General features: G+C 30.1%; 453 protein-coding genes, 7 tRNA genes, 3 rRNA genes, 1 other RNA gene and 1 pseudogene (2 of these 465 running past the window's edge). 171 read left to right on the forward strand and 294 right to left on the reverse strand.

The genetic code is table 11. From position 1 onward, the window contains the following. From AANAER_RS10895 to AANAER_RS10955, 13 genes are all read right to left on the reverse strand, one after another. A protein-coding gene (locus AANAER_RS10895; protein ID WP_129082192.1) for a nucleotidyltransferase family protein crosses the window boundary here: on the reverse strand, nucleotides 1-415 show its 5' portion. It extends 158 nt beyond the left edge of the window; 415 of the gene's 573 nt are visible here — the first part of the coding sequence; its start codon is at nucleotides 413-415; its stop codon lies beyond the left edge, outside the window. A gap of 1 nt (nucleotide 416) precedes the next feature. After that, nucleotides 417-1199 (reverse strand): XdhC family protein, encoded by a 783-nt coding sequence (locus AANAER_RS10900; RefSeq protein WP_129082193.1) that lies wholly within the window; start codon nucleotides 1197-1199, stop codon nucleotides 417-419. Nucleotides 1200-1205: 6 nt separating this feature from the next. Next, entirely contained in the window at nucleotides 1206-3341 is a 2136-nt protein-coding gene (locus AANAER_RS10905) for a xanthine dehydrogenase family protein molybdopterin-binding subunit (RefSeq protein WP_129082194.1), read from the reverse strand. Nucleotide 3342: 1 nt separating this feature from the next. After that, nucleotides 3343-3798, reverse strand: coding sequence for a (2Fe-2S)-binding protein (locus AANAER_RS10910; RefSeq protein WP_129082195.1), 456 nt, complete (start codon nucleotides 3796-3798; stop codon nucleotides 3343-3345). A 506-nt stretch (nucleotides 3799-4304) separates the two neighbouring features. Then, on the reverse strand, nucleotides 4305-5333 hold the full coding sequence (locus AANAER_RS10915) for an NADH:flavin oxidoreductase/NADH oxidase (protein ID WP_129082197.1): 1029 nt from the start codon (nucleotides 5331-5333) through the stop codon (nucleotides 4305-4307). Between the two features lie 12 nt (nucleotides 5334-5345). Then, entirely contained in the window at nucleotides 5346-6095 is a 750-nt protein-coding gene (locus tag AANAER_RS10920; RefSeq protein ID WP_129082198.1) for a nitroreductase family protein, read from the reverse strand. Nucleotides 6096-6139: 44 nt separating this feature from the next. Continuing rightward, nucleotides 6140-7495, reverse strand: coding sequence for an NAD-dependent succinate-semialdehyde dehydrogenase (locus AANAER_RS10925; protein ID WP_129082199.1), 1356 nt, complete (start codon nucleotides 7493-7495; stop codon nucleotides 6140-6142). A 46-nt stretch (nucleotides 7496-7541) separates the two neighbouring features. Next, nucleotides 7542-8018, reverse strand: a complete 477-nt coding sequence (locus tag AANAER_RS10930) for a glutathione peroxidase (RefSeq protein WP_129082200.1) — start codon at nucleotides 8016-8018, stop codon at nucleotides 7542-7544. Between the two features lie 2 nt (nucleotides 8019-8020). Then, complete coding sequence (locus tag AANAER_RS10935; protein ID WP_129082201.1) at nucleotides 8021-8401, reverse strand: DoxX family protein; 381 nt, start codon at nucleotides 8399-8401, stop codon at nucleotides 8021-8023. Between the two features lie 14 nt (nucleotides 8402-8415). Continuing rightward, nucleotides 8416-9051 (reverse strand): NAD(P)H-dependent oxidoreductase, encoded by a 636-nt coding sequence (locus AANAER_RS10940; RefSeq protein ID WP_129082202.1) that lies wholly within the window; start codon nucleotides 9049-9051, stop codon nucleotides 8416-8418. Between the two features lie 9 nt (nucleotides 9052-9060). Continuing rightward, complete coding sequence (locus AANAER_RS10945) at nucleotides 9061-9351, reverse strand: putative quinol monooxygenase (protein ID WP_129082203.1); 291 nt, start codon at nucleotides 9349-9351, stop codon at nucleotides 9061-9063. Nucleotides 9352-9379: 28 nt separating this feature from the next. Continuing rightward, nucleotides 9380-9967 carry an NAD(P)H-dependent oxidoreductase gene (locus tag AANAER_RS10950; protein WP_129082204.1) on the reverse strand — a complete coding sequence of 196 codons (588 nt, stop codon included), beginning with the start codon at nucleotides 9965-9967 and terminating at the stop codon, nucleotides 9380-9382. Nucleotides 9968-9980: 13 nt separating this feature from the next. After that, on the reverse strand, nucleotides 9981-11126 hold the full coding sequence (locus AANAER_RS10955) for an iron-containing alcohol dehydrogenase (protein WP_129082205.1): 1146 nt from the start codon (nucleotides 11124-11126) through the stop codon (nucleotides 9981-9983). A gap of 127 nt (nucleotides 11127-11253) precedes the next feature. Between AANAER_RS10955 and AANAER_RS10960 the strand changes: the two genes are divergently transcribed. Beyond that, nucleotides 11254-11592, forward strand: a complete 339-nt coding sequence (locus tag AANAER_RS10960; RefSeq protein WP_129082206.1) for a winged helix-turn-helix transcriptional regulator — start codon at nucleotides 11254-11256, stop codon at nucleotides 11590-11592. 110 nt (nucleotides 11593-11702) lie between these two features. After that, nucleotides 11703-12848 (forward strand): MFS transporter, encoded by a 1146-nt coding sequence (locus tag AANAER_RS10965; protein WP_129082207.1) that lies wholly within the window; start codon nucleotides 11703-11705, stop codon nucleotides 12846-12848. A gap of 87 nt (nucleotides 12849-12935) precedes the next feature. Here the strand turns inward: AANAER_RS10965 and AANAER_RS10970 are convergent, their stop codons facing one another. The 25 genes from AANAER_RS10970 to AANAER_RS11090 all read right to left on the reverse strand — a co-directional run bounded on the left by AANAER_RS10970 (nucleotide 12936) and on the right by AANAER_RS11090 (nucleotide 34508). Beyond that, nucleotides 12936-13631, reverse strand: a complete 696-nt coding sequence (locus tag AANAER_RS10970; protein WP_129082208.1) for a 5'-methylthioadenosine/adenosylhomocysteine nucleosidase — start codon at nucleotides 13629-13631, stop codon at nucleotides 12936-12938. Nucleotides 13632-13633: 2 nt separating this feature from the next. After that, the gene (gene fabD, locus AANAER_RS10975) at nucleotides 13634-14566 is read right to left on the reverse strand and encodes an ACP S-malonyltransferase (protein ID WP_044417841.1); all 933 of its coding nucleotides are present in this window, start codon (nucleotides 14564-14566) and stop codon (nucleotides 13634-13636) included. A gap of 127 nt (nucleotides 14567-14693) precedes the next feature. Next, nucleotides 14694-15269: an FKBP-type peptidyl-prolyl cis-trans isomerase gene (locus AANAER_RS10980; RefSeq protein WP_129082209.1), complete on the reverse strand. Its 576-nt coding sequence runs from the start codon at nucleotides 15267-15269 to the stop codon at nucleotides 14694-14696. A 17-nt stretch (nucleotides 15270-15286) separates the two neighbouring features. Next, entirely contained in the window at nucleotides 15287-16258 is a 972-nt protein-coding gene (locus AANAER_RS10985; protein ID WP_129082210.1) for a tetratricopeptide repeat protein, read from the reverse strand. Between the two features lie 6 nt (nucleotides 16259-16264). Next, a complete protein-coding gene (locus tag AANAER_RS10990; protein WP_044417835.1) occupies nucleotides 16265-16822 on the reverse strand; it encodes an OmpA family protein in 558 nt (185 codons plus the stop codon). 207 nt (nucleotides 16823-17029) lie between these two features. Beyond that, nucleotides 17030-17884, reverse strand: a complete 855-nt coding sequence (locus tag AANAER_RS10995; protein ID WP_129082211.1) for a TIGR01777 family oxidoreductase — start codon at nucleotides 17882-17884, stop codon at nucleotides 17030-17032. An 82-nt stretch (nucleotides 17885-17966) separates the two neighbouring features. After that, a complete protein-coding gene (locus tag AANAER_RS11000) occupies nucleotides 17967-18671 on the reverse strand; it encodes a LytR/AlgR family response regulator transcription factor (protein ID WP_129082212.1) in 705 nt (234 codons plus the stop codon). After that, nucleotides 18671-19663, reverse strand: coding sequence for a sensor histidine kinase (locus tag AANAER_RS11005; protein WP_129082213.1), 993 nt, complete (start codon nucleotides 19661-19663; stop codon nucleotides 18671-18673). Before AANAER_RS11005 ends, AANAER_RS11000 begins: the two co-directional genes overlap by 1 nt. Next, nucleotides 19656-21071, reverse strand: coding sequence for a phytoene desaturase family protein (locus tag AANAER_RS11010; protein WP_129082214.1), 1416 nt, complete (start codon nucleotides 21069-21071; stop codon nucleotides 19656-19658). Before AANAER_RS11010 ends, AANAER_RS11005 begins: the two co-directional genes overlap by 8 nt. After that, on the reverse strand, nucleotides 21058-22398 hold the full coding sequence (locus AANAER_RS11015) for a cryptochrome/photolyase family protein (RefSeq protein WP_129082215.1): 1341 nt from the start codon (nucleotides 22396-22398) through the stop codon (nucleotides 21058-21060). Before AANAER_RS11015 ends, AANAER_RS11010 begins: the two co-directional genes overlap by 14 nt. After that, on the reverse strand, nucleotides 22395-23348 hold the full coding sequence (locus AANAER_RS11020; RefSeq protein ID WP_129082216.1) for a YbgA family protein: 954 nt from the start codon (nucleotides 23346-23348) through the stop codon (nucleotides 22395-22397). The genes AANAER_RS11015 and AANAER_RS11020 overlap by 4 nt, the downstream gene beginning before the upstream one ends. Nucleotides 23349-23418: 70 nt before the next feature. After that, a complete protein-coding gene (gene tolB / locus AANAER_RS11025; RefSeq protein ID WP_129082217.1) occupies nucleotides 23419-24690 on the reverse strand; it encodes a Tol-Pal system protein TolB in 1272 nt (423 codons plus the stop codon). A 2-nt stretch (nucleotides 24691-24692) separates the two neighbouring features. Further along, entirely contained in the window at nucleotides 24693-25418 is a 726-nt protein-coding gene (locus AANAER_RS11030; protein ID WP_164969348.1) for a TonB C-terminal domain-containing protein, read from the reverse strand. Nucleotides 25419-25420: 2 nt separating this feature from the next. Further along, on the reverse strand, nucleotides 25421-25810 hold the full coding sequence (locus tag AANAER_RS11035) for an ExbD/TolR family protein (protein ID WP_129082219.1): 390 nt from the start codon (nucleotides 25808-25810) through the stop codon (nucleotides 25421-25423). A 2-nt stretch (nucleotides 25811-25812) separates the two neighbouring features. Beyond that, nucleotides 25813-26373, reverse strand: coding sequence for a MotA/TolQ/ExbB proton channel family protein (locus tag AANAER_RS11040; RefSeq protein WP_129082220.1), 561 nt, complete (start codon nucleotides 26371-26373; stop codon nucleotides 25813-25815). 8 nt (nucleotides 26374-26381) lie between these two features. Then, a complete protein-coding gene (atpC, locus tag AANAER_RS11045) occupies nucleotides 26382-26759 on the reverse strand; it encodes an ATP synthase F1 subunit epsilon (RefSeq protein ID WP_044417820.1) in 378 nt (125 codons plus the stop codon). 14 nt (nucleotides 26760-26773) lie between these two features. Beyond that, the gene (gene atpD / locus AANAER_RS11050; protein ID WP_129082221.1) at nucleotides 26774-28168 is read right to left on the reverse strand and encodes a F0F1 ATP synthase subunit beta; all 1395 of its coding nucleotides are present in this window, start codon (nucleotides 28166-28168) and stop codon (nucleotides 26774-26776) included. Between the two features lie 18 nt (nucleotides 28169-28186). Then, the gene (gene atpG, locus AANAER_RS11055) at nucleotides 28187-29074 is read right to left on the reverse strand and encodes an ATP synthase F1 subunit gamma (protein ID WP_129082222.1); all 888 of its coding nucleotides are present in this window, start codon (nucleotides 29072-29074) and stop codon (nucleotides 28187-28189) included. Between the two features lie 10 nt (nucleotides 29075-29084). Beyond that, nucleotides 29085-30602 (reverse strand): F0F1 ATP synthase subunit alpha, encoded by a 1518-nt coding sequence (gene atpA / locus AANAER_RS11060; protein WP_129082223.1) that lies wholly within the window; start codon nucleotides 30600-30602, stop codon nucleotides 29085-29087. A gap of 21 nt (nucleotides 30603-30623) precedes the next feature. Next, entirely contained in the window at nucleotides 30624-31154 is a 531-nt protein-coding gene (locus AANAER_RS11065; protein WP_129082224.1) for a F0F1 ATP synthase subunit delta, read from the reverse strand. Further along, the gene (locus tag AANAER_RS11070) at nucleotides 31154-31669 is read right to left on the reverse strand and encodes a F0F1 ATP synthase subunit B (RefSeq protein WP_129082225.1); all 516 of its coding nucleotides are present in this window, start codon (nucleotides 31667-31669) and stop codon (nucleotides 31154-31156) included. Before AANAER_RS11070 ends, AANAER_RS11065 begins: the two co-directional genes overlap by 1 nt. Before the next feature lie 10 nt (nucleotides 31670-31679). Further along, nucleotides 31680-32102, reverse strand: coding sequence for a F0F1 ATP synthase subunit B family protein (locus AANAER_RS11075; protein ID WP_129082226.1), 423 nt, complete (start codon nucleotides 32100-32102; stop codon nucleotides 31680-31682). Between the two features lie 104 nt (nucleotides 32103-32206). Next, nucleotides 32207-33079 (reverse strand): ParB/RepB/Spo0J family partition protein, encoded by an 873-nt coding sequence (locus AANAER_RS11080; RefSeq protein WP_129082227.1) that lies wholly within the window; start codon nucleotides 33077-33079, stop codon nucleotides 32207-32209. 20 nt (nucleotides 33080-33099) lie between these two features. After that, nucleotides 33100-33876: a ParA family protein gene (locus AANAER_RS11085; protein ID WP_044417809.1), complete on the reverse strand. Its 777-nt coding sequence runs from the start codon at nucleotides 33874-33876 to the stop codon at nucleotides 33100-33102. After that, complete coding sequence (locus AANAER_RS11090) at nucleotides 33873-34508, reverse strand: biotin--[acetyl-CoA-carboxylase] ligase (protein WP_129082228.1); 636 nt, start codon at nucleotides 34506-34508, stop codon at nucleotides 33873-33875. The genes AANAER_RS11085 and AANAER_RS11090 overlap by 4 nt, the downstream gene beginning before the upstream one ends. A 64-nt stretch (nucleotides 34509-34572) precedes the next feature. Between AANAER_RS11090 and AANAER_RS11095 the strand changes: the two genes are divergently transcribed. Next, nucleotides 34573-35466 carry an AEC family transporter gene (locus tag AANAER_RS11095; RefSeq protein WP_129082229.1) on the forward strand — a complete coding sequence of 298 codons (894 nt, stop codon included), beginning with the start codon at nucleotides 34573-34575 and terminating at the stop codon, nucleotides 35464-35466. Nucleotides 35467-35468: 2 nt separating this feature from the next. On the opposite strand, the gene fmt is transcribed toward AANAER_RS11095, so the two are convergent. The 7 genes from fmt to dnaG all read right to left on the reverse strand — a co-directional run bounded on the left by fmt (nucleotide 35469) and on the right by dnaG (nucleotide 41091). Continuing rightward, entirely contained in the window at nucleotides 35469-36389 is a 921-nt protein-coding gene (gene fmt / locus AANAER_RS11100; protein ID WP_129082230.1) for a methionyl-tRNA formyltransferase, read from the reverse strand. A 2-nt stretch (nucleotides 36390-36391) separates the two neighbouring features. Further along, complete coding sequence (gene proB, locus AANAER_RS11105) at nucleotides 36392-37165, reverse strand: glutamate 5-kinase (RefSeq protein ID WP_129082231.1); 774 nt, start codon at nucleotides 37163-37165, stop codon at nucleotides 36392-36394. Then, nucleotides 37165-38256 carry a GTPase ObgE gene (gene obgE, locus AANAER_RS11110; RefSeq protein WP_129082232.1) on the reverse strand — a complete coding sequence of 364 codons (1092 nt, stop codon included), beginning with the start codon at nucleotides 38254-38256 and terminating at the stop codon, nucleotides 37165-37167. The genes proB and obgE overlap by 1 nt, the downstream gene beginning before the upstream one ends. A gap of 75 nt (nucleotides 38257-38331) precedes the next feature. Continuing rightward, nucleotides 38332-38586 carry a 50S ribosomal protein L27 gene (gene rpmA, locus AANAER_RS11115; RefSeq protein ID WP_129082233.1) on the reverse strand — a complete coding sequence of 85 codons (255 nt, stop codon included), beginning with the start codon at nucleotides 38584-38586 and terminating at the stop codon, nucleotides 38332-38334. A gap of 9 nt (nucleotides 38587-38595) precedes the next feature. Further along, nucleotides 38596-38913, reverse strand: coding sequence for a 50S ribosomal protein L21 (gene rplU / locus AANAER_RS11120; protein WP_044417798.1), 318 nt, complete (start codon nucleotides 38911-38913; stop codon nucleotides 38596-38598). A gap of 120 nt (nucleotides 38914-39033) precedes the next feature. After that, nucleotides 39034-39417: a Rid family detoxifying hydrolase gene (locus AANAER_RS11125; protein ID WP_129082234.1), complete on the reverse strand. Its 384-nt coding sequence runs from the start codon at nucleotides 39415-39417 to the stop codon at nucleotides 39034-39036. Nucleotides 39418-39456: 39 nt separating this feature from the next. Then, nucleotides 39457-41091, reverse strand: a complete 1635-nt coding sequence (gene dnaG / locus AANAER_RS11130; RefSeq protein ID WP_129082235.1) for a DNA primase — start codon at nucleotides 41089-41091, stop codon at nucleotides 39457-39459. Between the two features lie 204 nt (nucleotides 41092-41295). Between dnaG and AANAER_RS11135 the strand changes: the two genes are divergently transcribed. The 5 genes from AANAER_RS11135 (at nucleotide 41296) to AANAER_RS11155 (ending at nucleotide 44877) form a co-directional block, all read left to right on the forward strand. Then, nucleotides 41296-42246, forward strand: a complete 951-nt coding sequence (locus tag AANAER_RS11135) for a tetratricopeptide repeat protein (protein ID WP_228711159.1) — start codon at nucleotides 41296-41298, stop codon at nucleotides 42244-42246. Continuing rightward, nucleotides 42221-42661: a ribonuclease HI gene (gene rnhA, locus AANAER_RS11140; protein WP_044417792.1), complete on the forward strand. Its 441-nt coding sequence runs from the start codon at nucleotides 42221-42223 to the stop codon at nucleotides 42659-42661. The genes AANAER_RS11135 and rnhA overlap by 26 nt, the downstream gene beginning before the upstream one ends. Nucleotides 42662-42663: 2 nt before the next feature. Beyond that, nucleotides 42664-43344, forward strand: coding sequence for a ribonuclease III (rnc, locus tag AANAER_RS11145; RefSeq protein WP_044417790.1), 681 nt, complete (start codon nucleotides 42664-42666; stop codon nucleotides 43342-43344). Next, entirely contained in the window at nucleotides 43341-44414 is a 1074-nt protein-coding gene (gene aroC, locus AANAER_RS11150; RefSeq protein ID WP_129082237.1) for a chorismate synthase, read from the forward strand. The genes rnc and aroC overlap by 4 nt, the downstream gene beginning before the upstream one ends. A gap of 127 nt (nucleotides 44415-44541) precedes the next feature. Beyond that, the gene (locus AANAER_RS11155; protein ID WP_206732545.1) at nucleotides 44542-44877 is read left to right on the forward strand and encodes a YnfA family protein; all 336 of its coding nucleotides are present in this window, start codon (nucleotides 44542-44544) and stop codon (nucleotides 44875-44877) included. A gap of 14 nt (nucleotides 44878-44891) precedes the next feature. On the opposite strand, the gene AANAER_RS11160 is transcribed toward AANAER_RS11155, so the two are convergent. After that, complete coding sequence (locus AANAER_RS11160; RefSeq protein WP_129082238.1) at nucleotides 44892-45854, reverse strand: helix-turn-helix domain-containing protein; 963 nt, start codon at nucleotides 45852-45854, stop codon at nucleotides 44892-44894. A 106-nt stretch (nucleotides 45855-45960) separates the two neighbouring features. On the opposite strand from AANAER_RS11160, the gene AANAER_RS11165 reads away from it, so the two are divergent. From AANAER_RS11165 to AANAER_RS11225, 13 genes are all read left to right on the forward strand, one after another. Then, complete coding sequence (locus tag AANAER_RS11165) at nucleotides 45961-48069, forward strand: TonB-dependent receptor (protein ID WP_170218439.1); 2109 nt, start codon at nucleotides 45961-45963, stop codon at nucleotides 48067-48069. An 11-nt stretch (nucleotides 48070-48080) separates the two neighbouring features. Then, nucleotides 48081-48689: a hypothetical protein gene (locus AANAER_RS11170; RefSeq protein ID WP_129082239.1), complete on the forward strand. Its 609-nt coding sequence runs from the start codon at nucleotides 48081-48083 to the stop codon at nucleotides 48687-48689. Then, nucleotides 48682-49296 (forward strand): hypothetical protein, encoded by a 615-nt coding sequence (locus tag AANAER_RS11175; RefSeq protein WP_129082240.1) that lies wholly within the window; start codon nucleotides 48682-48684, stop codon nucleotides 49294-49296. The genes AANAER_RS11170 and AANAER_RS11175 overlap by 8 nt, the downstream gene beginning before the upstream one ends. Beyond that, complete coding sequence (locus tag AANAER_RS11180) at nucleotides 49293-50342, forward strand: ABC transporter substrate-binding protein (RefSeq protein WP_129082241.1); 1050 nt, start codon at nucleotides 49293-49295, stop codon at nucleotides 50340-50342. Before AANAER_RS11175 ends, AANAER_RS11180 begins: the two co-directional genes overlap by 4 nt. Beyond that, a complete protein-coding gene (locus tag AANAER_RS11185) occupies nucleotides 50339-51358 on the forward strand; it encodes a FecCD family ABC transporter permease (RefSeq protein ID WP_179951802.1) in 1020 nt (339 codons plus the stop codon). Before AANAER_RS11180 ends, AANAER_RS11185 begins: the two co-directional genes overlap by 4 nt. After that, on the forward strand, nucleotides 51351-52085 hold the full coding sequence (locus tag AANAER_RS11190; protein ID WP_129082242.1) for an ABC transporter ATP-binding protein: 735 nt from the start codon (nucleotides 51351-51353) through the stop codon (nucleotides 52083-52085). Before AANAER_RS11185 ends, AANAER_RS11190 begins: the two co-directional genes overlap by 8 nt. 102 nt (nucleotides 52086-52187) lie before the next feature. Then, nucleotides 52188-52940 carry an SAM-dependent methyltransferase gene (locus AANAER_RS11195; RefSeq protein WP_129082243.1) on the forward strand — a complete coding sequence of 251 codons (753 nt, stop codon included), beginning with the start codon at nucleotides 52188-52190 and terminating at the stop codon, nucleotides 52938-52940. A 152-nt stretch (nucleotides 52941-53092) separates the two neighbouring features. After that, entirely contained in the window at nucleotides 53093-55060 is a 1968-nt protein-coding gene (locus AANAER_RS11200; protein ID WP_129082244.1) for a TonB-dependent receptor domain-containing protein, read from the forward strand. 37 nt (nucleotides 55061-55097) lie between these two features. Continuing rightward, nucleotides 55098-56168 carry an ABC transporter substrate-binding protein gene (locus AANAER_RS11205; RefSeq protein ID WP_129082245.1) on the forward strand — a complete coding sequence of 357 codons (1071 nt, stop codon included), beginning with the start codon at nucleotides 55098-55100 and terminating at the stop codon, nucleotides 56166-56168. Continuing rightward, nucleotides 56165-57178 (forward strand): FecCD family ABC transporter permease, encoded by a 1014-nt coding sequence (locus tag AANAER_RS11210; protein WP_129082246.1) that lies wholly within the window; start codon nucleotides 56165-56167, stop codon nucleotides 57176-57178. The genes AANAER_RS11205 and AANAER_RS11210 overlap by 4 nt, the downstream gene beginning before the upstream one ends. Beyond that, a complete protein-coding gene (locus AANAER_RS11215; protein ID WP_164969349.1) occupies nucleotides 57171-57917 on the forward strand; it encodes an ABC transporter ATP-binding protein in 747 nt (248 codons plus the stop codon). The genes AANAER_RS11210 and AANAER_RS11215 overlap by 8 nt, the downstream gene beginning before the upstream one ends. A 24-nt stretch (nucleotides 57918-57941) precedes the next feature. Then, nucleotides 57942-58418 (forward strand): MarR family winged helix-turn-helix transcriptional regulator, encoded by a 477-nt coding sequence (locus AANAER_RS11220; protein ID WP_129082248.1) that lies wholly within the window; start codon nucleotides 57942-57944, stop codon nucleotides 58416-58418. Between the two features lie 155 nt (nucleotides 58419-58573). Then, nucleotides 58574-60562, forward strand: a complete 1989-nt coding sequence (locus AANAER_RS11225) for a TonB-dependent receptor domain-containing protein (protein ID WP_044417769.1) — start codon at nucleotides 58574-58576, stop codon at nucleotides 60560-60562. Between the two features lie 25 nt (nucleotides 60563-60587). On the opposite strand, the gene AANAER_RS11230 is transcribed toward AANAER_RS11225, so the two are convergent. Then, entirely contained in the window at nucleotides 60588-60929 is a 342-nt protein-coding gene (locus AANAER_RS11230; RefSeq protein ID WP_044417767.1) for a NifB/NifX family molybdenum-iron cluster-binding protein, read from the reverse strand. Between the two features lie 341 nt (nucleotides 60930-61270). Here AANAER_RS11230 and AANAER_RS11235 point away from each other — a divergent pair, with 341 nt between their 5' ends. Next, nucleotides 61271-61861 carry a DUF134 domain-containing protein gene (locus tag AANAER_RS11235; protein WP_129082249.1) on the forward strand — a complete coding sequence of 197 codons (591 nt, stop codon included), beginning with the start codon at nucleotides 61271-61273 and terminating at the stop codon, nucleotides 61859-61861. Nucleotides 61862-61883: 22 nt separating this feature from the next. On the opposite strand, the gene htpX is transcribed toward AANAER_RS11235, so the two are convergent. Continuing rightward, on the reverse strand, nucleotides 61884-62735 hold the full coding sequence (gene htpX, locus AANAER_RS11240) for a zinc metalloprotease HtpX (RefSeq protein ID WP_044417764.1): 852 nt from the start codon (nucleotides 62733-62735) through the stop codon (nucleotides 61884-61886). 127 nt (nucleotides 62736-62862) lie between these two features. Between htpX and AANAER_RS11245 the strand changes: the two genes are divergently transcribed. After that, nucleotides 62863-63165: a hypothetical protein gene (locus AANAER_RS11245; RefSeq protein WP_044417762.1), complete on the forward strand. Its 303-nt coding sequence runs from the start codon at nucleotides 62863-62865 to the stop codon at nucleotides 63163-63165. A 1-nt stretch (nucleotide 63166) separates the two neighbouring features. Here the strand turns inward: AANAER_RS11245 and AANAER_RS11250 are convergent, their stop codons facing one another. Continuing rightward, the gene (locus tag AANAER_RS11250; protein ID WP_129082250.1) at nucleotides 63167-63856 is read right to left on the reverse strand and encodes a response regulator; all 690 of its coding nucleotides are present in this window, start codon (nucleotides 63854-63856) and stop codon (nucleotides 63167-63169) included. A gap of 130 nt (nucleotides 63857-63986) precedes the next feature. Here AANAER_RS11250 and AANAER_RS11255 point away from each other — a divergent pair, with 130 nt between their 5' ends. Further along, nucleotides 63987-64508: a SixA phosphatase family protein gene (locus tag AANAER_RS11255; RefSeq protein WP_228711160.1), complete on the forward strand. Its 522-nt coding sequence runs from the start codon at nucleotides 63987-63989 to the stop codon at nucleotides 64506-64508. An 81-nt stretch (nucleotides 64509-64589) separates the two neighbouring features. Next, nucleotides 64590-65066: a SixA phosphatase family protein gene (locus AANAER_RS11260; protein WP_129082252.1), complete on the forward strand. Its 477-nt coding sequence runs from the start codon at nucleotides 64590-64592 to the stop codon at nucleotides 65064-65066. Here the strand turns inward: AANAER_RS11260 and AANAER_RS11265 are convergent, their stop codons facing one another. Continuing rightward, nucleotides 65067-66296, reverse strand: coding sequence for a BaiN/RdsA family NAD(P)/FAD-dependent oxidoreductase (locus AANAER_RS11265; protein ID WP_129082253.1), 1230 nt, complete (start codon nucleotides 66294-66296; stop codon nucleotides 65067-65069). It abuts the gene before it with no gap. A 104-nt stretch (nucleotides 66297-66400) separates the two neighbouring features. Here AANAER_RS11265 and AANAER_RS11270 point away from each other — a divergent pair, with 104 nt between their 5' ends. Then, complete coding sequence (locus AANAER_RS11270; RefSeq protein ID WP_129082254.1) at nucleotides 66401-67429, forward strand: hypothetical protein; 1029 nt, start codon at nucleotides 66401-66403, stop codon at nucleotides 67427-67429. A 16-nt stretch (nucleotides 67430-67445) separates the two neighbouring features. On the opposite strand, the gene mnmE is transcribed toward AANAER_RS11270, so the two are convergent. The 9 genes from mnmE to AANAER_RS11315 all read right to left on the reverse strand — a co-directional run bounded on the left by mnmE (nucleotide 67446) and on the right by AANAER_RS11315 (nucleotide 78104). Beyond that, nucleotides 67446-68786, reverse strand: coding sequence for a tRNA uridine-5-carboxymethylaminomethyl(34) synthesis GTPase MnmE (gene mnmE / locus AANAER_RS11275; protein WP_129082255.1), 1341 nt, complete (start codon nucleotides 68784-68786; stop codon nucleotides 67446-67448). 3 nt (nucleotides 68787-68789) lie between these two features. Beyond that, nucleotides 68790-69683 carry a Jag N-terminal domain-containing protein gene (locus AANAER_RS11280; RefSeq protein ID WP_044417751.1) on the reverse strand — a complete coding sequence of 298 codons (894 nt, stop codon included), beginning with the start codon at nucleotides 69681-69683 and terminating at the stop codon, nucleotides 68790-68792. Nucleotides 69684-69695: 12 nt separating this feature from the next. After that, a complete protein-coding gene (gene yidC, locus AANAER_RS11285; RefSeq protein ID WP_129082256.1) occupies nucleotides 69696-71309 on the reverse strand; it encodes a membrane protein insertase YidC in 1614 nt (537 codons plus the stop codon). After that, nucleotides 71302-71634 (reverse strand): membrane protein insertion efficiency factor YidD, encoded by a 333-nt coding sequence (gene yidD, locus AANAER_RS11290; protein WP_129082257.1) that lies wholly within the window; start codon nucleotides 71632-71634, stop codon nucleotides 71302-71304. The genes yidC and yidD overlap by 8 nt, the downstream gene beginning before the upstream one ends. Next, nucleotides 71618-71968 (reverse strand): ribonuclease P protein component, encoded by a 351-nt coding sequence (gene rnpA / locus AANAER_RS11295; protein WP_129082258.1) that lies wholly within the window; start codon nucleotides 71966-71968, stop codon nucleotides 71618-71620. The genes yidD and rnpA overlap by 17 nt, the downstream gene beginning before the upstream one ends. Next, nucleotides 71956-72090, reverse strand: coding sequence for a 50S ribosomal protein L34 (rpmH, locus tag AANAER_RS11300; RefSeq protein WP_044417745.1), 135 nt, complete (start codon nucleotides 72088-72090; stop codon nucleotides 71956-71958). The genes rnpA and rpmH overlap by 13 nt, the downstream gene beginning before the upstream one ends. 87 nt (nucleotides 72091-72177) lie before the next feature. Continuing rightward, nucleotides 72178-74754: an ATP-dependent Clp protease ATP-binding subunit gene (locus AANAER_RS11305; RefSeq protein WP_129082259.1), complete on the reverse strand. Its 2577-nt coding sequence runs from the start codon at nucleotides 74752-74754 to the stop codon at nucleotides 72178-72180. 62 nt (nucleotides 74755-74816) lie between these two features. Further along, nucleotides 74817-76982 carry an ATP-binding protein gene (locus AANAER_RS11310; RefSeq protein WP_129082260.1) on the reverse strand — a complete coding sequence of 722 codons (2166 nt, stop codon included), beginning with the start codon at nucleotides 76980-76982 and terminating at the stop codon, nucleotides 74817-74819. Between the two features lie 6 nt (nucleotides 76983-76988). Continuing rightward, on the reverse strand, nucleotides 76989-78104 hold the full coding sequence (locus AANAER_RS11315; RefSeq protein WP_044417739.1) for an ABC transporter substrate-binding protein: 1116 nt from the start codon (nucleotides 78102-78104) through the stop codon (nucleotides 76989-76991). A gap of 93 nt (nucleotides 78105-78197) precedes the next feature. Here AANAER_RS11315 and AANAER_RS11320 point away from each other — a divergent pair, with 93 nt between their 5' ends. Then, nucleotides 78198-78764: a ribonuclease HII gene (locus AANAER_RS11320; protein WP_129082261.1), complete on the forward strand. Its 567-nt coding sequence runs from the start codon at nucleotides 78198-78200 to the stop codon at nucleotides 78762-78764. A 1-nt stretch (nucleotide 78765) separates the two neighbouring features. Here AANAER_RS11320 and AANAER_RS11325 read toward each other — a convergent pair whose 3' ends face one another. Further along, entirely contained in the window at nucleotides 78766-79080 is a 315-nt protein-coding gene (locus tag AANAER_RS11325; RefSeq protein WP_044417737.1) for an MTH1187 family thiamine-binding protein, read from the reverse strand. A gap of 188 nt (nucleotides 79081-79268) precedes the next feature. Between AANAER_RS11325 and AANAER_RS11330 the strand changes: the two genes are divergently transcribed. The 3 genes from AANAER_RS11330 (at nucleotide 79269) to AANAER_RS11340 (ending at nucleotide 81413) form a co-directional block, all read left to right on the forward strand. After that, nucleotides 79269-79610 (forward strand): hypothetical protein, encoded by a 342-nt coding sequence (locus AANAER_RS11330; RefSeq protein ID WP_044417736.1) that lies wholly within the window; start codon nucleotides 79269-79271, stop codon nucleotides 79608-79610. A gap of 176 nt (nucleotides 79611-79786) precedes the next feature. Further along, nucleotides 79787-80386 (forward strand): globin domain-containing protein, encoded by a 600-nt coding sequence (locus AANAER_RS11335; RefSeq protein WP_044417734.1) that lies wholly within the window; start codon nucleotides 79787-79789, stop codon nucleotides 80384-80386. After that, complete coding sequence (locus AANAER_RS11340; protein WP_044417733.1) at nucleotides 80376-81413, forward strand: ABC transporter substrate-binding protein; 1038 nt, start codon at nucleotides 80376-80378, stop codon at nucleotides 81411-81413. The genes AANAER_RS11335 and AANAER_RS11340 overlap by 11 nt, the downstream gene beginning before the upstream one ends. An 18-nt stretch (nucleotides 81414-81431) precedes the next feature. On the opposite strand, the gene AANAER_RS11345 is transcribed toward AANAER_RS11340, so the two are convergent. Both AANAER_RS11345 and AANAER_RS11350 read right to left on the reverse strand, forming a co-directional pair. Further along, entirely contained in the window at nucleotides 81432-82169 is a 738-nt protein-coding gene (locus AANAER_RS11345) for a methyltransferase domain-containing protein (protein ID WP_044417731.1), read from the reverse strand. A gap of 1 nt (nucleotide 82170) precedes the next feature. Then, nucleotides 82171-83130 carry an ABC transporter substrate-binding protein gene (locus AANAER_RS11350; protein ID WP_052502667.1) on the reverse strand — a complete coding sequence of 320 codons (960 nt, stop codon included), beginning with the start codon at nucleotides 83128-83130 and terminating at the stop codon, nucleotides 82171-82173. A 119-nt stretch (nucleotides 83131-83249) separates the two neighbouring features. Here AANAER_RS11350 and AANAER_RS11355 point away from each other — a divergent pair, with 119 nt between their 5' ends. The 13 genes from AANAER_RS11355 to AANAER_RS11415 are packed head-to-tail and all read left to right on the forward strand — an operon-like array spanning nucleotide 83250 to nucleotide 97901. Then, a complete protein-coding gene (locus tag AANAER_RS11355) occupies nucleotides 83250-84161 on the forward strand; it encodes an LLM class flavin-dependent oxidoreductase (protein WP_044417729.1) in 912 nt (303 codons plus the stop codon). A 3-nt stretch (nucleotides 84162-84164) separates the two neighbouring features. Next, nucleotides 84165-85160: a FecCD family ABC transporter permease gene (locus tag AANAER_RS11360; RefSeq protein WP_129082262.1), complete on the forward strand. Its 996-nt coding sequence runs from the start codon at nucleotides 84165-84167 to the stop codon at nucleotides 85158-85160. Continuing rightward, nucleotides 85160-85918, forward strand: coding sequence for an ABC transporter ATP-binding protein (locus AANAER_RS11365; protein WP_044417727.1), 759 nt, complete (start codon nucleotides 85160-85162; stop codon nucleotides 85916-85918). Before AANAER_RS11360 ends, AANAER_RS11365 begins: the two co-directional genes overlap by 1 nt. Before the next feature lie 53 nt (nucleotides 85919-85971). After that, nucleotides 85972-88182, forward strand: a complete 2211-nt coding sequence (locus AANAER_RS11370; RefSeq protein ID WP_129082263.1) for a TonB-dependent receptor — start codon at nucleotides 85972-85974, stop codon at nucleotides 88180-88182. Nucleotide 88183: 1 nt separating this feature from the next. After that, complete coding sequence (locus AANAER_RS11375) at nucleotides 88184-89203, forward strand: ABC transporter substrate-binding protein (protein WP_129082264.1); 1020 nt, start codon at nucleotides 88184-88186, stop codon at nucleotides 89201-89203. Next, on the forward strand, nucleotides 89200-91269 hold the full coding sequence (locus AANAER_RS11380; RefSeq protein ID WP_129082265.1) for a TonB-dependent receptor: 2070 nt from the start codon (nucleotides 89200-89202) through the stop codon (nucleotides 91267-91269). The genes AANAER_RS11375 and AANAER_RS11380 overlap by 4 nt, the downstream gene beginning before the upstream one ends. A 12-nt stretch (nucleotides 91270-91281) precedes the next feature. Further along, a complete protein-coding gene (locus AANAER_RS11385; protein ID WP_129082266.1) occupies nucleotides 91282-93207 on the forward strand; it encodes a TonB-dependent receptor plug domain-containing protein in 1926 nt (641 codons plus the stop codon). A gap of 10 nt (nucleotides 93208-93217) precedes the next feature. Continuing rightward, nucleotides 93218-93676, forward strand: a complete 459-nt coding sequence (locus tag AANAER_RS11390) for a type 1 periplasmic-binding domain-containing protein (RefSeq protein ID WP_129082267.1) — start codon at nucleotides 93218-93220, stop codon at nucleotides 93674-93676. Nucleotides 93677-93685: 9 nt separating this feature from the next. After that, complete coding sequence (locus tag AANAER_RS11395; RefSeq protein WP_129082268.1) at nucleotides 93686-95674, forward strand: TonB-dependent receptor; 1989 nt, start codon at nucleotides 93686-93688, stop codon at nucleotides 95672-95674. Between the two features lie 45 nt (nucleotides 95675-95719). Continuing rightward, nucleotides 95720-96352 carry a class I SAM-dependent methyltransferase gene (locus AANAER_RS11400; RefSeq protein WP_228711161.1) on the forward strand — a complete coding sequence of 211 codons (633 nt, stop codon included), beginning with the start codon at nucleotides 95720-95722 and terminating at the stop codon, nucleotides 96350-96352. A gap of 10 nt (nucleotides 96353-96362) precedes the next feature. Beyond that, on the forward strand, nucleotides 96363-96791 hold the full coding sequence (gene exbB, locus AANAER_RS11405) for a TonB-system energizer ExbB (protein WP_325050997.1): 429 nt from the start codon (nucleotides 96363-96365) through the stop codon (nucleotides 96789-96791). Next, nucleotides 96781-97161, forward strand: coding sequence for an ExbD/TolR family protein (locus tag AANAER_RS11410; protein WP_044417717.1), 381 nt, complete (start codon nucleotides 96781-96783; stop codon nucleotides 97159-97161). The genes exbB and AANAER_RS11410 overlap by 11 nt, the downstream gene beginning before the upstream one ends. Further along, nucleotides 97158-97901, forward strand: a complete 744-nt coding sequence (locus AANAER_RS11415) for an energy transducer TonB (RefSeq protein ID WP_129082270.1) — start codon at nucleotides 97158-97160, stop codon at nucleotides 97899-97901. The genes AANAER_RS11410 and AANAER_RS11415 overlap by 4 nt, the downstream gene beginning before the upstream one ends. Nucleotides 97902-97919: 18 nt before the next feature. Here the strand turns inward: AANAER_RS11415 and AANAER_RS11420 are convergent, their stop codons facing one another. Together AANAER_RS11420 and AANAER_RS11425 are read right to left on the reverse strand one after the other, a co-directional pair. Next, a complete protein-coding gene (locus tag AANAER_RS11420; RefSeq protein ID WP_129082271.1) occupies nucleotides 97920-98774 on the reverse strand; it encodes a bifunctional methionine sulfoxide reductase B/A protein in 855 nt (284 codons plus the stop codon). A 142-nt stretch (nucleotides 98775-98916) separates the two neighbouring features. After that, the gene (locus tag AANAER_RS11425) at nucleotides 98917-99531 is read right to left on the reverse strand and encodes a fumarylacetoacetate hydrolase family protein (protein ID WP_129082272.1); all 615 of its coding nucleotides are present in this window, start codon (nucleotides 99529-99531) and stop codon (nucleotides 98917-98919) included. Between the two features lie 62 nt (nucleotides 99532-99593). Here AANAER_RS11425 and AANAER_RS11430 point away from each other — a divergent pair, with 62 nt between their 5' ends. Next, a complete protein-coding gene (locus AANAER_RS11430) occupies nucleotides 99594-99935 on the forward strand; it encodes a DsrE family protein (RefSeq protein WP_129082273.1) in 342 nt (113 codons plus the stop codon). Here AANAER_RS11430 and AANAER_RS11435 read toward each other — a convergent pair. The 6 genes from AANAER_RS11435 to AANAER_RS11460 all read right to left on the reverse strand — a co-directional run bounded on the left by AANAER_RS11435 (nucleotide 99932) and on the right by AANAER_RS11460 (nucleotide 108083). Beyond that, nucleotides 99932-100585 carry an NUDIX hydrolase gene (locus tag AANAER_RS11435; RefSeq protein ID WP_129082274.1) on the reverse strand — a complete coding sequence of 218 codons (654 nt, stop codon included), beginning with the start codon at nucleotides 100583-100585 and terminating at the stop codon, nucleotides 99932-99934. The genes AANAER_RS11430 and AANAER_RS11435 overlap by 4 nt on opposite strands. 104 nt (nucleotides 100586-100689) lie before the next feature. Then, nucleotides 100690-103284 carry an ABC transporter substrate-binding protein gene (locus AANAER_RS11440; protein WP_129082275.1) on the reverse strand — a complete coding sequence of 865 codons (2595 nt, stop codon included), beginning with the start codon at nucleotides 103282-103284 and terminating at the stop codon, nucleotides 100690-100692. A gap of 61 nt (nucleotides 103285-103345) precedes the next feature. Next, entirely contained in the window at nucleotides 103346-104611 is a 1266-nt protein-coding gene (gene bioA / locus AANAER_RS11445) for an adenosylmethionine--8-amino-7-oxononanoate transaminase (protein WP_129082276.1), read from the reverse strand. Between the two features lie 65 nt (nucleotides 104612-104676). Beyond that, nucleotides 104677-105342 (reverse strand): hypothetical protein, encoded by a 666-nt coding sequence (locus AANAER_RS11450; protein WP_044417700.1) that lies wholly within the window; start codon nucleotides 105340-105342, stop codon nucleotides 104677-104679. A 203-nt stretch (nucleotides 105343-105545) separates the two neighbouring features. After that, nucleotides 105546-106853 carry a cytidylate kinase family protein gene (locus AANAER_RS11455; RefSeq protein WP_206732546.1) on the reverse strand — a complete coding sequence of 436 codons (1308 nt, stop codon included), beginning with the start codon at nucleotides 106851-106853 and terminating at the stop codon, nucleotides 105546-105548. Nucleotides 106854-106997: 144 nt separating this feature from the next. Then, nucleotides 106998-108083 carry an AAA family ATPase gene (locus AANAER_RS11460; protein ID WP_044417677.1) on the reverse strand — a complete coding sequence of 362 codons (1086 nt, stop codon included), beginning with the start codon at nucleotides 108081-108083 and terminating at the stop codon, nucleotides 106998-107000. Between the two features lie 193 nt (nucleotides 108084-108276). Between AANAER_RS11460 and AANAER_RS11465 the strand changes: the two genes are divergently transcribed. Beyond that, nucleotides 108277-108495 (forward strand): hypothetical protein, encoded by a 219-nt coding sequence (locus AANAER_RS11465; protein WP_044417676.1) that lies wholly within the window; start codon nucleotides 108277-108279, stop codon nucleotides 108493-108495. Nucleotide 108496: 1 nt separating this feature from the next. On the opposite strand, the gene AANAER_RS11470 is transcribed toward AANAER_RS11465, so the two are convergent. From AANAER_RS11470 to purH, 5 genes are all read right to left on the reverse strand, one after another. Next, on the reverse strand, nucleotides 108497-108913 hold the full coding sequence (locus AANAER_RS11470; protein ID WP_044417674.1) for a methylglyoxal synthase: 417 nt from the start codon (nucleotides 108911-108913) through the stop codon (nucleotides 108497-108499). A gap of 53 nt (nucleotides 108914-108966) precedes the next feature. Continuing rightward, entirely contained in the window at nucleotides 108967-109488 is a 522-nt protein-coding gene (locus tag AANAER_RS11475; protein WP_044417672.1) for a J domain-containing protein, read from the reverse strand. 135 nt (nucleotides 109489-109623) lie between these two features. Then, nucleotides 109624-109797: a hypothetical protein gene (locus tag AANAER_RS15015; RefSeq protein WP_164969350.1), complete on the reverse strand. Its 174-nt coding sequence runs from the start codon at nucleotides 109795-109797 to the stop codon at nucleotides 109624-109626. Further along, complete coding sequence (locus tag AANAER_RS11480; RefSeq protein ID WP_044417670.1) at nucleotides 109798-110031, reverse strand: addiction module protein; 234 nt, start codon at nucleotides 110029-110031, stop codon at nucleotides 109798-109800. A 136-nt stretch (nucleotides 110032-110167) separates the two neighbouring features. Continuing rightward, entirely contained in the window at nucleotides 110168-111700 is a 1533-nt protein-coding gene (purH, locus tag AANAER_RS11485; RefSeq protein WP_044417668.1) for a bifunctional phosphoribosylaminoimidazolecarboxamide formyltransferase/IMP cyclohydrolase, read from the reverse strand. A gap of 155 nt (nucleotides 111701-111855) precedes the next feature. Between purH and amt the strand changes: the two genes are divergently transcribed. Continuing rightward, complete coding sequence (gene amt / locus AANAER_RS11490) at nucleotides 111856-113670, forward strand: ammonium transporter (RefSeq protein ID WP_129082277.1); 1815 nt, start codon at nucleotides 111856-111858, stop codon at nucleotides 113668-113670. Nucleotides 113671-113689: 19 nt separating this feature from the next. Here amt and AANAER_RS11495 read toward each other — a convergent pair whose 3' ends face one another. Beyond that, nucleotides 113690-114388 carry a nitrous oxide reductase accessory protein NosL gene (locus AANAER_RS11495; protein WP_129082278.1) on the reverse strand — a complete coding sequence of 233 codons (699 nt, stop codon included), beginning with the start codon at nucleotides 114386-114388 and terminating at the stop codon, nucleotides 113690-113692. A 133-nt stretch (nucleotides 114389-114521) separates the two neighbouring features. Between AANAER_RS11495 and AANAER_RS11500 the strand changes: the two genes are divergently transcribed. The 12 genes from AANAER_RS11500 to AANAER_RS11555 all read left to right on the forward strand — a co-directional run bounded on the left by AANAER_RS11500 (nucleotide 114522) and on the right by AANAER_RS11555 (nucleotide 122839). Continuing rightward, nucleotides 114522-115652 carry a nitrous oxide reductase accessory protein NosL gene (locus AANAER_RS11500; RefSeq protein WP_129082279.1) on the forward strand — a complete coding sequence of 377 codons (1131 nt, stop codon included), beginning with the start codon at nucleotides 114522-114524 and terminating at the stop codon, nucleotides 115650-115652. Beyond that, on the forward strand, nucleotides 115645-115965 hold the full coding sequence (locus AANAER_RS11505) for a hypothetical protein (protein ID WP_129082280.1): 321 nt from the start codon (nucleotides 115645-115647) through the stop codon (nucleotides 115963-115965). Before AANAER_RS11500 ends, AANAER_RS11505 begins: the two co-directional genes overlap by 8 nt. Then, entirely contained in the window at nucleotides 115955-117142 is a 1188-nt protein-coding gene (locus AANAER_RS11510) for an ABC transporter permease (protein WP_129082281.1), read from the forward strand. The genes AANAER_RS11505 and AANAER_RS11510 overlap by 11 nt, the downstream gene beginning before the upstream one ends. Next, nucleotides 117142-117813 (forward strand): ABC transporter ATP-binding protein, encoded by a 672-nt coding sequence (locus AANAER_RS11515; protein WP_129082282.1) that lies wholly within the window; start codon nucleotides 117142-117144, stop codon nucleotides 117811-117813. The genes AANAER_RS11510 and AANAER_RS11515 overlap by 1 nt, the downstream gene beginning before the upstream one ends. Further along, a complete protein-coding gene (locus AANAER_RS11520; RefSeq protein ID WP_129082283.1) occupies nucleotides 117810-118778 on the forward strand; it encodes a hypothetical protein in 969 nt (322 codons plus the stop codon). Before AANAER_RS11515 ends, AANAER_RS11520 begins: the two co-directional genes overlap by 4 nt. A 289-nt stretch (nucleotides 118779-119067) precedes the next feature. Then, nucleotides 119068-119301 (forward strand): hypothetical protein, encoded by a 234-nt coding sequence (locus AANAER_RS11525; protein WP_129082284.1) that lies wholly within the window; start codon nucleotides 119068-119070, stop codon nucleotides 119299-119301. A gap of 41 nt (nucleotides 119302-119342) precedes the next feature. Next, complete coding sequence (locus tag AANAER_RS11530; protein WP_129082285.1) at nucleotides 119343-120443, forward strand: peptidase M42; 1101 nt, start codon at nucleotides 119343-119345, stop codon at nucleotides 120441-120443. Nucleotides 120444-120457: 14 nt separating this feature from the next. Then, the gene (gene rimK / locus AANAER_RS11535) at nucleotides 120458-121363 is read left to right on the forward strand and encodes a 30S ribosomal protein S6--L-glutamate ligase (RefSeq protein ID WP_129082286.1); all 906 of its coding nucleotides are present in this window, start codon (nucleotides 120458-120460) and stop codon (nucleotides 121361-121363) included. Nucleotides 121364-121378: 15 nt separating this feature from the next. Further along, nucleotides 121379-121789, forward strand: a complete 411-nt coding sequence (locus AANAER_RS11540; protein ID WP_044417656.1) for an ester cyclase — start codon at nucleotides 121379-121381, stop codon at nucleotides 121787-121789. 390 nt (nucleotides 121790-122179) lie between these two features. Beyond that, nucleotides 122180-122407 (forward strand): hypothetical protein, encoded by a 228-nt coding sequence (locus AANAER_RS11545; protein ID WP_129082287.1) that lies wholly within the window; start codon nucleotides 122180-122182, stop codon nucleotides 122405-122407. Nucleotides 122408-122430: 23 nt separating this feature from the next. Beyond that, complete coding sequence (locus tag AANAER_RS11550) at nucleotides 122431-122637, forward strand: hypothetical protein (protein WP_044417652.1); 207 nt, start codon at nucleotides 122431-122433, stop codon at nucleotides 122635-122637. After that, nucleotides 122582-122839 (forward strand): hypothetical protein, encoded by a 258-nt coding sequence (locus AANAER_RS11555; RefSeq protein ID WP_164969351.1) that lies wholly within the window; start codon nucleotides 122582-122584, stop codon nucleotides 122837-122839. The genes AANAER_RS11550 and AANAER_RS11555 overlap by 56 nt, the downstream gene beginning before the upstream one ends. Before the next feature lie 4 nt (nucleotides 122840-122843). On the opposite strand, the gene gshB is transcribed toward AANAER_RS11555, so the two are convergent. From gshB to AANAER_RS11570, 3 genes are all read right to left on the reverse strand, one after another. Continuing rightward, the gene (gene gshB / locus AANAER_RS11560; RefSeq protein WP_129082289.1) at nucleotides 122844-123875 is read right to left on the reverse strand and encodes a glutathione synthase; all 1032 of its coding nucleotides are present in this window, start codon (nucleotides 123873-123875) and stop codon (nucleotides 122844-122846) included. A gap of 125 nt (nucleotides 123876-124000) precedes the next feature. Beyond that, nucleotides 124001-126214, reverse strand: coding sequence for a phosphoribosylformylglycinamidine synthase subunit PurL (gene purL, locus AANAER_RS11565; protein WP_129082290.1), 2214 nt, complete (start codon nucleotides 126212-126214; stop codon nucleotides 124001-124003). Between the two features lie 66 nt (nucleotides 126215-126280). Further along, nucleotides 126281-127240 carry a L,D-transpeptidase family protein gene (locus tag AANAER_RS11570; RefSeq protein WP_129082291.1) on the reverse strand — a complete coding sequence of 320 codons (960 nt, stop codon included), beginning with the start codon at nucleotides 127238-127240 and terminating at the stop codon, nucleotides 126281-126283. A gap of 80 nt (nucleotides 127241-127320) precedes the next feature. Between AANAER_RS11570 and AANAER_RS11575 the strand changes: the two genes are divergently transcribed. Together AANAER_RS11575 and mgtE are read left to right on the forward strand one after the other, a co-directional pair. Next, on the forward strand, nucleotides 127321-128511 hold the full coding sequence (locus AANAER_RS11575; protein ID WP_129082292.1) for a peptidoglycan DD-metalloendopeptidase family protein: 1191 nt from the start codon (nucleotides 127321-127323) through the stop codon (nucleotides 128509-128511). Next, entirely contained in the window at nucleotides 128511-129863 is a 1353-nt protein-coding gene (gene mgtE / locus AANAER_RS11580) for a magnesium transporter (protein WP_129082293.1), read from the forward strand. Before AANAER_RS11575 ends, mgtE begins: the two co-directional genes overlap by 1 nt. A 17-nt stretch (nucleotides 129864-129880) precedes the next feature. Here the strand turns inward: mgtE and AANAER_RS11585 are convergent, their stop codons facing one another. The 12 genes from AANAER_RS11585 to tig form a co-directional block, all read right to left on the reverse strand. Further along, the gene (locus tag AANAER_RS11585) at nucleotides 129881-130504 is read right to left on the reverse strand and encodes a LysE family translocator (protein ID WP_129082294.1); all 624 of its coding nucleotides are present in this window, start codon (nucleotides 130502-130504) and stop codon (nucleotides 129881-129883) included. Nucleotides 130505-130670: 166 nt separating this feature from the next. Next, complete coding sequence (locus tag AANAER_RS11590) at nucleotides 130671-132542, reverse strand: methyl-accepting chemotaxis protein (protein WP_129082295.1); 1872 nt, start codon at nucleotides 132540-132542, stop codon at nucleotides 130671-130673. Nucleotides 132543-132656: 114 nt separating this feature from the next. Further along, complete coding sequence (gene folE / locus AANAER_RS11595) at nucleotides 132657-133229, reverse strand: GTP cyclohydrolase I FolE (protein ID WP_044417636.1); 573 nt, start codon at nucleotides 133227-133229, stop codon at nucleotides 132657-132659. Nucleotides 133230-133241: 12 nt separating this feature from the next. Beyond that, nucleotides 133242-134423: a type II secretion system F family protein gene (locus tag AANAER_RS11600; RefSeq protein WP_129082296.1), complete on the reverse strand. Its 1182-nt coding sequence runs from the start codon at nucleotides 134421-134423 to the stop codon at nucleotides 133242-133244. Next, entirely contained in the window at nucleotides 134416-135762 is a 1347-nt protein-coding gene (locus AANAER_RS11605) for a GspE/PulE family protein (protein ID WP_129082297.1), read from the reverse strand. The genes AANAER_RS11600 and AANAER_RS11605 overlap by 8 nt, the downstream gene beginning before the upstream one ends. Continuing rightward, nucleotides 135755-136381, reverse strand: a complete 627-nt coding sequence (locus AANAER_RS11610; RefSeq protein ID WP_140544107.1) for a hypothetical protein — start codon at nucleotides 136379-136381, stop codon at nucleotides 135755-135757. The genes AANAER_RS11605 and AANAER_RS11610 overlap by 8 nt, the downstream gene beginning before the upstream one ends. After that, nucleotides 136362-137165: a hypothetical protein gene (locus AANAER_RS11615; protein ID WP_129082299.1), complete on the reverse strand. Its 804-nt coding sequence runs from the start codon at nucleotides 137163-137165 to the stop codon at nucleotides 136362-136364. The genes AANAER_RS11610 and AANAER_RS11615 overlap by 20 nt, the downstream gene beginning before the upstream one ends. A gap of 76 nt (nucleotides 137166-137241) precedes the next feature. Next, entirely contained in the window at nucleotides 137242-138126 is an 885-nt protein-coding gene (gene era / locus AANAER_RS11620) for a GTPase Era (RefSeq protein WP_129082300.1), read from the reverse strand. Nucleotides 138127-138194: 68 nt separating this feature from the next. Next, complete coding sequence (locus tag AANAER_RS11625; RefSeq protein ID WP_129082301.1) at nucleotides 138195-139691, reverse strand: YifB family Mg chelatase-like AAA ATPase; 1497 nt, start codon at nucleotides 139689-139691, stop codon at nucleotides 138195-138197. Between the two features lie 91 nt (nucleotides 139692-139782). Continuing rightward, the gene (def, locus tag AANAER_RS11630; protein WP_129082302.1) at nucleotides 139783-140298 is read right to left on the reverse strand and encodes a peptide deformylase; all 516 of its coding nucleotides are present in this window, start codon (nucleotides 140296-140298) and stop codon (nucleotides 139783-139785) included. Between the two features lie 5 nt (nucleotides 140299-140303). Then, nucleotides 140304-140888, reverse strand: a complete 585-nt coding sequence (gene clpP / locus AANAER_RS11635) for an ATP-dependent Clp endopeptidase proteolytic subunit ClpP (RefSeq protein ID WP_044417624.1) — start codon at nucleotides 140886-140888, stop codon at nucleotides 140304-140306. 15 nt (nucleotides 140889-140903) lie between these two features. Beyond that, nucleotides 140904-142205, reverse strand: coding sequence for a trigger factor (tig, locus tag AANAER_RS11640; protein ID WP_044417621.1), 1302 nt, complete (start codon nucleotides 142203-142205; stop codon nucleotides 140904-140906). A 91-nt stretch (nucleotides 142206-142296) separates the two neighbouring features. Here tig and AANAER_RS11645 point away from each other — a divergent pair, with 91 nt between their 5' ends. After that, nucleotides 142297-144051 (forward strand): tetratricopeptide repeat protein, encoded by a 1755-nt coding sequence (locus tag AANAER_RS11645; RefSeq protein WP_129082303.1) that lies wholly within the window; start codon nucleotides 142297-142299, stop codon nucleotides 144049-144051. Nucleotides 144052-144055: 4 nt separating this feature from the next. On the opposite strand, the gene ppk2 (AANAER_RS11650) is transcribed toward AANAER_RS11645, so the two are convergent. Genes ppk2 (AANAER_RS11650) through AANAER_RS11670 form a run of 5 tightly spaced genes read right to left on the reverse strand, consistent with a single transcriptional unit; the run spans nucleotide 144056 to nucleotide 148668 of the window. Continuing rightward, nucleotides 144056-145174, reverse strand: a complete 1119-nt coding sequence (gene ppk2, locus AANAER_RS11650) for a polyphosphate kinase 2 (protein WP_129082304.1) — start codon at nucleotides 145172-145174, stop codon at nucleotides 144056-144058. A 6-nt stretch (nucleotides 145175-145180) separates the two neighbouring features. Then, entirely contained in the window at nucleotides 145181-146104 is a 924-nt protein-coding gene (gene ppk2 / locus AANAER_RS11655; RefSeq protein ID WP_044417615.1) for a polyphosphate kinase 2, read from the reverse strand. Between the two features lie 12 nt (nucleotides 146105-146116). Continuing rightward, nucleotides 146117-147259, reverse strand: coding sequence for a carboxynorspermidine decarboxylase (gene nspC / locus AANAER_RS11660; RefSeq protein ID WP_129082305.1), 1143 nt, complete (start codon nucleotides 147257-147259; stop codon nucleotides 146117-146119). Next, the gene (gene rd / locus AANAER_RS11665; protein ID WP_129082306.1) at nucleotides 147249-147416 is read right to left on the reverse strand and encodes a rubredoxin; all 168 of its coding nucleotides are present in this window, start codon (nucleotides 147414-147416) and stop codon (nucleotides 147249-147251) included. The genes nspC and rd overlap by 11 nt, the downstream gene beginning before the upstream one ends. A gap of 55 nt (nucleotides 147417-147471) precedes the next feature. Next, nucleotides 147472-148668, reverse strand: a complete 1197-nt coding sequence (locus AANAER_RS11670) for a saccharopine dehydrogenase family protein (RefSeq protein ID WP_129082307.1) — start codon at nucleotides 148666-148668, stop codon at nucleotides 147472-147474. A gap of 168 nt (nucleotides 148669-148836) precedes the next feature. Here AANAER_RS11670 and ssrA point away from each other — a divergent pair. The 3 genes and pseudogenes from ssrA (at nucleotide 148837) to AANAER_RS11685 (ending at nucleotide 151937) form a co-directional block, all read left to right on the forward strand. After that, nucleotides 148837-149235, forward strand: a transfer-messenger RNA (tmRNA) gene (gene ssrA / locus AANAER_RS11675). Between the two features lie 177 nt (nucleotides 149236-149412). Continuing rightward, nucleotides 149413-150663, forward strand: a pseudogene (locus tag AANAER_RS11680) (tyrosine-type recombinase/integrase). A gap of 56 nt (nucleotides 150664-150719) precedes the next feature. Beyond that, a complete protein-coding gene (locus AANAER_RS11685; protein ID WP_129083082.1) occupies nucleotides 150720-151937 on the forward strand; it encodes an IS256 family transposase in 1218 nt (405 codons plus the stop codon). 72 nt (nucleotides 151938-152009) lie between these two features. On the opposite strand, the gene AANAER_RS11690 is transcribed toward AANAER_RS11685, so the two are convergent. The 12 genes from AANAER_RS11690 to AANAER_RS11745 form a co-directional block, all read right to left on the reverse strand. Continuing rightward, nucleotides 152010-152999 (reverse strand): hypothetical protein, encoded by a 990-nt coding sequence (locus AANAER_RS11690; RefSeq protein WP_129082058.1) that lies wholly within the window; start codon nucleotides 152997-152999, stop codon nucleotides 152010-152012. Nucleotides 153000-153205: 206 nt separating this feature from the next. Beyond that, nucleotides 153206-153706, reverse strand: a complete 501-nt coding sequence (locus AANAER_RS11695; protein WP_129082059.1) for a restriction endonuclease — start codon at nucleotides 153704-153706, stop codon at nucleotides 153206-153208. Between the two features lie 76 nt (nucleotides 153707-153782). Beyond that, nucleotides 153783-155048 (reverse strand): glucose-6-phosphate isomerase, encoded by a 1266-nt coding sequence (locus tag AANAER_RS11700; RefSeq protein WP_129082060.1) that lies wholly within the window; start codon nucleotides 155046-155048, stop codon nucleotides 153783-153785. A 15-nt stretch (nucleotides 155049-155063) separates the two neighbouring features. Continuing rightward, the gene (gene eda, locus AANAER_RS11705; RefSeq protein WP_129082061.1) at nucleotides 155064-155687 is read right to left on the reverse strand and encodes a bifunctional 4-hydroxy-2-oxoglutarate aldolase/2-dehydro-3-deoxy-phosphogluconate aldolase; all 624 of its coding nucleotides are present in this window, start codon (nucleotides 155685-155687) and stop codon (nucleotides 155064-155066) included. Further along, nucleotides 155684-157504: a phosphogluconate dehydratase gene (edd, locus tag AANAER_RS11710; RefSeq protein ID WP_129082062.1), complete on the reverse strand. Its 1821-nt coding sequence runs from the start codon at nucleotides 157502-157504 to the stop codon at nucleotides 155684-155686. The genes eda and edd overlap by 4 nt, the downstream gene beginning before the upstream one ends. Then, nucleotides 157501-158190, reverse strand: a complete 690-nt coding sequence (gene pgl / locus AANAER_RS11715; RefSeq protein WP_170218442.1) for a 6-phosphogluconolactonase — start codon at nucleotides 158188-158190, stop codon at nucleotides 157501-157503. The genes edd and pgl overlap by 4 nt, the downstream gene beginning before the upstream one ends. Beyond that, on the reverse strand, nucleotides 158183-159646 hold the full coding sequence (zwf, locus tag AANAER_RS11720) for a glucose-6-phosphate dehydrogenase (RefSeq protein ID WP_044417579.1): 1464 nt from the start codon (nucleotides 159644-159646) through the stop codon (nucleotides 158183-158185). Before zwf ends, pgl begins: the two co-directional genes overlap by 8 nt. Nucleotides 159647-159701: 55 nt before the next feature. Next, nucleotides 159702-160538 (reverse strand): UTP--glucose-1-phosphate uridylyltransferase GalU, encoded by an 837-nt coding sequence (galU, locus tag AANAER_RS11725; protein ID WP_044417577.1) that lies wholly within the window; start codon nucleotides 160536-160538, stop codon nucleotides 159702-159704. A gap of 19 nt (nucleotides 160539-160557) precedes the next feature. Next, entirely contained in the window at nucleotides 160558-162309 is a 1752-nt protein-coding gene (locus AANAER_RS11730; protein WP_044417575.1) for an alpha-amylase family glycosyl hydrolase, read from the reverse strand. A 1-nt stretch (nucleotide 162310) separates the two neighbouring features. Further along, a complete protein-coding gene (locus AANAER_RS11735; RefSeq protein ID WP_044417573.1) occupies nucleotides 162311-163522 on the reverse strand; it encodes a glycosyltransferase family protein in 1212 nt (403 codons plus the stop codon). A 1-nt stretch (nucleotide 163523) separates the two neighbouring features. Then, nucleotides 163524-164687, reverse strand: a complete 1164-nt coding sequence (locus AANAER_RS11740; protein ID WP_129082064.1) for a glycerate kinase type-2 family protein — start codon at nucleotides 164685-164687, stop codon at nucleotides 163524-163526. Further along, nucleotides 164680-165474 carry an HAD-IIB family hydrolase gene (locus AANAER_RS11745; RefSeq protein WP_044417569.1) on the reverse strand — a complete coding sequence of 265 codons (795 nt, stop codon included), beginning with the start codon at nucleotides 165472-165474 and terminating at the stop codon, nucleotides 164680-164682. The genes AANAER_RS11740 and AANAER_RS11745 overlap by 8 nt, the downstream gene beginning before the upstream one ends. Before the next feature lie 140 nt (nucleotides 165475-165614). On the opposite strand from AANAER_RS11745, the gene AANAER_RS11750 reads away from it, so the two are divergent. Further along, nucleotides 165615-165914, forward strand: coding sequence for a hypothetical protein (locus AANAER_RS11750; protein ID WP_044417567.1), 300 nt, complete (start codon nucleotides 165615-165617; stop codon nucleotides 165912-165914). 4 nt (nucleotides 165915-165918) lie between these two features. Here AANAER_RS11750 and AANAER_RS11755 read toward each other — a convergent pair whose 3' ends face one another. Genes AANAER_RS11755 through AANAER_RS11765 form a run of 3 tightly spaced genes read right to left on the reverse strand, consistent with a single transcriptional unit; the run spans nucleotide 165919 to nucleotide 170168 of the window. After that, the gene (locus AANAER_RS11755; protein WP_129082065.1) at nucleotides 165919-168753 is read right to left on the reverse strand and encodes an EAL domain-containing protein; all 2835 of its coding nucleotides are present in this window, start codon (nucleotides 168751-168753) and stop codon (nucleotides 165919-165921) included. Nucleotides 168754-168756: 3 nt separating this feature from the next. Continuing rightward, nucleotides 168757-169659 (reverse strand): cytochrome-c peroxidase, encoded by a 903-nt coding sequence (locus AANAER_RS11760; RefSeq protein WP_129082066.1) that lies wholly within the window; start codon nucleotides 169657-169659, stop codon nucleotides 168757-168759. Between the two features lie 59 nt (nucleotides 169660-169718). Next, nucleotides 169719-170168 (reverse strand): Fur family transcriptional regulator, encoded by a 450-nt coding sequence (locus AANAER_RS11765; protein WP_129082067.1) that lies wholly within the window; start codon nucleotides 170166-170168, stop codon nucleotides 169719-169721. A gap of 199 nt (nucleotides 170169-170367) precedes the next feature. Between AANAER_RS11765 and AANAER_RS11770 the strand changes: the two genes are divergently transcribed. After that, nucleotides 170368-170592: a FeoA family protein gene (locus AANAER_RS11770; RefSeq protein WP_044417561.1), complete on the forward strand. Its 225-nt coding sequence runs from the start codon at nucleotides 170368-170370 to the stop codon at nucleotides 170590-170592. Continuing rightward, entirely contained in the window at nucleotides 170592-172712 is a 2121-nt protein-coding gene (gene feoB / locus AANAER_RS11775) for a ferrous iron transport protein B (RefSeq protein ID WP_129082068.1), read from the forward strand. The genes AANAER_RS11770 and feoB overlap by 1 nt, the downstream gene beginning before the upstream one ends. A gap of 4 nt (nucleotides 172713-172716) precedes the next feature. Here feoB and AANAER_RS11780 read toward each other — a convergent pair whose 3' ends face one another. Genes AANAER_RS11780 through trpA form a run of 3 tightly spaced genes read right to left on the reverse strand, consistent with a single transcriptional unit; the run spans nucleotide 172717 to nucleotide 174560 of the window. Next, the gene (locus tag AANAER_RS11780) at nucleotides 172717-173055 is read right to left on the reverse strand and encodes a hypothetical protein (RefSeq protein WP_129082069.1); all 339 of its coding nucleotides are present in this window, start codon (nucleotides 173053-173055) and stop codon (nucleotides 172717-172719) included. A gap of 15 nt (nucleotides 173056-173070) precedes the next feature. Further along, nucleotides 173071-173817, reverse strand: coding sequence for an arginyltransferase (locus tag AANAER_RS11785; RefSeq protein WP_044417558.1), 747 nt, complete (start codon nucleotides 173815-173817; stop codon nucleotides 173071-173073). A 2-nt stretch (nucleotides 173818-173819) separates the two neighbouring features. Further along, entirely contained in the window at nucleotides 173820-174560 is a 741-nt protein-coding gene (gene trpA, locus AANAER_RS11790; RefSeq protein ID WP_129082070.1) for a tryptophan synthase subunit alpha, read from the reverse strand. Nucleotides 174561-174717: 157 nt separating this feature from the next. Between trpA and panB the strand changes: the two genes are divergently transcribed. From panB to AANAER_RS11805, 3 genes are read left to right on the forward strand one after another with little or no spacing between them, the layout of a single operon-like run. Next, nucleotides 174718-175527, forward strand: a complete 810-nt coding sequence (gene panB, locus AANAER_RS11795; protein ID WP_129082071.1) for a 3-methyl-2-oxobutanoate hydroxymethyltransferase — start codon at nucleotides 174718-174720, stop codon at nucleotides 175525-175527. Between the two features lie 2 nt (nucleotides 175528-175529). Continuing rightward, nucleotides 175530-176558, forward strand: coding sequence for a Holliday junction branch migration DNA helicase RuvB (gene ruvB, locus AANAER_RS11800; protein WP_129082072.1), 1029 nt, complete (start codon nucleotides 175530-175532; stop codon nucleotides 176556-176558). Next, the gene (locus tag AANAER_RS11805; RefSeq protein WP_129082073.1) at nucleotides 176555-177619 is read left to right on the forward strand and encodes an AI-2E family transporter; all 1065 of its coding nucleotides are present in this window, start codon (nucleotides 176555-176557) and stop codon (nucleotides 177617-177619) included. The genes ruvB and AANAER_RS11805 overlap by 4 nt, the downstream gene beginning before the upstream one ends. 2 nt (nucleotides 177620-177621) lie before the next feature. Here the strand turns inward: AANAER_RS11805 and AANAER_RS11810 are convergent, their stop codons facing one another. Continuing rightward, complete coding sequence (locus tag AANAER_RS11810) at nucleotides 177622-178368, reverse strand: ferredoxin-thioredoxin reductase catalytic domain-containing protein (RefSeq protein ID WP_129082074.1); 747 nt, start codon at nucleotides 178366-178368, stop codon at nucleotides 177622-177624. A 206-nt stretch (nucleotides 178369-178574) separates the two neighbouring features. Here AANAER_RS11810 and AANAER_RS11815 point away from each other — a divergent pair, with 206 nt between their 5' ends. Genes AANAER_RS11815 through AANAER_RS11825 form a run of 3 tightly spaced genes read left to right on the forward strand, consistent with a single transcriptional unit; the run spans nucleotide 178575 to nucleotide 182396 of the window. Continuing rightward, nucleotides 178575-179180 (forward strand): paraquat-inducible protein A, encoded by a 606-nt coding sequence (locus AANAER_RS11815; RefSeq protein WP_129082075.1) that lies wholly within the window; start codon nucleotides 178575-178577, stop codon nucleotides 179178-179180. Beyond that, complete coding sequence (locus AANAER_RS11820) at nucleotides 179180-179779, forward strand: paraquat-inducible protein A (RefSeq protein WP_129082076.1); 600 nt, start codon at nucleotides 179180-179182, stop codon at nucleotides 179777-179779. The genes AANAER_RS11815 and AANAER_RS11820 overlap by 1 nt, the downstream gene beginning before the upstream one ends. Next, nucleotides 179769-182396, forward strand: a complete 2628-nt coding sequence (locus tag AANAER_RS11825) for an MlaD family protein (RefSeq protein WP_129082077.1) — start codon at nucleotides 179769-179771, stop codon at nucleotides 182394-182396. Before AANAER_RS11820 ends, AANAER_RS11825 begins: the two co-directional genes overlap by 11 nt. A 9-nt stretch (nucleotides 182397-182405) precedes the next feature. Here AANAER_RS11825 and AANAER_RS11830 read toward each other — a convergent pair whose 3' ends face one another. The 3 genes from AANAER_RS11830 to clpS all read right to left on the reverse strand — a co-directional run bounded on the left by AANAER_RS11830 (nucleotide 182406) and on the right by clpS (nucleotide 185676). Then, a complete protein-coding gene (locus AANAER_RS11830) occupies nucleotides 182406-183059 on the reverse strand; it encodes a c-type cytochrome (protein WP_129082078.1) in 654 nt (217 codons plus the stop codon). A gap of 89 nt (nucleotides 183060-183148) precedes the next feature. Further along, nucleotides 183149-185377, reverse strand: coding sequence for an ATP-dependent Clp protease ATP-binding subunit ClpA (gene clpA / locus AANAER_RS11835; protein WP_129082079.1), 2229 nt, complete (start codon nucleotides 185375-185377; stop codon nucleotides 183149-183151). Next, nucleotides 185377-185676: an ATP-dependent Clp protease adapter ClpS gene (gene clpS / locus AANAER_RS11840; protein ID WP_044417543.1), complete on the reverse strand. Its 300-nt coding sequence runs from the start codon at nucleotides 185674-185676 to the stop codon at nucleotides 185377-185379. The genes clpA and clpS overlap by 1 nt, the downstream gene beginning before the upstream one ends. Before the next feature lie 136 nt (nucleotides 185677-185812). Here clpS and bioD point away from each other — a divergent pair, with 136 nt between their 5' ends. Next, nucleotides 185813-186421, forward strand: coding sequence for a dethiobiotin synthase (gene bioD, locus AANAER_RS11845; RefSeq protein ID WP_129082080.1), 609 nt, complete (start codon nucleotides 185813-185815; stop codon nucleotides 186419-186421). 12 nt (nucleotides 186422-186433) lie between these two features. Here the strand turns inward: bioD and AANAER_RS11850 are convergent, their stop codons facing one another. The 32 genes from AANAER_RS11850 to AANAER_RS12005 form a co-directional block, all read right to left on the reverse strand. After that, a complete protein-coding gene (locus tag AANAER_RS11850) occupies nucleotides 186434-187615 on the reverse strand; it encodes an MFS transporter (protein WP_129082081.1) in 1182 nt (393 codons plus the stop codon). Beyond that, nucleotides 187602-189302: a molybdopterin-dependent oxidoreductase gene (locus AANAER_RS11855; protein WP_129082082.1), complete on the reverse strand. Its 1701-nt coding sequence runs from the start codon at nucleotides 189300-189302 to the stop codon at nucleotides 187602-187604. Before AANAER_RS11855 ends, AANAER_RS11850 begins: the two co-directional genes overlap by 14 nt. Beyond that, on the reverse strand, nucleotides 189289-189996 hold the full coding sequence (locus tag AANAER_RS11860; protein WP_129082083.1) for an efflux RND transporter periplasmic adaptor subunit: 708 nt from the start codon (nucleotides 189994-189996) through the stop codon (nucleotides 189289-189291). The genes AANAER_RS11855 and AANAER_RS11860 overlap by 14 nt, the downstream gene beginning before the upstream one ends. A 9-nt stretch (nucleotides 189997-190005) precedes the next feature. Then, nucleotides 190006-191475 (reverse strand): BatD family protein, encoded by a 1470-nt coding sequence (locus tag AANAER_RS11865; RefSeq protein ID WP_129082084.1) that lies wholly within the window; start codon nucleotides 191473-191475, stop codon nucleotides 190006-190008. Beyond that, nucleotides 191475-193595 (reverse strand): flagellar biosynthesis protein FlhA, encoded by a 2121-nt coding sequence (gene flhA / locus AANAER_RS11870; protein WP_129082085.1) that lies wholly within the window; start codon nucleotides 193593-193595, stop codon nucleotides 191475-191477. The genes AANAER_RS11865 and flhA overlap by 1 nt, the downstream gene beginning before the upstream one ends. Nucleotides 193596-193704: 109 nt before the next feature. Further along, entirely contained in the window at nucleotides 193705-195009 is a 1305-nt protein-coding gene (gene fliI, locus AANAER_RS11875) for a flagellar protein export ATPase FliI (protein ID WP_129082086.1), read from the reverse strand. Beyond that, nucleotides 195010-197004 carry a tetratricopeptide repeat protein gene (locus tag AANAER_RS11880; RefSeq protein ID WP_129082087.1) on the reverse strand — a complete coding sequence of 665 codons (1995 nt, stop codon included), beginning with the start codon at nucleotides 197002-197004 and terminating at the stop codon, nucleotides 195010-195012. 3 nt (nucleotides 197005-197007) lie between these two features. After that, the gene (flhB, locus tag AANAER_RS11885) at nucleotides 197008-198060 is read right to left on the reverse strand and encodes a flagellar biosynthesis protein FlhB (protein ID WP_129082088.1); all 1053 of its coding nucleotides are present in this window, start codon (nucleotides 198058-198060) and stop codon (nucleotides 197008-197010) included. 11 nt (nucleotides 198061-198071) lie between these two features. After that, nucleotides 198072-198821 carry a flagellar biosynthetic protein FliR gene (locus AANAER_RS11890; protein WP_129082089.1) on the reverse strand — a complete coding sequence of 250 codons (750 nt, stop codon included), beginning with the start codon at nucleotides 198819-198821 and terminating at the stop codon, nucleotides 198072-198074. Further along, nucleotides 198822-201017 carry a flagellar hook-length control protein FliK gene (locus AANAER_RS11895; protein ID WP_129082090.1) on the reverse strand — a complete coding sequence of 732 codons (2196 nt, stop codon included), beginning with the start codon at nucleotides 201015-201017 and terminating at the stop codon, nucleotides 198822-198824. It lies immediately after the preceding gene. A 3-nt stretch (nucleotides 201018-201020) separates the two neighbouring features. Further along, entirely contained in the window at nucleotides 201021-201479 is a 459-nt protein-coding gene (flgC, locus tag AANAER_RS11900) for a flagellar basal body rod protein FlgC (protein ID WP_044417520.1), read from the reverse strand. Between the two features lie 14 nt (nucleotides 201480-201493). Continuing rightward, complete coding sequence (gene fliE / locus AANAER_RS11905) at nucleotides 201494-201793, reverse strand: flagellar hook-basal body complex protein FliE (RefSeq protein WP_044417519.1); 300 nt, start codon at nucleotides 201791-201793, stop codon at nucleotides 201494-201496. 11 nt (nucleotides 201794-201804) lie between these two features. After that, complete coding sequence (locus AANAER_RS11910) at nucleotides 201805-202128, reverse strand: hypothetical protein (RefSeq protein WP_044417517.1); 324 nt, start codon at nucleotides 202126-202128, stop codon at nucleotides 201805-201807. 56 nt (nucleotides 202129-202184) lie between these two features. Next, on the reverse strand, nucleotides 202185-203000 hold the full coding sequence (locus AANAER_RS11915) for an AAA family ATPase (protein ID WP_044417516.1): 816 nt from the start codon (nucleotides 202998-203000) through the stop codon (nucleotides 202185-202187). Nucleotides 203001-203003: 3 nt separating this feature from the next. After that, entirely contained in the window at nucleotides 203004-204161 is a 1158-nt protein-coding gene (gene flhF / locus AANAER_RS11920; protein WP_129082091.1) for a flagellar biosynthesis protein FlhF, read from the reverse strand. Continuing rightward, nucleotides 204158-204556, reverse strand: coding sequence for a hypothetical protein (locus AANAER_RS11925; protein ID WP_129082092.1), 399 nt, complete (start codon nucleotides 204554-204556; stop codon nucleotides 204158-204160). Before AANAER_RS11925 ends, flhF begins: the two co-directional genes overlap by 4 nt. Further along, nucleotides 204543-204920, reverse strand: coding sequence for a hypothetical protein (locus tag AANAER_RS11930; RefSeq protein ID WP_044417513.1), 378 nt, complete (start codon nucleotides 204918-204920; stop codon nucleotides 204543-204545). Before AANAER_RS11930 ends, AANAER_RS11925 begins: the two co-directional genes overlap by 14 nt. An 11-nt stretch (nucleotides 204921-204931) precedes the next feature. Beyond that, nucleotides 204932-205237, reverse strand: a complete 306-nt coding sequence (locus AANAER_RS11935; RefSeq protein ID WP_129082093.1) for a hypothetical protein — start codon at nucleotides 205235-205237, stop codon at nucleotides 204932-204934. A gap of 2 nt (nucleotides 205238-205239) precedes the next feature. Then, nucleotides 205240-206013, reverse strand: a complete 774-nt coding sequence (locus tag AANAER_RS11940; protein ID WP_044417509.1) for an OmpA/MotB family protein — start codon at nucleotides 206011-206013, stop codon at nucleotides 205240-205242. 12 nt (nucleotides 206014-206025) lie between these two features. Beyond that, the gene (locus tag AANAER_RS11945) at nucleotides 206026-206781 is read right to left on the reverse strand and encodes a motility protein A (RefSeq protein ID WP_129082094.1); all 756 of its coding nucleotides are present in this window, start codon (nucleotides 206779-206781) and stop codon (nucleotides 206026-206028) included. After that, on the reverse strand, nucleotides 206782-207699 hold the full coding sequence (locus AANAER_RS11950; RefSeq protein WP_129082095.1) for a FliM/FliN family flagellar motor switch protein: 918 nt from the start codon (nucleotides 207697-207699) through the stop codon (nucleotides 206782-206784). Nucleotides 207700-207725: 26 nt separating this feature from the next. After that, entirely contained in the window at nucleotides 207726-208040 is a 315-nt protein-coding gene (locus tag AANAER_RS11955) for a hypothetical protein (protein ID WP_044417505.1), read from the reverse strand. A 99-nt stretch (nucleotides 208041-208139) separates the two neighbouring features. Further along, the gene (locus AANAER_RS11960; protein ID WP_129082096.1) at nucleotides 208140-210170 is read right to left on the reverse strand and encodes a tetratricopeptide repeat protein; all 2031 of its coding nucleotides are present in this window, start codon (nucleotides 210168-210170) and stop codon (nucleotides 208140-208142) included. After that, nucleotides 210145-210474 carry a hypothetical protein gene (locus tag AANAER_RS11965; RefSeq protein ID WP_044417503.1) on the reverse strand — a complete coding sequence of 110 codons (330 nt, stop codon included), beginning with the start codon at nucleotides 210472-210474 and terminating at the stop codon, nucleotides 210145-210147. The genes AANAER_RS11960 and AANAER_RS11965 overlap by 26 nt, the downstream gene beginning before the upstream one ends. A gap of 52 nt (nucleotides 210475-210526) precedes the next feature. Continuing rightward, the gene (locus AANAER_RS11970) at nucleotides 210527-210814 is read right to left on the reverse strand and encodes a FliM/FliN family flagellar motor switch protein (protein WP_044418750.1); all 288 of its coding nucleotides are present in this window, start codon (nucleotides 210812-210814) and stop codon (nucleotides 210527-210529) included. 88 nt (nucleotides 210815-210902) lie between these two features. Further along, nucleotides 210903-211562, reverse strand: coding sequence for a FliH/SctL family protein (locus AANAER_RS11975; RefSeq protein ID WP_129082097.1), 660 nt, complete (start codon nucleotides 211560-211562; stop codon nucleotides 210903-210905). Further along, nucleotides 211562-212566, reverse strand: coding sequence for a flagellar motor switch protein FliG (gene fliG, locus AANAER_RS11980; protein WP_044417500.1), 1005 nt, complete (start codon nucleotides 212564-212566; stop codon nucleotides 211562-211564). Before fliG ends, AANAER_RS11975 begins: the two co-directional genes overlap by 1 nt. 9 nt (nucleotides 212567-212575) lie before the next feature. Continuing rightward, the gene (gene fliF, locus AANAER_RS11985) at nucleotides 212576-214306 is read right to left on the reverse strand and encodes a flagellar basal-body MS-ring/collar protein FliF (RefSeq protein ID WP_129082098.1); all 1731 of its coding nucleotides are present in this window, start codon (nucleotides 214304-214306) and stop codon (nucleotides 212576-212578) included. Nucleotides 214307-214322: 16 nt separating this feature from the next. Next, complete coding sequence (flgB, locus tag AANAER_RS11990) at nucleotides 214323-214733, reverse strand: flagellar basal body rod protein FlgB (protein ID WP_129082099.1); 411 nt, start codon at nucleotides 214731-214733, stop codon at nucleotides 214323-214325. Further along, the gene (locus tag AANAER_RS11995) at nucleotides 214733-215458 is read right to left on the reverse strand and encodes a flagellar hook-basal body protein (protein ID WP_129082100.1); all 726 of its coding nucleotides are present in this window, start codon (nucleotides 215456-215458) and stop codon (nucleotides 214733-214735) included. The genes flgB and AANAER_RS11995 overlap by 1 nt, the downstream gene beginning before the upstream one ends. Nucleotides 215459-215478: 20 nt before the next feature. Continuing rightward, the gene (locus tag AANAER_RS12000) at nucleotides 215479-216585 is read right to left on the reverse strand and encodes a hypothetical protein (RefSeq protein ID WP_129082101.1); all 1107 of its coding nucleotides are present in this window, start codon (nucleotides 216583-216585) and stop codon (nucleotides 215479-215481) included. Nucleotides 216586-216616: 31 nt separating this feature from the next. Then, nucleotides 216617-216985, reverse strand: coding sequence for a response regulator (locus tag AANAER_RS12005; protein ID WP_044417492.1), 369 nt, complete (start codon nucleotides 216983-216985; stop codon nucleotides 216617-216619). Between the two features lie 159 nt (nucleotides 216986-217144). Between AANAER_RS12005 and flgG the strand changes: the two genes are divergently transcribed. Genes flgG through AANAER_RS12020 form a run of 3 tightly spaced genes read left to right on the forward strand, consistent with a single transcriptional unit; the run spans nucleotide 217145 to nucleotide 219558 of the window. After that, the gene (gene flgG / locus AANAER_RS12010) at nucleotides 217145-217933 is read left to right on the forward strand and encodes a flagellar basal-body rod protein FlgG (RefSeq protein ID WP_129082102.1); all 789 of its coding nucleotides are present in this window, start codon (nucleotides 217145-217147) and stop codon (nucleotides 217931-217933) included. 20 nt (nucleotides 217934-217953) lie between these two features. After that, nucleotides 217954-218388, forward strand: a complete 435-nt coding sequence (locus AANAER_RS12015) for a hypothetical protein (protein ID WP_129082103.1) — start codon at nucleotides 217954-217956, stop codon at nucleotides 218386-218388. Between the two features lie 3 nt (nucleotides 218389-218391). After that, nucleotides 218392-219558, forward strand: a complete 1167-nt coding sequence (locus tag AANAER_RS12020) for a hypothetical protein (RefSeq protein ID WP_129082104.1) — start codon at nucleotides 218392-218394, stop codon at nucleotides 219556-219558. A 4-nt stretch (nucleotides 219559-219562) separates the two neighbouring features. Here the strand turns inward: AANAER_RS12020 and rimM are convergent, their stop codons facing one another. The 27 genes from rimM to AANAER_RS12155 form a co-directional block, all read right to left on the reverse strand. Beyond that, a complete protein-coding gene (rimM, locus tag AANAER_RS12025) occupies nucleotides 219563-220096 on the reverse strand; it encodes a ribosome maturation factor RimM (RefSeq protein WP_129082105.1) in 534 nt (177 codons plus the stop codon). Nucleotides 220097-220105: 9 nt separating this feature from the next. After that, on the reverse strand, nucleotides 220106-220345 hold the full coding sequence (locus AANAER_RS12030) for a KH domain-containing protein (RefSeq protein WP_129082106.1): 240 nt from the start codon (nucleotides 220343-220345) through the stop codon (nucleotides 220106-220108). A 20-nt stretch (nucleotides 220346-220365) separates the two neighbouring features. Further along, the gene (gene rpsP, locus AANAER_RS12035) at nucleotides 220366-220596 is read right to left on the reverse strand and encodes a 30S ribosomal protein S16 (protein WP_044417482.1); all 231 of its coding nucleotides are present in this window, start codon (nucleotides 220594-220596) and stop codon (nucleotides 220366-220368) included. A gap of 86 nt (nucleotides 220597-220682) precedes the next feature. Continuing rightward, nucleotides 220683-222044: a signal recognition particle protein gene (gene ffh / locus AANAER_RS12040; RefSeq protein WP_129082107.1), complete on the reverse strand. Its 1362-nt coding sequence runs from the start codon at nucleotides 222042-222044 to the stop codon at nucleotides 220683-220685. Nucleotides 222045-222194: 150 nt separating this feature from the next. Further along, nucleotides 222195-222944: an RluA family pseudouridine synthase gene (locus tag AANAER_RS12045; protein WP_044417479.1), complete on the reverse strand. Its 750-nt coding sequence runs from the start codon at nucleotides 222942-222944 to the stop codon at nucleotides 222195-222197. Beyond that, entirely contained in the window at nucleotides 222945-224096 is a 1152-nt protein-coding gene (gene waaA, locus AANAER_RS12050; RefSeq protein WP_129082108.1) for a lipid IV(A) 3-deoxy-D-manno-octulosonic acid transferase, read from the reverse strand. Continuing rightward, nucleotides 224096-224818 carry a zinc ribbon domain-containing protein gene (locus AANAER_RS12055; protein WP_044417477.1) on the reverse strand — a complete coding sequence of 241 codons (723 nt, stop codon included), beginning with the start codon at nucleotides 224816-224818 and terminating at the stop codon, nucleotides 224096-224098. Before AANAER_RS12055 ends, waaA begins: the two co-directional genes overlap by 1 nt. Further along, entirely contained in the window at nucleotides 224811-225566 is a 756-nt protein-coding gene (locus AANAER_RS12060) for a Nif3-like dinuclear metal center hexameric protein (RefSeq protein ID WP_129082109.1), read from the reverse strand. The genes AANAER_RS12055 and AANAER_RS12060 overlap by 8 nt, the downstream gene beginning before the upstream one ends. A gap of 3 nt (nucleotides 225567-225569) precedes the next feature. Next, nucleotides 225570-226454 (reverse strand): glycine--tRNA ligase subunit alpha, encoded by an 885-nt coding sequence (gene glyQ / locus AANAER_RS12065; RefSeq protein ID WP_129082110.1) that lies wholly within the window; start codon nucleotides 226452-226454, stop codon nucleotides 225570-225572. Nucleotide 226455: 1 nt separating this feature from the next. Beyond that, a complete protein-coding gene (locus AANAER_RS12070) occupies nucleotides 226456-226689 on the reverse strand; it encodes a glutaredoxin family protein (RefSeq protein ID WP_044417474.1) in 234 nt (77 codons plus the stop codon). Next, entirely contained in the window at nucleotides 226689-227183 is a 495-nt protein-coding gene (purE, locus tag AANAER_RS12075; RefSeq protein WP_129082111.1) for a 5-(carboxyamino)imidazole ribonucleotide mutase, read from the reverse strand. Before purE ends, AANAER_RS12070 begins: the two co-directional genes overlap by 1 nt. 40 nt (nucleotides 227184-227223) lie before the next feature. Then, nucleotides 227224-228528, reverse strand: coding sequence for a glycosyltransferase family 9 protein (locus tag AANAER_RS12080; RefSeq protein WP_129082112.1), 1305 nt, complete (start codon nucleotides 228526-228528; stop codon nucleotides 227224-227226). Further along, nucleotides 228529-229848, reverse strand: a complete 1320-nt coding sequence (locus tag AANAER_RS12085) for a peptidase U32 family protein (protein WP_129082113.1) — start codon at nucleotides 229846-229848, stop codon at nucleotides 228529-228531. Nucleotides 229849-229954: 106 nt separating this feature from the next. Further along, nucleotides 229955-232843 carry a cache domain-containing protein gene (locus tag AANAER_RS12090; protein WP_129082114.1) on the reverse strand — a complete coding sequence of 963 codons (2889 nt, stop codon included), beginning with the start codon at nucleotides 232841-232843 and terminating at the stop codon, nucleotides 229955-229957. Nucleotides 232844-232980: 137 nt separating this feature from the next. Next, nucleotides 232981-234522, reverse strand: a complete 1542-nt coding sequence (locus AANAER_RS12095; RefSeq protein WP_129082115.1) for an AAA family ATPase — start codon at nucleotides 234520-234522, stop codon at nucleotides 232981-232983. Beyond that, nucleotides 234523-235392 (reverse strand): NAD(+)/NADH kinase, encoded by an 870-nt coding sequence (locus AANAER_RS12100; RefSeq protein ID WP_129082116.1) that lies wholly within the window; start codon nucleotides 235390-235392, stop codon nucleotides 234523-234525. Between the two features lie 8 nt (nucleotides 235393-235400). Beyond that, nucleotides 235401-237116 (reverse strand): hypothetical protein, encoded by a 1716-nt coding sequence (locus AANAER_RS12105; RefSeq protein WP_129082117.1) that lies wholly within the window; start codon nucleotides 237114-237116, stop codon nucleotides 235401-235403. Between the two features lie 135 nt (nucleotides 237117-237251). Then, complete coding sequence (fusA, locus tag AANAER_RS12110; protein ID WP_129082118.1) at nucleotides 237252-239360, reverse strand: elongation factor G; 2109 nt, start codon at nucleotides 239358-239360, stop codon at nucleotides 237252-237254. 15 nt (nucleotides 239361-239375) lie between these two features. Next, nucleotides 239376-239843 carry a 30S ribosomal protein S7 gene (gene rpsG, locus AANAER_RS12115; protein ID WP_129082119.1) on the reverse strand — a complete coding sequence of 156 codons (468 nt, stop codon included), beginning with the start codon at nucleotides 239841-239843 and terminating at the stop codon, nucleotides 239376-239378. A gap of 16 nt (nucleotides 239844-239859) precedes the next feature. Then, nucleotides 239860-240234: a 30S ribosomal protein S12 gene (gene rpsL / locus AANAER_RS12120; RefSeq protein WP_044417465.1), complete on the reverse strand. Its 375-nt coding sequence runs from the start codon at nucleotides 240232-240234 to the stop codon at nucleotides 239860-239862. Nucleotides 240235-240516: 282 nt separating this feature from the next. Continuing rightward, entirely contained in the window at nucleotides 240517-242331 is a 1815-nt protein-coding gene (locus tag AANAER_RS12125) for a hypothetical protein (RefSeq protein ID WP_129082120.1), read from the reverse strand. A gap of 179 nt (nucleotides 242332-242510) precedes the next feature. Next, a complete protein-coding gene (locus AANAER_RS12130) occupies nucleotides 242511-243026 on the reverse strand; it encodes an ORF6N domain-containing protein (protein ID WP_129082121.1) in 516 nt (171 codons plus the stop codon). Between the two features lie 121 nt (nucleotides 243027-243147). Then, nucleotides 243148-243864, reverse strand: a complete 717-nt coding sequence (locus AANAER_RS12135) for a DUF234 domain-containing protein (protein ID WP_228711155.1) — start codon at nucleotides 243862-243864, stop codon at nucleotides 243148-243150. A gap of 214 nt (nucleotides 243865-244078) precedes the next feature. Beyond that, nucleotides 244079-244534 carry a YaiI/YqxD family protein gene (locus AANAER_RS12140; RefSeq protein WP_179951803.1) on the reverse strand — a complete coding sequence of 152 codons (456 nt, stop codon included), beginning with the start codon at nucleotides 244532-244534 and terminating at the stop codon, nucleotides 244079-244081. After that, entirely contained in the window at nucleotides 244534-244728 is a 195-nt protein-coding gene (locus AANAER_RS12145) for a YwbE family protein (RefSeq protein ID WP_325050996.1), read from the reverse strand. The genes AANAER_RS12140 and AANAER_RS12145 overlap by 1 nt, the downstream gene beginning before the upstream one ends. Nucleotides 244729-244730: 2 nt before the next feature. After that, entirely contained in the window at nucleotides 244731-245219 is a 489-nt protein-coding gene (locus AANAER_RS12150; RefSeq protein WP_129082125.1) for a hypothetical protein, read from the reverse strand. 11 nt (nucleotides 245220-245230) lie between these two features. Next, a complete protein-coding gene (locus AANAER_RS12155; RefSeq protein ID WP_129082126.1) occupies nucleotides 245231-245890 on the reverse strand; it encodes a class I SAM-dependent methyltransferase in 660 nt (219 codons plus the stop codon). A gap of 270 nt (nucleotides 245891-246160) precedes the next feature. Between AANAER_RS12155 and AANAER_RS12160 the strand changes: the two genes are divergently transcribed. The 4 genes from AANAER_RS12160 to AANAER_RS12175 are packed head-to-tail and all read left to right on the forward strand — an operon-like array spanning nucleotide 246161 to nucleotide 249716. Further along, nucleotides 246161-247162 carry an ABC transporter substrate-binding protein gene (locus AANAER_RS12160; RefSeq protein WP_129082127.1) on the forward strand — a complete coding sequence of 334 codons (1002 nt, stop codon included), beginning with the start codon at nucleotides 246161-246163 and terminating at the stop codon, nucleotides 247160-247162. Then, nucleotides 247152-248174: a FecCD family ABC transporter permease gene (locus AANAER_RS12165; protein ID WP_129082128.1), complete on the forward strand. Its 1023-nt coding sequence runs from the start codon at nucleotides 247152-247154 to the stop codon at nucleotides 248172-248174. The genes AANAER_RS12160 and AANAER_RS12165 overlap by 11 nt, the downstream gene beginning before the upstream one ends. Next, a complete protein-coding gene (locus tag AANAER_RS12170; protein ID WP_129082129.1) occupies nucleotides 248168-248977 on the forward strand; it encodes an ABC transporter ATP-binding protein in 810 nt (269 codons plus the stop codon). Before AANAER_RS12165 ends, AANAER_RS12170 begins: the two co-directional genes overlap by 7 nt. Continuing rightward, a complete protein-coding gene (locus AANAER_RS12175; RefSeq protein WP_164969347.1) occupies nucleotides 248967-249716 on the forward strand; it encodes a Rossmann-like domain-containing protein in 750 nt (249 codons plus the stop codon). The genes AANAER_RS12170 and AANAER_RS12175 overlap by 11 nt, the downstream gene beginning before the upstream one ends. A gap of 22 nt (nucleotides 249717-249738) precedes the next feature. Here AANAER_RS12175 and AANAER_RS12180 read toward each other — a convergent pair whose 3' ends face one another. After that, nucleotides 249739-251862: a methyl-accepting chemotaxis protein gene (locus AANAER_RS12180; protein ID WP_129082131.1), complete on the reverse strand. Its 2124-nt coding sequence runs from the start codon at nucleotides 251860-251862 to the stop codon at nucleotides 249739-249741. An 82-nt stretch (nucleotides 251863-251944) separates the two neighbouring features. Further along, complete coding sequence (locus AANAER_RS12185) at nucleotides 251945-254698, reverse strand: transporter substrate-binding domain-containing protein (RefSeq protein ID WP_129082132.1); 2754 nt, start codon at nucleotides 254696-254698, stop codon at nucleotides 251945-251947. Between the two features lie 195 nt (nucleotides 254699-254893). Between AANAER_RS12185 and AANAER_RS12190 the strand changes: the two genes are divergently transcribed. From AANAER_RS12190 to AANAER_RS12200, 3 genes are all read left to right on the forward strand, one after another. Continuing rightward, entirely contained in the window at nucleotides 254894-255652 is a 759-nt protein-coding gene (locus AANAER_RS12190) for an alpha/beta fold hydrolase (RefSeq protein ID WP_129082133.1), read from the forward strand. 69 nt (nucleotides 255653-255721) lie between these two features. After that, the gene (locus AANAER_RS12195) at nucleotides 255722-256867 is read left to right on the forward strand and encodes an MFS transporter (protein ID WP_044417419.1); all 1146 of its coding nucleotides are present in this window, start codon (nucleotides 255722-255724) and stop codon (nucleotides 256865-256867) included. Continuing rightward, the gene (locus AANAER_RS12200; protein ID WP_129082134.1) at nucleotides 256868-257860 is read left to right on the forward strand and encodes an endonuclease/exonuclease/phosphatase family protein; all 993 of its coding nucleotides are present in this window, start codon (nucleotides 256868-256870) and stop codon (nucleotides 257858-257860) included. Here the strand turns inward: AANAER_RS12200 and AANAER_RS12205 are convergent. The 8 genes from AANAER_RS12205 to AANAER_RS12240 form a co-directional block, all read right to left on the reverse strand. Continuing rightward, nucleotides 257853-258374, reverse strand: a complete 522-nt coding sequence (locus AANAER_RS12205) for a GDSL-type esterase/lipase family protein (protein WP_129082135.1) — start codon at nucleotides 258372-258374, stop codon at nucleotides 257853-257855. The genes AANAER_RS12200 and AANAER_RS12205 overlap by 8 nt on opposite strands. Further along, nucleotides 258371-259066 (reverse strand): aspartate/glutamate racemase family protein, encoded by a 696-nt coding sequence (locus AANAER_RS12210; protein WP_044417416.1) that lies wholly within the window; start codon nucleotides 259064-259066, stop codon nucleotides 258371-258373. Before AANAER_RS12210 ends, AANAER_RS12205 begins: the two co-directional genes overlap by 4 nt. Before the next feature lie 155 nt (nucleotides 259067-259221). Next, nucleotides 259222-259785, reverse strand: coding sequence for a GNAT family acetyltransferase (locus AANAER_RS12215; RefSeq protein WP_228711156.1), 564 nt, complete (start codon nucleotides 259783-259785; stop codon nucleotides 259222-259224). Nucleotides 259786-259857: 72 nt separating this feature from the next. Then, nucleotides 259858-260508: an energy-coupling factor ABC transporter ATP-binding protein gene (locus tag AANAER_RS12220; RefSeq protein WP_129082136.1), complete on the reverse strand. Its 651-nt coding sequence runs from the start codon at nucleotides 260506-260508 to the stop codon at nucleotides 259858-259860. Then, nucleotides 260505-261152, reverse strand: a complete 648-nt coding sequence (locus AANAER_RS12225; protein WP_129082137.1) for an energy-coupling factor transporter transmembrane component T family protein — start codon at nucleotides 261150-261152, stop codon at nucleotides 260505-260507. The genes AANAER_RS12220 and AANAER_RS12225 overlap by 4 nt, the downstream gene beginning before the upstream one ends. After that, complete coding sequence (locus AANAER_RS12230; protein ID WP_129082138.1) at nucleotides 261149-261547, reverse strand: hypothetical protein; 399 nt, start codon at nucleotides 261545-261547, stop codon at nucleotides 261149-261151. The genes AANAER_RS12225 and AANAER_RS12230 overlap by 4 nt, the downstream gene beginning before the upstream one ends. After that, the gene (cbiM, locus tag AANAER_RS12235) at nucleotides 261544-262146 is read right to left on the reverse strand and encodes a cobalt transporter CbiM (RefSeq protein ID WP_129082139.1); all 603 of its coding nucleotides are present in this window, start codon (nucleotides 262144-262146) and stop codon (nucleotides 261544-261546) included. Before cbiM ends, AANAER_RS12230 begins: the two co-directional genes overlap by 4 nt. Nucleotides 262147-262149: 3 nt before the next feature. Then, nucleotides 262150-262872, reverse strand: a complete 723-nt coding sequence (locus tag AANAER_RS12240) for a DUF4198 domain-containing protein (RefSeq protein ID WP_129082140.1) — start codon at nucleotides 262870-262872, stop codon at nucleotides 262150-262152. A gap of 182 nt (nucleotides 262873-263054) precedes the next feature. Here AANAER_RS12240 and AANAER_RS12245 point away from each other — a divergent pair, with 182 nt between their 5' ends. The 3 genes from AANAER_RS12245 to AANAER_RS12255 all read left to right on the forward strand — a co-directional run bounded on the left by AANAER_RS12245 (nucleotide 263055) and on the right by AANAER_RS12255 (nucleotide 265062). Continuing rightward, complete coding sequence (locus AANAER_RS12245; protein WP_129082141.1) at nucleotides 263055-264002, forward strand: L-lactate dehydrogenase; 948 nt, start codon at nucleotides 263055-263057, stop codon at nucleotides 264000-264002. Between the two features lie 192 nt (nucleotides 264003-264194). Beyond that, nucleotides 264195-264791 carry a nucleotide-binding protein gene (locus tag AANAER_RS12250; RefSeq protein WP_129082142.1) on the forward strand — a complete coding sequence of 199 codons (597 nt, stop codon included), beginning with the start codon at nucleotides 264195-264197 and terminating at the stop codon, nucleotides 264789-264791. A 1-nt stretch (nucleotide 264792) separates the two neighbouring features. Further along, nucleotides 264793-265062 (forward strand): hypothetical protein, encoded by a 270-nt coding sequence (locus AANAER_RS12255; protein WP_129082143.1) that lies wholly within the window; start codon nucleotides 264793-264795, stop codon nucleotides 265060-265062. Nucleotides 265063-265230: 168 nt separating this feature from the next. Here AANAER_RS12255 and AANAER_RS12260 read toward each other — a convergent pair whose 3' ends face one another. Then, nucleotides 265231-265701, reverse strand: coding sequence for a hypothetical protein (locus AANAER_RS12260; RefSeq protein WP_129082144.1), 471 nt, complete (start codon nucleotides 265699-265701; stop codon nucleotides 265231-265233). Between the two features lie 210 nt (nucleotides 265702-265911). Here AANAER_RS12260 and AANAER_RS12265 point away from each other — a divergent pair, with 210 nt between their 5' ends. The 9 genes from AANAER_RS12265 (at nucleotide 265912) to AANAER_RS12305 (ending at nucleotide 272189) form a co-directional block, all read left to right on the forward strand. Continuing rightward, the gene (locus tag AANAER_RS12265) at nucleotides 265912-266115 is read left to right on the forward strand and encodes a hypothetical protein (protein WP_129082145.1); all 204 of its coding nucleotides are present in this window, start codon (nucleotides 265912-265914) and stop codon (nucleotides 266113-266115) included. After that, nucleotides 266102-266317 carry a helix-turn-helix transcriptional regulator gene (locus AANAER_RS12270; RefSeq protein ID WP_129082146.1) on the forward strand — a complete coding sequence of 72 codons (216 nt, stop codon included), beginning with the start codon at nucleotides 266102-266104 and terminating at the stop codon, nucleotides 266315-266317. The genes AANAER_RS12265 and AANAER_RS12270 overlap by 14 nt, the downstream gene beginning before the upstream one ends. Then, nucleotides 266314-266655 carry a hypothetical protein gene (locus AANAER_RS12275; RefSeq protein ID WP_129082147.1) on the forward strand — a complete coding sequence of 114 codons (342 nt, stop codon included), beginning with the start codon at nucleotides 266314-266316 and terminating at the stop codon, nucleotides 266653-266655. Before AANAER_RS12270 ends, AANAER_RS12275 begins: the two co-directional genes overlap by 4 nt. A gap of 117 nt (nucleotides 266656-266772) precedes the next feature. Further along, nucleotides 266773-267159: a hypothetical protein gene (locus tag AANAER_RS12280; RefSeq protein WP_129082148.1), complete on the forward strand. Its 387-nt coding sequence runs from the start codon at nucleotides 266773-266775 to the stop codon at nucleotides 267157-267159. Nucleotides 267160-267174: 15 nt separating this feature from the next. Continuing rightward, nucleotides 267175-267630, forward strand: a complete 456-nt coding sequence (locus AANAER_RS12285; protein ID WP_129082149.1) for a hypothetical protein — start codon at nucleotides 267175-267177, stop codon at nucleotides 267628-267630. A gap of 121 nt (nucleotides 267631-267751) precedes the next feature. Then, a complete protein-coding gene (locus tag AANAER_RS12290) occupies nucleotides 267752-268273 on the forward strand; it encodes a hypothetical protein (protein WP_129082150.1) in 522 nt (173 codons plus the stop codon). Between the two features lie 47 nt (nucleotides 268274-268320). Beyond that, the gene (locus AANAER_RS12295; protein WP_129082151.1) at nucleotides 268321-268629 is read left to right on the forward strand and encodes a hypothetical protein; all 309 of its coding nucleotides are present in this window, start codon (nucleotides 268321-268323) and stop codon (nucleotides 268627-268629) included. Nucleotides 268630-268639: 10 nt separating this feature from the next. Continuing rightward, entirely contained in the window at nucleotides 268640-269359 is a 720-nt protein-coding gene (locus tag AANAER_RS12300) for a hypothetical protein (protein ID WP_129082152.1), read from the forward strand. Beyond that, nucleotides 269346-272189 carry a hypothetical protein gene (locus tag AANAER_RS12305; RefSeq protein ID WP_129082153.1) on the forward strand — a complete coding sequence of 948 codons (2844 nt, stop codon included), beginning with the start codon at nucleotides 269346-269348 and terminating at the stop codon, nucleotides 272187-272189. The genes AANAER_RS12300 and AANAER_RS12305 overlap by 14 nt, the downstream gene beginning before the upstream one ends. Before the next feature lie 26 nt (nucleotides 272190-272215). On the opposite strand, the gene AANAER_RS12310 is transcribed toward AANAER_RS12305, so the two are convergent. From AANAER_RS12310 to AANAER_RS12355, 10 genes are all read right to left on the reverse strand, one after another. Further along, the gene (locus tag AANAER_RS12310; protein WP_129082154.1) at nucleotides 272216-272476 is read right to left on the reverse strand and encodes a hypothetical protein; all 261 of its coding nucleotides are present in this window, start codon (nucleotides 272474-272476) and stop codon (nucleotides 272216-272218) included. Further along, nucleotides 272469-272774, reverse strand: coding sequence for a hypothetical protein (locus AANAER_RS12315; RefSeq protein ID WP_140544112.1), 306 nt, complete (start codon nucleotides 272772-272774; stop codon nucleotides 272469-272471). Before AANAER_RS12315 ends, AANAER_RS12310 begins: the two co-directional genes overlap by 8 nt. Before the next feature lie 41 nt (nucleotides 272775-272815). Next, nucleotides 272816-273640, reverse strand: a complete 825-nt coding sequence (locus AANAER_RS12320; protein WP_129082156.1) for a metallophosphoesterase family protein — start codon at nucleotides 273638-273640, stop codon at nucleotides 272816-272818. Next, nucleotides 273641-273871, reverse strand: coding sequence for a hypothetical protein (locus AANAER_RS12325; protein ID WP_129082157.1), 231 nt, complete (start codon nucleotides 273869-273871; stop codon nucleotides 273641-273643). Further along, nucleotides 273871-274620, reverse strand: coding sequence for a hypothetical protein (locus tag AANAER_RS12330; RefSeq protein WP_129082158.1), 750 nt, complete (start codon nucleotides 274618-274620; stop codon nucleotides 273871-273873). The genes AANAER_RS12325 and AANAER_RS12330 overlap by 1 nt, the downstream gene beginning before the upstream one ends. A gap of 830 nt (nucleotides 274621-275450) precedes the next feature. Next, nucleotides 275451-277229 (reverse strand): hypothetical protein, encoded by a 1779-nt coding sequence (locus AANAER_RS12335; protein ID WP_129082159.1) that lies wholly within the window; start codon nucleotides 277227-277229, stop codon nucleotides 275451-275453. A gap of 58 nt (nucleotides 277230-277287) precedes the next feature. After that, nucleotides 277288-277578: a hypothetical protein gene (locus AANAER_RS12340; protein ID WP_129082160.1), complete on the reverse strand. Its 291-nt coding sequence runs from the start codon at nucleotides 277576-277578 to the stop codon at nucleotides 277288-277290. 4 nt (nucleotides 277579-277582) lie between these two features. After that, nucleotides 277583-277795, reverse strand: coding sequence for a hypothetical protein (locus AANAER_RS12345; RefSeq protein WP_129082161.1), 213 nt, complete (start codon nucleotides 277793-277795; stop codon nucleotides 277583-277585). A 269-nt stretch (nucleotides 277796-278064) separates the two neighbouring features. After that, nucleotides 278065-280281, reverse strand: coding sequence for a S8 family peptidase (locus AANAER_RS12350; protein ID WP_129082162.1), 2217 nt, complete (start codon nucleotides 280279-280281; stop codon nucleotides 278065-278067). 5 nt (nucleotides 280282-280286) lie between these two features. Further along, the gene (locus AANAER_RS12355) at nucleotides 280287-281324 is read right to left on the reverse strand and encodes an ATP-binding protein (RefSeq protein ID WP_129082163.1); all 1038 of its coding nucleotides are present in this window, start codon (nucleotides 281322-281324) and stop codon (nucleotides 280287-280289) included. A 396-nt stretch (nucleotides 281325-281720) separates the two neighbouring features. Between AANAER_RS12355 and AANAER_RS12360 the strand changes: the two genes are divergently transcribed. Both AANAER_RS12360 and AANAER_RS12365 read left to right on the forward strand, forming a co-directional pair. Further along, on the forward strand, nucleotides 281721-282383 hold the full coding sequence (locus tag AANAER_RS12360) for a glyoxalase superfamily protein (protein ID WP_129082164.1): 663 nt from the start codon (nucleotides 281721-281723) through the stop codon (nucleotides 282381-282383). Nucleotides 282384-282969: 586 nt separating this feature from the next. After that, nucleotides 282970-283491 carry a hypothetical protein gene (locus tag AANAER_RS12365; RefSeq protein WP_129082165.1) on the forward strand — a complete coding sequence of 174 codons (522 nt, stop codon included), beginning with the start codon at nucleotides 282970-282972 and terminating at the stop codon, nucleotides 283489-283491. Nucleotides 283492-283712: 221 nt separating this feature from the next. Here the strand turns inward: AANAER_RS12365 and AANAER_RS12370 are convergent, their stop codons facing one another. From AANAER_RS12370 to mraY, 21 genes are all read right to left on the reverse strand, one after another. Next, nucleotides 283713-284336, reverse strand: coding sequence for a hypothetical protein (locus AANAER_RS12370; protein WP_129082166.1), 624 nt, complete (start codon nucleotides 284334-284336; stop codon nucleotides 283713-283715). Between the two features lies 1 nt (nucleotide 284337). Next, nucleotides 284338-285597, reverse strand: a complete 1260-nt coding sequence (locus tag AANAER_RS12375; RefSeq protein ID WP_129082167.1) for a tyrosine-type recombinase/integrase — start codon at nucleotides 285595-285597, stop codon at nucleotides 284338-284340. A gap of 154 nt (nucleotides 285598-285751) precedes the next feature. Beyond that, nucleotides 285752-286039, reverse strand: a complete 288-nt coding sequence (locus AANAER_RS12380; protein WP_129082168.1) for a YciI family protein — start codon at nucleotides 286037-286039, stop codon at nucleotides 285752-285754. A gap of 90 nt (nucleotides 286040-286129) precedes the next feature. Next, nucleotides 286130-286318 carry a hypothetical protein gene (locus tag AANAER_RS15105; RefSeq protein WP_228711157.1) on the reverse strand — a complete coding sequence of 63 codons (189 nt, stop codon included), beginning with the start codon at nucleotides 286316-286318 and terminating at the stop codon, nucleotides 286130-286132. A gap of 230 nt (nucleotides 286319-286548) precedes the next feature. Next, the gene (gene rpoC / locus AANAER_RS12390; RefSeq protein WP_129082170.1) at nucleotides 286549-291081 is read right to left on the reverse strand and encodes a DNA-directed RNA polymerase subunit beta'; all 4533 of its coding nucleotides are present in this window, start codon (nucleotides 291079-291081) and stop codon (nucleotides 286549-286551) included. Then, nucleotides 291074-295219, reverse strand: a complete 4146-nt coding sequence (gene rpoB, locus AANAER_RS12395; protein WP_129082171.1) for a DNA-directed RNA polymerase subunit beta — start codon at nucleotides 295217-295219, stop codon at nucleotides 291074-291076. Before rpoB ends, rpoC begins: the two co-directional genes overlap by 8 nt. A 169-nt stretch (nucleotides 295220-295388) precedes the next feature. Further along, the gene (gene rplL, locus AANAER_RS12400; RefSeq protein ID WP_044417377.1) at nucleotides 295389-295766 is read right to left on the reverse strand and encodes a 50S ribosomal protein L7/L12; all 378 of its coding nucleotides are present in this window, start codon (nucleotides 295764-295766) and stop codon (nucleotides 295389-295391) included. 78 nt (nucleotides 295767-295844) lie between these two features. Then, a complete protein-coding gene (rplJ, locus tag AANAER_RS12405; protein ID WP_044417375.1) occupies nucleotides 295845-296333 on the reverse strand; it encodes a 50S ribosomal protein L10 in 489 nt (162 codons plus the stop codon). A gap of 159 nt (nucleotides 296334-296492) precedes the next feature. Continuing rightward, complete coding sequence (gene rplA, locus AANAER_RS12410; protein ID WP_129082172.1) at nucleotides 296493-297191, reverse strand: 50S ribosomal protein L1; 699 nt, start codon at nucleotides 297189-297191, stop codon at nucleotides 296493-296495. A 71-nt stretch (nucleotides 297192-297262) separates the two neighbouring features. Then, entirely contained in the window at nucleotides 297263-297688 is a 426-nt protein-coding gene (rplK, locus tag AANAER_RS12415) for a 50S ribosomal protein L11 (RefSeq protein ID WP_044417371.1), read from the reverse strand. A 103-nt stretch (nucleotides 297689-297791) separates the two neighbouring features. Next, nucleotides 297792-298319 (reverse strand): transcription termination/antitermination protein NusG, encoded by a 528-nt coding sequence (gene nusG, locus AANAER_RS12420; RefSeq protein ID WP_129082173.1) that lies wholly within the window; start codon nucleotides 298317-298319, stop codon nucleotides 297792-297794. A gap of 10 nt (nucleotides 298320-298329) precedes the next feature. Further along, entirely contained in the window at nucleotides 298330-298512 is a 183-nt protein-coding gene (gene secE / locus AANAER_RS12425; RefSeq protein ID WP_129082189.1) for a preprotein translocase subunit SecE, read from the reverse strand. Between the two features lie 70 nt (nucleotides 298513-298582). Beyond that, nucleotides 298583-298658: transfer RNA gene (locus AANAER_RS12430), tRNA-Trp, on the reverse strand. A 27-nt stretch (nucleotides 298659-298685) separates the two neighbouring features. Then, nucleotides 298686-298856: a 50S ribosomal protein L33 gene (rpmG, locus tag AANAER_RS12435; protein WP_044417367.1), complete on the reverse strand. Its 171-nt coding sequence runs from the start codon at nucleotides 298854-298856 to the stop codon at nucleotides 298686-298688. A gap of 9 nt (nucleotides 298857-298865) precedes the next feature. Next, nucleotides 298866-300074, reverse strand: a complete 1209-nt coding sequence (tuf, locus tag AANAER_RS12440; protein ID WP_129082174.1) for an elongation factor Tu — start codon at nucleotides 300072-300074, stop codon at nucleotides 298866-298868. Between the two features lie 236 nt (nucleotides 300075-300310). Then, a tRNA-Gly gene (locus tag AANAER_RS12445) sits at nucleotides 300311-300387 on the reverse strand. A 10-nt stretch (nucleotides 300388-300397) separates the two neighbouring features. Beyond that, nucleotides 300398-300482 (reverse strand) — tRNA-Tyr (locus AANAER_RS12450). A gap of 64 nt (nucleotides 300483-300546) precedes the next feature. Continuing rightward, nucleotides 300547-300623 (reverse strand) — tRNA-Thr (locus AANAER_RS12455). A gap of 43 nt (nucleotides 300624-300666) precedes the next feature. After that, nucleotides 300667-300742, reverse strand: a tRNA-Phe gene (locus AANAER_RS12460). Nucleotides 300743-300778: 36 nt separating this feature from the next. Continuing rightward, nucleotides 300779-301939 carry a UDP-N-acetylmuramoyl-L-alanine--D-glutamate ligase gene (gene murD / locus AANAER_RS12465; protein ID WP_129082175.1) on the reverse strand — a complete coding sequence of 387 codons (1161 nt, stop codon included), beginning with the start codon at nucleotides 301937-301939 and terminating at the stop codon, nucleotides 300779-300781. Nucleotides 301940-301952: 13 nt separating this feature from the next. Further along, nucleotides 301953-303014 carry a phospho-N-acetylmuramoyl-pentapeptide-transferase gene (gene mraY, locus AANAER_RS12470; RefSeq protein ID WP_129082176.1) on the reverse strand — a complete coding sequence of 354 codons (1062 nt, stop codon included), beginning with the start codon at nucleotides 303012-303014 and terminating at the stop codon, nucleotides 301953-301955. A gap of 158 nt (nucleotides 303015-303172) precedes the next feature. Between mraY and gpmI the strand changes: the two genes are divergently transcribed. From gpmI to AANAER_RS12485, 3 genes are read left to right on the forward strand one after another with little or no spacing between them, the layout of a single operon-like run. Next, nucleotides 303173-304648: a 2,3-bisphosphoglycerate-independent phosphoglycerate mutase gene (gene gpmI / locus AANAER_RS12475; protein WP_129082177.1), complete on the forward strand. Its 1476-nt coding sequence runs from the start codon at nucleotides 303173-303175 to the stop codon at nucleotides 304646-304648. Next, nucleotides 304648-305346, forward strand: coding sequence for an ATP-binding cassette domain-containing protein (locus AANAER_RS12480; RefSeq protein WP_129082178.1), 699 nt, complete (start codon nucleotides 304648-304650; stop codon nucleotides 305344-305346). The genes gpmI and AANAER_RS12480 overlap by 1 nt, the downstream gene beginning before the upstream one ends. Nucleotides 305347-305351: 5 nt before the next feature. Beyond that, entirely contained in the window at nucleotides 305352-307346 is a 1995-nt protein-coding gene (locus tag AANAER_RS12485; protein ID WP_179951820.1) for a penicillin-binding protein 1A, read from the forward strand. Nucleotides 307347-307447: 101 nt separating this feature from the next. Here AANAER_RS12485 and glnA read toward each other — a convergent pair whose 3' ends face one another. From glnA to AANAER_RS12510, 5 genes are all read right to left on the reverse strand, one after another. Continuing rightward, nucleotides 307448-308875: a type I glutamate--ammonia ligase gene (glnA, locus tag AANAER_RS12490; RefSeq protein ID WP_044417359.1), complete on the reverse strand. Its 1428-nt coding sequence runs from the start codon at nucleotides 308873-308875 to the stop codon at nucleotides 307448-307450. Between the two features lie 135 nt (nucleotides 308876-309010). Next, a complete protein-coding gene (gene hisJ, locus AANAER_RS12495) occupies nucleotides 309011-309811 on the reverse strand; it encodes a histidinol-phosphatase HisJ (RefSeq protein WP_129082180.1) in 801 nt (266 codons plus the stop codon). Then, nucleotides 309808-311058, reverse strand: coding sequence for a diguanylate cyclase (locus tag AANAER_RS12500; RefSeq protein ID WP_129082181.1), 1251 nt, complete (start codon nucleotides 311056-311058; stop codon nucleotides 309808-309810). Before AANAER_RS12500 ends, hisJ begins: the two co-directional genes overlap by 4 nt. Beyond that, complete coding sequence (locus AANAER_RS12505; RefSeq protein WP_129082182.1) at nucleotides 311058-311510, reverse strand: molybdopterin synthase catalytic subunit; 453 nt, start codon at nucleotides 311508-311510, stop codon at nucleotides 311058-311060. The genes AANAER_RS12500 and AANAER_RS12505 overlap by 1 nt, the downstream gene beginning before the upstream one ends. Before the next feature lie 25 nt (nucleotides 311511-311535). Beyond that, nucleotides 311536-311757 carry a MoaD/ThiS family protein gene (locus tag AANAER_RS12510; RefSeq protein WP_044417353.1) on the reverse strand — a complete coding sequence of 74 codons (222 nt, stop codon included), beginning with the start codon at nucleotides 311755-311757 and terminating at the stop codon, nucleotides 311536-311538. Nucleotides 311758-311828: 71 nt separating this feature from the next. Between AANAER_RS12510 and AANAER_RS12515 the strand changes: the two genes are divergently transcribed. Beyond that, nucleotides 311829-312488, forward strand: coding sequence for an MqnA/MqnD/SBP family protein (locus AANAER_RS12515; protein ID WP_129082183.1), 660 nt, complete (start codon nucleotides 311829-311831; stop codon nucleotides 312486-312488). Continuing rightward, on the forward strand, nucleotides 312488-313258 hold the full coding sequence (locus tag AANAER_RS12520; RefSeq protein WP_129082184.1) for an undecaprenyl-diphosphate phosphatase: 771 nt from the start codon (nucleotides 312488-312490) through the stop codon (nucleotides 313256-313258). The genes AANAER_RS12515 and AANAER_RS12520 overlap by 1 nt, the downstream gene beginning before the upstream one ends. On the opposite strand, the gene murG is transcribed toward AANAER_RS12520, so the two are convergent. Both murG and AANAER_RS12530 read right to left on the reverse strand, forming a co-directional pair. Further along, nucleotides 313238-314257: an undecaprenyldiphospho-muramoylpentapeptide beta-N-acetylglucosaminyltransferase gene (gene murG, locus AANAER_RS12525; RefSeq protein WP_129082185.1), complete on the reverse strand. Its 1020-nt coding sequence runs from the start codon at nucleotides 314255-314257 to the stop codon at nucleotides 313238-313240. The genes AANAER_RS12520 and murG overlap by 21 nt on opposite strands. Next, nucleotides 314257-315492: an FtsW/RodA/SpoVE family cell cycle protein gene (locus tag AANAER_RS12530; RefSeq protein WP_044417346.1), complete on the reverse strand. Its 1236-nt coding sequence runs from the start codon at nucleotides 315490-315492 to the stop codon at nucleotides 314257-314259. Before AANAER_RS12530 ends, murG begins: the two co-directional genes overlap by 1 nt. Before the next feature lie 28 nt (nucleotides 315493-315520). On the opposite strand from AANAER_RS12530, the gene AANAER_RS12535 reads away from it, so the two are divergent. Further along, complete coding sequence (locus AANAER_RS12535; protein WP_129082186.1) at nucleotides 315521-317401, forward strand: peptidoglycan D,D-transpeptidase FtsI family protein; 1881 nt, start codon at nucleotides 315521-315523, stop codon at nucleotides 317399-317401. 10 nt (nucleotides 317402-317411) lie between these two features. Further along, nucleotides 317412-317924, forward strand: coding sequence for a peptidylprolyl isomerase (locus AANAER_RS12540; protein ID WP_044417342.1), 513 nt, complete (start codon nucleotides 317412-317414; stop codon nucleotides 317922-317924). Between the two features lie 13 nt (nucleotides 317925-317937). Here AANAER_RS12540 and AANAER_RS12545 read toward each other — a convergent pair whose 3' ends face one another. The 10 genes from AANAER_RS12545 to AANAER_RS12590 all read right to left on the reverse strand — a co-directional run bounded on the left by AANAER_RS12545 (nucleotide 317938) and on the right by AANAER_RS12590 (nucleotide 332496). Next, nucleotides 317938-319338, reverse strand: a complete 1401-nt coding sequence (locus tag AANAER_RS12545; protein ID WP_228711158.1) for a hypothetical protein — start codon at nucleotides 319336-319338, stop codon at nucleotides 317938-317940. A 10-nt stretch (nucleotides 319339-319348) separates the two neighbouring features. Beyond that, the gene (locus tag AANAER_RS12550; RefSeq protein ID WP_129082187.1) at nucleotides 319349-324337 is read right to left on the reverse strand and encodes a diguanylate cyclase domain-containing protein; all 4989 of its coding nucleotides are present in this window, start codon (nucleotides 324335-324337) and stop codon (nucleotides 319349-319351) included. Between the two features lie 183 nt (nucleotides 324338-324520). Further along, nucleotides 324521-324636: ribosomal RNA gene (gene rrf / locus AANAER_RS12555) — 5S ribosomal RNA — on the reverse strand. A 130-nt stretch (nucleotides 324637-324766) separates the two neighbouring features. After that, nucleotides 324767-327651 (reverse strand): 23S ribosomal RNA (locus tag AANAER_RS12560). Between the two features lie 354 nt (nucleotides 327652-328005). Then, nucleotides 328006-328081 (reverse strand) — tRNA-Ala (locus AANAER_RS12565). 37 nt (nucleotides 328082-328118) lie between these two features. After that, nucleotides 328119-328195: transfer RNA gene (locus tag AANAER_RS12570), tRNA-Ile, on the reverse strand. 105 nt (nucleotides 328196-328300) lie between these two features. Further along, nucleotides 328301-329817: ribosomal RNA gene (locus tag AANAER_RS12575) — 16S ribosomal RNA — on the reverse strand. The 16S, 23S and 5S rRNA genes sit together here with 2 tRNA genes alongside, the layout of an rRNA operon. Before the next feature lie 296 nt (nucleotides 329818-330113). Then, nucleotides 330114-330734, reverse strand: a complete 621-nt coding sequence (locus AANAER_RS12580) for a type II secretion system protein (protein WP_129081936.1) — start codon at nucleotides 330732-330734, stop codon at nucleotides 330114-330116. Further along, the gene (locus AANAER_RS12585) at nucleotides 330734-331930 is read right to left on the reverse strand and encodes a hypothetical protein (RefSeq protein WP_129081937.1); all 1197 of its coding nucleotides are present in this window, start codon (nucleotides 331928-331930) and stop codon (nucleotides 330734-330736) included. Before AANAER_RS12585 ends, AANAER_RS12580 begins: the two co-directional genes overlap by 1 nt. Further along, on the reverse strand, nucleotides 331927-332496 hold the full coding sequence (locus tag AANAER_RS12590; RefSeq protein WP_129081938.1) for an aminodeoxychorismate/anthranilate synthase component II: 570 nt from the start codon (nucleotides 332494-332496) through the stop codon (nucleotides 331927-331929). Before AANAER_RS12590 ends, AANAER_RS12585 begins: the two co-directional genes overlap by 4 nt. 138 nt (nucleotides 332497-332634) lie before the next feature. Between AANAER_RS12590 and AANAER_RS12595 the strand changes: the two genes are divergently transcribed. Beyond that, the gene (locus AANAER_RS12595) at nucleotides 332635-334917 is read left to right on the forward strand and encodes a transporter substrate-binding domain-containing diguanylate cyclase (RefSeq protein ID WP_129081939.1); all 2283 of its coding nucleotides are present in this window, start codon (nucleotides 332635-332637) and stop codon (nucleotides 334915-334917) included. Nucleotides 334918-334929: 12 nt separating this feature from the next. Here AANAER_RS12595 and AANAER_RS12600 read toward each other — a convergent pair whose 3' ends face one another. Then, the gene (locus AANAER_RS12600) at nucleotides 334930-336744 is read right to left on the reverse strand and encodes a menaquinone biosynthesis decarboxylase (RefSeq protein ID WP_044417328.1); all 1815 of its coding nucleotides are present in this window, start codon (nucleotides 336742-336744) and stop codon (nucleotides 334930-334932) included. Between the two features lie 80 nt (nucleotides 336745-336824). Between AANAER_RS12600 and AANAER_RS12605 the strand changes: the two genes are divergently transcribed. The 25 genes from AANAER_RS12605 (at nucleotide 336825) to ald (ending at nucleotide 367743) form a co-directional block, all read left to right on the forward strand. Continuing rightward, a complete protein-coding gene (locus AANAER_RS12605; protein WP_129081940.1) occupies nucleotides 336825-337982 on the forward strand; it encodes a MalY/PatB family protein in 1158 nt (385 codons plus the stop codon). A 130-nt stretch (nucleotides 337983-338112) separates the two neighbouring features. Further along, nucleotides 338113-338475, forward strand: coding sequence for an NADH-quinone oxidoreductase subunit A (locus tag AANAER_RS12610; protein ID WP_129081941.1), 363 nt, complete (start codon nucleotides 338113-338115; stop codon nucleotides 338473-338475). After that, complete coding sequence (locus AANAER_RS12615; protein WP_129081942.1) at nucleotides 338466-338981, forward strand: NADH-quinone oxidoreductase subunit B; 516 nt, start codon at nucleotides 338466-338468, stop codon at nucleotides 338979-338981. The genes AANAER_RS12610 and AANAER_RS12615 overlap by 10 nt, the downstream gene beginning before the upstream one ends. Continuing rightward, nucleotides 338974-340608, forward strand: a complete 1635-nt coding sequence (gene nuoD / locus AANAER_RS12620; protein ID WP_129081943.1) for an NADH dehydrogenase (quinone) subunit D — start codon at nucleotides 338974-338976, stop codon at nucleotides 340606-340608. The genes AANAER_RS12615 and nuoD overlap by 8 nt, the downstream gene beginning before the upstream one ends. Beyond that, nucleotides 340608-341084: an NADH-quinone oxidoreductase subunit NuoE family protein gene (locus AANAER_RS12625; RefSeq protein ID WP_044417318.1), complete on the forward strand. Its 477-nt coding sequence runs from the start codon at nucleotides 340608-340610 to the stop codon at nucleotides 341082-341084. Before nuoD ends, AANAER_RS12625 begins: the two co-directional genes overlap by 1 nt. Then, nucleotides 341084-342343 carry an NADH-quinone oxidoreductase subunit NuoF gene (gene nuoF, locus AANAER_RS12630; RefSeq protein ID WP_044417316.1) on the forward strand — a complete coding sequence of 420 codons (1260 nt, stop codon included), beginning with the start codon at nucleotides 341084-341086 and terminating at the stop codon, nucleotides 342341-342343. The genes AANAER_RS12625 and nuoF overlap by 1 nt, the downstream gene beginning before the upstream one ends. 14 nt (nucleotides 342344-342357) lie before the next feature. Beyond that, nucleotides 342358-343644: a citrate synthase gene (locus AANAER_RS12635; RefSeq protein ID WP_044417315.1), complete on the forward strand. Its 1287-nt coding sequence runs from the start codon at nucleotides 342358-342360 to the stop codon at nucleotides 343642-343644. A gap of 33 nt (nucleotides 343645-343677) precedes the next feature. After that, nucleotides 343678-345114, forward strand: a complete 1437-nt coding sequence (locus AANAER_RS12640) for a 2Fe-2S iron-sulfur cluster-binding protein (protein WP_129081944.1) — start codon at nucleotides 343678-343680, stop codon at nucleotides 345112-345114. Beyond that, nucleotides 345111-346394, forward strand: coding sequence for a complex I subunit 1/NuoH family protein (locus tag AANAER_RS12645; RefSeq protein ID WP_044417312.1), 1284 nt, complete (start codon nucleotides 345111-345113; stop codon nucleotides 346392-346394). Before AANAER_RS12640 ends, AANAER_RS12645 begins: the two co-directional genes overlap by 4 nt. Before the next feature lies 1 nt (nucleotide 346395). Further along, nucleotides 346396-346902 carry a NuoI/complex I 23 kDa subunit family protein gene (locus tag AANAER_RS12650; protein WP_044417310.1) on the forward strand — a complete coding sequence of 169 codons (507 nt, stop codon included), beginning with the start codon at nucleotides 346396-346398 and terminating at the stop codon, nucleotides 346900-346902. Continuing rightward, the gene (locus AANAER_RS12655) at nucleotides 346895-347410 is read left to right on the forward strand and encodes an NADH-quinone oxidoreductase subunit J family protein (protein ID WP_044418741.1); all 516 of its coding nucleotides are present in this window, start codon (nucleotides 346895-346897) and stop codon (nucleotides 347408-347410) included. Before AANAER_RS12650 ends, AANAER_RS12655 begins: the two co-directional genes overlap by 8 nt. Then, a complete protein-coding gene (gene nuoK, locus AANAER_RS12660) occupies nucleotides 347407-347718 on the forward strand; it encodes an NADH-quinone oxidoreductase subunit NuoK (RefSeq protein WP_044417308.1) in 312 nt (103 codons plus the stop codon). Before AANAER_RS12655 ends, nuoK begins: the two co-directional genes overlap by 4 nt. Further along, nucleotides 347718-349607 (forward strand): NADH-quinone oxidoreductase subunit L, encoded by a 1890-nt coding sequence (gene nuoL / locus AANAER_RS12665; RefSeq protein ID WP_129081945.1) that lies wholly within the window; start codon nucleotides 347718-347720, stop codon nucleotides 349605-349607. Before nuoK ends, nuoL begins: the two co-directional genes overlap by 1 nt. Before the next feature lies 1 nt (nucleotide 349608). Continuing rightward, on the forward strand, nucleotides 349609-351093 hold the full coding sequence (locus tag AANAER_RS12670; protein WP_129081946.1) for a complex I subunit 4 family protein: 1485 nt from the start codon (nucleotides 349609-349611) through the stop codon (nucleotides 351091-351093). Beyond that, nucleotides 351090-352595, forward strand: a complete 1506-nt coding sequence (locus AANAER_RS12675) for an NADH-quinone oxidoreductase subunit N (RefSeq protein ID WP_129081947.1) — start codon at nucleotides 351090-351092, stop codon at nucleotides 352593-352595. Before AANAER_RS12670 ends, AANAER_RS12675 begins: the two co-directional genes overlap by 4 nt. A 221-nt stretch (nucleotides 352596-352816) precedes the next feature. Next, entirely contained in the window at nucleotides 352817-353608 is a 792-nt protein-coding gene (locus AANAER_RS12680) for a fumarate reductase cytochrome b subunit (RefSeq protein WP_129081948.1), read from the forward strand. Further along, nucleotides 353608-355593: a fumarate reductase flavoprotein subunit gene (locus AANAER_RS12685; RefSeq protein ID WP_129081949.1), complete on the forward strand. Its 1986-nt coding sequence runs from the start codon at nucleotides 353608-353610 to the stop codon at nucleotides 355591-355593. The genes AANAER_RS12680 and AANAER_RS12685 overlap by 1 nt, the downstream gene beginning before the upstream one ends. Further along, nucleotides 355593-356324 carry a fumarate reductase iron-sulfur subunit gene (locus AANAER_RS12690; RefSeq protein ID WP_129081950.1) on the forward strand — a complete coding sequence of 244 codons (732 nt, stop codon included), beginning with the start codon at nucleotides 355593-355595 and terminating at the stop codon, nucleotides 356322-356324. Before AANAER_RS12685 ends, AANAER_RS12690 begins: the two co-directional genes overlap by 1 nt. Before the next feature lie 199 nt (nucleotides 356325-356523). Continuing rightward, nucleotides 356524-358866, forward strand: a complete 2343-nt coding sequence (locus AANAER_RS12695; protein ID WP_129081951.1) for a dynamin family protein — start codon at nucleotides 356524-356526, stop codon at nucleotides 358864-358866. Next, the gene (locus AANAER_RS12700; RefSeq protein WP_129081952.1) at nucleotides 358863-360878 is read left to right on the forward strand and encodes a dynamin family protein; all 2016 of its coding nucleotides are present in this window, start codon (nucleotides 358863-358865) and stop codon (nucleotides 360876-360878) included. The genes AANAER_RS12695 and AANAER_RS12700 overlap by 4 nt, the downstream gene beginning before the upstream one ends. Before the next feature lie 247 nt (nucleotides 360879-361125). Next, complete coding sequence (locus AANAER_RS12705) at nucleotides 361126-362775, forward strand: acetolactate synthase large subunit (RefSeq protein WP_129081953.1); 1650 nt, start codon at nucleotides 361126-361128, stop codon at nucleotides 362773-362775. A 30-nt stretch (nucleotides 362776-362805) separates the two neighbouring features. Then, on the forward strand, nucleotides 362806-364200 hold the full coding sequence (locus AANAER_RS12710; protein WP_129081954.1) for an aldehyde dehydrogenase family protein: 1395 nt from the start codon (nucleotides 362806-362808) through the stop codon (nucleotides 364198-364200). 146 nt (nucleotides 364201-364346) lie between these two features. Continuing rightward, nucleotides 364347-365516 carry an ADP-forming succinate--CoA ligase subunit beta gene (gene sucC, locus AANAER_RS12715; RefSeq protein ID WP_129081955.1) on the forward strand — a complete coding sequence of 390 codons (1170 nt, stop codon included), beginning with the start codon at nucleotides 364347-364349 and terminating at the stop codon, nucleotides 365514-365516. Beyond that, nucleotides 365516-366385: a succinate--CoA ligase subunit alpha gene (gene sucD, locus AANAER_RS12720; protein ID WP_044417279.1), complete on the forward strand. Its 870-nt coding sequence runs from the start codon at nucleotides 365516-365518 to the stop codon at nucleotides 366383-366385. Before sucC ends, sucD begins: the two co-directional genes overlap by 1 nt. 251 nt (nucleotides 366386-366636) lie before the next feature. Next, nucleotides 366637-367743: an alanine dehydrogenase gene (ald, locus tag AANAER_RS12725; protein ID WP_129081956.1), complete on the forward strand. Its 1107-nt coding sequence runs from the start codon at nucleotides 366637-366639 to the stop codon at nucleotides 367741-367743. 29 nt (nucleotides 367744-367772) lie between these two features. Here the strand turns inward: ald and AANAER_RS12730 are convergent, their stop codons facing one another. Both AANAER_RS12730 and AANAER_RS12735 read right to left on the reverse strand, forming a co-directional pair. Further along, the gene (locus AANAER_RS12730; protein ID WP_129081957.1) at nucleotides 367773-368369 is read right to left on the reverse strand and encodes a helix-turn-helix domain-containing protein; all 597 of its coding nucleotides are present in this window, start codon (nucleotides 368367-368369) and stop codon (nucleotides 367773-367775) included. 99 nt (nucleotides 368370-368468) lie between these two features. Beyond that, on the reverse strand, nucleotides 368469-368894 hold the full coding sequence (locus AANAER_RS12735) for a hypothetical protein (RefSeq protein ID WP_044417278.1): 426 nt from the start codon (nucleotides 368892-368894) through the stop codon (nucleotides 368469-368471). 215 nt (nucleotides 368895-369109) lie between these two features. Here AANAER_RS12735 and AANAER_RS12740 point away from each other — a divergent pair, with 215 nt between their 5' ends. Continuing rightward, nucleotides 369110-369844 carry a phytanoyl-CoA dioxygenase family protein gene (locus tag AANAER_RS12740; protein ID WP_129081958.1) on the forward strand — a complete coding sequence of 245 codons (735 nt, stop codon included), beginning with the start codon at nucleotides 369110-369112 and terminating at the stop codon, nucleotides 369842-369844. Further along, nucleotides 369837-371951: a helix-hairpin-helix domain-containing protein gene (locus tag AANAER_RS12745; RefSeq protein WP_129081959.1), complete on the forward strand. Its 2115-nt coding sequence runs from the start codon at nucleotides 369837-369839 to the stop codon at nucleotides 371949-371951. The genes AANAER_RS12740 and AANAER_RS12745 overlap by 8 nt, the downstream gene beginning before the upstream one ends. A gap of 10 nt (nucleotides 371952-371961) precedes the next feature. On the opposite strand, the gene AANAER_RS12750 is transcribed toward AANAER_RS12745, so the two are convergent. Genes AANAER_RS12750 through AANAER_RS12785 form a run of 8 tightly spaced genes read right to left on the reverse strand, consistent with a single transcriptional unit; the run spans nucleotide 371962 to nucleotide 377794 of the window. Then, the gene (locus AANAER_RS12750; RefSeq protein WP_044417256.1) at nucleotides 371962-372345 is read right to left on the reverse strand and encodes a RidA family protein; all 384 of its coding nucleotides are present in this window, start codon (nucleotides 372343-372345) and stop codon (nucleotides 371962-371964) included. A 41-nt stretch (nucleotides 372346-372386) separates the two neighbouring features. Continuing rightward, entirely contained in the window at nucleotides 372387-373166 is a 780-nt protein-coding gene (locus AANAER_RS12755) for an NUDIX hydrolase (RefSeq protein WP_129081960.1), read from the reverse strand. Between the two features lie 9 nt (nucleotides 373167-373175). Beyond that, complete coding sequence (locus AANAER_RS12760) at nucleotides 373176-373793, reverse strand: LysE/ArgO family amino acid transporter (RefSeq protein WP_206732542.1); 618 nt, start codon at nucleotides 373791-373793, stop codon at nucleotides 373176-373178. Next, the gene (locus AANAER_RS12765; protein ID WP_129081962.1) at nucleotides 373793-374416 is read right to left on the reverse strand and encodes a MarC family protein; all 624 of its coding nucleotides are present in this window, start codon (nucleotides 374414-374416) and stop codon (nucleotides 373793-373795) included. Before AANAER_RS12765 ends, AANAER_RS12760 begins: the two co-directional genes overlap by 1 nt. Continuing rightward, a complete protein-coding gene (locus AANAER_RS12770; RefSeq protein ID WP_129081963.1) occupies nucleotides 374417-375382 on the reverse strand; it encodes an amino acid ABC transporter permease in 966 nt (321 codons plus the stop codon). A 3-nt stretch (nucleotides 375383-375385) separates the two neighbouring features. Next, nucleotides 375386-376201 carry a transporter substrate-binding domain-containing protein gene (locus AANAER_RS12775; RefSeq protein ID WP_044417251.1) on the reverse strand — a complete coding sequence of 272 codons (816 nt, stop codon included), beginning with the start codon at nucleotides 376199-376201 and terminating at the stop codon, nucleotides 375386-375388. Between the two features lie 19 nt (nucleotides 376202-376220). Next, nucleotides 376221-377042, reverse strand: a complete 822-nt coding sequence (locus AANAER_RS12780) for a transporter substrate-binding domain-containing protein (RefSeq protein ID WP_129081964.1) — start codon at nucleotides 377040-377042, stop codon at nucleotides 376221-376223. Nucleotides 377043-377056: 14 nt separating this feature from the next. Then, complete coding sequence (locus AANAER_RS12785) at nucleotides 377057-377794, reverse strand: amino acid ABC transporter ATP-binding protein (RefSeq protein ID WP_129081965.1); 738 nt, start codon at nucleotides 377792-377794, stop codon at nucleotides 377057-377059. Nucleotides 377795-377943: 149 nt separating this feature from the next. Here AANAER_RS12785 and AANAER_RS12790 point away from each other — a divergent pair, with 149 nt between their 5' ends. After that, nucleotides 377944-378819 carry a DMT family transporter gene (locus AANAER_RS12790; protein ID WP_228711151.1) on the forward strand — a complete coding sequence of 292 codons (876 nt, stop codon included), beginning with the start codon at nucleotides 377944-377946 and terminating at the stop codon, nucleotides 378817-378819. Between the two features lie 29 nt (nucleotides 378820-378848). Here the strand turns inward: AANAER_RS12790 and AANAER_RS12795 are convergent, their stop codons facing one another. Beyond that, nucleotides 378849-380015 carry an iron-containing alcohol dehydrogenase gene (locus AANAER_RS12795; protein ID WP_044417245.1) on the reverse strand — a complete coding sequence of 389 codons (1167 nt, stop codon included), beginning with the start codon at nucleotides 380013-380015 and terminating at the stop codon, nucleotides 378849-378851. Nucleotides 380016-380188: 173 nt separating this feature from the next. On the opposite strand from AANAER_RS12795, the gene AANAER_RS12800 reads away from it, so the two are divergent. Further along, a complete protein-coding gene (locus AANAER_RS12800; RefSeq protein ID WP_129081966.1) occupies nucleotides 380189-381301 on the forward strand; it encodes a glycosyltransferase in 1113 nt (370 codons plus the stop codon). 21 nt (nucleotides 381302-381322) lie between these two features. Here the strand turns inward: AANAER_RS12800 and AANAER_RS12805 are convergent, their stop codons facing one another. The 4 genes from AANAER_RS12805 to AANAER_RS12820 all read right to left on the reverse strand — a co-directional run bounded on the left by AANAER_RS12805 (nucleotide 381323) and on the right by AANAER_RS12820 (nucleotide 384373). Then, a complete protein-coding gene (locus AANAER_RS12805; protein ID WP_129081967.1) occupies nucleotides 381323-382234 on the reverse strand; it encodes a bile acid:sodium symporter family protein in 912 nt (303 codons plus the stop codon). A 21-nt stretch (nucleotides 382235-382255) separates the two neighbouring features. Beyond that, complete coding sequence (locus AANAER_RS12810) at nucleotides 382256-382654, reverse strand: EF-hand domain-containing protein (RefSeq protein WP_129081968.1); 399 nt, start codon at nucleotides 382652-382654, stop codon at nucleotides 382256-382258. Between the two features lie 107 nt (nucleotides 382655-382761). After that, nucleotides 382762-383394 (reverse strand): LysE family translocator, encoded by a 633-nt coding sequence (locus AANAER_RS12815; protein WP_129081969.1) that lies wholly within the window; start codon nucleotides 383392-383394, stop codon nucleotides 382762-382764. Between the two features lies 1 nt (nucleotide 383395). Then, nucleotides 383396-384373, reverse strand: coding sequence for a hypothetical protein (locus AANAER_RS12820; RefSeq protein WP_044417239.1), 978 nt, complete (start codon nucleotides 384371-384373; stop codon nucleotides 383396-383398). Between the two features lie 172 nt (nucleotides 384374-384545). Between AANAER_RS12820 and prpB the strand changes: the two genes are divergently transcribed. The 5 genes from prpB (at nucleotide 384546) to AANAER_RS12845 (ending at nucleotide 391830) form a co-directional block, all read left to right on the forward strand. Further along, complete coding sequence (prpB, locus tag AANAER_RS12825; protein ID WP_044417237.1) at nucleotides 384546-385433, forward strand: methylisocitrate lyase; 888 nt, start codon at nucleotides 384546-384548, stop codon at nucleotides 385431-385433. Between the two features lie 67 nt (nucleotides 385434-385500). Further along, nucleotides 385501-386607, forward strand: a complete 1107-nt coding sequence (locus tag AANAER_RS12830) for a citrate/2-methylcitrate synthase (RefSeq protein WP_044417236.1) — start codon at nucleotides 385501-385503, stop codon at nucleotides 386605-386607. A 147-nt stretch (nucleotides 386608-386754) separates the two neighbouring features. Continuing rightward, on the forward strand, nucleotides 386755-389346 hold the full coding sequence (gene acnD, locus AANAER_RS12835) for a Fe/S-dependent 2-methylisocitrate dehydratase AcnD (RefSeq protein WP_044417234.1): 2592 nt from the start codon (nucleotides 386755-386757) through the stop codon (nucleotides 389344-389346). A gap of 9 nt (nucleotides 389347-389355) precedes the next feature. Continuing rightward, on the forward strand, nucleotides 389356-390531 hold the full coding sequence (gene prpF, locus AANAER_RS12840; RefSeq protein WP_129081971.1) for a 2-methylaconitate cis-trans isomerase PrpF: 1176 nt from the start codon (nucleotides 389356-389358) through the stop codon (nucleotides 390529-390531). 135 nt (nucleotides 390532-390666) lie between these two features. After that, nucleotides 390667-391830, forward strand: coding sequence for an NnrS family protein (locus AANAER_RS12845; protein WP_129081972.1), 1164 nt, complete (start codon nucleotides 390667-390669; stop codon nucleotides 391828-391830). 18 nt (nucleotides 391831-391848) lie between these two features. Here AANAER_RS12845 and AANAER_RS12850 read toward each other — a convergent pair whose 3' ends face one another. The 6 genes from AANAER_RS12850 to murI form a co-directional block, all read right to left on the reverse strand. Beyond that, a complete protein-coding gene (locus AANAER_RS12850) occupies nucleotides 391849-393264 on the reverse strand; it encodes a GGDEF domain-containing protein (protein ID WP_129081973.1) in 1416 nt (471 codons plus the stop codon). A 96-nt stretch (nucleotides 393265-393360) separates the two neighbouring features. Further along, on the reverse strand, nucleotides 393361-393903 hold the full coding sequence (locus tag AANAER_RS12855; protein ID WP_129081974.1) for a hydrolase: 543 nt from the start codon (nucleotides 393901-393903) through the stop codon (nucleotides 393361-393363). A gap of 143 nt (nucleotides 393904-394046) precedes the next feature. Continuing rightward, nucleotides 394047-394985 carry a hydroxymethylbilane synthase gene (gene hemC, locus AANAER_RS12860; protein WP_044417228.1) on the reverse strand — a complete coding sequence of 313 codons (939 nt, stop codon included), beginning with the start codon at nucleotides 394983-394985 and terminating at the stop codon, nucleotides 394047-394049. A 4-nt stretch (nucleotides 394986-394989) separates the two neighbouring features. Then, complete coding sequence (locus tag AANAER_RS12865) at nucleotides 394990-395826, reverse strand: DsbA family protein (RefSeq protein WP_129081975.1); 837 nt, start codon at nucleotides 395824-395826, stop codon at nucleotides 394990-394992. Nucleotides 395827-395890: 64 nt separating this feature from the next. Then, a complete protein-coding gene (locus AANAER_RS12870) occupies nucleotides 395891-398035 on the reverse strand; it encodes a DNA polymerase III subunit gamma/tau (RefSeq protein WP_129081976.1) in 2145 nt (714 codons plus the stop codon). Beyond that, entirely contained in the window at nucleotides 398028-398825 is a 798-nt protein-coding gene (murI, locus tag AANAER_RS12875) for a glutamate racemase (protein WP_129081977.1), read from the reverse strand. Before murI ends, AANAER_RS12870 begins: the two co-directional genes overlap by 8 nt. Before the next feature lie 139 nt (nucleotides 398826-398964). On the opposite strand from murI, the gene AANAER_RS12880 reads away from it, so the two are divergent. Next, nucleotides 398965-399627 carry a uracil-DNA glycosylase family protein gene (locus AANAER_RS12880; protein ID WP_129081978.1) on the forward strand — a complete coding sequence of 221 codons (663 nt, stop codon included), beginning with the start codon at nucleotides 398965-398967 and terminating at the stop codon, nucleotides 399625-399627. Nucleotides 399628-399842: 215 nt separating this feature from the next. Here AANAER_RS12880 and AANAER_RS12885 read toward each other — a convergent pair whose 3' ends face one another. The 4 genes from AANAER_RS12885 to AANAER_RS12900 all read right to left on the reverse strand — a co-directional run bounded on the left by AANAER_RS12885 (nucleotide 399843) and on the right by AANAER_RS12900 (nucleotide 402838). Continuing rightward, nucleotides 399843-400667: a MetQ/NlpA family ABC transporter substrate-binding protein gene (locus tag AANAER_RS12885; protein ID WP_129081979.1), complete on the reverse strand. Its 825-nt coding sequence runs from the start codon at nucleotides 400665-400667 to the stop codon at nucleotides 399843-399845. 9 nt (nucleotides 400668-400676) lie between these two features. Next, complete coding sequence (locus AANAER_RS12890; protein ID WP_044418728.1) at nucleotides 400677-401315, reverse strand: methionine ABC transporter permease; 639 nt, start codon at nucleotides 401313-401315, stop codon at nucleotides 400677-400679. Then, the gene (locus AANAER_RS12895; protein WP_129081980.1) at nucleotides 401315-402271 is read right to left on the reverse strand and encodes a methionine ABC transporter ATP-binding protein; all 957 of its coding nucleotides are present in this window, start codon (nucleotides 402269-402271) and stop codon (nucleotides 401315-401317) included. The genes AANAER_RS12890 and AANAER_RS12895 overlap by 1 nt, the downstream gene beginning before the upstream one ends. A gap of 261 nt (nucleotides 402272-402532) precedes the next feature. Continuing rightward, nucleotides 402533-402838 (reverse strand): hypothetical protein, encoded by a 306-nt coding sequence (locus tag AANAER_RS12900; protein WP_044417216.1) that lies wholly within the window; start codon nucleotides 402836-402838, stop codon nucleotides 402533-402535. A 230-nt stretch (nucleotides 402839-403068) separates the two neighbouring features. On the opposite strand from AANAER_RS12900, the gene AANAER_RS12905 reads away from it, so the two are divergent. After that, nucleotides 403069-403245, forward strand: a complete 177-nt coding sequence (locus AANAER_RS12905; RefSeq protein ID WP_119173288.1) for a helix-turn-helix domain-containing protein — start codon at nucleotides 403069-403071, stop codon at nucleotides 403243-403245. Between the two features lie 78 nt (nucleotides 403246-403323). Here the strand turns inward: AANAER_RS12905 and rho are convergent, their stop codons facing one another. Both rho and AANAER_RS12915 read right to left on the reverse strand, forming a co-directional pair. After that, the gene (gene rho / locus AANAER_RS12910; protein ID WP_044417211.1) at nucleotides 403324-404667 is read right to left on the reverse strand and encodes a transcription termination factor Rho; all 1344 of its coding nucleotides are present in this window, start codon (nucleotides 404665-404667) and stop codon (nucleotides 403324-403326) included. Between the two features lie 173 nt (nucleotides 404668-404840). Next, nucleotides 404841-405437 (reverse strand): peroxiredoxin, encoded by a 597-nt coding sequence (locus AANAER_RS12915; protein ID WP_044417209.1) that lies wholly within the window; start codon nucleotides 405435-405437, stop codon nucleotides 404841-404843. Nucleotides 405438-405692: 255 nt separating this feature from the next. On the opposite strand from AANAER_RS12915, the gene AANAER_RS12920 reads away from it, so the two are divergent. From AANAER_RS12920 to AANAER_RS12945, 6 genes are all read left to right on the forward strand, one after another. Beyond that, nucleotides 405693-405962, forward strand: coding sequence for a 4Fe-4S dicluster domain-containing protein (locus AANAER_RS12920; protein WP_044417207.1), 270 nt, complete (start codon nucleotides 405693-405695; stop codon nucleotides 405960-405962). A 123-nt stretch (nucleotides 405963-406085) separates the two neighbouring features. Further along, on the forward strand, nucleotides 406086-406499 hold the full coding sequence (gene ndk / locus AANAER_RS12925; protein ID WP_044417206.1) for a nucleoside-diphosphate kinase: 414 nt from the start codon (nucleotides 406086-406088) through the stop codon (nucleotides 406497-406499). A gap of 18 nt (nucleotides 406500-406517) precedes the next feature. After that, nucleotides 406518-406895: a DUF177 domain-containing protein gene (locus tag AANAER_RS12930; RefSeq protein WP_129081982.1), complete on the forward strand. Its 378-nt coding sequence runs from the start codon at nucleotides 406518-406520 to the stop codon at nucleotides 406893-406895. A 15-nt stretch (nucleotides 406896-406910) separates the two neighbouring features. Further along, a complete protein-coding gene (gene rpmF, locus AANAER_RS12935) occupies nucleotides 406911-407063 on the forward strand; it encodes a 50S ribosomal protein L32 (protein WP_044417204.1) in 153 nt (50 codons plus the stop codon). After that, nucleotides 407063-408055, forward strand: coding sequence for a phosphate acyltransferase PlsX (plsX, locus tag AANAER_RS12940; RefSeq protein ID WP_044417202.1), 993 nt, complete (start codon nucleotides 407063-407065; stop codon nucleotides 408053-408055). The genes rpmF and plsX overlap by 1 nt, the downstream gene beginning before the upstream one ends. A 26-nt stretch (nucleotides 408056-408081) precedes the next feature. Next, on the forward strand, nucleotides 408082-409080 hold the full coding sequence (locus AANAER_RS12945; RefSeq protein ID WP_044417200.1) for a beta-ketoacyl-ACP synthase III: 999 nt from the start codon (nucleotides 408082-408084) through the stop codon (nucleotides 409078-409080). A 23-nt stretch (nucleotides 409081-409103) separates the two neighbouring features. On the opposite strand, the gene AANAER_RS12950 is transcribed toward AANAER_RS12945, so the two are convergent. Genes AANAER_RS12950 through AANAER_RS12960 form a run of 3 tightly spaced genes read right to left on the reverse strand, consistent with a single transcriptional unit; the run spans nucleotide 409104 to nucleotide 410553 of the window. Next, entirely contained in the window at nucleotides 409104-409424 is a 321-nt protein-coding gene (locus AANAER_RS12950) for a branched-chain amino acid transporter permease (RefSeq protein WP_129081983.1), read from the reverse strand. Then, nucleotides 409417-410106, reverse strand: coding sequence for an AzlC family ABC transporter permease (locus tag AANAER_RS12955; RefSeq protein WP_206732543.1), 690 nt, complete (start codon nucleotides 410104-410106; stop codon nucleotides 409417-409419). Before AANAER_RS12955 ends, AANAER_RS12950 begins: the two co-directional genes overlap by 8 nt. A gap of 9 nt (nucleotides 410107-410115) precedes the next feature. Next, entirely contained in the window at nucleotides 410116-410553 is a 438-nt protein-coding gene (locus AANAER_RS12960) for a hypothetical protein (RefSeq protein WP_044417197.1), read from the reverse strand. Nucleotides 410554-410594: 41 nt separating this feature from the next. Here AANAER_RS12960 and AANAER_RS12965 point away from each other — a divergent pair, with 41 nt between their 5' ends. Further along, on the forward strand, nucleotides 410595-411236 hold the full coding sequence (locus tag AANAER_RS12965; RefSeq protein WP_044417196.1) for a transglutaminase-like cysteine peptidase: 642 nt from the start codon (nucleotides 410595-410597) through the stop codon (nucleotides 411234-411236). On the opposite strand, the gene AANAER_RS12970 is transcribed toward AANAER_RS12965, so the two are convergent. Further along, entirely contained in the window at nucleotides 411218-411781 is a 564-nt protein-coding gene (locus tag AANAER_RS12970; protein ID WP_129081984.1) for an aminotransferase class IV family protein, read from the reverse strand. The genes AANAER_RS12965 and AANAER_RS12970 overlap by 19 nt on opposite strands. A 62-nt stretch (nucleotides 411782-411843) precedes the next feature. Here AANAER_RS12970 and AANAER_RS12975 point away from each other — a divergent pair, with 62 nt between their 5' ends. Continuing rightward, nucleotides 411844-412611 (forward strand): alpha/beta hydrolase family protein, encoded by a 768-nt coding sequence (locus AANAER_RS12975; protein ID WP_129081985.1) that lies wholly within the window; start codon nucleotides 411844-411846, stop codon nucleotides 412609-412611. On the opposite strand, the gene AANAER_RS12980 is transcribed toward AANAER_RS12975, so the two are convergent. The 5 genes from AANAER_RS12980 to AANAER_RS13000 form a co-directional block, all read right to left on the reverse strand. After that, the gene (locus AANAER_RS12980) at nucleotides 412608-413282 is read right to left on the reverse strand and encodes a response regulator transcription factor (RefSeq protein ID WP_129081986.1); all 675 of its coding nucleotides are present in this window, start codon (nucleotides 413280-413282) and stop codon (nucleotides 412608-412610) included. The genes AANAER_RS12975 and AANAER_RS12980 overlap by 4 nt on opposite strands. Beyond that, nucleotides 413279-413845: a cysteine hydrolase family protein gene (locus tag AANAER_RS12985; RefSeq protein ID WP_129081988.1), complete on the reverse strand. Its 567-nt coding sequence runs from the start codon at nucleotides 413843-413845 to the stop codon at nucleotides 413279-413281. Before AANAER_RS12985 ends, AANAER_RS12980 begins: the two co-directional genes overlap by 4 nt. Nucleotides 413846-413911: 66 nt before the next feature. After that, complete coding sequence (locus AANAER_RS12990; RefSeq protein WP_129081989.1) at nucleotides 413912-414955, reverse strand: Cj0069 family protein; 1044 nt, start codon at nucleotides 414953-414955, stop codon at nucleotides 413912-413914. Between the two features lie 84 nt (nucleotides 414956-415039). Beyond that, the gene (locus AANAER_RS12995) at nucleotides 415040-415987 is read right to left on the reverse strand and encodes an aminodeoxychorismate synthase component I (protein WP_129081990.1); all 948 of its coding nucleotides are present in this window, start codon (nucleotides 415985-415987) and stop codon (nucleotides 415040-415042) included. A 3-nt stretch (nucleotides 415988-415990) separates the two neighbouring features. Beyond that, nucleotides 415991-416869, reverse strand: coding sequence for an aspartate carbamoyltransferase catalytic subunit (locus AANAER_RS13000; protein ID WP_129081991.1), 879 nt, complete (start codon nucleotides 416867-416869; stop codon nucleotides 415991-415993). Between the two features lie 109 nt (nucleotides 416870-416978). Here AANAER_RS13000 and AANAER_RS13005 point away from each other — a divergent pair, with 109 nt between their 5' ends. Beyond that, nucleotides 416979-418163 carry an aspartate aminotransferase family protein gene (locus tag AANAER_RS13005; protein ID WP_044417179.1) on the forward strand — a complete coding sequence of 395 codons (1185 nt, stop codon included), beginning with the start codon at nucleotides 416979-416981 and terminating at the stop codon, nucleotides 418161-418163. Further along, nucleotides 418141-419331, forward strand: a complete 1191-nt coding sequence (locus AANAER_RS13010; RefSeq protein WP_129081992.1) for a TolC family protein — start codon at nucleotides 418141-418143, stop codon at nucleotides 419329-419331. Before AANAER_RS13005 ends, AANAER_RS13010 begins: the two co-directional genes overlap by 23 nt. A 10-nt stretch (nucleotides 419332-419341) precedes the next feature. Here the strand turns inward: AANAER_RS13010 and pyk are convergent, their stop codons facing one another. Then, nucleotides 419342-420793 (reverse strand): pyruvate kinase, encoded by a 1452-nt coding sequence (gene pyk, locus AANAER_RS13015; RefSeq protein WP_129081993.1) that lies wholly within the window; start codon nucleotides 420791-420793, stop codon nucleotides 419342-419344. A gap of 123 nt (nucleotides 420794-420916) precedes the next feature. Here pyk and AANAER_RS13020 point away from each other — a divergent pair, with 123 nt between their 5' ends. Next, nucleotides 420917-421654 (forward strand): OmpA family protein, encoded by a 738-nt coding sequence (locus AANAER_RS13020; RefSeq protein ID WP_044417174.1) that lies wholly within the window; start codon nucleotides 420917-420919, stop codon nucleotides 421652-421654. Nucleotides 421655-421756: 102 nt separating this feature from the next. Beyond that, a complete protein-coding gene (locus tag AANAER_RS13025) occupies nucleotides 421757-422767 on the forward strand; it encodes an SAM-dependent methyltransferase (RefSeq protein ID WP_129081995.1) in 1011 nt (336 codons plus the stop codon). A 4-nt stretch (nucleotides 422768-422771) separates the two neighbouring features. Here AANAER_RS13025 and AANAER_RS13030 read toward each other — a convergent pair whose 3' ends face one another. Together AANAER_RS13030 and AANAER_RS13035 are read right to left on the reverse strand one after the other, a co-directional pair. Beyond that, nucleotides 422772-423149 carry a DUF779 domain-containing protein gene (locus tag AANAER_RS13030; RefSeq protein WP_044417169.1) on the reverse strand — a complete coding sequence of 126 codons (378 nt, stop codon included), beginning with the start codon at nucleotides 423147-423149 and terminating at the stop codon, nucleotides 422772-422774. A 40-nt stretch (nucleotides 423150-423189) separates the two neighbouring features. Then, on the reverse strand, nucleotides 423190-424695 hold the full coding sequence (locus tag AANAER_RS13035; protein WP_044417167.1) for an aldehyde dehydrogenase family protein: 1506 nt from the start codon (nucleotides 424693-424695) through the stop codon (nucleotides 423190-423192). A gap of 212 nt (nucleotides 424696-424907) precedes the next feature. Here AANAER_RS13035 and AANAER_RS13040 point away from each other — a divergent pair, with 212 nt between their 5' ends. The 5 genes from AANAER_RS13040 (at nucleotide 424908) to AANAER_RS13060 (ending at nucleotide 430155) form a co-directional block, all read left to right on the forward strand. Beyond that, on the forward strand, nucleotides 424908-426839 hold the full coding sequence (locus AANAER_RS13040; protein WP_228711152.1) for an FIST N-terminal domain-containing protein: 1932 nt from the start codon (nucleotides 424908-424910) through the stop codon (nucleotides 426837-426839). Next, nucleotides 426820-427479, forward strand: a complete 660-nt coding sequence (locus tag AANAER_RS13045) for a response regulator transcription factor (protein ID WP_129081996.1) — start codon at nucleotides 426820-426822, stop codon at nucleotides 427477-427479. Before AANAER_RS13040 ends, AANAER_RS13045 begins: the two co-directional genes overlap by 20 nt. 74 nt (nucleotides 427480-427553) lie before the next feature. Then, complete coding sequence (gene thiS, locus AANAER_RS13050) at nucleotides 427554-427754, forward strand: sulfur carrier protein ThiS (RefSeq protein WP_129081997.1); 201 nt, start codon at nucleotides 427554-427556, stop codon at nucleotides 427752-427754. Nucleotides 427755-427757: 3 nt separating this feature from the next. Beyond that, nucleotides 427758-429836: a molybdopterin oxidoreductase family protein gene (locus AANAER_RS13055; protein ID WP_129081999.1), complete on the forward strand. Its 2079-nt coding sequence runs from the start codon at nucleotides 427758-427760 to the stop codon at nucleotides 429834-429836. Continuing rightward, nucleotides 429823-430155 carry a YraN family protein gene (locus AANAER_RS13060; protein WP_044417161.1) on the forward strand — a complete coding sequence of 111 codons (333 nt, stop codon included), beginning with the start codon at nucleotides 429823-429825 and terminating at the stop codon, nucleotides 430153-430155. The genes AANAER_RS13055 and AANAER_RS13060 overlap by 14 nt, the downstream gene beginning before the upstream one ends. On the opposite strand, the gene AANAER_RS13065 is transcribed toward AANAER_RS13060, so the two are convergent. Together AANAER_RS13065 and AANAER_RS13070 are read right to left on the reverse strand one after the other, a co-directional pair. Further along, nucleotides 430145-431557, reverse strand: coding sequence for a chloride channel protein (locus AANAER_RS13065; RefSeq protein ID WP_129082001.1), 1413 nt, complete (start codon nucleotides 431555-431557; stop codon nucleotides 430145-430147). The genes AANAER_RS13060 and AANAER_RS13065 overlap by 11 nt on opposite strands. A 115-nt stretch (nucleotides 431558-431672) precedes the next feature. After that, nucleotides 431673-432362 carry a DUF502 domain-containing protein gene (locus AANAER_RS13070; RefSeq protein ID WP_044417153.1) on the reverse strand — a complete coding sequence of 230 codons (690 nt, stop codon included), beginning with the start codon at nucleotides 432360-432362 and terminating at the stop codon, nucleotides 431673-431675. A 130-nt stretch (nucleotides 432363-432492) separates the two neighbouring features. Here AANAER_RS13070 and AANAER_RS13075 point away from each other — a divergent pair, with 130 nt between their 5' ends. From AANAER_RS13075 to mqnE, 6 genes are all read left to right on the forward strand, one after another. Next, nucleotides 432493-434100, forward strand: a complete 1608-nt coding sequence (locus AANAER_RS13075) for a cation:proton antiporter domain-containing protein (RefSeq protein WP_129082003.1) — start codon at nucleotides 432493-432495, stop codon at nucleotides 434098-434100. 176 nt (nucleotides 434101-434276) lie between these two features. After that, nucleotides 434277-435371 (forward strand): aminotransferase class I/II-fold pyridoxal phosphate-dependent enzyme, encoded by a 1095-nt coding sequence (locus AANAER_RS13080; RefSeq protein ID WP_129082005.1) that lies wholly within the window; start codon nucleotides 434277-434279, stop codon nucleotides 435369-435371. Beyond that, a complete protein-coding gene (locus tag AANAER_RS13085) occupies nucleotides 435368-435613 on the forward strand; it encodes a hypothetical protein (protein ID WP_044417151.1) in 246 nt (81 codons plus the stop codon). Before AANAER_RS13080 ends, AANAER_RS13085 begins: the two co-directional genes overlap by 4 nt. Further along, complete coding sequence (locus AANAER_RS13090) at nucleotides 435610-436269, forward strand: carbonic anhydrase (RefSeq protein WP_129082006.1); 660 nt, start codon at nucleotides 435610-435612, stop codon at nucleotides 436267-436269. The genes AANAER_RS13085 and AANAER_RS13090 overlap by 4 nt, the downstream gene beginning before the upstream one ends. Continuing rightward, a complete protein-coding gene (locus tag AANAER_RS13095) occupies nucleotides 436250-436576 on the forward strand; it encodes a hypothetical protein (protein ID WP_044417147.1) in 327 nt (108 codons plus the stop codon). The genes AANAER_RS13090 and AANAER_RS13095 overlap by 20 nt, the downstream gene beginning before the upstream one ends. A 9-nt stretch (nucleotides 436577-436585) precedes the next feature. Beyond that, the gene (mqnE, locus tag AANAER_RS13100; protein WP_129082007.1) at nucleotides 436586-437647 is read left to right on the forward strand and encodes an aminofutalosine synthase MqnE; all 1062 of its coding nucleotides are present in this window, start codon (nucleotides 436586-436588) and stop codon (nucleotides 437645-437647) included. Nucleotides 437648-437667: 20 nt separating this feature from the next. Here mqnE and AANAER_RS13105 read toward each other — a convergent pair whose 3' ends face one another. The 7 genes from AANAER_RS13105 to AANAER_RS13135 all read right to left on the reverse strand — a co-directional run bounded on the left by AANAER_RS13105 (nucleotide 437668) and on the right by AANAER_RS13135 (nucleotide 446469). Then, nucleotides 437668-440274 carry a T6SS phospholipase effector Tle1-like catalytic domain-containing protein gene (locus tag AANAER_RS13105; RefSeq protein WP_129082008.1) on the reverse strand — a complete coding sequence of 869 codons (2607 nt, stop codon included), beginning with the start codon at nucleotides 440272-440274 and terminating at the stop codon, nucleotides 437668-437670. Beyond that, nucleotides 440267-441493, reverse strand: a complete 1227-nt coding sequence (locus AANAER_RS13110) for a tetratricopeptide repeat protein (RefSeq protein WP_129082009.1) — start codon at nucleotides 441491-441493, stop codon at nucleotides 440267-440269. The genes AANAER_RS13105 and AANAER_RS13110 overlap by 8 nt, the downstream gene beginning before the upstream one ends. Then, complete coding sequence (locus tag AANAER_RS13115) at nucleotides 441486-442598, reverse strand: tetratricopeptide repeat protein (RefSeq protein WP_129082010.1); 1113 nt, start codon at nucleotides 442596-442598, stop codon at nucleotides 441486-441488. Before AANAER_RS13115 ends, AANAER_RS13110 begins: the two co-directional genes overlap by 8 nt. A 94-nt stretch (nucleotides 442599-442692) precedes the next feature. Next, nucleotides 442693-444261: a hypothetical protein gene (locus tag AANAER_RS13120; RefSeq protein ID WP_129082011.1), complete on the reverse strand. Its 1569-nt coding sequence runs from the start codon at nucleotides 444259-444261 to the stop codon at nucleotides 442693-442695. Nucleotides 444262-444275: 14 nt separating this feature from the next. Then, nucleotides 444276-444890: a lysophospholipid acyltransferase family protein gene (locus tag AANAER_RS13125; RefSeq protein WP_044417126.1), complete on the reverse strand. Its 615-nt coding sequence runs from the start codon at nucleotides 444888-444890 to the stop codon at nucleotides 444276-444278. After that, nucleotides 444887-446203 carry a tRNA (N6-isopentenyl adenosine(37)-C2)-methylthiotransferase MiaB gene (miaB, locus tag AANAER_RS13130; protein ID WP_129082012.1) on the reverse strand — a complete coding sequence of 439 codons (1317 nt, stop codon included), beginning with the start codon at nucleotides 446201-446203 and terminating at the stop codon, nucleotides 444887-444889. Before miaB ends, AANAER_RS13125 begins: the two co-directional genes overlap by 4 nt. 23 nt (nucleotides 446204-446226) lie before the next feature. Further along, nucleotides 446227-446469: an HP0268 family nuclease gene (locus AANAER_RS13135; RefSeq protein ID WP_044417120.1), complete on the reverse strand. Its 243-nt coding sequence runs from the start codon at nucleotides 446467-446469 to the stop codon at nucleotides 446227-446229. A gap of 148 nt (nucleotides 446470-446617) precedes the next feature. On the opposite strand from AANAER_RS13135, the gene nusA reads away from it, so the two are divergent. The 3 genes from nusA (at nucleotide 446618) to AANAER_RS13150 (ending at nucleotide 450547) form a co-directional block, all read left to right on the forward strand. Beyond that, entirely contained in the window at nucleotides 446618-447784 is a 1167-nt protein-coding gene (gene nusA, locus AANAER_RS13140; protein WP_044417119.1) for a transcription termination factor NusA, read from the forward strand. Next, nucleotides 447784-449187 carry a cysteine--tRNA ligase gene (gene cysS / locus AANAER_RS13145; RefSeq protein WP_129082013.1) on the forward strand — a complete coding sequence of 468 codons (1404 nt, stop codon included), beginning with the start codon at nucleotides 447784-447786 and terminating at the stop codon, nucleotides 449185-449187. Before nusA ends, cysS begins: the two co-directional genes overlap by 1 nt. Before the next feature lie 112 nt (nucleotides 449188-449299). After that, complete coding sequence (locus AANAER_RS13150; protein ID WP_044417117.1) at nucleotides 449300-450547, forward strand: MFS transporter; 1248 nt, start codon at nucleotides 449300-449302, stop codon at nucleotides 450545-450547. Between the two features lie 6 nt (nucleotides 450548-450553). Here the strand turns inward: AANAER_RS13150 and AANAER_RS13155 are convergent, their stop codons facing one another. From AANAER_RS13155 to holA, 7 genes are all read right to left on the reverse strand, one after another. Further along, nucleotides 450554-451558: an ABC transporter ATP-binding protein gene (locus AANAER_RS13155; protein WP_052502636.1), complete on the reverse strand. Its 1005-nt coding sequence runs from the start codon at nucleotides 451556-451558 to the stop codon at nucleotides 450554-450556. A 1-nt stretch (nucleotide 451559) separates the two neighbouring features. After that, a complete protein-coding gene (locus tag AANAER_RS13160) occupies nucleotides 451560-453140 on the reverse strand; it encodes an ABC transporter permease (RefSeq protein ID WP_129082015.1) in 1581 nt (526 codons plus the stop codon). Between the two features lie 9 nt (nucleotides 453141-453149). Beyond that, the gene (locus AANAER_RS13165; RefSeq protein WP_129082016.1) at nucleotides 453150-454157 is read right to left on the reverse strand and encodes a Fe(3+) ABC transporter substrate-binding protein; all 1008 of its coding nucleotides are present in this window, start codon (nucleotides 454155-454157) and stop codon (nucleotides 453150-453152) included. A gap of 150 nt (nucleotides 454158-454307) precedes the next feature. Next, the gene (gene rpsR / locus AANAER_RS13170; RefSeq protein WP_044417111.1) at nucleotides 454308-454565 is read right to left on the reverse strand and encodes a 30S ribosomal protein S18; all 258 of its coding nucleotides are present in this window, start codon (nucleotides 454563-454565) and stop codon (nucleotides 454308-454310) included. Nucleotides 454566-454581: 16 nt separating this feature from the next. Next, nucleotides 454582-455124, reverse strand: coding sequence for a single-stranded DNA-binding protein (locus tag AANAER_RS13175; RefSeq protein ID WP_044417110.1), 543 nt, complete (start codon nucleotides 455122-455124; stop codon nucleotides 454582-454584). A 21-nt stretch (nucleotides 455125-455145) separates the two neighbouring features. Then, nucleotides 455146-455499: a 30S ribosomal protein S6 gene (gene rpsF, locus AANAER_RS13180; RefSeq protein WP_044417108.1), complete on the reverse strand. Its 354-nt coding sequence runs from the start codon at nucleotides 455497-455499 to the stop codon at nucleotides 455146-455148. A gap of 70 nt (nucleotides 455500-455569) precedes the next feature. Then, entirely contained in the window at nucleotides 455570-456550 is a 981-nt protein-coding gene (gene holA, locus AANAER_RS13185; RefSeq protein ID WP_129082017.1) for a DNA polymerase III subunit delta, read from the reverse strand. Between the two features lie 122 nt (nucleotides 456551-456672). Between holA and AANAER_RS13190 the strand changes: the two genes are divergently transcribed. Then, on the forward strand, nucleotides 456673-457011 hold the full coding sequence (locus AANAER_RS13190) for a DsrE family protein (protein WP_129082018.1): 339 nt from the start codon (nucleotides 456673-456675) through the stop codon (nucleotides 457009-457011). A 4-nt stretch (nucleotides 457012-457015) separates the two neighbouring features. Here the strand turns inward: AANAER_RS13190 and AANAER_RS13195 are convergent, their stop codons facing one another. Next, nucleotides 457016-458866, reverse strand: a complete 1851-nt coding sequence (locus AANAER_RS13195; protein ID WP_129082019.1) for an RNB domain-containing ribonuclease — start codon at nucleotides 458864-458866, stop codon at nucleotides 457016-457018. A 90-nt stretch (nucleotides 458867-458956) separates the two neighbouring features. On the opposite strand from AANAER_RS13195, the gene ilvC reads away from it, so the two are divergent. Then, nucleotides 458957-459979: a ketol-acid reductoisomerase gene (ilvC, locus tag AANAER_RS13200; RefSeq protein WP_129082020.1), complete on the forward strand. Its 1023-nt coding sequence runs from the start codon at nucleotides 458957-458959 to the stop codon at nucleotides 459977-459979. 191 nt (nucleotides 459980-460170) lie between these two features. Beyond that, complete coding sequence (locus AANAER_RS13205; RefSeq protein ID WP_129082021.1) at nucleotides 460171-461094, forward strand: divergent polysaccharide deacetylase family protein; 924 nt, start codon at nucleotides 460171-460173, stop codon at nucleotides 461092-461094. 8 nt (nucleotides 461095-461102) lie between these two features. Here AANAER_RS13205 and cfa read toward each other — a convergent pair whose 3' ends face one another. After that, nucleotides 461103-461373: the end of a cyclopropane fatty acyl phospholipid synthase gene (cfa, locus tag AANAER_RS13210; RefSeq protein ID WP_206732544.1), read on the reverse strand. The gene runs 863 nt beyond the window's last position; only the last 271 of its 1134 coding nucleotides appear in the window; its start codon lies beyond the right edge, outside the window — the gene reads right to left on this strand; the stop codon is at nucleotides 461103-461105.

A 461373-nucleotide genomic window follows, 5' to 3' on the forward strand; every position in this document is an offset into this window, starting at 1 on the left:
TTACAGGAACACTAAGAGAATCATTATAAAAAGATGCACAAATTTTTTCATATTTTATATATGTAGTTAAAGTTTTATAATGAGAAATTGGAATTAACGGTTGATCACATAACATTACCATTGTATTTTCATATACTATTGTATGGCTTATTCCAAATGACAAAGAACTCCCCATACCTTTTTTATATTCTTTATTATAAAGAATATTAATATTAAAATTTTTTATCTCATTTTCACAAATTTCTTTTTCGTGTCCTAACACGACAAAAACATCTGTTGAAATTTTTAAAGCTTTTTTAATAGCAATTTTTAATAAACTTTCATTTTTATATGTAACCAATTGTTTTGGATATCCAAGTCTGCTAGATGTTCCAGCAGCCAAAATTAAAATAGCGAGATGGTTTGTTTTTTTCATTTTATATTTTCTTATTTTTATTTTTTTCAATTTCTGCACAAATTGAAAGAGCAATTGAGTGATCAGTATAACTTCCAAGATCTAATCCAATCGGAGCAAAAAACCTTTCATCATTTTCTAAATTAAACTGTTTTTTTTTACGTTGAACACTTTTTTTATTTCCCATCAATCCTATATATTTCATATTTGTTTTAAGTAAAGCTTCCAAGTAAACATCATCAGTTTTAGGATCATGACTTAAAATGACAGAGGCATCATAAAAACTTAAATCCAAAATTAATATATCTTCTAAATTTGAAAGTTCGATTAATTCATCAGCTTGACTAACATACTCTTTTTTAATTTCCATATCAATAACTGTTGTTTTCCAAGTCATTAAATTTGCCATGGTAACCAATGAACTAACATGTGCTCCACTTCCAAAAATCAAAAGGGAATAAGGGGTTTTTATATATTTTTCAATCCCAAGATAATTATTTTTATAATAAAAAGGAATACTTAAATACTTACTCGTTCCATGTCCAGAAGATTCATTTTTAGGAAAAGATTCAAAAGTTTGACTTTCTCTTTTTTTTAAAGCCTTCATTGAAGTAAGTAATACTTGTTTTTGTAAAAAAGCACTTCCTAAAACACCTATAAACTCTTGTTTTGCGTTAACAAGCATTAAATTGCCTTTTTTTGTAAAGGTAGAACCTTCAGTATTTGTAACTATTGTCAAGGCAATATCAATTTTTTTGTTTTTACAATTTTCAATAAATTTCAAATATTGTTTATTTTCAAACATAATCTGCTAACCTATTTTAATGGGCATAGAGTGGTATCTTTTTCCAGTAGCATCAAATAGTGCATTTGGTACTGCTGCTAAGATTGGAGGAACACCTGGTTCTCCTATACCACCTATTTTTTCTCCTGAATTTATAATATTTACTTCTATTTCTGGAGCATCTGAAATTCTACTTACTTTATAATCATAAAAATTATTTTGTGTAGCTTCACCATTATTTATTGTTATTTCACTATATTTAAGTGCGGCAATACCAAAGTTAATAGAACCCGCTATTTGGTTTTTCACATTTTGTGGATTGAAAGCAAATCCACAATCAACACTTGCCCATACTTTTTCTACTTTGAAATCATCTTTTGTAACTCTTACCTTTGCAATTTGAGCACTGATTGTTCCAAAAGATTCGTGAATAGCAACCCCATAACCAACATTTTTCTCTTTTTTTCTTTTTTCCCAATTTGCTTTTTTAGCTACATCTTTTAATATATTTATAAATCTGTGATCTTTTAACATATTTATTCTATATTCAATAGGGTCAACACCAGCTGCAAATGCTGCTTCATCAACTATACCTTCAACTGTTGGTGAACTTTGTGTATGACCAACTGATCTCCACCATAATACTGGTATTGGAGAGTCCATTGTAAATGCTTGCATATCATGATTATCTATATCATAAGGATGATCTATCAATCCCTCTTTTTGAGCTCCATCTACACCATTTTTAAATCCAAAGGCTGCAAAAGGAGAACCTTTAAAAATAGATTGTGAAGCTACTTTTGCATCAAAAGCAGTTATATCTCCATGTTTATCTAAAGCAACTTTTACTTTATTTTTATATTTTGGTCTATAGTTACCCATTTTAATATCATCTTCTCTTGTCCATAAAGTCATAATTGGAAAATCTTCATCTTTTGAAACATAAGCTCCATCTAAAATAAAATCAAGGTTAATTGTCCCTCTTCTTCCAAACGCACCACCTAAATAAGGAGTATTATATGTAATATTTTCACCTTTAACACTTAACACTTTTGATATAGCTTTTAAAGCCATAGTTTGTGATTGAGATGATGACCAAACTGTTGCTTTATTTTTTTCATGGTGAACTACTACTCCTAATGGTTCCATTGGAGCATGTGCTAAAAATGGAAAATCATACTCTGCTTCAATTGTTTTTTCTGCAGTTTCAAAAGCTTTTTTTGAATCTCCATTTTTTCTCATTAAAGCACCATTTTTTTGCATTGCTTTTGAGTATTGTTCATTTAGTTCTTTATCACTTGTATTTTTAAACTCATCTTTATCCCAAACAACATCGATATCAAATAGAGCTTGTTTTGCTATCCACCAATGCTCAGCAATAACAGCAATTCCTGAAGGGATTTGTTTTACTTTTATAACACCATCTTTTTTTAAAGCTTTACTTGCATCATAACTTTTAACTTTTGCTCCAAAAATAGTTGGATGGTAAACTGCTGCATATTTCATATTTGGAACTCTTACATCTATACCAAATTCTGCTTTTCCTGTAACTTTTTCCCACATTTCTTTTGGATGTCTAGAGTGTGGTTTCCCTACAAATTTACAATCTTTTAGTTCTTTTATTTTAGGATTAGTAGGAACTTTCATCGATGATAAATCATTTACTAAATCACCAAATTTAAAACTCTCTTTTGTCTTTTTGTTAAATACTTTTGAGTCTTTTGTATAAACATCATAAGCTCTTACTTTCCATTTTTTAGTAGCTGCTTTGATTAACATTTCATTAACTGCTGCTCCTATTTTTCTCATTTCTAATTGTTTACTAAATACAGAAGAAGAACCACCTGTTATCATCAATGGACCAAAAACACTATAATATACTGGTGCTATTTTTGCAGGTACAATATTGATATTTTTCCAATCAACATTTAACTCTTCTGCTATACACATAGCTAATGTTGTATATGTACCTTGTCCCATCTCGACTTGCCCAACAATAAAGTTGATATTATTATCTGGTGTTATTTCAACAAAAGCATTTGGTTGTAATGCTTTTTCATCTTTTTTAGTTTCGCTAGCTCTTGATTTAATTGGAATATAAAATCCAATAACATATGCTGCACTTACAGCTGAAGTTATTTTTAAAAAATCTCTTCTTTTCATCTTAAACCTCCGCTGTTGCAGCTTTTATAGCTGTTTTTATTTTATTATATGTTCCACATCTACAGATATTGCCATCCATAGCTTTTATTATCTCTTCATCATTTGGTTTTGAATTTGTTTTTACTAAACTTGCTGCATTCATGATTTGTCCTGATTGACAATATCCGCATTGTACAACATCTTCTTGTACCCAGAATTTTTGTAATTTTTGTACAGTTTTATCTGTTTTTGTTTCTATTGTTGTTATTTTTTTATCACCTACCATACTAATAGGAGTTTGACAGGCACGTACGGCTTCATCTTCTAAAAGCACAGTACAGGCTCCACATTGTCCCACTCCGCATCCAAATTTTGTACCTGTAAGATTTAAGTGATCTCTTAAAACCCAAAGTAATGGTGTATCTGGATTAATATCTAAATTATAATTTTTGTCATTTATTTTTATTTTAAAAGACATTTTATTCCTTTTTATATTATATATTTTAATTCTCAATTCAAATTATGATTGTTACAAACTACCTATAATTTATTTTCTACTAATTTTTTCAACTTACTTTTTTTATTGAATAAAATAATAACCCAAATGTACCCATACTTAAGGCTACCACTTGTTTCATTGTTGCTTTCGTTCTAAAGATTATCATAAATAAAAAATATGTAAGCAAAGGGACTAAAGAGGTAACCAGAGTTTCTTTATATCTAGCTTTCCCATCTGCAAGTCCTGCAAAAAAACATATAACTATATACTGCACTTAACAATCCAACTAAATTAGTTTTTAAAGATCTTTTATATAAAAAATTACTGCTATCATCTCGATAAAAGATATAAAATATCTCCAAAAGGATAATACTTGAATGTTTTAGTGTTCAACTGCAACTTTCTCTGAGGTCAAAGAAATTCCCTGAAGTAACATGCCCTAACCATTCCAATGAAGTATATACTTTTATTCTCTTTTTTATACATTAAAATGCTCTAATGTAAGAAGAATCTATAAGCTCTTTTTCTTTTAATTCATTCGCTGCTATAAATGTAAAATTAGGTGAACGTAATAATTCTCTTCCATACGCCACAAAGTCACAATATTTTTCTTCTAAAAGTTTTTCCCCTTGTTTTGCCGTTGTGATTAATCCAACAGCAATTACAGGAATATTTACCTCTTTTTTTATATCTTTTGCAAAATCAGCTTGATAGAGAGGTTTGATCTTTAATGGTTTATTTGTGTTTTCTTGATTTCCACCTGATGAAACATGAATAGAATCAACTCCTACTTTTTCAAGTTCTTTTGATAGGTAAATCGAATCATTAATATTCCAACCCTCTTGCATCCATTCATCAGCACTTATTCTAACAATTATAGGTAAATCTACTTTTTGCTTAAGCTCTTTTGCTATTTCTAAAGTTAGTCTACACCTATTTTCTAAACTTCCACCATAAATATCATTTCTGAAATTACTTAGAGGTGATAAAAATTCACATAAAAAATATCCATGTGCAGCGTGAAGTTCAATTGCATTATAATTAGCAAGTTTAGCTCTAAGTGCTGCTTTGATAAATAATTCTTTTATTCTTTTTATCTCTTCTATTGTTGCCTCTTTAGGCATTTTAAAAGGTTTATCTTCACTAAAAGCAATGGCACTTGGTGCAATTGGAGTTTCGTTTTCAACATTACATTTTCTACCAGCATGTGCTAGTTGTATTGCTGTTTTTGCTCCAAAAGAATGCATTTGTTCATTTAATTTTTTGTGTGAATCTATGAAAGAATCATCCCAAAGGCCTAAGTCATTTGCTGATATTCTTCCTCTTGGTTCAACGGCAGTTGCTTCAAGAATAATAAATCCAACTCCGCCAATAGCTCTTGCTAAATAATGACCCTTATGAAAAGTTTTTAATTCACCACTATTATCACTTTTATACATACACATAGGTGGCATAACAATTCTATTTTTCAATTTCAAATTTTCTATTTGACCTTCTTCTAATAACAAACTCATGTAAACTCCTTTTTAATCTTTAAACTCAAAACCTTGGCTTTTATAATTTTTAGCAATTTTTCTAGAATATATATTTTTATAATAGTTTGCTGTTTGTTCACAATACGATTGTAAATAATCCATATTATGATCCTCTCTAAACTGTTTCATCTGTTTTTCATAAGCAATCACACCATCTTTTACTTTTATATCACTATATGTATCTTCAAAAGAAAAACTATTTATAGGAACTCTTGGTTTTAATGGAGCTTCAAGTGCTTCTTTTGTGGGGACACCAATTGTTGTAGCAACTATTGGAAATGTTTGAGGAGGTAGCCCTAATAATTTTATCATTGATTCAGGTGCACTTCTAATTGCTCCAATAGCTGTTGTTCCATAACCCAAAGATTCAGCAGCAACTTGAATAGCATTTAGCATAATTCCCGCATCAACTGCACCGACTAGTACACCTTCTGCTGATTTTTCTATAAGCTGTGTTTCTCCAGCTTGTTCAACTGCAAAAGCTGTTCTGTTAAAATCAACAACAATTGTGATAAATACATCAGAAGTAGCGATTTGTGGTTGACCTCCACAAAGTTCAGCAATTTTTTTAATTGTTGCTTTATCTTTTGTATATACTAAAGATATTTGTTGTCCATTTATTGATGTTGGACATCTTTGTGCGGTTCTAATAATAAGTTCTAAATCTTCAGATTTTACATTTTCACCTGTAAATTGTCTAATAGATTTTCTAGAACTTAATTGTTTAATAATGTGATTCATGACTACTCCTTTTTTTATGTTTTTATTATAGTGTTATTGTACATTTAAAATGTACGAATAAGTTTTTCATTTACAAATTCTTTAATACCTAGATGACCTAATTCACGACCATATCCAGATTTTTTAACACCTCCCATAGGCATACTTGAATATGTCCATGACATTTGATTTATAAAAGCAGTTCCAGATTCAAGTTTTTGAGCAACTCGTAAACCTCTTTTTTCATCACTAGTATAAACTGAACTTCCAAGACCGAATAAACTATTATTAGCTACTTCTATAGCTTCATCTTCATCTTTTACAATAAATATATTAGCAACAGGACCAAAAATCTCTTCTTCAAAAGCAGGAACACCTTTTGGTATATTTGTTAAAATAGTAGGAGATATAAATGCATTATTCCTTTCTCCACCAAGTAGTAATATAGCACCACCTTCAACAGATTTTTTAATTTGATTTTCTACATCAATTGCTGCTTTTTCATTACATAAAGGACCATAGTGTTCACCTTCTACACTTGGATCTCCTGCTTCAAGATTACCTAGTTTTTCTTTAAGTCTACTCAAAAAATTTTCTGCAATTGATTCGATTAAAATAATACGCTTAGGAGAAATACAAATTTGTCCACTACCTAACATTTTAGTTTCTGCTAAATAATCAGCAGTTTTTTCTATATTAGCATCTTCAAGTACGATAAAAGGATCAGTTCCACCAAGTTCAAGAACAGTTTTCTTAACATTTTTACCTGCTTGTTCTGCAACTTTAGAACCAGCTATATTACTACCGGTAAAGGAAACACCTTGCACTCTATCATCAGCAATTACTATTCCTGCATTTTTTCCAGAAACTACAACATTGGTATAAACACCTTTGGGTGCTCCTGCATCAAGCATAATTTGTTCAAATGCAGCAGAACACTGTTGTACATTTGAAGCATGCTTAGTAACAATTACATTTCCTGCCATTAAATTTGGCGCGGTACCTCTAGCTGGTTGATAAAATGGAAAATTCCAAGGTTGAATACCAAATATAATACCAACTGGTTGATTAAATATTGTTCCTTCTCCATCTTTTGTTATTAATTTTGTAGGTGATAATAATTTTTCACCTTCATCTGCATAATAATCAAAAATATCAGAAACTAAATCAATTTCTGCACGCCCATGCTCAAGTTTTTTACCCATTTCTTTAGCCATTAATATTGACAACTCTTCTTTTTTATCTCTAAACAATTCAGCAGCTCTTTTAAGAACTTTTGCTCTTTGTTCAAAAGATGTATCCTTCCATGATTTATAAGCTTTATTAGCTTTAGTAATTATTTTATTAATTTCTTCTTCTGTCATTTCTTCAAAAGTTGCTAATACTTCATTGTTATATGGATTAATTGATTTTATAGACATTTTTTCTCCTAATTTTTATTATAAATAATTTAGCATCACCATTTATCTATAATATATTCTCAATATCTTTTTTTAAAGAAAGTGGTTTTGTAATAGGTGCATATCTATTTATTACTTTACCTTTTTTATTAATTAAGAACTTTGTAAAGTTCCATTTAATTCTTTTACTTTCTAATATTCCTGTTTTTTCTTCTTTTAGATACTTATACAATGGTGCTTCATTTTTTCCATTAACTTCAACTTTTGCAAACATATCAAATTGTACATTATATGTTAAAGAACAAAAGTTTTTAATCTCTTCTTCATTTCCTGGTTCTTGATTTGAGAACTCATTTGAAGGAAAACCTAAAACCATAAAGTTTTTATTTTTATAAGTTTCGTATAATTCTTCTAATTCTTCGTATTGAGAAGTAAAACCACACTTACTAGCTACATTCACAATAAGTAAAGTTTTATCTTTATATTTTGACATTGATACATCATTCCCATCAATATCTTTAACATTAAAATCATAAATATTCATAACTAATCCTTAATAGTTTTTCTTGTATAAATATAAGCCCAAGCTATAAGTATTAGCTGAATTGGTAATCTTACTAAAAGTGCTGTTTCACTCATATCAGGAAAATCCGTATGATTTAAATACATATTAATATTTGCAGGAAAAATTGCTATAAAAAGTAGTATTATTCCTATTGCAGCTTTTCTTGTTGTTTTGTAGATTACTAACAACACACCTAAAACTATTTCTAATACTCCACTTGCATAAACAATAAATTCATGAAAAGGTAAATATGAAGGCATTGCTTTCAAATAAAATTCTGTTTTTGTAAAATGAGCAATACCACCAAATACTAATAATATTCCTAATAAATACTTAAATACAATATATAATAATTTTTTCATTGTAGTAACAACTTTTATTTTATAAACTCAACTACATTTTTAAAAGGTAGTCTAAAGTGTTCTGATTGAGGATTTAACCTATATCCAAAAGGAAGGATTAATGACAATTGAAATTTTGATGTATCTAATCCAAGTAATTTTTCAATATTTTCTTTTTCAAATCCTTCAATAGGACAAGAATCTATACCTTTTATAGCTGCAGCTGTCATCATATTTGCTGCGGCTATATAAGTTTGTTTCGAACTCCATGCGTAAATATTCTCATCACTTTCAAGTACTTTTGTAACTATTAAATGATTTTTATAGAGATTGTCGTAAAATTCTCTTTTATCTTGGGGCATTTCACGTCTTCTAAATCTTTTAGCAGGAATTCCACTTTCAGGCTTTAAATTTTCTATAGCTGCTAAAATAATAATTAAATGTGAAGAAGTTGTAATTTGTTGCTGATTCCAACAATATGGTTTAATTTTTGCTTTTAAATCCTCATTTGTTATTACTAAAAATTTCCATCCCTCCTGACCAAAGGAACTTGGACTTTTTCTTCCTGCTTCTAAAATATAATTTATATCTTCATCTAATATCTTTTTCGTGTCATCAAAAACTTTACACGCATGTCGAAAATCCATTGCTTCCATAAAATCTTTTTTCATATCTATCCTTTATATTTTCTCTAATTTAGTAATTTCTAAGTTTTCCAATTTGTTTTTTGTATTTTTTATAAATACTTGAAAATGTTCTTTTTTCATATGTATATCTAAAAATTGACTATTCTCCCATGTTTCAATAAAAGTAAAACAATTTTCATCATTTAAATCTTTGTGAAGATCATATTGAATACAACCAAAATCATTATTATGGGTAGTTTTATGTAAATTTACTAATAAAGGATATACATCTTGTGTAAACTCTTTTTTAATTTTAATTTTTGCTACGATTGTTATTTTTGACATTATTGATTCCTTTTATCACCATTATATTTTAAAATATATTTTCAATATGCTCTTCAAACTGCTTCACATCATTTTCAATAGTATTATCTTTAAATATATTATAAATACTAAAGGAAGGAAGTGCTTGCATTCCAAAAAATTGATAAGTTTTATGTATTGATATTAATACTTCATCAACACTTTTGTCATCAAAAAATTGATTTTTATTGTTAAATGCTTCTTTTGGAGCATTCCATGTTGAAGAAAGCATATATTTAGCACCATTTTTCAATCCACCTGAACCATATTTTTTATTTAAGTCTCTTCGTGTTCTACCATCACCTTGACAAAGAAAACCATTAGCATATCCAAACCCATATACTTCATCAATATATTTTTTATATAATGCAGGTGCACTAAACCAATAAACTGGGAATTGAACAAAAATAATATCTGCTTCAATATTCTTTTTTAATTCATCCTCTAAAACATACTCATCTTCAAGTATTGTAGTTTTAACTTGATATCCTTTTTTAATTAAAGTTTTTTCAGCTATTTGACAAAGATTTTTATTTAGTTTACCTTCTCCTATCCCTTTGTAAGTTTCATATGCATTTATTATTAACGCTTTTTTCATTTATTATTCCTTTTTATGCTTTTTCTAGTATTTTCAAAATAATTTCTTTTGAATATATAGTATCCATGCCCCAAACTTTTGCTGTTTCATATGCATTATCTGCCAACGCTTCAATTTCTTTTCTTGAAATATTTATATCATTAAGTGTTATAGGTGCACCAATTTTGTTAAACCAGTTTTCTAATTTTTCTATTCCTACATTTTCATCATTATTATTAAATATTTCTTTGGCAAATCTTTTAAATTGAGATATATTTTTTTCTTTATACCACTTCATCCATGCTGGAATTACAACTGCTAAACCTGCTCCATGTGCTACATTAAATAAAGCTGAAAGTGAATGTTCAATCATATGATTTGGAAAATTACCATCTTTTGTTCCTGTAGGAGTTAATCCATTTAATCCTTGTGTCGCTGCCCACGCGAATTCAGCTCTTGCATCATAATCATTTGGATTTTTTAATAGTATTTCTGTTGTTTCAATAACAGTCTTAATTATAGATTCAACTAATCTTGAATTAAAATGAGGATGAATAGTTGCAGTAAAATATACTTCAATACAATGAGCAATAACATCAACAGCAGAATATGCTAAATACTCTTTACTTACTGTAGCCATAAGTTCTGGATTTATAATTGAAATTGTTGGATTGATAAGAACTGAAGAAATAGAATACTTCTGTTTTGTATCATCATTTATAATTACCGCATTCCCATTCATTTCACTAGCAGTTGCGGAAAGCGTCATAACTGTAAATATTGGTAGGGCTTTTAAAATTTGTGCCTTATTTATAAAAAAATCCCAAACATCTCCATCGTATTTAACTCCTGCTGCAATTGTTTTTGCACTATCTACAACAGAACCACCACCAACAGCTAGAATTGCTTTTATCTCATTATTTTTAGCCAGTTCTATGCCTTCATAAACTTTACTAAGTACTGGATTGCTTACAACTCCTGAAAGTTCTTCAAACTTTATATTATTTCTATTAAGTGAAGTTATTATTTTTTCGTAAAGGCCATTTTTCTTAATACTTCCTCCACCATAAACTAATAATACTTTTTTAATATTAGATTGTTTTAAATATTCACCTATGTTGTTTTCTTTCTCTTTTCCAAACTCTATTTTTGTTGGATTATAATATGTAAATTTATTCATTTAACATCCTTTATGTTTATAAGTGAAAATAATAAACTAAATACACTTAAATATTCCTTACAATACTTTAGGTAAGTAATGATAATTTAAGTATTTTTAGTTACAATTATGATTATAAAGGATTTTAATGTATTATTTAAATGGTAAAAAATATAAATGTTCAGTTTCAATAACTATGGATATATTTAATGACAGATGGAAATTAGCTGTTATTTGGTATCTATTAGAAAAAGATAAAAGATTTAAAGAGTTAAGTGAAGATATAAATGAGATAAGTCAAAAGACACTCACCTTAAAATTAAAAGAATTAGAAGAAAAAAACATTATAAAAAGAGAAGTGTTTGCAGAAGTACCGCCAAAAGTTGTTTATTCTTTAACCCCCATTGGATTAAAATTGAAATTTGTTCTTAAAGAAATGTTTAATTGGGGAATTGAATATGCAAAAGAAAATGGCAAAATTTTTTAAGGATTATATTTTTAAATCAACCGTAGATAAATTAAAAACATGGAACAGCATTGATGATAAAAAGAATATTCCAGATTTTAATTACTTCGAAAGAACTCTAAAGGATTAAAATGAACAATACTAGACGAAGTCAAAAAATTACTATATTTGCAACATTTTTAGCTTTTATGGGTATGGGAGTAGTTGATCCTATTTTACCTGATATTGCTAAAAATTTAGGTGCTAACAATTGGGAAGTTGAACTATTATTTTCTACCTATATTTTTATGATGGCACTTATAATGATACCAGCTGGCATATTAGCAACAAGAATAGGAGATAAAAATGTAATGACTATTGGACTTCTTATAGTTTCTTTTTTTGCAATAGCTTGTTCTTTTTCTGAAAATATTACAATTTTGGCCTTTTTTAGAGCAGGATGGGGATTTGGAAATGCATATTTTTTTGCAACTGCTTTAATTTTGTTAATTCTACTTTCAAAAAATCATTATAAAGCAATTAGTCTTTTTGAAGGTGCGATAGGTTTTGGGATGGCATCTGGCCCTCTTCTTGGCGGTTTTATTGGGCAATATTCTTGGAGATATCCATTTCTTGTTACTGGTATTTTAACGGGTATTGCTTTTATATTAGTAGTAGCATTTGTAAAAATACCTCCTGAAAAAAATAAAAAAAAATCAGGTGGATTTAAAGAACTAAAAGATTTATTTAAAAATAAAAAATTTTTAAAAATTTCATTTGCAGCAATGTTTTACTACTATGGTTTTTTTGTAATTTTAGCTTATTCTCCTCTTATTCTACATTTTACACCCATTCAAATTGGTTTAGTTTTTTTTGCTTGGGGTCTTGCATTAGCTATTGGTTCTATAATTATTTCTACATATTTAGAAGTGCATTTTTCTATAAAAAAGGTCATCCCCATTACCCTTATATTTTTCATTATATTACTGTTATTCTTTTATGAAATAACTTCTCAATTTTTACTTTCAATTTTAATAATTTGTTCTGGCTTTCTTTCGGGAATAAATAATTCATTATTTACAAGTTATGTTATGGATATAAAGTTTGAACGAAATATTATCTCAGGAGGTTATAACCTTTTAAGATGGAGTGGTGCTGCAATAGCACCAATAACTTCTGGTTTTATAAGTGAATATTTTACATTAAAAACACCATTTGTTATAGCTGTGATACTCTCTTTATTATCCCTAACAATTATTTTATTACTCTCTAAAAAGACAATTTACACTCACAATTAAACTGGAGATGTAACTGAAATAAAAACACATATTTATTAGAAACATACTTCCTCTCATCTTTGATTTGATGATATTGCGGGAAAAAGTTTATTTATTTAAATTATCAACTATTTTGATTAAATAGTCAGCTGAAGTTTCTGCACTTGATTTTAAAAATTCATCAAAATCAAATCCTGCATCCATATCTGCACTGTCCGATATAGCTCTTAATATAAAAAAAGGTACTTTTAAAGCATTGCAAATCACTGCTACACTTCCACCTTCCATTTCGAGTGCATCTGCATGAAAAGTTTTTTCAATAAACTCTTTTCTTTTGTTTGAGTGAACAAATTGATCGCCTGTGGCAATAGTTCCTTCTAAAACATTTAAAGAGTTTTGTTTTGCAACTTCTTTGGCAACTTCTCTTAGTTTTTTTGATGTTTCTATAAAAACAGAACCGCCCGGTACAAAACCGCTTGGATGTCCAAATGCCGTAATATCCAAATCATGTTGGCATAATTTATCGGCTATAATTAAATCACCTATTTTTAGTTTTGGATTAATTGCCCCTGCAACTCCTGAAAAAAGTAAGGTATCACAAGTGAATTTTTCTATCATTGTAGCAGCAGTTAAGCTTGCAAATACTTTTCCTATTTTTGAATATGCAACTACAATATCAAGTCCGTTGTAAACAACTTCATAATATTTATTATCTGCATACTCGGTAACTTTTACATTTTCAAAATAAGCTAATAGAGGTTCAATCTCCTCCTCCATAGCTCCCATTATTGCTAGTTTTTTCATAATTATGAGTTCAACTCTTCAATTACTTTTTCTAAAGAGGTCATATCTGAAATATTTAAAGTAGGAGTTCCTTTACATATTTTTCTATTTAAACCTTTTAAAACAACCCCGTTTCCAAACTCTATAAAAGCATCAATTTTTGAAGCGTTAGCTGCTATTGATTGTTTATATTTCACAGGACTTGTTAATTGTGACGATAGAAGTTCTATTGCCTCGTCTTTTGTAGTATACTCTTTTGCCGTTACATTTGAAATCACCGGTAAAAATTCATCTTTTAAGTACTCTTCCAAATAAGGTTTTAAATTTTCAACGGCTGAAGTTAACAATTCACAATGACTTGCTACTGACATATCTAAAACTATAGCTCTTTTTGCTCCGGCTTCTTTAAAAGTATCAACCAAACTCTCTAAGTCTGCTTTAATTCCGGCTAATACTAATTGACCGTCTTGGTTATAGTTTGCAGGCCAAACTTGTTTTCCTTCTTCTCTTTTAGCTTCACAAATATCTTCAACTGTTTTATCATCAATTCCGACTAAAGCCATCATTCCAGCTCCACCGTTTGAGCAAGCTTCTGTCATAAATTGACCTCTTTTATATACTAATTCAACAGCATCTAAATAATCTAATGCCCCTGCACTAACCAAAGCAGAAAATTCACCCAAAGAGTGCCCTAAAAGAAATTCCGGTTTAATATCACATCTATCTTTGAATATTGCATTTGCAATTGAACTAACTAAAAGTATAGCCGGTTGAGTGTATTGTGTTTGTCCTAATTTATCATTCTCTTCAAAAAGCAGTTTTTCAAAATCTATATTTAATCTCTCACTTGCTTTATTAATCATCTCTTTTGCAATTTCACTATTTTCAAAAAAGTCTTTTCCCATTCCAACAGACTGACTTCCTTGACCTGGAAAAATAAATGCTACTTTTTTCATATTTTTCACCTTTTGTAATTTTGTATTATTTAAAATTGAGCAATATTATACTATCTTTTTATACTCTATAAAATAAAAAAGCCCAAAAGCAAAAACTTTTGGGCTTTTCATAAAATATAAGTTGCAATTAGTGACTACAACCACATCCTCCACCGTGAGAATGACCATGGTCATGACCACCTTCACTTGAACAACAACTACCTTCTCCTTGTTCGTGTGAACCGCATCCACAACCACCCATAGCTGCCATTCCACCTACTACACCTGTTTGAATCTCTTCTTCAGTTGCATCTCTTAATGAAAGAACAGTTACAGAAAACATTAAAGTTTTTCCAGCCATAGGATGATTATAATCAATTGTTACATCAGAATCAGAAAAAGATTTAACTGTAACTTGTACAGTTTCACCTTGTTGACCTTGACCGTAAAGAGTCATTCCCTCAGATAATTCGATTCCTGCAAATTGTTCTTTTGGAAGAGTTTGCATTGCTTCTTCACTATACTCACCGTAAGCTTCTTCGGGTTTAACCATTACGTCTGCAGACTCATTTTCCATCATTTCTAATAATTTAGACTCTAATCCAGAAATGATTTGACCTTTTCCTGTTACAAACTCTAATGGAGCTGCACCAACATTTGAATCTAATTGTTCACCTGTATTTGCGTCTTTTAAGCTATATTCAAAACCGATTACTTTTGACATATTATTCCTTTATTAATTTATTTTATATTTGACAAATTTTTAACAGCTATTTTAGCCTCTTTTGAATTCGGATAAATATCAATTAAAGAGTTATAAAAAGTAGCTGCATTGTTAAAATCTTTTATTTTTTCAAAAGATATTGCACTGTGAAGAAGAAGTTTCGGCATATATGAAGCTTTATCATATAACATAGCAGAAGTTTTAAAATGACTTATTGCGTCATCATATTTTTTTCTGTAATACCAAATCTCTCCTAGATAAAAATTGCTGGTTGCAGGCTTATAATTCGAAGCAATCAACTGTTCAAACATTGGTATTGCTTTCGTAAAATAATCCTTTTTAAACAAAGCAATAGCTTCATCTAAAATAGTTGCATTATCTTTGCTTGATGATATCTTTTTACTATTACTCTTTGCTGTTATTTTGTTACTAGTTTGCTTTCCTAAAGATTTTTTTAAGGCTTCAAACTCAGCACGAGTTATAAATTGATTCATATTTGATTTAAACTCTTTTTCCGAAATATATGTTTTATTTATAGAGTTAAGAGTTTTAGAGATTTTTGAAACTGCATTTTTAAGTTTTTTCAAACTTTTAGAATACTCTTCTTGCATTGTTAGCATTTGAGAAGATACAGTTTTTAAACTTTCTATATCTTTACCGTTCTTTTCTGTAAGAGTTGAATTTTCTTCAACATTTTTGATAATTTCATTAATCTTTAATACAGAATCGTTAAGTTTTTGTGAGTCACCTTCATAAATTGACTCTAATCCATCTATTCTTTCACTTATTGATCCAAGAGAAAGTTTTACATCTTTTACTTTAGAATCAATATTTCCTAAAGTTTTTTTATTTTTTAAAATATTTTTTTCTGCCGAACTTAGACCGTAAGGATTCTTAGAGTCTAAATCACCGGCACCGAAAGCTGAAATTTCTTCAGCTTTTACTATAGTGCTGGTGATTATTAAAGTTACAAGTAAAATTTTTTTCATTAAGTACTATTTTACTAATTTATGTTCAGATCTTCTGTTTTTTTGCCAGCACTCTCTATTTTTATCAGTACATACAGGATTTGATTCACCAAAACTTACAACTGAAACAGCAGATTCTGAAATTCCGTCCATTACTAAAAAGTCTTTAACTGCTTTTGCTCTTTTTAATCCTAAAGCATAGTTATATTCATCTGTACCCCATTCATCACAGTTACCTTCAACTTTGATTGTAGTACCTGCTTGAACAGCTGATAATTTTTCTGCATTTGATTTAGCAACAGATTTCATTTTATCTGATAAATTGTATTTATCAAAAGCAAAATAGATATTTTCAATGAAAACTTTTTCTCCATTGATTGTATAATAATAACCATTTTCCGCTTTTTCTAACAATTCGTCATTTACTACTTCATCTTGAACATTTGAGTTATCAACATTGTCTAATGCTGACTCTGATGTTTGCTCAACAGGTGCGGGTTCATTAGTAACTTCAACTTCTTTTTGGCTACAACCACTAAAAAGTACTGCTGCAACTAAAAAAGTGTAAATACTTAACTTTTTCATAATTTACTTTCCTTTAATAAAATTTGCTTTGATTTTACAAAACTTAAACTTAATCGACAATTACTTAAAATCAAGATAGCTTATAATTTTCTTTAATATTTCTAAAAAGTAATTATTATATTGAAGCTTTTCTATTTTTAAAAATAATTTTTACATAATTTGAAATAAAAGAATTATGAAGAAAAAATAGAGAGTTAGATTAACTCTCTATTTCAAACTCTTTTCAATAGCCTCTTTTATTGAAGAATTTTCAAATATAAAACCGCTATCAAGAAGTCTTTTAGGAATAACACATTTTCCGTCCGTTAATACTTTTGCTCCTTCACTGAAAACAAGATTCAAAACAAACTGCGGTACGGGGAATATAGTAGGTCGGTGTAAAGCTTTACCCAATGCTTTTGTCAATCCTTTATTTGTAGTCGATATTGGAGCCGTTAAATTAAAAATTCCTTCTAAACTGCTATTTTCATATATAAATTTATATGCGTTTAATAAATCATCTATATGAATAAAAGAGAAATATTGATTTCCGTCTCCTATTGTTCCGCCTACTCCTAATTTAAAAGGTGTTAACATTTTAGTTAAGGCCCCGCCGTTTCCTAATACTATACCGAACCTAAAAATAGCTGTTCTAATGCCTAACTCTTTTGCTTTTAAAGCCTCTTTTTCCCAATCTTTACAAAGATTTGCCAAAAAATCATCGGAATATTCAAAATTTTCTTCATCATAGCAACTTCTGTTTTTATATATTCCAACTGCTGATGTTGAGATAAATAGTTTGGGTTTTTTGTCCGCTTTTTTCATAGCTTCAATTAGTGCTTTAGTCGTATCAATTCTACTTGAATAAAGCAGTTTTTTATAACTATGTGTCCATCTATTTATAATATTAGCACCTGCAAGGTTTATTATAAGTTCTGATTCTTCAACTATTTTTGTTAATTTTTTTGAATCTTTTAATTCTTCTCTTTTTATACCTACAACTTTAAAACCTAAATTTGAAAAATAATTTTTTAGGTTTGAGCCTACAAATCCACTTGCCCCTGTAATTGCTACTGTTTTCATAATAGACTCCTTTTATATTTTTATTTCATTATATATTAATTTTTGTAATTTAATATATTTTTTTTGTAAGTTAAAATAATTTTTATAAACTTCTTTTTTCTAAACTCTGTCTAAACTCTTTTGCTCCGTCTTTTGAACTTGTAACGACATCATCAATTCCTTCAAACGATATTTCAAGTTTTGATTGTTCTACGCTTTGCATAGATTTTATTTTATCTATGTTTATAATATAAGATCTATGGATTCTAAAAAAGTTTTTATCTTTTAATAACTCTTCCATATCCCCTATTTTCTTTCTTAGATAAGCATCTGCCTCTTTTATTCTGATTATAACTTCATCCAAATCTGCTTTAATATAATAGATATCTTCAATATTTATAAGATATATTTTATTTCCTCTTTTGGCAATTATTTTTTTATTATTTTCCATTTTTGCATATTTAAAAACTTTCTGCAAACTTTTTTTTACGGTCTCTTTTGATATCGGTTTTAATAAATAATCAATTCCTCCTGAAGAAAAGGCTTTTAAAGCATGCTCTTCATAAGCTGTTTGAAATATTATAAAAATATTCGGATTTATCTGCAAAAGTGTATTTGCAAGCTCTAGTCCGTCCATTTGCGGCATTGAAATGTCTAAAAATGCAATATCAAACCTGTTTTTTGCTGCTTCTTTAATTGCTTCAATAGGATTGTTACACTCTACGATATCAGTTATTTTTTCATCATTTAAAAGTCTTTTTAATCTGCTTAAAGCAAGTTTTTCATCATCTACAATCAGAGTTTTCATTATTTACCTTTTAAATATATTATAAAGCTCATCTTATCTTTATAAGTTTTATAATCTAATTTTCCCACATTTAATAAAATAAGCCTTTCTTGAAGATTTGTAAGTCCCGTACCGAAAACTATTTTTTCAATTGTTTTACCGTTGTTTGTTACCTCGATTTTCTCTTTTTCTATCTTAATATCTATTTGTAATCTATTTCCCTTATATCCGTGTTTAATCGCATTTTCCACTAAAAGCTGAATCGAAAATTTCGGAATTTTTATATTATCTTCTTTTACTAAAGAGTAAATATTTAAAACAATATTGTTATCAAATCTGATATTTTCTATTTCTAAATAGGTTTTAACCATCTTGATTTCCGTATTTATTGAAACAAGACTCTCTTTGTTTATTGCATTTCTTAAAAATTTTGATAAATCCAGTGTTACTTTTTCCGCTTTTTCTTGATTAAGGTATATTAACTCGGAGATTGAATTTAAAGCATTAAATAAAAAATGAGGATTTAACTCATTTTCTAAAACTTTTATTTTACTTTGAAGTATTTGATTGTTTATTAACTCGTTTTTATATTTCATAGAGATAAATTGATGAAGAATAAGACCTATTAAAAAGGTTAAAAAGCCTGTTATAATGCTGATATAAATCCAAAAATCATAGATATACTCAATAATTTTAAATCCACTTTTTGAAAAAAGAAAAAAGGATAAAGAAAAACCTAAAAAGCCTGAAGAAAAAGAGAAACAAAAACTAATTAAATACCAAAATTTTTCATTTATTTTTGGAAGTATAATTTCATTTGAAAGAGTAATTAAAATAAAAGCAAAAAAAGAGATAAGAATTGAAGTTAAAACACTAAAAAAAATTGTAGATAAACTTTTTAAAGAGTTATCTATAAAAATAAAAAAAAGTGAAAACAAAAATCCAAACAGTGCTGAAATTATAGTTATATAAAGCCAATCTTTAAAAGAAATTTTAAGTTTTACGCTATTCATTTATTTCCTCGTTTAAAACTTTTACTCCAAGGGCAACTCCAGGCCAGCCTTGACCTGCAAAAACCGTATCACCTATATTATATAATCCTTTAAAAGGCGTTCTACAACTTGGTATTTGAAAAATATTTTTTAAAGTTACAGGTGAACCGCCGCAATTATTTCTATTTATATATCTTTTAAAAGTTTTAGATGTGGCACTTGACAAATTTATTATATCCTCTTTTTTTACAGATTTAAAATGCTTTAAAAAAGAGTCTATTATAAAATTTTGGGTCTCTTCTTTTTTTGTTTTATACTCATCAAAAGATAAATCTTCCCAAAAAAGTGCTTTTGTATGGGTGGAGATTGTTACGCTTAAAGCTTTTTTTGACATCTTTTTATCCTCTTTATCGCTAAGAGAAATAAAAAATGAGTTTGAGACTGTATTTGGTATATTTTTTTCTAAAATTATTTGATAATGGTGTAAAAATTCCTCTTTTGAATTTAGATTAAAATTAAGTACGAAAGCACTTTGATCGCTAAAAGTAAACTTTTTATAATACTCTTTTATCTTTTTATCTTCAAAAAATCTTGCACAATCATAAATAGTTGAGTTTAAAACTACATTTAAACTTTTATACTCACTCTTTGAAGTAATAACTCTAAAATAGTTTTTCTCTTTTAATATTTTTAAAACTTCCTCTTTTTTTCTAACTTCAACATCTTTTAAAAGTTCTTTAAAAAGTTCTCCCATGCCTTCATTTACGTAAAATACTTTATGAAAAGGGTAAGAAAGACCTATTGCCATAGATAAAATCGATAGATCTTTTGAAGTTGTCTGTAAAGTTATTAAAAGTTGCGAATCTATAAAGTTTTGATACTCTTTAGAAATCTCTCCTAAAACCTCTTTTATAAAACTTTTTGCACTTTTAAAACTATAAGTTCTAAATTTTATAAAAAGCTCTAAAAAGGAATTTAACGTTTTTAAATATGAATAAAAACTATATTTTGCATAATATAGTTTTTGAAGCTGCCAGAATTTTTCATCAAGTTCTTTTATCTTTTCCCAAAATATTCTATTGTTTTTATTTGGATAAGCTTTATCAATCTTTTCTAAAAATTGTTCAAAATCTTTTACTCTGTCTATGGTTTTTCCGTTTTGCAAAACTCTTATTGCTATTTTACTTTCACGTAAATCCAAAGCTGCTTCTGCTTTATCAAATATATCTTTTACGATATGATTTTTTTCATAACCGACAAAAGTTGTTGCTCCGGCATTAAAATAGGAACCGTATCTTTTAAAAGTACTTGCACAACCTCCTAAGTTTTGTTCTTTTTCTAAAACTAAGAGATCTCTGTTTTTATTTAAAGAGGCTATCATACTTCCGCCCATGCCTGAACCTATAACCAAAATATCATAAAGTTTCATTTTTTGCCTCTTTATATTTTTCAATTGACCTTTTTCTTGAAAGAGAGATATCAACCATCGCTTTTGGATAGTCTACAAAAAGGTTTCGCTGAACTGCATTTTCTATATGAAAAAGTTTAGAATCAACCTCTTTTAACTCTTTAATTACCGATTTTATAAAAATTCCATCTTTGTCGAATTTTTTTGATTGAGTATATGGATTAAAAACTCTAAAATACGGTACCGCATCAGCTCCCGTACTTGCACTCCACTGCCAGGAACCGATATTTGAACTAGCTTCAAAATCCAATAGTTTCAAAGCAAAATACTCTTCACCTTTTTTCCAGTCTATAAATAAATTTTTGGTTAAAAACGAAGCAACAACCATTCTTAGTCTGTTATGCATAACTCCCGTTTTATTTAGATGTCTCATGGCTGCATCAATTATGGGAATTCCTGTTTCTCCTTTACACCACCTTTCAAAATCCTCTTTATCTTCATTCCATTTTATATTTATCCCGTTGAAATTTTCAAACTGCGAGTTTGGAAAATGAAAAAGAATATAGTTGTAAAATTCTCTCCAAAACAGTTCTCTTATAAAAAAATCACTATTAGGAAATCTTTTTATATAATTAAAAATCATTAAAGGAGAGATAAGACCGAATCTTAAGTGAACAGATATTTTTGAAGATGCTTCTTTATAAAAATAATCCCTTTGAACTTCATAAGTTTCTACTTTTTTAGAAAATTCTTCTAATAAACAAAAGGCATCTTTTTCTAAAAAATCAGGAAGAGTTGTCTTTTTAAAACCCAAACTTTCTAAAGTTGGAGTATTTGAATAATCAAAATCAATAAGTTTTAGATTGTAATTTCTTTTCTTTAGTTCTATATTAGCAGCTTGAGTAATGGCATCTAAAGAGTTGAAAAAAGGAGTAAATACTTTATAAGGGGTTTTGTCTTTTTTTAAATGATCTTTGGGATCTAAAATAAAAGAGTCCAAATACCTTTTTATGGGTATAATTTTTTCAATCTCTTTATCTCTTTTTTTTGCATAAGAGTCAAAATCAACAGAACACAAAACTTCATCTATATTTAATTTTTGTAAAGTTGTAAAAACCTCTTTTGGTTCTGCATAGAAAACTGCTAAATCTAAACCTATTTTTTGTAATTCTTTTTTTAGTTTTATTACGCTTTTATAGATAAAATTTACTCTTTTATCCTCTTTTGGCAAACTATTTAAAATATTTTTATCGAAGATAAAAATGGGCAATACTTTATCTTTTGCATTTTGCAAAAGTGCTGAATCTTCTACTCTTAGATCTCTTCGAAACCACAATATTTGTCTCATTTGAAAGCCTCTATTTTTGAACGTAGTGCAAACTCTTTTGGATATGGAGTCAAAAAAACTTGTGTTTGTAAATACTCTATATTAAACTTTTTAATATATATTTTAATAATTTTAATTGCTGCAATCAAAGGAATTATTCCTTTTTTAAACTCCTCTATAGTAGCTAAAATCTCATCTTTTTCATCTTTTGAAATAACTTTTTTAAAATATCCGTATATATGCAATAACACATTATATGTATTTTTAATAGTCCCTTTTTGAGAAATTGCTTCCATAAAGATTTTTTTATACTCCTCTAAAACTGCAAAAAAAGTTTTATTATCATGATTTGCTACAACATTTCCTAATTTTTTATAAAAATGATGAGATTTTGAATATATTAGATATTTATATGAAGTATGAAATTCTATTAAGTCATTATATGTTGGCTTTGCATTTAAAAATTCAAAAATTGCTTTATATGCAAAAACCTGCATTAAAAAATTTTCTCTAAGCCAAGGATCTGTTAATCTCCCCTCTTCTTCCATAGGCAGATAAGGAAATCTTTTTTTCAACTCATTAGCAAATACTCCCATACCTGTATTTTCACTTTGGGCATTTTTTTTATCCGAATATATTTTTACTCTTTGCATACCGCAAGTAGGAGATTTTGATTTAAAAACAAAACCGCATAATGAGTTTTCGTCTATTTTAGATACTAAAAGTTTAGAAATCTCTGAAAGTAATATAGTCACATCTTGATTTGAATTTGTTGTTTTTATAAAAATTTCATCATTGATTTTAACTTGTCTGATTGCTTCTCTTGGAGTAGGAAAAACTAATTTTTCAGGACAAAAAGATTCAAAATCAAAATATTTGCCAAGTTCATTTAAAACAAATCTATCTTTAGAATGACCACCGTCATAACGACACATAGTTCCAAGTAAACATGAAGATACACCTAGTTTCATTTTTCACTCCTTTGTGAAATTGTAATAAAACTAGGGTTTTTTTATAGGGTTTTTTTGTTAGTTTATAAGATTACCAGTCAATTGATTGGATTTTTCCGTTTCTTAATGGAAATAGGAAAGATTTATCATGATTTAATCTAATAATACCGATAGAACTTCTATTATCTACTGTTTTAAGGAAAATAATAGATTCACCGTCTTGAGAAAATTTTGGAAACTGATTACTTCCGTTTGCCGTTAATCTTTTTAGATAATCGCTTTTAGTAGACATTAGATAAAGGTTAAAGGTGTATCTGCCGAATTCATTGCCTTTTTCTCTACTCGTATATACTACATAATCTTTATATGTAGTTGCCGAAGAGTTGTTTCTTCCGTGATAAACTAATCTTTCAACTCCTCTTGAGTTTATTCTTTTTGCGAATATATTAGGATAATTTAATCTATCTGATACAAACACGATTCTTGAATCATTTTCGACAAAATGAGCTCCAACATCGATTCCTTTATATGTCGTAAGTCTTACTTTTGTTTTTTTTCTAAGATTATAAAGATATATATCAGGTTGATTATTAGGTGCTGCAGTAACTAAAAGTTTATTTCCGTCTTTACTTACATCCGAAGCTACAATCATACCTTCACTTTTCATAATAACTTCTCGTTTTCTTGTATAGAGGTTTGTTTTAACTAAAGTAGGAACGCCCCTGTCATATGTAGTATAAAAAAAACTATCCTGTTTTTCATCTGCCCATTTAGGGAAAATATTTAATCCCCCTCTTATAACGGGTTTTTGAAAAGTCAAAGTATAATCGGCAATTATAATATCTGCTTTTTTTGCCTCTTTATACAAAGAAAAAATTACAAACTTATCCATCCAGTCTATTGAAGGTGCATTTAACTGTTTATTAACCGAAATTGCAACTCTGTGAGCTAAGAAAGGATATCTTTGATCTTTTGACGTACTAAAACTTTTATTTAAAATAAGCTGTTTTGAGTTTATATCATAAAGTTTGATATTTAAAGTAACTCCTTCAAAACTGCTAAGATTTGAATCAATATTTAAAAAAAGATCCGTTCCTCTATTTGACAATGCCAGCATATTTGGAAATTTATTAAATTCGGCATGCTCTCTTTGATCTTCTATTACGTCAAAATGTCCGCTTACTTTTAAGTCTTTTACAATTACTTCTTTAATCTTTTTAGTTAAAAGATTATTCATTGCCTTAGGAGCAATAGAAACCTCAATTTTAGGTAAATTTGTACTTTTTTTAATAATATCAAGTTCAGCATCCGCTGCAAATAAAATTGTAGTAAAAGTTATGATTAAAAATAAAATTTTATTCATAGTTATCCTTCTGATTTAAAGTTCACAATAATATCAACTTTTGAATTAATTTTTGGTCTAGGAAACTCTTCATTTAATTGAGAATCTAAAAACTCTTTTAAAGACTCGTCAAATCTTTGATTATTTGAATATTTCATAATTCTGTAATCAAAACTTCCGTCTGAAGATATCTTTACAAGAACCTTTACGATTAAGCCCTCTTCAAGGAGCATCGGATTCCAACGTTTCCATAAAAGCTCTTTTATTTTTGAAAAATATTCATCATGTTCACCATTTGAAGTTGAACTTGTTGTTGGCATATTTGTAGTAGTTTTTACGTCATTTAAAAGTTTTGAAACGGAAACATTATCTGTTTTTTTCTGTTTTTGAAACTTTGATTTGAATCTACTTGGATCTAAAGACTCTTTAACCGTATTAACATCTTTTTGGGCAATCTCTTTTGCTTTTGTTTCTACATTTGCAAAAAGTGATTTAAAATCTGCCGTTTTTTTTATTGAAGCCGACGTTGATTTTTTTACTACGCTTTGAACTTTTTCGGGAGATTTTTTTGCAACTTTTTTTTCATTTGATTTTGTTGAAATTAAATCAAGTTCCAATACCGTAGTTTTGTTTGAATCATATTTCTTAGCTTTGGGAGCATTAACATAAACAAGAAAAGATAAACATATAAGCAGATATATACCTATAGATAAAAAACCGCCTAGGTAAAAATAACCTTTTTGCTCCATAATCATCCATCAGTAATTAATGCAACTTTATAAAAACCAGCCTCTTTAACTGATTTTAAAACGTGCATTATATCATCATATATTAAACTCTTTTCCGCTCTTATATGTATAGGAGTCTTTCTATCTCTGTTTTTTGCATAAAGGATAAAGTTATCGGCAAAGTTTTCTAAATCGTATCTTTTTTTATTAATTAAAACTTGTCTGTTTTTAGTGATTACTATATCGATTTTTTTTACTGCTTGAATCTGTTTTGAAGCACTTCCTTTTGGAAGATTAATAGGCTCTTCAAATTCAATTACAGGTGCTGTTACCATAAGTATAGCAAGTAGTACCAACATAATATCTACTAAAGGAGTAATGTTTAAATCAGGTTTTTGATTGTAATCGTACATCTTTACCCTTTAGCGATTAAAATTTCAGATTGTGCCTTTAAATAAGTATTTAACTCATAAACTTTTCTAACTAAAATTTGATGAAAAGTATAAGCAAATATAGCTACAAAAATACCTGCTGCTGTTGCAACTAAGGCTTCAGATATTGCAGGTGCAATAATAGAAAAGCCGACTTTTGTTTGATCAGAAAATTTTGCAAATGACTCTAATATCCCTACAACCGTACCAAATAGTCCGACAAAAGGAGAAGTTGAAGCAATTATTGAAAGCCAAGTAATTCCAGAACTTGCATCTTTTATAATATTAATTTCACATGCATGCAAAATCTCTTTTGTATGAACTGAACTTGAACATTTGTTTAAAGATGATAAAGGACTAATTGAAGCATTTCTAGAAGTAAGTGCTTCTAAAGATTTTTTTTCATTAAAGATTAATGAATTTAAACTCATAAATCTGTAAATAAAAAGCCAGAAACATAATATAAAATAACCTGAGAGTGTCAATAACACTAAAAGTGTTATTGCACTACCATTGTTTAAGTAATTTAATACTGTATCAATCATCTACTGTCTTATGCAAATGAGTTGATTTTAGCTTCAACTGCTGCTAATGATACACTTGCATCTTTAACAGAATTAACTAAATCTTTTGCAGCTTCAATATTTTTAGCTATTTCAGAATCTTCTCCTGAAGTTAGAGCAACAGCTCCGTCAACTAAAACATCTACAGAACTTTCAGAAACATTTACATGTCCCCAGTTTATAGCCACTGCATCTGTTGAATCTGCTTTTTCTATAATAATTACGCCAACTGTTAATGATGAAACTAAAGAAGCGTGTCCAGGAAGAACACCGAACTCTCCCTCTTTTCCAGGAAGAGTTACACTCTTTACATCATCACTAAAAATCAGACCATTTGGTGCAACTATCGATAATTTTAATGTATCCATAAAGCCGCCTTTAATTATTTCATTCCTTCAGCTTTTGCTAAAACCTCGTCGATTCCACCAACCATATAGAATGCCATTTCTGGAATATCATCGTATTTTCCGTCTAAGATACCTTTGAATCCTTCAATTGTATCTTTTAACTCAACATATTTACCAGGAGCACCTGTAAATACTTCAGCAACGAAGAATGGTTGAGATAAGAATCTCTCTATTTTTCTAGCTCTAGCAACAACTAGTTTATCCTCTTCAGATAATTCATCCATACCAAGAATTGCAATAATATCTTGTAAATCTTTATATTTTTGAAGTACTGATTGAACACCTCTAGCTACAGAATAGTGTTCAAGACCGATTATATCTGCATTTAAAATTCTTGAAGATGAATCAAGTGGATCAACCGCAGGATAAATACCTTTTTCAGCAATTTTTCTGTTAAGTACTGTTGTAGCATCTAAGTGTGCGAAAACTGATGCAGGAGCCGGGTCAGTTAAGTCATCCGCTGGTACATAAACAGCTTGTACAGAAGTAATTGAACCTTTGTTTGTAGATGTAATTCTTTCTTGTAATTTACCCATTTCAGAAGCAAGTGTAGGTTGGTAACCAACTGCTGAAGGAATTCTTCCAAGAAGTGCAGACATTTCTGAACCTGATTGTGCAAATCTAAAGATGTTATCAATAAACATAAGTACGTCAAGACCTTTTTCATCTCTAAAGTACTCAGCCATTGTAAGACCTGTTAATGCAATTCTGTTTCTTGCACCTGGAGGCTCACTCATTTGACCATAACATAATGCAACTTTGTCAAGTACGTTAGAATCTTTCATTTCGTGATAAAGGTCATTCCCTTCTCTTGTTCTTTCACCAACACCGGCAAATACTGAGTAACCTGAGTGTTTAAATGCAACGTTATGGATAAGTTCCATAATAATAACTGTTTTACCAACACCGGCACCACCGAATAGTCCAACTTTACCACCTTTTGAATAAGGAGCAAGTAAGTCAACTACTTTAATACCTGTTTCAAACATCTCTGTTTTAGTAGATTGTTCTTCAAAACTTGGTGCAGCTCTGTGAATCGACCATTTTGTTGTATCTTCAGCAATTGCTTCACCTTCATCAACAGGATCACCGATTACGTTAAAGATTCTTCCAAGTACAGCTTCTCCAACAGGAACTTTAATAGGTCCGCCTGTAGCAGTACACTCTTGACCTCTTTGTAAACCTTCTGTCATATCCATAGCAATAGTTCTAACTCTGCTATCTCCAATGTGCGCAGCAACTTCAAGTACTAATCTGTCCTTTTTAGTATCTGTCAAAGTAACTTCAATTGCTTCATTTATTTCTGGTAAGTATCCGTCAAACTCAACGTCAACTACAGGACCCATTACCTGAATAATATTACCTTTCATACGGGCAGCTCCTTTGTATTATTTTAATGATTCAACACCACTGATAATCTCTATCAGTTCTGTTGTAATTGCAGCTTGTCTAGCTTTATTGTATTCAATAGTTAAAGAATTAACTCTATCTTTAGCGTTATTTGTTGCAGCTTCCATAGCTTGCATTCTAGCAGAGTGTTCTGCTGCTAAAGAATCAATTAAAGAGTAATACATATTAAAATCAATATATTTACCTGTTAACTCTTCTAACACTTCTTCATCATCATCGGGTTCAATTTCTAGCATAGATGTTTCATTTTTATCTGATTCAACATTTTCTAAGCTAATTGGCAATAACTCTGTTACTCTAATTTCTTGAGTAAGCATATTTAAAAATCCGTTGTAAATTAAAATAACTTTATCAGTCTCTCCGTTTTGGAAATCCTTTACAACATCAGCAATAAACTCTGAAGCTCTGTCATAATCAGGAGCTGAAGATAAATCACTAACAGCTTGGCTTAACTCTTTCCCTTGAAAAGAGAAATAGTCTACACCTTTTCTTCCTGCTACTCTATATCTTACTTTTGCACCTTTGCTTTCATACTCTTCTGCAAGTTTACTAACTGTTTTAATTGTTGCCATATTAAAACCACCACAAAGTCCTTTGTCAGCAGTTACAAAAACTAAATCAACAGTTTTTGGATTTTCAACTGGGATAAACGCTTTATTATGATTACCACCGCCTTGAACTTTGCTAACTCTGTTTGCGATCTCAGAAAGAACTTCATTTATCTTTCTTGCATAACTTCTAGATTGCTCAGACAATTGTCTTGTTCTAGTAAGTTTTGCAGAAGATACAAGCTTCATTGCTTTTGTAGTCTTCTGAGTGTTTTTAACACTTCCTATTTTTAATTTAATCTCTTTTAAGTTAGCCATTTGCTAATCCTTATTTAGCATTAAAAACAGTTTTAAACTCTTCTAATGCAGCTTTTAATGCTGTTTCAGTTTCGTCATCTAATTTTTTCTTAGCTTTAATATCATCTAAGATATTAGAGTATTTTTGTCCAATGAATGCGTGTAATTCTTCTTCATATTTTACAACATCACCGACAGCTATATCATTTAAATAACCTTTTGTACCTGCATAGATAATTACGATTTGTTTTTCAATCACTAATGGTTTGTTAACACCTTGTTTAAGTACTTCAACCATTCTTTGACCAAGTTCCAACTCTTTTCTAGTTGATTCATCAAGATCTGATGCAAATTGAGCAAACGCTTCAAGTTCTCTAAATTGTGCAAGAGACAGTTTTAACGTACCTGCAACTTGTTTAGTAGCTTTGATTTGTGCAGCACCACCAACCCTAGATACAGATAAACCAACATTAATTGCAGGTCTAATCCCTGAGTTAAAAAGGTTAGTTTCAAGGAAAATTTGTCCATCTGTAATAGAAATTACGTTTGTTGGAATATATGCAGCAACATCACCTGCTTGAGTTTCAATAATTGGTAATGCAGTCATAGACCCTGCACCTAACTCATCAGACATTTTTGCAGCTCTTTCAAGTAATCTTGAGTGTAGATAGAATACATCCCCAGGGAACGCTTCTCTACCCGGTGGTCTTCTTAATAATAAAGACATTTCTCTATATGCAACCGCATGTTTTGATAAATCATCATAAACGATTAATGCATGTTTTCCGTTGTCTCTAAAATATTCACCGATAGTAACACCTGTATATGGAGCTAAGAATTGTAATGCTGAAGATTCTGAAGCACCTGCATTTACAACAATTGTATAATCCATTGCACCTGATTCTTCTAAAGTTCTAACAACTGAAGCAACTGAAGAAGCTTTTTGACCGATTGCAACATAGATACAAACAACATCTTCACCTTTTTGGTTAAGAATTGTATCAATAGCAACTGTTGTTTTACCTGTTTGTCTATCTCCAATGATAAGCTCTCTTTGCCCACGTCCTATTGGAACAAGTGCATCAATTGCTTTTATACCTGTTTGTAAAGGTTCATGTACAGATTTTCTTGCCATGATTCCAGGAGCTTTTTCTTCAACAAATCTTGATTCAGAAGACTCGATAGCACCTTTACCGTCAATTGGATCACCAAGAGCATTTACAACTCTTCCTACCATTGCATCACCAACAGGTGTTTCTAAAAGTCTTCCTAATCTTTTACAAGAAGAACCTTCTCTAAGACCGTTTCCAGATCCTAATACAACTACACCTACTGAAGACTCTTCCAAGTTTGAAGCAAGACCTCTCTCACCATTTTCAAACTCTACAATTTCTCCGGCCATAACGTTTTTAAGACCGTAAACTTGCGCAATACCATCTGCAAAAGAGATGATCTTACCTGTTTCATTAACATCTACATTTAATTCAAAGTTTTCAATTCTCTCTTTGATGATAGAACTGATTTCATCTGCTTGAATTTTTGCACCCATTCAATTTCTCCTTTATAAGTTCTAAACTGCTTTTAAAATATGATCAATCATTTGTGATTTAAGTCTCTCTTTAGAGAATGCAATCTCAACCCCAAGACTGTCAATATCAACTTTGATACCATCATAATCACAAACATTTTGTGATAGTGTTAATTTAACATTGAATTTTTTGCTGAATTGTTTCTCTATAGAAGAGACATAATCAGAAGCCAACTCTTTGTTAGTATAAACTACACCTGTATATGTGTTATTCATTTCCGCGATTTTTGATTCTAATTCGGCAACAATATCCGGAATTAATTCTAATCTTTTATTAGACCCTAATAATTTAATAAGATTTTTAATTTCTTCATTGTCATTTTCCAAAAATGAAATAACTAAATTTACTTTATCTCCACTTTTAACTTCAGATGAAGCAAGTATTGAAGTAAATTTCTCATCACTAAATGCTGATGAGATAGTTTTTAAATCATTACAAATAGCAGTTGCAGACTCTACATCTCTACCATCTAATAATGCTTTTACGTATCTTTTTGCTATTAAATCATTCATTATGCTACCTTCTTAAGTACAATATTTGCCAACTCGTCTTGAGTTAAAGAAACATTGTCTGAACTTAATAGCTCATCAAGCACTTCTGAAACAATTTGTCTCTTAGTTTTTGATGTTTCAACTTTTATTCTTTCATCAAAAGTTTTTTCTAAATTTGCGATTTCAACATCAACTGCATCTGAAACTCTTTTTTTAACAGAGTCTACATCTGCTTTAGCATTATCAACAATCTCTGTTGCAAGTGCTTTTGCTTCTTCAAGTCTTTTCCCGGCTTCTTCGACTTTGTCTTGTGAAGCTTTCAGCGTATCTTGAACTTTATCAAGTTCTGCTTGAATTGAAGCAGTTCTGTTAGCAAAAAATGCTCTAACTTTATCAGCAAGTAAATACCATAAAATTCCAGCAAAAATTATAAAGTTAACGGTTCTTTGAACAATATCAGTTTCCGCACCTTCGCTATTGGCAAATAATGCCACTGGAGCTAATAAAGCTAATCCAATTAATAATAATTTTTTCACCTTATCCCCTTTAAATTGAGCTAATCTTAGCTTTTAGGCTCTCATTAAATTGAGGCATTGCAGCTACTAACGACTCTTTTAAAGCTTTTGCTTCTTTTTCTAATTCAGCAGAAAAATTAACTGTTTTTGCTTCAATCTCTTCTTTAGCACTTGCAAGTTTAGCGTCAGCTACTTCTTTTGCTTCAGTATATGCTTGTTCTCTAATAGCCGCTGCTTCTTTTTTAGCTTCTGCAAGTACATGATTTGCTTCTTCTAAAATACCGTCAACATTTGCAGAGTTAGATTGTGCATCTTTTAAATCTTTTTTAATCGATGCGTCTCTATCATCCATATGTTTCAATAACGGTTTGAATAAACAGCTGTTCAATCTAGCAACAACTAGAAGAAAGATGATTGCTGAACTAAGCAACAATACAGGACTTATGTCTAACATTCATTCCTCCATATTTTTTACAGTTTAGTTTGACTAAAACTGACTTTATATTATCTAAAAGAATTATAAATATTTATTAAAATGGGAGTTTTGGTAAAAGAATTTTAAAAAGTGTTACCAAAGTAGTTAGAAATCTTCTCAATATCCTCTTGAGACCTAATTTCTATCTTAAAATAGTTTTTCTCGGCTTTTACTTTTAAGTTTGATTTTTTTAAGTTTTCAATAGCCGTTTGAAGAGGTTTAAAATCATAAGATTTTTTTTCTTTTTTAGAGATTTTTTCTTCAGGTTTATTTTTGCTGTTTTTAAGTTCTCTTACAAGTGTTTCAGCCTCTCTTACAGAGAGTTTTTGACCGTAAATAGAGTCCGCAACTTTTTTTTGTAATTCATCCTCTAATCCAAGCATGATTTTTCCATGACCTGCCGAAATTTTATTATTTGCAAGCATTTGTTGAACATAAGAAGAGAGTTGTAAAAGTCTTAAAGTATTCGTAATTGAAGTTCTGCTTTTAAAGACTCTTTTTGCCAATTCATCATGAGTAATAGAGTGTTCATTTATAAGTTGGGCGTATGAGTAAGCTAGTTCTATAATATTTAAATCATCTCTTTGAATATTTTCAATTAAAGCCAATTCTCTTAATTTGAACTCTTCAATATCTATAATTGCTGCTTTTATCGTATCAAGATTTGCTAGTTTGTGAGCTCTTAATCTTCTTTCTCCCGCAACTAAAATATATCCGCCTTTATTATCTTCTCGTACGGTAACAGGTTGTAATAATCCATGTTCGACTATTGAATCACTTAGCTCTTTTAATTTATCTTCATCAAATATTTTACGCGGTTGGTTTGGATTTGGTTTTATTAAGTTAACATCAAGTTCAATAATAGAGTTATTGCTCTTTGAGTCATTACTATTTGAGTTGCTGTATGCAGTCTCAACTTCACCTAAAAGTTCACCAAGTCCTCTTCCTAACGCCATTGTAAATCCTAAATTTAAATTTAACCTGCAATCGCACGTGCAAGATTTGTATAAGCTTTTGTTCCTACCGCTGCTGCGTCGTAAAGCATAATAGGTTTACCAAAACTCGGAGATTCAGCAAGTTTTATATTTCTGGGAATCACTACATATGATGATTGATCTATTTTGAAAAGTTTGTTTTCAAAATGTTGTGCCAAGTCAGCAAAAACCTGTTTTGATAAATTGTTTTGAGAGCTATACATTGTAGGTAAAAACCCTCTTATTTGTAATTGTCTATTTATAGTCTGCTTTACTAGTTTGATTGTATTTAACAACTGAGCCAAACCTTCTAATGCAAAAAATTCACACTGAATAGGTATAAGTACCGAATTTGATGCACTAAGAGTATTTATAGTAATCGGTCCAAGTGCGGGAGGTGAATCGATTATAACATAATCATAATCTTTTTTTACAGGATCAATTTTTCTTTTTAGAACGAGTTCTCTATCTTTTATATTTTTATAGAACTCCTTTTCTATACCGACTAATCCGATATTTGAAGGTGCTACTTTTAAATTTTCAATTTCAGAGTCTAAAATGATTTCATTTAACTCTTTTGTACCTAACATAACATGATAAATGTTATATTCGTAAGTATCTCTATGAAAACCTAAAGAAGTAGTTGCATTAGCTTGTGGATCTGCATCAATGAGTAGAACTCTTTTACCTTCTAAAGCTAAGGCTGCACTCAAATTAACCGCAGTCGTAGTCTTTCCTACACCGCCTTTTTGATTTGCAATTGCAATTATCTCTGTCATCTTAAACTAAATACCTTTGTGTTATTTATTTCGATAGAACCGTCGCTAAACAAAACGGCATTTTCCAAAGAAATTTTTTTATTATTTATTGTAGCTTTGAATTTTCTGCTTTTTTGAAATTCTACCTTAAATTGACTAAAAACTTCCTTCCAAGAGTTTTGTTTTTGCAAAGAATCAAAATAAATTTTTAAACACTCATTTTTATCTATTTGTATATCAAGTTTCCCGTACTCTTTTGAAACTTCAATAAGATTCAGACCAATACCGCAAAATATCAAATCTTTTGTAGCAGTTGTAATTGTGCCTCCAATTTTTTTATTTTCTATATAAAAATCATTGGGCCATTTTAACCATAAAAGGGAACCTTTTTGGGCTAAAACTTTTTTTAAAATATATGAAAAATAGATTGAAGCACTTTGAAGTTGTAAATCTTCGGGTAAAGCATCTTTTTTTATTACAAAAGAGAAAAAAAGGTTTCCCTCTTTTCCAATCCAACTGTTTCCTCTACTTCCCACTCCGTCTGTCTGAACTTTTGATGTTATACAAACTGGATAAGAATAACCCTCGTTTTTGATTAAGTCTCTTAAATATGTGTGAGTCGAATTGACTTTTTCTAAAAAAATAATTTTCATGTAATATTATATCTTATATTTTTTCAAGAAAGAATTAATTATAATAATTCTAAAAAGAGAGTTTATGTTAGATCCTGTTTTACCCATAGCAATGTATTTGTTCATCGGGTATTTTTTTAAGTTGTTTGTAAAAGACCATTCTCACGCTTTAGTTGATTTTGTAATCTATTTTTCACTTCCTGCCATGGTTTTTATAAAAATCTATCCGCTAAAACTTGATTTAGAAATTTTAAATTTGATTTTAATGTTTAACACAATAATTATTGTAAATTTGTTTTTATGCTATTTTATAGGAAAATTTTTCAAATTTGACAAAAAAACCTTAGCTACTTTTATAGTCGTGGGAGCTTTTGGAAATACCTCTTTTATAGGATTTTCATATATTGATGCGTTTTACGGCTCAGATTATGTTGTTTATGCTCTTATTTATGATCTTTTCGGTTCTTTTTTGCTTGTTGTTTCAATAGGAACTATTATTATAAACTGGGGAAGCGGTCAACATGTAAACTTTAAAGCAATGATAAGAAAAGTGATTTTTTTCCCTCCTATTATTATGTTTTTTATAACTGTCTTTTTAAAACTTTTTTCTATTCCCAATTTTATTATGAACACGGCAGAAGTAATTGGAACAACTTTGGTTCCTCTTGCAATGATTGCAATCGGTATGAAACTTGAATTAAAAAACATCTTTTATAAATTTAAAGAGACAACACTTCTTTTAAGTATTAAGATGTTTCTTGTTCCTCTTATTGTTATGCTGCTTTTTTATGCATTTTATAATTTAGATGATACTTGGAGTAAAACAACTATATTAGAAGTTGCAATGCCACCTATGACAACTGCCGTAATACTTGCAATTCAAGGTGGATTGGATGAAAGACTTGCGGTAAACTCTTTAGTTCTTGGAGTATTAATATCTTTATTAAGCGTTACAGGTTTTTACTTTTTCCTAGCCTGAATTCAGGCTAGAATATCATTAATACTTAATCTTTTTCCTCTTATATAATCTACTGCATTTAAAGCTTTTTTTGATGGAGATTGAATTGTCGAAACTGATATTTTACCTTTTTTACATGCAACTGTTATTGAATCCTTTTCAATAGATAAAATTTCACCTTCTTTATTTAAAGAATCTTCATCAAGTAGTTTTATACCTTTTAGTTTTAAACCTGAACTTAAAAAGATTCCTGGCCAGTAAGAGTAAGCTTTATATTTTAAGAAGAGTTTTTTTGCACTGGAAAAATCTACTAAGCCAAACTCTTTTTTTATCTTTTTACAAAAACTGACTTCTCTCTCATCTTGTTTTTTAGGAGCAATTTTTTCAAAATTATCTAATGTAGTAATCGTAAGTTTTGCTGCTATTAAAGATAATTTATCAAATGCCTCTTTTACTTCCATAGAAGGAGTTATTTTCAAATATTCCAAACCTAAAATATCTCCGCTGTCTAAGCCCTCTTCCATAAGCATTGAGGTAACTCCCGTATATTCATCATCATTTAAAAGTGACTCTTGAATAGGACTTGCACCTCTGTATTTTGGGAGTAATGAGGCATGAAGATTTATGCAAGGAGCAATACCTAAAATCTCTTTAGGTAAAATTTGACCGTAAGCAGCGACTACTATAAAATCAGGATTTAACTCTTTTATTTGAGTTTGGGCTTCAATATTTCCCCTTAGTTTTTCAGGTTGAAAAATCGGAAGTTCAATATTATTGTCAATACAAAACTGTTTTATATGAGGAGGTGTTATAATCTGTTTTCTTCCGACAGGTTTGTCAGGCTGAGTAAAAAGTCCTACTACTTCGTATTGACTTTTTTGTAACTCTTTGAAAATTTCCGTTGCATAGTCAGGGGTTCCCATAAATAGAACTTTTTTACTCATATTTATCCTTTTTCGGGTATAAAAAGCGTGCCGCTTTTATGCTCTTCATTAATTAAAAAATCATAAGCATTTGTCAAATCAAATCCCGAACTCAAATACATAGGAATTCCTCTTTTCATCACATAATTTGCAGCTTTCAGTTTGGTAACAATACCTCCTGTAGCAAATTCTGAATTAGGAGTATGTTTCATTTCCAAATCTTCTTGTTCGATTGTTTCAACGAATTTTCTCATTTTTGCATTTGGATTTTCATGAGGATTTGAATCATATAAACCGTCAATATCCGATAATATTACCAATAAATCTGCACCGAAAAAATATGCGGCACGCGCAGATAATTGATCATTATCTCCTATTAAAAGCTCTTTATTTGCTATTACGTCATTTTCGTTTAATATAGGAACAACATTATTTTCAAGAAGAATTTCCATAACTCCTCTTGCATTTTTTGATCTTTTTCTTGAATCAAAATCTTCTTCGACTAAAAGCATTTGTGCGCATTTAAAACCGTGTTCTCTAAGTCTTTTTTTATAATATTTCATTAAAAGAGGTTGCCCTATTGCAGCTAAAGCTTGTCTGTTCAGAATCTCTTTTCTATCCAAATCAAGTTTAATATTACCTGCTGCAACGGCACCTGAACTAACTAAAATTACTTCATATTTTTTCTCTTTTTTTAATTTGGCAATTAAATCAACCAAATTATTAAGTCTGGTAACGGCTAAGAGATCATCTTCTCTTAATACGGCGCTACCGACTTTTATTACCACTCGTTTCATTATCTATTTTGTCCTATCAAGTCATATAGTGCAAATTTTATCGAATTTGTATTTAGATGAGTAACAGAAGATATAGGAAGAATAAAAAAAGGTTTATTTTCATCAAATTTATTAAATGTTAAATCTTGTACATAATATGGAAGAGATTTATCAAATCCATACTCATTTGAAGAACTTACCTCTAAATCCAATTCTTTTATAAAGGATTTTATATCAGCTTCTAAATCTTCACCGTAATAGGCGTCAACTTTGGTTAATGCAATTGCAAAGTTTCTGCCGCTAAGCTCTTCTGAGAATTTTTTAACTTCCTCTTTTAAAACTCTGTATTGATCAATTGTTGTTCTGTAATTTGCAATATCAATCATAAAAAGAAGGGTTTTTGTTCTTTCGATATGTCTTAAAAACTCTAAGCCTAAACCTTTCCCTATACTTGCACCGTCAATAATTCCGGGAATATCCGCCATTACAAAAGAGTTATATTCTCCAACTTCAACAACTCCTAATTTTGGAGTAATTGTCGTAAACTCATAATTTGCAATTTCGGGACTTGCATTTGATGTAGTCGAAATAAGCGTTGATTTTCCCACATTTGGATATCCGACTAAACCCACATCTGCAATAAGTTTCAACTCTAGTTTAATCTCTTGCGTTTGTCCGGGTAATCCAGGTTGAAAATAAGTAGGTCTTTGATTTCTTGAATTCTTAAAGTGAGTATTCCCTAAACCGCCTTTTCCACCTTCTAAAAAAAGCTCTTTTTGTCCCTCTTCTATCATATCAAGAAGAACTTCACCGCTATTGCTGTCAATGACTTGAGTTCCCGGAGGTACAGTTAAAACCATTGGTTCTGCTGATTTACCTGTTCTATTTCTTCCTTCTCCGGGTCTTCCGTTGTCAGCTTTTAATATTGACTTACCTTTAAACCAAGATAGTGTATCAGTATTATTGTCTACTTGAAAATATACATCTCCACCTTTTCCACCATCTCCACCGTCAGGTCCACCTTTTACAACAAACTTCTCTCTTCTAAAAGAGGCGCAACCTTGTCCGCCTTTTCCTGATGATACAGTAAACTTAACACTATCTACAAACACAATAATCTCCTAAACTAAAAAAGGGTGTAGGCAAAAAAGCGCTACACCCTTTTAAAAAATTAATAACCTTGATATTTACGAAGCGTAAACAGATACTTTTTTTCTATTTTTATCTTTTACTTCGAACTTAACTACACCATCAATTAATGCATAAATAGTGTGGTCTTTACCAATTCCTACATTTTCACCGCAGTGTACTTTTGTACCTCTTTGTCTAAGAATGATGTTACCAGCTCTAACTGCTTCACCACCAAATTTTTTAACTCCAAGTCTTTTACCAGCTGAGTCTCTATTATTCTGTGTACTTCCTTGACCTTTCTTATGAGCCATAGTATCTCCTTATGCCGCTATTTTTGTGATTCTAACTTTAGTAAAGCTTCTTCTGAAACCTCTTTTTAGTTTTGAATCTTTTCTTCTTCTTTTTTTGTAAATAATAACTTTTTTATCTCTATTTACACCTGTTCCATCTAATACTACTTCAGCCTCAACTTTTGCAGAAGAAACAGCTTCACCAGTTTTTAATTCACCATCGTTTATAGCTAAAACGTCAGTTATTTCTAATGTCTCTTTTGCAGCTTTTCCAGTATAATCAATATCAAGAATATCACCCTCTTGAACTTTATACTGTTTACCACCACACTTAATAATTGCGTACATATTCCAATCCTCTAATTTATCAATCTTTTAGTAACTATTACATTTAACGGGACGGAATGTTATCTAACCTTAGTTTAAACTTTGTTTAAGCGAATATACTTAAACAAAATAAAACTACTATTAACAGTAATCCTCAGGAAGAGCAATTGCATCCATTACAATCATTGAACCCATTGGAAGTTCTTTTGAAGCAATTGTTGTTCTTGCCGGTTTATGATCACCGAAAGCTTCCGAGAAAAGTACATTTACGATTCCGAAATCATCCATATTTTCTAAATAAATATTAACTTTTACAACTCTTCTAAAAGAACTTTTTGAATCTTCTAATAAAACTTTAAGATTTTCCAAAACTTGTCTTGTCTGTACTTTTATATCTTTTTCAACTAATTTACCCTCTTTTGACAAAGGTACTTGAGCAGATGTATAAATAAATCCGTTTGCTCTAATAGCTTGTGAATAAGGTCCTATTGCTTCAGGTAAATTTTTACTCTCTATTGTTTCCATTTTCCCTCTTTTAACTTTTAAAAAATTTTACAAAAAAAATTATAAATTATAACTTACTAATTTACCCTGCTTTAACTGATAAATATTATCTTTAATTTTTCTAAGAAGATTTGCTTTTTCTCTAAATTCATAACTTTTATTATATTGAATCTCTCTTAATCTGTTTGAGTAAAATTTAATCAAAAATCTAAATAGCTGTCTATGTAACTCTTCATAATTATAATCTAAAATATTTTCATTTAATAAAATACCGTTTAAAAGAGTGTTATCAGGCTCTTTTACAGCCATAATAAACTCATTTTTATGAAATTCAAACATAGTTTCATCAACAATATCCAAAATATTGTCCAAAGATTTTTTATCCTCTAAAATATATTTTATTACCGATAATTCGGCAATATCGATTTTTGTAAGATTTAACTCTTTTTTTCTATTTACATCTGTGGATACTTTTACCAAACTCTCTCTTATATTTAATTTTTGAGCTATATATCTTTTATACTCATCTTGGTAAATAAGCCCCAAAGATTTTAGATAATCGTTGGTTTCCAAAAGAGCTTTTTGTTTTTCGCTTGGATTGTTAATATTATATTTGGAAATAATATAATCTATAGCAAAAGGTATAAAAGGCATTGGATTTGCAAATATTTTATTCAGCTCTTCAACTTTGCCTTCATTTACCATATCAGCAGGATCTTTTCCTCCGCCAAAAATCACGACTCCACCTTCAAACTCACTTTGAGAAAGCATTACAGAAGCTTTGAAAGCAGCATTTAATCCGGCTTTATCTCCGTCATAAGCTACTATTACTTTTGGCTCTCCTCGTCTAAGAAGAGGTAAATGTTCTTTGGTTAAAGCTGTTCCTAGTGTGGCAACAGCTGTATTAAATCCTGCTTGATGAAGCATAATAACATCCAAATAACCTTCAGTAACGATTATTCTGTTTCTTTTATAGATATTCTCTTTTGCAATATTATATCCGTAAAGAAGTCTTGATTTATTAAAAACTTTTGTTTGAGGAGAATTTATATATTTGGCATTGTGCCCTGTTATCGTTCTTCCTCCAAAACCCACTATTTTTCCGTTAATAGAATAAATAGGGAAAGTGATTCTTTCAATAAATCTTGAATAAAGTCCGTTTTGACCCGTATCTATTACCCCTAATTCTTTTGCCTCTGCTAGATTAAAATAGTTGTTTTTTAAAAAATTAATCGTATCTTTTGAACTTGGAGCATACCCTATTTCAAATTTTTCTACGGAGAACTCGGAAATTCCCCTTGAATAGATATACTCTTTTGCAGTTTTATTGGAAACAAAAAGTTTTTGATAAAATTTATTAACCTCTTCAAGAACTCTAAAATCTTGTTTTTTTTGATTTGTATTATCGTAATTAAGCGTTACATTATACATTGAAGCCAATTTTTCAATAGTCTCAGGGTAAGAGAGTTTTTCATGCTCCATTACAAAACTTATAGCATCACCCCCTGCTCCGCATCCAAAACAGTGGTAAATCTGCTTTTGGGGACTTACTACAAAAGAGGGAGTCTCTTCACCGTGAAAAGGACAGCAGGCTTTAAAGTTTGCACCGCTTTTTTTAAGCTCGATAAATTGGGAAATTACATCAACAACATCAAGGTGATTTTTAAGGTTTTCAATAGAATCTTTTGTTATCATTTTGGGATTATACCAAATAAATGTAGATAAGTAGTTTAGATTTTTATTTGCTATGTATTTAAATTATGTTATATTATTTTTTCAAATTAAAAAATAAGGTTTTAATTGGACAGTTTAGTCTTAGAGTATAGAGATCCCCTATTTGGAGTTATTGTTTTTTTTGGTCTCATTTTTATAATTTCCTTTCTTACCTACTCTTTTTCTTTGTATAAAGAGAAAAGAGCCAGAAAAGATTATAGAAGACTTTTAAGAAGATTTGAGATCGGTAAATTAAAAGAAGAGGATTACGTACATCTTTATAAAACCTATAATCTGCCCTTTGATTCTATTATTCTTTTGGCTTCTACTTTTGTTCATAAAGGAAATTATACCAAAGCAATTTCAGTCTATCTGACTTTATTGGAACATGTAACAGACAGAGTAAAAAAAGAAGAATTACTTGAGCTTTTAGGAAGTACTTATTTTAAAAGCGGTTTTATGCAAAGAGCAAAAGAGATATTTTTAAGAATATTGAAATTCTCACCAAGAAATGAAAAGGCTTTAGACTATCTTCTAATAATAAATGAAAAACTAAAAGATTATCAAAGTGCAAAAGATAATATTGAGTGTTTAGAAGAGATCGGTGCAGATATTGAGAAAGAAAAAGTTTATATAGAAACTCTTTCTATAATAAACGATCCTCTTGAATCTTTTGAAAAAAAGAGTGAAAAGCTTTATAAAATATTTCAAACAAATCCGGAAGTTCAAAGATTAGTAGCACAATTTTATCTGCAATTCAACAAAAAATTTTTTTGGGAACACCTAAATGAATTTGATTTTAAAAAAATGGTTGATTTAATGTGGTACTTAAATTTTGATGATATAGATTTTGATGAAGTAGCAAAAAACGATTTTCTAAACGAACTTTATAATGCAAAAGGGTATTTAGACACTTTAAATCACAGTAAAGATTTTGTTTTTGATATTTTAATTGCATTAAATAATCATGACCATAAAATTCCTGCAACAATAGACTTTGAATTTATGTGTAATTCATGTAAACAGATTCACCCCATTTATGATTCAAGATGTCCGCACTGTCATGGAATATTGACCTTAGAAGTAAAATATAATTTAGTAAAGAGTTTAAATGAAACAAATCAATCTCTACAGTGACGGTTCTTCTTTGGGAAATCCGGGTCCAGGAGGCTGGGGAACAATTTTAGAGTATAAAGGCAAAGAGAGAGAACTTTGCGGCGGCAGGGAAGATACAACCAACAATCAAATGGAGCTTTTGGGCGTTATTGAAGGATTAAAAGCTTTAAAAGAGCCTTGTGACGTGACGATTATTTCGGATTCTAGTTATGTTGTAAAAGGGATAAACGAGTGGCTTAAAAGCTGGATAAAAAACAACTGGAAAACGGCTGCAAAGAAACCTGTGAAAAATGTAGATTTATGGCAAGAGTATGTAAAAGTTTCAAAATCACACAAAATTAATGCATTATGGGTAAAAGGGCACGACGGACATGAATATAATGAAAGATGTGATATACTAGCCCGGTCATATGCAGAAAAATTAAAAGGAGAATAAAAATGACAGATTACGCAAAATTAGAAAAGTGTTTGGATTATCAGTTTAAAAATAAAGATCTGATAATCGAAGCACTTACACATAAAAGTTATAAGAAACCTTATAACAATGAAAGATTGGAATTCTTAGGAGATGCCGTATTAAATCTGATTGTAGGGGAGTATTTATTTAAAAAATTTCCTAATTCAAATGAAGGAGATCTTTCAAAAATAAGAGCTAGTTTGGTAAATGAAACAGGTTTTACAAAATTGGCAAACAAAATAAAACTAGGAGAGTATATCTTTATTTCAAATGCAGAAGAGAGAAATAAAGGAAGAACAAAAGCTTCAATCCTTTCAGATGCTTTTGAAGCAATTATGGGAGCTGTCTATTTAGAATCAGGACTAGACACACTTAAACCTATAATTTTGAAACTGCTTGAAAGTTCATACGACAAAATTAATTTGGATGTTCTGTTCAGCGATTATAAAACAGCTTTACAAGAAGTTACCCAGGCTGAATTCGGGACAATACCTGAATATAAAATTGAGGGTTCGTACGGTCCTGATCATAAAAAAGAGTTTGAAGTTTCAATCTGGATTGACGGAAAAACTTACGGAAAAGCAATAGGAAAAAGCAAAAAACTGGCTCAACAAGCAGTTGCCAAGATTGCAATTGATAAATTAAAAGGGAAAAAGGGATGAATAGCTTCGGTCAAAAATTTAGATTTACAACTTTTGGAGAAAGCCACGGAAAAGCTTTAGGCTGTATAGTTGACGGTATTCCGGCAGGACTTAAAATAGATGAAACTTTTATTCAAGAAGAGATGGATAGAAGAAAACCCGGGAAAAATGCTTTTGCTACAGCAAGAAGCGAAGGTGACAAAGTTGAAATTCTAAGCGGAGTTTTTGAAGGATTAAGTACGGGAACTCCTATTGCCATGGTTATTTTTAATGAAAATCAAAAAAGTAAAGATTATACAAATATAAAAGATCTGTTTAGACCCGGACATGCAGACTTTACCTACTTTCATAAATATGGAATAAGAGACTACAGAGGCGGAGGAAGAAGCAGTGCTAGAGAGACTGCCGCAAGAGTTGCAGCAGGAGCAATTGCAAAACTTATGTTAAACGAACTTAATATAAAAGTTCAGAGCGGGATTTGTGAAATTGACGGAATAAAAGCTAGCAAAGCAGATTTTGAATTTGCAAAAAAATCGGAAATTTTTTCATTAGATAAAGATAAAGAGGATTTTCAAAAAGAAGCAGTTTTAAATGCTAAAAAAGAGCACAACTCGGTTGGAGGAGTTGCCCTTGTAAATGTAAAAAACTGCCCTATAGGACTTGGTGAACCGATGTATTTTAAACTTGATTCCCAAATTGCAAATGCAATGATGAGTATAAATGCCGTAAAAGGTGTTGAAATCGGAGACGGTTTTGAAAGTGCAAGTAAAAAAGGTCTTGAAAATAATGATGAAATAAGAAGTACAGGCTTTAAAACAAATCACAGCGGAGGGATTTTAGGAGGAATTAGTAACGGTGAAGATATAAACGTAAAAATATATTTCAAACCGACTCCTTCAATTTTCTTAAAACAAGAAACGATAGATATAAACAACAATGAAGTCGATTGTGAACTAAAAGGAAGACACGATCCTTGCGTAGCAATCAGAGGAAGCGTAGTAGCTGAATCAATGATGGCTTTGGTTCTTGCGGATATGCTTTTACTTAATATGAGTAGTAAAATTGAAAATATTAAAAAAGTTTACAACTAAAAATATTTTTTACTACTTTTAAAGATTTTTTTCGGGATAATAAAACTTCCTTTACTTTGGTTAAGTTGAAAGGAATCAAGCGAAGCTTTTGCTTCGCTTTTTTTTTAGCTTATTTTAGGAGAGCTGTTTGATTTTTGAACTTATAATATACTTTTTGGCTGCCCTTTTTGAAATATTCGGATGTTATAGCTTTTGGATGGTATTTAAACTTCAAAAATCATATATTTGGCTTATACCAGGTTTTATTTCACTAATACTCTTTGCTTTTTTACTAACAAAAATAAATCTGGAATTTGCAGGCAGAGCTTACGCCGTATATGGAGGAATTTATATAGTTTCATCTTTAATTTGGCTTTTTATAATAGAAAAACAAAATTTCAATAAATGGGATATTTTAGGCTCTATTATAGTTTTTATAGGCATTACAATAATTTTATTAGGAAATAAAGGTTTTAGGTTTTAAAACTTTAAAAAAATCTAATAATAAAACTTTCTGTTTTTAATAATATCTTTAGGTTTTACTCCATAATATTTAACAAAAGCCGTACTTAAATTGTGAGCTTGTTTATACCCTACTTCGTAAGCTATTTCACTGATATTTAATTCACTGTTTTCTAAAAGTTTTTTTGCTTTTATCATTCTGTTTTCGATTAAAAAATTTCTAGGAGTAGTATCAAAAAAATTTTTAAACCCGTATTTTAGTTTAAATTCATTTAATTTTATCATTTTGGAAAGTTCCGAGATAGAAGGAGACTCTTTTAAGTTTGAGCTTAATATCTCTTTTGCTTTATATAAAGCTTTTATATCATAAGAACTAAACTTTACATTTTGCTCTTTTTTATCCTTATTATTCTCAAATAAATCAATTAACTCATAAGATAATATCTCTAAAACTTTGCCTTGAACAAATAAAACATCATAAGCGCTGCTACATAAACAATTATAGATTTCAAGGGCACAAACTTTTGTTTTAAGATCGGTTTTTTTTACCTTTATTGATTGACAAAATTCCTGAGTTTCAATACTTTTGATACTTCGTTTTGCTTTTTCGTTATTTCTAAAAAACTCTTTTAAAAACTTCGGTTCAAGATATATCATAATATTTTTTATCTCAGAATCTTTTTTATAAAAAATTTGTCCTTTGTCTTTTGTAATATAATTTACAATAGTATGATTTGCAAGAGGGTTTATCCTAAAATCCGATAACTCGCTTATATAAAAGTGGTTTGCGTTAAAACATATATTAATAGTAATTCCACTAAAATCCGATTCATAGTTTGCCACACTATCTTTATAGATTTTAAAATCATTTTTATATATTTTAATTCCACTGTTTACATTTATCGCTTCACTTTTTATAAAAGCACTCTCTTTGGGAAGTTTAATTCTGCTATTAGATTTTACGGTATTAAAAATACTCTCTTTTATACCTGTTGACAAAAATACTCCTAAGGTAATTTTTAATTCTTTTTTAGTAATTTCAATATTGATTTTGATTATTGAAATTTGTATTATACACAAAAAACTTAAATAGGAGTTAAATGGTATGAATAAGACAAAACGATTAATGTTCTCTTTTATAGCTAGTTCTTTATTAGTTAGTTGTGTAAATGCAGAGAAAATAAGTAACACTAAAAAAATAGAGGAAGTTACCGTTACGGCACAAAGAACGGAACAATCTTTAAGTACAGTAAGCAAAAGTGTTTCAGTAATTGAAAATGAAACAATACAAAGAAGACAAAGTGTAAATCTACCTCAACTTATGAATGAAGAAGTAGGAGTCTCTTTTGCTCCTGACGGTATGCAATCAGGACAAGTAGTAATAAGAGGATTTAGTACTCAAAACTTTAGGGCTCCATTATTTGTAAACGGAGATAGATTTAGAGGAAGAAATACTTTAGAATATATGCTTTTAGATCCAAATCAAGTAGAAAGAGTAGAGATAATAAGAGGTCCGGCTTCTTCTTTATATGGAACCGACTCATTTGGCGGGGTTATAAACGTAATAACAAAAAGAGCAACAGGGGACGTAACTGCACCTTTTCATATGACAGACTCATATTATAATGTAGAGTATCAAAGTGTAAATGACGGCTTGGCACATAGATTACAATTAGGAGGAATAGGTAACGGTTTTGATGTTCTTTTAGGCTTAAATTACAGGGATGCAAATAATTATGAATCAGGTGACGGAATAATCCCCAACTCTGATTATAGATCAAAAGGATATGATGCAAGAATCGGTTATACGATTGCTCCTAATCACAGAGTTGAATTTATAAGCAAATATACAACAGTTACAAGAGGAAGAGCAGGAGGTCAATTTGCAGCACCTGGAGCCGGTAATGCAAAAGGAGAATTGCAAAGAGTACAAAGAGAAGAGCCTATGAAAGAGCAGTATAACTCTTTTAGGTATGAAGGTGAGATTCCCTCTTTAGGTTTAGACTCTTTTGAAGCTTCTCTTTACAGAAGAGAGTTAAATACTCATGTAAGTGTTATTCCAAATCTAAATAATCCTTCCGTTTATGTTGATTCATACGTAAACGGACCTACAGTTTACGGAGGTAAATTCATAGGTGTTCACGGAAAACATAAAAAAGCTCTAACCTCAACTTATGGAATGGATTGGTACTTTGAAGACAGAGACAGTAGCGAACAAAGTACAAAAGGAGCACCTAGAGTTAAATCTTCTCCTCAGTCAGAACAGTTAAACATAGGTGCTTTTATGTTGCATGAATATACTTTTGATAATGATGCAATTTTAAGCGGAAGTTTAAGATACGACTATGTAAAAACAAGTCTGGATACAGGTTATATAACCGACTCTACTACAAAAGAACTTTTTAATAAAGCAGGAGATACCACAAACTATAAAGCAACCGGAGGTTTGGGATTGATTTATCCTCTTTGGGACAATATAGATTTAAAAGCAAATGTAAATACTTCTTTTAGGGCTCCTTCCACGGCAGAAGTCTCAGCAGTAGGAACAGGTGTTTACAGTGACTTTAGAGTTCCAAATCCCGATATTAAACCTGAAGAAGGTATTACTTATGAAGTAGGAGCCAGATATACAAATGATAATCTAATATCAAATTTAACCTTTTTTACAAGTGATTATGACAATTTAATTACTACAGAAAATATTACGTACAAAGGATTAGCCGCAAAACAGATTCAAAATATTGGAGAAGCAAGAATCTGGGGGATTGAGTTTGATTTGGATTATGACTTGCCTTATGACTTAAGTTTTAAAACAAACGTAAGTTATTTAAAAGGGAAAGATAAAACTACAGATGAACCTCTTGAACAAATTATGCCTTTAAACGGATTTTTAAGTCTGAAATATGAACCTGAATCTTTACGCAACTACTATATTGAATTAACTGCACAATGGGCTAAAAAAAGAACAAAAGTAGACAAAACAAGTGAAAGAGAGAGAAGCGGTTATTTTGTTCCCAATATATATGCAGGTTTTGATATGGGAAAAGTTAATGCTTTTGATAATGTAAGTTTTAATTTCGGTATTGAAAATATTTTCGACAAAGCTTACTCAATGCCTACGGTTCCAGAAAATATCGCTTATGATACAAGTAAAACAAACCCTTTGCTGCAACCTGGAAGAAATTTCAAAATTGCCATGAAAATTGATTTTTAGGAGATTAAAATATGAAAGAAAAAATTTTATTTGTAACTTCTATTCCAAATCAAGCCAAAAGATTTTGGGATAGAAAAGAGTATGAAAATATAGTTGAAGCTATTAGTCAGTATGAACTTGAAAATATAGATTTAAAAGAGTACAAAGCAATAATTTTCAGTATGTATATCGATCAATATATTCTTTGCAATATAGGAAATAAATTAAAAGAATTTTTAGAAAACGGAAAAAAGATTTTTCTAAACGGACATATAATAAAACCTTTTTTTAAGGAACTTAAGACTTTTATTCCTATGAAAAGACCTACATTAGAAGAGTTTAAAATAATTAAATTACAAGAACATTTAGTTTATAAAAACATAGATATAGAGAAATTAAATAAAAGAAAAGGTGTAGCAGGATTTTTCTCAAGAGGAGGAAATCCTGCTCCAAAAGGAGCAGAACATATTATTGCAGTAAAACAAAAAGAAGTAATTGTTGATTGGGAATATAGAATCAATAACGGAAGTTTATATGTACATTCAGGAAATGATTTATGGACTTGCATGGAAAAAGAGGAAGATAATTATGCTCTTTTTAACAATATTATAAACTGGATTCAAGGAGACAAAGATGAATAATATTGCAGCTTTAAACAGCGGTACGGCTTTTCATATAGTATCTTTAACAAAAGAGCCTTTTAATAAATATTTCAAAAAAGTTTTATATCTGCCTACTTTAAGTTTTGAAGAGCTTAAAGATATCGATATTTTACTTATTACCTGTTCAAGTATGTATGATCAACTACAAAAGAAAAAAGATATTTTTTACAAGTTTTTACAAGAAGGAAAAACGTTGGTTGTAATGGGAAGAAATGAGACAAAATATTGGTTAAAAGATATAAAAGAGGTGGAACTTCCTTTTAACTTTTGGTGGTGGTTAGATGAAAAAAACAGTATAGATTTAGAAGTCGTAAAACCTGAGTATCCTCTATTTAAACATATAAAACTAAAAGATATGTCTTGGCACTACCATGGAGGCTTTGAAATTCCTAAAAATGCCTTAAACGTAATAGAGCAGAAGGATAGTAAAAAGAGTGTTTTTTTTGAGTTAGATAATTATTACGGAGGAAAGCTAATCGTAACTTCCCTTGATCCTTTTTATCATCACGGAAGTTTTTTTATGCCAAATGCCACAAAATTCGGTTTTGGTTTATTAAATTATTTAAAGGATTTAAAAATCAAATGAGACTTATAAAACTACTGTTTTTTTTAACTCTTTCAAGCTCTTTGTTATTTGCAAAAATCGAATTTTACGACCAGACAAATACTAAAATTATTTTAAAAAATGAAGCTAAAAAGGTAGTAAGTATTCCTATTCCTTTGGCTTCACTTAGTATTAGCATTGATAAAGATATTTCAAGACTAAGTTCAATTAACCCAGTAGCAAAAGAGGCAATAAAAAACGGAATTTTAGGAAAAATTTTTCCAAAGAGTTTAAATCTTTCTACAAAAGGAGTAGGAGAAAACTTTATCCCAAATATTGAAGAACTTTTAAAATTAGATCCCGATTTGATTTTCCAATGGGCACACTTCGGTCAAAACTCAATAGAACCACTAAAAAATGCAGGTTTAAATGTTGCTCTTTTAAAATACGGCAAAGAGGAGTCAATTGAAGAATGGTTTAAAATATTAGGAAAAGCTTACGGCAAAGAAAAAAGAGTTAAAGAGATTTTAAACTATAGACAAAGCGTAAAAAACAGATTAAAAAAGCTAACAAAAAATTTAAAAAACAGACCCAGAATTTTATACTTTTTAAGAGTAAATCAAAGCTTAAGAGTAGCAGGAGAAGACTCTTTTAACGATTACAGTATAAACTTAAGCGGAGGAGAAAATATAAAAAACTTTAAAAGCTTTAAAGAGGTGGGTATAGAAGAGATTTTAAAATATAATCCCGAAATAATACTTCTAAATAATTTTGAATCAAACTTAAGTTTAAATAAGATCTACGACAATCCTCTTCTTAGTCTTACAAATGCCGCAAAAAACAAAAGAGTCTATAAAGTTCCTCTTGGAGGTGCAAGATGGGATCCACCGGGGCAAGAATCTCCTTTGATGTGGCTTTGGCTTTTTAAACTTTTACATCCTAAAACAGCAGATTTTGATTTTAAGCAAGAGATGAAAAAAGCCTACAGACTGCTTTATAATTATGATTTAAAAGAAGAGGAGATAAAAACTATTTTGCACTTTAATATAAATAAAAACAGTAAATATTATAAGGATTTAATTCAATGAAAATTATACAAAAATATCAAAATATTATTCTAATATTTTTTCTTTTATTCCTTTTTTTCTACTCCTTGAAAGTAGGAAGAATACAAATAGATATAAAAACTATTTTTTCTATACTTCTAAATAACTTTACAGATTTTAAATCAAACTATCAAGAGTTGGAAGAAAAAATAGTAGAACTCGTAAGACTTCCAAGAGTCTTAATGGCACTTGTTATAGGAGCAGGTTTAGCTGTAGCAGGAGCCTCTTTACAAAGTATATTTAGAAATCCTTTGGCAGGTCCCGAAATCTTAGGAGTATCTTCAGGGGCAGCTTTTGGAGGTTCTTTGGCTATTTTACTCTTTGACAAAGCCATTATGATAATTTCTCTTGCTTTTATTTTTGGCTTTTTATCTATTTTATTAATCTCTTTTTTAAGTAGGATAAACGGACAAAATCCTGTTTTAATGGTTGTATTATCAGGAGTCGTTATTGGCGCTTTATTTTCGGCTTTAACTTCGCTTCTAACTTTTATTGCAGATCCTGAGGATAAACTTCCTGCTATAGTTTATTGGCTTTTAGGAAGTTTAGCAGGAGCCGATTTTAATAAACTTTTAATAGTTTCAATTCCGACTATCTTTGGAATAATATTAATCTATCTTTTAAGATATAGGTTAAATCTTCTATCTTTGGGAGAAGAGGAAGCGAAATCTTTGGGAATAGATATAGAAAAAACCAAATGGCTGATTTTGGCTACTATTACTCTAATAATCTCTTCTTGTGTGGCTATTTGCGGAATAATCGGCTGGGTCGGACTTATAATTCCTCATTTTGCAAGAATGTTAGTAGGAGCAAATCATAAAAGATTAATTCCCGTATCTATTTTTATAGGTTCTTCGTATTTACTTATTATTGACAATTTTGCAAGAACATTAGGACAAAGCGAAATTCCTTTAAGTATTTTAACGGCAATAATAGGAGCCCCTATATTTATCTACCTTTTAAGAAAAATGCAAAACAAAGGATGGAACAATGCTTAAAATAGAAAATGCAACACTAAAAAGAGCTAAAAAAACAATCTTTGAAAACTACTCCTTTGAAATACATAAAGGTGATATAGTAGCAATTTTAGGTCCCAACGGAAGAGGTAAAACCACACTTTTAAAAGCTATTTTAAATCTTTTGCCTTTAGATAAAGGAGAGATTAAAAATAATGCACAAATTGCTTATGTACCCCAAAGTTCCCAATTAATATTTGATTTTACGGTTTTAGACGTAATCTTAATGGGAAGAGCCAAACATCTAAAACTTTTTTCAAACCCTTCAAAAAAAGATTATAATTTAGCCTATGAAGTTTTGGAGTTATTGGAGATCAAAGAGTTTGCCAATAGAAACTTCAGTGAACTTTCAGGCGGGGAGAAGCAACTTGTTTTAATTGCAAGAGCAATAGCTTCCCAGTGTGATTTTTTGATACTTGATGAACCGGCTTCCGCTTTAGATTTTTCAAATCAAAAAAAAGTTTTAAATCAACTGAAACTTTTAAATTCTGAGAAGAAAATTACAATACTTTACACCACCCACTATCCTCAACACGCTTTTTATCTTTCAAATAAAGTCTTACTAATGTTTAAAGATAATTATCTTTTTGATACAACGGAAAAACTTATGACAAATGAGACTTTATCGCAACTTTATGGTATTGATATAAAAAAAGTCTGTTTTGAAGAAAAAGGAGAAAATATTCAAAGCGTAATTCCTATTTTTTGATAAAAAGCAGTAATTTTAATAATAGTTATTTAAATAACTATTTAAGCTACTGTTTATTGATTTTCATATACCATTTTAATAATTACTATCAAAAGGATAAATATGGAAAAAAATAGTACAAAAGATACATCTTCAAAAAAAGGTGAACTGCTTATCGTAAGCACGGGAGCCGGCGATTTGGATAATATGACCCTTAAAGCATATAAAGCTATAAAAAACGCTGATATTGTTTTCACAATGAAAGGAGAAGCGGGTAAATATAAAGAACTTATCGGCGAAAAACCTGTATATACAGCAGGGCATACCCTTTTTATGGAAGAAGGTGACACCAAAATGAGTGAAGATGAAACAAAAAAATTAGAAAATGAAGTAAGAAAGACTATAAGAGAAGCCTACGATGAGGGAAAAAAAATTGTTATATTAGAAAACGGTGATACAACGGTTTACGGTCCTCAAATGGGGTATATGAAAGAGTTTAAAGATTTAAATCCGAAAATAATTCCGGGAATTTCAAGTTTTAACGCAGCAAATGCAGCTTTACAAAATTCAATTATAGGCGGAACAAAAGATGAAAGCGGCGTTACCTTAACAGTTGGAAGAGCAGAAAATAAATTAATAGATAAACTATCACAAGCAGGGTCAACAATGGTATTTTTTATGAATAGAGAGTTTGACGGTTTTATAGAACATTTACTCACCCTTTATCCAAAAGATATGCCAATCGCCGTTGTAAGTGATGCCGGTTTTAAAGAAGAAGAAAAAGTTGTTATAGCAACACTAGAAACAATCAAAGATAAAATCGGCGATAATCTACCTTTTTACAAACTTATTTATGTGGGTAATTTCCTTAAATAAAAAATAAAACTTCTTAGAAAACAGATACTAAAAATCCTAAAAACAAATCAGCTTAAATAGTTATTCAAATAACTATTTAAGCTATAATTTATCTAAACTGCTGTACATTTTCATATCAATTTTAATAATTACTATCATAAAAGGATTAAGAAATGAATCTTAAAAAGCGAAGTCTATTTTTACTTACTGTTGCTTCAAGTACAATGTATGCACAAAACGATGCAGATAAAAATGTTCAAAAATTGGTTCCTCTAACCGTAGTGGAACAACAAGAAAAATCTTTAGATTTAATAGATGCTAAAAGATCAAATCCAAGAAACTTAAGTGAACTATTACGGCATGACACTTCTTTAGATATTGCAGGAGGAAGTCCAAATGCAAAAAGATTTTACCTAAGAGGAATAAGTGAAGCTTTAACAAATATCACTATTGACGGAGCAAAACTTAGCAAAGATTTACATCAGCACAGAGGTGGATTAAGTAATATTGATACGGATTTGCTTAAATCAGTAAGTGTAAATCCAGGCGTAGCAACAGCAGATTCTGGTCCAGGAAACCTTGGAGGTAGCGTAAAATTAGAGACTGTCGATGCACAAGACCTCTTAGAAGACGGGAAAAATATAGGCGCTTTTATAAAAAGCGGTTTTAGCAGTATTGACGACTCTTATAAAAACAGTTTGGCACTTTACGGGAAATATCAACATTTAGGAATTTTGTTTTACGGAAGTAAAGGTGACGGAGATGATTATAAAACAGGAAACGGAAGAACAGTTGAAGGCTCATCCGAAGAAGTTGACAACTATTTGGCAAAAATTTCTCTACTTAATTTAAAAAATCATGATTTGAGAATAAGTACGGAAAAAAATACTCAGGAAGGATTATATCAAGCAGGCGGTCCGGGAAGTGATATGGGATATTTTGATCCAAATGGAACAAATGAATTAGAGAGACAAAGAATTGAAAGAAAAACTACTATTTTAAACCATAAATACAATCCTCTAAATCCCTATATAAATACAAATTTTAAACTTTATAAAAACGATACAACTCTTAGTTATTTAGAAAGGGATAGTTCAGCAGATATAGAAACCGAAGGTAAAGGTGGAGATATTAGAAATAGTTTTGAACTTGATAATAATCTTTTTTTAAACAAATTAACTCTTGGTGCAGATTATGAAGAAGAGGAAGGGATAAGCGATACTGGAAGAATTAAATATAAAAACAAAGGTTTATTTGTACAAAATAGAATGGCTTTTGAAAAAATCAACCTATCTTTTGGGGCAAGATACGATGATTTTGAAAATGATTTAATCTATAAAAAAGCAAGTGATGAAAACAGTTCTTTTAATATCAATGCCGATTACTCTTTAACCGATAACTTAGTACTTTTTGCAGGATATGGAGAGAGTGTAAGCGGAGCAAATACTATTCCTGTAGGCTGGCTTAGCAATTTATCTCCTAATCTTACTTTTAACGGTTCTTCTACAAAAGATTTAGATCCTCAAAAAGCTAAAAAAATTGAACTAGGTGCTACTTGGCAAAGCTTTAATGTTTTTTCAAATAATGATAATTTAGGTCTAAAACTTACACTCTTTAAAACAGATATTATGGATCCGATAATAGTTGGAACAGGAGGTCAAATGGGAGCACCCATCAGTGATATTATAAATGACGATGATATCCAATCAAAAGGTTTTGAAATAAGCGGTGACTATAAAATTGAAAATTTCAAATTATCTCTTAGATATTCTCATGTTGATGTAGAACAAGACGGCAAAACTTTTATAGGAACAACAAAAAGATTAGCAGGGAGTTACGGGGATAAATTAATTACGGACTTTAGATACTTTCCAAGTGATAATTTAATGCTTGGTTACACAATTACGGGAGTTTTTGAAAATGATGATGCACCGGATAACGTAAATAATAAAGCAGGATATGCAGTACATGATATTTCAGCCTCTTTTACTCCAAGGGAGTATAAAAATCTTACTTTTTCTCTAGCTGTTAACAATTTGTTCGATAAAGAGTATGTTGCACAAACCTCACTTACAAGCGGCGGCATAGCTGTAGCAGAACCCGGAAGAGACGTAAGAGTAAGCTTAAAATATAGTTTTTAAACTTAAATAAAAAAATATAAAACAAGGAGTTGAAAATATGAAAAATATAAAATTACTAATACTATTTTTTATATTAAATAGTTTTGCTTTTTCAAATGAGATAAAAATAAAAGATGTTCTAAACAGAGAAATTACGATAAATAAACCCGTAAAAAAGATAATTGCTTTAGGTACAAGTTTAAGTTATGTAACATATCTAAATGCAAAAGATACTGTTTTAGGTATAGAATCTATTGAATTAAAAGATATAAAAAAAAGAACTTATACTTATGTAAATAGAAATTGGGCAAAAAATATACCTATAGTAGGTCAAGGAGGAAGAGCAAAACGCCCTAACCTTGAAGCTATAAAAGTCTTAAATCCTGATGTTATTTTTACAATAACTCAAGATAAAAAAGAGGCAGATTTGCTCTCTTCCCAACTAAATATTCCGGTAATTGTTGTAGGATACGGCTTAAACCAAATTGATTTTGAGCATATTTATAAATCTTTTGAAATCATGGGAAAAGTTTTAAACAAAGAAACAAGAGCACAAGAGTTAGTTAGTTATATAAAAGATCTGCAAAAACAGTTTAAAAAAATAGAAAATCCTAAAAATGCCTATATTGGAGCAGTTGCATATAAAGGTTTACAAGGAATTACAAGCACCCAAGCTGATTTTATGCCTTTTAAACTGGCAAATATTTCAAATATTGCCAAAGATATTCAAAAAACAGGTCATCTTTTTGTAAATAAAGAGTATCTTCTTTTAAAAAATCCTCCTATTATATTTTTAGATTATGCAGGCTGGCAGTTAGTCAAAACAGAGTTTGACAAAGACAAAGAGTATTTTAAAAAACTTAAAGCTTTAAAAAATCAAACATATATTACTCTTCCCAATACTTTTTATTATGTAAACCTAGATCAAATGCTGGCAAACAGTTTTTTTATAGCTAAACAGATTTATCCTGAAATATATAAAGATTTGGATCCTGTAAAAAAAGCAGATGAAATTTTTACTCATTTTGTAGGAGAACCTTTATATAAAATGATAAAAGAGGACACAGGAGGTTTCCAAAAAGTAAAACTTGAAAATAACCAACTTCAAACAGAGAGTATAAAGCTATGATATCACAAAAGAGTTTTTGGTTTTTTCTTTCTATTTTTGCCTTTTTAATTTTTGCTTTAACTCTAAAATTGGGCTATGTGGAGATGAGTTTTAAACAGAGTTTCAATGCACTATTTTTTAATTCCCAAAACAGTAATCTAACATATTTAATCTGGGAACTTAGAATTCCAAGAATGTTATCGGCTTTTTGCGTAGGTGCAGTTTTAGCCCTCTCAGGGGCAATCTTACAAAGTGTTCTAAAAAATCCCCTAGCCTCGCCTTTTACCTTAGGACTTTCTCAAGGTGCGGCTTTTGGAGCCTCTTTTAGTATTATTATTTTAGGCTCTGCAACTTTTAGTATAGCAGGTGAAAATATCAGCTTTATTGTTATTGGAGCCTTTGTAGGAGCATTAATCTCTTCTTTGTTTGTTTTAATCTTTTCTACAATTAAAAAGATAAATTCCCAAGGTCTTATTTTAGCAGGAGTTGCTATTGCCGCATTTTTTAATGCGGCAACAATGTTGCTTCAATATTTTTCAAACGATGATCAATTAGCAGCAGCAATTTTTTGGACTTTTGGAGATTTAAGCAAAGGGAAATGGACAGAAATTATTTTCGTATCTTCTTTCTGGCTTATTGGGATGTTTTTTGTTATCTTAAGAGGCTGGGATTTTAACACTATTGTTTGGGGGGATAATCATGCAAAAAGTCTGGGAGTAAAAGTTTTTACCCTTAGAATTTATGCTCTTTTGTTTTCCTCTTTACTTGCGGCAATTGCAACTGCATTTTACGGAATCATAGGTTTTGTAGGTTTAATTGCTCCTCATATTATAAAACTTCTTTTTGAAAATCCCAAACATCATTTTTTGTTTTTTTCATCATCAATCTTAGGAGGAGTTTTTCTTATGGGAGCGGATTTACTTGCAAAATTAGTTTTATCTCCAATTACTATACCTGTAGGAATTTTAACCGCTTTTGCAGGAGTTCCCCTATTTTTATTTATTCTTATTAAAAGGTCGTTACGTGATTAAAACAGAAAATTTAAACTATTTTTTAAAAAACAGACAAATCTTAAAAGATATAAGTCTAAACTCTGTAAACGGTGATATTACTGCAATAATTGGACCAAACGGAGCGGGGAAAAGTACTTTTTTAAAACTTCTTAGAAAATTCATAACCCAAACTTCAGGAGAGATTCTAATAGCTAAAAAAAGAGTAGAACAATATAACAATAAAGAGTTGGCAAAACTCATTTCATATCTTCCACAAACAACAAAAGCCGTTCCATGCAGTGTTGAAGATTGCATCTTATTAGGAAGAAAACCTCATATGAGATTTTTCCCGAAAAAAGAGGATTATATAAAATGTGAAGATATAATAAAAGAGCTTCATTTAAACGATTTTAAAAAGAAAAACGTCCTAAATTTAAGTGGAGGAGAATTCCAAAAAGTATTAATTGCAAGATCTTTAGTACAAGAAGGAGATATCCTTTTTTTGGATGAACCCATAAACCACTTAGATATAAAAAATCAGCTTGAAATTATGGATATAACAAAAAAAATGACCAAACAAAGAGTTCTTACGACTTTTGTAGTTTTACATGATTTAAATCTTGCTTTTAAATATGCAAATAAAATCTTGCTTCTAAAAAACGGCGAAAAGGTTTTTTACGGAGAAAAAGAGCAATTAAAAGAAGATACACTTTCAACTGCCTATGAAGTAGAGCTTAACTTAATAGATTTTAAAGGAGAAAAAAAAGTAATTTATTAGATATTTTATTGTATTATATTTTTTATGGATAAAAAAAGAGATGACGACAAAGCATGTTTAGGTTTTTTAATTGCCAGAGTTCATTCGAAGCTGCGACAAAGATTAAATCAAAAGCTTCGTAAATATGAAATTACTATTGAGCAAAGACAAATAATCTTAAAACTATTTACTTACGGGGCTATGTCTCAAAGAGAATTATGCGAAAAAACGCTTACTGAACCCTCAAACCTTACCATGACTTTAAAAAGAATGGAACAAAAAGGTTATATCCGTAAAATCAAACATCCAAAAGATAAAAGAGCCCTGCTTATTGAAGCTACGCCTAAAGCTTTTAAACTAAAAGAAGAACTTGCACAAGTGGGTCAAAACAATATAGAACAACTCTTAGAGGGTGTAGAACAAGAAAAAATAGATACTACTTTTGAAGTACTTCAAGAAATATATAAAAAAGCTTTGGAAGAAGATATTAATAACTCACTAAAGATTGAAGCGCTAATATAATTACTTAAATACTTTTGTTTTAGAAAGACTTTTTCCACACTATAAATTGATAAAGATTATTATAATAAATACCTATTTTAATTTACAACTAAGTTGCATTTTGTATAATTCCGAAATTTAATGCAACTAAGTTGCAAATATACAAAGAGGTAAAAATGAAAAAATATATAAGTCTATCAATTCTTCTTTCTAGTTCGCTATTTGCGCAATCACAGACTTTAAATGATGTTGATGTAATTGCCCAATCATCAGAGGCAGGAAATATCCAAATAGATTTGCAAAGAGCTCAAAATACTCAGGTAAATTCCCTTTTTGATTTGTTTAAAAACAATTCTTCAATTGATGTAGGAGGAGGAGCAATAAATGTTCAAAGAATTTATATAAGAGGTATTGAAAGCAGTAACTTGGATATCAGTCTAGACGGTGCTAGACAAGGTAAGAATATGTTTCAACACAGAGGAAATGAACTTGGTATAAATCCCGATATTTTAAAACAAGTAGAGGTAAAAACATATACTGATGCTTCCGATAACTCGGGAGCTTTAGGCGGTTCTATTATAATGACCACAAAAGATGCCCAAGATTTTGTTAGCCACGGGAAAAATTACGGTGGAATTATAAAAACAGGTTATGGAACAAATGCTAATACAAAACATGGAAGTTTAATAGCCTATGATGTAGTAAACTCTTATTTTGGAGTATATGCAAATGTATCTGCCGTAAATAATGACAACTACGAAGATGGAACAGGTAAAGATCAAATAGCAACGGCATATAAAGATAGAGATTATTTGGTTAAATTTAGTTTGCTTGATGTAAAAGACAATGATCTAAGAGTAACAATAAGTCAAAATGAAAACAGTGGTGACTCACAATGGAGAGGAACCGATGCCATTCCTAATCCTACTGATTTAGAAAAAATCACTTCAACAACCACAAACTATGCACTACAACATAACTATAATCCAACTAATTTAATAAACTTAGATACAAATTTAAACTTAAGTCAAATCGTATTAGAAAGAGAAGAGATAAATACGGAATACAAAAATAAGACCTTTGGTTTTAAAATTCAAAACCACTTTAACTTTGATTTTTTAAATACAAAAAATAAACTTTCCTTAGGTGCTCAATATGAGAAGCAGCACGGTATTTCAGATTATTTCTACTCTGTTCATGATAAAACATATACGGATTTTGTATCAGATACATATTCAAAAAATAGAGCCCTTTTTCTTCAAAACAGAATGAATATTGAGAATTTAAACATCTATTACGGTTTGAGATTTGATGATTATGAATTTGAGACGGGCTTTGGGAAAGCAACGGATAATACAATCTCTCCTAATATAGGATTTGATTATGAACTAAATGAAAATTCAAAAATCTATGCCAATTATAGTCAAAGCAGCAGAATGACAGGAATTATTCCTTTCACTTGGCTGACAAAAGTTAAAGAAAATACCTCTTATTCGGATAATCTAGAAGCAGAAACTGCAAAAAAATACGAAATCGGATATAAATATAATACAAATAATCTTCTTACGCAAAACGATTATTTCACTTTTGATGTAAGTCTTTTTAAAACTACTATTGAAAATCTAATTTTAGCTAGAGATATTGACGGAGGAAGCGGAGAAGGTGGAAGAACCTTAGCAGATATTTATAATAACTCAGATGATTTTAAAACAAAAGGTTTTGAGATTAAACTATTATGGAATTATGAAAACTATACAACAAATCTTTCATACTCATATATTGATGCTCAAGAGATAAATGATAACTCTACAAGTACAACAGGAGTTGATGAAGCAATAGCAATTAGAAGAATAGGAGCATACGACAGCAAAAGACTTGTTTGGAATAATTATTATGATATAAATGAGACTCTAAATTTAGGATATACCTTAAATGCCATAAAAGGAATTGATAATCAAATAGATAGACCCGGATACGTTACCCATGATATCAGTTTAAAATATACTCCAAAAGAGTACAATTCTTGGACATTTTACGCAGGAGTTGATAATATTACCGATAAAACTTACGGAAAACACTCTACTATTGCATCTAAAAGCGATGAAGATTACTATAGATATGAACCTGGAAGAAACTTTAAATTCAGTTTGAAATATACTTTTTAAAAAAGAAAAAGCTTAGCTCCTAAAATTAAGAGTTAAGCCTTTCTAATTTATCTTGAACAAAATCACTAAAAATATTTAATACTTTTTTATTTGTATCAACTTTATAAACAGATATACCGTTTTCTTGTAACTCTTTTATAGGTAAATGATTCTTTTTGGGTGACATTACGACATTTATATGTTCGTCTTTACACATTTCCATAAATTTATTTTCATTGTCCAAATAAGGATTTTGAATAATATCCACAGAATCAATCTCTTGTCCAATGCACGATAATATCGTTAAATATTCAGAATCTTCAAATCCAGATTCAACAGGAGATATATAACTTAACTGCTCTTTTGTAGGGAATACAAACTTAGTCATCTTTCATTTCCTAAAAGTTTAAAACATCAGCTTGGTGTCAGGATGAGTGAAAAAAAGTAATGACTAGGGAAAAGACAATTATGTGTTATCCTAACAAAACTGATGCTTAAAAATATATTCTGTTAAAGCTAATATTTATATACAATTTGTACAATAACGGAAACCAAAAAGGTTACCACTGAGAGAAGATCACTATTTTTTATTGTACAAGTGCACTAAAAAGTCAAACTAAATACTACTTAATGAACATATGACAGAATTGTATCAGTTTTTTGAACATATGTCAAGTATTATTTAATTAATATATGATATTATTAAAATTATTGAAATAAGGTATAAAAATGGCAAGAGAGAAACTGCAAAGAAAGTTAGAGTTAAAACCCGTTTCAAAATATTTTGGACCTAAAGATATAAAAGCGAAACAAGATGTAATACTACTGCATGAAGAGCTTGAAGCAATCCATTTAATGGACTCTTTTTGTATGTATCAAGAAGATGCGGCAAAAAAAATGAATGTCTCAAGAGCAACATTTGCAAGGATTATTAAAAGTGCAAGGAAAAAGATATCTTTAGCTTTGATTACAGGAAGTAATATAAAAGTTCATGAGATTAAAAACGAGTTTCATGTTGCAGCCTGTTCAAACAGTAATACGGAACTTGATTATGCAGGACCTGAAGCTAAATATATTTGGATATTTTTTATTAAGGATTATAGATTAAAATCGTCTAACTGTATTCAAAACCCGGCATACAACAATGAAAATGATGCTGCATGTAATGTCTTACCCGATGTGTTATACGATTATACGGTCAACTATTTTTTAATAGAAGATATTGATTATGATTTAAAGATTTCTTTGATTGCAAAGGGAATTTATCCTATTTTGCAAGAAGAGGTTACAGAAGACAAACTTGTAAGTATTTTTCAATAGAAGCTAAAAAAAGCTTCTATTTTTATAATTCATGTTTTAACTCTTCTAACCTTGCAATTCTATCTTCTGTCGAAGGGTGAGTTCTAAATAAAGATCCAAAAGCATCTTTCATCCCTGAAAAAGGATTTATAATAAACATATGTGCTGTTTCTTCCGTTGCATTATGAATTGGATGTCCGCCTTTTGCGTAATTATCCAATTTTGCCAATGCACTTTGCAGCCCTTCAACATTTCCCGTTAATCTTGCAGCGCCTTCGTCTGCCATAAACTCTCTGCTTCTGCTTACCGTCATTTGTATAATTGAAGCTGCCAAAGGAAGCAAAATTGCCATTAAAATCATAATAATCGGATTTCCGCCTTGTCTGTTGTTATTTCCTCCAAACATTGCAGAAAACTGCATCATATTTGCAATCATTGCAATAGCTCCCGCAAAAACTGCCGCAATCGTTCCTATTAACATATCATAATGTTTTATATGAGAAAGTTCATGGGCAATTACGCCTTCTAACTCTTTTTCATTTAACATCTCATATAATCCCATTGTAACGGCAACTGCCGCATTTTCATAGTTTCTCCCCGTTGCAAAAGCATTTGGAGTATGATCGGGAATCAAATAAACCTTCGGCATAGGAAGATTTGCTTTTTGCACCAATTTTTGAGTTATTCTGTAAACAGGATGTCTTACATCTTCTATAGGTGTTGCATTGTAGTGTCTTAGAACCTGTTTATCAGAATAGTAGTAAGCATAAAAATTCATTCCTCCTGCTAATAAAAAGGCTATAAGCATTCCATTTGTTCCACCGAAATAAAATCCAATTGATACGAATAATACTGTCAAAAGAGTCAATAAAAATATTGTTTTAGCTTGTTCCATAAATCTCCTTTCAACATTTTTTTAATATTCTATCATTTTATGGTTAATAAAAATTTAATATTTTTTTCATTTTTGCAACGCAAACTGTAACGCAAAAGTTGTAGAATATATCTATAGGAGAAATAAGATGAAAAAAATTACGCACAAAGAAGACTCTTTTAAATTTTATGAGCATAGTAAAGATTTTGATTTTGAAAAAAGTATAGTCACAAATTTTATTGAAAAATTTTTACCGATAATTTTTTGGCTGGGATTTTCTATTATTATATTTAATGCTCTTAATGAGAGTATAGGCTTATTCAAATGGAATTTTCTAGAAGGAGTATTTACTTTTTGTAAAATTTTTGTGCCTTATACCATTGCATATTTAATTGTTTTTTATATTCTTTTTTTATTAAAAGGGATAAGAGACTCTCTTGATAAAAAATAGATTATTTTAATTTACAACCAAACCCCGGAATAGTTTCGATTAAATTAGGATCGGTTTTACAACGCAATCTGTGAATCAGACTTCTTGTTGTACTATCACAAACAACTCTTTCGGGCCAAATATAGTTTTCAATCTCTTCAAAGGTTAGGATTTTTCCTTTTGTATTTACTAAAAGGGTTAATAAAATTTTTTCGTTTTTACTTAATTTTATAGGAATATCATCATAATATAAAGACTGGGATTCTTTATCATAGTAAAATTTGTCGTAAAGAAGTTCATATCCGTTTTCTTTAAGTTTTTCTTCTCTTTTTTGTAGTCTGTTAATTGCAATTTTTATCGTAGAATTAAGTTCATTTTTATTAAAAGGTTTTGTCAAATAACCTACGGGATCACAAGAGACGGCTCTGTCTATAGTCTCTTCATCTGAAAATGCCGTTAGAAAAATAATAGGTAAATTTTTAATCTTTTTTACCTGTGCTGCGGTAAAAATTCCGTCTTTTTCACTTCCTAAATTTATATCCATTAAAACAATATCTATAACTTTAGTTCTTACGCAAGCAAGGGCATCTTCACAATTTCTTACGCAAGCTACAATTTCAAAACCCATTAGTTTTAATGCTCTGCTTATATCCAATGCCACGATACTTTCATCTTCTACTATTAAAACTTTTACTTTGTTCTCTTTTTTCAATAACTACCTTAAATAAGTTTTACACAATTATTATATCAAAACTATCTATAATTTATTTTTTAAAGTTTTTTTTAAAAATAAAATAAAATGTTTATTTTTTTATAAAATTTTTATAATAAAAACAGATATAATGGAAAAACTTTTAAAAAGGGATAATATGAAAAGACTCTATTTAATAAGACATGCAAAATCTGATTGGTCCAATAAAGAACTTGAAGACTTTGATAGACCTTTAAATAATAGAGGCAAAAAAAATGCACCTTTCATGGGTGATCTTTTATACAAAAAAAATGTTTTCCCTGATGTAATTATCTCTTCACCTGCTTATAGAGCAAGAGAAACAGCAAAAAAAATTGCAAAAAAAGTCGGATATCATGAAGATATTTTATATAACGAGTATCTATATGAAGCTTCATTAAAAACTCTTTTAGAAGTTTTAAACTTTATTGCGGACGAGTATGATGATGTTTTTTTAGTAGGACATAATCCCGGATTAAACCTTTTGGCTTTTTATTTAGTTGATTTTAATGAAAGACTGCCTACTTGCGGAATTGTTGAGATTGAGTTTGATTGCGACAGTTGGAGAGAAGCTACCAAAAAAAATGCAAAACTTATCTCTTTTGAGTATCCTAAGAAGTTTTTAAAAAAATAATTTTAAAAATCGGTTTTTTCAATTTTTTTTTATCATAAATGTTTTAGAATCTGCTTATAGTTTTATATACAAAGAGGTTTTATGAAAGAGTTATATATTTTAAGACATGCACAAAAAGAGATTCAAAACGACTATGAATATGATTATGATATCTCTCTTAGTAAAAAAGGTTTTGAAGATGCCAAAAAAATAGGAAAACTTTTAAAACAAAAAGAAGTTCTTCCTGATTTAATAGTTTCAAGCCCTGCAATAAGAGCAAGACAAACAGCTCAAATAGTAGCTCAAGAGATTGGCTATGATAAGAATATCATGTTTAACGAAGTAATTTACCAAGCTTTTTTAAATGAATTAATTGAATCAATAACTTATACATATGATAGTGTAAACTCACTTTTAATTGTAGGGCATAATCCTGCTCTTACAGCACTTGCCCTTACCTTCGGTAATCTTAAAGAAGAACTTCAAATGGGAAATGCCGTAAAAATAGAGTTTAACTGTAATTCATGGATAGATATAGATAAAAGTAATTCAAACTTTGTAGAACTTATTAAAATTTAATTATTTTAAAAGTTTTCCTGCCAAGTTTCCGCTTGCAAAAGACCATTGCAAATTGTAACCGCCGCAAGGACCGTCCAAATCCATTACTTCACCGCAAAAATACAGACCTTCAATTATTTTACTCTGCATAGTTTTTGGATTAATCTCTTTTAAACTAACCCCTCCTCTTGTAATCATCGCTTTTTCAAAGCCTACGTGATCAATCACCGTAAGAGGTGTCCAAACTATAGTTTTAACAAGTTTTTCTCTTGTAGAACCTTCTAAATCTTTAAACTTTTTCTTAAAATCTGCACCAACTAAAGTACAAATCTCTTTTATAACAGAAACCGGCAGCAATTTAGACAGAGTCTCTTCTATATTTAGTGTAGAAAACTTTTTAAAGTGTTGAAAAAGTTCTTCTTCATTTTTCCCTTTTATCATATTGACAAAAAGAGGAACCTCTTCATACTTTTCTAACAAAGGTGTTATCTCTCTTGAAAAATCCAATACAACAGGACCTCTGATTCCTTTTGGAGTAAAAATCAAATCCCCGCAGGCTTTAAGTTTTTTTGCTTTTTTTAAATTTATTCTAATTTCCGCTTTTGCTATAGTATCGGCTTTACAATTTGCAACCCATTTCTCTTTTGTAATTAAAGGCAACATAGCAGGATATAACTCAGTTATTTTATGCCCCAAAGATTTAGCAAATTCAAAACCGTCTCCGTTTGCTCCAAGAGATGAAAAACCTAAACCTCCCGTAGCTACGATTATATTTGGAGCATAAAAATTTTTATCTTTTGCTATTACACCTTTTATAGTCTCATTTTCACATATCAGATCATTTACTTTTGTAGCTTTTTTTATCTCCACATTTACTCTTTGCAACTCTTTTTGCAAAGCTTCTATTATAGTTAAAGAGTTGTGGGTTACCGGAAAAACGCGAAAACCGTCTGGAATATGAGTATCAACTCTTATCTCTTTTAAAAAACTTATTAAATCATTATGATTGAAAGCTAAAATTGCTTCACTCATAAATTTTCCGTTTTTACCGAAAGAGTTCATAAAATCTTCATTTGAAAGGGTATTTGTAAGATTACACTTACCTCCGCCTGTTGCTTTAAGTTTAGGTCCTAATTTATCTTTTTGCTCACACAATAATACTTTTTTGCCCTCTCTTGCAGCGATAATCGCAGATATCATCCCTGCTGCACCTGAACCGATAACTATTAAATCATACTCACTATTTTTCATGGCGATATATTATCCAAAATCTTTTAACAAGTAGTTTTATTGCTTAAATTATATTTTAGATTATTTACTATACAATTCTTAAATATAGTTTAAAAGGATACCTTATGCTAATTGAATCATATAATGTGAATATGGAGTCGGCAAGTAGTTTTGTTCAACAACATGAGTCATCAGTAAGCCAAACTTTGGTAAGCCAAAGACTCAATGATACTCAAAACCAAGAAATTGAAAAAAATATGAGTATATCTACAGAGTATTATTACTCCAAAACTTTGGTTTATAATTCCGAAGATTTAATGTCAGCAGAAGATAGAATTAAAAAACTTATTATTGAGATACTGCTAGGCAAATTTCAAGGTAAAAAAGAGAAATTTGAACTTTTCCCTTTTGCAAATGTTGAGAAAAACAAAAATTATGATTTTAATCCCGGTTTTACAAGGGATATGAATATTAATACTTTTGCCGCAAGTTATGAAAGTACGGAAATATACTATCAGAAAAGTAGTATTGATTTTTCTTCTTCTGCACAAATAAATACAAATAACGGCTCTTTTAATATAGACCTTAATTTATCTTTTTCCCAAGAGTTTTATGAACAGCATAAAACAAAAATAGATATTGCAGGTATTAATTTACAAGATCCTCTTATTATAAATTATGAGGGAGAAACAAACCAATTTGATAATATCAGCCGGAATTTAACATTTGAGTTTGATTTAAACAGTGACGGAATAGAAGAAGAGATTCCTTTATTAAAAAAAGGAAGCGGTTTTTTAGTATTGGATAAAAACAATAACAATAAAATAGACAATGGAAAAGAACTCTTCGGTCCAAACAGCGGTGACGGTTTTGAAGAGTTAAGAGCTTATGATGAAGACGGAAATAATTGGATAGATGAGGCAGATTCAATCTTTAATAATCTAAAAATCTGGCAAATAGACGAAAAAGGAGAAAATAAATTAATCACAATGTCCCAAAGCGGAATAGGAGCAATATATTTATCATCTATTGCAACGGGATTTAATTATTCAGACGGTTATGCAGACCAAACTGCAAGTTTAAAAGAGTCTAGTATTTTTTTAAAAGAAAACGGGGAAGCAGGAGTTGTTACAAGCGTGGATTTAGTAGTGTGAAATAGTTTAATTTAAACTATTTCCCTAAACAAAAAGCACCAAACATTACATCTAACATCTCATCGTTTTCATAAGGTCTTGTAATATTTGAGATATTTAATAAAGCTTCATTTATATGATAAGCGAAGAACTCTAATTCACCGCTTTGTAGGGGCTCTGCAGCTTTGTTTATATGATGAAGCGTTTGTTCAACCGCTTCTATTTGTCTTGTAGAAACTAAAGTCATATCATCGCTATGAGTATTTGAATCCAAAATTATTTCAAGCTTTTTAATTAAAGGATTAATTGTCTCTTTTGTACTTAGTTCTATAAAATTATCAAGTTTTGTTTTATCAAAACAGTTTTCTAAATCTGCTTTGTTTAATACCTTTATTATCTCTTTATTACCGCTGTTTTCCAAAAGTGTAAGAATTTTTTCATCTTCATTGTCACACTCTTTGTTATTATCAAACAATGAAATAATAATATCAGCCTCTTCAACAGCTTTAATAGATTTTTCAATACCTATTTTTTCGATTATATCGTCAGCTTCTCTTATTCCTGCCGTATCTACTATTTTGATAATATGAGTTCCGATTCTTACACTCTCTTCAATCGTATCTCTGGTAGTTCCCGCAATATCTGAAATAATTGCCCTGTCAAAGTTTAGAAGTTTATTTAATAAAGAGGATTTCCCTACATTGGGTTTTCCGATAATTGCTACTTTAAAACCTTCGATAAGACCTTCTCTTCTCTTACTAGCTTCCAAAGTATCTTGTAGTTTAATTGTGATTTTATTAAGTTTATTTTCGATTTGTTGAAAAATGTCTTCGGGTAAATCCTCTTCGGCATAATCGATATTAACTTCCGTATAAGCCAACATAAAAAGTAAATCTTCTCTAATATCATTTACAAAATTCGTTAATTCGCCTTTTAACTGTTTTGCCAGCAGTTTTACTGCATCTTCACTTCGTGCTTCTATTATATTGGCAATCGCTTCTGCTTTTGTAAGATCTATTTTTCCGTTTAAAAAAGCTCTTTTTGAAAACTCTCCCGGTTGGGCTAATCGTGCACCGCATTTTAAAATTTCATTCATAATTATATTTGAAATAGCAATACCGCCGTGACATTGAAACTCAAGAACATCTTCACCCGTAAAAGAAAAAGGATTTTTAAAGTATATAAGAAGTGCTTCATCTATAATTTCACCGCTTAGATTATAAACTGAACACAAAGTTGCAAGTCTGTTTTTTAACTCTTTTTTCTTGGTAAGTTTTAAAGCTATATTTAATGCTTCGTTTCCGCTTACTCTGATTATCGATATAGAACCTATACCGTTTGCCGTAGCTATTGCTACAATTGTATCATCTTCTAACAATTTTTATTGCTCTTTACTTCTGTACTCATTTACAAGTACGTATTTATCTCCCCTAATATTTGTTTTTACTGCAACATATTTTTCAGGGAACTCTTCTCTTAGTTTTTTCAGCGCTATATGAACCAATATTCCGTCAAGAGGTTTTGTCTTGAAACTCCCTTTTTCTTTTATTATTTCAATAATAGGTTCTAAATAGTTATGAATTGCAGATTCTTGATTTTTCAAAAATTCTGCTACTTCAAGTCTTAACATAAGCCCATATTTTTCATTTATCCAATTAAATAAAATATATGAAAGGGCTTTATATCTATAACCCTCTTTTCCTATTAAAAGTGCCGAGTCTTCACCTGTAAATTCAATATACAAAGTATTATCGTCGTAGAACTCTACTTTTATATTATCAATTCCGTAACAAGTATCTTTAAATAAAGAGATTAAACCTTCATTAACCTCTTCTAAGATTTCATCTTTATCTTTTTTTACAATGATTTTCGAAACTTCTCTTCTTCCGTTATCTTCATTATAGAAGTTATCAAAAATTTTTTCTTTTGTTTCTACTTTTGGAACAGAGTGTAATTTCTGCTCCTTTTTTCTCTCTTCACTTCTTTTTCTTTGTTGAGCTTTTTCATCTTTTTTATGAGACTCCTCAACTCTTTTTGAAAACTCTTCGATTTTTATATCTTTTTTTCTAAATTTATGTTCTTTGTGTTTTCTAAGATCTTTTCTTCGGCTCTTTTTAGGAATTGCCTCAATAACGGCACTCTTTTTCCCTATTCCTAAAAAGCCTTTTGCCGGTTGCTGAATTATATCTATGTCCAATTCCGTTATAGAACAACCAAACTCATTTGATGCTAACTCATAAACCTCTTCTAAACTTTTACCTTCGAATTGTTTCATAATAGTCTCCTACTACTTTTTAGCAGCTCTTTGTCTCTCAAATATTTTATTTATAGAATATTGTTGAGCAATAGTAAATACGTTATTTACAAACCAATAAAGAGTCAAACCTGCAGGGAACCATAAGAAGAAGAATGTAAATATTACAGGCAACATTTGGAAAATCTTCTTTTGCATCTCATCTTGCATAGTATTAGGTGTAATTTTTTGTTGAATAAACATAGATGCACCCATCAATATCGGTAAAATAAAATATGGATCCATCTCAGCTAAATCGTGTATCCATAAAATCCATTCGGCACCTTTTAGTTCAATAGAGTTCAATAAAACTCTATAAATTGCGAAGAATACCGGAATTTGAAGAAGTAAAGGCAGACAACCACCCATCGGATTTGCTCCGTGCTTCTTGTAAAGCTCCATCATATGCATAGATTGTTTTTGTTTATCATCTTTGTATTTAACCTGGATCTCTTTCATTTTAGGAGCAAGATCTTTTAGTTTTTGCATAGATACCATACCTTTGTATGATAACGGATATAAAATAAGTTTAATAATAATAGTCAAAACGACAATGGTCCATCCCCAGTTTCCTACATATGAGTGAACAAACTGTAAGAAAGTAAACATAGGTTTGGCAATAAAAGTAAACCATCCATATTCAATTACGTCTGTTAACTCTGGATTTAAAGCTTTTAAATCATTGAAGTTTTTAGGTCCCATATATCCTGAAAAATCTATTTCTCCCAAAGCATGTACAAAAGATTGTGGATTGTCGTTATTATCAGGCATTAATGATATTTGCATTGAATTTTTAAAATTATAAATCACGGTTGCATAATATCTGTCAAAATTTGATACGAATTTAATTCCTGTATATGATTTAACTTTTTCTAATTTTTCATCAGAAGTTAATTCCATTGTTCCGTCGTTTAATTTTACGTAAGCTCCGTGGTCTGCATACATATCTGCTAAAACATTGGGTCTAAATCCGTTTGTAATAAAAAACTGCTCTTTTTGAGAAGTTTTAACTTTTAGGTCATAATGTCCGTCAGGATAAACCGTAAAATCTTTTGTTAAGATAAGTCCATCTATATTTTGAGTTAAAGTGAAAGTTTGAGGCTGTTTTGTAGCATCAACAGAAGATGAAGTTGTAGTATATGCAACTTCAAAAGCTTTGTTATTTATATCGGTGTTTGCAAATCTAACTTCCAAAGGTCTTAACTGATCAGCTTCGAAAAGTTTTATTTGATTTCCCTCTTCATCTTTATATTTAGGTTCTAAAAGGGTAACTTGTGCCACTCTACCTAATTTGTCTATTTCAATACTATTTTTTGCCGTTGTTATTGTTGTTATAATATCCGCTTTACCGATTGATTTGCTAGATAAAGCATTTATCGATTTTGACATACTATCTTTTGTCGGTGCATTTTGAACCATTGAATCACCGGTTGCAACATCAGGAGCCGCATTCTGTTTTTGCTGTTTAGCTATTTCTTGTTGTTTCAGTTTTTCCTCTTGTTGAGGCTTTAATACTAAAAATTCATAAGCTATAAAAAAGATAAACACGACTAGCGTCATGATTAACATTCTTTTTTGCATACCGTTATCTTGATTAAAATTATTCATTACTACTCTTCCACTCCCGATTTTTTACTATGAGGTATCTATCGTTAGATATCGGAACAAACCAATATTTAACTTTTATTTTTTTAAAATTTATATTATTATGTTTTGCAACTTTTACTATGGGATAGTCAAATCCACCTTCAAAAAATTGATTACATTTTAATATGCGCAATATTGTAAAATAAATTGCCTTAAAGAAAGTATTGTTCTCAAACTGCCAAAGAGCATAATTTGAACATGTTGGATAATATCTGCAGCTGCCGTGTGAAATAACCGACAGATATTTTTGATAAAATCTTATTAGATATTTAAAAAGTCTTTTCATTTTTAAATAATTGCAGCTTTTTTATTGCAAACAAAAAATCTTTTTGAAGTTCTTTGGAACCCCTATTAATTGCACTGTTTTTTGCGACAATAATATATTTCCCCGTTTGTACTTTGTTTTCATAATTTAGATACAAAGCTCTTAATCTTCTTTTTGCCCTAGCTCTTTGTACTGCATTGCCCACTTTTTTTGAAGCGACAAAGGCTATTTGCAACTTTTCACCAGGCGTAAAAAAAGCGACAAAAGAAGCTGTGTGCCACTTTTTGCCGCTTTTATATATCTGATTGAAATCTTTAGAATTGTTAAGACGGTGTTTTTTGCTTAAACAGCTAATCTTTTTCTACCTTTAGCTCTTCTTGCTTTGATAACTTTTCTTCCGTTCTTAGTTTTCATTCTAATTCTAAACCCGTGTGTTCTTTTTCTTGGCGTGTTATGTGGTTGATATGTTCTTTTCATAATCTAAGTTCCTCTATTCACAAATTAAGTCGCGTATTATATTTAAACAATACTTAAACTTTCTTTAGTTTAAGTATTTTATAATAATTAACTTATATTTGTTATTACTTGATCGTTTTGAATATCAAACTCTACTTTAGACCCTTCAGAGACTTTATCTTCTAAAATAAGATCTGCCAATCTATCCTCAACTACTTCATAAATGGCTCTTTTAAGAGGTCTTGCTCCATATACAGGATCAAATCCTACTTTTGCTATATACTCTTTTGCTTTGTCGGTTAAAGAGATCTCAATATCTTTTTGTTCAACTCTTTTTTTAATATTAGCAAATAAAATATCTACTATATTGGTAATAGCTTCTAATCCTAATTGTTCAAAAATTATAATATCATCAAGTCTATTTAGAAATTCAGGTCTGAAATAGGCTTTTAACTCATTTAATACCTCTTTTCTTCTCTCCTCTTTATCACTTATTTCAATGATTTTTGCACTTCCTATATTTGAAGTTAAGATTATAATCGTATTTTTAAAGTCTACTGTAACACCTTTGTTATCGGTTAACCTACCGTCATCTAAAACTTGTAAAAGTATATTAAAGACATCTGGATGTGCTTTTTCAATTTCATCAAACAAAATTACGCTATATGGTTTTCTTCTTACAGCTTCGGTTAATTGTCCGCCCTCTTCATATCCTATATATCCGGGAGCTGCACCTATAAGTCTACTTACGGTGTGTTTTTCCATATATTCACTCATATCAAATCTAATAAGTGCTTTTTCATCATCAAATAAAAATCTTGCCAAAGTTTTTGCACTTTCGGTTTTACCCACACCTGTAGGTCCTAAAAACATAAAAGAACCGATTGGTCGACTCTCTTCAGAAAGTCCCGCTTTATTTCTTTTAATGGCTCTGCTTATAGCTTTTAAGGCTTCATCTTGTCCTACAACATCTTTTTTAAGTTCATCTTCTACTCTTAAAACTTTTTGTTTTTCAGAATCCATCATTTTATTTACGGGAATTCCCGTCCATCTGCTCACAATACCTGCAATTGCTTCTTCATCTACGGAATTTCTAAGTAGAGTCCCCTCTTCTTGCATTCTTTGCCATTTTTCTTCATTCTCTTTAATTTTTTTCTCTAAAGCTGGGATTTCACCGTATTCGATTGATGCAGCCTCTTCGAAATTCGACTCTCTTTTTGCTCTTGCAGCTTTTACTCTAAGCTCTTCAATTTTTGATTTTAATTCACTTGCGGCATTAAAAGTCTGTTTTTCATTCTCAAATCTTGCTTCAAGATTTTGTTTTTCTTCATTTAAATTTGCAAGTTCTTTTTCAATTTCGGTTAATCTTTCATCATTTTTTTTAGATTTTTCCATTTTAAGAGCCTCTTTTTCCACATTAATAGTTTGTATTTCCCTTTTAATGTGTGATAAAGGTGTCGGCTCACTCTCTATTTGCATTTTAAGCTCTGCTGCTGCTTCATCAATTAAGTCAATAGCTTTATCAGGTAAAAATCTGTCCGTAATGTATCTGTCACTTAGTTTTGCAGCTGCTACAAGAGCAGAATCGTTGATTGTCACGTTATGGTGTGTTTCAAGTCTCTCTTTTATACCTCTTAAAATTTGTAAAGCTTCATTTACGCTTGGTTCGTCAACATTTACAGGCTGGAACCGTCTTTGCATTGCTGCATCTTTTTCAAAATATTTTCTATACTCTTTTAAGGTAGTTGCACCTATTGTATGAAGTTCACCTCTAGCCAAACTTGGTTTTAAAATATTTGCCGCATCCATTGAACCTTCGCTGGCACCGGCTCCTATTATTGTGTGAATCTCATCAATAAACAGAATAATATTTCCTGCTTTTTTTACCTCATCAATAACTTTTTTTAATCTATCTTCAAATTCACCTCTATATTTTGCACCTGCAATCAAAGAACTCATATCAAGTGTTACGACTCTTTTATTTAGTAAAGAAGTTGGAACGTCTTTATTTACTATTCTTTGAGCAAGTCCTTCTGCAATGGCAGTTTTACCTGTACCCGGTTCTCCCAATAAAATCGGATTGTTTTTTGTTTTTCTTATAAGAATTTGCATCATTCTCGTAATTTGTTCATCTCTACCGATTACGGGATCAAGTTCACCGTCTATTGCTTTTTTGTTTAAGTCAATTCCGTATTTTTCCAAAGCTTCAAGGTTTTCATCGGCACTTGCACTGTCAATGGTAGTTCCCGCTCTCATTGCTTCAAGCTCTTTTTTTGCATCAAGTAAATTTACATATTTACCTAAAACCTCTTTCATAACTTTTGAATCAAAATTTGCCACAAGCCAAGTATCTACGGCAATAAATTTATCTCCGTTTTTTGCCATTTCTCCTTCTGCTTTTTGTAAACTCTCTACAAAAGCCCTTGATAGTTTAATATTCTCTTTCGTTAGGTTTGAAACTGACGGCAGTTTACTTGCATAAGATTTTGCTTCAAGCTCAATCGCAGCTTTGTCAATATTCATTTTATTTAAAAGTTGGTTTAAAACAGAATTTGTATTTGTTAATAATGCCCACAATAAGTGTATTACTTCAAGTTCTTGATTTTTATTATGTAATGCCAAAGCTAAAGAAGAATCTATAGTTTCAGCCAGTTGGTTAGTTAATTTCTCGAATAATTTGTTCATTTAGCACTCCTAATCTTTAATTGCTAATTAGATTATAGCAAGTTGAGTGTTATTTTGTCAAGTTAAATTTCATAAATATAATCATTTAGTGAATTTTTAGGAAGTTTAATTGTAAAACAGCACCCCTTAAAATTTTGATTTTTATCTCTGTAATTAATATTTCTTACATAAAAATCACCTTTCATATGATCTACTATAATTTGGTGTGACATATAAAGTCCTATTCCTGTACCTTGAGACTTATGTTTTGTAGTAAAATAGGGATCAAAAACTTTATAAATAATACTATCGGGAATTCCTCCCGCATTGTCAAGTATTCTAAGTTTATAACATTTTTCATGTATCTCTTCTCTTATTTCGATTATTCTATTTTCTATTTGATTAGACAAAAAAGCGTCTTTTGCATTGTTTATTATATTAATCAAAACCTGAATAAACTCATTTGGATAACCTTCGACTATTATTTTTCTATTAGAAAATTTTGTTATAACTTTTATATTATGATTATATATACTTGAATGAAGAAGTTTTAAAGCCTTTTGAACAACTTCTTTTAACTCAAAAGATTCCAAACTCTTATCTGTTTTAAAGAAGTTTCTAAAATCATCTATTGTTTTTGACAAATATAAAGCATTTTGCACAATTGTATCCATAGAATTGTTTAATTGTTTATCATCTAATACTCCAAACTCTTTTTCAAGTTTTACGCTGCTTGCACTTGTACTTATTACATTTAAAGGTTGTCGCCATTGATGAGCAATATTTCCTATCATTTCACCCATAGATGCCATTTTTGTCTGTTGAAAAAGAAGTTTATCTTTATTTTTTACTTCAGTAATATCAATTAAAGCCGATACTCTTACTATTTTTGAATTTAATTCTAAAAATTTTCCTTGCACTAATGCATGAATAATAGTACCGTCATCTTTTATGCACTCTATTTCATAAGGCTCTTTTACATCTTTTTTAAGATTCTCTTTTATCACATCTTTGTAATCATCAACAATATAATCAAACATATTTTTACCGATTACATCACTTTTTGATTTAAATCCAAAAAGTTTTACAGTAACATCATTTACATCTATTATTTCATCACAGTTTGACAATACGACAGATTCCATTGTTGAATTAAAAAGAGATTTAAAACTCTCAAGTGATTTTTCTAAACTATCCTCTCTTTTATCTATTTCTTTCTGCATTTTGTAAAAACTCTTTAAAAGTTTATTAAATTCATCAAAAGAGGATTCTTCTACTTTTTCATCATAATTGCCGTTTGCAATATGCGAAGTAACAGCTTGAATTTTATCAAAATTAAGAAATATTCTTTTGGAAATTAAAAAAGACAAATACACTGCAATAATTATAAAAAAGATAATAAGAATAACATACGTTAAAATAACACTTTTTAGAGATTTTAATATCTCGCTAAAGCTCTCTCTTACAATAATATACCAGCCTGTTTTACTGTTTTTCAGATATGAACCGAATTGTTCTTCCTCGTCTAAAGCGGAGAAAAATATATCTTGTTTTAAAGGGCTGTTTTCTTTTACCAATTTAGTGAAAGTCTCTGTTGAACTGGCATTATATCTTTGCAATACGTATTTTATATCAACCGGGTTTATAACCAAAACAGAATTTCTGTCAAAAACCCTGATCATATAACTCTCGTCTTGATTTCTAAATTTACCGATAAAATTTGAGATTTGGGTTATATCAATTAAAATAACACCTATTTTATTTCTCATCTTAAAACTATAAGAAAGTGTGGGAGTTTCATCAATAGAAGATAAAAACAGATTTGACCAATAACTGTTTTTATCTCTTAACTTTTTATAATAGACTTTATTTGAGTAATCAAAACCTTTATATATATGATGTTCTCTCGTCTTTGCTTTTATATAAAAATTTTCTAAGATTCCATCTTTATTTAGTATAAAAATTGAAGAGATATCTCTATTTGTCTCCAATAGATTTTGTAAAGCTTGATTTGAACTATTTGTAGAATATTTTTTTGAGATATACTCTGAAATATATTCAATATTGTGTACCATAGAATAAATTTTATTATTTACTTGGTTTAACACTAAGTTTTGATTAAATTTTATTAAATCAACTTTTGAATTATATATATTGATAATTGATAAAATTCCGATTATTACAATTACGGACATGGTAAAAAAGATTAAAACTTGTAAAATCACTCTTTTCAAACTTCTATTTTTCATATTCACCTAATAATTATATATTTTTTTAAATTCATTATCTTTAACAACGGTTAAATATTGTTCTCTTTGGATATCACCGTATTTGTCAAAAAGAAGAAATCCTTGCAAACCTTCAAATTTTTTAATTGACAAAAGATTTGTTTTGAAATTTTTCAAATCTGAATCTTTTTCTAAAATTTTTAAAATTACTTTTCCTGTTTCATATGCCTGTGCAGAAAAAATAGTAGGTTCTATTTTAAATTTTTCTTTATATCTTTTTATAAAATCAAGATATTTTTTATTTACTGAATTTTCATTATATGAACTTAAAAAAAGAGTTCCGTTGACTGCCTTTCCTCCGTCTTCAAGAAATTCATGGTTTTTAGCCCATCCCGAAGCACAAAACTTTTTATTTATATTGTTTAACTTTAGAAATTGTATTAATCTTGAACTATCTACGGAATTTGCAACAATAAACACTCCGTCCAAATCTTTTTTCTCTTTAATCTTTTTTAGAATTGTTTCAAAACTCTCTTTCATAGAGATCGTTTCTATAAAACTTTTTCCGCCTGAAGATATGAAAGATTCTTGAAAACTTGATAAATAATTTTTTGAATAAGAGCTGTTTTTATAATCATATACAGCCAACAAGCTTTTTATATTGTGTTTTATAAGATATCTGGAGAGAATATCAAATCTCTCTTTGGAAAGTGCTACTTGCGTTCTAAAAAAGTTATCATCTTTACCGGAAAATTCACCGCTGCTTGAAGTAACTGAAAAAAGAAAAGTTTTACTGTTTTTTAGAATTTGAGAAAGGGAAATTTTAGTCATTGCGCTTGTTGTATTTCCCACAATCAAGTCTATATTTTCTTTTATAAAAAAGTTAATAATACTTTTTGCAGACTCCTCGTTTTGTTTGTCATCTTTTACTATTATTTTAATTTTTTTATCATTTACTTCATAATCTACATCATCAAATGCCAATAAAAAGCCATTTAAAACAGAATGACCAAGGGTCGAATATTTGCCGCTTAAAGTACCTGAAAATCCTATTTTTATAGTTTCATCTTTTTTCAAAAAATATGTAAGGAATAACAGAATTACAACAATTATCACAAGTATTAAGAAAACATATTTTTTCATTTCTTCTCCGATTCTGTTTTGATATTATACAATTAATAAGCTATAATTTGGCTACATATAATAATTTTTTTATTATTTATTTTAGGAGAGTTTATGTTTTGCGGTATTGATGAAGCAGGTCGTGGTCCTATTGCAGGTCCCCTTGTTGTTGCAGGTGTTATTATTTTAGAAGAGATTGAAGGATTAGATGATTCAAAGAAATTAACTGAAAAAAAAAGAGAAAAGTTGTATGAAGAGATAATAAAAAAATCTAAGTACCATATAGTTTTTAAAGATAATCAAACAATAGATGAAAGAGGTATTAGTTATTGTCTTAAATCTTCTATTGAAGAGATAATAAAAGAGTTAGGTGAAAATAGTTACTTAATGGACGGAAATACCTCCTTTGGAATAAAAGATTTGGAGCATAAAATAAAAGCAGATGCAACAATAAAAGAGGTAAGTGCAGCCTCAATTTTGGCAAAAGTAAGCCGTGACAGATATATGTGTGAGGTTTCTTCAAAATTTCCAAATTATGATTTTGAAAAACATAAAGGGTATGGAACAAAAGCCCATGTTGAAAAAATCAAGAAATTTGGAAGATGCAGCCAGCATAGATACAGTTTTAAATTAAAAGCTTTAGGAGAAGAGAATATAGGATTTCAAAAGAGTCTGTTTTAGACTATTTTGAAACTTCACCTATTTTATTTTCAACAGATTTTATTTTCCCCGTTAATCTGTTTTCATGACCTTTTCTAATATCAAAAGTTATAGGAGAATAAACTCTATTGCAACCCAAACTTTCAAGTTTGTCATAAGATTTTTGAATTATTTCCAAAGCATCACAAAGATTAGGAGTCTCTACAATTGTAGCCATTGAAGTTAATTGATAAGGGAAACCCGATTCTCTTATTACTTTTATAACTTGGGCAACATATTCACTTTTGCTCTCACTTTTATCAGTAGGGAACATTGCCATTTGTAATAAAACGCTCATTTCTTCCTCTTTTGTAATTTTCAAATATGAAAGAATAATACACAAAGTGTAATTATAGTTTATTAAAAAATTTTAATTTAATTCTTAATTTATTTTTTAGAGCATAAAAAATATACTTTATAAATATTTCAAGACAGATTCATAAAGTTTACGTTAATATTTAAAAATAAAAATACAAAAGGAGCATTATGCAAATAGAAGTTTCACCTGAAGTTTTACTTTCACAATTAGGTTATACAAAAAGTGAATCATCTTTAAAACAAGCAGAAAATATAATGGAGCAAACAAAAGATTTTAATAAGTTTTCAAAACATGTTATCAGTTTAAACGATAACTTGAAAAAAATGAATGCTTATGTTGCACTATCAAATTCATCAGAACATTTGAAAATCAAATGCGATGAAAATGATGCAAACGAGATTTTAGAAGAGTTTCATAATGAAGTAAATAATTGGGCGGACAAATATAATGTGAGCTTACAAAAACTTGACAATAAACCTGTTTATTATATTCTAGGAATAAAACAATAATCAAATTTTTATAAAAGAGCGCCCCAAAAAAAGGCGTTCTTATACTACTGTTTTAAGTTTTCACTTTTAAATTTTTACTTTTTCTTGACAAACGTTATGTATTATAATATACTACGTTGTTCATTTACTTAACCTACTTGCTTTTTTTCTACAAAGTTAAGTAAAGGAACACTTTCATGAATACTAAAAATTCATACATCAATTTAAAAAACGAACCCCTCCCGGATATAAAACAATTTAGCCAATGTGACATATCTCAAAAATTTAATCCAAACGGAATTAGAGAATTAATGGTTGACTTTGTTTTCCCGCCTGTTGCTTTTCCGCCTGATGAAATATATGAAAAATTTGGAGAAGAAAATATTATAAAGATGGTTTTTCACCACCATGGTTTATTAAAGAAAAGTTCCATTAAAAATCTCTTTACGCAAGATGAAGAGGAGTTTAAAACAATGACTTACAGAACTGCAGAGTTTTTTATTGAAGCTTTGGGTGGCGGTTCCAGATACTCTTCAAAACACGGGCATCCCCATTTACGTTCAAGACATTTCCCTTTTACAATAGATGAACATGCAAGAGAAGTCTGGCTTATGTTTTATAAAAAAACATTAAAAGAGATAAACTTTCCAAAAGAGTATTTAAAAGCTTTTTGGGAATGGATAGAGTCTTTGTCTATTAGAATGATAAATAGAAGAAGTTCTATGGAACCTCCCAAAAGATTCCCTTTTGAAGAGATAAAACATGAATTTTTTAAAGGAGGAGAAAATGAAAAATAAATTCCTTTTCTTTATTCTGTTTTCATTTATATGCCTTACTCAACTCTCATCAAAAACAATAACAGATATGAGTAATAACAAAATTGTAGTTCCGGACAAAATTGAAAGAGTTTTCGGTTCTGCTCCTCCTACTACGTTTTTAATCTCGTTATACAAACCTGACCTTCTTGTGGGTCTTAACTTTCCCTCTTTTAATATGAATAATTTTGGAGATTCATACTATTTAGGTGAAAAATTTATGAACCTTAAATCATTGGGAGGTTGGCAAGGAAGTCAAAAAGGTGCAAGCGTAGAGATGCTTTTAAAGCTAAAAACTCAAATTATTTTAGGCTGGAACAATGACTTTTTACTAAAAAAAATGAACAAAAGTCTAAATAACATAAATATTCCCACTGTAATGGTAAACGGTGATGATTTAGAAAAAATGCCTGAAACTTTTGAATTTTTAGGAAATCTTTTTGATATGCCAAAAAGAGGTGAAGAGTTGGCAACTTATGCACAAAATTCTTTAGAATATATCTCTAATATGACAAAAAATATTGAGAAAGGCAAAGAAGTTACTTTTTATTATGCAGAGGGACAAAACGGATTAACAAGCGATTGTACTTACTCTTTTCACACAACGCAGTTTAGATATATTCATGCAAAAAATATTTACGAGTGTCAGCAAAAAGATATTATGGGAATGGAAAGCATAAATTTCGAATCTATTCTAAAAGCAGATCCTGATGTAATAATCGTACAGTCACCGAAATTTTATACAAATATTTTTAAAAATCCGAAATGGAAGATGCTAAAAGCAGTAAAAGCAAAAAAAGTGTATCTAGTTCCTAGAATACCTTTTAATTGGATAGACAGACCGCCTTCATTTATGAGACTTCTTGGAATACATTGGTTAAGTTCTGTTATGTATCCCCAATATTACAAAAAAGATATAAATGAAGAGATAAAAACTTTTTATAAAATATTTTTTAAAGTTGATCTTGATGAAGAAAAATTAAAAGAGATTAAAAAAAGAGCCTTTTAAAAGAGGATTTTTCCTCTTTTAAACTCTCCAAACTAAAACACCGATATTTGAAAAAGTCTCCCTTAGAATTTTCCCGTCCTCTTTTATATGAGGCTTTAAAAGCTCCTGAATTTTTTCTTTATCTTCGCTAATTTCTCTTAACTTTAAATGCTGCAGCACATCATTAGTCATTTCATCCAACGTTCCTTCATTTGACCAATTATGTTCAAAATATTCATCTTTTATTTCATACCCTAAAGAGTTAATATACTCTTTTGTATCAAAAAATTTATTTGACATTTTACTTGCATATCCAAGTGTTTCAAGAATATTATCCATTAAAGGGCTGTGTCTTTGTTTTGAAAAAGAAATATAAATACAGATATCTTTTGATAAATTAATCATGCTGTCAATATCTGCAAAAGAGCTTATTGCAGGTGTCATTGCACTTAAAACAATATCATACTGATTTTGTTCGTTAAACTCTTTAAAATCCATTTTTTTCAACTCTATATTTTTTATGTCATTCATTTCTATAAAATTTTTAAAATGATTTAACATCCCGTTTGAAAGGTCGACTCCTAAAATCGAATTTGCCTCTTTGCACATCAAAGAACTATAAAGCCCTGTTCCACAGCCGATATCTAAAATATTCTTTGATCTAAAATCAATACCGAACTCTTTTACTTTCGATAAAACTCTATTTGGGGTAACAAGACCGTACTCATCCATAGGCGTAGGATAATTTTTTGATTTAAAATCCCAAAACTTTTCCATTTTATTCTCCTTCTAATAAATTTTTTACTTGATTATCACTTAAAGAAACATTTAAAAAAAGTTTGTAAAACTCTTTTACTCTCTTTTCTATATCTATATTATAAATATCTTTATAAACAATATTTCCCAACCATTGCGCACCTAAAATCTTCATAAATGACGGAGGTCTGTCAAACCAGCTAAAAGGTGATTTCGGAATAAAGTATATATTTCTGTTTTTTACGGCTTTAAGCTGTAACATTTTTTCATCTTTATAAACATTTTTATAAAAATTCTCTTCTTGAGTAATAATAATATCAGGGTCATAGAGTATTAACTGTTCCAGTGAAATTCTTTCTCTTCCAAAACCGGCTTTATTAGGACATTTATGGGGATTTATTGCACCTACATACTCTATTAAATCAGCATGAACGGAACTATCACATTCTGTTTGTAGACCATCAGCTCCTTCTGCATAATATACTGATTTTTTCTCTTTAACTCTTTTTTTCAAACTCTTTAACTCATCCAAACTCTTTTTTGTATATAAAGATAATTGCTCTGCCCTACTTTTTAAGCCTAAAGTCAAACCTAAATCTTTATATGCTTTGCTATAATCTTCCAAAGAGTTTATATTTATACTAAAAGTTTTAAAACCCAAACTATGCAGTTTATCATCTACTTTTTTAAAACTGTTATTAAAATTCCAAGTTACTACCAAATCAGGATTTACCTTTATAAGTGTTTCAAAATTCGGTGTATTTCCCTGCCCAAACCAACCGCCTATAAGAGGCAACTTATTCATATCTTTTCTTAAATATTCTAATTCTCTATTTACAAAAGTATAATTTATACCTGCTATTAAATCGGGATTTAAAGAATATAAAAAGTAAGTTGCAGGAGGAGAAGCACCGAAAACAGTTACACTCTGCTTAGCAAACATTACACCTACAATAAAAAAAATAGACAGTATTTTTTTCACAAAAACTCCTTCTTTTTAATTTTTGTATAAAAATTATACAATTTAACAAGTCTTATTTGTTGACTTTTTCCTCGTTATATAATACAATACATAACGAAAAATTGCAAGTAGGTTGGAAAATGAATATAGGTTTAATGCTTTTATATGAAAATTGGAACGAAGACTTTTCAAAAGCTTTTCAAAATCAACATGAAATAATTATGCTAAGCGAACAACTTGGATTTAATGAAGTTTGGATAACAGAACATCACTTCAATAAATTTAGTCTAAGTTCTTCAATTATGACTCTCATGGCATATATTATTGCAACAACAAAAAAAATAAGAGTAGGCACCGCTTCAATACTTACTCCTATTTATAATCCCATCATTGTAGCTGAGGCTATAGCCACATTAAATATCCTCAGTAATAATAGATTTAATTTTGGCGTTGCAAAAGGTGGTCCCTTCAAAAAACAAAATCGAATGTTTGACTTTGAAAACTCGAGAGAGACTATGCTTGAGAATCTTGATCAAATATTTTCATATTTAAAGGATGAAAGCAGTGTTTATCCAAAACCTATTGGTAATATTCCCACGTTTATAGCTTCAAAAAATGAGCAGTCCATAAAGTTTGCAGCCCAAAGAGATATTGGGTTAATGGCTGCCCATCTTTGGTCTACTGAAATTATAAAAGACATTATTGAGCAATATAAGAAAGCCAATTATCTTAACCTTCCTCCCCAAATTATGTGTTCAAGAGGCTTTTATATGGCAAGTAGCAATGATGAAGCTATAAATGAGGCACTTCCTGCTCTAACACGATTTAGAGAACAAATGGAAAAACAAGGAATCAGCAGTCCTATTTTTTATGATGAAGATTATTGGATTGAAAATGGAATAATAGGAGATAAAGAGACCTGTTTAAAAAAAGTAAAAGAGTTAAAAGACTTAGGTATTACAAACTTAGCATTAAAACCGATTTCAAATGAGGTTGAAAAAAATAAAAATTCTTTAGAACTGTTCGCTAAAGAAATTTTGGTTAATTTATAGAATATGAAACCGATTTTAGTGCTTTTTATACTGCTTGTTATTATTGCTGTTTTTTCTTTGTCTTTAGGACAATATGAACTTTCAGTTTCAGAAATAATAAATTTTTTTTTATACAAAATTGGTATAGGAACTATTGATAATGTGCAGCTTATGCAAAATATAATTATTGAGATAAGGTTTCCACGAATCGTATCTTCAATATTAATAGGTGCATCTTTGGCAATTTCAGGAGTTGCTTTTCAATCAATGTTTAAAAATCCTTTAGTCTCTCCCGGGATATTGGGCGTTTTATCAGGTGCCTCTTTCGGCGCCGCACTTGGAATGATATTTTTCAAAGAGTTTTTACTTATACAAGCTTCATCGTTTGTATTTGGTATTGCAGCAGTTTTTATTGCTCTTTTTATATCAATGTTTAATAAACAAAATCAATTAATACTTCTTATTTTAGGCGGTGTCGTAAGTTCTGCATTTTTCAGTTCTATGTTATCTATTACAAAATATATGGCAGATCCATATGATGAACTTCCTGCAATCGTTTATTGGATGATGGGAAGTTTGGCACTTATTGACAAACAGACTATTTATGTAGTCTCTATACCTATTTTATTAGGAATATTTTTAATGATTTTTCTTTCAAAATATTTGAATATTTTAAGCTTAGGAGATGAAGAGGCAAAAAGTTTGGGAATAAATGTAAAACTTATGAGATTTGTAATTATTCTTATTGCAACTTTTATCAGTGCTTTTACCGTTGTACTTGCGGGAATGATAGGTTGGGTAGGTTTAGTAATTCCTCATATCGCAAGATTATTATTTGGCTCAAACAATATTATAATTGTTCCTATATCAGCCCTGCTTGGAGGAATATATCTCTTAATAATAGACAATGTTTCAAGAACAATGTTTAGTGTTGAGATTCCTATAGGTATTTTAACCTCTTTAATAGGAATCCCGTTTTTTGCTTATGCTTTAAAAAACGTCAAAAAAGGATGGGGATAATGTTTAAAGTAGAAGATTTAAAATTCTCATATGGGAAAAAAGAGATTTTAAAAGGAATCAGTTTTGAAATAAATTCATCTGATATAGTCTCAATTTTAGGTCCAAACGGTTGTGGAAAAACGACTTTGCTAAAAATTATGTTAGGTTTTTTAAAACCAAGCCAGGGAAAAGTATATTTCGGCGGAAAAGATATAAGCAAAATAAAACCCAAACATTTTTTTCAAAGAGTTGCATATATACCCCAAATTCATGACGGAGCTTTTGGCTATTTGGTAAAAGATGTCGTCTTGATGGGAAGAATGCCATATAAGTCAATTTTTTCAAATTTTAATAAAGAGGATAAAAAAATAACTCTCAATGCTTTAGAAGTAATGGGAATAGAACATTTAAAAGACGAAATTTATACTACATTAAGCGGTGGACAAAGACAATTAGTTTTAATAGCAAGGGCAATTGCCCAACAAGCCGACATTTTTATAATGGATGAGCCTGTCAACGGATTAGACTTTGGAAACCAATACAAACTTCTTAATAAAATCAAAGAACTATCAAAAAAAGATTTAACTTTTATAAAAACAAGCCATTATCCGGATCATGTCTTTTTTGTATCAAATGAAGCTATTTTTTTAGACAAAGGCAAAATTCTGGAAAAAGGCAATCCCGAAACAATCATAAGAGAAGAAAATATAAAAAAAGTTTATAAAATAGAATCAAAAATTATCAATATTAATAATAGAAATATCTGTTTAGCTGTGTAAATATTTTTTTAATTATCGTTATATACTTATTTATATAAAGAGAAGGAGAATAAATGCAACATAAATCACAAATTTTATTTTTAAGTCTTTGTAGTTTGGCAATTGCTCAAGAAGATATAAAAATAAAACCTATTGATATTAATGAGAATAAAATCAGTCAATTTTATGATTTTACTGAATCTTCACAAAAAAGAGTCATAAATAAAGATTTACTTGAAGTTTTGCAAGGAACTAGTTCAACAAACTATTTTAAAAGTTTGGAATTAATACCTTCTATAAATTTGGAAACTCATGATCCTTATTCTTTAACTGTTGATCAAAATATGTTCAGAGTCAGGGGACAAGTTGCAGATACTTTTAGTAAATTGAGTGCAACTATTGAAGATATACCTTTTGGTGTTAATGTTGGGAATGGGGCAACAGGATATTTAATAGATAAAGAAAATCTTTCACAAGCAGAGTTTATTACAGGGATAACCCCAGCAAACAAGGGACTTGGTTTAGGAGATACAGCTGGTTCTTTAAATTTAAAACTTCTAAAGCCTAAAGATAAAATGGGTGCAACTTTATCTTTGGGAGCTGGAACTGATGCTTTCAAAAAAGCTCATTTTCGTTTTGACAGTGGAAAAATTAAAGACAAAGCTAAATTTTTTATTTCAACTTCAGCTATGGAAAATGATAAATACAAAGGTGAAGGTGATATAAAAAGAAAAAACGTTGAAGCTATGACAACAGTAGATTTAACAGATAATGTTCAATGGGAACTTTTTGGAACTTATAATACCTTTGACAGGTATGAATATAGACCTTTAACATATGAAGAAACAAAATCTTTAAGTTCAAATTATAATCTTGATTATAATACTTCAATAACAGGAAATAGTAAAGAAGATGCTAATTACTATGATTTTTATAAACAAGATTTTCACGAGTATTTTATTTATACAGCTTTAAATTCAAAAATTGGTGAGACTGCTATAAAAATAAAACCTTATACTTTTGGCAGTGCAGGTACAAGATATCAAGGAGATACGTCAAAAGGTACTGTCAAAAAAATGAGTATCGAACAAGAAGCATATGGAATCAATCTTGAATTAAATCACCCTCTTGCTGGTGGTGATTTATATGGTGGTTGGTGGTATCAGAGAATGGAATCAACCCCTCCTCCTAAAATGATGAAAGTTTATAAAATTCAACCTGATGGTAGTTTAAAATATGCTTCAACAGGTATGTTAACTAATGTTGAAGATAGAGTTTCAAATTCTCCTTTTATTGGTTATGAAAAAAGATTTAACAATACTTATATAAATGCAGGATTAAGATATATAATGTTTGATTTTCCTGCCGTTACAGGATATGACACTTCAGGACTTCCAAATCTTTCTTATGATGATGCAAAATCTGCTTCAAGTGGAGTGAAAGATGGAATGAAAGTAGATGCGAGTAGTTATGACAAACTCCTTCCAAGTATAGCAATAGAACAAATTTTAAATGATAATTGGAAAATTGGTGGAGGTTATGCAAAAAATTATGCAAATCCATGGCAAGGTCCCTTGTGGTCAGTTTATAATTCAAATACTGCAAAATTTCAAGCAGCAGGTATTAGTTTACAGGATTTATGGGATGAACTAAAACTTGAAACTTCAGACAATTTTGAAATTTTTGCCCAATACTCTAATGATAAATTTTCTATAAAAAATACATTTTTCTACGGTAAATACAAAAATAAACAAGTTACTGTATATGATTCAAATCTTGATTTAAGTTATTATAAAAGTGACGCAGAAGCTACTTCAATGGGTGCAGAACTTGAAGCAAATTATCAATTAAGTACAAATTCTACAATATTTGCTTCTGTATATTACAACAAATTTGAATTTGAAGATGATATCTTATTAACAACAAATAGCTACTTAAAAACCCAAGGAAATCAAATTCCTGATGTAGCTAAAATAGGTGCAAAAGTAGGAGTTAATTTTAGATATAACAACTTTACAATAACTCCAATCGCAAGATATGTAGGGAAAAGATATGGTGATGCTGAAAATAATGAAGAGGTTGACCCTTATACTGTTTTTGATTTAAATGCAAAATATGTTTTGAAAAAAGATCAAATAGAGCTTTCACTGGCACTTCAAAATATTTTTGACAAGGAATACGTAGGAGTAGTTAAAAACAGTCTTGATGATACAAGAACAGGTTCAACTTCATATTATCAAGGTGCTCCATTCTCAGCAGTTCTAAGTATGGTATTTAGGTTCTAAGATGAAAAAATTTACTCTATTTTTTATTGGAATTCTTTTTTCTTTTAATTTATTTGCCACTTCTATTAAAGATATGGCAAATAGAGACATTGAAGTACCTGAAAAAATTGAAGGTATTGTAAGTGTAGGTGGGACTCCTGCAATAAATGCTTTTTTATTTGCCTTTAAAAAAGCCGACCTAATAAAAAATGGTGTCGAAAATGAAAATTTAAAAAAAATGCCATTTTGGAGACACCAACAATGGTTTATGCCAAATATTTTTGATTTGCCGCAAGTTTCATCAAATCCACCTTCATGGACACCAAATTTTGAAAAGCTTGCCCTTACAAAATTTGATATTGCTTTTGTAAATAATTCATTAGCTGCAAATATGCTTGAAAAAAGAGCTTATAAAACAGCAGTAATAAACTGGCAAGGTGAAAATAATATTCAAAAAAGTATGAATTTTTTAGGTGAATTTTTCAATATGCAAAACCATGCAAAAGAGTATGAAAATTATTATACAAAGATTATAAAGCTGATTGAAGAAAGAACAAAAAAGATAAAAACAAAAAAAACAGCTTTATATATAAGACTTGATAATTTAATGATGCCAATGGTAACAACAGCAAATACAATCTTTAAAAAAGCAGCTGTTATCTCTTCTTCCGAACATATAAATAAAGAACATGTTTCAATAGATATGGAAAAATTATATCTTATGAATCCAGATTTTCTTTTTGTTTGGGGAGAAAAAAATGTAAAACTTGCATTAACTAATCCAAAATTCAAAAATCTAAAAGCTGTAAAAAACAAAAATGTATTCTCTGTACCAATGGGAATACATTTTTGGACACATTATACTCCAGAACAAATTTTATGTATTTTGTGGGTGGCAAAACATGCTTATCCAGAAAATTTCAAAGATATAAATATATTTGAAGAAACAAAATCATTTTATAAACAATTTATGGGAAAAGAACTCTCAAAAAATCAAATAAATGAAATTTTAAATTTAAACACACACAAGGAAACAAAATGAAAACAAAATTATCTTTAATTGCAGCAACACTTTGCTCATTAACTTACGCACAAGAGGTGAAACTATCCGATATAGATATCAATGACAAATTAATTTCCGAACAAACACCCTTAAGTAGTTCAAAAAAAACAATTAATGTAAAAGATGATGTTCAGTCAACTTCAATAAATGATTCTTTAAAAAAAGCATTTTTTGTTGATTTTAAAAAATCAAGTGAATATGAATCCGAACCATATATAAGAGGTAGAGGGAATAAAGGTGTTCCCGTATTTTTAGAAGGAATGAGGGTAAATGAAGGGCATAGTGATTCAACTAATATTTTCGGTTTAAGCGATATTGCCCAAATTGATGTTTATAGAGGAGCTTCAGGAGCAAAGCTTGGAATGGGAGCAATGAGTGGAGCTGTCGTCGTTAAATTTAAAGAACCCATCTTCAGTGATAAAGAAGAGCTTAGTCTATCGGGATTTGCAAATGCAAAAAGTTCATTTTTATCAAAAGAAGGTTCTTCAAATTCAATGGGAGTAAATCTTTATAATAATAAGGTAAATATCTCTTTGAGTGGAGGAATCAGCGATTATGATAATTATGAAGATGGAGATTCCAACGAAGTTTTACATTCAAAATATGAAACAAAAAGCTTAAATGGAAGCGTTTCAATTAAAACAGGAGAGGACAGCTACATTTATGCAAGATATATGAGAGATAGAGCAGATTCAGAAGATCCTTATACAAGGTTTTTAAATGCAGCAAATAATCTTTGGACCTATTACGACAGACCAAATGATGATTCAAAAACTTATTTTGTAGGATTTAGAAAAAAAAGAGTTGCAGGATTTGATAACTTTGATATTCAATACTTCAAAAATGAATCTCACTATGACTACAATGTAAAAAGAGAAGCAACAGTCTCAGAACAACAAGAACTTTTTAGAGAGAGTGATACTAAAGGTTTAAAAATCTCTGCAAATAAAAATTTAGGAAAACATAATCTTGAACTATCTACAAAATATCAAAAGATGGAAGTAGTAAACGGTTTAAGAAGATATGATTACGGTACATCTACTTGGGGAGACTGGACGGCTGCTCCCGGAATTACAGGAGGTGAAATTAAAACATTTATGTTAAATGCCTCTGACGATATTTTTATTGACAAAGCATTTTTCAATCTTGCAGCAGGATATGAACATATAAAAAGAGAAGTTACCTCAAATGTAAAAACAGGAGCTTACTCTTCACTTCTTCCTTCTGAATTATTATCTCAAGTAGTACAAGATGATACTGATGAAAAAGATAATGTTTTATCTCTAAGTGCAACAGCAGGGTATGAAATTTCTCCTGCATTTATTCCTTATATCAAAGTCTCAAGCGCAGCTAGAACACCATATTTTAACGAACAATACGGGAACAATCCAAATAACGGTTCTTTGATACCAAACCAAGATTTAGACAACGAAAAAGTATACGGTATTGATTTAGGAGCGGACGGACAACTCGGAAAGTTTTACTATTCAAGTGCTTTTTATTATCAAAAATATAAAGATTATATCGAGCTTGTAAATACAGGATATAAAACAACAGGAAATCTTCCTATAAAACAGTATGTAAACTTGGACGATGCAGAAGTTTACGGGGTAGAAGCAATGATAGGATATAACATCACAAATGACATTTTTGCACAAGCTACATATACATACACTAGAGGAAAAAATAAAGATGATAATACCTCATTGGCTTACATAGCACCGCAAAAGCTTATCTTGTCTATTGCGCAAGTAAAACCAAAAGGCTTAAACTGGAGATTAGAACAAGAACTTGTTGACAATCAAGACAAAATCTCTGAAGTTAACGGAGAAAAAGAGACAGCAGGATATGGAGTTACGAATGCTTCAATAGCATATAACTTTGATAAATTTTCAATGTTTAAAAGTGCAACACTATCTTTTGAACTAAATAATATCTTTGATAAAACTTATAAAGAACACCTAAGTAAAGTTTCCAGCACTTCTTACTATATACCTTATGAATCGGGTATCAACGGTGCGATTGCTTTAAATCTAAAATTTTAAGAGGAGATTAAAATGAAGAAGAAAATTTTATGTTCAGTTTGTATGGCAACACTTTTATATGCAAATGAAAGTGAACAGTTTAATCTAGGGGAAATAGATATCAGTGAAACAAAAAATGTAAGTAACAAAGAAGAGATTCTAAGTGAAGATATGCAGCTGCATAACTCAACCGATATATCTGAAGCTTTAAGCAATACAGCGGGAGTTTTCTTATCAAACAGCGGTGCAAGAGCTGAAAAAACTATTTCAATAAGAGGGTTTAATTCTACAAGAGTAGCTGTGTTTATGGATGGTATCCCGATTTATGTTCCTTATGACGGAAATTTTGATTATGGAAGATTTACAACGGCTGATTTATCAAAAATTGATATTTCAAAAGGGTTTTCATCTGTTAGATACGGAGCAAATACTATGGCGGGAGTTGTAAATTTGATTTCAAAAAAACCGACAAAAGAGTTTGAAGGGAATATCTCTCTTGGTTCAAACTTTGATGACGATTTTGGAGTAAGTCAATATACAACATCCGTAAATTTGGGAACAAAACAAGAAAAATATTATCTGCAATTTGCAGGAAGCATTAGAGACAGAGACCATTTTGATATCTCAAGTGATTTTAATAAAACTGAAAACCAACCAAAAGATGAGAGAATTCATTCCTCTTCAAACGATAAAAAATTTAGTATAAAAGCGGGTTGGACTCCCGATGATAACAGCGAATATGCAATTATGTATTCAAAAATAGATGCAGAAAAAGAGCAGCCTAAGATTACCGACGGCTCTTTAGGAAGAGAAAGAGAATGGGATTGGCCACAATGGGACAAAGAAGGAGTTTACCTTTTTACGGATAATAACTTTGGACAAAACTATTTAAAAACAAGATGGTTTTACGATAAATTTGAAAACTACTTAATTCAATATAGAAGAGATTCCGACTGGGATACTTTTCAATGGGGAAGCAGATATGATGATTATAGTTACGGAGGTTCGGTAGAGTTTGGAATGCCTTTGAAAAATCATGAAATAGTATCCTCAGTTAGTTATAAATATGATTCCCATAAAGGTTATGATGAGGATGATGTAAAAAATGAAGATTATGCAGATGAAACGATTTCAATTGCTTTGGAAGATACTTATTCTATAACAGATTCTTTGGCTCTTGTTGCAGGTATTAGTTACGACCGATTAGAAGATGATAAAATCTGGGATGAAGACGGGAAATACTCTATTAAAAGTATAGATAGTTTTAATCCGCAAATCGGTCTGTTTTATGATATAGATACCAAACAAAAAATAAGTTTCACGATAGCTAGAAAAACCCACCTTCCTACCATGAAAGAGAGGTATTCGGAAAAAATGGGAGACGGTCTTGCAAATCCAGATTTAAAAGAGGAAAAAGCTACTCATTATGAACTTTCATATACAAACTTTTTAACAGATAATTTTAATTTCAAAACAAATCTTTTTTTAATAGATTATAAAGATGCTATCCAAAGTGTTAGTGTAGGAAGTTTAGATCAAAATCAAAATATAGGTGATTTTAGACATGAAGGAATTGAATTAGAGTTAAACGCTTACTTTGATAGATTTAGCTCGGGACTAAATTATACCTATATTGATATTGAAGATAGAGACGATAGTGACTATGAAAGAACAGGCATCCCTGAACATGCGATATTTGGTTTTGCAAAATATAATTTTACAAAAGATTTTTCTTTTTACGGAAACGTTAAACATGAAAGAGGAACCAAATTAGAGTATGACGATAACAAATATAAAAAGAATAATTACACAACTGTAGACACAAAGCTGATCTACACCTACAATGATTTGACTTTTGAAGCAGGAGTTAAAAATTTACTTGATGAAGATTACTACTATGATTTAGGTTATCCAGAAGCAGGAAGAGAATATTTCGTAAATATGAGATATACCTTTTAGGAGTTAAGATATGAAGCTTTTATTTGCACTCTTAATTACTTGTATACAAATCTTTGCTCTTAATTTAACAGTTCAAGGGGACGTTAAGAACCCCCTTAATCTGTCAGAAAAAGAGTTTAAAAACTTACCTCAGACTACCCTTGAAAACGTAAATGTAGTCTGTGCTTCGGGAGAAGAGAAACAAAAGCCTAAAAATTTAAAAGGTGTTTTACTTATGCAGCTTGTTCAAAACGCAAAAATTGATATAAAAAGTAAAAAAAAGCTTAATCAAATAGTAATTTTGGCAACGGCAACCGATAACTATGCCGTTGCTTTTAGCTATAACGAACTATTTAACACGGATATCGGAAATTATGTTTTAGTAGTTTATGAAAATAACAGCTTCTCTTTATATTCAAAAAAAGACTTTTTAACAGGACCTAGACATGTTTATGATCTTAATAATATAAAAATCAAACTAATCAAATAAGGAGAAGAGATGAAAATCACACACACAAGTTTAATCGCATCATTGTTGTTTTCATCGGCACTTTTTGCTGATGAAAACTATAAATTAAAAGAGATAAGTATAGTAGATAAAACAAATAAAACTATGCAGGATATAGCTTATGAACAGATGAATGAACCTACAGTTCCTACAGCCAGTTCGACATTATCTACAGAAACTTTTACCCAAAAAGATATTGAAGAGATAAAACCTAAAAACGTATATGAGATTTTAAATAATGCTCAAAGTGTAAATATCTCTCAAATGGGAAGAAAACACCCTTATACAATCTCTTTTAGAGGAAGTTCAAGCGGTGTAGGAAGTAGTGCTTTTGGAATTATTTTAGACGGAGCGCTTCTTAGCGATAATAGTGCAATGAGAATATTAGAAGTTTTACCGCCTGAAACAATACAATCTTTGCAAATAGTAAGAGACTCTACAGCATTAAGTTTAGCTCCTATTCAATCATTTGCAAATCCAAACGGTTCTACTCTGCAAGGTTTTATTGTAATAAAAACAAAACAACCTACACAAAACGGAGGAGGAATGAAATTATCATATGAAACCTTCAACACAAAAAAAGGAAATGCTTATTACGGAGGAAAAAGCGGAGATCTCTACTATATGGCAGCCGTAAACGGTATTGATACGGAAGGGAAAGACGGTTTTAATATGGCAAATGAAGGAGGAAGTGCTTTTTTAAAAACAGGTTTGGCAAAAGATGATTTTAATATTGAATTAAATGTTTTTTACTCAAGATATTTTCAAGAGATTCAAACAAACAACTCACCTCTTAGCGGAGCCTATGATGTTTATTGGAAATATGAACCTTTTGAAAATAGATTAGTAAGTTTATCTATGGCTAAAAACTGGTCTCAAAACCAAATAACAAATATAACTCTTTCACATGCAAAAGCCAGTTGGGATCATGACCAAGATACCACAGGAGATACGGACAGTTATTTTGTCGGTACCCAAAAAAATGATTCTATAGATATAAAACATACAATGAAACTATCAGATACAATCTTAAAAGTCGGTGGTCAGGCAATCTGGTATGATGCTCCAAACGGAGAATTATTTTATGAAGGAAGAGAGAGAAAAGAGCAAATTTACGGAGCATTTGTTCAAGCTGAGCATTTTATAAGTGATAAATTAGTTATTGATGAAGCCATTAGAATAGATAAAAAACATACCGATAAATTATATGAAATTTATGCTCCAAGTATGGAAGTAAATAAAAAAATAAAAATGGGTCTTTTACAACTAACTACCATTGACGATCAATGGTCAAAAGCCGCTGTTAATATGGCTTTGGGAGCTTTATATAAATTAGATGACAATAATTCATTGAGTGCAAAATTCGCATACTCTACATATTCACCTGTAGACGGATCTACAAATAGTGAAGGAGGCTCTTTAGAAGATGAAGAGCAATTTAAGTATGAAATAGGTTTTGAAAATGTATTAGGAAATCTTACTTCAAAAATGAATATCTTCTATTATGATATAAGAAATCTAAAATTTGCAGAATACGGTGTTTCTTTAGATAATCCCGTAACTTTTTATCAAGAAGATCAAAAAAGATGGGGAACAGAGATATCGTTTGACGGAAGAATTGATAATTTTAGCTATCTTTTAAATTATGCTTTTGTAAAAACTAATTATAAAGATGAAGAGATACCAAACCATTTAGTCTCTGCAAAATTGGGATATACTTATGAAAATATCACTTCAAATGTTTTAGTAAAATACGTAAGTAATTATGAATCTAATTTCTTGGTAAAAGACGGTTCATACCATGAAGTAGGAGATTTTACTACTTTAGATGCTTCTATTGATTATCATCATAAACTCTACAGTCATGATGCAACAGTTTCTGTATACGGAAAAAATATTACAGATCAAGAGTATTCTACAAAAGTCGGTTGGGAAAATGTAGGTTCAATTTTCGGCGTTAGTTATGCAATAAATTTTTAGAAAGCATAAAAGTGATACTCTTTTAATCAAAAAAGGTACTTTAAAATGAATATGAAAAAAGAAAAAAGAAAAACAAGTCCAAATGGATTTGACAAAATAGTCAGGGAAATTTTTGCACCTATTTATCCGGCAATTGCTAAACAAATTCTTGAAAAAACAAATTTAGTAGAAGGAAAATGTCTTGATGCAGGATGCGGAACAGGGGCTTTGGGACGAGCTTTGGCAAAATATAGTAAAATGGAACTTATCTTTTTCGATAAGTCCCAAGATATGTTGGAATTAACAAAAAAATACGTAAAAGAAGAAAAGTTAGAGAAAAGAAGCTCTTTTCTTCTTGGTGATATTCATAAAATCCCTTATGAAGACGAAAGCCTGGATTTGATAATAAGCCGTGGTTCAAATCCTTTTTGGGAGGATTGGGAACAAGCTTATAAAGAGATATACAGAGTTTTAAAAAAAGGCGGAAAAACTTATATAGGCTGCGGATTCGGCAGTAAAAAACTTTATGATGAAGTAATGGGAAAAATGAAAGAAGAAAATCCAAATTGGAAGCATCCTGAATTTGAAGATTTGCAAACAAAAAAAGAGAGCCTGCCTAAAATAATGCAGCAATTAAAACCTAGCAAATTTGAAATAATCGACAATGAAAGCGGCTTTTGGCTTTTTATGGAAAAATAAAGGAAAAGATGTGATTGATACAATTAAACTCTATATGGAGTACAGTATAATGGGAGTTTTAGCCTTTATGAGCTTTTTAACTCTTTGGTTTACTTTAGAAAGATATTTTTTTCTTTCTAAAGTAAAAATAGAGGAGTTTAAAAAAAAGGGAGAGTTAGAAAATACCCTGACGAATAATCTTACAACCATATCTACTATAGCTTCAAATGCTCCATATATAGGTTTATTCGGTACTGTATGCGGTATTATGATTACCTTTTACAAGATTTCCGAAAGTTCAAACTTTGATACAAGCAGCGTAATGTTAGGTCTTGCTTTGGCGTTAAAAGCGACTGCTTTTGGTATTTTAGTAGCTATTTTTGCAACTATCGTTTATAACGGTCTTGCTAGAAAAGTTGAAGTTTTAATGACTAAATGGGAAGATTTAAATGAGAATTAAAAAATTTGACTCAATGAATGTTATCCCATTTATTGATATTATGCTTGTATTGCTAGCTATTGTGTTAACTTTTTCAACCTTTATAGCACAAGGCAGAATTGAGCTTACCCTGCCAAAATCAAATACTACCGAGCAAGTAGATATAAAATTAAAAGAGATAGCAATAGATGCAAAAGGACAAATTCTTTATGAAGATGAGGTTATTGAACTAGATAAACTAAAAGAGGTTTTGGAACAATTGCCTAAAAATACGAATATCTCTTTAAGAGCTGATGAGAATACTCCTTTTAAACTCTTTGTTCAAGTAATTGATATATTCAAAGAATTAAAGCTAGATAAAATCTCAATAATTACAGAGTTAAATCGATGAAAAATTCTTTGACAGCTTTTATAATCTCTTTATTGGTACATATTTCAGTTTTTGCAGCAATTTTATATACTCCAATACAAATAAAAGAGAAAGAGACCGTTATTTTGAGTATGAATATGATAAGTGAAATTGTTCAGACGAAAAAACAGGTTGAACAAAAACAAGAAGTAACGACAAAAAAGCAAAAGAAGCAAGTAGAAGAGAAAAAAATTGAAAAAATTCAAAAAAAAGTTGAGCCCGTAAAAAAAGAGCCTAAGCCTGTAAAAAAAATAAAAAAGCCTAAACTAAAGAAAAAAATAGTAAAAAAAGAACCAAAAAAAGAGATAAAAAAACCTGTACAAAAAGTAAGAAAAGAGAAACCTGTAGAAGAGGTGAAAAAAGAACCTGTTGAAAAAATCACCTCACAAAAAAAACAAGAAGAGAGTATAAAAAGAGTTAAAAGCGGAGAGAACTATCAAGAAAAATATATTAAAACAAATCTTGAAAGTATAATTGCAGCAATTAAAAAACACAAAAATTACCCTTATTTGGCAAAAAAACGCGGATTTGAAGGGAAAGTAGTAATTCAGTGTACGATTATGGCAAACGGTAAGATAAAAGATATAAAAATTATAGATGAATGTAAATATGATATCTTAAATAAAAACAGTATAAAAATTTTAAAACTTGCATCAAAAGAGTTTGAAGCGCCTAAAAAAGATGTCCAACTAACAATCCCTTTTAATTATTACCTCAACTAACTCTTCTGCTTCTCAAGATTAAAAAATCTTTTTATATGTATGACAATAGGGAGTTTTCCCTGTCTTTGCATAATAATCTTGATGATACTCCTCTGCTTCATAAAATTTTGAAGCTTCATATAAAGAGGTAGCAACTTTATACCCTTTATCCTCTAATTGGTCTATTAACTCCAAAGCTGCTTGTTTTTGTTTTTCATCTACATAAAATATGGCAGAGAGATATTGATTTCCTATATCCGGCCCTTGACCGTCTGTTTGAGTAAAATTATGAATCTCAAAAAAATGTTTTGCCAACTCTTTAAAAGAGACAACGCATTCATCATACTCTACCCTGACTGTCTCCAAATGCCCCGTCATCCCCGTACAAACTGCCTGATAAGTCGGATTTTCAAAATGTCCGCCCATATAACCTGAAACAGCAGAATGAACGCCTCTGAATTTTTCAAATTGATGTTCAACACCCCAAAAACATCCGGCTGCAAAATATGCAAAAGCATGCTCTTCACAACACTTTTCTTTATCTTCAAATTTTAAGGAAATAGAATTAACACAGTGTCTTGTATCTTTAGAAGTGAAACCTTCTCCTTCAAATACATGTCCAAGATGAGCACCGCAAGAAGCGCAGACAATTTCAGTTCTTCTTCCGTCTTTATCGGGAACTCTTTTTACGGCTCCTTTGATTTCATCATCGAAACTAGGCCAACCGCAACCTGAAGTAAATTTACTTTCAGATTTATACAAAGGTGCATTACACTTTTTACAAAGATACGTCCCTTCTTTATAAAAATCATTGTATTTACCTGAAAAAGGTCTTTCTGTTCCTTTATGTTCTATTACGTATGACTCTTCGGGGCTTAATTCATTATATTTCATTTTTTCCTCAAAATTGTAAAATTTAAGGAATTCTAGCCAAAGAAAAACAAAGGCAGGATTAATTTAATATATAGTTTTTTGTTTTAATTGATTTTAAATATTTCTACTTTTTTTATAAAAAATATTTCATAGAAGCAGAATTTTACAAAACTTTAAAACTCTCTTCTACAAGCACTTTTTCGTCAAATAAAATTTTTCCTAAAAAAGTATCTCCTACTTTAAACTCTCCCACACCTTTTGGCGTTCCGCTCATCAAAATATCTCCGTCTTCAAAAGATAAAAAAGTATTTGCCTCTTTTATAATTTGTTCTGGTTTATTTATCATTAAAGAGTAACCGCCTTTTTGTTTTAATTCACCGTTTATATAAAGTTCGATTGAAAGTTTTGTAATATCGTCGTCAAAAGGAACAAACTTTGAAAAAACAGCTGAATTGTCAAAAGCTTTTGCCCTTTCCCAAGGAAGACCTTTTTTCTTTAATTTACTTTGTACTTCTCTTAACGTAAGGTCTAAACCAAAAGCTACGGCACTTATTTTATTCTCTTCAAGTAAAAAAGATATTTCAGCTTCATAATGACAGGTTTTATGCCCTTTAGGAAAAACCAATTTATCACTGACTGCTGAATTTGGTTTTATAAAAAACACCATTTCATCGGGAGTTTCATTATTAAGCTCTTTTATATGTTCAGTATAGTTTCTTCCTATACATACTACTTTTGAAGGATATATTGACTGATTATCCAAAATTATATGATTCATATTTTACCTTTTGCAATATTGTAATATAATAGTTTTCAATATTATATCTAAAGGTTTTATAAATGAAAGAGAATTTATTAATAGTTTGGTCAAGTGGTGATAAAGAGGTTGCAAACAAATTTCCTCTGCTTTACTCATCTGTTGTTTTGCAAAGAGAGTATTGGAAAAAATGCCATCTTATGTTATGGGGTCCTTCAATTCTTTTAGCAAAAAAAAATAAAAAAATTCAAAAACAGTTAAAAAAAATACTAGAAACAGGGGTATCAATGAGTGCTTGTACCGTATGTGTGGATGATTATAAAGCAAATAAAAAATTGGAAAAATTAAATATCCAAATCAATCATACGGGAGAACTTTTAACAGAAGCATTAAAAGATGAAGCTTGGGCTGTAATGACTATTTAAAACTTTTTTAATAAGTCATTTATTATAACAGCTGTCAAGCCCCAGATTATTTCACCTTTGTAATTATATACCCAAACTTTATGACGTCTGTGTCCCCAGGGTTTATGATAAGTTTTGGGTAAGCCCAACTCTTCTACGGGGAAGAGGACAACTTTTTCTCCGTTTTCATCTATTGTATAAGGATGAACTTCATATTTTAAAGTATATTCAACGGGAGGATTTTTTTTAAAAAAATCTATTGGTATCAAAAAAGTTTTTTCAACCTCATTTTTATCAACTTTCATCTTCTTTAAAGCCCTTTTTTTTACTCTTGCGACAAAAGGTTCTACAAGTGCACCGATCGGTGCTACGTAACTGTCAAGCTGACCGAATATTTTTATATCTTTTTTCTTGATTCCAAGCTCTTCATCAATCTCTCTTAAAGCTGTGTGTTTAAAAGATTTATCTTCTTTTTCATAACCTCCGCCGGGAAAACATATATCTCCGCCTTGCCTTATATTTTTTGCTCTTTTTTGAAAAAGAAGATAATACTTTTTATCAATTTTTATAATAGGAATAAGAACAGCCGAATTAAAATATCTCTCTCTTGCCATTACACTTGGATTTTCAGGCAAATTTTTTATTAACTTTTTAAAATCTTTTTTATTCATTTTTACTCTCAAACTAAAATATATAATATATTAAAGCTTTTATTATAGCCTATTTTAGGCTCAACTTCTTTTTTGGATGTTTATATTTTATGGATTGTTTATTATTATGCTTTTAATTTTATTATAAAAGATGCCCCTTTATAAGCTCTATTTTCAAAAGTATATTTTACGTTTTTTGCCTCTAAGGTACCTTTTATATGTTTATCAATAATCTCTTTGCACATATACAACCCTATTCCAGTACCGTGATATTGATGTTTTGTCGTAAAATAAGGATCAAAAATTTTATCCATTATTTCTTTTTTGATTCCTCCTGCATTATCTTTTATCTCAATAGTTACTTCATCGTTGTTTACTTTTGCTTCTATAAAAATATACATTTTATCTAAGCTTGCTTCTTTAAAAGCATCTCTTGAATTATTTATTATATTTATTAAAATTTGAATAAACTCATTTTGAAAACTATTTATAGAAATATCATCGACATTTTTAATAACTTCTATCTCTTTATCATCAACATTACAATTAAAAATACCCAAAGTTTTTTCTATAACATCATCTAATTTAAAGACTTCTTTGTTTTTATTGGGTTTAAAATAGTGCATAAAATCATCAATAGTATTCGATAAATGTGCAGTAGTCGTAATTATTTTGTCCAAAGTTTCATCTAACATTTTATCATCAAGTTTTCCGTCTATCTCTTTTTTTACTTTTAGTCCGCTTGCCCCTGTTGAGATTATAGATAAAGGCTGTCTCCACTGATGGGCAATATTTTGAATCATCTCTCCCATTGCTGCAAATTTTGACTGTTTTGATAAAACTGCATCTTTTTTTAAGTTCTCTTCAACCTCTTTTTTTACCCTTTTTTCAAGGTCTGCATTTATTTTTTGTAACTCTTTTGTTTTCTCTTTTACCATTAATTGTAAAGTATCATTCATCTTTCTAAGAAGTCTCTGTTTATAAATGATAAAAGAGATAATCACCAAAAAGATAATAAGTATTTTCCAGATTAAATCATTATCAAACTCTTTTTTATACTCAATAGTAAGCCACTTTTGAAGAATTTCATCTTTTTTCTCTTTTGAAATAGAATCTACTGCTTTTTCTAAAATTTTATACAAAATAAAATCATCTTTTTTTATAGCTATAGAAAGAGGAACAGAGAGATTCAGTTTTGCGGATATTTTTAACTTTTCAAACTCATTTTCCTGAATTTTATCCCAAGAAGTTAAGAGTAAATCTATATGACCGAAGAGTTCTCCTTTTTTGATTTTTTCAATACTCTCTTCTATACTGTTTACATCTACAAAGTTATGGTTGGGATATTTGTTTTTCAAAGTTTTATTAAAAGAGTAGTACTTATATATTCCTATTTTTTGATCTTTTAAAACAGTAATATCATCAACAAAACCCCTATTATCTTTTGTAATAAGAACCAAAGAGATATCAATAAACGGTTTAGTAAAATTTGCAAAATCCCTTCTCGTTTTTATATCTTCTGCCGAAGAGAGAATATCGCATTTCCCGCTTTTTAGATACTCTAAGCTCTCTTTAAAAGAAGATGTTCTTACAAGATTAAATTTAAAAGAAGTTCTTTTTTCGATAAGTTTTATATAATCTGCGACAAAACCTTTAAATTCGCCTGTTTTTCCAATAAAACTATAAGGTTTGATATTAGGGATTACGCACATATTGATTTTTTTATTGTTATTTAAATATGTATACTCTTCTTTATTTAAAAAAATTTCAGAACTGTTTTTTAATAAAAGTTTTTTTACATCTATTTGTTTGTCAATTAAACCTAATACATTATATAAATCATATATTCTTTGTATTTTCTCAAGTTTTATCTCTCCTAATTTTTCTTTTGCAGGATATGCCAAATCCCTTAAAACTTTTCCCTCATATTTAATAGCATCCAAACTTAGATTTTGTTCATTATATTTATCAAAAATCAACCGGGAAGTTTCATCAATATTTGAAAAAGCATATTTCCAGCCTTTTAATGCCGCCTCTTTAAAAGCCAATACTGTTTGCAGATTATTTTTTACTAAATCTTCATTTGTGATTAAGAAGTCGCTATACATATCAAAACCGTAATCTTTTGGAGAAAAAATATTATATTTGATATTCATTTTCTTTAGATTATAAGGGGACTTTGAAACATATGCCGACATAATATCGACTTTACCGTTGATTAGATCATTTATATTATGAGTATGTTTTATAAAGTTCAAAGTTTTAAAATCAAGATTTTTTGATTGAAGCATAGCTTTTATCGAGATTTCACTTGCATCATCAACTGTTGTCATTATTTTTTTGTTTTTAAATTTTTCAATAGAGTCTATACCCGATTTTTTTAAAGATAGAAGAGCTAAAGGAGAATCTTGGAAAAGAGCATATAAAGCAACAACTTTTTTGCCTGCAACCCTGTCAAGAATCAAAGTTTCCCTGGCTATAGAAAAATCTGCTTTTTTTGAGTCTACATCTAAAACGGCATTTATGCCGAAATGAAAAGGTTTAATAGTAACATCTAAACCGTAATCTTTGAAATAACCTTTCTGTTTTGCTACATAATAACCGGCAAATTGAAATTGATTGAACCATGAGAGTTGAAGAGTTACTTTCTTTAACTCTTCAGCATTTAAGAAGCTAATTAAAAATAAAAAAATAGTTAAAATATACTTGATTTTATACATATTAAAAACCTAAAAATAATATTTCCCAATATTATCCAAAGATTCATAAAAGCTGTATTTATCAGTATTTAATACTTTTTATGGCTTCAATCATTGTTCTAACAACTTTTCTAAGCTCTTCTTCACTTATGATATAAGATACAATAGAGTATATAAGTTTTCCAAAAGGTCTTATCCAGACACCGTGATTAACACAATAGTTCTGAATCTCTTCTGCATAAAAGCTCTCTTTTAACTCAATTACGCCTATTACTCCTATATTTCTAATATCTTCTACAAGTTCCAAATCTTTTGCTTTTTCAAGTTCTTGAGAAAATATTTTTTCAATATTTTGAACTCTTTGCTGCCAAGGTGATTCAAGTAATAAATCTATACTCTCAATAGCAACACTGCATGCAAGTGGATTTCCCATAAAAGTAGGTCCATGCATTAAAGCGCCTAAAGAAGAATTAGAAATTGTATCACTTATTTTTTTGGTAGTAATCATTGCAGCCATCGTCATATAACCGCCTGTCAAACCTTTTCCTACAGTCATAATATCAGGTTTAACCCCTGCCCACTCGCAAGCAAACATCTTACCTGTATGACCAAATCCCGTTGCTATTTCATCTGCTATCATAATTAAATCGTATTCATCGCAAAGTTCTCTAACTCTTTTTACATATAAAGGATTATAGATTCTCATTCCTCCTGCACCTTGAACCACAGGTTCGATAATAATCCCAGCACACTTGGAATGATGAAGTTTTACTTTTTCTTCCAAATCTTTTATCGATTCACTGCAATCTGCATCAAATCCCATTTTTGGTGCTTTTGTAAAAATATGTTTAGGTAAATAAGAGCCATAGATAGAGTGCATTGAGTTTTGAGGATCACATACACTCATTGCTGCTAGTGTATCTCCGTGATAGGCGTGTTCTAAAGCTATAAACTTATATCTTTTTTTTCCTAATGCTTCTTGATACTGTATAGCAGTTTTTAATGCAACTTCAACGGAAACAGAACCTGAATCACATAAAAATACGCTGTGAAGTCCTGTTAAGTCAACCAATTTTTTAGATAGTATTGCTGCTTTTTCATGGGTTAATCCACCAAACATAATATGAGGCATAATCTCAATTTGTTTTTTTAAAGCATTATTTAATTTTTCATTATTATATCCATGAATAGCACTCCACCAAGAACTCATTCCGTCAACAAGTTCGAATCCATCTTCTAATATAATTTTTGTTTTATCTGTTTTTTTTACCGCTAAGATAGATGTTTTTGAAGGAAGTGAATTATATGGATGCCAGACATACTCTTTGTCTATATCTTGCCAATTCATATAAATCCTTATATTAATAAATCATAAAAGTATAACTAAAAAGCGGTATTTAACCGCTTATAGTATTATTTTTGTTTTTTTAACTCTTTTCTAACTAAAATTGCTCCAAAAGTAATTAGAAAATAGCATAAAAGCTCTGTTCCTTCTTCTATTATAATTTTAACTCTGTAGACATAATTTACTGCCATAATATCTTTCCATAATGAACCCATTCCTATCAAACGAGAGTAAAAAAGAAGTAATATTGTTCCTATGATTACAACTTTCATAGCTCTTATTTCAAGAATGTCAGCCATCTGATTTAAACCTTTTCTCCAATCTTTAAAAGCATAATATAAAGCAGAAAAAGTGACCAACAAAGCAGGAACAACCCAAAACCCGTGGTAAACCAAATCAAAAAGAAAATCCAACTCTCTTATAAAAACTACTACAAAAAAGCATCCGATTAAAACGCTTGCTTGTTTTAACTCTTTTTTTTCAAAAGAGAGTTTAATAAATGAATATATAGTTATTAAAACTAAAAAAAGTTGAGTTATCTCAGTTAGAGTTTGCTCTCCGCTTACTATGCTAAAGTTAGTTATATAGTGCGCATCTATACGAATAATTCCGTTTACTAAAAGAATTATAAAAATAAGTCCAAGTATAAATTTTAGATTATCTAAAATTATTGTTTTTGTATTTCTGTTAATTTTTGATGTTATTTCATCATTATTTGAAATGTTTTTCTTCATTCTGTTTCCCCTTAAAAAATTTTGTGTGTGTGATGTGTGTGTAAGTTTTAATAAGAGTAGATAAATAATAAATTTATTATTCTACAAAGAAGTCTTATTCTTCATAATATAATCTTTATACTCTTATAGAAATATAAAAATTATTCTATTTATGGATAATTTTTATAAATAGTTACTAATCTTCATCTATAAAGGTAAAAGTTTTATTGAATGTTCTCTCTTATAAGCTCTATGATTTTTTTGGCACTTTGTTTTGAACCGTATAGTGAACTGTCAAGTGTAAGATGATAATTTGAAGCATCTCTCCACTCTTTATTAGTAAAATGTATACAATAGTTTGCACGCTCTTTATCTGATTCTTCTAACTCTTTGTTCCCTACAGCAGGAGTTACATGATATTCATTATTTATTTTATTTTTTCTATATTCATCATTGGCATGAACAAATATATTTATACAATTTGGGTGATCTTTTAATATAAAGTTTGCACAACGTCCGACTATAACACAAGACTCTTTCATACAGATATCTCTTATAATTTTACTTTGTACTAAAAATAAAACATCTTTAGGCGGCAATTCATCATTTACATAAGCGTAGTTTTGTTCATATAAATCATATAATAAAGAGTTTGTAAGTTTTTGTTCATTTTCCTGAATATAGTCTAAAGTATAACCCGTGTTTTGTGCTGTAAGTTTAATAAGGTCTTTATCATAAAATCCTATATTTAACTCTTTTGCTATAAGTTTTCCGATTTCATGCCCTCCACTTCCGTACTCTCTTGAAATAGTTATTACAAATTTATTTGTACTTTGCATTTGCACTTTTTCTTCAATAGTTTCAACTATTGAAGGAGCGAGCCATTTATCTAAAACAGGTAAAGTATTACTAAAAAATCTTATAATTGCACCCACACTCAAAGCAGCTATTATACTACCTTCTCTAACTCCTTCTAAAGTACCCAATAAAATAAAAGAGCTTGCAGTTCCTATTAGTACCATTGAAGTATCTAATGTTATTTTTACTTTTCCAAACTCTTTTTTGAATCTATGAATAATGGCTATAACTAAACCGTCAAGAGGCAAATAAGTAAGCCTTGTCTTTATAAGTACAAATATCCCAAATGCCAGAACGACACAACCGACTAAACATAAAATAAGCTTTTGAAGATAATTTGCGGGATTTAGATCTGCAAGTAAATACATCGTAATATCAATACAATAACCAAAGACTATAACAACGGGAAGTTGTATAAGTTGTGAAAATTTATACTCTTTCCCCAAAACTATCATCTGAAAAAGAATAAATAAAAAGTTAAAAATAATTGTAATTTCACCTAAAGTAAAAGGTAATTTTAGACTATATACATAAGGTATACATGAAATAGGAGAAACACCCAATTGCGCTCTAACAGACAAAGATACACCTAAAGCCATAATAAATAAACCTATAACAAAAACCGACACTCGTTTTACAATATTCGTATTTAATATCTTCTCTTTTTGTAACATCAAACTATCTTCTTTCTTCTAATTAAACTGTATGGGTATATATCTATTGAAAGTTTTTAATAAATTTCTAATTTCAACACTACACTTTTCGTTAGATTATAATATTAAGTCTTATTACAAACTATTAGGAAGAAATTTATCTTTTTATAATCTCTCTACCCAAAGTTCCAAAGTTCTATCAGGAATAAAATATTTATCTTCGTTTTTGTCTATTAATTCTTTATTAAAAAGTGTATTAATAGAAGATTGCAAAGTCTGTTTTTTGATATTATACTGCTTTAATATTTCAGTATTAAAAAAACCACTTTTATAGTGTCCCACGATTTTCAGTGCTGTTTTTTGATTATTGTTTAATGTATCGTAAAGCAACCTAAAACTGCCATCTTTTGAGTTTATAATCTCATCAATAACTTCATCTGTTTTCTCTTCTGAAATTTTTTCTATCTTATATACATAAAGAAGATGCAAAATATTTTGAATAAGTTTTGTTTCACCTTTTGCTTTTTCATAGATATATTCAATATTTTTTTTAGAAATTTGCAAATATTTTTTTGCATAAACATATATATCTTCAATCTTTAAAGCTTTTAGTTCAAAATGGTTTGCAAGCTCATAAAGAGGAGCCTTATATTCAAAAAAAGAGTTTAGAAGATGCCTTTTTGAGCCTAAAAATATATATGAGATATTTTTTCTGTTTTGAATATAAGTTCTTAAATATGCATCTAATTTTATGTCTTTTATAGTAGCTACCTGCTGAAACTCGTCTATTGCCAAAATGATTTGATTTTTCTTTGACAATTCATTAAGAGAGTTAAAAAAATCTTCCATCATCTGCTCAAAAGTAAGAGTTACAACAACCGGTTTTAAAGAGTATTTTAAAGTTACAGGATCAATAGTAGGCTCTACTCTAACTCTTTTAAATAAAGAAGCAAACATTTTTAGGGCACTTTTTAAATCACTCTTTTGTGAATTTGATAAAGCTTTCAATAAAGAATAAGCAAAATCCTCTTTTGATGTAATATCGAAAATATCTACATAAATACAAAGATAATCTTTCTTATGAATTTCAAGAAAATAGTTTATAAGAGAACTTTTTCCCATTCTTCTTTTTGAATGTATAAGCATATTATTTGAAAAACCTACAAGTTTTTCAATCTCTTTTATCTCTTTATCTCTTCCGTAAAAATGTTCTGTATCACTTATCTTGTCATAAGGAAAAGGTGAAATCATAATATTACCTTTAGTATTTAGTTTTAAGTACTTATAGTATAGTTAAAATATTTTATAAAGTCAATACTAATAGTATTTAATTTAAAATACTAATTAAATATATTTTTTGATTACAAAAAGGTAACAATAAAGTTTATATAATTTAAGCAAAAACTTGCCATTATTTCATCAAAATTTATTTTGGAGAGCAATAATGTCTTTTATACCTGTATCTACACAACTTTTAAATGCTATAAAATCAAACAATGTAAATGAAGTAGAAGAGCTGATTTTAAACTCTGATTCAAGAAAAGAGTTAATAATCGAACATATCTCATATCATGGAAAAGATTTTTTAGTAAATCTTTTACCACAATTTAAAAGTAAAGGTTTAGTTACAAATATCAAAACATTGTTAAATATCGAAGAGTAATTTACAATTTTCTATTTTGGTATTTTGACCAATCAGGCAATTCATGAATATACCCCTCAAAAAGAGGAGAAGAGATTATAAAATCTGCCGTTTGTCGATTTGTAGCTATTGGTATTCTATAAGTATCACATATTCGTCTTAAAGCGGTAATATCAGGTTCATGAGGCTGTTGAGCCATAGGATCTACAAAGAAAAACAAAATATCAAGTTTTCCTTCTGCTATCATAGCTCCGATTTGTTGATCACCGCCTAAAGGACCTGATTTCAGACAATGAACTCCAAAACCTTTTTCCTGTAATAATCTTCCCGTTGTACCTGTAGCATATATCACATGTTTTTGCAGAGTTCCTTTGTTAAACAAAGCCCACTCAATAATATCATGTTTTAAATTGTCATGAGCCACTAATGCAATATTCATTCTTAACCTTTTGTTTCTTTTATTTTAACATAATTAATTCTAAAAAAGAGCTGCTATTTCTTAAGCAAAATATCTCTGGCTTCAGTAATTTTTATAAACATTTCATGACTTCCTCCAACATCAGGATGTGTTGTTTTTACAACCTTTCTAAAAGCCGCTTTTATTTGAGATACGTTAAGAGTTCCTTCTATTGGCAAAGACAATAATTTTCGATATTCTCTTTGACTTTGCTCATTTAAATTTATTTGATTTTCTCTTTTTCTTTTATTGTGATTATGGATATCTTCATAAAATTGTTTTTGTGATTTTCGCTGTTTTTCAAAAGAGTTTCTAAGTAAAAAAGCTTGTTTTTCTTCCCATATTTGCTCACTCATAACAATACAAGCAGCAAAACTAATCTCTCCTTTAGTACAAAGTTCATCTAAACAAAAAGGACCAACCATCTCATAAGGTTCATCTAAATATGCAGTATTAGTTTCAAAATTGATTTCACCGATTGTAACAAAATCTCGAACACAAAGGTCACTATTGAAAATAATAAAATCTTCTTCTAGATACTGCTTATACTTCTGCATGGTAAGCCCTTTTTATAGTATTGATTTTAACTATGCAAGAAGTGTGCGATTGATATATTATTTTTGTTTTTTTGAAAGTTATTTTTCCTAATAAGTCTACATTATTAAAACTCTTATTAGCTTATCTTTTTTATATTATATTCTACTTGTCCAATAATCTGGTTTTCTATTTAATTGCATCACAGCTAAGATTATTATTTGATTTTCTTTTTTGTAATATATGATTCCAAAAGGAAATCTATTTATCAAACATCTTCTTATATCTCCCTCTAATATTTGCCAAGCCTTAGGATGAAATAAATAAGTCATTTAAAATTTTAATCTTTGAGATATTTTTTTAAATACTTCATCCCCTGCTACCAAAGTAACATTTCCAGAGTCAATCTCTTCTTTCCTTTTTCGAACCTCTTTTATCCACAAATCATCTATTGATTTATCTGTTGGAGATATACTTTTTAGTATCTTATCTACTATCTGAGTTTTAATATCAATAGGGAGGGTATCTATTTCATCAAAAAGCTCTTTTTGTGATAATGCTGTCATATAAACTCCTGTATTTTATGTATTTAATGATTATATCATATTTTAAAGAAACAATTAAATCCTAAAAAAAATCAAAATAGAAAAAAGTTTATAAAGAAAGATTGTGTAGAAAATCAATCTCCCTTTAATTTATTTTTTAGTGTAAAAAGTGTCTAATTCCTGTAAAGTATAAAGCCATTCCAAATTCATCGGCTGCTGCGATTACTTCATCATCTCTGATACTTCCGCCTGGCTCGATCACGCATTTTACTCCTGCTTTATTTGCTTCATCAATAGAGTCTCTAAATGGGAAAAAAGCTTCTGATGCAAGTACTGAACCTGTTACGTCTAGTCCTAAATCTTCTGCTTTTCTAAGTGCTGCTTTTGCTGCATCAACTCTTGAAGTCATACCCATTCCAACTGCTACCATTGCAGAGTTTTTAATATATACTACACAGTTTGATTTTGTTCCTGCTGCTACTTTTACAGCTATTTCCATATCTTTTATCTCTTGTGCAGTTGCTACTCTTTTTGTTTTAAGTTCAGCATTTTTAACCTCATCATCTCCAACTCTATCACTGTCTTGATAAACAAATCCACCGTCAATCATTTTAAAGTTGTATGGATCTTTTGATAGTTCAAGTTTTTTTGTACCTTGTTTAAATAGTTTGATTCTTTTTTTTCTGCTTAACTCTTCTACTGCTTCTTCTGTAAAGTCTGCTGCAAATACTACTTCTAAAAAGATTTCATTCATTTTTACTGCTAAATCTTTTTCAACTATACCGTTTACTGCAACAACTCCACCAAAAGCAGAGATTGGGTCACATTTTAAAGCTTCTGTGTAAGATTCTAAGAGTGTATCTTTTATGGCAAAGCCACATGGATTTCCGTGTTTTACAATACAAACTGCATTATCCTCACCGAAACTTGCGGCAATTTTAGCAGCTCCGCTGATATCACCCATATTATTAAATGACGGCTCACCTTTTACTACAATAAATTTATCGCTGAATTGGTTTTCAAATTCGTATAAAGCACCTTTTTGGTGTGGGTTTTCTCCGTATCTTGTATCGAATACTTTAGTTCCTACTATAAACTGTTTTGCACCCATTGAATTGTTGAATCTTTTGTTCATATAGTTTGCAATCATTGAATCATAAGCTGCTGTATGCTCATAAGCTTTTATCATCAAATCTCTTCTAAACTCTTCTGTATTTGTATTGTTTTTAAGATTATTTATAACTAAATCATAATCTGCCGTATCAGTTACTATAATTACAGATGCGAAGTTTTTAGCAGCACTTCTAACCATAGCAGGACCGCCTATATCAATATTTTCGATAATCTCTTCAAAATCATCTGTTTTTTCAATAGTTGCTTTAAAAGGATATAGATTTACACATACTAAATCGATCCCTTCAACTCCTAACTCTTTTGCTTGGTCAAGATGAGATTGTTTGTCTCGTCTGTGTAAAATACCACCGTGAATATATGGATTTAATGTTTTTACTCTTCCTTCAAAACATTCCGGAAATTTAGTAACTTCATTTGCCTCAATTACTGCAATTCCTGCTTCTTGAAGTTTTTTATAAGTACCGCCTGTTGAGATAATCTCATACCCAAGTGCAACCAACTCTTTTGCAAAGTTTTCTACACCACTTTTGTCACTAACACTGATTAAAGCTCTCAAAACTATTCCTCTAATTTCTTTAAATTTTTTGGGATTATACTAAAAAGTTGATTAGTATTCTCTTGCTTCAAAAATTGTCTATTTTATATATAAAAATTTATAATTGCAAACTTTATTACTATGCTATTATATACAAACTACTTTTGGAACTAAATATGAGTGACATAAATCTTCTTTGGATATTAATAAGTTCTTTTTTGGTATTTCTTATGCAGTTTGGCTTTTCTTTAATTGAAACAGGCACTGTAAGAACTAAAAATACAATCAATGTAGCTATGAAAAATCTTATAGATACTGTTTTTTGTATTCTGTTTTTCTGGTTAATCGGTTTTGGATTAATGTTTGGAAGTGACAAATTCGGTCTTTTCGGCGTAGACAGTTTTTTAATTGACGGTTCAGATTTAGAAGAAAATGCTATTTTTCTTTTTCAGTCTATGTTTGCTGCAACTTCTATTACTATTATTTCAGGAGCCGTTGCAGAAAGAATAAAATTTAACGGTTATGTCGTAGTAGCAATAATAGTAACAGCTCTGATCTACCCTATTTTCGGTCACTGGGCATGGAATGAAAACGGTTGGTTAAATCAACTGGGATTTGTGGATTTTGCAGGTTCGACTGTTGTTCACTCAATAGGAGCCTGGATTGGATTAGCAGGGACGATTATTTTAGGACCAAGACTGGGAAAATTTAAAAACGGTGAAGTAAAATATTTTGCACCAAGCAATCACAACTTTATAGTTTTTGGAGTATTTATGCTCTTTTTTGCTTGGTTCGGATTTAATGCAGGAAGTCTTTTACGCTTTGATATTCAAGTAACTTCAATACTGATGAATACTTTAATTGCCGCTGTTATGGGAGGAGCCAGTGCTTGGTTTATCTCTTTGTTATTTAAAAGACGTTTAGAAGTTGAACTTCTAAGCTTCGGAATAATAGCAGGACTTGTGGGAATAACGGCAGGCTGCAACTCTTTGACCCTGTATCAATCGGCTTTTGTAGGTTTTGTTTCAACTATAGTTATGTTTTTATCTGACCAGTTTTTAGCAAAAAAGATGAAAATAGATGACCCCTTAAGCGCAATAAGCGTTCACGGCTTTGCAGGAACCTGGGGAACTATAGCAGTTGGGATTTTCGCCAAACCTCTTGAAGGAATGACAAGAATGGATTTTTTATCTATTCAAATACTTGGGACACTTTGTGCCTTCGGTTTTGCCTTTTTATCCGGACTTATTCTTTTTTTGATTCTTTATAAATTAAATCTTTTAAGGGTTAAAAAAAGATATGAAGTTTTAGGACTTAACAGAAGCGAACACAATGCAAGATTACCTTGGGTTGAAACTATTGAGAGTATTATAGGTATTATGAAAACAGGAAATGTGCAAAAAAAAGTTTATGAAGAAAGAGATACCGAAGTGGGTGTTGTCGCAAGATTTTTCAATATACTTTTAGATAATTTGCGTGCTCAAAATACAAAATTGAGTAAAAGCAATAAAACTCTTCATCAAAAAGCCTATTTTGATACTTTAACAAAAGCTTTAAACAGAGGAGGTCTTTTTGAAGAATTAAATAAAAAATTCTCAAATAAAAGATACTCTCTTGCTATTATTGATATTGATAAATTTAAAACTATAAATGATACTTACGGACACGATATAGGAGATATAGTTTTAAAAGAACTTTCAAACTTGATTTCTGGCAAAATCCGTTCAGATGATCTTTTTGCAAGATGGGGAGGAGAAGAGTTCGTTTTAATTCTTAAAACCCGTGATTTAACAATTGCTCAATCTATTTGTGAAAAATTAAGAATAGAAGTTGAAAATTACGGTTTTTCAAAAGTAAAAAGAGTAACCGTATCAATAGGAGTCAGTAATTTTAAATTACAAAAACAATCTTTTAACGATATTTTTAAAAATGCGGATAAAGCCCTTTATGATGCAAAGAACTCAGGAAGAAACAGAGTGCATGTCTTTTAAAAGAGGTTTTAAACCTCTTTTATCTTCTTGATAGGTAGATTCCTACGGCTTGAAGTTTTTTACCTTTCATATTACCACAAAGTTTATTTTTAGTAATATATGCTTTTGCCTGTGCTGTTGAAGTAAACTTCATATCAGTTTTTTTGCACATTTTTTCATAGATTTTTTCACCCATTTTTTGCATTTTAGCTTGTTTTTGAGCTACCATTTTTTTCTCTTTTTCTAAACCTTTTGCAACTTGGGCATAAACTTCATCAAAGTTTTTAATCTCTCCGCCGTTTTCTTTTTGAAAAGCTTTAGCATCATCAAGATTTTTAAAAGCATATTTACTTGTCATTGTCATAGTTCCGGGTTTAGAACTTCCAACTACGTAAAAAGCCTCTTTTACAGAAATTAGTTTTAATGATTTGTTATCTACAACTCTCATATCTGTTAGTTTTGTACCGTTTAGTTCTTTGTCTTCAACCATACAGTGAATAGAGCAATACTGTTTTTCTTCTCCTTGGGCTTTTGCAGCATGATTTGTTTTATAAAACATCGGCAGAGTCATTCCGCAAATAGGACAGTAATTTTTTTCATCACCTTTTTGAACTATTGTTGCTTTTTGAGCAGGCACTGCTTGATATGCCATTTTTGGTTTATTTTGTTGTGTATTCTCAGCATTTAACATTGTAATTAATGCAAATAAACTAAATAACATAACTAAAATTTTTTTCATTCTTCTTCCCTTATATTAATTTCTAATATAATATAACCAAATAGTTAAATTAATGTTAATTTGCTAACTTATGATTAACTAAAACTTAACAAAAATTGGATACCATATTTTCTTATTTAAACAAAGGAATTTAATGAAAAAAACATTTTTTACTCTACTATTTTTTACTTCATTTATCTTTTCAACAACTCTTTTAGGAAGTAGTTTAAATAAGATAGAGTATCTTCAAAAAGGTGATGAAAAATATTGGTGTCCAATATCAGGACTTAGTTTAAAAGAAAACTATAAAACTTCTCTTAGTTCAACCCTTAACAATGGAAGAAAAAGACAATATGCCTCATTGACTTGTCTTGCAAAGGATAATGAAGAGTACGGTATTGATTTAGATAATATAGAAGCAGTAGATTATAACTCTTTAAAAAGAGTTAATGCAAAAAAAGCTTTTTTTGTAGTAGGAAGTAAAATAAAAGCAAAAATTTCAAAAACTAGTAAACTAGCCTTTGAAAAAGAAGAAGATGCGAAAAAATTCATTAAACAAAACGGTGGAAAACTAATGAGTTTTGATGAAGCCTTTGATCTTGCAAAAAAGAGTCTAAAAGATGATTTCAAAAAATTAAAAACAGTAAATAAAAAGAAAATATATCCTAAAGGGAAAAAAATCTTTGAGAAAAGATGCAGTAAAGATATAGACCCTACAGATTATCTTGAGATAAATGAATTAAAAGCAGATATACAAAAAAACAATTTATGTAAAAAATTAAAAGAGTCCCAACTTCAAACAGTTGCTTTATATCTTTGGGATGTAAAAAGATTCGGTGATTTAGGAGAAGTTAAAAACAGAGTTGTTGTTGAAGAGCATGAAAAATGTCCCGTTTGCGGAATGTTTGTGGCAAAATATCCAAGATGGGCAGCACAGATTATCTACTCTCACGGCAATCACGAACATAAATTCTCTTTTGACGGAGTAAAAGATTTGATGAAATTCTATTTTGATCCAAAAAGATGGATAAATGCGGACTCTCATCTAATAAATAAATCAAATATCAAAGAGGTTAAAGTTACCGATTACTACTCACAAGAAGCAATAGACGGAAAAAAAGCATATTATGTAATAGGTTCGGATGTTTACGGACCAATGGGACACGAACTGATTCCTTTTAAAAATTTAAGTGATGCAAAAACGTTCAAAGCCGACCACAGCGGTAAAGTAATTATTGAATTTAGTAAGTTAAAAGAAGAGGATATATATAAACTTGATGAATAAAAAAAGCAGATATATGTTTTTTGCACTCTTTTTTATGATAGCAATAACAGTAATTGAAGTTTTATATTTATACAAAAGTAAAAGCTTAAGTTTAAAAGATATAGAAGATAAGAATATACTTGTCAGTGCTTTAGAGCTTCCCGATTTGGCAATATCAACGGAAGCCATGTTTATAAGACATAGAAGTTTAAGCGATACCTTTGCAATATTCAAAGAAGATCCACAGTTAAAGGAGTATTTCCCTACAACTTTTGTATACTCCCATTCACATATTTTAAATAATACACCTTCAAAGATTCTAAATGAGAAATAAAATAAATATATACCTAATTGAGTACGCCATAAACTCCCTCTTAAGACAAAAGTTTAAAAATATCTTTATACTTATTGTTTTTACTTTTCTAACCGCACTTCTTTGTTCTATATTTTTTATATCAAACTCTATAAAATATGAACTAAACAGCACCCTTAAATCTCTTCCCCAAATTACCGTTCAAAAACTAAAAGCCGGAAGACATTATGATATTGATACAAGTGCTGTTGATGAGATTTTAAATATTGCAGGTGTTCAAGATGCTGTTGCAAGAGTTTGGGGATACTACTATTTTGAAAATGCAGGAGTAAATTTCTCGGTTATTGGTATTGATGAGTTTGAAAATCAGTATAAAGAGTCTTTAAACAAAGTAGTTAAAGAGTTTGATTTTTCAAAAGCCCAAGAGAGTAGTTCGATGATAATAGGAACCGGGGTTAAAAAAGTGCTTGACGAGAACTACTACAAAGAGTATTTTAACTTTATAAAACCTGACGGAACATTCAAAAAAGTAAATATTGCAGGTGTTTTTCAAGATAATTTGGAACTTGAATCAAATGATACTATTCTTCTTCCAAAAGAGCTTGCAATGGAAATTTTCGGTATGGAAGAGAATAAAGCAACAGATATCGTAGTAAAAGTTGCAAATCCAGAAGAGATATTCACTGTAGCTTCTAAAATAAAACTTCTATATCCTGATACAAGAGTTATTACAAATAAAGAGTTGGAGATTAGTTATCAAAATATTTTTGACTATAAAGGGGGAGTGTTTTTAGCACTTTTTATTGTCTCTATTTTTACTTTTTTTATAATAATTTACGACAAAGCAAGCGGACTTAGCTCAGAAGAGAAAAAAGAGATAGGTATTTTAAAAGCTATTGGATGGAAAGTTGAAGATGTGTTAAAAGAGAAGTTTTATGAAAGTTTTATTATCTCTTTTATCTCTTATATTTTGGGAATACTTATAGCCTTTACTTTTGTATATATTTTCAATGCACCTTTATTAAGAGAGATTTTTACAGGTTATTCTCAACTTAAGACCTCATTTGAACTGCCTTTTGTTTTGGATTTTAATACACTGTTTTTAGTCTTTTTCCTAAGTGTTCCAATCTATATAGCTGCAACTATAGTTCCATCTTGGAGAAGTGCAACAATTGAAACCGATAAGGTGATAAGATAATGATAGAGTTAAAAAATATTACAAAAGATTTTGAAGTAAATAAAAACAACACTGTAAGAGCAGTCAATAATATAAACCTAAGTATAAAAGAGGGAGAACTTATTGTACTAAAAGGAGCAAGCGGAAGCGGTAAAAGTACTATTCTCTCTTTAATCGCATCTTTGAGTAAACCTACAAAAGGAGAAGTAATAGTAAATAACAAAAGAGTATCAAAACTTCCCGATAATTTTGCCTCTATGTATAGAAGAGAGGAGATAGGTTTTATTTTTCAAAAATATAATTTAATCCCTACTTTAAGTGTAAAAGAGAATATTTTACTTCCTTTAATTCCTAAAAATCTTTGTGAAGAAGAGGCTTCAAAACTATTGCACAGTGTTATGAAAAAATTTAAAATCGAACATAAAAGCGATGCAATGGTAAAAAACCTTTCAGGTGGAGAGCAGCAAAGAGTTGCAATAGCAAGAAGCCAAATTAACAACCCTAAAATCATAATAGCAGATGAACCTACGGCAAACCTGGATAAAGAGCTGTCTGAACATTTTATAACTATTTTAAAAGAGCTTAAAAGCAGTGATAAAACAATAATCGTGGCAACCCATGATCCACTCTTTTTTGAACTTGATTTTGTTGATAGAATAATTGAATTAGCAAACGGAGAGATTATAAAATGATTTTATCTCCTGAGGTTTTAACTATAATCATCTTAAACTCTATATTTTTGCTTTTTGGAACGGTAAGTTTTCTTTTAAGTCTTAAAATATTTTTTAACTGGGATATAAACTCTACAAACAAAAAACAGTACACTTTGGAAAGCCAAAGTTTTTTAACGGCAACTATTATAAAATATATACTTTTTGTAAAAATTCTTCTTTTTATATTTTTTATTTTTACTTTAGATAAAATTTCAAATGTACTTACAGGAGCCATGTGTGCAGCAGGAGTTGTAGATGCCACTAGTTACGGTATATATCTTCTTTTATTTAAACTTATAAATATCTACTTTTTTGGTTTTTGGCTTGTAATTCATAACTTTGATATGAAAACCGTAAATCTAAAATATACAAAACTAAAATTCGGCTTTTATCTTTTTATATATTTTTTACTTCTATTTGAAATTATTTTAGAAATAACTATGTTCGCCTCAATAAATGTAGATAAACTTGTGAGCTGTTGCGGAACTTTATACTCTAATAGTGAAGGTTCATATCTATCTTCAATCTTTTTTGATAACAGTAATTATATACTTGCAGGTTTTTATATTAGTTATCTTTTTTTAGTTCTTTTCTATTTTTTAAAAAACGATTATCTATATATAATTTTTAATCTTCTTTTTCTAGTTCTAGCAATAATCAGTCTGATTCTCTTTTTTGGAACATATATTTATGAACTTCCTACCCATCACTGTCCTTTCTGTATGCTTCAAAAAGAGTATCACTATATTGGATATGCCCTTTATATTTTTCTTTTTTTAGGTACTTTTTTTGGATTTATTATAGGAATAAAAGATCTTATTTTAAAAATTGAAAGTGAAACAAAAAAATATTATAAATACTCAATTATCTCTCTTACTATCTATTTAATAATTGTTAGTGCATATCCGATAGTTTACTACTTCAAAAACGGTGTTTTTTTATAAAAATTAAAAAAATTTATAAAAAAATGCCCCTTTTGGAAAACTAAAGATACAAAAAATTAATTTTTTTTCTTAATTTTATATCCTAAAATCGGCACTTTTTTTAATAACTAAAAGCACTTAAGTTTTATTTTAGATTTTTTCTTTTTTTTTGATTTATAATTCCGAAGTAGAATAAGGAATAGTTCAAAGTATTTGGAAGAAAACCAAAATAAGCATTTGGCCGTGCATTAAAATGTTTTCTATAATGTTGTACAACAGTACTTTTAAACATACTTTTTTAGGAGTATATATGTTAAAAAAAATAATCTTTTCTCTATTTATTCTCTCTTCTTTAATACAAGCAGAGGATTTTGAACAAACTATAGAGGATAAATATGCAGCTTGTGAAAAAGCATATGATGAATGTATAACACTTTGTGAAGAGAGTAACTCAAATATTGATGAATGTACAGCAGCTTGTGATGAAAAACTCTATAACTGCAATTCAAAAGTTGAAGAAGAGGCTCAAACACCTGTAGAATAAAACTAAACCTTATTCTACATTTTAATTTATTAGGGCAAAAAATGAAATTTAAGAAACTCTCTGTAAAAAAATCAAGCGAACTTATTGATAATGTTGAAAATTTTACGGATTTTTTGGATACCTTAAAACAACTTATCAGAGTACCTTCTGTTATCGGGTACGAGCACTCTTTTTTCTTATATTTAAAAAGAGAACTTGATGAGTTAGGAATAGATACCTGCTATTATGACGGATTATTAGTTGCAAAAGGCAAAGAGCCCAATAAAGGATTGCTAAGTGCCCATATAGACAGACACGGTTTAGTTTGCACAGGACCAAACGAATTTCAATTTGCAGCTTTCCAGACTAAAAACAGAATCGATTTAAAAGGAAATTCAGTATCAGAACAGACTTATAATCTTATCTCTTCAAGATTTTTAAATCAATATGTGCAAGCCTATGAGCCTTGGTCGGGAAGTTATCTTGGAATCGGTAAAATTGATGATGTTTATATGTGCAAAGAGATAAATAACTTAATGTTTAAAATTGACGGTTTAGAGCATCTTCTACCGGGTACTCCTATTGCTTTTGTGGATAAATTAAAAATCAGCGAAGATCTGATTTCGGCACAATTAGATAATGTCTTATCTACTGCAATAATTATTTACCTTTATCAGCACGGCTTTAAAGGAACTGCTTTTTTTACTGCTCAAGAAGAAGCAGGAAGAAGCTGGAGATTTATTCTTGACTGGTTTAAGAAAAACAGTATTACTACTTCTGAACTTTTGGTTTTGGATACAAGTCCGTATAACTCAAGAGATGAAGCTCAACTACAAGATATTGTTTTAAGAAACAGAGATGCAAATGCAAGATTTAAATCTCCTTTGTTAAAAACGCTTAAAAACTTTTGTCATAAAAACAATATAAATTTTTCTTGTAAGGATGCTTATATCCAAGAGAAAAACAGAATATTAAATGAAAACAACAAACCTCTTTTATCTCTTGGCAGCACGGAACTTGGAAGAATAATAAAAGAGTCAAAAAACAGTGTTCAAGGTACGACTCTTCAAATACCTACGACAGGTTATCACACGGTGGAAGAGACCACATCGATAAAAGCAGTTAAATCTATACTGTATATATTAAAAACTCTATATACATAAAAATTGAGGAAGAAATGAAAATAGGAATTTTATCAAGAAATGCAAATCTTTATTCTACTAAAAGATTAGTAGAAGCTTGCATTCAAAGAGGACATGAAGTGGAAGTTATAGATACGCTTTCATGTTATATGAATATAACGGCAAATAAACCCAAAATACACTATAAAGGGCGAATATTAAATGAATTTGATGCTATAATACCAAGAATTGGTTCTGATATTACATTCTACGGCACAAGTGTAGTTAGACAATTTGAGATGATGAATGTTTATACTCTAAACAAATCAATTGCAATTACAAGATCAAGAGATAAATTAAGATCAATGCAAATACTTGCAGGACATAATGTAAACTTACCGATAACCGGTTTTGCAAGCTCACCCGATGATATCGAAGATTTGATAAAAATGGTAGGCGGAGCACCTTTAGTAATTAAACTTTTAGAAGGAACTCAAGGTTTAGGAGTAGTTCTAGCTGAGACAAGTAAAGCAGCACAAAGTGTTCTTCATGCCTTTATGGAATTAAAAGCCAATATCCTGGTTCAAGAGTATGTAAAAGAGTCAAACGGTGCAGATATCCGATGCTTTGTAATAGATAATAAAGTCGTAGCCTCTATAAAAAGACAAGCAAAAGAGGGAGAGTTTAGATCCAATTTACATAGAGGGGGAACTGCTTCTTTCATAAAAATTACTCCTGAAGAGGAGAAAATTGCGATTGCTTCAGCTAAAGTACTAGGGTTAAATGTAGCGGGAGTAGATATTTTACGTTCAAATAAGGGTCCGGCTGTTTTGGAAGTTAATTCCTCACCGGGACTTGAAGGAATAGAAACAATATCAAAAAAAGATATTGCAACGTTAATAGTAAAATATATAGAAAAAGAAGCAAGTAAACAAAATAAAAAGAGTAAAAACAACTTATAGGAAGAAGAAGAGAAGATGAAAAAAATCAACTATAAAGATTTGGTAAAAAGATATTATGAAGAGCTGTGGAATAAACAAAACAGAGATATGATTGATGTGGTTTTTGACGATGAAATTACTTTTAGAGGTTCTTTGAATATTGAAGCTAAAGGTAAAAAAGAGGTAAGAGATTATATGGATAATATCTTAAACGGTATCCCTAATCTTTATCACGGAATTGAAACTATTATTGAAGAAAATGGAGTAGTTGCCGTAAGAGCCGTATACAACGGTACACACAGAGGAAAACTATTTGATATTGAACCAACAAACAGAAGAATAAAATATAACGGTGCATCTTTTTTTAAATTTAAAGATGACAAAATTTGTGATGTATGGGTATTAGGTGATTTAGTAACTTTAAAAGATCAAATCACTCAAAAATAGGGAAAATCAATAAAAATCTAATCAAAAAAAGCAGATTAATGAAAAAGAGCATCTAAATATAATCTATTTTTTCATTTGAAGTAGCCCCGTAAAATAGGCTTTTTGTAGCTTCGAATAAATTTTAAGTTTTATTTTAGGTTAATTTTTTTCATTTTGTTTTATAATTTTATTACAAATAAGAAGAGAGTTCCTGAAAACAGATAAAGCATTTGGCCGTGCATTGTTATAAGTTTTCAGGAGTATGTTGTACTCTTTTTTAAAGAGTAGGTTTATACTAACAAATTAATCTTAGTGTTTAGTTAAAGAGAAAATAAATGTTAAAATTTTTTGGCACTTGTCTATCTTTTTAATAAACATAAATACATTTTCTTATTTTTTTAGGCAGTAAGTATGGTTTCACGTTATTACAATGGTTTTTCTCACCATAAAATAGAAGAACCTGTAAATAAACTTGTATATGAGATTACAAGTCTTATAAAATTTAAGCAAGACTACAATAGTGCAGTAGATATGATTTTAAAAAACAATTTAAAATTAGAAGATGTTGTATCAAGAACAGCCAGGCTTACATTCGACGAAGTTGTTAAATTGGCAGATTTGCTAATTTCAAGAAAATAGATTTTATAAATTAGGAAAGGGTAATGGAATCTATTATTTATGAATTAAGAGCTAATAATATAAAAGAAGAAGATATTCAATCTATTATGGAAAAGGTAAAAAACAGAATTTCTGAAGAAAATATTGATATAGAACTTCAAAAATTGGGTTATCCTAAACTTTTCACAGTCGATTATGATGATTACGATTTATACGACTATGATGATGGATATGATGATGAACAGTATTAGTAACGGTGCAAAAGAGTTAAATCTAAAAGAGCAAATACATCAAATCATTTATCTAATAAAACATAGAAATGATTATAGTAATGCAGCAAAACTAATGCTTGAAAATGATTTATCTATTGAAGCTTTAAGAAAAAGAACTCTTAAACTTTCTCAATTAGAAATTGCAAAACTTGCTGATTCAATTTATGAGAGTAAAGGATAACTCCTTACTCTCTTAACTCACTTAATCTTTTAAGCAGATATTCCAATTCTGCTCGTTTTTCAACTTTTTCATGTACTTTTTCTTCAAGAAAATCAACAACATTTTGATGAAGTTTCAGTTTAGAAAGTCTGTTTATGTTTGTAATTCCACCGGGATTTAATACATTTACTTCAAGAATTTTATCCCCTATCATATCTAATCCTGCAAAATAAATACCGTCAGAGATAAGTTTTTTACCTATCTTAGAACATATCTTTTTTTGAGAATCAGTAAGAGTATATTTATGGGCGCTTCCGCCTGTTTGTATATTTGCCCTATGGTCACCTTCGGCAGGCTTTCTATGATAAGCCCCTATTGCTTTACCGTTTAGCATTATAACTCTTACGTCACCGTTTTCGGCACCTTCTATGTACTCTTGCAAAATTACGTAATTTTCTCCTGATTCATCAATATAGAAATCCAGTAAAGAGTTAATATTCGACATTGCATTTTTTTCTAAAACAATAACCCCTCTTCCTCCTGAACCGTCAAGAGGTTTTAAAATCAGTTTCTCTTCTTCTGACTCTTCTATTATTTTTTTGATATATTTTTTACTCCCCGATACATGAGTTCTAGGAAGAAAAGTATTGCTAGGATCATGAAAAGTGGTTGTATAGAGTTTATTATTTGCTTTTCTAATACCGTCAACATCGTTTATGATTATTGTTTCATTTTTAACAGAATCCAAGAAGTTAAAAACAAGTGGTGAAATAGGAGGATCTTTTCGTATCATAATACAATCAAAAGCATGCAAAGCAGTAAGTTTTATATCATAAGTGATTTTTTTATAAAAACTATTTACCGAATCGGGTATTTTACCTTCATACTTTAACAATTTGGCAAAGCCGTGAACTATATTGTTTCTTACGGTTAAATCGTGAGTATATAAAATATAAACTTTATGCCCTCTTGTCATGCACTCTTTGATAATTGCAAGAGTCGTACTTTTCAAAGGCTCTATATTTGCCCAATCTTCAATAATAAATGCAACACGCACTTTATAATCCTTTTAATATTAAATTGATATTTAAAGAATTATACAATAATTTAATTGCAAAAAAGTAGTGATTTTTAATATTTTAAAAAAAGAATGAGATACAAAATTTTGTACCTCATTTTATCTTATAAGTCTTGTTCGATTACTCTTTTAAATTTGTTAAAGTAGATATCTTTTGCTTTTTCTAAATCCATAGAAACTTCATTGATAGAGATTTTATCTCCACCTATTGAACCTAATTTCGTATATGGAATTCTTCTGCTTTCACAAAGTTTTTCAAAATTTGAAAGTTCATTAGAAGGAACTTCTACTAAAGCCCTGCTTAACGATTCAGAGAAAAGTTCTTTGCTATCTTCCAAAGAGATATTAGCTTCGATTCCTTTATCTCCAAGCACTGCCATTTTAGCTATTGCAATTGCAAGTCCACCGACATTCACATCTTTTGCAGATTTTAACAGATCTTGTTTATTTGCTTCGATTACAGTATTCCAAAGGTTTAACTCTTTTGCAAAGTTCACATCAGGATGCACTCCCGCAACTTTACCGTATAATTTTTTAAGATATAAAGATGCCCCGTATTCAGGTTTTGTTTCTCCTAAAAGATAGATATAGTTTCCTTCTTCTTTAAAACAAGAAGGTAAAACTTTATTTGCATTATCATTTACACCTACCATTGCAATAGCAGGAGTAGGGAAAACACCCACGCCGTTTGTTTCATTATATAAAGATACGTTTCCGCCTACGACAGGAGTATTTAACTCTTTACAAGCTGTTTTTATTCCTTCACAAGCTTCTGCAAACTGCCACATAACTTCAGGATTTTGAGGATTACCGAAGTTTAAACAATCCGTTATTGCTTTTGGAACAGCTCCCGTCATGGCAACATTTCTTCCTGCCTCCATAACAGCTGCCGCTGCTCCTAACTGTGGATTAATATAACACTGTCTTGTATTACAATCCGCACTCATAGCAAGTGCTTTTCCTGTTTCTTTGATTCTAATTACGGAACCGTCAAGTTTTCCCGGACCTTTTATAGTATTTGTTTGTACCATTGAATCATATTGATTATAAACCCATGATTTATCTACAACCTCCATATCTGAAAAAAGTTGCTCAAAGGCTTCTTGATTTGGAATATCTTGATTCATATCAACAGTTTCAATTCCATCTAAATAAGCAGGTTTTGCAATAGGTCTGTCTAAAATAGGAGCCTCTTCAGAAACAGGTTGAACCGGAATATCAGCAACTTTTTCACCTTCCCAGTATAGTTCCATATTCCCGGTATTTGTAACCTCACCTATTACGGCAACATCAAGTTCCCATTTTTTGAAAATATCAATAATTTTTTGTTCGCAACCTTTTTTTGCACAAATAAGCATTCTCTCTTGAGATTCTGATAGCATAAAATCATATGCAGTCATTCCCTCTTCTCTTGAAGGAACTTTGTCCAAATGCATAATCATTCCAGAACCTGAACGTCCTGCCATTTCAAAAGATGAAGAAGTAAGTCCTGCTGCTCCCATATCTTGAATACCGATAATCAAATCCTCTTTAAAAAGCTCTAAACAAGCCTCTAATAGAAGTTTTTCGGTAAAAGGATCTCCAACTTGCACAGTAGGTCTTTTTGATTCAGAATCTTCATCAAATGCAGCAGAACTCATAACCGCTCCGCCAAGACCGTCACGTCCAGTTTTAGAACCTACATACATTACAGGATTTCCTGCTCCTTCTGCAATTCCTAAAAAGATTTCATCAGCTTTTGCAATTCCTAGGTTAAAAGCGTTTACAAGGTTATTTCCTGCATAACACTCTTCAAAGTTTGTTTGTCCGCCTATTGTAGGAACTCCCATACAGTTACCGTACCCACCTATTCCGGCAACAACACCTCTTAAAAGGTATCTGTGTTTTTGAGCAGTTTGGCTATCTCCTTCAATTCCCGCAAATTGAATTAAATTCATAGAGGCAACAGGTCTTGCACCCATTGTAAATACGTCTCTCATGATTCCACCCACACCTGTTGCCGCTCCTTGATACGGTTCTATAAAAGAGGGGTGATTATGTGATTCCATTTTAAATACAGCGGCATAACCGTCTCCGATATCAATAACTCCCGCATTTTCTCCGGGACCTTGGATTACCCAAGGTGCTTTTGTAGGGAATCCGTTTAAATATTTTTTGCTTGATTTGTATGAACAGTGTTCTGACCACATTGCAGAAAAGATACCAATTTCAACATAATTTGGATCTCTTCCTAAAATTTCTTTGATGTTTTCTAATTCTTCAAGTGTCAAAGAGTGAGCAAGTGCTATCTCTTCAAGATTCATCTCTTTTTTTTGCATTTTACGCCTTAAATATGGTTGTTAAAAGTAAGGCGATTATATCCAAAAAGCTCTTAAGCTTTAGTTTTACCCCTCCGCTAAGATTTCTATTTTGTTATCTTTTAATTCAATGTATAACTCTTTTTTTCCCACAAAAGTATAATATTTTGTTTTATAATCTTCATCCATTACTACTTTAAACATATTTTTATTTAAAGAGTTTGGATAAGGTACGATATTTATATTTGAAAATTTTATTATTTTTTTCTCTTTTTTAGAAAAAATTCTCTCTTTATACTTTTTGAATTTTTCTATATCCATCCCGTCATGTCTTTTAAAAGAGTTTGAATAAAATTTCATATATTCATCTATATCAGATTTTTTCCAAGCATTTTTCCATTTGTAAATTGATGATAAAATAACACTTATATCGTTTCTAGAGACTTTTCTTATATCTTCTTCACTTATAAGCAGAATTGATTTATCATAATCAATACTCTCATCCAACATTTCAAGCTTTGGATTATCTAAAGCTATACAACCTTTTGTAAAGTTTTCTCTATCTTCATTTAAGGGCATTCCGTGTATCCAAATTCCCGAACCGTTTTTATTTCTCACTTTATCAAAAGTATTCGGATATGAAGTAACTAATGCCAAAGGACCGTAAAAGGCATCAAGTTTTGTTAATTTTTTTGTTAAATCATAAACGCCTATAGGGGTTTTAAGATCTCCCTCTTTTTGTTTATCTCCGTCATTTTGTCCGACAATAACATTATCTTCTAAAAGTAAGTTATAGTTATTTTTATCAATTTCAAAAAGTTTTAGCTCTCTTCTTTTCTTTTCTGCTAAAATAAGAAACTTTCTTGACTCATAATAACCGTAATCAACTCTTTTATCAGCTAGATATTTCTGCCAATACTCTTTTTTCATAAGTTCATTCTCAAGCTGCTGCTGAACCGCCTCTAAACCTTTAAGCCTATACACATCGACTAAGTCAGCCACCGCCACATTTACAATTAATATTAAAAACAATAATGTTTTTTTCACAAAAAACCCCTAAAATTTTATATTTCCTTTAGTTGCGCAATTGTATAATATTGCTTCTAATTTTTTAATAAAGAAGGGCAATGCATAGAGTAATACTGATACTTTTTTTGATAATTTCATCACTTTTTTCCATAGAAGTAAAAGAGACTAAGTGGCCGGCAGGCGAATCATTTTTAACTTTTTTAAACAAATATTCCATCCCGCAAAAATTATATTTCGATTTAGAAAAAGAAGATAGAGAACTTTGTTCCGAAATAACGGCAGGAAATTACTTTTATTTAATGGAAAACGAAGACGGAACTCTAAATCAGGTTCTTATACCGGTTTCAGAAGAGATTCAACTTCATGTTTATAAAGATAAAGATAGTTACAAATTTGAGACTCTTCCTATTAGTTACAGAGAATATAATGAAACAATTGCCATACCTATTAACACTTCAGTATCAAATGAATTGCAAGAAGCAACAGGAAATGCAGCCTTAGCAGCAAATTTAAAATCAATCTTTTCAACTTCGGTTAATTTTAGAAGAATGCAAAAAGGTGATTTTATTGCAATAGAATATACCCAAAAAGAGCTATTAGGCAGACCTTTCGGGCAACCTGATATAAAAGCCGCAATGGTTGAGATTTCAGGAAGAAAATATTATAGATTTAAAAATGAAAAAGATGATAAATATTATGACCAGACAGGAAAAGCTTTTACGAAATATTACTTTTTTAGAATCCCTTTAAGATATAAAAGAATATCAAGTAGATTTACAAAAAAAAGATGGCACCCTGTTTTAAAAAGATATAGAGCCCATTTAGGAACAGACTTTGCTGCTCCACGAGGAAGAAAAATCTATGCAGCAGGAGACGGTAGAGTAATATTTGTAGGAAGAAGAGGCGGTTACGGTAATTGTACTATTATACAACATCCAAACGGTTATAGAACCTTATATGGTCACCAAAGCAGATTTAAAGCAGGTCTAAGAAGAGGTCAAAGAGTTAAAAAAGGTGACCTAATAGGATATGTGGGAAGTACAGGGCTTAGTTCCGGTCCTCACTTACATTTAGGTGTATATAAAAATGGAAGAGCAATTAACCCTCTAAAAGTTATTAGAAAACCTGAACATATAGGCTTAAAAGGAAAAGAGAAAAAAACCTTTATTGCCAATGCTAAAAAAACAATACAAGAACTTGACAGCGTTGTAAAGGATGAGAATAGAAGCAAAGCAACAAAACTTGACAGAATAGTCTCGACAAGCGAACTTCTTCCAAGGAAAATTTAATGCCTTTAGAAAATGCTATAAAAAATCCTCATGAGCTTTTATCAAACTTAAATGAGCTTCATCCAAGTGATATAGCATTTTCTTTAAAAAAAATCGAACAAGAATCAACTGATGATTTTTATTATGTTTTAAAAGAAATCCCCGACGAAATTTTGGGGCAAGTAATACTTGAACTTCCCGATAATTTAAGAGAAGATGTTTATGAATTTTTATCTTCACAGAGACTTTGTGATGTTGTAGATGAACTTGATTCGGATGATGCAACGGATATTATTCAAGAAATTGAAGAGATAGATAATCAAAAAGCAAAAGAGATTTTTGACGGTCTTGAAGAAGATGATAAACATGAAATTAACTGGCTTAAGAGATACCATGAAGATGAAGCCGGTTCTTATATGCAAACAGAGCTTTTTTCTGCAAATATTCAGGAAAAAATTCAAGATTCGATTACAAGATTAAAAAAAGCAAAAGAGTCTCATGAACTGGAGAATATTCATCAAGTCTATATTGTAAATGATGATAAAAAATTGATTGCTTCTATACTTTTGGAAGATCTTATTCTTTTTGATTTTGAAAAAACATATGAAGAGATTATAGATTTACATGATGAAAATAGATTTAAACCTTTTATTGTCCATGATAAAGATCATATAGATGAAGTTGCCAAGCAAGTTGAAAAGTACGATTTAAACGTTATCCCCGTTGTAGGATACAATGAAATATTAGTAGGTAGAATTACAAATGACGATATTCTTGATGTAATTGAAGAAAATGCAACAGAACAGATGTATCAATTAGCCGGGGTTAATGATGATTTTGAGCATGAAGATAATCTTTTAAATACCGCAAAAAAGAGAGCTTTTTGGCTTTTTTTAAATTTAGGAACGGCAATTTTAGCCTCTCTTGTAATAGGATTATTTGACGAAACCATTGAATCTTATGTTGCGTTAGCTATTTTAATGCCTATAGTTGCCTCAATGGGAGGAAATGCAGGGACACAGACCTTAGCCGTTATGGTAAGACAATTAGCCTTGGGAGATATTGATTTTGACAACAGCAAAGATGCCATAAAAAAAGAGATTTTCATATCCTTGGCAAACGGTTTTATTTTTGCTTTGATTGTAGGTTTTGTTGCTTATATTTGGTTTAATACGGCACTTCTTGGTATTGTAATAGCCATGTCAATGGTAATAAATCTTTTCAGTGCAGGTTTTTTCGGAGCCTCTATACCTCTTTTTTTAAAAAAAATGGATATAGATCCTGCTATCGGAAGTACCGTTTTATTAACAACAGTAACTGATATTGTAGGTTTTTTCAGCTTTTTAATGTTAGCAAAAATGATTTTACTTTAATTAGTTAGACACTTTTCTTAACTATTTTTTGAACTCAATGCTAAAAAACCTGATGCTCCGATAAGTGCCCCGCCGCCCATCTTATTTATATTCGCAATATTTTTCTCAAATTTATTTAAAAACTTATTTGCACTAAAAGCATAAAACATCACAAAAAAGAAATCCATTAGTGCCATAGTAGGACACATAATTGACATTTGCAAAAACAAAGATTGGTTAAGATCAATAAACTGCGGAAAAAAAGCTGTAAAAAATACAATAGCTTTAGGATTTCCTGCTGCTACTAAAAAACCTTTTATATAGAGTTTTTTTCTAGACACATTTACAATAATTCTGCCGTCATTCTCTATTTTTTTAGGTTTAGATTTAATCATTTTTATTCCCATATATAAAAGGGTTATAACACCAAACCATTTAATAACTTGAAAAGCTAATTCGGAAGTTGAAATAATAGCTCCTAAACCAATAGCAACTAAAAGCATTTGAATAAAGTTTGCACTAATATCACCTAGTGCCGTAAATATCGTATTTTTGGTACCGTAATTTAAAGAATGAACAACTCCAAGTAAAATGCTAGGTCCCGGAGTCATAGTAAGTATTGCACAAGCTAAAACATAAGTTAACCAGATATGTAAATCCATAAATATCCTTTGATTTTAAAGGTACATTATACTACCAAAATCAAGAACGATATATCTTTTTTATGAATAGTTACTATACATATAAATTTTAATTTCAACAATTTTTGCAGATATACCAAAGAGTGTAAGCAAAACTTATATTACGTTTAGTTTTGCTTAACTTATTTTAAATAAATTTTTTATCACTTAAATTATCAACAATCTCTTTTGACAATTTATCGGTTTGAAATGCAATTTCTTTTGTTTGTCCTGCAATAGAAGCATTTTTTTGTGTTTGTTTATCTAATAAGGAAACTGCATCATTAATTTGAGAAATTCCTTGTTCTTGCTCTTTTGAAGCATTAGCTATATTTTTAATTGTTTCATTAGATTTCTCAATTCCATCTAATAGCTTATCGTATCCTTCAATCATTTTATCACTTGTCTCTTTCCCGTAACTTGCTTTTAAATTTGCTTTTTCAACAATATTTTTAATCTCTTTTGCTGCTTGGGCACTTCTATTGGCAAGATTTCTTACTTCTTGGGCTACTACTGCAAAACCTTTTCCTGCTTCACCTGCTGTTGCCGCTTCGACTGCCGCATTTAAAGATAATATATTTGTTTGAAAAGCTATTTGATCAATCACACTGATTGCTTCATTTATAGTATTTACTTGCACTTCTATTTCTGTCATTGCTTCACTTGTATTTCTTGCTAACTTTTGTCCTTCTTTTGCTGATATGTTCACTTGATTCGAATATTCCGACATAGAAATAACATTATTAGAATTTGCTGTAACGGTTGCGGTAATCTCTTCTAAAGCTGCTGCTGTTTGCTCTAAAGAAGCTGCTGCTTCGTTTGAACTTAAGTTTAATTCATCTACATTTTCAATCAAAGTATTTGAAGACTTTCTTAACGTTTCTCCAACTTTTAAAGATTGACTTAAGAGATTAGAAATAACATCACCTAACTCATTTATTGCATTTGCAACATTTGAATAGGTATCAGGGAATCTTGCGGTAAAATCGTGGTTTTTAAACTTTTCTAAAACAGATAATAAAGCAGGAATACTTTTTGCTACGGAGTGCTCCAACGCATATTGCATTTTTGTTAAAATTTCTTTTAATTTAATTAAAGATTCTGTTTGTGTATCTTCTTCAATCTTAGCAAGCAAATTTCCTTTGCCTATCTCATCGGCAAATCTTGCAATATCTTTTACAAACTTTTCATCTTGTAATATTACTTTTTGCGTATTTTGTATATTTACATTAATCATTTGAGCGATATGTCCAAGTTCATCTTTTGTATCTAGATTAATCATTGATGTTTCCGATGTTTTTTTATTTAAAAAATCAAAAAAGGCTTGTAAACCGTTTTGTACTGCCCATAAAGATTTAATTATTTGATTTGAAATTAAAAAAGCAACCAATATACCGATAATTAGAGAAATAATTAAAATTACAACCATAGTATATGAAAAGCTACTTGCAGCTTCACTTGCTTTGGGAGTTGCAATTTGATTTTTATTTTCCTGATAATCAATAAATTCATTTATAACTTGCAACCAAGTTTTAAAGTTTTTACTTACTTGTTGTAATAATAAATTTTTTGCTTCAAGATTATTGTCACTTTTTATTAAGAAAATAATTCTTTCCACTAAAGGTAGTGTTTTCTTCTCAATATCTTTAATTTTGGCTAAGATAACTCTCTCTTTTTCATCTATATTCTCTCCTTTTTTGAATATCTCATCTAAAGGTTTGGCTGACTTAATATAATATGATTCAAGTCTCTTAATATCTTCAACAGTAGTTTTAAATAGTTTGCTCTCTTTATCTGATGATAGAACTAAATCTCTAATAGCAATTGCTCTATCATGAACGCTGCCTCTAAAATTAATTGCATATCTTTGTTTTATTGAATTAACTTCTACAACTTCTTTTAATGTATTATCTATAAAATTCACTTTCAAAATACCTATTACAGTAATTAAAATGATGATTAAAAGCATTAAGATAAAACTAAAATATAATTTTTTTGATATAGTTAGATTATTTAACATTTATTCTCCTTAAATATTTTATATTATAGGAGAATAATTATTATATTATAATAAGTAGTTCTTTTTTTTGACTAAAAAAAACTTGTTGGGTAGAATTTTTACTTTTATGATTAATTATTTATGTAAAGATTGAGCAATTATAGATAAAAACTCATCTTTTGTTTTTTTCTCTTTTTTAAATAAACCTCTAAGTGCTGAAGTAACTGTTGTAGAACATATTTTTTCTACACCTCTCATCTCCATACACATATGTCTTGCATCTATCATTACTGCAACACCTTTAGGATTTAATGCTTCATGAAGTGCATCGCAAATTTGTTCAGTCATCTGCTCTTGTATTTGCAATCTTCTTGCAAATACGTCTACAACTCTTGGAATTTTTGATAAACCTACAACTTTCCCGTCAGGAATATATGCTACGTGAGCTTTTCCTATAATAGGCAACATATGATGCTCACACATAGAGTAGAACTCAATATCTTTTATTACGACCATTTCATCATTTGAGCTTGTAAAAAGTGCTGAATTTATAATCTCTTTTGGATCTTGTTTATATCCGCTGCACATAAACTCAAAAGCTTTCCTAACTCTACTTGGAGTTTTAATTAATCCCTCTCTATTCGCATCTTCACCAATATATTCTAAAATATTTTTTACTGAATCTTCGAACTGTGTCTCTTTGTTCATTTACAATCCTCATTAAACTTTTAACATATCATTTAAACCCCATAACGGAACAAATATGGCAAAAACGATCCATAAAACAAGCGCCATTATGATTATGAAAAATAGAGGTTCTATTAAAGTAGAAAAAATCTTCAAAGAATCATCAAATCTTTTTTTATAAATATTCTTTATTTCATATACCACTTTTGGTAATGAATTGGTAACCTCTCCCGTATTAATCAAGCTTAAGGTTACATCATCAAAGAGATTAGAAGATTCAAAAGCAAATTTTACGCTTTTCCCATTTTTCAACAGATATTCTATTTGCGTAATTCTATCTAAAAGATATTGATTTTTCAGTAAAATTTTTGCCTGTTTCAAAGAATCTAGAAACTCAAACCTGTTTTTAAGTAAAATCTCAAAAACTACAAAAAAAATATATAAAGATTTTAATCTATAAAGATGACTTAGCAAAAACAGATGTCTAACCAGAAGTTTGTCTATTTTTATTTTAAATCTAAGCTCTTTTTTATAAAGAGTTAAAAAAAAAGTATAAAGAAGTATAAGAGAAATTAAAAAAAGAAGAGTATAGTTTTCAAAAAAATCTTTGCATAAAAATAAAACTTTTGTTGCAATAGATAGTTCGGCATTAGAGTTTTTTAAAATAGATTCAAAACTTGGAACTACGAATTTAAAAATAGCAAACAAAGATAGAAAAAAAGTTATTGTTAGAATTATCGGATAAAGCATAGTTTTTAAAAACTCTTTTTTAATCTCATAATTTTCACTGATAATATTACTTAAAAACTCTATATTCGAGCTGCTGTTACCGCTTTTTTGCGTGATTTCAAATAATGATTTTATTAAAGGATTGATTTTATATTTTTTTAGACTTTTTGATAAATTAGAAGAACTCGAAAAAGATTTTTTCAGATCTATTAAAAAACTTTTCAACTCTTGTTTTTTCTCTTTTTTTATTAAAATATCCAAAGCCTCGTTTATAAGAATATCGGAGTTTAACATTAAACTTAATTCATATAAACAATTTTTTATATCTTTATCTTTTATTTTTGAGCGTTTTTGTAAAAAACTTTTTCCGCTTTTTTTTATACTAATAATATTTTTAGGAAGTTCATTTTTTTCAAACTCCTCTTTACTTAATTCTACTGATTTTATTTTATTGTTTTCTTGATAACTTATTTTAAATCTATTCATTTATAACCTTATAAACCTCTTGCATAGTCGTAATACCTTTTTCAACACTTTCTTTCCCGTCATCTAATATGGTTTTAAAAGAGATACTGTTTAAATAAGTTTTAATATCCTTATTTTGCATAATTATTGAAGAGATCTCTTCATCTATTTTTAATATTTCCGAAATACAACTTCTACCGTAAAAACCTGTAAAACTGCATAATTCACACCCTTTTGCTTTACACTTTTTACATATGTTTAAAACTAATCTTTGAGAAAGTATATATCTTAAAGAGGCTGATAGCAAAAATTTATCGGCTTTTAAATCTTTTAATCTTGAAAAAGTTTCAACGGTATTGTTTGCATGAATTGAAGCAAAAACCAAGTGTCCGGTGAGAGAAGCTTGCAGTGCTATTGCTAATGAATTTTCATCTCTTATTTCTCCGATTAAAATTATGTCGGGATCTTGCCTTAAAACATTTTTCAATACTTTTTGAAAAGAGACTCCTAACTTTTCATTTACCTCGATTTGTTGAATTCCTTCCATTTTATACTCAACTGGATCTTCAATTGTAATAATCTTTTTATTCTCTTTATTAAGCTCTTTTAAAATTGAGTATAAAGTGGTACTTTTACCGCTTCCTGTAGGACCTGCAATCAAAACAAGCCCGCTTGAAAGTTTTTCAATCTCTTTTATTGAGTTATAAACTCTTTTTGAAAAACCTAAATCCTGCAATTTTTTTGTAATATTTTTATTATCTAAAACTCTTATAACTATCGATTCACCGTATATTGTGGGCATTGTAGAGACTCTAAAATCAAACTTTTTCTCTTCTAAATACAAAGAGAATCTTCCATCCATAGGAGTTCGGCTCTGTGTTATATCAAGTTTTGAAAGCATCTTGATATACGAACTTAAAACTTTTAAGAACTCTTTTTGAAAAGTATAAAAAATTTTTAAATTTCCATCTATTCTAAACCTTATAATCAGAGCTTTTTCTATACTTTCTATATGAATATCACTGCTTCTTACTTCAACTGCTTTTTTTATTAAAATTTTAAAAAAATCTTCAATATAATTTATATTGTTTTCTTCATTTAAAACTGCATTTTTTGATAATAAAAAGAGAGTTTTCCTTCTTTTTATATCATCTAAAAAGAAAAGTATCTCTTCTTTGTTCAGCTCTTTTTCTCTTATAATATTTCCATCTTCTAAAACTTTTATATTTGAATTAGTGCAAGAAAAAATATCAAAAAAGATTCCATCTTTTTTAATAGGTAAAATAAGATTATTTTTTAAAAATTCTATATCAAGACTATCTATCAATTCATAATCTATTATTGTATTTAAACTATTCATCTTTATGTAACTTTAGTTTGATTTTCTCTTTTTCTTTTTGCAAAATAACCTCTTTTCTTTTTATATCTACGATTTTATAAGAATCTACCGTTTCACCTTTTTTAAACCAGCCGCTATTTATAAATACGTTCTCTCCTACTATTGCATAGAGTTTAAATAAAACTTTTTTCTTCTTCTTTTCAACAAAGTTTCTTAGATCATTTAAACTCTTTTTATAAAATCTATTAAAACTGACTTGCACTGTTAATCCCTCATTTAAAAATTCCAAAGATTCAATTTTGGAAAAGGCATTAAAAGTTTCAAGAAACACTAAAAACTTTAATCTCTTTTCAATATCAGAAAAAAGAGTTATTTTTATATTTTTATCTTCTTTTTTAATTGACTGCAACTTAATATGATTTTTATTTGAAAAACTTTCAATCTCTTTTAATATCTTTACAAAATCATCTTTCATCTTTAAAGAGTTTAAATCAACTTTCTTTACTCTTTTTTCTTCTTTTACTACTTCTTTGTCATAAAGAGAATAACTTATTAAAAAAAGTACAATAAGAGGGAAAAGGAAAAATTCAATTTTCAGCCTTAAAGAGAGTAATTCAAACTTATCTTCTATTGATTTCATAAATTGCATCACCTATAAATCTCTCCTTTTCTTTGTCATATACGATATTTTCAATACTGTTTTTATCCAACTTTTTAAAAAAAGCATAAATATTTTTCTTATTTTTAGATTCAATTTGTACTTTTATTTTTGAATTATTTAGAATAATCGAAGCTATCTTGCTATTATTAGTTTGTGCAAAACTAAAAATCTCTTTGAGCTCTTTACTTACGCTGTAAAACTCTAACTGCTTTTTTAAATCTTTATTTGACCTTTTTATCTCCTCAAAGTTTGTTCTATTTTTTTTGTTATTAAATTCAAAAGAGGAGAAGAGTATAAGCAATATAAAAAAATAGATAATAAAGTATCTGAAACTATAAGATTTGACGGGTTTTATAAAATTGTACTTTTTATTTTTATCAATTTTTGTTTTTGAGATATCTGATGTATGAATATTTTCTAATCCTAATCTTTGCTTTAAAAAAGCACTTATATCGGATATTGAAAACTCATTTTCTAATTTTTGATAATAAAAAAGATTTTTGTTTTTATATACGACCACATAATCTTTGTCAAAAAATATTTCATTTTCATATAAACTTTTAAAAAATAAAAAAGGGGGAATACTTTTTTTAAAAACTATTACCTGATATAAAGAGAGTCTTTTTATATATGAATAAAAAATCCTATTGTTTTTTTCAAAACTAAGCCCTTTTATTCGTAGATTTGTTAGAATAAAAGTATCTATATTTTTAGAACTGATTTCTTCCGTTGAGTTAATTTCATAAAGTAAAATAATAAACACCTTAATTATATAAATAAGGTATTTTATTATTAAAATGTTTTAAGAGAGTTTAAATAAATATATATTTTAATTATTTTTAGAAGGTTACATCGTACCCAAGGTCTTTGAGTCCTTGTTTGTTTTTAGTCCACCCTTTTTTTACAGAAACAAAAAGTTCCAAAAAGCATTTTCTTCCCGTTAGTTTTTCGATTTTGATTCTTGCATCTTTTCCTATTCTTTTTATTGCAGTTGCACCTTTACCTATTATCATCCCTTTTTGACTGCCTTTTTGTACTATAATTGTAGCTTTAACTACATCTATATCTTTTTTCTCTTCTACTTTATTTATTAGAACATCAGTTTCGTAAGGAATTTCATCACTGATGTTTTCAAAAATCGATTCTCTAATAAACTCTTTGAAAATATCTCTTAAGTGCTCTGTTGTCAAAATTTCAGGATCAAAAAGATAGGGATGTTCAGGAAGATATTTTACAACTTCTTTTAAAATATCTGAAGGAGTTGTCTGTTTTTTTATAGATACAGGAATTATCTCTTCAAATTTATCGGAATATTTTCTGTATTCTCTCATCTTTTCTAATACTTCACTGTTTGTTACATTATCAATTTTCGTTAAAAGTAAAATATGTTTTGTATTTTTTTTGTTTTTTTCCAAAAAATTTTCATAATGGGTCAATTTGTCCGTTACAGGAGCTAAAAAAAGAATCAGATCACAATCTCCTATAGCTTTTAAGGCCTCGTCTAACATAAACTGATTTAAAAGCTTTTCTGTTTCATGAAGTCCAGGAGTATCCACAAATACAATTTGGTCATCATTGTGCATTACAATAATATTTGCTCTTTTTCTTGTTGCATTTGCTTTATGGGAAACCATTGCAATTTTTTCCCCTACAAGCCAATTTAGCAGTGAACTTTTACCTGCATTAGGTCTTCCGACTACTGAAACATAACCGCATTTAGTCATTTTTATCCTTACTAGGTCCCTTTTAAGGACTTTAATTTTATAAAGATATTATAACAAAATGTTTCTACTTATCTTCTTCTATAACTTAAGGCTTCTAGTAAATGCTCTTTTGATATTGTTTCCGAGCTTTGTAAGTCGGCAATTGTTCTGGAAACTTTTAAAACTTTGTTTACGCTTCTAAAAGATAAATTAAAATTCTGTGCGGCTTTTTGCAAAATCTCATTTGACTGCTCATCCAAAGTACAATATTTTCTAATATCTTCATCAAAAAGTTTTCCGTTCAAATTTTTTTGCCCTCTTGAAATCTGCATTTTAAAAGCTTCTAAAACTTTTTTATGCATTTGCTCAGAATTTATTGTCGCTTTATCTTTTATATTACTCTCATTCATAACGATATATAAATCAATTCTGTCAAGAAAAGGTTCGGAAAGTCTTGCTTTATATCTTTTTATCTCCAGCTCGTTACATCTGCATGAATTATCGTTTTTTAGAAGATTTCCGCAAGGACACGGGTTCATAGCTGCTACAAATAAAAATTTTGTTTTATAAATGATTTTAGAGTTTGCTCTGCTTACTAATAATCTATAATCCTGTAAAGGCTCTCGTAATGCCTCTAAAATAGAAGAACTAAAATGCGGTAACTCGTCAAAGAACAAAGAACCGTTATTTGCCAAAGCAACTTCTCCTATATTGTTACCTCCTAAAATTGAAGCCTTTGAACTTGTACAGTGAGGTGACCTTTGTTCTCTTAGAGGTTTAAAAGAAGGCTCTTTTAAGTTTAATGCCTGCATCTTAGCTATTTCCAAGATTTCATCCAAACTCATAGGTGCCATAATATAAGGTAACCTTCTTGCTATCATAGTTTTTCCACAGCCCGGACTTCCTTCTAAAATAATATTATGATTTCCTGCTGCCGCTATTAATGCAGCTCTTTTTGCATTTTCCTGTCCTTTTATATCTATAAAATCTTCTTTATACTCTTTTGTATAATAAAATTTATCACTATTTATATTCAGACTATTATAGGCTAAAACCTCTTTTTGATATAAAAATCTATCTTTGTTTTCACTTTTGAAAAACTCTATTGCTTCCAAAAGATTTTTAACACAATAGATTTTTATATTTGGAATTTTTGAAATTTTAAGGGCACTGTTTTCACACACCAATACGTTTTTAACCAATTTCTTTTTGACTAAAGATAGAATTATAGGAAAAATTGAATTACTATCTTTTATCTCTCCGTTTAAAGAGAGTTCGCCGAAAATATGAAATTCTTTAAAATTTATTTTTTGTTCATATAAAGAGATTAAAAGAGCAATAGGCAGATCAAAATGCGTACCGCTCTTTTTTATTTCACTAGGAGCTAAATTAATTGTAATTTTTTTAGGAGGGAATTTAAACTCATTTGTAAGTAAAGCAGACTTCGTTCTGTCTTTTGACTCGTTTATTGCGGCTGAAACCATGCCTACAATTGTAAAGCTAGGAAGACCTTTTGTAAAGGTTGCTTCAACATTTACCTCTTTTGCTTCAATATTATCAATAGTTGCAGATTTTATTATTTTCATTAAGTTAACTTTTTAAATAATTTAATTGATTATATAAAAAGTTTATTTATAAAGTAATTATTTGTATTATTTTAGAAGAAAAGAGGAGAAGTTATTTATTATGTTTTAACTTCTTTTTCCACTCTTTTTCAAATTTTTTTCTTTTTACGATAGATAAGTTTTCAATAAACAAGTGACCTGATAAATGTTCCATTTCATGCTGCCAGGCAACAGCTAAGAAATCTTCACTCTCCATCGTCTGTTTTTGCCCGTATCTATCATAATACTCAACAATAATATGCTGTGCTCTTTTTACCTCTTCATTAAAGCCAGGAACACTAAGACAACCCTCAACAAAGACTTGAACCCCGTCTTTATGCGTAAGAACAGGATTTATAGCCTCTATTAAATCTTCTTTATCTTGAACATCTTCCTCATTTGGAAGATTTATTATCAGAACATTAAGAGGAACGGCGACTTGAATTGCAGCAAGTCCCACTCCGTTGTCGGCTATCATTGTTTCGTACATATCATCTAAAAGAGTATGAAGTTCTTCATCAAACTTCACTACATCTTTAGATTTTGTTCTAAGTAGTTTATTTGGATATGTTATTACTTCTCTAATCATTTTCTTTATTTATGGCTTGTTATTACTTCGTCGATTAATCCATATTCGCAAGCTTGTTCAGCACTCATAAAATTATCTCTATCTGTATCTTTTTCAATAACTTCTAAAGGCTGACCTGTTTGCTTAGCTAATATATCGTTTAAAGTATCTTTGATTCTTTGAATCTCTTTTGCTTGAATCTGAATATCTGTTGCCTGACCTTGCGCTCCACCTAAAGGTTGGTGAATCATTATTCTAGAGTTTGGTAAAGAGTATCTTTTCCCTTTTACTCCACAAGATAATAAAAAAGCACCCATTGAAGCGGCTTGTCCGATACAAATCGTACAAACATCAGGTTTGATATAATTCATTGTATCATAAATTGACATACCACTTGTAATTACTCCACCTGGAGAGTTGATATATAAATAGATGTCTTTATCAGGATCTTCTGCTTCAAGAAAAAGTAATTGAGCAACTATAGATGATGCAACGGCATCATTTACCTCTCCGCTTAACATAATAATTCTATCTTTAAGAAGTCTAGAATAAATATCGTAACTTCTTTCCCCTCTTCCGCTTTTTTCAACTACATATGGTATATAACTCATTTTTTATCCTAAGATTTATTTTCCTAATTTTTCGTCTAATAATTTTGTGATAACTTTATCTTCAATCATTGACATTTTAATAGCAGGTAAATATCCGGCATCTTGATATCTTTTTAATACATCTTGCGGATTTTGACCAGTTTGTAATGCTTCATAATAGATTACTTGAGTAACTTCTTGGTCATTTACCTCTACACCTTCAGCTTTTGCTAATGCATCTACGATAAAAGTAGCTTTTACAGATTTTTCTGCATCTTCTCTTAATTCGTCTCTCATAGATTCAACTTTAGAAGCATCTTCTTGTAAACCTTTAATCTCTTCTTCCGTCATTGTTCTTACTTTGTTGTTTAAAGCAAAGTTAATCTCTTGATCAACTACAGATGAAGGTAATGCAAAGTTTAATTCAGTTACTAGTTTATCTAAAAAGGCAGGTTTTAACTCTTCTCTATAATAACTACCTTTTGCTTCTGCTTTCATTTGTTCTTCAATTTTAGATTTTAATGTTTCAAGTGTAGCATCTTCTTCACCCGGAAGCATTTTTTTAGCTAAATCATCATTAAGTTCTGCAGGAACTTTTTCTTGAATTTCATGAAGTTTTACTTTAAATACTGCTTCTTTTCCCGCTAATTCTTTTGATTGATAATTTTCAGGGAAAGTTACAACTACATCTTTCTCTTCTTCATATTTCATACCGATAATTTGATCTTCAAATCCGGGGATAAATGATCCTGAACCAATTTCAAGAACGTATTTTTCAGCTTTTCCACCGTCGAAAGCTTTGTCATCTACAAAACCTTCGAAATCTATTTGTGCAAAATCTCCCTCTCTAACCATTCTTTTTCTTTTTATTTTTTCTAATGGTGCAGATTGTTTTGCCATATCTTCAAGTCTTGAATCGATCTCTTTTTCGTCAACTTTTTTATCTTCAACTTCAGGAACCAATGATTTATAATCTCCTAAATCAATATTCGGTTTGCAAGCAACTTTGATTTCAACATCAATTGAACCGTCATCTTTTTTATCAAATTTTGAAATTGCAGGTTCACCTACTAAATCTTCATTTTTGATATCAAGTTCTTTTAAACCTTGAGTTAATAGATCTCTTAGTGCATCACTTTGAGCATCTTCTCTTAACTTGCTTCCATATCTTTGTTTAACAACAGCAACAGGAACTTTACCTTTTCTAAATCCTTGAACATCCATTGTTTTTGCAGCTTGTTTAGCTATTTTGTCTATACTTTTTTCTACTGTATCCGCAGAAATTGTTGAAGTAATAACGGCATTTGCCTCATCTACTCTTTTTGCGTTAAATTCCATTAACTCTACTCCGATTTTTTTAATTTTAGTGGTGATTTTATCTAATTTTTTATAAAATACCCATTATATATAAAGAAGAGAGTAAATCACATTGCAATTTCTATACCCTAATGTACTATTTTTAATGCTTGTTCCCGTTTTGTTATTGATGTTTTTAATTATCACAAATAAAGATAGTTTTCAGAAATATTTTTCCAAAGAGATCTTAAGCAGGCTCTCTATATCAAATAAATATATGGGAAAAACCACAAGAAATATTATTCTTTTTTTAAGTTTGATTCTTCTGGTAATTGCTCTTGCAAGACCCGTTACAAATGAAAAAGAGCAGAGTTTTAAACAAGAAGTAGCAAGTATTGTAGTAGCTATTGACGTTTCAAAATCTATGTTAGCAACAGATCTTTACCCTAACAGATTAAGTTTTGCAAAACAAAAACTTCTAAATTTAATTGAGTTATCAAAGAAAAATGCAATAGCCGTTATACTTTTTGCAAAATCCTCTTTTATCCTTTCTCCTGTTACGCAGGATTTTAACTCTTTGAAAATCTTAGTTGAAAATCTAAATCCCGGGATAAATTTTGACAACGGCTCAAATATCTTTTCAACCTTAGAGACTACAAATAAACTTTTAAAAGATTATAAAAGTAAAAATCTTATTTTATTAACCGACGGAGGCAATAAAGATACGTATAAAGATGAAATCGAATATGCAAAAAACAATAAAATCAATGTTTATACAATAGCAATCGGTACTAAAAAACCGGCACCTATAAAACTATCAGACGGTAATTTCTTAACAAAAAAAGACGGAAGTATAGTAACTGTTAAAGTAAATGAGAATATCAAGAAATTAAGTCTAAATACGCAAGGTGGATTTATAAACTATTCTAACTCTAATGATGATATTAAACAAATCCTTAATAATATTGATATAAAATCCTCAAAAAAAGAGATGGAATCTAAAAAATTCAAAACCTATACGGAACTTTTTTATTATCCTTTAGCAGCAGGAATTTTTCTTCTTTTAATAGCTTTTTCCTCTCTTCCAAACTTAAAAAGAGGTGCAAATATTGCCGTATTGTTTACTCTTTTACTTTTAAATTCAGATTTAAAAGCCTTTGAATTTGATTTTAAAAATATCGATAAAGCCAATGATTATTATGAAAAAGGTGAATATAAAGAAGCCATAAAAGAGTACGAAAAAGTAGCAAAAACTCCTGAAGCAAAATATAATCTAGCTAATTCATATTATAAAAACGGTGAGTATAAAAAAGCTTTAAAAAGTTATAAACAAGTGGTATCTTCAAATAAAGATTTGGAGCATAAAAAACTTCATAATCTAGGCAATACTTATGTAAAATTAAATGATTTGGAAAATGCTAAAAAAATGTACGAAAATGCTTTAAAAATTGAAGCAGACAAAGAGACAAGAGAAAATCTTGAAATGATTGAAAAATTACTGAAAAAACGAAAAAATAAAGAGAATAAAAAGAAACAAAATCAAAACAATCAAAATAATAATCAGCAAAAAAACAGTAAACAAAAAGAGAATCAACAAAATCAACATAATCAAGAAGACAAACAAAATAAGGAAAACAGATCCCAAGAGAATAAAAAAAATCAAAATTCAAAACAAAAAGAAGAAAACAAAAAGAATCAAGATTTAAAAAATTCTAATTCCAATAAAAAAGAGAAGATAAAACAGCAATCCGAAAAGAAAGTAAAACAAAATCAAATTTCAGATTTAGAAGAGAAAAAATGGTTGGAAGAGTTGGAAAAAGATAAAACGCCTGTTTTATTAAAAAAAGTCGAGAGTCAAAAAGAGGATGACTCTTCCACTCCTTGGTAAAAAATTAATAATTTGCAGATTTTCTCATCTGCATTAACTCTTTTTGAACAGAAATATTAACTTTTTCATCATGTTCAAAATCCAAAGTATAATTTCTACCGTCATAATCTACGGAATTTAATATAATTTTCATAGCTTCCAGTCTTGCAAGATGTTTGTTATCACTTCTAATAACATGCCAAGGTGCAGCTCTTGAAGATGTTCTTCTTAACATTTCATATTTTTTTTCAGAAAATTCTACCCATAAATCTTGTGCTTGCATATCAACTTCCGAAAATTTCCATTGTCTTAACGGATCGTTAATTCTTCTATCAAATCTTCTTTTTTGTTCTGCTTTAGATACGGAAAAATATAGTTTAATCAAAATCATTCCCTGTCTTACTAAATCTTGTTCAAAATTTACGACATCTTCCATAAAAATTTCATACTCTTCTTTTGTACAAAATCCGAAAATAGGTTCAACCATGGCTCTGTTGTACCAAGAACGATCAAAAAGAACCATTTCTCCGCCTGTCGGAAAGTGTTGAATATATCTTTGGAAAAACCATTGGTTTTTTTGACTATCCGTAGGTTTTCCTAAAGCAACAACTCTATAGTGTTTGTTGTTCATATATCTTGTTATTCGTCTAATAGCTCCACCTTTACCCGAAGCGTCTCGTCCTTCAAAAATAATTATCATTCTTTTGTTTTCTGCTTCTAAATAATTTTGAAGTTTTATTAATTCGATTTGGTACTGTTTAAGCTCTTCCAAATCATAAATTTTTTGAATCCCGTCTCCTAAAATTTGGGGATCAATATCTTTAAAATTTCCCAATATCGCTTTTAAAGCTTTATTCTCCTCTAAAAGTTCTTGATACTTGTCAGGGTCAATCTTTTGTATAACTTTTGCCTTTGCAATTTGTTTTTCTTCTTTTTGATTGATTATGGAATCTTTAAATTTTTGCATTAGATTAAGTGCAGCTTTTTTTGTAAGATTATCTTTTTTCGTATATCCTAAGACTTTTACATATCTTTTTTTATCATATTGAAATCTTGCAATATATTTTTTACCAAAAGCAGGATGAGCAGCTTTTGAGATATACAATCCGCTATAGTTTGTTTTTTCAAAATCACTTAAATTCATTTTTTATCAAGCCTTTGCAAATTTATTTTCTTGTTCCATTATTTCTAATTCTTCACTTCCGCTAATTAAAATATCAGAGTCTATTTCAACATCTTTTTTATCTACTTTGCTTGGATACTCAACTTGAGACAAAATATGTTTTATACAGTTTATTCTAGCTTTTTTCTTATCATCGCTTCTAATAACCGTCCAAGGTGCAACATCCGTATTTGATGCCATCAACATCGAAAATTTTGTAATTGTATATTTATCCCAAAGTTTTTGAGACTCTTTATCTACAGGAGATAATTTATACTGTTTTAAAGGATCAACTTCTCTTTTTTTAAATCTTCTTGCCTGCTCTTTTTTAGAAACCGAAAAGTAATATTTTAAAAGAATAATTCCCGATTTTACAAGCATATTTTCAAATTCAGGTACCTCTTTTAAAAATTCATGATGCTCTTCTGTGGTACAAAATCCCATTACAGGCTCAACTCCAGCTCTGTTATACCAAGATCTGTCAAATAAAACTATTTCTCCAGCACTTGGCAAATGATTTGTATATCGTTGAAAATACCATTGAGTTTTTTCAACATCACTTGGTTTTCCCAAAGCTACTACTCTAGCACCCCTTGGATTTAAATGTTCTGTTATTCTTTTTATTGTACCACCTTTTCCTGCGGCATCTCTTCCTTCAAAAAGCATAAGAACTTTAAGCCCTTCTTCTTTTACGTAGTTTTGGAATTTAAGTAGCTCAATTTGAAGTTTTGTTAACTCTTTTTCATACTCTAAAGTCTCTTTTTTTACCCAAATTTGAACTTTATTTCCCTTCTCTTGAAGGATTTTTCTCTCTCTTTGATAATTTTTTGGTTTATGTTTTAACTCTTCTTCCGTGTCAATCTCTTCTTCATCTTTAAATTCACTGTTTATTATATTTCTATCTTCACCCATTATTATTTACCTTTAAGAAAGTCTAGACTTGTACTCATTATACCCAAAATTATTTACAATTCGGTAACATTCTTCGTTCTTTTTTAATACAATTGATGGTAACTTTATCCCGTTAAAAGTAGTAGTTTTAACCATTGTATAGTGAATCATATCCTCTAAAATGATTTTATCCCCTACTTTTAGAGGTTGGTCAAAAGAGTAATCTCCTATAATATCTCCTGCCAAACAAGTATTTCCACCAAGTCTATATGTGTATTTTTTTTCATCGGGTAAAGCGCTGTTTCTTACATCGGGTCTATAAGGCATTGCCAAAGTATCGGGCATATGTGCCTCGGCAGAGGTATCTAAAATAGCAATATTCATTCCGTTTTCTACTATATCAAGTACAGTTGCCACAAGGTACCCTGTTTTCCATCCTACAGCCTCTCCAGGCTCTAAATATAGTTCCAAATGAGGATACTTTTTTTTAAAATCTTTAAGTAATTTTATCAGACCTTCTACATCATAATCAGCTCTTGTAATATGATGCCCTCCGCCAAAATTGACCCATTTCATTTTAGGTAAAAACTCTGCAAATTTTTCTTCAAAATTTTTTAAAGCACCTTTCAAGGCATCAACATTTTGTTCACATAAAGCGTGAAAATGAAGACCTTCTACATCTTCTAAATTATCTTCTTGAAAGTTTGCTTTTGTAATTCCAAGTCTTGAAAAAGCTGCACAAGGATTATATAAATCCACTTCAACAGAAGAGTATTCGGGATTTACTCTAAGACCTATTGAAGTTTTACCCTTTGCTTTTTGTCTAAACTGATTTAACTGGTTAAAAGAGTTAAAAACAAGATGATTTGAAATATCTATTATCTCATCTATCTCTTCATCTTTAAAAGAGGGAGAATAAGTATGAACTTCCTTTTTAAACTCCTCTTTTGCCAACAAAGCCTCATGCAAACCACTTGCACAACAACCTTTTAGATACTCTCGGCAAAGATCAAAAGTTGACCAAAGAGCAAAGCCTTTTAATGCTAAAAGAATATTTACATCTGCCTCATCTTGAACTCTTTTTAGAAGTTCAAGATTCTTTTTTAAAAGCTCTTCTTCACAGACAAAAGCCGGACTTGGAAGTTCATTTATACTTTTTACTATATTACTCTTCATTATATGGTTCAAAATCCTCTTTTCCTACGCCGCAATCAGGACATGCCCAATCCTCAGGTAGATCTTCAAATGCAGTTCCAGGCTCAATGCCGCTATCTTCATCACCAACTTCGGGATCATAAATATAATCACATACGGTACAAATATATTTTTGCATGACAAACTCCTAAATAAATAGTTCTTGTCTCTTAAAATTAATCAAATTAATTTTTTTATTCAAGTTCCAAAATTTTCCAAGGTAAACCTTGCGTCATCAATTCATCCATAAAAGGTTTTGCTTCAAACTCTTCAATATTGAACACGCCTTTGCCTTTCCAAATACCTTTATAAAGCATTTTAGAACCAATCATTGCAGGAACTCCCGTTGTATAACTTACAGCTTGTGCACCTGTCTCTTTAAAGCACTCTTGATGATCGCAAACATTATAGATATAGACTTTTTTCTTTTTCCCGTCTTTGATTCCTTCTATAATACAACCGATATTTGTTTTTCCGACTGTTCTTTGTCCTAAACTTGCTGGATCCGGTAAAAGTGTAGTTAAAAATTCAATAGGAATAATCTCTACACCTTTATGCATAACAGGTTCAATTCCCAACATTCCGACATTTTGTAAACAATTCATATGTTGGATATAAGAATCACCGAAAGTCATAAAGAATCTAATTCTTTTTAAACCTTTAATGTTTTTAGACAAAGACTCTAACTCTTCATGGTATAAAAGATATGAAGGTTTAACTCCAACTTCGGGATAATCGTGTTCTACTTTTATCTCTAAAGGTTTTGTCTCTATCCATTGACCATTTTCCCAATATCTACCGTTTGCAGATACTTCTCTTAAGTTTATTTCAGGATTGAAGTTTGTTGCAAAAGCATATCCATGATCTCCTGCATTACAATCCATGATATCTATATAATGGATTTCATCAAAAAGATTTTGTTGGGCATACGCGCAAAATACCCCTGTAACACCTGGATCAAATCCTGAACCTAGAAGCCCCATAATTCCTGCTTCTTTAAATTGATTATCTCTAGCCCATTGTTCTTTGTACTCAAATTTGGCAACATCGGGATGTTCATAATTTGCAGTATCCACATAATCAACTTTGCATTTTGAACAAGCATCCATAATAGTAAGATCCTGATAAGGTAAAGCAACATTTAAAACCACTTTAGGATTGACTTTTTTAATTAAACTTACCAATTCTTCCACACTGTCAGCATCAACTTGAGCAACATCAATATCAACTTTTTGATTCTTTTTTATATCTTCCGCTATTGCTTCACATTTTGACAATGTTCTTGAAGCCAAAGTTATTTTTTCAAACGTATCAATATTCATAGCACATTTGACAGTCGCAACTCTACTTACACCACCTGCACCAATGATTAAAATACCTTTTTTATCCATGAAAATCTCCATTAAAAATATATTATATTATAAGATTTGTTTTTTGAAAAAGTGGTAAATTTATCGGCAAATAGTTGTATATTGCTTCTTTATTACAAATAAACAAAAGTATAAAGAGGACTTGAAAAAGAACTTTAGTTTTGATATAATTCCAAACTCATTTCATATGGGGGTGACATGGTATCGATTAGAGCCTTGAGGATCAGTTGCATGTCGGCCTGAGCATGCCGTTAAGCGGCTCATTTTTTTTAGACGCAAATAATACAAATTACGCTCCAGCTTACGCTAAAGCTGCGTAAGTTTAACAACTTATAAAGGACTCCCCTAACGGGTTGAGACCTTGGAGGTTCACTCTGTAGATTCTATCTATGCAGGTTATAGTGGATTCACCCAGATAGATTATCTTAAAAGGATTGATTGCCCTTTTTTGAGAAATCTTAAATCTTAGCTTTAAAATTGCCTTGCGGGCTGAGCTGTTTTAAAGTGAAATTTTTCAACCCTTCTAAGCATGTAGACGCTGGTAGTAGAGGTTTTAAGACTCCGGTTCAATCCCGGACACCTCCACCATATAACAATCTAACAAAATCTTATTAAATACCATATAATAATACTTCTATAACTATATTTGTCTATCATAATCCAATCTATATTTATCAAATCCAAAAGTTATAGGAATATATTTAAGGGGGTATTTTGTAAAAATTTAAAATATAGTTTTTTAATATATCCCTTAAAGGATTGACAATGGATAGAATAACTGTTCCTCTAACAAATACTGAAATAAAATCTGCAAAACCTAAAGAAAAAGATTACAAACTTTTTGATGGTGGAGGTCTTTTTTTATTAGTTGCTTCAACTGGTGGAAAAAGATGGAGACTAAAATATAGATTTAATGATAAAGAAAAAACAGTAGCTTTAGGTATCTATCCTACTATATCTTTAAAAGATGCAAGAAATTTAAGAGAAGAATACAAATCATTAATAGCTAAAGGTATTGACCCAAATGAAAAAAAGAGACAAAAAAAAGAAGAAATTAAAATAGAAGAAGAGAAAAAGACAAATACATTTTATAAAGTCTCTCAGGAATGGTTAGATAATTATGAGTCAGAAGTTTCAGAAAACTATCATACCAAATTAGGAAAAGCACTAGAAAACTATGTTTATCCTTTTATAAAAAATCAATCAATAGAAGATATTACAAGACTAGATATTATAGAGATATTGCAAGATTTAAAAAATAAAGGTATTAATGAAACTGCGAATAGAGTATATATGTTACTAAATAAAATATATAAATATGCAGTTACTTTAGAGTATGTTCCACACAATATAATTATTGATATTGAACAAAAAAATATTATAGGAAAAACTGAAAAAAAACACTACCCTACTTTTACAAAAGAAGAAGATATAAAAGGATTACTTCTTGCTATTGATGAGTATTCAGGGGATTATACAACTAAAATGGCTCTTAAAATTCTTCCTTATGTATTTGTTCGAAGTTATAATATAAGACATATGGAATGGACTGAAATAAATTTTGATAAAAAAGAGTGGACAATTCCTGCAAATAAAATGAAAACAAAAACAGAATTTATATTGCCATTACCAAAACAAGTTATATAAATGTTAGAAGAAGTACAACAATTTTCAGGTGATGGCAAATATGTGTTTCCAAATTTAAGAGATAAAAATAGACCTATGAGTGACAATACTTTAATATCAGCTATTAGAAGAATGGGTTATTCAAAAGAAGAGTTTGTACCTCATAGTTTTAGAAGTATATTTTCAACAATAGCTTATGAAAATGCAAATCATGAAGCCGGTCACAAATTTACAGGAGAAGTTATTGAAGCCCTACTTGCACACAAAGAAAGAAATAAAATCAAAGATGCCTATAATAGGGCTTCTTATAAAGAGAGTATGAGAATTTTAATTGAATGGTATGCAAACTATTTAGATATAATCAGAACTAGAAATCATATTTTAATATAAGTCGGGAGTGTTAAAAATTCTGTGTCAATCTGATAAAATAATATCAAGGATTGACAATGAAAAAAGAAACAGAGTTTGATTTTAATGAAGCAGTTCAACAACTTTTAGCTGGTAAAAAAATAAGTGGGAAAGATGGTGTACTTGCTCCCTTAGTAAAACAATTAGTGGAAGCTGCATTAGAAGCAGAAGTAGAATCTCATATAAAAGATGATGTATTATCAGGAAATAAGAATAGGAAAAATGGTAAAACATCTAAAACAATAAAATCAACAGATGGAACATTTGAACTAAATACACCAAGAGATAGAGCAGGATCTTTTGAACCACAACTAGTAAAGAAAAATCAAACAACAATTTCAAATGAAATAGAAGAAAGAATAATTTCAATGTATGGCTTAGGATTAAGCTATAGAGATATAATTAAACATATTGAAGAGATATATAGAGTAGAATTATCAACTGCAACAATAAGTGCAATTACGGATAAGATTATTGATAAAGTAAAAGCATGGCAAAGTAGACCATTAGAAACAATTTATCCTTTTGTATGGTTAGATGCAATCCATTATAAAATCAAGGATGGTGGTAAATATGTGTCAAAAGCAGTTTATACTGTTTTAGGACTTCGTTTAGATGGTAAAAAAGAGATACTTGGACTTTATCTAAGTGAGAGTGAAGGTGCAAACTTCTGGCTTAGTGTTTTAAGTGATTTAAACAACAGAGGATTGCAAGATATACTTATTGCAAGTGTAGATGGTTTAAAAGGCTTCCCTGAAGCAATAAAAACAATATTTCCAAAAACAGAAGTACAACTATGTATTATTCATCAAATTAGAAATTCAATGAAATATGTTGCTTCTAAAAACCATAAAGAATTTATGAAAGATTTAAAACCTGTTTATCAAGCAGTATCAAAAGAGATAGCAGAAGACGAACTTCTAAAACTTGATGAGAAATGGGGTAAAAAATATCCTATTGTACTTCAATCTTGGCATAATAAATGGGAAAATCTATCTGTTTATTTTAAGTATCCACCTGAAATTAGAAAAGTGATTTATACGACCAATATTATTGAGTCTGTTCATAGACAATTTAGGAAACTAACAAAAACAAAAGGAGCATTTCCAAATGAAAATTCTTTATTAAAATTATTATATATGGGGATACAAAATGCAAGTGAAAAATGGACAATGCCAGTTAGAAACTGGAATCTAACTCTCTCTCAGTTAGCAATATTTTTCGAGGGAAGGTTAGATGATTTTTTAGAGGTGTAACTTTAGTTACAATTAGTTACTTGACACAGATTTTTAAACAGTCTCGATTAATATTAATTAATCATCCATTAACTATAAATCATTCTGAGTTATTCCACCATCATTATGTTCAATATAACCATTATAATTTGTTTCCCTAATCTCATCTATAAAATTCTCTTGATCTACAGGAAAACCTTCATTTAAATTTGTATCTACATTATATTCATCTACAAAAATAAAAGGATTAATTATATATTTTTCTTTTCTTTTCTCTTTAAGTTTAACATATAAAATATAATGAGGTAAAAATCCTCCTCTTATACTGAATTCTTCTTCCTTTTTATGTAAAGCAGAATAAGAAACTAAATTACACTTTTTAATTAGTTTTGTTAGATAGCCTTTGTTTTTATGAAAAATTCCATAAAGTAAAAAAGGCTTACTTATAAAATATCCAAAAACTATCTGATTATCAGGATTACTATTTAAACTAAATTTTTTTGCTATATCAAATTTTTCCGAAGTAGATAAAAAATATGATTTATCATGGATAATATTACCCTCAGTGTGTAAAAAAGCCATATAATAATCTTTTAACAATAGCTTAGCATTTGATAAATTAATTTTTTCAATAAAATCTTCAATATTGTCTAAATCTTTAAAATATTCATCAAACTCTTTATTATTCTCAATAAATTTTTTTAATTTAGGAGTAGATTCATTTATCAAAATTTTATTAATTTTATTAAAAATATCTCTGAACATATCATCATTAACACAATCAACTCTATATAATTCATTTGAATTATTTTTATTAGAAGATATAAATAAACTATTAGGTTTTTCTCCTAATTTAAAAACCTTGTAAAAAGTTTCATCTAAACCTGAAGAATTAAGTTTAGATTTTATTTTTTCTAAATTCTCTCCTCTATATAAAAACTTCAAAGCTGGATTTTCTTGAGACAATTCAATTTCAAATTTTTTTAAAATTTCTTTAATTTTGTCTAAATCATTTTCATCAAGCTTAATAATTTTTTCATTTTTAATTGTATAAAGTTGTTTATCCTTACCAATTTCTAACATATTTATCCTTTTTCAATAATAGATGATATTATCATTTAACTGAATAATTTATATAATAATTCAAGGATAGATATAATTTGTTATTTAATTTAAAAAGTTTAGGGGGTACTTTTAGGGGTATTTATGATATATTCATATTAAAAGTCCTTAAATATGATATCTTCAATCCCGGACACCTCCACCATATACCAATTCTAGTCAAATACTTAAATTATTTCATATCTACAGTTATAATATCTATCTTGAAATACTTTTATTGCTGAATTATCTAAAATATTTTGATTTGGAACGGCATATTTTAACTTGACAAGCTGTTTTTCTATATTATTCAAATCAATAAATTTTATTGCGTTACTATGAAATACTTTTACATTCTCGTGATTTATACTTTTTATTCCTTTATGGTTTTTGCATTGCACTAATAATTTTATTTGATTTTCTTTTCTGCATATAAGATCTATTCCTGCATCTTTTTTGCCTTTATTAATTCCATAATATTCTACGTCATAGCCTTGTTCTTCATAATATTTTCCACACTTTATCTCATATGCAAGACCTTTTAATCTGTTTTTTTCCATAAGATTTGTATATCTTCTTTTTTTTACTTGAGCTGATAACTTTTTAAAAAATATTTCTATTACTAAGATTAAGAGTAAAAGAGGGAAAAGAGTAGAAAGTTGGGATAAGATTTGTGAAGTGCTAATCATATTTATACCTTTAAATAATAAATATAATTATATTAAACTAAGGATTAATTTTCAAAAATACAAAATAGAAAATATTCTATTTCGTAAATTTTTTAACCAATTTTATTTTTCCAAACTCAACGCCCGGTTGGTCATAAGTGTTTATTTCTAAAAATTGTCCTACAGCAGAAGTCAACAGTTCATAATATAAAATAAGACTTCCTATATTTTCAGCCGTGATTTTATCCAAACTTATACAATCTGCGGGTATATTTTCATCAACTATTGTTTCATATGTGGCTTCACACTCTGCATTGATTAGTTTGTTAAACTTATGTCCGTTTATATAATCAACTTTTTCAAGAAAATCTAAACTTAGTTTCGGAACTTTTACAGGTTTTTTAAAATCTTCTATTTTTATTATTGTTACTGTTTTGTTTTTAGGCCCTTGAATTATTAACTGCAAAAATGAATGTTGGTCAACTGAACCTATTAGATGAATCGGCGTTAATCCTACGTTTTCTCCAAATTTATTTATTTTTCCTAATGATTCTGCCCAGAGTTGTACATACCACTGGTTAAAATAGTTAAATAAAGAAGAGTATGTAAACATTACGTTTATAGGGAAGTTTTTTGCCGATTTTGAATAAAAGTATGCTTTGTCTAAAAGATTATTCTCTTTTTCTTCAAAAAAAGAGTCTACAAACTCTTTAGCTCCTTTTAGAACTCCTTTAATATCTATATCAACCAAAGACAAAGGAACTATTCCAACTGCTGATAAAACAGAAAATCTTCCGCCTACATTTAGAGGGATATTAAACTGTTTTATTCCGTTTTTATCGGCTAACATTGATAAAGCTGAACCTTTATCCGTTATTGCTATAAACTTTTTCATATCCTCTTTGTTTTTAAAAGAGAATTTATATTTTTCCATTATATATTTAAAAATAGAGGTTGTCTCAATTGTAGAACCCGATTTTGAAATCACGATAAAAAGTGCTTTGTTTTTATTTATTTTTTTTAATGTTCTTGTGATATCAAGCGGATCAACATTTTCTAAAAAATATAATCTTTTTTTTGTTTTTACTTGGTCTTTTAAGAGTTCATAAACTGCTTTTGTTCCAAGTGAAGAACCTCCTATTCCTATTACCACTACATCTCTGATTGAATTCTCTTTTAAAAGTGAATTTTTCTTTTTATAATCTTCTACCTCTTTTAATAAATCAAAGCCGTTTTGAGGTAAATCATAATAACCGATTTTCCCAGAGTCCCTCTCTTTTTGCATTGCTTTGAATACTTCTTCAATCTTCTCTTCTGCTCTTTTTCCGATTTTTGCGTCAAACTTATGTTCAAAATGTAGCATATATTTCCCCTTCTTTTATACTAAACTATCTAAAGCCTCTTTACAAAGTAGTGTTATTTTTTCAAATTCATTGTTTAAAATTGCATCTTTAGGAACAAACCAAGTTCCACCAACACATAGTACATTTTTTAAGATTAAAAAATCATTTAAATTATTTAAATTTACTCCTCCTGTAGGACAAAAATTCATTTTAGAAAAGGGTCCTTGAAAAGCTTTTAAAATATCAACTCCTCCGCTGATTTTTGCAGGGAAAAGTTTACAATAAAAGATTTCATTATTTTGGGCAAGCATTACTTCACTTGCAGTTGCAACACCTGGGATTAAAGTTATATCATGTTTTTTTGAAGCATCTATTAACTCTTTTGAGATTCCCGGAGAAAAAACAAATTTTGCACCTGCGTTTTTTGACTGAATTAGTTCTTCTTCATTGCAAACCGTCCCTGCTCCAACATTCATAGAGGGTAGCTCTTTCGAGATTAATTCTATTGCTTTTAATCCGGCTTTTGTTCTTAAAGTTACCTCCATAATATTTACTCCGCCTTTTTGTAAAGCTTTTGCCAAAGGCAGAGCATCTTTTTCATCATCTATTGCAATCACCGGAACTATGGGAGATATTTCCATTACTTCTTTTGCCGTCATCCTCTCTCCTTTCCTACTAAATCAAAAATTGACGCACCCTCTTCTGCACTGCTTATATTATCTCTTATGGTAGAAAAAAGTTCTCTTCCTACTGCAAAATGATTTTTTGATAAATCTATTTTTTCTATTTTTCGTTTATTTAACTCTTCAATATCTATTAAAACATCTATTTGACCCTTTTGAATATCAAATCTTATTTTATCTCCTGTTTTTATTTTTGCTATGATTCCATTTTTGGAAGCTTCAGGGCTTAAATGAATTGCAGAAGGAACTTTTCCCGAAGCTCCCGACATTCTTCCGTCGGTTAAAATAGCAACTTTAAAACCTTTATCCTGTAAAGCCCCAAGAGGAGGCATAAGTCCGTGAAGTTCAGGCATACCGTTTGCTTTTGGTCCTTGATATCGTACAACTGCTATAAAATCTTTTTCAAGATTTCCTTTTTTAAACTCTTCTTGCAACTCTTCTTGAGATTCAAAAACAATAGCAGGAGCTTCTATAAACATTTGAGTCTCTTTTAAAGCAGAAGTTTTTATAACGCTTCTTCCGATGTTTCCTTTTAGAAGTTTTAATCCACCCTCTTTTGAAAAAGGCTCTTTAATACTTGAAATAACCTCTTTGTCTTTTGAGATTGCTTCTGTTTTTTCAAAGATTACTTTTTTATCTTGAAGTTTAGGTTCAACAATAAAATTTTCAAGCCCTTTTCCTACAATCGTTTCTACATCATTATGTACTAAACCCTCATTTAAAAGCTCTGATATTACTACACTCATTCCTCCTGCTTGTCTAAATGAGTTTACATCTGCACTTCCGTTTGGATACATCTTACATAAAAGAGGAATAACTTTGGAAATAGCATCAAAATCATCCCAAGTTAAAACTATCCCCGCGGCTTTTGCCATTGCTATTAAATGAATAGTATGATTACTTGAACCACCTGTTGCCATTAGTCCGATTATTGCATTTACAAAACTTTTTTCAGTAATAAGATCTGCAAGTGAGACTTTTTTTTCAACTAAAGTAAAAAGTGTTTTTGCAGCTTCTTGAGTTAGAGCATCTCTTAAAGGAGTATTCGTATTTACAAAAGAGGAGTTAGGAAGTTGTAATCCCATCATCTCTAAAAGCATTTGATTGGAGTTTGCAGTTCCGTAAAAAGTACAGGTTCCGCTGCTGTGATAAGAAGAGGTTTCTGCTTCAAGAAGTTTATCTTTTCCCACTTTTCCCAAAGCATACTCTTGTCTTATTTTTGCTTTTTGGGCATTTGATATACCTGAAGGCATAGGACCTGCTGGAACGAAAACAGCAGGCAGGTGTCCAAAAGTCAAGGCTCCTATTAAAAGTCCGGGAACGATTTTATCACAAACCCCAAGATAAAAGGCACCGTCATAAACATTGTGAGAAAGTCCTATTGCCGTCCCCATTGCGATATTATCACGACTAAAAAGTGAGAGTTCCATTCCTGGTTGAGATTGAGTTACTCCGTCACACATTGCAGGAACTCCTCCCGCAACTTGTGCCGTTGCACCTAAAGAGAAAAGAGTTCTTTTTAAAAGCGAAGGATAAACACTATAAGGCTCATGAGCTGACAACATATCGTTATAGGCTGTGATTATTGCCATATTAGGACTTTTCATAGAGATCATAGAGTCTTTTTCATTTTTATTTAAAGGGGCAACCGCATGGGCTAAATTGCTACAGCTTACATTTCTTCTGCTGCTTCCTTTCTCTTTTGCTTTTTTAACTCTGTACAAGTAGATTTCTCTACTTTTTTGTGAACGCTGTGTTATATTGTTTGTTACTTCTTCTATAATTTTATTCATGAGTGGTAAACCTCCACATCTGTTTTTTTATTGTTTAAAACTGCACTTATAGGAGTTTTATAAATATCTGTTGAGACTAAAGCTTTTTCATAAACTTTTAGTTTTTCTTCTCCTTGAATATGAAGAATAATATTTTTTGCACTTAAAATTGCACCTAAAGTAAGACTCATCCTCTCATAAGGAGCTGTTGCAGGAGTAATTGAAATACACAAATTTTTATTTTCCAAATCAAAGGCTTCTTTTAGTTTTTCATTATTTGGGAAAAGTGAAGCCGTATGAGAATCATTTCCCATTCCTAAAACAACTATATCAAAAGGAGTCAATTTTTCATAAGTTTTAGAGCACTCTTCTTGGGCTTCATCTGCACTTTTATTCTCTTTATACATACCTATAAAATTTGCTTTTGAGGCAAAATTTTGAAGTAGATTTTGCTTTACTAGAAACTCATTGCTATCTTTATTTGTATTAGGAAGCCATCTCTCATCAACTAAAGCAACAGTTACTTTTTCCCAAGATATATCAGCAGTTGAAAGTTTTTGAAAAAGAGGTTTTGGAGTATTTCCACCTGATACAAGAAGCGTTGCTTTTTCGTTTTGTTCAATGCTTTCTTGTAAAATTGAAACAATATGTGAACATAACTCTTCAAGGAGTTGTTCATTTGAGCTAAAGGATTTAAAATTATTCATCGTTCCAACTTCTTCCATCTTGTGCAATCAGCTGTATAGAAGCAGTCGGTCCGTCTGTTCCTGCTGTATATTTTTTCATTGGAACTAAATTGTTTTCCCAAGCTTCAATAATAGGATCAGCCCATCTCCAAGCAGCTTCAACCTCATCTAATCTCATAAAAAGTGTCGGATTTGCTCTTATTACGTCTAAAATCAATCTCTCATAAGCATCTGATTTTCTTTTGTGAGTGTCAGGAGCATTAAGTTCCAAGTTTACCTCTTGAAGCTGCATTGTTTCACTAAGTCCGGGAATTTTATTCATAAGTCTTAATTCAATACTCTCCTGAGGCTGCAATCTTATAACTAATTTGTTATCTAAAAGAGTACAACAATTATTTTCGGCAAAAATCGAGTGAGGCATGGTTTTAAACTGAATAACAACTTCCGAGTTTCTTTTTTGCATACGTTTTCCGCTTCTTATATAAAAAGGAACTCCGTTCCATCTCCAGTTATCAATATCAACTCTTATAGCGGCAAAAGTTTCCGTATTGCTTTGTTTTATCTCTCCGTCTAAATACCCAAGAACCGATTCTCCCATAGAAGAGCCTGCTGTATATTGGGCTCTAACCGTACTTGAAGCTATTTCAGAACGGCTAATAGGTCTCAAACTTTTTAGAACTTTTAGTTTTTCATCTCTCATATCGTTTGCATCAAGAGAACAAGGAGGTTCCATAGCAATTAAACAAAGAAGCTGTAAAAGATGGTTTTGGATCATATCCCTCATAGCACCGTATTCGTTATAATACTCCCATCTACCCTCGGCTCCTACGCTTTCTGCAACCGTTATTTGAATATGATCAATATGATTTGAACTCCAAAGAGGAACAAAAAGTCTATTTGAAAATCTTAACGCCATAATATTTTGAACGGTATCTTTTCCCAAATAGTGATCTATTCTATATATTTGATCTTCTTTAAAAAATTCTAAGACTTTTTTATTTATCTCTTGGGAAGAGCTTAAATCTTTTCCTAAAGGTTTTTCTAAAACAACTCTGGAATTTGAAGTTATAAGTTTGTACTCTTTTAAAGCTTGGCAAATTCCTGCAAAAAATTTGGGTGAAGTTGAGAGATAATTTATTCTATCTCTTTTTTCATATTCATTTAAAAGTTTTTCTAAAGTTTCATAACCTTTACTGTTTAGAAAGTCTACTTGAACATAATATAACTTTTTTTCAAATCTTTGAAAATCTTCTTGGGTATAACTCTCTTTGGGTAAAAACTCTATTAACTTGTTTTTTACCAGCTCTTTGTGTTTTTGGGCTGAAAATTTAGCTCTGGAGACTGTTATTATTCTGCTATCCTCAGCTAAATATCCATCTTTGCAAAGATGGTAAAGAGCAGGCATTAGTTTCCTAAATGCCAAATCTCCATGCCCGCCAAATAGAATGAAGTCACATAGATTGTTTGTCTTACTCATTTTTTACTCTTTTTTCTTTAACTGATTATAGAGAATAAAAGTTACAGTTTGATTATTATTCTGCTTTTTTCTTCTCTAAATCATAAAAATAGTTTGTAGCTTCTACAAAGCCGTCAACCGAACCGCAGTCAAATCTTCTTCCCTTGAATTTATATGCTATTACCATCCCTTTTTTTGCTTGAGAGCATAAAGAATCTGTAATTTGTAATTCACCGTTTTTACCAGGTTTTGTATTTTGAATAACATCAAAAATATCAGGAGTTAAAACATATCTTCCTATTACTGCCAAATTTGACGGAGCTTTATCGTTATCAGGTTTTTCAACCATATTTGATACCATATAAACACCCTCTTCAATTCTATTTCCCTCTATTACTCCGTATTTATGAACTTCCTCTTTTGGAACTTCCATACAAGCTACAATACAACATTTATATTTTTCATAAAGTTTTACCATTTGCGTTAAGATTCCGTCACCGTCCGGATTTACGCAAAGATCATCTGCCAAAATAACGGCAAAAGGGTTTTCTTCCCCTACTAATACTTTACCTTTGAAAATTGCATCGCCTAAACCTTTCATCTCATTTTGTCTTGTATAAGTAAAAGTGCATTGGTCAATTATATGTCTGATATCAGCCAACATTTTTTCTTTTGAAGAACCTTGAATTTGATGTTCTAATTCATAAGAGATATCAAAATGATCCGTAATTGCTCTTTTACCACGTCCTGTTATAATTGACATTACATCGCATCCTGCATCCATAGCTTCTTCAACACCGTATTGAATTAAAGGTTTGGTTAAAATAGGTAACATCTCTTTTGGCATTGCCTTAGTTGCAGGAAGGAATCTTGTTCCGTAACCTGCTGCCGGGAATAAACACTTTTTTATCATTATTTTTCTCTCCTTAAAATTAAACTCTACCTTTAAGCCACATCATCTGATAAGGCTCTAAAGTAATTTCATTATTATTTTTTTGTGTTTCAGAATCTGATTCCGATATTATACAATTTGAAGTTAAGATATCACACAGTGTTCCACCTATATTTTCAGGTATTTTACATTTTACCTCTTCATCTGAAAAATTATGAATTGCTAAAACTCTTTCTATATTATCTTTACATCTTTGATCTATAGCAAAAAGTTTCTCATCCAAATCCAAAAATTCGAATTTACCGAAAGGATCAAAGGCTTTTTCATTTATTCTAATAGATATTAATCTTTTATAAGAATCCAACATTCTTTTTGGAAGGGCTCCTTGTTTTGCCAACTCCTCTTCTAACCAATCCATATTATATTTTTCTCTGTTTATAGCTCTGTTCACACCTGAATGTTTTACACCTTCATGATAATTTCTCGAACCTACAAGAGAGTGGAAATATATTCCGGGGACACCTGGCATAACCAATACTGTTGCTTGTGCTAAAAGCATTCTTTTAAATCTTAGTTGATCCTCTTCCTCAGGATGGGTTAAAGCATCAATATAACTGCAATTTAGTTCATAAGGAGATTGCGTTCCGTCAGGTTCTGCTCTATAAGAGACTAAACCTCCGTGGCTTTGTACTTTTTCAACTAAAAAATCAATCTCTTCTTTGCTTAGAATATCATTTACGGGTCTTAAACCTATTCCGTCGTGGCTTGCCGTAAAGTTAAAGAAACATACCTTGTCACTTGGAAGAGTTAAGGTTTTAGCCCAAGAAGTAAGTGTTTTTGTATTTTGGTGTAAGATTGAGTGTACCAATAAAGGAGGCAGAGCAAAATTATATACCATTTGTGCTTCATCGTCACCGCTTCCGAAATATGAAACATTTTCATGATGGGGAACATTTGTCTCCGTAATAATTATAACCTCAGGTGCAACTTCGTGAAGAACTTCCCTCATTAGTTGAATAAGCTCATGGGTTTGGGGAAGATGCACGCATCTTGTTCCTATCTCTTTCCAAATAAAAGCTATAGCATCAAGTCTGATTAGAGTTGCACCCTTTTCTATATAATAAAAAAGACAATCCAAAACATTTCTTAAAACTCTATGACTTTTATAATTCAAATCTACCTGGTCTTTACTGAATGTTGTCCAAATATGTCTTATTTTTCCTTCATCATCAGTAAACTCACTTAATAAAGGCGTAGCTCTAGGTCTTGCAACCATACTTAAATCAAGAGAGGGATCTACTTCTATAAAATAGTCTTGAAAATATTTATCTCCTGCAAGATAAGCTTTAAACCAATCAGAGAATTGAGATACGTGGTTAATTACGCCGTCAACCATTAATCTATAATCTCCTGAAATACTCTCAATCTGTCGCCAAGAACCCATTTTAGGATCAACAGCATTATAACTTACGACAGAAAATCCGTCATCGGAAGAGGATGGATAAAAAGGCAGAATATGTACAGAATTTATAACTCCTTTTAAGTGATGGTCTATAAACTCTTTTAATGTTTGTAAGGTTGCTTCATGATCTCTGTTTACCTGATCTCCATAGGTAATAAGAATAATATCTTTTTGACTTAAATGGTACTCTTTTGAAATAATTCTCTGTTTATATTTAAAAATTAAATCAATTATACTATTTACTGCTTTTTCGGCAACTTCGGGGGGATATATTCTATTAATCCTTTTATTTATCGTATGTTCCGGATCTGATATATGTTTATGTTTCATTCTAATCATTATCCTTTCTTACATATTCAGCAAATTTATAAGAGAAATTAGACATAACAGATCTAACCGTAGTCCAAGATGATAAAGAAGGAATTCCCATAGGGTCTTCATAAAACTCTTCTGCTGCTTCTTTTATCGCAACTTGAAATGCTTCAACGGCTTTTATCTCTTTTTCCCTGTTATATTTAAGTCCGTTTAATTTACTAAGAGCGTTATATTTTGAAATTTCAAATCTTGATTCTTGAAAATATGTTGCAAGCAGAGTTTTAAAAGAGCTTTGAGAAAAGACCACTCCTTCTTGTGCCAATACTCTAAAAAGAGTTTTTGCTATATCATTTGCCATTTTATAAATACCGCTGCAACTCTCTTGACTTCCCAGTTCTTGATGTTTGTGTTCATAAGAGTCTAAAATTTGTGTTTGACAGATTCTTCTGTTTGAAGTATTTTTATAAATTTCGCTTAATGTCGAAATTTCCAATCCCCATGTAGGAGAAATAGCTATACCTCTTCCAAGAGATCTTATAAAAGAGAATTCTCCGGATAAGGCATATCTAAAACTCTCCATATAATCCAAATATCTATTTGAGCCGTAAACTTTTATAAGAGAGTTTATTAAAGGAGTATAAAGCAGTCTTGTTGCTCTTCCGTGAAGTTTATCCGTAACTCTTGAATAATAACCTTTGTTAAATTCAAAATCCAAAGCGGGGTGGATTATAGGATAAAAAAGTCTTGCAGGAATTTCTCTGCTGTAATTTACAATATCACAGTCATGCAAAGCAAAAGCATAAGCATCTTTATCCGCAAGACCGTATCCCATCATTGTCCATACGTTTCTTCCTTTTCCCGGAGTATCTAAACCCGGGAAGCCCTCTTTTGTCATATCAGAATAAAGCTCTTTTATTCTCGGTCCGTCATTCCATAAAACATCAACTTTGCAAGGAAGAACCGACATTAGTTTTTTTACCTCTTCAAACTGCTCTTTTGTAGCCTTATCTAAACCCAATATTATTTTATAAAGATATTTGACTTTTTTTAATTCTTCGATAATTTTATGCATAGCAGGGGTTTCAAATTCAGAATATAAAGCAGGTAAAAGAAGTACCATTTTTCTTCTTTCACTAAAGGTTTCTAACTCCTTTTCCATATCTTCCAAACTTCTGTTTCCTAGATTTTGTAATGTTGTTATTACTCCATTTTGAAAAAAATCTGACATTCTACTCTTCTCCTTTTTTTAATACTATAATAAAATCCATTACGTTTGTACCTGTTATTCCCGTTACAAAATCATATCCAACTTTTTTGAAAAACGTATTACTGTCGCTATCAAGCAGAAATTTCTTTGCATCTATTTTTTCTTCTTTTATTTTTGAATAAAGATTAAAATCAATAAAAGCTCCCGCTGCATCTGATTTCCCGTCTATTCCATCACTTCCCGCACATAAAATTGAGATTTTTTTATTTATGCTTTTATTTAAAAGAAGTCTTAATGCAAGTTCTTGATTTCTTCCTCCAAAACCGTTTTTAGCTTTGACTACGGTTGTTGTTTCTCCTCCAAAAAGAAGAACAAAACTTTTATATTTTTTATCATAAAAAGAGATTTTTTCTTTTATATATTTTGCCGCTTCTTCCGAGCTTTTATCTAAAGTTGTTGTAATAATTTCTACTTTTTCGACAAAAGGTTTTGAGTATTTTTTAGCCTCTTTTAGGGCAATTTTATTATTTCCTATAAGTGAGTGGGAAAATTTGCCGTTATTCATCGGCGCAGAGCCTATTATATTTAAATCATCTCCTATAACATCACTTAAAACCAAAACTTTACCTTTGGCTTTTATTTGATCGGCTAACTTCCCGCCTTTTATTTGAGAAATTGATTTTCTTATGGTATTTAATGCTTTTATATCTATTCCCGAAGTTAAAAGTGCATTGGAGGCTTTTATAAAATCTTTTAAGCTTAATCCTTTAATGGGTTTTTCAATCAAAGCGGAAGCTCCTCCTGAAAGTAAAAAGATAAAATAATCGTTTTTCTTCATATCAGAAGAGATTTTTAGAAGTTTTGTTGCAGCTTTCAGACTCTTATTTGTAACTTCGGGGTGCGTTGAAGTAAAATGCTGCAGATATTTTAGTTTGCCTTTTGAAGTTGAGATTACAAGTCCGCCGTTAATCCTCTGTTTTAGAATATTTTCACACGCTTTAGCCATTGCAAAAGCAGCTTTACCTACACCTAAAATATAAAGATTTTCTATTTTTTTTAAATCTACTATTTCATCTACAATTTTTAAAGAGTTATCTTTTAAAACTAGATTATCTTTTATTATCGAATCGGCTTGAACTTTTTTCAAAGCTTTGAAATATATATTTTCTAACTCTTTTTTAGACATTTTTCAACACCATCTCATTCCAACCTTTAGAACCTTTAAAAGTTGATTTTTGAACATTTTTTGAAAAAAACTGCACATACTCTCCTTTATGATTTTTAATAATTATTGCTCTGTTTACATTTTCAAACATTGCAATATCATTCTCGCCATCACCTAAGCCGATTGCATCTATTTTTTCTTTATAGAGTTTTGTTAATATCTCTTTTGCTTTTTTTACAGCTAAACCTTTATCCTGAAATTCACCTATTAGATGATAAAACCGTCCGCCTTTTGTTACTTTTATATTTTGGGTTGATGCCAAATTTTTTAAGTTTTCCAAAACACTTTCATCTTTTAATATAAAAGGTTCGGTAAAATCTCTTTTTTTTGAGATTAGTGCGCTTTGTTTATCTAAACTTGTATGCTCCATAATCTCTTCAACACTCATATCGCTAAAACCATGCATTCCAAACTCCTCTTTATATTTGTTGTAAAAGTTTAGAATCTGTTCGTAGCTCAAACCTAATTGAAATATATTATAATCATTAAAGTTATCCAAAAAGCTTAAATCAAAATTTTGATAATTTTTCGGGAAAAATACTGCTGCACCGTTTTCTATTATAAAAGGCTCTTTTATACCGACTTTTTTTTGCAGGACTTCAACTTCTACTCTCGTTTTACTTGTAGTAAAGATCAAAGGAATATGATTCTCTTTAATCTTCTTTAATGCACTTTTTGCATTATCAAAAGAGTAGTTGTCATGATTTAAAAAAGTTCCATCCAAATCTGTGAATATTACTGTTTTCATATTTTATTATATCATTTTATAAACAATAGTATAAATTTTGTATGTATACTGAGTATACAGTAACAAATTTTATATTAAATAGAGATTTTTTGCCTAGCTTTAAGATATTTTTATTAAAATATTAAATAAAAAGGAGAGTTATGCAACCTGAATATGAAAAGATTATTGTCTTGATAATTGTTTTAACGGCCTCATTTCTAACATGGAAAATGGTAAAAGATTTTTATATAACAAAATTTCATATGGTTTTTGCCCATCTAATAGCAGTAATAACTGCTTCATTTATGTTACTTTCGAGTATGTTTTTATTTATGCCTAAAAATTATCAAAGAGGTGTGACCCCCGAAGTTGAATTAAGTATCAGTTCTATAGCGACTGTTATTGTTATGTTAGGGGTGCTTTATCTGTTTTTTAAATATATTCCTGGCAATAAAAAATAGTATATCAAATTTTCAAAATCTTTTTAGCAGCTTCAAGATTTAAAGGTTTTGAAAAGAAGTATCCCTGCCCTATATCACAACTAATTGATTTAAGAAAATCTTCTTGCACTTTCTCTTCTATTCCTTCTGCAACTACTTTATAGTTTAAACTTTTAGACAAGGCTACTATCGCTTTTGAGATAAGAACATTATTATTATCTTTTGGAATACCGTCAATAAAAGCTTTATCTACTTTTATTACATCAATAGGAAATTTTGTAAGATAACTCATAGAAGAGTACCCCGTACCAAAATCATCAATTGAGAATCTAAAGCCTAAATCTCTAAATTGCTGCATTGAATTTAAATTGCTTTCAGAGTATTCCATAACATATCTTTCCGTAACTTCAAGTTCTATCTCCGAAGGTTTAATTTTATATGTGCTGACTATTTCTAAAATATCATCTACAAAATTTTTGTCTTTGAACTGTACACTTGAAATATTTATTGCTATATATTTTAACGAAGGATTCAAACTTTTAAACTCTACATAGGCTTTACAGGCTGTTTCAAAGATATGTTTTCCTATATCAATAATCAATCCCGTATCTTCCGCAATAGGGATAAACTTATCAGGAGGAATAAATCCTAATTCATCACTCTCCCATCTGGCAAGAGCTTCAAAAGCGGTAATCTTCCTTGAAACCAAATCATATTGCGGCTGATAATTAAGATAAATCTCATTATTGCTTATAGCTTTTTTTAAAGCCTGCTCTATTTGCAACTGTTCATTTACGTTTAAAGAAAGCTGTTTATTGTAGTATTGATAATTGTTTTTTCCCAAATTTTTTGCATGATACATTGCCGTATCGGCATTTTTTATAAGAGTTGTTATATCTCTTCCGTCATCAGGATAAACGGCAATTCCTATACTTGCGCTTGTATTTAAAACATTATCTTCTACTTCTATAGGTTTTTTTATAATATTTAATATTTTTTGACAAACATAACTTGCGGCATTTTTATCTCTTGTAGAATCTAATACGACTATAAATTCATCTCCACCCATTCTTGCGATAATATCAGAATCCCTTAAAACCTCTTTGATTCTTGATGAAATTATTTTAAGCAGTTCATCTCCTACTACATGACCTAAAGAGTCGTTAATCATTTTGAATCTGTCTAAATCTATAAAAAGAACAAATAGATTATGATTTCTTCTTTTTGCTATATTTATTGAAAATTCCAAATCATTTTCAAATTTTACTCTATTTGGAAGTTTTGTCAAACTATCATGATAAGCTAAAAAATCGGCTTTTTTCTGAGTTTCGATAATCTCTTCTAAACTTGTACATACTACTATATATCTGGATACTTGATCTTTTTTATCTTTTATTGTTGAAATATTTACCCAAAAAGGTATTACTCCACCGTTACTTTTTTTACCGAAGATTTTCCCTTTGAATCTGCCTTTTTGAGCTAACTCTTCTTCTACTTTTTTATAAAAAATCATATCATGATATTCTGATTTTAAGAACATAGGAGTTTTTCCTAAAATATTCTCTTTTGAGTATCCCGTCATTGTTTCAAAAGCTTTATTAACGGTTAAGATTTTTTTGCTTGAATCTAAAACCAAAATACCTTCTTGGATATTTTCAAAAACTGTTGCTGAAAGTTTTAAACTCTCATTTTGCAGAATATACTCCGTAATATCAAGTTTTATAGCCAAATAATTTGAAATTTCATCATCTAAAACAACAGGAACAATAGAGGCTTTTTCATAGAAGATAGAACCGTCTTTTTTCTTATTTATAAATTCACCTTCCCACTTTTTACCCGATTCCAAACTCTTGTTTAAATCTGAATATGTTTGTAAAGGAGTCTCTCCTGATTGGAGGATCTTCGGTTTGTTTCCAAAAACTTCTTCTTTATTAAAACCTGTAGTTTTTTCAAAAATATCATTTACGTAAAGAATATTTTTCTTTGTATCCGTTAAAATAATTGAGTTATCACTGTTTTCAACGGCATATTTGAAGGCTGCTAACTCTTTTTTGACTTTTTGAGATTTTCTATGTTCTAAATAGATAATTATAAAAGAAAGAATAATTATTAAAAATGAGAAAATCGATATCATCCACTGATAAAAAAGTTTTTCATTATATCTTTTAATCAAATCTAACTTTAACTCTCTTAGTTTTTTGCCTATTTCTAAATTGTTTGCTTCTAGTTTTATCTCTAAAATAGTTCTAACGTTAGCTTGAATATTTTTTACATGTTTTATCATCAAATCTAATCTGTTGTTATTAAAATTAAATTTTTCTATCTCTTTTAAATTTTGGGAAATTGCTTTTTCATTTAAATTTATATTTATAAACTCTTGCATTATCATAAAAAGCGTACTGTTTATCAAAAGTTTTAACTCTTCATTTAAAGAGACATCATTTAGAAGGTATTGATTTAAATCATATATAAAGTGTGCGGAGTTTAGACTAGATGCCTGCTTTGATTTGAATTTTTCTACCAAATAATCTTTTTTTTTGAAAGATTCATTGATATAAACTATTTTTTTATAAATATCTTTTCCAAACTCTGTTTTAATATTACTTTCAAGCAGTGCGGTTAATGAACTTTCAAAAAGATTTGTCTGGGCTACTATATTATCAAAATTGAAAAACTTCTCTTTTTGACTTAAAAAGTTATCCAATTTCAAATTTGAAATTATCAAATCATCAAGACTGTTTTTATAGTTGTTATAAAGTTCTTTACTCTTCTCTATTCTAAAAAAATATAAAAATATTACGGCTAATATAAAAGCAAAAAAAGTAAGTTTAAAAGTGAAAGTATCTTTGATTCTATTCATTTTTTACTCTATAACTTTCAATTGTCCCGTTAGGGTTTTTAAAAAAGCTACTATTTTATCAATCTCTTCTTTTGTAATAGGTCTTCCTAATTGAACCGAAGCCATAATTTCAACGGCTTTTTTTAGACTCTCTTCTCTTCCGTCATGAAAATAAGGTGAAGTCAAAGCAACGTTTCTTAAACTAGGTACTTTAAAATAGTATTTATCTTCTTCTTTTTTAGTAATATCGTATCTGCCTAAATTATCACTGGTAATCTCTTTGAAAGCTCCAAATTTATTATAATGATTACCTCCTATATTTACTCCGTGATGACAGGCAATACAACCTTTGTTTTTGAAAATTTCATATCCTTCTTTTTCATACTTCGTAATGGCTTTTTCATCTCCTAAAAGATATTTGTCAAATCTTGAATTAGGAGTAATTAAGGTTTTTTCAAATTCACTAATTGCATCGACTAAATTATCTTTTGTTATTAAACTGCCGTAAATTGCTTCAAACATCTCTTTATATTCGGTATTTTGCAGATTTCTAACTAAAATATCCAGCTTATTACCCATTTCAACAGGATTTTCAATGGGTCCTAAAGCTTGTTCTTCTAAACTTTTAGCTCTTCCGTTCCAAAATTGTCTAAAATTAAAAACCGAATTTAAAACAGTAGGAGCATTAACTGTTCCTTTCAATCCTTCTACTCCGAAAGATACGCTTAAGCCGTCATCGCCGCCGTTAGACAAATCATGACAAGTGGCACAAGAAATAGTATTGTCTTTAGAGAGTCTTGTATCAAAAAAAAGTTTTTTACCCAGAATTGCTTTTTGATAATCATATTTAAGCTTTTGAGGTATTGGTGTAATATCTGTTGCATTTAGAATAAAAAATGAGAAACAAAGTAAAAATACTTTTAGCATTTTGGAAGACCTTAAATTAATAAAAAGTTTTTAAATTTTAAATAAGTAAAACAGAGTTTTTAACTCTGTTTTTTTTGACATTCTGAACAAATCCCATAAAGTTGCATAGAGTGGCTAGTGACTCTAAATTTATTTTTTTTAGCTATTTTATCCTGTCTTTTTTCAATTTCATCATCCATAAATTCAACTATTTTTCCGCAATTAGTGCAAATTAGATGATCATGGTGATCTTTGAAATTACTTTCATATTTTTTACCGTCAGTTCCGAAAGTTATCGAGGTTATTAGATTTACGTCTTCTAAAAAGCCCAATGCTCTGTAAACTGTAGCAATACCTATATTTGATTCCGGATTTTTTTCTTTGATTAAATTGTATACTTCTTCAGCAGTTAAGTGTTCGTTTGCATTTAATAATATATTTAAAACTATCTCTCTTTGTTCTGTATACTTTAAACCTTTTTGTTTAACAATTCTTTTGAGTTCGTCAATTACTTCTTCGCTTCTTACCATATATATACCTTACAAAAAACTATTATATTATTATTGCGAAATTATCATCAAAAATACTTAAAAATAGACTCAAACTTATCATTTTTTCTAATCTTTCGTAGGATTTAATAATCTCTACTTATCTTAATTCTTTACTTTAAGTTAAGTTCTTATAGAATTTCAAACGATAATTATTATCACTATGATAAGAAGGTAAGGTATGCGATTAAGTGAATTAAGGAAGGGAGAATGCGGGAAAATAGTCTCAATAAAATCCGATCCTCTATTAAAATCTAGATTTAACTCTTTTGGAGTTATAAAAGGTTCAATCGTAACCGTGATTGAACAAACACTATCAAAAAACACTATTGAAATAAAGATTCAAAACAGTAAAATAGCTATTAGAATATCTGAAGCAGAAACTATAGAAGTAGAAAGAGTTTGATGTCAAAAAACAATACTAAAAAAATTAAAATTGCGTTAGTAGGACAACCTAATGTCGGTAAATCTATGCTTATTAACTCAATTTCAAATTCAAGATTAAAAGTTGGAAACTTTTCAGGAGTTACCGTTGAAAAAACACAAATAGAGTTTGAATATAAAGATTACCTTTTTGAAATAACCGATTTACCTGGTTCTTACTCTTTAAGTGATTATACAATAGAAGAAAAAGTTACAAAAAACTATCTTGAAAAAGATGAATACGATATTATTTTAAACGTGCTTGATTCTACAAATCTTGAAAGAAATCTATATCTTACAAGTGAACTTTTAGTTCTTGATAAAAAGATGGTTCTTGCTTTAAATATGTCCGATGAAGCCAAAAATGAAGGGATTCTAATAAATGAAGTTCAATTAAGCAAGATTATCGGAAAACCTTGTATAAAAACTTCCGCAAAAACAAAGTTAGGACTTGATAAATTATTAAAAAGTATTGTAGATAAATATGAATCTTCAAAAGTTGAATCAAAATTGATTTTTTCAGATGTAATTGAAGAAGAAATTTCAAATATCAAAGCTCTTTTATCTGAAAAAAGATATAGAAGCAATACCCATTATAGAGAGATTGCAATTAAACTTTTAAAAGAAGATAAAGAGACTTTTTTAAAGTTTCACGATGAACCTATCTGGATAGAGTTACAACCTCTTTTAAGCGAAGCTTTTGAACATATATATTTGCATTACGGAACAAAAGATATTAATGAAATATTCGAAGATGAAAGATTTGCTTTTGCAAAAGGTGCAGTAAGAGAAACCGTTAAAATAGAAAATGAAGAGAAACAAAATCATACAATAACGGATAAAATAGACTCTATACTTATACATAAATTTTTCGGTCTTCCTATTTTTCTTTTTTTAATGTGGGGATTATTCCAATTAACCTTTGAACTTGGAAGTATTCCAATGGATTTAATAGACGCATTTTTTGCCTCATTGATTGATGAAACAAAAAATATTTTAGGAGATACGCAACTAGCTTCAGTAATAGGTGACGGAGCTATTGCAGGTGTTGGAGCCGTCGTCCTTTTTTTACCCAATATTGTTATTTTGTTTTTAGGTATTGCCTTGCTTGAAACAACGGGATATATGAGCAGAGTAGCATTTTTGCTTGACGGTTTTTTTCATAAATTCGGCTTGCACGGTAAATCTTTTATTCCTTTGGTTACAGGTTTTGGATGTTCAGTTCCCGCTTATATGGCAGCTAGAACCCTTAAAAATCCAAGAGACAGACTTTTAACTCTTTTTATAATAGGTTTTATGTCTTGCGGAGCAAGATTACCTATTTATGTTCTTTTCACGGGAGCTTTTTTTTCAGAAAAAAATGCAGGAAATGTACTGTTTTTAATCTATATATCAGGAGCATTATTGGGTCTTGTTGCAGCAAAAGTTTTAAAAATGCTTGTTTTTAAAAGTGAAGATGAACCTTTCGTAATGGAGATGCCAAAATATAGAATGCCTTCATTTAAACTTATCTGGCATACTGTTTCAAATCAGGCTTTAATGTATTTAAAAAAAGCCGGTACATATATCCTAGCAGCATCAATTTTAATCTGGTTTGCTTCAAATTATCCTAAATACCCTGAATATGAAGAGATGATGAACCAAAAAATTGAACTAGCCGCTTCCCAAGAAGAAGTTTACCAATTACAAAATTTAATGACTCAATATAATCTTGAAAACTCTTATTTAGGAAAAGTCGGTAAATTTTCAGAACCACTTTTTTCTCCTTTAGGCTTTGATTGGAAAATGACCGTAGCTTTGGAAACAGGACTTGCAGCAAAAGAGATTGTAGTATCAACACTTGGTATTTTATACGGTTTAGGTGAAGATTTGGATGAAAACAATCAAGGTTTGATTGAAAAAATTAAATCAAATATACCTTTTGCTTCTGCTTTGGCATTTATAGTTTTTGTTATGATTTATCTTCCGTGTTTGGCTGCATCAATGGTATTTACAAAAGAAGCGGGAGGATGGAAGTATTTAGTTTATCTGTTTATTTTTACAACAGCAACAGCTTGGGTATTCTCTTTTTTCACCTATACCGTAACAAAACTTTTAGTATAGATTTTTACTCTATACTAAATGAGGTTTCAGTTTCAATATCGCCTTCTGTAACTTTAAATTTCCAAATGCCTTTTTCTCTTCCCTCAATATATCTAAAATCATAAACAGAACCGTGTCCTGCAGGAATTACGATATCTCTTTGTCTTGAAATTTCTCCGTTTGGATCTATCCATTTAACAGTAATTTTAATATCTTCTTCCAAACGTTCATGTTCATATTTACAAATAATCGAGTTTTCATCTTGAAGGATTAAGCAATCCGCACTGTAAAGAGGAGCTTCATCAAAAGTCTCACAAAAACTCATTGTTGAAACCAATAACAAAGAACTTAACAATTTTTTCATATTAACTCACTTTAGTCAAGATTTATTTTTATCATACTTTTCCCAAATCGCTTCTTCTTGTAAACTTGCTCTATTTTTCAAAACTTCAAAAGGTGTATATCCCTCTTTATATCCCATTGAAAAATGGTTTTTAATCCAGTATCCAAGATAGATATAAGGAATATTTAACTCTTTTGCTATTTTTATCTGAGCCAATATTGAAAACTTTCCTATTGATAATTTTTCATAATCGTGATCATAATAACAGTAAATAGATGATATAGATTTGGGCAAAATATCAACTAAAGCCACTCCTATTAGTTTTCCGTCTTTGACATATAAAAACTCTTTTGTATAGTCCTCTTTTCCTTGTACATAAGATCTGTCATATTCAGAAGGTTCAATTGGATGATAAACCCAGTTTTTCTTCTCATTCATATGATTATGGTACTTATCATAAAGTCTTAAATGATCCAAAGTCAAAGATGGAGGCTGAATATAGAGTTTCGTATCTAAATTTTTTTTGAAAACTCTCTTCTCCGATTTTGAAAATTTATAATTTGCAACGTCTATTCGCATAGAGACACATTTTGTACAATTTTTACATTCAGGAACAAAGTGCATTTTACCGAAACGTCTCCACCCATGTTCTAACATGTTTTGATAATCGGTTTTAGTACATTTATGGATATATCTATATCTTATATCTGATACTTCATTATCAAAATAAGAGCACTCTCTGTTCTCTTCAACAAATTCTACATCATGTTCTAAAATATGCATAATTATTCGTTTATTTTTTCTTTAATCTCTTTTGCCGCAAAACATATTTTGGCAATTTTTTCATTGTTTGATAAAGAGTCGTCTATCAAGTGTTTTACAAAAGCACTACCTACGATAACGCCGTCTACACCTTTTGCTTTCTCTTTGCAACTTTTTTCATCAACACCAAAGCCTATATACAAAGGGGTGTCCGAATATTTTTTAACTTTGTTTATTATACCACTTAAATCTTCAGATTTTCCACTTCCCGTAATTCCGGCATATGCAACCATATAAATAAATTTTTGAGAATTTTGCACTACTTTTTTTATTCTATCTTCACTGTGAGTCGGAGCTACAAATGAGACATTGGCTTTTTCATATTTCTCAAAAGAACTTTTCAAAAGTTTTGCCTCTTCATACGGTAAATCAGGAATAATTGTCCCTGCAATACCGTACTCTTTTGCTTTTTGTAAAAAATTTTCCAAACCGTAATGATAAAACGGGTTCATATATCCCATCCATAAAGTATCCATTTGCGGTCCGATTTTTGAACTCACTTCAAACAAATCTTTTAATTTAAAACCACCCTTAAGAGCTATTTGGTTTGCTTTTTCTATAACAGGACCGTCTGCTACAGGATCCGAAAAAGGAATCCCAAGTTCTAAAATATCAACTCCTGCTTCTTTCATATTAAGTGCTAAATCTACTGTAAAACTATTATTCGGAATTGAAGAAGTTATATAACCTACTAATTTTTTCAAAATAAAATCCTAATATTTTTAATGCTATTTTATTTTATCTAATTTTATCTTGAATAGATATGAGTATATTAAACTTAATTAATTTATTTAAAACTCAGACACCAATAAAAAGCATAATTTTGATACAATACCAAAGAGATTATAAAAGGATATTTTAATGAGTATTATAAAAAATGATTTCGAAAAAATGAATATAACAAAAATAAAAAAATCTAAAAACAATAAAAAACTGACTGTAATCACTGCATATGATGCACTTTTCGCCAAACTTTTTAAAAATATTGCAGATATGATTTTAGTAGGGGACAGTTTAAATATGAGTTTTGCAGGAAAGCCCGACACTCTTTCTGCAACGCTAGATCAAATGATTTATCATACAAACGCCGTTTGTAACGGAGCTTCGGATGCTTTTGTCATAATGGATATGCCTTTTGGAACATATAACAATAAAAAAGAGGCTTTGGAAAATGCAGTAAAAGTTTATGCACAAACAAAAGCTGCGGCAATTAAAGTAGAAGGCGGTAAAGATAGAGCAGAGATAATAGAACATCTAACTAAAAACTCTATTGCCGTAATGGGTCATATAGGATTAATGCCCCAATACGTAAGAAGTGAAGGCGGATATAAAGTAAGAGGAAAAACAAAAGAGGATAAAGAAAAACTAATAAAAGATGCCTTAGCAGTAGAAAAAGCGGGAGCCTTTGCAATAGTTATTGAAGGAACAATGTCTGATGTGGCAAAAGAGATTTCACAAGCAGTAAAAATACCTACAATAGGAATTGGAGCGGGGAAAGATACCGATGGTCAGGTTTTAGTCTGGTCAGATATGTTAGGGTTTTTTGAAGAGTTTAAACCTAAATTCGTAAGACACTATCTAAACGGAGCTGCATTAGTAAAAGAGGCTGTAGGAAAATACAGAAATGATGTGCAAGATTCTACTTTCCCTGCAAAAGAAGAAGAGTATTAAAAATGGAAAGAGTTGTAGAAGTAGAACAGATATCTTTTGAAGATGAAAGTGCGGAAGTAAATTTAAGACCTTCATCGTGGGATGATTATATAGGTCAAGAAAAGATCAAAAAAAATTTAAAAGTATTTATAGAAGCTTCAAAAAAAAGAGGTGAAGCTTTGGATCATATTCTGTTTTACGGACCTCCGGGTCTTGGAAAAACAACTCTGTCTTATCTAATTTCAAGTGAAATGAACTCAAATATAAAAGTTACTGCAGGACCGATGATTGAAAAAAGCGGTGATTTAGCTGCAATATTAACGAACCTTGAAGAGGGAGATATTTTATTTATCGATGAAATTCATAGATTAAGTCCCGCCGTAGAAGAGATCCTTTATCCTGCTATGGAAGATTACAGGCTTGATATTATTATAGGTTCGGGACCTGCGGCACAAACCGTAAAAATTGATTTACCGAGATTTACACTAATTGGGGCAACTACTAGAGCAGGAATGTTAAGCAATCCTTTAAGAGAGAGATTCGGTATGCATTTTAGGATGCAGTTTTATGACCACGAAGAGTTGGCAAAAATCATCCAAAAAGCATCAGTAAAACTTAATAAAAACTGTGAAGATGATGCGGCATTGGAAATTTCAAAAAGAAGCAGAGGAACACCAAGGGTTGCATTAAGACTTCTAAGACGGGTAAGGGATTTTTCCGAGGTTGAAAATGAAAATATGATTCATCTTAAAAGATGTAAATATGCTTTGGATGAATTGGGAGTAAACGAATCAGGTTTTGATGAAATGGATATAAATCTATTAGAACTATTAGTTTCAAATAGAGGTAAACCTATGGGATTGTCTACTATTGCAGCAGCTTTAAGTGAAGATGAAGGAACTATAGAAGATGCCATAGAACCTTATTTGCTTGCGAACGGGTTTATTGAAAGAACGGCAAGAGGAAGAGTTGCCTCAGTAAAAACCTATGAACTTTTCAGACTCTCTTATCCAAATAGTGAAAAACTAGATGACGAAGGAAGGCTTTTTTGAGACCGCAGTATTTCTTAATAGCTTTAACGATTGTAACAATATTTTTTATGTTGCAACTTTTCGATCCTTTTTTAAAGCCGCTTTTTGTTGCCCTGCTTCTTGCTGTTGCGACGAACTCTTTAAATATATATTTTAAACACCATATTTCAAACAACTTTTTATCGACAAGTTTAATTACGATACTTCTTACAACAATATTTTTTGTTCCTGTTTTGTATTGTATCTTTTCTTTTGCTACGTTAATTAATAAAATTGATCAAAAAGCTTTGGTCGAGATATTTAATGTTACAAAAAACTGGGTAGAAAATATACCTGATGATTTTATCTTTTTTAAAGATCAATTAACCAATATGCTTGAAAAAATCGATATTCCTTCACTTATTCAAAACCTCTTCTCTTTCGGGGCTTTTTTGGGAAAAAATTCTGCTAAGTTTATAATTGATATGGTAATGATTTTGATATTTTTCTTCTTTTTTACTTTTTACAGTACAGGATTAGCCCACTACTTTAAAGAGGCTCTGCCTTTAAAAATGGAAGATTCAAATGCACTGTTTTACGAATCTTCAAATGTTATGAGCGTAGTTTTGTACTCAATTTTGGCAACTGCCGTGTTAGAAGGTTTTTTATTTGGAATTTTTGTCTCATTTTTTGATTATGACGGTATTTTACTTGGAGTTTTATACGGCTTTGCCTCTTTAGTTCCCGTTGTAGGAGGAATGATTATGTGGCTTCCTGTTGCGATATATGAAATTTTTGCGGGAAGTAGTGCAAATGCTATTGCTATAGCTCTTTACTCAATTATCGTAATCTCGGTTATTGCAGATACTTTCATAAAACCGATTATAATAAAATATATAAATAAAAGAATAGTTAGAACACCTACAAAAGTAAATGAACTTTTAATCTTCTTTGCAATTGTTGCAGGACTTTCAACTTTTGGATTTTGGGGAATGATTATAGGACCTGCAATGGTAACTTTTTTTATCTCTCTTATGCAGCTTCTTAAAAAATTCAGCGATGATTTTTATAGTTTTGAGCAGACAGTTGAGAATAGGAAATAATCCTATTCTTCTCCTGAAATAATATCACCTTGATAAGTCATAATTCCGTAATCAAAGTTTATAACATTTTTGTAGCCTGAATTTAACATAATTTTTTGACAATATGCACTTCTGCTTCCGCTGTGACAGTATAAAATAATAGGTATCTCTTTTTTATCTTCAATTTGTTCTAAAGATTGATAAAAAGATGTTGTAGGAACTAAATAATCGGTTCCTTTGATTCTTCCTCCTACCCATTCCATCCACTCTCTTGTGTCAACTAAAAGAAAATCCACATAGCCTAAACTTCTAGCTTCAAGTAAGGCTTCAATTTCATTTGCATTTAATTGTGATTTTTTTAACAACTCTTGGCACTGCTCTTTTGAAAGTCCCATTGAGTGTTTTTGCTCATCTATTGAAGGAATCTCTTCTTTTGTAACCTCATCTACATATTCAGGTGTACAAAAAATCGCACAGTGACAATGTCCTTGAGCAGGAATCTCTTTTGTTAAAGCAGGAGTACAGGGACAAAGTCTGTTCTCTTCTTTGTCTCTCTCTTCTTGAGTATTTCCTATTACCATAAAACAGGGACAGTATCTTTTACCGTAAATCATTTTATTTCTTGTAAGTCCCATTTGAATTGATTCATTTACATCATCTTCCGGATTATAAACAAAATTATATTTTTCGCAAACATTATCGGTAAATTGTTTTGTCAGTTCTAGTTCAGTCTGAAATTCTTCACTCTCTATATCAATTTTTTTTATCATACCATTTCCTATTTTTTGGGAAATTTTACAACTATTTACTTTATAATTTCTTATAATAAAGCTCTATTTTATAACTTTTATATAAAAAGTTATAAATTATAAGAATAATTTATATTTATAACTTCTAAGATAATCCATTAATCAATTATTCTAATAAAATATAATATACTCTTTTATTAACTATTTAAATTTTTATTGGTAAGTAAATGAAAGAAAAAGAGCTTAAAAATATTGTAGAGTGCGAACATTGCGGACTTTTTGTAGATATTTCCGAAAAAAAAGAGGATAATTTATTAAAATGCCCCAGATGCAATACAAAACTTCCTTTGACTAATAGCTACAGTTTTGATGCTTTATATTATTGTATTTCCGCTTTTTTTGTTTTTATTTTATTAAATATTTATCCTTTGGTCTCTATTTCAATAGTAGGCAAGGATCTTAAAACTACTTTGATTGATACGGTTTTAATTCTTTATAAAGAGGGCTTCTTTTTTGTATCTTTCGTAATTTTATTTACTATTATTCTCTCCCCTCTTTGCAGTATGTTTATCATCATCTACTCTTTTATTCACAACCATACGAGATTTGAACTTTTTCCCAACTATTATATTTACAATTTGTTTCACTTTTTTAAAAACTGGAGTTTTATTGATGTTTTTATCGTAAGTATTATAGTAACATATATAAAACTAATAGGAATGGTTTCAACTACAAAGTTTGATATCGGGTTTTATCTAATCCTTTTTTATCTGTTTTTATTTTATATGGCAAATAGAAAATTTAATATAAAAAAAGTTTTTGAAGAGAAATAATGGTTTTAATATCGTGTAAAAACTGCCATAAAGTGTATGAAAAAGAGGATTACACTCCTTTTGTTTGTGATAGATGTAAATATAAAGTAAGAAAAAGAAAAAAGAACTCACTTCAAATTTCATTTGCTTTGGTTATTTCTGCAATGTTTCTTTATATACCTGCTATGGTTTATCCTATAATGGATATTACTCAATTAGGGGTTGATAATGAAAGCACTATTATAGAAGGGATTATCAGCTTCTTAGATTATAAAGACTATTTTATTGCTTTAGTTATTTTAGTAGCTAGTGTGTTGATTCCTCTTATAAAACTTGTGGGTTTATTTGTGATTTTTTTATCCTTGATAATCTCAAACAAGATGGAAAACAGAACAAAATTGATGATATACAAAACAATCGAATTAATAGGAAAATGGTCTATGATTGATATTTATGTAGTTGCTCTGCTTGCATCAATCGTTCAATTAGGAGAACTATTTAGTATAAAAGGCGGGCTTGCTGCAACTTCTTTTACTCTGGTTGTAGTTTTAACAATGATTGCCGCAAATAGTTTTGATACTAGAATTATTTGGGACAAAAAGGAAAATGATGGAAAATGAAATAAATGAACCCATAATAGAAAAGAAAAGTTCAATCTCTTTTGTTTGGCTTTTACCGATTATAATCCTTGCAGTTTTAGGCTGGACGGTTTACGAAAGTTATAATAAAAAAGGAACAAATATAACCGTAACATTCAATAGTGCAGAAGGTTTAAAAGAGGGCATCACTCCCTTAAAATACAGAGGTTTGGAATTAGGAAAAGTAACTAAGATTGATATAAAAGATTTAGATAAAGTAGAAGTGAATATCTTAGTTAAAAAAGAGGCTGCTAAGTATGTAGCTAAAAAAGGTTCAAATTTCTGGATAAAAAAACCTACCATTACCCTTACTAAAATTACAGGACTTAATACTTTAATATCAGGTTATGAAATAGAGTTTATGCCCGATAAAGATATTGAAAAAAATCTTAATGCAAACGATGGGAAAACAGATTTTAAAGGTTTAAACTCTCAACCTGAATATCAATATGTAAAAGGAGGTTATTATATTACTTTATTGGCTAAAAACGGAGATAAAGTAAATAATGAAATGCCTCTTTTTTATAACAGTTTTCAAATAGGAGAAATAGTATCAAAAGAGTTAAAAAACAGTAATGTTTATCTAAAAGCCTATATTTATAAAAAGTATGAAAACTTAGTAAACGAAAGTTCAAATTTCGTATTAAACGATGCTTTGCATGTTACTTTCGGAGCAGGAGGTTTTTCTCTTAAAGTAAGCTCTTTATACTCCGCTTTAATAGGAGGAATAACAATCTCAACACCTCTTTTAGATGCAAAAAAGATTACGGAAGAGAAGCATTATCATCTTTATACTACAAGTGATAATTTAGAAGAGAAGATAGCTATTGATATAAGTTTTTTAAATGCCGAAGGTATAGGAGTTGATACACCCATTTTATACAAAGGGATAAATATAGGTAAAATTACAAATATAAGTTTGAAGAAAAACAGCGTAAAAGCAGATGCCTATGTATTTAAAAAGTACAAATATTTATTAACAAATAACAGTGATTTTTTTATAAACGAACCTGAAATTTCCCTTGACGGTATTAAAAATATCGGTACGGTTTTTACAGGTAAGTATGTAACTTTAAATTATAAAAAAGGAGATTTTCAAACAAGTTTTAAAGATAAGAATTTATCTCAAAAAAATAATGTAAATGATTTGGAAATCACCTTAAAAGCAAATAGTCTGGGTTCTGTTACAAAAAAATCAAAAATTTACTTCAAAAATATTGAGATAGGAAAAATAACGGAGATTTCGTTGGCAAAAGATTTTAAAAGCGTTATTATCAAAACTTTAATTTACGACAGATACAAAAAACTTATAAATAAAAATTCGATTTTCTATGATATGAGTTCAAAATTAATTGATATAAAAAATCTAAATATGAGTATTAACTATTCTGGAATAGACTCTTTGCTTAAAGGTTCTATTGCTTTAATTGCCGATAAAAGCTCTAAAAAGAGTAAAAAAAGTTTTAAATTATATAAAAGTTATCAAGAGGCTTATAAAATAAAAAAATTGAGAAATGAAGGTTTTCTTTTAAATGCCGCATTTGAAAACAGTTTTACTTTGAAAAAAGATATGCCCGTATTTTATGAAAATCAGGAAATTGGTTTTGTAAATGATATAAAATTTGAAGAGTACTACTCAAAAGCAAATCTTTTTATTTATAATAAATTTAAAAAATATATAGATAAAAAATCAAGATTTTATAAAAAGAGTCCTCTAAAAATTGATGCCTCTTTAAACGGTATTTTATTTGAAATAGGAGATATTTCATCTTTATTAAACGGTTCTATTTATCTTGACAAAACATCAATTAAAAAGTTGCAAGGGTATCAGATATATGAATCATATGACAAAATGAAAAGTAACTCGGATGTTATTTCCATAGTTTTTGACAATGATGTAGAAGGTCTTATTGAACAATCTTCAAAACTGATTTACAAAGGTATTGATGTAGGAAAAGTAATAGATATTTCATTAAGTAAAAATCAAAAAATAGTAGTAAAGGTACAGATATATAAAGATTTCAAATCTTTTGCAAAACAAGGAAATCAATACTACTTAAAAAAATCAAAAATTTCTTTACAAGAGGTTAAAAACCTTTCATCAGCCATTTTTGCGGTAAACTTAGGCGTTGTAAAAAACAGCAGCAAAAAGATGCAAAGATCATTTAAAGGGTATGATTCCATATCAAAAGTAAGAGATTCAAGTATAGGCAAAATATATAAAGTCGTCTCTTCACATGCTACAAGTGCAGGAGTCGATTCGCCTATATATTATAAAAATGTTCAAATAGGGAAAATCAATAGTGTTGACCTAAGCAGCGATGCTTCCAAAGTGGTTCTTGATTGTTTGATATACGATAAATATACTCACATCATCAGAAAAAATTCAAACTTTTATGATATCAGCGGTTTTAAACTGAAATTCTCACTCTTTTCTGGAACAGAAGTTAAAACAAACACTATCACAAGTATATTAAAAGGAGGACTTATGGTTATAACTCCAAAAAAATATGAAGAAAAAGCGGATAGCAAAAAAGAGTTTATTTTGAAAAAAGAGTTAATGGATGATTGGGAAAAGATAAGCCCAATCATCAAATAAAAGGATTAATTAAAAAGTAGCGATATACTCTGCTACTGCTTGAATATCTTCTTGGGTCATTGTAGAGACTTGGCTTTTCATTACGCCTTTCATAACTCCACCGTAAGTTCCCTCTTTATAACCGTTTAAAGAAGAGATAATCTCTTCTTTGCTCCACCCTTTTATAACTTTAGATTTTCCTAATGCAGGTTTTTCTGCACTTGCCCCGTGACAGCCGGCACATTTAAGATATATAGCTTTACCTTTTTCCAATAAATTGGCAGACTCGTCATTTGCATTTGTTTTTGTCGCAACTATATTGTTGATACTCTCTTCTATTTTATCTTTCGTATCACTTGCAGAGTTAACTACATCTTGAGTAACTTCTTTAGTTTTATCAACTACTTCAGCTGTTTTTGAAGCAACTTTTTGACTTACGCTTTTAACTGCATCACCGCTCACATCAGCAATTTTTTTTGATTCTTCAGCTATTTTTGAAGCAACTTCCGAAGTTGATTGTTTTACTTGGTCTACAAATTTCTCTTCAGGAGTTTTATTTTCGACAACAGATGTTTCAACCTCGGTTTTTGGTTCAGAAGCTTGTTCTTCTTGAACCTTTTTATCCTCACCGCACCCTGAAAAAAGTGCTACAGCAACAATAGAACTTAAAAAAATTTTTCTCATACTCATCCCTTAAATATAATAAGTTAAAATTTTACTTCCTTTTTATTAAAAATAGTTTATAAATTATTTTAATATAAAAAAGTAAAATACTATTTCTTGCTTTCCAATGGTTTGTAAGTAAAATTAAAGTTATCTTTTATAAAATCAATTTTTACGTTTCCGCCTTTTTTAAGTCTTCCGAATAAAATCTCCTCAGTTAGTACATTTTTGATTTTATCTGAAATAACTCTTGCAAGAGGTCTTGCTCCCATCGCTTTATCATATCCCAAAATTGCAAGCTCTTTTTTAGCTTTTGCACTAATTGAAATTTTGATTTTTTTATTTTCAAGTTGTTTTTCCAAGTCTTCTATAAATTTACCTGCTACTTTAGCAACTATATCCATATTAAGAGAACTGAAAGGAACTATTGCATCTAATCTGTTTCTAAACTCTGGAGCAAAGAATTTGTTTATTGCTTTATTTTCATTTAGACTCTCATCTTTTGCAAATCCCATTACGTTTGCTTCTGTTGCACCTAAGTTTGAAGTCATAATCAATATTACGTTTTGAAAATCTGCTTTATTTCCGTTATTATCCGTAAGTTCAGCGTTATCCATTACTTGAAGAAGTACAGACATCAAATCAGGATGAGCTTTTTCGATTTCATCAAGTAAAAGTACACAGTGAGGATGTTTTCTAATTGATTCGGTTAATAATCCGCCGTTTTCAAAACCTACATATCCAGCAGGTGCTCCTATAAGTCTTGATATTGTATGAGGTTCCATATATTCACTCATATCAAATCTTTCAAAATGAATACCAAGCTGAGTCGATAACTCTTTTGCAACTTCTGTTTTCCCAACTCCCGTAGGTCCCGTAAACAAGAAACTTCCTATAGGTTTTTTATCAATATTAAGACCTGCTTTGTTTCTTTTTATCGATTGAACAATAGTTGAGATGGCACTATCTTGTCCAAATACTCTTTTTTGCATATTTTTTTCAAGATTTCTAAGTAAAGTTATATCTGATTTTGTTGTAGATTTAGACGGAATATGAGCCATTCTTGCAACCGTATTTTCTACATCTTTTTGTGTAATTATTATATTCTTCTTATTTACCGTAGAATACTCGATTTTTTTACTAGCCCCAACTTCATCAATAACATCAATTGCACTATCAGGAAGAAATCTGTCGTTTATATATTTTTTACTAAGTTCAACTGCCGTTTCAATAGCACTTTTATTGTATTTAACTCCATGAAAATCTTCATATTTAGATTTTAAACCTTCTAAAATAGTAACCGTATCTTCAAGAGAAGGTTCATTTATATCTACTTTTGCAAATCTTCTGCTTAAGGCTTTATCTTTTGAAAAATCATTTCTATATTCGCTAAAAGTAGTTGCCCCTATACATCTTAATTTTCCGTTTGCCAACATCGGTTTTAAGATATTTGAAGCATCCATCGAACTTCCGCTTACGCTCCCTGCTCCTACTATAGTATGAATTTCATCTATAAATAAGATTGCATTTGGAATTTTCGTAACCTCTTTTAAAAGTCCTTTTAATTTTTTTTCAAAATCTCCTCTGTATTTGGTTCCTGCAACCATTGAACCCATATCAAGAGAAAAAACTTTTGCATCTTCTAAAAACTCGGGAACTCTTTTATTTGCAATTTCCAAAGCCAGACCTTCTGCTATTGCAGTTTTCCCTACTCCTGGTTCTCCTACTAAAATAGGATTGTTTTTCTTTCTTCTGCTTAAAATTTCAATAACTCTGTTAATTTCGCTGACTCTTCCTATTACAGGATCAATTTCGCCTTTTTTTGCCAAAGCGACAAGCTCTGTCGAGTTTTTATCTAAAACTTTATTCTCTTTTGAATCATCTTTGTCTTGCAATTCGTCAAAATCATCGGAATCCTCTTTGTGAGATATCTCTTCTAAGATATCCACTCTTTCTACACCTGCTGATTTTAACACATAAGTTGCATATGATTTTTCATCTTTTAAAATCGCTACAAACATATCTTCAACTCCGGCATTTCTTCTGCCGCTGCTTTGAGTATGAGCAACCATATTTTCAATAGTAGAAGTTAACGTAATTGTTTCAATAGGTTCATCTTCTATATTTTCAGGGAATACAGGAGTATTCTCTTCTATATGTTTTTTTATCTGATTAAAAATTTTATTTTTATCAAGTCCTAAATCTAACAAAAGATTTTCTATAACTTCATCATGGATAAGCATTAAAAAAATATGTTCAATTGTTAAATATTCGTGTCTACTCTTTTTTGCATAACTTACCGCTTGTGCAAATATATTTCTTAACTCTTTACTAATCATTATTCTTCTTCCATTATTGCTTTTAAAGGGAAGCCCTTCTCTCTTGCCAAAGTTTTTACTTGAGCGACTTTTGTAGCTGCTATTTCATGAGTATATATTCCACAAACTTCTTTTCCTTTGTTATGAATATTTAACATGATTTTTGTAGCTTGATCGACATTCTTTCTAAATACCTTGGTTAAAACATCAATTACAAAATCCATTGTCGAATAGTCATCGTTTAGTAAAAACACTTTATACTTCTTTGGTTCTTCAACTTCCAAATCATTATCAAGTTCAATTTCTAGTTCGTTTGCCACAATATACCTTTTTTACTTTTTATTGTATATATTATAACAAAAAAGAACTAAGCTTAGTAAAAGATATTGTTTATAAAATATTTTAAAGTTTATTTTATATTTGGATACAATTACAAATTTATGAAAGGATAACAATATGAATAGAATATTTATAAGTGGTACTAACACCGATGTTGGTAAAACTTATGCCAGCGAACAAATTTTAAAACATTATGCAAAAAAAGGTTTAAAAGTAGGATATTTTAAACCTTGTGAAACAGGAGTAATAGATAAACCTTTAGACGGTTCAAAAATGTTTGAACTTGTAAAAAAGTTAAATCCTGAGTTTAAAGTAACGATAAATGATGTGGTTCCATATCAGTTTAAACTTCCCGCAGCACCATATGTTGCAAAAAAAGAGCAAAATATAGATTTTGAATTTTTAAAAGATAAAATAAAATATTTGGAAACTATGTGTGACCTTCTTGTTATTGAAGGTGCCGGAGGATTAATGGTTCCTGTGTTAGAAGATCTGTTTATGATTGATTTAATTAAAATATTTGAAGCAAAAGCAGTTTTAATAGCGCCTTCTAAACTTGGATGCATAAATGATATTTTATTATCCATTGAAGCTTTAAAAAACAGAAAAATAGATTTTGAATGGTATATAAATCTTTATCAAGATAAAGATAGTTTTGACGAAGTTTCAAAACCCTTTTTAGAAAAACATTTTAAAACCTTGAAATATCTTCATGAGCTGGATTAATCCGGCTCACACCTATAAAAATTTTTTTAACCATTTATAATAAATTGCCACAAGAAAAAATCCTATCCCTAAAAATGCCGTTACAAACTCTAAAGAGATAAAACCTGCCATTATTCCTATAAAAAAAGTTGTAATAACATTTGAAAGCATAAATATCATATCATTGTATGAAATTACTCTGCCTAAATATTTATCTTCTACTTTTTCTTGAATTAAAGCATAAGTATAAGACCAAATAGTAGTAGTCAAAAATCCCGTTAAAAATACCGCAAACAAAGCAAAATAGAAATTAAACTGCAAAAATCCCCAAAAAATAATTGCAATACCTTGGAAAATAAAGATATAAAAAAGATTATCTTTATTTACTCTGTTTGTAATAAAAAGAGGTCCTATCATTAAAGCAAAAGCCCTGACCGCATTTGTAATTCCGATTGACAAAGGAACGGCAATAACATATTTGTACTCATTTTTTGCCAAAAGAGTAACTAAAGTATCAAAAGAGGTTAAACCTACACTTGCATGTAAAAAAAGAAGATGCAGCACAAGTTTATTGTTTTTTATATACAAAAAACCGTCTTTTATCATAGAGCTTATTTTCTCTTTTGTATGAATTATGTCAACTTTAAACTCAATATTCAAAAACAGAACTATTGCTACAACAAAAAACATAACATCTATTAAAATCGAAGTTTTTATTCCATAGGAATTTACTACTATTCCGCTTACTGCCATACCTGCTGCATAGGTAAAAGACCAGATTATCGAATGTATTTCATTAGCTTTTTGTAAAGCTTTTCCTCTGACTAATTTTGGAAGTAAAGACATCTCCGTAGAAAAAAACATTGAAGAACTGCCCATTCTAATAAAAATCAAAATCAGAAGTATCCACAACTCATCTTTACTGTCAATCGTCAAAAAAAGCAGAGTCATACAAAGTTCACTTAAAAGCAAAACCATCATCAAAGATTTAACTCTAAATCTATCAATAATTGCTCCTGAAAGAGGAGCAATAACAACAGCGGGTAAAAGGTGCATTGCAGTTACGATGGAAATTGCAAGAGCAGAAGAGCCGAAGTTTACAAGCATTGTATAAATTGCAACATTTGAAAACCAAGCTCCGAAATAAGCTATAAACTGCAAAAGTGAGAGTTTAGCTATTAAAGGATTGTTTTTTAAAAGTTCACTGTAAGTCAAGTTTTATTAATACCTCTTGAAACATTGCAGAAAAAGCTTGCTCGTCACTTTGATGGTTTGTCAAATAATTTGCTTTTTTATTCCCTGCAAAAAGTACGATGCACTCTTTTTTTATATCTTCATCGAATTTTAAAATAAAAGAGGCTTCACCAAATGAAGATTTTGCAATAACACTATCACCTTCATTAAAGTTGCAATCGGGGTTGATATATAAATAATTATCCTCTTTAAATTGTGAATTTAAGTTGTTCTTTCTTTTTCTAAAAAGAAGATAATATTCGTTTTTCTCTTTTTTTGTATAAAAATTTTCAACTTCAAGCTCTTCTAAGAAGTTGAATTTTTCTACTTTTGATTCATCTACAAACTCTTTTTTTGCATAATAATCAAAAGTCTCTTCAAACTTCGGTAAGGCTTTAAAACCGAATTTTTTACTCATATATAAAGAAAATTCATATTCACTTAAACTATTTTTCTGCTTTTTTTCAACGGCATAAGAGATTGCTTTATATTGATGCCCGTAAGATAATCTTACATCCTTTTTACTTTTAAAATTTGATGCAGGAATTATAATATCGGCATAAGAGCAGGTTTCATTATAAGTTGTTCCGAAAAACACGACAAAACTCTTTTTTAAACCTTCAATTACTCTTTTTGTATTTGGAGCGCTTACGACAGGATTTGCTCCTTGAATAAAGACTAAATCATATTTGGAAAAATCAACTTCGGGTAAAGAGACTTTTTTTTCTACATCTACTTTAAATTTTGCCTCATATGAATAAGCAGAATCTCCTAAATACCAAAGTCCGCCTTTTTGCTTATTATGAAGTCCTATAAAAGCTGCAAAAGAGTCTATTGCCCTTGTTATATTAACGCCTTCAAAATATTTTTGAACTCCTATTCCAAGAAGTATTGAAACTGATTTTCCTTTTATTATTTCAAAAAACTTTGTAATATCTTGCAAAGCTACGCCTGTTGTCTCTTCATAAGAGATAAGCGTTCTACTCTTTGCCAATTCTAGGAACTCTTTTGCATTTGATGTTTTAAAAAGCTCTTCATCTTCCATATGTTCCATATATGCAAATCTTGTTAAAAGTAATGCCAATTCATAATCCGTTTTAGGATTTATTTGCAGATGAAGTTCTGATTTTTTTGCAATAGGTGTTGAGACAGGATCCACAGTAATAAAGATTTTATCTTTTGTTAAGGAATACATATGCGGACTTGTAAGAGTATAATTTCTTCCCCAGACAATAATTACATCGGAAGCTAAAAGTCTCTCAAGAGGAGGATTTACACACTTTCCTCTTCCTTGTACGATTCCTTCATCCCCTGCTCCTTCGCAAAGACTCCCTTTGGTAAAAACTGAACCGTATTGCGCAAAAAAAAGTTTTGGATAAGCTTGCATAACTCCAAGATTTCCCGAACCTTTGTAATAAAGCGTATTTAAAGGATTCAACTCTTTTAATTTTTTACTAAACTCTTCTAAGGCTTCATTTAAACCAACTTTTTGTTCGTTTATATAAGCATCTTCTAAAAAATCTTCTTTTAGTAAATTTGCAAAATTTACGCAAAGTTTTGATTTTGTAGTAGGATGGTTTTTATTACCTTTGATTTTACCTTCAGCTAAAACTGCTTCACAAGCATCAAAGCAGTCAAGAGGACAAGCAATAGTATTATTTGAATTCAATTTTAATCAGCCTTGAAAAAGTTTTTGGCTTATTTATTATGATTTTTACTTTATATGATGAAATATGTTTTGAATCTGCTACATCGTATATTTTATCTATTTTTAAATCTGTTTTTTTACCGTTTAGAAAGATAGCTTTGTTTTTAACTTTTTCTATTTCTAAAATAGGAACATAAATTTCAAGCTTTCCTTGGCTTAAATCTTTTGCTTCATATAACAAAGTACCCGGGGTAACGTAATCCCCCTCTTTTACTTCAATATTATAAATATAAAAATTTTTTTCAATAAGTTTTTTGTTTTTTATACTATCTCTTAAATTTGCAATATTTATCAGAGTATCTGCTTTATTTACCTCTAAATTTACTACGTTTATTTTTTGGCTATCTTTTTCATATCCCGATTTAGATTTGATTTTAAGTAATCTTTGATAATTTTTATTTTGAAGTTTTATCATCTCATTTATTGCATCAAGTTTTTTTAAAGATTGTTCCAAATCTATTCTATCCACATAAGAATCAATTTCGATAATTTTGGTATTTTTTGCTCTTTTACCCTCAATATTTTTATTTGAAAAAATTACTTTTCCACTAACTGATGCTTTTATCGAATAACTCTCAATAGGCTCTAATTTTGCATAATACTCTTCGGCTAAAGAGAACGAAAACAGAAATAAAACAACTAATAAATATCTCATATAAACCTCTTAAATTTTAATCTCTTTTAATCTTTTTAAAATCTCTTTTTTCAAAATTTTAAAATCTTTGTCTGACTCACACTCAAATATAAGTTCATCTAAAACAGAATCTTTTTTCAAATAAGGAACCAAAACTTTCATTAATTCAGTTCTGTTTTCTGTTTTTTTCACCAATTTACCCAATGGAGTATCTTGTGAAACTTTTTTTGAATTTTGAACTCTAACAAATTTATATAAACCCAAAATTAATAGAGTCGTAATTATACCAAACAAAAAGTATTTAAGCTTATTTTCATATGATATTTCCTCTTTTTGCCCTTCATTTTTTTCTACTTTTACAATCGCTTTTTCTGCTTTTTGAAGTATTACTTTCTGCTCTTTTTTACTTTTTTCTACCTCTATTGTAAAACTTTGAGTTCTTTTTTCAACTACTTTTTGCTCTTTTTTACTAAAATATTTTAAAGTAATCCTAGGTATTTCAATAGAATTTTCAGGAACAATAGAAAAAACTTTTGAATATACTCCTTCATAACCTTTGTTTGTATATTTAGTCTTTATATCAGGTTTGTTATCATAAATCGTTGCATTTGGAATATTGAGTTTAAAATCCTCTATATCATCAAAATTACCCGTTCCCGTAATATTTAATTTTAATGAAATTGATTGGGATTGTTTGATTTTTGTTTTATCAACACTTGCTTTTATATCAAAATCACCTATTAGATTCACCCCTTTAGGAAGAGGTTTTACATTGAATTTCAGTTCATTTGAGTATATTTTTTCAACTTTTGGAACTGTTGAGAAGAAGCTAAAAGGATTTGAAGCGTCACTTTGCATCAACTGTGCATCGACTCTTAAAGGATTTATATTAAGCTCTCCGCTTTTTTGTGCAAAAAGAAGAAAATCCAGCTCTTGAACTATATAACCGTTTTGCTCATATCTTTGATTATTGCTGTTTATTTGTTTATACCAAAAATTTTCAAAATGAGGTTTTTCAAAACCAAGATTTGTAATTTGCAAATCTTTTTTATATTTAAATACAAGTTTCAGTAGCAGATCTTCACCTACATAAAGATCTGTTTTTGAAGGAATTAAAGTCAAATCAAAATTTGAAGAATCAGTTTTTGTAACTTTTTTTAAAACAACTTTTTTCGCTTGTGAAAAAAACTCTTTTCCGTCAATTTCAAATTTAAAACTAGGGATCGTAAAAGCAGTTGTAGGAACTATCTTATATCTTTTTTTCAGCTTCTGGCTATAATCTCCGTTTATTATTTGTACAGATTTTGAGGTACCTTGGTTTTCAACAACAAAACCGTCAATATCTTTTATCTTTGGAAAAGTTATTGAACTGCCTTCTACTTCAAACTCAAAAAAGTAAGGTTCACCTTTTACAAAACTTTGAGGTGCATTTAAAACAACTTCTGCATACAAACATATTTGAAAAAGAAAAAAAAGAAAAATAGACTTAAATAATTTCATTAAAATGCCAATGTCCCTTCAATTGAAAAGTTTGCTTTTGAATCAAGTTCTGCATGAGATAAAACGGCAATTTGCAGACCGAATTTTTCATAAATTTCAGAAACTCTTTTTCTTAAAAGAGGGTCAACAACCATTGCAACTTTTGTAAATCCTTTTGCTTCTATTTGCTCCAAAAGCTCTCTTGTTTTTGTAACTAGATTATTAATTTCGGCAATTGAAAGCATAAGCTGAGATACTCCGTGCTGTTCTTGAAGTTTTCCTATAAACTGCTGTTCTATATCCGGTTTTATCGTAATAATATGTAAAATATTATCATTATCTTTAAATCTTTCCGTAATAAGTCTGTACAGTTTGCTTCTTACATGTTCCAATAAAACATCGGGAGCTTTTGTAAATTCAGCTATATCCGCAATTGCTTCTACAATTGTCAACATATCGATAATCGGTATTTTTTCATGAAGAAGATCTTTGCAAACTTTAAGTAAAGAGCCGTAAGAAGTAACTTTCATAGCCTCTTCAACAACAATAGGAAAATCTTTTTTAAGCCCTTCTATAATATCTACGATATCTTGTCTTGTAATAATATCTTCTGCATGTTTTTTTATTAATTCAGATAAATGAGTCGAAATAATAGTAGGAGCATCAACAACGGTAAAACCTTTCATCAAAGCATCTTCTTTTTGTTTTGGATCAATCCAGGTTGCATCAAGATTAAAAACAGGTTCTTTAACTCTTATACCCTTTAATTTTTCATTTGGAACTCCACCCATAGCAAGAAGTTTATTAGTTTCTACTCTTCCTTTTGCAAGGGGAATTCTTTTTAAATATAGTTGATATTCATTCGGAGATAAATTTGAATCATCGGAAATTCTAATCTGAGGTATGATAAAGCCCAATTCAGCTGCTATTGATTTTCTAATACCTCTTATTTTATCCAATAATTCCGAATCTCCTTGTACAAGCTGCAGAAGTCTGATTCCTAGTTTAAGTTCAAGAACTTCAAGCTTCATAAGATTTTCTATAGTTTTTTTATCATCTGTTGAGGCAGCTTTTCTTTTTTTATCTTTTATATCTTTTACATCACCGGAAGGTTCAATTTTTCCTTTTTTCTCTTTTCCTGCAGAAAATAGTCTGGTAAGAGCATTATCCCTGCCCTCTTCTATCATATAGATTGTATAACCTATCAATACCATCAAAAGTCCCATAAGAATCAATATTCCAGTAGGAAATCCCGGTACAAAAGCAAAAAGAATCATACCTATACCTACAAGAATCAAGGATTTTGAATCTTTTACTAATTGGGCAACCGATTGATTTGCAAATTTATCTTCATCCATATTTGAACGAGTAATAATAATTGCCGTTGCAGTAGATAAAATAAGTGCAGGAAGTTGGGCAACGAGTCCATCTCCGATTGTTAAAATCGTGTATATCTGACCGCTTTGAGCAACTGTCATATCATGTTGAAAAAGTCCAATCAACAATCCACCGATTAGATTAACCAAAGTAATAATAATACCCGCAACGGCATCACCTTTTACAAACTTGGAAGACCCGTCCATTGCACCGTAAAAATTTGCTTCTGTTATAAGCTCTTTTCTTCTTTTTTGTGCCTGTTTATCATCTATAAATCCTGCATTTAAATCCGCATCAATAGCCATTTGTTTACCGGGCATTGAATCAAGAGTAAATCTTGCAGTTACTTCCGCAACTCTGGTTGCCCCTTTTGTTACAACCATAAAGTTGATTAAAACCAAAATGATAAATACGATAATACCGATTACCATATTACCGCCCACAACAAATTCACCGAAAGCTGAGATAATAGAACTTACGGCTTCGGGACCGTTATGTCCTTCACTTAAAATTGATCTTGTAGTAGCAATATTTAAAGATAATCTAAACAGAGCCAAAATCAGTATTATTGTAGGAAAAGTAGTTAAATCCGAGGGTCTTTGAATATATAAAGAGATAAGTAAAATCAAAAGAGACAAAGATAAAGAGATAACTAAAAAAAAGTCTAAAGCTCCTTTTGGTAAAGGAATAATAATAATCATTAAAATTGCAACAAAAAGTGCAACTACAAAGAGGTCTTTTGATAAAAATCTTTTTAAGTTCATCTACTATTTTATACTTATTTAATAAATTTTTTTAAAGATGATTTATCTGTTTTTTTAAGAGGCAATCTCTTTTTTATATATGAAAAAGAAGTATTTACAGTTGTTTGTATCATTTAAATACCTCCTTGAATTTTGCAACAATTTCATTGAAATTATATTGCTCTTTCATACTTTGAGTTAAGAAATTTCTTATTTTATCTTTTTTTGCAAGGGCATCATCTAATTCAGCATCCATTCCGGGTTTGTATGCACCAACTCTTACTAAAACTTCATTCTCTTTAATTAGAGATAATATCCTTTTTAGCTTTAAAAAATCATTATAATGATCTTCCGAAACGACTTTGTCCATTACCCTTGAAGCTGATTTTAAGATATTAATAGGAGGATAAAATCCTTGTTCGGTTAAATCTCTTGTTAAGACAATATGTCCATCCAAAATAGACCTGCTTTGATCTGCAATTGGATCATTCATATCATCTCCGTCAACCAATACCGTAAAAAAAGCAGTAATTGAACCTTTTGCATTATTTCCCGCTCTCTCCATAAGTTGCGGTAAAAGAGCAAAAACAGAAGGTGGATATCCACGGCTAACAGGCGGTTCTCCCGTACTAAGTCCTATCTCCCTTTGTGCCATTGCAAATCTTGTAACGGAATCCATCATTAAAAGTACATCATGCCCTTTGTCTCTGAAAAACTCGGCTATTGCCATTGCAGTAAAAGCTCCGTATTTTCTCATTAGAGCAGATTCGTCGGAGGTAGCCGCAACAATAATCGTATTTTCCAAATCATCATTTAAATTATAATGAATAAATTCAGGAATTTCTCTTCCTCTTTCCCCTATTAGAGCAACGACTTTTATCTGGGCTTCACAACCTTTTACTATCATTCCCATTAATGTCGATTTTCCGACACCGGAACCGGCAAAAATACCCATTTTCTGCCCTTTTCCTGCCGTTAGCATTGAATCAATGGCTTTTACTCCAGTAGAAAATCTTTCATCTATTATTCCTCTTTCTAATGCGGGCATTGAAAGTTTGTTTATAGCAGAACTCTCTTCTAAATCTCTTATTTTCCCTTTTTCATCTATTGGTTCACCCAAAGCATTGATAACTCTTCCTAAAAGTCCGTAACCCGCTTTTACGGATAAACCCTCTTTTTGTAAATATACTTTATCTTGAATTCTAAATCCGTCAATAAAAGAGAAAGGAACAATCGTAAAAGATCCCGATTCTATTGAAGCTACCATTCCTAATACTGTATAAAGGTGAGATTGAGACTCTATTTTTACGATGTCTCCTACTGCTACTTCGATACCTTTTGCTTTTATCGTGGTTGAAGAGATATGAATAATTCTTCCAAAAGGGACAAATAAGTTTGTTGAATCTATGCTGTTTAAAATTGAATCTATATCCATCTACATCTCATCACACATTTTTTTATAAAGGCTATCTTTAGTACCTTCTATCTCTTTACATTTATTAATAAATTCATCTCTTTTAATAGAGTTGTCAAAAGATTCGTAAAGTTTGATAATTTCATAATAAGTTTGAGCCAAATCATTGGGTTTTATTCTTCTTGAATAATCTAAAGCATCTAAAAGAAGTTCTAAAGCTCTTTGATTATTATTATTTGTCTGCTCAACTTTTGCAAGTTCAAGCTCGACAAAAGGTGAATAAACATAAGCATTTAACTCTTTTTGTTTTGTATATAGTTTTTTTAAAATATCTTCTGCTTGGGTTTTTAAATCTTTTTTTACCAAATAGAGATAATAGTTATAATAAAAATCTATTATAACAGGATTAGTTAGATTATCTTCAATATATTTAGGATTTTTATTTGCATAATCAAAATATCTATCAAGAGCCGCAGCATCATTTTTTTCATGTAAAATTAAGAATCTATATAAAAACTCTTTACTTAAAACTTTTTTATCATCGACCATATCAACTTTTGAAGAGAAATTCTGTGCATCATCATATCTTTTTAGAGCTAAAGCCATTCTCTCTAAGTAGAGATAAATATTCGGATCTCTGTCATTGTTAAAAGTATTTACAACTTGGGAATAAGATTTTTGGCTTGGAACTTCAATCAAACACTCAAAAAAGTCATCTTTTGTTTTTGGGTCTTTGATTAATAGTTCAAAGGTCTCTTCTCTTGCGGTTTTCAAAGCATCATCAAGAAGAAAACATTTACCTGTTTTAAGGTAACTCTTAATTAAATCTATATTTACCTCATCAAAAATTGCTTCAATAGATTCATAACCGAATCTTTGAGCTATACTATTTGATATCTTTCTATAGATTCTTTTTGATTTTAGTATTAACTCATACTTTTTTTTAATTTTATTATTTAAAAGCTCTTGAAGCAAAACTTTTTGCTGCATTGATTCCGAGGATTGATATTTTGTTGCTAAAACAGCAGGTTCAACCAGACCTTGTCTCATTATTATTTCATCTAAATACATTTTTGATTTTTCAAAATATATTCCTCTTGGATAATCATTTATAATATCTTTATACAACTCTTTTGCTTTTAAAAGATATTTATCTGTACCGTCATACATATCCATATAAGTATTTGCCAATTTATATTTAAAATCTTCAATAGCACTTGGTTTATCAGTTATTTTCAGTAATTCCTGTAATATTTCGACAGCAAACTCCGGCATTCCAACCTTTGTCAGTTTATCAACTTTTTCTAATGCCAAAAAAGAGTCTTGTGAATAATAATCTATATTCTTCTTCAAAACTTTTGAAATAAGATCATAAGCTTTTTCTCTTTGTCCGTCTAAAATATATACATCAAAAAGTTCATCTGCTACAAGAGTTGCAACCAACATATCCGTTGTTTCCGTTAAAATTTTGTATAAAACGTTAATTGCTTTTGTATAATCTCTTTGATATTTATAAATTTTTGCTAAATATATTTTCCCGTAGGCTTTTATTACCGGATTATCGAAATTGTTGATAATGATATTAGCAAAATATATGGCATCATCTGCTTTGTTTATATTCAATTTCAATTCTATTAGAACCATATAAGCTCTTGCTAAATCTTCTTCATGAATTTTAGAATCATTTATAGCATTTTCCAGCTCTTTTGCTGATTGCAAAATAAGTCTTTTTGATTTTTTCTTTAAAGATAGTTCTGCATACAAAATTATTAAATCAGATTCCAAAAGATTTATTTTATTTACTCTTTTAAAAGCCTCTATTTGAGAAAAAGCTTCATCTACTTTTCCCTCTTTTGAAATTTTTCTTGCGTGATTTATTATCTCAAAGCCATCGGCTATCTCTTGTTTTTTCTCTTCTGATATTTGATTTCCCGAAGAGTTTATAAAGCTAAAATAGAAATCTTTTTTTGCTTCTAAAAAGGAGATTAGTAAAAACAATGATATTAAAAATTTCAAAACTTACCTTTTTTTGTTTTTTAGCTCATATACATAAGAGAATATTTCAGCCATTGCTTTATAAAATTCACCGGGTATCTCTTGATCCACTTCGATCTGGGCATATATTGACCTTGCAAGTGATGGATTTTCTATAATAGGAATACTGTTATCTCTTGCAATATCTTTTATTTTTAAAGCGATAAAATCAATCCCTTTAGCTACTACTTTCGGTGCATTATCAACTTGATTGTCATACTTTAATGCAACTGCATAATGTGTAGGATTGGTAATAACTACATCTGCTTCAGGTACATCCGACATCATTCTTTTCATTGCCATTTGCATCTGAATTCTACGGATTCGACCCTTTACTTGAGGATCCCCTTCCATATTTTTAAATTCATCTTTTATTTCTTGTTTACTCATTCTAAGTGATTTGAAGAAATAATACCTCGTAAAATAAAAATCAATTATAGCAAAAATTATTATAATAAGAAGTATAGCTGCCAAAAAGTACCCTGTTAATGTTATTATTGTATATATCGTAGCATGCAACTCTTTATCCATCATCGCCAAAAATGCTTTATACGTAAGCATAAAAACAACACACATAACCGCAAAAATAATAATTAATTTAAGTGTTAATTTTAAAGCTTCTAAAGCTTTTTTAAGTCCAAAAACTCCTTTTAAACCCTTTATAGGATCTAATTTTTGCAAATCAAGTTTCAAAGGAGTTGCTAAAAATCCAAATTGACTCCAGTTTGTCACAAGGGCTAAAATGATAACCAAAGAAAAAAGAGGAAGCAAAGCAATTATCAAAGTTATAACTGTAGTATACCCCAAAGAGTAAAAAGTGTTTCCACTCATATCTTGACCGATAAAACCGTATGTAAAAAGCATCAGTTTTCTTATTCCATCAACTGCTGAGCCTGAAAAAAAAAGAAGATAAATTGAGCCGAAAAGTAAAATTGCGGCTCCTGTCACTTCCATTGATTTTGGAACATTACCCTCTTTTTTTGCATCTTCAATTTTTTTGGATGTGGGTTCTTCTGTTTTTTCTTCTTCGTCTGCCATTAAATTCTACTTTACTGAAATTTCGTTATTAAATAATTAGTAAAACTATCTACAAAGATATCCATACCTAATATTAAAAATATAAATATTAAAGCAAATTTTAGCTGAAAAGTAATAACAAAAGGTGAAAAAGCAGGCATAGATTTAGTTCCGTAACCATAATATAAATCCATAATAAAACCTATAAAAAACAGAGGAAGAGCAAAAGCAAAAGCAAAAGCGAACATTCTGTTTATTTCATCTATAGCAATTTGTATCCCGTCATAAGAAAAAATATCAAAAGTTCCTAAATGTATTATAGAGAAACTTTTTGACAAAATAACTATGGTCATTTCATACATTCCGGTTTCGAAAAATATCATAAGTGCAATCCAATAAAGTAATCTGCTCACTAATCCTTCATTTGAACCTGTTGAAGGGTCAAACATACTTGCCATAGATAAAGCTGTTGCATATCCTACAAAATCCCCGATAATTCTAACCGCACTAAAAACTACATTTAAAAACATTGCGGCAATAAAACCAAGAGTTATTTCACTGATTAAAGAAAGAAGAAATCCTTCTTGGGTAAAATCCCCTTTTAACTCAACAATGGGATATAAAAATATTGTTATAAAAAAAGCAAAAGCAACTCTGATTGAAGAACTTATTGAAGTATGATTGAAAATCGGCAAAAAAACTACAAAAGCTAAAATTCTTGCAAGAAGAAGTAAAAAAGAGTATAAGGTCTGTTCGTTAAGAAGAGATATAAGTTCTTGCATCTACATATAGTTTAAATCTTCAGCTACATCCTGATTTTGAATTATTGATTCCATAATCTCATCTGAAGAGTGTTGTTTTGAATTATTTTGAGTATTTGGATTGTTATCTTCTTGAGAATAAGTCTGACTAGAGTTCCCGCCTTCCATACTAAAATCTAAATTAAAAGAGGTCTGATTTTGACCTGAATTAAAAGTTTTATGAAGAGCATCTCTTAAAGAACTTTGATTCTCAACCATAGTATCGTGAGTAGAAGATTGAGATAGAGTTAAATTAATAGAAAGAGAATTTTCTTTATCATTTTTCATTAAAATTGCGATATGACCTAACTGAGCAGGAATAAGATTTATTCTAAAAGCTGTCACAGGAGGCTTATAATTTTCATACATACTTCTTGCAATATCCGACATCATCGATGATAACTGCTGTTTTGCACCTATAATTCTGTTTTGAATCGATAAAGCAAGATTTGAATTAACATTTATATCCACACTCTCGTCTTTTGAATCTGTTGTATTATTTGCCGTATTTGAAGATGAAACTTGTTTTGTTGTTTGAAGAGCTTCATCTATAACTTTCTCTGTTTTAGTCGTATTCAGTGCTAATTTATTCAAAATAGAACTATTACTCTCTACTCTTTGTTTTATCTCTTTTATTGAACTCTCTTCATCAATTTGAATATCAAAATCTTTTAATCCCAAATCAAGAATTTCCGCACCCTCTTTTACATCTTTTAAAGATTCTGCCTCTTTTAGAGTCTTAACCCCTTCACTTTTATTCATAATCATTTGGGATAAAACAGAACTTTTTTGTGTACTTAAAAAGATATTTGTCATAAAATCATTTGATTTTTGAGAAGAATTTTGTTTTTCACTCTTTTCTATATCGTTTGGATTTTTATTTAGAAGAACACTCTCTTTTTTTTCTTGAACTAAAGGAGTTATGAAATCTTTTTTTTCACTTTTTTCAGCTCTGTTCTCATCTTTTGTTTCATCTAAACTATTTTTGTCTAAATTAACTCTTTGTTCTGTTTTGGAAAGTGCTTCCTCATCTAAAGAGTCTAAAGTTTTGTCACTTTTAATCTCTTTTATCTGTTCTTCACTCTCCTTAATATTCTTATTATTATCACTATTTAAAGTTTCAGAGAGATTTTGTTCTTTTGTAGTTTTTATTTCAGCAGTCTGTCCGGAAGGTTTTTGAAGTTCATTTTGATTTAAAATTTTTTCATCTGCTTTTTTATTCTCTTTAGGGCTGTTTTCATTTTTTTCTAAGTTAAGATCTGGCTTTGCGTTTTTTACTTTTAGATCTTTTTCTTGCTCTTGCTGTAGATTTTCATCTTTTGATGATACTTTATCTTCCGTAACTTTTTTTTCAATATTATTCTTTTCTAAATTTTCTTGAACTTTTAAATCATCATTTTTGATATTTTTGTTTTCTATATTGCTATTTAGATTTTGAGTATTTTCTATATTTTTTTTAGAAAGGCTTTCTTTTTTTATTTCAAAATTATTATCTGTTTTTTCGTTTTTACTATTTTTATCTTTATTTAAAGTGGATTCTATGTTTTTTAAACTTTCTAAAGAAGTTTCATCTTTTAGATCATTTTTATTGTTTATAATATTTTTGTTTTCATTTTGTTCTTTTTTTAAATCATCTTTTTTGGGCACTTCTTCTGTATTTAAATCTTCATCATCTTGGACTTTTTCATCATCACTTTTTAAAAGTTTTTGTTCATCCGTCTCTTTTTTTTCTGTTTCAACTTTTTTTAAATCATTTTTGGAAACTTTTTTATTAGCTTCTAATATCATTCTATCCAACAAAGAACTAGTAGTGTTATCTTTTTTTATTTCACTTGTTTTTGAACTATCTTTTTCTTGTTCGTTTATTATCTCTTTTTTAACCGTAGAATCTTTTTTTGTTTTTAAAGTATCATCTAAATCTTTATTATCTAAATTCTTAGTATCTTCTTTTAGATTATTTTTAGCTTGAGAAGAGATATCTTTTTGTGTTTGAGTTTTTGTAGTATCTTTATTTAAACTTTTTTGTGTAGAACTTTCTTCAAGATCACTTTTACTTTTTATTAACAAAGAATCAAAAAGGGAAATACCTTCTTTTTTAGATGAACTACTTGAAGGAGCATCTTTTTTATTACTAATTTGATCTTTAGCAAGAGGTAAAAGTTCTACTTGTTCACTCATTTTCTACACTTTTATAATATCTAATGTTTTTGTATCAATACCTTTGTGGGTATTAAAAGTTGCAACATTAGCTTCATATGAACGCATAGCTTCGATTAAATCTACCATTTCAACAACAGGATTTATATCAGGATATGCTACATAACCTTCTTCATTTGCATCGGGATGAGAGGGTTCATATCTCATAACAGGACTTGCATCGTCCTCAACAATAGATTTTACCCCCACTCCCCTTAAAGCTAAATCAGAATTTTCATTTAATTTTTTATCTACTTGGCTTGCATGTTTTTGTTTCTCGTTTAAAAGAACCTCTTCAAAAACTACATTTTGTTTTTTATATGGTCCACCCTCTGCCGTATGAGTAGTTTTCGCATTTGCAATATTTGCACTTACGACATTTATACGAGTTCGTTGTGCAGACATTCCTGAAACTGATACGTTATATCCATCAAAAAAACCCATACTAATCTCCTATATTAAACTTGCATACTGTTGATTTCTTTATATGCCGCTATTGCTTTGTTTTTTACTTCTAATGCTAATTTCAAAGAGAGATCTGCTTCTTCTATTTTTTGAACTGCTTCTTGAAGATTTTTAACTTTTCCCGTTGCAATACCTTCCATGGCATCATAACCTTGAATTTGTGAATCATTTACTTCATTTACTGCATCTTTAAGCATATCAGCAAAACTTTTATCCCCTGTGTTCTTAACTAGATTTGATTCTTGTTTAGTCTGTAAGGGACCTATTGAACTAGAAATTGATGATATATCCATTTTATTCTTCCTTAAGTAGTTTTATTACCGACATTTTGTGCCTCTTGCACACCTAACTCTGCCATCATTTCATTGATTTTTTCTTCATTATATTTAAAATCAAGCTCTTTACGCTTGCTATCTAAATCAAAAAGTAAAATTATAAGGGAGAGCATCATATTGGAAACTCCTTTTAGAACTATTGTTACTCCAATAATCCCAAACATCATCTCTAAAGGAGTGTAAAGGTCTGCATTTAGTACAAAGAAAATAAGCGTAGCAAAAAAGCCTGTTGCTATATATAGTCTGAAGATACCGCTATTTATAACATTTTGAGAGAATTTTTCTACTACCATAATATCCCTATGTTAGATAAAAAAGTATTAAATGCCGATGCAAACACCAATAAACCTTACTTAATATTATTTAGTAATGAATCAATCACTTTATGAAATTGTTTTGTTATTTCATCGTTAATAAACTCATGAACAAATAGCTTTCTTAATCTTGACGTCGTGGAAATATTTGATGATGTTGAAACATTACCTATATATTCTACCATAAAATTTTGATTTAACCTATTTTTTTTTGCCAAATTTACCAAAGAATTGGCAATAGTCTCTCCGATTTTATAGTTTTTTGTATGATTAAAACAGATAAAAAGTCTCTCTTTATGTACAGAAAGCATTTTCATTAAAGCATAAACATCCGTAAGTGCTGAAGGATCAGTAGTCGTTAAAGCCAGAACATTATCGGATATTAATAAAAATTCTTGAACATATTCATTTAATCCCGCACCCGTATCAATTAGTATTAAATCATATTTATTTAAACTTTTTAGATCATTAACGACTCTTGTTAAAACTAAAGAATTTTTTAAATTTGCATACTGATAGCCGCTTTTACCTGCAATAAGAGTAATGTTTTCATAAGAAGTTTGCGTTAAGATCTCAGTTATAGTGTTTCTGCCTTCAATATAATCAAAAAAAGTATAACGAGGTTTTAAATCAAATAAAACTTGCATATTTGCAAGTCCTATATCTGCATCTATAACGGCAACTTTAAAGCCTCTTTTTGATAACAAATAAGCGATATTTGCAGTAAAAGTTGATTTTCCTACTCCACCTTTTCCGGAAGTTATAGTTATGATTTTTGTTTTTGAATTAACTTCTTTATTTCTAGTTAGATTTAATAGTTTACTGGCCTGATTAGAGATTGAATTAAACAATAACTATCTCCCTATACAAGAGTTATTCATAAAACAGTTTATTAAAAAAGTAGAATCTGATACAATTAAATCATCGGGCACATTTTGTCCTATTGAAAAATATATAATTGATTTTTTTGTTTTATGGGCAAAAGAGATTAAGTTTCCGAAACTTTTTGTTTCATCAAGTTTTGTAAAAGTTAAGTAGTTAATATTCAGTCTGGAGTAGTTTGTATAAATATCTATTAAATCACTATGTTTCACATTTGCAGGAAGAACAAGAACTTTTTCAATAGGCAGTTCATGCACTTTTTCTTGATATTCGTTAATCATCTCAATTTTATCAACATCATATTGGGAAGAACCTGCTGTATCTATAAATATATAATTACAATCTTTTAATCTAAGTAAAGCCTCTACCAATTCTTCGGGTTTTTTTACAACTTCCAAAGGAAGTCTCATTATATTTGTATAAGCTTGAAGTTGTTCTATTGCACCTACTCTAAATGAGTCTAAAGTTACAATTCCTACTTTATAATTTTGTCCTAATTTATACGCATATCTTGCTGCAAGTTTTGCTATTGTCGTTGTTTTCCCGACTCCTGTGGGACCTACCATCATAATAATTTTTCTTTGATGTTTTCTTAAAGGAACTTCTTGCTTAATAGGGATAATTCTTCTAAGCACTAATTTAAAAAAATCATTCACCTTTTTAGGGTTTGTTTTTAAAGCTATAGGTAATTGTTTAATCGTTTTCTTCATAATAGTATAGGTCATCTCTTGATCAAACTCATTTTGTTCAAAAAGATTATACATATCAACAAATTCGGGAGGTATTGTTAAATCATAAAGTTGACTTTTTGGATCCCATAAAGATTTTTGAACCTGCATTATTGCATCTTGCATTTTCAAGATTTCTTCTTTAAAGTCATAAAACTTTACATCCATTTTTTGATTCGATTTTGAACCGCTCTTTGAAGCCGAAGTTGAAAGTTTTTTTGTATGTTTCAAAGGTTGTTGCTCATCTTCTAAGGCAACTACAACTTCATACATATCTTTGTTGCCGTCAACTGCACTTGATATTTTTTTTGTTGAGACTACAATAGCATCTTCTCCGCACTCTTCTTGTGCATTTCTTAAAGCTATTGTCGGAGTTTCTCCTAAAAAAGAGAGCATATTCATTCTATTCTTCCATCTTTGTAAATTTTCTCCACTTTGCCGTCGCTTCTCTTTATTTTTATATATTCATCATTTTCAAAAATTATTTTCCCCGGTTTTTCTATTTGGATAGCTCCAAAATTAAATAATACTTTATTATTTTTATCTTCATAAATATCTTTTGTACAAATAACCGTACCTTTTTTCAAATATCTTGAAGCTCTATATTTTTTCTCTTGAAAATCTTTAATACTAAGCGGTGTACAATATTTTCTAACATTGTTCACACTTGTTTTATAGAGTTTAGAAGCGCTTAATTCTTCTTTAAAATTAATATCTTTTTTATTAACTAACACATCTATCGCAAAAAGTTTAAAAGATAAAAAAAATAGAAGAATAAAAACTTTAAGCTGTGACATTAAATACTGTTCCCCCGTTATTATCACTAATATCTTCGACAATATCTTTATACATTTTTTGTATAGGTTCCACAATTTGAGCAAGCTTTCTATTTAACTTATAAAGATTTTTCAACTCATTTTCCAAGTTGTCAACATAATCTCTATAAATATTTACATCAACTCCTCTTTGCATCTCTTTTACGATTTCTTGGTTAAGTTCCTGTTTATATTGTGCAATTTGCTCAATCATTATCTGTTTTTCATCATTTCTATCTAAAAGAGCTTCATGTCTGGCTTTTTTAATATCTTCAATATCCAGATTAATGTAATTTTGCATTTTAACCACTAACTCAATCATGTCATTTACAATTTTTTCAACCATTTTAGACTCTTTTATTTATTTCTTTCTGTAAGAAAATTATATAATAAATCACTAATTCCCACTGTTCCGCTGCTTTGTTTTGAGATAGCTTCCGTATACATCCCTTTTATAATATCAGAACCGCTTCCTTCTCCGGCAAAATTCGTATCTTTTAAGGAGATATCCATTAATTGTTGTAAAAAGAAAGCTTCAAAATCATCAGTAACTTTTCTTAATGCATCATCTTCTAAATTAGAAGTATTTATATTTTCATAAGACTTTGCCGGATTTGACTTAATACTACTCATATTTATTAGATTATTACTATTTATTTCCATTTTTACTCCAATCTATCGAAGAAACTCTCTTCGTCTAAAATGTCACTTTGCTCATTTTCAGTGAAGAACCTCATTTCAACTCTTCTGTTATCTGCTGCCAACTCACTTTTGGGATGATAAGAAGCATATGCAGATACTTTTAAAACAGAAGGATCAATCTTGTTTTTTATCAACTCCTTAACAACCTCAATCGAACGTAAAGCAGATAAATCCCAGTTATCTCTTGGTATTGTATCACTTTTATACATACTAGATGAAGTATGTCCTATAATCTCAATATCATAAGTTTGAGGCAGAGTTCTAATAACTCTGGCAACTTTTGCAATAAATCTTTTTGCATTTGGGTTTACTAATTGATATTTTCCTTCTTCAAACATTATTGTTGAAGGGATATCAAGAGTAAATTCATTTTTCCCTTTTTCTATTTGAATCTGTTCTTCTTGTTCATCGTTATTGTCATTCATCTGTTTTATAACTTCATTGACCTCTTGAATAGCTTCATCCATTACTTCATCAGTTGAATCAACAGAATCATCTTTTGAAACACTTGTCATAGTCGAATATTTTTCAGATTGTGTTTGAACATCCGTCGATGCGTCAATAAATCCCATTGCTTTTTTCATAATATCAAAATACTCTTCAACTTTTTTCTTATCCATTACCGCCATAGATAAAAGAAGAATAAAAAAAGTAAGAAGAAGAGACATTAAATCACCAAATTGAACTAACCATCCAGGTAAGCATTTTGGGCATTCAGGACATTTATCTTTTGCCATAGAAATCCTATGCTACTCTTCAATATCAACTAAAATAGAATTTAATTGCATTTTTATATTTCCTATAGATTCCTCTTCAGCAATCATCATAGTACCTTTAATGATAATTTCGTAAGCATCAACTTCTTTTTTATGTTTTTGCGATAATTTACTCTCAACCAACCCGGCAAAAAGAGTACCGATTAAAGCTCCGTATAAAGTCGTAATTAAGGCAACCGCCATTGCAGGACCTACTGATGCAGGATCAGATAAATTTGCAAGCATGGCAACAAGACCTATAAGCGTACCTATCATACCCATAGAACCTGCTGTTCCACCCATATTACCGAAAACACCTATCATTGTGTTATGACGTTTTTCAATATATTCTAATTTCGTTTCTAACAAAGGTCCTAAGGTTTCGGATCTTGTACCGTCAACCAAGAGTTGAAAAGCCTCTTTAAAAAAATCATTTTTTTCTTCAAGAACTTTTTGTTCAATATGCATTACACCGTGTTTTTTTACTTCTGTTGCATAAAATATCATTTTTTCAACAAGTTCGGGAAGAGTTTCCACGGCAACTTCATTAAAAGCAATCTTCATCGAAGGAATAATTCTTTTTAAATCATCTGCTTCAAATTGCCCTGCCGTAACCGAGATTGTTCCACCCAATACAATAATAAGAGAAGGAATATCGATATAAGGTCCGAATCCTACACCGCCTAATAAAATGGCAAGGGCAATTAATCCCCAACCTCCGGCTAAACCGCCTACTGTACTTTTATCCATCTATTTTAATCCTATGTGACTAAGTTTTGCAGACTCATCGCCTATGCTCTTAATTTTAAGACCGAATCTTCCTTCCACGATAACAGCCTCTCCTTCTCCTATTTTTACTCCGTTTACTAGAATATCCAATGGCTCATTTACCATCTGTTCTAATTCAATTATTTCTCCGATGTCCCATCTTAAAATATCTTTTAAAAGGAAGTTTTTTGTACCTAATCTAACACTTAATTTTAATTTTATATCAAATAAAAGTTGTAAGTTTTTAGAAGATTCTTCTGATAATAAAGAGTTTATTCCCATTTGCGGTATGGAAGAAGAGCTACTATTTGAAGAGCTTGCCGTCGGCGTGTTAACACTTGCCGGTTGAGCACTTGCACTTTGTAAAACTTCTCCTTCATCTCCTCCTGTAATTTCATTAAGGTAAGGTAATGCTAAATCATCAAAAGATATATAAACAGGAAGTTTTTCGCTATCTAAACTTAAATCGAAAAAGTATTTATGTGGATGTGATTTTATATCTTTGCAATCTTTTATTGCAGAAGCAACCACTTCAAATTTTATTGAAGATATATCTGAAAAACCTTGTGCATTTACAGTAGTACATAAACTACCGCATACGTTTGAGATTATTTCATTTACTGCATCTATAATTTCATCATCTATATGCTCTTTTAAATCTCCCATACCGCCTAACATAAAAAACTCGAACTTTGTCGCAGTTAAGGTAGGTATAAAAAAATTCCAACTTGATGAAATATCCGCAAATTCAAATTTTACAGATATATCTATACATTGTGAATCATCTAAACTATCAACATCCAGCTTACTTACAGAGTCTATTGAGACGCTTTTTGAGAGTAACTGTTCTAATGTATTAGCTAATTCACCTTTTAGAAAACTTGATAAATCAGATGCCAAAGACTAACCTTTTTTTCAAATATTTATTAACTTATTTGCTCTTTTTCAATATCTTTTAAAAGCTGAGCTTTAATTCTCATCATATCCTCAGTAGGATATTTATACTCAACATCACCTCTTATAACTTTTACAAAAAGATCCTTAGATTCCTTGTTGTAGCCAAATTTTACATTATCTAAAATAACTTCATTGATTTCATTGTCTTGTGAAGAACCTAAAGTTTTTTTGTATTGTTCTTGATCAATAACTTTTTGATTCTCGTCCACTTCTTGTACAGATTTAACTTTTTCCAAATGATTAGTTTTTGCATTATCTATTTCTGCAATTTTTCCTAATTCCATAAGAGCCTCCTTAAGAAAGTATAGAGTTCATATATTATAGCAAAAAAAAATTAAATAAGAATAGAAATATAAAAAAATAAGAAAAGTACTGATTATTTATTATAAAGATTCTAAAAGTTCATCGAAGTTTTTTAATCTAAAGTCTATTAAATCATCAGTATACGGTTCTCTCATATATTGGCTTATACTAGACAGTTTTAACTCTTGTATTAATTGAACTCCGGTTAAGAAATCCGCACTGTTATCATTTAAAATTGCTTTTATCAATGAAATTTGTAAAGAAGCGTCATTATATCTTTTTTCTTCAAGTAAAGCTGCAACAATTAAATACATTGTATATTTATCTTCTAATTTATATTTTTGTTGTAACTGATTTAAAATTTTAAGTGTCTCTTTGGGATTTGAATTGTGTAACTCTCTTAAAGCTTTTATTCTTAAATACGAAGGTGTTTTTTCTCCTTCTAAATTTAAATCCGCTTTATAAAAAAGTCCTATTGCTTTTAATAAATCAATATAATATTTTGTTATAACCAAAGGTCCTTCCAAAAAATTATTATTTATTTTTAAAGGAGTATTATCTTGTAATCTTGCAAAATATGTATAATCGTTTTCTCCTTCTCTTCTAAAAGCCAATTTCATTAGGTAAACTAAAGGATCTTTGTAATGTTCGACAAAAAGCGGATTATTTATAGTTACTTTATTATTTTCCATATCCACTAAATAATTTATTGCTCTGTAAAATATTGTTTTATTATAATTTAAAGGATCAAACTCAACTTTAAACTTATCATTTATAAAAACTTTATATACGATTTGACCGAAATATTTATACATTCCGTCTTTTGATTTTATGTTTTGTTCAATATATTCTAAATCTTTGATTTTTATATTTACTCTATTTGCTGCAATAATCGTCATAACAGCGTAAAGTTTATTACCCGGATTTAATTTATAAGCTTTAGTAAAATTTTTATAAGCATTATGAAAATCATTTATTTGGGCATAACAAAGCCCCAAATTATAATATACGTACGAATTAGAATCCTCTTTTATATAAGATTTTAATTTATTTACTCTGATTATAGGATCATCTTTTATAATATCAATAAATTTGGCATTGTATTTTACCATTTGTTCAAGGCTTTGCACATTTTGCTTATCTTTAAAGATAAACCCTTTTGATATATCATACATTACTTCATTGTAATCTGAAAAAATAAAAGGAGCAAAGTAGAAGATAAAATCAATTTTTCTCTCTTTGTTAAATTTTGTTATAGAAGCTAAATACTCTTTTGTCGTATATTTATGTTTATTAAAAAAGATTTCCAAAGGATAATCTAAATTACTTTTAAAATACTCTTTTACTTCTCTTATTTCATCAATATGCTCTTTTAATTTTGCCAGCTCATTTGATTTTAGATCTCTGAAAACCATTAACCAAAGTACTAAATTCTTCTTTTCTTGGTTTAATGTGGTATTTTTTACTTTTATCAAATGTTGTTCCGCATTTTTATAATCTTTTAGTTTAAGATATAACATCGCTTTTTTTAATTCCATAGGAAACTGCATTGAATTTAATATTTTTAATGCTCTTTCATAATCTTTTAAAATTACAAAAGTATCAGCTAAAAGTCTTTTTGAATGTTCTGTCAAATCTTTATATTTTTTTGTAACATCAATAATTGTTTCTAAATATTTTCTATCTTTTTTTATTTGATAGAGATAAAAACATGCAGAAATATATGAGTATGTATCACTAAAAGCAGCCTCTTTATATTCATAAATATTGTTTAGATATAAAATTGCATTTTCTATTTGATTCTCTTTATAATAAGCAATTCCTATATTTAAAAAAGAGGGAATTTTTAAAATCTCAGAAGTTTTTTTAAATAGTTTTATTGCTTTTTTATACTCTTCTTTTTCTAAAAGAAGAATTGCTTTATTAAAATCTACTTGTAGTTTGAATTTTTCCTGAGACTCTTTTAGTTTGTCATATTTAAAAAGAATTTCCGGTTGAGAATCAATAACATCATCTTTTGAAAAAGAGAATGATAAAGAAGAAGATATAAGGATTAAAGATAAAAAAGCCTTTTTATAATCTACATTAAACCATTGTATTAACTTGTGCATAAAGTTCTTCTGCTCTTTTTTCTAAACTCTCTAATTCATGTTTCAATTCTGTATTTTCGAGTCGTAGTTTTTGTAAGTCATCTCTTGCTACATGAAGATTATCTTGATTACTCTTTAATGTATTTGCACTGACTTGTACCTGTTTTTCATACCGTTCAATAATAGATTGCAGCCGTTTGTTTTCGTCTTCTACAATTGCTTTTTCTTCATTTACTTTTTTATACAAAGATTTGTATACATTTGAACTAGAGAAAAAATATAAAAGTAAAACACCAATAATAACTATTAATAAAAAATTATCCAATTTTTCCCTCAAGATAAATTTATTTACATTATACTAAGTATAAAGTTTGATTTTAAAGCATACTCTCTTCAAAAAAGTATCTAACTACATTATCAGAATCCATTGCTTCTTGGACTCTTACAGCCAATTTTTCGTCCATTACGATTATATCACCTGTTCCTATTATTCTTTTATTTACGTAAATATCTCCACCTGTACCGGCAGCTTTATTCAAAGAGATAATATCTCCTTGCGTTAAGTCTAAAAACTCTTTAACCGTGATATCTGCACTTCCTAACATAACATCAACAACTATCTGAGTATCTACTAATAAATCATAATCTCTTTCTGTTATTTCCATTCCCATTTTAAGTACTTTTTACCTATTTAATTTCATTATAACATAAAAAAACGTTATTTAAAATAATTTATTATGCTAATAAATAATTCTATAAAACTAAATCCAAAGATTCTAACATTGAATTTACTTTTGCCTCAATATTACCGTCAAAATTTCCTAAATCACTTGCTATTACAACTCCGCCTGCGGTTACATTTATATCTTCCACAAGTTCGATATGATTTTCCAAATTCAACTCATTTTTTAATAATTCATAATCTTTCGGATTTAAATGTATTTGAATTTTAGATGCATTTTTTATCTTATCAAGAAGATGAGAAATTGTCTCTTTTGCAATTTTTGAAGAGTTCTCTCCGATTTCAATTGCAATAATTTTTTGAGCAATAGCAATTGAAGTTTTCAAAAGCTTTGATTCCATTTGAAAGGTTGCTTGTTCAAAAAAGTTTGCATAATGTTTTAAATCTTTTATTGCTTGAACAACTTGTGCATCTATCTCTTTTGCAGTAAGCCCGCCGTTTTCTATATTTACGATTTTTTGACTCATCTGACTTACTTGAGAAGATAATGCTCTTATTTCATTTAACAAAGGATCACTGTTTCCGTTTATTTCTCTATCGTTTAATACAGCCTGTCCTTGAGAAACAGGAGTATCCGAAGTATTTTGAATAAAAGTACCTAACTGATAGTTTTGTACAGTATCAGAACTATTAACAATCTTAGCAGTTGAATATACGTTGTTTTTTTCCATTACTGTTCATCCATATCTCTGTCAATTACACCCTCTTCTATCATTTTTTGGGCAACATCCAGCATTTTTCTTTGAGCAGTTTCAATATCTTTGATTTTAACTTTTGTAAGCATTTCAAACTCTTCTTTAAATCTGTCACTTGCTCTTTGCGACATAGCACTTGTAACTTTTAACATATCCTCTTCCGTTGCATTTTTCATTGCAACCGCAACATCTGCAGTATCAACATTTTGTAAAATTTTCATAATATATTCCGGATCTAAGTTTAACAAATCCTCAAATACAAACATATTCTCTTTTATTTTTGTTGCCAAAGCAGTATCTACCCCGTTTATATTTTTTAATATATCTTGCGATCTAGGTCCGAGTCTATTTAACATATCCGCAACAACTTTAACCCCACCTACATCAACAATAGATGATAATAAAGATTCAAGTTTTTTCTCTAATACCACGGAAATTGTTCTTACTACATCAGGAGAAACATCTTTAATAGTTGCCATTTGCATAGTAACTTTTACTTTTACGTCTTCATCTAACTGAACTAAAACGTCTGCTGCTTTATGTGCTTCCATATGTGATAAAATTACGGCTATAGTTTGGGGAGATTCATCTTTAATAAAGTCTGATAATTGTTTTGGATTTATTGCATCTAAGTAAGAGAAAGACTGTGATGCAAGTTTCATTCGCGAAAGTTTGGCTAAAACTTCATCTGCTTCCGCTTTTCCCAAAGATTTATACAAAATATCTTTTGCATAGTCATAACCGCCCGAACTTATAAAAGATTTTGATTTTGTAAATAGATGAAACTCTTCTAATATTGCTAAAGAAGTCTCTTTATCTATAGAAGTAATCATTGTAATTGCAGTCGAAATCTCTTCAACTAAATGTTTTGGCAGATGTTGGAAAATTTTTACAGTAGCCTCTTCTCCTATTAGAACACAGAAATTGGCAACTTTTTCAAGCATTCCCATGCCTTTTAAAATATCTTTAACTTCAGCCATCTGTCATCCTTACTTTTTAAATTTACCACTACCCTCTGTTAATAACAATTCTATCATTTTTGCTATCTCTTCGGGGTTTTCATTAATCTCTTTATCCAAAGTTTCTATTAAAACTTCATATTTTGCAGCACTCTCTTCATCTAATCCTTCAATATTATTTAAAATTTGACTTTTTACTTTTGCTTTTAATCTGCCTTGTGCAGTTTTGGAATCAAATTCATCTTCAAAATTGGTCATAAAATCATCTATTAATTCCGTATCAACAGGTTTCCCATTTTTATCAAGTTTTCTATCTTCTTTATCTCCTAAAATAACAACTTCATGATTAACTATAAATTTTTTATAAAAAACATACAATAAGATTGCCGCAATAAAATATTGAATATATTCAGAAAAATCTTTTAATATTGTTCTTACCATAGTAAAAGTATCAACTTGTTCATCCGAAGCTATAGGGTTTCCGTTTTCATCAAGTTGAACCCCACTTGTACTAACCGGTTTTAAACCTATAAATTTAAAATCCCTAACAGTTATCTTGTCACCTCTTTTTTGGTCATAACCTATCGTATCTTGGACAACAGATTCGATTGAAGCTAAAAATTCATCTCTATTTTGAATATTTTCCAAAACAGTAGAATCAAAAGTAACCGCTGCTGTTACTCTTTTTATTGAAGAGTAATTATTATTTTTTTCATCAATTACTTTTTTTGATATTTCATAATTTGTAATATTTTTTGTTGAGACCGTATTTGACTGTGTTTTGCCATTTCCTTGACCATCGTCAGGTTCTTGAATATTATTATCGACTCCTGCCGTTCCGCCTGTAGAATCGGGATTGCCTACTGAATTGCTCTCTAATTCATCTGTTTGCTGACTTCTTATTGTTCCTTCAGGGTCATAAATCTCTTGTTGTATATGTCTTTTTTTAAAATCCAAATCCAACGTAACTCTGGCAACAACTCTGCCTACTCCGACAAAAGGTTCTAAAAGTGCTACAACTTTTCTTTCATAATCCTCTTCAAGCTTTTTTTTGTATTTGTTTTGAGCTAAAGACTTTTGATTATCTAGATCATCTGATGACATTTGCAGTAAAGCCCCGTCTTGGTCGATTAGTTGAATATTCTCTACTTTTAGATTTGAGACGGCTGAGGCAATAAAATTTTTAATCCCGTCAATCTGTTTTTGAGTTAAAAATACTCCTGGTTTAAGAGAAATTACCGCTGAAGCAGTAGGTTCTGTTTTTCTTTCCGTAAAGATTGTCTCTTTTGGAATTGCAATTTTTACACTTGCTCTTAAAACTCCCGAAAGTGATTCTAAAGATCTAGAAAGTTCCCCTTCCAATGCCCTTAAATATTTAACTTTATTCTCAAAATTTGTCGTACCTAAAGATGATTTTTCAAAAATTTCCCATCCTACATGATTACTTGTCGAAGCTTCACTTGTAACCAGTTTTATTTTTGCAATATTAATAAAATCTTTTGAAGTTTTTAACGTCAGATTGTCTCCACTTCCTACTACTGAAAACTCAATACCCGAAGATTCAAGTTCATTTGAAGCTAACATAACCTGATTTTTAGTCAAATTTGAAGCAATTGTATAATTTAATTTTTTATCCTGCGCTTTTATATTCGAATATACCAACAAAGCAATCAATAAAATAAAAAGGATAGAGAAACCACCTATAATCACGGCTCTCTGTGCAGAATTCAAATTGTTTATAAACTTTAAAAGTTGATCCATATATTAAATATCCTAATTAATTTTTTTGAGACGCTTCGATTACAGATCTAAAAAGTGCTGAATCTTTTTTTATAGATGATTGTAATGCATCAAAAATAACTTTATTTTTTGACATTTCACTCATTTCTCTATCTATATTTACATTATTACCATCATTTTGTTCTTCTAAGCCTTTAAGTTTTACAACTCTTGCATTATCCATATTTTCGCTGTTAATAGGAGCTGTTTTTATATGCATAGGATTAGTCGTTTTTAAAGCCAGATTTTTACTTTCATCCACTTTTTTAAGTTCTTCATCGAATACTAAATCTTTTGTTTTATAATTAGGCGTATTTATATTTGCTATATTACTAGAGATAACTTTTTGTCTCTCACCTCTAAAACTTAACTGTTCAAATAATACATCTGTAACACTACTTGCTTTCATTAGTTGTTATTATTCCCGATTTTTTCTATTAAATTTCCATTCATTTCATCTATTGTCGTCACAGCTTTTTGTGCTTGTTCAAAACGTCTGTGTGCGTCAATCAATGCAACCATACTTGAAACGGAATTTACATTAGACTTTTCTATTGCACCTTGGATTAATTGTCTGTCATTATTCTCTAATTGTTCAGTAATTTCTCCATCATCTTTCAATTTAAAATTATTGTTTTTATATTTTTCTAATTGGTCATAAGCAATTTTTGTAACAGATATTTGGTTTTCAAATCCCTCTTCTTCTACTTCAATAGGTTCATTGTCATTTGTTAAAACAAACTGACCGTTTGAATCAACTAAAAACCCGTTTAGATTCTTAAAGGCTCCGTCTCTTGTATAAACAATGTCTCCGTTATTATCTTGAATCTTAAAAAAAGTATCAGGTTCGCTTAATGCAAAATCCAAACCGTTACCAGTAGGCATAATCACACCTTGTTCTGCATTAATAAATTTTGAATCCATTTTAGGAATAGTGTTTGTAACTTCATTTATTTTAGAAGGAGTAAATCCCTCTTTTTGGGCTCTTTGCAAATAGTAGTTAAATGAACCTTCAGTACTATCTTCTTGTTTAAAACCGTGAGTATTAACATTAGCTAAGTTATTAGAAACCATATCAATTCTATTGATTTGATTTATCATAGAAGCTGCTAAAGGGTAAGTACCTTGATTCATTCTCTTCTCCTTTTATTCTCTTATTTGTTAAACTCTGCTATAAGAGCTTCCAAATCGTCATTTGCCATTAAGTCATCCGTATTCGTATCCCCTGCAATATGTTTGGCAACGGCTATTTCTTTGTGATCTCCTTGATCTTCAAATAGATTATTTAAATATATAGTAAGTTTTCTAATTACAGCCATTACCCTCTCTATTTTTTGTCTATTTATATCATGAAACTGCATCAATTCCATTGCTTGAAAGATTTCGGCATTTCCGTCGTTGATTTTTTCATTTACATCGGAAATATGTGTAGACATCTCTTTTGCAGCCTCTAAGTTTTTCTTAAAAACTTCAATATTAGGAAATTTTTGACTTAAAGAAGATAACATTGCAACTTGTTTTTCACTGAAATCATTTAAAATTTTAACATCGTTTTGTATTGCATTGTTATAGTCTAAAATATTACTTAAAACATCAAATATTTTAGTAGCTTTTTCTTCTGAATCATTTGCTACGGCACTTAATTGATTTACAACTTTAGTATCTTCTTCTACAGGTAAAGGGAAAACTCCTGAATCTATTTTTGAATCCAAATCGTCACCCCTTTTTTCTTCATAATCGATTGAAGGTTCAGGAACTTTTTCTTCCTCTATTCCTTCAATTGAAGATAATATTTCATCTATATTGTCAGAAGATAGTTTTTCGTTTGATTGAGCAATCGTCTCTTCAATTGTAGGCTCCTCTTTTGCCTCTTCTAAAGATTCATTTTGCTCTTCTGTATTTTCAGAAGGTTTTTCTTCTTTAGGTTCTTCTTTCTCTTGGTTTTCAGAAGATTTTTCCTCATTTTGACTATTTTCCAACTCTTTTATAATATCATCTATATTTGTCTCTTCTGAAGGTTTATCTTCTTCTTTTTCTATATTTTCAAGATTATTTAATATATCTTCAACAGATTCGTCTTCTACTTTTTTATCTTCGTTTTTTACAATATCTTCAGTTTGTGCTATTAATTCATTAATATCATCTTCTGACATATTGCCTTGAGGTTCTGCCTTCTTTTCATCAGATTCAGAAGATGAATCATCATCCTTAAAATCTAATCCATTCATCAAAGACTCAATCTCTTCTTGACTCATACTCATAATCTACACCTTGCCTTTAAGATATTTCAACTTATTTCAGAACCCCATCTAACTTCTCTTTTAAAACTTCTGCATTAAAAGGTTTTACAATATAGTTGTTTACCCCTGCTTTTAATGCCGTAATAACTTCGTTTTTCCCACCTTCTGTTGTAATCATAATAATTGGCGTTTTTTGATGGTTACCTTCAGATCTAACTTTTTTAACTAATTCCAGTCCGTTCATATTCGGCATATTCCAGTCAGTTAAAATAATATCATAATTAGACTCTTCCAATAATTTCCATGCTTTAACCCCATCTTCAGCTTCGTTAAAATCCTCTTTTGTATATCCAAGTTGCATGACAACATTGCCTATAATTCTTCTCATAGTGGAGCTATCGTCAACTATTAAAATCTTCATATTATTACCTTTTTTAAAACTATATTCAAAATCTTTTAATTATATAAGATTTGTTTTAAATTTATACTTAATAAATAATAATTTAAAGTAACCGATTTATCTAACTTTAAAAAATCTTTAAATATAATTATTTAACTACACAAAAAATTAAGGATTACCATGATAAGAGGTCTATATACAGCAGCAACCGGTATGAATGCAATGCAAAGTCAAATCGATGTTACTTCAAACAATATTGCCAATGTAAATACTATTGGATTTAAGCAAGATAGAGCCGAATTTCAAGACTTGATGTATGAAAGCCTCAATTATACCGCAGGTCAGACTTCTGAAATCACAACCAATCCGACAGGGATTGATGTAGGACTTGGTGTAAGAGTATCTGGTATCCAAAAAAACTTCCTAGAAGGTGATCTTAAAACTACTTCAAATACCCTTGATATTGCAATTGAAGGAAAAGGTTTTTTCCAAATTACAATGCCTGACGGAGAGATTGCTTACAGCAGAGGTGGTGCCTTTAAACTTGATGATGAAGGTAATATCGTAAACGGAAACGGATATATGCTTGAACCTCAAATTACAGTACCTGAAGATTTGATTAATTTAACTGTTGCAGTTGACGGAACAGTAACGGCAGAAGATCCTAATACAGGAGACGTAACGGAACTTGGACAAATTACAACCGTAGATTTCATAAACCCGGCAGGACTTACACCTCTTGGTGATTCTCTTTATTTGGCAAGTGATGCTTCGGGTGACCCAATAGAAGGAACTCCTTCGGAAGATCAATTTGGTTCTTTAAAACAAGGAATGGTTGAGCTGTCAAATGTTAAGTTGGTAAATGAAATGGTTGATTTAATTACTGCTCAAAGAGCATATGAAGCTAATTCAAAAGCAATAACTACTTCTGACGATATGTTAAGTATTGTTAACCAATTAAAAAGATAATTAGATTAAATTGATAGTTTATGTCTGTTAATTTAGAAGAGTTAAAAAGACTCAGAGAAGAGAACTTTGCAAAACATAAAAAGAAGAAAAAAGAGTATTACCTAAAAAGCAAAAAAAAGAATTTAAAATCTAAATATGCAAGTTACAAAGAGATTGATTACTCAAAAGAACTAAATAGTGATAATTTTGCCGAAAACATAAAAATAATTGCAAAAAAGCAAAAAAAACATATTGATGACAGAAAAGAACAAATACTTTTAAAAATCGAAGAGTATAAAGAGAAAAAGCAGAATTATTATCAAGAAAACAGAGAAAAAAGATTAGAATACGACAAAGTATATAGAGAGAAAAAGAAAGAAAAATTAAAAGAGTATAGAAAAGAGTATTATAAAAAGAATAGAGAAAAAATTCTACAAAAGCAAAAAGAGAGAAGAAACAAAACTAATAAAGAGTAGCAAATGGCAGATAAAAGTGATGAAGAAATTGTAAAAGAAGAAGCTGGTTTAGAATCAAAAATCAGTGATGAAGAGGTATTAGCCCACCTTTCACTAGGTAAAGAAGATGAGAATAAGGAAGAAAATTCAGAATCTTCAGAGCAAAACAACTCGGAAACAAATGATGAGAATTCAAAACAGACAAATGATGAAGAAGTTATTGCAAATGAAGATAAAGACGATGAAAAAGATCCAAACAGCCTTAATCCTAATAAAGCAGAAGAGTTTGAAGAGTTTGAAGTACAGAAAAAGCAACCTAAAATTTTCAGACTTTTGATTGCTATTGCATCTACTCTGTTTTTAGTTCTGATTATCGGTCTAATTCTTTATTTTATAGGTTTTTTTGATTCTGAAGCTCCCAAAAAAGAAGAAATTGCAAAGATAAAAGAGAACAAACCTGTTCCTGAAATTGTTTTTAATGAAAAAGAGATAGATAAAAAAGAGTTAAATAAAAAACTTACTATGCTTACTAAAAAAGAGATAATGAATAAAGAGGAATTAGAAGCTGAAGAGAAGAAAATAGAAGCAGAAAGAAAAAGAAAAGAAGAAGAACAAAAAAAAGCTCTTGAAGCAAAGAAAAAAGAGGAAGAACAAAAACTAGCAAATCAATTAGCAAAAATTGAAAAAGAGAAAAAAGAGTTACAAGAGCAACAAAAACTTATAAAACAACAACAAGAAGAATTTTTGCAACTTCAAGAAAAAGCAAAAAAAGAGATTGAAAATAAAATAAACAATATAAATAATAATGAAGTTCAAGCAAATAATATGAAAAATGAAGAATCGAATCTTCCTTTAGAAAAACAGGAAACAAACGTAAGCCCTGAAGAGATCAATAAAATGATACAAGAAGTTGATACTAAACAAATGGCAAATAACTCTTTTCTTTCATTTATTAATGTTGCAACAATAAAAGGTGTTCTTTATAAATCTTTTTTGGATGATGTACAAAAATATGATAAAAATATCTCTTTATGCAGAGATTTAAAAAATAGAATAGAGATATATGTAGGACCGTATGATTCTACAAAAGAGAGACAAAAGGTTTATAATCTACTTCTTGAAAATGGATTTAAAGAGGCTTATTTAGTTGATTTAACAAAAGAAGAGTATGAAAAAAGATGTAAATATTAGGAAATCACGAGTTTTCTAATATTTCAAAACACTTTTGAGTTTTGATAACTTTGTTATCTATATCAACTTCTAATATAAATTCTTCACGAATGTAAGGTATTAGAAATGATTTCGGCAGGTTTAAACTTTTTATTAAATCACTATTTGTAGAGACTTCTAAATAATCATCAAGAGGATATCTATGTATATCTTTAACTACTCCCAAACATTTTTCATCTTCAAAAATTTCGCAGCCTATGATATCAAACCAGAAGTACTCTTTATCTTCTAATTTACAGTTCTCTTTTGTTTGATCTTCCGAGACGTAAAGTTCTTGATTTGTAAGTTTTTTTGCTATATCAATATCATCATAGTTTTCAAATTTAATTAATTCTTTTGAGAAGTTGTACTCTTGTACAATAAGCGTTTCATCTCTGTTTGTAGTAAAGGTTGCACCTTTTTTAAACTGCTCGGGAAAATCTGAGTCAATAAAAAGTCTTAAATGACCTTTTAATCCCACTGCCTTCCCTAGCTTGGCAACATAAATTTTTTTATTCATTGTTGAAAATTAATTTGCAAGAACTTGTATTTTATAAGACACACCATCTTTTGCTTTACAACCATTAGCCATAGTTTTTAAAGCATTAATCATGTTTCCGTTTTTGCCTATTAGTTTACCTATATCCGCACTATTTGCTTTTATTGTAATTTCAGTAAATGTTTCATCTACTTTATGCGTTGATATTGATACTTCTTCAGGCTTACTAACAATTAGTTTTGCATAACTTTCTATAAAATTTGTAATCATGTTGTTATTTTATAATATAATTACTTTTGTGCCGCTAATTTTTTAACTTTTTCTGAAGGTTTTGCACCAACACTTACCCAATAGTTATATCTTTCTTCATCAAGTTTTAATACTTTTGGTTCAGATACAGGGTTAAAGTAACCAATTGATTCAATCCAACCTGAATCTCTTCTTTTTCTTGAATCTGTTACAACAATTCTGTAAAATGGTTTTTTGTTTCTTCCCATTCTTGTCAATCTAATTACTGTCATTTTTTTTCCTTTTTATTATCTTATTAGTATTGAATTCTAAACTCTTAAAATCCAAGTTTACAACTCAATACTAATTTAGTTTTGCTCTATCTAGGTAAGTTAAGTCCTCCCAGACCACCTGCACCTTGCATTTGCTTCATCATATTTTGAAGCCCTTTCATTCCACCTTTTGATGAAAGTTTTTTTGCCATTTTAGAAGCATTTTTAAACTGTTTTAATATTTTGTTTACTTGTGCTTCTGACAAACCCGATCCTTTTGCGATTCTTCTTTTTCTTGACGGATTCATCAGACTTGGAGTTTCTCTCTCTTTTAAAGTCATTGAACCTATTAATGCTTTAATTCTTTTTATCTCATCAGAGTTTTCAAAATCCATATCTTTTATAGGTCCTGCCATTTGAGAAAGCCCGGGGATCATACCTATAATAGATTTCATAGAACCTAATTTACTCATCATTGCTAATTGCTCTAAAAAGTCATTAAAGTTAAATTCACCTTTTTTGATTTTTTTAGTTACTTCTTTAGCTTTTTTCTCATCAATTACCGCAGCGGTTTTTTCTGCAAGCCCTTCAATATCACCTGCACCCATAAGTCTTGAAACAATCCTATCGGGAATAAAAACTTCAAGGTCAGGCATTTTTTCACCCGTACCGATAAATCTTAAAGGTACTCCAACTTGATTTGCAATTGAAATTGCAACACCGCCTTTAGTATCCCCGTCATATTTAGATAAAATAACACCGTCAATACCTATTTGTTCTTTAAATGAAGTTGCAGTTTTAGTTGCATCATGACCGGTCAAAGAATCTGCAACATAAAAAATCTCGTTTGGATTTACTGAATCTTTTACCTTTTTTAACTGCTTCATAAGCTCTTCATCAATTGCTAACCGACCTGCCGTATCTATTAGAAGAACGTCATAAAACTCTTTTTTTGCTTTTTCTTTTGCTGCAAGAGCGATTTTAACAGGATCTTTTTCATTATCGTCAAAATATATATCTACTTCAATTTGAGCAGCAATTTGTTTTAATTGTTCAACCGCAGCCAATCTTTGTAAATCTGCTGCTGCAACTAAAACTTTTTTCTTTCTAAGCTTTAAATAATTTGCCAATTTACCTGTTGTAGTTGTTTTACCCGAACCTTGAAGTCCCGTCATTAACACTACTGTCGGAGGAGTGTTTGAGAATACAAAACCTTGATTCCCTGTTGTTGTTAATATTTTCGTTAATTCATCTTTAAGAGCTTTTAAAAATGAATCATGACCAATACCCAATCTTTTTGTTTCTAATTCAATTGCAGTAACAAGATCTTTTGTTGTTTTATGATGAACATCAGCTTTAAGAAGTGATTTTTTCAGTTCTGTTATTGCTTTTTTTAAAGAAGCAACATCATCTTTATGTCTAATTTTATTTACTGCATTGGTAATTGAACCGGTTATTGAATCAAACAAAATAAACTCCACTTTTATTAAATTTTGTGGATTCTATCTACTATAACCTTTAAGTAAGTTTAAATATAGTGTATTTTAAGTTTTATTTAATATTCAAGTTTTACTAAAATCCCAAATATTGGGATTTATAATCTTTTTTAAACTTAATTTTTAATTAAAGTCAAACACTCTAAACTCTTTTGGTTCAGGTGCTTCAAAAGTATAATCAAAGATTTTAGTTTTTTTTGAATGAAGAAGAACTCTATTTATATTTGATACAGGTTTGCCGTATATTGCATCTCCTATAATAGGAAATCCCGCATAATTTAAATGAACTCTTATCTGATGAGTTCTTCCCGTATCAATAATAACTTTTACTTTTGATTTTTTCCCTTCTACAAACATAGGGTAGATTGTCGATTTAGCAGCTTTACCTTTTTTATCGACTTTTGATTTTGCCATTCCTCTATCTTTTGTTGTCAAGATTGGTTTGTCAATTTCTATTGTTTCAATCACTTTACCGTCAACAATTGCAACATACTCTTTATATACCCTATTCTCTTTAAACTCTTTTATGGCTTTTTTTTGAAACTCTTCATTTTTTGCAAAAAGCATAACTCCGCTTGTCTCTTTGTCAAGTCTGTTTAACATTATACATTTTGGATATTTACGTGCAACTTCATCGCTTGTCATAAAACATGGTTTATCTAAAGCCAAGATATCATCATCTTCAAAAATTACTTTTACATTTGCCATTTGTTTTACGGTAAATTTCGTATCTTCGGGGATTTCTCCTCTGGCAATTACGACTTTTTTCCCTTGAGCTCTTACTAGACCTTTATCTATTAACTCTTTTGCTTTTGAATTTGAGATTCCCTCTTGTTTTGCTAAAACTTTATAAGCTTTTTCATATGCTGCCATTTATATACCTTTTAATTCATCTATTATAGGCTTTACATCGCCTTTTTGAACTAAAGATGATTTTTTAATTTTATTAATATTATTTAATGTACTCTTTAATTCGTCATTTTTTATTATTACATAATCATTTACACACTCAAAAAGTGATTTTTGATTGAAGATATGTTCCCCGCTTATTAGTTTACAACCGAAATATGCAGGTTCTACAGGATTATGTCCACCTATTTTTTCAAAAGCTCCGCCTAATATCACCACATCAGAAACTGCATATATATTATTTAGTTCGCCTAATTTATCAACTAATATTATATCAGAATCAAAATCCTCTTTTTGAGAAAATCTATGATATGTTAAATTCATTTTTTTTGCATACTCTTTTATCAGTTTATCAACTTTTTCAAATCTTTCGGGATGTCTTGGCACAATTACAAGTTTTCCAAATTTTCTTGAATAGGCATCTAAAATCAGTTTTTCCTCATTTTCATGAGTGCTTCCTGCCGTTATTAAAATATCATCGGCTTTTTTTAACTCTTTTGTAACTTGCGGAAGCTGAGCTAATTTAATATTTCCGATTACTTCTACCTCTTTTGCTCCAAGCTCTTGCAATCTTTGTTTATCAATTTGTGTTTGTGCAAAAACTTTATCTATATTTTTAAATACTCTTTTATAAAAAAAAGCGAATTTCTTATATGATTTATAAGATTTATCAGATATTCTTGCATTTATTAATATAGTTTTTGCTCCTCTTTTTTTTGCAAATAAAAAGAGCATATACCAAAGTTCAGCTTCCATCACGACTAAAGCTTTTTGTCTGTTTATCCAAAAAGGCAGAAATATTTCATAAGGCAGATATCTTCTGTTTTTTGTAAGATTTTTTGCTTCATCAAAACCTGTATTTGTAATTACTGAAATATTAATCTGTTCATTTTTAAAACTATCTACAATAGGTTTTATAGCTTTTGTTTCACCCATAGAGCAAGTATGAAACCACAACCCTGAATTTTCAAAAGGGGGGTTATCTTTAAAAAAGAATTTAGATGGGATTGCTACTTTGTATTTTGGATTTCTTAACTTTAAAAATAAAAAAGGGAGAGCCAAAATATATACTATTAAGGCTAATAAATAGTAAACTATACTAAAAAGGCTCAATATTAAGCCTCTTCAGCAGTTTCTTCTTCTTTATATAAAATTCTTCCACAATGAGGACAATTAATAATTTCCTCAGATTTTATAACTTCCGAATAAGTTTTGTCGTTAATTTTCATATAGCATCCATAACATGCTTGGTCTCTTACAGGAACAACAGCTGTGTCTTTTGCCCATCTTCTGATTTTTTGATAGAAAGTTAAGATTTTTTTATCAAAAGTCTCTAACAGTTCAGCTCTTTCTTGAGATACTTTATTTCTCTCTTCATTGATTTTTTCTATTGCTTCATCAACTGATACTTTAATTTCTTTAATAGAGTCCTCTTCTTCTGCAAGTTTTGCTTGTAGTTCTTTTAACTCTTCTTCTTTTGCTGCAGCTATTTCATCAAGTCTGATAATCTCTTCATTGGCAAAAGAGATTTGTTCTTTTGCAATTTCTTCTTCTAATTGTAGAGCTTTTAACTCTTTTTCATTTGTTATTTCACTGTTTTTTCTAGCAATATCTTCTAACTTTGTTTTTAATTCAGCTAGATGAATATTGTTTTTTGTTCTTTTAGATTTAACATCATCAATTTGTGCATAAGTATCATTAATTTGTGACTTGATTGACTCCGCAACTTCAACAAAAGTTGACAATTTTGATTTTTCATTCTCAATTTTTGGTTCAAACATACTAATAATACTATCGTACTTAGATAGCTTTATTAAATCTTGTAAATATTTATTCAACCGTTTCTCCTTGTATACAAAACTTAAATGGATTTTTTGAAGCTGTTATTATAGCTTTTAATTCATTTTTTTTCAAATATTCTTCTATAAGTGCCGATAATAGGACACTAAAGTGTTTTTCACTTTCATAGTGTCTTATATCTATTAAAGATATACCTCTAGCTTTTGCTTCCATTGCATCATGATATTTTATATCTCCTGTTATAAAGCAGTCGGCTTTAACTTCATCTATTAAAGACATTCCTGCTCCTGTTACTAATGCAACTTTTTTTACCTTTTCACTGCATTTTACATATTTTAGATATTTTAATCCTAGTTTCTCGGCTATATTATTTGCAAAGTTTGAAAAACTATCGTTTACCTCGGCATAACATATAAACTCTTCACTATGTATTACATCCAAACCTAAAATATCTTTAGCCACATAACTGTTTAAATGTGTTTTATCTATATTTGTGTGCATAGAAATCAATGCAATATTTTTTTGAATTAAAATTTTCAGTAATTTTGTACTGTAGGTATCAAAATTAACTCTTTTTAAAGCAGAAAAAATAAGAGGATGATGAGTTATAATTAAAGAGTTTTCTTCAATATCTTTTAAAATCTCTTCATCTAAATCAATAGAGATATATACTTTTTTGATTTGATCTTCCAAATTACCTACAAGAAGTCCCGAGTTATCCCATTTTTCTTGCAGTTCAAAAGGTGAAAGCTTATCTAAGTATTGATAAATCTCTTTTAATTTCATAAATTATACTCTCCCAACTCTTTTTAATCTTTGTTCTTCTTGCTCTTTATACAGTACTGCGCACCCTTGAGCTAATTCTCGCACCTTTAAAATATAATTCTGTCTTTCCGTAACAGAGATTGCTTTTCTTGCATCAAGTGTATTAAAAGCATGTGAAGCTAACATACATTGATCATAAGCAGGAAGAGGCAAAGCTTTTTCAAGACAAACTTTACACTCGTTAAAAGCATCATCAAAATGTCTAAAAAGCATATCTGTATTTGCTACTTCAAAGTTATAAGTAGAGAACTCAAATTCCCCCTCTTTGTGAACATCTGCATATGTTGTTTTTCCTAATTTATTTTCATTCCAAACAATATCATAAACAGAATCTACTCCTTGAAGATACATAGCAAGTCTTTCTGTTCCGTAAGTTATTTCAACTGCAACAGGATCACAAGCAATACCGCCTACTTGTTGAAAATAAGTAAACTGGGTAACTTCCATACCATCAAGCCAAACTTCCCAACCAAGACCCCAAGCACCCAAGGTTGGAGATTCCCAGTTATCTTCTACGAATCTAACATCGTGTTTGCTTAAATCAAGACCTAAAAATTCCAAAGATTTCAAATATAAATCTTGAATATTATCAGGACTTGGTTTGATTAAAACTTGAAACTGATAATATGCCCCTAGTCTATTTGGGTTCTCTCCGTATCGTCCGTCTGTAGGTCTTCTACTCGGTGCTACATAAGCCGTTGACCAAGGAGTCGAATCCAAACTTCTTAAAAGCGTAGCCGGATGAAAAGTTCCCGCACCTGCCGGCATATCGTAAGGTTGAACAATATTACACCCTTGTTCAGCCCAAAATTGTTGTAATTTTAATAGAATTTCCGAAAATGTTACCATCTTATTTTATTCCTAATGCTTTATTTATTTTATTTTTGTCAAAACCACAAATCCACTGATTCTCTATTAAAACTACAGGCGCACCGCTGCAGCCATGCTTTTTACAATCATTTAAAGCTTTTTTGTTTGTGGAAAGATCAATTAAATTGAATTTAATCTTTTTTGCTTTTAAATAAGCTTTTGCTTCATTGCACCACTTACATTTTGGTAGTGTAAATAGTGCAACTTGTTTCATTATAGTCTTACTTCTATACTAGCTGAATCAGACTCTACAGCTTTAGCTTTAACTAATCTGTCTTCTCTTAATTTTACAGCCAACTCTTTATCTGTGATTGCCAAAATTTGCATTGCTAAATAAGCTGAGTTAACTGCCCCTGCTTTACCTAATGCAACTGTTGCAACAGGCATACCTGAAGGCATTTGAACAGTTGAAAGCATAGCATCCATACCATCCATTGCTCCACCTTTCATAGGAACTCCTATTACGGGTTTAGTTGTTGTCGCAGCCAAGGCACCTGCCAAGTGTGCAGCCATACCTGCAGCTGCAATAAATGCAACAGCACCTCTCTCTTCAGCGTCTTTTACATAGTTTTTTGTTCTTTCAGGACTTCTATGAGCAGAAGAGACAATCATTTCATATTTTACATCAAATTTTTCAAAAGTATTTGCACAATTTTTCATAACTTCATAGTCAGATTTACTTCCCATGATAATAGATACAAAATTCATTTTTATCCCTTATTCTATTTTTTTAAAATGGGTGATTATATCAAAAAGTTTCTAACAGTTTTATAATCTTTGAAGCTTTAAGATTATTCCAGCCGTCAAATTTATGGAAAATCAAAGCATCATTTTCAAATATAAACTGGCTGTAATTTTTTGATTTATCTTCTACATATATTGCTTTTGAAGTTTCATAGTTATGAGGAGACTCTTTTTTATTGCTGTTTGTAAAAATAACAACTGTGGGTATAAAAAAAGCTTCGGCAATATGGTATGTAGCAGTATTTACCGTAATAATTTTCGTCATATTTGAAACAATATACGCAAAATCTAAAAATGATTTTGAAAAGTTTGATAAATCGATATATCGGTCTTCATCAATTTTTGAATCAATTTTTAATGTTGAGACGATTGTATAATCAGGAAGTTTTAAAATTAACTCTTTTAATAGTGAAATTGCAATCTCTTTTGGAATAGATTTTGTTATATTTGCCGAAAAAGGATGAAAAAGAATTGTTTTCCCTTTTGTTTTTAAAGAGTCCAGTCTCTTTTTTAATTCATCTTTTGGTCTATACATTTGAAGATTGATAATATTATATTTTTCTGTTTTAGGAATACTTTTATAATCAATTCCAAATTTATATAGCCAGGCATCTATATGAGGGAGCTGTTCATAATAACTTCTTTTTGTAACAGAACTAGCATCAATAAAAAAATCATATTCACAAATTTTTTTTACGTCAATACTTAAAGCCCCTACTTTGTTTATAAAAGTTTGATTTGCAAAAATTAATTTATCTCTTGAAAAATATTTGTTTTCAGAGGCATTTAAGTAGATATCAATTTTTACATTTTTAAATTTTGCTTTCAATTTTTTATGTAAAATTCTTAAAGCCGTACAAGCACAAATCATTTCAGATATCGTAAGTCCTAAATTACCTAAGATTGCAAGAGTGATGTCTTGTTTAAAGAAACCTTCTAACTGTTTATTTATATCTGTTTTTTTCTCATTTAGATACAAAGATTTAATCTCTTCTTTAATACCTGCAAAAGAGAATTGTTTATATTTAAAATCTAAATTATGAGTTATGGAATACTCATTTAAGTTTGATATTCCTAACTCTTTGGGAAATTGACTTAAGTATCTAACTCTTGCTTCGTCAATAACTTTTGCTTTGTATTTTTTACCGACGCTAGAAAATACATTTTTTAAGTCCTGAAAATCTTCAAGAGTAGTTATATAAATATTTTCATTAAACAGGTTTGATGGATTTTTTAATTTGCTATATTTTATTAAAGTTCCGTCAGTTGTTTTAATATTTATATTTTCTGCTGCTCTAAAAATAACCATTTAATCGCTACAACCGCCTGACATACAGCTTTCTTTTTGCTCAAATTCCATATTTTCCACTCTTAACATAGTTAAATAAGGTAATTTTCCCGGAAGTTTTATTTTATTTGTATTTCCGCTGTGAACAGACTCTAACTCTTTGTTTGTTTCAGTTAGAATCTTTTTAAAACTTACATAATATTTTCCATCATCTTTTTTGTAAATTTTTCCTATTTCATTGTCTACTTCTTTTATTTCAGAGTTTAAAGGAGCAAAAATTTCTATCTCATCATTTGGATAGGTTTTGTATTTACAATAAAAATGTTCTTCATCTTCGGTTACTAAACCGCTTACTTCAAAACTTCCTTTACTTAAAGCATATTCATGGTTTTGAGTATCATTTTTTTCAAAAGGTCTGTGAATTAAATAAGCATCGGTAAAACCTCTGTTTTTGGTAGTTGCAAGTTCTTCTTGATATTTTTCTGCATCAAATTTGCCTGCATAAAAATCATCAATCGCTTCTCTGTAAGCATAAGCCGTGACAGCTGCATAATATGGAGATTTTGTTCTTCCTTCAATTTTTATAGAATCAACTGCACCTGAACTTAAAATTTCATCCACATGAGAGGCTAAATTCATATCTTTTGCATTAAAAATATATGTTCCGACTCCAGGCTCTTCTTCAAGTCTAAACAGTGTACTGTGATCTTCGTTTGCCGCATATAAAGTGTATTGGAATCGGCAATCGTTTGCACAACTTCCTCTGTTTGGAACTCTTCCCATTTGAACTGCACTGACCAAACATCTTCCCGAATATGCAAAACACATTGAACCGTGTACAAATATCTCTATTTCCATATCAGGCAAATGTTTTTTTATCTCTTTTACATCTTTTAAACTGATTTCTCTTGCTGCAATTATTCTTCTAACACCCATATCATAATATACTTGTGCATCTAAATAGTTCATTACGTTTGCTTGTGTTGATAGATGAATCGGAATATTAGGAGCCAATTCTCTACAAAGTCTTACAACACCGGGGGCTGCTACAATTAAAGCATCAGGTTTTAATTCAGCCATTTTGATAATATGTTTTTTTAATAATTCTATTTGCGAGTTAAAAGGGAAACCGTTTATTGTTGCATAAACTTTTTTACCCAAAGAGTGCGCATAGTCTATTCCCTCTTTAAAAGATTCATAGCTAAACTCTTTACCGCTTCTAATTCTAAGGCTAAAGTGACTGACTCCGCCGTAGACTGCATCTGCACCATACTTAAAAGCAATTTTTAATTTTTCTAAATTTCCGGCAGGTGACAGTAATTCGATTTTTTTATTACCCATTATTTTCCTTTAAAATCGCAATTATATCAAATTTTTTTATAAAAGAGTTTTTCATAAAAGTTAGTTAATTTTTATTAAGAAAAGTTTAGCTTAAAAAGAAGAGCTTTTAAAAGCTCTCCCATTCATCATCTCCCTCTTGATTTGAAGATATCTCTTCTTTATTTTTTATCTCCTGTTTTGAGGTATTATCTTTTTTTACTTTAACAACGTTTTGTTTTTCTTTATTTGAGCTGCTTTTTTTATTCTCTTCTTGTTCTTGTTTTAAATTTTTGCATCTTTCTACTTTTACTTTATCCATTACTTCAAAAAGTTTTTTCGTTGAATCTTCTATCTCTCTTGATACTCTTTCAAGTTCGCTATTTGATGCTTTTTGTGCATTTAAGTTAACATAAACTCCAACTGTATTATGAACTTTTGCATGTAACTCTTTCATATTTTGCCAAATTGAAGCTTTAGTAAAATCTTTTTCTTCTCTCTCTTGTGCAGCAATCCATTTTCCGAAATTACAATCTTTTGAACTAGATATTTCCCATTTCTCAAAAGTTCCTACTTTTGCAAAGTTCTCATTTTTAAATCTTATATGATCATTTTTTAGCTCTGTTATTTTAAAAACCAAATCAATATCGCAAATCTCTTTTCTTTTATCCAAATTAAATTTTGCTCTGTCTGCAATATTTAAAAGATTTGTTGAAAGACTAGAAACCTCATTTGCCAAAGTACTTATTTGTGTTGAAGATGACGCATTTACTTGAGTTGCCTGATCTAAAGAGTTCACCGCATCGTTAATTTGCACGATTCCTGTTTCTTGCTCTTTACTTGCACTTGTTACATCTGATATAAGCCCTATTGTTTCATTTACTTTACTGTTTAAGTCTGAATAACCGCTAATCATATTATCGGCAATTGCTTTACCTTCATTTGCCTTACTTGTTGCATTTTCAACTAAATCTTTAATCTCTTTTGCAGCTTCAGCACTTCTGCTTGCAAGATTTCTTACTTCTTGTGCAACTACAGCGAAGCCTTTTCCTGCTTCACCCGCCGTTGCCGCTTCCACTGCTGCATTTAGTGAAAGAATATTTGTTTGGAAGGCTATTTGGTCAATTACCGTTATTGCTTCATTGATTGAGTTTACCTGCTCATCAATATCTTCCATAGCTTTTGTAGTTTTAGAAGCTAAGTTCTCACCCTCTTTTGCAGAATTACTTAAATCATTTGCCAAAATTGACATTCTATTTACTTTTTCATTACTTGATTTGATAATAGAAGTAATCTCTTCAACAGCGGCTGCCGTCTCTTCTAATGAAGCTGCCTGTTCATTTGCCGAAGTTGATAATTTAGATGAAGAAGAAGATAATACTCCCGTATCGCTATCTAATTTTTCTCCCGTATTAGTAATCATTGCCAAGAATTCAGATACAGTACCTCCTAAAAGTCTGCTGCTTGTATAAATTGATCCTATTATTCCGTTTGAATTTGAGTGATCCACATTTGCAGGTTTATAGTCAAAATTGCTGTTTCCGTACTCGATTAATATTTTGTTTATCTCTTCTAGTTTTTGGTTTGTTCCTTCAATCATTGTATTTATTGAAGTTTTTAACTGTTGAACTAAAGGATTAGAAGAGTTTTTTTGTACTTTATATACATAGAATCCATTATTTACTTTTTGAATAACATCTTCAACCTCTTCTATAACTTTGGCATCCTCTTCAAAGCCGTCTTGAAGTTTTTTAATATATCCGTTGAAGCTGTCAACTACTTTACCTATCTCATCATCAGATTTTTTCTCTATTTGTTTATTGCTTGAAGAATCCGAAGATACCGCTTTAATAGCACTGTTTAGGTCATCTAAAGGAGCAATAATAGCTCTTTTTACTAAGAATGAATAAATCAAATATATGATTAAAATCGAAATAAGTGTATAAACAGAAATAAAAACTATAATATCGTTTATCTCTTCATTTGTTTGTTCTTGCATTTTTAAAATATTATCTTCAATATCATCTACGTATGCACCTGTTCCTATAATCCAATCCCACGGAGCGAATCTATGTACATATGAAAACTTTTTTTGAGGTTTATCTTTGCCCGGTTTTTCCCACATATATTCTACTAATCCGCCTTTTTTGTCGGTGTTGCTAATTTTTGCCATCTCTACGAAAAGATGTTTGCCTTCAGGGTCTGCTACACCTGAGATATCTTTTCCGTCAAGTTGCGGTTTAAAAGGATGCATAATCATATTCGGATGAGAATCATTTATCCAGAAATATCCGTTTTTCCCGTATCTCATATTTGAAATTGATCTTAATGCCTCTTTTTTCAAACTTGCCGAAACATCAGATACATATTCTCCTGTTCCGATTACCCAGCCAAAAGGTTCAAACAATTTTACGAAAGAGACTTTAGGCTGCGGTTTTTCAAAACCGGGTTTAGGCCAAACATAATCAACAAAACCTTCACCGCTGCTTTTTGCTACATTTGCAAATTCCGTAAATATTTTTTTGCCGCCTTTATCTTTATATTCAGATAAATCTTTCCCGTTTAATTGGGGTTTTATAGGATGAATAACAATAACCGCATTTATATCATTAACCCAAAAATAACCGTGGTTACCGTATCTTGTACCGTTAATAATATCAATAAGTTTTGCTTTTAATTCATTTGTACTCAAAATATCTTTATTTTTATTATATTCATAAGTTAAAATAGAAAATAAAAATTTTGACTGAGATTTTAAATCTTCTTGAACTTCAAGCTTTATTTTATCAATAGCAGTTCTTGCATAATATGATTCAACAGTTTTTAGAGCTAAAGAGACGTAATTTTGTAACTCTTTTTCTTTATTAGCATATGCTTCTTCTTTAAAGTTCTCTATTTTCTCTTTTGATAGTTTCTTAATAGAGTAAATTGATTCCACTGAAATCAAAATTGAGACTACTAAAATTGCCATAAGAGAAATTAGCAGTATCTTAGCTTTTATAGACATATTCTTAAACATAAACCAACCCCGCTTTATTATTTTGTATATATTATATACTGTATATATGCCAAAGTCAAGATTCTTTAAAGAAATGCAACTATTATTTTTTCTTTCTTAATTTTGTGTAAAAAGGGAAATTAAATGAAAAAAAAGAGTTAAACCTTTTTTTCATTTAGAAGATTTTTTGCAAAAGTGTAAGCATCCTCCGTAATATTTTCACCGCTTATCATTCTTGCTATTTCATCTACTCTTGATTTTTCATCAAGTTTTTTTACTGTTGATAAACCGTTCTTTTTATCAACTAAAAAGTGTAAATCTGCCGTAGAAGTTAATTGGGGTTGGTGAGAGATTGCAAAAATCTGATAATTTTCAGAGAGTTTGCTTAATACTTTTGCAATAGCCGAACTCTCTTTACCGCTTAGGTTTGCATCAATCTCATCTAAAAACAAAATACCGTTTCCTATAATATCAAATTCGCTAATTGAAGTTAAAAGAGCAAGTCTTAATCTGTTGAACTCTCCTGAACTTATAGTTTCCAGATTTACGCCGTTTAATTCAAATACCACTTCATCTATTCCTGATTTATCAAGTTTTTTCTCTTTTAATTTGATTTTTGCATTTGATAAATAAAGATATGTTAGATAGTGGTTGATTCTTCCTTCTAAAATTTGACTGTACTCTTTTCTATAAGAGCTTATTTTTAAAGCTTCTTCTTTTACGCTTTGTGAAAGTTTTTCTATATTTTTTTCCAATGCAGCTTTTTCAAAAGAGATATTTTCATAAGAGTCCAGTTCTTTTTGTTTCTCTTCCTTATAGTCCAAAGCTTCTTGTATAGAGCCGAATCTTTTTTGTAAAGAGGAAAGTTTTTCTATTCTGTCAAGTACATTTTCTATATCTAACTCTTCAAGTTCTAATAAAGAGTCGTTAAACTTTTCAAAGATATTATTTAGTTCATTTACCGTTTCATCAAAAAAGGTACTTTCTTCATTTAAAAGTTCTAAAGCTGTGTTTACAGAAGAGGTGTAATTGAAGATTTCACTTGCATTTTCTATTACTTCTTGGATTTTCTCTTTTTTCGACAATCTTTTTTTTATCTCGCTTAGCTCTTCATATTCACCTACTTGAGGATTCACAGAAGCAATCTTTTCAATCTCAAATTTGGCAAACTCTTTTAAATCTTCTAATTTTGTTTCATCCTCTTTTATTTTTTGTAGCTCTTTTTCCATATTAAAAAGTTTTTGGATATTTTCATCAAATGAAGTTTTAATTTCATTAAACTCTTTTTTCTCTTTAGAGCAAAGAGAATCTAAAAAGCCTATTAGTTTTGAAGATTCAAAATCACTTGTATCTTTTAGATGCAGATGTTTTATCAAGCTTTTTGAAAAAGCATTTAAATTCTTTTTAGAAATAGTTTGAGAGTTCAAAAAATATCTTACTTTATCTTTTTTTATCTCTTTTATGGTTATTTCATCACCTTTATCAATTCCGTAACTATCTTCTTGAATATCTAGATTGCTAAGCGTTACTTCACCTAAACTTGCTTTACATTCGGTAATTGCAAAAAGAGATAAAATCGATTGCATCAAAACTGATTTACCGGCACCAGAAGGTCCTGTAAAAACGATTAGACCTTTATCTAACTCTAAATCTACCTCTTTAAAGGATAAGAACTCTTTTAAATATATTCTGTTTATCAACTAATTTCCCCAACCTAATTTATCGTTTAATACTCTAAAAAAATCTCTTTTTGTTTGATGTATTAATTTAGCTTTTTTATTTGCTATTTTAAATTTTACTATAGTTTCATTGTCAACTTCATAAGTATCTTGTCCGTCTATTAATAAAACTGCTCCTTGAGAATCTTTTATCTTAAACTCTATTTCTATATCAGCAGGCATAACAAGAGGTCTTTGAGTCAAAGAGTGAGAAGCTACGGGAGTTATAATAAAAGCTTCGGTTAGAGGATAAACAATAGGTCCTCCAACTGAAAGATTATAAGCCGTTGAACCTGTAGGAGTTGAAATAATAACTCCGTCTCCGTAATAGGTATTAAAAGAGATATCATCAATTTTGGCTCTGATTTTTATCATTGAAGAGACGGTTTTTCTTGATATTACTATATCATTGAAAGCTACAAAACATTTGTCGTTTACATGGCATTCAACCAGCATTCTGCTGTCCATTTTATAATTGCCTTTTATAAAATCGTTTAGAAAATTATCCACTTCTTCGACTAAAACATCAGTCAGGAATCCCAAAGTTCCCATATGAATACCAAGAATAGGCAATGAAAATTCAAAAGAGTTTCTTACAACGGAGAGTAAAGTTCCATCTCCTCCTATAGATACTAAAAAATCTACTTTTTTGCACAACTCTTTTAGTTCTACTCCTTTTTTTGAACCAATCATTAAAGCACTGTTTTTTTCTAAAATAAAATCGATTTTGTGAGAAGAAAAAGAGTCTCTTATTTTTAGAAACTCCTCTTTTAGTTCAGGAGAATCAGGTTTTAATATTATTCCGGCTTTTTTTATTGTTTTTAGTTTTTCAGCACTTTTTGTAAGCTTCAATTCTTCTCCTACTTAAACTTTATTTCAGAAGCATTGTTAATATAATCTTCTATTTTTCTATCATTATAACTTTCAAACTTCTCTTGATTTGTCTTGATTTTTGAGACATAAGGTCTATTCTTTTTTAAGTTTGTATTTAATGTTTTTAAATTATCTTTTGCTTTTGTAAAATTATCATAAACTCCGTAAAGAAATCTATAAAATCCGTTATCGCTTCCTATTGCATAAACAAGTGTATTATTATCTAAACCGTTAGTTGCAAGAAATTGATCTAATTCAATATCTTTTTTAGGCAGTGTTACTAAAGTAATCGTATATTTATCGGTTTTTTTATCAAAAAACTCTTTTTTCAGTATATTCTTTTTTCCGTTTTGAGTATAAAAAATTTGTTCTTCTAAATCTTTAGCACTCTTTTTCATCTCAACTTTATCTCCTATTGGCTGATTATGTTGTATTTTATAAAGAATCTGATGATTTTTTATGCTAATTACTCTTAAACCTCTATCGGGAAAATTTAATTTTTCTATTGCATCATTTGAAGCTTCTCTTGTTTCGTAAGCTCCGTAGAGTACTCTGGCATACTCATTTTTGTTTCCGTATTTATAGGCTAAAACATTGTTTTTCAAACCGTTTTTATTTAAAAAATCTTTTATTGAGACTTCTGATAAATCCAATTCTCCGAAATCTATCGTATAAAAAGTTGTTTTATCGTTTAAAAACTCTTTTTTAATGCTGTGTTTGTTTTTTTTAGTTTCAAAAAAATACAAGTCTTTGTATATAGAAGATTTTGCTTGAAGATTTTTATCTTCTTTTTCCGGTTGTTCTTCTTCGTTTTTATCTTCTATAAGCATTTGCATACCTATTTGATGTTTAATCTCTATAGGCTTCTTAGACTCTTTTTTTTGTATAACTTTTTTTTCTTTCTCTTTCTCTAAATCTTTAGGAAGACTCTTTTTATAAAAGCTTTGGAATTTTGCCATTTTCATAGCAAAAGGTTTATTTGCCCTTAATGCTTTGTTTAAACTTTTTATTGCTTCCGTTGCCTCTTTTCTTGTTTTGTAAAGACCGTAAATAATTCTTGCTTTGTCTCTGTTCTTCCCATAAATATGTGCAAGACCTTTATCTTCTATTCCATTTTTTTTAAAAAAGTTTTTTATGGTGTTGCTTTTTAAATTTACTGTTGCGATTGATAAAGAGAAATATTTTGAATTTTCATTAAAAAACTCGGATTTTAAATCTTTGGCATCTTTTGTGTTTGAGATATAAATTAACTCGTCAAGCTTTTTTAAATTACTATTTTCACTCTTTGTTTGGGCATCTTTCAAACTTTTATTAAAAAAATTCTGCTGTCTTGATATTTTTGAAACATAAGGGGAATTCCTCTTTATATTTGAAGGCAATTTGTTGATTGAAGCTTTTGCCTCTTCTTGACTTTTAAATACTCCAAAAAGAACTTTTGCATATTTTCTGTTTTTCCCGTATTTATATGCCAATACGTTTTTAAGATTATTTTTTTTGAAATATTCATATGGATTTGTAGAATCAAGATTTAAAGTAGCAATTGAAAGAGTATATGCTTTGCTCTTTGGATTCAAAAATTCATCTTCCAAGGTCTGCTTTTGAATATTATTTGCACCCTCTACAAAAAATATATCATCTTTTGCAGATGCCAATAGTACAGTTGCAGTAAGAATTAAAATAGATAGAGTTTTAATTATTTGCATTAATTTCTCTTAAATTGATATAAGCAAGATTTTATCAAATAGTAATTTAAAAAAGGATTTAAAAATTTATCTAAATATAATAAAAAGAGATATACTTCAAAGTATATCTCTTTTGAGTTAGTTAATTTTATTTAATTAACCGTTTCTTTTTTTGATAATTTCATCAGAAACATTTTTTGGTACTTCTTGATATGAATCAAAAAGCATAGAATAAGTTGCTCTACCTTGAGACATAGATCTTAAGTCTGTAGAGTATCCGAACATTTCAGATAATGGAATCATTGCAGTAACTAGTTTAACACCTGCTCTGTCATCCATAGATTGAACTTGTCCTCTTCTTTTGTTAACGTCACCGATAACATCTCCCATATATTCTTCAGGAGTTTCAATTTCAACTTTCATAATAGGTTCTAAGATAACTGCTTGTGCTTCAGCTTTTCTACAAGCCTCTTTGAAACCCATTGAAGCTGCAAGTTTAAACGCCATTTCAGATGAGTCAACGTCGTGGTAAGAACCATCAAAAAGCGTAACTTCAATATCAACCATTGGATATCCGGCTAAGATACCTCCAGCCATTGCTTCTTCACAACCTTTTTGAACAGCAGGAATATACTCTTTTGGTACAACCCCACCTTTAATTTCGTTGTTGAATTTAAAGTTATCTTCAGATCCTGCAGGTAATGGTTTAATATCTAAGAATACGTGACCGTATTGACCTTTACCACCTGATTGTTTAGCATATTTGTACTCGTTTTTAATCTCGTTTTTAATAGTTTCTCTATATGCAACTTGAGGAGCACCAACTTCTGCTTCAACTTTAAATTCTCTTTTCATTCTATCAACAAGAATTTCAAGGTGTAACTCACCCATTCCTGAAATAATAGTTTGTCCAGACTCTTCATCAGTTGCAACTCTAAATGATGGATCTTCTTCTGCTAGTTTTCCTAAAGCAATACCCATTTTTTCTTGGTCAGCTTTAGTTTTTGGTTCAACTGCAACAGAGATAACAGGATCCGGGAAGTCCATTCTTTCTAGAATTACAGGATCTTTTTCAGATGCTAATGTATCCCCTGTGATTGTTGATTTAAGACCAACAACTGCACCGATTTCACCAGCATAAAGTGCTTTTACTTCTTCTCTGTTATTTGAGTGCATTCTAAGAAGTCTACCGATTCTCTCTTTTTTCATTTTTGTAGAGTTCATCACGTAAGTTCCAGACTCTAATTGTCCTCTATATACTCTTACGAATGTTAACTGTCCAACAAAAGGGTCAGTCATAATTTTAAACGCTAGTGCAGCAACTTCACCCTCATCACTTGAAGGAACAATTACAGCTTCACCGTCTTGAGTTTCACCTTTAATATCAGCAACTTCTGTTGGAGCAGGTAAATACATAGCAACAGCGTCAAGTAATGTTTGAACACCTTTGTTTTTAAATGCAGTACCGCAAGTCATAGGAGTGATTGTCATAGATAAACATCCTGCTTTTAATCCAGCAACGATTTCATCTTCACTTAAGTCACCCTCTTCAAAGTATTTTTCCATTAACTCTTCAGAAGATTCAGCAGCAGCTTCAATCATTTTTTCTCTATACTCTTCAGCTTTTTCCAACATATCAGCAGGAATCTCTTCTACGTGATAGTGAGAACCCATTGCAGCATCTTCATCCCAAACGATAGCTTTCATTTTTACTAAATCAACTACACCTTGGAAATCTTCTTCTGCACCGATTGGTAATTGAATTGGAACAGGATTAGCTTTTAATCTTTCAGTAACTTGTTTTTCAACCATATAAAAATCTGCACCTGTTCTATCCATTTTATTAACGAATATCATTCTTGGTACTCTATATTTATTTGCTTGTCTCCAAACAGTTTCAGATTGAGGTTGAACTCCACCTACTGAACAAAATACAGCTACTGCACCGTCAAGAACTCTCATTGATCTTTCAACTTCAATAGTGAAGTCAACGTGTCCCGGAGTGTCAATTATATTTATTTGTAGATCTTCATTTGTTTTTGGGTGAGGCCAGTGGCAAGTTGTAGCAGCAGAAGTAATTGTAATACCTCTTTCTTGCTCTTGCTCCATCCAGTCCATTGTTGCAGCACCGTCATGAACCTCACCGATTTTGTGAGATACACCTGTATAAAACAAAATTCTTTCTGTAGTTGTTGTTTTACCGGCGTCAATGTGTGCAGCAATACCAATGTTTCTAACTCTGTTAAGTGGTGTTTTTCTTGCCATATTATTAGTTTCCTATTACCATCTGTAGTGAGCAAATGCTTTATTTGCTTCAGCCATTCTGTGCATGTCTTCTTTTTTCTTGAATGCAGCACCTCTGTCATTAGCAGCTTCGAATAATTCGTTAGCTAATCTCTCTACCATAGTTCTTTCGTTTCTTTTTCTAGCAGCATCTACAATCCATCTTAAAGCCAAAGTTTGTCTTCTAACAGCTCTTACTTCAACAGGAACTTGGTAAGTTGCCCCTCCAACTCTTCTAGATTTTACTTCTAAAAGCGGTTTTACATTTTCAATTGCTTTTTCAAAAAGATCAATTCCTTTATCTTCACCTCTTGAATCAAGGTTAGCAATTGCACCGTACATAATTTTTTGTGCTGTAGATTTTTTACCATCTAACATAACAGTATTAATAAATTTTGTGATCACTTTACTATTGTAGATAGGATCAGCCATAATCTCTCTAACAGGAGCTTTTCTTCTTCTCATTGTCTTATCCTTCTACTTATTTCTTAGGTCTTTTAGTACCATATTTAGATCTTGCAACAGTTCTGTTTGCAACACCAGCAGTATCTAAAGCACCTCTAACGATGTGATACTTAACCCCAGGTAAATCCTTAACTCTTCCCCCTCTAACTAATACAATAGAGTGTTCTTGTAAGTTGTGACCCTCACCACCGATATATGAGATAACCTCAAATCCTGTAGTTAATCTAACTTTAGCAACTTTTCTTAAAGCCGAGTTAGGTTTTTTTGGAGTTGTTGTATATACTCTTGTACATACACCTCTTCTTTGTGGACATTCTTTTAATGCTGGTGATTTAGATTTTTTAATCACCTTTTTTCGCTCTTTTCTAACAAGCTGATTGATTGTAGGCATTCTTTCCCTTTATTTTTTTTATAGAGAGTCTATTTGTTATAATAAATGAATCATATAGATTCTCTAATACGTGGTTTGAGCTTTAAAGCGGCTCAGGCTTCTCGTTACGTCCCAATGACGCCATGACATATGCAAAGTTGCATAATCAAAACGATACTACCATTCTAGAGAAACGTTGAGTGTTTTCTAAAAAAGTTCGTGATTATACTTAGTTTAAACTTAAATACAACTTATTATTATACATACCTTTTTATATAATTATAAATCTTTATTATCATAAAATCATGGTTTACACAATATTCTAGGCTTTATTTCATTAATCTTACAAGCATTCACATAAGATGCGAGGAACCATATCAACTGCGATAAATGTTTCTGTTTATTTTTTCCATCTCTAAAATCAATTAATTCTTGTTTCAATTGTTTATATGACAATAATGTAGTCACAACACATAGTGTTCTAACAGTTTTAGGATTAACTATTAATTTTTCTACATCATCTAGCACTTTATTCCAATCTTTTTCATCCGAACGTAATCTATTTATCTTAGTTCCAGACCAATTATTATTCCAAGTTTTAATTTTATCTTCAAATTTTTCTTTATCAAATTTTATATTACCTATATTCTTACTAACCTGACCTAATACATCATGTAAACTTGATGCCTTAGTAGATGTTTCACCATGTTTTGAAATATAAAATAAAATTTCTGGTGATGTATCATGTATTTTACAGTGTATATGGTCAGCCCATTCATCTCCCAAATCATCACAGATAAGATGTCCTTCATCATAGACTTTTTTCTCTACCATATTAAACAATGTTTTTTCATCAAAACACGTTATTGTTTTATCAATTTTCTTCTTTTCATTATCTGAGTATAACTTTTCGTTAATAACATCCTCAAGGTAATCTTTTGGTTCAACTATTTGTAATAAAGATTCAATATTATTTAATATTCCCTTATCAAAATATAGTTGATGTTTATTATAAATATATTTAGGGTCTTGAAAGATTATTGAAAAATCTCCTTTTGAATTGAAATAACTTTCAATATTTTGAGGTCTTTTAGAATTTACATTAAAAAGATAAATTTTTCTAAAATCATCAGACTTTAATTTCAGTTTATTATCCAGTGCTTTTATTTCAATGGTTGATTTATTTAATTCAAATTGATTATTACTAATTGTAAAAGAATATTTTGCTTCATTTATAACTTTTCTAAATCTACTGTGTTTAATAGTAAGATATTTTTTATCAGATTTTTTATATTTTAATTCATAATTTCCATCTCCATTATAAATTTTATCTTCCAATGATTCAGTTCTTAATAAAACTCCAACTGGTGATAGTTTATTTTTTTTAATTTGTTCATAATCAATTGGTGCAGCAAATGAATCTAAAAATGTACTTTTCTTAGTTTGGTTCATTTTAACAATAATTTTTTCTGCCCATTCAATAAAACTTCTTATATCAGTTCTTTTTCCTTTTGTTTTAATTCTTCTAGTGTTAGGATTAACTGAATTATCATCAAATTCAGAGCTTTTCGTTTTAACATTATATGAATTTGCAATTGATTGTTGAACTCCATAAGAATTTAAAGCACTTTTTAAATCATTACCTTCATAATTAGCAGTTCTAACACCTATATCAACTAATGATGTTGATGATGTATTAAGTTTATTAAAAACTGGTTCATCATTAGAAAATACTGTATTTATTTCCTCATGAGCTAAATATTTTATATGTTTAGGAAAATACTTTCCCATATCAGGTGCATTTAATTTAGAGACAACAAGCATATTATTCATTTCTACTAAAACTATATACGAATACTTCTTTTCTCTATAACCAGAAACATTTTTAATAAAGGAAGGGCTTTTTTCAGTTGAATATACTAATGCAGAAACATATACATCTTTTCTTCTAATATTATTTCTAATATTTTTATTGATTGGAACATTAGTAAGTGATGTTTTTTTTTCATTTTTAATTTGTTTAAAAACCTTACTAACTAAATTATTTGATAGACTTTTATTTAATGCATAAAATTGTGCATTATACGTTAATTCTATATTATCAAGTTCAATAGCCATTTACATTTTCCTTTATTAACTCAATTATAATATCAAACTATTAGTATTTTATAATTATATTTCTTACTAAAATATTAAGATAAAAACTAGCTTTTAGGTATCTCGAGTGATGGGTGATTTCTTAAAGAGAGTGTACTCATGTAATAAGAAGAAAAGTAAGTTTAAATTAACACAAACAATTAAACAAATCCTATCTTTTTAGTATCCTCTTTAGCCTCATCTTGTATTTCTTGCATATTATTAATAACTTGTACAATTTTACTTAATAACTCTTTAGTTTGATTATCACTTATCTCTAGTTTTTCAATTCTTTTTACAATATCAAAATATGGCACTGATTGATTTTTTAATTTAGTAAAAGTTCTCATTATAGATATATTTACTTCCCTTGCAATTTTACTTTTTAATACTGTTGCCAACATGTAAACACCTTGCTCTGTAAAAACTTTGATTTTAGAAGGATTAAATTTTAATGATTTAAGGTTATCACATTTTGTGATAAGCTCATTTTTCTCATCATTGTTTAATTCAAACATAAAATCATTTGGAAAACTTTCACTATTTCTTTTAACAGCTTGGTTTAATGCCCTTGTCTCAACCTCATAAAGCTCTGCCAAGTCTCTATCAATCATCACTTGAATACCTCTTATTATAAAAATCTTATCGTCTACTATTATATTTTTAAGCTGTTTCATACTCTTCTCTTAAATAAATTTTCCATATTATAATCAGAAAAAATATTTTTATTCGAAAAGATTGCATAATGTAATATTTATTAAGTTACCATAATAAGTGTACTAATATTCAACAAGATATTTATAAAACAAGCCCCTTTAAACTTTTTACAGTAAAGAGTCTAAGTCCTTGACCTTTTTGCCCTTTTAATTCATTTGTAAAACCGTTTTTTGAAAATAATACTACCTCATCAGGTACTATTTCGAGTTTCTTACAAAGCTCTTGTAGTCTGTGAAGTTCTGTTTTTTTCATTTTTGAGTTTGTATATTTACAAGAGCCTACTATGATTTTTCCGTTTTTAGCTTGAGCTAGGAGATTTATCTCGTTTTTATCTTCATCCCAATATCTTCCGATTTCTTCAATTTCATCATCTTTGAATACTATTTTTACATATTCATGGCAAAGTTGTTCAAAGATTAAATCCATAAACTCATTTTGGTAGTTATTAAACTTTTTAAAACACTCATCATACTCTTGTCTTGCTATTCCTCTGTACAAGGGTGAAACAAAAGCAAACCAAAATCTTAAAAAAGCAGCGGTAAAAAGTAGTTTGTCTGCGACTTCATTTTCTTCAAATCTATTTGTCAAAAAATCCATCGAAGTTTCAGTTTGAATTATATTTAACTCTTCAAGTTCATAAATACTTTTGATTCCCTCATCATACTCAATATCCGCTCTTTTAAATGCAGAGTTTACTCTTCTGTCTCCTAACGCTATTCCTGTTAAGATTTTATGATAGGGTGCAGAATTTTTTGTAAGTTTTGATATATAATCTTGTATTTCATAATATTCATCCAAGATATGTCTTATTATCAAAGTTCTTAAGGGTTTGTTTATATCAATTTTAACATCAAGCCCGCCAAATACGGCAAAATAATTTAATGCTGTTTGAATATCTTTAGGATTATTTGTTTCACAAAATATTTGAAACTGTTCTATTAGGGATTTATCGTTTAGTATTATAGTAAAGCCTTTTTATCTGTTTTCGGAAGTATATCATAAATGCAGTATATTATTGAACCTTACAATATTTTTGCAAAAACATATTTAATTGATTTGCAAACTTTTGGACATCGTTTTTTGAAAAAGGTTTCGGTCCTTTTGTTATTTCTCCGCTGTCTCTTAACTCCTGCATTAAATTTCTCATTGCTAAATACTCTTTGATATTATCTTCGGTAAAAAGTTCACCTCGGTGATCTATTGCATGAGCCTTTTTTTCAATTATTCTATTTGCCAAAGGTATATCGGCTGTTATTGCCAAATCATTTTCTTTGATTAACTCAACTATTTTATTATCTGCCTCATCGGCACCTAATTCAACAATTATATAATTTATCAAAGAAGAGTTGCCGATAGTTACTTTTTTATTTGAGATTACTACTGTTTTTAAATTTAATCTTTTTATAGCTTTAAAAAGTATAGGTTTTAAAAGGTTAGGAAAAGCATCTGCATCAACATATAAAGTCATTATAAAATCTCTTGTACCCGCCCTACTTGACCGTCTTGAAGTCTTACTTTTATTCCTCTTGGATGCATTGAAGAGTTTGTTAAAATATCTTTAACAACTCCTAAAGTCAGTTTTCCTGTTTTTTGATCTTTTTTAAGAACAATCTTTACTTTAAGTCCCGGTTTTATATCAGCTCTATCTTTAGGATCTCTTATCATCAGGTTCCTTTATAAAACAAAACTTTTTTAAGTTCATCTAAATGATAAAAGAAGATAGTTTTAAAGGCAAAAGTTACTCTTGTCTTTTTCTCTACACTTGTATCCAATATGTTAAAAGTGAAGGTTTTTCCTTCTTCACTTTTAGTTTCAAAAGTTATTTGAACGGGTTTTAACGTTCTTATCATATTCATTGCTGCTTTATACTCTTTTGGAGTAACTCCGTCAAGCATATCACCGTTTTTTTCTTCTCTTCTAATAGCTTCAAAAAGTGCCGTCAAAGTATCTTTGTATATTGACTTGCTTAAAACAACTCTTGCTTTTGAAGTATGAAATGCTCCACTTTGATTAAGCAGTGGATTTGGTTTTTGTTCTCTTATCTCTTCAACCATAGTCAAAAAAAAGTTGCTGCCTCCCAAAATTTCAGAATATTGGATAAACTGCTCATGTAAATCTTTTTTTGACTCTTTATCTAATTTATTAAAATCCATAAAACTCCGTTCTATTTTCTTGTATATTTTATCAATTGACCTTTGAAAACTTTAGATAAATACTCTTCGGTTTTTTTAGGTTTAAACTGCATAAATGAAAAACCTAAAGATACCATTGTTTTGCTAAACTTTGCATGATTTCCTCTTCCTGGATCCGAAATTATAATTTCACATTTGTCTTTTGCATGTTTGTTAATAAAATTTGACAACTCTTTTATATGCCATCTCTCATATAAAATATCACTTCCCACTATCAAATCAAACTTTCCTAAATGGTCAGTGTTGTCAGTCCAGCTTGTTCGTTCAAAAGGAATTTTTTTTAAATGGTTTAATTTGGTGTTTTCATTTAAAAAACTCTCCACATCAGGGTTATAATCAGTTGCTGTGATATCCGCTTTTTTACTGTTTAAAAGATGGCTTGTTAAAGCAATCCCACATCCTATTTCTAGTATTCTTTTACTCTCCACATCATAATTTTCCATATAATGAGCTAAAACTTTTGAAGCAGGCCAAACTACACCAAATAAAGACCAAGTTGCCGATGATATTCCATACTCATTTAACTCCTGCTCTTTTTCACTATCATATTGTTGTCTATCACGAAGGGTTTTTAAGTGAATATCAATATTATTAAATTCATACGTATTGTATTTTACACGAATTGTGCTCATTTTTAAATCCTTTATTTAATCAATAAATAAAGTTAAATTGTTCTATTAAGAAGAATAAAAAATCAAAAGATATTAATTAAAGTTTTACCCATTATATATTTAATAACTTAATTTAACTTGACTTAAGTAAAAGATATAGATTTAAAGAGATTAAAAAGCAGAAAAACTCTCAATTAAACTATTTAGTGCAAAAAATACATAAGTAATAGAAAGTTTTATCTACTATTTATCAAAGAAGAAATAGACTTTTATAAAACTTTGGAGTAATTTATGAGATTAGTTTTACTTATAATACTTTTTACATTTAGTCTAAATGCAACTACATTTACCGATATGTATAAAAGAGATATTCAGATTAAAGATAATAAAAAAATCGTATGTTTAGGTCCCGGTACTTTAAGACTTGTAACTTATATGCAACTACAAAACAGACTTTTAGGCATTGAAAAAAGTGAATTTAGATTTAGTGTTAATTCTCCTTATAGTTTAGCTTTAGATAAAGATTTTATAAAAACTCTTCCCGTAATAGGTCAAGGAGGTCCCGGAAAAATGCCCAACCTTGAAACACTTATTACTTTAAAACCTGATATTATTTTCAGTTCTTTATTATCAAAAGAGCAAATTCAGCTAATCCAAGAGAAAACAAAAGTTCCCGTCGTGGCACTAAGTTACGGTTCAACTTACGGAGGGAATAATAAAAACCAAAGTAAACTTGAAGCAGTAAAAGACTCTTTGAAACTTATCGGGAAAATCATGAATAAAGAAAAAAGAGCCAAAGAGTTAATCTCTTTTATGAAGGAAGAGGAGAATAAACTAGCAAAAATTTCGATTGACGATAAAGCAATTTATGTAGGCGGTGTAGCATACAAAGGACTTCACGGCATTACAAGTACAGAGAGTGATTATCCCGCTTTTTTGCTTTTAAATATTAAAAACAGAGTATTAAAAGATCATATCGGACACGCTTTTATAAATAAAGAGACTCTTCTTGAATTTAATCCCGAAGTTGTTTTTTTAGACTCTATTAGTAAAAAAATCGTTTTAGAAGAGATAAAAAAGGATAGTGTAATTTTTAATCATATAAAAGCTTTTAAAAAGAAAAATATTTATTGGTTATATCCAAGCAATTTTTATAATACTAATATTGAAAATATCTATATAAACAGTTGGCTAATTGCCTCATATTTTGGAAATAACATAAATATGGATTTGGTTAAAAAAAGAGTTTACAAAGCATTTTTAGGAAAAGATATAGATTCACATGTACAGTAAAAAGTTATATTCAAAAGAGAAATTATCGGCAATATTTTTTTTATTTTTATTTTCACTTCTTTTAATCTGGGTTTCACTTATAAGTGGGAATGACGGTGTTGTTTTTAGCGATACCCTTAAACTTTTTGAAGCAAAAGGAAGTTTTTCAATAATAGTTTTTGAGATAAGAGTTCCAAGAACTTTGGCAGCTTTTTTTGTGGGTGCGGCACTTGGCCTTTCAGGAGCTATGATGCAAGCTGTTTTAAAAAATCCTTTGGCTTCTCCTTTTACTTTGGGTATTTCTCAAGCTAGTGCTTTCGGAGCTAGTTTTGCAATAATTGTTTTACAGTCTTATTCCGTATCATCTTCATACGGTGCCGGTTTTTTAACTGCCATTTTCGCTTTTGCTTCAAGTATGATAAGTACTTTATTAATAGTCTCTTTGGGTAAAAGAGCTAATATGAGTGCCGAATCTTTGATTTTATTCGGTGTTGCTTTAGGGGCTTTTTTCTCTGCTTTTACTATGTTATTACAATATTTTGCAGATGATACGGATGCGGCTGCTACACTTTTTTGGACTTTTGGAGATTTATCAAAAGCCGATGCAAATTCTATTTTACTTATCTCTTCTGTTTTACTTATTGCTTTGCTTTTATATTTTAAAATATTTTGGAAATTTGATGCTTTGATGTTAGGTGAAGAGAGCGCAAAATCTCTTGGAATAAATACCCAGAATTTACGTTTAAGCTCTATGATTATAGCTTCTCTTTTAAGTGCTATTAGCGTATGTTTCTTTGGTATAATCGGTTTTGTAGGACTTATTGCTCCGCATATTATAAGACTTTTGATAGGAAATTCCCATAAATATATTCTTCCTTTTTCTGCTTTAAGCGGTGGAGCCTTACTTCTTTTAGCCGATATTGTCTCAAGAACTATTATGCTTCCCGTAACTATTCCTGTGGGAATTATTACTTCTATGCTAGGAGCTCCTCTATTTTTGTACTTCTTATATAAAAGGAGTTCTAAATGTTAGAGATAAAAGATTTAAACGTAAAACTAAAAAAAGAGACTCTTTTAGAAGATATAAATTTAAAACTTCTTTCAGGTGAATTAAATATTATAATAGGACCAAACGGTGCCGGGAAAAGTACTTTTTTAAAATCTCTTATAAAGATAGTCGATATTTATAAAGGAGAGATTTTTTTAGATAATAGAAACCTAACAAAAAGTTCTATAAATGAACTTTCCAAAGATATAGCTTATATGGCTCAGTTTAATCAAAACTCAAATTTAAATACTATAGATGTTTTGGAAATTTCAAGAAGAAAACACAGTGGATTTACGCTAAAAAACAAAGACCATGATTTAATAGAAGAGATTATAAAAGAGTTTGAACTTCAAAAGTTTTTACATAGAAATATTGATACTTTAAGCGGTGGAGAAAGACAAAAAATTTTTTTGGCAGCTGCTATTATACAAGAACCCAAAGTTCTCCTTTTGGACGAACCCATTTCACATCTTGATCCTAAAAATCAAATTGAGATGTTGGAAATTATAAAAAGAAAAACAAAAGAGAACAACTTTATTACTATTACTGTTTTACATGATTTACAAAATGCTTTGCACTATGCAAATAAAATTATAATGCTGAAAAACAAAAGAATTATAGATTTTCAAGACTCTTTAAATGTAGATGAGAAGATGGTCTCCAAACTTTTTGAGATACCTTGCAAACTTTTTTGGCAAGAAGGGCATCCTTTTTCATTTTTCGGTCACAGCCATGATGAACTTCATAAAAACAGACATTCACATAAAAAGGAAAATAATGATACTTGATGAATTAAAAGAAAAAGCACTTAAAAGTATAGAAAAAAACAAATTGACTTTAGAGAGTTTTCATTTAGGAGAACTGTTTACTTATGTTTTGGTAAAAAATCAAAACAGAAGCGCAAAAGGAGTCGCTCTTACTCCACTTAACGAAGGAGAACTTTTAGAAAAAGATTTTAACTCTTTAGAAGAGATATTAGAAGAGAAAAGTTTCAATCCTGCTTCAAGGGCAATTGCCTTAGCAGCTATAAATGCCGTGGGACAATATGAGTTACAAGAACAAAATCTAGATTTAAAGAAAGATCTAAGAGAAGAAGGATTTAAACTTATTTTAAAGAACAGCCAAGAAAAAGATAAAATAGTTTTTATCGGAAATTTAAGACCTTTGGTTAAAAAATTAAGAGAAAATTCAAGAGATGTAACTGTATTTTGTAGAATGAAAGTTGAACCTCAAAACGGTGTTTACAATGATATTTTTGAATATGAAGCCGTAAACAACGCCGATATAGTGATTATAACCGGAGCAGCCTTGATAGGTTCAACTATTGATGCTTTGCTAAAATTTACTTCAAAAGCAAAAATGGTGATGATTTCAGGATTCTCCGTAGGTCTAAATCCTGTTTGGCTAAAAGGTACGGGAATAACCCATGTGGCAAGTCTATATCTGGATGATTCTTCAAAAGAAGAGATTGAGAAAGATGAATTAGAAAATATTTTTGAAAACAGATGTTATATTCAAAAAATATAGAGAGTAAAAAGGGAAAACCTTTCTACTCTTTTCTAAATTTTTTCTGATTTACATTATCTATAATATTTTTTGCAATATTAGAAGTATCAATCGAAACTTGGTGCGTATGAGTTGCTACACTAGCATTTTCCTGTGTTCTTCTATCTAGATTTGCAACTGCGTCATTTATCTGTTCTATTCCTTGTTGTTGCTCTTTTGAAGCACTTTCAACATGAGAGATAAGCTCTGTTGTTTTATTTATATTTTCATTTAATTTTGTATAACCTTCAATCATTTCATCGGCATTCTTTTTACCTGTATCGGCTTTAAGCGTAGCATTTTCAACTAAAGCTTTAATCTCTTTTGCAGCTTCCGCACTTCTTGCTGCTAGGTTTCTTACTTCTTGGGCTACTACTGCAAAACCTTTTCCTGCTTCTCCTGCCGTTGCCGCTTCTACTGCCGCATTTAAAGATAATATATTTGTTTGAAAAGCTATTTGGTCGATTACCGTTATTGCTTCTGCAATAGCTGTTGTTTGTTCATTTATCTCATTCATTGATTCTACTGTTAGTTTCGCAAGATTTTGTCCTTGGTTAATTGATTGAAGAAGAGTATTTGAATATCCCGCCATTTTTGAAATATTTTCTGTAGTTTCGGCTATTGTTGACGTAATCTCTTCAATTGAAGCAGAGGTCTCTTCCAAAGAAGCAGCTGTTTCATTAGATGATTTATTAAGTATATCTACATTTTCCAAAAGCTGTTTTGCATTGTTTTCCAAGGTAGTTCCCAATTTATAGTTTTCCCTTAACATTTCATTGATTATATCGCATAAACCGTTTAATCCTTTTGAAATTTTACCTTTTGGATTTTCTATATCATTTACAAAGTCAAATTTTGAGTAGTTGTCAAGTGCTAGAAGAATAGTATTTATATTGTTATGAACATTTCCTCTTATTACTGTAATCATCTCATTTAATATATTTCTTAACTCATTAAGAGAAGCGTTTGAGGATTCTTTTACCACTTGTACATCAAGATTCCCCTCTTTTATCTCATTTACTACTTTTTTTACATCTTCAATTAGTATTCTATCTTGGTCAATTCCTTTTTCAACACTTTGAATCTCCGTATTAATTTTTGAAGCCATATTTCCAAATTCATCGTTTGTTTTTATACTCAATAGTTGAACACTCTTTTTCTCACCTTTTAAGTATTCAAAAAATGCAAAAAGCCCTCTTTCAAGTTCACTTAAAGGAGTCAATAATTTTCTTAATACAAAATATATAAAACCTAATATGGCTGCAAGAAGAACAATATAAAGAAAAATATCAAAAATAATACTTTTTTTAATATTTGCAAAAATAGTATCTTTTTCTATTTCAACAATCAAATACCATGAAGACAGAGGAATTTTACTGTATGAAATAAGTTTAACCACTCCGTTATCTTTTGCTTCTGAAAATTTTGTATTCTCTTTTGTTTTGATTGCTTTAAAAATTTCACTATCTTTATTTATAAGTTTTTTGTTTTTATGTATTAAAATTTTTCCTTCATTTGATAGAAGGTAAGCAAAACCTCCTTCTCCTAATTTTAGGTTTAATACCTCGTTTACTACCGTATCCAAAAAGATATTTGCTCCCACAACTCCTATTAATTTTCCTTCTTTTTCAACAGGAGCAAAAAGAGTTATTACTAATCTTTTCGTATTACTATCGGCAAAAGGTTCGGTAACGCCTTTTTCTTTAATTTTTAAAGCTTTTTTATACCAAGGTCTGAGTCTTGCATCATAATTCATTGTTGCAACACTTTTAAAAGTACCGTCAAATCTTATTAAATCTCCGCTGTCTTGTAAACCGAAATACATACTTGCAAAATTACCCGATTGTTTTCCTGCCATTAATTTATCGACTAAAACCTTATTTTCTATGGTTAGATTGTTATTTTCAATCATATTTGCAACAGAAGATACTACTTGCATTTTAGATGTTAAATATTCATTGATAAACTTTGACGTTTGTTGAGATATTTGTAACTGGTCGTGTTTGACCAAATCATACTGTGCTTCGAACTCATTTGTTGCATTATAAAAACCCAAAATAAAAAATGAGCAAGAGATACCAATAAGCAAAGGTATTAAAAGTTTTGATTTTAAACTTACTACTTTCATAACAATCCTTTAAATTTTTTTTGTTATTTTAGTATTATAAAATGTCATTAAGATGTTAAAATTAAAAAATTTAATTATTTTTTTAACTTTCAAACAATTTTATAGAAAAACAGGCTCCTTTATATTTCTCTTTTTCATATTCAAACTCTTCATTATAAGCTTGAATAGAACCTTGATGTCTTTCTCTGATAATCTTATCACTCATTGAAAGTCCCAACCCTGTACCTACGGATTGATGTTTCGTAGTAAAATAAGGTTCAAAAATTCTATTTATTACCGCTTCTTCTATTCCTCCTCCGTTATCAAAAATTTTTATCTCAATAGCTTTATTCTCTATTTTCTTTGTAGAGATAAAAATAAGACGTCGCTGTTTTGCCTCTTCTATCTCTTTTAATTTATCTTTTGCATTATTTATTATATTTATAAAAGCTTGACTTAATTCATTTTTATTTCCCTTAATTGTAAGATCCTCATCAAGCTGTTCAATAATTTCAATATAATTACTTTTTATAGCGGCTTTTGTCAAAGTTATTGCACTTAAAATAGAGTCTTTAATACTCATCGGCAGATAATGTATATCGACTTTTATAAAATTTCTAAAATCATCAATTGTTTTTGAAAGATAATCTGCTTGTTGAACTACTTGATTTGAGAACTCTTTTATTTCACTTTCAGTGATTTCCATTTTCATATCGGCTTTTAAAGATAATCCCGTAGCACTTGTCGTAATTATACTTAAAGGTTGTCTCCATTGATGGGCAATATTTCCAAGCATCTCTCCCATTGCCGCAAGTTTAGATTGAGACTCCAAAAGTTTAATAGATGTTATATCTTTGGAAGTTAAAAGAAGCTGTGTTTTATCGGGCATTAACGTTACAGTCATTTTTGTTGAAAGTTTTTTATCGTCTTTTCCTATACACAGTTTTTCAAAATGGTCGATAAAACCTTTTTTAAATATTTTTTTAAAAAGTTTCTGCATCTCTTCTTGATTCTCTTTAGGAATAAGTATTAAAAAAGATTTAGCTAAGAGCTCTTTTTTTTCATATCCCAGCATATTAAGATATGCACTGTTTATATCTATAAAATTTAAATCCTTATCTAAAATTGCAATTCCGTCTTTACTGTACATAAAAACTGCTTCAAACTCTTCCTTTTTTTTCAATATCTCTTTTTTTGAAGCATATAACTCTTTATTTATTCGATTTATCTCTCTGTTTTTATTTTTTAGTACGCTATATCTCCATACTCCTAAAAAAATTATAGCCGCTATTGCTATTAAGACTTTATAAACAAAATCATAATTTATAACTTTTTTTATTTTTACTTCTGTCCAGTTATTCAAAATCGAGTCTATTTTAACTTGTGAAAGGGTATTTATTGATTTTTGTAAAACAGAAAAGAGTAAGAAGTCCTCTTTTACTGAAGCAACGCTAAGCTGTAAAGGTTTTAACAATCTTCCGATTATTTTCAAATCACTATTTGAAGCTTTGGCAATATAAAATTTTGCAATAGGATATAAAGTCAAGTGTACGTAAACTTTGTTTTGTTTTACTAATTCAAGCCCTTCGTCTATACTATTTACGCTTATTATTTGTATTGAAGGATATTTCTTTTTAAGCTGCTTTACTAAAGAAGTGTATGAAACTATTGATACTTTTTTCCCTTTCAGTTCGGAAATATCAGAAAAAAACTCTTTATCTTTTTTACCTATTGCCACGTAAGGAATACTTAAATAGGGTTTTGTAAGATTATAAATTTTTTTATTTTTTTCAGAATATTCAACTGTAGGAATAAACTCGCAGTGTTTGGTCTGTAAAGCTTCAAAAGTCTCTTTTAAATTTTTTGTTTTTACTAATTGAAAATCTAAATTCGTCTTATATTTTAATTCATTGATAATATCAGAGACTATTCCTTGGGGTTGATTATTTTCAATTCCGCTTAGAGGAATAAAATTAGGAAATAGACACATTTTTATTATCTCTTTTTGATCTAAATATTTTTGTTCTTGAAAATTAAATATTGATTTGCCTATTATCCCGCTTCCAAACCATTTTTTCTGTAAATTTTCAATATCTTCAATATTTGTATTAAGATAGGCTTTGTTTAAAATAGAAATTAGTATTGAGTTTTTTTTCAAAGTCGCAAAATAGTATTTATCTAAATGTTCGTCATTCTCTTCAATTATGTCGTTAGCAACTTTTATATTTCTAAAGCCATACTTTTTTATATAATACCTTGCTATATTTTTATCACTAATAATTGCATCTATTTTACCTAAAGACAGAGCATTTAATTTCTCTTCCAAGTTTTTAAAATAGAGCTTCTTTATATCCTTATATTTATTTGCTAAATTCTCTTCCAGCCACCCTTTTGATACACCTATTTTTTTGTTTTTCAAATCACTAAAAGTTATTGTATCTTTATTTGTTTTTCTTACAACAAAAGCATTTTCACCTACTAAATAAGGAAAAGAGAATTTAAAAACCTCTTCTCTTTTTGAGTTTTTATAGATTGTATGCATCAAATCTAACTTGCCGTTTTTAAAATCTTTTAATAACTGCGTCCAAGGTCTTGTTACATACTCAACTTGCAAATCTAAACTTTTTGCCAAGATATTTAACAAATCTATAGAGTATCCAATAGCAATTCCTTCAACATTAAAATCCATAGGTTCATAATCAAATTCATTTGAAGCAGTAATTATTTTTTTATTTTTTATATATGAAATTTCTTCTTTAGTTAAATATTTTTTTATATTTGGATTTATTTTCAAATCAACTTGATTTGATGCAAAAGAGAAAGATAAGAGCAGACTCAAAAGTAAAAATTTAGCCATCTTAAATCCATTTTAATATAAAGATATATGCTTCTCTTGGTATTACACCGTTAATTATTATACTACAGAAACATACTTAATTTACAAATTAAGTGAAAAAACTAATTTGTTGAAAAACTCCTTTTATTTTTATAATCAAAATAGAAATAAAAGGATTCTTCCAATAAAATTATTAAAAACTAAAGAGGTTTTAATATGACAATGTTAGGATATAAAATTATAGGAGAAGGAGAAAAAAAAGTAATAATTCTTCATGAGTTAATGGGAGACCACAGAAATTATGATTCTTCTGTCTTTTATTTTGATAAAAAAAACTTTAGTTATATCTTTATTGATTTAAGAGGTTACGGATTGTCAAAGAATATAAAAGGAGAGTATAGCTGCGATGAAGCTTCAAATGATGTTAAAAATCTTCTTTTAAAACTAGATATTAAAGAGTATTTTCTAGTAGCCCACTCTATGTCGACAATGATTGCCCAGAAAATTGCTTTAATTGATAAAAGAGTAAAGAAACTGCTTCTTATCACTCCTATTTCAGCTGCGGGAATAAAAATGAAAGAGAGTGCAAAAAACAAACTTTTGGAAGAGATGCAAGAGAATAGAGGGAAAATAGAAGAGATTGTAAACAGTTCAAGTAAAAGATATAATCAAACATGGAGAGATTACAGAATCAAGCTGGCTTACGAATCCTCAACGTTAGAAGCAAGGGTAGGATATATGAAAATGTATTTAAATACCGACTTTTTAGAAGAAGCTTATGAAAATATTGATATTCCTATAAAAATTATTATAGGAGATTACGACTTCCCCGTATTTTCTATGAATCAAGTAAAAAAAAGTTTTTCAAAATATAAAGATGTACAAATAGAAGAGTGTAAAGAATCGGGACACTATGCAATGCTTGAAACGCCTGTACTTTTTGCTTCAAAACTTGAAACTCTTTTAAAAAGCTGATATTGCTTATTATAAGTGCCAAAAGAATATAATTCTGCAAAAAATTTAATTTTTAGGATTTAATACAATATGACAAAACAACTTTTCCCTTTAGCCTTGGGAGGCTTAGGAATAGGTACGACAGAGTTTGTTGTTATGGGACTTTTACCTGATATAGCAAATAATATTGACGTTACTATCCCTGTAGCAGGTCACCTAATTTCATCTTATGCTCTAGGAGTAGTAATAGGAGCGCCTGTTTTAGTAGCTCTTAGTGCAAAGTTTGCACCCAAACATATTTTAATAGCTTTAATGATTTTATTTACAGTTTTTAATTTTCTCTCTACTATTGCACCTGATTATTATACTCTTATACTTTCAAGATTTTTAAGCGGTCTTCCTCACGGTGCCTTTTTCGGAGTAGGAACCGTAGTTGCCGCAAAACTTGCAAAAGAGGGAAAATCCGCCCAGGCAATAGCCTCAATGTTCACGGGGCTTACTTTGGCAAACCTGGCAATGGTTCCCGTAGTTACTTTTGTAGGTCATCATCTTCACTGGAGATACGCCTTTGCTATAGTCTCTCTTATAGGAATATTCACTATTTTCTTTTTATATAAATGGCTGCCCGAACAAAAACCTCTTAGAACAATAACCTTTAAAGAGGAGTTGGAATTTTTTAAAACCATCAAAGCTTGGCATATTTTAACTATCGTTGCAATAGGTTTTGCAGGACTTTTTTCCTGGTTTAGTTATATTGCTCCTCTTTTAATTCATGTAACGAATTTTGAAGCAGGTAGTGTCTCTTATTTGATGGTTGTTGCAGGAGCTGGAATGGTTGTAGGAAATGTTATAGGAGGATATTTAGCCGATAGAAAAAGTCCCGTTAAAACCTTGATTTTTCTTTTATCTATGATGACAATATCTTTATTGTTAATATTTTTTCTATCACAGAGTAAAAGTATTTCCGTATTTCTTACTTTTATTTGCGGAACTTTAGCTATGGCTTTAAGTTCTCCTATAAATATGGTTATGTTAAAAAGTGCAAAACACTCTGCAATGCTTGCAGCTGCTTTTTTACAAGCGGCATTTAATGTATCAAATACTTTAGGAGCATTTTTCGGAGGTTTGCCTTTGGTTTTCGGATTAAATTACAATTATCCGGCACTTGTAGGAGCTTCTATGGCTATGATCGGTGTAGTTTTATGTGTTTTATTTTTAAAAAGATATAATGAATAGATGATTTTAAGAGTAGGAACCTTTAACCTTTTTCAGTTTTGTGCCCCTCCTTATGCTTGGTATATAAAAAAAGATAAATTTGACAAGCAGCAGTGGGAAGAGAAAAAAGAATGGATAAAAAATAAAATCCAAAAAATGAATTGTGAAATAATCGGTTTTCAAGAGATTTTTTCCCAAGATGAATTAGAAAAATTGGTAAAAGAGTTAGGCTTTGAATATTTTGCAACAGTTGACAAACCTAAAGTTGACGAAAAAAGAAAAGTTTTTACCTCAACAACGCTAGCTTTAGCTTCAAAATATCCTATAAAAGAGATTCAAAAAGTAAAACCTCACGGACAAAGTATTATCAAACACAGATTTGAAGGTCATTTTAGATTTTCAAGATTTCCTATAAAAGCTTTGATTACTCTGCCGAATAACTTAAATATAACCGTTTACGTAAACCATTTTAAATCAAACAGGTTAAATGAGTTTGAATATATATTTAATAAAAAAAGCACTTTAAAGCAGAAAAAACTAAAAGTAAAAGAGGCTTTGGAAAAGAATTACTCGCCCTCTCTTAAACAAAGACTTTGTGAGACTTCATCTTTATATTATGATTTTAAAAAAACTAAAAGTGCAATAATCTGTTTATGTGATTTAAACGATAAAGAATACTCTTTGTCAATTGAGGCTTTAACAAACAGTGCTTATCATCAAAATTTGGATAAAAACTTCTATTTGCTCTATGACAGTTACTATTTATGGGATAAAAAAGTTTATAATCCTCATCCCGAAAAAAAGCAGCAAAGAGTTCCAACAAGTTATTACCAAGGTTTTGGAAATGTAATTGATTATATTTTTGTTTCAAAACATTTTAATAAAAAAAGCAAAAGTTCTATCGGTGAAATTGAGTCTTATGAGGTATTTGATGAACACTTAAGAAATACTCCCGACGGAAGTTTACTTCAAAGCGATCACGCAGCCGTTGTTTGCCAGATTGCGTTTAAATAATCTCTTTTAAAGATTTATTCAATTTATACGCCCAGACTTTATAGGCTTTTTGCCCTAAATGAAGTCCGTCTGTAGTAAGTTCCTCTTTTAAAAGCTTTTTTTCATTTTCAAAAGCTTCATTTATATCAAGGAAAAGAATATTTTGTTTTTTACAATACTCTTTCAAAAGTTTATTAAAAGTAAGAACTTTTTTATTTACTGAAGGCATTTGCGTTATGAAAATTGCATTTACGACTATTTTTATATGGGAAGTTTCCAGTTTTTTTAATATCTTTTTATAATTTTCATAAACATCTTCCATAGGAGTTGAAATACATAAATCATTTACACCTATCATCAAAACTACGACTTTGGGTTCTATTTCCAAAACAGCATCTACTCTTTTTAAAACACTGCTTGTTAAGTCTGCTTCTACGCCTAAATTTACTATATGTTCTTCTTTTAAAAGAGTTTTCCAGTCTCCTCTGTTTATTAAAGAGTCTCCAAGGAAAACAATATCTATATTTTTTTTCATGAAAGTGCTTTTAAAACTGCTGCATTGGCATGAATTTCTGTTGTATCAAAAATAGGGATATCCACATAACCTTGTTTTATAAGCATTGATATTTCCGTACAACCTAAAATTACACCTTCACACTCTTCCTCTTCTTCTAATCTTTTTATTATCTTTATGTACTCATCTCTTGAATCTTTGTTACAAATTCCCAAACAAAGCTCTTTATATATTACTTTATGAATAATATCTTGCTCTTTTTCATTTGGAATTACGACTTCTATATCAAATTTTTCTTCAATTCTATTTTTGTAAAAATCTTCCGTCATCGTAAATTTAGTTCCTAAAAGAGCAACTTTTTTTATCTCTTTTTCAACTAAAACTTCACCTGTAGCATCTGCAATATGAAGAATCGGTATATCAATATTTTTTTCTATTTGGGGAACGACTTTGTGCATTGTATTTGTACAAATAATCAAAAAATCCGCTTTTGCATCTTGAATTGCTTTTGCTTCATTTGATAAGATAACAGCAGTTTCATCCCACAAAGAGCTATGCTGAAACTTCTCAATCTCTTCAAAATCTACACTTGAAAGAATAATTTTAGCACTATGCAGACCGCCAAGTTTCTCTTTTATTCCTTCATTTAACAGTTTATAATATGTAGCAGTACTCTCCCAACTCATACCGCCTAACATTCCAATTTTTTTCATAATCTCTCCAATATATAGTTTAATCCTAGATTCTAGAATTATTATATCTTCTTAATAAATCTTGCGGAAAATTGGCTTAATTGCAGGTTTAGAGCAGGAGATAAAATAACAAAAAAGATTAAGATGTTAATTATCGTCCCAAAAAATAAATAAATTTATTGTGCTACAGCTTTTGAAGTATCATAAACTAACTCGTAAAAATTGTTATTATTGAATTCAAACTCGGTAATAACTTCAAGTCCTAGTTTTCTTACATGTGCTTCATATGATCTTTTATTTATTTTATTGATAAAAGTTACAAGTATAGGATATCTTTTGTTCATCTCTTTTCTTGCGAATTCAAAAATATCTTTAAAAAGTCCTGTTCCTCTGTACTCTTTATCTATACATATGGGTCCGTATTGATATGAATTTTCAAAAGTTAATTTTTTGCCTTTGTACTCTAAAGTATCTAAAAAACTTGCCATATATTCAAACATAGGCCACTGAATCCAATATTGCCATGAAGCACACATTACGTAAGAGACGACTTTTTTATCATCAAGAGCTATAAATACACCTTGCAATTCAATCAAATCTCTTATTTGATCAATTGAAAAAGGAGTAGTCACAAAACCGTCTTCTTTTTCATCATCATTTAAATTTGTCACTAGATTTTTTGCTTGTAATTCTAAAATTCCGTCTATATTTTCTTCTGTTGCTAAAGTATACTCTATCACTATATAATCCTTAAAAAATAATATAATAATAGCTAAAAAGAGCCTAAAAAGATAAAACTTTTTGTTTAGTTTTTATATTCTGTTTAAGCCCTCTTTTGTCAACTTATAGACTGTAGGAGCTAGTTTTTCTATAAAAGTTTTATGGTGAGAAACTATAATCATAGATTTTTTTATTGAGTTTAAAATATCTATAATTCTTTTTTCTGCATCTTCATCCAAAGCATTTGTAGGTTCATCTAAAAGTAAAATTCTGGGTTTTGTAATCAAAATTCCCGCAAGAGCAACTATTTTTTGTTCTCCTCCGCTTAGATCATAAATATTTCTGTTTTCCAAATGGGAAATTCCAAGCTCTTCTAGCATAGAACAGGCTTTTAAATAAGCTTCATCTTTTTTTTCACCCTTTGCCCTAAGAGCAAACATCACATCTTCAATTACCGTAGGACATAAAAAATGATCATTTACGTCTTGGGGCAAATATCCTATATCACTTCTATAAATTTTAAAATCTTTTAAAGAGTTCATTTTTTCATGGAAAAGAGAAATCTCTCCCGAACTTTGTTTCATAAGTCCTACTATAATTTTAAGCAGTGAACTTTTTCCGCTTCCGTTTGCACCTATTATTGCGACTTTTTCTTCATGGGAAACATCCAAAGTTACATTTTTAAAAACCTCTTTTGAAGAATTACTGTAAGTAAGCTCTTTTAGATTTATTGAACAACTCAAACTACTACCTCTTTTACATATAAAACACATACCAAAAATATCAAACCCACATCATGCAGACTTAAACTTGAGCTGCTGATTAAATAGATTTTTCCGTTAAATCCTCTGAGTTTAAAAGAGTCTTGCAAGGCTTGCGCTTTTTTTATTGATTTTACAAAAATATGCCCAAACAGATTTCCATAAGTTTCATAAGCAAAAAGAGAAGAGTTTGCTCTAAAACCTCTGGCTCTTAAAGTCTGTTTTATTTTTTTAAACTCGTCAGTTAAAGTCTGTATCATTTTTAAAGAAAAATAGACAGAACTTACAAACTCTTTTGGAAATTTTAATTCATTTAATGCTCTTACTATATCATAACCACTTGATTTTGAAAAGAGTAAAAGATTAAAAAGAATAATCATATTCGTACGAATATAGATATTTATACCGTTTTGAACATCGCCTTGCAGTATCAAAAAAACAAACAACATTCCTATAAAAAAGTTTAGGAAAAAAAGTTTTTTTAGAATAGTTAAAATATTTTTATATTCATAAAAAGCGGCAAAAATAATCGGAAGCAAAAAAAGCAGTTCTGCTTTATTGAAACTTACGATTATAGAGTATAAAAGCGCTGATATTAGAATAATTGAAGAGTTAAATCTGCTCACTTTTTAATTCTCTTTAATCCTAAAAATATAAGTGCCAGAAGAAAAGCTGCAAACAAGCCTTCCAAAAGATTATGTGACTGGATTTTCTCTTTTTCATGTTTTAGATTTTTTACTTCAAACTCACTTTGTGCAGCATGACCTCCCAAAGCTTCAACTTTTATAAGAAGTTTAGCTTTAGGATTTTTTACTATATATTCACCCTCTTTGTTTGTAAGTCCCTCTTCAATTAGATTATTTTTATCATCAAAAACGGTAACTTTACACTCATTACAATAACTTCCCGAAGCAAAATAAGCCGAAGCTATAACTTTTGAATCTTCATCATAAACAAAAAGATTTAGTTTATGGGCAAAAAGCGAACTAAAAAGAAAAAAACTTAGAATAAATATTCTCATAAATTAACCTCTTTTAACAATTCAGGGCTGGATTTTTTTAAATAATTTATTAAAAACAGTGTAATAACACCCTCTATAAACATAGCAGGTACATTTGCCAAAAATATCGTAACAGAAGCATATAAATACTCTTTTTTCGACAAACTTAAAATCAATGCCAAAAGAAAAGTCGATAATAAAACAGGAAAAAATCCAATAGCAAAATATTTTATTTTTTCACTCAATCTATCAAACCAACCTTTTTTTACGACTAAATACGTAATATATGCAGGCAAAGACATTATTATAACATTTGCACCAAGAGAGGTTATCCCTCCGTATCCAAGAAGTACAGCTTGAAATAAAAGTGCTATTAAAATACTTAAAAAAACACAAGGTCCTATTAATATTCCTATTATTCCTATTAAAATAAGATGAATCTGGGTGGGTCCTAAAGGAATATGAATAAAGGAAGCTATAAAAAATACCGCACTCATAGCAGATACAAGCGCAATATTTTTACTCTTTAAATTTTTAAGTGAGTATATTACCAAACCTGCTGTTATAACAGCAGTGGTAATAGCTACTTCACTTGATAAAATTCCATCAGAAATATGCATTTTTTAATAAGCCTTTACCCAAATCAACGCACCGTTTTCAATCGGGTATTTTTTACCTTTATACTCTTTTTCACCGTTTTCAATAAGTGCTGCAAATCCCCACCAACCTTTGTGATTCATTACAAAAGAGAAAACACCGTTGTCATCTGTTTTTACAACTTGTGTTATATGAGCATCCGTCGGTGCTTTTAATCCAAAATCATTGTAAAGTTCAACTTCAACTTCAGTATTTGGAACCGGTTTACCATTATATACAACTTTTCCTTGAAAAAGATTTCCTGCATACAAACCAAAAGGTTTTGTCAAAGGAATTATTTCATAAGTTAAACCTATTGGCTCATCCCAACCGTCTTCTAAACCGTATGCTGAAACAATAACTTTAGGAACATGAGAGATATATTTGCTCTCTGCGGGTTCAAAATACGGTTGCGGTTGAACATAAAATTTATATACACCCGGTTTTTTTATTTGATAACTGCTTTTCCAAGCTTTATGATCAAATTTTTTTGTCTCTTCAAGGGGAAGAACAGCTTTTTTGTTCTCATAATAGATCCCTTCAGGTTTTTCCATTGTCATACCGTTTTGTTCAAAAGGGTGAATAAACATCGCATTTAAGGTGATTTTTGAGTTTTCCTTTGATGTTACATTGTCTGTTGACGGTAAAAACGTCAAAAAGTGTGCATTTGCAAGTACTGCAAAAATTGCTACAAAGATTAATTTTTTCATGATATCCTCCATTAAAATTGCATTGATTATAAAGGCTTACTTTTTAATATGAAATAAATTATTTTTCTACTTATGCAGTTTTTGCACAAAATAGTAAAGTTTTTTTTACAAAAAATAAAAATAATAATTTTTATTTAATTTTCAAACAGCTAAAATCAACAAACTAAACTTAAAGGTTTTATATGTCTGATTTAACAAAAATAGGTGTAATCGGTGCAGGAAATGTTGGAGCTGCTATTGTAAATGCCCTTGTTTTAAGAAATATAGGAAAAGAGATTATATTTTTTAACAGAGATTTAAATAAAGCAATAGGTGAAGCTATGGATATCGATGATACTATCCCTTTAGTTTCAGAGATGCAAATCAAAGCAACAAATACTTATAAAGACTTAAGTTCTTGCAAAATTATAGCTATAACAGTCGGTGCCAGACAAAAAGAAAACGAAACTAGATTAGAACTTTTAGGAAGAAATGCAAAAATAATAGAAGATGTCGTAAAAAATCTTGATATTTACGCTCCAAAAGCTATTTTGCTTATGGTTTCAAATCCTGTTGATATTTTAACAAGAGTAGCTCAAGAAATAAGTACAAGAGAAAATAATAAAATTTTTGCTTCCGGAACTGTTTTAGATACTTCAAGATTAAAATTTCAATTAGGAAAAGAGTTAAATGTAAATAGAAAGAATGTTCATGTTCATGTTGTAGGAGAACATGGAGACAGCGAATTTGCCGTTTGGTCAAATGCAATTATAGGTTCAATAAAACTTGAAAAATTTCCTTTAAACAAAAATACGAATTTGGAAAAATTAAAAACCAAAATTATGGATATCGTAAAAAAAAGAGCTTATGAAATAATCCAAAGAAAAGGTTATACAAATTTTGGAGTTGCAATGGCAGTTGCAAAACTAATTCAATGTGTAATAAGAGACGAGAAAAAAATATTTTCAGTTTCAGTTGAAGCAAATAAAGAATACAACTTAATAAAAGATACCGTTTTAAGTCTTCCTTGCGTAATAGGGAATGAAGGAATAGAACTTAAACTAAGTTTATCTTTTGACAAACAAGAAGAAGAAAAACTAAAAGCCGCCGCAAAAAATCTTGATTTTGCTTATTCTCAAATAAAAAATTAGAGAAAGCAGTAATTAAACTGCTTTCTCTCTTTGTAAAAATTTTTCAATTTTTTATATATCTTTATATTTTAATATATAGTTTTATATAACTCTATATATTTATATAAAAAAAGTTTAATATAGTTTTGATATAATAATCATCTATAAAATATAATATTATATAAAAATATATAGAAAAAAGTAGGTAAAGCCATGTCATACGTAGTTTATAGTATCAAAGGAGGTGTTGGCAAAACAACACTATCTGTACAAATATCACAGATGTTGGATTTCACATATGTAACAAACGATTCTCACTCCTCTGCACACAATCTAATGCCCGAAGAGAAAGGATTTTTAGTTTCTAAAGAAGAGTATAATGAAATACCGTATGATGAAAATGTAGTTTATGATTTCGGTGGATTTAAAGATACAAGAATAAATGATATCGTAAAACAAGCACAAAAAATAATCATCCCAACTCTTACTTCAATAGTCGATTTACAAGCTACCCTTGCAACATTAAAAGATGTTATTGAGATAAACAAAAATATTCTGATTGTAGTAAACAGAGCAAAAAACAACAATAAAGCAAATGAATTAAAAGAGTACCTCAAAGAAGAGATAAGTAAAGAGTATAAAGATATAAATATTCCTATAATATTTGTAAGAGAATCTTCTGTTTTGGAAGACTCTTTGTTTGATTGTGAATATATAGAAACAAAAGCGGGAAATAACAGATTTAAAAGGCATATATATAGAAATGCCATTGAAGATATGCAAAACTTAAAAAAAGAGCTGGAACTTTAAAATGAGTTATGCAGACAAACTAAAGAAAAACTCTTCAAAAATAAAAACCCATGAAAAAGTCTTAGATGAAAAAGCCATACCTAAAAAAAGAATGGGAAGACCAAAAAAAGCAAAAGAAGAAGTAAGAAATACGGCAATACCCGTAGCACTTAGTCAAAATGAAAAAGAGTGGATTGAAAAACAAGCTAAAAATATGTCAAAAGAGATAGGAGTAAAAATCACAACATCAGCATGGATGAGAATGACACTTTTAAAAAATATGCCAAACTAATAAAATATGATAATCTATCAGTCCTCTTGGACCGGTAGATTAATTAGTTTTTTGGAAGTAGTTTTACTGGAACGATTTGGAACTAAAAGTATTAATTTTATCCCCATTAAATAGATACTTTAAAAGAATTATTAATATATTTACCTGAAAAATTACCTGAAAAGAAATTTATAAAATGCAATATAATTCTCTTTTTAAAATTTTAAATTCTAATTCACTTAAAATACTTAAAGATGAAATATATGCACATCTAATTATTTCGTCTTTGATATTTAAAAAATTATCGTCATTTTTATCAACTAAAAGTTTAATCATTTCCAACTGTGTAACTTCTTTACCTCTTTTGGTGAGTAATGCATCAATTGAATTAAAGCACATATCTACATCAGTTGAAGAAAAGTTTTTGACATACTTTCCTATCTGTTTTCTAATTTTTTTACAAATTTCAGCATGCATCATATCAAGATCATACAGTAACTCAAATTTTAATATTTCACCAGTTTCAAAAAATTCTTCTAGATCTTCTTTTGCCAAATATTTATCCAAAAGTTTAATAATAGGTCTATCTTCTTTTTTCCATTTATAATATGTCCCTTCAGAAGTAGAAAATAGTTTTGCCATTGTTTCTTTAAATGTCACTTCAAACCCTTTAGTTCATAATGTATACTTTATTGATAACTGATTATAACTGAGTATATATAAAAGACTTATTAAGTTTTTGTTAAGTATTATATAGATACTATTTTGCTGATAAAGTATCAAAAAGTATATAATAAATACTTTTTGATACTTTAAATTGATTCTAATTATTTTCAACCATTAGAATTAATGAAAAATAAAAGGATTAAGATGAAAGAAAAATATTACACAAAATCAGACCTTACTAGAGGAATTGACGGATTACCAGTTTTTTCTAAAATAACTTTGAAAAATGCAAGACAACAAAAAAAAATTAAATACACAAAAGTAGGTAGAGACTGCGTGTATAGAAGAGACTGGGTTTTAGAATATTTAAAAAATAATGAACAAGGGATAGAAAATGAGTGCAAATGACAGATTTTTACAAATTGAAGAAGTAGCAAAAATTATGGGTATAGGAAAGACAAAAGCAAATGAATTAGTAGATGATACTGATTTTATAAAACCAATTATAATTGATGGTTTTGCACGTAGGTTATTTTCTCACCTTGAACTACAAGAATGGATGAAAGCCCGAAGAGAGGATAGAAATAAAAATAAGGATACTTTGAAATGAACAAAAAAAATAAAAAAATTGAATTAGCAGATTTTACAACAATTAAACATCACCCACGTGTAAAATATAATTTGTCTAACAACGATTACTGTATTGCAAATGCAATATACCACTTATCAAATAATCCTGAAAGCAAATTTAAGGGTTGGTATTATGGAAAAGTTGAAACACTTGGACAAATGTTTAATTTTGGGAGAAGTGCCACTTATGAATCAATTAAAAAGCTTATAGAAAAAAATCTAGTTGAGAAAGATCCTGAAAGTAATTTTTTAAAAACTACTAATATCTGGTGGGATGAATTTGTTAATTTTGAAATTGGACAGCTGTCCGGAAAGTGAACTGTAATCCAGAAAGCAAATTGTAATAATCCGGAAAGCGTATTATAGTCATCCGGAATCCGGACACATATAAATATATTATATAACAATATCCATATAGAAGAAGAGGAAGAAGAAATGAGTACTAATGAAAATCAAAAGATTGAATTATTTGAAGAATTTTATGAATGGCTAAAAACTGATGGATTAAAACCTAAAAAAAGTGAAAGACTTCATAAAAGAAAAATCTTTGCATCACTTCTAGCAAGTGATAAAATGACAATTGACAATTTTAATGACTTCTTAAAAGATAGGAATAGCACAGCATACATAAAACAAGTAAAAGAAGATGAGATTACTTTAATTGGCGAATTAATTGGAAAAAAAATCAAATATAAATCAGCTGAATATGAAATTAAAAATATGGAATTCTTAGAGAACGAATTTTTAATAATTACAGAAAAAATTAAAATGAAAATTCCATATGAGAAGTTTGAAGAAATTAAAAAAGAAATAATTATATGAACATGGAGAATAATTATGAATAACTTAGCAGATTTTCTTTTTCTAAGACAAAATGAATTAGAAAAGATAAAAACAAAAAGCCAAAAAGCATATCTTATGATTGAAAATAAAAGTTTTGTTTTAAAATTATTGGAAGATGAGACATCTATTAAAAACCAGGTTCAAAAATTTAATGACAAAGTAAAAAAAGAAAAATTATCAAGCGTAACTTATATTAAATATTTAAATTTGTATTTCAATGATGCATATTTAGAATATCAGAACAAAAATTCTTTTATGAAATACCAATTTCATGCTATTGCAATGATTGTAAATGAGGATAAAAATATAAAAGAAGTTTATGAATACATGATAAAAAAAGGAAAGCTTCGACACTCTCCAAATAGCAATATTTATTGTAATTTTGAATATTTTAATAAAAATATGAAAAAGTTAATTAGTGAATTAAAAGTAACTAAAAAAGGTGCATAAAATAGAACTTGGTTGCAGCCAAGTTCTATAAAAAGCAAACGATTAAAATAGAGTATATAACCGCATAACAACAAATTATACTCTATTTTTCTTAAATTAGAAATATGAAAGGAAAATAGAAATGAAACCTATACTAAAAAAGATAATGCATGATGATTTTTATGTAAAAATCATTGAATTAACTGCATTTTCTCAAGAAATAAAAGTGCCACTCAACAGAGCAGATATTTACCATATGCGTGATTATGGGCTTGTTACTAAAAAAATTAATAACTACCAGACTATTAACTATGAGAATTTATGCCAATCAATGGAAATAGCACAAAATGCACATGAATATAAACCCACAAAATGGACGAAAACTGCTTTAAAAAGATTTAGAAGATGGGTGAAAGTATTCAGATTACAAAGAGAACTTTCAGATTTTGAAACTGATGAAAAAGTTGAGAAGATTCTAAATATAAAAAAGAAAACAGTTAAAAGAAGAATAACTTTTCAAGTTGCTTTAGAAAAATTTAGGAAAGCCAATAAAATAGGCGATTTGGAGCAATTAAATTTTGATGATTTTATGTTTTTTTTAGAAGACAATCATTTTATTTTAGATGAGTACACATTCCTTAAAACATTAAATAATGATGATTAAACTCCTTTTAATATTTAATTCATAGCATAAAAACAAAAGGCAAAAAAATGAAAACAAAAATTTTAATATCACTACTTACTGCATATACTTTTACAAGTACAGCAACAGCAAATGGATGGCCAAGATTGGCTAAATCTGACTTTCCGATTAGTTGTAAAACAAAAACAATTTCTCTCAATTTTGAAGATGTCGAAAATCTAAAAAAGGTTAATAGTCAAATAGTGTATCTATCAGAAATATACTATTCAAAGAAATCAAATGAAGAAACTAAAAAAAGAGTCCTTGAACGTTTAAAGTTTTTTACTTTTTTAACATCTGATAAACATGGTGAATATTTCCAAGTTTGCGTCAAATAAAGGAATTAATATGTATAAAAATAGAATACAATTTTTACCGTTTTTTTTAAAGAAAAACGAAGAGTTTAAGGAAAAAGATTTATCGAAGATTACATTTTTTAATTTCGATAAAATTTTTCAAAAAGACAAGAAGAAAAAAAGTATGTTTCACCTACTAAGCTCTTCTTTTTGGCTAAGTTATATTTTTATAATGAGATATCTTCCAGCTATTTTCTTGTTATTGTTTACAAGTTATTTACAATTGTTTTGGAAGTTCACTGATGTTGATTATTTTGCAGGAGCAATAGCAATTATATTAGCTTTTTTATTTCTGCTTTTTTTCTCTAAATTGAATAAATCAAAACAAAATCTTGTTTTATTGATTGCTTTACTCTTATCAGTACCGGCATATCAACTTGATATTAGATATCATATTTTTGATATTTCAAGATTTTTTTCATCCCTTTTTATAAATTTTAGTTTTTTCTATTTATTATTTTGGTTAATTAAAGACATGATGATTGATACTAATTTTATGAGATACTATCGAATAATTGGCAATAAGAGTGGTTTTTTTATATTTAAACCTAGAACAATACCACTTAAGCCAGTGAAAAAGCTTTTTGTTCTGATTATATTTTTATTTTTTACAATACTTTCATATCAATATCTCATGATAGGCATTAAAGTTGTAGAAAATAAAAATCAAGCATTAATTATTCTAAAAGGCCTTAGTGATGGGGAAAAGTAACATTATTTTAAGGTTTTTCATTTTCTTTATAATGTTGTTCGCAAGTGCGAACGCTTATAATCCAGCAGAAAATGTAGAGGATAATTGGGAAAGTACTTATTCCACTGCATTGGTAGATCAGCGTGTAAATAACCCAAAAATTGATACTGAAGTTGAGGAATATGGTGCAAATGATGATAGTTATAGAAAAAGATGGGAAGATAATCGTGCTGGAAAGGTTAGGGAAAAAGAAACTTGGTTCGTAGATGTTGAGTTTTTAGGTTGTAGCGAACCCCGTGACTATGTATGTCCACCCCTAAAAGATATGTTTTTAAATCAAGGGTATAGAAGTAGAATAAATTATATTGATTTAAAAAATGGAAAGATTTCTTGTTCAGTTTTACCTCCTTTAGATGAGAATCAGTTTCTAACAACAAGAAGTGAAACATCTTTATATACAAATGTTTATGAAAATAAAGGTTGTATTGAGAAATATTCAACTTCATCAAATGTTGATACTAGTGAGGAAGTAGAAAATTTAAAAAAAGAGAATGAAGATTTTATAGAAAGTTTAAATCAGCAAGAATATAAATACACAGTTGATTATAAAAAAAGTGGAGATGAAGAATTTTTAGATTTTGCGGATATACTTGACAATTTAGTAACCTTTAATCCAAATATTTTTGATTTAGAAAGCACTTTATTAACTAGAGATTTAAAAACTATGCCAGGTTATACCACTTTGCCTAATGAAACTATAATCACAAAACTTGAGCAGCAATTGAAAAGTTTTACTGATATTATAAGTGGTAATGGTTTTAGCTCTGATAGATTTTTTGAAGAAGCTGATAAACAAGCTAAGATTAGAGACTTATCTAATGTTGCTGCAAATTCATCTTTTTTGATGTTACTTGATTATTATATTAAAGCAAATGATGCAATGGTTTTATTAGCACAAAGTCTAGCATTTATATTTATTGTTTATAATGGTATTTTCACATGGATAATACCTACACTTACAAATAAAATGCAAAAAAAAGATAGTGGAGAAAATTCACCACAAAGGGGCTTATTTGGTATTATTGCACTTATAATGCTTTTTGCAGGTGACATTGAAAGATTTGATATTCAGTATGAGAGTAAAACAGATGGAACAATAAAATCTGAGTTAGTATTACAACAAACAAATATTCAAGCAGCTATACAGTTTTTAGCAAGTGAGACTAATTACTGGGCTGATTATTTTGCAGAAATAGGAATTAGATCTGCATTATCAGGACTAAGTGAGTCTACAGGCTTTTTAACTGGAAATCAAGTACAAGCTTTAGCTACAGAGAGAATGATCTTAAAAAAAGAGAAAGAAGCTTTATCTAGAATTGAAACAGATATGTGCTATGCAAATTATGATGTTAAACTTATTAAAGATAAGTTAGCTGAGTATAGAACAAAAACATTAAATGAAAACACTGATACAGAAACTTCTATAAATGTTGCTGGATTTATTTCAGTTCCATTTTTTTCTACGTCTGTTTCTGAATTAAAACAAAATCCATTTCCAAAAACAGAGCGTGAAGCTAATGCAATGCTATTTTATTCTAAGGATAAAAAAAAGCTAAATACAAGTCCATATAATCCTAATTATGGAAGTATCGATAGTGGTGTGGTAAAATTCAATGAAAAAGATAAATTTAGGACGGGATATTATAGTCCTTTAAGTTTAAGTGGTTGTTATAATAACAATAAAAAAATGACTGCAAATGATCAAAGACTCAGAGAAATTGAAACTCAATTTGAACAATTCAGTAGTATTTCTCAAAAAAATGCAAAAGCAGAATATCTAAGAGTAATTAGTGAGATTCAATGGGGTTTATTTGCAAAGCAAGGATATATGGCAATGGCATATGTTCCAGTTACACAGATGCTAGTTGAAAATTTGGGTATTGTAGGAGATTTAAAATCTCAACAAGATGCTTTAGAAGAAGCAACAGGCTCGAGTGAGGGAGTTGCAAATGATATAATGGTTGGTACTATACAAGGGATTGCTGAAGATATTCCATTTCTTGCAATTATGGGTGGATATAATATCGCAAGGGTTATTCATCCAATAAAAGAGTTTTTAATTGATGGTTTCGTAAATGGAATTGATACATTAGGGAATTTTTTAGGACCAATTGGAAAAGGCATGACTTTTGCTTTAACAAGCTTCCTTGATATAAAAAACGCTATTCCTTTTGGTGAAGATGAAAACCAAATTGATATTTTTGATTTAAAAATAGCTGCATTTTTAATTAAAAATCTATTTACAACTTTAATTACTGTTACGCTAGTAACTGGCTCAGTGTTATTGTTTACATTACTTGTTATAGAAAAACTATTTGCTTTTATTTCAAGTATGTTCTTGCTTATTTATGCTTTTGCTAAAAATCAAGAAGAGAGAATGAGTACTGCATTTGCTAAAATTATTGCAGTTTATGCAAAGACTATTTTAATTGTCGTGTGTATCTTTTTAAGTATGTATAGTTTAAATCTAGTTAATACTTTGGAAATGTTGTTTATTGAGTCGTTTTTTAAATCTATGGATATGATTGAAAATGCTAGTTGGGATTATGCTTACAAAGAGTTAAATTTAAAATTAGCTTTTAATCTGATAATATTATTTTTTAAGAAATATATCTTTTTTGGTGTTTCAAAATTTGCGTTTATGGTTTTAAAGCTTGTTTTAGTTGTACAAATGATTTGGAAAATGCCAGGATATATGTATGAATTAATTTATGAAAAGGTTCATAGTGTAAGTGATAGTGTAAGTGAAACACTACAAAATGCTAATGAAGCACAAACAATGAGAGTTTAAAACTCTTATTGTTTTTTTGTGTAAAACTAAATGTAATATGTAATAATTGGGGAAATAGTTAAAATTCCAAATAAAAACAAAAAAACTCTTGTTTTTCTTGGTAGTTTTTTATTAAAACTTGTAAGAAAAACTAGACACATTGGAATAGCAACAATAAAATATGCATACTCTAGATCACTAAAAAATACTATAGTTACACCTAAAAGTATTACAAAAACCCAAATTGCACTTGATATTAGATTTTTTGCAGATTCTTTTTCAACCATTGTCATTTCATTTTTATTCATAGTTTTCCTTTTTTATATATTTCTCATACCAATCATATGAGTAAAAAATTTCTAAATTTTCTTCCTTATCTAAAGATTTTAAAAATTCATCATTAGGATATTTTTCAATCAGTTCATCATGTATCTTCTGCACGAAATTATTGTGTTTTTCAATTTCACTAGGAAGTGGAATATAAGGCTCAAAATTGGTAATACCTTTAGTTCTTAACTCTTTAAGATTATCATCACTTATATAATCAATAGGTGTAAATGTCTCTTCACTACCAGTTCTTACTTTTTTTGAATGTAGCTCATTCATTACTTTTTTATAATTATAAATTTGTCTCACTTCTATACTTTCTAAACTAAAATTTGTTTTATTTTTACCCAAGAGCCATTACCACTTTCATTAAAGTAGCCCAGTGGATTGCAAATACATTTAACATGATGTTCTATATATTCAAGTTCTTCATGAGTATGACCAAATATCCAATATTTCATATTCCCATTTTTTAAATATTTCTCTCCATCAAAACAAAAAAAGGAGCTTGAAGGATTGTTTTGAAATTTTATACTTATATTATCTTTTTTTGCAGATGGATTTACATGAGTAATCATGACATCACAATCTTTATAAACTGCTTCTATCTTAGGCTTTTCAATTTCAAATATATCATCAAAATTTTCAATTTCAAATATAAATTTTGCATCTGGAGTACAGTTAGACCACATAGCATTTGTAGATTTTTTAGTAAAATCTCCATTAGAGTAGTTTACTCTTAAAAAGCCATCATTATACCAACTATCACATCCACCAAATCTAACCCCATCTATTTCAATAACATTTCCATTTAAACAATACATACCCTCTTTTGAGTTAATTAATTCTCTCATATTGTCAACTCTTTCAAAAGAGTCTTTGAATAGTTTTTTGTTTGTTTTGCCCATTAAGTAATAATCATGGTTGCCAAGAACACAAATTATATTTTTATAATGCTCTTTTAAAATCTTTAATATTTTTATATTTTGTTCATTATCATGACCTAAATCACCTGCAATAATTAATACATCACCAAGATTTTTAAAATCAATAATTTGGCTATAAAATTTGATTACATCATCTTTTTTATATTTATTAAAAAAATAATTGTCAAAATGAACATCACTTAAAATATCAATTTTCATCTATAAAAGAATCCCTTCATTTCCACTTAGCTCATTTGTGTAAACTTGTCTTAAATCATCTTCAGTAACTTCTAATATTTCTCCTGTAGCAGGGTCAATTTTTTCTAGTTTAAAACCTTGTACATATAAAGATTCATACCCCTCAACATTTATTATCGAACTGCATTCTTTAGGTTGATTATAAAATTTTTTGTATTTGATAAAGCCCTCTTCAAAACTATCTTTACTCATTAATTATATCCCATTTCATTATATTTATTGTAAAACCTTTCTCTTGATCTTAACCTTAAATCTTTTAGACTTATAATAAGATAACTAGCACTCTTTTCACATATTTTAAATAATTCACCATCTATTAATCTATAAATATGAGCTTTATTATCTATATCTGAATTATTATGGATAATAAGTGAATAATTTTTGATAAATGCCTTTTCTTTAACTAATAAGCTTAATTTTTCAATATTCATTTCAATATCTTTATAATTATTATCAAAAGAATATATATTTTTTTCAAGTATTTTTTGTGAATCACCAATTCCTCTATCTTTAATATATGCACATTTTAAATATTTGGGTTTATATCTTTCAATTGTACCATCGATAAGTTCAATTGTTATTGGCTCTTCTTTTTTATTGTCCTTTTTAACATCAATCTTTTCTTTACGTACAACTACTTCATTTGAAGAAATTTCATTTGGCATTTCTATATTTTTATCACTATAATTTTTCTTTGCTAATACATAATCACTTTCTACTTGATTTAGTCTTTTTTCATTTCTTTGAATCCAGTTGTAAAGATTTGAATATGAAGTTTCATATTGATATTCTTCCTTTAAAAATTCCAATATTTTTAAGATTGGTATTTTTTCTAATCGCAGATAAAAAATATCATCTTTATATTTCTCTAAATTTGATACTCTTTTTTTTTGATTTTTATATTTTAAGCTAAACTCTTCTGCTTTTTTTGAAAATTTCATATTATAGCCTCTATATCATACAAATTATATTTAATTATATTATTAAATATCTTATAATTATCTTATTGGTTTATGTAATTATCTCATTTATTTTTATATTTATCTATATTTATCTTATAATTATCTTATGATTAAGTATTTGATATTAATAATATTTAAAAAAATCTATTATAATTTTTTCATCTAAAAGCCTATAGTTTTAAATCAACATTTTGAAAGCGAGTCAGCCATTTGTAATACAATTTATGCCGAAGGCAAAATATGTTTACAAACCGAATTAAAAAATATTCATTTCATTCAATTTTATTAATATCTTGGCAGACTCGCCTCATTTCACGCACTTCATTTGTTCCATATCGGATGACATTCCAATCATTCACATTCGTTCATATCTTTTCATTATTATGTGATATAATTTTAGTAACAATAAGTTAAAGTAATTGTTTCCGATATGTGAACACCCTCTTTTTTTGTTCTGAATTTATATTCCTCTATTACTTTTTAAATGATTACATTTTTTATCAAACTTAATAAATATATTAAAAAAATAATACATTAAAAACTTATATATGTTAAATCTTATTCAAATTGATTTAGAACTGAACCACTTCAAAGAAATCTAAATATGTTGCTGATGAAGCAAGTATTCCTGCCGTAGAGTTTGATTAATTAATACTATGTTCACAATAGTGAACATAACTAAGCTCTTTTATTTTTAATACTAAGACCAAAATGTATAAAAGGTAGAATTTAAATGAAGCGTTCGCATCTGCGAACACTCCTTTTATAATTTAATTGAATAATCAATATAGTTGCCATAAAAATTATCTTTATAAAAAACTTGAATCTACTATTTCATTATTCACTATTAGTACATTTGTTTTAGTACTATTAATCTTTTGTAATAATATATTTGACTTATCTAACTCTTCTTTATTTCTAAAGCTAAATAAACAATTTTCAAATTTTGTATTCTTAAAAGTTACATTAATAAAAATCACATCTTCAATTTTACAATTTTTAAAGGTACTATCTGCAAAGGTACTATCTACGAAAGTAACCCTATCAAAAATTTCTTCTTTTAAATTCAACTTTAACCTATTAATTCTTTCATATCTCTCTTTATCAGAAAAATCTTTATTTTTTAGAAATTTCTTATAAAATTCTTGATTTTCTAATTCTTTAATTTTTTCGAAATACTTCTTATCATCTAATCCAAATGTATTTGAATTAAATCTTGTAGAGACAACAGTTCCTCCAAAAATAAAAAAATTTTCATATTCATTATTATTAAACTCACTATAAATTATATTTGTTGAATAAAAATTCACTAATCCAAAATTGATGTATTGGAATTTGCTATTAATTATATTAGTTTTATTGAAATTACTATTCAGAACTTTAGAATCATCTCTTCTTTTTCCTAACATATAATAGTCAGAATATTCACCAATTATATTTATTTGATCTAAAAAAGAATCATTGAAATTTACAAAATTAAAATAGGTATTATAAAACCTATTATTAATTAAAATAGCTTTATTAAATTCCACGCTATTGAAGTCTGTATTGGAAAATACTGAATTTCCCAATTTAATTCGACTTAATACTATTCTTCTTATGTCTCTATTATTTACATATAATCCTTTTGCATCTTTTGCATAATCTCCATCATGAATAAGAGGATTCATCGGTGTTAAATCAATATCATTAATATATTTAAGAGGAAATAGTTTTTGAGAATATGTATATTTTGAATCTTTTCCACTAGTTCCTTTCAAGTTCTGTATTTCTATAGGGCTAAGAATCTCAAAAGCTGCATAAATTACAAAGAAAACCATCAAAAAGTATTGAGGAATAAAAGTTAATGCATTTGAATAAATACGAAAAGATAAAATAATATTAACTATTCCGATAATAAGTATAAAAAACAATGGTACTATTGGATATGAAGAAATAAAACATACTTGAATTAATAAAATAATTGGTAAAAACATAAGAATTTGAAAAAAAGTAAGAAGTCTGAAACTTAAATTATTTGAATTACGTTTACTATATAAAGAAATATGATTAAAACTGAATGGATTCAGATATAGTAATTTTTCCTGAATTTTTTTAGACTTAAAAGAATATTTAGTGAATGAATATACCTTTATATAATGTCCCAATAAACTTTCAACAACAAAAATATGTGCAAACACAACCAATATTGAAGTATATAAAGTGAATTCATATGTAGTTAATGAAATATCAAAAGTAAAAAATTTAAACCCTGTATTAACAAAAATATCTTTTGCAGAAATACTTGCAATAGTTACTATACAGAACAATAAAAAAGTTATATAAGTATTTAACAAAATCTGACTTTTATTAGATGAATTGTTTAGAGAGTTTAAAAGAAGCTCATGTTCTATATCAGAGAGGGAAGTAATTTTTATATATTTACGTCTAAAAAACCGGAGTATTTTCCGTGAATACTTCAATGGCAATAATTTTATAATACCTCTAACATATCCCTTATTAGTAAGAAAATAATTTCGCCAAAACTTATTAAGAATACCTATAAAAAAGAGAATCAAGGACCATAATTTTTTTAATTTATTTATCATAATGTTTTATTAATCAAGGAGAGGATGTGATAACTATTTAGTTACCACATATCCTTAATTATGCCCTCCCCAATTTTATTTCAAGAAGAGATATTAGTTCATCTCTCATTACAATCTTAGAGAAACTAGGTAAATGTAATGCATCCTCTATACTATGAACATCAGATATATATTTCATACCATGTTTGTTCATGAAAACTTCTATAAAGTAAAGCACTTCATACCCTTCATCTTTATCAATTCTAATTTTATCTTGTATACCAGTATACTCACCATCTCCCTTGTCTCGATTCCATATATACTTATATTTGTCTTTTTGTAAGTTTGATCTTTTAACTACTACGGCCATAACATCATCCTAAATTATTATCTCTATGAGGATCAGGGTTACTAACAGGTGTCTTAATATCATTAATTACACGAATATGATAATTACTATAATTGCCTTTTTCTATTTGATTAACAAATTGACTTCTTGTCATATTTGCACCTGAATAATTGTCATGAAACATTGTATTTCTTCCAGTACTACTTTCACTAATTGTACTTACTTTTTTTCTTGCCATTTTATTTCCTTAAAAATGTTACAAAATGGATAAAAAAATATGGTTAATACCTATAAAATTAAATTTTATTGATATTTAATATACAAAAAACTATAATCACTTTGAAACCTTATAGAGAATTGTATTATCTTATTTTAATACCATTTATTTATATTTTGAATAACAAATAACCTGATTGCCGTCAGGTTATACATAAAGCCCGTTATATAATCAAAAAATATTTATTTCCATCGCACTCCTTATAATTAATTTATTATTACTTTAAACACTTATTCAAATTCAATTTCTTCTTCCGCAATATTATAAATATCAACTCTTGTATCAACATCAATTCTATTAACTAGCCATCCCCTAAGCATGGCATTCCTAATAAATTCTTCTATTCTATTAATTCCATTAATTTCTTTAAGAGTTATTACAATACCAAACTTTAGCCCCTCTCCAAATTTTTCTTCAAGTCTTTCTTTTGTTTTAAGACTTATTCCCCATAAAGCATTTTCATATGCTTTCTTATCACGATTTCTTCCAGTTGAAACTTCTCTTAGATGTTTTACATTATCCCATTTTCTAAAAAATTTACGTGCATCCTCTTCCCATGTATAATGATCATAAGCATGGGTTTGATAATTATTATCTATTGTTTTAATAGTTCTACCATTTAATCTCCCAAAAGAAATATCTAATTCTGTATTAGTATAGTCAACACCTTGATTTCTTGAGCATGCAGGGAAATAACATAATGTAGCTTTTGCAATAAAAGGGTGTTTCTCATTGGATACAGGAATAGGAATATTGTAATTATAAGTATTATATAGTTCTGATGTTCCTTGAATTATAAATTGTATTTCATCATTTGCACAATATACAATATCTTCTATTCTTTTCGGAACAATACCATGACCAACTAACGCTGGATCATTTTGTTCCACACTCCATCCTGTTGCAGAATTTATAAGTAATGCTTTTGCAATATTTCTATTTAAACCTAAAACATTTACTAAATAAGCTAACTTTCTTGAAATCCAAGGTGCTGCAAAGGAAGTTCCTTTAACAAGTGCTTCTCCTGTTGGAGTACAAACCTTCATAGGATTTCTAGAATCACCTCCATAATAACTAATATCAGGTTTTATAAAAAAAGATAATACAGGACCCTTTCGACTATAAGAAGATGGGTTTCCATTAGAATCTACTGAATTAACGACAATTGAGTTAATTGAATCAGCAGGAGCACCTATTGGCCTAGTTTCAATTTCTCCTGAAGATAGGTTTGTTCCTGCGATTACAAATATAACATCATTTTCGTATTGAATTTTGTCTAAAATTGCAGCTTCAGGAGAGATAAAATTAGAGTGTACACTAAGTTTTGATCCTAAAGATAAATTCCAAACTTTTATATCTCTATTTTGAGCTACTATTTCACTAATATTTCGTAATATTGTAAATGAATTAAAACTATTACCACTAGCTACAGCAAAGTGTTTTACTTTAAAATTACCACAACCATCATCTAAATGAGGATTAAAAGTTGGACCATCTACAATTATAGAAGAAACTGCCGTACCATGTTCGAAATCTCTTCCTGTTGTAGGAATATCAGTATGTAACATATTTGTATATTCTACCCATTCTGAAAAATATACACTATCATCAAATAAGGTATCAATTACGCCTATAGTAGGTTCATTTTCCGGTGGTCTTATAGTTAATACTTCATCATCAAAAAACTCAAAATCATCTCTTGTTATTTCAGATAGATTAGTTACAGCCATTGAAATTAAAAATGGAGCTCTTGTTTTTAAAATTTCTAATTCATCAGGTTGTAATAATATAGTTGTTTCATCCATTATACGATTAGATAAAATATTAATACCTAACCTATTTAATAGTTCTGTAGTATTTACATTAGTTTTATATATAGTAATAATGGCATCATTAATAGTTTCATCTATCGAATCTAGTACATCAAATCTATCAACAAAGTAAGCATCTATAATTACTAAAAGAAAATTAGTTTTAGCAATTGTAGAATGAGAATATGAAATTACACCACTATTTATCTGTTTAATAGTTTCATGATCTATTTCACCATTAAACTGTGAGTTTAATATATTTATACAGTTTTTCAAACGCGAAATAGATTCATTTAAAATTCCAAGTGACACATAATGTGTTATTATGTGCTTTGGAGAAGTATCAGGTGAAAACTTTGCACCTACTATTGTACTATTAGGACTGATTGAACTATTTCCTAAAAGTGCTCGAAGTCTATTACTCTTAGCAGCAATTTTATTATAATGCGCAGTAATTAAAGCTCCTGGTAATAAATCTTGATTTCGCCAATAGCTTTGCAATTCATTTAAATTCACTAATAAATTTTCTAGTCTTGATACTTCTACAGATTTACCTGCAGGTAAATTTGGTGCTCCTGGTCTATTTGGACTTGTAGCTTGTTCAAATCTTCCTTTTAATTGTAATAAATTATTCAATAGACTTACTCCCTTAATTCTCTAGATACTTGACTTTTTGAGATACCTGTTAAAATTTCTATTTCTCTAACTGTAAATCCTTTAGCATTCAAATATTTTGGATTCATATTTTCTTCATTCTTATGTATACTTATATACAATTTTTTTAAATAATCATACTCATTACTTGAGTCACTAAAAGCTATAGAAGTCTTAATAAAATTTTTTAACTCACCAGGATATGGAATCACATCCAAAGAATTAAGTATCTTTTTAAATAACCTGACATTTTTTCCAGCAAATTTAAATTTTAATAGCAATTCATTTAAAATAGATTCTCCTACTTCAATTAAATCTTCTTTTGTATAATTACTAAAGTCGATTATTGCATCAAATCTTCTGAGTAATGCTTTATCAAATGATTTATATAAATTTGTAGTTGCAATTAAAATAATATTATCATCTAGCGTATCTAATCCTTTTAGAACTGAAGATGTTGCTCTTCCCATTTCTCTCAAATCATTAGAATTAATTCTATCAATTGCAATAGCATCTATTTCATCAAATAATACAATCACTTTATTGGGATTAGATACAGAACAAATTTCATTAAAAAGAGATGCTATATTTTTAGAAGTTTGACCTAACTTACTGTCAATTACAGAATCGAAATCTACTATAAATAATTCCCTTTCAAGTATTCTTGCAATTTGTTTTGCTGACTCAGTTTTTCCAGTGCCAGGAGGTCCTTCAAATAGAAATTTATTTACACCCGCATTATGACCTATTGCATTTATAATGCCAACTATGTTATCTTTAATTGAATTTGGCAATGGCAATGGATTACTTGATGTTTCAACTCGTTTAACAAATTTTTTTTCATTTGAATCAATTTGAGGAGAAAATGTATTTGCATCTGATAATAAAGCCATAATATATTCTGAAAGTTGATAATCATCATTTTTATCAAAATATTTTGCAATTTCATATGCTTCATTTCTAAATGCTGAATCATTCTTTTCAGCATAATATTTTATTAAGTTTAATATATTCTTTTTTTTCATTTTATCCTCTTTTCGTATTATAACCAACTTGGGACATAAAGTCAATAGTTGGGACAATATTTTTAAAACTTTCTTTAAAAGTTAATTCTTTTTGTTTTCTAACAAGTATTAACTGAAACTTTTATTATTTATAAATTTTACCTTGATTTATTGCTCCTTATTTCATATAAAATTTTAAAAATAAACTTCATTAACTTCATCAATTACATTTTAATTAAAAATTTGCTAAAATTTTTTTGGTTATTTAGATTTCCAGACCGCTCTAAACATAATGTATGGCTAAAATCTATTTTTAAAACCTAAGCCCTTGTTATTAATATAGTAATTCGGAGCAAAACTAGAGCATTGTAACTTTTATTATTAAAGATGAATTACTTATATAATAAGGAAATACTTATGCCTACTACATTACATACAAACGTGTCAAATATCAAATCAGTTGCTAAAAATTTAGCTAAAAATCTAGAAAAAATGGATTTTAAACTTTCTCATTCTGCTTCATTAAATTTAGCTGCTAAATCTTTAGGTTATGAGAATTATAATACATATAAAGCTTTAGAAAATTCAAAATCATCAACATTTGGTTTTCTTAACAGTATGAGTCTTGAAGATTTAGATAAAGAACATGAAGAGAAATACCCATCTATTGATTATAATTTCGTCTACGTAGAATCAATTAAAAATTTTGATATTTTAATTCATATGGAATTAGCTGCGGGAGAAGAAAATTATTATATTCTTGTCAGAATGAAAAAAAACTTAACTAAAAGAGTCCTTTTCTCTCCAACTTATAATACTTGTTCTTTTTTTGTTTATCCTGATGTAAAAAAAGCTACAAGTGATTATCATATTGAGTTTAATATTAACTCTATGACTGATTTTTTAGATACATTATCTCACATTAGTTGGAAAGGTTGGTATAATACAGATATACATATAGATTTTGTTCAACTAATGCATAGTGTTATAATTAACAAAACTTTTCTAAGAAATTATTCAAATAAATATACACAAGAAGATTTAGAAAAAATTTATAAGAAAAATAAAGAAGAAAATTAATATTAAAGAATAAAGATAGATTATTATTTTTTATCTTGATTGGAAGTGTTAGAAATTTTGTATCAGTCTGATAGAATTTATTCTAAAGGATTGAACAATGAATCAAACACTTGATTTAACAGATACCCTTGAACAAATTAAGTTGGTGAAATAGATGGTAAGGATGGAGTTTTAACTCCCCTTATCAAACAACTTACTGAAGCTACATTACAATCAGAACTTGAATCTCATCTAACTTCTTAGATAAATTAAAACAGCAAGAATGGGCAATCGAAAAGTAGTATTGAAGAATTTGAACTTATGACTTAAAAAGTGATTTTTATTGTTCAAATATTCCTAAGGGTTTGAGAGAATCTATTAATCCAACTTCTTGAATACTTTGGGGAACACGAAAAACTCATTTTAATATTTTGTGTTCCCAAAATAAGAGGGTGAGGAATAGCCTGTCAAAAATTTTTGTTCTATTTTCTGTTGTCAGATAAAGTTAACTTTGAATAAATATATTTTAACTTAGTCTTATTAAAATTGTTAGTTAATGTAATGTTTTAAATTTATTATAGTATTATTATATTTTATAAGGGTATTAATGATTAAAAAAATTGTTTATTTCTTTTTAATTTATGCATTTTTTGGGTTTATAATATTTGTATTTACTAATTTTCTTATGGACAAAGAATTAGGAAACTTAATTTTTATTTTTGAATTTGCTTTAGCAATTTATTTTTCTATATGGCTATTTAAAAATATTAAGAATAAAAAAATCAAGTTTTCTCTTTGTGGAGTGAAATCTTATATAGCTTTTTTAACTATATCTGGCATTTTTATTGTTTTGTTGCATGGAGTAATAGTTTATCCTACATCATTTTATATTCATAAGATAATTTCAAAAGATGATGTTAAAGAATTTATAGTTATTAGGAAAAATGTTATTCGTAATCAAGGTAGCTTTTTATGTCCTGTACAATTGGAGTTAGAGAATAATAACTTAAGTTTTTTATATTGTTCTACAATAGATTTCTATAATAATGTTAAAACTGGAGAAAAAGTATCTTTAAATATTGAAGAATCTTTTTTAGGAATCAGTATTAAAGATAAGTTTTTTGATTGATAAGTAATATAATATGTAGATTAAACTTATAATAGTGTTCTATAAACACTAACTAATACATAAAAGTAAGTCATAAAAACAAGTTCCAAAATCTGTAATATTTGGCACAAATTAGGTTAAGTTTACCTATGCCAAAATTTTAGGAACTATCTGTTGCTGACACAAAACTCTGAGCAGTCTCTCTTGATTCATTTTTGGCAAGAATTTTAGTTATAATTATTTTAATTAAAAATAAAAGTGCAATTATTAAAATTAATACTTGTATTGTTTTCTCTTTCTTTAATTGAGTCTGGTTTTCTAATTTTTTTATAACCTCTGTTCTTTTTCTTATAGTTACTCTTTTTAGTTAACCATTTTTCAAATTCTTTTATTTTTGGTCTCCTTTTAGTAATTTTTTCATTATTTTCTAACCATTCAATAGCTTCATCAATAAGTTTTTCATTGTCATTTGCCATTCTATCTAAAAGGATAATCTCACTTAAACTAATTGCTCTCACTCTTTCATAATCATTTTTAATATACTTTTTAATTTTTTCAGATACATCAAGAATTTTAAGTTTATCTGCAAATGTAGAAATTTTATTGTTTGTAACTTTCAAAATTAGTTCTGCAAATTGTTTTGACGCATAATGCTCTTTTATGTCAAAAGATGATTTACTTTTAATAATTTCTTCATACTCTTCTTTTGATGGATTATTGATATTCCTCAAAATTGAGTTTTCTCTCTTAATAACATTTGTTGCTCTGTGAATTTTTCTTTTAGTAAATTCTATAGATTCATGTTCTAAAGTATTCATTAAATAAATTGTATATTCTAATATTTCATCATATATATTTTTTTTCATACTAAAGCCTATCCAACCAATCCGCATACCATTGGATTAATTCTTTTTTTTCTTCAAAATATTTATATTTTGATTCTCTGTTATAAGCTGCTTTTACTTTATTCTTTTCTTTATGAGCTAAACATGATTCAATAATATCTGAATGAAAGGCATGCTCTTTATATAATTCATGTGCAATAGTAGAAAACATACTTCTAAAACCATGGAAAGTGTGTTTATTTTGATAACCTAACTTATTTAATGTATCAGACAGGGTAGCACCTGAAACTCCTCTATCGTTCTTATATGGAGAAGGAAATACAAATCTACTTCTATGTCTTGAGAAAGGTTCTATTTGTTTTAAAATAGCAATTGCCTGTTTTGGTAGAGGACAAACAAAGTCTACTTTCATTTTCATTTTTTCTTTTGGTATTTCCCAAACACCTTTTTCCAGATTGATATCATCCCAACACATAAGCCTTATATTTTCACTTCTTACAAACACATAAGGTATAAGTTTAAATATAAATATAGTACTTATATCACTCTTTAACTTCTCACCAATTGAGTTAATATCTAGTAAAAGTTGTTTTATATCTTTAGGTTCTGTAATTGCTGCTAAATGAGTATCTTTTTGATTAGGAATTAAAACTGATTTTTTATCAATATTTGCAACTATATTATGCTCAACATATTCTTTTGTAACAGCGAACATGTATATTTTATTAATTAAGGATAATAATCTATGAGCAGTTTCTATAACTCCTCTACTTTGTAGTTTTTCCAATGCACTAATTATATCAACTCTTTTTATATCTTTAATTGCAATATTGCCTAACCAATCAGTTATATTTTTTAATATTCTTTTGTTTTGTGTTATAGTCGCAGTACTTGAGCTTTTTTTTCTAAGGTCAATCCATTCATCAATTACATTTTGTAAAGTTAGTGATTCTGAAGCTTTTTTAATTCTTTTTTCTGATATTGGATTTATATTTTTTGATAATAGTTCTCTTGCTGCTTCTCTTTTTTCTCTAGCTTCTTTTAATCCTATTTCAGGATAAATACCAAAAGACATACTAAGATTTTTTCCACCATACCTAAAATCAAAACGCCACATTTTAGAATTAGGTTTTAATAGTAGATATAATCCTTTTCCATCGGCAAGCTTATTATTTAGTTTTGCATTAGGGTCTTTTAATTTTAATTCTTTGTATTCATCTTTTGATGTGTATTTTGCATTTTTAATTTCTGTAGTTGTAAGAGGCTTTGATATTTTTGGCATTTTTCAGGTACTCACTTTTTTAAAATGTATCATTACCTTAAATAATACCTAAAAAAAACTTGATTTGTTCTGATTTAATATGATACGATATGATGAGTTATGAAAGAGTCTAGTTGTCAAAAGCCCTATAGAAAGGGCTTATTTGAGTAGATAATTAATTTTTTGGCAATAATTTAACAGGAACGATTTGGAACTCGTCCATATTCCAAACACCGTTTACCACATAGGGTTCATTTTCAAGCCAATTGTTTATTTCATCATCATTTTCAAAATCTACAAAAAGTGTTGAACCTACCATTTGATCTTCTTCCGTAAGAGCACCTGCATCAATTATTTTGCCTTCTGCCATTAATTTTCTAGTACCTTCAACATGGGCATCTCTTACTTCAATTCTTTTTTCTAAAGCACCTTCATTGTCATAAGCTATAACAAGATATTGCATGGTAACTCTCCTCTAATTTAAAATATAGTATTTTAGCATTTAATAATTACAGTTTAATTAATAATTGCTTTTATCAAAAACAAAATAAGATTAAAAATTAAAATAATTTTCTGAAAGAACAAAACTGAGTGGATAGATAAGGACATTTATATATCTAAAAACAAATCCCATTTTTATATTTGGCATAACCTCTTCAAGAGCAATCTCTTCATCAATTTTTTTCATTATATTTAACTTTAAAGAGATATCCAAAAATTTTATACCTACTATGCTAAGCATCAAAAAACTGTTATTGTGAAGATAGATAATCAAAAAAATTGCGTAAATAAACCCGGGATTTAAAAGGAAGAAAAAAATTATATTTTTTTTATATACTGCGTAGTTATTATAAATTAACCCATATAATGAGTCAGATTTCTGCCAATTCGATTCAAAAATCTCTATGGCTACAAAGATGAAGAAAAGAGTTAATATATCCATCTTATCAAATTAGGGACCAAGCCCTAATTTTAATTCTCTTCGTAATCTTCAAATTTAACTTTTTTGTCTTTGTATAGACCAGTTCCTACAGGAATTGTTCTACCAATAACAACATTCTCTTTTAAGTCTTCTAACATATCCATTTTTGCACTAATTGCAGCTTCAGTTAGAACTTTTGTCGTTTCTTGGAAAGATGCAGCAGAGATAATAGAATCTGATGTAACAGCAGCTCTTGTAATACCAAGTAATAAAGGCTCTGCAATAGCAGGTTTACCGCCAAGTTTAACGATTTTTTCATTCTCTTGCATAAATCTTTTTTTAGATACCATATCACCTATAATAAACTTAGTATCTCCACCATCTACGATAGATACCTGTCTTAACATTTGAGATGTAATAACCTCAATATGTTTATCGGCGATATTAACCCCTTGAGATCTATATACTTGTTGTACTTCTGATACAATAAAGTAATGCAACGCTTTTTCACCTAAAATTCTAAGAATATCATGAGGAGAAACTTGACCGTCTGTTAAAGCCTCACCTGCATGTACAAACTCCCCTTCTCTTACAAGGATTTGTTTAGATTTTTCAACCAAGAATTCACCTTTATTACCGTTTTCATCAGTAATAATAATTCTTTGTTTGTTTCTTAAAGGTTTACCAAATGTTACCATTCCGTCAAATGATGCAAGAACTGCAATATTTTTAGGTCTTCTTGCTTCAAATAACTCAGATACTCTTGGAAGACCCCCTGTAATGTCTTTTGATTTTTGAGTAGCTTTTGGTGTTTTACCTAAAATATCCGCAACTTGAACCTCTTGTCCTTCATTTACAAAAAGCGATGTTTTAGGCTCTAAAGCATATTTTATCAACTCTTTTTTATCTGTAGCAACTACAATAGAAGGTTTATATCCAGCAGGAATATACTCGTTTACAACAAGTTTTGACGTACCTGTTAATTCATCAAATTGTTCTGCAACAGTAACACCTGGAATAATATCTTCAAATGCAATTTTACCGGCTTTTTCGGCAATTGTTGGATTTGAGTATGGATCCCATTCAGCGATTACTACTTGTTCGTCACTTGCAGGTAATGCAATTACGCTATCTTTTTCAACAGGAGTGTTATCATCTAAGTTAACTACCGAACCTCTTGAAATATAGTGTCTTAACGCTTCTCTGCCGTCACCGTCTACAATTACAGAGAAAAGACCTTTTTCTTCTACTCTTTCACCTTTTTTGATATCATCTTTTCTTTCCAGATAATCACCGTGAAGTTTGTAGTATTTAACCGTACCGATTGCTCCTGAAACTATAGTTGTTGTAATAGGTGCCCCGTCTTGAACTCTTAATAAAGATGCATAAGGGATTCTGTTTGGAACATTCCATCCATCTCTAATCATTTCAACGATTGAATCATTTTCATCAACTTCTATACCGTCTTTGTGAGGTAAATAAAGTTTACCTTCAACTTTTCCTGAAACACCCGCAAGTTCATTTGCTTTTGCAACATCATTTTTTCTAAGGTAATATTTTTTCTCTTCTTTACCGTTTGTAATAGTTAAAATTACTTCTTCGTGAACAGTTTCAACAGTTACATTACCTTTAAAAGGTGCATTGATTTTAGGCTCAACCAATAAAATACCTGCATTTCTTCTGTTTGCTACTACTTTTCTATCCTCAACATCTGTATGAGTTTTGATATTGTAGTATCTGATAAAACCTTCTTTATCTGCTCTTAACTCTCTTTCTGTTTGAGTAGCACTTGCAGTACCCCCAACGTGGAAAGTTCTAAGTGTAAGCTGTGTTCCTGGTTCCCCGATTGATTGTGCTGCTACAACCCCGACTGCTTCACCAGGTTTTGCTTTTCTTTGCTCTCCAAGGTTTAACCCGTAACATTTAGAGCAAAGACCGTTTTTAGCTTTACAAGTAAGTGGAGTTCTAATAACTACCGATTTTACTTCAGCTTCTGCAACAACTTTTGCATCTTCTTCTGTTATTAAAGTTCCTTCTGTAAATAAAATCTCATTTGAAATTGGATCAATAATATCTTCAGCGATTACTCTACCTGTGATTCTTTCTTCTAAAGACTCAATTAATTCATTACCTGAACTAATATCCGTAATTTGGATACCTTCGTGAGTACCGCAATCTTCCATTGTGATTCTAACATTTTGTGAAACATCAATAAGTTTTCTTGTCAAATACCCTGCATTTGCTGTTTTAAGTGCAGTATCGGCAAGACCTTTTCTAGCACCGTGAGTAGAAATAAAGTACTCAAGTACGTTTAGACCTTCCCTAAAGTTAGAAATAATAGGTGTTTCAATAATTGAACCGTCAGGTTTAGCCATAAGTCCCCTCATACCAGACAATTGTCTAATTTGAGCAGCAGAACCCCTAGCTCCCGAGTCAGCCATCATATAAATTGAGTTAAATCCGTCTTTATCTGATTTTACAAGATCCATCATCTCAGTACCCAAAGTATTATTAACCTCAGTCCAGATATCAATGATTTTATTATATCTTTCTTGCTCAGTTAACAACCCTTGAGAGAACTGTCTTTGAACTTCAATAACCTCTTTTTTAGATTTAGCAATATGTTCAACTTTTGAAGGCGGAACTCTAATATCATCGATAGATACCGATACCCCTGCATCTGTTGCATATCTAAAACCTAAGTTTTTAAGATTGTCTAAGAATTTTGGAGTTACTTCATATCCACCGTGTTTATAGATATAATCAACTAAGGCACCGATATCTTTTTTCTTTAAGATTTTATTCCATAATTCAACAGGAACGAAATCAGGTAAGATTTCATGAACAATCAATCTACCTATAGTTGTATGAATAACTTTATCATCTATTTTTGTTCTGATTTTTGCATGAAGATCAACTTTTCCCATTTCAAGTGCAATTTTTGCTTCATTTACATCTGCAAATAGTTTATGTTGACCTTTTACACCCTCTTTTTCCAATGATAGATAATAAATACCCAAAATCATATCTTGAGATGGAACTGCAATAGCACGTCCTGAAGCCGGTAAAAGAATATTCATAGAACTCATCATAAGAATTTTTGCTTCAGCAATAGCTTCTTGCGATAAAGGAACGTGAACAGCCATTTGGTCACCGTCAAAGTCGGCATTAAATGCAGCACAAACTAATGGGTGAAGCTGAATAGCTTTACCGTCAATAAGTGTCGGGTGAAACGCTTGAATTGAAAGTTTATGAAGTGTCGGAGCCCTGTTAAGTAAAATTGGGTACTCATCAACAATTTCAGATAAACATTCCCAAACTTCATTTGTTTGAGATTCAATCAATCTTTTAGCCGATTTAAGTGTAGTTGCATAACCTTTTTCTTCTAATTTTGCCATTAAATGCGGTTTAAACAACTCTAGAGCCATTTTTTTAGGAATACCGCATTGATCCATATTTAAACTAGGACCAACAACGATTACAGATCTTCCTGAGAAGTCAACCCTTTTTCCTAATAGGTTTTGTCTAAATCGTCCTTGTTTACCTTTAATAATTTCAGATAATGATTTAAGAGGTCTTTTGTTTGCACCTTTTACCGCATTTGCTGTTTTACCGTTGTCAAACAACGCATCAACAGCTTCTTGAAGCATTCTTTTTTCATTTCTGATAATAATCTCAGGTGCATCAAGTTCTGTTAATCTTTTAAGTCTGTTATTTCTGTTTATAACTCTTCTATAAAGGTCATTTACGTCAGAAACGGCAAATTTACCACCGTCAAGAGCAACAAGAGGTCTTAAATCAGGTGGAAGAACAGGAAGTTTTGTAAGCATCATCCATTCTGGTCTGTTTCCAGAATTGATAAAGTTTTCAACAACTTTTAGTCTTTTTACGATTGTTTTTCTTTTTGCTTCAGATTTAGTCCCTGCCATATCCTCTTTTAGAGTATTAAGAAGTTCAATTAAATCTAGAGTCTCAAGTAAATCTCTAATTACTTGTCCACCCATATTTGCTTCAAATCCTGTATGGTCAAACAAATCAGAAATTGTTCTAAATTGTTCTTCATTTAAAATATCGTATTTATTAACTTTTTTTGTTTTTTCATTATCATAATAAGCTTCACCTGGTTCTGCAACAATGTATGCTTCATAATATAAAACTCTTTCCAAATCTTTTAGTTTAACTCCAAGTAGAGTTCCTATTCTAGTAGGAAGTGAGCTTACCATCCAAATATGAGCAACAGGAGAAACTAAATCAATGTGTCCCATTCTGTGTCGTCTTACTTTACTTGATGTTACTTCAACACCACATTTTTCACATACAACACCTTTGTATCTCATTTTTTTATATTTACCGCAAAGACACTCATAATCTTTTACAGGTCCAAAAATTTTGGCACAAAAAAGACCGTCTCTTTCAGGTTTTAATGTTCTATAATTAATTGTTTCAGGTTTCTTTACCTCTCCTGAAGACCAAGAAAGGATCTTTTCAGGACTTGCTAATCTTAATTGAAAAGCTGAAAAGTCTTTTGGTCTTTCTAGTTCTTTTACTTCAATTGGCTCTAAAATTTTTTCGTTATTACTCATCGTCTTCTACCTCTTCGAAAATCTCTACATCTAACCCTAAAGCTTTTAACTCTTTAGTTAATACGAAGAATGTTTCTGGAACACCAGAACTTGGAACATTTTCACCGTTTGCGATAGCTCTATAAGCTTTTGTTCTACCTTCAACATCATCTGATTTTGTTGTAAGCATCTCTTTTAATACATTTGTAGCACCATATGCTTCAAGTGCCCAAACTTCCATTTCCCCGAATCTTTGTCCACCAAATAGTGCTTTACCACCAACTGGTTGTTGTGTTACAAGTGAGTAAGGTCCTGTAGATCTTGCGTGAACTTTTTCATCAACTAAGTGGTGAAGTTTCAACATATACATATAACCTACGTTTACTCTCTCTTTCATTTTTTCACCAGTTTTACCGTCATAAAGTGTTGATTTACCGTCAGAATCGATTTTTGCTAATTCAAACAATTTTTTAAACTCTGCTTCTTTTGCTCCATCAAATACTTGAGTAGCAAATCTAACACCTTTTGACCAATCTCTTGCATAATTTATTAGCTCATCATCAGATAAATTTTCCATAAATTTTTTACCGTTCATTAATTTAGCAACATCGGCAATCTCTGCCATTTTTGTTCTAAGTTCAGTAATAAAATCTGCTTTTTTAGCATCAAAAATCTCTTGAATTTGATATCCCAGTTTTCTACCTGCAAGTCCTAAGTGTACTTCTAAGATTTGCCCGATATTCATCCTTGAAGGAACCCCTAGCGGGTTAAGAATAACGTCAACTGTAGTTCCGTTTTCTAAATACGGCATATCAACTTGAGGAACAATGTTTGAAACGATACCTTTATTACCGTGTCGTCCTGCCATTTTATCCCCGACTTTGATTTTTCTTTTTGTTGCTACATAAACTTTAACTTGTTTAATTACACCGCTTGGTAAAATATCATCATGCTCTAGAACTTGAATTTTTTCTTCATGTTCTTCTCTTAAAGTTGCTTTTTGTTTTATAAAATACTCTTTAATATCATTATATTTTTTCTCAACATCACCTGAATATGATGATACAACTTTTTTCATAGCAAATCTGTTTACACCGGCTAAAATATCAACAGGAATACTGTCACCTTTTTTATAAACAGTTCCTTCTACTTCTACATCTTTTGATAAAGGAGATTTAGATAATAAATCATTGATTTTTAGAATCTCTTCTCTATCAAGCATTAAAAGTTTATCATGATGTTTTAAATCAAGTTCTGCTTTTTCTGCTTCTATTTCGGTAATAGCTCTTTCGTCTTTTTCATAACCTTTTTTAGTGAATACTTTTACATCAACAACTACACCTTCCATTGATGTCGGACAGTATAAAGATTTATTTATAACATGTCCTGCTTTTTCACCGAAAATTGCTCTTAACAATCTCTCTTCAGGAGTTGGTTTGATTTCACCTTTAGGAGTTACTTTACCTACAAGTATCATTCCTGGTTTAACATATGTTCCTACTTTAATAATACCTGAATTATCTAGATGAGTAATAGACTCTTCTTTTACACCCGGAAGATCTCTTGTTATCTCTTCATTACCGTGTTTTAACTCTCTACACTCAACTTCTTTTTCATAAATATGAACAGAGGTGAAAGCATCTTCTTTAATCAATCTTCTAGAAAGGATAATCGCATCCTCGTAGTTATAACCGTTCCAAGGCATAAAGGCAACCATTGCATTAACACCTACTGCTAATTCTCCGTTATCCATAGACGGTCCGTCAGCAATAACTTGACCTTTTTCTACAACATCACCCTCTTTTACAGCTGTTCTTTGTCCAAAAGATGTGTTATTATTTGTTCTAACGTTTTTATTTACTTCATAGTGATCGATGAAAGCTCCTGTTTCATCTTCACCTCTGATATAAATATTTTTTGCATCGGCTTTTTCAATAATACCGCCTCTTTTGGCTTTAATTGCTTCCCAAGCATCTCTTGCTACGATTTTTTCTAACCCTGTTCCTACAATAGGTGCATTTGGTCTAAGTAAAGGAACGGCTTGTCTCATCATATTTGATCCCATCAAGGCTCTGTTGGCATCATCGTGTTCCAAGAAAGGAATAAGTGAAGCTGCAACCCCCATTACCATTTGAGAAGAGATATCAATCAAATTAACTTTACTTCTCTCAACTAACAAGATTTCACCGTCTTGTCTAGCTTCAATTAGAGGTTCGATAATTTTCCCGTTGTCATCAACTTTTGTTGAACCAGGAGCAATAGTTTTCCCCTCTTCTTGAGTCGCAGTATAGTATTCAATTTCATCAGTAACTACACCATCAATAACTTTTTTATAAGGAGCTTCGATAAATCCTAAATCATTAACTTTTGAAAAAGTCGACAAAGTATTTATAAGTCCAATATTTTGTCCCTCTGGAGTTTCAACTGGACAGATTCTTCCGTAGTGAGTCGGGTGAACGTCCCTTACTTCAAATCCAGCTCTCTCTTTTACTAAACCACCTTCACCAAGTGCAGAAAGTCTTCTTTTATGAGTAACCTCAGATAATGGGTTTGTTTGATCCATAAATTGAGATAATTGCCCAGATGTAAAGAACTCGGTAATTGTCGAAGTAATCATTTTAGAGTTAACTAAATCGTGTGGCATAATATCTTCTAATGTTCCACTTAATGTAGTCATTTTATCTCTAATTGCTTTTTGCATTTTAATAAGTCCAGAGTGCAACTCATTTGCAAGAAGTTCCCCGATTGCTCTAATTCTTCTGTTTCCTAAGTGGTCTCTATCATCAATATGACCGTGCCCAGATTTAACTTTAACTAAATATTGAACTGTTTTTATAATATCTTCATAAGTTAATACAGTAACATATTCAGGAACACTTACACCTAACTTATGATTCATTTTCATTCTACCGACTTTTGTTAAGTCATATCTTTCAGGATCAAAAAATAGTTTTCTAACAAACTCTTTAGCTGCTTCTTTTGTTACAGGTTCACCCGGTCTCATAACTTTATAAATTCTAATAGCTGATAAATCATTCTCATCATCAATTTGTTCTGTTTGTTTTAATAATTTTAAAGATTCAGCATCTGCTTTAAAAGCATTAATAATAGAATCATCAACGCTAGGAGCTAAATCATTTGCTATATCAAAATTATCAAATCCTAAATCAAGAAGTTTTTTAAGTTTTAATTCATCAAGCGGTGTTAAAGCATCAAATAAAACTTCACCTGATTCAGGATCATAAATAGTATTTGCTGTACTTCTATCCATTAATAAATCAACTGGATATTCAACAAGTTTTAATCCGCCGTCTACTAAAGCTTTTGCTTTTCTAGCAGTTAATCTTTTTCCTGCCGCAATTACTAAATTACCTTTATCATCTTTAATATCAAATTCAACTCTTCCCGTAAAATCATCAGGATTGAATTCAGTTAAAAATTTATTGTTTTTAATTTTTACATTTAATATAGGATAAAAAAGTTTGATAATATCTTCTTTTGAGTAACCTAAAGCTCTAAAAAGAATTGTAACAGGAACTTTTCTTCTTTTGTTGATTCTTACATATAATACATCTTTTGCATCATATTCAAAATATAACCAAGAACCTCTATCAGGAATAATTTGCCCTGTATAAATTAATTTGTTACCTGCTGTATTTGATTCTTCTTCTTTAAAAATTACACCCGGAGATCTGTGTAACTGATTAACAACAACTCTTTCAACACCATTTACAATAAATGAAGTTCTGTCTGTCATTAGAGGAATTTCTCGGATGAATAAAGATTGCTCTTTCATATCTTTTACACCGATTTTTTCACCGGTTTTTTCATCTAAATCCCATAATGTAAGTCTAATATTAATTTTTAACGGAATAGAGTAAGTAAGTCCTCTTACCATTGATTCTCTTACATCATATTTAGGTTTCCCCACTTCGCTGCCTATATACTCTAATGTTATTCTATTTTGAGCATCATGAATTGGGAACACTGATTTGAATACTTTTTCAATACCCGCTTCAGTTCTATCATCTTTTCCTATCATTAGAAAATTTTCATATGAACTTTGTTGTAATTGTAATAAATTTGGAATTTCGATTTGTTGAGGATTTTTTGCAAAATCAACTCTAAGTCTATTACCAGATTTTAAAGAGTTTAACATTGTCGACCTTATAAAAAATGTGGTTTAATTTTAGCTTTGTATATAAAGCGCAAAAGCATCCTTAAAGGATAGGGTTAGAATTTCTATTAAAATTCTAACCTTAGCCCTCAAAGATGCTAATCTTTATACAAGGCATTTGCCTTGTATAACAGGATAATTACAAAAGTAATTATGCTAATTCTACAGTAGCTCCTGCCCCTTCTAATTCAGCTTTAGCAGCTTCAGCGTCTTCTTTAGAAACACCTTCTTTAACTACTGCACCAGCTTCTTCAGCCATAGCTTTTGCTTCTTTTAATCCAAGACCTGTAAGAGCTCTGATTACTTTAATAACGTTGATTTTTTTAGCACCTGCATCTTTAATCACAACGTTAAATTCAGTTTTTTCTTCTGCTGCAGCAGCTTCACCACCAGCAACTGCTCCACCTGCAACTGCAACCGGTTGTGCAGATACACCGAATTTTTCTTCAAATTCTTTTACTAATTCAGATAACTCTAATACAGATAAACCTGAGATGTATTCTAATACGTCTTCTTTAGAAATTGCCATATCAATTTTCCTTATAATTTTTATTTTTTTAATTTTATAAAATTAGTCTGTTCTACAAACTAAACCATTATTAACTGCTTATGCAGCTTCTTCTTCTTTTTTTCTTCTAAGAGCATCAAGCCCGATTGTAAAGTTAGTAACTGGAGCCATCCATGTAGCAGCAAGCATACCAAGAAGCTCTTCTCTAGATGGTAATTTAGCAAATGCATTAACAGTAGCAAGATCAGCAATTTGACCTTCAATGATACCAGATTTAATTGCAAATTTATCTTTATTTGCAGTTGCAAATTTATCGGCAACTTTACAAGCAGAAATTTGATCTTCAGACCATAAGAAAATGTTAGTTCCAGATAATTCAATATCCCCTAACTCAGCATTTTTAACTGCAACAGTTACTAATGTATTTTTAGCAACTTGAACTTTTGCCCCTACAGCTTTTGCTTCTTTTCTTAATGCTTCTAATTCTTTATGAGTTAAACCTTTATAATCACATACTACGATAGCTTGTGATTCTTTAAACTCAGAAGTTAAGAAGTCAATTACTTCAGCTTTTTGTTGTTTATTCATCGATTCTCCTTTCAAAACATCCAACTTAAGCAGGTTTTACAAAATACAGGAGGAGTATTTTACCGGCTATCTTCAGTTTTTAATGTAGTGCTTTGATTAACACTCAATCATAAGGATTATATCCTCACTGTTGAATGTTAATTAAATAAGGGGAATCCCTTATTTAATCTCCATTAATTCCAATACATCCATACTAACTGATGGAGACATAGTTAAAGATACTGCTGCATTTTTAATATATCTACCTTTTGATGATGCAGGTTTAGCTTTATTAATAGCAGTAATAAAAGAAAGAACATTCTCTTTTATAGCTTCTTCAGAAAAAGAAACTTTTCCTACTGCTGCATGAATATTACCTTTTTTATCAACTCTATATGCTACTTGACCACCTTTAGCATCGTTTACTGCTTTAGTAACATCCATAGTAACTGTACCTGTTTTAGGATTCGGCATTAAACCTTTTGGTCCTAAAATTCTACCTAGTTTACCAACTAATCCCATACAATCAGGTGTTGCAATTAAAACATCAAAATCAATGTTCCCAGCTTGTACACTCTCTACTAAATCATCATTTCCAACGATATCAGCACCTGCTGCTTTAGCTTCATCTACTTTAGCACCTTTAGCAAAAACTGCAACTCTAACAGTTTTTCCTGTACCGTTTGGAAGTACAACAGCACCTCTAATCATTTGATCTGCATGTCTTGGATCAACGTTTAAGTTTAATGCAACTTCTACTGATTCATCAAATTTAGCAGATTTTAAATCTTTTAACTTAGCGCATGCCTCAGCTAATGAATAATCTCTCTCTTCAATTTTTTCTGATAATGTCTTATATCTTTTTGAAACTTTTGCCATTTTATTCTCCGCAATATTTATTTTTTTTGCTACCGCTGTTTATAGTCCAGTGGTTAGACTAGTTTTGAATCTTATAATTCAACATCAATTCCCATTGATCTAGCTGAACCTGCAACAATTTTTGCAGCTTGTTCTTTGTCATCAGTATTTAAATCGGCAATTTTCATACCAACGATTTCCATAACTTGATCTTTAGTTAATTTTCCAACTTTATTTTTTAGTGGATTATCACTACCTTTTTTTACACCAGAAACTTTTTTAATTAAATCAGTCATTGGTGGTTCTTTTAATGTAAAAGTAAAGCTTTTATCGTTATAAACAGTGATTTCTACAGGAATCGTAAAACCACCTTTATCTTTTGTTTTTTCATTAAATGCTTTACAAAATTCCATGATGTTAATCCCTCTTTGACCAAGAGCCGGACCAACTGGTGGTGATGGATTTGCAGCACCCGCAGGAATTTGAAGTTTTAAGATACCTTCTACTTTTTTAGCCATCGTATTTCCTTTTTAAAATTTATTATATTTAATGATTTAGGCATTAGGCAAGAAAACTCAAAGGAAGCTGAAGTTTTATTGCCTAATGCCTAAAATTGTTTTATTAAACTACTCTTTCTACTTGAGTGTAGTTAATTTCAACGGGAGTGTTTCTTCCGAAAATTGAAACGTTTAATTTCAATAAACCTGAAGCCATATCAAAATCTTCAACTACTCCATTAAAGTTTGCAAACGGTCCTTCATTAATTCTAACCATTTCACCTTCATCAAAAGAGATTTTAGGTTTAGCAGCAGCTCTATTTTGAACTTTGTCTAAAATTGAATCGATATCTTTTTTTGTTAAAGGAGTCGGTTTTTTAGATTCACCGATAAATCTTCCGACTTTAGGCATTGATTGAATTCTATGCCATAAAGCTGTATCCAAATCAATTTTAGCAAATGCATAAGCCGGATATAAAGGTCTTTCAACTATTGTTTTATTCCCTTTTTTTACTTCTATTAAATCTTCTGTCGGAACTAGAACTTCAGAGATTTTTTCATCTCCCATCTCTTCTGCTAATTTTTCAAGAGCTCTTTTTACAGTTAATTCGCTACCTGAGTGAGTTTGTATTGCGTACCATTGATGTGCCATTAGATATTCCTTAGTTCATTACAGCAGATAAGCTTAGAGACATGATTGCATCAATTAGTGCTAGGAAAAGTGATATTACGGTTACAACAACAAAAACAGAAAGATAAGCAGATCTGATTTGTTCTTTAATTGGGAAAATTACTTTAAGTAGTTCTTCTTTTGCACTTTTATAATAGGTTTTTAATTTATTCACAATCGACTCCAAATTCTAAGCTTTATAAATTCTTTTAAAAGAAGTCAAAACTGCTTTTAAAAAAATTTAGTGGCAGGCCAGACAGGACTCGAACCCGTAACCATCGGATTTGGAATCCGGCGCTCTACCATTGGAGCTACTGACCTAGGTTTTCAAAAGGTTAAGAAAAAGTCTTACGACTTTAACTTAACTTCTTTATGAATAGTGTGTTTTTTTAATCTTGGACTATATTTTTTAATCGCCATCTTTTCTGTAAAAGTTTTTGGATTTTTATAAGTAGTGTAGTTAATATCACCACACTCTTCACACTTTAGTCCAATTTTGATGCTTACTCCGTTTGCCATAAGTTATCCTTACTCAATAATTTCAGCAACAACTCCAGCACCAACAGTTCTACCACCTTCTCTAATAGCAAATTTAGTACCTTTTTCTAGAGCAATTGGAGCAACTAATTCAACTGTCATCTCAACGTTATCACCTGGCATAACCATTTCAGTACCTTCTGGTAAAGTAACAGAACCTGTAACGTCAGTTGTTCTTACATAAAATTGTGGTCTATATCCTGAGAAGAATGGAGTGTGTCTACCACCTTCCTCTTTAGAAAGGATATATACTTCACCTTTGAATTTAGTATGTGGAGTAATTGAACCTGGTTTAACAAGAACTTGTCCTCTTTGAACATCTTCTTTTTTAACACCTCTTAGAAGAACACCGGCATTATCACCAGCAACACCTTCGTCCATCTCTTTTCTAAACATTTCAATACCAGTAACAGTAGTTTTCATAGTATCTCTCATACCAACGATTTCAATCTCTTCGTTTAGTTTGATTGTACCTTTTTCAATTCTACCAGTTACAACAGTACCTCTACCTTGAATTGTAAATACATCTTCAACAGGCATTAAGAAATCTTGGTCTGCATCTCTTTCTGGAGTTGGGATATAGTTATCAACTTCATCCATTAATTTATAGATTTTTTCTGACCATTCACCAGCTGTACCACCTTTAGCTTCTTCTAAAGCTTGGAAAGCAGAACCAGCAACGATAGGAGTATCATCACCTGGGAAATCATATTCTGATAATAATTCTCTTACTTCCATCTCAACTAATTCTAACATCTCTTCTTTATCTTCTTCGTCAAGTTGATCTTCTTTGTTTAAGAATACAACGATGTATGGTACACCAACTTGTTTAGATAATAGAATGTGTTCTCTAGTTTGAGCCATTGGTCCATCTGTAGCAGCAATAACTAAGATAGCACCATCCATTTGTGCAGCACCAGTAATCATGTTTTTAACATAATCGGCGTGACCTGGACAATCCACGTGAGCGTAGTGTCTAGTTTCAGTTTCATACTCTACGTGAGAAGTAGCAATTGTAATTCCTCTTTCTCTCTCTTCTGGAGCATTATCAATTTGATCATAATCCATCGCAGCTTGACCATTTTTAAGCGCTAAACACATAGTAATAGCAGCTGTTAATGTAGTTTTACCGTGGTCAACGTGACCAATAGTACCAATATTTACGTGCGGTTTAGTTCGCTCGAATTTTTCTTTTGCCATAAAATTCCCCTTAAAAAATTTTGGTTATTGCCCTCTGAGTAGATAAGCCCACTGGCTTCTCTATTCAGAGGGGATGATTTATATATTTATGTTCACTAAAAAATAGATACTATTTTTTTCGTGGATTGGTATTTTAATTAAAAAATACTAAAAAAAACTTTAATGGGAGATTTTTTGTATAAAAAAGGAGTTATAAAAATGCGTTATAACTCAGCTCCCAGTAATCAATAAATTAATGGAGCGGGAAACGAGACTCGAACTCGCGACAATCTGCTTGGAAGGCAGAGGCTCTAGCCAACTGAGCTATTCCCGCAACATTTTAGTGGTGGTGAGAGAAGGATTTGAACCTTCGAAGCCATAGGCGGGAGATTTACAGTCTCCTGGATTTGACCACTCTCCAACCTCACCGTTGAAAAATTATTGTTCTGGTCAAGCGCTGATCTTTTTAAGATTACGCACGACATTAATAAAATGGAGCTGGTGAAGGGAGTTGAACCCCCGACCTGCTGATTACAAATCAGCTGCTCTAGCCAACTGAGCTACACCAGCATCCGTCAATTTAAATCTTTTTAAAAAACTAGTCTTTAAAAAGTGGTGGCGCGGGGCAGAATCGAACTGCCGACACAAGGATTTTCAGTCCTTTGCTCTACCGACTGAGCTACCGAGCCGTCTTAAATTGGAGTGAAATTATACACATACAATAATTAATTTAAGCTTAAACTAGATACGAACTTTTTAAATTCTTCTCCTCTTTGCTTATATGAGCTATATTGATCAAGTGATGCAGCAGCTGGAGAAAGTACTGCAAGGCTGTTTTTATCGTGCTTTTGAGCTATTCTTTTAACTGCTTTTTCCAAGATAGAACATTTTGAAATTTTTATATTATACTCTTTGCAAAATTGATAAATTCTATCTTCATTACTTCCAATTGCAAATATTTCAATATCAAAAGCTTTTATATAATCAAAAAGAGGCTTTAAATCTGCTCCTTTATCATCTCCTCCTAATATTAGAAATATTTTTTTATCTTTATATGATTCTAAAGCTTTTATTGTTGCATCTACATTTGTAGCTTTACTATCATCTATCCATAATCTATTATCTATATCTTTAAACTCTTCTACTTTATGTTTATCTACTTTAAAACTGTTAATATTTTCATAATCAATTTCATCAAAAAGAATCTTTTTTGCGGCAAGAGATAGAATTGCATCTATTAAAAAAGGTTCTTTAAATTTTATGCTGCTTTTTTCAATATTAAAAAACTCGCATAAATCATCACTGTTTTTATATGTGATTTTCATAGCTGAAGTGGGATAATCTTTAAACTCTTCGGGAATTATTGCAATTTCACCCTCACCCATCATATCAAGCGGTTTTAATTTTGCTCTTTTATACTCTTCAAAACTTCCGTGCCAAGATATATGATCTTCACTTATAGGAAGAAGTATATATAAATTGGGTTTTGCTCTTTTTATATAATGAAAAGTAAAAGAAGAGGTCTCTAATATCCATATCGGTGCTTTTTTATCTAAGAGAGTAACAGGCGTACCGATATTTCCTCCGCATACACTTCCTTTATCTTTTAAAAGGTGCTGAATCATTTGCGTAGTAGTTGTTTTTCCGTTTGTTCCGCTTATCCAAATAGAAAAAGGCATATTCTCATATATTAAGTCATAATCACTTTGTATATTGTTTGCATTTTTTACCATATTATTATAAGGAGGTATTCCCGGACTTACAATTGTAATATCTTTAGAATCTAAATCATAACTGTTAAAATCCGAATCATCATACAAAGTTACGTTTTCAAAACTTTTTTTTATTGCTTGTGCAGTGAGACCTTTTCCAAGTACTCTAATCATTTTATTATATACCTTATCTTATTTTTAGTGTTAAAAGGGCAACTAAATTTGCCATAAAAGAGACAATCCAGAATCTTACTATTATTTTATTCTCTTTCCAACCTTTTTTTTCAAAATGGTGGTGAATAGGAGCCATTAAAAATATTCTTTTTTGTCTTAATTTATAAGAACCCACTTGTAAAATAACTGATACCGTCTCAACTACAAAAATGAGTCCTATAAATATAAGTAAAATTTCAGATTTTGCGACAATTGCCATATATCCCATAAAAGCGCCTAAAGGCAAAGAACCGCTGTCTCCCATAAATACTTGTGCAGGATGGCAGTTAAACCAAAGAAAGGCTATTAAAGAACCTACTAAGGCTGTTCCTATTATCGCCAATTCTCCCGAAGTTTGAATACTAGGTAAAAATAGATAAGAAGAGAATACTGCATGACCTGTTATATACACAATTCCGGAAAGTGTCACAAATGCCATAATAGAAGGTACTGTTGCCAAACCGTCTAATCCGTCTGTTAAATTAACAGCATTTGAAGCAGATACTATTACTAATACCCAAAAAGCAATTGCAAAATAACTCATATCAAAAAGCGGATATTTGTAAAAAGGAGTATAAAGAGTCGTAGTATGCCCGTAAACTATTAAAACAACGGATACTACAATAGCAGCTAAAAGCTGTAAAAAAAGTTTTCCTCTGGGCGTTAATCCGGCAGAATTACTGTTTTTTAAAATCTTCGAGATATCATCTTTAAAGCCAATTAAAGAGAAACTAGCAAGAATCAATAATGCACCTACAACATAAAAATTATTTAACTTAACTGTAAAGAGTGTAGCTATTAAAGTTGAAAATATAAAAATCACTCCTCCCATAGTAGGTGTTCCAGCCTTCTCCTGATGTGAATCGGGAGCATACTCGTAAATAGGCTGAGAAGCTTTTTTTGATTTTGCCCACTTTACAAATTTTGGAAGAAGATACATAGTAAGAAAAAATGAGATAAAAAACGCAATCCCTGCACGAACCGAAATATATTGAAATATATTTATATCTAAATGTCTGTAGAACCAATAAAACAAATTTAAACCTTCAATTTCAGGAAATTTGACTCCTGTGTTTTAACAAACCCCAATCTTTAGTATAAAACAAAGAGATATATTTTCAGCAAATATAGGAGTTAGTTTTGGTATAATCCGCGAAGATTATAATATAATATAGTTTTTAAAAGGTTTAAATAATGAGTAAAAAAGCAATCTTGATAATTACAGACGGAATTGGATTTAATGAGTCGGAAAAGTATAATGCATTTACCAATGCTAAGACTCCGACATACGATTATCTATTCAAAAACGTACCCTACTCGTTAATTCACACTTACGGAAAATATGTAGGACTTCCCGACGGACAAATGGGAAACAGTGAAGTAGGACATATGACAATAGGTAGCGGTAGAGTTTTATACCAAGATTTAGTAAAAATAAATATCTCTATTGAAAATGACACTTTAAAAGATAATAATGTTATAAAAGAGACTATCTCTTCATCAAATAATATTCATCTAATAGGATTATTGAGTGACGGTGGAGTACACTCTCATATCAATCATATAATGAGTTTAGCAAAAATTGCAAAAAACAGCGGCAAAAAAGTCTTTATTCATGCAATAACAGACGGAAGAGATGTCGCACCTAATTGTGCAAAAAAATATCTTCAACAAATTATCGATATTTGTGATGATGATATAAAATTGGCAACAATTGCCGGAAGATATTACTCTATGGATAGAGATAATAGATGGGAAAGAGTTCAAAAAGCTTATGATGCAATAGCATTTGCAACTCCAAAAACTTCAAAAGAGGTATTTGATTTAATAGATGAGTCTTATAAAAACGAAATCTTTGATGAATTTTTAGTTCCTACAGCCTTTGAAGATTATAAAGGATTAGAAGAGAATGACGGAGTAATTTTCTGCAATTTCAGAAGCGATAGAATGAGAGAAATCTCAACGGCAATCGCAAGCAGTCAATTTAATGAATTTAAAAGATTCGATAAAAAACTAAATATAGCTACAATGACGCAATATGATAAAAATCTTCCTCTTCCCGTAATTTTTCCAAAAGAGACTCCTAAAAACACCCTTGCAGAAGTAATTTCAAATGCAGGATTAAGCCAACTTCATACGGCAGAAACAGAGAAATATGCCCATGTAACATTTTTCTTTAACGGCGGTGTTGAAGAACCTGTTTTAAATGAGAGCAGAGTTTTAATACCTTCTCCTAAAGTAGCTACTTATGATCTTCAACCTGAAATGAGTGCACCAAAAGTATCAGAAGCCGTTTTAAAAGCAATGGAAGAGAGTTACGATTTTATTGTCGTAAATTTTGCAAACGGAGACATGGTCGGACATACAGGTGTTTATGAAGCCGGTATAAAAGCCGTTGAAGCTGTAGATAAAGAGTTAGGACAAATTATTAAAAAAGCAAAAGAGAAAGATTATAATCTTATTTTAACAAGCGACCACGGAAATTGTGAAATGATGAAAGATGAAAAAGGAAAAACCTTAACTAATCACACAGTAGGAGATGTATTCTGCTTCGTTATGGCACAAGGTGTAGATAGAGTAAAAACAGGAAGCTTAAACAATATTGCTCCTACTGTTTTAAAACTTATGGAGATAGAAAAGCCAAAAGAGATGGATGAGGCTTTGGTTTAATGACGCAAAAAGTAGATATAAAAAGACTACAAATATCAACCGATAAAAAAAATTTAGTCGATCTTTGCTTTGATATAGATGAGGCTACTGCTTTAATCGGTCAAAGCGGAAGCGGCAAATCACTGACGTTGAAGTCTATTTTAAATCTGCTTCCTTCAAATTTAAAATTAGATTTTGAGGTTGATTCACCTTTTGAATTAAACAGTAATACTATAGGATTTATTCCTCAAAATCCGTTTACTTCACTCTCTCCTATGACAAAAATAAAAAATCAATTTTTCTGTTCAGATGAAAAAAAAGAACATTTAATGCAATTTGTCGGTTTAGATAAAAAACTTTTAGAAAGATTTCCCAATCAATTAAGCGGAGGACAACTTCAAAGAGCGGTTATTGCAATTGCATTTAGCAATGATATAAAACTTCTGCTTTTGGATGAACCTACGACAGCACTTGATGAAAAATCAAAACAGACAATTTTAAATCTGCTTCATGACTTACAAAAGAAGTTAAATTTTTTGACTCTTTTTGTGACTCATGATATAAACTCTATAAAAAACATTTGTAAAAATATTGTTATTATAAAAGATGGTAAAGTTATTGAGAAAGGAGATACGAAAAGTATCCTTTCAAATCCAAAAACTTCTTACACCAAAGAGCTTATAAATTCAACTTTTGAAAATAAGGAATTCAGGAAATAGATATGATGAAATACATTTTTACATTCTTGCTTATAATCGGTATAGGTATTGCAGGATGGTTATTAAATCTTTATAATGAAATTAGAGGGGATTTGGATAAAGTAGTAAACTACAATCCACCCAAAACAACTCAGTTTTTTGATAGAGACGGAAAACTTATTGCAAATATATTTAAAAAAGAGCATAGATTATATGTAAAATATGAAGATATCCCGGCAAGAGTTGTCGAAGCTTTAGTTGCTATAGAAGATACTCACTTTTTTGAACATCATGGTATTAACCCCGATGCAATCAGCAGAGCAATGATAAAAAATATTAAAGCAATGAAATATGTAGAAGGAGCAAGCACCCTAACCCAGCAACTTATAAAAAGTATTGTATTAACAAGAGAAAAAAAACTAATAAGAAAAATAAAAGAGGCACTTTTAGCTGTAAGATTAGAAACAATTTTGACAAAAGAGCAAATTCTTGAAAGATATTTAAATCAAGTCTATTTTGGGCACAGCTATTATGGGATTAGAACCGCTGCACAAGGATATTTTAGAAAAGATTTGTTTGAATTAAATCTAAAAGAGATTGCAATTTTAGTAGGTCTTCCAAAAGCTCCAAGTTTTTACGACCCTACACGAAATCTAAAATTTACCCTAACAAGAGCAAATCAAGTAATAAGCAGAATGCATACATTAGGCTGGATAAATGATGAAGAGTATAAAGACTCAATAAACTATATTCCTAAAGTTTATAATGATACTTTAACAAAAAACAAAGCCCCTTATATTGTAGATTATGCAATAAAAATTTTACATAAAGATATCAAAGATATTAGATCAGGCGGATATAAAATAAACTTGACAATTGATTTGGATGCACAAAAAATTGCAAGAGAAGCCTTAAAATACGGATATGATAGAATTATACAAAGAGATGAAAAGCTGCAAAAGAATCCAAAAAACAATGTTGACCATGACGGAAACGAAGTTGAAGAAGGATATTTTGTAAATTCATTAAACGGAGCTTTAATCTCAATTGAAAACAACACAGGAAAAATATTGGCTATGGTTGGAGGAGTAGATTATAAAGAGTCCTCTTTTAACAGAGTTGTTCAAAGTAGAAGACAACCGGGTTCTTCGGCCAAACCTTTTTTCTATCAAACAGCACTTGATTTAGGATATTCTCCGGCTTCTCAACTTATAGATATAGGAAGAACCTATAATTATGAAATTGACGGTGAAGAGAAAAAATGGCAACCTAAAAACTATGGTGGCAAATTCAAAGGTATAATTACCCTAAGAGAATCTCTGGTAAAATCAAGAAACCTTGCAACAATTAATTTAGTAACAGATGTAGGAATAGATGAAATGTATAAAGGTTTAGAAAACTTTGGAATAACAGGAATGCCAAAAGATCTCTCTATAACCTTGGGTTCTTTTTCAATCTCACCTTTTGATTTTAGTAAAGCCTACAGCTCTTTTTCAAATGATGGTATACAAGTAACTCCATATATGATAAATTCAATTACAAATAGCAAAGGTGAAACTATAAATTTTGAACCGGAAGTAAAATATGTAGACTCTCCTGAACAAATCTATTTAATGAAATCAATTTTAGAAGATGTTGTTTTAAAAGGTACGGGAAGAAGAGCAAAAGTAAAAGGAATTGAATTAGCAGGTAAAACAGGAACAACCAACAACAATACAGATGCATGGTTTTGTGGATTTTCTCCTACAATTCAAACCATTGTATGGTTTGGTAAAGATGATAATACTGCAATGAGAAGAAGTGAAGGTGGAGGAACTACAGCAGCTCCGTCATTCTCTTATTTTTATAAAAAATATTTAGAAATTCATCCCGAAATTCAAAGAGAGTTTCAAATGCCTGATAATGTAAAAAGTTCTTATGTGAATGGACATAAAGAGTATTATACACAAACTTCGCCTCTTCCAAAAACTCAAATGCCTGTTACTAATGAAGCTCCAAACGGAGAAATAATAGAGTTCTAAAAAAGGAACTCTTATATAATTTTTTATTAAATTAAAATCTTGAATATAAAAAAAGGCTAGTCTTTAAAAGACTAGCCTTTTTTATTTTAAAGGAGACTTGACTAACAAGAGAAAGTTGATTTAAATTCAAATGCAGTTGGTCTTGCTTCATCAGGCCAAACTTGTGTTTCGAATTTATAGTGTTGATATGTATCAATCATATCTTTACTAAATACAGGTTGTAAGAAATCGTTATCTCTAATTAAAGCTTCTAAAGAACCTCTTAATGTATGAGGCATTTGAGGGATTTTTCTCTCTCTAATTTCATCTAAAGGTAATTCAAATAAATCATCATCCATTGGACCGATAGGTTCATATTTATTTTTAATACCGTCTAATCCTGCCATCATCATTGCAGCAAATGCTAAATATGGGCAAGCTGTTGAGTCAGGGAATCTCATTTCGATTCTTGTTGCTTTTTCACCTGCTCCGTAAGGAATTCTACAAGATGCAGATCTGTTTTGAGAAGAGTAAGTTAAAATTGAAGGAGCCTCAAAACCAGGGATTAATCTTTTGTAAGAGTTTGTTGATGCGTTTGTAAATGCCGCAACTGCTCTTGCATGTTTAAAAATACCACCGATATAGTGTCTTGCCATTTCACTTAAATTTGCATATTCACCCTCTTTGTAAAATAAGTTTCTTCCGTCTTTCCAAATTGATTGATGTACGTGCATACCGTTACCGTTATCACCGTATAAAGGTTTAGGCATAAAAGTACAAGTTTTACCGTTTAAGTGAGCAACCATTTTACAAACATATTTGTATTTTTGAACATTGTCAGCAGCTTCAATTAGGTCACCGAATACAATTCCGATTTCACCTTGAGCTTGAGCAACTTCGTGGTGTCCTAGAACAACTGTTAATCCAACTTGTTCTAATATTTGCATCATTTCAGCTCTTAAATCTACCATTGAATCTGTAGGTTGAACAGGGAAATATCCACCTTTTGTTCTTGGTCTATGAGCCATGTTTCCAGTTTCATACTCTTCATCGTCTGACCAGCAACCTTCGTCAGAATCAACTCTATAGTGAGATTCATTGATTTCATCTTTGATTTTTACATCATCAAATACAAAAAATTCATTTTCAGGTCCAAAGTAAGCTGCATCTCCAAGTCCTGAATCACTTAAGTGTTTAAGAGCTTTTTTAGCAATAGATCTTGGACATTTTTCATATAATTCACCTTTGTAAATGTCATAAACATCACAAAATAGTATAATTGTAGAATCAGCAGTAAAAGGGTCCAAAAATGCAGTTTCAACATCAGGTTTTAATAACATATCTGATTTATTAATTGGTTGCCACGCATCTACAGATGAACCGTCAAATGGCATACCATTTGTTAAATTATCTTCATTTACAGCACTTAACATATAAGTCAAATGGTGCCACATACCTTTCATATCCGTAAATCTAAGATCTACAAATTTAACCTCATTTTCTTCACAATATTTGAAAAATTCTTCAGTATTGTTAACAAATTTTCCCATGTTTTTAACTCCTTGAAATAATTATGCGTTATTTTATCCAAATAAAGAAAATTTTAGGTAAAACGCCTGTATAAAAAATACACAACAAAATATATTTTATTATCGATTTATCAAAAATAAGCTCTATTTAGCTGTTTAAAAATTAACTAGTTTTTTATCCCTATTTCTAAAGATAACGCAATTATTATATCCAATTTCTCTTGCAATTGCAGTTACACTTTCATACATAAATCCAATTTGTTCAATTTTGTGTGCATCTGAAGAGAATGTGATAGGAATATCTAATTCAAAAGCAAGCTCAAGCAACTCTTTTGAAGGGTAAGGTTCATTTATAGGTTTTCTAAATCCGGCACTGTTAATTTCTATAACCATATTAGCTTTTTTTATCTCTTTTAGGGCGTCTAAAGCTATTGATTTAATATCTTTATCAGGCAAATATTTAAATACTTTAATCAAATCCAAATGTCCGACAATATCAAAAAGTTTACTTTTTGCCATCTCTTTAATTGCTGCAAAATATTCACTCCAAATATAATCTATGTTTTTCTCTTTGTATTTACCTATAAATTCAGGATTATCAAAACCCCAAAGTCCGGAACCGTTCTCTTGTAAAAAATGAACTGAACCTATTAAATAATCAACATTTGATTTTAAAACCTCATCTAACATCAAAGAGTTGTTTTGCATAAAATCTACTTCATATGCTTTTAAAATTTCTATTTTATCTTTATACTTCTGCTTCAATATTTCAATGTTTTGTTCATACGCATTTTTTTGTGAAATATCCATTCTGTATTTTGGATCATAAGGCATCGGTGCATGGTCGGAAAAACCAAAAACATCTATATTTAACTCTATTGCTCTTTGTATATACTCTTGCATTGTTCCTGTTGCATGATTACATAAAGTTGTATGGTTGTGTAAATCTACTCTCATCTATATCTTATCCTATTTCTTCCTGTCTCTTTTGCTTCATATAGCCCTTTGTCTGCCTCTTGTAGCATTATATCCAATGCATCTGCTTTTTTAAAACTACAACCGATTGAAATAGTAAATTTCAATTTTAAGTCTCCTAGTTCAATCACATTTTCGGCAAACTCTTTTCTTAGAAGTTCTAATCTCTGTTTTACTAAATCTTCATCTTTATTTTTAAACAAAATACAAAACTCTTCACCGCCTAGTCTTGCTATTAATTCATCTTTTTTAAAATATTTTCTCAATATTTTTGAAACCTCTTTTAAAGTCAAGTCCCCTATATCATGACCGTAAGTATCATTTATGTTTTTAAATTTATCAATATCAATTAAAGCTGCAAATAATCTATTTTTCTTTTCATTTGCCTCTTTTAAAATTTTATTTCCCTCTTCAAAGAGATATCTTCTATTATAAAGTTTTGTAAGAAAATCTTTATTTGCCCTGTTTTTTAACTCTTCAAAAAGCTCTAAAAGTTCTATATTGGCATTTATTCTTACAAACAGCTCTTCTTGGGTAAACCCTTTATAAAGAAAATCATTTGCACCGTATTTTAAAAACTTTGAAGCTGTTTGCCTCTCTTTTGTTACTGAAGTTACGATTATAGATAACTCATCTTTAGCATATTTTTTTCTTACGGTTCTTACTAATTCAAGTCCGTTCATAAAAGGCATATAATAATCCGTTAATATTATCTTGATATCTTTATTCTTCTCTAAAATCTCTAAAGCTTCTAAACCGTTTGTTGCAGTAAAAACTTCTATTTTGTATCTTTCTATAAGATCTTTTGTATTATCCAAAAAACTTTTTGAGTCATCAACAATAAGCAGTTTTATTCCATCATTATTTACTATTCTTCTTATAACCGAAATTGCATATTTAAATGAATATAAACCATCTTTTATAACATAATCTACAATATTCTTATTTCTATATTTTATCTCATTTTCTACCAATGAAGTGGCAGTTAAAATAACTATAGGAATATTAAACTTCGTAACAAAATCTACAATCTCACCGTTATAAGAATCGGGCAAACCCAAATCTAAAAGAGCAATATCGAATTTTCCTTTATATTCAAGTAATAGTTTCGCACACTGCTTTACTGAAGAACCTATAACTGTTTTAAAACCCAATTCATCTTTTATCATTGCCTCAAGTGTACTTGAAACGGATTTACTGTCTTCAATAATTAAAACTCTTTTTGACATTAGCTTAAAATCCCTGCTCCTTTTATGGGAGTACTTCTATCTTCGGCATAAACTCGTTTGCCTTTTAGAATATCATATTTCCATATTGGAGCCGATGCTTTAAAATCTTCAACAAACTCATCGATTAATTCTAAGGCCACTCTTCTTTTAGGGGAGCATACGGCTGCTATATATGAACTTTCATGATTAAGAACATCTCCTTTGCTGTGAGCCATTAAAACTATAGCACCTTTGCTTTTTGCTTTTTCTTGCCAGGAATCAAACCAAGAGTTTAATATCGGTTCATAAATATCAAAACTTAAACCCTCAATTTTATTCTCGTCTCTAACAACTCCTACAAAGGTAATTATCGCACCGTAATTAGAGTTTTTATACTCTTTATACCAGCTGTTAGTTATCTTTTCAACCGGTAAACTTCCCTCAAAAAGTTGCAATTTTCTATCAATTTCCATTATTCACTCTTTATTTACTATTTTATCATCCCCCGCAAACAGGAGGAAGTAAAGAGACTCTATCTCCGTCTTTTAAGGCAACATCTTTAGAACAGATTATAGTATCATTTACTGCAACTGCACAATTTTCAAGCCAAGAAGATATTTGGGCATCTTTTTTTAATATTTGGCTTAACTGTTCTAAACTATTTGCTTCTATTTTTACAGAGTCTTTATTAATTGGTCCTAAAAATTCTACTTTTACCATATTAACCCCTTATTTACTTCAATTTAGATATTATATCCAATTAATTTTAATAAAAAGAAGGAGCAAATAAAATGATATTTGCAAAAATAGATTTTATAAATTTACTACCCGTTCATGTCTTTTTAAAAAAAAGAATTCAATCGTCTCAAATTAAGTCAATTATTAACTATAAGAAATCTTATCCGTCTAAAATAAACAAGAAACTAAAAAAGAGTAAAGTTGATTCTGCTTTTGTATCTTCTATTGCATCAAGAGGAGAGAAAAGATTAGATTATGGGATTATCGCAAGAAAAAACGTAAGGTCGGTTTTTTTAATTCCGGGAAAAGATAAAGAAGATTATCAAAGTCAAACCTCAAATGCCTTGGCAAAAATATTAAATTTGCACGGAGAGGTTTTAATAGGAGATAAGGCTTTAAAATTTTTCCATGAAAACCCTGATGTTGAAACTATTGATTTAGCCGTAGAATGGGAGAAAAAATTTAATCTTCCTTTTGTTTTTGCAACATTATGTTATAGAAAAAACGGTAAAATGTTAAAAAATATAATGAAAGATTTTAAAAAAAGGCAAATAAAAATTCCTCAATATATTTTAAATGAGTATTCAAAAAGATCAAATATTTCAAATAAAAATATTTTAGAGTATTTAAAACTAATCGATTATGATATAAGAACTAAAGAGAAAAGAGCTATAAAAAAATTTCTTTCACTTACAAAACAAAAAGGATTTTAATGACAGGATTCGACTCTGTTATTTTAGGTATTATTGAAGGGATAACCGAGTTTTTACCTATCTCTTCAACGGGACATTTAATTGTTGCAAGTAATTTTTTAGGCATTGACCAATCACAAGTTAATAAAGCCTATGAGGTCATAATTCAATTTGCGGCAATTTTAGCTGTAGTTTTAAATTATCCATCTAAATTCACCTTTAAACATATAAATTTATGGATTAAAATATTTATTGCTTTTTTACCCATTGCAGCAGTCGGATTTCTTTTTTCAGATCAAATAAAAGCACTCTTCTCTTTACATATAGTTGCTACTATGTTTATAGTAGGAGGAGTTGTCTTTTTAATTGTTGAAAAATTTTATGATGAATCAAAACACATAACAGCCGATGTAGAAAAAGTTACATATAAACAATCTTTGTATATAGGGCTTGCACAAATTTTTGCACTAATTCCGGGAACTTCAAGAGCAGGTTCCTCCATAATAGGAGCTATGCTTGTAGGTTTAAATAGAAAAGCCAGTGCAGAATTTAGTTTTTTGCTGGCTTTTCCCGTAATGTGTGCAACAACAGGTTATGATCTATTAAAACATCATAACGATCTTTTAGTAGGAGCAAATTTTAGCAATCTTATAATCGGTTTTATAACCTCTTTTATTGTTGCTTATATTGCAATAAAACTGTTTTTAAAGTTTTTAGAAAACTTTACTTTTGTAAGTTTCGGTATATATAGAATCGTTTTCGGTATTCTTTTACTTACCTTGACTAATTAAGTTTACAATAGATTCAACTGCATTATATTTAATTGAATCTACCAACTTTTTACTAATTGAGAAGTTATCTTTTTTTAGACTCTCAATTAGTATCTCTTCATTTAATTTCTCTTCTCTACAAAGATAACACAACCCTTTATCTTCCAAAAACTTTGCATTTGTGTATTGATGATCTTTTGCAGCATACGGAAAAGGGACAAATAAAGTAGGTAAAGAATTTGCACAAAGTTCCCATAAAGTAGATGCACCTGCACGGCTAACGGCAAAATCAGCTTCACTCATCTTTTTTGCAATCTCTTTTGAAAAAGGGAACAAATCAACTTCTATTCCCATTTTTTCATACTCTTCTTTTACTCTTTCATAATCGTTTTTACCCGTTTGATGAATAATATTTAGTCCTAGTTTTTTAAGTGTAGGTGCAACTTTCAAGGCAAAATTGTTTATTGCCGATGCCCCTTGAGAACCGCCTAGAAATATAATTGTTTTCAACTCGTCTCTTATTCTTGCATTATCAAAAAACTCTTCTGAAACAGGATAATCTCTTATAAGTGATTTATTGTCAAAAGAACAAAAAACTTGTGTCGCAAATTTTGAAGTTATTTCATTTAATCTACCCATCACGGAGTTTTGTTCATGAATATATAATTTACAACCCCAAGAGAGTATAGCTGCAAAAGTAGCAGGTGCGGCAGAAAATCCTCCCACTGAAATTACTGTTTTGACATCATACTTATCAAAAATATCAAAACATTGATTCATAGCTTTAAATATTTGAAACAAAGAACTTATTTTTCCTAAGCCTTTTTTATTTACAACCCCTCTGGTTTCTAAAAAATAGGCTTTTTTTAATCTTTTATCATTTTCAAACCAATCTTTGTCCTGCCCGTTTACGGAACCTATAAAAATAGGTTTTATTCCTCTTTTTGAATACTCTTCAATAAATGCATCGGCAACTTTCAAATGTCCGCCTGTTCCACCGCCTGTTATAACTACTCTCATTATTGATTAACCTTTTTATTTAAATCTACAGATTTGCTGATTGATAAAACCATTCCTATAGCTATAGAAATTGCCAGCATTGAAGACCCCCCGTAACTTAAAAGAGGAACGGCAATACCTTTTATAGGAATCATTCCTGAAATTCCGTAAGAGTTTATCAAAAAAGCAATTATTATCATTAAAGCAACCCCTATAGTAAAGAGATGGTATATTTTATTTTCCACCCTTCCGCTTATTCTAAAAATTCTAAATATTATTAAAAATATAATAAAAGTTATAAATATAAGTCCTACTAAACCTAACTCTTCTGTTATCCCTGCTAAAACAAAGTCTGTGTGTACTTCACTTAAAAAACCTAGTTTTATATCTCCTAATCCTACTCCTTCTCCGAAGATTCCCCCGTTATGCATAGCATTTAAAGAGTGAGATACCTGGTAGGGTTCGGGAAGTTCGTCTATTCTTAAATATTTATCTGCCCAAGAAGGTAGTATTGATAAAATTTTATCTTGAACCATAGCCCACCAAGAAAATATTCTCTGTATTCTATGGGGAGCTGCTATAATAAGTCCTATAAAAGCCAATATTCCCACAACGCCTAAAGAGACAAAAACTTTATAACTCCTATTTGCAAAAATAAGAAGAGTAAAAAGAATTGCACCTAACAATACAACTTGACCCAAATCTTTTTGTAGAAATGCAATTATAAAAACAACCACTAAAAAAGCTACAAAATAAGGAGTTAAAAGCAGAAGCTCTTGTTTAAGCCCTATTTTTCTTGGAACTTCAATTAATCTTCTATGAAAAGACCAAGAAAGAAAATATATAAATCCGATTTTAAAAAACTCGACAGGAGAGAGAGAAAACCCCGGAAGCCTTATCCATCTATTCGCTCCACCTGAAGCTGTTACCATTGAAGAGGGTAAAAAAGGCATTAAAATCATTAAAATAAAGAAAAATATAAAAAATCCCATTCCCACTCTATTTACTATTTTATCAGGTTCAATTAAAGAAAAACCCCACATTATAAAAATAGATAAAACTCCTACTAAAAACTGTCTGACAAAAAAATGGAATTGGTTGTAATCATAATATTCAACAGTATAAATAGCAAGAGAATATGAAAATATAATACTTATAATAATTAGTAAAGAGACCAATAAAAACAGTAGATAATCAGCTTCATAAATTCTTTTATCGGTATTGTTTCTTTTAATTTTATTTTTGTTAGAATTCATTTTTTATTATATTATATTATGGATAAATATGTCTTCAAATTTTAAAGAAAAAGATAACAAAATCAAGAAAATAATGTTTTTGTTTTTCTTCATACTTTTCTTACTAATTATTTTAATAATCTCAATATTTGATACAATAGAAGATTACAGAAGACTGCCCTCTTTGGAGACTTCTAAAAAAGAACTTGCCGTACGTGGAGATATAATTAGTTCCGATAATTTTAAGATTACGACTTCAAAGAAAATATATAAAGCTTCAATAGATACAAGACATTTAGATGAAAACAAAAAAGAACTTTTTATAAAACTTTTTTCCATTTACAGCGATATCCCTTATAAAAAAATCGAAAATAAAATTGATGAATCCTTGAAAAATGCTCCGGGGAATCTTGTTCTATCATATAATATTGATTCAAAAACCGCTAAAAACTTAAAAGAGTTGGGTTTTAAATTAAGAAGGTTAAAAGTATTTAAAGCAAGACAAGTACCCGGAGGAAAAATATTAAGAGGACTTAGCATAACTGAAAGCGGTGAAAAAAGAGTCTACTCTTATGAGAATACTTTAACTCCCGTAGTTGGGTATATAACCAAATTTGAAACAAAAAACGACAAAACAAGAGTAAAAGGAATAAAAGGATTGGAAAAAGAGTATAACACTCTTTTAAATAATAGCAAAGACGGGATTCTAAGCGGAAACAGAGATGTTTTATCTTATATCTCTTTTAATAGAAATTCAACAATAAAACAGAGAGTCGACGGAGCAAGTTTAGTTTTAAATATTCCTCTTAAACTTCAAAAAAACAATGAAATGGTTCTTGATATTTATAAGAAAAAATTAGAAGCGCAAGAAATTATAGTTTCAATCATGGACAGTAAAACGGGAAAAGTTCTCTCTTTAGCCTCATCAAACAGATTTAATCCCGAAAGAATATATCAAAAAGATATTCCCTCTTTAAACGTTAATGCCGTGGAGTATCAATATGAACCAGGATCAGTTATAAAACCTATTGCTATTTCATTGGTTTTAGATAAAAATAGAATCAAAAAAAACGAACTTCTTTTTGCTTACAATACAAAAGACAGAGCAAATAAAGAAGGAGAGTTTCCAAGAGGACAGTTTAAACTAGGAAGATTTATAATAAAAGATGATCACCGATTTAAAAAACACTATCTAACTTTGGATGATATTGTAATTTTTTCTTCAAATATAGGTACTTTGCAATTTGCACAAAGATTAAGTGGTCCGGAATTTTTTGAAGGAATGAAAAGATTTGGATTTACTAGAAAAACGGGAATTGATTTACCTTATGAAAAAAAAGGTTCAATGCCTAAAGTCTGGCAATTTTCCGCAAATGATAAAAAAGAGGAAGACAATGTTTATAAAGCCACTGTATCTTACGGACAGGGAATGACCGCAACATTTATGCAGATTTTAAAAGCTTATTCGGCATTTAATAATGATGGTGTAGTAGTAACTCCCAAAATCGTCTCTTATATTGAAATGAACGGAAGCAAATATAAAGAAGACAAAATAAAAGATGAAAGAATTATTACTAAAAGAACAGCAGATGAGATAAAAAGACTGCTTATAAAAACCGTTGATAAAGGTACGGGAAAAGCCGCAAAAATTCCCGGTTTAGAAATAGGAGGAAAAACAGGAACCGCACAAATAGCAAGAGGTGGAAAATATCTTAAAAAATATATTTCATCTTTTTTTGGTTTTGTTAATGACGGAGAACACTCTTATACAATAGGTGTTACGGTTATGGATCCTGTTTCAAAAGGTAAATATTGGTATTATCATTATGCTTCATGGTCAGCAGTTCCCGTTTTTAAAGAGATAGTAAATAATCTTATTAGATTAAACTATCTATCACCAAAAAAAGATATAATTTCTACAAAAGATTAAAAGGAGCAATATGTTTGGATTTGGAAAAAAAGAGTTAAAACAGTATACCTATACAGAAAAAGAACTAGCAAAATTTAAATATGCAAAAATAGAGATGGAGAAAGGAGATATTTGGTTAAAACTTTTTTATAAAGAGACTCCAAATACCGTTTCAAATTTCGTAACATTATCAAAAGAAGGTTTTTATGACGGACTAAACTTTCATAGAGTAATTCCGGGATTTATGGCTCAAGGAGGATGTCCTGAAGGAACAGGTGCAGGTGGTCCCGATTGGGCAATTGCTTGTGAAACTCATGCGGATAAACAAGTTCACAACAGAGGTAGTTTATCTATGGCTCATGCTGGTCCTGATACAGGTGGCAGTCAATTTTTTATCTGTTTTGTTGCTTGTCCTCATTTAGACGGGCATCATACAGTTTTCGGTGAAATAGAAGAAGGAGACAGTACAAGTTTTGAAACCTTGGATAATATCAGACAAGGTGATATAATAAAAACCATAGAAATCAAAGAAAAGAGAGATTAAATCTCTCTTCTTTTTAGTGACTTCTTGATTCTCTTTTAAATTTTCTCCATTTTTCAAAAATACTATAATTTTTAAGATTGTTATCATGACTGTAATCAGCTGCATAGTTCATCAAAACTTGTTCTAAAAAAGTACTGTAATCAAGTGCAATTACATCTTTTTCTTCACTTTGAGGAATATTTCCCCATCTATTTTGAAACCATTGATTCCATATCTTAGAACCTGGTTCATACATTGTCCAAATTCCGTTTTTTATACTTTCTACAGGATAAAAAGGTGTTACCATATTATAACTTTTAGGTAAAAAACTTGCTGTTCCATGACAGCTCATACAAGAAGAACTTCTAAGTTTTTTAACCGTTTTTCCATTAACTTTTACATCATACTTCACAGCAATATCAAAAGGTCCGGATAATCTTAAACCATACCCCAAAGTCACTTTTGCATAAGCAGGTGCTTTAGGGTTTATATAAGTTTCCAAAAGCTCTTCTTTAGGATTTTGTGCAGAATTTACAGCCGGATCGTTTCCCCACATTGCCCCTAGAGGAACCATTTTATCCCAAGCATTATCTCCTTTTGCATTTTTATCATAAACCAAGGTTGTAAATACCCAGCCTGTTTCAGGTGCCGCAACAGAATCTTTAATAATAATATCAAAGATTGTAACACGAGTATCAGTTACTACAGGCGGTTTATCTTTTATCGTACCGTTCATATCAAAAGGTTTTCTATATATTTTCCACTTTGCCGCACCTTCTAAAACAGGCCACTGTTCAGGTGTTGCAGAAGCAGAAGCTGCTTTAATTATTATAGCACCCTCTTTAAATTGAGCTTCATCGTTATTTACACTAGGAATACAGCTATCTTCACTTTCATCACACTTTTTAAAGACTTCATGCAGAGTATATGCTGCTACTTTATCATAATAAATTGCAGCATAATTTCTAACAGGAACAGTAAGTCCAAAATCCTTATATACTGAAGCTGGTTGAATTTGACCGGTATACGTTCCGTAAATAGCCTCTCTTCCTTCCCAGCCTGTCAAGTCTACATTTTCTCCTGCCCATAACATACTATACCAATCTTTTTGTAAACTTTTATTCCACTTTTCTTGATCTAAAACAAAAGTCTTCACAGACGGTTCAATATACTTTTTTAAAGCCATAATATAATCATAAGCTTTTTCTTTTGTTAATTTTTTACCGTTGGTTACTTTACTCCAGGGGGTGTTAATAGGCTCTTCATAACTTACAGGATAATTGAAGTTAAATTTAAAAAGAGCTCCGGAATACTCTTTTTTAGAAGGAATCTCACCATTATTTACGGCAAAAGGATCAATATTTTGACTTTCTAAAGCCAAAAGATTTGAAACAGAAAAAATTAAAAAACAACCTACTATACTTTTAAAAAACATCATTTACTCCTTATTTTATTTGGTCTCGTCCATTTTGTTTTGCTCTATAAAGTGCATCATCGGCAAATTTTATAAGAGTATTAGGAGAGATTATTTTTATATCATCTGTAGTTGCTATTCCCATGCTAAGAGTTACAAAATCAGAGATATTTGATTTTATATGAGGGATTTTTAATTTTCTTACATCTTTAGATATCTCTTGAGCTATTACCAAAGCTTTTTTTCTAGTTGTGTTTGGCAAAATTATGGCAAACTCTTCTCCTCCATACCTTGCAACTAAATCATTTTTTCTTTTTATATTGGATATAAAAACTTTTGATATCTCTTTTAAACACTCATCTCCTTGTAAATGTCCGTAAAAATCATTATATTGTTTAAAAAAGTCAATATCACACATAATCAATGATAACACTTCATTATTTCTCGTTATTCTAGAACACTCTTTTTTTAATACTTCATCAAATATTCTTCTATTTTTTAACTGAGTTAAGGCATCTATAGTAGCTAACTGATCTAATTTTTTAATAGCCTCTTGTAATTTTTGTTCAACGACTTTTCTTTTCTCATTCTCTTCTACTATACTTGAATTTAGTTCTAAAATTTTGTTATTTTGCTCTTGTAAAATTAAGTTTTGATCTTTTAATTTTTCGTTTTTTATATCTAAATCTTTTGTTCTTTCTTGAACTTTTTGTTCCAGATTTTTGTACATTTTGGCATTTTCAATTGAGATTGCGATTTGGGTACTTAAATGTTTCAATAAATCAATTTTCTCTTTTGTAAAAACACCTGTTAAAAGATTATTCTCTAAATAAATAATACCTTTTAGACTATTTCTTAAAATTAAAGGAAAAGATAATACCGATTTTACTTCCCTTTGAATAATATTTATCTCTTTTGAAAAAATAGGATCATCTTCTAAATCATTTATAATAACAGACTCTTTTGTTCTAATTACATATTTCACTATATTTTGAATTATATTTTTACACTCTTGATATCTTTTATCGATTAAAACATCAAAACTGTTTTCATCATCGTTTAAATAAATTGCTTCAACTTTATATTCAAAATCCTCTTCTAATATAATTACGATATTTTGTGCCCCCGAATTTTCTAAAAGTATTCTAATCAGACTTTTTAAAAGATTTGAGAGTTTTTGTTCTCTAAAAATAGCTTCTGAGGATCTAATCAAAGTATTAATATTTAAGGATTTTTCTACTGAAGTTTTTTCATTTTCTTCAGAATCTAAATATTTGCCCGCTCCCCAACTTATAAAGCTATTTTGAAACTCCTCTTTATATAATTTTGCAAAGCTCTCTTGTTTTAACGAATCATAAATTTTATATAAAAGTCTGCAAGCTATAATTTTTAAATTATATTGAGAGTATATTTGAGAGATTTCGATAGCTTTTAAAAATTGATTTTGTGCTTTAATATAATCCTTATTTAATCTGTTTAATTCCCCGTTTAATATATATTTTCTTACTATGAAATTTTCTGCACAATCTTTTGAATATTTTTCAAATTTTTCAATTGTAGTTTTTACTCTTTTTAAATATATAATTTTATCTTTAACATTAAAAGAGTTAAAACATTGCAGATATATTAAAGCTTCATAAAAAAAATGTTCGCAACTATGAAACATACCTTTTGAAGCATTTAAAAATTTTCTACTCTTTTTTGAAACTTCAAAAGCCAACTCATAACTTTCATGAATATACAAAGAGATCATTTTATTAATATAATAAAAATGTGCAAAATGCAAAGAACTGAAATTATCAAGATTTTTTATATACTCATCTTCATTAAAAGATTCATCACTAAAAGAGACAGTATTATTAGTCTTTCCTTGAATATTTTTTATAGCTTGTTTAACGCTCTTTATTGCTTCAAGTTGTTCTTTTGCTCCTATTTTACTTAATCCTTTTTCAAACTCTAAGATCTGCTCTTGAATTAACTGAAAATTCACTCCTCTCATAAACATACTTTGAACTATCCCAGCTGCAGCACAAGCACTATGGAACCAATCTCCGATGTGCATACCGCTTTTGTAAGATTCATGCCAGTTTTGTTCTGTTAGACTAGCAGGAATTATCCAAGATAAACCGAAATAACCCGATACAAATTTTACTTCCGGTGCAAGTACGGTATTATTATACTTTTTTATCATATCCAAAGAGAGAGTTGCATATTTATAACCTAATTGATGTTTTTCTAAAATACCGCCTTTAAAAATAACTCCATAAACCATAAAACCTATTACGGCATCTTTAGTATCACCATGTTTCAAACAACTTTTTACAAGTAACATTGAGATAAGTACACAAAGCTCAGGTCTAATTTGATATGCCGCTTTTAAAACCGAAGATAAAATTTTAATTATTATTATGGCTCTCTCTTCTTTTGCCTCATCCAAGTTTAATAAATTTTCCACCTTTTTATTTTTTAATTTCAATTCAAGTTCTAAATACTCTTTTATAAAAATTAAAAAATTAAATCCCCTTGGAATATTTAAATCAAATAATTTCAAGGCTGCTTTACCTATTTTATAAGCCTCGTTAAACTCGGAAAAATCAGTGTGAAGTTTTATCATCTGCTCATATATATAAGCTTTTTTTAGATCGTTTTTTATATATTTTAATGCTTCTTTATAATAAGACAATGCCTTAGTCTTGTTAAGCACTAAATGCTCTGCAATTGCAAAATCTTTAAAAAGTTCATCACGGGTATCTAATAATTTAACATTTGAATATAAAGAAAAAGCATTTTTCATAAAATTTAATGACATTTCAAAATCGCCGTTACTTCTTGCAATAAGTGCAGCTTCATGATTTAAATTTGCCAAAAAATCATTTTTATTCATATTAATAAAATATTGCTTCGCTTTATTATAATGATTAACAAACGTTAAAAGATACTCTTTATTATCTTTATACCTTTTATAATAAAAGTCTCCTACTTCTTTATGATATGAAATAAGATCTTTTTCATTTATTGACGTATAAAAAACTTGTTGTATCCTGTCATGGGAAAACTGATAAAAGTTTTTATCGATTATGGAAGATTTGGTTATCCATTCATCTTGCAAACATGAATTTAAAATCTCTTCAAAGTTCTCTTTTTCTTTAAATATATCTTTTAAAACCACAATATCAAAATTATTTCCTATACATGACGCTTTTTTTAAAAATTCTATTTTCAAATTATCTAAAGATGCTATCCTGGTTTCCAAAAATTCTATAATATTACTACTTGCTTTTATCTGTTTTAATTCATCTATTTTACAATACCAAGAGTTCTTCTCTTCATCAAAAAAAAGAGTATTATTCTGCTGTATCTGCTTTAATAGTTGAATAACAAAGAAAGCATTGCCACCCGTTTTTTTATGTAAGAGTTCGGATATCTCATCACTGTTATTTATAGTAATATTTGAATCTAACAGACTTTTTATATCTAAAGGAGTAAGAGGTTTTAAATTATATTTATTTAATAAAATATCAAAACTCTCAAATAATTCCAACTCTTTTTTTAGTAATTTATTTTTTGATAACTCATTATCTCTATAAGTTATTATTACTTTGACATTATTTAGATTTAAAAGAAGATTCTCTAACCATTTTATAGTAACAGAATCAGCCCATTGCATATCATCCATAAAAATAAGTAAAGGATTGTTTTTTGTTGAAAAAAGTTTTAAAAATTTAAATAATTGACTGTTAAATCTATTTTTTGATTCACTAGGATCTAATTGATCTACATCAGGTAAATCACCGATAACAACTCTTAATTCAGGTATTATTCCAAACAATACTTTTACATCTCTACCTAAATGCAATAATATTTTATTTTTCCATTTATTTAAAGTTTCATCATCTTCAAGCAACAACTCTTTTGCCAATTTTCTGAAACAGTCATATAAAACTTTATAAGGAGTATTGTTTTTATAATCATCAAATTTTACATTTATAAAATTTTTAAATATTTCATCTGCATTTTCAAGAACTTTATTTACAAAAGAAGTTTTCCCTATCCCTGAAGGTCCGTAAATAATAAATAATTGATTTTTACTTTCATTTTTATATAAAGCCTCTTTAAAAGAAGAAAGTTCTAAGTTTCTACCGAAAAAAGTCTTTTTACCTATTAAAAAATCTTTTTTATGTTTATTAATTTCAAAATCTAATACATCTAAATTATTATCAAGTCTTTTTTGAATTTTTTTTAAATCTAAAAGAAGAGAAAAAATACTGTCATATCTGTCTATAGGATTTTTTTCAATCATCTTATTAATAATCAGTGATAAGACTTTTGGTATATCATTATTAAAATTGCTTACTAAAGGCAAATCTTTTGCAATAATATTGTAAGACAAAGAATCTTTTTTCTCTTTACTATAAGGAATAAAACCTGCTAACAATTCATAAAAGAGTATTCCTAAAGAGAAAATATCAGTTTTATAATCAACTTCCATGTTAATTCTATTTGTCTGTTCAGGAGAGTTATAAAATGATTTATTATTAAAAGATGGACAGCTGTAACCTTTATTAAAAGAGTAGTTAAAATTTAACAATCTTATATCGTGCAGTTTCTTGTTAATTAAAATTGAATCAGCATCTATATTATTATGTATAACACCCTTTTTATGTAAATAATCTAATGCTTCACAAAACTTAATTGCTATTGATATAAACTCATTCAAATTCTCTTTATTAACATACTTAAAATTCTCTTTGAGAGGAATTCCTTCATACTTTTCAAATATTACAAAAAGTCTGTTATCGACTTTTTTTTTATCTAGTGCTTTAAGTATATATTTATGATCACATTTCGATAGTATATTAAATTCATTTATTAACTCATTACTTTCACTTTGTAAAGAGTGAATCTCTTTTGTTGTTTTAGCTAAAAACTTGTTTTTTAAATCTGATGTAACTGTATTATATATATTAAAATTGCTATATGAATATTTTAAAGTTTCTAATTTAAAATCTTTAATTGACAATTTTTATCCTATAAAAAAATATCTATATAATATACAAAGTAATATTACAAGAAAGTAAAAAAAGAAGATTAAAAGAGAAAGGCTAAAAAGGCATTGGAGGGAGGTAAAAAGGCTAAAAAAAAAGCCTTGTCTTAGACAACTAAAGATAAGTTGAGAAAGATAAGGCTTAAAAATAAACTCAAGAGCTGGCAGCGGCTTACGTTTCCACTCCCGTAGGGAGCAGTATTATCAGCGCAGAGGTGCTTGACTTCCGGGTTCGGAATGGAGCCGGGTATTTCCACCTCGCTAAAACCACCAGCAATATGAGTAAAGAAACTATTTTTAATAATATATCTCTTTACTCACATCTTCTGAGTTCTTTAAATTAATGTTAAGTCTTTTGACACTCTTTTGAGTTTAACTCAATAAGATAGTAAACCAAGAAATTTATAAAAAAAGCCAAACGATCTATTAGTACTGGTCAGCTAAATGAATTACTTCACTTACACATCCAGCCTATCAACCAGCTAGTCTTGCTGGGATCTTCAGGGAAAGTTCATCTTAGAGTTGGCTTCGTGCTTAGATGCTTTCAGCGCTTATCTCATCCGTACGTAGCTACCCAACGATGCCCTTGGCAGAACAATTGGTACACTAGTGGTACGTTCATCCCGGTCCTCTCGTACTAGGGACAAATCTCTTCAACTTTCCTACGCCCACGGAAGATAGGGACCGAACTGTCTCACGACGTTCTGAACCCAGCTCGCGTACCGCTTTAAATGGCGAACAGCCATACCCTTGGGACCTGCTCCAGCCCCAGGATGCGATGAGCCGACATCGAGGTGCCAAACCTCCCCGTCGATGTGAGCTCTTGGGGGAGATCAGCCTGTTATCCCCGGCGTACCTTTTATCCTTTGAGCGATGGCCCTTCCACACAGAACCACCGGATCACTATGACCGACTTTCGTCTCTGTTCGACTTGTATGTCTCACAGTCAAGCTAGTTTTTGCCATTATACTCAACTGGCGATTTCCATCCGCCATGAACTAACCTTTGTAAGCCTCCGTTACTTTTTAGGAGGCGACCGCCCCAGTCAAACTACCCACCAGACATTGTCCTGAAGAAGGTTAACTTCTCGCAGTTAGTAACTCAAATATTCAGGGGTGGTATCTCAAGGTTGGCTCCACGTCTACTGGCGTCTACGTTTCTAAGCCTCCCACCTATCCTGCACATGAATATCCAAGCTACAGTGTCAAGCTGTAGTAAAGGTGCACGGGGTCTTTCCGTCTTTCCGCGGGTAGGAGGAATTTTCACCTCCACTACAATTTCACTGGATCCCTGGTTGAGACAGCTCCCATCTCGTTACGCCATTCATGCAGGTCGGTATTTAACCGACAAGGAATTTCGCTACCTTAGGACCGTTATAGTTACGGCCGCCGTTTACTCGGGCTTCAATCAAACGCTTCGCTAATGCTAACGTCATCAGTTAACCTTCGAGCACCGGGCAGGCGTCACACCTTATACATCCACTTACGTGTTAGCAAAGTGCTGTGTTTTTGGTAAACAGTCGGGAGGGACTCTTTGTTGCAACCTCTTTAGCTTTCGAGAGTAAATCTCTATACCAAAGTAGGCACACCTTATACCGAAGATACGGTGCTAGTTTGCAGAGTTCCTTAACCAGGGTTCTTCCACGCGCCTTAGAATACTCATCCCACCCACCTGTGTCGGTTTACGGTACGGGCAATATATAATATACTTAGTGGCTTTTCTTGGCACGACAGTATCATCGATTCTGAATCTCCTCCGAAGAGTGTCATCAGCCTGTAAGATCTCGGTCTATCGTAATCCGGATTTTCCTAAATTACAACCTACTTCCTTCGAGCCACTATTCCATCAGTGACCTCGACTAACTCTATGCGTCCCCACATCGCGCTTATATATTGGTATTGGAATATTAACCAATTTCCCATCGTCTACCCCTCTCGGACTCGACTTAGGACCCGACTAACCCTACGATGACGAGCATCGCGTAGGAAACCTTGGGTTTTCGGCGTTAAGGATTCTCACCTTAATTCTCGCTACTCATGCCTGCATGCTCACTTCTATCCGCTCCACCACTCCTTACCGGTATGGCTTCAACGCTGAATAGAACGCTCTCCTACCACTCGTGAAAAATCACGAATCTAAAGCTTCGGTGTACATCTTAGCCCCGTTATATTTTCCGCGCAGAATCACTAGACCAGTGAGCTGTTACGCTTTCTTTAAAGGGTGGCTGCTTCTAAGCCAACCTCCTGGTTGTCACAGTAACTCCACATCGTTTTCCACTTAGATGTAACTTTGGGACCTTAGCTGTTAGTCTGGGTTGTTCCCCTCTCGACGGTGGATTTTATCACCCATCGCCTGACTCCTATGATTACGCATATAGTATTCGAAGTTTGATAGGGTTTGGTACCGCGGTAAGCAGCCCTAGCCCATTCAGTGCTCTACCCCTATATGTTACTACATAAGGCTATACCTAAATATATTTCGGAGAGAACCAGCTATCACGAAGTTTGATTGGCCTTTCACCCCTATCCACAAGTCATCCGAAGACTTTTCAACGCCTACCGGTTCGGTCCTCCACTAGCTCTTACACCAGCTTCAACCTGCTCATGGATAGATCACTTCGTTTCGGGTCTGCAGCATCTGACTAATTCGCCCTATTAAGACTCGCTTTCGCTACGGCTTCACACTTGGCTTAACCTTGCCAGATACCACAACTCGCAGGCTCATTATGCAAAAGGCAGTCCGTCACCCTGATAAATCATAGGGCTCCGAATGATTGTAAGCTAATGGTTTCAGGTTCTATTTCACTCCCCTCACTGGGGTACTTTTCACCTTTCCCTCACGGTACTTGTTCACTATCGATCTGTAAGTAGTATTTAGGGTTGGAGGGTGGTCCCCCCATCTTCAGTCAAAATATCACGTGTTCCGACCTACTCGTTCCTTAGTCTAGTACCACATTCAAGATTTCGTATACAGGAGTTTCACCTTCTATGCTATATCTTTCCAGATATTTCTACTATCTTAAATATTATCACTAAGTGCCCTAATCCCATTTCGCTCGCCGCTACTTTGGGAATCTCATTTGATTTCTCTTCCTCTGGCTACTGAGATGTTTCACTTCACCAGGTTCGCTTCCTTTAAAAGGATAGTATGCATAACATACTGGGTTGTCCCATTCGGAAATCACTGGATCAATGCCTCTTGACGGCTCCCCAATGCTTATCGCAGTCTAGTACGTCCTTCATCGCCTCTTACAGTCTAGGCATCCACCATTAGCCCTTTATAGCTTTTTAATCTCCTTTAAAAATTTTCATTTTTAAAGGGACCAATTTGAGAATAAAATAACTTTCGTTATTCTACCTTTTTTGAATAATTATTCCTTGGCTACTATCTTATTGAATTAACTTCAATAATATAGTTGTGTCTATCATGTTTTTACTATTTCTAGTAAATTTTAGATATGAAATTTTTTTGTTTTTTAAATCATCTTTATACGAAAGATATTGATTTAAACGAAAAAATTAAAGACTTTAACATTATGTTTTTAAATATCACTTTGACTTTAAAAGTCAAATATAAATTCAACTTTTTTATTGAACTTATATTTGATTTTTATTTCAAAACTCTTTTTCTTGATTTGTTATAGATGGTGGAGATAAGCGGGATCGAACCGCTGACCTCCTGCGTGCAAGGCAGGCGCTCTCCCAGCTGAGCTATATCCCCATCTACTGGATAATCCTTCTATCAGATTATTTAATAATGGTGGGCCTACCAGGACTTGAACCTGGGACCTCACGATTATCAGTCGAGCGCTCTAGCCAGCTGAGCTATAGGCCCATTCTCACCTATTTGTCTTAAATAACCTTTATAAACCGAATATGATAATTAATGCAATCTTTGATTGCTTTGGAGACTTAAAACGAATTAAGTCTCTCTTCTCTGAAAGGAGGTGATCCAACCGCAGGTTCTCCTACGGTTACCTTGTTACGACTTCACCCCAGTCGCTGAATCCACTGTGGAGGGTAGCTAGTTTAGCATCCCCGCTTCGAATGAGTTCAACTCCCATGGTGTGACGGGCGGTGAGTACAAGACCCGGGAACGTATTCACCGTAGCATTGCTGATCTACGATTACTAGCGATTCCAACTTCAAGTAGTCGAGTTGCAGACTACTATCCGAACTGGGAAGTATTTTTAAGATTTGCTCCACCTCACGGTATTGCTGCTCTTTGTATACTCCATTGTAGCACGTGTGTAGCCCTGGACGTAAGGGCCATGATGACTTGACGTCGTCCACACCTTCCTCCTACTTGCGTAGGCAGTCTCATTAGAGTTCTCACCCGAAGTGTTAGCAACTAATGACGTGGGTTGCGCTCGTTGCGGGACTTAACCCAACATCTCACGACACGAGCTGACGACAGCCGTGCAGCACCTGTATATAAGTTTCTGCAAGCAGACACCCATCTATCTCTAAATGGTTCTTACTATGTCAAGTCCAGGTAAGGTTCTTCGCGTATCGTCGAATTAAACCACATGCTCCACCGCTTGTGCGGGTCCCCGTCTATTCCTTTGAGTTTTAATCTTGCGACCGTACTCCCCAGGCGGTGCACTTAATGTGTTTACTGCATTACTGCAATGTCTAGCATCGCAACAACTAGTGCACATCGTTTAGGGCGTGGACTACCAGGGTATCTAATCCTGTTTGCTCCCCACGCTTTCGCGTCTCAGCGTCAGTAATGTTCCAGTAGATCGCCTTCGCAATCGGTATTCCTTCTGATCTCTACGGATTTTACCCCTACACCAGAAATTCCATCTACCTCTCCCATACTCTAGATAGACAGTTTCAAAAGCAGTTCAATAGTTGAGCTATTGGATTTCACTTCTGACTTATCTATCCGCCTACACGCTCTTTACGCCCAGTGATTCCGAGTAACGCTTGCACCCTCCGTATTACCGCGGCTGCTGGCACGGAGTTAGCCGGTGCTTATTCATATAGTACCGTCATTATCTTCCTATATAAAAGGAGTTTACGCTCCGAAAAGTGTCATCCTCCACGCGGCGTTGCTGCATCAGAGTTTCCTCCATTGTGCAATATTCCCCACTGCTGCCTCCCGTAGGAGTCTGGACCGTGTCTCAGTTCCAGTGTGACTGATCATCCTCTCAAACCAGTTATGCGTCATTGTCTTGGTGAGCCATTACCTCACCAACTAACTGATACAATACAGTCCCATCCTAGAGCTATAAATATTTCCCTTGCAAACTTTTGTTTTAAAGGCATATGAGGTCTTAGCAGACGTTTCCATCTGTTATCCCTCTCTCTAGGGCAGGTTAACTATACATTACTCACCCGTGCGCCACTTAGCTGACAATTAAAGCAAGCTTTAATCCGTTCTCGTTCGACTTGCATGTGTTAGGCACGCCGCCAGCGTTCACTCTGAGCCAGGATCAAACTCTCCATAAAAAAAGTTTAATCTGACTTTGATTTATAATATCTTTCAATTACAAATTAAATCTCATTGTGTTATAGACAAGGATATATGTTTTACATTTATCCTGTTTCTTTATTCTTGTTTATCATATTCGGTTTATAAAGATTACTTTCCTCTTAACAAACCTTCGTTTTTAAAGATCTTAATCTCTTTAGAACTTTGTGTCGTTCCTCTGAAATTGGACGGGAATTATAATAGATTTTTTCCCCCTTGTCAAGAACTTTTCCTAAAATCTCGCTTAAATTTTTAAATTCTTTTCTCTTCCTCTCTATTCTATGTACGTATATCCACTCTTTGGTTCTATTATTATCCCTATTTCTCGACCTTCTTCTGATTTTAGCTCTATTTTACATCTCTGTTTTATCTCATATTTATTTTCTTGATTTTCATAATTACTAAGCTTTGAATACACTTTCCCATCATTTCCAAAAGAAATTTGCCCCAAACTTGATGTCATGTTACAACTTATATTTACATCACTTATTCCATACTCTTTTGTAAGAAGAACATATTTACTTGTATTTGAATTTGTTTCACAACTATTTGATGAATAAATCTTTTTATTTGTTAAAGGATCACTTATCGCTTCATCTATATTTGGATGCCCTTTCATATTTTCATCACTATATATTATGTAATATATTCCTCCTATACTTTGTTTACATCTGAAAAACTTAAAAGTCCATCTTTTTTTATGCCATAGTTTGTTATCGTAAGCTTCTTTACTGTCTACTAAGGCTTGATACCTTGTCTGTTTTAAATATAAGACTATTCGATTTGCCGCATCTTCTAAATTGTTTTTGTCAATTTTTATAAAAAAGGAGTAGTAACATATGGATAGTAGAAGTATTATTAGGATTAGTTCAAGTAAAGAAAAACTTCTTTTCATTAGTTTTTTATTATATATGCAGTTGCAACTGTTTTATCTAAATACTTAATCGATATTTTTTTATCGTAATAATATTTTTTATTTGTTGAAACGAAATACCTGTTTCCCTCTTTTATCCCATAGAATTTTAATCTAAGCAATAACTCTTGTTGATCACTTTCAATTTCATTAATATTATTCTTTTTTAGTTTAGCAGCTAACTCTTTTGCAATATTATAGTTGTAAGCAAAATGTTTTTTAGGATTTTCAAGAAAAAGATACAAAGGTTTATTAAAAATTGTAAGTGTTGCATTAAGAAGCAAAATAAAAAGGGTTATAGAGGCTACATATCTATGTTTTCTTCTAAATTGAGGTAATCTCACTCTGTAACTCTGTAAAAAGTTTTTCACCATATAAGGTAAAAAGATAACAACAAAAGGTGCATAGTCTTCAATATATATTCTTTGTCTAAATGAGAATAATAAAGAAAAGGCTAAGGATGTAGCCGAGATATACCAAACTATATGTCTGTTTCCTTTTACCCCTTCCCTGTAAATTGTATAAAAGAAGTAGATAAAAAGAAGAGGTGAAAATATTGAAGCATATATTGCAAAGGTATCTACTAAAAAACCTCTTGGCTTTCCACCCGTGTCAAATCCGTAAAGTGCCATTGAAACACAAAACAAAATAAAAGAGCTTATTAAAAGTTTTTTGTCAAAATCTTTTAAAGCATAAAAAAACAGAGCAAGGAAGAATATTGCAAAAGAGTTATCTATAAATAAAAAAAGGATTAAGAGTATATAACAATGCCTTTTTGTAGATTTTAAATAATTCAAATATAATAAAGTAAAAAATGTAACTATTATTGCGCTGTTAACCAATAATGAGGCACTTAAGAGCCCAGGTAATAACATAAAAATAAGTATAGAAAGTAGTCGATCACTCTCTTTTTTAAAAAGATTATCCGTAAATCTATACATTAGAAGAATACTAAAAAAGTAAAAAAGAATAAAAGGAGCCCTTAGGGCATAATCATTTTGTCCGAAAATAGCAATTGAAGTATTCGTAATAATAGATAATAATGAATTATTTATAAATACGTTTAAGGCTTCTTTATAAGAAATACTTAAAGTATCTACCGTAAAAAAGAGTATAGATAATACTACAAAAAGAGTTGTATAAAAAATTATTTTGTAAATATTATCAGATAGACTCATATTTTTAAAAAATTGTTTATTATAGTAAATCCATGTTCACTCATTATTGATTCAGGATGGAACTGAACACCGTATATATCTTTCCCTTCTATCTCTAAAGACATAATTTCATCATCATCCATACTGTATGAAGTTGGAATAATGCATTTTGGGAGATTCTCTTTATTGACTATTAAAGAGTGATATCTTGTTTGAACAAACTCTTTAGGTAAGCCTTCAAAGATTTTTGTCTCTTTTACTACTCTTATTTTTGAAGTTTTTCCATGCATCATATTTTTTGCTCTTATTACTTCACCGCCAAAAACCTGAGCAATACTTTGATGCCCCAGGCATATTCCTAAAATCGGTTTTTTATCGGCAAAAAAGTCAATCACTTCCAAACAAATACCGGCTTCATTTGGAGTTGCAGGTCCAGGAGATATAATTATTTTTTCAGGATTTAAAGCTTCAATCTCTTTTACCGACATTTCATCATTTCTTATAACTTTTAAATTTGCTCCTAATTCTAAGCAGTATTGAACAATATTATATGTAAAAGAGTCATAATTATCAATCATCAAAATCATTTTATATTTTTTCCTCAATAAATTAATTAAAGTAATGATTATAACACTTTTTATATTTAATCTATATTTTTTAAGTTTATAAACCCCTAACTCTTCCCAATAACACAGAATTAATTAAAGATTATATATAATTATTATATGTATAGTATTAGAAATTTACTCATTTTTATTTTATTCTTAGCAACTTTTTTAAATGCAAAAGAGTTAGAAAAGGTATCTATTCAACTTGATTGGCTACATCAATTTCAATTTGCAGGATATTACATTGCAAAAGAGAAAGGCTTTTATAAAGATGAGGGGCTTGATGTAACGATAAAAGAACTTAAACAAAACAAAGATGTAGTAGAAAACGTTCTTAATTCAAAAAGCCAATATGGTGTGGGAAAATCTTCTTTAATCGTATCAAGGTTAAATAATAAAAAAGTTGTTCTTTTAAGTGCAATATACCAAAATTCACCTATGGTATTAATTTCAAAAAAAAGTTCTAATATTAATTATCCAAATGAGTTAAAAAATAAAAGAGTAATGCTCACTCCTGATGCAAGGTCTGCTGCGAATATAAATTCTATGATTATTTCCCAAGGATTAAAGTTAGAAGATGTAAAATTTCAAAAACATAGTTTTGATATAAATGATTTAATAAACGGCAAAACTGATGCAATGGGATGTTATCTCTCTAATGAACCCTATCTTCTGGAAAAAAGAGGAATAAAATACGACATTCTTGATCCCAGCGATTACGGCTTTGATTTTTATGGCGGAATCTTTTTTACCTCTCAAAAAGAGTTAGATACTCACCCAAAAAGAGTTAAAAAAATGTATGAAGCAACTCTTAAAGGTTGGAAATATGCTTTTAATCATATACAAGAGAGTGCCCAACTTATATTTGAAAAGTATAATACGCAAAACAAAAGCTTAGATGCACTTATTTATGAAGCTAATATATTAAAAAGACTTTCTAAAATAGAGGAAGGTCTGCTTGGAAATATAAATAAAAAGAAGATTGAAGAGATTCAAAGACTATATACCCTTTTGGGATTTGCAAAAAAATATACGAAAATGCCAAAAGCAGAAGAATTTGTATATAATATACCCAAAACTATATACTCTTTAAAAGAGAGTGATTATATAAAAAACAAAGAGTTAACTCTTTTAAGTAATCAAAATTTCCCTCCTTTTACAATGATCTCTTCAGAAAAAGTTACAGGTATTGAGATTGATTACTGGAAACTAATAGTAAAAAAACTTGATATTAAAAACAGTAATATTAAAACATTTGCTAATTTAAATGAGGCATTAAAAACCATTGAAGAGAATGACAGCTATGTAAAATATGCTTTTAGTAAAAAAGATTTAAATAAAAATATCGTTTTAAGCGATTCTATAGCAAAAATAAAACTAGGTATCGTAACATTAACAGACAAACCGTATATATCAGATATAATACAATTAAAAGCTAAAAGAGTCGCTGTTCCTAAATATGCACTGTTTTATAAAAAACTAAAGAAGAAACATCCTGAAATAAATTTTGTTGAAGTAGAAGATATTAATGAAAGTTTTGATCTTTTAAAAGAGGGAAGCGTCTACGCACTTGTTAATAAAATGCCTACGCTTAATTATATGATATCAAATAGAAATCTGGAAAATATGAAAATTGCAGGTTCTTTTGATGAAAAATTTGATATGAGATTAAGTGTCAATAAAGATAATAAACTTTTGTTAGAGCTTTTAAATAGTGCCATTTCTAAAATATCAGAGGAACAAAGAGATTTAATAAACTCAAAGTATTATTCAATAATTTTTGAAGATCATATCGATTATGAAGGCATATATAAAATAGTATTACCTCTTTTAATTATCTTAATATTCATAATAAGAAGCAATAGACTTATGAATAAAGAGATAAAAAGAAGAAAAGAGGTAGAAAAAGAGTTAAAAAAAGTTGCAAATGTAGACTCTTTGACAAAAATCTATAACAGAAGAAAAATCAACTCAATTATCAAGAATGAAGTAAACAGAGCCAAAAGATATGATAGGAACTTTTCAATAATATTTTTTGATATAGATAATTTCAAACTTATAAATGATAATTTGGGTCATTCTGTAGGAGACGATGTATTAATTGACTTATCTAATCTAATAAAAAACAGTATAAGAAAAACGGACTATTTTGGAAGATGGGGAGGAGAAGAGTTTATTATTATACTGCCTGAAACCAATAGAAAAAGTGCAGAAAATATTGCATACCTTTTAAAAGATAAAATCAATAAAAATGATTTCAATATTCCAAGAACGGTAACTTGCAGTTTTGGAGTGACTCAATTTGAAGAAAATGATAATGAAGATACTATTTTAACAAGAGTTGACAAAGCTTTATATCATGTAAAAAGAAACGGGAAAAATAATATAAAAGTACTTTAATGTACTTTTATATTAAAGCTGATATTTTTTTATAAACTCATCATCAATATCTAAAATACCTCTTTTTCTCAATGAAGAGATTACCTCTTTTGTACAATCTACATCATCAGGCCATCTTCTATTAAAATTATCAAGTGTATTTTTATTTGTTCCATCAATACAAATAGTATTTGAATCTATAAAAATATCTCTGTTTGAATCGATATTATTTACAACTCTCCAAAGCAGCATATATGGATTATTTACATCATTTTGATGGGCATCATCGACTATAACCAAAATTTTTAGATTTGTGTATAATGATTTCAAATCCTCAAATAGATGTTTTTGATTTCTATTTTTATCTACACTTATCACTGTTATCGGATTTTTTGTATTAATAAAGTATTGTTTTAAACTTTTTACCTCATCTGTTATTTCTCTTATTTTTGATAAAAGTTCATCATCTTTTAATAAAGAGATTCCTAACTCTTTAATCTCATCACCCGTACAGTCAAGCCCTAGTTTTCCTCCTACTGCAAATTTCGGACTAGAGTGGTCAAGAGCATCTACTACACCTTTTGATATAAGCATATCATCAATATCTATTCTATTTAATATATATTCCGTAATTGCTTTATGGTCAACAAGTTCCGGTGCATCTTCTCCTACAAAAATTGCATGTTTTACAAAACTCATCTGCCCTACTCCCCAAAAAGCGTGCATCATCTGACTTGCATGTCCTGGATAAAGTGTTTTTATTTTTGCCAAAATAAGATTATGGAATACTCCGTTTTCAGGCATATAATAATCAATTAAATCAGGGGCAGTGGTTCTAAGAAGAGGTAAAAATATTCTTTCCGTTGCATGTCCCATATATTTATCTTCTAAGGGAGGTTTTCCTACAACTGTTGCCAAATAAGTAGGCTCTTTTTTGCTGGTTATTGCACTTATTTCTAAAAAGGGATACTCCTCTTCTAAAGTATAATAACCTGTATGATCTCCAAAAGGTCCCTCTATTTTCATCTTTGAAGTGTCAACAAAACCTTCAATAACAAAGTCATTGTCTTTTGGAATCCAAATGTCATTTGTAATAGATTTTACAAGCTGTGCATTTTTGTTTTTTACAAAACCATAAAGCATTAATTCAAAAATTCCGATTGGAAGAGGAGCCTGTCCGCACCAAATATACATCGGATCTCCGCCGATTCCTATTGATACGGGCATTTTTTTGCCTGCTTTTTTATACTCATGAAAAAAGTGGTTTGAGTCTTTGTGTATTTGCCAATGCATTCCAAGAGTATAATCATCATAAACCTGAAGTCTATACATACCCAAATTTTTCATTTCACCGTTTAAAGAAGTAGTATAAACTTGTCCCATCGTAATAAAAGGACCTCCGTCTTGCTCCCAAGTTGTTAAAATAGGTAAATCAGATAATTTTGCATCTTTTCCTAACTTAATAATCTGCTGGCATTCACCTTTACCTCTGTTTTTTTTAGGTATTGTATTTTTCAAAGCAAATAGTTTACCGAAAGTAGAAAGCTTTTCGGAAAAAGTCGAAGGCGGTTTCATTTTAAGCAAAGACTCTATCTCTTTACTTATTTCATCCCCATCCCCTATAAACAGTTTTACAGCTTTTTCATTACAAAAAACATTCATTAAAACAGGAGTATCAAATTTTTTGCCGTTTTTTTTATCAATCACATTTGTAAAAAGAAGTGCTTTTGAGTCCTCTTTTTTTACTTCAACATATGCAATATGAGGAATTTCTAAATAGATATCCAGTTCATCATCAATTACTCTTAACAAATTATTCTTTTTTAAAATTTCTATTGCTTCTTTCATTTTGCCCTCTAACCTAAAAATTAGTCTAAATCTTATATCATTTTATCAATAAAAAAAAGTTTATAATAGGGATATTTTATATGATTTATAATTTTGATGAAATAATTGATAGAAAAGATACATCTTGCGTAAAGTATGATGCATTAGAAAAATACTTCGGATATAAAGATTTACAACCTTTATGGGTTGCAGATATGGATTTTAAAACTCCTGATGTGATAATAAAAGCACTGAAAGAGAAAGCAAATAAAGGACTTTTCGGTTATCCTATTTCAACACAAAAAACAGATACTTTGGTAAAAGAGTGGATGAAAAAAAGACATAACTGGGAAATTGAAGAGTCTTGGATAAGTTATGTAAACGGTGTAGTTCCGGCTTACAGTGCAGCTGTTGAAGCATTTAGTGAAGAAGGTGATGAAATAATCGTACAAACACCTGTCTATTTTCCTTTGTTTAACCATATAAAATCAAATAATAGAAAAATGATTACTAATCCTTTAATAGAAGATAATGGTTATTATAAAATGGATTTAGAAGATTTAAAAGCAAAAATTACCCCGAAAACAAAAATATTCGTACTTTGCTCTCCTCACAATCCTGTCGGACGAGTTTGGAGTAAAGAGGAGCTTGAAGAACTTGCAAAAATCTGTTTAGAACACAATATATTAATGATAAGTGATGAAATCCATGCAGATATCGTATTTAAAAAATTTACGCCTTTAGCCTCTATTTCAGAAGAGATTGCAGATAATACCTTAACATTGAACTCTCCTGGTAAAACATTTAATACAGCTGGTTTAAATTGTGCTTATGCAATTTGCAAAAATAAATCAATTATGAAGAAGTTTATGGTTGAGGCACAAAGAAGAGGAATTACTTCAGTTAACGTATTCGGTTATGTTGCACTTGAAGCTGCATATGAGTTTGCAGAACCCTGGTTGGAAGAATTATTAGTTTATCTGAAAAATAACATAAGTTATACAAAAGATTATTTAACAAAGTATAATAGTAAAGTTACCTTTTTAGAGCCTCAAGCGACATATTTACTTTGGTTAAACTTTAAAAATACTATTAGTGATTATAACAAAGTGAAACAAAAGTTATTAGAAGAAGCACAAATTGCATTAAATGAAGGAACAAGCTTTGGAATCGATGGAAAGGGCTATTTTAGGCTTAACTGTGCACTTTCTAAGAATAAATTAGAGGAGGCTTTGGGTAAAATAGTTACACATTTTTAGAGCAAAAAAGTAAAGAGTATTACCATTCTTCTCACTGAAAAATTAAGTGTAACTAATTTTTACCATATGACCACATAGTTACGCAAAATATTGTACAATTCTCTAAACAATACAACATATGGGATAGATTATGTCAACACATTTAATTCTTTCTTCGGTAATATTTGTTGCACTTGCGCTTATATTAGTAGGTGTATTCTTACTTACAAGATATCTTGGGCCAAATAAAACTGAAGACAAACTTAAAAACACCGTATATGAAAGTGGAGTTACAAATCCTGTCGGAAGCACAAATATAAGATTCTCAGTTAAATTTTATTTAGTTGCAATAGGTTTTCTACTTTTTGATGTAGAGATTATTTTTATGTTTCCATGGGCTGTAAATATCCTGGAACTTGGCTTTGCAGGTATCATTAAAATGTTTATTTTTATTGGATTACTTTTTGCGGGTCTGATTTATATGTATAAGAAAAAGGCTTTATCATGGGATTAGGAGCAGAAGCTAATTTAGGTGATTCAATAATCACTACAAAACTAGACTCAGCTATTAACTGGGCAAGATCATATTCAATGTGGCCAATGGCATTCGGTACTGCATGTTGCGGTATTGAATTTATGTCTGTTGCAGCTGCTAGATATGACGTATCAAGATTTGGTGCAGAGGTTGTAAGATTTTCCCCTAGACAGGCAGACTTACTTATAGTAGCAGGAACAATCACATATAAACAAGCACCCGTACTTAAAAAGATTTGGGATCAAATGTGTGAACCTAAATGGGTAATATCAATGGGTGCCTGTGCTTGTTCGGGTGGTTTTTATGATAATTATACAACACTTCAAGGAATTGATGAAATTATTCCTGTGGATGAATATATAGCAGGTTGTCCTCCAAGACCTGAAGCTGTTTTAGATGCAATCATGAGAATTCAGGAAAAATCATATAATGAATCTATTATAAAAGACAGAGAGCGAAACTACAAGGGGATTTTAGATGCTTAAACCTGATATGCTTATTGATGCAAAAGATATAAAATCAACAATAACTAGGCTTAAGAACGAAGAAGATTATACGATTCTTTTAGATGTTACAGCTATCGATTATATACAATATCCTGATGTAACTCCTTCTAGATTTGCCGTAATCTATATTTTAAGAACTAGTAATTTCAAAAAACAACTTACGGTAAAAGCATATGTAGATGACAATACCTTGGAAGTTGATTCAATAACCGATCTTTTTTACTCTGCCGATTGGGCAGAAAGAGAGACTTTCGACCAGTACGGAGTAAAATTCAAAGGTCACCCGAATTTAAAAAGAGTTTTAAATCACCACCAATTTGTAGGTCACCCTTTAAGAAAAGATTATGAAATAACAAAAGGTCAAATCTGTACTGAAACTGAAGATTTGATGGATGAGATGATTCCTCTTCTTAAAAGAAAAGGGTATAAGCAGTCAGATTTAGAAGATTTGATGATGTTAAACGTAGGTCCTTCTCACCCGGCTTCTCACGGTACAATTAGAAACTTCGTTGCTATGGAAGGTGAAACAATCAAAGCTTGTGTAACAGAAATAGGTTATTTGCACAGAGGTTTTGAAAAAGCGTGTGAAACTCACACATATTCGCAAGTAATCCCTTATACCGACAGACTTAACTACTGCTCTGCAATGCTTAATAATGTAGGATATTGTAAAGCAATAGAAGATATGTTGGAAATAGAAATTACTCCTAGAGCAAAAATGATTAGAGTTTTAATCGGAGAGTTAAGCAGATTAACAGACCACATTGTTTGTAATGCTGCAAATATGGTTGACTTGGGAGGTCTTACCAACTTTTGGTATATTTTTGCACCAAGAGACAAAGCTTATGATCTTTTTTCTAAATTAACAGGGGCAAGACTTACAAATTCATATACAAGAATCGGCGGGTTAGAATTTGATTTATATGATGGTTTTGATGAAGATTTAGAAGATGTATTAAAAGATGTAGAAAAAGCTATAGAAGACTCTCTGTCTTTAGTAGAACACAATAAAATTTTTCACGACAGAACACAAGATGTGGGTGTAATTGATGCACAGTTTGCACTTGATGCGGGGATTACAGGTCCAAATCTTAGAGCAGCAGGTGTCCCTTTTGATTTAAGAAAAGATGCACCTTATTACGGTTATGAAAATTTTGATTTTGATGTTGTTGTAGGTTCTCACGGAGATGTTTACGACAGAATCATGTGTAGATTCGAAGAGATGAGACAATCAATAAGAATCATAAGACAAGCTATGAAAGAGATGCCTGACGGTCCCGTAAATGCAGAGCATCCTGCTATTTTATTACCTCCGAAAGTTGATGTATACAACAACATAGAGGGTTTAATGAATCAATTTAAACTTACTTTTGAAGGAATAAAAGTTCCTAAAGGTGAATATTACGGTGCAACTGAGGCTGCAAACGGAGAACTTGGATTTTATACTGTAAGTGACGGTTCAGGAACACCTTATAAAGTAAAATGTAGACCGCCATGCTATTATTCTCTTGGAGGATATGCAAAAATTGTTGAAGGAACAATGTTAGCTGATGCTATTGTAACAATGGCTAGTATGAACTTTATTGCCGGGGAGTTTGATAGATAATGAGTAAATTTAAATATACAGACGAAAAAGAAAAAGAGTTCCAAAGAATAGCAAAAAAATATCCGAAAATTGATGCTATGATGCTTCCGGCACTTTGGCTGGTACAAGAACAAGAGGGTTGGGTAAGTCCCGATGCAATGATTTTTCTTGCGGATAAACTCGGGAAAACTCCAATAGAAGTTTATGAATTTGCAACTTTTTATACAATGTTCAATCTTAAACCCATAGGAACATACCATATTGAGTTATGTAAAACTTTATCATGTATGATAATGGGTGCACCTGAACTTAAAAAATTTATAAAAGATACTTTAGGAATCGGTCCTGGAGAAACAACAGCTGATGGAAAATTTCATTTTAGTGAAGTTGAATGTCAAGGTGCTTGCGGCGGTGCTCCTATGATTGCATTAAATCATACTTATCATGAAAACTTAACTGTTGACAAGTTGAAAAAAATCATAGAGGAGTGTAAGTAATGGCAGTTGAATTAGTAAAAATTGTTAGTAAAAACTTCGACATTCCTGATTCTCATAAATTAGAAGTTGCATTAAAAAACGGAAGATATGAATCAATAGATAAACTTTTTTCAATGAAACCCGAAGATGTAACAGAAGAGGTATGTAAATCGGGTCTTAGAGGGAAAGGTGGAGGTGGAGCACCTTGTGGTCCAAAATGGAAACTTATGCCTCCTGTTGATGAAAGACCTAGATATCTAATAGTAAACGGGGATGAATCAGAACCTGGAACTTTTAAAGATAGACAAATTTTCCAATATGATCCTCATATTTTAATTGAGGGTATTATCTGCTCTTGCTATGCAATACAAGCCCATGAAGCCTTTATCTATATAAGAGGTGAATACAAATGGTTTATTGACAGATTAAATGAAGCAATAGATGAAGCTTATGAAGCTGGAATAATAGGACCTAAAGTTATGAATAAATATGACTTTAGCGTAGATATAACTGTTCACAGAGGCGGAGGAGCTTATATCTGCGGTGAGAAATCTGCTCTTATTGAATCAATTGAAGGTAAACGTGGACATCCAAGACTTAAACCACACGGAAAAGAGTGTGAATGGTTTTACGGACAACCTGCAACAGTTAATAATGTTGAAACAATCTCTTCAGTTCCCAATATAGTATTAAACGGTTACGAATCATATACTAAATGGGGAACACAAAAAGCTCCGGGAACAATGCTTTTTGCAATGAGCGGTCCTGTTAAAAATCCGGGTGTATATGAATTACAATACGGCGAAAAAATGCTTGACGTAATTAATGAAATCGGTGGAGGAATGAAAGACGGTTTAAAACTAAAAGCCGTAATTCCGGGAGGTGCATCATGCCCTATTTTAACGGCAGAAGAAGTTGAAAAGGCTTACTTAGATTATGAATCTATGTGGGATATCGGTTCTACACTGGGTACAGGAGGAATGATGATTATTCCACAAGGCGTATCTATGGTAGATGTAGCAAAAAATTTAATAGAATTTTATCATCACGAATCTTGCGGACAATGTACTCCGTGTAGAGAAGGTACTGGATGGATAGATAAAACTATTAAAAAAATTCTTGATGGTATTGGTTCACAAGAAGATATTGAAACAATTTTAGATGTTTGTGAAACAATGAACGGTAAAACAATCTGTGTTTTTGCACCTGCAGTAAAAGATATTATTAAAAGTATAGTGCAAAAATATAGACATGAATTTGAAGAACATTTTAAAAAATAATATAAGGAGAAAAAATGGGAAAAAATACTTTTACATTAACTGATAACAGAGACGGTAGATCTTTTGAGTATGATATTATAAGTGGGACAAGAGGTCCTGATGTTGTTGATATAAGAAGCTTTTATAAAGATTCTGGGATGTTCACTTATGACCCGGGATATACTTCAACTGCTTCTTGTAATTCAAAAATAACATTTATTGACGGTGAAAATTCAGAACTTAGATATAGAGGAATTCCTATTGATGAATTAGCCGGGAAAAGATCTTATTTAGATGTTTGTCATTTGTTAATGATGGGTAGACTTCCAAATGAAGAAGAATCAAAAAACTTTGACCTTGAAATAAGACATAGATCTTTTTTAAATGAGGGAATTATCAGATTATTTGATGCATTACCTGATGGGGCTCACCCAATGGCAACAATGGGTGCCGCAACTATGGCACTAGCAGCATTTTACAAAGATCACTTACATTTAGAAGATGAAGAACAATTTAAAACGATGAGAAGAAGAATTTTGGCTAAAATGCCTACAATTGCTGCAATGGCATATAGAAATTCAATCGGTACACCGTTAATTTATCCTGATATTAATAGATATTTTACAGAAAACTTCTTATATATGTTAAGAGCTTATCCGGGTGGAAAAATGAAATATCTTGGAGACGGATTAAATGACCAAATCAAACAAGTTGAAGTTGATGCACTTGATGCAATTTTAACACTACATGCAGACCATGAACAAAATGCTTCTACAACTACAGTTAGAAATGTCGGTTCAACAGAAGCTCACCCATATGTTGCTATTGCTTCTGGTATCTCTGCATTATGGGGAAGTGCTCACGGTGGTGCAAACGAAAGAGTTATGGAACAACTAAAACTAATTGGTGATGTTAAAAACGTACCTACTTATATTGCAAAAGCTAAAGATAAAAACGATCCGTTTAGACTTATGGGATTTGGACACAGAGTTTATAAAAACAGAGACCCAAGAGCACAAGAACTTAAAAAATTACAAGATAAATTAAGAGAAGAGTTACATTTAGATTCACATCTTTTAGATATTGCTGCTGCTGTTGAAGAGGCTGCACTTAGTGATGATTATTTTGTATCAAGAGGTTTATATCCAAATATCGACTTCTATTCAGGAGTAATTTTAACAGCTCTTAAAATTCCTATTGAAATGTTTACACCTATTTTTGTTATCGGAAGAATTCCGGGATGGATTTCTCAATGGTCAGAGTTAAAACAAGACCCTACTGCAAAAATTGCAAGACCAAGACAATTATACACTGGTAAATAAAAAAAGTGGTCAATTAAAAGGAGATTACACAATATGAGTGAACTTGTTAAATTTACGGTGGATGGGAAAGAGATAGAAGCAGCTAAAGGCAGTCTTTTAATAGACAGCCTTTTAGACAGAAATATTCATATTCCTCACTTTTGTTATCACCAAGCTTTAGGTAAAGATGGAAACTGTAGAATGTGTATGGTTGAAATCGAAGGTCAAAAAAGACCACAAATTGCGTGTGATACTCCTGTGAAAGAGGGGATGGTCGTAAGAACAAAAGGTGATAACATTGAAAAAGTAAGGCGAGATATTCTGGAAATGGAACTTATCAATCACCCTATTGACTGCCCTACCTGTGATCAAGCAGGAGAGTGTAAACTACAAGATTATTATATGGAATCAGGTTTTTATCACTCAAGAGTTACGGTAGATCAAAAAGTAAAAGCCAGAAAAAGAATTGAATTGGGAAGCAATGTAATGCTTGACCAAGAGAGATGTGTTCTTTGTACAAGATGTGTCAGATTCTGCTCGGATATAACAGGAACCAACGAGCTTGGTGTTATAAATAGAGCCGATCACTCCGTAATAGGAACATTTCCCGGGAAACCTTTAGATAATCCGTATGCGATGAATGTTGTAGACTTATGTCCTGTAGGAGCATTAACTTCACAAGATTTTAGATTTAAACAAAGAGTTTGGTTTTTAGAAACTTTTGATGCAATTTGTAATGGTTGTTCAAGAGGTTGCAATATAACAGTCGATCATAGAAAAGAGAAATATAAAGATGATCAAATCTTCAGATTCAAACCAAGAGTAAACAGAGAAGTAAACGGTTGGTTTATGTGCGATGAGGGAAGATTATCATATAAAAAAGAAGCAGAAAACAGATTTGAAACTGCTTTGATAGACAATGAAGAATCACTATTAGATAATGCAATTACAAAAGCTTTTAAAATGCTGACACAAAAAGATAAAATTTTATTTGTTTTAGATCCTAATCTATCTTTGGAAGAGATGCAAAACAGTAAAAATCTGGCAAAAGTATTAAATGCAAATATTACAGGATACTCTCCTCAATATTTTGATGAAAGTTTTGGAGATGATTATTTAAGAAAAAGTGACAAATCTGCAAACAGAGCAGCTTTTAAAGAGTTGGAAATTGATGAAAGTGAAGAGAGTTTCAATAAATTATTTGATGAAGCAAATATTATAGTTATTTTAGGGAATAACTATTTTGATACAAATTTGGAAAAATTATCAAATAAAAAAGTAATCAGTTTCTTCTCTCACAAAACTGAAACAATATCAAAATCAAATATTGCGATTCCGACAGCTTCTTTTTATGAAAAAAGCGGAACTTATATTAATTTTGAAGGGAAAAAGCAGAAAGTAATTTCAAAAATAAGAAAAAATAGCCCGAAAGAGACTATTACTTCAATTATAGAGTATATTAAAACTATGATAGATAAAGGTAATCTATGAGTACAGCTGCAATAGTTATTATTATAATAAACGTTCTACTCGCCAAAATATTTTCAGTGGGAACAACTCCTATTATGGTTTGGTGGGAAAGAAGGGTTGCCGGTTTTATGCAAGATAGAACCGGTCCTAATAGAGCCGATATAGGCGGTATTAGACTAGGTGGATTAATCCAAGCAATAGCGGATATGCTGAAACTTGTATTTAAAGAGGATTTTACTCCTGCACATATTAAATACAAATTTTTATATACAATAGCACCTGCAATAGTATTTTTATGTTCATTTATGACTATGGCAGTAATTCCATTTGCCGACAATTTAGTTATAGACGGTGAAAGTTTTATGATGCAAGCCATTCCAACAACACTTGGGATTATGTGGTTTTTAGCATTTGCCGGTCTTTCTGTTTTCGGTATTATTTTAGGTGGTTATTCATCACAAAACAAATACGGACTTTTAGGTGGGATTAGAGCTTCAGCTCAAGTTATCTCTTATGAAGCCGCAATGGCACTATCTGTTATATCTATATTATTAACTTACGGTTCAATTAACCTAAATGATATGGTTCAAGCTCAAGGTGATACTTTTTGGGGAATAATTCCTTCATGGGGTTTATTTATGCAACCTTTAGCTGCACTTATTTTTATAGTAACTGCATTTGCGGAAACAAACAGAACTCCTTTTGATATAGCAGAAGGTGAATCTGAAATTGTTGCGGGTTATCATACAGAATATTCTGCTATGAGATTCGGTCTTTTCCAAGTCGGTGAATATGCTGCAATGTCTGCTTCATCTGCAATTATAGTAACTCTGTTTTTAGGTGGATATCAAATTCCTTGGATGGATACGCAATCTATTCAAAGCAATATAAATTATGTAATGATTGCAATTATAATTCTACTTCCTTTAAAAGCATTTTTCTTTGCAAAATGGATGAATAAGAATTATAATTGGCTTGATAAAAATGATAAAAGACAAAAAGAGAAAAATATTTTAATAAGAGGTTTCTGGGCTACTGCCATTATTATAGCAGCTGTTTTAGCTCTATTTGTAGTAACAGGACTTGGAACCAATGGTGTAAATATAGCAACGGCAGTTATTCAAGTAGCAGTATTTGTAGCTAAATTTTTATTTATGAGTTTTGTATTTATCTGGGTTAGATGGACTCTACTTAGATTTAGATATGACCAATTACAAATGTTAGGATGGAAAGTTCTTATTCCATTATCAATACTTAATATTGTAATAACTGCAATAATTGTAGTAGCAACAGGAAGTTAATATGGGAATTAAAATAGTACAAAGACATGGAAAGTCTTTAAAAGACAAACTCTACATACCGGCAATAGTCGGTGGTATGAAAACCACTTTTACTCACTTTAAGAAAAACTTGGGTGATGTATCAAACTTAAGAACGATGCAGTACCCTGAAGTGCAACCTACAGATATCACAGAGAGATATCGTGGGGTACACAGACTTACAAAGTGGGAAGACGAAAGTGAAAAATGTGTTGCATGTTATATGTGTGCAACTGCCTGCCCTGCCCAATGTATCTTTATAGATGCCGAAGAAAGATTTGACGGAGTAGCCGAGAAGAGACCAAAAGAGTTTAAAATTGACCTTTTGGAGTGTGTTTTCTGCGGTTATTGCGTTGAAGCTTGTCCTTGTGATGCGATTAGAATGGATACGGGGATTTTCAGTTTCACTGCAAGTAAAAGAGAAGATTTCGTAGTAGATAAAGAACGACTTATGTCGCATGAGCGTTCAAAGGATTTTGATGATGAGTGATATAATTTTTATAGGACTTAGTTTTTTTGCAATAACAGGGGCTATTGCAATGTTAGTTTACAAAAATCCAATGTATTCAGCCTTGGGACTACTTATTTCAATTTTGGCTGTTGCAGGTATGTTTGCACTTTTAAATGCAGCTTTCCTTTTTATGGTTCAAATAATTGTTTATGCAGGTGCAATTATGACTCTGATTCTATTTTTGCTTATGTTTCTTAATATCAAAGAAGAGAACTTGCCAAAAGAACCTAAAAAGTATCTGCTTATAGTTTTGGGTGCAATTATTATGATTCCGTTTAATATTGTTATTCTAAAAGCAGTTTCAGATCTTCCTAATGCAAATATGGAGATCGTACAAAGTGATTTTGGAGATATAAAACCAATAGGAACTCTACTTTATAATGATTGGATTTTAGCTTTTGAAATGATTTCAATACTTCTTTTAGTTGCATTAGTAGGTTCAATTGTATTAGCAAAAAGAAAAAAAACTAAAAAGGAAAACTCATGATTAGTTTAACATCATATGCATTTGTTTCTATGATTCTTTTTTCTATTGGAGTTATAGGTGTAATTGCAAGAAGAAATATTTTTGTAATCTATATGTCTATTGAGTTGATGTTAAATGGAGTAAACCTCTTCCTTGTAACATTTGCTAGATATTATTTTAGTATGGATCCACAAATTATTACAATTATGGTTATATCAATTGCAGCGGCAGAAGCAGCAATCTTTTTATCGGTAATCATACTTTTATACAGATCTAAAAAATCTCTAGATACCGATATTTTTACAACACTTACCCAAGGAGAAAAATAATGACAGATACATCACTTCTTGTTTGGATTATTTTAGCTCCTTTAATTGGTTCAATTTTAAATGCCGGTTTCTATTTTTACCATGTAAAAAGAAGACCTATTCCAGAACTTGTTTTTTCACTTATAGGTACGATTACACCGTTAATAGCTTTTTTGATTACTTTAAATCTTTTTTTAAGTATGCTGGATAATGAAGTAACATATAGACAAGAGTTATTTACCTGGCTTAATATTGAAAACTTGAATATCTCAATGGCATTTTTAGGTGATAAATTGGCAATATTCATGTCTATGTTTGTTACTTTTGTCGGTTGGTTAATTCATATTTATGCAATAGGTTATATGACAAAAGATGAGGGATTCGGAAAGTTTTTCTCGTATTTTAATCTATTCTTGGCATCAATGTTGATTTTGGTTCTTGCAGACAATCCTGTAATCTTATTTATAGGATGGGAAGGTGTAGGACTTTGTTCTTATCTTTTAATTGCTTTTTATTATACTGATAAAGATAACGTACTAGCAGGGAATAAAGCTTTTATTGCAAATAGAGTCGGAGACTTTGGATTTTTACTTGGTGTTGTAACACTCTTTTTTGCATTAGGTGGAGTTGATTTAAGTTTTAGTTCTCTTGAAAGTAATATTTCAAATGCTTCAACTGCTCTTTTAGCACTTTCAGGTTTTTTACTCTTCGTTGGAGCTATGGGTAAATCAGCACAAATTCCATTATATGTATGGCTTCCTGACGCAATGGCAGGACCGACACCTATTTCAGCATTAATTCACGCAGCAACAATGGTTACAGCCGGGGTTTATATGGTATCAAGATTTCATTTCCTTTATTCAGGAATTGAAAATATCGGGATATTTATAGCTTATATCGGTGCTTTTTCTGCACTCTTTGCTGCTATTATTGCAACTAGACAACAAGATGTTAAAAAGATTCTTGCTTACTCTACAATGTCGCAATTAGGTTATATGTTTATTGCAGTGGGACTTGGATTTTACTCTTCGGGACTTTTTCATGTTTTAACTCATGCTTTCTTTAAAGCAATGTTATTCATGGGAGCTGGAGGTATGATTATAGCTTTACATCATGAACAAAACATTTTTAAAATGGCTCAACACAGAGTTCAGCTTCCTATTATCGGCATTACATTTTTAATCGGAGTAATTGCAATATCAGGTATTCCGCCGTTTTCAGGTTTCTTTTCAAAAGATGCTATTTTAGCGGCAGCTTTTCAAGAGGGTGAATATTTGATCTGGGCTATTGGAGTATTTACTGCATTTTTAACAGCTTATTATATGTTTAGAATGTACTTTATTCTTTTTGTTGCACCGAATAAACACACTAAGAACTATGTTTATACATCAAGAACAATTACAATTCCGCTTTTAATTTTAGCAATAGGAGCCGTAGGAGCAGGATTTTTAAATCTTCCTAGTACATTAGGAGGAGAACATATGGTTGATACTTGGCTTATGCAGACAAATTCGACTGAAGTTCATATGTCACATGCAACAGAGTATATATTAATGGTCGTATCTGTTCTTGTTGCTCTTTTAGGTATTTTTGTAGCTTACAAAAAATATGCAAACTTTGATGTATATAATCCGGAAGATGAAAAAGGTTTAATTGCCAATAAATTCTATGTTGATGAGATCTATAATGTTCTTTTTATACAAAGTCTAAAAAAATTATCTTCATTTATAGATAAAACAATTGATATGAAAATTATTGACGGATTTATTATGAATAGTTGTAACCAGTTTATCAATATAGGTAAAAAAGTTGCAATGATTCAAAATGCAAATGTAAGATTTTATGCACTGTTTATGCTTGTGGGTATGAGTTGTGTATTTATCTATTTATATATTTCTTTAGGATTATAATATGAGTGCAGATATACTATCGTTTATTATCTTTTTACCAGCAGTAGTTGCCTTTGGTTTAATGATTACAACAAGACACGTAGAAACAGTAAGAAATATAGCTTTTCTTGCAACTACGGTTATACTGGCACTTGTACTTAAAATCTATATTGACTTTGAACCAAGTGCGGGAATGCAGTTTGTAACAAATGTTCCGTGGATTTCATCTTACGGTATCAATTATTACATTGGTGTTGATGGATTTTCATTAACAATTTTAATGATGATTGCTATTTTAATTCCAACAGCATATCTTCTATTATGGGATGGAAGAACAAAAGGTTACTGGATAAATATGCTTTTAGTTCAAACAGGTGTAACAGGAGCTTTATTATCACTTGATGTAATTCTTTTCTATTTTTTCTGGGAAATTATGCTTTTACCTGTTTTCCTAATGATAGGTATTTACGGGTTTGGAGATAAAGTATTTACGACAATAAAAGTTACCGTTTATACAATGGTAGGTTCACTTTTGATGTTTGTAGCAATTTTATATCTTGGTGTTAGTTATTTCAATGAGTTTGGTTCTTGGTCTTTCCAATATGATTCACTAACTCAAATTACTACATTGTCATATAATGAAAAAATTTGGTTATTTTTAGCATTTCTTTCAGCATTTGCGATTAAAATCCCGATTTTCCCTCTTCACACTTGGATTATGGAAACCTATAAAAATGCTCCTACGGGTGCAGTATTTTTATTATCATCTATAATGGCTAAACTTGGAGTTTATGCAATTGTTAGATTTATGATTCCTATTTTCCCTGATATTTATGTTGAGTTTTCAACTTGGTTTGTATTTATAGGACTATTTGGTCTTATCTATTTCGGTATTGCCGCACTTATGCAAGATGATCTTAAAAGAATGTTTGCATACTCTTCGGCATCACACTTAAGTTTTATAGCTGCAGGAATTTTTTCACTTAATGAATTTGGTATAAACGGAGCTTTATACTTAATTATTGCCCATGCAATTGCAACAGGTGCACTTTTCTTACTTGTAGGAATTATTCATGATGAAACAGGGTACAAAACAATTAAAGATTTAGGCGGTTTAGCTAAACAGTCTCCGATTTTTACGACAGTATTTGCAATTATGCTTTTGGCAAATATAGGACTTCCGGGGACAAACGGATTTGTTTCTGAACTTTTAATTATCTTTGGAGTATATGAATTTAACCATACTTTAGGTTATATCTCCGCTCTTACTGTTATTATAGGGGCATCATATATGTTATGGATGTTCCAAAGAGCAATTTTAGTTAAAAGAGAAGCAGGTGAAGATTTAAAATTCAGAGATTTAAAAATCAAAGAGATCATTGGTTTAACTCCTTGGATAATTTTAATATTTTTAATGGGTCTTTATCCGGATATCTTTATAAACAAATTTGAACCTACGGTTACCCATTACCTAAATGATATTTTACAAATTGGAGCAACAAAATGAGTCAGTTTATTCACATATTACCTGTATTAACAGTATTAGTAGCAGCCGTTGCTTTAATGTTTATGAGTATGTATCAAAATAAATTCTCCGTAAAAACATATATTACTGTTTCATCAATAATTTTAGTTGCGACATTGGCATTTGTATTTGTACCTTTCGGTGAAACTTTTTCCGTAAAACCATATAGTTCGATATTTAACAATGTTTTAATATTTGATACTTTTTCAAACTTCTTTTATGTTTTATTAATAGGAGGTACACTGTTTACTCTTCTAATAGGAGAACACTATTTCCAACACAGAAGTTATTTTACAGGGGAGTTTTTCTCAATTTTGCTCTTCTCTTTATTCGGTATGTTACTTTTAGCAAATGCAAATGAGCTTATAACAGCATATGTTGCTTTGGAAATAGCATCATTCTCCGTATATATTATGGTTGGATACAATTCAGAAGATTCAAGAAGAGTAGAAGCTATTTTTAAATACCTTGTATTAGGTTCGTTTATGGGAGCTTTCTATCTTCTAGGGGTAGTATTGGTTTACGGAGCAACACAAACAACAAATTTAAGTGAAATTGCTACGTTTATTGCAAATAACAATATAAGTGATATGCCTCTTCTTTATATTGGTTTAACACTTATTTTATTTATATTTTTATTTAAAATTTCAGCTTTTCCGTTCCAACAATGGGTATTAGATGTTTATAGAGGTGCGCCAATGATAATTACTGCATTTATGGCATCTACATTTAAAATTGCAATATTCTCTTTCTTCCTAAGAGCTATGTTGCAAGATATAAAACCTATGATAGGATTCTGGGATTCTATAATATATGTAGTAATAGTATTAACCTTAGTATTCGGTACATGGTTGGCAATTACGCAAAAAATTATAAAAAGAATGCTTGCAGCTTCGTCAATCGTTCATACAGGTTATTTATTACTTGCATTTATTGCAATAGGAAAAAATATAGATGCGGCTTATGCAATTGTATTTTATCTTATAGCCTATTTACTATCGGCACTAGGTTCATTTGGTCTTGTTTCTCATATTATTTCCGAAACGAAAGTAAGAGTTACTTATGATGATTTTAAAGGATTAGCTCATGAAAGACCTTTTTTAGCTGCAATGATGACCGTATTTATGTTCTCTCTTGCGGGTATTCCCTCAACAATAGGATTTATGGGAAAACTTTACGTATTTACGGAAACTATTAATGCAGGATATGCAGGACTTGCAGTATTGGCAATATTGGCAACTATTGTATCGGTTTATTACTATTTTAAACTTATTGCAATGATGTATTTTTATCCTACAAATGAAAAATGTATGTCAAATGATTTCAATGACAAAAGAATCTCAACTTATGCTATAGCATTTTTAGCAATTCTTACGGTAATAGGCGGTATTGGTAGTGCAATAGTGTTCTTTATCCCTGCACTTAACATCGATACTTTAATTGATTTAACACAAATTTCTATTCAGTCATTATTGATAAAATAGTGATGTGTTAATATGTAACATGTATGCATAATTTTTTAAAATTATGTATACTTTTTTAACACTTTATAAAGCCCTAAAATAGGGTTTTATTACTTTAAAAATGTACAATTTGTACAATTTTTGTACATTTCTTTTACATAATTGTATTTACCATTATAAGGCTAATTAAGCTATTATAATGCTATTAATAAACTATAAATTTAATAACGAAAGGATGTCAAATGAGTGACCTAATAGAAGGTTATTTAGGTAAGACTGTAGAGGGGAAAAAGAGTAGAGTACCAGCAAAACTTGACTATTTACAAAGTGCGACTGGATTATTTCTAGGTCTTTTTATGTGGGGACATATGTTTTTAGTGTCTTCAATTTTAATTAGTAAAGACTTCATGTACGCCGTTACAAAATTCTTTGAGGCGAGTTTTATTTTTGATGGTGGAGAACCAATAATAGTATCGGGTGTAGTATTATTCGTATTCATCGTATTTATTACTCATGCTGCAATGGGTATGAGAAAACTTCCTTCAAACTTTAAACAATATCAAGTAATTAAAGCTCATGCAAAAAGTATGGGACATGAAGATACCAAATTATGGTTTATCCAAGCATACACTGGTTTTGCTATGTTCTTCTTAGGTTCAGTTCACCTATATATCATGATGACAAATGCAGATGCAATCGGTCCTTATGCAAGTGCTGAGAGAGTTTGGTCGGCATGGATGTGGCCTTTATATATCCTTTTACTATTAGCAGTTGAATTACACGGTTCTATTGGATTGTATAGACTTGCTGTTAAATGGGGTTGGTTTGACGGTAAAGATCCTAAAGCTACAAGAAAAAGATTAAAAGTATGGAAAAAAGCATTAACTTGGTTCTTCTTAATCTTAGGATTTGCTACACTTGCAGCTTACATAAAAATAGGTTATGAAAATCAACAAGCAGGTAAAATCGGTGAAAGATATGTTCCAACTGCACAAATTATGGAATATAAAATTAATAATGGGAGAGTTGCATAATGAAGATTAATTATTGTGATGCATTAGTAATCGGTGGAGGATTAGCAGGACTTAGAGCTGCGGTTGCCGCACAGAAAAAAGGATTAAGTACAATCGTTTTATCTTTAGTTCCTGTTAAAAGATCTCACTCAGCAGCTGCTCAAGGTGGTATGCAAGCTAGTTTAGGTAACTCAAAAATGAGTGAAGGTGATAATGAAGATTTACACTTTGCCGATACAGTTAAAGGTTCAGACTGGGGATGTGACCAAGAAGTTGCAAGAATGTTCGTTACAACTGCACCAAAAGCTATTAGAGAATTGGCATCTTGGGGTGTTCCTTGGAGTAGAGTTAAAGCAGGTCCTCATAATGCAGTTATTAATGCTAAAAAAACGACTATTACGGAAGAAGAAGACAGACATGGATTAATCACATCAAGAGACTTTGGTGGGACTAAAAAATGGAGAACATGTTATACAGCCGATGCAACAGGACATACAATGTTATTCGGTGTGGCAAATGAAGCACTTAAACATGATGTTGACATTAGAGATAGAAAAGAAGCCTTATCAATAATACATGAAGACGGTAGATGTTACGGTGCCGTTGTAAGAGATCTAATTACGGGTGAATTAGAAGCTTATGTGTCAAAAGGTACATGTATAGCAACAGGTGGATACGGTAGAGTATTTAAACAAACTACAAATGCCGTAATCTGCGAAGGTACAGGAGCTGCAATTGCTCTTGAAACAGGTATTGCCGCATTATCAAATATGGAAGCTGTACAGTTCCACCCTACTCCAATCGTTCCTTCAGGTATTCTTTTAACTGAAGGTTGTAGAGGTGACGGTGGTGTTTTAAGAGATGTTGACGGTCACAGATTTATGCCTGATTATGAACCTGAGAAAAAAGAACTTGCAAGTAGAGACGTTGTAAGTAGAAGAATGATTGAACATATTAGAAACGGTAAAGGTGTTCCTTCACCTTACGGATATCACGTATGGTTAGATATCTCAATTTTAGGTAGAGAGCATATTGAAAGAAACTTAAGAGACGTTCAAGAAATTTGTCAAATCTTCAACGGAATTGATCCTGCCGATGAGGGACCAAAAGGTTGGGCTCCTGTTCTTCCAATGCAACACTACTCAATGGGAGGAATCAGAACTAAACCAACAGGTGAATCAAGTAGATTAGCCGGACTTTTCGCTTGCGGTGAAGCTGCTTGTTGGGATATGCACGGATTTAACAGACTTGGAGGTAACTCAGTATCTGAAACAGTTGTTGCAGGTATGATTATCGGTAACTATTTTGCTGATTATTGTTTAGAAAACGATGTAACAATTCCAACTAAAACAGTACAAAAATTCGTTGATGCACAAGATGCTTACTTAGATCAAATTTTAGCATATAACGGAAAAGAAGATATCTTTAAAATCAAAAATAGAATGAAAGAAATCATGGATGAAAAAGTTGGTATCTTTAGAGACGGCCCACACTTAGAAGCTGCTGTTGAAGAGTTAAAAGAGTTATTACAAAAAACTAAACATATCTCTGTAAAATCAAAAGAGAGAGTTGGAAATCCGGAACTTGAAGAAGCATACAGAGTTCCAAGAATGTTAAAAGTTGCATTATGCGTAGCAAAAGGTGCAAGAGATAGAACAGAATCTAGAGGTGCACACTATAGAGAAGATTACCTAAAAAGAGATGATGCAAACTGGTTAAAAAGAACTCTTTGCACTTGGGCAAACCCTGATGATATAGAACCTACACTTGAATATGCTCCTTTAGACATTATGAAAATGGAAATGCCGCCGGCATTTAGAGGTTACGGGGCAAAAGGAATGATTATAGAAAATGAATTGTCTGCAAAAAGACAAGAAGAAGTTGATTCTATTAGAGAGAAAATGGAAGCAGATGGAAAAGACAGATACGAAATTCAAGACACATTAATGCCTTTTGAATTACCAATGAACTACAAAGATAAAAATGAAAGAGCAGGAGATAAATAATGAGTACACAAAAAGGTAGAGAAATAACTATTTCCGTACTTAAATTTAATCCAAGAAGTGCAGTTTCAAAACCTCACTATGTGGATTATAAACTAGAAGAGACATCGGGAATGACTCTTTTTATAGCATTAAATTATATTAGAGAAAATCTAGATCCGGATTTATCTTTTGACTTCGTTTGTAGAGCAGGAATCTGCGGAAGCTGCGGTATGGTTGTAAACGGTAAACCTACACTTGCTTGTAGAACGCTTATTGCAAACTATCCTGAAGGGAAATTAACTCTTCTTCCAATGCCTGCATTTGAACTTATTAAAGATTTATCTGTAAATACAGGTAAATGGATGGACGGTATGAGTAAAAGAGTTGAATCTTGGGTTCACTCAGACCATGAAGTTGATATTTCAAAACTTGAAGACAGAATTGATCCTGAAGTTGCAAATGACACATTTGAGTTAGATAGATGTATTGAGTGTGGAATTTGTGTAGCTTCATGCGGTACAATGCTTATGAGACCAAATTTCGTAGGACCTGTTGGATTAAACAGAGTTGCAAGATTTGAAATCGATCCTCATGATAAGAGAACAGCCGATGATTATTATGAATTAATCGGTGATGATGACGGGATCTTTGGATGTATGTCATTAATGGCTTGTGAAGATCATTGTCCAAAACACTTACCGTTACAAAATAAGATAGCATATCTAAGAAGAAAATTAGTTGCTCTTAGATAATTATATGAGAGGATTCCTCTCATATAATTGATGTAAAAAAAGTCAATTACTCTTTGGAGTGATTGACTTTTTCTATTTTAGAGCTAAAAAAATTAATTTAAAAATCTAATATTTATTTAATGATTATTAAATATAAAAGCCTTATTAAAGTCATATTGCTAGGCTATTATTATGTTTTTGATATAAAAAGGTTGATAATTTGAGTTTAGAAAAAGACTATTTTTTATTATATCATGGAATAAATGATATTGAACAAACTTCCACATACGGTACAAATGAAAATAAAGATAAAGATGAGTTTTTTGATATAGCCTCTTTAGTTTTAAGTGCCACAAGAAGAGATTATGAAAAATTTATTACTCTTGACAGTTTTAAAAAACTTGTATCTAAAATAACAAATAAAGAGGTAAAAAACCTGGATGAACTCTATCAATTACAATTTTGTTTAATTGATGCAATTGAAAATGATTCAAGAAATTGTAATATTGAGAGAATGCATGAAAGTTTTGAATATCTTAAAAATGAAAATATAATAGGACAATTTGAATATAACAAATTGATTTCACTCTTTGATCCAAAAGAGCTTGCGTCTTGCGATGATGAAATAGATGTTGAAGATGAATTAAAAGTAGATGAAAAAAAACCTTTCAAAGAAGCCAAAAACGAACTTGACGATCTTATTTTAGAACTTAAATCAATTTTTATAACAGATGATTTTAAAAAAGAATTAGATGAGACTTCAAACTACCTCTCAAACCAAAAGTTTTCTATCGGTATCACGGGTGTTATGAATGCAGGGAAATCAACAATGTTAAATGCCCTGATGGGACAAGAGATTTTAGGAAGTGCAGTTGTTCCGGAAACTGCAAATTTAACAATCGTAAAACACGGTAAACCAAGTGCAAAAGTATTTTACTGGAATAAAGAAGAATGGCAAAAAATTGAGCAGAGTGCAAATGAAATAAAATCTATAAAAGATTTTGTAGATGAAACAAAAAAAGTATTCGGTGATAAATTAAGCGATTTAATAAAAGAGGATTCTTTAAGCGAAGAGGTAAATATAAACAGCCTTGCCTCATATACTTCTGCTGAAGCCAGCGGAAAAAAATGCAACCTTGTAAAATATGTAGAACTTAGATCAGACCTAAATTTTTTAAGTGAAGGTATCGAAATTGTAGATACTCCCGGATTAGACGATCCTGTAATACAAAGAGAAGAGATTACAAAAGAGTATATTTCAGATTGTGATTTGATGATTCATCTAATGAATGTAAGCCAAAGTGCGACATTAAAAGATGTAGAATTTATCATTGATGCCCTGCTCTATCAAAATATAACAAAACTTTTAATAGTAATTACAAGAGCAGACACCGTTACAAAAGAGCAACTAGAAGAAGTAATAAACTATACGAAATCATCAATTCAAAGACAACTTAAAGCACAAAATAAAGACAGCAAACTAAATTATATATTGGAGCATATAAAATTTATCCCTATTTCGGGGAAAATGGCGCTTTATCATAGAACAGGAAGAAGTGAAGAGGCAATAAAAAACGGTTTTAATCTTGAAGATACGGGAATTTTGGAAATTGAAGATTATTTAAACGAAACCCTGTTCGGAGCTGACTCTTCAAAATCAGATTTAATTATAAAAAGTGCCCTAATACAATTACAAAAAATAATTACAAAAGAGCTTAAATCTTTTAACTATGAATTGGTATTGCTTTCAAAATCAAAAGATGAATTATTAAAAGATTTAGAAGAGTTTACAAAGAAAAAAGATACAAATAAAAGAATCTTTGCCTCTTTAAAAGAGGATATAAATTTATATAAAAGTGATGCAACAAACTATTTAGAAACTTTAGAAGCTTTTCTTTCAAGTGAATTAATCGAATTGCAAAATATTATAAAACAAAGAGTTTTTAATGATGTAAAATACTCTTTAGAAAAAGATAAAAGAAAACCTGAGAACAGTAGAATCAAAACCATTGTCGAAACAGCAATAAAAGACGGTATTATTGACATAATAAGAGACTATAGATATAAATTTATTAAAAAATCTCAAAGTATTGGAGAGATTTGTGAACAGAAATATCAAGATTTAGGTTTTGTAATGGGGCATAAAAACGATAATTTCGATGCAAGAGGCTTTTTCCAAGATGATTTCAAATCAGGATTTTTAACCTCTTCAAACCAACTACTTATAAATAAAATATTAAAAGAGCTAAAAGATACAAAACAGAGCAAACTCTTAGAATTTGACAGGGCAATAGAGACTCAAATAAAAGAAGAATTTAGTTCTATTGAAAAAACAATAAAAGAGAAAGCAAAAAAAATCTCCGAAATGCTGATTGAGAACTTTTTTAGAGCTATTGCCGAACCTTTAAATGTATTTGAACACAAATTAAAAAAAGATGAAAAACTGCTCCAAGACAGAATTGAAAACTTCGAAGAAAAAGAGAAAAACAAAGAAGTAGTAACTATGGATATACATAAAAAAATAAAAAGACTTGAATCAGTTATGAAAGGACTTAAAGCATGAGTATTTTAAGTAGTTTTATAAAAGAGTATAATGATAAATTTATCCAAAAAGAAGAGGAGTTTGAAAAAGGAATAACAGGAGATATCAAAAGAGTCAGAGCGAAACTTTTAGATAGTAAATTCCTTCCTTCAATCCAACTAAGAAATATTTTAGACAAACAAATCAGACGTGCCAGATATCCGATGGAAGTAGCAATTACAGGTCAATTTTCTTCAGGTAAATCTACATTTCTAAATGCCCTGCTTTCAAAAAATATTCTTCCTACGGGAATTACTCCTGTTACATCAAAAGTTAATTTTATAAATTACGGCGAAGAGTATAAATTAAAAATTACTTACTACTCAGGAGCCCAAGAGTATGCTCCTATTGAAGCTATTGCGGATTTCACAGACCAAAGAAAAAATGAAATGAGTGAAATAAAATATCTAACTTTATATGCCCCTATGGATATTTTAAAAGATATCTCTTTTGTCGATACTCCGGGACTTAATTCCCAATCTCAAAGTGACACGGATACTACAAGAAGAGTATTAAGAGACGTAGGCGGAATTATCTGGCTAACGTTAATTGATAATGCGGGGAAAATGTCTGAAGCTCAAGTTTTAGAAGAGTATATGGAACATTTTAAAAATAAATCTTTGTGCGTCTTAAATCAAAAAGATAAATTTACTAAAGAACAAATAGAAACAACAACAAAATATATAAGTGAAAAGTTTGATAAATATTTTGCCGAAGTAGTTCCTATTTCAGCCAAAATGGCACTTGAATCAAGAGCTGCACACAGCGATATTTTAATTCATGACGAATATGAAAAATTTATAAAAAAATTCAAAGAGGATTTAAGAGTTAATGATGTTAAATCTCTGAATTTTTTTGAAAAAGATTTTAATGAATATAAAAGAAAAGTCCAAAAAATTCAAGAAACAGACTCAACGGATAATACAAAACTATTAGAAGAATCAAATATCTTAAAAGTTTTGGATTTTATTGAAAATACAATAAGACCCCAGGCTCAAGAATCAAAAGAGTATGCTATAAAAAAAGATTTAAGAGGTATTTGTGATATTTTAATAAAAGAGTATGAAACAATAATTGCAGTATATGATTCTTTGATATCAATACTTAAAAATGCCCAAGACGATGTTTTGGAAAGTTTTGACGATATCCATAAAAGATACTCAAAAGAGCTCTTTTCCGTTTATAATTCATTAGAAGTTATTATGGAAAAAATGGCTCATGAAACCTATAAAAATATAAAAAAACAAAAAGCTTCGAGATTTGAAAGAAAAAACGGTTTTTTAAAAAAAGACAGTTTTGAAAAAATTGAATATGAAACCTATTGGATAGATTCAGACAATGTATATAAAGTTCTTTTTTATGACGATCAAACAATAGATAAAATGTTTAAAAGAGCAATAAAAGAGTTAAAACAAGTCGAACTTGATACAAATGAAGCCTATAGAAATGTTTACAGAAATATAAAACAAAAAATCCACAGATGGCAAGAACCTTATGAACAGCTAAAAAAACACAGGGAAATTGCTTCTGATATGGAGTTTTCTTCAACACGGCACTTTGCAGCAAAAGTATATGAAAATGTATTAAAAAGTTTTCATAGAGCAATTTTGGAAAATATCTCTGCACTTAGAAAAAAGTTTGCTTACTTTAACGGAGCTTTATCTTATTCATATATCCAAACAACCCAAGCAACAATTGCACACTTTGAACAACAAATTGCCGAATCAGTCCAATTATATGAAAAAGAGCCTACGAAATTCTCTATTTATCATCCAAGAGAAGATGAAATATTAACAAAATTAAAAGCAAATTTCGGATTCGAAAAAATTGAAGATTTTTTAACTTCAAAAAGAAATTATCTATTTAAGATATCACAATACTCTAAAAACCAATATATAGAAATAAATAAAGACAGAATAAAATTTGTTGAATCAAAAAAATTAGAATATCTTGAAAAAATTGAAGATATAAAAGCTATAAAAGAGGATATTTAACTCCTCTTTTTCACTTTTTTAATATAATTTAAATTCCATATAAAAAATATATTTTTTTAATATTATAAAAGAACGTTAAATAAATATCTTAAAGGAAATGTAATATTATAAAAGCGATTGTGTCGAAATTTCGCATTTAGATCAAAATTGGTATAAAGTGGTTACATAATTATAATACTTAACATCAATTTAAAATAAATTGTGTGAAAATCCTCAGTATAATTTAATAAATAAAAATGGAGATAAGATGAAAGCATCTGACTTATTTGTAAAAGCGTTAGAAAACGAAGGTGTCGAATATATTTTTGGTATCCCGGGCGAGGAAAACTTAGATTTACTAGAATCACTGAGAAAATCAAAACAAATCAAACTTATTTTGACAAGGCATGAACAAGGTGCAGGTTTTATGGCTGCAACATACGGAAGATTAACAGGTAAAGTAGGAGTATGTATCTCAACTTTAGGACCTGGAGCTACTAACTTTGCTACAGCGGCAGCTTACGCACAACTTGGCGGTATGCCGATGATGATGATTACAGGTCAAAAACCAATCAAAAAATCAAAACAAGGTAGATTCCAGATAGTTGATATTGTCGGAATGATGAAACCTATGACAAAATATGCAAAACAGATAGTAAACGGAAATAATATTCCATCTATGGTTAGAGATGCATTTAAAATTGCAACAACTGAAAGACCTGGTGCAGTTCATCTTGAATTACCTGAAGATATTGCGGCAGAAGAAGCAGAAGACAATATTTATCCGGTAAAAAACTTTAGATACCCATATGCAGGGAAAACAGCTATTTTAGAAGCTGTAAAAAGAATTGAAAAAGCAAAAAGACCTCTTTTATTAGTTGGAGCAGGTGCAAACAGAAGAAGAATAGGTGATGCTTTAACTAACTTCGTTAATGAAACAGGTATTCCGTTTTTCTCAACTCAAATGGGTAAAGGTGTAATTGATGAAAATCATAAATTATGTTTAAGTACTGCAGCATTATCAAAAGATGATTTTATTCACTGCGCAATTGAAAGAGCAGATTTGATAATCAATGTAGGACATGATGTAATTGAAAAACCGCCTTTCTTTATGGAAAATAAACCAGATGCAACAAAAGTTATCCATGTTAACTACTTCCCGTCAGAAGTTGATGATACTTATTTCCCACAAATGGATCTAATCGGTGATATTGCTTCTAATATGCAACAAATCACTTATGCAATTTCAAAACAAGAACATTGGGATTTTGATTACTATGTTAGAATGGCAGATGAAATTAGAACAAGACTTTCTAAATATTTCGGTGATACAAGATTCCCTATCTTACCTCAAAGAGCAGTAAGAACTATTAGACAAACATTAGATGAAGAAGATATCGTAACTCTTGATAACGGAGTATATAAAATCTGGTTTGCAAGAAACTATAGATGTGCAAAACCAAATACACTTTTACTTGACAATGCACTTGCTACAATGGGAGCAGGTCTTCCATCTGGTATGGCGGCAAAAATGGTAAACCCTGATAAAAAAGTAGTTGCAGTTTGTGGAGACGGTGGATTTATGATGAATTCACAAGAATTAGAGACAGCTGTAAGATTAGGTTTAGATTTAACTGTTATTATATTAAACGATAACGCTTACGGAATGATTAAATGGAAACAAACAGGAATGGGATTTGATACATTCGGTCTTGACCTTGGTAATCCTGATTTTGTTAAATATGCAGAAAGCTACGGAGCAACAGGACACAGACCTGAATCTTGCGAAGAGTTTGAAAAAACTTTAACTGAATGCGTTAACGGTAAAGGTGTGCATTTAATCGACTTAGCGGTAGATTACTCTTTAAATCACTCAATTTTAAATGAGTTACTAGCTAAAAAACAGTGTTTATTATAATAAAAAAATTTTATAAGGAGAAAGAATAAAATGAGTAGTACAATAGAAGTAACATCACCATATGATGATAGCGTAGTAGGGACAGTTCCATTTAATACACAAGAAGAAGTTGAAGCAGCATTAGATTTAGCTCACAAAACTTTTTTAGATAGAAAAAACTGGATTCCTAGATATAAAAGAGTAGAAATTTTAGAAAAACTTGTTGAAATTATGTCTTCTCAAGTTGAAGATCTTACTAAACTTTGTGCAAGTGAAGGCGGTAAACCTTACGTTGATTCTAAGGTTGAAGTTTTAAGAGCTATCAACAGTGTTAAACTTGCTATTGAGCATTTAGGTGTTTATGAAGGGAAAGAGATCTCTATGGGTCAAACTCCTACTTCTGCAAATAGAATTGCTTATACTTTTAAAGAACCTATAGGTGTTGCTGTTGCAATCTCTGCTTTTAACCACCCTATGAATCTTGCTATAGGACAAGTTATCCCTGCTGTTGCTGTTGGTTGTCCTGTTATTATCAGACCTGCAACGCAAACTCCGATGTCTGCACTTAAAGTTGTTGAGATGTTAAAAGAAGCCGGTCTTCCTGAAGGTTGGGCTCAAGGTATTGTTTGTGATAGAAAAGGAAGTGAATATTTAGCAACTTCTCCTAAAACTTCTTTCTTAACATTTATCGGTTCTGCTTCTGTTGGTTGGTATTTAAGTTCAAAAGTTGCTCCTGGTACTAGAGTTGCTTTGGAACACGGTGGTGTTGCTCCTGTTATTGTTGCTAAAGATGCCGACATTGATGCTATGATTCCTGATTTGGCTAAAGGTGGTTTTTATCATGCCGGTCAAGTTTGTATCTCTGTTCAAAGAGTTTTCGTTCATGAGTCAATTGTAGATGAAGTTGCAACTAAACTTGCTGCTGTTGCTTCTAAACTTGTTGTTGGAAATCAGTTAGATCCTAAAACTGAAGTTGGTCCTTTAGTTAACAACGGGGAAGTTGACAGAGTTGAAGAGTGGGTAAATGAAGCTATTGAAAAAGGTGCTAAAGTTTTAACAGGTGGTAAAAGAATCTCTAAATCTTGTTATGAACCTACAGTTCTTTTAAATCCGTCTGAGGATTCTATTGTTTCTAAAAAAGAGGTATTTGGACCTGTTGTTTGCGTTTATTCTTATAGTGACATTGACGATGCTATTGCTAAAGCAAATTCACTTAACGTTTCTTTCCAGGCAGCTGTATTTAGTAAAAACATTGATACTTGTTTAAAATGTGTTAAAGAGTTAAACGGTACTGCTGTTATTGTTAACGACCATACTGCATTTAGAGTTGACTGGATGCCGTTTGGCGGTGCTAAAGAGAGTGGTATCGGTGTTGGTGGTGTTCCTCACGTTATGGAAGATATGTCTAACGAAAAAATGATGGTTATTAAATCTCCGGTTTTATAACTCTTTATTAGTGAAGAGGCTCCTCCTCTTCACCTCTTCAAGATATAAAATACTTATATTTTACTTAAGCACACTTATATTATTATTTTGGTATAAACATCTATTTAAAACACAAGAATCAGTAATCAAAAACTTATAGGAAAATTATGAATTTACATGAATATCAAACAAAAAATTTATTTAGGAAATATGATATTCCAACAACCAAGGGTAAACTTTTAACTCACCCCTCTCAACTTGATGATATATTAAGAAGATTAGGCGGAGATAGATGGGTTATTAAAGCACAAGTTCACGCAGGAGGAAGAGGAAAAGCCGGAGGAGTAGTAGTAGCTGAGTCAAAGCAAGAGGCTAATGAAGAAGTTAGAAGACTACTTGGAAGTAAACTTGTAACCCACCAGACTACAAAAGAGGGACAGCCTATAAACTCTATCTATATAGAACAACCTTGTGATGTAGAAAAACAGATATATATAGCTTTTATGGTTGACAGAACTACCCAAAGAATTATGATAATAACTTCCAGTGAAGGTGGTGTTGAGATTGAAGAGGTTGCTCAAAAACATCCTGAAAAAATATTAAGAAATGCAATTAACCCTGTAGTAGGAATAATGCCTGCACAATGTAGACAGATTTGTGATGATTTAGGATTAGATAAAACACTAAGTGCCCAAATGATTGATTTAATGCAAAAAATGTATAAAATGTTTGTAAAAAATGATTTATCTTTAATTGAAGTAAACCCTTTAGTTGTTTCAAAACAAGGAAGACTTTTATGTCTTGACGGAAAAGCTTCCGTAGATAATTCGGCACTATATAGACAACCTAAAATAAATGAAATCAGAGATGAAACCCAAGAAAATGCAAGAGAACTGAAAGCTGAAAAACTTGACCTAAATTACGTTTCACTAGACGGAAACATTGCTTGTATGGTAAACGGTGCGGGTCTTGCAATGGCAACAATGGATCTAATCAAAGCTCATGGAGCCAACCCCGCAAACTTTTTGGACGTGGGCGGAAGCGTAAATGAAAAAAGAGTAATCGAAGCTTTTGAAATTATATTATCAGATGAAAAAGTAAACGGTATTTTGGTAAATATTTTCGGTGGAATTGTAAGATGTGATGTTATTGCCTCAGGTATTATAGAAGCCGCAAAAAAGATGGATTTAAATGTACCTATTGTTGTAAGACTTGAAGGAACAAATGCAAAAGAGGGATTAGAATTGATTAGAGAATCTAGCGTATCCGTATATGAAGAGGCTGACTTGGATAAAGCTGCACAAAAAATTATTGAACTTACAAAAGGGACTAACTAATGGCTATTTTAATTGATAAAAATACAAAAGTATTAGTACAAGGTCTAACAGGTTCACAGGCAAGTTTTCATACCCAAAGAGCAATAGCATACGGAACAACTGTAGTAAGCGGTGTAGTTCCCGGTAAAAGGGGACAAAGACATTTAGATCTTCCCATTTACAATACGGTTGAATGTGCAAAAAGATTAACAGGAGCAAATGCTTCAATTATCTATGTTCCTGCACCTTTTTGTAAAGATGCTATTATAGAAGCAAGTGAGAACGGGATTGAGACTATTGTTTGTATAACAGAAGGTATTCCTACAATTGATATGTTAGATGTTAAAGCTGCCGTTGATTTAAACGGTTCTAGACTTATAGGTCCAAACTGCCCGGGGGTAATAACTCCAAATCAATGTAAAATGGGAATTATGCCTGAATCAATTCATATGCCAGGAAGCGTGGGAATTATTTCTCGTTCGGGAACTCTAACTTATGAAGCCGTAAATCAATCAACTCTTGCAGGATTTGGACAAAGCACTTGTGTCGGAATCGGAGGAGATCCTGTTCCAGGTTCCGATTTTATAGATATCCTAAAAATGTTTGAAGAAGACGATGAAACAAAAGCAATCGTAATGATTGGAGAAATCGGAGGAGCAAAAGAAGAAGCGGCAGCTGAATATATTAAATCAAATATTACAAAACCCGTTGTATCTTATATTGCAGGTGTTACTGCACCTAAAGGGAAAAGAATGGGACATGCAGGAGCAATTATAGACGGAAGCAAAGGAACAGCCCAAGAGAAATATACAGCTCTTGAAAGAGCAGGTGTTTGTACCGTAAAAACTATTACTTCTATTGCCGATGCTTTAAAAGAAGTACACCCTTAATACAAAAAACTAAATTACTTATATTATAACCGTAAAATTAAATTACAAAATTAAGGTTATAATATGAGAAACCTCAAAACTAAAACAGCAACTCTTTTTTATCCTTTAATCTTTATAAAATAATTTACTTATACTAAATAATATTTTAATAAAACTAAAATATTGTATATATTTTCTACATTATTATTTAATTTAATTAAATATATTGTGTTATTCTTTTATAAATTTAATATAATTAAAAAGGATAAATGATGAAAATAGGATTAGTAAAAGAGATTAAAGTCCATGAATACAGAGTCGGATTGACTCCAAGTTGTGTTGAAGCCTATGTAGAAAACGGTCATACCGTCTTTGTTGAAAAAGATGCTGGAACAGGTGCAGGATTTGAAAATAGTGAATATGAAAAAGCAGGAGCAACAATTGTTGAAGATAAAAAGAAGATTTTTGATGAAAGTGAAATGATTGTAAAAGTAAAAGAACCTCTTCCCCAAGAGTATGAATACTTTCATGAAGGGCAAATTTTATATACCTATTTACATATTGCAGCAGACAGACCTCAAGCTGAAATGTTGCTAAATAAAAAAATAAAAGCAGTAGCTTATGAAACAATAACAAACAATCAAGGAGGTCTTCCGTGTTTAACACCAATGAGTGAAATTGCAGGACGACTGGCAGTTCAAGAAGGAGCTAAATTTTTAGAAAAACCTTTTGGAGGAAGAGGAGTTTTATTAGGAGGAGTTCCGGGTGTACAAAGAGGTAATGTTGTAATTGTAGGGGGAGGTATAGTAGGACTAAATGCTTGTAAAATGGCAGTAGGATTAGGTGCAAACGTAACCGTACTTGATATTTCAGCTTCAAGATTAGCTTTTTATGATGATTTATTCGGCTCACAAGTAACAACGCTTTTTTCTAATAAAACAAATCTTATAAAATCTATAAAAGAAGCAGATTTGGTAATCGGTGCCGTATTGATCCCCGGTGCAACAACTCCGAAACTAATCAAAAAAGAGGATTTAAAACTTATGAAGAAAAATTCTGTTTTAGTAGATGTTGCCATAGATCAAGGTGGATGTTTTGAAACATCAAAAGCCACATATCATGATAATCCAACATATATTGTAAACGATGTAGTACACTATTGTGTTGCAAATATGCCAGGAGCAGTATCATTAACATCAACTTTGGCATTAACTGCCACTACATTAAATCATGGTTTGGCTATTGCAAACAAAGGTTTAGAAAAAGCTCTTCATGATGATATTCACTTATCAAACGGATTAAATACTTATGAAGGGAAATTAACAAATAAAGCAGTAGCCGAAAGTTTGAAGATTCCTTATGAAGCAATAAAATTTTAAAGAAGAAGGATATAAATCCTTCTTTTTTACTAAAAAGAGACAGGAGTAATTACAGATAAATAAGAGGCTTTAAAAGAACTTCTGTTCTCTATTTTATGGGGAATTTCAGGATTAAATCTTATTGAATCTCCTTTTTTAAGAAGAAACTCTTTTTTTCTTAAAGTAACAACAATTTCACCTTCTAGAACATAATCACACTCTTCCCCACCTTTAGTATGGGGAATTACATCCTCGGTAATTCTATTTGGTTCCATATTTACTTGTAAAAGTTCTATTTCACCTTGCAAATCAGGAACAAGCAATTCACATGTATATAAAGGATCGGGAAAAGAGATTTTTTTTCTCTCGTTTTTTCTTACCACATATGATTTTTCATTTTCCAAATTTTCAGAAGTTATAGCCAACTCTTCTTCTTTGTTGTTTGTAAAAAGATGTGCCAAAGTTACGTCAAGTACTTTTGCTATTTTTCTTAATGTCTCAACAGAGCCTTGAGTAGAACCTTTTTCCAGTTGAGACAGCATACCGAAAGATATTCCGGCTTCACCTGCAAGCTGTTTTGCCGGCATATTTTTTGCAGTTCTTAAACTTTTTATTTTTTTACCTACATCTAACTCTTCTTCAAGCACTTTTATTAACCTTAAAATTTTTTAAAAATAGTATAGCTAAAATTGATTGAAAATATAATAGCTGTAGTTTAAGAGGAAAATCCCCTTAAACTGCCTATTTTAATAACTTAGTGTTGAATATTCGTTGTTTAATAGCTCTTTAGCTACATTTTGAGGTTTTGCAACATTTATTCCCTCTAGTAAAACAGATTTATCTAAATTTGCATTGGGTAAATAAAGAGGACAAACTTCAACTTTAGCCCCACTTTTTATAAGTGCTTGAAGCATCATTTTAGGTGATTTGTTTTTCGGTTTTAATAAAGGACTCTCTTTACCTTTTACTGCCAAATCTCCCGCACTTGAACATAAAGTCATATTAACAGCTTTTTTTTGTTTCAAAGTCATCATAGACAGAACCATTGCCATCATTTGAGTTTGAGCATCTTTTGCCGTAAGAACTACGTTTAACCCCTTATTTTCTCCTGCTATTGCACTTGAAGAGAAAAGAAAAGCACCTAAAGCCGCTACTGATAAAAACTTTTTCATTTAGTTTCCTTTTTGATAATGTTTTAATCAATTTCCATGCATGACAAAATTATAGAGAATAGATACTTAGATAAATATTTAAAAAATAATATAGATTGTCACTATTAATATAATTTTAAATTATGATAAAAATAATTTTAACAAATTTAACCTTGCTAATATGAAAACTAAAGTACAATTACACCCTAAAATTAAACTAGTATGGAATAGATAAAATGCAACTTACCCAAGAAGAGTTAAAAGAATTTAATGACAACGGTTTTTTAGTGATAAAAAACTTTGTTTCAAAAGAGTATTGTGACGAAATTTTAGAAAAAGCAAAAGTTCATCTTGAAAAAAAAGAGGCTCCAATAGAGAGCGAACAAGAGTATATGCATCTTGATGAAAATAAAATCACAGTTAGAAGATTAAGACAAGTTTACGATAGAGAAGAGATTTTCAAAGAGTGGATGACAAATAAAGAGATAAGACCTATGTTAAAACAAATATTAAATGATACTCCTGTTTTAACTTTAGCCCACCATAACTCTATTATGACAAAAATGCCCCATGAGAGTACAAGAACTTTTTGGCATCAAGACAGACGTTACTGGCACTTTGAAAATGATGATTTAGTCTCTGTATGGCTGGCACTTGATGATGAATTTTTAGATAATGGTTTGCTTGAATTTATTCCAAAAACACATAAAATGAATTTTTCTAAAGATAGGTTTGATAAAGTATCAAACTTTTTGGATGAACATGAAGAAAATAAAAAAATAATAGAGAAAAGAGTTCACCAAAATTTAGAAAAAGGAGATATTGTTCTTTTTCATTGTAAAACTCTGCACCATGCAAGTAAAAATATAACAGATAAACCTAAAATCTCTTTTGTATATACAGTTAGAGCACAAAGCAACAGACCTTTAAAAAATACAAGAAGTGATTATAAGGAAGTAGTTCTTGACTAATGCTTTATTAGAACTACTGCAAGAAAAAACATCTCTTAACAAAAAAGTTATTGAAAATATAATCAAACTTTTAGATGAAGGGTGTACTATCCCTTTTATTGCACGTTATAGAAAAGATTTGACAAACAGTGCAACAGATGAAGAATTAAGAGCCTTTGAAGAAATTTTTAACTACTCAAAAAAAGTTTTTGAAAGAAAAGAGGAGATAAAAAATCTTCTACTTGAGAAAAACTTCCTTAATGAAAAAGTTCAAAAAGCCCTAGATGAAGCCCAAACGCTACAAGTTTTGGAAGATATATATGCTCCTTTTAAAGAAAAAAAATCTTCAAGAACAACAAAAGCAATAGAAAACGGTCTTGAACCTTTGGCAAATATAATTCACTGTATGAAATATACCCGTGAAGAGATAGATAAAAAAGCCCAAAACTTTTTAAATAAAGATATTCAAACTATTAATGAGGCACTAAACGGCGCAAAAGATATTATTGCCCAAAGATATGCAGATGATTTTAAGTCAAAAGAGGTTTTAAGAAATCTTCTTTTAAACTGGGGGACTTTAGAGATAAAAGAGGCAAAAGAGTTTGATAAAAATGGAGTTTACTCAAACTTTGCAGAACAAAATGAGAAGATAAAATATATAAAATCATATAGAACTCTTGCAATATTAAGAGGAGAAAAAGAGAAGCAGTTAAACGTAAAAGTTCAAATAGATGAAAACCATATTTTAGAAAATATAAAAAAATATAAAATCCCTTCATGGGCAAACTCTTCCAAAGAGTTGGTTTTTGAAGCTTACAAAGATGGACTAAAAAGACTCCTTCTTCCAAGTCTGAAAAGAGAAGTTTTAGCAACATTAAAAGAGAAAGCATCAAAAGAGGCAATCGAACTATTCGGCAAAAACCTAAAAGAATTACTTCTAACAGCACCCTTGGTAAATCAAATTATACTTGGTATGGATCCCGGATATAAAACAGGTTGTAAACTTGCAGTTATAGATAAAGACGGAAAATATCTAAACTCAAATGTTATCTATCCAACCAAACCAAAAGAGGATATAATAAACTCCTCAAAAATAGTTTTAGATTTAATCAAAAAATACAGCATTACTGCAATTGCCATTGGAAACGGTACTGCTTCAAGGGAGACAGCCTCTTTTATAGCAAACCTAATAGAAGAAAAGAGTTTAAATATAAACTATGCAATAGTTAGTGAAATAGGTGCAAGTGTATACTCTGCTTCAAAAATAGCAAGTATGGAATATCCAAACTTAGATGTTACAATAAGAGGAGCAATCTCAATTGCAAGCAGACTGCGAGATCCTATGGCTGCTTTGGTAAAAATTGACCCAAAATCACTTGGAATTGGACAATATCAACACGATGTAAATCAAAAAGAGTTAGGTCAAAAGCTAGAAAATATTACGGTGGATTTGGTAAATAAAGTTGGAGTTGATTTAAATTCAGCCTCATACAAACTCTTATCTTTTGTCTCAGGAATCTCTGAAAAACTTGCTTTAAATATAGTTGAATACAGAGAGAAAATAGGTAAATTTTCTACTAAAACCCAACTTTTGAAAGTAAAAGGCTTAGGAGAGAAAGCTTATGAACAAAGTGTCGGTTTTTTTAGAATCAAAGACGGTGAATCAATTTTTGACAATACCTCTATTCACCCCGAAGATTATGAGATAGCAAAAAAAATCCAAAAAAATTATGAGATAAAAGAGCTAAATCTTCAAGATTATGAAAAAGTTGCAAAGGAACTTAATATCTCAATAGTAAAAGTAAGAGATATTGTAACTGAGTTAAACCGTCCTGGATATGATGTAAGAGAAGAGTTTAATCAAGTAAAATTTGCAAGTGATATAACTAAAATCGAGGATTTAAAGCAAGGCGACACTCTAAGCGGTATTGTTAGAAACATAACAGACTTTGGAGCCTTTGTAGATATAGGACTTAAAAATGATGCCCTACTTCATATTTCACAAATAAGCAATAAAAGAATCTCTCATCCAAGCGAAGTTTTAAGTATAAATCAAAACTTGGAGAATATAAAAATTTTAGATGTAGATTTAGAAAAACAAAGAGTTAGTTTGAGTTTAAAAAACTAGAAGAACTCTTCTAGTTTTTATAAGCTATTACTTCTACTTCAACAAATACGTTTTTTGGAAGTGTTTTAACAGCAACCGTACTTCTAGCTGGAGCAGTTGCAGCTTCAAAGTATTCACCGTAAATTTCATTGAATGCAGCAAAATCATTCATATCAGCTAAAAAGCAAGTTGTTTTTAATACGTTTTCAAAAGAGCTTCCGGCTTCATTTAATACAGCTTTTAAGTTTTCCATAACTTGTGTTGACTGCTCTTTTACTCCACCTTCAACTATTTCCATAGTTTCAGGATTTAAAGCAATTTGACCTGAAGTAAAAATTAAATTTTCAAATGCAGATGCTTGATTATACGGTCCTATTGCATCAGGAGCTTTTTTTGTTGAGATTATTTTTTTCATTTCTGTCCTTTTAAATGGTTCTTTTAAAATTTTGTGATGTATTATACATCCTTATAACTTGTAATTGGAAAAAAGAGTTCAAAATCTTTTTTTATATGAGTTAGTGTTTCTTGATTTGTTTTTATAAATCCTTTGTTTTCCAAAGCTGTTTGAACAATCGCTTTTGAATAATCATGAACATTTTCATCTTTTAAATACTCATCCACATCTACCCATTTTGCATCCAGAATTTCATAGGTGTCTTTTATATCAATTTTCAAACTTAAAGGTTTTGCCAAACATAAAACATACAAATTTGATTTATGAAATTGGTGGGGATAGAAGTGTCCTAAAGAGATTATCTTTTCAAATTCGATTTTTATTCCAGTTTCTTCATAAACTTCTCTAAGAGCAGCTGTTGTAATCATCTCTTTATCATCGATATGACCTCCAGGAATTTTATATCCTACATTCGAAATTTTCTCTTTTACTACAAGTAATTCATTTTTTTCGTTTATTACTACTATCCCTACTCCTAAAGTGTGATTGGCTGCTGTTGGGATAACTGCATTTTTCTTTAATCTTTTTACCAATAAAATATAATCTTCACCGCAAGAGTGGAAAAAAAATCCTTTTTTTGTAGCAGTTGATATAAATTCTGCTTTTTTTATATCTATATATATCCAGATAAGATTTCTTCTGTTTTTGACCTCTTCTATCAAAAGCTCAAGATTTTTCTCAAATTGAGTTAATAATAGAGGTAAATCTTTAGAATCTATCGTGATTCCGTTATATGGGTCTAAAATTGTTTTAAAACATCCGATATTTTCAATACTTGTCAAATAAAACCTTTATAATACTATTAAATCTTTTAATGAGTAAGCAATATACAACATCAATACTGCAATTATAATATCCAAAATTTTCCAAGTTAAAGGTTTTTTAAATAAAGGAATTAGAAGTCTTGCCCCGTATCCCAATAGAAAAAACCAAAGAGCTGAAGCACCTGCACAGCCAAAAACAAAAAAGATTTTTGCATTTTCTTCTAAATTTGCTCCGATTCCTCCTATTAAAAGAACCGTATCCAAATATACGTGGGGATTTAAATAAGTAAACATAAAAAGAAGAGTAAAAACCTCTTTTATGGGGTTTGTTTTTATCTCATTATCTATTTTAAGACTCTCGTTTTTTAAAGCTGATTTAAAAGACAAGATTGCATATGAGACTAAAAAGAGTATTCCGAAAATTGCAATTGAGTTTATTAATAATTGATTCCCTTTAATAAAGAAACCAAGTCCCAAAACACCTGCACTTATTAAAATAATATCTGAAAAAATACAAAAAAGTACCGCTTTTAAAACATGTTGTTTAAGAAGTCCCAGCTTAAGAATATAAGCATTTTGTGCGCCGATTGCCACAATTAGTGAAATTGCAACAATAAATCCCTTGAAAAAAGCTTCAATTTCCATTAGAAGTAACCTTTTGCTAAATGAACAACTCCTGAGATTATAAATTGTACCGCAAGTGCTCCAACAATAAGCCCCATAAGTTTTGTAACTATATTTTGTCCTGTAACGCCTATATACTTTTTAATATATATTGAGTTTTTTAAAACCAGATAAAAAACAAGTGCATTTACGCAAAAAGAGATTACCAATGAAAAGAGTTCAACACTGCTTGCAGCTTGATTTTTAAAAATTATAATTGTAGTAAAAAGTCCCGTACCAAAAGCAATGGGAATTCCAATCGGAATTATTGCAAGCTCTTCATCGTTTTTATCGCTATTCTCTTTTTTATTTACGGTTACACTTCCTCTTACCATTGTAATTGCCATAAGAAGAAGAATTATTCCACCCATGACTTTTAATGAATCTTCATGTATACCAAAGAGTTTTAAAACTAAATCCCCTGTTATTAGAACTACGAAAAAAGCGATTAAAATAGTTGAAGTAGTCTTTTTTGCAATAATTGCAATTTGAGTTTTAGTAATATTCGGACTCAATAAAGATAATGCAATAGCACTAACTCCTATTGGGTCCATAATTGCAAACAGTGTTATTGTCTGCTGTAGAAAATTTTGAAAAAGTTCCAATTAACTCATTCCGCCTTTTGCTGCCATTCTTTTCTCTATTTTATGTCCTATAAGACTTAAAGTTGATGTTATAGTAAGATACAATAAAGCAACCACAATCCAAGTTTCAAAAGGAGAAAAAGTATTTGCAACAATCTCTTTACCCACTTTTGTTAAATCTGTAATAGAGATAACAGAAACCAAAGATGAATCTTTTACCAAAGCAATCATTTCACCCACAAGTGTAGGCAAAGCTCTTTTAAAAGCCTGAGGCAAAATAATATATCTCATAGCTTGAAGTTTTGTGATTCCCAAAGAACTTGCAGCTTCTAATTGACCTTTATCAATAGATTGGATTGCACCTCTTAAAATTTCAGCCATATAAGCACCGAAGAAAATCCCAAGAGATAAAACTCCTGCTACAAATCTATCAAGTTCAAAAATATTTGCAACAATAAAATAGAAAAGAAAGATTTGAACCAGTAAAGGCGTTCCTCTTACAATCGTAATATAAACAGTTGCTATATCTTTTAAAAACTGATAAGAAGACAACTTCATAAAAGCAACGATTATTCCCACAAAGAAAGTTAATAATGCCGCAAAAAACGATATTTTAAGAGTAGTCCATAAACCGTTTAAAACAGGTCCTGCTTTTAACTCCTCTTTTGAAGCTATATAATCACCCTCATAAACTTTTTCATTAACTTGATAATCAAATGAAAAACTACTATCCAATTTTTTTAATTCGACTTTTTCATCACCGTCAACATAATATTTACCATTCTCAAACAGTAGTTTTCCATCAATCGGGGCTTCTATAGTTATAGTCTCATTATATGCAAAATATTTAGGAACAGAATTCCACTTCCAAACATAATTCATATTTGATGCAGCTGCATAAAAAAAGTAAGCAACCAGCACAAAAAAACATAAGGCAATAAGATGCCCTAAGTTTTTATTTTGTGTCCAAGATTCTTTTCTAGCCATATGCTATTGAACTCTTTTTAACCAGTCAGTATCAACTAACCATTTTTTATAAAGTTCATCGGAAAATCCAACTACTTTATCCTCTTGCATTTGTCTTAAAAAGTTATTTAACCAGTTTAAGAAATCAGGATCACCTTTTCTAACAGCCCATGCTAACGGCTCATAAGTAAGAGGTTTATCTAAATGAATAAGTTTCCCTTTTCCTTTATCAGACATGAAAAGTACGTTATACGGTTGATCATAAACCATAGCATCTGCTTTTCCGTTTAAAACTTCAGATGCAGCATCCGCTTCTGTTTCAAATGTTATAATTTTTGCATTTTTAAAGAATTTTCTAGTTGCAACTTCCCCTGTGACACCTAATTTAGTAACTACAGTGTACTCAGGTTTATCTAAATCTTTTGCAGATTTGATTTTACCTTCTAACTCTTTTTTCATCATTATTGTTTGACCTACTACTACGTAAGGGTCTGCAAAATTGATTTTTAAATTTCTTTGTTGAGTAATTGTCATACCCGACATAATAATATCACATTTACCCGTAACAAGTGCCGCAATAATACCGTCCCAAGCTGTTGGAAGAAGTTTTAGTTTTACTCCCATATCTTTTGCCATTTTTTTGGCAAAATCCACATCATAACCTATAATTCTTCCTTTTTTATCTTTCATTTCAAAAGGCATATACCCAGGTTCCATACATACTTGTAATTCACCTCTTTCTAAAATCTTGTTTAAAGTAGATTTCTTCCATAAGTTTATATCATCTGCAAATACAGATGAAGACAAAAGCACTGCTAATGCTAAAATTAATCTTTTCATTTTCACTCCTATTTTAAGATTATTGAACTTTTTTTAACCAATCAGTTTCAATAAACCATTTTTTATATAATTTTTCATGTAAATTAATAACTTTGTCATTTTTTATTTGCCGTAAAAAGTTATTTAACCAATTTAAAAAATCCGGATCACCTTTTCTAACGGCAAAAGCCAAAGGTTCATAAGTTAAAGATTTATCCAGATGTATAAGTTTGTCTTTACCTTTAGCGTCCATAAACATTGCATTATAAGGTTGGTCATTTACAAAAGCCGCGGCTTTACCATTTAAGACTTCCGCAACTGCTTCGGCTTCCGTGTCAAAGGTATTTATTTTTGCACTTTTAAAAAATTTTCTTGCAACAATTTCACCTGTTTGTCCCAGTTTTGCAGTTATAGTATATTTTTCATTATCCAAATTTTTTGCCGTTCTTATTTCATCTTTAAACTTTTTATCTAAAAGTATTGTTTGACCTACGACAAGATAAGGATCGGAAAAGTTTATTTTTAGATTTCTTTGTTGAGTTATCGTCATTCCGGCAATAATAATATCAAATTTATTTGTCAAAAGTCCTGCAATTATTCCGTCAAATGCCGTAGGAATAATTTTTAGTTTAACGTCCATTGCTTTTGCTATTGCTTTTGCCATATCAACATCGTAACCTATTATTCTACCTCTTTTATCTTTCATCTCAAAAGGCATATAACCGGGTTCCAAACCTACTCTTAACTCTCCTCTTTCTAATATTTCATTCAAAGTTGATTTTTTCCAAATACTTATATCATCAGCTAATAAAAGATTAATATTAAATATAAAAAGTAGTATTAATATAAATTTTTTTATCATAATTTTGCAGCCTCTTAATGTGTTAAAATTTCTTTTAAAAAGTTTTGAGCTCTTTGACTTTTAGGATGGGCAAAAAACTCTTCGGGAGTATTTTCTTCAACAATAACTCCGTTATCCATAAATATAATTCTGTCTCCAACCTCTTTTGCAAACCCCATTTCATGAGTTACGCAAACGATTGTATATTTTTCATAAGCCAGATCTTTCATCACGGAAAGCACATCTCCGATAGTTTCTGGATCAAGTGCGGAAGTGGGTTCATCAAAAAGGATAACTTTGGGTTTCATTGCCAGACTTCTGGCAATTGCAACTCTTTGTTTTTGTCCTCCGCTTAAATCAGCAGGATAAGCATCTGCTTTGTGTTCTAACTTCACTTTTTTAAGAAGTTCCATAGCTATCTTTTTAGCTTCCTCTTTTTTTACTTTTTTTACAAGTCCCGGAGCTAAAGTTATATTTTCCAATATTGTTAAGTGAGGGAAAAGATTAAAGTGTTGAAATACCATTCCTACTTCACCTCTTATTTTTTGTAGATCTTTCTCACTTTTACAGTTTATTCCATCTACTATAATATCTCCGCTGTCAATTTTTTCCAAACCGTTAATACATCTTATCAAAGTAGATTTTCCAGAACCTGAAGGACCGCAGACAACTACTATTTCACCTCTTTTTACATAAAAGTTTATACCTTTTAAAACATGGAAATCATCATAAAATTTCTCAATTTTATCCATACTTATAATATTGTTATCCATTCTCTCTCTTTTTTTAGTCTAAACGATTATAATATAATAAATAGATTTAAACCTGAATATAAATGTGTAACAATTATACAATTTTCCAAAAATTAAAACTTTAATAAACTTAGAGGTATAATTCCCTTCTTTATTTTTAGGAGAGATTATTGTACAGAAAAAAATTACTTGAATTAAGAGCAGATCTTTTACTGTTGACCGTTGCCATTGCTTGGGGTGTAACGTTTCTAATGGTTCAAGAAGCTATTGAAAAAGTTCCTGTTTACTCTTTTTTATTTTGGCGGTTTTTAATTGCAACTATTTTAATGGGAATCATTTCATATAAATTTTATGACAAGATAAATAAACAAACTATTTTTTACGGATTTGTATTGGGAACATTCCTTTTTTCGGCTTTTGCTACGCAAACCTTTGGATTATCATATACAAAAAGTTCAATTGTTGCTTTTATAACAGGCTTAAATGTAATATTAGTGCCCTTTTTTGCATATGTTATTTTTAAAGATCATGTAAGAAAAATGGTTTTTATAGGTTCTATTATCGCTGTTATAGGACTCTATTTACTTACAATGAGCGGCAGACTAACTATTGGTTTTGGAGAAGCTTTAACTCTTATATGCTCGGCACTTTTTGCTTTACAGATACTTTTTACGGATAAATATTCAAAAAGAGTTAACGTCTTTATGTTGGTACTGTTTCAATTTTTAACCGTAACTATCTACTCTTTGCTCTTTTCTTTGTCTTTGGATGAAGTAACTTTTAATGTTGATTTTAATCCAACTTTTTTAAAAGCTGTTATAGTAACTTCTTTGTTTGCCACTGTTTATGCTTTTTTAGTTCAAACATATATGCAACAATTTACGACTCCTACTAAAACTGCCATTATTTTTACTATGGAACCTGTAAGTGCGGGAGTATACGGATATTTTGTAGGAAATGAAATTTTAACATCAATTCAAATTTTAGGTGCGGTTTTTATTATAATTGCGGTTCTTCTAGCAGAAGTAAAACTAAAAAAAGAGTAAAACGAATTTACTCTTTTTTATTCTTACATTTAGAAATCTACTTTTATTCCTTTGAAAGTACATTCAAAAAGTTTTGCCATTGTTTTATCATCGATTTCTCTTGGATTTGAAGCCGTACAAGCATCTAAAACCGCATTGTGAGCGATAAAATCCAAATTTTTATTAAACTCGTTTTCATCTATTCCATACTCTTTCATTGAGTGGGGAATATTTAATTTATCGTTCATTTCATCTATATATTCAATAAAAGAATCGACTAATTGCGCCTCATTATCACCTTTTAACTCTAAAGCTTTTGCAATATCGGCATATCTGTATTCACAGGCTTTTCTGTTATAAGAAATAACATAAGGTAAAAATATTGCATTTGCACATCCATGAGGAATTCCAAATACCGCTCCTACTTTGTGTGCCATTGAATGAGTAATTCCCAGTAAAGCATTTGAAAATGCCATCCCTGCCAAACATTGAGCTTCGTGCATAAACTCTTTTGCTTTTTCATTTTCATTATATGAATCAATTAAATTCTCTTTTATCATTGTTAATGCTTTTAAAGCTAAAGGATCCGTAAAATTAGAGTGTAAAGAAGCAACATAAGCTTCAGTTGCATGAGTTAAAGCATCCATTCCCGTATGAGCGACTAATTTTTTAGGCATTGTTTTGGCAATATCAGGATCAACTATTGCAATATCAGGCGTAATATTAAAATCTGCCATAGGATATTTAATTCTCTCTTTATAATCAGTAATTACCGAAAATGCAGTAACTTCTGTTGCCGTACCGCTTGTTGAAGGAATTGCAACGAAAATTGCTTTTTGTCTTAAAGTAGGAAGATTAAAAGGAATAACAGCCTCTTTAAAAGTAAAATCAGGATATTCGTAAAATATCCACATCGCTTTAGCGGCATCAATTGCAGAACCTCCACCCATTGATACGATAATATCGGGATTAAATTCAAGCATTTTTTTAGAACCGTTCATTACCGTTTCAACACCTGGATCAGGTTCAACTCCTTCAATAGTCTCAACTTCCAAACCTGCTTCTTTTAGATAATTAACAGCTTTGTCTAAAAAACCGAATTTTTTCATTGAATGTCCGCCGACTATTAAAATTGCTTTTTTACCTTTTAAATTTTTCAACTCTTTTAAAGAACCTGCACCGTAATATATATCCCTTGGTAACGTAAAACGAGCCATATTCACTCCTTTATATCTTAATTTTTATCATTATATAATCTAGAATATAACCTAAATAATCTTTGTAGAAACTTATTAGTTTTTCAAAAATTTATAATAAAAATATATAAAATGCTTTTTTTTTGCGACTAATTGAGTATATAATTTTTGATACCTTATAAAAGGAGATATGCATGAGAAAACTTTTATATATTACAGACCAGGATGAATATACGGATCACAGTTTTATAGGACCTCTATTTGAAAAGTATTTAAAAAAGTTCTATGATGTCGATATTATATATTTTAGTGAATTTAAAGCTGAATTTGAGAAAAGAGATAAAAACAGATTTATTTTTCCCCTTAATTCAAAAAAAAATCTGATAAAAGAGTTAAAAAACTCTAAAATAGATATATCCTCTTACTATTATATAGTAGTTAGAAATGATGCAAAAATACTCAAAAATATATTAAACAGCAGCAAAGAGTATAATTACAAAGTTGGATACAGACTCTCTTTTCCAAAAAGAAGAGCCAAACTAGAAGTAGATAAAGCAAATAGAAAATCAAATATTTTTAAGGATTTAAATACGATTATTGTAACAAGTTTGGAAAAAAATCTAATAAATCAATGTGATATTTTTCTACCTGCATCAAGACAGCTAAAAGAGGAGTATTTCAAAGATGTTACGGCAAAAACTTTTATCTGCCCGCCGGCAATTGATCCTGAAATTTTACATGAAAATGTTCAACACAAAGGAAGTGAAAAAAGATTTTTTTATGCGGGAACATTAGATAAATTAAGAGAGTTTGAAACGGTTTTGGAAGCTTTTTCTTCTTTAAACAGTACAAACTGGAAACTTATAATATCTACAAAAGATCCGCAATATGCAAAAGAAGTAATTAATAGTTTTGATAATCTAAAACAGAATATAGAAATACATAATGCCAAAACAAAAAAAGAACTTCTTGATTTAATATCAGAAGCTGATATCGGAGTCTCCATTCTTCCTAGTATTCCGCTTTTTGATACCTCAACTCCCGTTAAAATTATAGATTATTACTCATCTGCTATTCCTTGTATTATGACCGATAATGCAAACAGCAGTGAAATTTTTATAAATGACAAAGAAGCGTGGTTTTGTGAATTTTCAAAAGATACTATAAAAAAGAAACTGGAATATATTTTAGATCTTCCAAAAGAGGAAGTGGCGCAAGTTGGAATGGCAGGACAAAAAAAACTTCTTGCTACTAGAAATTATGAAAGAATAGCTGCCGATTTGGCTCATCAGCTAGATATATTATAAAACAGGAGTTTTTCTCTTGTTTTAGCCCTTCTCTCTTTTTGACCAATAACCTGCTAATATTGAACCTGAAATATTATGCCAGATACTAAAAATTGCTCCTGGAAGTGCACTTAAAGGTGTAAAATATTTCATAGCTAAAACTACGGCTAATCCCGAGTTTTGCATGCCGACTTCTATTGCTACTGTTTTACAGCTTCTATTATCAAAACCGAAGATTTTTGAAAAATAATAGCCTCCTAGCAATCCTGCAAGATTATGAAAAATAATTGCAAGCATTAAAGGTAAAGCGATAGTTGAAATTTTACTTTGATTTATTCCTATTATAACTCCTATTATAAATACTATTGAGATTATCGATAAAAAGGCAAAAACATCATGTCTTTTATCTATATATTTACTGAAAAAATGGTTTAAAACAAGACCTACTACAACAGGTACGAAAACTATTTTTAAAATACTCAAAAGCATACTAAAAGCAGGAACAGGAACGGTTTGCCCCACATACAAAAGTGTTAGGTATGGAGTAACTATTATTGACAAAAGAGTAGAAACAACCGTCATTGTAATTGATAAAGCTACATCGGCTTTTGCCAAATAAGCAATTACATTAGAGGCCGTTCCACCTGAAACTGCCCCTACAAGTACCATTCCAACCATAAGTTCGGTAGATAAGTTAAACAATTTTGAGACTATAAAAGCTATAAAAGGCATTAGTAAAAATTGCAAAACTACTGCCAAAGCAATAAGTTTCGGTCTTTTTAAAACTCTTTTAAAATCCTCTATTTTAAGAGTAATTCCCATACAGAACATAATAAGTATTAAAAGAGGAATTATCCAACTTTTAAAATCTACTACCAGCTGCGGTTGTAAATATGTAATAATCGAAAAACCAATAGCCCATAAAGGGAAAAGCGCCGAAATCTTCTTTATCATACTAAAAAAAGAGGTGAACTTTTAGTTCATACCTTTTCCCATTCCTTGATTCATCCCTTTACCCATTCCGCCTTGACCGTATCCGCCTTTATTTAATCTTCTATTTTGCATTTGAGCATTTTGCCCTTTTAGAAGTTCCGTTTCGGTTAATTTCCCATCGCCGTTTGCGTCAAATTGGCTGAAATCAGGTGCATTTCCCACATTTCTCATTGGCATACCCTGTTCAACTTTTTGTTGAATTCTTTTTGCTCTTACATCATAAAACTCTTTTTCGGTTACAAAACCGTCTCCGTTCGTATCATATGTTGAAAAAGAAATAGGACCTCTAGCAGGTAAAGTTTCAGCATTTAAACTTGAAACACATAACAGAGAACCAAACAAAATGGTACAAAGACCTAATTTTTTTGTTATATTTTTCATAATGAACTCCTTTTTTATTTATTCATTATTTACATCTTTTAATCAAAAGTTTTCACTTTTTAATTAAAACACAAAACTTGAACACTATTGTAATTCATATTTATCTATTACTTGCTTAAAGCCACTTTTATACCTAAAGTAATCAAAACCGTTCCGACTACTCTGTCAAACCATTTTCCAAAAGAGTTTAAAAAAGTTCTTACTTTATTGTGACTAAGAACAAAAGATACTCCTACAAACCAAACCATAGTTGCCAAAATACAGAAAACTCCATATAAACTTTGTATATATAAAGGCGTATCAATACTAATTACCACTGTAAACATAGAGAGAAAAAAGAGTGTAGCTTTAGGATTTAAAGCATTGCACAAAAAACCCGTTGAGAAAGATTTAAGATCGCTTATATTTTCATTTTCTTTTTCACCGCTGTTTTCAAATTTTATACCTTTTGATTTTAAACTTTGATATCCAAGATAGATTAGATATATAGCACCTAGATATTTGATTATATTAAAAAGAATAATTGATTTGGAGATAATAAGTCCGATTCCCAAAATAGAATATACTATATGAACGGAGATTCCGCAGCCTATACCGATACTTGCAAAAATTGAGGCTCTTTTCCCGTAACTTACGCTTTGTTTTAATATCATTGCAAAATCAGGTCCTGGAGACAAAAGAGCAAAAAACATTGCCGATGCCAAAATCAAAAACTCATGTAAATATAATGAATAATCCATATTAATTCCTTTTTTGCCCGGGCTTTGGAGCCGTAACTTGTTTTTGTAAATCCGTACTTAGATTATGATAAAAAAGTTCTCCGTAATCTGTTGTTCTGTTAATTGTTTCATACGCTTGCAGTATTGTATTATTATACTTTAAAGCATCTTGCAAAATTTTTATTATTTTAACCGATTCCAAAAAATTTACATGGTTTGGAGCTTCAATAGGAGAAGAGTAATATTTATGCATTCTTTCTACCAGATTCTTATTTCGAATCTCTATAAATACTGATTCTATGGGAGATTTAAAAAACAGAACTTTTTGTCTTACGTTTATTGAAATATATGTAGTTTCTGTACCGTAAATTTTTCTTGAAAAAGAGTCAAATAAAAAAAGTTTTTTATTATAATTATTATTAAAAAGTTCATACATAAGCTCTAAGATTCTGATCTTCTCCTCTTTTGTATAAAAGTTTCCTATACTTGCAAAACAGAAGCTTAAAATAGATTTTATAGAGTACCATTCCGTAGTATCATAATCATATCTTAACATTTGATCGATTCTTTTTTGTTTTAACTCTTCAATTTCAGAATTTGTTTTTGTTCTATATACTCTTTTTACGGCACTATCTCTATACATAGGTCCAGGAAATTGCGCTTGAATTACAAACCTTCTGTTTTTTTCAAGTTCAATAATATATTTTAAACGCCCCGTATAATCTTCATCAATAATTCTTACCTCTTTTTGCGGGATTTGAGTAATTGATTTGATAAACTCTTCACCGCTGCACCCTTCATCCCAGATAAAATCAGGGTATCTAAAAACGTGACAGATTCTGTCTTTTACATCATTATTAGGTTCTATATCCGAAATATTATCTATCCATGAGGTGACAGTTCTTCTGTCTTTTTGGATTAACGAAGCAAATTTAGATATGCTGAGATTAGATCTTTTAAAAATTTCTATAAATTTTTCAATCCCGTTTTTATATGTCATTAACCACCTTTCTTTTTTTTCATTTATTGTACCATTTATATACATAAGAACAAATATTGTACAAAACTACTCTTTTGAAAAAAAAATTGTTTTTTCCAAAACAAAAACTATACATTGCACAGACAATAAAGAGTTGTATAATAAAAACCAAACTAAATTTTGAAGGATTTATATGACAAGCGCAGGAAAAAGATTTAGAGAAGCACTTAAAGAAGAATCTCCACTACAAATAGTAGGGACAATTAATGCTTATCAAGCATTACAGGCTACAAGAGTAGGATTTAAAGCAATTTATATTTCAGGTGGAGGAGTTGCAAACGCTTCTTACGGTTTACCTGATTTAGGTATGACAATGATTGAAGATGTTTGTATTGATATAAGAAGAATTACATCTATTTGTGACACACCTTTAATCGTTGATGCAGATACAGGTTGGGGACATGCATTTAATGTTGCTAGAACAGTTAAAGAGTTTATTAGAGCAGGAGCTGCAGGATTACATATTGAAGATCAAGTTGCTGCAAAAAGATGTGGACACAGACCAAACAAAGAGTTAGTTTCAACAGAAGAGATGTGTGACAGAATCAGAGCTGCAGTTGATGCAAAAAAAGATTTAGATCCTGATTTTTACATTATTGCAAGAACTGATGCTCATGCAAGCGAAGGTCAACAAGCTGCAATTGACAGAGCTTTGGCTTATGCAGAAGCTGGAGCAGATGCAATTTTTGCCGAAGCGATTCACACTTTAAAAGAGTATAAAGAGTTTACAGATGCAGTTGGTATCCCTGTATTAGCAAATATTACTGAATTCGGTGCAACTCCAATGTTCACTGTTGAAGAGCTTGGAAGCGTTGGTATTGATATGGTTCTTTACCCGTTATCAGCATTTAGAGCAATGAATAAAGCTGCATTAAACGTATATAAAGAATTAAGAGAAAAAGGAACACAAGAGGGTGTTTTAGATACTATGCAAACAAGAATGGAACTTTATGATATGTTAGGGTACCATAATTATGAGCAAAAAATGGATGAACTATTTGCTAAGGGAAAAGCAAAATAATTTAACTAAAAAAATATAGAAAAAAAGTAAAATCTAGGGAAAAGAAATTTTTACAAAAGGAGAAAATATGAGTGGATTAGCAGGTGTTATCGCTGGAGAATCAGCAATCTGTACTTGTGGTTTAGGAAACGGTCTTAATTATAGAGGTTATGATATTGCGGATTTAGCTTTAAAATGTGAATTTGAAGAGGTAGCTTATTTATTATTAAACGGTGAATTACCGAATAAATCTCAACTTGAAGGTTTTAGAAAAGATATTATAGCAGGAAGAGAATTACCTCAAAATGTTAAAGATGTATTAAAAGCAATTCCGGCAACATCTCATCCAATGGATGTTATGAAAACTGCAACTTCAGCTTTAGGTTGCTGTGAACCAGAAGCAGACGATTTCTCTGATCAAGAAGAAAAAATTAAAAGATTATTAGGGGCATTCCCATCATTTTTAGTTTATTGGCATCACTGGCACAAAAACGGAAAAGAGATTGAATTAGCATCAGATGAAACAAATATTGCAGGATATATTTTAGAAAGACTTAAAGAAAAAACTCCAGAAGCAGTTGAAGTAAAAGCAATGAATGCAATGCTTACTTTATATGCAGAACATGAGTTTAATGCTTCTACTTTTGCAAATAGAATTACAGCTTCTACACTATCTGATATCTACTCTTGTATGACTACAGGAATCGGTACTTTAAAAGGACACTTACACGGTGGAGCAAATGAAGTTGCTATTAAATTCGTTCTTCAATTTGATAATGTTGAACACGCATTAAAAGAAGTTGATGCAATCTTCGCAAGAAAAGAAAAAATCATGGGATTCGGACACAGAGTTTATAGAAACCTAGACCCTAGATCTCCTATCGGATTTGAACTTGCAAGAGAATTAAAAGAGTTACCTACAAGTGATCCAAAACTATTTGATATTGCAAAAGCAGTTAGAGACAAAGTTAGAGATGACAAAGGTTTACCTGATAATATCGACTTCTTCGGTGGTTTAATCTATCACTATATGCAAATTGAAAGATTATATTATACTCCGCTATTTATTATGAGTAGAGCTGCTGGATGGGCTGCTCACGCATTTGAACAAAGAGCAAACAATAGAATTATTAGACCAGGTTCTGAATATACAGGACCAGCTCCAAGAGATTTCGTTCCAATGGAAAAAAGATAAGAACTCTTATCTTATTTGGAAAACAAACATAAAAACAACTTTTAGTTAAAAACTAAAAGTTGTACTAGTGCCGCCTAAAAGCGGCTAAAGTGCTTACAGAAAATCGCTGATATAGCAAAAAATATACTTTTATACGGGATATAGAAAATGACAAATGATAAATATCTTAAACAATTAGATGGTTTAGATGTTAAGTATTATGATATTAAAAGCGCTGTTGAAGATATTCAACCTGGTTCTTTTGAAAAACTTAACTATACATCTAGAGTTTTAGCAGAAAATTTAATTAGAAAATGTCCAAGCGAAGATTTAAAAGATTCTCTTATTCAACTTATTGAAAAAAGAACAGATAAAGATTTTCCTTGGTTTCCTAGTCGTGTAGTATGCCACGATATTCTAGGACTTACGGCATTTGTTGACCTTGCGGGGTTAAGAGAAGCTATTGCTAAAGAAGGAGGAGATCCTGAAAAAGTTAATCCGGTTGTTCCTACTCAATTAATCGTTGACCACTCTTTGGCAGTTGAATGCGGTGGGTTTGATCCTGATGCATTTAATAAAAACAGAGCAATAGAAGATAGAAGAAATGCAGATAGATTCCACTTTATTAACTGGACTAAAGAAGCATTTAACAATGTAGATGTTATTCCTCCTGGTAACGGTATTATGCACCAAATCAACTTGGAAAAAATGTCTCCGGTTGTTCATAACAGAGACGGAATTGCATTCCCTGATACTTTAGTCGGAACAGATTCACACACTCCGCATGTAGATTCACTTGGTGTTATTGCTGTCGGTGTAGGTGGATTAGAAGCTGAAAACGTAATGCTTGGAAATCCTTCTTATATGAGAGTTCCCGAAATTATCGGTGTAAAAATCGTAGGAGATAGAAAAGAAGGAATTACTGCAACTGATATCGCTTTATCAATGACAAGTTTCTTAAGAGAGAACAATGTAATTTCTGCTTACCTTGAGTTTGTAGGTGAAGGTTTAAAACACTTAACATTAGGAGATAGAGCAACTATTTCAAATATGACTCCTGAATACGGTGCAAGTGCCGCAATGTTTGCAATTGATGAACAAACAATTGATTACTTAAAATTAACAGGAAGAACACCTGAACAAGTTGATTTAGTAGAAAAATATGCAAAAGCAAACGGTCTTTGGGCAAATGAATTAGAAAAAGCTACTTATGCAAGAGAGTTAGTATTTGATTTATCTACAGTTACAAGAAGTTTGGCAGGTCCTTCTAAACCTCATAAATTAGTACCTACTTCAACTTTAGAAGAAGAAGGAATTACTAAACATATAGAGATTAAAGATGACAAAATGCCAGACGGTGCTGTTTTAATTGCGGCAATTACTTCTTGTACAAATACATCAAATCCTAGAAATGTTGTAGCAGCCGGATTATTGGCTAAAAAAGCAAATGAATTAGGACTTAAAAGAAAACCATGGGTTAAATCTTCATTGGCTCCGGGTTCAAAAGTTGTTGAAGAGTATTTAGAAGATTCACATCTTCTTTCAGAACTTGAGAAATTAGGATTCGGAATCGTAGGTTTTGCATGTACTACTTGTAACGGAATGAGTGGAGCACTTGATCCGAAAATTCAAAAAGAAGCAGTAGATAACGATATTTATACAACTGCCGTATTATCTGGAAATAGAAACTTTGACGGTAGAATCCACCCATACGTAAAAGAGGCATTCTTAGCTTCACCTCCGTTAGTTATTGCTTATGCAATTGCAGGAAGTATCAGATTTGATATTGAAAAAGATGCTTTAGGAACAGACAAAAACGGAAATCCTATTACATTAAAAGATATTTGGCCTACAGATGCAGAGATTGATGAAGTAGTAAATAAATCGGTTAGACCTTCAATGTTTACCGAAGTTTATGACCCGATGTTTGCAAAAAATCCATTGGCAAATGTAAAAATCGATCCTTTTTACAACTGGAATTCAAGATCTACATATATTCAAAAACCACCATACTGGGATGATGAATTTATGGGTATGCCTGCATTAAAAGGAATGAGAGCATTAGGTGTGTTCCCTGATAATATCACAACAGACCACTTGTCTCCTTCAAATGCAATTTTACCTGAGAGCGCATCGGGTGAATATTGTATTAAAATGGGACTTCCTGTTGAAGATTTAAACTCTTACGCAACGCACAGAGGAGATCATAATACTGCTAGCCGTGCAACATTGGCAAATCCAAAACTATTTAATGAAATGGTTAAAGATGAAAACGGAAACGTAAAACAAGGTTCATTGACTAAAATTATGCCTGAAGGTAAAGAGTCTAGAATGTGGGAAGCTATTCAGACTTACCAACAGAGAAAACAACCTCTTATTATAATTGCAGGAACAAACTACGGTCAAGGATCTTCAAGAGACTGGGCTGCAAAAGGTGTAAGACTTGCAGGTGTTGAAGTTGTGGTTGCTGAAAGTATTGAAAGAATTCACAGAACAAATCTTGTTGGAATGGGTGTTCTTCCTCTACAGTTTAAAGATGGTGATACTAGACACACTTATAATATCGACGGAACTGAAACATTTGAAGTTGTAGGTGAAATTACACCAAGAACAACTCTTACTTTAGTTATGACAAGAGCAAACGGCGAAAAAGTTGAAATCCCTGTAACTTGCAGATTAGATACTTCAGCAGAAGTTGAAGTTTACAAAGCAGGTGGTATTTTACAAAAATTTGCTAAAGACTTTGTAGCTAAAAAATAAGGAAGAATAATGAGTGATGCACCACAAATTACCGTACCTGCCACATATATGCGTGGAGGTACGAGTAAAGGGACTTTTTTTAGAATAGAAGATTTACCGAAAATTGCTCAAGAAAATCAAGGAGCAAAAGATAAACTGCTTTTAAGAGTAGTTGGAAGTCCTGATCCATACGGTAAACAAATTGACGGTATGGGTGGAGCTACTTCAAGTACAAGTAAAACTGTACTTGTTGGTAAAAGTTCTGTACCTAACCATGATGTAGATTACTATTTTGGACAAGTTTCTATTGACAAACCTTTTATGGATTGGTCGGGGAACTGCGGTAACTTATCTTCGGCTGTTGGACCTTTTGCTATTAAATCAGGTTATGTAGAAAATGTAGTACAAAACGGTATCCAAACAGTTAGAATTTGGCAAGCAAATATCAAAAAAACTATTCTTTGTCACGTACCTATAAAAGACGGTAGAGTTCAAGAAATAGGTGATTATGAAATTGACGGTGTTGCTTTCCCTGCTGCTGAAATCAAATTAGAGTTTGTAGAACCTGTTGATCCTAGTGAAGAGCTTTTCCCTACAGGTAATTTGGTTGATGATTTGGAAGTTCCGGGAGTAGGAACTTTTAAAGCTACAATGATCACAGCAGGAATCCCTACGATTTTTCTAAATGCAGATGAAATCGGATACAAAGGAACAGAGCTTCAAAATGACATTAATTCAGATAAAGAGGCTTTAAAAAGATTTGAAACAATTAGAGCCTACGGTGCTATTAAAATGGGACTTATTTCTGATGTTAAAGAGGCAGAAACAAGAGCTCATACACCTAAAGTTGCTTTTGTATCAAAATCTCAAAACTATACAGCTTCAAGCGGTAAAGAGATAACTGTTGATGATATAGACTTAAATGTTAGAGCTTTATCAATGGGACAACTTCATCATGCTATGATGGGAACAGCTTCAGTTGCAATAGGTGTTGCAGCTTGTATCCCCGGAACATTAGTTAATCTAGCTGCAGGTGGAGCAGATTTAGATTCCGTAACTTTTGGACACCCATCGGGAACTCTAAAAGTTGGGGCATCAATTAGCAAAGAGAACGGAAAATTCAAAGTTGAAAAAGCTAGTATGAGCAGAAGTGCAAGAATTATTATGGAAGGTAAAGTTCACGTTCCTGCAGATACAATGGAATAATTAAATATTTGAAGATAACTCGTAAGTAAGATTTATAAGGGGAAGGAGATTAGATTTCCTTCCCCTTTTTTATTGATTCAAATCAATGATAATAGTTATCATTTATGTCATACTTTTAAAAAAATAGGATGACATATGCAATTTTCAACAACAATCCCCCAATATCAAGAAAAAAACTCTTGGTGGCAGAGATTTATCTCCCAGCCGCACCAACTATTTTTCAGCTCAGCTCTCTTTTTTGCTATTTTTATAATGCTTTTAACACTTTGTTCCTTAACGGGAATTCTTAACTTGGATTTTAGTCTGATTCATGGCTTTGGGTTTAATTATGCACTTTTTACAAATGCCTTTTTAGGTTTTTTAATTACTGTCATACCCAAATATAACGCAACACAAGCCATTAATAAAGATAAATATTTAAATCCTTGGATTCTTTATCAAATAGGTATTTTTATTACACTTTTTATAAATATTACTTTAGGAAAGATTCTACTATCTTTTGTACTTTTCTATTTTGTGAAACTCTTTTATGAAACAATAAAAAAAGGTAAAGCATCTGTAAAAACCGATAGTATTTATATAAATTTTATTCTATTTTTAGGAGCACTTATGCTTTTGATTGAAGCAGTAAGTTCATCAAATCTCTCGGAACTTATATTCTTTTGTTTTTTAATCTCTATGGTTTTTATTATTGCTTTAAAAATGATTCCCGCATTTTATTTCGGTTATACTGGAATATCTCCTTGGCAAAGACCAAAATATATCCCTTTTATATCTATAACTTTGATTTTTTTAACAGGTATTTCTATGCAGTTTGAGTTAGATTTACTTTTAAAAACAGTATCTCTTTTATCATCTGTATTTTTTGGATATGTTCTTTTTAAATTGAATTTATTTAAAAAAACTCCTGCTATTTTATCAATCCTTGTTTTAGGTCTTGTTTGGTTTGAGCTTGCTTATATTTCACTGTTTTTGGAATCTATGTTTTTAGATTACACCTTTAAACTCTCATTTCATATCTTTGCAATTGGTTTTATGACCACTTTGTTAATAGGTTTTGGAAGCAGAGTTATAAGAGGACATGCCGTTCCTGCTCAAACAATTCAAGCAGATAAAATTACAAAAGCTCTTTTTGTTTTCACTCAAATTGTTCTGCTTACAAGAATTTTTGCCTCAATTAGTTTTATAGCACAATCTTCATTTTTTACATATCTTCTAAATTTAAGTTCTATATTTTGGATATTACTGTTTGTCATATGGACATTAAGATATGCAAAAACTCTTTTAAGAATAAAATAGAACCTTTAAAAGGTTCTATTATTTGATAACAACTCTGTTTTTACCCCTGTTTTTTGCTTTATATAAAAGGCTGTCCGCTCTTTTATAAATAGTTTCAATATCATCTCCTTCATTTACTTCCGTAAGACCTATGCTGACTGTTACTTTTCTGTTTTTTATGCAGTTTAACTCTTTTTCAATTATAATTCTTATTTTTTGGGCAACTTCTTGTGCCTCTTGAAAAGAGGTTTGACTAAGTAAAACTACAAACTCTTCTCCTCCCACTCTGAAAAAATAATCGTTTGCTCTAATATGAGAAGAGACTAAAGAGGTTAAATCAATTAATACTTTGTCTCCGGCTGCATGACCGTAAGTATCATTGATAGCTTTAAAATCATCAATATCAAAAATCAAAAATGAAAATTTATCCTCATATCTTTTATATAAAGATAGAAGTTCATTAAGTTTTTCATTAAAAAATTTTCTATTGTATATATTAGTAAGACCGTCTTTGTATGTACGCTCTTTAAGTTTTCTATGAATAGTTTTTAGTCTTTGATTTTGTATTTTTAAAATATTCGTTTTATTTTTTATCTCTTCTTGTAAAATATCTTTTGTAATAAGCCATCTTTTTTTGCTTAAGAAATAAAAAATTACAATTAATGTGGTAAGAGAGACTCCAAAGAAAGTTATTATTAAAAATATAGTCTCACTTTTACTTAACTGAATAAAACTCTTTTTACCGAACCACTTTTCATATATTTTTTTATACTCTCCGTCTAATTTTAGTTGGGTAATGGCTTCATTAAATTTCGGTAATAGATGAAATTGAGCTTTTGATACACCTATTCCTCTTTTTATCTCTTTAATTGATCTGGGAAAAGGAACAATAAGTGAGCTTGTAAGTTCATGTTCAATTAAGGGTTGAGGATAACAAAAAGCATCTATTTTATCCATCTTTAATGCTGTTAACATATCTTCAAAATGTTTAAAATATATTTTTTGATTTGTTAAATCTTTGTTTATCAGTTTATTGCAGATATTTCTTTTTACTACTCCGATTTTTTTATCTTTTAAATCTTTGATATTTTTATAAGTTGCATTAGTTTTTTTATAAATATTTATAAAAAAACTATCCGTTTCCTGGGTAAATAAAAAAAGATTTTCTCTTGATTGAGTTATTCCTATATTTGGAATAATATCCGCTTTTTTCTCTTCAAAAAGTTTAAATACTTCATCAAAATCATCTACAATTATATATTCATATTTTAGATCAATACTTTTTGCCACTTTTTCAAAAAGCTCAATAGCATAACCTTCAGGTTTGCCGTTTTCATTAACAAAATAGTATGGTTCCCAATTTTTTACCACTGCAACTTTATGTATCTCTTTATCATTTGCAGATAAAAAAAATGGAAATATTAAGATAATTAGTAGTAAAAATAATTTTTCCATACTAAATTATACTACAAAAAAATAATTTAATATAAGAAATATTTACTTTAGAATTTTTTTAATCTTTTTTTAAAGTATCAGTAAAATAGAAAAAATCTATTTTACTAATTTTGATATCTCTTTAAATACGGGATGTTTTGCATTTGCAGTAAGTTCAAAAAGCAAAGATTCATAAGTTGTAGGAATCACACCTGCTTGAATAAGTCTTTGTATTGCAGTATCTTTATCTTTTTGTTTTCTTGAACTAACACAATCAGTAACAATTACGACAGAAAAACCCTCTTCTAATAAATCAAGTGCAGTTTGTAGAACACATACGTGAGTCTCTATTCCTGCTAATATTACGGTTTTTTTACCCTCTACTTTAATTGCGGCTAAGCCCTCTTCATTCCCGCAGCAAGAAAAAGTTGTTTTTTCAAAGTGGGGATATTCATCGACTAGCTCTCTTAAACTTGGAATTGTTTCACCTATTCCTTTTTTATACTGTTCATTTATTATAAAAGGGATATTATGAAGTTTTAAACCTTTTAATAAAATAATTAGATTTTTTTCTAACTCTTCGTTATTTGAAATAAAAGGGAAAAGTTTTTCTTGAATATCTACTTGAATAAAAACGCAATCTTCAGCTTTTATTTTCATCTTCACTCCTTAAAAAATATTTGCTTGATAGATATATAATACAAGAAGAGATAAAAAAAGTCTAGTTTGAAACAGAGCTTTTCGAAGATTTTCAAGGGTAATTTATACAAATTTCAAAGAAGGGGACAAAGCCCTTCAAAATGCTATTTAAATGCTACTTTTTCAGCTTTTTCAAGAAGCTCTTTTGCACCTTGATCTATAAAAGTTTGTGCCAGATTTTGACCTAATATTTTATACTCTTCAATATCTGCTGTTATATCTTCTTCAATATATTCGCTGCCGTCAGGCATTCCTACTACAGCTTGTACTCTTACTGAATTTTCGTCCATGATTGTTGCTTTTACTCCGATTGGAACTTGACAACCTCCTTGAAGAGTATCTACAAAACTTCTTTCAATAGTTGATTCAATATGTGCATTTTCATCATTTAATACGGAAACTAATTCTACAATCTCTTTATTATCTGTTGTTTCAATTCCCAAAGTTGCTTGTCCCATAGAAGGAATCATTTTATCGGTTGAAAGAGGAAGGAAATATTTTACTTCATCTTCTATTTGAAGTTTTTGCACTCCCGTAGCAGCTAAAATAATAGCATCATATTCCCCTGCTTTTAGTTTTGCAATTCTTGTATTAATATTTCCTCTTAAATCTTTAAGAGTAATATCAGGTCTTAAAAGTTTTAACTCCATTCTTCTTCTTAGACTTGTAGTACCTACAACAGCACCATTTGGCAACTCTTCTAAAGAAGTATATTTTTCACTTAAAAAAGCGTCTCTTGGGTCAAATCTTTTTGTAACAGCCGCAAGTTGTAAGCCAGGTTCAAATTGAGTAGGAACATCTTTTAAGGAATGAACCGCAAGATGCGCATTTCCCTCTAACATTGCAACTTCAAGCTCTTTTGTAAAAAGACCTTTCCCTCCGATTTTTGCTAAAGGAACATCTAATATTTTATCCCCTTTTGTAGAGAATTCCTGTAATTCAATCTCTAAAGAGGGATAATGTTTTTGCAACTCTTGTTTTACATATTCACTTTGCCAAATTGCTAATTTACTTTTTCTTGTTGCTATTACTAGTTTTTCCATATATCTACTTTCCTAAATTCTCATATTTTAATTTTGATTTATCTTTTTCACCGTTTATAAAAACAGTCGGGGTTCCTTGAACAAGAACCTCTTCTCCCATTTTTATATCATCGGCAACTTCAAGTTTTAATTTACTGTTTTTTAGCTCATCATTTGTTATACTGGTTTTAAATTCACTGTTAAAAGCTTTTAAGATTTTGTTTTCATCTATTTCATTTGAATCAAAATATTTATCCCAGTCTTTAGTGTAAACTTTTAATTCAACATCTTTTATTCCTCTGTTTTTTGCCAAAATCATTAATCTTGTCAAAGCGTTAGAAGCAGGATGCATTCTTAGAAGAGGAAAATGATAATAGTATAATGCAATTTTATCTTTATGCTTTTTAACATAATTAATTACATCAGGTACGTAATCCATACAAAAAGGGCATAAAGGATCTGAGAAGATAACTATTTTATCTTTTGCATTAACATTACCTGCTATTAATTTACTTTTATCATAATAGGCTTTTGTAAGTTTCGGCGTCATCAAATCTTTAAGAGGATTTCCCGATTTTATATCATATAACTCGGGGGCAATCAACTCTCCGTTTGAAAATACTACATCTTTTGCTTTTACATCTTTTCCTGCAAATTTAAGATCTAAATCTATAATATATCCATACCAATCTTTTTGAGGCAGATTCTTTTTCATATTAACGCTAATATCTTTTATCTGAACTCTTTCATTATTTGAAAATCTGCTTTTTTCAAAATCCAAAACCAAAGTATCAATACTTGTATTAGCAACTAAACTGCTTACTAATAGGGAACTAAGAGTAAAAAACTTAATTAATTTCATAAAAATCCTTTTAATTTTTGCATATCTAAATCGGGCATTATTATATTGTTTAAAGACTTAAATATTAAGTTTTGGTTTTTACCGTGATTTTTTTGACTCTTAGAAGCTCTTTTGCTGCATTTAACTGAGGTGAATTTAATATATCATTTAACTGCAACTCTTTTTGGGAAGGCGTCGGGTTTACAACTTTATTCATATCTGCAACACAACCTGAGCCAACTTCAATATCTTCAATCATAGAACCTGTTTCATTTTCATTATTTTCCAAAGCATCAGGTTCTTTTTTCTCCTCTTTTACTTCGCTTTGGAAATCAGACTTTTTTTCAACACTCTCCTGTGTAGGTTCTGCTTTTATAAATTTAATCTCAATATCATTACCGAAAATATCATATATAAAGAGTTTTAATACTCCATAATGTTTAAGCAGAGTTTTTCTTTCGTCTCCTACGGCATAAGAGCTTATCTCTAATCTTTTATCTTCAAAATTTTTATATAAAAAGTTTTTTTCAAAAAGTTCCCCTAAATCATAATCTCTTTCATAAACTTTTTCGATAAGTTTTTTATATAAACGTTCATTTTCACTAAGCTGTTTTGGTTCTTCTTCAACTTGCGGTTCTACAATAGGCTCATAAACAACCTCTTCTACTTCCTCTTTAGAAGGCTCTTCGTTAATTTCCTCTTTTTCTTCTTTTTCAACAGGAGCTTCTTTTAATTCTTCAATTTTTAAAGGTTCTTCAAGCTTTACGGATTCTTCAAGCTTTTCCTCTACGGCTTCAAAATCATCACTCTCTTCAAATTCATCAAAAGGAGTAGGAAAAGCATAAGGACTGCTTTTTTGAACAAAAGACTCTTTTACACTCTCTTTACTCTCTTCTTTTTCTTCATTTTGTAGTTCTTCTAAACTTTCAACTTCTTCTATAGGAGGAACAGTAGGTATTGCATTTACGCTATCAATAGAAAGTGTTGTTTCATTTTCTACATTGATTATCTCATCATTTGGATTATCAATTTGCTTTTTATTCTCAAAATATTGTTTATCTAAAGTAACTTTTTGATCATCATAAACATGATTTTTATCATTAACAGAGTGTTCAATCACTTTTTTTGTGGAGATAGCCTCTTTTACGACAGGTTTAACTTCTATCTCTTCAACTTGATTGATAATATCATCAATAGTTTTTAAATTTGTTGCTTCAATCATTTTAGACAGAGTTAAAATCAGAACAAAACCTCCGTCTGAATTCATAGACAAAAGATGTTTTGCATCACTTAAAATTCTAAAAAATCTATCAAAAACAAGAAGATCGAATCTTGCATCTTTTTCCAGCATTTTCTGTTTTAAATAGATTGTCATTTCATCGCAAACTTGTGAAATTTCATAGTTTTCAAGCTCTTTTACAATCTCAAAAGTATCACCTTTTTTAAGAATGATATCAAAAAGTTTTTCCATAAGTTTAGGTTCAATAAGACCTAACATATCTACGACTGCAGTTGTCGTAACTTTGCCTTTTGAGAAAATTATTGCTTGATCTAAAAGAGTCAAAGTATCTCTTAAACTTCCCTGCCCGCTTCTTGTAAGAATCTCAAGAGCAGGTGTTTCAAAATCAATATTCTCTTCATTTAAAATATGTGAAAGATGATGTAAAACATCGGAAGGTGCAATTTTATTAAATCTAAAATGTTGCGTTCTGCTAAGAATTGTTGCAGGAAGTTTAAGAGGATCGGTTGTTGCTAAAATAAATTTCACAAACCCAGGAGGTTCTTCCAAGGTTTTAAGAAGAGCGTTAAAAGCTTGAGTTGTAAGCATATGAACCTCATCTATAATAAAAACTTTGAATCTTGCACTGCTTGGTTTGTATTTCGTATGTTCAATTAAATCTTTAATATCATCGATACCTCTGTTTGAAGCGGCATCCATCTCTATAATATCTAAGTGTCTGTTTGCATTTGCACTTTTACAGTTTTCACAAACTTCACAAGGTTTTGATGTCGGTCCGTTTGAACATAAGAGTGCTTTTGCCATAATTCTTGCCGTACTGGTTTTCCCTGAACCTCTAAGTCCTGAGAAGAGATATGCATGTGATAATCTATTTGAATCAAGAGCCAAAGACAGAGTTTGGGAAATAGTACTTTGACCAACTAAATCCTCAAATCTTTTCGGTCTGTATTTTAATGCTAAAACCTTCTTTTCCATCTGTTCTTCACTCATTTTCTTCCTTTATTTCTATCTTGCCGCCGTCTTGCCAGTTTTCCAAAATTATATTTATCATATCTTTTTTAATTTTTCCCGTATAAAAAACTTCTATTTTAAGCTCACTTCTATCGCAGTGCCCTTTTTTTGAGCACAATTCATCTAATCTTCTTGCTATTGCTTCTCCTGTCTCTATAAGTTCGATATTTGCTCCCATAATATCCCTTATTACATCGCTTATTAAAGGGTAATGGGTACAACCTAAAACAATAGTGTCAACCCCGTTTTCTTTCATAGGGTCAAGCCATTTTTTCAACATTGCATGGGTATCTGGATGAAAAATTTTTCCGTCTTCTATTTGATCCATTAATCCTGCACAAGCTGTTTCATAAACATTAATTTCCGAATCTTTAGACAATTTTGCGACTAAATCTTTGTATTTTTCTCCATTTAGCGTTGCAGGAGTTGCCAAAACACCTATATTTTTTGTTTGTGTTTTTGAGATTGCGGGTTTAACTCCGGGTTCTGTTCCTATTACAATCAGATTTTTAAACTTTTGTCTTAACTCTTTTATTGCAGCAGATGTAGCAGTATTGCAAGCTACTATCAAAGCCTCTATTTCATACTTTCTTAAAAGATAGTTTGTGATATTCAAACTTCTATTTAATATCTGCTCTTTTGATTTTTCTCCGTAAGGAGCAAAAAGAGTATCAGCTATATAAAATATCTCTGCACCTTTAAAAAATTTGCTTATTGCTTCTACTACGGTTAAACCGCCTAGACCAGAATCAAAAACTCCTACTTTCAAAAATTACCTTTATTTAAATTGGCATGATTATAGCAAAAAAGTTATAACTACTATGTTAAATTATAACAATATTTATACTAACGCTTCACTAAGTTTTTTAAAAGGATAATTTCTTTAATATCACAAAAAAAGGATACTTTTGTTTTCACATTTTCACCCCTTTAAACCCTTTTTAAATAAAGATACAAAAGCTATAATAGTAGGAACACTTCCTCCTCCTAGATTTTGCACAAAAGAGTATAAAAAAGAGGATGTACTTTTTTGTTACGGCTCAAAAGACAATCTTCTTTGGCAAATAATAGACAAAATATATAAACTTGATCTTCCTTTTGATAATACAAATGAAGCTGTAAGTAAAAGAGAAGAGTTTTTAAAAGAGTATAAAATAGGAATATGCGATATTGTGGATTCTTGCAAAAGAGAAAAAATAGATGCAAGTGATTTAGGAATGAAAGATGTCAAGTTAAGAGATATTCTTTGGTTTTTAAAAGAGTATAAAGATATAAAAACTCTTATTTTTACGGGCAGTTATTCAAAAAATTCTCCTGAATACTTTTTTAGGCAAGTTTTAAAAGAGAATAAAATAGAGTATAAAGCAGTTGATAATAATACTCCTAAAATAAACTCTTTTATTTATGACAATAGAGCTTTTCAAACTATAAGTTTAACTTCACCTTCAAATGCCGCTAATAGATATATAGGTTCAAATAAACTCTATAAAGAGAAAAAAGAGAAAAATTCCGCCTACTCTACCTTTGATTTTAGACTTGAGCAGTATGAAAAAGTTTTCAAAGCCCTTTAGCTGAAATTTTACTTAAGAATATATTTAATTAATTTTTATTACAATAGTGAATGATTATTCATTTAGGAGTTGCTTATGTTTATTTCTGAAATAATGATGTTTGTAGTAGCTGGACTTGCTCTTTTTACTTTGGTTTCTTGGTTTATTACTTTTTTTGTAAAAGAAGATTAATTAAAACTGTACTCAATCTAACTTTTAGATTGAGTACATAAAATTTAGAATGCAGCTATAATAGCACCTTTATATTTCTCTTTTATAAAATCTTTTACCTCTTTTGAAGTAAGAACTTCATCTAAAGCTTTAATATAATCTTTATTTTCATTTCCCTCTTTTACTGCAACAATATTTGCATAAGGAGAATCTTTTGACTCAAGAACTATTGCATCATCTAATGGATTTAAATCTGCCGCTAAAGCATAGTTTGTATTAATAATTGCAGCATCAACTTCATCCAATATTCTTGGTAATTGAGGAGCATCTAACTCTTTTATAAAAAGATTTTTAGGGTTAGTTTTAATATCAAGTGCTGTTTTAAGAGCAACATCGTTAAATGTTAAAAGACCTTGTTTTTCTAAAATATCCAACGCTCTACTTTCGTTTGTAGGGTCATTAGGAACAGCAATAACTGCTTCATCTTTTAGTTCGTCTAATGATTTGATTTTTTTAGAATAGAATCCCATTGGTTCTAAGTGAACACTTACGGTTTTTACTAAATGTGTTTTTTTATTTGAGTTAAACTCTGTTAAGTATGGAGAGTGTTGGAAAAAGTTTGCATCTAACTCCCCTTCATCTACCGCAATATTCGGTGTTACATAATCTGTAAATTCAACAATTTGTAAATCATACCCTTTTTTCTTTAAAAGTGGTTTTACAAACTCTAGAATCTCGGCATGAGGTACGGGAGTAGCTCCAACTTTAATAACTGTTTTAGCAGGTTCTGCTTGTTGAACAACTTTTTCCTTTTTTTCTTCTTTTGTGCAAGCTGTAAGCCCTAAAGCCAATGCACCTGCTACTGCAATTTTTAAAAAATTTCTTAACATACATATCCTTTATTTTTTTGTGATTTTATATAAATAATCCCCTGCACTTTGTACAAGTTGAACAAGAACTATTAATATAATAACCGTATAAATCATAGTATCGGTTTGAAATCTGTAGTATCCGTATTTAATAGCTACATCTCCTAAACCTCCACCGCCTACTGCTCCAGCCATAGCTGAAAACCCGATAACAGTAATCAATGTTAAAGTAATTGCCGATATTATACTAGGTAAAGCTTCAACAAGCATTACTCTAAAAATAATTTGCCAATCACTAGCTCCAAATGATTTAGCAGCTTCAATAACTCCAAAATCAACCTCTTTTAACGCACTCTCTATTAGTCTTGCGATAAAAGGCGCCGCACCTAAAGTAAGAGGAATAATTGCAGCAGTCGTACCGATACTTTTTCCTATTAAAAATTTTGTTAAAGGGAAAAGTACAATCATTAGGATGATAAAAGGGAAAGATCTTAAGGTGTTTATAATTACATCAAGTACTGAATAAATTTTTAAATTTTGTCTTAATCCCCCTTTTGAGGTCAGAATTAAAATTATTGCTAAAAGAAATCCTATAACAACAGCCAAAAAAGTAGAAACGAAAGACATATAAATAGTTTCACCAAGTGCCGGCACTAAAATATCAACCATTATAAAACCTCCCAAACGATGTCATGCTTTTTGATATATTCAATAACGCTTTGTTCTTCTTCATCTTTTACGTTTATAACCATATTTCCTATAATATGAGAGTTTACCTCTTCAAGTTTTCCCCATACTATATTGAAATCCATATCAAGCTCTCTTGCCATAGTAGTTATAAAAGATTTATGAGCATTTTTTTTAGGAAAATAGAGTTTAATATTTACCCCTTTTTTAGGTACGACTTCAACTTCGCCTAAAAACTCTTTCATCTTTTCATCCGGTTTTAAAAATAGATCTTCCGTGTTATCAAAACCTATGATATTGCCGTGTTCCAATAAAAGCGCTTTTTGTGCAATCTGTTTTACAACATCCATTTCATGAGTTACCAAAACAATGGTAATATTCAATTTTTTATTAATCTTTTTTAAAAGATTTAAAATTGACGTTGTAGTATTTGGATCAAGAGCCGATGTTGCCTCGTCTGATAATAAAACTTGAGGTTCCAAAGTCAAAGCTCTGGCTATAGCCACTCTTTGTTTTTGACCGCCGCTTAGCTGATTTGGATAAGAGTTTAGTTTACTTTTAAGACCTACTAAGGATAAAAGCTCTTTTACTTTTTTATCAATTTCATCTTTAGAGTAACCCCAAAGCTGCATTGGTAGAGCAACATTTTCATATACGTTTTTTCTTTGAATCAGTGAAAAGTGTTGAAAAATCATACCAATATTTTTTCTAAAACTTCGTAACTGCTCTTTACCTAACTCTTTTATCTCTTTACTATTAACTTTTAAAGAACCAGAACTATACTCTTCAAGTCCGTTCATACATCTTAAAAGTGTAGATTTTCCTGCTCCTGAGTGACCTACAATAGCAAAAATCTCACCGGCTTTTATATCAATAGAGATATCGTTTAGTACTTTTGAACTGCCGTAAAATTTATTCAAATTTTTAATACTAATCATAAAACATCCTTATTAGAGGGGAATGTTATTCAAACTTTTATAAAGATAATGTTAAGTAAATATACAACTAGGCAAATTATATTTAAAAATAAAGTTTTAAATCGTATGATATCTTTATTAATCTCATTTTTTTAAGTAAACTAAATAAAAAGGATTTAAAATGTTTTTAACTCAAATTGCAATTTTTGTAATATGCGGCTTAGTTGCTTTTACAGTAATAAGCGGTATCGTAAGCATATTCGTAAAAGATTAACACAAACTTTAGTGAAAAAGTTCTTTTTCTAAAACTCTTATATCACTTTCAACATTTTTTATATTTGTTGAAATATCTTCTAATGAATTTAATAATTTATTTCTGTCTAGTTTGTCAAACTCCAGATTCGTTTCAATACTGCTGCTAATTGCAGAAATTACATATAAACGATTTTTAAACTTTTCAAACAATTCATTTGTCTGTTCTCGTTTCTGAAAGTTAAGATGATAAATCTCTTTTTTTAGTTTATAGACTTCTTTAAAAATAATCAAAAGTATGCAACAGTTGGTAAACACAAGCAATATTTCAACCAATAAAAATTACTCCTTTACCCGTATTTTAATCATTTTTTTGAGATAATTAGTTAATTACCTTAGCAATAATAGTATTACTATTTTTTGTTAAGTAACAGATTTGAGTGATGTACTTTTTTTATTTATTGTACAATTATTAAAATAATCAAAAGGTAATTATTCCTTTTATTTGTAGAATTATAGTAAATAATTCCATGTATGTCAATACTTTTTAACAGGATTTTTATAAAATGACAAAAAAAGAGCTAGCTCAAAGAATAAATGTAGATCCAAAAACTTTGAGAAACTGGGAAAAAACAAAACCAGAACTACTAAAACTAATATACTTGGGATTAGCTACAGAAGCACATTTGAAAGATGCTGAAAAATATATTGAGAAAATAAGGACGATAGATAAAATGTTGTAAAAAATTATTTTATCTTTTTTCTTAGTTGAAAGTTATTTTTTATAAATAAGTAAAAAAGCTTGAAAGTCAAGCCTTTTACTACTCATTCATTGAAGCGAAAAACTCTTCATTGTTTTTAGTTTTTTGCATTTTTGAATACAAGAATTTAAGTGCTTCTACTTCATCCATTTGAGATATAGCATTTCTTAGTATCCAAGTTTTTTGTAAAATATCAGGTGTAAGAAGGATTTCCTCTTTTCTTGTTCCCGATTTGATAATATCAAGAGCAGGATAAACTCTTCTATTTGCTGCATTTCTACTTAATACGACTTCACTGTTACCTGTACCTTTAAACTCTTCAAAAATAACTTCGTCCATTTTTGAACCTGTTTCTATAAGAGCAGTTGAAATAATAGTCAGACTTCCGCCCTCTTCTATATTTCTTGCAGCACCGAAAAATCTTTTGGGTTTATGTAAAGCATTTGCATCAACCCCACCGCTTAATACTTTTCCTGAACTAGGAGTCACGGTATTATAAGCACGAGCTAATCTTGTGATTGAATCAAGTAAAATTACAACATCTTTTTTCATTTCAACAAGTCTTTTTGCTTTTTCAATAACAATCTCGGCAACTCTTACATGGTTGTGAGCAGGAAGGTCAAATGTCGAAGAGTAAACCTCTCCTTTAACACTTCTTTGCATATCCGTAACCTCTTCAGGTCTCTCATCAATAAGTAAAACCATAAGATGTGTATCGGGATGATTTCTTGTAATCCCGTGAGCTAGTTCTTTTAAAAGCTCTGTTTTACCTGTTTTAGGAGGTGCTACGATAAGTCCTCTTTGTCCTTTTCCCATAGGTGCAAAAAGATCTAACATTCTTCCTGTCATTCTTGTTTGCTCATATTCAAATTTAAATCTCTCTGTAGGGAAAAGAGGAGTCAAGTTATCAAATAAAGGTCTGTTTTTTGATTCATTAATCGGAAGATAATTTATAGCTTCGATTTTAAGTAAAGCGTTATATTTTTCACTGTCTTTGTTTGGCGGTCTAACTTGCCCTGTTACAATATCGCCCGTTCTTAAAGCAAATTTTCTGATTTGTGTAGCAGATACGTATGAATCGTTTGAGGTGTCAGAAAAGTTACCGTCCATCGCTCTTAAGAATCCGAATCCTCCGTCTTTTATCTCTAAAATTCCCGTAAAAAGGATAAATCCACCCTGATCGATTTGAGATTTTAAAATATTAAACATCAAATCTTGTCTTTTTAATTCTTGTGGATTTTCTACATCTAAATCTTTTGCTATTTTTAGAAGATTTTCAAGGGGAAGTTCTCTTAACTGTTCAATCTTATAACCCTCTACGGGCACATGTGTTCTAGTCTTCTTTCCATTACCGTTAGAGGCTTTTGGATTTTTACTTTTTGTATGAGTTTTTGACTCTTCCATTAGATTTTTTTGCCTTTAATAGATTTTACATATTAAGTTATGTAGTTTTCTGTAGTTTACGTTTAGTATTATTTAAGTAGCGTAATTTTAGTCTTTATTTTTAAATTTGTCAATAAAACAAGTAGACAAAAAAGGAAAGGTGCCTTTTACAGCACCTTTCCTATAAGTTTTTATTATAAATCAGCTTCGTGTTTAGCAAGATATGAAGCAACACCTTCTTTAGTATCTTTCATACCTTCATCACCTTTGTTCCATCCAGCAGGACAAACTTCACCATGTTCGTTAGTAAACTGCATAGTATCAACCATTCTAATCATTTCATCAATATTTCTTCCAAGTGGTAAGTCATTGATAACTGCATGTCTTACAGTTCCGTCTTTGTCAATTAAAAATGAACCTCTAAGTGCAACAGATTCTCCGAATAATACATCATAATCTCTAGAAATTTGTTTTGAAAGGTCAGAAACTAACGGAAATTTAACTCTTCCGATACCACCGTTTTCAACTGCTGTTTCTCTCCAAGCAAAGTGAGAATATTGAGAGTCGATTGAACAACCGATTACTTGAATTCCTCTTGATTCGAACTCTTCAATTCTTTTAGAGAATGCAATAATTTCAGAAGGACAAACAAATGTAAAATCTAGTGGGTAGAAAAACAGTACCGCACCTTTTTCACCGATATTATCATATAAATTAAAATCCTCAACGATTTGACCGTCTGCAAGTACAGCTGTTGCTGTGAAATCCGGAGCTTTTTTTGTTACTAACATGTAATTTCCTTTTTATAAAATTTGTTTTGAGATTGTAATTATAGTATAAATTTTTTAAAGAAAAAAAACTTTAAAACATAAATTTAAAATTTAAGACATACTTTATTTTTAGAAAAAAATTATCTTTTGTGAACAAGAATTAATATGTTAACTTTTCTTAAATATAAATATTAATTTAACTTATATTCAGCAAATTTAAAGTTTAGTTTAATTTTTTCTGTGCTAAAGTTTTCTTAAAATTACTAAGGAGTCAAGATGGCAGTAAAAATTACTGATATATGCATTAACTGTGATGCATGTTTAGATGAATGTCCAACTGAATCAATTGTGGACAATGATGAAAATCCAACAGGAGAAGATACATATTATGTAAATCCTGAAACATGTACAGAGTGTATAGGAGATAATGACTCTCCGGCATGTGCTGATGCCTGTCCAACAGAAGGATGTATCGTATGGGACGCAAGAAGCGGAGACCATATTAGAGAAGGTATGACAGAAGGGCAACCAGTAGTCGAAGATTAATAATTAGAAATAGAATAATCTTTATTTTTCTAAAAAAGGCAGGTAGTTTTTTCAAGCTACTTGCCTTTTTTTATTTTTTTAGGTATAATCCGCGGCTTAAAAACTAAATGAGGATATAATCATATGGAACAAACATTATCAATCATCAAACCAGATGCAGTTGCAAAAAATGTTGTCGGTAAAATTTTAGACAGATTCGAATCAAACGGATTAAGAATTGCGGCAACTAAAAAAATTCAATTAAGTAAAGCCGATGCAGAAGCTTTTTATGCAGTACATGCGCAAAGACCTTTCTTCGGTGAATTAGTTGAATTCATGATCTCTGGACCGGTTGTAGTTTCAGTATTAGAAGGTGAAAATGCAATGGCTAAAAACAGAGAATTAATGGGTGCTACAAATCCTAAAGAAGCAGCAGCTGGAACAATCAGAGCTGATTTCGCAGAATCAATTGATGCTAATGCAGTTCATGGTTCTGACTCTTTAGAGAATGCAGCGATTGAAATTAAATTTTTCTTTTCAGATAGAGAAATCTGCTAAAATTATTTAATTTTAACTATGAAAATAGAGTTTAGAAAAGTACCACAAAGCCCGAAAGAGTTTACAGCTGAATACAGTTCAGTTAAATTTGAAGGTACTTTTTGTAAAATATCGCCATCTTTAGTCAAAATCCAAGGACACCTTATTGGAAATTTGACACTTACATGTTCAAGATGTGGAATAGAAGATACTGTTACATTAGATGAAAAATCTGATTTTTTATTAAGTGACGGTATTTATAAATCTGATTCAGATGAAGATGAATTAGTATTAGAAATAGAGAACGGGACAATTGATTTTGATGAAATACTTCAAAGTGAAATTGCCTCAATTCAAAGTGACTACCACATCTGCGCTTCATGTGAAGATTGTGATTTTGTCGAAAAAGAATATTAAAAAAAGGAGATAAAAATGGCAGTACCTAAGAGAAGAGTATCTCATACTAGAGCAGCTAAGAGAAGAACTCACTATAAAATTACTTTAAAAAGACCTGTAAAAGATAGTGACGGTAGTTGGAAAATGCCTCATATGGTTAATCCAAATACTGGTGAATATAAAAACTAATGCTTAAAATAGCAATCGATGCGATGGGTGGGGACTTTGGTCCCGAACCTATCATGGAGGGGTTAATTTTAGCCCTAAGAAACAATAATAACTTCACCGCTATTGCAGTAGGTGATGAAGAACAATTAAAACCTTTAATTCCCAATTACCTTTCAAGCAGAATTAAAATAGTACATACCGAAGATGTAATCAGTATGTCAGATTCAGCTACAGATGCACTTAAAAGAAAAGAATCTACAATTTACAAAGCAATTGAATTAGTAAAAGAAGGAGAAGCTGATGCCGTAGTATCAGCCGGTCATTCGGGTGCGACTATGTCTTTGGCAACACTTAGAATAGGAAGAATCAAAGGGGTAAGCAGACCTGCAATTGCAACACTAATGCCTACAAGCGAAAATCAAAATACTTTGGTACTTGATGTGGGTGCAAATGTAGATTGTGAAGCAAAAAATCTTTATGAATTTGCCGTAATGGGGCAAGTTTACGTACAAGATGTCATGCAACTTGATGAACCCTTAATCGGACTTTTAAGTAACGGTGAAGAAGAGAGTAAAGGAAATGAAGTTACAAAAGAGGCATTTAAACTGATCTCAAAAGTACCGAATTTTGCAGGAAATGTAGAAGGAAGTGATGTATTTAAAGGGACAGTAGATGTTGTTGTTTGTGATGGATTTATTGGTAATATTTTACTAAAAACTGCCGAAGGTGTAGCAGAAACAATAAGTAAAATTATTAAAAAAAGTTTAAAAAGATCTCTTATCTCAATTGCCGGCGCAGTATTGATGAGAAAAGTATTTAAAAAATTAAAAGTTAGGGTTGATTATGCAGAGTACGGCGGTGCTCCTCTTCTTGGAGTAAAAGCACCTGTAATTATTGCTCACGGAAAATCAAATCCTAAAGCTATACAAAATGCAGTTTTCCAAGCAATTAACAGTGCAAGCTCTAATTTAAACAATGATATTGAAGAGAGATTAAAAAAATATAGTTCATAAAACTTTTTGTGTATTAAGGAATATTAATGGCGTATGCAGCATTTAGATCAATTGGAGCTTATATCCCTCCTAAAATAATGACAAATTTTGATTTTGAGAAGATGATTGATACCTCTGATGAATGGATTACCAAAAGAACTGGTATAAAAGAAAGAAGAGTGGCAGAAGATAATGAAGCTTCATCAGATTTAGGAGTAAGAGCAGCTCAACAAGCAATACAAAGAGCAGGAATATCAAAAGAGGATATAGATTTAGTAATCTGTGCAACCGTAACTCCTGACTATTTATGTATGCCTTCAACTGCTTGTTTAATAGCTTCAAAACTTGGATTACCTGAAGTTCAAGCTTTTGATATAAGTGCTGCTTGTACGGGATTTGTTTATGCAACTTCAGTGGCAAAAGCTTTTATTGAATCGGGAATGAAAAAAACGGTTTTAATAATCGGAGCCGAAAAATACAGTTCAATTTTGGATTATACGGATAGAACTACTTGTTTTCTTTTTGGAGACGGTGCGGGTGCCGCAATTTTATCTGCAACAGATAAAAAAGAAGAAGCAATTATAGATATAAACTGTTTAAGTGACGGTAATCATGATGATTTAATCCAAACTCCGGGTGGAGGAAGTAAAAATCCTTGTTCTCAAGAAGTTGTTGATAATAAAATGGCTTGTATAAAAATGAAAGGTAACGAAACTTTCAAACTTGCCGTTAAAACTTTGACTTCGGATGTAAAAAAATTATTAGAAAAAAATAACTTAACAAATGAAAATATTAATCATTTTATTCCTCATCAAGCTAATTATAGAATTATAAAAGCCGTGGGAGATGCGTTAAATCTTTCAGAAGAACAGATAATTTTAACAATTCAAAAATATGGAAACACTTCAGCTGCTTCAATTCCAATGGCAATGAATGATGCTTATGAAGAAGGAAGAATCAAAGCAGGAGATATTATACTTTTTGATGCATTTGGTTCAGGACTTACTTGGGGAAGTGCAATTTTCCCATTCTCACCAAACAAATAAATTATAAAAAAGCAAAAGCTTTTTTATAAAAATTGAACCAATCCCATATAAAATATAGTCCCAAAGAATATTGAAATCAAATAGTTTTTTAAACTAAGATGCAAAATAACAGTAACAACAATAGCAAAAAGCTCTTTTAATCCGTAAGGATATGCTAAAAAATTTATATCTTTTATTGAATAAAAAATAAGTATTGTCATAATAGTTGCGGGAAAAAATTTCTCTATAAAAAGCAAAGAAGAAGGCAACTCTTTTTTCGTAAAAAAAAGAAAAGGGAAAGCCCTTGTAAAAATATTTACCAAACTCATAACAGCAATAGCTAATAGCAACTGAATATCACTCATTTTTATTAACCTCTTTTCTAAAAAAGAATAAAATAAACAAAGATAAAAAAATAGAAGTTATAAGCATTTTATCGCTTGGAACTACTATTATCGCTAAAATTGAAGAAAATGACCCTATTAAAAAAGGTATTTTATTTTTTAAATTTTTATACTGTTCTATACATAAAACAACAAAAAGCGCTGTTAGAGAAAACTCCAATCCTGCCGTGTTAAAATCTACACTAGCTCCGATTAGGGCTCCTAAAGTTGAACCAACAAGCCAATAAAATTGATTAAATGCAGTTAAAAAAAAGTAATACCATCTTTTTTTTAATTGTTCATCATCTTTTATAGTTGTTAATAAAGCATATGTTTCATCTGTCAATCCAAAAATCAAATAAGGTTTTAGTTTACCAGTTTTTTTAAATCTTTTAAGAAGAGACAAGCCGTAAAAAGATTGTCTTAAATTTACAAACCAAGAGGCTATAGCTATATCAACCAAACCTGCTTTTAAATTAAAAAAATTTATAGCAACAAACTGTAAAGCACCTGCATAAATAAAAAAAGACATAACAGGAGCATAATACCAAGCATAATCAAAAGATACCAATAACAGTCCAAAAGCAAAACCTAAAACACTATATCCCATCATTACGGGAATAGATATTTTAAAGGCACTCTTTATTTCCCTCTCATATTTCAAGAAAAATTCCTATTTCAAAAGATTTTTATTATTTGGATTGTTTTTAAATACGTTTAATGATTTTGCTTTTGGATCTTTATTAAATTTATCTACGGTTGCCACTGAATTTATAAATAAAATTGATTCATCAACTATTATTTGAAATATCCCATACAGCGGAATTTTCACATTTGAACCGAAGTTTTCACTTCCGAATCCTGCTTCAAAATAGATATAATCATCATCTATTTTTACTGTTGAATAAGTGTAGTTGCTTAAAACAAAAAGTGAAAATTTTGAAAGCTGTGAAAAAATTGCATCGGGAAGTTGCGGTTCAAACTTTATTGAATCGATATTTGCGGTGATTGCAAACTCTTGACCCTGGCTTATTAAAAACTCAATAGTTTGTTTTACTTGTGTACATATAAGTTCCTTGTAATCTTCATTTTCAATAATATTATTAATCATTCTTTAATCCTACGTTCATTTTTGTTTTTGTATTATACCTTATGAAACAGTTTATTTTTCTTATTCTTCTCTTTTCGGTTTTTTTAGATGCAAAAAGTATAATACTAACAAAAAACGATATAAAAAAAATTGATTCAAGCTATTATAGAAAAGCTATTTATCTTCGATTAAACGGATATATTGAACTAAAAAGAAAAGTAAAAAACTTTGATTTAACTAGAAAACTAAATTATGTAAACACTTTTTATAATCGTATTTTACCCGTAGATGATTCAAGAAAATATAACGTTGACGATCATTGGGCTACTCCAAAAGAGTTTTTAATAGAAGGCAGAGGTGATTGCGAAGATTATGCTATTGCCAAATATTTCACTCTTCTTGAAGTCGGTATTCCAAAAGATAAACTATTTTTTGCAATAGTAAAAGTAAAAGCCGCAACAAACTATCATATGGTACTTTTATATATAGAAAACAAAAACTCTATGCCTTTGGTTTTAGATAATTTAAGCTTCAAGATTCTACCTTTTGATAAAAGAGTAAGACTTCAACCAAAAGTTATTTTCAATGAAAAATCCTCATATGTTTTAAAAAATAAAAAAATCTATAAAAGAGCTAAAATAGATTGGGGAAAAGTAAACAAGTGGGAAAAACTATTAAACAGAGTCTATAAAAAAAATGAATAATCTTCTAAAATATCAAAATCTATCATAGCATTCATTAAAGCAATTTTTTCTGCCTCTTTTAACATCTTTACAGTAATATCCTTTTCTATTAATTCTCCTTTTTCAAGAAGTCTTGCTCTGGTTGTACCTTCTAAAAGAGGTGTTTTGGGAGTCAACCAATTTGTTCCGTCAAATATTGCGATATTTGCAATTGAAGTATCGCTTACAAATGAGTTTTTTATAATAATTATCTCATCAGCCTCTTCTTTTTTTCTATAAAGTTCCTCTATTTTCTCTCTATTTAATAACTTCTTCGAATACTCTATTTTATCATCAAAAATCAATTTAAAAGATTTAATCTCTCTTTTTTGATAAGGATAATAATCAACTTTAATAACACCGTTTTCATCAAAAATAAGCTTACATCTTAAAAGCTCTTTTGAAGGAGCATAAATATAATCTTGCAAATTAAGATTTAATCCGATAGTTTTTGCAACTCTTTTTTCATGAAAAAGAAGATTAGATACTTCATAATCTTCACACTTTATTGTTTCAAAATATTCCATTGTAACCTTACTGTATTGCTTTTTTGTTATAATATCCAAAAATATTTTAGGAAACTTCAGTTTTGAGTGAGATTATAAAAACTTTAAAAAAATATGATAATTTTAAAGATACCTACAAATATGCTTATATTGGTATTCCTAAAGGATTAGGCGGTCTGCAAAAACCTTTTTACGGACAGTTTAATAAATTTTTAAAACTTTATCCCAATTTTCTGCCTAAAAATAGACTTCCTTGTGTTTTATTTATGCATGGTTCAAAAGGACTAAACAAAGCAGAAACCTATAGAAAATGGCTAGTAGAAGCGGGATTTATATTTTTTGCTCCCAACTCTTTTAAAATAGAAAATAGACCTACATATAAAAATCCGGATAAAAAATCATCTTATGAGAAAGTGCATAAAGTAAGACAAGCAGAGATTTTTTATAATATAAGAAAGTTAAAAGATTTAAAATTTATAGATAAAAACAATATTTTTTTAATGGGAAACTCCGAAGGCGGTCTTGCAGCTGCTGCATACAAAGGAAGAGAATTTAGAGGAAGAATAGTTACGGCTTATTCTTGTGAAAACGGTTATTATTCAAAAGATTTTAAAATAGGAGCTAAAAAAAGCGATCCTTTTTTAAATATAATAGGTACAAATGATGAGTTTTTTAGTAAAAATTCTATCCCGAACAAAGAGTACAAAGTGCAAGGGCACTGTACAAAAGCTTTAAGGGAACATAAAAATGCCAAGGTTATTTTATTACCTTTGACAAAACATGACATAACTCAAAATATCTATGTAAAAAGTGATATTATAAATTTTTTAAAGCTGTGGAGCAAAGCTTAATTTTGAATATTCAGTTTATATCCGATACCCGAATAGTTTTGCAAAATAGTTTTATAAGTTTTTTTTCTAAAATCTCTTATTAAAGATTTTAAAGCAGCACTTGTACATTCATTATCCCAAATATGATACGCCAACTCTTCATAAGTTATAACTCTATTTGAATTTTGTATAAAAAGGTTTACTAAAATAGACTCTTTTTTATTTAATATAAAAACTTTTCCCTCTTTTGTAATACTTTGTGTTTGGAAGTTAAACAATATACCCCTTCCTAAATTTACATTACTATAAATTCTACTTTCAATAACTTCAAGAGATTTTTCCAAGCCTAAAAGCAACTCTTCTTTTTTAAACGGTTTTAAAATATATTTTGTAATATAAAGTTCCATTAGCTCATAAAGATATTTATTTGTTTTATTATTACTTAAAACTAAAAATGCCGTTTTTATATCACTTTGCCTAATCTCTTGAAGAAATTTCACCATTGTATTATCAAAAAAAGAATCATCTACAATGATAATACAAGGGGAATACTTCCTATAACAACTTTGGGCTTGTTTTAAACTATTTGCAATAAATACCTTTTTTAACTTCTTCTCCAAAAGAGATAAAACTTCATTTTTAGAAGATGTTTTATCAAAAACGTATAAAACAAATAAGTTATTTAATTTCAAGTATCAAAACCTTTTAAAAAATTTTCAGTATTTTCCACTTTTGCATAAGCAAATTCAAAAGCAGCCATAAAACTTCTTTGAACATCAGAAGAAGAAACTTTTTCCCCCTCAAACTCTAAATCTTTTGTAGCACACGCATCATTTACAACCGTACAATTATATCCAAAATCTTTTGCGGCTCTAACTGTTGCATCAACACACATATGAGTCATTGCACCCACAATTATTAAAGAATTTATACCTTTTTCATCCAAATACTCTTTTAACTTTGTTTGTAAAAAAGAGTTTGGAAAGCTTTTAGTTATCACAAGCTCATTTTTAAGAGGCTCTACACTTTTATGAATATCTGCTCCTGTTGAAGCTGCTTTAAAAAAAGGTGCATAAGCATTTGAATTTTCATGTCTTATGTGAATTATATCCAAAGATCTATTTCTAAACTCTTCTAAAATTTTTGAGGCATTAGAAGATGCCTTTTCACAATTATTCAAAGGAAATTTTGAACCTTCAAAACTTGAAAAATAATCATTTTGAAAATCTACTAGAAGTAATGCTTTTTTTCCCATACTCATCCTTTTATTTTTTATTTAATAAATTATAAAAAGATATAGAGGGGAAAAAGTAGGATAAACTTACTTTTTTTTAGTTTTTTTCTCTTTTTTTACAAAAACTTTTGCCACCTCTTTTGCATATTGAAGCTCAGTAGTAATTCCTACACAAGAGCAGTTTATTTCAGATAAGATATATTTGTCTTTACCCTTTTCATCAAAATCCATAATATAATCCATAGTCCAAAGCAGAGGATAATTCTGACCGTTTAGAAAAGGTTTTATATCTTTTAACCCTTTAATAGTAAGATCAACCACTTCTTTCCACTTAGGTTCCTCAGGTGAATCATATTTATACTCTGCTCCACTAAACAAAGTTGCGGAGAACTCCCCTTCTTGAGGTTTTTTATGAACAACAGAGATTGCTTTGTCATTTACAAGCAAAACTCTAATCTCACCTTCACTGATTCTTTCTAAATATCGGCAGCCTACAAAACCTGTCTTACCTTTAAAATAAGCGGCATTTTCCGATTCTTCCTCAAATTTGACTTCAAATTTTTCTAAAAATTCCGTTATATTGTCATAATAATACTTTTCATTGTTTACAGCCTCAACCGAGAAAATTGAACCGTCATCTTTTTTTGATACAAGGTAAACACCCTCACCTGTTGAACCGTAGTTTGTTTTTAAAACTCTGATTCCGTGTTTTTTTAAATCTTTCGGGAATTTTCTTACAAAATCTGCATAAGTGTGATAAAAATAGGTTTCATCATCTCCAAGTCTAGTATTTTTAAGTTTTGATAAAATATCTTTAAAATCCAGATTAATCATTACATCAGGATGGGTATGAACTTCAATACCGTAACTGCTTAATGCTTTTAAAAATTGGAAATATTCATCAACCTCTTTTAGATTTCCGGGATTGATTCTTGAAATAACGGCAACTGCTCTTTTTTTTAGATATTCAAGCAGTTCATACTTTCTATTTGGTTTATAAAAAACAATCTCTGTTTTATACTCTGTAAGCTCTTCTATTGCATCTAAAATAGGTTTGGTATCAGGTCTGAATCCATCAAAACCTTTATCGTTGCCTTTTTGATACTCAATAATAAAAACTCTGTTTTTCATCACTTCTCCTTGAAAATTTCAAGGATTTTAGTAAATCAAAGAGGATATTTCGGTTACAAAACTTTTAATGTAATTAAATTGTAATTAAAAAGGCAGGTAGACTTTATCAAGCAACTCTTCATACTCTTGATTAACATCGGAGTCACAGGTTATTCCTCCTCCGCTTTTATAAAAAAGATTTCCTTTTTCATCTTTTTGAATAAACCTTATCATAACGGCACTATTTAGATTTTCACCGTCATAAACTCCAAAAACTCCACTGTAAAACTCTCTATCATAGCCTTCGATTTTTTTTAAAATATCTACCGTTCTTTTTTTAGGTGTTCCCGTAATAGAACCTGCGGGAAGAATTGAAGTTAAAATATCACCTATTTTTTCATTCCAGTTTTTATCTAATACTCCCGAGATTTTAGAACTTACTTGCAAAAGTTCTTTATTTCCCGCATTGATTTTATCTATATACCTAAATTTTTCAACTCTTATTTTATTTGATACGATTCCCAAATCATTTCTAAGAAGATCAACTACCATCGTATGTTCTGCCATCTCTTTTTCATTTGCCAAAATTTTCTCTTTGGCATTTGAGATTTTACTGTCAATAGTTCCTTTCATAGGAAAAGTAAAAATTTTATTATTCTCAATTTTAATAAAAGTTTCAGGGGAAAAACAGACAAAATCATCAAAAAATTTTAGTTTGTATTTGGATTTTGCCTTTTGATAAATTTCATCTAAACTCAAATCTGTTTTAATCTCTGTTTTTGCGGTTAAATTAAGAAGATAACTGTTCCCTCTTTTTATATGCTCTTGTATAAAATCAAATTTTTCTTTATATTTTTCAAACGAGAGAGGATATTTTTTTAACTCTTTTTTTACTCTTTTTTTACTCTCTATATTATTTTCAACTTCAAGTTTTATCCCGCAAGGCAGATCTTTTAAAGGTTTTATATAAAATTTTGATAAATCATAAGAGATTATAAAAAGAAACGGCTCCTTTAAAGAGCCGTATCGGTTTAGTTGTTTTTTTAGGTTCAAACTTTATTGAAGTACAAGTTTTTTAAGAACTGCCATTCTTACGGCAACCCCGTTTTTAACTTGTCTTAAAACTTTACATCTTGGATCAAGTAACATTTCATCTGAAATATCTACATTTCTATTAACAGGTCCCGGGTGAAGAAGAAGTAAATCTCTATTTCCGAAAGTCTCTTTTGTAATGCAATAATCTTTTGCATACTCGTTTAATGATTGAAAATATACCTCATGGTGTCTTTCAAGCTGAGTTCTTAAACTCATTACAATATCAATGTTATCAATTACTTTTGAAATATTATCATATTGTTTAAATTCGTCCGTTTCGGCTTTAAAACACTCAGGAGCAACAAAACAAACATCGATTCCGAATCTTGGAAGAAGTTTCATATTTGAACCTGCAACCCTTGAAGTTTTTACATCACCTACTATTGCGATTCTTTTTCCTTGAGTTTCCCCGTCAAAATGTTCCATAATTGTAAAAAGATCTAATAAAGCTTGTGTAGGGTGAGCATTTTTACCGTCTCCCGCATTTATAACGGGACAATCGACATAATCAACCAAACTACCCGGTAATCCGCAATCTGAATGTCTGATAATAATTGCATCAGGTCCCATAGCATTGATGTTCATTACCGTATCAAAAATTGTTTCGCCTTTACTTCTTGAACTTGTACCCACATCTAAAGAGACAACCTCAGCTCCCAATCTTTTTGCAGCTATTTCAAAAGCACTTCTTGTTCTTGTTGAGTTCTCAAAAAAAAGCGTTACTATAAGCTTACCTTTTAAGACTTCACTGCTCTCCATATCCAAAAACATTTTTGCATCATCATAAATATTTAATATTTCATCTTTTGTAAAATCAGATGTTTTAATTAAATGCTGCATTTTTTTCCTTTAATTTTAGTTTGGATTTTAGCTAAATACAGATTAATTATTAATATTTTGTTTAATAAAATTAGCTATAATTTTAAGACTTAAAATTAGGAACAATAATATGTTAGAACAATTAGATAAAGAGTATGTATTACATACATATGCAAGAAATTATGTTAATTTTAAAAAAGGTATAAATGCAACGCTATTTGATGACAAAGATAGAGATTATATAGATTTTACATCGGGAATAGGTGTTGTATCAGTAGGACACGGTAACAAAGAAGTGGCAAAAGCTATTTGTAATCAAGTTCAAAATATAACTCATATATCAAACCTTTACGGAATTGAACCTCAAGCAAAACTTGCTCAAAAAATTGCAAAATTGGCAAATATGGATGTTGCAACATTTTTTGCAAATTCTGGTGCCGAAGCAAATGAAGGGGCAATAAAAATTGCAAGAAAATACGGTAAAACAAAATATGACGGGAAAAGATATAAAGTTATTACATTAGAACACTCTTTTCACGGAAGAACTATTACAACCGTTAAAGCAACAGGTCAAGAATCTTTTCACAGTCCAAACTTCGCTCCGTATCCCGACGGTTTTACTTATAATATGGCAATTGACGATATCTATAACTCTATTGATGATGAAACGGTTGCAGTTATGATAGAGCTTGTTCAAGGAGAAGGTGGAGTTCAACCTTTTGAAAAAGAAGCAGTTCAAGAACTTGCAAAATTTTTAAAACAAAGAGATATTCTTTTAATCATTGATGAAGTTCAAACAGGTGTTTACAGAACAGGTGAATTTTTAGCTTCAAACCTTTATGAAATAGAACCCGATGTTATAACAATGGCAAAAGGTTTAGGTGGAGGTGTTCCAATAGGAGCCGTTGTAACTACTCATAAAGATATATTTGAACCCGGAGATCACGGATCTACTTTTGGGGGAAATTACTTATGTACTACAAGTGCAAATAAAGTATTAGAACTTTTAGAAGAGTATAAAGATGCAGGGAAATTAGATGAAACTATTATCTCTTTTGGGGCTAAATTAAATGAAATATTTGAAAAATATCCAAATATTTTTATTGCCCAAGTAGGACTTGGTCTTATGAGAGGATTAAGAGTAAAAGATGCAGATTTATTAAAAAAAGTTATCGCAACAGCATTTGAAGAGGGTGTTTTAGTATTAAAAGCAGGAAGAAATACTTTAAGACTTTTACCGCCTCTAACTATTTCAAAAGAGGAGATTAACGAAGGCTTTAAGAGGTTAGATAATGCACTTGCAAAAATCGGCTAAATTGACTCTTTTGGGTCTGCTTATTCTGCCCTCTTTTTTAAGTGCGCAGAAAAGTGAACCCGATGAGAAAATTTTATCTAAAGACAGACTTAATATCTTTAAATATAACCAAGAAGAGAATGAACAAAGCAGCAGCAAACTAAAAAAAGATTGGATTAATCCGATAAATTTGTCATACTCAAAAGATAAGTCTGATACTTCAAATACTATAAAAAGTGCTATTAGTATAAGTCAGCCCATTTTTAAAAGTGGCGGGATTTACAGCGCTATAAAGTATGCAGGTGCAACCTACAAATACAACACTCTTGATATAGAATTACAAAAAAAAGAGTTGATTAAAGAAGCAACAACAATGCTTTTTAATCTTCATATTACGACTTTAAATATAAAAAAGAGTGAACTTCTGCTAAAGAATGCAAATATTGACGTTGATAGAAAAAAAGAGCAGGTAATACACGGTTTTTTGGATACTTCAACTTTAGATAATGCTATTTTAGATGCAAATGAGATAAAAAACCAATTAGCAGATTTATATTATCAAAAAGAGGAGTTGATATATAACTTTTCAAATATTGCAAGCGGCGATTATAGAAGTTTTGAACTTCCTATTTTAAAACTTGTAGATGAGAAAGCCTTCTTAAAAGAAAATTTAGAGCTTTCAAAAGCAAGAGCAGACGTAGAGCAGCAAGATTATTATAAAGATATGATAATGTCAAATTATCTGCCTTCTTTAAGTGTAGAAGCAAACCATACGCAATATCATGAAGATAAACATAATGATATACAAAATGAAAATATTTACAGCTACGGATTATCTTTATCTATGCCTCTTGACGTAAGAGCTTATAATGATGTACAAAGCCAGAGGATTAATTATCTGACAAAAAAATTAAATCTAAAAAATACCGAACTAGAAGAGAAAAATTTTTATAGAACAAAACTCTCTAGACTAAAAATGCTGGAAAATAAAAAAACAATTGCAAAAGAGGATTATAAACTCTATAACTCTTTGTTAGAGATTATTATTGAAGAAAAAAATGCAGAAGTAAAAACTCAAAGTGATGTAGATACTTTAGAAAATTCGCAAAAAATAAAATCAATCGAACTTAAAATTTACGAACTTGAAAAACAGATAGAACTTTTAGATTTATACGCTAAAATAAGCTAAAGAAGAGGTTTTATTTCTTCTTTTGCTCAGGTAGATTAAGATAGTATTTCATCTCTGAAGGAGTTATTATCTTAATTGTATTTGTACTTCCCGGTTGTCCTACAGGGTAACCGAAAGTTGCTATATAAGTAGCTTTTTTATCTAAGATTCCTCTTTTTTCCAAATGTTTTAACATCATTTGAATCATTTTAGAAGCGCCTGCCTCTTTGATTTTTGCAATAGGCTCAACACCCCATAAACCGCACATAGGATTTAAAATTCTTCTTTTATGGGTAAAAATATAGATATTTGTTTTTGGTCTGTATCTTGATATTTTCATTCCCGAAAGTCCTGAACTTGTTAATACGATTATTCCTTTTGCTCCAATATCATCGGCTAATTTCGTAGTTGTTGCCTGAATTACGTCAAACTCATCATGATAAGCTAGTTTTTCATATTTATCAAAAGGATAAATCTCTTCTGTTTTTGCAATAATTCTGGCCATAGTTTCAACAGTATTAATAGGATCAACACCCACAGCACTCTCTTCACTTAACATAACAGCATCTGTTCCGTCTAAAACCGCATTTGCAACATCCGAAATTTCAGCTCTTGTTGCTCTTTCATTGTGTGTCATAGATAAAAGCATTTGTGTTGCGGTGATTACTGGAATACAAGCTTGGTTTGCTTTTTTTATAAGTCTTTTTTGGATTGTAGGAACTTCATAATATGGAACTTCTATTCCTAAATCTCCCCTTGCAACCATAATTCCGTCACTAGCTTTAATAATTTCGTCAATATTTTCAACTGCATCGAATTTTTCGATTTTTGCTACAAGTTTACCTTTATACTCGCCTAAAAGTTTTCTTGCATTGTTCATATCGTTTGCATTTTGTACAAAAGAGATTGCAAAATAGTCAACTTTGTTTTTAACTCCCCAAGCAATATCTTCTTTGTCTTTTCTTGTAATTACATTAATATCAATAACGGTATTTGGAAAATTTATCCCTTTTTTAGAGCTTAATATTCCTTGATTTTCAACTACGGCTTTTACTTTATCGCCTACTTCTATTACTTTTGCTCTAATTGTTCCGTCATAAAGATAGATATATTCGTCTTTTTTTACTTTATCAAGCAGTTCTGGATAGTTTGTCGATACTATATATTTTTTATCTCCTGCTTTATACCCTACAATACTCTCTTTTAAAAAAGTAATTTCATCTCCTCTAAAAAGTTCAAACTGCTCTTTTAACTCTCCTATTCTGACTTTCGGTCCTGAAATATCTTGAAGCACCGCTACTGTAGTGTTTAAATTATCCATTGCTGTTCTGATATTTTTTAAAGTTTTACTATGATATTCATGATCTCCGTGGGAGAAATTTAGTCTAAACATATTTGCACCGGCTTTAATAAGCCCTTCAATCATCTCTACACTGTTACTTGCCGGTCCTAAAGTTGCTAAAATTTTTGTTCTTTTTTCCATTGGGCTCTCCTTATTATTCAATTAGCGGTATTATATCCAAATTCATCTACAAAAAAGTTACAACTATTGTTTACCGTTTATTCACAATAAATTGCTATAATTAAAATTCATAAAGGATTAAAAATGAAAAATTTAAATAAAAAAAATCTAACAGCAATATTCTTGGCTTCCACTCTTTTTTTCACAGGTTGTGCGCAAAAAAACGGTGAACTTAACGCAAACTCAGATGATGAATATTCAAGAACTAAACAAGGTGCCGTAATGGGGGCATTTTTAGGAACCTTAATAGGAATTATGTCCGGGCACTCTTCAAAAAATGCAGTCGTAGGCGGTGTTGTAGGTGCAGCTGTTGGTGGAGGGATAGGATACTCTATGGATGAACAGGCTAAACAAATAGCAGAAGAACTTGATACTCAAGTTGATAATAGTCCTCTAGCCGTAACAAATCCAGATAATGATTTAATTATTTCAAATACGGATAAATATGTAAAAATCATGCTAAGAGACAGTATGGTATTTGAAACAAATTCGGCAATTCCTACTCAAGAAGCAGCTAGAAAATTGGAAAAAATTACAAAAGTTTTAAGAAATTATCCAGATACAATTGTTCAAGTAGTTGGATTTACAGATAGCAGAGGAACTTATGAATATAATCAAAAACTTTCTGAACAAAGAGCTTCAAATGTAGGGAATACTCTTTATAACAGCGGTATTTCTAATCAAATCTACTCAAAAGGATGTTCATTTAACAAACCTTTAGTTCCAAATAAAACCAAAGAAGATATGGCTTTAAACAGAAGAGTTGAGATTTATCTTTATCCCGATCAAAACTCCGTAATTGACGCTTGTTCAAACAACTAATAATCTATATAAAAAACAATTTAGCTACAAAAGTTTTGATTCTTTTGTAGCTTTTTTATTACCTAAAAAATTTGCAAAGGCTTTTTTAGGTAAACTATTTCTATGAAAAAAGAGAAATTTAGCGAATATTTTAATAGTTGGCTCTATTCAGATAATGGATATTACGCAAATTATAAAACAATAGGTAAAAAAGGTGACTTTTATACTTCCGTATCAACTTCGAGTTTTTTCGGCGGAACAATCGGTAAAAAAATTGTAGATACCATAAAAAAAGGCGAACTTCCCAAAAATACTACGATAGTTGAAGTAGGTGCGCATCACGGATACCTTTTAGCGGATATTATCCAGTTTATTTATACTTTAGAACCAAAACTTTTAGATACTTTGAACTTTGCAATAGTCGAAAGGTTTGAAAAACTTCAAGTACAACAAAAAAAATACCTAGAAGAGTCTTTTGGAGATGCAATACAATTAAAACATTACGATGATATAAAACAAGTCAAACTTCCCCACGCTTTTATAGTGGCAAATGAGATATTTGACGCTTTTGCCTGTGAATTGGTTTATACAAAAGAAGAACAACTTCAAATAGCTTATGTAGAAAATCATAAAATAAAATTTGAACCCTGTAAAGATACAAAAATAATAAACCACTGTAAAAAATATAAGATTTCAAAAGGCGAAATTGCAGTGGGGTATAATGAGTTTGCAAAAACTCTTTGTCAAAATATAAAAAAATTTAATTTTATAACTTTTGATTACGGAGATATAGTTCCAAGAAACGATTTTTCCGCTAGAATCTACTCTAAACACAAAGTTTTCCCTCTTTTTGAAGAGAACTTAGAGTTGCAAGAATATTATAAAAAAGCCGATATAACTTATGATGTTTTTTTCAAACATTTAGAAGATTGTTTTAAAGAACTTGATACGCAAGAGGTATCTTTTAAAACTCAAATGATAGCATTGATTGATTTCGGTATTACGGATTTACTTGAAATATTAAAAAGAAACGTTGATGAAAACAGTTATTTAAGAGAAGCCCAAAAAGTTAAAACCTTGATCGAACCTACAGGTATGGGAGATAGATTTAAAGTGCTATTTGTAAAAAAATAGCACTTTAAGACTCTTGTTTTTCCAACTGTGCATACTCTTCGTCTGTAAAAATTCTTGATTTTGTAAGAAACTGATATCCCTCATCAATCTCAAGAGAGAAAGAGTTTCCAAATGCCCCTTTCTCCTCTTTTACATCCACAATAACTTGAGAGTGTCTAAAATATTCAAATTGATCTTTATCTATAAAAAATTCACAGCCGCAAATTTCACCCATTTTTACATTTCTGCTTGGTACGTAAAAATCATCTTTTTCAAAACACATAGGAGCTGTTCCGTCACAACAGCCACCGCTTTGATTAAATACGAGTTCCCCGTATTTTTCTTTTAGCATTTCTATTATTTTTTGCGCTTCAGGTGTTGCAACTACTCTTTTAATTGGCATAAAGTGTCCTTTTTAGTATAGGAGAAATTCCTATACTTTTTTAAAAAAATCCCATTGGATTTTTATCATAAGAAGTCAAAATATTTTTTGTATGTCTATAAGAGTTTAACATCATCATATGAGTCTCTCTACCGATTCCCGATTTTTTATAACCACCGAATGATGCATGAGAAGGATACATATGATAACAATTTACCCAAACTCTACCTGCTTCAATTCCTCTACTCATTTTATGAACTTGATGTGCGTCTCTTGACCATACACCTGAACCTAATCCGTAAATTGTATCATTTGCAATTTCAAGTGCTTCTTCTTCATCTTTAAATGTAGTAACACATAATACAGGTCCGAAAATCTCTTCTTGGAAAATTCTCATTTTATTATGACCTTTGAAGATTGTAGGTTTGATATAATTACCTTTTGGATAAGTTTTGTTTTCATAAGCTTCACCGCCTATTAAACACTGAGCCCCCTCTTCTTTACCTATTTTAATATATTCTAAAATTTTTTCCATTTGATTTTTAGAAGCTTGTGCTCCCATCATATTTGAAGGATCTAAAGGATTTTCTTCGGTAATTGCAGCTACTCTTTTAAGAACTCTTTCCATAAATTTTTCATAAATTGATTCTTGAACAAGAGCTCTAGAAGGACAAGTACAAACTTCACCTGAATTAAAAGCAAAAAGAACCAATCCTTCAATTGCTTTATCCAAAAATTCATCATCTTTTTCCATAACAGATTCAAAGAAAATGTTCGGTGATTTTCCACCTAATTCAAGTGTTGAAGGAATAATATTTTCAGTTGCATATTTCATAATAAGTTGCCCTGTTGTAGTCTCTCCCGTAAATGCCACTTTTTTAACATCAGGATGAGTTGCAAGAGCTTTCCCTATTTTTCCACCTGAACCGTTAATAATATTTATTGTTCCTTTTGGCAGTACGTCTTGAATAGTTTCCATTAATAGTAAAATAGACATAGGAGTTGCAGAAGCAGGTTTCATAACAATACAATTTCCCGCAGCCAAAGCAGGAGCTAATTTCCAAGCTGCCATTAATAGAGGGAAATTCCAAGGAATAATTTGAGCAACAACACCGTAAGGTTCATGAATCTCTTGAGAAATTGTATTCTCATCAAGATCACTTACAGTTCCCGATTCAGCTCGAACTACCGATGCAAAATATCTAAAATGATCTACAACAAGAGGAATATCGGCATTTAAAGTCTCTCTTACCGTTTTTCCGTTATCCAAAGTCTCTGCAAGTGCGATTGCTTCAAGGTTAGCTTCTATTGCATCGGCAACTTTGTTTAACATAGCACTTTTTTGTGCAGAAGAAGTGTGTTTATAAGATTCAAAAGCTTTTTTTGCAGCAGCAACTGCCGATTCAACATCTTCTTCATTTGAACGAGGAATTCTTGTTAAAACTTCACCGTCAACAGGAGAAACATTATCAAAGTATTCACCGCTTATAGGAGCAACCCACTCTCCTCCTATAAAATTTTCATATTGGGGTTTAAATTTTGGTTTTTCATAAATTTTAGCAGACATATCGTTTTCCTTTTTGTAAATAAAATAATGAAAAAATCAAATACGTAAAAGGTATTAATCTTTTCTTTCCAAAATTCTACAGCAGAAATATAGCCTCAATTTAGCGTGAACATAGCACGAAAATAGCAGCTCTTTTTTCTATCTTAGAAAGCCCGTAAAAAGATACTTTTAAAAAATCAGAGCAAAATTTATTTTTTCTAAAAATTATAATTATGTTACAATTTCACATGAAAACTTTTAATTACAGTGTAAAAAACAGCATTAAAAATAGCAATATCGACTTTGAAAAATTCAAAAATGAAAAGAATATTTTAATACAAATTTTTTGCGGACAGGGAAAAGAGAATCTAAAAAAAACAGTTTTAACGCTTTTAAAAGAGTTGCCCCAAGCAGTTTTAATTGGAACTACCACAGACGGAGAGATAAAAGATAAAAAAATTACTACTTCAAATACAATAATTTCCATATCTATTTTTGAAAATACCCTTATAAAAAAATATTATGTAGAAAACCAAGACTCTTTTGATACGGGTTTTACCCTAGCAAAAGAGCTAATTACGCCAAATACAAAACTTCTAATACTTTTTACTGATGGAACAACAACAAACGGTGAAAACTTTTTAAAAGGAATAGAATCTTTTAACAATAAAATTCCTATTTGCGGTGGGATGGCTGGAGATAACGGGGAATTTACCCAAACGTTTATCTGTTCTCAGAATAAAATTTTAAAAAGCGGAGCAGTTGGAGTATCTTTAAATTCAGACTCCCTTAAAATTCATAATGATTACCGCTTTAACTGGTCATCTATAGGAATTGAACATACTATTGATAAAATAGAAGACAATAGAGTCTATAGTATAAACGGTATGTCTCCTATTGATTTTTATTCAAAATATTTAGGAGAAGATGTAGCTTTGGCACTTCCTGCAACAGGAATTGAATTTCCTTTGATAGTTGAAAAAGACGGTATCCCAACAGCTAGAGCACTAATTGCCAAACATAAAGACGGAAGCGTAAGTTTTGCGGGAAATCTAAAAGAGGGAGACAAAGTAAAACTTGGTTTTGGAAATGCAGAGATGATTATGCAAAATCCTATTAAAAGCTTTGATACCTTATATAATATAAAACCCCAAAGTTTCTTTTTATATTCATGTATGGCAAGAAGAAGATATATGCCTGATCTTATCCAAGTAGAAGTTGAACCTTTTGCAAGAATTGCACCTACTTCGGGATTTTTTACCTATGCAGAGTTTTACCATAACGGTTCAAAAAATCTTCTTTTAAATCAAACCTTAACAGTAGTTGCCCTAACAGAAGAGAACACAAAAATAGATAAAAAAGTAAAAAAAGCAGAACCTGAAAAAAAAGATGCTTATGCAAGAACAATAAGAGCTTTGACCCATCTAATCCGACAATCAACAAAAGATTATGATAAACAAACAACAAAATTAAATGAAGAAAAACTCTATACCCACAACCTTCTTGCGGCACAAAAACAGTTTTTAAGACATACTATTCATGAAACAAATACTCCTTTATCAACGATTATGGGAAATATTGAGCTTTATGAAATGGAATTTGGAAAAAACAGATACCTTTCAAATATTGAAGTTGCAATGAAAAATCTTTTTTCAATATATGATGATTTAAGTTATTTGATAAAAAAAGATCAAATAATTTATGCCAACCAAAGAATTGATTTAACAGACTATGCCAGAAGCAGAATTGACTTTTTTTCACAAGTTGCCATAAATGCAAAATCAAAACTTATTTTTGAAAGTTCAAAAAGAGTAAAATATATTAATTTTAATGAAACGAAACTGCAAAGAATAATAGATAACAATTTAACAAACGCCATAAAATATACTTTTGAAAATGAAGATATTTATATTCTTTTATATGAAGAAGAAGGATTTTATAAATTGCAGTTTTCAAGTCATTCAACTCTTATTCAAGAACCGAAAAAAATTTTTGAAGAGTATTACAGAGAAGAGAAATTAAAAGAGGGCTTTGGCTTGGGACTTAATTTGGTAAAAAAGATATGTGATGAAGAGGGAATTAAAATAGATTTGGAATCAAACAGTCATTTTACCACTTTTACATACTATTTCAAGAAGGAAAACAATGAAAATTCTGCTACTTGAAGATGATTTAATGTTAAATGATGCAATAACACAATATTTAACATCCGTAGGACACTATATCATATCTTCAAAAGATGGAAAATCCTGTATGCAAGTATTAGAAAACGAAAAGTTTGATATGCTTATTTTAGATATAAATCTTCCCGATATTGACGGGTTTACTATTTTAGAAGAGCTGCATAAACAAAAAAGAATGATTCCTACAATATTTATTTCAGCGCTTTTGGATATAGAAGAGATTTCAAGAGCTTTTGATATAGGATGCCATGATTACTTAAAAAAACCCTTTCATTTAAAAGAGTTAAATCTTAGAATAAATAGAATTTTAAAATGTGCATTTGTTCCCCAAAATCATAAAAGACTTTCAATATCTTACAGCTTTGACCATGACAGCATGACTTTGTATTTCAATAATGAACCCTATATTTTACACAAAAGACAACTTATGATAATCTCCTTGCTTGCAAAAAACAGAGGTTTAGTCGTAAATTACGATATGTTCAGAGAGTATGCCTACGACGGGGAAGAAATCGACAATGCAACCATTAGAGCAGAAGTTAACAGAGTGAAAAAAATATTAAAAGAGGACTTTATTACAAACGTAAGAGGGATCGGATATATGATTGAAAGACCTGACTAAAACTAATAACTTCATTTGAGTAAAATAAAAGATTAATTAGATAAAATCTCAAATAAAATCTAAAGGGTAGGAAAATGAATCTTATAGTAAACGGTGAAGAAAAAAACTTTGAAGAAGACTCTACACTTGAAGAGATTATTCATGAACTGAAAATTGAAGAAAAAGTAATGGCAGCTGCCGTTAATATGGAAATAGTAAAAAAAGATGAATGGAATAGTTTTGTTGTAAGAGAGAATGACAAACTAGAATTGTTACAATTTGTAGGTGGTGGTTGATAAATGATTGCAGATATTAGTTCTGTTTGTACTTACTGCGGTGTCGGTTGCGATATCACGGCTCAAGTAGAAGATAATAAAATCTTGAAAATTTATGCACAAAATGACGGCTATGTAAGCCAGGGAAAACTTTGTATTAAAGGTTCAAAAGGTTTCGGTTTTGTTGCTTCGGATGAAAGAATCAGAAATACAAGGGTAAAAAAATCTTTTATAGAAAAAAACTTTAAAGAGCTGCCAAGAGAGTTAAAAGCCAGAGCAAAAACGCTAAAAGAATTTGATAAAGAGTATTTTGAAGCTCCTTACGAATTTACGACTTCTCTTGCTGCTTGGAAATTAACGGATATAAAACAAAAATACGGAAGACACAGTTTTTGTGGAATGGGCGGAGCTAGAACTTCATGTGAAAGCTCATATATGTTTCAAAAATTTATCAGGGAAGCAATAAATTCTCCCCATGTGGATTGTTGTGCCAGAGTTTGTCACAGTCCAAGTCTAAAAGGAATGAAACCTTTAATAGGAGAAGGAGCGGCAACTAATCCTTTTGACGATATTTATGAAACTGAAAATATCATTATAATGGGTTCTAATACAACAGAAGCACATCCAATCGTTGCAAACAGAATAATTAAAGCTGCAAAAGCAAAAACAGCCTCGGTTACCGTAATAGATGTAAGAAATATTCAAATAGGGAAATACGGTAAAGAGGTTATTATTCCATATGAAGCAAACCTTTTGGTTTTAAATATGATGGCTTATGTAATTTTAAATGAAAAACTTTATGATAATGATTTTATTGATACAAGATGCGTAGGATTTGAAGAGTATAAAGACTCTATTTTAAATGACCCTTTTGCAAATCCTGAATTTATGAAAAAGATAGAGGGGTACGAATATTTAGCCGACACTATTCCTGAGGTTGCAAGAGAGTATGCAAAAAAGAAATCTATGTTTTTTTGGGGACTTGGAGTTACGGAACATTTAGACGGTTCATATGCCGTTATGGCTATCGTTCACTTAAGTCTGCTTACGGGAAATATCGGGAAAACAGGAACGGGACTTATGCCTTTAAGAGGTCAAAATAATGTACAAGGTGCCTGTGATACGGGATGTTTACCCTATTTTGACCCGGATTATGAAAAACCCAAAGAGATAGGTTTAATGACACCTCAACTAATAGATGAAATGTTAAAAGGAAATATCAAAGCTATGTATGTAATGGGAGAAGATATTGCCCATATTCATCCAAATCAGAATAAAGTACATAAAGCTTTGGAAAACCTTGAACTTATAATCTCAAATGAACTTTTTATGAATGAAATTTCAAAAAAAGCCGATATTGTTTTTGGAGTAAAATCTGCTTATGAAAAAACAGGTGTTTATGTAAATGCTATGAGAAGACTTCATCTTTCTCAACCTCTTGTACAAACAGATTTGCCCGATGATTGGGAAGTTTTAAGAGATATTGAAAATAAAATCAACGGTGAATTTATTTATGAAACAAGTGAAGATGTATGGAATGAAACCAGAGAAAAAGTAAAAACAAGATTCAATGGAGCAACATACCATAAACTCTCAAAAAATAGAAACAGAGGTATGCAGTGGCCTATAGAAAAAGAGGATACTCCTATTTTGCATATTGAAAAATTTAGAACCCAAAACGGAAAAGGATATTTTCAATACCACCGATACAAATTAAGAGAACAAATAAAAAAATTAGTTGAAAAAGAGACTTTTTCGAAAAATGAGTTCTATTTAACAACAGGAAGAACAATAGTTCATTATAATAATTCTGCCCAAACAATAAGAACCGAAGCTTTAAATTCAAGATATGACAAAGATATTGTTTTAGCTTCAAAAGAGGATGAGCAAAGAATCGGAAGTAAACAAATTATTATAAAAACCCAATACGGTCAAACTGCAATATTACCTGTAAAATATACAAAAAATATTAGACCTGGAACGCTTTATACAACTTTCCACCACCCTGAATCAAAAATCAATTTTATCTTTGGAGATGAAGCCGATGAGCTGATTTTAACTGCAAGATTTAAATCTATCAGAGTAGAAATTGAGCCGGTCTAAAGGTGATATAGCAGAACAAAAAGCTTGTGAGTTTTTAATCTCTCAAGCTTATGAAATAGTAGAAAAAAACTTTTATGCAAAAAAATTAGGCGAAATAGATATTATTTGTAAAAAAGATAAAGTTTATCACTTCGTTGAAGTCAAATCTGCCTTGGATTATGAAACTGCGGTTAATAATATCACGCCTTCAAAACTTTCAAAACTAAAAAGAAGTATTGATTACTATATACAAACAAAAAAACTTAACTGCAACTACTGTATAGATGCAGTTATTATTGTAGATCAAGAGATTGAGTTTTTAGAAAATATTACTCTTTAGTCCTTCTTCTTTTTCTAAATGCTCTTTTTGATTTAACATAAATTATTCTTAAAAATCTTCTTATATTTGCAAAAAATCTAGTCGTATAGGTTGCTTGGGCGTTTACAATCTCTCCTCCTAGCTGTACATTAATAGCATCGGATTTTTTCATAGACAAAACTTGTGAAGGAAATACGCTTCTGTGTCCCGTCATTAAAAATGCAATTATAATCGAAAGTGCTGCATAATGAGCAACATTTACTCCAAAAAGTTCAACTGCCATAATCATAGCTGCAATAGGTGCACTTGTAGCACCTGCTAATACACTAACAAAACCTAAAGCGGCAAATAAAGGAATATAACCGTCAACAACCGTACCGAAAAAATTACCGCTTGTTGCACCTATATAAAAAACAGGAGTAATAACTCCTCCACTTCCTCCGAAGCCTAAGGTTAAAGAGGTAAAAATAGTTTTTGCTATAAAGGCATACCAAGGAATATTTTCATGATCTTGAAAACTTGAAGACAAAGCCTCTTTTATAGTATCAAAACCTAAACCCAGATATTGGTCTCCCACAAGTAAAGTTAATATTACGATTACTACTCCACCTAAAAAAGCTTTTAGAATATAGTGCATTTTTAATGATTTGGCATAAGTGCTTATTGCTCTTAATACCGTAATTATAAAGTCTGCAACAAGCCCGAAAAATATTCCGGCTAAAATAACTTTTGCGATTAATACATAATTAAAATCAAAAGTTACGTAATAGGCAATATCAAAATATGTATAACTTATTCCAACCATTTTTGCTACAAAAAAAGCCGAAAATCCCGCAACAATAGAAGGGAGTAAAATATCATACATCAAAGCACCGACTATAAGTATTTCAACTCCGAAAATAGCCCCTGCCAAAGGTGTTCCGAATACTGATGCAAAACCTGCACTAATACCGCAGATTACCATTTTTTTTCTATCTCTTTTTGAAAATTTAAAAAGTGTTGCAACAAAAGAGGCTGCCGCTGCACCTATTTGGGCTCCTGGTCCCTCTTTACCTACTGAACCACCCGCAAAAATAGTAATAACCGTTGCAGCTAGCTTGACAGGAATAACAGAGAGTTTCATCTCTCCTGAATTTTTATGCACGGCTTCAATAACTTTTTCCGTACCGTGTCCCTCAGCACTAGGAGCAAACTTTTTTACGATAATAACTGTTAAAACTAAAGCAAAAGGCAGTAAATAGTAGTAATCAAAAGGCAGAAGAGTTCTTGAATTTTCACAGTACTCCAAAAGTTTTAAAAATAAAGCAACAATAAATCCAATCAAAGCCCCGATAGAAGAGGATATAAGAATCCATTTAGTTATTGTTGCGAACATTACTGTCTGTTCTGCTATATGTTTTGTCACATTTTTATTGTTTTCCATGAGTGCTGCTTCAAAATAGTTTTTATACTAAAAGATTAACATAAAGTTTAATAAAGTCTGTTGTGAAAAGAGCTGATTTTTTAATAAAATTAAAAATTTATTTTATAGCATTTAATTATACATTTTCTTTTGATTCATTTCTTTTTAAATATTCATCTAAAGTAATAAAATCTTCTATATTTTTAGGCGGGGTTTTAATGATTTCAGACAATGATTTTACTCCCATAGAGAGAAGATATTGTAAATTGCTGTCAAAAGTTGCTTCTTGTATAACCCAGATTTTATCTTTATGAACTTCAAACATATATCCACCGTTTGGAATTGGAGTCATTGATAAAACTGCTGTATAATGATCTTTTACGATAGACTCTTTTGTAGAGTACATAAGACCTACATTGTAATCCTCTTTTGAAAACCCTCGAATTAGTACGACTAAAACTTTTTTCTCTCCTGATTTTGAAGTATTAAATATATTTACAAGCTCTTTTATCGTTCCGTAGCCTGGAATCTTTGAGTATAATCTTTGTATAAAATTTATTAATCCCGTTTCAACGAATATTCCTAAAATATACGCTAAAAACCCTAAAAGTGCAACACCTATAAAAGTCCACAATACTGGATAATGTTCAGGTTCAAATCCAACAAGAGTAAAAAAATATCCCGTTAAAGCATTTACGTTGTCGTAAATCCAAAGTACTATTATAGTGATTGCGGCAATTGGAGCCAACCAAAAAAGACCTTTTAAAATTACTGTTACAATATGATCTTTCCCATGTCCTAAAAACTCTTTTATTTTATCAACCATAATAATTACTCCTTATAATTTTCTATTATAACCTTTTAGTTACTTTCCTTTTGCTAAAAGATGTATAAAATTGATATATTTCGTACAAAAATTTTAAGAAAAATATAACTTTATTGGATAAAATACGCTCATGGAAACAATACTATTTATAATTTTTTTATCATTCGCTTTATCCACGCTGATTAACATTATCCTTAAAAAGTTCTCAATGTCCCATATAATAGGATATATCATTACAGGAACAATAATAACCTCTTTGTTTGATTTAAACGGAACTTCGGATTTGCATATTTTAGATTTGATAGCCGAGTTTGGAATCGTATTTTTAATGTTTACAATAGGTCTTGAAATGCCTATAAACAAACTAAAAAAGATGAAAGAGATACTTTTCGTAAACGGTTCTATTCAAGTTGGAGTCAGTGCCGTAATTATATATTTACTCGCAAAATATATATTTGATATTGATACTACCTCGTCGATTATAATCGCACTTGCATTTTCTCTATCTTCAACGGCAATTGTTTTAACATATTTAAAACAATCAAAAGATATTCATACTCCTTACGGTGAAAAATCTACTGCTATATTGGTTTTTCAAGATTTAGCAGTAATTCCCATACTTCTGTTAATATCGTTTTTATCAAATGATACTCTGAGTTTAGGCGAAATTTTAACAAACACTTTTTTATCTGCTTTGTTAATTATTCTTTTTATGTTTACAATAGGAAAAAAGATTTTAAATTGGTTTTTAGACTTCTCTTCAAGAACTAGAATTGAAGAGCTCTTTTTAGCCTCAATCTTGTCAATTGTAATAGGAACTTCACTTTTAGCTCACCAATTGGGGTTTACCTACTCTTTGGGAGCTTTTATTGCGGGAATGATAATTTCCGAAACCAATTATCATATAAAAGTTGAATCAGATATCTCTTCATACAAAGATCTGCTTTTAGGAGCATTCTTTTTCTCTGTGGGAACAAAAATAGACGTGCCTTATCTGCTTTCGAATATTCATTACGTATTTTTGATATTTTTCGGTGTTATGGTTATAAAAGCCGTTGTTATTTATCTTTTAATGCTTGCAAAATCAAATAAGAGTGATTCTGTTAAATCAGCACTTGCACTTTGTCAAATAGGAGAGTTTTCTTTTGCCGTTTTTGCACTTGCCGCAAATGACAATATATTAGATAAAGATTTAGCTAGTTTTCTTATTTTAGTAACGGTTTTATCTATGATTTTAACTCCTTTTATTGTAAATAATATTTATAAAATAGCTTCATTTTTCGTAGTTGAATTCTATGAATCAGATAAAATTACTCCAATTAACAGAAGAAACCATACTATTATTTGCGGATATGCAATTTTAGGAAGAATAATTGCCCATGAACTAAATAAACAAAATAAATCATTTGTTATCATTTCAGATAATTTAAAACATGTACTTCTTGCAAGGAAAAACGGTTTTATGGCATATTTCGGGCACTTGGAAAAACTTCCCGTTTTGGAATCTTTAAAAGTAGATGAAGCCTCAAATATTATTGTTACTACAAACAGTTTAATCAAAAAAAGACTTATTTGTGAAGCCGTTTTAAATTTCAAAAACGATGCAAATTTAATTGTTAGAATTGATTCTTTAGATGAGAAAAAAGAGCTGAAAGATTTAAATATAAAATATTATGTCCACTCTCAAATAGAAACAGCAAAACTTATGGTTGAAAAAAGTTTAAGTTTTAGCAGTTGATTTTCAAGTAAAAAAAAAGAGCAAAATTAATTGCTCTTTATCTCTACTATGAAGGACGTTTAATTAGTAGGTAATGTAATTATAATAGTTAATAATAGCATAATAGTAGCATTATAAAAAATTTAACGATTTTTAATGCAATTTTATATAAAATACAAAAATTACTAGGAGCATTTTTGTATTCTAAAGAACTTAACTCTATAAAAAAATCCAACCGTTTAAGAACCAGAGAAATTTTTGATGATAATATAATTGATTTAGCTTCAAACGATTATCTAGGTCTTGCAAACAATAAAGAACTTTTTGAAAATGCTTACAAAAGAGTATTAAAAGAGAAATATCACTCCCCTAAAGCTTCAATGCTTGTAAACGGATACTCTAAAGTTCACAAAGATTTTGAAGATAAACTAAAACAAGAAAACGGTTTTGAAGATGCTATTATAGTAGGAAGCGGTTTTTTGGCAAATGTTTCAATGATAGAAGCTCTTGTTAGAAAAGGCGATACTCTGTTTATCGATGAAGATTATCATGCAAGCGGAATGTTTGCCACAAGAGTTTTAAATAAAGACCAAGTAGTTATCTTCAAACACAATAATACAAAAGATTTAGAAGAAAAAATAAAAAATAAAGAGACAAAAGGCAGAAAAATCATAGCTATCGAAGGTGTTTACTCTATGGGCGGAGATTTGGCACCAAAAGAGATTTTTGATATAGCCGACAAAAATAATGCTCTTTTAATAGTAGATGAAGCACACTCTTCGGGAGTCTTAGGAGAAAATCTTTTAGGGATTTTTGATTTTTACAAAATAAAACCAAAAGCAAACCATATAAAAATGGGAACTCTAGGTAAAGCTTACGGAAGTTACGGTGCTTATATTTTAGGAAGTTCAAATATTATTGAGTTTTTGCTGAATAGAGCAAAAGCCGTTATCTACACAACTGCTCCTTCTCTTTTTGATACTGCATTGGGTTTGGAATCTTTAAAATTTATCGTAAAAAACAAGAAAGAGATTAAAAATAAAATCAAAGCAAATTTACAAGTAATAAATGATATTTTAGGTATAACTTCTGATAGTTTAATTATACCTATTAATATAGCGGATAATAAAAAAGTTATTCAGATACAAAAAACTTTGAAACAAAAAGGTTTTTTAGTTGGTGCCATAAGACAACCTACGGTAAAAAGTGCCATAATCCGTCTTATTGCAAAAATAGATATAGAGCCTGAAACATTAAAAGAGGCTTGTAAAATTATAAAGGAGTTAAAGTGAGCAAACTTTTAATTTTGATGATATTTACACTCTTTAGTTTTGCAAACGATAAATTTATAAATATGAAGAGTTGCGAATCTTTGAAACTGTCAAGATTTACTACTTTAATATCTTGTCATAATATTGACTATCTAGTTGAATATAAACTTCAAGATGATGAAGAAAAAGATAATATAAAAAAAATCACGGCAATAACAGTAAACGACCAAAAAATTATTAAAACTACAGGAAAAGTTAAATGATCTTGACCCGATTGATAAAAGGCAATGAAAATTTTAGAAAGAAAAACTACAAAGCCTTGGAATCTGAGTTAAAAGATTTGGTAAAACACGGACAAAAACCTGAAGTAATGTTTATAGGTTGTTCCGACAGCAGAGTAACTCCGGATTTAATGCTTGGAACAAAACCCGGAGATATGTTTATTTTAAGAAATGTCGGAAATTTTGTTCCCCCTTTTAAACATGATGAAGATTTCCACGGAAGTGCAGCTGCAATCGAATATGCCATTGCCGTTTTAAAAGTAAAACATATTATTATTTGCGGACACTCACATTGCGGAGCCTGTAAAAGCCTTTATGAAGATATTCCCGATAACGGTTCTTTTGTCCATATAAAAACCTGGCTTACGCTAGGAGCAAAAGCAAAAGAGACAACACTTAAAAATAATAATTTCAAAACCGAAGAGGAGATGTATAGAGCAACGGAGAGAAACTCTATTAGACATCAATTAGATAATCTTCTAACATATCCTGAAGTTGAAAAACTATATAAAAAAGGTGAACTTCAAGTTCATGGATGGTATTATAATATAGAAACAGCACAGCTTGATTATTATGATAAAGAAGATGACAAATTTAAACCACTAAACGAGATGACCTATGAGCCAAGAAAAAGTTGAAGTTAGAAAATTACCTAAAAAAAGTATTATTATAATTATCATTATGTCGATAATTATAGTAGCAGGATTTATGTTTGAAGTTTTTATGCAAAAATTAAAAATGGAAGAGGTTTTAGCAGATCTCGGGCATAAAAATATTTCAGGAATAAAAGTCGTAAATAAAATGAATGTTGAAGATGAAGTAACAAAAGTTAGAAGTACAGTCTATAAAGTCGTATTCTATGATAAAGATTTACAAAAAAAATGTATAGGTTTTATTAATAGAAGCAACCACGGAAAATATAGCAAAGATGTTGATTGTAAATAAAGAGATAAAATGAGTATACTAGAAAAATTTGAAAAAAAAGAAAATTATAGTTTAGAAGAAGCGGTTAAACTCTATGATTTGGAGCTTTTTGAACTTGCCCAACTTGCAAATAAAATCAGAGAAGAAAAACATGGCAAAAAGACCTATTTTAATATAAACAGACATATAAACCCCACAAATATCTGTAAAGATGTTTGTCAATTTTGTGCTTACAGTGCAAGTAGAAAAAATCCCCATCAATACACAATGAGCCATGAAGAGATTATGGATGTTGTAGAAAACTCTTCAAAACATGGAATAAAAGAAGTACACATTGTTTCAGCTCATAATCCAAATACGGGATTGCAGTGGTATTTAGATATATTTAGAAAAATAAAAGATAAATTCCCGCATATTCACGTAAAAGCTTTAACAGCGGCAGAAATTCACTTTTTGGCAACACAATATAACTTAAGTTATGAGCAAATTATTGAGAAAATGATTGAAAGTGGTGTTGATTCTATGCCAGGAGGAGGAGCTGAAATCTTCGACGAAATTGTTAGAAAAAGAATTTGCGGAGGAAAAGTAACTTCAGATCAATGGATCGAAATTCACAGACTTTGGCATAAAGCAGGACACCAAAGCAATGCAACAATGCTTTTTGGACATGTAGAAAATAGAGAACATAGAATCGATCATATGTTAAGACTTAGAAAACTCCAAGAAGAAACAGGCGGATTTAATGCTTTTATTCCATTGGTTTATCAAAAAGAGAATAACTATCTAAAAGTAAAAGATTTTCTAACAGGTCAAGAGATTTTAAAAACAATGGCAATATCAAGAATCTTGCTTGACAATATTCCAAATATAAAAGCATATTGGGTAACATCAACTACAAAACTTGCTCTCCTAGCTCAAGAATTTGGAGCAAACGATTTAGACGGAACAATAGAAAAAGAATCAATCCAAAGTGCGGCAGGAGCAAAAAGCGCAAATGGAATTGCTCTTCAAAATTTTGTTGACCTAATAAGAAATTCAGGTTTTATACCGGTTGAAAGAGATTCCGTTTACAATGAAATAAAAGTTTGGTAAAAGCTGTAAAAGCTTTTATCTTATATAGTAAACTTATTTCCTAAAGCAGAATAAATAACTCTTTTACCGTAAAAATCTTCAACTTCTTTATCCTCAAACGAAGCTCTATGTACAAAATCTGCATACTTAGAAGAGTGATGAATATAATCATCTTTTAACTTTTTATAAATTTCATCACCGCTTTTAAACTCCCCTTTTTCTTTTAAAGTTTCATAGGTTTTAGTTAAAACATCATCTTTTTTAAAAGAGTAAGAAGTTAAAGAAGAGAAAGGTACTATTTCTAAATCATCTTTTTTACCTAACTCTTTACCTTGTGTCATATCTTTGTAAATAGCTCTTTCATACATGATTTTAAGTGTTACATATTCGTATTTGTTTAAAACCTCTTTTTTATGCATATATAAATATAAAACAGGTTTTGGAAAAGATGTTCCAAAATATGAAGGTGTAACTTCAGGTATAATGCAATAGTAAAAGCCATCTTCATCATTCTCTTTTATTTCACTTTTTAATTTTACTTTTTGTATGTTGTTAGTGTTTAACCAATTGTACTTGTCATTCCAAGCTATTATAGAGTCTTTTATCTCTTCAGGAATTTCATCATAGTTTTTTACATATTTTTTAGTTAATAAAATAGTTTCACTTGAAGAGTTATACCCTCCTCCAATATCTGAATGTGCTCCGGGAAGAAAATACTCTTCAAACTTTTTACCCTGGCTAGGAGAGGATCCTTTAATTTTATGATACTCTTTATTTATCTCTTCAAAAATTGAGTAGGCATCAAAATTAAATCTATATTCATCTTTTGCCATTAAGTGGACTACTTGTCCTATCTTTTCATCATTTTTATCTTTAAAAAAGTTTAGATTTAGATTTTCAAAATCATTTGACTGTTTTATACCGTAATGTGGAACCGTATCATAAAGTCCTGTAAATCTAAAAGAGAGGGAGTCTATTGTAACAGTACTTCCGTAATAAGGATTTTTAATTCTACTTCTGCCTGAACCGTAATATTTTTTTTCTGTATTAAGTGGATTAAAATATCTTTTTCCATCAATATAAACAATACCGTTCTCTCCAAAAAAAGAAGTAAAGATATTTTTATCATTTTTCATTTTTATACTATACTTTTTATTTCCTTTTTCTAAAACTTCTGAGTCTTTTAAAATTGAACAAACAAAATGTCTAGCGGTTGCCGCTCCTCTACTAAATCCAAATACATCAAAAACCAGTTCATCAATATACTTTACATTTGAAGCTCTTAGTTGCTCTGATATTTTTATACAAGCATATATAATATGAGCTTTTATTCCTGTTTTATCCGTAGTAAAAAGTTTTTCTCCGCCTAAACCTGAACCAAAAAGGTTTGAATCTTCTTTATAACCTTCTTGAATAAAAGGGTTATTGGTTCCTGCTCCGCTTTCATAGAGTTTAAATCTTGTTGCTGCAAGTCTGTTTTTACTCTTTTTTACATCGGCTCCATCATACAGATTATAAAGTCTGCTGATATTTGATTCACCGTTTATAAAACTGCTATCTTTTGCATCATCAGCTAAAATATTCTCTCTTACATATTTTTCTCTGTTTTCTTCTTCACTACTGTTTATCTCTTTTTTAACATCTATTAAATAATCAAACACTTTTTTTGCATGTTTTGCTTTTGTGCTTTCTAAGATCTCTTTTTCTTCTACTTCTAGATTTGAGCTTTTATCAAAATATCTTATCTCTTTTTCAGCTTTATTCATTTGTGAAAGTAAAAGAATTATTATTTGGTCATTTAATTGGGGATTTGGTTCTGATACTATATATTCTTGGATACTTGTATAGTCATAAATTGCATTTTTGGGTTCAAAAAAGAAGTTTCTATTTTCTTCAATATATTCAGCAGGTTCTTTTAAAAACTCCGTAAAGTTTCTATAAAAGTTTATATTATAGATATTATTTTTTGTGCCATCAAAAAACACTCCATACTCTACTACTAATTCAGGCATAAAAGAGGCTGTAATATTCTCTTCATAATAGCTTAGCTCCAACTCTTGTGTTTTTGAATCTTTTTTTATATTATATACATAAGGCATAGAGACTATAATATAGGCATCCTCTTTTTCTAAAGAGTTTCTTTTTTCATCTTCTAAAATTTTTTGGCTACTATCTCTGTTAAAAGTCAAAACTCCTATACTTTTTCTCTCTTCTTTTATTTTTAAACTATCTTCTAATTTTTGATTATAAGCGTGGGTATAATTTTTAACTTTTAATATACTTCCGTATGAACTTGCATTATATAAATTTAAAGAAGTTAATTTTACTAACTTTTTATCCACTGCTATCTCTTGCAAGGCATTTAAATGATTTAAAATTAAGTTTTTACTCTCTTGTTCTACTGCTTTTATTAGATGCTCTTTATATTTTTCTTTTACTGTTTTTAAAATTTTTTCTCTATCTTCTTCTTTATTATTTAATTTTAAACTCTCTTTATTACTAATTATTATATAAGCGGTTCTAGTTCTAAGGCTTGCACTAAATCCATGTATCTCTTCTCCTGTCTCTTTTACTGAGTATCTATATAAATGTATCCCTTCATCTTCTTTAAAAAAAGCTTTTCCTATGGTTATATCATTACTACTCATATATTACTCCTAACTCTTTTAATCTATTTATTGCATTATATTTTGCATTTGTTTTAACTGCTTTTTTATACCAATATATTGCCTTGTTTTTATTTTTTAAATAATCCTGGTAAGTCAAACCTAAATTATATGCTGCTTTTTTATTCCCTTTTTCATAAGCTAATTCATACCATTTTATAGATTTTTCATACTCCTTATTACTTGTATATACATTTGCAACACTAGCAAGACAAGAGATACAATTTAACTCTTCATACCCTTTATTAAACCAATATATAGCCTTTTTATAATCTTTTAAAACTTCCCAATATATAAAGCCCAGTCTATTAGCAGATGCTTCACTTTTTAGTTCAAACCCTTTTTTATACCACTCTATTGCTTTTTCATAATTTTTTAAATCTTCTTCATAATGTGCACCCATTGCCCCAGCACATAAACCAGAACCTAATTCATAACCTTTTTGAAAATATTCTTCTACTTTTTTTAAATCTTTAAATTGTTTCTCTTTCCCATAAAAAACCCCCAAACTATGATATGCTTCTAATTCTCCCAACTTCGCAGCATCTTCAAATGTTTTTATAGCCTTTTCATAATTCTTCTGTTTTCTATATATATGTCCCATTGCCAAAAGAGAATAGGTATCTCCCATCTCAAAAGATTTCTCATACCATTTTAATGCCTCTTTATAAGCAAATTTTTTATCATAAATTACCCCTAGATTATGTGCTGCTTTTGCTTCACCGTTATTTGCGGCTATTGTGTAATACTCTATTGCTTTTTCTTTATTATTTAAAAAGTTTGAATATAAGCTTCCTAATTGAGTATAAGATTCTATATTCCCTTTATCTTTGCCTTTATTAAAATACTCTTTTGCTTTTTTATAATCTTTTTCTCTCATATAATACAAACCTACGCAGTTGTACCCTTGTATCTCATTATTTTCTATTAATTTTTTATAAGCATTTAAATCTTTATTTGTGTAGGTTTTTTTATTACATTGTTCTAGATTATAGGTGCTTTTTTTTAGTTCAACTTTTTCGTTTGAACATGAGGTAAATAATAGTATGATTAAAGCTAGGAATAAAAGAGTTCTAGTTCTAAGGCTTGCACTAAATCCATGTATCTCTTCTCCTGTCTCTTTTACTGAGTATCTATATAAATGTATCCCTTCATCTTCTTTAAAAAAGGCTTTTCCTATGGTTATATCATTACTACTCATATATTACTCCTAATTTTTTAAGATGATATTTTGCATCATATTTAGAACCACTTTTAAGTGATTTCTTATACCATTTTATTGCATTCTCTTTATCTTTTAAATCATTCTCATATAAATATCCAAGGGCATATGCTGAATCGGGATAACCTTGATTATATCCTTTTAAAAACCATTCTATAGCTTTTTTATAATCTTTTAAATCTTGATAATTTAAACCGACACTAAAAGCACAATCCAAACAATTAAGTCTTTCAAAACCTTTTTTATACCACTCTATTGATTTATCATAATCTTTTAAAATAGTTTTATATAAAAGTCCTAATCTCGTAATTGATTCTTTACTTCCAAGTTCAAACCCTTTTTTATACCACTCTATTGCCTTATCATAATCTTTTAAATCTTCTTCATATCCTTGTCCAATAGCTCCTGCACATTTTCCTAATCCCATCTCATAACATTTAATGAAATAATCATAAGACTTCTTTTTATCTCTAAAAGCTTTCTCTTTATCATAAAATATACCTAAATTAAAATATCCTCTTGTATCTCCCAACTTCGCAGCATCTTCAAATGTTTTTATAGCCTTTTCATAATTCTTCTGTTTTCTATATATATGCCCCATTGCCAAAAGAGAATAAGTATCACCAGCATTAAAAGATTTCTCATACCATTTTAATGCCTCTTTATATGCAAATCTTTTATCATAAATTACCCCTAGATTATGTGCTGCCTTTGCTTCACCGTTATTTGCGGCTATTGTGTAATACTCTATTGCTTTTTCTTTATCATTTAAAAAGTTTGAATATAAGCTTCCTAATTGAGTGTAGGATTCTATATTCCCTTTATCTTTACCTTTATTAAAATACTCTTTTGCTTTTTTATAATCTTTTTCTCTCATATAATACAAACCTACGCAGTTGTACCCTTGTATCTCATTATTTTCTATTAATTTTTTATAAGCATTTAAATCTTCTATTGTATATACAGGTTTATTACATTGTTTTATATCGTAATTACTTTTTTTTAATTCTGTCTTTTCATTTGTGCAAGAGGTAAATACAACTATAAGCAAGGCTAAAGATAAAAACTTTTTTATCTGTTTCATTTATATCCTTTGATAATATTTAAAGATATAAATTTTACTTAAAATTATATTTGAATATGTTTATATGTTATATTAATAGTTAAGAAGAGAACTTTTATTTTGGTTGATGAAATTGAACGGTAAATTCAACTTCAATTCCCGCATCTGTTTTTGTAAAGCTAATTGGGTAGGTTATATTTATAGAGTATAGTTCGTTATTTAACTTATCGATAATATCAAAAAATTCTAAAGGTTTTTGAACTACTATATTTACTAAATAATTGAAAGTTATAACTTCTGATTTGAAACTGCTTTTAAAAGTGACTGTTGCATTTTCGGGGAAAAGTATTTTCATCTGTTCAGTTACTCTAATAATAGGCATAAATTCATTTTCTATATATGAATCTTTATAATCTTTAAAATTTACAATCTGTTTCTTTTTAAAATCTTCCGCTTTAAGCGTTGCTTCTAAAATTGCATCTTTACTTTTGATAAACTCTATTTCCGCTTTATTATAAGATTTTAAAAGTCCAGGTTGCAGCACTTTTATAAAGGTATCTTTATTTAAAAGATTTATATCCATTGATAAACTATTTTTATCCAGATCTAACTCTTTTAAAACCACATCATAAGGTATGATTTCCAAAGCATTTAAAATATTTAACTCTATTTGTTTATTCTTTTCTATATGATTAGGCAAATCAACTTTTCTTTCTACTTTTTTAACAACAGTTGTTTTCTTATCCTCTTTTTTTAGAAGTTTCTCTATTTTAGGCATAAAAAGATAAGCTATTGCCGCTAATAAAACTATTATTATAGAGATTAAAATCGCATTTTTTAATCTGTTATTTGCTTTTTTTCTAGGTTTTATAAAACTTTTATGATGTTTGTGAGGATCTTTTGATAACTCAAACAGCTCCTCATCGACAGAGATTGGATGATAAGTCATATCAATCATAAAATCTTTACTCATTTGCTCAATTTGAGTTTCTGATAAAAGTTTCAAATTATAAAGCAGTGAAATTTTTTCTATAAAAAGATTTTTTGTTATAGAGTAAAACTCTTCAATAGTTTTTTTAATAGTCTCATGCAACTCTAAAGCATAAACCTCATCAAAAAGCTTTTGCCCTAAAACTTCATTTTCATAAAAATCACTCTTTTTTATCTCTTCAAAAGGAGTCAAATCAATTTTTTTATTATATACAATCTCAGAGTTTGAATTAAGAATTACGCAAAAGGCTTGATTATTAAAAAGTAAAATAACAAGATTATTATTACAAGGATTTTTTTCTATATGAAGATTTAAAATATGGTATGCGGAAAAGATATAATCAATTCCCGATTTTTCAAAATAGTTTCTTGTCTCAAAAAGCGTATTTTTTGAAACGGCAATATTATATTGTTCATTTAAAACCGCAATTTCACAATCTTTTGGTTTGGGTTGATTTTTTCTAAGAAGTTTTGTATCGTCTTGAATCAAAAGAGTAGAAATATAAGTATTATCGACTTCCATTTGATTAGCAACAAGCTTTGAAGCAATATCTCTTCCCATTATCTCGTCGTAAGCAAGAAAAGTAGAAGCATTTGTCTCTATAATATCATTATTACAAAGTTTCTTATAATTGATTTTAAGTTGCGTTTTGTATTTTATGGCATTAATGTACAAATACTCTTTTGAAAACATCTTAAATTAAAACCTTATTTCATTGCATTTAAAAGCATTTTATCTTGAATCAACTCTTTTGCCTCTTTTTGTTCCAAAGAGCTTATATCCAAAGGTTCTTGAATAAAAAACTCCAATTTTCCAAAAGGCTTGGGAACAATAAACTTATCCCAAGAATTAAATTGCCAATATTTAGTCGGTCTACAGTTAAATATGAGTATTCTAGCATTTGTTTTCTGTGAAATAGCTACAATTCCATCTGCAACGGAATGTCTTGGACCTTTTGGTCCGTCAGGTGTAATTGCAATATCATATCCGGCTTTTAACTCTTTAATTGCTCCGATTAAAGCTTTCGCTCCTCCTCTTGTACTTGATCCCCTAATAGAATCAATTCCTAAATACTCAACCGTACGGGTAATAGCTTCACCGTCTTTGTGCTCACTTATCATGGCACTTACTTTTCCCTTGGGTCTTATTCTTTTATAGTTAAAAGGTTGCATCAAAAGTTCTCCGTGCCAAAAAGCGACTATAAAAGGCTCTTTAGAGTCAATTTTTGGATGATGAAAAACTTTTTTGCTGCTTATATAGATAAATCTAACAAAAAGCTGCATTATAAAAGGAACAACTTTCGTAACTAAAAAAAGTTTCATTTATCTACCACTTCACCTTTTAGGGCAGTTCTTGTAGCATTTGTAACTTTTACGTCTACAAATCTTCCAAGAAGTTCATCGCTTCCTTTTACAAAAACCTGACAATAGTTATCCGTAAAACCTGCAACTTCACCGTTTGGTTTTAAACTCTCAAATAAAACGGTTACGGTTTTCCCTACATTTTTATCCATTAATTCGCTTTGATGCTGTTTATGAAGTTCAATTACTTCCATAAGTCTTTTTGTACCTATTTCATCGGCAATTTCCAAATCTTTTAGCTTCAATGCTGCCGTATTTGGTCTAGGAGAGTATTTGAAGTTAAAAATTTGGTCAAATTTAACTTGTTTGATTACATCAATCGTGTCTTCAAAATCCTCTTGTGTTTCACCCGGAAATGCCACAATTATATCTGTAGTAATTCTAACATCAGGAACCATATCTCTTATTTTTCTTGCTCTGTTTAAAAACCACTCTTTTGTATAACCTCTTTTCATAGCTTTTAAAATTTTTGTAGAACCGCTTTGTAAAGGCATATGAATACATTTGCTTATTTTAGGATTTTTTGCAAACTCTTCAATAAATTCATCATCCATATGTAAAGGGTGAGGAGAGGTAAATCTTATTCTTTGCAAACCTTCTATTTTTGAAACTTCTTGAAGAAGTTTCGTAAAAGTCGTTTTTTCTCTTTTATCGCTAAATCTTCTTCCGTATGAATTTACGTTTTGTCCTAAAAGAGTAACCTCTTTAGCACCTTTGTCAACATCTTTTTTAATCTGTTCAATAATCATTTCAGGAGGAATTGAAATCTCATCCCCTCTTGTTGCGGGAACTATACAGTAAGTACACTCTTTATCACATCCAATAGAGATATTCACCGAAGTTTTATACAAATTATTAGAATTTTGGGCAAATTGGTAAGTTGAATCATCATAATCTATATCGATTTCAACTGCACCTTTTTTATCTACAATATCTTTAATTTTTGAAATATTTCTTGCTCCTAAAACAAAATCAACATAAGGAGCTCTTTTTATAATATCATGACCAAGATGGCTTGCAGTACAACCGCACACTCCGATTTTGGCACTTTTCTTTTTCTTTACGTTAAATTGCCCAATCTCGGAAAAAAGTTTCGAAACAGGTTTTTCTCTTACTGAGCAGGTATTTATTAAAATTAAATCCGCTTCTTCTATATTTTGCGTAGTAGTATAGTTTTTATGTTCTTTTAACTCAGCAATCATATGTTGGCTGTCAGTATCGTTCATCTGACAACCAAGGGTTTGTATAAATAGTTTTTTTTCTTGTTTACTCATTAACTCTTTCACTTCTATTAAATTTACAGAGCATGAACCTCATACATATACTCATCATCTGCAAGTCCGTATTTTACCTCTCTAAAGTAAACATTGTAACCTTCATCCTCTAAAGAGTCTACTAATGACATCATATCTTTGTGAGAGTTATCTCTGTCAAAATAAAATATCTTTTCCCCATCTTTTTGTAACTCTTCTTTTATTTTGTCAAGTTGAACTTTTTTCGGTTTTTCACTTAGTTCATTTCTTGCGAATAATAATTCCATTTCATCAAACCTTTTTTATTAAATTAGCTAAATAGTTTATCTTAAAATTGCTTTAATTTGAATAAAAGCTCTTTTAAGCTAAAATGTTGTTCTACTCTACATTGAAAATCAAAACTTTACATTTCAATGTCAAAAAAAAAGGTAACCAATGGATAAAATTATAGATATTTTAGATTCTATTGCCTATGAAAAAGGCTTAAAAATTGAAGATGTTGAAAATGCACTAAAAGAAGCATTAATAAAAACTGCCGAAAAAATGGTGGACCCTACTCTAAAATTCGATGCAGAGATTGATAGACCAAATAAAAAATTGGAACTATTTCAAAAAATAGAAGTAGTACCTAATGATGATGAAAGATTAAAAGAAGACGGCGTTGATGAATACAATAATGTCATCAGCAAAGAGAACTATATTTCAATAGACGAAGCGAAAAAAATTGATGAAAGTTTAGAGATCGGAGACTTTGTAAACTATGATTTAGAGTTTGAAAACATGGGTAGAAACGCTGCAACAATTCTACACAATAATTTTGAATATAGAGTACAAAGATTCTTAGAAGAGTCTCTTCTTAGCAAATATAAAAATAAAATCGGAAAAACAATAAGCGGAAGCGTAACAAGAGTCGATAGACAAGAAAATACTTTTGTCGAAATCGGAGAAGTAAGAGGTATGCTTCCAAGAAAAAGCAGAATAAAAGGTGAATTTTTTAAAGTCGGAGATACTGTAAAAGCAGTTGTAAGAGGAGTAAATATTGATAAAACAAACGGTTTAATCGTTGAGATATCAAGAACAAGCCCTAAATTCTTAGAATCACTTCTAAGATCTGAAGTTCCTGAATTAAAAGATGAAATTATAATTATAGAAGCAAGTGCAAGAATTCCAGGAAGCAGAGCTAAAATTGCCCTTTCTACGACAGATGCTAATGTAGATCCTATAGGTTCTATTGTAGGAGTAAAAGGAGTTAGAATAGGAGCTGTTTCAAAACAATTAAACGGAGAAAATATCGACTGCGTTGAGTATTCTCCAATTCCTGAAATGTTTATTGCAAGAGCTTTAAGTCCTGCAATTATCAGCAGTGTTAAAATTGAAAAAGCTGCCGAAGGTAATGAAAAAGGAAAAGCGATAGTTACGATTCCACATGACCAAAAATCTAAAGCAATAGGGAAGTCGGGACTTAATATCAGATTAGCATCAATGCTTACAAAATACGATATTGAGTTAAAAGAGATTGGTGGAACGGCAACTATAGGAAGTGATTCTCAAGAACAAGAGAAAATAACAGATACTGCAAGTTTAGAGGCACTATTTAAATAATGGCACAATTAACTATATTTGATTCGGTAAAAAAAGAGAAAGTTCCTTTTGAACCAATAAAAGAAAAAGAAGTAAAAGTCTATGTTTGCGGACCTACTGTTTATGATGATTCTCATTTAGGTCATGCAAGAAGTGCAATAGCTTTTGATCTTCTACATAGAGTATTAAAAGCTGACGGTTACAATGTAACTATGACAAAAAATTTTACTGATATTGATGATAAAATTATCAAAAAAATGAATGAATCAAATAGAAGTTTGGAAGATATTACAACTGAATATATTAATGCCTATAAAAAAGATATGCAAAGTCTTAATATATTGCCCAATACCTTAGAGCCTAAAGCAACGCAAAATCTTCAAATTATGATTGATATGATTGAAGATTTGATGAAAAAAGATGTAGCCTACAAGATCTCAGACGGTGTATATTTTGACGTATCAAAAGATTCTCAATACGGAACTCTTTCTCATAGGGCAAGTGATGGGAACTCTATTGCCAGAGTTGAATCAAATGAAGAGAAAAGAAATCCAAGCGATTTCGCCCTTTGGAAATTTGAAAAAACAAACGACGTAGCTTTTGATTCTCCTTTTGGAAGAGGAAGACCGGGTTGGCATATTGAATGTAGTGCAATGATAAACAAACATTTAGCCTATAAAGATGAGCCTTATCAAATAGATATTCACGGCGGTGGAGCCGATTTGCTTTTTCCTCACCATGAAAACGAAGCGGCACAAACCAGATGTTCTACAAATGCCTCTTTGGCAAAATATTGGATGCACAACGGTTTTGTAACAATTAACGGTGAGAAGATGAGTAAATCTTTGGATAACTCATTTTTTCTAAAAGATATACTTAAATCGTATTCGGGAGAGGTTGTAAGATTTTATCTTCTAACAGCCCAATACAGAGCAAACTTTAACTTCAATGAAGAGGATTTAATCTCTTCTAAAAAAAGATTGGATAAGTTATATAGAGTTAAAAAAAGAGTTTACGGTTTAGGTAAAAGTTCTGTAAATAAAGAGTTTAAAAGTGATTTATTAGATGCTTTAAATGATGATTTAAATACACCTAAAGCTATATCTATAGTCGATGAGTACATAAACAAAGCAAATGAGACTTTAGATAAAGAACCAAAAAACAAAAACTTTAAAAAAGAGCTTGTTTCAACATTAGAGTTTATAAATGAGCTTTTGGGCATCGGGTTTGAAGATGCTTATAAATATTTTCAATTTGGAATAAGCAAAAAAGAGATTGAAAATATAGAGAATTTGATTTCACAAAGAAATGAGGCAAAAAAAGAGAAAGATTTTGAAACTGCCGATAAAATCAGAAATGAAATTACAAAACTCGGAATTTCTATTATGGATACACCAAACGGGGTTGTTTGGGAAAAACTTTAGAGGCTTAAAACTTTACTCTTTAAGCTTCTTTACTTCTTATTTATTTAATCTCCTATATCATAACACTTTTTATTTATTTATGATACACATCATTTAGCAAAAAGGAGTAAATATGACAGAACAAAACAAATTCTCTATTATGACAATTTCATCTCTGTTTTTTGCTATTACTTTTTTAGCAATCGGTTACGGGATGATTCTCACTTTTATAGGTGTTTACTTAAAAGAACTGCATGTAAATGATTTTATGATAGGTTTTATTAATGCCTCTTTCTTTTTAGGTGCTATCTGCTCTTCAATTTTTAGCCAAAGTATTATTTCAACCGTGGGACATATAAGAAGTTTTGCGGCATTTGCATCAATAATGGTAATCTCATTTTTAATGCATTCCGTATTTTTTAATGAATATTTATGGGCTTTTTTAAGATTTGTATCGGGATTCTCTTTTTACAGCTTGTTAATTATAATAGAAAGCTGGTTAAATGAAAAAAGTACGCAAGAAGCTAGAGGAAAAGTCCTTTCCATATATGTTATTATTTTTTATCTCTCAACAGCAATAGGTCAACTTTTTTTAAACCTTGATGAACATTTAAAACATTCAATTTTTACAATTGGTTCCGTTCTTATTCTTTTTTCTATTCTATTTATCTCTCTAACAAAAATAAAAGAACCTCAAATAGAACCATTTGAACACTACTCTTTTCCTAGAGTCTATTCTGTAATACCTCTTGCAACAACTTCAAGTTTTATAGGAGGATTTTACGTGGGAGCTTTTTTTACTATGGCTCCTGTTTTTATTTTAACAAAATATAACTCTGTTGAAGTAGTTTCATATTTTATGCTTATCTCTATTTTAGGAGGACTTGTTTCTCAATGGCCAATCGGTGCCGTTTCAGATAAAATAGGAAGAAGAAAAGTAATCTCTTTTGTCTCTTTTGTTACGGCATTAACCTCTTTGCTTTTTTTATTTATAGGAGAAGATATAAAGACCTTATATATCTGCGGTTTTTTATTAGGCCTTACAATCTTTACCGTATATCCCTTGGGAGTTGCAAGGGCAAATGATGTTTTAGATGAAAACAATAAAAATTTAGTAGAGATTAGCAGAACTCTTCTTTTCACCTATGGAATGGGATCTTTCGTTGCACCTCTTATAATAGGGTTTTTACTTAAATATTACGATAATGCAATTTTTGCGATATTTTTTCTTTTGGGAATATATTTGACTTTTTATGCTTTATCTAAGAAAAGAGTTGCAGATGATGATATGAGTACCTTCGTTAATATTCCGGTAGCCTCAGGGGCAGAACTGCCTACACTTGATCCAAGAACGGATGATGAGGAACAAACAAATAGTTAAGAAAAATTATATATTTTTTCTTACTATTTTTATATCTTCATTATTTAAGTTTAAGTAGCACTCTTTTTTATTTTCCAAAGCTTGCATTGATTTCACCTGTACGGTCATTTCCATATTTTCATACTCTTTTAAAGAGATGTTCAATTCATAATAATCACCGCAAAAAGAGACATCCAAAATTGCAGCTTTAATCGTACTAATTGCATTTGAAACTTCTACTTTTCCAATAGGAATTATTCCCACATTTTCACTGCTTATTTTAATATTTAAACTTTCTAATAACAAGTTTGGCAGAACATTTATTTTATTTAAAAAATTTGCCACATATAAAGATTTAGGTTTGGTATAAAGCTCTTGGGGAGTACCGAATTGTTCAACTCTTTTATTATTGATAATTGCTATTCTATCGGACATACTTAATGCCTCTTTTTGATCATGAGTTACTAAAATTGCACTAAGATTTAACTCTTTAATTAATTTTTTCAACCAAATTTTCGTTTTATTTCTTAAAATCGTATCCAGATTTGAAAAAGGTTCATCAAGAAGTAAAACTTTAGGTTCATACGCCAAAACTCTTGCAATAGAGACTCTTTGTTGTTGTCCTCCGCTTAACTCATGTATCTGCTTATTTCTATGTTCTACCAAATCAAACTGTTTTAAAAGTTTATCTACTCTTTTTTGTTTTTGATTGGATTTTAAATTATAAAGAGCAAATTCAATATTTTGTTTTACGTTTAAATGGGGGAAAAGTGCATAATCTTGGAAAATATACCCAATATCTTTATGACACTCTTTTTTACCGTTATTTATCAAACAGTGATCGTTTATAAAAATATCCCCGTCGTAATCTTCATGTAACGAAGCTATACTTCTTAAAATGGTACTTTTACCGCAGCCGCTTGGTCCTAAAATTGTTACAATCTCTCCTTGCTTTACGTCAAAATTGATATTTTCCAAAATCTTTGTATTTCCAAAAGCAACTGAGAAATTTTTTACGCTAACACCTATCATCTTAATCCTTCACCATTTTTCTTGCCAATAAAATTACAGATACAATTCCTAAAAGAACAATAAACATAGCAGGAACACTTGACTCAATTATTTGAGACTGAGTTACTAGTTCATGGGACATTACTGGAAGAGTATCAAAATTAAACGGTCTTAATATCATTGTAAGAGGAAGCTCTTTTACCACTTCAATAAAAACAATAATAAAACTTGCCGTCATTGAGCCTTTGATTAAAGGCAGAATCATTTTAAAAAAAGTTTGAAAACCACCTATTTGCATCGTTTTACAAGCATCATCATAAGTTTGGGGTATTTTGCTGAAACCTGCTTCATAATTATTTATAGAAACAGCAATAAATCTTACTACATATCCGAAAATAATTGCTAATACCGTTCCGCTTATTAAGATATTCAAAGATTTATCAACCAATGAAAAAAAGCTTAAAATTCCCACTGCTACAACAGCTCCGGGAATTGAGTATCCCAGTTTTGAGATTTGTACCAAATTTTCTGCTATTTTATTTTTATGAACTCTTACATTATAGGTTATTATAAATGCCAATATCGTAATAAGAATTGAACTAAAAATCCCCAAAGAGAGAGTTTGAATCAAAACAGTTAAAAAACTCTCGTCAATTATATCTTCATATGAGATATAAAACCAATAACTCATCTGAGTAAAAGGGAGTAAAAACCCAAAAAAGAAAGGGATGAAACAGACCAAAAAAGCGATAATATTTCCTGTTTTGCTTAATTTCTCTTTTGTAATAGGTTTAAAATCTTTTCCGCTGCTTTTATATTTTCGGTTTCTTCTTTGAAATCTCTCTAAAAAAATAAGCAGAAAAATAAAAAGCATAAGCATTGAAGCCAATTTTGAGGCATCTTCTACACTTCCCATGCCTAACCAAGTTCTAAAAATACCCGTAACAAAAGTTGAAACTCCGTAATAATCCATAACTCCGAAATCTGCAACTGCTTCCATAACTGCCAAAATAACACCTGCAACTATAGCAGGTCTTGAAATAGGAATAATCACTTTATAAAAAATTTGGAAATTACTTAATCCCATAGTTTTTGAAGCATCAATTATTGATGAAGATTCAGCTTTTAAATATGTTTTGGAAATCAAATATACATATGGATATAGAACTAAAGACATCACTATAATAGCGCCTTCAATGGACATAATATCAAAAAAATAGACTTCATCCAATCTTTTTTCAAAGAGATCCAGTATAAAAGTTGTAACGGTTCCCGTTATATCAAACATTCCTCCGTAAATATATGAAATAATATAAGTAGGCATTGCAAAAGGAAGGATTGAAGCATAATGAAAAAACCTAGAACCGCTGAACTTAAAAAAAGTCGTAACATAAGCAGTTGAAAATCCCATTATTGAAGTTAAAACCGCAACTCCTACCATAATATACAAAGAATTAAATATATATTCAAAAAGTACGGTATGAACCAGATGTTCCCAGTTTTTGCTGCTTGAAAATATATTAGAGACAAGAATAAGTGCAGGCGTTGAAATAAGCAGCGTTAAAAGTACGCTGCTTATTGTTAATTTATTAAAAATCTTCAATTAAACTTCTTATTTCCATCCGGCTAAATCAAAAATCTTTACTGCTTGGGCGTTATATTTTCCTAAAGTGTTAATTGAAATATCATCATCGGTAAAACTTCCCCATGATTGAACCACCTCATTTTTTTTCACACCTTTTGTAACAGGATATTCAAAATTTTGATTTGCAAAAAGTTCTTGCGCTTCGGGACTTGCTAAAAACTCTATAAATTTTATCGCATTTTCTTTATGAGGAGCATATTTGGCAACTCCTGCCCCACTTACGTTTATATGTGTTCCTCCATTTTCGAATTTAGGGAAAATAACTTCAACACCTTTTACCGCTTCTCTTTCGGAAAAAGATTTACTTCCTATCATTTTTCCTACATAATAAGTATTTGTAATTCCAATTTCACCGATCCCGTTTGCTACGGCTTTTACCTGATATCTATCATCACCTTTTGGTCTTCTTGCCAAATTTGCAACTACACCTTTTGCCCATTTTAAAGCATAATCTTCACCGTGATGAGCAATAACGGCTGCAAGCATTGATTGATTGTAAATATGATTTGAAGATCTTACCATAATCATTTTTTTAAATTCAGGTTTTATTAAATCCTCATATGTTTTTAATTTATCTTTTAAATCACTGCCTTTTGGAATGACAAAAGCTCTTACTCTTTTTGTCAGAGCAAACCATTGTTTATCTTCATCTCTTAACTTTTCAGGTATATTTTTATTTAAATATTCAGAATCAATGGGTTGTAAAAGACCTTTTTGTTTTGCTTGATAAAGTCTTCCCGCATCAACAGTTATTAAAACATCCGCAGGAGAGTTTTTACCTTCACTTGATAATCTTTTTATTAAAGCATTCGCATCTGCTTTTACAACATTTACTTTTATTCTGGTTTTTTCTTCAAACATTTTAAAAAGTTGTTTATCTGTATCATAATGTCTGTGAGAATATACATTTACTTCAGAAGATGCAAAAATAGAACTAGATAATAAAATTGCACCTAAAATTAACCTCTTTAGCATATCTATCCTTTTTAATAATAATTATTGAAATTGTAATTAAAAGTGCCTTAATTAGTACTTACATTAAAACTCATTATCAGAATAATTTTAGGCATAAAAAAAGGGGAATAGCAAAAACTATTCCCCTTTTTTAAATTTTTAAAAAGCTGCTTATTTTACGTAAGCTGCATCTGTTACGTTTTGAGTGTTAACAATATATGGAACTAATGCCATATGTCTAGCTCTTTTAATAGCTTTTTCTACCATCTCTTGAGCATTTTTAGAATTCCCTGTAAGTCTTCTAGGCATAATTTTACCTCTTTCACTCATAGATAGTTTTAATAAATCAGTGTTTTTATAATCAATGAAATCAATTTTCATCTCAGTATATTTACAATATTTTTTTCCGTATTTTCTTCTTTCTGCCATTTTTTATCCTTATATTCTAGAAAGGTATTTCATCATCATCAATATCAATTTCAGGTATTTTTTGTTCAGGTACTCTTTGAGATGTACTGTTCATACCACCATAGTTGTTTTGACCCATATTATCGTTTTGAGGATTTTGGGGTTGATTATATTGTGAACCTTGCGGGTTGTAGCTGTTTTGGTTATATGAATTTTGATTATTCATATTTGCTCCCGACATATTTTGTGAATCGGCTTTACTATCTAACATTTTCATAGTATCAACTCTTAGAGCATGTTTACTTCTGTTAGTTCCGTCTTGAGCCGTCCATTGTTCAAATACTAATCTTCCTTCTAATAAAACTTTAGAACCTTTTCTTAAGTATTGATTAGCAACTTCGGCACTTCTTCCAAAAATATTGAAATCTAAAAAACATACCTCTTCTTTTTGTTCACCTGTATTTGTTTTATACCTATGACTTGTTGCTATTGCAGATTTTGCTAAAGCAGAACCGTTTGGCATGTATCTAAGTTCAATGTCTCTTGTCAGGTTTCCTACTAATATTACTTTGTTATACATAAGATGTTCCTATCGAATTTATTAGTTAGCTTTTTTAGCTGCCTCTTCGCTCATTTTTGTCCATGCAGCGACTTCTTTTTTACTCTCATATTTAATGAAAATAAATCTCATAATATTTTCGTTGATTCTGTAGTTTCTTTCTATTTCTAAGATTCCTTCAGTTGTACATTTGAAGTAAATTACGAAATAGTAACCTCTTTTGTTTTTTTGAATCTCATAAGCTAATTGTCTTGTTCCCATATCGTCGCAAGATGAAATTTCACCACCGTTTTTTTCGATTGTAGCTTTTACTAAATCGATTTGAGCCTTAGTCTCTTCTTCTGTTAGAGTTGGCTTTAAAATAAACATTGTTTCATAATGTTTTATTCTTGACATTAAGTATCTCCTTATAGTTTTCGCCGGTATCTTTACAAATATCAGCAAGGTTTTTGTAAAGTCTGTGATTTTATCTAATTAAAACTGAAATTTTCCTAAGAGAAGCTTGCAGATATAGATTTTGATTTGAGATTTTTGAGGATTTTAGTTCAAGTTCAATATTAAGAAGATATTGAAGAATTTCCGAAAACTTTTCAGGTTTTATATTCATAGCAAGCCTAGTTTTCTTTTCCCATACGTTTTTAGGAGGTACAAAACCTAAAATCTCTTTGGCGTTTGCAGTTCCGTAAACTCTTATATAAGAGCTTATCATAAAAAGCTGTTGAACAAAAGAACTTATTTGATTTAAAAGATAAATTTCATTCATCCCTCCTTCAAAAAGTCCTTCTAATTCATCACTTATATCTTGGGAAGCAAAAAGATTATGCAAAAAATCTTCAAAATTGACTGCCCCTATTCCAAAGCAGTGTTTATATACTAAATCAGAAGTTATAACCTCATCTAAAATAGCTAATTTTTTTAAATCATTTATACATAAACTAAGATCTTGTCTGTGCATAAAGTAAAGATTATTAAAAGCTGAAAGTTCATATCTCATATTTAAAGCTTTTGCATGATTTTCGATAAGTCTTATTGCTTCGTTGGGAAAAGGATTAAACATCCGTACGCTAACCGCATTTAATTTTTTTGTAAAATATCCTGCCATAGTTTTGAATTCACTGTCATCCATACAACAAAAAACAACTTTAGAATCTTTATTTATATTACAAGCTTCTATTAACTGAGTAACTTCGTTTTTATTAAGCTTTTTCTCCAATTTTATAACCAAAATATTATTTGAAGCAAAAAGCGAAGATTGAAGTAATTTGTCTTTTGCGTATTTAAAATCAAAATCATCAAAATAGAGCTTTTCTATTTCATCGAAACTTCCGAGTCTATTTGCAAGCAAATCAGTATAATACTCAATTAAAAAGTTTGATTGCCCATAAAACATATAAGCACTAAAAGTTACGTTTTGATTTAACAGATTATCGAATTCATTTTTATACATAATGCAATATTAACCTAAATTTACTTTTTTTGCACTTTTGTTACAGCAGTTTTAAATTTTAAAATTTATTAAACTGAAAGTTAGCAGTGATATAATTTTTAGAAATATAAAAGGAGTTCTTTATGCAAAAAGAGGCAAAAATTTTATGGACTACAGATAATAAAGAGACAGCAATGAATATGGTACTTTTATATGCCCATAATGCAAAAATCCACGGTTGGATGAAAGAGGTTTCTATTTTAGTTTGGGGTGCAAGTCAAAAATTGATTATTCAAGATAAAGAGATTCAAGAAAAAATAAAAGTGATGATTGATGACGGTGTAAAATTTACCGCTTGTTTAAAATGTGCGGAAAATATGGAAATAGCAGAAGGGTTAGAAGCTTGCCATATTGATCTTTTTTATACGGGAGAGCTTTTAAGCAACTGGATAAAAAGCGGTGAAACGGTAATTAGTGTTTAAAACACTAATACTTCACGCTTCCCGTTATCTGTTTTGAGATTACGTCGCTTGATTTTATAATTACTTTTATTTTGCTAAATAGTATTTGTCCTTTATAATTATCAAGATAGATTTTAGCTCCTGCTATCTCTCCGTAGGTTACGCATACTCCTCTTTCAGAATCGACAATCTTTGCTTTTACCTCTTTTTTTATATTTTTCAATGCCCATCTTGCATATTTCCTATCTTCAAAATCCCAAACCATTTGATCTATTTTTCTCTCTTGATTAGAGATATGTTCACAAATGTCTTCTATGTTTTTAGGAGTTTGTTTTGTTTTTAAAATTCTATGCAGAACTAAATCCGAATATCTTCTAATAGGACTTGTAAAATGTGAATATGATTTAAATCCCAAACCGAAATGCCCTAAATTTTTAGAGCTATATTTTGCTTGTGTTTGAGCATGAATTATAAGATCATCAATCTCTTCACTTAGACTTGAGTATTTTGCTTTTTGTTGTATATGCGTAATAGTCGAATGAACATCACTTTGAAGTTTTACTTTTAAGCCCAAAGCATTAACATCATCCACAAGTTTTGAAATCGCTTTAAAAGGCGGCTCTTCATGAATTCTAAAAATTCCTACGCTGTTTACTTTTTTGCTAGCTTCAATATTTGCTAAAAGCATACACTCTTCAATCAGTTGATGGGAAGCAGAAGAGGTTTCAATCTCAACACTCTGAATTTCACCGTTTTTCAAAGTTAGTTTATACTCGTTGCTTCTAAAATCATAACCTTTTTTTAATCTCTTTTTTCTATACTGTTTTGTAACTTCATAAAGAGGAAGAAGATAATCAAAAATCTCTTTTTCGTTTTGTGAAAAAGTATCAAATTTTTTTTCTAACACTCTATCTATTCTTCCGTAAGAGAATTTTCTGTGAGAATTTATAACTGCTTCAAAAAGTTCCGATTTTTTTACTTCAATATTTTTTAAATCCAAATATATTTTAAAAACATAAGAGTATCTGTCTACTCCCTCTTTTAAAGAACACATATCTTCACTTAATTCATTTGGAAGCATAGGTAAAACTTTTGAAGGAAGATATGCAGAAGTCGATTTTTTAAAAGCTAATTTATCAAGTTCACTTCCCTCTTTTACAAAATAAGAGACATCTGCAATTGCTACGTATAAAATAGAGTTTTCCCGGTCAAAATATATAGCATCGTCATGATCTTTTGCACTATTTGGATCGATTGTACAAAAAGGCAGTTTACTTAAATCAACTCTTTTGTTTGAATCATCCATTTTGGCATCAACTTCAAGTTTTGAGTTTAATCTGTAATCTTCATCGTATAAACTCAAAGATATCTCTTCATCAACTGTCGTATCGCTTATATTTCCTAAGTTTTTTACTATGTCAAAACTTTTATTGTCAACTAAAAGAATATCTCCCTCTTGCAATTTTTGTTTTGGAGTAAATTGCAGTTTTATAGACTCTTTTACCGTATAAAAACTTTTATCTTTTACATAAATTAGAATCTGTCCCGTTTTACCGTTTAAAAAAACTTTTTCGATTTTTGCTTTGATTTTACTTCTTGGATTAAATACTCTTTTTGCTAAAACCAAGTCTCCGTCATAGGCTCCGTTTAAATGTTCAATATCTAAATTCAAATTTTTATGTTCGTTAAGCAGATCACAAAGAGTTGCTCTGTTTTTTTCTACTTTTACGACTCCTATACGATATTTGCTATTTATTTCATAATTTTCATTTTTTATAATAAAGCCCTCTTCTACGAACTGCTCAAGTTTTTCTATCTCTTCTTCTGTAAACTCTGTTTTGTTTGATTCTATTTTTGTAAAAAGCTTTTTTAGCACTATTTTTCCTTCCGTTTCTTAGAAAGGTATCTTATCTAAAAATTAGTTTACTTTAGGTATAATCACCCAAAATTTACTAGAGGAACAACAATGGCATTAAATGTTTACTATGACAAAGATTGTAATATCGAATTAATAAAATCAAAAAAAGTTGCAATGATTGGTTTTGGATCACAAGGTCATGCTCACGCTGAAAACTTAAGAGATTCTGGAGTTGAAGTGGTTGTAGGTCTAAGAAAAGGTGGTTCATCTTGGGCTAAAGCAGAAGCAAAAGGTTTTGAAGTAAAAACTGTTGCTGAAGCTACAAAAGGTGCTGATATAGTAATGATTTTACTACCTGATGAAAATCAAGCAGCTATTTACGCAGATGAAATTAAAGATAATTTAAAAGACGGTGCTTATATTGCATTTGGACACGGATTTAATATCCACTACGGAAGAATTCTTCCAAAAGCAAATATAAATGTAATGATGGTAGCTCCAAAAGCTCCAGGTCATACTGTAAGATCTGAATTTACTAAAGGTGGAGGAATTCCTGATTTAATCGCTGTATTCCAAGATCCGTCAGGTGATACAAAAGATGTGGCTTTAGCTTATGCTTCTGCAATCGGTGGAGGAAGAACAGGTATTATCGAAACTACATTTAAAGATGAAACTGAAACTGACCTTTTCGGTGAGCAAGCTGTACTTTGCGGTGGAACAACTGCATTAGTTCAAGCTGGATTCGAAACATTAGTTGAAGCTGGATATGCTCCTGAAATGGCATATTTTGAATGTTTACATGAATTAAAACTAATTGTTGATTTAATGTACCAAGGTGGTATTGCAGATATGAGATATTCAATTTCAAATACTGCTGAATACGGTGACTATGTATCTGGACCTAGAGTTATCAATGATGAAAGTAGAGCTGCTATGAAAGAGATCTTAAAAGAGATCCAAAACGGTAAATTTGCTAAAGATTTCATCTTGGAAGGTCAAGCTGGATACCCAAGAATGAATGCAGAAAGAAAAAATGCAAAAGCTACATTATTAAATCAAACTGGAGAAAAACTAAGAGCTATGATGCCTTGGATTGCTTCAAATAAAATTGTAAACCAAGAAAAAAACTAAGGTTTTAAACTTTTAAAGTAAGGTTTATCCTTACTTTAAACTACTCTTAACACATGACAAAAAGAAAAAAACGTAAAACTCCAGTCAAAAGAAAAACATCTAGAAAGAAGCAAACCGGCAATAAAAAGCTTATAAATATATTATTGCTTATAATAATTTTATTAGTATCGGCAATCATATTCTTAATATATATGATTGATACGCAAAAACTAAAAAAAAGCACTCAGACAATTCCCAAAGTTGTAGAAAAAATAGAAAAAAACGTAAAAAACACCCATGATGAATTCGATAAATATTTTGAACAAATAGAGCAAATAAAAAAAGATAAATTTGAAGAGTATACAAAAGATTTTTATAAAGAGTATGACGAACAAACCGAACCTCAAGTAAAAGATGTCAAAAAAGATAAAAAAATAGAAAAAGATAAAGAAGAGAAAAGCAATTTAGCAATAAAAGAAAAAAAACCTAAACTTGCTATTATAATAGATGACGTAACAACAAGTTATCAAGTAAAACAGATTCAATCAATCGGTTTTACTACGACTATGTCGTTTATGCCTCCTACACCCCATCACAATGATTCGGCAAAGATTGCACAAAATCTGCCTTTTTATATGATTCACTTGCCTATGGAAGCAAAATATTTTAAAAATGAAGAGAAAAATACTTTACATACAAAAGATTCATATGAAAAAATAGAGAATAGAATTTCTCAAATTAGAAAATGGTATCCGAATGCAAAATTTACAAATAACCATACAGGAAGTGAATTTACCTCTAATAAAGAGGCAATGGATAAACTTTTCAGAGCTTTAAAAAAGTATAATTTTATCTTTGTAGATAGTAGAACAACGGGTAAAAGCGTAGGTAAACAAACAGCACAAAAATATAATATGCCCTATATTTCAAGAAATGTGTTTTTGGACAATGAGCAGAACTTTGAATATATTCAAAACCAATTAAAAAAAGCCATAGCAATCGCCAAAAAAAACGGTTTTGCTATTGCTATTTGCCATCCTCATTCTGCTACAATCAATACTTTGAAAAAATCTAAAAATCTATTAAAAGATTTAGATTTAGTTTATCTTGAGGATTTACCTCTTTTAAAAAAATAGTTTAATATTTATCTAAAAGATTGATATTCATTTAAAGGCTTTAACCTTTTTCTTAATACAATTTGAAAAAGTTGAAGTCTTCTGCTTCTAAAAGCTCCGGCACAACTCTTTAAGTAATAACTCCACATTCTATAAAATCTCTCATTGTAATCATCTTTTATCTTATCCCATGAGTTGTCGAAATTTTCAAACCATGACATTAAAGTTTTGTCATAATCCATACCGAAATTATGAACATCTTCAATTACAAAATATTTTTCACAAGCTTTACTTATCTGA

It is taken from the genome of Halarcobacter anaerophilus, from assembly GCF_006459125.1.
GTDB lineage: Bacteria > Campylobacterota > Campylobacteria > Campylobacterales > Arcobacteraceae > Halarcobacter > Halarcobacter anaerophilus.

Excerpts from the sequence above, each read along its gene's own strand:
- AANAER_RS10900 (WP_129082193.1), bottom strand. The coding sequence starts at position 1,199 with ATGTTTGAAAATAAACAATATTTGAAATTTATTGAAAATTGTAAAAAC.
- AANAER_RS10905 (WP_129082194.1), bottom strand. The coding sequence starts at position 3,341 with ATGAAAAGAAGAGATTTTTTAAAAATAACTTCAGCTGTAAGTGCAGCA.
- AANAER_RS10910 (WP_129082195.1), bottom strand. The coding sequence starts at position 3,798 with ATGTCTTTTAAAATAAAAATAAATGACAAAAATTATAATTTAGATATT.
- AANAER_RS10915 (WP_129082197.1), bottom strand. The coding sequence starts at position 5,333 with ATGAGTTTGTTATTAGAAGAAGGTCAAATAGAAAATTTGAAATTGAAA.
- AANAER_RS10920 (WP_129082198.1), bottom strand. The coding sequence starts at position 6,095 with ATGAATCACATTATTAAACAATTAAGTTCTAGAAAATCTATTAGACAA.
- AANAER_RS10925 (WP_129082199.1), bottom strand. The coding sequence starts at position 7,495 with ATGTCTATAAAATCAATTAATCCATATAACAATGAAGTATTAGCAACT.
- AANAER_RS10930 (WP_129082200.1), bottom strand. The coding sequence starts at position 8,018 with ATGAATATTTATGATTTTAATGTTAAAGATATTGATGGGAATGATGTA.
- AANAER_RS10935 (WP_129082201.1), bottom strand. The coding sequence starts at position 8,401 with ATGAAAAAATTATTATATATTGTATTTAAGTATTTATTAGGAATATTA.
- AANAER_RS10940 (WP_129082202.1), bottom strand. The coding sequence starts at position 9,051 with ATGAAAAAAGATTTTATGGAAGCAATGGATTTTCGACATGCGTGTAAA.
- AANAER_RS10945 (WP_129082203.1), bottom strand. The coding sequence starts at position 9,351 with ATGTCAAAAATAACAATCGTAGCAAAAATTAAAATTAAAAAAGAGTTT.
- AANAER_RS10950 (WP_129082204.1), bottom strand. The coding sequence starts at position 9,967 with ATGAAAAAAGCGTTAATAATAAATGCATATGAAACTTACAAAGGGATA.
- AANAER_RS10955 (WP_129082205.1), bottom strand. The coding sequence starts at position 11,126 with ATGAATAAATTTACATATTATAATCCAACAAAAATAGAGTTTGGAAAA.
- AANAER_RS10960 (WP_129082206.1), top strand. The coding sequence starts at position 11,254 with ATGTATTATTTAAATGGTAAAAAATATAAATGTTCAGTTTCAATAACT.
- AANAER_RS10965 (WP_129082207.1), top strand. The coding sequence starts at position 11,703 with ATGAACAATACTAGACGAAGTCAAAAAATTACTATATTTGCAACATTT.
- AANAER_RS10970 (WP_129082208.1), bottom strand. The coding sequence starts at position 13,631 with ATGAAAAAACTAGCAATAATGGGAGCTATGGAGGAGGAGATTGAACCT.
- fabD (WP_044417841.1), bottom strand. The coding sequence starts at position 14,566 with ATGAAAAAAGTAGCATTTATTTTTCCAGGTCAAGGAAGTCAGTCTGTT.
- AANAER_RS10980 (WP_129082209.1), bottom strand. The coding sequence starts at position 15,269 with ATGTCAAAAGTAATCGGTTTTGAATATAGCTTAAAAGACGCAAATACA.
- AANAER_RS10985 (WP_129082210.1), bottom strand. The coding sequence starts at position 16,258 with ATGAAAAAAATTTTACTTGTAACTTTAATAATCACCAGCACTATAGTA.
- AANAER_RS10990 (WP_044417835.1), bottom strand. The coding sequence starts at position 16,822 with ATGAAAAAGTTAAGTATTTACACTTTTTTAGTTGCAGCAGTACTTTTT.
- AANAER_RS10995 (WP_129082211.1), bottom strand. The coding sequence starts at position 17,884 with ATGAAAACAGTAGCAATTACAGGGGCAAGTGGATTTGTAGGCTCAAAC.
- AANAER_RS11000 (WP_129082212.1), bottom strand. The coding sequence starts at position 18,671 with ATGAAAACTCTGATTGTAGATGATGAAAAACTTGCTTTAAGCAGATTA.
- AANAER_RS11005 (WP_129082213.1), bottom strand. The coding sequence starts at position 19,663 with ATGAATAGCGTAAAACTTAAAATTTCTTTTAAAGATTGGCTTTATATA.
- AANAER_RS11010 (WP_129082214.1), bottom strand. The coding sequence starts at position 21,071 with ATGAAACTTTATGATATTTTGGTTATAGGTTCAGGCATGGGCGGAAGT.
- AANAER_RS11015 (WP_129082215.1), bottom strand. The coding sequence starts at position 22,398 with ATGAGACAAATATTGTGGTTTCGAAGAGATCTAAGAGTAGAAGATTCA.
- AANAER_RS11020 (WP_129082216.1), bottom strand. The coding sequence starts at position 23,348 with ATGAAACTAGGTGTATCTTCATGTTTACTTGGAACTATGTGTCGTTAT.
- tolB (WP_129082217.1), bottom strand. The coding sequence starts at position 24,690 with ATGAATAAAATTTTATTTTTAATCATAACTTTTACTACAATTTTATTT.
- AANAER_RS11030 (WP_164969348.1), bottom strand. The coding sequence starts at position 25,418 with ATGGAGCAAAAAGGTTATTTTTACCTAGGCGGTTTTTTATCTATAGGT.
- AANAER_RS11035 (WP_129082219.1), bottom strand. The coding sequence starts at position 25,810 with ATGTACGATTACAATCAAAAACCTGATTTAAACATTACTCCTTTAGTA.
- AANAER_RS11040 (WP_129082220.1), bottom strand. The coding sequence starts at position 26,373 with ATGATTGATACAGTATTAAATTACTTAAACAATGGTAGTGCAATAACA.
- atpC (WP_044417820.1), bottom strand. The coding sequence starts at position 26,759 with ATGGATACATTAAAATTATCGATAGTTGCACCAAATGGTCTGATTTTT.
- atpD (WP_129082221.1), bottom strand. The coding sequence starts at position 28,168 with ATGAAAGGTAATATTATTCAGGTAATGGGTCCTGTAGTTGACGTTGAG.
- atpG (WP_129082222.1), bottom strand. The coding sequence starts at position 29,074 with ATGGCTAACTTAAAAGAGATTAAATTAAAAATAGGAAGTGTTAAAAAC.
- atpA (WP_129082223.1), bottom strand. The coding sequence starts at position 30,602 with ATGGGTGCAAAAATTCAAGCAGATGAAATCAGTTCTATCATCAAAGAG.
- AANAER_RS11065 (WP_129082224.1), bottom strand. The coding sequence starts at position 31,154 with ATGAATGATTTAATAGCAAAAAGATACGTAAAAGCATTATTAGATGGT.
- AANAER_RS11075 (WP_129082226.1), bottom strand. The coding sequence starts at position 32,102 with ATGTTAGACATAAGTCCTGTATTGTTGCTTAGTTCAGCAATCATCTTT.
- AANAER_RS11080 (WP_129082227.1), bottom strand. The coding sequence starts at position 33,079 with ATGGCGTTAGGAAGAGGACTTGGTGAACTTTTAGGTGAAGTTGAGACT.
- AANAER_RS11085 (WP_044417809.1), bottom strand. The coding sequence starts at position 33,876 with ATGACAGAGATAATTGCAATTGCAAATCAAAAAGGCGGTGTAGGAAAG.
- AANAER_RS11090 (WP_129082228.1), bottom strand. The coding sequence starts at position 34,508 with ATGAAAATTATTTTTTTAGAAAAAGTCAATTCGACTCACACATATTTA.
- AANAER_RS11095 (WP_129082229.1), top strand. The coding sequence starts at position 34,573 with ATGTTAGATCCTGTTTTACCCATAGCAATGTATTTGTTCATCGGGTAT.
- fmt (WP_129082230.1), bottom strand. The coding sequence starts at position 36,389 with ATGAGTAAAAAAGTTCTATTTATGGGAACCCCTGACTATGCAACGGAA.
- proB (WP_129082231.1), bottom strand. The coding sequence starts at position 37,165 with ATGAAACGAGTGGTAATAAAAGTCGGTAGCGCCGTATTAAGAGAAGAT.
- rpmA (WP_129082233.1), bottom strand. The coding sequence starts at position 38,586 with ATGGCTCATAAGAAAGGTCAAGGAAGTACACAGAATAATAGAGACTCA.
- rplU (WP_044417798.1), bottom strand. The coding sequence starts at position 38,913 with ATGTACGCAATTATTAAGTGTGGTGGTAAACAGTATAAAGTTCAAGAG.
- AANAER_RS11125 (WP_129082234.1), bottom strand. The coding sequence starts at position 39,417 with ATGGAAACAATAGAGAGTAAAAATTTACCTGAAGCAATAGGACCTTAT.
- dnaG (WP_129082235.1), bottom strand. The coding sequence starts at position 41,091 with ATGATAACAAAAGATTCTATTGAAAACCTTAAAAATCACCTTGATGTT.
- rnhA (WP_044417792.1), top strand. The coding sequence starts at position 42,221 with ATGAAACAAATCAATCTCTACAGTGACGGTTCTTCTTTGGGAAATCCG.
- rnc (WP_044417790.1), top strand. The coding sequence starts at position 42,664 with ATGACAGATTACGCAAAATTAGAAAAGTGTTTGGATTATCAGTTTAAA.
- aroC (WP_129082237.1), top strand. The coding sequence starts at position 43,341 with ATGAATAGCTTCGGTCAAAAATTTAGATTTACAACTTTTGGAGAAAGC.
- AANAER_RS11165 (WP_170218439.1), top strand. The coding sequence starts at position 45,961 with ATGAATAAGACAAAACGATTAATGTTCTCTTTTATAGCTAGTTCTTTA.
- AANAER_RS11170 (WP_129082239.1), top strand. The coding sequence starts at position 48,081 with ATGAAAGAAAAAATTTTATTTGTAACTTCTATTCCAAATCAAGCCAAA.
- AANAER_RS11175 (WP_129082240.1), top strand. The coding sequence starts at position 48,682 with ATGAATAATATTGCAGCTTTAAACAGCGGTACGGCTTTTCATATAGTA.
- AANAER_RS11180 (WP_129082241.1), top strand. The coding sequence starts at position 49,293 with ATGAGACTTATAAAACTACTGTTTTTTTTAACTCTTTCAAGCTCTTTG.
- AANAER_RS11185 (WP_179951802.1), top strand. The coding sequence starts at position 50,339 with ATGAAAATTATACAAAAATATCAAAATATTATTCTAATATTTTTTCTT.
- AANAER_RS11190 (WP_129082242.1), top strand. The coding sequence starts at position 51,351 with ATGCTTAAAATAGAAAATGCAACACTAAAAAGAGCTAAAAAAACAATC.
- AANAER_RS11195 (WP_129082243.1), top strand. The coding sequence starts at position 52,188 with ATGGAAAAAAATAGTACAAAAGATACATCTTCAAAAAAAGGTGAACTG.
- AANAER_RS11200 (WP_129082244.1), top strand. The coding sequence starts at position 53,093 with ATGAATCTTAAAAAGCGAAGTCTATTTTTACTTACTGTTGCTTCAAGT.
- AANAER_RS11205 (WP_129082245.1), top strand. The coding sequence starts at position 55,098 with ATGAAAAATATAAAATTACTAATACTATTTTTTATATTAAATAGTTTT.
- AANAER_RS11210 (WP_129082246.1), top strand. The coding sequence starts at position 56,165 with ATGATATCACAAAAGAGTTTTTGGTTTTTTCTTTCTATTTTTGCCTTT.
- AANAER_RS11220 (WP_129082248.1), top strand. The coding sequence starts at position 57,942 with ATGGATAAAAAAAGAGATGACGACAAAGCATGTTTAGGTTTTTTAATT.
- AANAER_RS11225 (WP_044417769.1), top strand. The coding sequence starts at position 58,574 with ATGAAAAAATATATAAGTCTATCAATTCTTCTTTCTAGTTCGCTATTT.
- AANAER_RS11230 (WP_044417767.1), bottom strand. The coding sequence starts at position 60,929 with ATGACTAAGTTTGTATTCCCTACAAAAGAGCAGTTAAGTTATATATCT.
- AANAER_RS11235 (WP_129082249.1), top strand. The coding sequence starts at position 61,271 with ATGGCAAGAGAGAAACTGCAAAGAAAGTTAGAGTTAAAACCCGTTTCA.
- htpX (WP_044417764.1), bottom strand. The coding sequence starts at position 62,735 with ATGGAACAAGCTAAAACAATATTTTTATTGACTCTTTTGACAGTATTA.
- AANAER_RS11245 (WP_044417762.1), top strand. The coding sequence starts at position 62,863 with ATGAAAAAAATTACGCACAAAGAAGACTCTTTTAAATTTTATGAGCAT.
- AANAER_RS11255 (WP_228711160.1), top strand. The coding sequence starts at position 63,987 with ATGGAAAAACTTTTAAAAAGGGATAATATGAAAAGACTCTATTTAATA.
- AANAER_RS11260 (WP_129082252.1), top strand. The coding sequence starts at position 64,590 with ATGAAAGAGTTATATATTTTAAGACATGCACAAAAAGAGATTCAAAAC.
- AANAER_RS11265 (WP_129082253.1), bottom strand. The coding sequence starts at position 66,296 with ATGAAAAATAGTGAGTATGATTTAATAGTTATCGGTTCAGGTGCAGCA.
- AANAER_RS11270 (WP_129082254.1), top strand. The coding sequence starts at position 66,401 with ATGCTAATTGAATCATATAATGTGAATATGGAGTCGGCAAGTAGTTTT.
- AANAER_RS11280 (WP_044417751.1), bottom strand. The coding sequence starts at position 69,683 with ATGAAACAATTCGAAGGTAAAAGTTTAGAAGAGGTTTATGAGTTAGCA.
- yidC (WP_129082256.1), bottom strand. The coding sequence starts at position 71,309 with ATGAATAATTTTAATCAAGATAACGGTATGCAAAAAAGAATGTTAATC.
- yidD (WP_129082257.1), bottom strand. The coding sequence starts at position 71,634 with ATGAAAAGACTTTTTAAATATCTAATAAGATTTTATCAAAAATATCTG.
- rpmH (WP_044417745.1), bottom strand. The coding sequence starts at position 72,090 with ATGAAAAGAACATATCAACCACATAACACGCCAAGAAAAAGAACACAC.
- AANAER_RS11305 (WP_129082259.1), bottom strand. The coding sequence starts at position 74,754 with ATGAACAAATTATTCGAGAAATTAACTAACCAACTGGCTGAAACTATA.
- AANAER_RS11310 (WP_129082260.1), bottom strand. The coding sequence starts at position 76,982 with ATGAAAAATAGAAGTTTGAAAAGAGTGATTTTACAAGTTTTAATCTTT.
- AANAER_RS11315 (WP_044417739.1), bottom strand. The coding sequence starts at position 78,104 with ATGAAAAAATATGTTTTCTTAATACTTGTGATAATTGTTGTAATTCTG.
- AANAER_RS11320 (WP_129082261.1), top strand. The coding sequence starts at position 78,198 with ATGTTTTGCGGTATTGATGAAGCAGGTCGTGGTCCTATTGCAGGTCCC.
- AANAER_RS11325 (WP_044417737.1), bottom strand. The coding sequence starts at position 79,080 with ATGAGCGTTTTATTACAAATGGCAATGTTCCCTACTGATAAAAGTGAG.
- AANAER_RS11330 (WP_044417736.1), top strand. The coding sequence starts at position 79,269 with ATGCAAATAGAAGTTTCACCTGAAGTTTTACTTTCACAATTAGGTTAT.
- AANAER_RS11335 (WP_044417734.1), top strand. The coding sequence starts at position 79,787 with ATGAATACTAAAAATTCATACATCAATTTAAAAAACGAACCCCTCCCG.
- AANAER_RS11340 (WP_044417733.1), top strand. The coding sequence starts at position 80,376 with ATGAAAAATAAATTCCTTTTCTTTATTCTGTTTTCATTTATATGCCTT.
- AANAER_RS11345 (WP_044417731.1), bottom strand. The coding sequence starts at position 82,169 with ATGGAAAAGTTTTGGGATTTTAAATCAAAAAATTATCCTACGCCTATG.
- AANAER_RS11355 (WP_044417729.1), top strand. The coding sequence starts at position 83,250 with ATGAATATAGGTTTAATGCTTTTATATGAAAATTGGAACGAAGACTTT.
- AANAER_RS11360 (WP_129082262.1), top strand. The coding sequence starts at position 84,165 with ATGAAACCGATTTTAGTGCTTTTTATACTGCTTGTTATTATTGCTGTT.
- AANAER_RS11365 (WP_044417727.1), top strand. The coding sequence starts at position 85,160 with ATGTTTAAAGTAGAAGATTTAAAATTCTCATATGGGAAAAAAGAGATT.
- AANAER_RS11370 (WP_129082263.1), top strand. The coding sequence starts at position 85,972 with ATGCAACATAAATCACAAATTTTATTTTTAAGTCTTTGTAGTTTGGCA.
- AANAER_RS11375 (WP_129082264.1), top strand. The coding sequence starts at position 88,184 with ATGAAAAAATTTACTCTATTTTTTATTGGAATTCTTTTTTCTTTTAAT.
- AANAER_RS11380 (WP_129082265.1), top strand. The coding sequence starts at position 89,200 with ATGAAAACAAAATTATCTTTAATTGCAGCAACACTTTGCTCATTAACT.
- AANAER_RS11385 (WP_129082266.1), top strand. The coding sequence starts at position 91,282 with ATGAAGAAGAAAATTTTATGTTCAGTTTGTATGGCAACACTTTTATAT.
- AANAER_RS11390 (WP_129082267.1), top strand. The coding sequence starts at position 93,218 with ATGAAGCTTTTATTTGCACTCTTAATTACTTGTATACAAATCTTTGCT.
- AANAER_RS11395 (WP_129082268.1), top strand. The coding sequence starts at position 93,686 with ATGAAAATCACACACACAAGTTTAATCGCATCATTGTTGTTTTCATCG.
- AANAER_RS11400 (WP_228711161.1), top strand. The coding sequence starts at position 95,720 with ATGAATATGAAAAAAGAAAAAAGAAAAACAAGTCCAAATGGATTTGAC.
- AANAER_RS11410 (WP_044417717.1), top strand. The coding sequence starts at position 96,781 with ATGAGAATTAAAAAATTTGACTCAATGAATGTTATCCCATTTATTGAT.
- AANAER_RS11415 (WP_129082270.1), top strand. The coding sequence starts at position 97,158 with ATGAAAAATTCTTTGACAGCTTTTATAATCTCTTTATTGGTACATATT.
- AANAER_RS11420 (WP_129082271.1), bottom strand. The coding sequence starts at position 98,774 with ATGAAATATAATGAATTAAGCCCCGAAGAGTCATACGTAATAGAACAT.
- AANAER_RS11425 (WP_129082272.1), bottom strand. The coding sequence starts at position 99,531 with ATGAATCATATAATTTTGGATAATCAGTCAATATATCCTTCAAAAGTA.
- AANAER_RS11430 (WP_129082273.1), top strand. The coding sequence starts at position 99,594 with ATGAAAGAGAATTTATTAATAGTTTGGTCAAGTGGTGATAAAGAGGTT.
- AANAER_RS11435 (WP_129082274.1), bottom strand. The coding sequence starts at position 100,585 with ATGAATAAAAAAGATTTTAAAAAGTTAATAAAAAATTTGCCTGAAAAT.
- AANAER_RS11440 (WP_129082275.1), bottom strand. The coding sequence starts at position 103,284 with ATGTATAAAATCAAGTATATTTTAACTATTTTTTTATTTTTAATTAGC.
- bioA (WP_129082276.1), bottom strand. The coding sequence starts at position 104,611 with ATGAATTGGCAAGATATAGACAAAGAGTATGTCTGGCATCCATATAAT.
- AANAER_RS11450 (WP_044417700.1), bottom strand. The coding sequence starts at position 105,342 with ATGAAGAAAAACATTTCAAATAATGATGAAATAACATCAAAAATTAAC.
- AANAER_RS11455 (WP_206732546.1), bottom strand. The coding sequence starts at position 106,853 with ATGTTACAAAAAGAGAAGATATTAAATACGAATATTGTAAAACGAGTG.
- AANAER_RS11460 (WP_044417677.1), bottom strand. The coding sequence starts at position 108,083 with ATGATTTCACCTTTTCCTTATGACAAGATAAGTGATACAGAACATTTT.
- AANAER_RS11465 (WP_044417676.1), top strand. The coding sequence starts at position 108,277 with ATGTCTTTTATACCTGTATCTACACAACTTTTAAATGCTATAAAATCA.
- AANAER_RS11470 (WP_044417674.1), bottom strand. The coding sequence starts at position 108,913 with ATGAATATTGCATTAGTGGCTCATGACAATTTAAAACATGATATTATT.
- AANAER_RS11475 (WP_044417672.1), bottom strand. The coding sequence starts at position 109,488 with ATGCAGAAGTATAAGCAGTATCTAGAAGAAGATTTTATTATTTTCAAT.
- AANAER_RS15015 (WP_164969350.1), bottom strand. The coding sequence starts at position 109,797 with ATGACTTATTTATTTCATCCTAAGGCTTGGCAAATATTAGAGGGAGAT.
- AANAER_RS11480 (WP_044417670.1), bottom strand. The coding sequence starts at position 110,031 with ATGACAGCATTATCACAAAAAGAGCTTTTTGATGAAATAGATACCCTC.
- amt (WP_129082277.1), top strand. The coding sequence starts at position 111,856 with ATGAGTGACATAAATCTTCTTTGGATATTAATAAGTTCTTTTTTGGTA.
- AANAER_RS11495 (WP_129082278.1), bottom strand. The coding sequence starts at position 114,388 with ATGAAAAAAATTTTAGTTATGTTATTTAGTTTATTTGCATTAATTACA.
- AANAER_RS11500 (WP_129082279.1), top strand. The coding sequence starts at position 114,522 with ATGAAAAAAACATTTTTTACTCTACTATTTTTTACTTCATTTATCTTT.
- AANAER_RS11505 (WP_129082280.1), top strand. The coding sequence starts at position 115,645 with ATGAATAAAAAAAGCAGATATATGTTTTTTGCACTCTTTTTTATGATA.
- AANAER_RS11510 (WP_129082281.1), top strand. The coding sequence starts at position 115,955 with ATGAGAAATAAAATAAATATATACCTAATTGAGTACGCCATAAACTCC.
- AANAER_RS11515 (WP_129082282.1), top strand. The coding sequence starts at position 117,142 with ATGATAGAGTTAAAAAATATTACAAAAGATTTTGAAGTAAATAAAAAC.
- AANAER_RS11520 (WP_129082283.1), top strand. The coding sequence starts at position 117,810 with ATGATTTTATCTCCTGAGGTTTTAACTATAATCATCTTAAACTCTATA.
- AANAER_RS11525 (WP_129082284.1), top strand. The coding sequence starts at position 119,068 with ATGTTAAAAAAAATAATCTTTTCTCTATTTATTCTCTCTTCTTTAATA.
- AANAER_RS11530 (WP_129082285.1), top strand. The coding sequence starts at position 119,343 with ATGAAATTTAAGAAACTCTCTGTAAAAAAATCAAGCGAACTTATTGAT.
- rimK (WP_129082286.1), top strand. The coding sequence starts at position 120,458 with ATGAAAATAGGAATTTTATCAAGAAATGCAAATCTTTATTCTACTAAA.
- AANAER_RS11540 (WP_044417656.1), top strand. The coding sequence starts at position 121,379 with ATGAAAAAAATCAACTATAAAGATTTGGTAAAAAGATATTATGAAGAG.
- AANAER_RS11545 (WP_129082287.1), top strand. The coding sequence starts at position 122,180 with ATGGTTTCACGTTATTACAATGGTTTTTCTCACCATAAAATAGAAGAA.
- AANAER_RS11550 (WP_044417652.1), top strand. The coding sequence starts at position 122,431 with ATGGAATCTATTATTTATGAATTAAGAGCTAATAATATAAAAGAAGAA.
- AANAER_RS11555 (WP_164969351.1), top strand. The coding sequence starts at position 122,582 with ATGATGATTACGATTTATACGACTATGATGATGGATATGATGATGAAC.
- purL (WP_129082290.1), bottom strand. The coding sequence starts at position 126,214 with ATGCAAAAAAAAGAGATGAATCTTGAAGAGATAGCACTTGCTCACTCT.
- AANAER_RS11575 (WP_129082292.1), top strand. The coding sequence starts at position 127,321 with ATGCATAGAGTAATACTGATACTTTTTTTGATAATTTCATCACTTTTT.
- mgtE (WP_129082293.1), top strand. The coding sequence starts at position 128,511 with ATGCCTTTAGAAAATGCTATAAAAAATCCTCATGAGCTTTTATCAAAC.
- AANAER_RS11585 (WP_129082294.1), bottom strand. The coding sequence starts at position 130,504 with ATGGATTTACATATCTGGTTAACTTATGTTTTAGCTTGTGCAATACTT.
- AANAER_RS11590 (WP_129082295.1), bottom strand. The coding sequence starts at position 132,542 with ATGTTAAATAATCTAACTATATCAAAAAAATTATATTTTAGTTTTATC.
- folE (WP_044417636.1), bottom strand. The coding sequence starts at position 133,229 with ATGAACAAAGAGACACAGTTCGAAGATTCAGTAAAAAATATTTTAGAA.
- AANAER_RS11600 (WP_129082296.1), bottom strand. The coding sequence starts at position 134,423 with ATGAATAGATTTAAAATAAGTTATCAAGAAAACAATAAAATAAAATCA.
- AANAER_RS11605 (WP_129082297.1), bottom strand. The coding sequence starts at position 135,762 with ATGAATAGTTTAAATACAATAATAGATTATGAATTGATAGATAGTCTT.
- AANAER_RS11610 (WP_140544107.1), bottom strand. The coding sequence starts at position 136,381 with ATGAAATCAATAGAAGATAAGTTTGAATTACTCTCTTTAAGGCTGAAA.
- era (WP_129082300.1), bottom strand. The coding sequence starts at position 138,126 with ATGACTAAATGCGGTTATGTTTCAGTAGTCGGAAGACCTAATGCAGGT.
- AANAER_RS11625 (WP_129082301.1), bottom strand. The coding sequence starts at position 139,691 with ATGAAAATAATAAAATCTGCAACTATTGATAATATTGAAGCAAAAGAG.
- def (WP_129082302.1), bottom strand. The coding sequence starts at position 140,298 with ATGATTAGAGAAGTAATAACATATCCAAATAAACTACTTAGAACAAAA.
- clpP (WP_044417624.1), bottom strand. The coding sequence starts at position 140,888 with ATGAGTTATATACCATATGTAGTTGAAAAAAGCGGAAGAGGGGAAAGA.
- tig (WP_044417621.1), bottom strand. The coding sequence starts at position 142,205 with ATGGAATTTAACGCAAAAAGAGTAGATGAGGCAAATGCCGTTATTACT.
- ppk2 (WP_129082304.1), bottom strand. The coding sequence starts at position 145,174 with ATGAATTTAAGTGATTTTGAAAAAACAAACTATAGCGGATTGTATATC.
- ppk2 (WP_044417615.1), bottom strand. The coding sequence starts at position 146,104 with ATGGGTGAAGATAGAAATATAATAAACAGTGAATTTAAAGATGAAGAA.
- nspC (WP_129082305.1), bottom strand. The coding sequence starts at position 147,259 with ATGAAGAGTAATATAGTAAAAAGTATAAATGAACTTCCAAGTCCGGCT.
- rd (WP_129082306.1), bottom strand. The coding sequence starts at position 147,416 with ATGCAAAAATATATTTGTACCGTATGTGATTATATTTATGATCCCGAA.
- AANAER_RS11670 (WP_129082307.1), bottom strand. The coding sequence starts at position 148,668 with ATGGATAAAAAAGGTATTTTAATCATTGGTGCAGGTGGTGTAAGTAGA.
- AANAER_RS11685 (WP_129083082.1), top strand. The coding sequence starts at position 150,720 with ATGAAAAAAGAAACAGAGTTTGATTTTAATGAAGCAGTTCAACAACTT.
- AANAER_RS11690 (WP_129082058.1), bottom strand. The coding sequence starts at position 152,999 with ATGTTAGAAATTGGTAAGGATAAACAACTTTATACAATTAAAAATGAA.
- AANAER_RS11695 (WP_129082059.1), bottom strand. The coding sequence starts at position 153,706 with ATGATTAGCACTTCACAAATCTTATCCCAACTTTCTACTCTTTTCCCT.
- AANAER_RS11700 (WP_129082060.1), bottom strand. The coding sequence starts at position 155,048 with ATGCTACATTTTGAACATAAGTTTGACGCAAAAATCGGAAAAAGAGCA.
- eda (WP_129082061.1), bottom strand. The coding sequence starts at position 155,687 with ATGACGGCAAAAGAAGTAATGGAAATATCTCCCATAGTTCCGGTGATT.
- edd (WP_129082062.1), bottom strand. The coding sequence starts at position 157,504 with ATGAATAAAATTATAGAAGAAGTAACAAACAATATAACACAGCGTTCA.
- pgl (WP_170218442.1), bottom strand. The coding sequence starts at position 158,190 with ATGAATAATTTTAAATCCTTTAGCTCAAATGAACAACTCCTTGAAGAG.
- zwf (WP_044417579.1), bottom strand. The coding sequence starts at position 159,646 with ATGAGTAAGACAAACAATCTATGTGACTTCATTCTATTTGGCGGGCAT.
- galU (WP_044417577.1), bottom strand. The coding sequence starts at position 160,538 with ATGATAAAAAAGTGTTTATTCCCGGCAGCAGGTTACGGAACAAGATTC.
- AANAER_RS11730 (WP_044417575.1), bottom strand. The coding sequence starts at position 162,309 with ATGAAACATAAACATATATCAGATCCGGAACATACGATAAATAAAAGG.
- AANAER_RS11735 (WP_044417573.1), bottom strand. The coding sequence starts at position 163,522 with ATGTCAGATTTTTTTCAAAATGGAGTAATAACAACATTACAAAATCTA.
- AANAER_RS11740 (WP_129082064.1), bottom strand. The coding sequence starts at position 164,687 with ATGTCTAAAAAAGAGTTAGAAAATATATATTTCAAAGCTTTGAAAAAA.
- AANAER_RS11745 (WP_044417569.1), bottom strand. The coding sequence starts at position 165,474 with ATGAAAACAGTAATATTCACAGATTTGGATGGAACTTTTTTAAATCAT.
- AANAER_RS11750 (WP_044417567.1), top strand. The coding sequence starts at position 165,615 with ATGCAACCTGAATATGAAAAGATTATTGTCTTGATAATTGTTTTAACG.
- AANAER_RS11755 (WP_129082065.1), bottom strand. The coding sequence starts at position 168,753 with ATGAATAGAATCAAAGATACTTTCACTTTTAAACTTACTTTTTTTGCT.
- AANAER_RS11760 (WP_129082066.1), bottom strand. The coding sequence starts at position 169,659 with ATGCTAAAAGTATTTTTACTTTGTTTCTCATTTTTTATTCTAAATGCA.
- AANAER_RS11765 (WP_129082067.1), bottom strand. The coding sequence starts at position 170,168 with ATGGTAAGAAGCGAAGAAGTAATTGACGAACTCAAAAGAATTGTTAAA.
- AANAER_RS11770 (WP_044417561.1), top strand. The coding sequence starts at position 170,368 with ATGCGATTAAGTGAATTAAGGAAGGGAGAATGCGGGAAAATAGTCTCA.
- feoB (WP_129082068.1), top strand. The coding sequence starts at position 170,592 with ATGTCAAAAAACAATACTAAAAAAATTAAAATTGCGTTAGTAGGACAA.
- AANAER_RS11780 (WP_129082069.1), bottom strand. The coding sequence starts at position 173,055 with ATGAAAAAATTGTTAAGTTCTTTGTTATTGGTTTCAACAATGAGTTTT.
- AANAER_RS11785 (WP_044417558.1), bottom strand. The coding sequence starts at position 173,817 with ATGCATATTTTAGAACATGATGTAGAATTTGTTGAAGAGAACAGAGAG.
- panB (WP_129082071.1), top strand. The coding sequence starts at position 174,718 with ATGAGTATTATAAAAAATGATTTCGAAAAAATGAATATAACAAAAATA.
- ruvB (WP_129082072.1), top strand. The coding sequence starts at position 175,530 with ATGGAAAGAGTTGTAGAAGTAGAACAGATATCTTTTGAAGATGAAAGT.
- AANAER_RS11810 (WP_129082074.1), bottom strand. The coding sequence starts at position 178,368 with ATGATAAAAAAAATTGATATAGAGAGTGAAGAATTTCAGACTGAACTA.
- AANAER_RS11815 (WP_129082075.1), top strand. The coding sequence starts at position 178,575 with ATGAAAGAAAAAGAGCTTAAAAATATTGTAGAGTGCGAACATTGCGGA.
- AANAER_RS11820 (WP_129082076.1), top strand. The coding sequence starts at position 179,180 with ATGGTTTTAATATCGTGTAAAAACTGCCATAAAGTGTATGAAAAAGAG.
- AANAER_RS11825 (WP_129082077.1), top strand. The coding sequence starts at position 179,769 with ATGGAAAATGAAATAAATGAACCCATAATAGAAAAGAAAAGTTCAATC.
- AANAER_RS11830 (WP_129082078.1), bottom strand. The coding sequence starts at position 183,059 with ATGAGAAAAATTTTTTTAAGTTCTATTGTTGCTGTAGCACTTTTTTCA.
- clpA (WP_129082079.1), bottom strand. The coding sequence starts at position 185,377 with ATGATTAGTAAAGAGTTAAGAAATATATTTGCACAAGCGGTAAGTTAT.
- bioD (WP_129082080.1), top strand. The coding sequence starts at position 185,813 with ATGAATAGAATATTTATAAGTGGTACTAACACCGATGTTGGTAAAACT.
- AANAER_RS11860 (WP_129082083.1), bottom strand. The coding sequence starts at position 189,996 with ATGAGATATTTATTAGTTGTTTTATTTCTGTTTTCGTTCTCTTTAGCC.
- AANAER_RS11865 (WP_129082084.1), bottom strand. The coding sequence starts at position 191,475 with ATGAAATTATTTAAGTCTATTTTTCTTTTTTTTCTTTTTCAAATATGT.
- flhA (WP_129082085.1), bottom strand. The coding sequence starts at position 193,595 with ATGAACTTAAAAAGATTTTTATCAAAAGACCTCTTTGTAGTTGCACTT.
- fliI (WP_129082086.1), bottom strand. The coding sequence starts at position 195,009 with ATGGATATAGATTCAATTTTAAACAGCATAGATTCAACAAACTTATTT.
- flhB (WP_129082088.1), bottom strand. The coding sequence starts at position 198,060 with ATGGCAGACGAAGAAGAAAAAACAGAAGAACCCACATCCAAAAAAATT.
- AANAER_RS11890 (WP_129082089.1), bottom strand. The coding sequence starts at position 198,821 with ATGCAAGAACTTATATCTCTTCTTAACGAACAGACCTTATACTCTTTT.
- AANAER_RS11895 (WP_129082090.1), bottom strand. The coding sequence starts at position 201,017 with ATGAGTGAACAAGTAGAACTTTTACCTCTTGCTAAAGATCAAATTAGT.
- flgC (WP_044417520.1), bottom strand. The coding sequence starts at position 201,479 with ATGGGTTTTTTTGATGGATATAACGTATCAGTTTCAGGAATGTCTGCA.
- fliE (WP_044417519.1), bottom strand. The coding sequence starts at position 201,793 with ATGGATATATCATCAATTTCTAGTTCAATAGGTCCCTTACAGACTAAA.
- AANAER_RS11910 (WP_044417517.1), bottom strand. The coding sequence starts at position 202,128 with ATGGTAGTAGAAAAATTCTCTCAAAATGTTATAAATAGCGGTATCTTC.
- flhF (WP_129082091.1), bottom strand. The coding sequence starts at position 204,161 with ATGAATATGCTCTCTTTTTTAGGAGAAACTCCGACAATAGCTTTAAGA.
- AANAER_RS11925 (WP_129082092.1), bottom strand. The coding sequence starts at position 204,556 with ATGTCACAGCTTAAAGTTTTTATTCTTCTATTTTTTTTATCTTTTAAA.
- AANAER_RS11930 (WP_044417513.1), bottom strand. The coding sequence starts at position 204,920 with ATGGTTGAAAAAATTGTAAATGACATGATTGAGTTAGTGGTTAAAATG.
- AANAER_RS11935 (WP_129082093.1), bottom strand. The coding sequence starts at position 205,237 with ATGGAAATAAATAGTAATAATCTAATAAATATGAGTAGTATTAAGTCA.
- AANAER_RS11940 (WP_044417509.1), bottom strand. The coding sequence starts at position 206,013 with ATGGCAAAAGATAAATGTCCTGAATGCCCAAAATGCTTACCTGGATGG.
- AANAER_RS11945 (WP_129082094.1), bottom strand. The coding sequence starts at position 206,781 with ATGGATAAAAGTACAGTAGGCGGTTTAGCCGGAGGTTGGGGATTAATT.
- AANAER_RS11955 (WP_044417505.1), bottom strand. The coding sequence starts at position 208,040 with ATGGAATTAGGAAAAATTGCAGAAATAGATAATGCAAAAACTAATCAT.
- AANAER_RS11960 (WP_129082096.1), bottom strand. The coding sequence starts at position 210,170 with ATGCACAAGTTAATACAATGGTTTAATGTAGATTATAAAAAGGCTTTT.
- AANAER_RS11970 (WP_044418750.1), bottom strand. The coding sequence starts at position 210,814 with ATGGAAATAACAGAAAGAGATTATGATTTATTAGTAGATACTCAGATA.
- AANAER_RS11975 (WP_129082097.1), bottom strand. The coding sequence starts at position 211,562 with ATGGAAAAAAACAACGTATATTCAACTGCTAAGATTGTTAATAGTTCT.
- fliG (WP_044417500.1), bottom strand. The coding sequence starts at position 212,566 with ATGGCTGAAGTTAAAGATATTTTAAAAGGCATGGGAATGCTTGAAAAA.
- fliF (WP_129082098.1), bottom strand. The coding sequence starts at position 214,306 with ATGGATCAACTTTTAAAGTTTATAAACAATTTGAATTCTGCACAGAGA.
- flgB (WP_129082099.1), bottom strand. The coding sequence starts at position 214,733 with ATGAAAGCAAGTAGTGTTACAGATGTATTATTTGAACAGTTAAGTTTT.
- AANAER_RS11995 (WP_129082100.1), bottom strand. The coding sequence starts at position 215,458 with ATGAATCAAGGTACTTACCCTTTAGCAGCTTCTATGATAAATCAAATC.
- AANAER_RS12000 (WP_129082101.1), bottom strand. The coding sequence starts at position 216,585 with ATGAGTATGAGTCAAGAAGAGATTGAGTCTTTGATGAATGGATTAGAT.
- AANAER_RS12005 (WP_044417492.1), bottom strand. The coding sequence starts at position 216,985 with ATGAAGATTTTAATAGTTGACGATAGCTCCACTATGAGAAGAATTATA.
- flgG (WP_129082102.1), top strand. The coding sequence starts at position 217,145 with ATGATAAGAGGTCTATATACAGCAGCAACCGGTATGAATGCAATGCAA.
- AANAER_RS12015 (WP_129082103.1), top strand. The coding sequence starts at position 217,954 with ATGTCTGTTAATTTAGAAGAGTTAAAAAGACTCAGAGAAGAGAACTTT.
- AANAER_RS12020 (WP_129082104.1), top strand. The coding sequence starts at position 218,392 with ATGGCAGATAAAAGTGATGAAGAAATTGTAAAAGAAGAAGCTGGTTTA.
- rimM (WP_129082105.1), bottom strand. The coding sequence starts at position 220,096 with ATGAATAAAAAAATTTATGTTGCCAAGCTAGGGAAGGCAGTGGGATTA.
- AANAER_RS12030 (WP_129082106.1), bottom strand. The coding sequence starts at position 220,345 with ATGATTACAAATTTTATAGAAAGTTATGCAAAACTAATTGTTAGTAAG.
- rpsP (WP_044417482.1), bottom strand. The coding sequence starts at position 220,596 with ATGACAGTAATTAGATTGACAAGAATGGGAAGAAACAAAAAACCATTT.
- AANAER_RS12045 (WP_044417479.1), bottom strand. The coding sequence starts at position 222,944 with ATGGCAGCATATGAAAAAGCTTATAAAGTTTTAGCAAAACAAGAGGGA.
- AANAER_RS12060 (WP_129082109.1), bottom strand. The coding sequence starts at position 225,566 with ATGAAATTAAAAGAGATTTATCAATACTTAGATAAGCTTTCACCTTTT.
- glyQ (WP_129082110.1), bottom strand. The coding sequence starts at position 226,454 with ATGGTAACATTTTCGGAAATTCTATTAAAATTACAACAATTTTGGGCT.
- AANAER_RS12070 (WP_044417474.1), bottom strand. The coding sequence starts at position 226,689 with ATGAAACAAGTTGCACTATTTACACTACCAAAATGTAAGTGGTGCAAT.
- purE (WP_129082111.1), bottom strand. The coding sequence starts at position 227,183 with ATGAATTTTGTATCTATTATCATGGGAAGTAAATCTGACTATGAAGTT.
- AANAER_RS12080 (WP_129082112.1), bottom strand. The coding sequence starts at position 228,528 with ATGGTTATTTTTAGAGCAGCAGAAAATATAAATATTAAAACAACTGAC.
- AANAER_RS12085 (WP_129082113.1), bottom strand. The coding sequence starts at position 229,848 with ATGGGTAATAAAAAAATCGAATTACTGTCACCTGCCGGAAATTTAGAA.
- AANAER_RS12090 (WP_129082114.1), bottom strand. The coding sequence starts at position 232,843 with ATGTTTAAGAATATGTCTATAAAAGCTAAGATACTGCTAATTTCTCTT.
- AANAER_RS12105 (WP_129082117.1), bottom strand. The coding sequence starts at position 237,116 with ATGCAAATAATTAAAACTCTATCTATTTTAATTCTTACTGCAACTGTA.
- fusA (WP_129082118.1), bottom strand. The coding sequence starts at position 239,360 with ATGGCAAGAAAAACACCACTTAACAGAGTTAGAAACATTGGTATTGCT.
- rpsG (WP_129082119.1), bottom strand. The coding sequence starts at position 239,843 with ATGAGAAGAAGAAAAGCTCCTGTTAGAGAGATTATGGCTGATCCTATC.
- rpsL (WP_044417465.1), bottom strand. The coding sequence starts at position 240,234 with ATGCCTACAATCAATCAGCTTGTTAGAAAAGAGCGAAAAAAGGTGATT.
- AANAER_RS12125 (WP_129082120.1), bottom strand. The coding sequence starts at position 242,331 with ATGGCTATTGAACTTGATAATATAGAATTAACGTATAATGCACAATTT.
- AANAER_RS12130 (WP_129082121.1), bottom strand. The coding sequence starts at position 243,026 with ATGAAACAGCTTAAAAATATAATAGTAGACGATAAGATTTTTATAATA.
- AANAER_RS12140 (WP_179951803.1), bottom strand. The coding sequence starts at position 244,534 with ATGACTTTATATGTTGATGCAGATGCTTTTCCTAACCTTTTAAAACCT.
- AANAER_RS12150 (WP_129082125.1), bottom strand. The coding sequence starts at position 245,219 with ATGGATTTTAATAAATTAGATAAAGAGTCAAAAAAAGATTTACATGAG.
- AANAER_RS12155 (WP_129082126.1), bottom strand. The coding sequence starts at position 245,890 with ATGAGCACAATTCGTGTAAAATACAATACGTATGAATTTAATAATATT.
- AANAER_RS12160 (WP_129082127.1), top strand. The coding sequence starts at position 246,161 with ATGAGATTAGTTTTACTTATAATACTTTTTACATTTAGTCTAAATGCA.
- AANAER_RS12165 (WP_129082128.1), top strand. The coding sequence starts at position 247,152 with ATGTACAGTAAAAAGTTATATTCAAAAGAGAAATTATCGGCAATATTT.
- AANAER_RS12170 (WP_129082129.1), top strand. The coding sequence starts at position 248,168 with ATGTTAGAGATAAAAGATTTAAACGTAAAACTAAAAAAAGAGACTCTT.
- AANAER_RS12175 (WP_164969347.1), top strand. The coding sequence starts at position 248,967 with ATGATACTTGATGAATTAAAAGAAAAAGCACTTAAAAGTATAGAAAAA.
- AANAER_RS12180 (WP_129082131.1), bottom strand. The coding sequence starts at position 251,862 with ATGAAAGTAGTAAGTTTAAAATCAAAACTTTTAATACCTTTGCTTATT.
- AANAER_RS12185 (WP_129082132.1), bottom strand. The coding sequence starts at position 254,698 with ATGGCTAAATTTTTACTTTTGAGTCTGCTCTTATCTTTCTCTTTTGCA.
- AANAER_RS12190 (WP_129082133.1), top strand. The coding sequence starts at position 254,894 with ATGACAATGTTAGGATATAAAATTATAGGAGAAGGAGAAAAAAAAGTA.
- AANAER_RS12195 (WP_044417419.1), top strand. The coding sequence starts at position 255,722 with ATGACAAAACAACTTTTCCCTTTAGCCTTGGGAGGCTTAGGAATAGGT.
- AANAER_RS12200 (WP_129082134.1), top strand. The coding sequence starts at position 256,868 with ATGATTTTAAGAGTAGGAACCTTTAACCTTTTTCAGTTTTGTGCCCCT.
- AANAER_RS12205 (WP_129082135.1), bottom strand. The coding sequence starts at position 258,374 with ATGAAAAAAAATATAGATATTGTTTTCCTTGGAGACTCTTTAATAAAC.
- AANAER_RS12210 (WP_044417416.1), bottom strand. The coding sequence starts at position 259,066 with ATGAAAAAAATTGGAATGTTAGGCGGTATGAGTTGGGAGAGTACTGCT.
- AANAER_RS12230 (WP_129082138.1), bottom strand. The coding sequence starts at position 261,547 with ATGAGAATATTTATTCTAAGTTTTTTTCTTTTTAGTTCGCTTTTTGCC.
- cbiM (WP_129082139.1), bottom strand. The coding sequence starts at position 262,146 with ATGCATATTTCTGATGGAATTTTATCAAGTGAAGTAGCTATTACCACT.
- AANAER_RS12240 (WP_129082140.1), bottom strand. The coding sequence starts at position 262,872 with ATGAAAAAATTAATCTTTGTAGCAATTTTTGCAGTACTTGCAAATGCA.
- AANAER_RS12245 (WP_129082141.1), top strand. The coding sequence starts at position 263,055 with ATGTCTGATTTAACAAAAATAGGTGTAATCGGTGCAGGAAATGTTGGA.
- AANAER_RS12250 (WP_129082142.1), top strand. The coding sequence starts at position 264,195 with ATGTCATACGTAGTTTATAGTATCAAAGGAGGTGTTGGCAAAACAACA.
- AANAER_RS12255 (WP_129082143.1), top strand. The coding sequence starts at position 264,793 with ATGAGTTATGCAGACAAACTAAAGAAAAACTCTTCAAAAATAAAAACC.
- AANAER_RS12265 (WP_129082145.1), top strand. The coding sequence starts at position 265,912 with ATGAAAGAAAAATATTACACAAAATCAGACCTTACTAGAGGAATTGAC.
- AANAER_RS12270 (WP_129082146.1), top strand. The coding sequence starts at position 266,102 with ATGAGTGCAAATGACAGATTTTTACAAATTGAAGAAGTAGCAAAAATT.
- AANAER_RS12275 (WP_129082147.1), top strand. The coding sequence starts at position 266,314 with ATGAACAAAAAAAATAAAAAAATTGAATTAGCAGATTTTACAACAATT.
- AANAER_RS12280 (WP_129082148.1), top strand. The coding sequence starts at position 266,773 with ATGAGTACTAATGAAAATCAAAAGATTGAATTATTTGAAGAATTTTAT.
- AANAER_RS12285 (WP_129082149.1), top strand. The coding sequence starts at position 267,175 with ATGAATAACTTAGCAGATTTTCTTTTTCTAAGACAAAATGAATTAGAA.
- AANAER_RS12290 (WP_129082150.1), top strand. The coding sequence starts at position 267,752 with ATGAAACCTATACTAAAAAAGATAATGCATGATGATTTTTATGTAAAA.
- AANAER_RS12295 (WP_129082151.1), top strand. The coding sequence starts at position 268,321 with ATGAAAACAAAAATTTTAATATCACTACTTACTGCATATACTTTTACA.
- AANAER_RS12300 (WP_129082152.1), top strand. The coding sequence starts at position 268,640 with ATGTATAAAAATAGAATACAATTTTTACCGTTTTTTTTAAAGAAAAAC.
- AANAER_RS12305 (WP_129082153.1), top strand. The coding sequence starts at position 269,346 with ATGGGGAAAAGTAACATTATTTTAAGGTTTTTCATTTTCTTTATAATG.
- AANAER_RS12310 (WP_129082154.1), bottom strand. The coding sequence starts at position 272,476 with ATGAATAAAAATGAAATGACAATGGTTGAAAAAGAATCTGCAAAAAAT.
- AANAER_RS12315 (WP_140544112.1), bottom strand. The coding sequence starts at position 272,774 with ATGAATGAGCTACATTCAAAAAAAGTAAGAACTGGTAGTGAAGAGACA.
- AANAER_RS12320 (WP_129082156.1), bottom strand. The coding sequence starts at position 273,640 with ATGAAAATTGATATTTTAAGTGATGTTCATTTTGACAATTATTTTTTT.
- AANAER_RS12325 (WP_129082157.1), bottom strand. The coding sequence starts at position 273,871 with ATGAGTAAAGATAGTTTTGAAGAGGGCTTTATCAAATACAAAAAATTT.
- AANAER_RS12330 (WP_129082158.1), bottom strand. The coding sequence starts at position 274,620 with ATGAAATTTTCAAAAAAAGCAGAAGAGTTTAGCTTAAAATATAAAAAT.
- AANAER_RS12335 (WP_129082159.1), bottom strand. The coding sequence starts at position 277,229 with ATGATAAATAAATTAAAAAAATTATGGTCCTTGATTCTCTTTTTTATA.
- AANAER_RS12340 (WP_129082160.1), bottom strand. The coding sequence starts at position 277,578 with ATGGCCGTAGTAGTTAAAAGATCAAACTTACAAAAAGACAAATATAAG.
- AANAER_RS12345 (WP_129082161.1), bottom strand. The coding sequence starts at position 277,795 with ATGGCAAGAAAAAAAGTAAGTACAATTAGTGAAAGTAGTACTGGAAGA.
- AANAER_RS12355 (WP_129082163.1), bottom strand. The coding sequence starts at position 281,324 with ATGAAAAAAAAGAATATATTAAACTTAATAAAATATTATGCTGAAAAG.
- AANAER_RS12360 (WP_129082164.1), top strand. The coding sequence starts at position 281,721 with ATGCCTACTACATTACATACAAACGTGTCAAATATCAAATCAGTTGCT.
- AANAER_RS12365 (WP_129082165.1), top strand. The coding sequence starts at position 282,970 with ATGATTAAAAAAATTGTTTATTTCTTTTTAATTTATGCATTTTTTGGG.
- AANAER_RS12370 (WP_129082166.1), bottom strand. The coding sequence starts at position 284,336 with ATGAAAAAAAATATATATGATGAAATATTAGAATATACAATTTATTTA.
- AANAER_RS12375 (WP_129082167.1), bottom strand. The coding sequence starts at position 285,597 with ATGCCAAAAATATCAAAGCCTCTTACAACTACAGAAATTAAAAATGCA.
- AANAER_RS12380 (WP_129082168.1), bottom strand. The coding sequence starts at position 286,039 with ATGCAATATCTTGTTATAGCTTATGACAATGAAGGTGCTTTAGAAAAA.
- AANAER_RS15105 (WP_228711157.1), bottom strand. The coding sequence starts at position 286,318 with ATGCTTAGCATAGTAGGTATAAAATTTTTGGATATCTCTTTAAAGTTA.
- rpoC (WP_129082170.1), bottom strand. The coding sequence starts at position 291,081 with ATGAGTAATAACGAAAAAATTTTAGAGCCAATTGAAGTAAAAGAACTA.
- rpoB (WP_129082171.1), bottom strand. The coding sequence starts at position 295,219 with ATGTTAAACTCTTTAAAATCTGGTAATAGACTTAGAGTTGATTTTGCA.
- rplL (WP_044417377.1), bottom strand. The coding sequence starts at position 295,766 with ATGGCAATTTCTAAAGAAGACGTATTAGAATACATCTCAGGTTTATCT.
- rplJ (WP_044417375.1), bottom strand. The coding sequence starts at position 296,333 with ATGAATAAACAACAAAAAGCTGAAGTAATTGACTTCTTAACTTCTGAG.
- rplA (WP_129082172.1), bottom strand. The coding sequence starts at position 297,191 with ATGGCAAAAGTTTCAAAAAGATATAAGACATTATCAGAAAAAATTGAA.
- rplK (WP_044417371.1), bottom strand. The coding sequence starts at position 297,688 with ATGGCTAAAAAAGTAGAAGGTATCTTAAAACTTCAAATTCCTGCGGGT.
- nusG (WP_129082173.1), bottom strand. The coding sequence starts at position 298,319 with ATGGCACATCAATGGTACGCAATACAAACTCACTCAGGTAGCGAATTA.
- rpmG (WP_044417367.1), bottom strand. The coding sequence starts at position 298,856 with ATGGCAAACGGAGTAAGCATCAAAATTGGACTAAAGTGTGAAGAGTGT.
- tuf (WP_129082174.1), bottom strand. The coding sequence starts at position 300,074 with ATGGCAAAAGAAAAATTCGAGCGAACTAAACCGCACGTAAATATTGGT.
- murD (WP_129082175.1), bottom strand. The coding sequence starts at position 301,939 with ATGATTAGAGTACTTGGAAAAGGTCTCACTGCACAAGCAATAAAAAAA.
- gpmI (WP_129082177.1), top strand. The coding sequence starts at position 303,173 with ATGAGTAAAAAAGCAATCTTGATAATTACAGACGGAATTGGATTTAAT.
- AANAER_RS12480 (WP_129082178.1), top strand. The coding sequence starts at position 304,648 with ATGACGCAAAAAGTAGATATAAAAAGACTACAAATATCAACCGATAAA.
- AANAER_RS12485 (WP_179951820.1), top strand. The coding sequence starts at position 305,352 with ATGAAATACATTTTTACATTCTTGCTTATAATCGGTATAGGTATTGCA.
- glnA (WP_044417359.1), bottom strand. The coding sequence starts at position 308,875 with ATGGGAAAATTTGTTAACAATACTGAAGAATTTTTCAAATATTGTGAA.
- hisJ (WP_129082180.1), bottom strand. The coding sequence starts at position 309,811 with ATGAGAGTAGATTTACACAACCATACAACTTTATGTAATCATGCAACA.
- AANAER_RS12500 (WP_129082181.1), bottom strand. The coding sequence starts at position 311,058 with ATGTCAAAAAGAGTTTTAATTATTGAAGACAGTAAATCCGTTTCAAGT.
- AANAER_RS12505 (WP_129082182.1), bottom strand. The coding sequence starts at position 311,510 with ATGGAAATTGATAGAAAATTGCAACTTTTTGAGGGAAGTTTACCGGTT.
- AANAER_RS12510 (WP_044417353.1), bottom strand. The coding sequence starts at position 311,757 with ATGGTAAAAGTAGAATTTTTAGGACCAATTAATAAAGACTCTGTAAAA.
- AANAER_RS12515 (WP_129082183.1), top strand. The coding sequence starts at position 311,829 with ATGATATTTGCAAAAATAGATTTTATAAATTTACTACCCGTTCATGTC.
- AANAER_RS12520 (WP_129082184.1), top strand. The coding sequence starts at position 312,488 with ATGACAGGATTCGACTCTGTTATTTTAGGTATTATTGAAGGGATAACC.
- murG (WP_129082185.1), bottom strand. The coding sequence starts at position 314,257 with ATGAGAGTAGTTATAACAGGCGGTGGAACAGGCGGACATTTGAAAGTT.
- AANAER_RS12530 (WP_044417346.1), bottom strand. The coding sequence starts at position 315,492 with ATGAATTCTAACAAAAATAAAATTAAAAGAAACAATACCGATAAAAGA.
- AANAER_RS12535 (WP_129082186.1), top strand. The coding sequence starts at position 315,521 with ATGTCTTCAAATTTTAAAGAAAAAGATAACAAAATCAAGAAAATAATG.
- AANAER_RS12540 (WP_044417342.1), top strand. The coding sequence starts at position 317,412 with ATGTTTGGATTTGGAAAAAAAGAGTTAAAACAGTATACCTATACAGAA.
- AANAER_RS12545 (WP_228711158.1), bottom strand. The coding sequence starts at position 319,338 with ATGTTTTTTAAAAGTATAGTAGGTTGTTTTTTAATTTTTTCTGTTTCA.
- AANAER_RS12580 (WP_129081936.1), bottom strand. The coding sequence starts at position 330,734 with ATGAAAAGAAGTTTTTCTTTACTTGAACTAATCCTAATAATACTTCTA.
- AANAER_RS12585 (WP_129081937.1), bottom strand. The coding sequence starts at position 331,930 with ATGAGTCTATCTGATAATATTTACAAAATAATTTTTTATACAACTCTT.
- AANAER_RS12590 (WP_129081938.1), bottom strand. The coding sequence starts at position 332,496 with ATGATTTTGATGATTGATAATTATGACTCTTTTACATATAATATTGTT.
- AANAER_RS12595 (WP_129081939.1), top strand. The coding sequence starts at position 332,635 with ATGTATAGTATTAGAAATTTACTCATTTTTATTTTATTCTTAGCAACT.
- AANAER_RS12600 (WP_044417328.1), bottom strand. The coding sequence starts at position 336,744 with ATGAAAGAAGCAATAGAAATTTTAAAAAAGAATAATTTGTTAAGAGTA.
- AANAER_RS12605 (WP_129081940.1), top strand. The coding sequence starts at position 336,825 with ATGATTTATAATTTTGATGAAATAATTGATAGAAAAGATACATCTTGC.
- AANAER_RS12610 (WP_129081941.1), top strand. The coding sequence starts at position 338,113 with ATGTCAACACATTTAATTCTTTCTTCGGTAATATTTGTTGCACTTGCG.
- AANAER_RS12615 (WP_129081942.1), top strand. The coding sequence starts at position 338,466 with ATGGGATTAGGAGCAGAAGCTAATTTAGGTGATTCAATAATCACTACA.
- nuoD (WP_129081943.1), top strand. The coding sequence starts at position 338,974 with ATGCTTAAACCTGATATGCTTATTGATGCAAAAGATATAAAATCAACA.
- AANAER_RS12625 (WP_044417318.1), top strand. The coding sequence starts at position 340,608 with ATGAGTAAATTTAAATATACAGACGAAAAAGAAAAAGAGTTCCAAAGA.
- nuoF (WP_044417316.1), top strand. The coding sequence starts at position 341,084 with ATGGCAGTTGAATTAGTAAAAATTGTTAGTAAAAACTTCGACATTCCT.
- AANAER_RS12635 (WP_044417315.1), top strand. The coding sequence starts at position 342,358 with ATGGGAAAAAATACTTTTACATTAACTGATAACAGAGACGGTAGATCT.
- AANAER_RS12640 (WP_129081944.1), top strand. The coding sequence starts at position 343,678 with ATGAGTGAACTTGTTAAATTTACGGTGGATGGGAAAGAGATAGAAGCA.
- AANAER_RS12645 (WP_044417312.1), top strand. The coding sequence starts at position 345,111 with ATGAGTACAGCTGCAATAGTTATTATTATAATAAACGTTCTACTCGCC.
- AANAER_RS12650 (WP_044417310.1), top strand. The coding sequence starts at position 346,396 with ATGGGAATTAAAATAGTACAAAGACATGGAAAGTCTTTAAAAGACAAA.
- AANAER_RS12655 (WP_044418741.1), top strand. The coding sequence starts at position 346,895 with ATGAGTGATATAATTTTTATAGGACTTAGTTTTTTTGCAATAACAGGG.
- nuoK (WP_044417308.1), top strand. The coding sequence starts at position 347,407 with ATGATTAGTTTAACATCATATGCATTTGTTTCTATGATTCTTTTTTCT.
- nuoL (WP_129081945.1), top strand. The coding sequence starts at position 347,718 with ATGACAGATACATCACTTCTTGTTTGGATTATTTTAGCTCCTTTAATT.
- AANAER_RS12670 (WP_129081946.1), top strand. The coding sequence starts at position 349,609 with ATGAGTGCAGATATACTATCGTTTATTATCTTTTTACCAGCAGTAGTT.
- AANAER_RS12675 (WP_129081947.1), top strand. The coding sequence starts at position 351,090 with ATGAGTCAGTTTATTCACATATTACCTGTATTAACAGTATTAGTAGCA.
- AANAER_RS12680 (WP_129081948.1), top strand. The coding sequence starts at position 352,817 with ATGAGTGACCTAATAGAAGGTTATTTAGGTAAGACTGTAGAGGGGAAA.
- AANAER_RS12685 (WP_129081949.1), top strand. The coding sequence starts at position 353,608 with ATGAAGATTAATTATTGTGATGCATTAGTAATCGGTGGAGGATTAGCA.
- AANAER_RS12690 (WP_129081950.1), top strand. The coding sequence starts at position 355,593 with ATGAGTACACAAAAAGGTAGAGAAATAACTATTTCCGTACTTAAATTT.
- AANAER_RS12700 (WP_129081952.1), top strand. The coding sequence starts at position 358,863 with ATGAGTATTTTAAGTAGTTTTATAAAAGAGTATAATGATAAATTTATC.
- AANAER_RS12705 (WP_129081953.1), top strand. The coding sequence starts at position 361,126 with ATGAAAGCATCTGACTTATTTGTAAAAGCGTTAGAAAACGAAGGTGTC.
- AANAER_RS12710 (WP_129081954.1), top strand. The coding sequence starts at position 362,806 with ATGAGTAGTACAATAGAAGTAACATCACCATATGATGATAGCGTAGTA.
- sucC (WP_129081955.1), top strand. The coding sequence starts at position 364,347 with ATGAATTTACATGAATATCAAACAAAAAATTTATTTAGGAAATATGAT.
- sucD (WP_044417279.1), top strand. The coding sequence starts at position 365,516 with ATGGCTATTTTAATTGATAAAAATACAAAAGTATTAGTACAAGGTCTA.
- ald (WP_129081956.1), top strand. The coding sequence starts at position 366,637 with ATGAAAATAGGATTAGTAAAAGAGATTAAAGTCCATGAATACAGAGTC.
- AANAER_RS12735 (WP_044417278.1), bottom strand. The coding sequence starts at position 368,894 with ATGAAAAAGTTTTTATCAGTAGCGGCTTTAGGTGCTTTTCTTTTCTCT.
- AANAER_RS12740 (WP_129081958.1), top strand. The coding sequence starts at position 369,110 with ATGCAACTTACCCAAGAAGAGTTAAAAGAATTTAATGACAACGGTTTT.
- AANAER_RS12750 (WP_044417256.1), bottom strand. The coding sequence starts at position 372,345 with ATGAAAAAAATAATCTCAACAAAAAAAGCTCCTGATGCAATAGGACCG.
- AANAER_RS12760 (WP_206732542.1), bottom strand. The coding sequence starts at position 373,793 with ATGGAAATTGAAGCTTTTTTCAAGGGATTTATTGTTGCAATTTCACTA.
- AANAER_RS12770 (WP_129081963.1), bottom strand. The coding sequence starts at position 375,382 with ATGGCTAGAAAAGAATCTTGGACACAAAATAAAAACTTAGGGCATCTT.
- AANAER_RS12775 (WP_044417251.1), bottom strand. The coding sequence starts at position 376,201 with ATGAAAAGATTAATTTTAGCATTAGCAGTGCTTTTGTCTTCATCTGTA.
- AANAER_RS12780 (WP_129081964.1), bottom strand. The coding sequence starts at position 377,042 with ATGATAAAAAAATTTATATTAATACTACTTTTTATATTTAATATTAAT.
- AANAER_RS12785 (WP_129081965.1), bottom strand. The coding sequence starts at position 377,794 with ATGGATAACAATATTATAAGTATGGATAAAATTGAGAAATTTTATGAT.
- AANAER_RS12795 (WP_044417245.1), bottom strand. The coding sequence starts at position 380,015 with ATGGCTCGTTTTACGTTACCAAGGGATATATATTACGGTGCAGGTTCT.
- AANAER_RS12800 (WP_129081966.1), top strand. The coding sequence starts at position 380,189 with ATGAGAAAACTTTTATATATTACAGACCAGGATGAATATACGGATCAC.
- AANAER_RS12805 (WP_129081967.1), bottom strand. The coding sequence starts at position 382,234 with ATGATAAAGAAGATTTCGGCGCTTTTCCCTTTATGGGCTATTGGTTTT.
- AANAER_RS12810 (WP_129081968.1), bottom strand. The coding sequence starts at position 382,654 with ATGAAAAATATAACAAAAAAATTAGGTCTTTGTACCATTTTGTTTGGT.
- AANAER_RS12815 (WP_129081969.1), bottom strand. The coding sequence starts at position 383,394 with ATGGATTATTCATTATATTTACATGAGTTTTTGATTTTGGCATCGGCA.
- AANAER_RS12820 (WP_044417239.1), bottom strand. The coding sequence starts at position 384,373 with ATGACATATAAAAACGGGATTGAAAAATTTATAGAAATTTTTAAAAGA.
- prpB (WP_044417237.1), top strand. The coding sequence starts at position 384,546 with ATGACAAGCGCAGGAAAAAGATTTAGAGAAGCACTTAAAGAAGAATCT.
- AANAER_RS12830 (WP_044417236.1), top strand. The coding sequence starts at position 385,501 with ATGAGTGGATTAGCAGGTGTTATCGCTGGAGAATCAGCAATCTGTACT.
- acnD (WP_044417234.1), top strand. The coding sequence starts at position 386,755 with ATGACAAATGATAAATATCTTAAACAATTAGATGGTTTAGATGTTAAG.
- prpF (WP_129081971.1), top strand. The coding sequence starts at position 389,356 with ATGAGTGATGCACCACAAATTACCGTACCTGCCACATATATGCGTGGA.
- AANAER_RS12845 (WP_129081972.1), top strand. The coding sequence starts at position 390,667 with ATGCAATTTTCAACAACAATCCCCCAATATCAAGAAAAAAACTCTTGG.
- AANAER_RS12850 (WP_129081973.1), bottom strand. The coding sequence starts at position 393,264 with ATGGAAAAATTATTTTTACTACTAATTATCTTAATATTTCCATTTTTT.
- AANAER_RS12855 (WP_129081974.1), bottom strand. The coding sequence starts at position 393,903 with ATGAAAATAAAAGCTGAAGATTGCGTTTTTATTCAAGTAGATATTCAA.
- hemC (WP_044417228.1), bottom strand. The coding sequence starts at position 394,985 with ATGGAAAAACTAGTAATAGCAACAAGAAAAAGTAAATTAGCAATTTGG.
- AANAER_RS12865 (WP_129081975.1), bottom strand. The coding sequence starts at position 395,826 with ATGAAATTAATTAAGTTTTTTACTCTTAGTTCCCTATTAGTAAGCAGT.
- AANAER_RS12870 (WP_129081976.1), bottom strand. The coding sequence starts at position 398,035 with ATGAGTGAAGAACAGATGGAAAAGAAGGTTTTAGCATTAAAATACAGA.
- AANAER_RS12885 (WP_129081979.1), bottom strand. The coding sequence starts at position 400,667 with ATGTTAAGAAATTTTTTAAAAATTGCAGTAGCAGGTGCATTGGCTTTA.
- AANAER_RS12890 (WP_044418728.1), bottom strand. The coding sequence starts at position 401,315 with ATGGTTGATATTTTAGTGCCGGCACTTGGTGAAACTATTTATATGTCT.
- AANAER_RS12895 (WP_129081980.1), bottom strand. The coding sequence starts at position 402,271 with ATGATTAGTATTAAAAATTTGAATAAATTTTACGGCAGTTCAAAAGTA.
- AANAER_RS12905 (WP_119173288.1), top strand. The coding sequence starts at position 403,069 with ATGACAAAAAAAGAGCTAGCTCAAAGAATAAATGTAGATCCAAAAACT.
- rho (WP_044417211.1), bottom strand. The coding sequence starts at position 404,667 with ATGGAAGAGTCAAAAACTCATACAAAAAGTAAAAATCCAAAAGCCTCT.
- AANAER_RS12915 (WP_044417209.1), bottom strand. The coding sequence starts at position 405,437 with ATGTTAGTAACAAAAAAAGCTCCGGATTTCACAGCAACAGCTGTACTT.
- AANAER_RS12920 (WP_044417207.1), top strand. The coding sequence starts at position 405,693 with ATGGCAGTAAAAATTACTGATATATGCATTAACTGTGATGCATGTTTA.
- ndk (WP_044417206.1), top strand. The coding sequence starts at position 406,086 with ATGGAACAAACATTATCAATCATCAAACCAGATGCAGTTGCAAAAAAT.
- AANAER_RS12930 (WP_129081982.1), top strand. The coding sequence starts at position 406,518 with ATGAAAATAGAGTTTAGAAAAGTACCACAAAGCCCGAAAGAGTTTACA.
- rpmF (WP_044417204.1), top strand. The coding sequence starts at position 406,911 with ATGGCAGTACCTAAGAGAAGAGTATCTCATACTAGAGCAGCTAAGAGA.
- plsX (WP_044417202.1), top strand. The coding sequence starts at position 407,063 with ATGCTTAAAATAGCAATCGATGCGATGGGTGGGGACTTTGGTCCCGAA.
- AANAER_RS12945 (WP_044417200.1), top strand. The coding sequence starts at position 408,082 with ATGGCGTATGCAGCATTTAGATCAATTGGAGCTTATATCCCTCCTAAA.
- AANAER_RS12950 (WP_129081983.1), bottom strand. The coding sequence starts at position 409,424 with ATGAGTGATATTCAGTTGCTATTAGCTATTGCTGTTATGAGTTTGGTA.
- AANAER_RS12960 (WP_044417197.1), bottom strand. The coding sequence starts at position 410,553 with ATGATTAATAATATTATTGAAAATGAAGATTACAAGGAACTTATATGT.
- AANAER_RS12965 (WP_044417196.1), top strand. The coding sequence starts at position 410,595 with ATGAAACAGTTTATTTTTCTTATTCTTCTCTTTTCGGTTTTTTTAGAT.
- AANAER_RS12970 (WP_129081984.1), bottom strand. The coding sequence starts at position 411,781 with ATGGAATATTTTGAAACAATAAAGTGTGAAGATTATGAAGTATCTAAT.
- AANAER_RS12985 (WP_129081988.1), bottom strand. The coding sequence starts at position 413,845 with ATGGGAAAAAAAGCATTACTTCTAGTAGATTTTCAAAATGATTATTTT.
- AANAER_RS12990 (WP_129081989.1), bottom strand. The coding sequence starts at position 414,955 with ATGAAAAACAGAGTTTTTATTATTGAGTATCAAAAAGGCAACGATAAA.
- AANAER_RS13000 (WP_129081991.1), bottom strand. The coding sequence starts at position 416,869 with ATGCAGCATTTAATTAAAACATCTGATTTTACAAAAGATGAAATATTA.
- AANAER_RS13005 (WP_044417179.1), top strand. The coding sequence starts at position 416,979 with ATGTTAGAACAATTAGATAAAGAGTATGTATTACATACATATGCAAGA.
- AANAER_RS13010 (WP_129081992.1), top strand. The coding sequence starts at position 418,141 with ATGCACTTGCAAAAATCGGCTAAATTGACTCTTTTGGGTCTGCTTATT.
- pyk (WP_129081993.1), bottom strand. The coding sequence starts at position 420,793 with ATGGAAAAAAGAACAAAAATTTTAGCAACTTTAGGACCGGCAAGTAAC.
- AANAER_RS13020 (WP_044417174.1), top strand. The coding sequence starts at position 420,917 with ATGAAAAATTTAAATAAAAAAAATCTAACAGCAATATTCTTGGCTTCC.
- AANAER_RS13025 (WP_129081995.1), top strand. The coding sequence starts at position 421,757 with ATGAAAAAAGAGAAATTTAGCGAATATTTTAATAGTTGGCTCTATTCA.
- AANAER_RS13030 (WP_044417169.1), bottom strand. The coding sequence starts at position 423,149 with ATGCCAATTAAAAGAGTAGTTGCAACACCTGAAGCGCAAAAAATAATA.
- AANAER_RS13035 (WP_044417167.1), bottom strand. The coding sequence starts at position 424,695 with ATGTCTGCTAAAATTTATGAAAAACCAAAATTTAAACCCCAATATGAA.
- AANAER_RS13040 (WP_228711152.1), top strand. The coding sequence starts at position 424,908 with ATGTTACAATTTCACATGAAAACTTTTAATTACAGTGTAAAAAACAGC.
- AANAER_RS13045 (WP_129081996.1), top strand. The coding sequence starts at position 426,820 with ATGAAAATTCTGCTACTTGAAGATGATTTAATGTTAAATGATGCAATA.
- thiS (WP_129081997.1), top strand. The coding sequence starts at position 427,554 with ATGAATCTTATAGTAAACGGTGAAGAAAAAAACTTTGAAGAAGACTCT.
- AANAER_RS13055 (WP_129081999.1), top strand. The coding sequence starts at position 427,758 with ATGATTGCAGATATTAGTTCTGTTTGTACTTACTGCGGTGTCGGTTGC.
- AANAER_RS13065 (WP_129082001.1), bottom strand. The coding sequence starts at position 431,557 with ATGGAAAACAATAAAAATGTGACAAAACATATAGCAGAACAGACAGTA.
- AANAER_RS13070 (WP_044417153.1), bottom strand. The coding sequence starts at position 432,362 with ATGGTTGATAAAATAAAAGAGTTTTTAGGACATGGGAAAGATCATATT.
- AANAER_RS13075 (WP_129082003.1), top strand. The coding sequence starts at position 432,493 with ATGGAAACAATACTATTTATAATTTTTTTATCATTCGCTTTATCCACG.
- AANAER_RS13090 (WP_129082006.1), top strand. The coding sequence starts at position 435,610 with ATGATCTTGACCCGATTGATAAAAGGCAATGAAAATTTTAGAAAGAAA.
- AANAER_RS13095 (WP_044417147.1), top strand. The coding sequence starts at position 436,250 with ATGAGCCAAGAAAAAGTTGAAGTTAGAAAATTACCTAAAAAAAGTATT.
- mqnE (WP_129082007.1), top strand. The coding sequence starts at position 436,586 with ATGAGTATACTAGAAAAATTTGAAAAAAAAGAAAATTATAGTTTAGAA.
- AANAER_RS13105 (WP_129082008.1), bottom strand. The coding sequence starts at position 440,274 with ATGAGTAGTAATGATATAACCATAGGAAAAGCTTTTTTTAAAGAAGAT.
- AANAER_RS13110 (WP_129082009.1), bottom strand. The coding sequence starts at position 441,493 with ATGAGTAGTAATGATATAACCATAGGAAAAGCCTTTTTTAAAGAAGAT.
- AANAER_RS13115 (WP_129082010.1), bottom strand. The coding sequence starts at position 442,598 with ATGAAACAGATAAAAAAGTTTTTATCTTTAGCCTTGCTTATAGTTGTA.
- AANAER_RS13120 (WP_129082011.1), bottom strand. The coding sequence starts at position 444,261 with ATGTTTTCAAAAGAGTATTTGTACATTAATGCCATAAAATACAAAACG.
- AANAER_RS13125 (WP_044417126.1), bottom strand. The coding sequence starts at position 444,890 with ATGAAACTTTTTTTAGTTACGAAAGTTGTTCCTTTTATAATGCAGCTT.
- miaB (WP_129082012.1), bottom strand. The coding sequence starts at position 446,203 with ATGAGTAAACAAGAAAAAAAACTATTTATACAAACCCTTGGTTGTCAG.
- AANAER_RS13135 (WP_044417120.1), bottom strand. The coding sequence starts at position 446,469 with ATGGAATTATTATTCGCAAGAAATGAACTAAGTGAAAAACCGAAAAAA.
- nusA (WP_044417119.1), top strand. The coding sequence starts at position 446,618 with ATGGATAAAATTATAGATATTTTAGATTCTATTGCCTATGAAAAAGGC.
- cysS (WP_129082013.1), top strand. The coding sequence starts at position 447,784 with ATGGCACAATTAACTATATTTGATTCGGTAAAAAAAGAGAAAGTTCCT.
- AANAER_RS13150 (WP_044417117.1), top strand. The coding sequence starts at position 449,300 with ATGACAGAACAAAACAAATTCTCTATTATGACAATTTCATCTCTGTTT.
- AANAER_RS13155 (WP_052502636.1), bottom strand. The coding sequence starts at position 451,558 with ATGATAGGTGTTAGCGTAAAAAATTTCTCAGTTGCTTTTGGAAATACA.
- AANAER_RS13165 (WP_129082016.1), bottom strand. The coding sequence starts at position 454,157 with ATGCTAAAGAGGTTAATTTTAGGTGCAATTTTATTATCTAGTTCTATT.
- rpsR (WP_044417111.1), bottom strand. The coding sequence starts at position 454,565 with ATGGCAGAAAGAAGAAAATACGGAAAAAAATATTGTAAATATACTGAG.
- AANAER_RS13175 (WP_044417110.1), bottom strand. The coding sequence starts at position 455,124 with ATGTATAACAAAGTAATATTAGTAGGAAACCTGACAAGAGACATTGAA.
- rpsF (WP_044417108.1), bottom strand. The coding sequence starts at position 455,499 with ATGTCAAGAATAAAACATTATGAAACAATGTTTATTTTAAAGCCAACT.
- holA (WP_129082017.1), bottom strand. The coding sequence starts at position 456,550 with ATGTATAAAAATGAATTCGATAATCTGTTAAATCAAAACGTAACTTTT.
- AANAER_RS13190 (WP_129082018.1), top strand. The coding sequence starts at position 456,673 with ATGCAAAAAGAGGCAAAAATTTTATGGACTACAGATAATAAAGAGACA.
- ilvC (WP_129082020.1), top strand. The coding sequence starts at position 458,957 with ATGGCATTAAATGTTTACTATGACAAAGATTGTAATATCGAATTAATA.
- AANAER_RS13205 (WP_129082021.1), top strand. The coding sequence starts at position 460,171 with ATGATTGATACGCAAAAACTAAAAAAAAGCACTCAGACAATTCCCAAA.